The 461,373-nt window shown below is 48.2% G+C and carries 364 protein-coding genes, 5 tRNA genes, 4 pseudogenes and 2 riboswitches (1 of these 375 cut by a window edge); of the genes and pseudogenes, 237 read left to right on the top strand and 136 right to left on the bottom strand.

Going from position 1 to position 461,373, the window contains the following annotated elements; translation table 11 throughout:
- Nucleotides 1-257 carry the 5' portion of a DUF6057 family protein gene (locus tag BLR73_RS08880; protein WP_143010920.1) on the bottom strand. It extends 1,210 nt beyond the left edge of the window, so 257 of the gene's 1,467 nt are visible here — the first part of the coding sequence; the start codon lies at nucleotides 255-257; its stop codon lies off the left edge, out of view.
- Between the two features lie 131 nt (nucleotides 258-388).
- Here BLR73_RS08880 and BLR73_RS08875 point away from each other — a divergent pair, with 131 nt between their 5' ends.
- Nucleotides 389-2,746 (top strand): glycoside hydrolase family 9 protein, encoded by a 2,358-nt coding sequence (locus BLR73_RS08875; RefSeq protein WP_091861182.1) that lies wholly within the window; start codon nucleotides 389-391, stop codon nucleotides 2,744-2,746.
- Between the two features lie 97 nt (nucleotides 2,747-2,843).
- On the opposite strand, the gene BLR73_RS08870 is transcribed toward BLR73_RS08875, so the two are convergent.
- Genes BLR73_RS08870 through BLR73_RS08860 form a run of 3 tightly spaced genes read right to left on the bottom strand, consistent with a single transcriptional unit; the run spans nucleotide 2,844 to nucleotide 9,332 of the window.
- Entirely contained in the window at nucleotides 2,844-4,328 is a 1,485-nt protein-coding gene (locus tag BLR73_RS08870; RefSeq protein ID WP_073044897.1) for a hypothetical protein, read from the bottom strand.
- Nucleotides 4,329-4,355: 27 nt separating this feature from the next.
- Nucleotides 4,356-6,095 carry a RagB/SusD family nutrient uptake outer membrane protein gene (locus BLR73_RS08865; RefSeq protein ID WP_091861176.1) on the bottom strand — a complete coding sequence of 580 codons (1,740 nt, stop codon included), beginning with the start codon at nucleotides 6,093-6,095 and terminating at the stop codon, nucleotides 4,356-4,358.
- Between the two features lie 30 nt (nucleotides 6,096-6,125).
- Entirely contained in the window at nucleotides 6,126-9,332 is a 3,207-nt protein-coding gene (locus BLR73_RS08860; protein ID WP_073044893.1) for a SusC/RagA family TonB-linked outer membrane protein, read from the bottom strand.
- Between the two features lie 333 nt (nucleotides 9,333-9,665).
- On the opposite strand from BLR73_RS08860, the gene BLR73_RS08855 reads away from it, so the two are divergent.
- On the top strand, nucleotides 9,666-11,417 hold the full coding sequence (locus BLR73_RS08855; RefSeq protein WP_091861172.1) for a glycoside hydrolase family 5 protein: 1,752 nt from the start codon (nucleotides 9,666-9,668) through the stop codon (nucleotides 11,415-11,417).
- A gap of 9 nt (nucleotides 11,418-11,426) precedes the next feature.
- Nucleotides 11,427-13,685 (top strand): glycoside hydrolase family 31 protein, encoded by a 2,259-nt coding sequence (locus BLR73_RS08850; RefSeq protein WP_091861169.1) that lies wholly within the window; start codon nucleotides 11,427-11,429, stop codon nucleotides 13,683-13,685.
- 3 nt (nucleotides 13,686-13,688) lie between these two features.
- On the opposite strand, the gene BLR73_RS08845 is transcribed toward BLR73_RS08850, so the two are convergent.
- The 6 genes from BLR73_RS08845 to rpmH form a co-directional block, all read right to left on the bottom strand.
- Nucleotides 13,689-14,345 carry a NigD1/NigD2 family lipoprotein gene (locus BLR73_RS08845; RefSeq protein WP_091861166.1) on the bottom strand — a complete coding sequence of 219 codons (657 nt, stop codon included), beginning with the start codon at nucleotides 14,343-14,345 and terminating at the stop codon, nucleotides 13,689-13,691.
- Nucleotides 14,342-15,484 (bottom strand): acyltransferase, encoded by a 1,143-nt coding sequence (locus tag BLR73_RS08840; protein WP_091861163.1) that lies wholly within the window; start codon nucleotides 15,482-15,484, stop codon nucleotides 14,342-14,344. The genes BLR73_RS08845 and BLR73_RS08840 overlap by 4 nt, the downstream gene beginning before the upstream one ends.
- Before the next feature lie 3 nt (nucleotides 15,485-15,487).
- Nucleotides 15,488-16,480 (bottom strand): D-alanine--D-alanine ligase, encoded by a 993-nt coding sequence (locus tag BLR73_RS08835; RefSeq protein WP_091861160.1) that lies wholly within the window; start codon nucleotides 16,478-16,480, stop codon nucleotides 15,488-15,490.
- Nucleotides 16,481-16,501: 21 nt separating this feature from the next.
- Entirely contained in the window at nucleotides 16,502-17,545 is a 1,044-nt protein-coding gene (locus tag BLR73_RS08830; RefSeq protein ID WP_013063418.1) for an RluA family pseudouridine synthase, read from the bottom strand.
- A complete protein-coding gene (locus BLR73_RS08825) occupies nucleotides 17,542-18,192 on the bottom strand; it encodes a PASTA domain-containing protein (protein WP_091861157.1) in 651 nt (216 codons plus the stop codon). The genes BLR73_RS08830 and BLR73_RS08825 overlap by 4 nt, the downstream gene beginning before the upstream one ends.
- 106 nt (nucleotides 18,193-18,298) lie before the next feature.
- Nucleotides 18,299-18,454 (bottom strand): 50S ribosomal protein L34, encoded by a 156-nt coding sequence (gene rpmH, locus BLR73_RS08820; protein ID WP_013063965.1) that lies wholly within the window; start codon nucleotides 18,452-18,454, stop codon nucleotides 18,299-18,301.
- Nucleotides 18,455-18,629: 175 nt separating this feature from the next.
- Here rpmH and efp point away from each other — a divergent pair, with 175 nt between their 5' ends.
- The 5 genes from efp to BLR73_RS08795 are packed head-to-tail and all read left to right on the top strand — an operon-like array spanning nucleotide 18,630 to nucleotide 21,977.
- Entirely contained in the window at nucleotides 18,630-19,196 is a 567-nt protein-coding gene (gene efp, locus BLR73_RS08815) for an elongation factor P (RefSeq protein WP_091861154.1), read from the top strand.
- Nucleotides 19,196-20,185 (top strand): glycosyltransferase family 2 protein, encoded by a 990-nt coding sequence (locus tag BLR73_RS08810; protein WP_091861152.1) that lies wholly within the window; start codon nucleotides 19,196-19,198, stop codon nucleotides 20,183-20,185. Before efp ends, BLR73_RS08810 begins: the two co-directional genes overlap by 1 nt.
- Nucleotides 20,182-20,871: a RadC family protein gene (radC, locus tag BLR73_RS08805; RefSeq protein WP_091861149.1), complete on the top strand. Its 690-nt coding sequence runs from the start codon at nucleotides 20,182-20,184 to the stop codon at nucleotides 20,869-20,871. The genes BLR73_RS08810 and radC overlap by 4 nt, the downstream gene beginning before the upstream one ends.
- A gap of 19 nt (nucleotides 20,872-20,890) precedes the next feature.
- Entirely contained in the window at nucleotides 20,891-21,211 is a 321-nt protein-coding gene (locus tag BLR73_RS08800) for a metal-sulfur cluster assembly factor (protein WP_028906660.1), read from the top strand.
- Between the two features lies 1 nt (nucleotide 21,212).
- Nucleotides 21,213-21,977, top strand: coding sequence for a UDP-2,3-diacylglucosamine diphosphatase (locus BLR73_RS08795; protein WP_091861147.1), 765 nt, complete (start codon nucleotides 21,213-21,215; stop codon nucleotides 21,975-21,977).
- A 640-nt stretch (nucleotides 21,978-22,617) separates the two neighbouring features.
- Here BLR73_RS08795 and BLR73_RS08790 read toward each other — a convergent pair.
- From BLR73_RS08790 to BLR73_RS08730, 12 genes and pseudogenes are all read right to left on the bottom strand, one after another.
- Entirely contained in the window at nucleotides 22,618-22,743 is a 126-nt protein-coding gene (locus BLR73_RS08790; protein ID WP_255397365.1) for a hypothetical protein, read from the bottom strand.
- A 66-nt stretch (nucleotides 22,744-22,809) separates the two neighbouring features.
- Nucleotides 22,810-23,778 carry a hypothetical protein gene (locus BLR73_RS08785; protein WP_091861142.1) on the bottom strand — a complete coding sequence of 323 codons (969 nt, stop codon included), beginning with the start codon at nucleotides 23,776-23,778 and terminating at the stop codon, nucleotides 22,810-22,812.
- A 42-nt stretch (nucleotides 23,779-23,820) separates the two neighbouring features.
- A complete protein-coding gene (locus BLR73_RS08780; protein WP_143010919.1) occupies nucleotides 23,821-24,786 on the bottom strand; it encodes a hypothetical protein in 966 nt (321 codons plus the stop codon).
- 30 nt (nucleotides 24,787-24,816) lie between these two features.
- Nucleotides 24,817-27,171 (bottom strand): hypothetical protein, encoded by a 2,355-nt coding sequence (locus BLR73_RS08775; protein ID WP_143010918.1) that lies wholly within the window; start codon nucleotides 27,169-27,171, stop codon nucleotides 24,817-24,819.
- A 30-nt stretch (nucleotides 27,172-27,201) separates the two neighbouring features.
- On the bottom strand, nucleotides 27,202-29,616 hold the full coding sequence (locus tag BLR73_RS08770) for a C13 family peptidase (RefSeq protein ID WP_233456385.1): 2,415 nt from the start codon (nucleotides 29,614-29,616) through the stop codon (nucleotides 27,202-27,204).
- A complete protein-coding gene (locus BLR73_RS14165) occupies nucleotides 29,606-30,232 on the bottom strand; it encodes a hypothetical protein (protein ID WP_143010917.1) in 627 nt (208 codons plus the stop codon). Before BLR73_RS14165 ends, BLR73_RS08770 begins: the two co-directional genes overlap by 11 nt.
- A gap of 1,002 nt (nucleotides 30,233-31,234) precedes the next feature.
- Nucleotides 31,235-31,459, bottom strand: coding sequence for a hypothetical protein (locus BLR73_RS08750; RefSeq protein WP_091861121.1), 225 nt, complete (start codon nucleotides 31,457-31,459; stop codon nucleotides 31,235-31,237).
- Between the two features lie 28 nt (nucleotides 31,460-31,487).
- Nucleotides 31,488-32,678, bottom strand: coding sequence for a helix-turn-helix domain-containing protein (locus BLR73_RS08745; RefSeq protein ID WP_143010916.1), 1,191 nt, complete (start codon nucleotides 32,676-32,678; stop codon nucleotides 31,488-31,490).
- Between the two features lie 137 nt (nucleotides 32,679-32,815).
- A pseudogene (locus tag BLR73_RS08740) lies at nucleotides 32,816-33,412 on the bottom strand (hypothetical protein); the annotation flags it as partial.
- Nucleotides 33,325-33,627: a hypothetical protein gene (locus tag BLR73_RS14770; protein ID WP_369821146.1), complete on the bottom strand. Its 303-nt coding sequence runs from the start codon at nucleotides 33,625-33,627 to the stop codon at nucleotides 33,325-33,327. The pseudogene BLR73_RS08740 and the gene BLR73_RS14770, both read right to left, overlap by 88 nt.
- Nucleotides 33,628-33,746: 119 nt before the next feature.
- On the bottom strand, nucleotides 33,747-34,478 hold the full coding sequence (locus tag BLR73_RS08735; RefSeq protein WP_091861116.1) for a porin family protein: 732 nt from the start codon (nucleotides 34,476-34,478) through the stop codon (nucleotides 33,747-33,749).
- 85 nt (nucleotides 34,479-34,563) lie between these two features.
- Complete coding sequence (locus BLR73_RS08730; protein ID WP_091861114.1) at nucleotides 34,564-35,109, bottom strand: hypothetical protein; 546 nt, start codon at nucleotides 35,107-35,109, stop codon at nucleotides 34,564-34,566.
- A 161-nt stretch (nucleotides 35,110-35,270) separates the two neighbouring features.
- Here BLR73_RS08730 and BLR73_RS08725 point away from each other — a divergent pair, with 161 nt between their 5' ends.
- The 5 genes from BLR73_RS08725 to BLR73_RS08705 all read left to right on the top strand — a co-directional run bounded on the left by BLR73_RS08725 (nucleotide 35,271) and on the right by BLR73_RS08705 (nucleotide 39,256).
- Complete coding sequence (locus tag BLR73_RS08725) at nucleotides 35,271-36,293, top strand: sugar kinase (protein ID WP_091861316.1); 1,023 nt, start codon at nucleotides 35,271-35,273, stop codon at nucleotides 36,291-36,293.
- 70 nt (nucleotides 36,294-36,363) lie between these two features.
- Complete coding sequence (locus tag BLR73_RS08720; protein WP_143010915.1) at nucleotides 36,364-37,050, top strand: hypothetical protein; 687 nt, start codon at nucleotides 36,364-36,366, stop codon at nucleotides 37,048-37,050.
- A 6-nt stretch (nucleotides 37,051-37,056) separates the two neighbouring features.
- A complete protein-coding gene (locus BLR73_RS08715) occupies nucleotides 37,057-37,596 on the top strand; it encodes an RNA polymerase sigma factor (RefSeq protein WP_091861109.1) in 540 nt (179 codons plus the stop codon).
- Nucleotides 37,593-38,765, top strand: a complete 1,173-nt coding sequence (locus BLR73_RS08710; protein ID WP_091861106.1) for a porin family protein — start codon at nucleotides 37,593-37,595, stop codon at nucleotides 38,763-38,765. Before BLR73_RS08715 ends, BLR73_RS08710 begins: the two co-directional genes overlap by 4 nt.
- 35 nt (nucleotides 38,766-38,800) lie before the next feature.
- Nucleotides 38,801-39,256, top strand: coding sequence for a hypothetical protein (locus tag BLR73_RS08705; RefSeq protein WP_143010914.1), 456 nt, complete (start codon nucleotides 38,801-38,803; stop codon nucleotides 39,254-39,256).
- Between the two features lie 51 nt (nucleotides 39,257-39,307).
- Here the strand turns inward: BLR73_RS08705 and BLR73_RS08700 are convergent, their stop codons facing one another.
- From BLR73_RS08700 to folP, 4 genes are all read right to left on the bottom strand, one after another.
- On the bottom strand, nucleotides 39,308-40,501 hold the full coding sequence (locus BLR73_RS08700) for an acetate kinase (protein ID WP_091861101.1): 1,194 nt from the start codon (nucleotides 40,499-40,501) through the stop codon (nucleotides 39,308-39,310).
- A gap of 64 nt (nucleotides 40,502-40,565) precedes the next feature.
- A complete protein-coding gene (gene pta / locus BLR73_RS08695) occupies nucleotides 40,566-41,576 on the bottom strand; it encodes a phosphate acetyltransferase (protein WP_073044860.1) in 1,011 nt (336 codons plus the stop codon).
- A gap of 39 nt (nucleotides 41,577-41,615) precedes the next feature.
- A complete protein-coding gene (gene cdaA / locus BLR73_RS08690; protein WP_013064034.1) occupies nucleotides 41,616-42,398 on the bottom strand; it encodes a diadenylate cyclase CdaA in 783 nt (260 codons plus the stop codon).
- A gap of 2 nt (nucleotides 42,399-42,400) precedes the next feature.
- The gene (gene folP, locus BLR73_RS08685; RefSeq protein ID WP_091861098.1) at nucleotides 42,401-43,201 is read right to left on the bottom strand and encodes a dihydropteroate synthase; all 801 of its coding nucleotides are present in this window, start codon (nucleotides 43,199-43,201) and stop codon (nucleotides 42,401-42,403) included.
- 87 nt (nucleotides 43,202-43,288) lie between these two features.
- Between folP and murF the strand changes: the two genes are divergently transcribed.
- The 7 genes from murF to BLR73_RS08650 all read left to right on the top strand — a co-directional run bounded on the left by murF (nucleotide 43,289) and on the right by BLR73_RS08650 (nucleotide 52,451).
- Nucleotides 43,289-44,620: a UDP-N-acetylmuramoyl-tripeptide--D-alanyl-D-alanine ligase gene (gene murF / locus BLR73_RS08680; RefSeq protein ID WP_091861095.1), complete on the top strand. Its 1,332-nt coding sequence runs from the start codon at nucleotides 43,289-43,291 to the stop codon at nucleotides 44,618-44,620.
- 80 nt (nucleotides 44,621-44,700) lie between these two features.
- Nucleotides 44,701-45,540 carry a hypothetical protein gene (locus BLR73_RS08675; RefSeq protein ID WP_091861091.1) on the top strand — a complete coding sequence of 280 codons (840 nt, stop codon included), beginning with the start codon at nucleotides 44,701-44,703 and terminating at the stop codon, nucleotides 45,538-45,540.
- Nucleotides 45,518-47,572 carry a hypothetical protein gene (locus BLR73_RS08670; protein WP_143010913.1) on the top strand — a complete coding sequence of 685 codons (2,055 nt, stop codon included), beginning with the start codon at nucleotides 45,518-45,520 and terminating at the stop codon, nucleotides 47,570-47,572. Before BLR73_RS08675 ends, BLR73_RS08670 begins: the two co-directional genes overlap by 23 nt.
- A 90-nt stretch (nucleotides 47,573-47,662) precedes the next feature.
- Nucleotides 47,663-47,735, top strand: a tRNA-Pro gene (locus tag BLR73_RS08665).
- 167 nt (nucleotides 47,736-47,902) lie between these two features.
- The gene (locus BLR73_RS08660; RefSeq protein WP_091861313.1) at nucleotides 47,903-49,747 is read left to right on the top strand and encodes a 2-oxoacid:acceptor oxidoreductase subunit alpha; all 1,845 of its coding nucleotides are present in this window, start codon (nucleotides 47,903-47,905) and stop codon (nucleotides 49,745-49,747) included.
- 3 nt (nucleotides 49,748-49,750) lie between these two features.
- The gene (locus tag BLR73_RS08655) at nucleotides 49,751-50,758 is read left to right on the top strand and encodes a 2-oxoacid:ferredoxin oxidoreductase subunit beta (RefSeq protein WP_091861084.1); all 1,008 of its coding nucleotides are present in this window, start codon (nucleotides 49,751-49,753) and stop codon (nucleotides 50,756-50,758) included.
- Between the two features lie 187 nt (nucleotides 50,759-50,945).
- Complete coding sequence (locus BLR73_RS08650) at nucleotides 50,946-52,451, top strand: SLC13 family permease (RefSeq protein ID WP_033150751.1); 1,506 nt, start codon at nucleotides 50,946-50,948, stop codon at nucleotides 52,449-52,451.
- A gap of 121 nt (nucleotides 52,452-52,572) precedes the next feature.
- Here BLR73_RS08650 and upp read toward each other — a convergent pair whose 3' ends face one another.
- Nucleotides 52,573-53,229, bottom strand: coding sequence for a uracil phosphoribosyltransferase (upp, locus tag BLR73_RS08645; protein ID WP_033150812.1), 657 nt, complete (start codon nucleotides 53,227-53,229; stop codon nucleotides 52,573-52,575).
- A 77-nt stretch (nucleotides 53,230-53,306) separates the two neighbouring features.
- A complete protein-coding gene (locus tag BLR73_RS08640; RefSeq protein ID WP_176763654.1) occupies nucleotides 53,307-54,815 on the bottom strand; it encodes an AraC family transcriptional regulator in 1,509 nt (502 codons plus the stop codon).
- Nucleotides 54,816-55,086: 271 nt separating this feature from the next.
- On the opposite strand from BLR73_RS08640, the gene BLR73_RS08635 reads away from it, so the two are divergent.
- From BLR73_RS08635 to murI, 22 genes are all read left to right on the top strand, one after another.
- Nucleotides 55,087-58,197, top strand: a complete 3,111-nt coding sequence (locus tag BLR73_RS08635) for a SusC/RagA family TonB-linked outer membrane protein (RefSeq protein WP_073044849.1) — start codon at nucleotides 55,087-55,089, stop codon at nucleotides 58,195-58,197.
- Nucleotides 58,198-58,233: 36 nt separating this feature from the next.
- The gene (locus BLR73_RS08630) at nucleotides 58,234-59,985 is read left to right on the top strand and encodes a RagB/SusD family nutrient uptake outer membrane protein (RefSeq protein ID WP_081372905.1); all 1,752 of its coding nucleotides are present in this window, start codon (nucleotides 58,234-58,236) and stop codon (nucleotides 59,983-59,985) included.
- Nucleotides 59,986-60,023: 38 nt separating this feature from the next.
- Nucleotides 60,024-61,412, top strand: coding sequence for a DUF4960 domain-containing protein (locus tag BLR73_RS08625; RefSeq protein WP_013063522.1), 1,389 nt, complete (start codon nucleotides 60,024-60,026; stop codon nucleotides 61,410-61,412).
- Between the two features lie 12 nt (nucleotides 61,413-61,424).
- Nucleotides 61,425-63,032 carry a glycoside hydrolase family 32 protein gene (locus BLR73_RS08620; protein ID WP_073044847.1) on the top strand — a complete coding sequence of 536 codons (1,608 nt, stop codon included), beginning with the start codon at nucleotides 61,425-61,427 and terminating at the stop codon, nucleotides 63,030-63,032.
- Nucleotides 63,033-63,115: 83 nt separating this feature from the next.
- Nucleotides 63,116-65,281 carry a substrate-binding domain-containing protein gene (locus BLR73_RS08615; RefSeq protein ID WP_073044845.1) on the top strand — a complete coding sequence of 722 codons (2,166 nt, stop codon included), beginning with the start codon at nucleotides 63,116-63,118 and terminating at the stop codon, nucleotides 65,279-65,281.
- 181 nt (nucleotides 65,282-65,462) lie between these two features.
- Nucleotides 65,463-68,576 carry a SusC/RagA family TonB-linked outer membrane protein gene (locus BLR73_RS08610; protein ID WP_073044842.1) on the top strand — a complete coding sequence of 1,038 codons (3,114 nt, stop codon included), beginning with the start codon at nucleotides 65,463-65,465 and terminating at the stop codon, nucleotides 68,574-68,576.
- Between the two features lie 61 nt (nucleotides 68,577-68,637).
- Entirely contained in the window at nucleotides 68,638-70,374 is a 1,737-nt protein-coding gene (locus BLR73_RS08605) for a RagB/SusD family nutrient uptake outer membrane protein (protein ID WP_036910486.1), read from the top strand.
- Nucleotides 70,375-70,415: 41 nt separating this feature from the next.
- The gene (locus BLR73_RS08600) at nucleotides 70,416-71,912 is read left to right on the top strand and encodes a DUF4960 domain-containing protein (protein ID WP_091861079.1); all 1,497 of its coding nucleotides are present in this window, start codon (nucleotides 70,416-70,418) and stop codon (nucleotides 71,910-71,912) included.
- Between the two features lie 25 nt (nucleotides 71,913-71,937).
- Nucleotides 71,938-73,467, top strand: coding sequence for a glycoside hydrolase family 32 protein (locus tag BLR73_RS08595; protein WP_091861076.1), 1,530 nt, complete (start codon nucleotides 71,938-71,940; stop codon nucleotides 73,465-73,467).
- 819 nt (nucleotides 73,468-74,286) lie between these two features.
- Nucleotides 74,287-76,344, top strand: a complete 2,058-nt coding sequence (locus BLR73_RS08590) for a VapE domain-containing protein (RefSeq protein ID WP_091861073.1) — start codon at nucleotides 74,287-74,289, stop codon at nucleotides 76,342-76,344.
- 148 nt (nucleotides 76,345-76,492) lie between these two features.
- Entirely contained in the window at nucleotides 76,493-78,151 is a 1,659-nt protein-coding gene (locus tag BLR73_RS08585) for a glycoside hydrolase family 32 protein (RefSeq protein WP_091861310.1), read from the top strand.
- 30 nt (nucleotides 78,152-78,181) lie between these two features.
- On the top strand, nucleotides 78,182-79,333 hold the full coding sequence (locus BLR73_RS08580; RefSeq protein ID WP_091861070.1) for an MFS transporter: 1,152 nt from the start codon (nucleotides 78,182-78,184) through the stop codon (nucleotides 79,331-79,333).
- 5 nt (nucleotides 79,334-79,338) lie between these two features.
- Nucleotides 79,339-80,214: a carbohydrate kinase family protein gene (locus BLR73_RS08575; RefSeq protein ID WP_073044836.1), complete on the top strand. Its 876-nt coding sequence runs from the start codon at nucleotides 79,339-79,341 to the stop codon at nucleotides 80,212-80,214.
- A gap of 214 nt (nucleotides 80,215-80,428) precedes the next feature.
- Nucleotides 80,429-82,042, top strand: coding sequence for a phosphoenolpyruvate carboxykinase (ATP) (gene pckA, locus BLR73_RS08570; protein WP_013065231.1), 1,614 nt, complete (start codon nucleotides 80,429-80,431; stop codon nucleotides 82,040-82,042).
- A gap of 487 nt (nucleotides 82,043-82,529) precedes the next feature.
- Nucleotides 82,530-83,666 carry a DUF6242 domain-containing protein gene (locus BLR73_RS08565; RefSeq protein WP_143010912.1) on the top strand — a complete coding sequence of 379 codons (1,137 nt, stop codon included), beginning with the start codon at nucleotides 82,530-82,532 and terminating at the stop codon, nucleotides 83,664-83,666.
- Nucleotides 83,667-83,668: 2 nt separating this feature from the next.
- Nucleotides 83,669-84,325, top strand: a complete 657-nt coding sequence (locus BLR73_RS08560; RefSeq protein ID WP_033150745.1) for a type IX secretion system protein PorG — start codon at nucleotides 83,669-83,671, stop codon at nucleotides 84,323-84,325.
- 5 nt (nucleotides 84,326-84,330) lie between these two features.
- Nucleotides 84,331-85,074 (top strand): isoprenyl transferase, encoded by a 744-nt coding sequence (locus tag BLR73_RS08555; RefSeq protein WP_033150744.1) that lies wholly within the window; start codon nucleotides 84,331-84,333, stop codon nucleotides 85,072-85,074.
- Nucleotides 85,075-85,133: 59 nt separating this feature from the next.
- Nucleotides 85,134-87,809 (top strand): BamA/OMP85 family outer membrane protein, encoded by a 2,676-nt coding sequence (locus tag BLR73_RS08550; protein WP_091861064.1) that lies wholly within the window; start codon nucleotides 85,134-85,136, stop codon nucleotides 87,807-87,809.
- 11 nt (nucleotides 87,810-87,820) lie between these two features.
- The gene (locus BLR73_RS08545) at nucleotides 87,821-88,336 is read left to right on the top strand and encodes an OmpH/Skp family outer membrane protein (protein ID WP_013063167.1); all 516 of its coding nucleotides are present in this window, start codon (nucleotides 87,821-87,823) and stop codon (nucleotides 88,334-88,336) included.
- A 47-nt stretch (nucleotides 88,337-88,383) separates the two neighbouring features.
- Nucleotides 88,384-88,887 carry an OmpH/Skp family outer membrane protein gene (locus BLR73_RS08540; protein ID WP_028906630.1) on the top strand — a complete coding sequence of 168 codons (504 nt, stop codon included), beginning with the start codon at nucleotides 88,384-88,386 and terminating at the stop codon, nucleotides 88,885-88,887.
- Between the two features lie 31 nt (nucleotides 88,888-88,918).
- Complete coding sequence (locus BLR73_RS08535) at nucleotides 88,919-89,434, top strand: OmpH/Skp family outer membrane protein (protein WP_091861061.1); 516 nt, start codon at nucleotides 88,919-88,921, stop codon at nucleotides 89,432-89,434.
- Nucleotides 89,421-90,254, top strand: coding sequence for a glutamate racemase (gene murI / locus BLR73_RS08530; protein ID WP_013064700.1), 834 nt, complete (start codon nucleotides 89,421-89,423; stop codon nucleotides 90,252-90,254). The genes BLR73_RS08535 and murI overlap by 14 nt, the downstream gene beginning before the upstream one ends.
- Here murI and xerD read toward each other — a convergent pair.
- Nucleotides 90,241-91,152 (bottom strand): site-specific tyrosine recombinase XerD, encoded by a 912-nt coding sequence (gene xerD, locus BLR73_RS08525; RefSeq protein WP_091861059.1) that lies wholly within the window; start codon nucleotides 91,150-91,152, stop codon nucleotides 90,241-90,243. The genes murI and xerD overlap by 14 nt on opposite strands.
- Before the next feature lie 91 nt (nucleotides 91,153-91,243).
- Between xerD and aroQ the strand changes: the two genes are divergently transcribed.
- The 13 genes from aroQ to BLR73_RS08460 all read left to right on the top strand — a co-directional run bounded on the left by aroQ (nucleotide 91,244) and on the right by BLR73_RS08460 (nucleotide 102,792).
- Complete coding sequence (gene aroQ, locus BLR73_RS08520; protein ID WP_013065627.1) at nucleotides 91,244-91,660, top strand: type II 3-dehydroquinate dehydratase; 417 nt, start codon at nucleotides 91,244-91,246, stop codon at nucleotides 91,658-91,660.
- Nucleotides 91,657-92,289 (top strand): O-methyltransferase, encoded by a 633-nt coding sequence (locus BLR73_RS08515; RefSeq protein WP_091861057.1) that lies wholly within the window; start codon nucleotides 91,657-91,659, stop codon nucleotides 92,287-92,289. Before aroQ ends, BLR73_RS08515 begins: the two co-directional genes overlap by 4 nt.
- Before the next feature lie 16 nt (nucleotides 92,290-92,305).
- Nucleotides 92,306-92,641: a 30S ribosome-binding factor RbfA gene (gene rbfA, locus BLR73_RS08510; protein WP_013064301.1), complete on the top strand. Its 336-nt coding sequence runs from the start codon at nucleotides 92,306-92,308 to the stop codon at nucleotides 92,639-92,641.
- Between the two features lie 4 nt (nucleotides 92,642-92,645).
- A complete protein-coding gene (locus tag BLR73_RS08505; protein ID WP_091861054.1) occupies nucleotides 92,646-93,875 on the top strand; it encodes an FtsX-like permease family protein in 1,230 nt (409 codons plus the stop codon).
- A 106-nt stretch (nucleotides 93,876-93,981) separates the two neighbouring features.
- Entirely contained in the window at nucleotides 93,982-96,795 is a 2,814-nt protein-coding gene (locus BLR73_RS08500) for a M16 family metallopeptidase (protein ID WP_091861307.1), read from the top strand.
- A gap of 33 nt (nucleotides 96,796-96,828) precedes the next feature.
- On the top strand, nucleotides 96,829-98,085 hold the full coding sequence (metK, locus tag BLR73_RS08495; protein ID WP_013064279.1) for a methionine adenosyltransferase: 1,257 nt from the start codon (nucleotides 96,829-96,831) through the stop codon (nucleotides 98,083-98,085).
- Between the two features lie 6 nt (nucleotides 98,086-98,091).
- Nucleotides 98,092-99,108, top strand: coding sequence for a DUF4271 domain-containing protein (locus BLR73_RS08490; RefSeq protein ID WP_073044816.1), 1,017 nt, complete (start codon nucleotides 98,092-98,094; stop codon nucleotides 99,106-99,108).
- Nucleotides 99,109-99,115: 7 nt separating this feature from the next.
- On the top strand, nucleotides 99,116-99,865 hold the full coding sequence (locus tag BLR73_RS08485; RefSeq protein WP_013063921.1) for a uroporphyrinogen-III synthase: 750 nt from the start codon (nucleotides 99,116-99,118) through the stop codon (nucleotides 99,863-99,865).
- A 6-nt stretch (nucleotides 99,866-99,871) separates the two neighbouring features.
- Nucleotides 99,872-100,264 carry a ribonuclease P protein component gene (rnpA, locus tag BLR73_RS08480; protein ID WP_013063323.1) on the top strand — a complete coding sequence of 131 codons (393 nt, stop codon included), beginning with the start codon at nucleotides 99,872-99,874 and terminating at the stop codon, nucleotides 100,262-100,264.
- Nucleotides 100,261-100,491: a membrane protein insertion efficiency factor YidD gene (yidD, locus tag BLR73_RS08475; RefSeq protein WP_013065440.1), complete on the top strand. Its 231-nt coding sequence runs from the start codon at nucleotides 100,261-100,263 to the stop codon at nucleotides 100,489-100,491. The genes rnpA and yidD overlap by 4 nt, the downstream gene beginning before the upstream one ends.
- A 36-nt stretch (nucleotides 100,492-100,527) precedes the next feature.
- A complete protein-coding gene (gene tyrS / locus BLR73_RS08470; protein ID WP_033150736.1) occupies nucleotides 100,528-101,823 on the top strand; it encodes a tyrosine--tRNA ligase in 1,296 nt (431 codons plus the stop codon).
- Nucleotides 101,824-101,884: 61 nt separating this feature from the next.
- Nucleotides 101,885-101,955: transfer RNA gene (locus tag BLR73_RS08465), tRNA-Gln, on the top strand.
- 33 nt (nucleotides 101,956-101,988) lie between these two features.
- On the top strand, nucleotides 101,989-102,792 hold the full coding sequence (locus tag BLR73_RS08460; RefSeq protein WP_013065004.1) for a gluconate 5-dehydrogenase: 804 nt from the start codon (nucleotides 101,989-101,991) through the stop codon (nucleotides 102,790-102,792).
- Nucleotides 102,793-102,864: 72 nt separating this feature from the next.
- Here the strand turns inward: BLR73_RS08460 and BLR73_RS08455 are convergent, their stop codons facing one another.
- Entirely contained in the window at nucleotides 102,865-103,137 is a 273-nt protein-coding gene (locus BLR73_RS08455; RefSeq protein ID WP_013064050.1) for an HU family DNA-binding protein, read from the bottom strand.
- Between the two features lie 248 nt (nucleotides 103,138-103,385).
- On the opposite strand from BLR73_RS08455, the gene BLR73_RS08450 reads away from it, so the two are divergent.
- From BLR73_RS08450 to secDF, 3 genes are all read left to right on the top strand, one after another.
- Nucleotides 103,386-104,330 carry a rhomboid family intramembrane serine protease gene (locus BLR73_RS08450; RefSeq protein WP_028906616.1) on the top strand — a complete coding sequence of 315 codons (945 nt, stop codon included), beginning with the start codon at nucleotides 103,386-103,388 and terminating at the stop codon, nucleotides 104,328-104,330.
- Entirely contained in the window at nucleotides 104,327-105,421 is a 1,095-nt protein-coding gene (locus BLR73_RS08445) for an endonuclease/exonuclease/phosphatase family protein (protein WP_073044811.1), read from the top strand. The genes BLR73_RS08450 and BLR73_RS08445 overlap by 4 nt, the downstream gene beginning before the upstream one ends.
- A gap of 114 nt (nucleotides 105,422-105,535) precedes the next feature.
- The gene (gene secDF, locus BLR73_RS08440; protein WP_091861052.1) at nucleotides 105,536-108,568 is read left to right on the top strand and encodes a protein translocase subunit SecDF; all 3,033 of its coding nucleotides are present in this window, start codon (nucleotides 105,536-105,538) and stop codon (nucleotides 108,566-108,568) included.
- A gap of 179 nt (nucleotides 108,569-108,747) precedes the next feature.
- Here the strand turns inward: secDF and BLR73_RS08435 are convergent, their stop codons facing one another.
- Nucleotides 108,748-111,558, bottom strand: a complete 2,811-nt coding sequence (locus BLR73_RS08435) for a family 43 glycosylhydrolase (protein WP_176763653.1) — start codon at nucleotides 111,556-111,558, stop codon at nucleotides 108,748-108,750.
- Nucleotides 111,559-111,659: 101 nt separating this feature from the next.
- Between BLR73_RS08435 and BLR73_RS08430 the strand changes: the two genes are divergently transcribed.
- Nucleotides 111,660-113,693 carry a hypothetical protein gene (locus BLR73_RS08430; protein ID WP_091861046.1) on the top strand — a complete coding sequence of 678 codons (2,034 nt, stop codon included), beginning with the start codon at nucleotides 111,660-111,662 and terminating at the stop codon, nucleotides 113,691-113,693.
- A gap of 18 nt (nucleotides 113,694-113,711) precedes the next feature.
- On the opposite strand, the gene BLR73_RS08425 is transcribed toward BLR73_RS08430, so the two are convergent.
- From BLR73_RS08425 to BLR73_RS08390, 8 genes are all read right to left on the bottom strand, one after another.
- Complete coding sequence (locus tag BLR73_RS08425) at nucleotides 113,712-114,917, bottom strand: MalY/PatB family protein (protein ID WP_091861044.1); 1,206 nt, start codon at nucleotides 114,915-114,917, stop codon at nucleotides 113,712-113,714.
- Nucleotides 114,914-115,759: a DUF3737 family protein gene (locus BLR73_RS08420; RefSeq protein WP_091861042.1), complete on the bottom strand. Its 846-nt coding sequence runs from the start codon at nucleotides 115,757-115,759 to the stop codon at nucleotides 114,914-114,916. Before BLR73_RS08420 ends, BLR73_RS08425 begins: the two co-directional genes overlap by 4 nt.
- A gap of 117 nt (nucleotides 115,760-115,876) precedes the next feature.
- Nucleotides 115,877-116,296: a DUF3836 domain-containing protein gene (locus tag BLR73_RS08415; protein WP_091861039.1), complete on the bottom strand. Its 420-nt coding sequence runs from the start codon at nucleotides 116,294-116,296 to the stop codon at nucleotides 115,877-115,879.
- A 96-nt stretch (nucleotides 116,297-116,392) separates the two neighbouring features.
- A complete protein-coding gene (locus BLR73_RS08410; protein WP_091861036.1) occupies nucleotides 116,393-118,741 on the bottom strand; it encodes a glycoside hydrolase family 3 C-terminal domain-containing protein in 2,349 nt (782 codons plus the stop codon).
- 21 nt (nucleotides 118,742-118,762) lie between these two features.
- Nucleotides 118,763-120,577 (bottom strand): glycoside hydrolase family 2 protein, encoded by a 1,815-nt coding sequence (locus tag BLR73_RS08405; protein WP_091861033.1) that lies wholly within the window; start codon nucleotides 120,575-120,577, stop codon nucleotides 118,763-118,765.
- Nucleotides 120,578-120,585: 8 nt separating this feature from the next.
- On the bottom strand, nucleotides 120,586-122,523 hold the full coding sequence (locus BLR73_RS08400; protein ID WP_091861030.1) for a glycoside hydrolase family 97 protein: 1,938 nt from the start codon (nucleotides 122,521-122,523) through the stop codon (nucleotides 120,586-120,588).
- A 711-nt stretch (nucleotides 122,524-123,234) separates the two neighbouring features.
- Complete coding sequence (locus BLR73_RS14160) at nucleotides 123,235-123,711, bottom strand: hypothetical protein (RefSeq protein ID WP_143010911.1); 477 nt, start codon at nucleotides 123,709-123,711, stop codon at nucleotides 123,235-123,237.
- Between the two features lie 17 nt (nucleotides 123,712-123,728).
- A complete protein-coding gene (locus BLR73_RS08390) occupies nucleotides 123,729-124,328 on the bottom strand; it encodes a hypothetical protein (protein ID WP_143010910.1) in 600 nt (199 codons plus the stop codon).
- A gap of 234 nt (nucleotides 124,329-124,562) precedes the next feature.
- Here BLR73_RS08390 and BLR73_RS08385 point away from each other — a divergent pair, with 234 nt between their 5' ends.
- From BLR73_RS08385 to BLR73_RS08365, 5 genes are read left to right on the top strand one after another with little or no spacing between them, the layout of a single operon-like run.
- Nucleotides 124,563-127,517, top strand: coding sequence for a TonB-dependent receptor plug domain-containing protein (locus BLR73_RS08385; RefSeq protein ID WP_233456384.1), 2,955 nt, complete (start codon nucleotides 124,563-124,565; stop codon nucleotides 127,515-127,517).
- Between the two features lies 1 nt (nucleotide 127,518).
- A complete protein-coding gene (locus BLR73_RS08380; RefSeq protein ID WP_176763652.1) occupies nucleotides 127,519-128,733 on the top strand; it encodes a DUF4249 domain-containing protein in 1,215 nt (404 codons plus the stop codon).
- Between the two features lie 17 nt (nucleotides 128,734-128,750).
- Nucleotides 128,751-130,001 (top strand): hypothetical protein, encoded by a 1,251-nt coding sequence (locus BLR73_RS08375; protein WP_091861018.1) that lies wholly within the window; start codon nucleotides 128,751-128,753, stop codon nucleotides 129,999-130,001.
- A 42-nt stretch (nucleotides 130,002-130,043) separates the two neighbouring features.
- Complete coding sequence (locus tag BLR73_RS08370; protein ID WP_091861014.1) at nucleotides 130,044-131,339, top strand: sensor histidine kinase; 1,296 nt, start codon at nucleotides 130,044-130,046, stop codon at nucleotides 131,337-131,339.
- On the top strand, nucleotides 131,336-132,037 hold the full coding sequence (locus tag BLR73_RS08365; protein WP_033150722.1) for a response regulator transcription factor: 702 nt from the start codon (nucleotides 131,336-131,338) through the stop codon (nucleotides 132,035-132,037). Before BLR73_RS08370 ends, BLR73_RS08365 begins: the two co-directional genes overlap by 4 nt.
- 14 nt (nucleotides 132,038-132,051) lie before the next feature.
- On the opposite strand, the gene BLR73_RS08360 is transcribed toward BLR73_RS08365, so the two are convergent.
- The 3 genes from BLR73_RS08360 to BLR73_RS08350 all read right to left on the bottom strand — a co-directional run bounded on the left by BLR73_RS08360 (nucleotide 132,052) and on the right by BLR73_RS08350 (nucleotide 134,770).
- A complete protein-coding gene (locus BLR73_RS08360) occupies nucleotides 132,052-132,828 on the bottom strand; it encodes a hypothetical protein (protein WP_143010909.1) in 777 nt (258 codons plus the stop codon).
- Between the two features lie 108 nt (nucleotides 132,829-132,936).
- Entirely contained in the window at nucleotides 132,937-133,926 is a 990-nt protein-coding gene (locus tag BLR73_RS08355; RefSeq protein WP_013064261.1) for a GNAT family N-acetyltransferase, read from the bottom strand.
- Between the two features lie 19 nt (nucleotides 133,927-133,945).
- A complete protein-coding gene (locus BLR73_RS08350; RefSeq protein ID WP_013064868.1) occupies nucleotides 133,946-134,770 on the bottom strand; it encodes a glycerol acyltransferase in 825 nt (274 codons plus the stop codon).
- Between the two features lie 213 nt (nucleotides 134,771-134,983).
- Here BLR73_RS08350 and mraZ point away from each other — a divergent pair, with 213 nt between their 5' ends.
- The 13 genes from mraZ to ftsZ are packed head-to-tail and all read left to right on the top strand — an operon-like array spanning nucleotide 134,984 to nucleotide 150,409.
- Nucleotides 134,984-135,439 (top strand): division/cell wall cluster transcriptional repressor MraZ, encoded by a 456-nt coding sequence (gene mraZ, locus BLR73_RS08345; RefSeq protein WP_013063363.1) that lies wholly within the window; start codon nucleotides 134,984-134,986, stop codon nucleotides 135,437-135,439.
- On the top strand, nucleotides 135,436-136,350 hold the full coding sequence (gene rsmH / locus BLR73_RS08340) for a 16S rRNA (cytosine(1402)-N(4))-methyltransferase RsmH (RefSeq protein WP_013065354.1): 915 nt from the start codon (nucleotides 135,436-135,438) through the stop codon (nucleotides 136,348-136,350). Before mraZ ends, rsmH begins: the two co-directional genes overlap by 4 nt.
- Nucleotides 136,351-136,358: 8 nt before the next feature.
- Nucleotides 136,359-136,796 (top strand): FtsL-like putative cell division protein, encoded by a 438-nt coding sequence (locus BLR73_RS08335; protein WP_013064597.1) that lies wholly within the window; start codon nucleotides 136,359-136,361, stop codon nucleotides 136,794-136,796.
- A 9-nt stretch (nucleotides 136,797-136,805) separates the two neighbouring features.
- Nucleotides 136,806-138,929, top strand: coding sequence for a penicillin-binding protein (locus BLR73_RS08330; protein WP_041386193.1), 2,124 nt, complete (start codon nucleotides 136,806-136,808; stop codon nucleotides 138,927-138,929).
- A gap of 23 nt (nucleotides 138,930-138,952) precedes the next feature.
- Entirely contained in the window at nucleotides 138,953-140,404 is a 1,452-nt protein-coding gene (locus tag BLR73_RS08325) for a UDP-N-acetylmuramoyl-L-alanyl-D-glutamate--2,6-diaminopimelate ligase (RefSeq protein WP_091861008.1), read from the top strand.
- An 11-nt stretch (nucleotides 140,405-140,415) separates the two neighbouring features.
- Nucleotides 140,416-141,687, top strand: a complete 1,272-nt coding sequence (locus BLR73_RS08320) for a phospho-N-acetylmuramoyl-pentapeptide-transferase (RefSeq protein WP_073044768.1) — start codon at nucleotides 140,416-140,418, stop codon at nucleotides 141,685-141,687.
- A gap of 8 nt (nucleotides 141,688-141,695) precedes the next feature.
- Nucleotides 141,696-143,027 carry a UDP-N-acetylmuramoyl-L-alanine--D-glutamate ligase gene (murD, locus tag BLR73_RS08315; protein WP_013064845.1) on the top strand — a complete coding sequence of 444 codons (1,332 nt, stop codon included), beginning with the start codon at nucleotides 141,696-141,698 and terminating at the stop codon, nucleotides 143,025-143,027.
- A 3-nt stretch (nucleotides 143,028-143,030) separates the two neighbouring features.
- Nucleotides 143,031-144,269, top strand: a complete 1,239-nt coding sequence (locus BLR73_RS08310; RefSeq protein WP_091861005.1) for an FtsW/RodA/SpoVE family cell cycle protein — start codon at nucleotides 143,031-143,033, stop codon at nucleotides 144,267-144,269.
- A gap of 42 nt (nucleotides 144,270-144,311) precedes the next feature.
- Entirely contained in the window at nucleotides 144,312-145,415 is a 1,104-nt protein-coding gene (gene murG, locus BLR73_RS08305) for an undecaprenyldiphospho-muramoylpentapeptide beta-N-acetylglucosaminyltransferase (RefSeq protein WP_091861002.1), read from the top strand.
- A gap of 31 nt (nucleotides 145,416-145,446) precedes the next feature.
- Nucleotides 145,447-146,820 (top strand): UDP-N-acetylmuramate--L-alanine ligase, encoded by a 1,374-nt coding sequence (gene murC / locus BLR73_RS08300; protein WP_091860999.1) that lies wholly within the window; start codon nucleotides 145,447-145,449, stop codon nucleotides 146,818-146,820.
- An 18-nt stretch (nucleotides 146,821-146,838) separates the two neighbouring features.
- Nucleotides 146,839-147,594, top strand: a complete 756-nt coding sequence (locus tag BLR73_RS08295; RefSeq protein WP_091860995.1) for a cell division protein FtsQ/DivIB — start codon at nucleotides 146,839-146,841, stop codon at nucleotides 147,592-147,594.
- A gap of 4 nt (nucleotides 147,595-147,598) precedes the next feature.
- Complete coding sequence (gene ftsA, locus BLR73_RS08290; protein WP_013065058.1) at nucleotides 147,599-149,053, top strand: cell division protein FtsA; 1,455 nt, start codon at nucleotides 147,599-147,601, stop codon at nucleotides 149,051-149,053.
- 27 nt (nucleotides 149,054-149,080) lie between these two features.
- Nucleotides 149,081-150,409 carry a cell division protein FtsZ gene (gene ftsZ, locus BLR73_RS08285; RefSeq protein ID WP_369821141.1) on the top strand — a complete coding sequence of 443 codons (1,329 nt, stop codon included), beginning with the start codon at nucleotides 149,081-149,083 and terminating at the stop codon, nucleotides 150,407-150,409.
- Between the two features lie 10 nt (nucleotides 150,410-150,419).
- Here the strand turns inward: ftsZ and recO are convergent, their stop codons facing one another.
- Nucleotides 150,420-151,145, bottom strand: coding sequence for a DNA repair protein RecO (gene recO / locus BLR73_RS08280; protein WP_033150711.1), 726 nt, complete (start codon nucleotides 151,143-151,145; stop codon nucleotides 150,420-150,422).
- A gap of 104 nt (nucleotides 151,146-151,249) precedes the next feature.
- On the opposite strand from recO, the gene BLR73_RS14355 reads away from it, so the two are divergent.
- From BLR73_RS14355 to gyrB, 3 genes are all read left to right on the top strand, one after another.
- A tRNA-Glu gene (locus BLR73_RS14355) sits at nucleotides 151,250-151,321 on the top strand.
- A gap of 154 nt (nucleotides 151,322-151,475) precedes the next feature.
- Nucleotides 151,476-151,730, top strand: a complete 255-nt coding sequence (gene rpsT / locus BLR73_RS08275; RefSeq protein ID WP_013065333.1) for a 30S ribosomal protein S20 — start codon at nucleotides 151,476-151,478, stop codon at nucleotides 151,728-151,730.
- Between the two features lie 159 nt (nucleotides 151,731-151,889).
- Nucleotides 151,890-153,866 carry a DNA topoisomerase (ATP-hydrolyzing) subunit B gene (gyrB, locus tag BLR73_RS08270; protein WP_013063082.1) on the top strand — a complete coding sequence of 659 codons (1,977 nt, stop codon included), beginning with the start codon at nucleotides 151,890-151,892 and terminating at the stop codon, nucleotides 153,864-153,866.
- A 210-nt stretch (nucleotides 153,867-154,076) separates the two neighbouring features.
- Here the strand turns inward: gyrB and BLR73_RS08265 are convergent, their stop codons facing one another.
- The 6 genes from BLR73_RS08265 to BLR73_RS08240 are packed head-to-tail and all read right to left on the bottom strand — an operon-like array spanning nucleotide 154,077 to nucleotide 161,554.
- Nucleotides 154,077-155,063 carry a tetratricopeptide repeat protein gene (locus BLR73_RS08265; RefSeq protein WP_091860992.1) on the bottom strand — a complete coding sequence of 329 codons (987 nt, stop codon included), beginning with the start codon at nucleotides 155,061-155,063 and terminating at the stop codon, nucleotides 154,077-154,079.
- Complete coding sequence (locus BLR73_RS08260; RefSeq protein ID WP_143010908.1) at nucleotides 155,060-156,373, bottom strand: TlpA family protein disulfide reductase; 1,314 nt, start codon at nucleotides 156,371-156,373, stop codon at nucleotides 155,060-155,062. The genes BLR73_RS08265 and BLR73_RS08260 overlap by 4 nt, the downstream gene beginning before the upstream one ends.
- A 6-nt stretch (nucleotides 156,374-156,379) precedes the next feature.
- A complete protein-coding gene (locus BLR73_RS08255) occupies nucleotides 156,380-158,284 on the bottom strand; it encodes a HAMP domain-containing sensor histidine kinase (protein ID WP_091860986.1) in 1,905 nt (634 codons plus the stop codon).
- Nucleotides 158,277-159,629 (bottom strand): PDC sensor domain-containing protein, encoded by a 1,353-nt coding sequence (locus BLR73_RS08250; RefSeq protein ID WP_091860983.1) that lies wholly within the window; start codon nucleotides 159,627-159,629, stop codon nucleotides 158,277-158,279. The genes BLR73_RS08255 and BLR73_RS08250 overlap by 8 nt, the downstream gene beginning before the upstream one ends.
- An 18-nt stretch (nucleotides 159,630-159,647) precedes the next feature.
- Entirely contained in the window at nucleotides 159,648-160,718 is a 1,071-nt protein-coding gene (gene buk, locus BLR73_RS08245; RefSeq protein WP_013064720.1) for a butyrate kinase, read from the bottom strand.
- On the bottom strand, nucleotides 160,718-161,554 hold the full coding sequence (locus BLR73_RS08240) for a phosphate acyltransferase (RefSeq protein ID WP_013063718.1): 837 nt from the start codon (nucleotides 161,552-161,554) through the stop codon (nucleotides 160,718-160,720). The genes buk and BLR73_RS08240 overlap by 1 nt, the downstream gene beginning before the upstream one ends.
- Before the next feature lie 88 nt (nucleotides 161,555-161,642).
- On the opposite strand from BLR73_RS08240, the gene BLR73_RS08235 reads away from it, so the two are divergent.
- Both BLR73_RS08235 and BLR73_RS08230 read left to right on the top strand, forming a co-directional pair.
- The gene (locus BLR73_RS08235) at nucleotides 161,643-164,018 is read left to right on the top strand and encodes a glycoside hydrolase family 95 protein (RefSeq protein WP_091860981.1); all 2,376 of its coding nucleotides are present in this window, start codon (nucleotides 161,643-161,645) and stop codon (nucleotides 164,016-164,018) included.
- Nucleotides 164,012-164,899 carry an AraC family transcriptional regulator gene (locus BLR73_RS08230; RefSeq protein WP_091860978.1) on the top strand — a complete coding sequence of 296 codons (888 nt, stop codon included), beginning with the start codon at nucleotides 164,012-164,014 and terminating at the stop codon, nucleotides 164,897-164,899. The genes BLR73_RS08235 and BLR73_RS08230 overlap by 7 nt, the downstream gene beginning before the upstream one ends.
- Here the strand turns inward: BLR73_RS08230 and BLR73_RS08225 are convergent.
- The 3 genes from BLR73_RS08225 to gpmI all read right to left on the bottom strand — a co-directional run bounded on the left by BLR73_RS08225 (nucleotide 164,894) and on the right by gpmI (nucleotide 167,825).
- On the bottom strand, nucleotides 164,894-165,526 hold the full coding sequence (locus BLR73_RS08225) for a DUF3109 family protein (RefSeq protein WP_091860975.1): 633 nt from the start codon (nucleotides 165,524-165,526) through the stop codon (nucleotides 164,894-164,896). The two genes, BLR73_RS08230 and BLR73_RS08225, sit on opposite strands and share 6 nt — an antisense overlap.
- Nucleotides 165,527-165,542: 16 nt before the next feature.
- On the bottom strand, nucleotides 165,543-166,208 hold the full coding sequence (locus tag BLR73_RS08220; RefSeq protein WP_091860973.1) for a uracil-DNA glycosylase: 666 nt from the start codon (nucleotides 166,206-166,208) through the stop codon (nucleotides 165,543-165,545).
- Nucleotides 166,209-166,304: 96 nt separating this feature from the next.
- Nucleotides 166,305-167,825 carry a 2,3-bisphosphoglycerate-independent phosphoglycerate mutase gene (gene gpmI / locus BLR73_RS08215; protein ID WP_091860970.1) on the bottom strand — a complete coding sequence of 507 codons (1,521 nt, stop codon included), beginning with the start codon at nucleotides 167,823-167,825 and terminating at the stop codon, nucleotides 166,305-166,307.
- 219 nt (nucleotides 167,826-168,044) lie between these two features.
- Here gpmI and BLR73_RS08210 point away from each other — a divergent pair, with 219 nt between their 5' ends.
- Nucleotides 168,045-168,365, top strand: a complete 321-nt coding sequence (locus BLR73_RS08210; RefSeq protein WP_091860967.1) for a TfoX/Sxy family protein — start codon at nucleotides 168,045-168,047, stop codon at nucleotides 168,363-168,365.
- A 47-nt stretch (nucleotides 168,366-168,412) separates the two neighbouring features.
- Here the strand turns inward: BLR73_RS08210 and BLR73_RS08205 are convergent, their stop codons facing one another.
- Nucleotides 168,413-168,760: a D-Ala-D-Ala carboxypeptidase family metallohydrolase gene (locus BLR73_RS08205; RefSeq protein WP_143010907.1), complete on the bottom strand. Its 348-nt coding sequence runs from the start codon at nucleotides 168,758-168,760 to the stop codon at nucleotides 168,413-168,415.
- 988 nt (nucleotides 168,761-169,748) lie between these two features.
- Here BLR73_RS08205 and BLR73_RS08200 point away from each other — a divergent pair.
- The 4 genes from BLR73_RS08200 to BLR73_RS08185 are packed head-to-tail and all read left to right on the top strand — an operon-like array spanning nucleotide 169,749 to nucleotide 176,216.
- Complete coding sequence (locus tag BLR73_RS08200) at nucleotides 169,749-171,470, top strand: class I mannose-6-phosphate isomerase (protein ID WP_013063792.1); 1,722 nt, start codon at nucleotides 169,749-169,751, stop codon at nucleotides 171,468-171,470.
- A 22-nt stretch (nucleotides 171,471-171,492) separates the two neighbouring features.
- Nucleotides 171,493-172,596 carry an ROK family protein gene (locus BLR73_RS08195; RefSeq protein ID WP_091860964.1) on the top strand — a complete coding sequence of 368 codons (1,104 nt, stop codon included), beginning with the start codon at nucleotides 171,493-171,495 and terminating at the stop codon, nucleotides 172,594-172,596.
- A gap of 20 nt (nucleotides 172,597-172,616) precedes the next feature.
- Nucleotides 172,617-175,004, top strand: coding sequence for a GH92 family glycosyl hydrolase (locus BLR73_RS08190; protein ID WP_091860961.1), 2,388 nt, complete (start codon nucleotides 172,617-172,619; stop codon nucleotides 175,002-175,004).
- A gap of 33 nt (nucleotides 175,005-175,037) precedes the next feature.
- Entirely contained in the window at nucleotides 175,038-176,216 is a 1,179-nt protein-coding gene (locus tag BLR73_RS08185) for an MFS transporter (protein WP_013064642.1), read from the top strand.
- A gap of 62 nt (nucleotides 176,217-176,278) precedes the next feature.
- Here the strand turns inward: BLR73_RS08185 and BLR73_RS08180 are convergent, their stop codons facing one another.
- Nucleotides 176,279-176,569, bottom strand: a complete 291-nt coding sequence (locus BLR73_RS08180; protein WP_143010906.1) for a hypothetical protein — start codon at nucleotides 176,567-176,569, stop codon at nucleotides 176,279-176,281.
- 130 nt (nucleotides 176,570-176,699) lie between these two features.
- Nucleotides 176,700-176,773, bottom strand: a tRNA-Asn gene (locus BLR73_RS08175).
- 171 nt (nucleotides 176,774-176,944) lie between these two features.
- Here BLR73_RS08175 and BLR73_RS08170 point away from each other — a divergent pair.
- The 11 genes from BLR73_RS08170 (at nucleotide 176,945) to BLR73_RS08120 (ending at nucleotide 190,943) form a co-directional block, all read left to right on the top strand.
- Nucleotides 176,945-178,705, top strand: a complete 1,761-nt coding sequence (locus BLR73_RS08170; RefSeq protein ID WP_233456383.1) for a S41 family peptidase — start codon at nucleotides 176,945-176,947, stop codon at nucleotides 178,703-178,705.
- Between the two features lie 110 nt (nucleotides 178,706-178,815).
- Nucleotides 178,816-179,283 carry a ribosome assembly cofactor RimP gene (rimP, locus tag BLR73_RS08165; RefSeq protein ID WP_013065455.1) on the top strand — a complete coding sequence of 156 codons (468 nt, stop codon included), beginning with the start codon at nucleotides 178,816-178,818 and terminating at the stop codon, nucleotides 179,281-179,283.
- Between the two features lie 77 nt (nucleotides 179,284-179,360).
- Nucleotides 179,361-180,620: a transcription termination factor NusA gene (nusA, locus tag BLR73_RS08160; RefSeq protein WP_028906567.1), complete on the top strand. Its 1,260-nt coding sequence runs from the start codon at nucleotides 179,361-179,363 to the stop codon at nucleotides 180,618-180,620.
- A gap of 121 nt (nucleotides 180,621-180,741) precedes the next feature.
- Entirely contained in the window at nucleotides 180,742-183,591 is a 2,850-nt protein-coding gene (gene infB, locus BLR73_RS08155) for a translation initiation factor IF-2 (protein ID WP_091860953.1), read from the top strand.
- A gap of 2 nt (nucleotides 183,592-183,593) precedes the next feature.
- Nucleotides 183,594-185,042, top strand: coding sequence for a Fe-S cluster assembly protein SufB (gene sufB, locus BLR73_RS08150; protein WP_013063074.1), 1,449 nt, complete (start codon nucleotides 183,594-183,596; stop codon nucleotides 185,040-185,042).
- Between the two features lie 11 nt (nucleotides 185,043-185,053).
- Nucleotides 185,054-186,361: an NCS2 family permease gene (locus BLR73_RS08145; RefSeq protein WP_013064072.1), complete on the top strand. Its 1,308-nt coding sequence runs from the start codon at nucleotides 185,054-185,056 to the stop codon at nucleotides 186,359-186,361.
- Nucleotides 186,362-186,399: 38 nt separating this feature from the next.
- The gene (sufC, locus tag BLR73_RS08140) at nucleotides 186,400-187,155 is read left to right on the top strand and encodes a Fe-S cluster assembly ATPase SufC (protein WP_013064590.1); all 756 of its coding nucleotides are present in this window, start codon (nucleotides 186,400-186,402) and stop codon (nucleotides 187,153-187,155) included.
- Nucleotides 187,155-188,510, top strand: a complete 1,356-nt coding sequence (gene sufD, locus BLR73_RS08135; RefSeq protein WP_013063420.1) for a Fe-S cluster assembly protein SufD — start codon at nucleotides 187,155-187,157, stop codon at nucleotides 188,508-188,510. Before sufC ends, sufD begins: the two co-directional genes overlap by 1 nt.
- Before the next feature lie 30 nt (nucleotides 188,511-188,540).
- Entirely contained in the window at nucleotides 188,541-189,761 is a 1,221-nt protein-coding gene (locus BLR73_RS08130; protein ID WP_091861301.1) for an aminotransferase class V-fold PLP-dependent enzyme, read from the top strand.
- A gap of 3 nt (nucleotides 189,762-189,764) precedes the next feature.
- Complete coding sequence (locus tag BLR73_RS08125) at nucleotides 189,765-190,394, top strand: ribonuclease HII (protein WP_033150688.1); 630 nt, start codon at nucleotides 189,765-189,767, stop codon at nucleotides 190,392-190,394.
- A 45-nt stretch (nucleotides 190,395-190,439) separates the two neighbouring features.
- Nucleotides 190,440-190,943 carry a DUF3237 domain-containing protein gene (locus BLR73_RS08120; RefSeq protein WP_041386216.1) on the top strand — a complete coding sequence of 168 codons (504 nt, stop codon included), beginning with the start codon at nucleotides 190,440-190,442 and terminating at the stop codon, nucleotides 190,941-190,943.
- Nucleotides 190,944-190,945: 2 nt separating this feature from the next.
- Here BLR73_RS08120 and BLR73_RS08115 read toward each other — a convergent pair whose 3' ends face one another.
- Nucleotides 190,946-191,869, bottom strand: coding sequence for a DMT family transporter (locus tag BLR73_RS08115; protein ID WP_041386217.1), 924 nt, complete (start codon nucleotides 191,867-191,869; stop codon nucleotides 190,946-190,948).
- A 148-nt stretch (nucleotides 191,870-192,017) separates the two neighbouring features.
- Between BLR73_RS08115 and BLR73_RS08110 the strand changes: the two genes are divergently transcribed.
- Both BLR73_RS08110 and BLR73_RS08105 read left to right on the top strand, forming a co-directional pair.
- Nucleotides 192,018-192,500 carry a radical SAM-associated putative lipoprotein gene (locus tag BLR73_RS08110; protein ID WP_091860950.1) on the top strand — a complete coding sequence of 161 codons (483 nt, stop codon included), beginning with the start codon at nucleotides 192,018-192,020 and terminating at the stop codon, nucleotides 192,498-192,500.
- On the top strand, nucleotides 192,500-193,585 hold the full coding sequence (locus BLR73_RS08105) for a TIGR04133 family radical SAM/SPASM protein (RefSeq protein ID WP_091860947.1): 1,086 nt from the start codon (nucleotides 192,500-192,502) through the stop codon (nucleotides 193,583-193,585). Before BLR73_RS08110 ends, BLR73_RS08105 begins: the two co-directional genes overlap by 1 nt.
- On the opposite strand, the gene BLR73_RS14155 is transcribed toward BLR73_RS08105, so the two are convergent.
- The 17 genes from BLR73_RS14155 to prmC form a co-directional block, all read right to left on the bottom strand.
- Nucleotides 193,530-193,763: a hypothetical protein gene (locus BLR73_RS14155; protein ID WP_139208728.1), complete on the bottom strand. Its 234-nt coding sequence runs from the start codon at nucleotides 193,761-193,763 to the stop codon at nucleotides 193,530-193,532. The two genes, BLR73_RS08105 and BLR73_RS14155, sit on opposite strands and share 56 nt — an antisense overlap.
- Nucleotides 193,760-194,572, bottom strand: coding sequence for an N-acetylmuramic acid 6-phosphate etherase (murQ, locus tag BLR73_RS08100; protein WP_091860944.1), 813 nt, complete (start codon nucleotides 194,570-194,572; stop codon nucleotides 193,760-193,762). The genes BLR73_RS14155 and murQ overlap by 4 nt, the downstream gene beginning before the upstream one ends.
- Nucleotides 194,573-194,579: 7 nt before the next feature.
- Complete coding sequence (locus BLR73_RS08095; protein ID WP_091860941.1) at nucleotides 194,580-195,374, bottom strand: glycoside hydrolase family 16 protein; 795 nt, start codon at nucleotides 195,372-195,374, stop codon at nucleotides 194,580-194,582.
- 4 nt (nucleotides 195,375-195,378) lie between these two features.
- Nucleotides 195,379-195,780: an acyl-CoA thioesterase gene (locus tag BLR73_RS08090; RefSeq protein ID WP_091860938.1), complete on the bottom strand. Its 402-nt coding sequence runs from the start codon at nucleotides 195,778-195,780 to the stop codon at nucleotides 195,379-195,381.
- The gene (locus BLR73_RS08085; protein WP_028906553.1) at nucleotides 195,774-196,466 is read right to left on the bottom strand and encodes an HAD family hydrolase; all 693 of its coding nucleotides are present in this window, start codon (nucleotides 196,464-196,466) and stop codon (nucleotides 195,774-195,776) included. Before BLR73_RS08085 ends, BLR73_RS08090 begins: the two co-directional genes overlap by 7 nt.
- Complete coding sequence (locus BLR73_RS08080; RefSeq protein WP_013064318.1) at nucleotides 196,463-196,879, bottom strand: Fur family transcriptional regulator; 417 nt, start codon at nucleotides 196,877-196,879, stop codon at nucleotides 196,463-196,465. Before BLR73_RS08080 ends, BLR73_RS08085 begins: the two co-directional genes overlap by 4 nt.
- Before the next feature lie 30 nt (nucleotides 196,880-196,909).
- Nucleotides 196,910-198,451, bottom strand: a complete 1,542-nt coding sequence (locus BLR73_RS08075; RefSeq protein WP_073044686.1) for a YifB family Mg chelatase-like AAA ATPase — start codon at nucleotides 198,449-198,451, stop codon at nucleotides 196,910-196,912.
- 2 nt (nucleotides 198,452-198,453) lie between these two features.
- On the bottom strand, nucleotides 198,454-199,455 hold the full coding sequence (locus BLR73_RS08070; RefSeq protein ID WP_091860935.1) for a TlpA disulfide reductase family protein: 1,002 nt from the start codon (nucleotides 199,453-199,455) through the stop codon (nucleotides 198,454-198,456).
- Between the two features lie 3 nt (nucleotides 199,456-199,458).
- Entirely contained in the window at nucleotides 199,459-201,120 is a 1,662-nt protein-coding gene (locus BLR73_RS08065; protein ID WP_013065241.1) for a tetratricopeptide repeat protein, read from the bottom strand.
- A gap of 25 nt (nucleotides 201,121-201,145) precedes the next feature.
- A tRNA-Leu gene (locus tag BLR73_RS08060) sits at nucleotides 201,146-201,231 on the bottom strand.
- A gap of 61 nt (nucleotides 201,232-201,292) precedes the next feature.
- On the bottom strand, nucleotides 201,293-201,841 hold the full coding sequence (locus BLR73_RS08055) for a hypothetical protein (protein ID WP_091860933.1): 549 nt from the start codon (nucleotides 201,839-201,841) through the stop codon (nucleotides 201,293-201,295).
- Complete coding sequence (argH, locus tag BLR73_RS08050) at nucleotides 201,838-203,169, bottom strand: argininosuccinate lyase (RefSeq protein WP_013065001.1); 1,332 nt, start codon at nucleotides 203,167-203,169, stop codon at nucleotides 201,838-201,840. The genes BLR73_RS08055 and argH overlap by 4 nt, the downstream gene beginning before the upstream one ends.
- A 22-nt stretch (nucleotides 203,170-203,191) precedes the next feature.
- Entirely contained in the window at nucleotides 203,192-203,623 is a 432-nt protein-coding gene (locus BLR73_RS08045; RefSeq protein WP_176763651.1) for an SRPBCC family protein, read from the bottom strand.
- A gap of 36 nt (nucleotides 203,624-203,659) precedes the next feature.
- Nucleotides 203,660-204,292, bottom strand: coding sequence for an orotate phosphoribosyltransferase (gene pyrE, locus BLR73_RS08040; RefSeq protein ID WP_013064235.1), 633 nt, complete (start codon nucleotides 204,290-204,292; stop codon nucleotides 203,660-203,662).
- A 62-nt stretch (nucleotides 204,293-204,354) separates the two neighbouring features.
- The gene (locus BLR73_RS08035; RefSeq protein WP_091860930.1) at nucleotides 204,355-205,053 is read right to left on the bottom strand and encodes a ComF family protein; all 699 of its coding nucleotides are present in this window, start codon (nucleotides 205,051-205,053) and stop codon (nucleotides 204,355-204,357) included.
- Complete coding sequence (locus BLR73_RS08030) at nucleotides 205,040-205,531, bottom strand: regulatory protein RecX (protein WP_091860927.1); 492 nt, start codon at nucleotides 205,529-205,531, stop codon at nucleotides 205,040-205,042. The genes BLR73_RS08035 and BLR73_RS08030 overlap by 14 nt, the downstream gene beginning before the upstream one ends.
- Nucleotides 205,528-206,388 (bottom strand): peptide chain release factor N(5)-glutamine methyltransferase, encoded by an 861-nt coding sequence (gene prmC / locus BLR73_RS08025; protein ID WP_091860924.1) that lies wholly within the window; start codon nucleotides 206,386-206,388, stop codon nucleotides 205,528-205,530. Before prmC ends, BLR73_RS08030 begins: the two co-directional genes overlap by 4 nt.
- A gap of 54 nt (nucleotides 206,389-206,442) precedes the next feature.
- Between prmC and ribD the strand changes: the two genes are divergently transcribed.
- The gene (gene ribD, locus BLR73_RS08020) at nucleotides 206,443-207,366 is read left to right on the top strand and encodes a bifunctional diaminohydroxyphosphoribosylaminopyrimidine deaminase/5-amino-6-(5-phosphoribosylamino)uracil reductase RibD (RefSeq protein WP_013064304.1); all 924 of its coding nucleotides are present in this window, start codon (nucleotides 206,443-206,445) and stop codon (nucleotides 207,364-207,366) included.
- Here ribD and BLR73_RS08015 read toward each other — a convergent pair whose 3' ends face one another.
- Together BLR73_RS08015 and argS are read right to left on the bottom strand one after the other, a co-directional pair.
- A complete protein-coding gene (locus tag BLR73_RS08015; protein WP_230580808.1) occupies nucleotides 207,367-207,777 on the bottom strand; it encodes a reverse transcriptase-like protein in 411 nt (136 codons plus the stop codon).
- A 49-nt stretch (nucleotides 207,778-207,826) separates the two neighbouring features.
- Nucleotides 207,827-209,611: an arginine--tRNA ligase gene (gene argS, locus BLR73_RS08010; RefSeq protein WP_013065554.1), complete on the bottom strand. Its 1,785-nt coding sequence runs from the start codon at nucleotides 209,609-209,611 to the stop codon at nucleotides 207,827-207,829.
- A gap of 142 nt (nucleotides 209,612-209,753) precedes the next feature.
- Here argS and BLR73_RS08005 point away from each other — a divergent pair, with 142 nt between their 5' ends.
- Nucleotides 209,754-210,704, top strand: a complete 951-nt coding sequence (locus BLR73_RS08005; protein WP_091860921.1) for an ABC transporter substrate-binding protein — start codon at nucleotides 209,754-209,756, stop codon at nucleotides 210,702-210,704.
- The gene (locus BLR73_RS08000) at nucleotides 210,701-213,724 is read left to right on the top strand and encodes an ATP-binding protein (protein WP_091860918.1); all 3,024 of its coding nucleotides are present in this window, start codon (nucleotides 210,701-210,703) and stop codon (nucleotides 213,722-213,724) included. Before BLR73_RS08005 ends, BLR73_RS08000 begins: the two co-directional genes overlap by 4 nt.
- On the opposite strand, the gene BLR73_RS07995 is transcribed toward BLR73_RS08000, so the two are convergent.
- From BLR73_RS07995 to BLR73_RS07980, 4 genes are read right to left on the bottom strand one after another with little or no spacing between them, the layout of a single operon-like run.
- Nucleotides 213,725-214,513, bottom strand: a complete 789-nt coding sequence (locus BLR73_RS07995) for a Cof-type HAD-IIB family hydrolase (RefSeq protein ID WP_013063540.1) — start codon at nucleotides 214,511-214,513, stop codon at nucleotides 213,725-213,727.
- 6 nt (nucleotides 214,514-214,519) lie between these two features.
- Nucleotides 214,520-215,395: a DMT family transporter gene (locus BLR73_RS07990; RefSeq protein WP_073044659.1), complete on the bottom strand. Its 876-nt coding sequence runs from the start codon at nucleotides 215,393-215,395 to the stop codon at nucleotides 214,520-214,522.
- Nucleotides 215,395-216,822 (bottom strand): alanine/glycine:cation symporter family protein, encoded by a 1,428-nt coding sequence (locus tag BLR73_RS07985; RefSeq protein ID WP_091860915.1) that lies wholly within the window; start codon nucleotides 216,820-216,822, stop codon nucleotides 215,395-215,397. The genes BLR73_RS07990 and BLR73_RS07985 overlap by 1 nt, the downstream gene beginning before the upstream one ends.
- 20 nt (nucleotides 216,823-216,842) lie before the next feature.
- On the bottom strand, nucleotides 216,843-218,357 hold the full coding sequence (locus BLR73_RS07980) for an SLC13 family permease (protein WP_091860912.1): 1,515 nt from the start codon (nucleotides 218,355-218,357) through the stop codon (nucleotides 216,843-216,845).
- A 130-nt stretch (nucleotides 218,358-218,487) separates the two neighbouring features.
- Here BLR73_RS07980 and BLR73_RS07975 point away from each other — a divergent pair, with 130 nt between their 5' ends.
- Entirely contained in the window at nucleotides 218,488-219,384 is an 897-nt protein-coding gene (locus BLR73_RS07975; RefSeq protein ID WP_091860909.1) for a DMT family transporter, read from the top strand.
- Here BLR73_RS07975 and bcp read toward each other — a convergent pair.
- Both bcp and BLR73_RS07965 read right to left on the bottom strand, forming a co-directional pair.
- Entirely contained in the window at nucleotides 219,373-219,825 is a 453-nt protein-coding gene (gene bcp / locus BLR73_RS07970; RefSeq protein ID WP_091861295.1) for a thioredoxin-dependent thiol peroxidase, read from the bottom strand. The genes BLR73_RS07975 and bcp overlap by 12 nt on opposite strands.
- A 25-nt stretch (nucleotides 219,826-219,850) precedes the next feature.
- A complete protein-coding gene (locus tag BLR73_RS07965) occupies nucleotides 219,851-221,299 on the bottom strand; it encodes an ATP-binding protein (RefSeq protein WP_033150663.1) in 1,449 nt (482 codons plus the stop codon).
- A 316-nt stretch (nucleotides 221,300-221,615) separates the two neighbouring features.
- On the opposite strand from BLR73_RS07965, the gene BLR73_RS07960 reads away from it, so the two are divergent.
- Both BLR73_RS07960 and BLR73_RS07955 read left to right on the top strand, forming a co-directional pair.
- Nucleotides 221,616-223,634, top strand: a complete 2,019-nt coding sequence (locus tag BLR73_RS07960) for a TonB-dependent receptor (protein ID WP_091860906.1) — start codon at nucleotides 221,616-221,618, stop codon at nucleotides 223,632-223,634.
- 112 nt (nucleotides 223,635-223,746) lie between these two features.
- Nucleotides 223,747-224,538, top strand: a complete 792-nt coding sequence (locus BLR73_RS07955) for an AAA family ATPase (protein ID WP_176763650.1) — start codon at nucleotides 223,747-223,749, stop codon at nucleotides 224,536-224,538.
- A gap of 408 nt (nucleotides 224,539-224,946) precedes the next feature.
- Here the strand turns inward: BLR73_RS07955 and BLR73_RS07950 are convergent, their stop codons facing one another.
- Nucleotides 224,947-225,849: an Abi family protein gene (locus BLR73_RS07950; protein WP_091860903.1), complete on the bottom strand. Its 903-nt coding sequence runs from the start codon at nucleotides 225,847-225,849 to the stop codon at nucleotides 224,947-224,949.
- Between the two features lie 290 nt (nucleotides 225,850-226,139).
- Here BLR73_RS07950 and BLR73_RS07945 point away from each other — a divergent pair, with 290 nt between their 5' ends.
- The 10 genes from BLR73_RS07945 (at nucleotide 226,140) to BLR73_RS07905 (ending at nucleotide 234,439) form a co-directional block, all read left to right on the top strand.
- Nucleotides 226,140-226,637 (top strand): RNA polymerase sigma factor, encoded by a 498-nt coding sequence (locus tag BLR73_RS07945; protein WP_091860900.1) that lies wholly within the window; start codon nucleotides 226,140-226,142, stop codon nucleotides 226,635-226,637.
- Between the two features lie 4 nt (nucleotides 226,638-226,641).
- Nucleotides 226,642-227,259: a DUF4974 domain-containing protein gene (locus BLR73_RS07940; RefSeq protein WP_091860896.1), complete on the top strand. Its 618-nt coding sequence runs from the start codon at nucleotides 226,642-226,644 to the stop codon at nucleotides 227,257-227,259.
- Nucleotides 227,260-227,306: 47 nt separating this feature from the next.
- Nucleotides 227,307-229,802: a TonB-dependent receptor domain-containing protein gene (locus BLR73_RS07935; protein WP_233456382.1), complete on the top strand. Its 2,496-nt coding sequence runs from the start codon at nucleotides 227,307-227,309 to the stop codon at nucleotides 229,800-229,802.
- A 398-nt stretch (nucleotides 229,803-230,200) separates the two neighbouring features.
- Nucleotides 230,201-230,680 (top strand): hypothetical protein, encoded by a 480-nt coding sequence (locus BLR73_RS07930; RefSeq protein WP_091860893.1) that lies wholly within the window; start codon nucleotides 230,201-230,203, stop codon nucleotides 230,678-230,680.
- Between the two features lie 144 nt (nucleotides 230,681-230,824).
- Nucleotides 230,825-232,216 (top strand): VapE domain-containing protein, encoded by a 1,392-nt coding sequence (locus BLR73_RS07925; RefSeq protein ID WP_091860890.1) that lies wholly within the window; start codon nucleotides 230,825-230,827, stop codon nucleotides 232,214-232,216.
- A 192-nt stretch (nucleotides 232,217-232,408) separates the two neighbouring features.
- Nucleotides 232,409-232,588, top strand: a complete 180-nt coding sequence (locus BLR73_RS07920; RefSeq protein ID WP_073044608.1) for a helix-turn-helix domain-containing protein — start codon at nucleotides 232,409-232,411, stop codon at nucleotides 232,586-232,588.
- A gap of 117 nt (nucleotides 232,589-232,705) precedes the next feature.
- Nucleotides 232,706-233,269 carry an HU family DNA-binding protein gene (locus tag BLR73_RS07915; RefSeq protein ID WP_091860885.1) on the top strand — a complete coding sequence of 188 codons (564 nt, stop codon included), beginning with the start codon at nucleotides 232,706-232,708 and terminating at the stop codon, nucleotides 233,267-233,269.
- A 20-nt stretch (nucleotides 233,270-233,289) separates the two neighbouring features.
- Nucleotides 233,290-233,394: a smalltalk protein gene (locus BLR73_RS14765; protein ID WP_369821140.1), complete on the top strand. Its 105-nt coding sequence runs from the start codon at nucleotides 233,290-233,292 to the stop codon at nucleotides 233,392-233,394.
- Nucleotides 233,382-233,807 (top strand): N-acetylmuramoyl-L-alanine amidase, encoded by a 426-nt coding sequence (locus tag BLR73_RS07910; RefSeq protein WP_091860881.1) that lies wholly within the window; start codon nucleotides 233,382-233,384, stop codon nucleotides 233,805-233,807. The genes BLR73_RS14765 and BLR73_RS07910 overlap by 13 nt, the downstream gene beginning before the upstream one ends.
- A 161-nt stretch (nucleotides 233,808-233,968) precedes the next feature.
- A complete protein-coding gene (locus BLR73_RS07905) occupies nucleotides 233,969-234,439 on the top strand; it encodes a cupin domain-containing protein (RefSeq protein ID WP_013065190.1) in 471 nt (156 codons plus the stop codon).
- 78 nt (nucleotides 234,440-234,517) lie between these two features.
- Here BLR73_RS07905 and BLR73_RS07900 read toward each other — a convergent pair whose 3' ends face one another.
- The 4 genes from BLR73_RS07900 to BLR73_RS07885 all read right to left on the bottom strand — a co-directional run bounded on the left by BLR73_RS07900 (nucleotide 234,518) and on the right by BLR73_RS07885 (nucleotide 238,721).
- Complete coding sequence (locus BLR73_RS07900) at nucleotides 234,518-235,153, bottom strand: cytidylate kinase-like family protein (RefSeq protein ID WP_033150654.1); 636 nt, start codon at nucleotides 235,151-235,153, stop codon at nucleotides 234,518-234,520.
- 84 nt (nucleotides 235,154-235,237) lie between these two features.
- Entirely contained in the window at nucleotides 235,238-235,996 is a 759-nt protein-coding gene (locus BLR73_RS07895) for a succinate dehydrogenase/fumarate reductase iron-sulfur subunit (protein WP_028906516.1), read from the bottom strand.
- Between the two features lie 12 nt (nucleotides 235,997-236,008).
- On the bottom strand, nucleotides 236,009-237,988 hold the full coding sequence (locus BLR73_RS07890; RefSeq protein WP_091860878.1) for a fumarate reductase/succinate dehydrogenase flavoprotein subunit: 1,980 nt from the start codon (nucleotides 237,986-237,988) through the stop codon (nucleotides 236,009-236,011).
- Between the two features lie 43 nt (nucleotides 237,989-238,031).
- Entirely contained in the window at nucleotides 238,032-238,721 is a 690-nt protein-coding gene (locus BLR73_RS07885; protein WP_091860875.1) for a succinate dehydrogenase/fumarate reductase cytochrome b subunit, read from the bottom strand.
- Nucleotides 238,722-238,934: 213 nt separating this feature from the next.
- Here BLR73_RS07885 and BLR73_RS07880 point away from each other — a divergent pair, with 213 nt between their 5' ends.
- Nucleotides 238,935-239,411, top strand: a complete 477-nt coding sequence (locus BLR73_RS07880; RefSeq protein WP_013065549.1) for an RNA polymerase sigma factor — start codon at nucleotides 238,935-238,937, stop codon at nucleotides 239,409-239,411.
- A 42-nt stretch (nucleotides 239,412-239,453) separates the two neighbouring features.
- Nucleotides 239,454-240,044, top strand: a complete 591-nt coding sequence (locus BLR73_RS07875) for a hypothetical protein (protein WP_091860872.1) — start codon at nucleotides 239,454-239,456, stop codon at nucleotides 240,042-240,044.
- Here BLR73_RS07875 and BLR73_RS07870 read toward each other — a convergent pair.
- Nucleotides 240,041-242,959 (bottom strand): two-component regulator propeller domain-containing protein, encoded by a 2,919-nt coding sequence (locus BLR73_RS07870; protein ID WP_091860869.1) that lies wholly within the window; start codon nucleotides 242,957-242,959, stop codon nucleotides 240,041-240,043. The genes BLR73_RS07875 and BLR73_RS07870 overlap by 4 nt on opposite strands.
- Nucleotides 242,960-244,078: 1,119 nt before the next feature.
- Between BLR73_RS07870 and BLR73_RS14605 the strand changes: the two genes are divergently transcribed.
- The 7 genes from BLR73_RS14605 to BLR73_RS07835 all read left to right on the top strand — a co-directional run bounded on the left by BLR73_RS14605 (nucleotide 244,079) and on the right by BLR73_RS07835 (nucleotide 256,114).
- Complete coding sequence (locus tag BLR73_RS14605; protein WP_338063378.1) at nucleotides 244,079-245,245, top strand: glycoside hydrolase family 43 protein; 1,167 nt, start codon at nucleotides 244,079-244,081, stop codon at nucleotides 245,243-245,245.
- Between the two features lie 210 nt (nucleotides 245,246-245,455).
- The gene (locus BLR73_RS07860) at nucleotides 245,456-248,671 is read left to right on the top strand and encodes a SusC/RagA family TonB-linked outer membrane protein (RefSeq protein WP_013063472.1); all 3,216 of its coding nucleotides are present in this window, start codon (nucleotides 245,456-245,458) and stop codon (nucleotides 248,669-248,671) included.
- A 13-nt stretch (nucleotides 248,672-248,684) separates the two neighbouring features.
- On the top strand, nucleotides 248,685-250,715 hold the full coding sequence (locus BLR73_RS07855) for a RagB/SusD family nutrient uptake outer membrane protein (RefSeq protein ID WP_013063700.1): 2,031 nt from the start codon (nucleotides 248,685-248,687) through the stop codon (nucleotides 250,713-250,715).
- 107 nt (nucleotides 250,716-250,822) lie between these two features.
- Nucleotides 250,823-251,938 (top strand): glycoside hydrolase family 88/105 protein, encoded by a 1,116-nt coding sequence (locus tag BLR73_RS07850; protein WP_091860863.1) that lies wholly within the window; start codon nucleotides 250,823-250,825, stop codon nucleotides 251,936-251,938.
- Nucleotides 251,935-253,680 (top strand): heparinase II/III domain-containing protein, encoded by a 1,746-nt coding sequence (locus tag BLR73_RS07845; RefSeq protein ID WP_091860860.1) that lies wholly within the window; start codon nucleotides 251,935-251,937, stop codon nucleotides 253,678-253,680. Before BLR73_RS07850 ends, BLR73_RS07845 begins: the two co-directional genes overlap by 4 nt.
- A complete protein-coding gene (locus BLR73_RS07840; RefSeq protein WP_091860858.1) occupies nucleotides 253,677-254,855 on the top strand; it encodes a DUF4861 family protein in 1,179 nt (392 codons plus the stop codon). Before BLR73_RS07845 ends, BLR73_RS07840 begins: the two co-directional genes overlap by 4 nt.
- Complete coding sequence (locus tag BLR73_RS07835; protein WP_033150644.1) at nucleotides 254,852-256,114, top strand: DUF2264 domain-containing protein; 1,263 nt, start codon at nucleotides 254,852-254,854, stop codon at nucleotides 256,112-256,114. Before BLR73_RS07840 ends, BLR73_RS07835 begins: the two co-directional genes overlap by 4 nt.
- A gap of 90 nt (nucleotides 256,115-256,204) precedes the next feature.
- Here the strand turns inward: BLR73_RS07835 and BLR73_RS07830 are convergent, their stop codons facing one another.
- The 6 genes from BLR73_RS07830 to dapB form a co-directional block, all read right to left on the bottom strand.
- Entirely contained in the window at nucleotides 256,205-258,154 is a 1,950-nt protein-coding gene (locus BLR73_RS07830) for a RagB/SusD family nutrient uptake outer membrane protein (RefSeq protein ID WP_091860855.1), read from the bottom strand.
- Between the two features lie 24 nt (nucleotides 258,155-258,178).
- On the bottom strand, nucleotides 258,179-261,220 hold the full coding sequence (locus BLR73_RS07825) for a SusC/RagA family TonB-linked outer membrane protein (protein ID WP_369821145.1): 3,042 nt from the start codon (nucleotides 261,218-261,220) through the stop codon (nucleotides 258,179-258,181).
- 173 nt (nucleotides 261,221-261,393) lie between these two features.
- On the bottom strand, nucleotides 261,394-265,248 hold the full coding sequence (locus tag BLR73_RS07820; RefSeq protein ID WP_091860849.1) for a hybrid sensor histidine kinase/response regulator transcription factor: 3,855 nt from the start codon (nucleotides 265,246-265,248) through the stop codon (nucleotides 261,394-261,396).
- A gap of 24 nt (nucleotides 265,249-265,272) precedes the next feature.
- Nucleotides 265,273-265,875 carry a WbqC family protein gene (locus tag BLR73_RS07815; protein WP_033150640.1) on the bottom strand — a complete coding sequence of 201 codons (603 nt, stop codon included), beginning with the start codon at nucleotides 265,873-265,875 and terminating at the stop codon, nucleotides 265,273-265,275.
- Nucleotides 265,876-265,884: 9 nt separating this feature from the next.
- Nucleotides 265,885-267,312, bottom strand: coding sequence for a signal peptidase I (lepB, locus tag BLR73_RS07810; protein ID WP_091860846.1), 1,428 nt, complete (start codon nucleotides 267,310-267,312; stop codon nucleotides 265,885-265,887).
- A 12-nt stretch (nucleotides 267,313-267,324) separates the two neighbouring features.
- A complete protein-coding gene (gene dapB / locus BLR73_RS07805; protein WP_033150638.1) occupies nucleotides 267,325-268,041 on the bottom strand; it encodes a 4-hydroxy-tetrahydrodipicolinate reductase in 717 nt (238 codons plus the stop codon).
- 149 nt (nucleotides 268,042-268,190) lie between these two features.
- Here dapB and panB point away from each other — a divergent pair, with 149 nt between their 5' ends.
- The 9 genes from panB (at nucleotide 268,191) to BLR73_RS07760 (ending at nucleotide 275,419) form a co-directional block, all read left to right on the top strand.
- The gene (panB, locus tag BLR73_RS07800; RefSeq protein WP_091860842.1) at nucleotides 268,191-269,042 is read left to right on the top strand and encodes a 3-methyl-2-oxobutanoate hydroxymethyltransferase; all 852 of its coding nucleotides are present in this window, start codon (nucleotides 268,191-268,193) and stop codon (nucleotides 269,040-269,042) included.
- A 6-nt stretch (nucleotides 269,043-269,048) separates the two neighbouring features.
- The gene (panC, locus tag BLR73_RS07795) at nucleotides 269,049-269,894 is read left to right on the top strand and encodes a pantoate--beta-alanine ligase (RefSeq protein ID WP_091860839.1); all 846 of its coding nucleotides are present in this window, start codon (nucleotides 269,049-269,051) and stop codon (nucleotides 269,892-269,894) included.
- A 7-nt stretch (nucleotides 269,895-269,901) separates the two neighbouring features.
- A complete protein-coding gene (gene panD / locus BLR73_RS07790) occupies nucleotides 269,902-270,291 on the top strand; it encodes an aspartate 1-decarboxylase (RefSeq protein ID WP_091860837.1) in 390 nt (129 codons plus the stop codon).
- Between the two features lie 13 nt (nucleotides 270,292-270,304).
- Nucleotides 270,305-271,495 carry a bifunctional phosphopantothenoylcysteine decarboxylase/phosphopantothenate--cysteine ligase CoaBC gene (gene coaBC / locus BLR73_RS07785; RefSeq protein WP_091861289.1) on the top strand — a complete coding sequence of 397 codons (1,191 nt, stop codon included), beginning with the start codon at nucleotides 270,305-270,307 and terminating at the stop codon, nucleotides 271,493-271,495.
- Nucleotides 271,496-271,498: 3 nt separating this feature from the next.
- Entirely contained in the window at nucleotides 271,499-272,257 is a 759-nt protein-coding gene (locus tag BLR73_RS07780; RefSeq protein WP_091860834.1) for a type III pantothenate kinase, read from the top strand.
- A gap of 99 nt (nucleotides 272,258-272,356) precedes the next feature.
- Nucleotides 272,357-272,731, top strand: coding sequence for a BlaI/MecI/CopY family transcriptional regulator (locus BLR73_RS07775; protein WP_013063443.1), 375 nt, complete (start codon nucleotides 272,357-272,359; stop codon nucleotides 272,729-272,731).
- Nucleotides 272,731-274,089, top strand: a complete 1,359-nt coding sequence (locus tag BLR73_RS07770; RefSeq protein ID WP_091860831.1) for a M56 family metallopeptidase — start codon at nucleotides 272,731-272,733, stop codon at nucleotides 274,087-274,089. The genes BLR73_RS07775 and BLR73_RS07770 overlap by 1 nt, the downstream gene beginning before the upstream one ends.
- Nucleotides 274,090-274,703: 614 nt before the next feature.
- On the top strand, nucleotides 274,704-275,018 hold the full coding sequence (locus tag BLR73_RS07765) for a nucleotidyltransferase domain-containing protein (protein WP_091860828.1): 315 nt from the start codon (nucleotides 274,704-274,706) through the stop codon (nucleotides 275,016-275,018).
- On the top strand, nucleotides 275,015-275,419 hold the full coding sequence (locus BLR73_RS07760; RefSeq protein ID WP_073044545.1) for a HEPN domain-containing protein: 405 nt from the start codon (nucleotides 275,015-275,017) through the stop codon (nucleotides 275,417-275,419). The genes BLR73_RS07765 and BLR73_RS07760 overlap by 4 nt, the downstream gene beginning before the upstream one ends.
- A gap of 156 nt (nucleotides 275,420-275,575) precedes the next feature.
- Here the strand turns inward: BLR73_RS07760 and BLR73_RS07755 are convergent, their stop codons facing one another.
- The 3 genes from BLR73_RS07755 to BLR73_RS07745 all read right to left on the bottom strand — a co-directional run bounded on the left by BLR73_RS07755 (nucleotide 275,576) and on the right by BLR73_RS07745 (nucleotide 281,673).
- Nucleotides 275,576-277,993 (bottom strand): TonB-dependent receptor, encoded by a 2,418-nt coding sequence (locus tag BLR73_RS07755; RefSeq protein ID WP_091860825.1) that lies wholly within the window; start codon nucleotides 277,991-277,993, stop codon nucleotides 275,576-275,578.
- Between the two features lie 188 nt (nucleotides 277,994-278,181).
- Entirely contained in the window at nucleotides 278,182-278,799 is a 618-nt protein-coding gene (locus BLR73_RS07750; protein ID WP_091860822.1) for a CatA-like O-acetyltransferase, family 2, read from the bottom strand.
- Nucleotides 278,800-278,805: 6 nt separating this feature from the next.
- A complete protein-coding gene (locus tag BLR73_RS07745) occupies nucleotides 278,806-281,673 on the bottom strand; it encodes a M16 family metallopeptidase (protein ID WP_091860819.1) in 2,868 nt (955 codons plus the stop codon).
- Between the two features lie 103 nt (nucleotides 281,674-281,776).
- Between BLR73_RS07745 and BLR73_RS07740 the strand changes: the two genes are divergently transcribed.
- Nucleotides 281,777-282,547, top strand: coding sequence for a Rossmann-like and DUF2520 domain-containing protein (locus BLR73_RS07740; RefSeq protein WP_091860817.1), 771 nt, complete (start codon nucleotides 281,777-281,779; stop codon nucleotides 282,545-282,547).
- Here the strand turns inward: BLR73_RS07740 and dprA are convergent.
- Both dprA and BLR73_RS07730 read right to left on the bottom strand, forming a co-directional pair.
- On the bottom strand, nucleotides 282,537-283,661 hold the full coding sequence (dprA, locus tag BLR73_RS07735) for a DNA-processing protein DprA (protein WP_091860815.1): 1,125 nt from the start codon (nucleotides 283,659-283,661) through the stop codon (nucleotides 282,537-282,539). The genes BLR73_RS07740 and dprA overlap by 11 nt on opposite strands.
- Nucleotides 283,662-283,667: 6 nt before the next feature.
- Entirely contained in the window at nucleotides 283,668-284,963 is a 1,296-nt protein-coding gene (locus BLR73_RS07730; RefSeq protein WP_091860812.1) for a DUF2851 family protein, read from the bottom strand.
- Nucleotides 284,964-285,064: 101 nt separating this feature from the next.
- Here BLR73_RS07730 and dusB point away from each other — a divergent pair, with 101 nt between their 5' ends.
- The gene (gene dusB, locus BLR73_RS07725) at nucleotides 285,065-286,012 is read left to right on the top strand and encodes a tRNA dihydrouridine synthase DusB (RefSeq protein WP_033150793.1); all 948 of its coding nucleotides are present in this window, start codon (nucleotides 285,065-285,067) and stop codon (nucleotides 286,010-286,012) included.
- A 14-nt stretch (nucleotides 286,013-286,026) separates the two neighbouring features.
- Here the strand turns inward: dusB and BLR73_RS07720 are convergent, their stop codons facing one another.
- Entirely contained in the window at nucleotides 286,027-287,157 is a 1,131-nt protein-coding gene (locus BLR73_RS07720) for an SGNH/GDSL hydrolase family protein (protein ID WP_091860809.1), read from the bottom strand.
- Nucleotides 287,158-287,235: 78 nt separating this feature from the next.
- Between BLR73_RS07720 and BLR73_RS07715 the strand changes: the two genes are divergently transcribed.
- The 17 genes from BLR73_RS07715 (at nucleotide 287,236) to deoC (ending at nucleotide 304,366) form a co-directional block, all read left to right on the top strand.
- Nucleotides 287,236-287,814 carry a LemA family protein gene (locus BLR73_RS07715; protein ID WP_091860806.1) on the top strand — a complete coding sequence of 193 codons (579 nt, stop codon included), beginning with the start codon at nucleotides 287,236-287,238 and terminating at the stop codon, nucleotides 287,812-287,814.
- An 83-nt stretch (nucleotides 287,815-287,897) separates the two neighbouring features.
- Nucleotides 287,898-288,932: a Holliday junction branch migration DNA helicase RuvB gene (gene ruvB, locus BLR73_RS07710; RefSeq protein ID WP_028906481.1), complete on the top strand. Its 1,035-nt coding sequence runs from the start codon at nucleotides 287,898-287,900 to the stop codon at nucleotides 288,930-288,932.
- 1 nt (nucleotide 288,933) lies between these two features.
- Nucleotides 288,934-289,383: a pantetheine-phosphate adenylyltransferase gene (gene coaD / locus BLR73_RS07705; protein ID WP_013063844.1), complete on the top strand. Its 450-nt coding sequence runs from the start codon at nucleotides 288,934-288,936 to the stop codon at nucleotides 289,381-289,383.
- A 2-nt stretch (nucleotides 289,384-289,385) separates the two neighbouring features.
- Nucleotides 289,386-289,808, top strand: a complete 423-nt coding sequence (gene ybeY, locus BLR73_RS07700) for an rRNA maturation RNase YbeY (RefSeq protein ID WP_013063024.1) — start codon at nucleotides 289,386-289,388, stop codon at nucleotides 289,806-289,808.
- A gap of 15 nt (nucleotides 289,809-289,823) precedes the next feature.
- Entirely contained in the window at nucleotides 289,824-290,219 is a 396-nt protein-coding gene (locus tag BLR73_RS07695; RefSeq protein WP_233456381.1) for an FMN-binding protein, read from the top strand.
- Between the two features lie 17 nt (nucleotides 290,220-290,236).
- Nucleotides 290,237-291,388, top strand: a complete 1,152-nt coding sequence (locus BLR73_RS07690) for a hypothetical protein (RefSeq protein WP_091860803.1) — start codon at nucleotides 290,237-290,239, stop codon at nucleotides 291,386-291,388.
- A 3-nt stretch (nucleotides 291,389-291,391) separates the two neighbouring features.
- Nucleotides 291,392-292,552, top strand: coding sequence for a class I SAM-dependent methyltransferase (locus tag BLR73_RS07685; protein WP_091860800.1), 1,161 nt, complete (start codon nucleotides 291,392-291,394; stop codon nucleotides 292,550-292,552).
- A 70-nt stretch (nucleotides 292,553-292,622) separates the two neighbouring features.
- Nucleotides 292,623-293,777 (top strand): N-acetyltransferase, encoded by a 1,155-nt coding sequence (locus BLR73_RS07680; protein ID WP_091860798.1) that lies wholly within the window; start codon nucleotides 292,623-292,625, stop codon nucleotides 293,775-293,777.
- A complete protein-coding gene (locus BLR73_RS07675; RefSeq protein WP_091860795.1) occupies nucleotides 293,774-295,723 on the top strand; it encodes a DNA topoisomerase IV subunit B in 1,950 nt (649 codons plus the stop codon). The genes BLR73_RS07680 and BLR73_RS07675 overlap by 4 nt, the downstream gene beginning before the upstream one ends.
- Nucleotides 295,716-297,617, top strand: a complete 1,902-nt coding sequence (locus BLR73_RS07670) for a S41 family peptidase (RefSeq protein ID WP_091861283.1) — start codon at nucleotides 295,716-295,718, stop codon at nucleotides 297,615-297,617. The genes BLR73_RS07675 and BLR73_RS07670 overlap by 8 nt, the downstream gene beginning before the upstream one ends.
- A 4-nt stretch (nucleotides 297,618-297,621) precedes the next feature.
- Nucleotides 297,622-299,535 (top strand): tRNA uridine-5-carboxymethylaminomethyl(34) synthesis enzyme MnmG, encoded by a 1,914-nt coding sequence (gene mnmG / locus BLR73_RS07665; RefSeq protein WP_091860792.1) that lies wholly within the window; start codon nucleotides 297,622-297,624, stop codon nucleotides 299,533-299,535.
- Between the two features lie 50 nt (nucleotides 299,536-299,585).
- The gene (locus BLR73_RS07660; protein WP_013063527.1) at nucleotides 299,586-300,113 is read left to right on the top strand and encodes an adenine phosphoribosyltransferase; all 528 of its coding nucleotides are present in this window, start codon (nucleotides 299,586-299,588) and stop codon (nucleotides 300,111-300,113) included.
- A 105-nt stretch (nucleotides 300,114-300,218) separates the two neighbouring features.
- Entirely contained in the window at nucleotides 300,219-302,051 is a 1,833-nt protein-coding gene (uvrC, locus tag BLR73_RS07655; RefSeq protein ID WP_091860790.1) for an excinuclease ABC subunit UvrC, read from the top strand.
- A 322-nt stretch (nucleotides 302,052-302,373) separates the two neighbouring features.
- Complete coding sequence (gene dtd / locus BLR73_RS07650) at nucleotides 302,374-302,826, top strand: D-aminoacyl-tRNA deacylase (RefSeq protein ID WP_091860787.1); 453 nt, start codon at nucleotides 302,374-302,376, stop codon at nucleotides 302,824-302,826.
- Between the two features lie 3 nt (nucleotides 302,827-302,829).
- A complete protein-coding gene (locus BLR73_RS07645) occupies nucleotides 302,830-303,078 on the top strand; it encodes a DUF4181 domain-containing protein (RefSeq protein ID WP_013065259.1) in 249 nt (82 codons plus the stop codon).
- Nucleotides 303,075-303,401: a nucleotide pyrophosphohydrolase gene (locus tag BLR73_RS07640; protein ID WP_013063304.1), complete on the top strand. Its 327-nt coding sequence runs from the start codon at nucleotides 303,075-303,077 to the stop codon at nucleotides 303,399-303,401. The genes BLR73_RS07645 and BLR73_RS07640 overlap by 4 nt, the downstream gene beginning before the upstream one ends.
- Before the next feature lie 29 nt (nucleotides 303,402-303,430).
- Complete coding sequence (deoC, locus tag BLR73_RS07635; protein WP_091860784.1) at nucleotides 303,431-304,366, top strand: deoxyribose-phosphate aldolase; 936 nt, start codon at nucleotides 303,431-303,433, stop codon at nucleotides 304,364-304,366.
- Between the two features lie 114 nt (nucleotides 304,367-304,480).
- Here the strand turns inward: deoC and BLR73_RS07630 are convergent, their stop codons facing one another.
- The gene (locus tag BLR73_RS07630; RefSeq protein ID WP_091860781.1) at nucleotides 304,481-305,455 is read right to left on the bottom strand and encodes a polyprenyl synthetase family protein; all 975 of its coding nucleotides are present in this window, start codon (nucleotides 305,453-305,455) and stop codon (nucleotides 304,481-304,483) included.
- An 87-nt stretch (nucleotides 305,456-305,542) separates the two neighbouring features.
- Between BLR73_RS07630 and polA the strand changes: the two genes are divergently transcribed.
- A complete protein-coding gene (gene polA / locus BLR73_RS07625) occupies nucleotides 305,543-308,308 on the top strand; it encodes a DNA polymerase I (RefSeq protein ID WP_091860779.1) in 2,766 nt (921 codons plus the stop codon).
- On the opposite strand, the gene BLR73_RS07620 is transcribed toward polA, so the two are convergent.
- Nucleotides 308,309-309,970, bottom strand: a complete 1,662-nt coding sequence (locus BLR73_RS07620) for a nucleoside kinase (protein ID WP_091860776.1) — start codon at nucleotides 309,968-309,970, stop codon at nucleotides 308,309-308,311. It lies immediately after the preceding gene.
- Between the two features lie 124 nt (nucleotides 309,971-310,094).
- Here BLR73_RS07620 and BLR73_RS07615 point away from each other — a divergent pair, with 124 nt between their 5' ends.
- The 7 genes from BLR73_RS07615 (at nucleotide 310,095) to BLR73_RS07590 (ending at nucleotide 318,754) form a co-directional block, all read left to right on the top strand.
- A complete protein-coding gene (locus tag BLR73_RS07615; RefSeq protein WP_013065023.1) occupies nucleotides 310,095-311,831 on the top strand; it encodes a Na/Pi cotransporter family protein in 1,737 nt (578 codons plus the stop codon).
- A 160-nt stretch (nucleotides 311,832-311,991) separates the two neighbouring features.
- Nucleotides 311,992-312,087, top strand: a riboswitch (TPP riboswitch).
- Nucleotides 312,088-312,126: 39 nt separating this feature from the next.
- Nucleotides 312,127-314,478, top strand: coding sequence for a TonB-dependent receptor (locus BLR73_RS07610; RefSeq protein ID WP_091860773.1), 2,352 nt, complete (start codon nucleotides 312,127-312,129; stop codon nucleotides 314,476-314,478).
- A complete protein-coding gene (gene pnuC / locus BLR73_RS07605; RefSeq protein WP_074760149.1) occupies nucleotides 314,478-315,062 on the top strand; it encodes a nicotinamide riboside transporter PnuC in 585 nt (194 codons plus the stop codon). Before BLR73_RS07610 ends, pnuC begins: the two co-directional genes overlap by 1 nt.
- Before the next feature lie 77 nt (nucleotides 315,063-315,139).
- Nucleotides 315,140-316,948, top strand: coding sequence for an AMP-dependent synthetase/ligase (locus BLR73_RS07600; protein ID WP_091860770.1), 1,809 nt, complete (start codon nucleotides 315,140-315,142; stop codon nucleotides 316,946-316,948).
- A 5-nt stretch (nucleotides 316,949-316,953) separates the two neighbouring features.
- On the top strand, nucleotides 316,954-318,078 hold the full coding sequence (gene prfB, locus BLR73_RS07595) for a peptide chain release factor 2 (RefSeq protein WP_013063646.1): 1,125 nt from the start codon (nucleotides 316,954-316,956) through the stop codon (nucleotides 318,076-318,078).
- 28 nt (nucleotides 318,079-318,106) lie between these two features.
- Nucleotides 318,107-318,265: a hypothetical protein gene (locus BLR73_RS14350; protein ID WP_013064297.1), complete on the top strand. Its 159-nt coding sequence runs from the start codon at nucleotides 318,107-318,109 to the stop codon at nucleotides 318,263-318,265.
- Entirely contained in the window at nucleotides 318,266-318,754 is a 489-nt protein-coding gene (locus tag BLR73_RS07590) for a CYTH domain-containing protein (protein ID WP_091860767.1), read from the top strand. It begins immediately after the preceding gene.
- On the opposite strand, the gene BLR73_RS07585 is transcribed toward BLR73_RS07590, so the two are convergent.
- On the bottom strand, nucleotides 318,726-319,064 hold the full coding sequence (locus BLR73_RS07585) for a VanZ family protein (RefSeq protein WP_224082988.1): 339 nt from the start codon (nucleotides 319,062-319,064) through the stop codon (nucleotides 318,726-318,728). The two genes, BLR73_RS07590 and BLR73_RS07585, sit on opposite strands and share 29 nt — an antisense overlap.
- 129 nt (nucleotides 319,065-319,193) lie before the next feature.
- Here BLR73_RS07585 and BLR73_RS07580 point away from each other — a divergent pair, with 129 nt between their 5' ends.
- The 9 genes from BLR73_RS07580 to lgt all read left to right on the top strand — a co-directional run bounded on the left by BLR73_RS07580 (nucleotide 319,194) and on the right by lgt (nucleotide 328,751).
- Nucleotides 319,194-320,558 (top strand): sodium-dependent transporter, encoded by a 1,365-nt coding sequence (locus BLR73_RS07580; RefSeq protein ID WP_091860764.1) that lies wholly within the window; start codon nucleotides 319,194-319,196, stop codon nucleotides 320,556-320,558.
- Complete coding sequence (locus tag BLR73_RS07575; protein WP_091860761.1) at nucleotides 320,559-321,911, top strand: sodium-dependent transporter; 1,353 nt, start codon at nucleotides 320,559-320,561, stop codon at nucleotides 321,909-321,911.
- On the top strand, nucleotides 321,908-322,792 hold the full coding sequence (locus tag BLR73_RS07570) for a ComEA family DNA-binding protein (RefSeq protein WP_091860759.1): 885 nt from the start codon (nucleotides 321,908-321,910) through the stop codon (nucleotides 322,790-322,792). The genes BLR73_RS07575 and BLR73_RS07570 overlap by 4 nt, the downstream gene beginning before the upstream one ends.
- An 82-nt stretch (nucleotides 322,793-322,874) precedes the next feature.
- Entirely contained in the window at nucleotides 322,875-323,060 is a 186-nt protein-coding gene (locus BLR73_RS07565) for a Sec-independent protein translocase subunit TatA/TatB (protein ID WP_013063539.1), read from the top strand.
- Nucleotides 323,053-323,799: a twin-arginine translocase subunit TatC gene (gene tatC, locus BLR73_RS07560; RefSeq protein WP_233456380.1), complete on the top strand. Its 747-nt coding sequence runs from the start codon at nucleotides 323,053-323,055 to the stop codon at nucleotides 323,797-323,799. Before BLR73_RS07565 ends, tatC begins: the two co-directional genes overlap by 8 nt.
- Nucleotides 323,800-323,822: 23 nt before the next feature.
- Nucleotides 323,823-325,307, top strand: a complete 1,485-nt coding sequence (locus BLR73_RS07555; protein ID WP_091860756.1) for a 4Fe-4S binding protein — start codon at nucleotides 323,823-323,825, stop codon at nucleotides 325,305-325,307.
- A gap of 12 nt (nucleotides 325,308-325,319) precedes the next feature.
- Nucleotides 325,320-326,726, top strand: coding sequence for an aldo/keto reductase (locus BLR73_RS07550; RefSeq protein ID WP_013063422.1), 1,407 nt, complete (start codon nucleotides 325,320-325,322; stop codon nucleotides 326,724-326,726).
- Between the two features lie 73 nt (nucleotides 326,727-326,799).
- On the top strand, nucleotides 326,800-327,900 hold the full coding sequence (gene ychF / locus BLR73_RS07545) for a redox-regulated ATPase YchF (RefSeq protein ID WP_013064510.1): 1,101 nt from the start codon (nucleotides 326,800-326,802) through the stop codon (nucleotides 327,898-327,900).
- Nucleotides 327,897-328,751, top strand: a complete 855-nt coding sequence (gene lgt, locus BLR73_RS07540; RefSeq protein ID WP_013063963.1) for a prolipoprotein diacylglyceryl transferase — start codon at nucleotides 327,897-327,899, stop codon at nucleotides 328,749-328,751. The genes ychF and lgt overlap by 4 nt, the downstream gene beginning before the upstream one ends.
- 97 nt (nucleotides 328,752-328,848) lie before the next feature.
- Here lgt and mutS read toward each other — a convergent pair whose 3' ends face one another.
- A complete protein-coding gene (gene mutS / locus BLR73_RS07535; RefSeq protein WP_091860754.1) occupies nucleotides 328,849-331,473 on the bottom strand; it encodes a DNA mismatch repair protein MutS in 2,625 nt (874 codons plus the stop codon).
- Between the two features lie 112 nt (nucleotides 331,474-331,585).
- Between mutS and BLR73_RS07530 the strand changes: the two genes are divergently transcribed.
- The 6 genes from BLR73_RS07530 to BLR73_RS07505 all read left to right on the top strand — a co-directional run bounded on the left by BLR73_RS07530 (nucleotide 331,586) and on the right by BLR73_RS07505 (nucleotide 339,150).
- Nucleotides 331,586-332,545 carry a S66 peptidase family protein gene (locus tag BLR73_RS07530; protein WP_176763649.1) on the top strand — a complete coding sequence of 320 codons (960 nt, stop codon included), beginning with the start codon at nucleotides 331,586-331,588 and terminating at the stop codon, nucleotides 332,543-332,545.
- 153 nt (nucleotides 332,546-332,698) lie between these two features.
- Nucleotides 332,699-332,917: riboswitch (cobalamin riboswitch) on the top strand.
- A gap of 43 nt (nucleotides 332,918-332,960) precedes the next feature.
- Nucleotides 332,961-334,973 (top strand): TonB-dependent receptor, encoded by a 2,013-nt coding sequence (locus tag BLR73_RS07525; protein ID WP_369821144.1) that lies wholly within the window; start codon nucleotides 332,961-332,963, stop codon nucleotides 334,971-334,973.
- A complete protein-coding gene (locus BLR73_RS07520) occupies nucleotides 334,970-336,136 on the top strand; it encodes a YncE family protein (protein WP_176763648.1) in 1,167 nt (388 codons plus the stop codon). Before BLR73_RS07525 ends, BLR73_RS07520 begins: the two co-directional genes overlap by 4 nt.
- The gene (locus BLR73_RS07515) at nucleotides 336,133-337,251 is read left to right on the top strand and encodes a hypothetical protein (protein WP_091860746.1); all 1,119 of its coding nucleotides are present in this window, start codon (nucleotides 336,133-336,135) and stop codon (nucleotides 337,249-337,251) included. The genes BLR73_RS07520 and BLR73_RS07515 overlap by 4 nt, the downstream gene beginning before the upstream one ends.
- Before the next feature lie 31 nt (nucleotides 337,252-337,282).
- A complete protein-coding gene (locus tag BLR73_RS07510) occupies nucleotides 337,283-338,026 on the top strand; it encodes a DUF4465 domain-containing protein (RefSeq protein ID WP_091860743.1) in 744 nt (247 codons plus the stop codon).
- Nucleotides 338,026-339,150, top strand: coding sequence for an ABC transporter substrate-binding protein (locus BLR73_RS07505; RefSeq protein ID WP_013065243.1), 1,125 nt, complete (start codon nucleotides 338,026-338,028; stop codon nucleotides 339,148-339,150). The genes BLR73_RS07510 and BLR73_RS07505 overlap by 1 nt, the downstream gene beginning before the upstream one ends.
- Here the strand turns inward: BLR73_RS07505 and BLR73_RS07500 are convergent.
- From BLR73_RS07500 to BLR73_RS07490, 3 genes and pseudogenes are all read right to left on the bottom strand, one after another.
- Entirely contained in the window at nucleotides 339,140-340,174 is a 1,035-nt protein-coding gene (locus BLR73_RS07500; RefSeq protein WP_091860740.1) for a pyridoxal phosphate-dependent aminotransferase, read from the bottom strand. The two genes, BLR73_RS07505 and BLR73_RS07500, sit on opposite strands and share 11 nt — an antisense overlap.
- Before the next feature lie 21 nt (nucleotides 340,175-340,195).
- Nucleotides 340,196-340,987 (bottom strand): annotated as a pseudogene (locus BLR73_RS07495) (ABC transporter ATP-binding protein); the annotation flags it as partial.
- A gap of 72 nt (nucleotides 340,988-341,059) precedes the next feature.
- A complete protein-coding gene (locus tag BLR73_RS07490) occupies nucleotides 341,060-341,635 on the bottom strand; it encodes a manganese efflux pump MntP (RefSeq protein ID WP_091860735.1) in 576 nt (191 codons plus the stop codon).
- A gap of 118 nt (nucleotides 341,636-341,753) precedes the next feature.
- On the opposite strand from BLR73_RS07490, the gene BLR73_RS07485 reads away from it, so the two are divergent.
- From BLR73_RS07485 to BLR73_RS07460, 6 genes are all read left to right on the top strand, one after another.
- A complete protein-coding gene (locus tag BLR73_RS07485) occupies nucleotides 341,754-343,937 on the top strand; it encodes an alpha-galactosidase (protein ID WP_033150590.1) in 2,184 nt (727 codons plus the stop codon).
- Between the two features lie 85 nt (nucleotides 343,938-344,022).
- The gene (locus tag BLR73_RS07480; protein ID WP_091860732.1) at nucleotides 344,023-346,800 is read left to right on the top strand and encodes a helix-turn-helix domain-containing protein; all 2,778 of its coding nucleotides are present in this window, start codon (nucleotides 344,023-344,025) and stop codon (nucleotides 346,798-346,800) included.
- A 181-nt stretch (nucleotides 346,801-346,981) separates the two neighbouring features.
- Complete coding sequence (locus BLR73_RS07475) at nucleotides 346,982-348,115, top strand: glycoside hydrolase family 5 protein (protein WP_176763658.1); 1,134 nt, start codon at nucleotides 346,982-346,984, stop codon at nucleotides 348,113-348,115.
- A 36-nt stretch (nucleotides 348,116-348,151) separates the two neighbouring features.
- Nucleotides 348,152-351,331, top strand: a complete 3,180-nt coding sequence (locus tag BLR73_RS07470; protein WP_176763647.1) for a SusC/RagA family TonB-linked outer membrane protein — start codon at nucleotides 348,152-348,154, stop codon at nucleotides 351,329-351,331.
- A gap of 15 nt (nucleotides 351,332-351,346) precedes the next feature.
- A complete protein-coding gene (locus tag BLR73_RS07465; protein ID WP_091860730.1) occupies nucleotides 351,347-353,089 on the top strand; it encodes a SusD/RagB family nutrient-binding outer membrane lipoprotein in 1,743 nt (580 codons plus the stop codon).
- 24 nt (nucleotides 353,090-353,113) lie between these two features.
- A complete protein-coding gene (locus tag BLR73_RS07460; protein ID WP_091860728.1) occupies nucleotides 353,114-354,478 on the top strand; it encodes an IPT/TIG domain-containing protein in 1,365 nt (454 codons plus the stop codon).
- 487 nt (nucleotides 354,479-354,965) lie between these two features.
- Here the strand turns inward: BLR73_RS07460 and BLR73_RS07455 are convergent, their stop codons facing one another.
- Together BLR73_RS07455 and BLR73_RS07450 are read right to left on the bottom strand one after the other, a co-directional pair.
- A complete protein-coding gene (locus BLR73_RS07455; protein WP_013065733.1) occupies nucleotides 354,966-356,015 on the bottom strand; it encodes a lipoprotein in 1,050 nt (349 codons plus the stop codon).
- 100 nt (nucleotides 356,016-356,115) lie between these two features.
- Nucleotides 356,116-357,006, bottom strand: a complete 891-nt coding sequence (locus BLR73_RS07450; protein WP_091860725.1) for a Fic family protein — start codon at nucleotides 357,004-357,006, stop codon at nucleotides 356,116-356,118.
- Between the two features lie 982 nt (nucleotides 357,007-357,988).
- Between BLR73_RS07450 and BLR73_RS07445 the strand changes: the two genes are divergently transcribed.
- Genes BLR73_RS07445 through BLR73_RS07435 form a run of 3 tightly spaced genes read left to right on the top strand, consistent with a single transcriptional unit; the run spans nucleotide 357,989 to nucleotide 361,728 of the window.
- Nucleotides 357,989-358,543, top strand: coding sequence for a hypothetical protein (locus BLR73_RS07445; protein ID WP_013064448.1), 555 nt, complete (start codon nucleotides 357,989-357,991; stop codon nucleotides 358,541-358,543).
- Nucleotides 358,509-360,758 (top strand): protein kinase domain-containing protein, encoded by a 2,250-nt coding sequence (locus BLR73_RS07440; RefSeq protein ID WP_176763646.1) that lies wholly within the window; start codon nucleotides 358,509-358,511, stop codon nucleotides 360,756-360,758. Before BLR73_RS07445 ends, BLR73_RS07440 begins: the two co-directional genes overlap by 35 nt.
- A gap of 58 nt (nucleotides 360,759-360,816) precedes the next feature.
- Entirely contained in the window at nucleotides 360,817-361,728 is a 912-nt protein-coding gene (locus BLR73_RS07435; protein ID WP_091860719.1) for a hypothetical protein, read from the top strand.
- A 74-nt stretch (nucleotides 361,729-361,802) separates the two neighbouring features.
- Here BLR73_RS07435 and BLR73_RS07430 read toward each other — a convergent pair whose 3' ends face one another.
- Nucleotides 361,803-363,299 (bottom strand): L-fucose/L-arabinose isomerase family protein, encoded by a 1,497-nt coding sequence (locus BLR73_RS07430; protein ID WP_091860716.1) that lies wholly within the window; start codon nucleotides 363,297-363,299, stop codon nucleotides 361,803-361,805.
- Between the two features lie 165 nt (nucleotides 363,300-363,464).
- On the opposite strand from BLR73_RS07430, the gene BLR73_RS07425 reads away from it, so the two are divergent.
- The 4 genes from BLR73_RS07425 (at nucleotide 363,465) to BLR73_RS07410 (ending at nucleotide 370,807) form a co-directional block, all read left to right on the top strand.
- On the top strand, nucleotides 363,465-364,448 hold the full coding sequence (locus tag BLR73_RS07425; protein WP_176763645.1) for a DUF3667 domain-containing protein: 984 nt from the start codon (nucleotides 363,465-363,467) through the stop codon (nucleotides 364,446-364,448).
- A gap of 111 nt (nucleotides 364,449-364,559) precedes the next feature.
- Nucleotides 364,560-367,382, top strand: a complete 2,823-nt coding sequence (gene leuS, locus BLR73_RS07420; protein WP_013065560.1) for a leucine--tRNA ligase — start codon at nucleotides 364,560-364,562, stop codon at nucleotides 367,380-367,382.
- Nucleotides 367,382-368,899, top strand: coding sequence for a non-canonical purine NTP diphosphatase (locus BLR73_RS07415; protein ID WP_073044448.1), 1,518 nt, complete (start codon nucleotides 367,382-367,384; stop codon nucleotides 368,897-368,899). The genes leuS and BLR73_RS07415 overlap by 1 nt, the downstream gene beginning before the upstream one ends.
- Before the next feature lie 3 nt (nucleotides 368,900-368,902).
- Complete coding sequence (locus BLR73_RS07410) at nucleotides 368,903-370,807, top strand: type IX secretion system anionic LPS delivery protein PorZ (RefSeq protein ID WP_091860709.1); 1,905 nt, start codon at nucleotides 368,903-368,905, stop codon at nucleotides 370,805-370,807.
- Nucleotides 370,808-370,825: 18 nt separating this feature from the next.
- Here the strand turns inward: BLR73_RS07410 and nadA are convergent, their stop codons facing one another.
- Nucleotides 370,826-371,773: a quinolinate synthase NadA gene (gene nadA / locus BLR73_RS07405; protein ID WP_041386261.1), complete on the bottom strand. Its 948-nt coding sequence runs from the start codon at nucleotides 371,771-371,773 to the stop codon at nucleotides 370,826-370,828.
- Between the two features lie 411 nt (nucleotides 371,774-372,184).
- On the opposite strand from nadA, the gene BLR73_RS07400 reads away from it, so the two are divergent.
- From BLR73_RS07400 to BLR73_RS07365, 8 genes are all read left to right on the top strand, one after another.
- A complete protein-coding gene (locus BLR73_RS07400) occupies nucleotides 372,185-372,715 on the top strand; it encodes an RNA methyltransferase (RefSeq protein WP_013063185.1) in 531 nt (176 codons plus the stop codon).
- A gap of 74 nt (nucleotides 372,716-372,789) precedes the next feature.
- The gene (locus tag BLR73_RS07395; protein WP_091860706.1) at nucleotides 372,790-373,467 is read left to right on the top strand and encodes an RNA polymerase sigma factor; all 678 of its coding nucleotides are present in this window, start codon (nucleotides 372,790-372,792) and stop codon (nucleotides 373,465-373,467) included.
- A 7-nt stretch (nucleotides 373,468-373,474) separates the two neighbouring features.
- Complete coding sequence (locus BLR73_RS07390) at nucleotides 373,475-373,921, top strand: DUF6108 family protein (RefSeq protein WP_049769171.1); 447 nt, start codon at nucleotides 373,475-373,477, stop codon at nucleotides 373,919-373,921.
- A gap of 12 nt (nucleotides 373,922-373,933) precedes the next feature.
- Nucleotides 373,934-374,818, top strand: a complete 885-nt coding sequence (locus BLR73_RS07385) for a hypothetical protein (protein ID WP_091860703.1) — start codon at nucleotides 373,934-373,936, stop codon at nucleotides 374,816-374,818.
- 102 nt (nucleotides 374,819-374,920) lie between these two features.
- A complete protein-coding gene (gene metG, locus BLR73_RS07380; RefSeq protein ID WP_091860700.1) occupies nucleotides 374,921-376,987 on the top strand; it encodes a methionine--tRNA ligase in 2,067 nt (688 codons plus the stop codon).
- 14 nt (nucleotides 376,988-377,001) lie between these two features.
- Entirely contained in the window at nucleotides 377,002-378,444 is a 1,443-nt protein-coding gene (locus tag BLR73_RS07375; protein WP_091860697.1) for a lipopolysaccharide biosynthesis protein, read from the top strand.
- Between the two features lie 3 nt (nucleotides 378,445-378,447).
- Nucleotides 378,448-379,164: an IspD/TarI family cytidylyltransferase gene (locus tag BLR73_RS07370; RefSeq protein WP_091860694.1), complete on the top strand. Its 717-nt coding sequence runs from the start codon at nucleotides 378,448-378,450 to the stop codon at nucleotides 379,162-379,164.
- Nucleotides 379,152-380,174, top strand: a complete 1,023-nt coding sequence (locus tag BLR73_RS07365) for an NAD-dependent epimerase/dehydratase family protein (RefSeq protein ID WP_091860691.1) — start codon at nucleotides 379,152-379,154, stop codon at nucleotides 380,172-380,174. Before BLR73_RS07370 ends, BLR73_RS07365 begins: the two co-directional genes overlap by 13 nt.
- Here the strand turns inward: BLR73_RS07365 and BLR73_RS07360 are convergent.
- Entirely contained in the window at nucleotides 380,163-380,972 is an 810-nt protein-coding gene (locus BLR73_RS07360; protein ID WP_091860688.1) for a LicD family protein, read from the bottom strand. The two genes, BLR73_RS07365 and BLR73_RS07360, sit on opposite strands and share 12 nt — an antisense overlap.
- A gap of 87 nt (nucleotides 380,973-381,059) precedes the next feature.
- Between BLR73_RS07360 and BLR73_RS07355 the strand changes: the two genes are divergently transcribed.
- Nucleotides 381,060-382,085 (top strand): hemolysin activation protein, encoded by a 1,026-nt coding sequence (locus BLR73_RS07355; protein WP_091860686.1) that lies wholly within the window; start codon nucleotides 381,060-381,062, stop codon nucleotides 382,083-382,085.
- Between the two features lie 21 nt (nucleotides 382,086-382,106).
- Here BLR73_RS07355 and BLR73_RS07350 read toward each other — a convergent pair whose 3' ends face one another.
- Genes BLR73_RS07350 through BLR73_RS07315 form a run of 8 tightly spaced genes read right to left on the bottom strand, consistent with a single transcriptional unit; the run spans nucleotide 382,107 to nucleotide 389,986 of the window.
- A complete protein-coding gene (locus tag BLR73_RS07350; protein WP_091860683.1) occupies nucleotides 382,107-383,510 on the bottom strand; it encodes a DUF6080 domain-containing protein in 1,404 nt (467 codons plus the stop codon).
- Nucleotides 383,507-384,091, bottom strand: coding sequence for an HAD family hydrolase (locus tag BLR73_RS07345; RefSeq protein ID WP_091860680.1), 585 nt, complete (start codon nucleotides 384,089-384,091; stop codon nucleotides 383,507-383,509). Before BLR73_RS07345 ends, BLR73_RS07350 begins: the two co-directional genes overlap by 4 nt.
- Nucleotides 384,088-385,071 carry an acyltransferase family protein gene (locus BLR73_RS07340; protein WP_091860677.1) on the bottom strand — a complete coding sequence of 328 codons (984 nt, stop codon included), beginning with the start codon at nucleotides 385,069-385,071 and terminating at the stop codon, nucleotides 384,088-384,090. The genes BLR73_RS07345 and BLR73_RS07340 overlap by 4 nt, the downstream gene beginning before the upstream one ends.
- Nucleotides 385,068-386,156 (bottom strand): acyltransferase family protein, encoded by a 1,089-nt coding sequence (locus BLR73_RS07335; protein WP_091860674.1) that lies wholly within the window; start codon nucleotides 386,154-386,156, stop codon nucleotides 385,068-385,070. The genes BLR73_RS07340 and BLR73_RS07335 overlap by 4 nt, the downstream gene beginning before the upstream one ends.
- Complete coding sequence (locus tag BLR73_RS07330; protein ID WP_091860671.1) at nucleotides 386,153-387,991, bottom strand: phosphoethanolamine transferase; 1,839 nt, start codon at nucleotides 387,989-387,991, stop codon at nucleotides 386,153-386,155. Before BLR73_RS07330 ends, BLR73_RS07335 begins: the two co-directional genes overlap by 4 nt.
- Nucleotides 387,984-388,532, bottom strand: a complete 549-nt coding sequence (gene nadD / locus BLR73_RS07325) for a nicotinate (nicotinamide) nucleotide adenylyltransferase (RefSeq protein WP_091860668.1) — start codon at nucleotides 388,530-388,532, stop codon at nucleotides 387,984-387,986. Before nadD ends, BLR73_RS07330 begins: the two co-directional genes overlap by 8 nt.
- A complete protein-coding gene (gene gmk, locus BLR73_RS07320) occupies nucleotides 388,529-389,107 on the bottom strand; it encodes a guanylate kinase (RefSeq protein ID WP_074760099.1) in 579 nt (192 codons plus the stop codon). The genes nadD and gmk overlap by 4 nt, the downstream gene beginning before the upstream one ends.
- Before the next feature lie 3 nt (nucleotides 389,108-389,110).
- Nucleotides 389,111-389,986, bottom strand: a complete 876-nt coding sequence (locus BLR73_RS07315; RefSeq protein WP_013064277.1) for a YicC/YloC family endoribonuclease — start codon at nucleotides 389,984-389,986, stop codon at nucleotides 389,111-389,113.
- 123 nt (nucleotides 389,987-390,109) lie between these two features.
- On the opposite strand from BLR73_RS07315, the gene BLR73_RS07310 reads away from it, so the two are divergent.
- The 5 genes from BLR73_RS07310 to BLR73_RS07290 all read left to right on the top strand — a co-directional run bounded on the left by BLR73_RS07310 (nucleotide 390,110) and on the right by BLR73_RS07290 (nucleotide 396,724).
- The gene (locus tag BLR73_RS07310; RefSeq protein WP_233456379.1) at nucleotides 390,110-391,447 is read left to right on the top strand and encodes a histidine-type phosphatase; all 1,338 of its coding nucleotides are present in this window, start codon (nucleotides 390,110-390,112) and stop codon (nucleotides 391,445-391,447) included.
- A gap of 110 nt (nucleotides 391,448-391,557) precedes the next feature.
- A complete protein-coding gene (gene hemE / locus BLR73_RS07305) occupies nucleotides 391,558-392,583 on the top strand; it encodes a uroporphyrinogen decarboxylase (protein ID WP_091860665.1) in 1,026 nt (341 codons plus the stop codon).
- Between the two features lie 23 nt (nucleotides 392,584-392,606).
- Nucleotides 392,607-394,706 carry a TonB-dependent receptor gene (locus BLR73_RS07300; RefSeq protein ID WP_091860662.1) on the top strand — a complete coding sequence of 700 codons (2,100 nt, stop codon included), beginning with the start codon at nucleotides 392,607-392,609 and terminating at the stop codon, nucleotides 394,704-394,706.
- Nucleotides 394,707-394,721: 15 nt separating this feature from the next.
- Nucleotides 394,722-395,948, top strand: coding sequence for an MFS transporter (locus BLR73_RS07295; protein WP_176763644.1), 1,227 nt, complete (start codon nucleotides 394,722-394,724; stop codon nucleotides 395,946-395,948).
- A complete protein-coding gene (locus BLR73_RS07290; RefSeq protein ID WP_091860659.1) occupies nucleotides 395,942-396,724 on the top strand; it encodes a uroporphyrinogen-III synthase in 783 nt (260 codons plus the stop codon). The genes BLR73_RS07295 and BLR73_RS07290 overlap by 7 nt, the downstream gene beginning before the upstream one ends.
- Before the next feature lie 2 nt (nucleotides 396,725-396,726).
- On the opposite strand, the gene BLR73_RS07285 is transcribed toward BLR73_RS07290, so the two are convergent.
- From BLR73_RS07285 to BLR73_RS07265, 5 genes are all read right to left on the bottom strand, one after another.
- Entirely contained in the window at nucleotides 396,727-397,536 is an 810-nt protein-coding gene (locus BLR73_RS07285; RefSeq protein ID WP_091860656.1) for a DUF3108 domain-containing protein, read from the bottom strand.
- On the bottom strand, nucleotides 397,533-399,485 hold the full coding sequence (locus BLR73_RS07280) for an Ig-like domain-containing domain (protein WP_091860653.1): 1,953 nt from the start codon (nucleotides 399,483-399,485) through the stop codon (nucleotides 397,533-397,535). Before BLR73_RS07280 ends, BLR73_RS07285 begins: the two co-directional genes overlap by 4 nt.
- Nucleotides 399,482-400,990, bottom strand: a complete 1,509-nt coding sequence (locus tag BLR73_RS07275; RefSeq protein WP_091860650.1) for a GH3 auxin-responsive promoter family protein — start codon at nucleotides 400,988-400,990, stop codon at nucleotides 399,482-399,484. Before BLR73_RS07275 ends, BLR73_RS07280 begins: the two co-directional genes overlap by 4 nt.
- A 73-nt stretch (nucleotides 400,991-401,063) precedes the next feature.
- Nucleotides 401,064-402,332 (bottom strand): porin family protein, encoded by a 1,269-nt coding sequence (locus tag BLR73_RS07270; RefSeq protein WP_091860647.1) that lies wholly within the window; start codon nucleotides 402,330-402,332, stop codon nucleotides 401,064-401,066.
- A 20-nt stretch (nucleotides 402,333-402,352) separates the two neighbouring features.
- Nucleotides 402,353-402,901, bottom strand: a complete 549-nt coding sequence (locus tag BLR73_RS07265) for an RNA polymerase sigma factor (protein ID WP_091860644.1) — start codon at nucleotides 402,899-402,901, stop codon at nucleotides 402,353-402,355.
- A gap of 149 nt (nucleotides 402,902-403,050) precedes the next feature.
- Here BLR73_RS07265 and BLR73_RS07260 point away from each other — a divergent pair, with 149 nt between their 5' ends.
- A complete protein-coding gene (locus BLR73_RS07260; protein ID WP_176763643.1) occupies nucleotides 403,051-404,382 on the top strand; it encodes a serpin family protein in 1,332 nt (443 codons plus the stop codon).
- A 4-nt stretch (nucleotides 404,383-404,386) separates the two neighbouring features.
- On the opposite strand, the gene rnc is transcribed toward BLR73_RS07260, so the two are convergent.
- From rnc to BLR73_RS07245, 3 genes are all read right to left on the bottom strand, one after another.
- Nucleotides 404,387-405,415 (bottom strand): ribonuclease III, encoded by a 1,029-nt coding sequence (rnc, locus tag BLR73_RS07255; RefSeq protein ID WP_091860636.1) that lies wholly within the window; start codon nucleotides 405,413-405,415, stop codon nucleotides 404,387-404,389.
- Nucleotides 405,405-406,667: a beta-ketoacyl-ACP synthase II gene (fabF, locus tag BLR73_RS07250; protein WP_033150279.1), complete on the bottom strand. Its 1,263-nt coding sequence runs from the start codon at nucleotides 406,665-406,667 to the stop codon at nucleotides 405,405-405,407. The genes rnc and fabF overlap by 11 nt, the downstream gene beginning before the upstream one ends.
- Before the next feature lie 67 nt (nucleotides 406,668-406,734).
- Nucleotides 406,735-406,971 carry an acyl carrier protein gene (locus tag BLR73_RS07245; protein WP_013065488.1) on the bottom strand — a complete coding sequence of 79 codons (237 nt, stop codon included), beginning with the start codon at nucleotides 406,969-406,971 and terminating at the stop codon, nucleotides 406,735-406,737.
- A gap of 281 nt (nucleotides 406,972-407,252) precedes the next feature.
- Between BLR73_RS07245 and BLR73_RS07240 the strand changes: the two genes are divergently transcribed.
- Genes BLR73_RS07240 through BLR73_RS07220 form a run of 5 tightly spaced genes read left to right on the top strand, consistent with a single transcriptional unit; the run spans nucleotide 407,253 to nucleotide 412,229 of the window.
- Nucleotides 407,253-407,858 carry a DUF4254 domain-containing protein gene (locus BLR73_RS07240; RefSeq protein WP_013063500.1) on the top strand — a complete coding sequence of 202 codons (606 nt, stop codon included), beginning with the start codon at nucleotides 407,253-407,255 and terminating at the stop codon, nucleotides 407,856-407,858.
- A gap of 12 nt (nucleotides 407,859-407,870) precedes the next feature.
- Nucleotides 407,871-408,923 (top strand): glycosyltransferase family 9 protein, encoded by a 1,053-nt coding sequence (locus tag BLR73_RS07235; protein ID WP_013063497.1) that lies wholly within the window; start codon nucleotides 407,871-407,873, stop codon nucleotides 408,921-408,923.
- Nucleotides 408,924-408,937: 14 nt separating this feature from the next.
- Nucleotides 408,938-409,093: a rubredoxin gene (rd, locus tag BLR73_RS07230; RefSeq protein ID WP_013063931.1), complete on the top strand. Its 156-nt coding sequence runs from the start codon at nucleotides 408,938-408,940 to the stop codon at nucleotides 409,091-409,093.
- Between the two features lie 5 nt (nucleotides 409,094-409,098).
- Nucleotides 409,099-410,781: an ATP-binding protein gene (locus BLR73_RS07225; RefSeq protein ID WP_091860633.1), complete on the top strand. Its 1,683-nt coding sequence runs from the start codon at nucleotides 409,099-409,101 to the stop codon at nucleotides 410,779-410,781.
- The gene (locus BLR73_RS07220; RefSeq protein WP_143010904.1) at nucleotides 410,778-412,229 is read left to right on the top strand and encodes a PD-(D/E)XK nuclease family protein; all 1,452 of its coding nucleotides are present in this window, start codon (nucleotides 410,778-410,780) and stop codon (nucleotides 412,227-412,229) included. The genes BLR73_RS07225 and BLR73_RS07220 overlap by 4 nt, the downstream gene beginning before the upstream one ends.
- A gap of 15 nt (nucleotides 412,230-412,244) precedes the next feature.
- Here the strand turns inward: BLR73_RS07220 and BLR73_RS07215 are convergent, their stop codons facing one another.
- A complete protein-coding gene (locus tag BLR73_RS07215; protein WP_091860627.1) occupies nucleotides 412,245-413,255 on the bottom strand; it encodes an iron ABC transporter permease in 1,011 nt (336 codons plus the stop codon).
- Between the two features lie 207 nt (nucleotides 413,256-413,462).
- Here BLR73_RS07215 and BLR73_RS07210 point away from each other — a divergent pair, with 207 nt between their 5' ends.
- The 5 genes from BLR73_RS07210 to BLR73_RS07190 all read left to right on the top strand — a co-directional run bounded on the left by BLR73_RS07210 (nucleotide 413,463) and on the right by BLR73_RS07190 (nucleotide 423,209).
- Nucleotides 413,463-415,838 carry an outer membrane beta-barrel family protein gene (locus BLR73_RS07210; protein WP_176763642.1) on the top strand — a complete coding sequence of 792 codons (2,376 nt, stop codon included), beginning with the start codon at nucleotides 413,463-413,465 and terminating at the stop codon, nucleotides 415,836-415,838.
- 49 nt (nucleotides 415,839-415,887) lie between these two features.
- On the top strand, nucleotides 415,888-418,239 hold the full coding sequence (locus tag BLR73_RS07205) for a TonB-dependent receptor (RefSeq protein WP_091860621.1): 2,352 nt from the start codon (nucleotides 415,888-415,890) through the stop codon (nucleotides 418,237-418,239).
- Nucleotides 418,240-418,368: 129 nt separating this feature from the next.
- Nucleotides 418,369-418,929, top strand: a complete 561-nt coding sequence (locus tag BLR73_RS07200; RefSeq protein ID WP_091860618.1) for a LiaF domain-containing protein — start codon at nucleotides 418,369-418,371, stop codon at nucleotides 418,927-418,929.
- Between the two features lie 126 nt (nucleotides 418,930-419,055).
- Nucleotides 419,056-421,068: a M13 family metallopeptidase gene (locus BLR73_RS07195; protein ID WP_028906685.1), complete on the top strand. Its 2,013-nt coding sequence runs from the start codon at nucleotides 419,056-419,058 to the stop codon at nucleotides 421,066-421,068.
- The gene (locus BLR73_RS07190) at nucleotides 421,062-423,209 is read left to right on the top strand and encodes an outer membrane beta-barrel family protein (protein WP_091860615.1); all 2,148 of its coding nucleotides are present in this window, start codon (nucleotides 421,062-421,064) and stop codon (nucleotides 423,207-423,209) included. Before BLR73_RS07195 ends, BLR73_RS07190 begins: the two co-directional genes overlap by 7 nt.
- Here BLR73_RS07190 and BLR73_RS07185 read toward each other — a convergent pair.
- Nucleotides 423,204-424,808: a LytTR family DNA-binding domain-containing protein gene (locus BLR73_RS07185; RefSeq protein ID WP_091860612.1), complete on the bottom strand. Its 1,605-nt coding sequence runs from the start codon at nucleotides 424,806-424,808 to the stop codon at nucleotides 423,204-423,206. The two genes, BLR73_RS07190 and BLR73_RS07185, sit on opposite strands and share 6 nt — an antisense overlap.
- 132 nt (nucleotides 424,809-424,940) lie before the next feature.
- Here BLR73_RS07185 and BLR73_RS07180 point away from each other — a divergent pair, with 132 nt between their 5' ends.
- The 14 genes and pseudogenes from BLR73_RS07180 (at nucleotide 424,941) to BLR73_RS07125 (ending at nucleotide 434,229) form a co-directional block, all read left to right on the top strand.
- Nucleotides 424,941-426,155 (top strand): transglutaminase-like domain-containing protein, encoded by a 1,215-nt coding sequence (locus BLR73_RS07180; RefSeq protein ID WP_091860610.1) that lies wholly within the window; start codon nucleotides 424,941-424,943, stop codon nucleotides 426,153-426,155.
- A gap of 9 nt (nucleotides 426,156-426,164) precedes the next feature.
- A complete protein-coding gene (locus BLR73_RS07175) occupies nucleotides 426,165-426,686 on the top strand; it encodes a hypothetical protein (RefSeq protein ID WP_091860606.1) in 522 nt (173 codons plus the stop codon).
- Between the two features lie 27 nt (nucleotides 426,687-426,713).
- Nucleotides 426,714-427,283, top strand: a complete 570-nt coding sequence (locus BLR73_RS07170) for a flavodoxin family protein (protein ID WP_013063986.1) — start codon at nucleotides 426,714-426,716, stop codon at nucleotides 427,281-427,283.
- 22 nt (nucleotides 427,284-427,305) lie between these two features.
- A pseudogene (locus BLR73_RS14600) lies at nucleotides 427,306-427,692 on the top strand (GNAT family N-acetyltransferase); the annotation flags it as partial.
- Nucleotides 427,693-427,926: 234 nt separating this feature from the next.
- Complete coding sequence (locus tag BLR73_RS14595; protein WP_255397367.1) at nucleotides 427,927-428,196, top strand: zinc ribbon domain-containing protein; 270 nt, start codon at nucleotides 427,927-427,929, stop codon at nucleotides 428,194-428,196.
- 121 nt (nucleotides 428,197-428,317) lie between these two features.
- Nucleotides 428,318-428,575, top strand: a pseudogene (locus BLR73_RS14450) (zinc ribbon domain-containing protein); the annotation flags it as partial.
- Nucleotides 428,576-428,617: 42 nt separating this feature from the next.
- On the top strand, nucleotides 428,618-429,055 hold the full coding sequence (locus BLR73_RS14445; RefSeq protein ID WP_369821143.1) for a pyridoxamine 5'-phosphate oxidase family protein: 438 nt from the start codon (nucleotides 428,618-428,620) through the stop codon (nucleotides 429,053-429,055).
- A gap of 17 nt (nucleotides 429,056-429,072) precedes the next feature.
- Entirely contained in the window at nucleotides 429,073-429,687 is a 615-nt protein-coding gene (locus tag BLR73_RS07155; protein WP_091860597.1) for a hypothetical protein, read from the top strand.
- Complete coding sequence (locus BLR73_RS07150) at nucleotides 429,680-430,234, top strand: GNAT family N-acetyltransferase (RefSeq protein WP_233456378.1); 555 nt, start codon at nucleotides 429,680-429,682, stop codon at nucleotides 430,232-430,234. The genes BLR73_RS07155 and BLR73_RS07150 overlap by 8 nt, the downstream gene beginning before the upstream one ends.
- A gap of 132 nt (nucleotides 430,235-430,366) precedes the next feature.
- Nucleotides 430,367-431,068, top strand: coding sequence for a flavodoxin family protein (locus BLR73_RS07145; protein ID WP_091860592.1), 702 nt, complete (start codon nucleotides 430,367-430,369; stop codon nucleotides 431,066-431,068).
- A gap of 22 nt (nucleotides 431,069-431,090) precedes the next feature.
- Entirely contained in the window at nucleotides 431,091-431,810 is a 720-nt protein-coding gene (locus BLR73_RS07140) for an alpha/beta hydrolase (RefSeq protein WP_091860590.1), read from the top strand.
- A gap of 27 nt (nucleotides 431,811-431,837) precedes the next feature.
- Nucleotides 431,838-432,299 (top strand): GNAT family N-acetyltransferase, encoded by a 462-nt coding sequence (locus BLR73_RS07135; RefSeq protein WP_028906694.1) that lies wholly within the window; start codon nucleotides 431,838-431,840, stop codon nucleotides 432,297-432,299.
- Between the two features lie 323 nt (nucleotides 432,300-432,622).
- Entirely contained in the window at nucleotides 432,623-433,096 is a 474-nt protein-coding gene (locus BLR73_RS07130; protein WP_176763641.1) for a GNAT family N-acetyltransferase, read from the top strand.
- Nucleotides 433,097-433,107: 11 nt separating this feature from the next.
- Nucleotides 433,108-434,229 (top strand): DUF418 domain-containing protein, encoded by a 1,122-nt coding sequence (locus BLR73_RS07125; RefSeq protein WP_091860584.1) that lies wholly within the window; start codon nucleotides 433,108-433,110, stop codon nucleotides 434,227-434,229.
- Nucleotides 434,230-434,387: 158 nt separating this feature from the next.
- On the opposite strand, the gene BLR73_RS07120 is transcribed toward BLR73_RS07125, so the two are convergent.
- The gene (locus BLR73_RS07120) at nucleotides 434,388-435,287 is read right to left on the bottom strand and encodes a LytR/AlgR family response regulator transcription factor (RefSeq protein WP_091860581.1); all 900 of its coding nucleotides are present in this window, start codon (nucleotides 435,285-435,287) and stop codon (nucleotides 434,388-434,390) included.
- 206 nt (nucleotides 435,288-435,493) lie between these two features.
- Here BLR73_RS07120 and BLR73_RS07115 point away from each other — a divergent pair, with 206 nt between their 5' ends.
- Together BLR73_RS07115 and BLR73_RS07110 are read left to right on the top strand one after the other, a co-directional pair.
- Complete coding sequence (locus tag BLR73_RS07115) at nucleotides 435,494-437,863, top strand: outer membrane beta-barrel family protein (protein WP_176763640.1); 2,370 nt, start codon at nucleotides 435,494-435,496, stop codon at nucleotides 437,861-437,863.
- Nucleotides 437,864-437,981: 118 nt separating this feature from the next.
- Nucleotides 437,982-440,453, top strand: a complete 2,472-nt coding sequence (locus BLR73_RS07110) for a glycoside hydrolase family 3 N-terminal domain-containing protein (RefSeq protein WP_091860575.1) — start codon at nucleotides 437,982-437,984, stop codon at nucleotides 440,451-440,453.
- Here the strand turns inward: BLR73_RS07110 and BLR73_RS07105 are convergent.
- The 3 genes from BLR73_RS07105 to BLR73_RS07095 are packed head-to-tail and all read right to left on the bottom strand — an operon-like array spanning nucleotide 440,443 to nucleotide 448,130.
- On the bottom strand, nucleotides 440,443-443,667 hold the full coding sequence (locus BLR73_RS07105; protein ID WP_091860573.1) for a GH92 family glycosyl hydrolase: 3,225 nt from the start codon (nucleotides 443,665-443,667) through the stop codon (nucleotides 440,443-440,445). The genes BLR73_RS07110 and BLR73_RS07105 overlap by 11 nt on opposite strands.
- A gap of 12 nt (nucleotides 443,668-443,679) precedes the next feature.
- A complete protein-coding gene (locus BLR73_RS07100) occupies nucleotides 443,680-445,521 on the bottom strand; it encodes a sensor histidine kinase (protein ID WP_091860570.1) in 1,842 nt (613 codons plus the stop codon).
- A complete protein-coding gene (locus BLR73_RS07095; RefSeq protein ID WP_091860567.1) occupies nucleotides 445,518-448,130 on the bottom strand; it encodes a GH92 family glycosyl hydrolase in 2,613 nt (870 codons plus the stop codon). The genes BLR73_RS07100 and BLR73_RS07095 overlap by 4 nt, the downstream gene beginning before the upstream one ends.
- Before the next feature lie 84 nt (nucleotides 448,131-448,214).
- On the opposite strand from BLR73_RS07095, the gene queC reads away from it, so the two are divergent.
- Both queC and BLR73_RS07085 read left to right on the top strand, forming a co-directional pair.
- Nucleotides 448,215-448,868 (top strand): 7-cyano-7-deazaguanine synthase QueC, encoded by a 654-nt coding sequence (gene queC / locus BLR73_RS07090; RefSeq protein WP_091860564.1) that lies wholly within the window; start codon nucleotides 448,215-448,217, stop codon nucleotides 448,866-448,868.
- 1 nt (nucleotide 448,869) lies between these two features.
- A complete protein-coding gene (locus tag BLR73_RS07085) occupies nucleotides 448,870-450,099 on the top strand; it encodes a M16 family metallopeptidase (RefSeq protein WP_091861268.1) in 1,230 nt (409 codons plus the stop codon).
- Here BLR73_RS07085 and BLR73_RS07080 read toward each other — a convergent pair.
- Genes BLR73_RS07080 through BLR73_RS07070 form a run of 3 tightly spaced genes read right to left on the bottom strand, consistent with a single transcriptional unit; the run spans nucleotide 450,092 to nucleotide 453,046 of the window.
- Entirely contained in the window at nucleotides 450,092-450,586 is a 495-nt protein-coding gene (locus BLR73_RS07080; protein WP_091860561.1) for an RNA polymerase sigma factor, read from the bottom strand. The genes BLR73_RS07085 and BLR73_RS07080 overlap by 8 nt on opposite strands.
- Nucleotides 450,579-451,580, bottom strand: a complete 1,002-nt coding sequence (locus BLR73_RS07075) for a glycoside hydrolase family 43 protein (RefSeq protein ID WP_073044960.1) — start codon at nucleotides 451,578-451,580, stop codon at nucleotides 450,579-450,581. Before BLR73_RS07075 ends, BLR73_RS07080 begins: the two co-directional genes overlap by 8 nt.
- Nucleotides 451,581-451,597: 17 nt before the next feature.
- Nucleotides 451,598-453,046: an MFS transporter gene (locus BLR73_RS07070; RefSeq protein ID WP_091860558.1), complete on the bottom strand. Its 1,449-nt coding sequence runs from the start codon at nucleotides 453,044-453,046 to the stop codon at nucleotides 451,598-451,600.
- Nucleotides 453,047-453,210: 164 nt separating this feature from the next.
- On the opposite strand from BLR73_RS07070, the gene BLR73_RS07065 reads away from it, so the two are divergent.
- From BLR73_RS07065 to BLR73_RS07045, 5 genes are all read left to right on the top strand, one after another.
- Entirely contained in the window at nucleotides 453,211-455,163 is a 1,953-nt protein-coding gene (locus BLR73_RS07065; protein ID WP_091860555.1) for a sialate O-acetylesterase, read from the top strand.
- A gap of 8 nt (nucleotides 455,164-455,171) precedes the next feature.
- Nucleotides 455,172-456,563, top strand: a complete 1,392-nt coding sequence (locus tag BLR73_RS07060; RefSeq protein ID WP_073044340.1) for an MFS transporter — start codon at nucleotides 455,172-455,174, stop codon at nucleotides 456,561-456,563.
- 94 nt (nucleotides 456,564-456,657) lie between these two features.
- A complete protein-coding gene (locus BLR73_RS07055; RefSeq protein ID WP_091860552.1) occupies nucleotides 456,658-458,721 on the top strand; it encodes a PP2C family protein-serine/threonine phosphatase in 2,064 nt (687 codons plus the stop codon).
- A 25-nt stretch (nucleotides 458,722-458,746) separates the two neighbouring features.
- Nucleotides 458,747-459,292, top strand: coding sequence for a hypothetical protein (locus tag BLR73_RS07050; RefSeq protein ID WP_143010903.1), 546 nt, complete (start codon nucleotides 458,747-458,749; stop codon nucleotides 459,290-459,292).
- A gap of 3 nt (nucleotides 459,293-459,295) precedes the next feature.
- A complete protein-coding gene (locus BLR73_RS07045; RefSeq protein WP_013065035.1) occupies nucleotides 459,296-460,981 on the top strand; it encodes a nucleoside kinase in 1,686 nt (561 codons plus the stop codon).
- Nucleotides 460,982-461,373: the final 392 nt, after the last annotated feature.

The raw sequence follows: 461,373 nt of genomic DNA, 5'->3' as shown, positions 1-461,373 counted from the left end.
ACATAAAGTAACGCCAACAGCAGTGCCCCTAACCATTCTACATAATAAAACTGCACAATAAACTCACCTAGCCAATCGGCCAAACCTCCAGGAAGACTGACACGCTCCACGAAGTAATCACTCGTCCACAGAAACAGTTGGTACTGCTCCTGATACGACATGGCGTGCGGGTATGCTATATACCAAAACAAGAATGCGCCGATGCTTATTAGCACTGACAAGGCTATAGTTCCGTATTTAGTTATCGTTTTATTCATAAACGCTGCAAAAGTAGCACAAAAATCTGACTTAACAAAGTTTTTATCTAAATTATACCTACAAAAAGAGTTTTTTACTATCTTTGTACCCGAATTAAGCAATAAAGTATTACCAACCAGAAAACAAAGAAATGAAGAAAACATTGTATGCATCACTGGCAGCAATCATGCTTGCCATGCCAGCTAATTGTTTGGCAACCAAATTCCTTGGAGTTAAAGTTATCGACAAAGATTATCTGATGTTGCACTTCCGCGATGGCGAGGTGCATTATCGCGACAACGGCACGGGTCCCAGCGCCTATTTAGGTCACTCGTTTGCCGAGGGCGACGACACCCTATTGGTATTCGGCGAGCGTTTGAAAGCGGCCCAAGCACAGAACGCCGGTTTGTGGAAGATCAGCTCGCCCGACGACAAGACCTTTGCCACAGCACAACCCTTAGCCGTCTGGCGTAAATCCAAGCCAATGAACACCGACAACACACTGACAAGCGAGTTAGACCATTGGCTGTTTTTGCAGATGCCTAGGGCCATGAAACAGGGCTGCACATACAAAGTTGCCATCCCCGCAGGCATAGGCAGCGATAAAACCGAGGCCACTATCCGCTTCGATGTATGGAACAACCAATCCGAAGCCGTACACATTAATATAATAGGTTATTCGCCTTTTGAGTCCGTTCATGCTGCCGACCTTTACCAATGGTTGGGCGATGGCGGTCAGCGCGATTACAAGCAACTGGAGGGTAAAGGCGTATGGCTTTACAATGTGAACACCAAGAAAAAACAGAAGGTGGGCACCATAAAGTTCTGGCAACCAGCCTCAGCTGCCAAGAAAGAAGCCGGCGGTAAGAGTTTGATAGGTACCGATGTATGGAATATCGACTTTAGCGCCAACAAACCTGGTTGTTACCGATTGGTAGTAGAGGATGTGGGCTGTAGTATGGACTTCGAGGTAAAGAACGACATCTATTATGAGCCTTTCCGCTATTCCGTTCGCGGTTATTACTACATGCGTTTGGGCGAGCCAATCGATACCGCCAAGGTATTCCCTGCCCCACGCCAGCCACAGTTTATTCCTGAGACCGATCCCAAAGGTCTTACCATTTACAAAACCGACTTCCACCCATGGAGCCCAGGCTGGGCAGAACTGCATACCGACGTATGGGATGAGCCCCACTTTAAGCAGCTCAAACAGTCCGTCTTCTGGCAGCATCGTCTGCCTGGCAATCCTGTGAATACCGAGGTGAAAGGCGGGCACTCTGATGCCTTCGACTGGGATCGCCACCTGGCACACGTCAGCAACATCTACGACATGCTGTTGCCTTATATCCTCTCGGGTGGACGTTTGAACGAAGATCAGTTAGGTATCCGCGAGAGCGGTAATGGTATCCCCGACCTGATCGACGAGGCCTGCAACGAGGTAGATTTCTTCCTCTCTATACGCGATGGCGAGGCTTACTCACAGGGTGTCACCAACCCTTGTGCCGACTGGAGCGTGATGTTCCAGGCAGGCTGCACCACTATGGCAGCCTGGGCCAATGCTGCCAACTGCGCCATTCTGGCCGAGGCCTTCAGATTGAACGGCAACGACAGCCTGCGTCAATACTATACTGCCGAGGCCATCAAAGCATTTAGCTTTGCATCAAAGCAGGACAATCAGCAACTCGACGACCTGCAGGATGTAGGTTCTATGCAGATGCGTGGACGCGACTTCCGCCAGATGGCAGCAGCCTTTCTGTATAACCTGACTGACGATGAGAAGTGGGAAAAGATATTTGCTGATGAAAGTATGATTAAGAGTCCTAACTCACAGGTATTCAGCAAGGGTAAGCACGGTTTCTTTGGCGTAGGTGTAATGCACGAGAAGAGTAAGCAGTTAGTCCCCTTCTGCCAGTACTGGGCAGCAGCAGCCTATCTTACCTGTCCACATACACGCCACTATGGCGAGCTTTACCAAAACCTGAAAGCCAGCATCAAGGGCCAGGCCGAGGCTTACAACTATGGTCACATGCCCCAACGCCCCAGTCGCCGTTCGGCCAACGACGACCGTTGGCAAACCTCGCAGAACCTGCAACTGGTGATGTTAGCTCACTATATTGCCAACAAGGCAGAGCGCAAGCAGTTAGAGCACGCTATGTTTACCGAGGCCGGTTGGGCTTTAGGTCGCAATCCTGGTAATATTGTTGAGATGACAGGCCTTGGTCAGCGTCACATCACCGATGTATATTCTACAGGTCGCAACGATGGTGCCTCAGGCACCCACCCCGGTCAGACACCTTTCAACGGTACCGAGACTTGGTCGCCTGGTCATAATGGCGGCGATGCCCGTGTGATCTTAGCCTATTGCTATCCCGATTGGAACAATGGTGGTTGGCCCTGTCAGGAGTCGTACTTCAATCAGCGTTACTTCTGGGTAAACGGCGAGTTCACGCCTCGCGAAACCATGCGTGGCAAGATGGCCCTCCTGGCCTACCTCTATGCCATTCGTTAGAATCCATAAACATAAAAAAGAAACCGCCCCGCGAACTGATTACAAGTTGCGGGGCGGTTGATTGATTTATTGAGTTTTTTATTGCTCAAATTAAGATTTACTTAGCCTTGAAGTGCCAGAATGTAGCTTCACCCCAGTTGCCAAGACCACCAAAGTCACCACCGTCAGGATAAACAAGAGTCATCTTGTCGCCGGTCAGGTAAACAACTTCGAACTTAGTTGGCATGTTACCGCCAGAGTTAATCTCGAATGGCCACAGGATAGTACCAGCAGTAGTATTCAGATCGGCAACCTTCCAAGTATTACCATCAACTAGGTCGAATGAATAAATACCACTATTAATTACATTACCCTTTCCATCATGACGAGTAATCATACCATCGGGTGTAAGAGTAAAGTAAGCATCCATGCTCTCATCACCATGAAGTGTGCCATCGTTGCTATGCTGAAGCTGATCAGCGAAATCTGCTTCGCTTGTACAACCCCACCACTGGCCATTACCAGTAGTACCTACGTCAGAACCTGCACCGCCGCAGTAACCCATGTTACCCCAGACAGCACCAGTAACGCCCTGGTCCCAAGTCCAGTCCTTACCCTGGCTCTTTTCATAGCCAGCAGCCATACCAAGGATATCGCTATTACTTGCAAACTGCCAGAATGTAGCTTCACCCCAGTTACCAAGACCACCAAAGTCACCTCCATCAGGATAAACCAGTACCATACGGTCCGATGTCAGATAACAGATATCGAACTGAGTTGGTTTGTTACCACCAGAGTTAATTTCATAAGGCCACAGAATAGCACCAGCAGATGTTTCGAGAGTACCAACCTTCCATGCTGTTGGATCATTTGGATTCCAATCCTTAATGGTATAAGTACCCTTACGAATCTGAGTTCCACTAGCATCAAAGCACTTAATAGTACCATCGTCGGCAATAACCATCGTAGCATCCATGCTGTGGTCACCAATCAAACCATCCGAAGCGTGTTGTGTCTGATCTTCGAATTCAGCTTCACTGGTAACACCCCACCATTTGCCGTTTCCAGAAAGAGCAACGTCGGCACCAGCGCCACCGCAGTAACCCATGTTACCCCAAACTACACCGTCAGGAGCATTTGTGTTCCATTTCCATACCTTTGAACCGTATGCATCTGAAGCAATGAGACGAATCTCTGGATCCAACTCCTGCTGAACAAATACATTCAGTGTTGTTGAAGTTTCGGTCAAAGTTCCATCATAGTTCAAAGAGCGGATATAAACAGTCTGATTAGGATCAGAGCCACGACCTGGTTTCAAGGTAAACTTACCAGAAGCACCAGATGCCATCAGATTCATACTACCATCAGAGCGGAATGTATAAACCTGAACAGAACGACCAGGATTAGTTTGATAGAAAATATAGTTTCCATCAGCAGCGGGCTGTGTATAAGCCTCATCAGCATACTGTGTAAATGAGATACCATTGAGAATATCTTCAGCACTAGAGTACACCTTAGCATTGTCAACTTTCTCCTCAGCAGGGTTACAAGCTGTTAGTGCAAAGGAGCCTGCAAGGAGTGACATGAATAATATCTTTTTCATATTCTTTTTTCGTTTTAGATTTTGTTATTACTGCCACTGTGAGTAGTAGCCTGTTGTACCATCCCAACCTGCATTCTGCTTGATTGAGCCGTTAGACAGATCGACCTGAGCTTGTGGAATACGATAGTAACCATTAGTAGCCTTGTAACGAGCCACATAGCCATCGCCCTGCTCTTTCATAACAGTCGCCTTGCCATTATTATAAATCTTTCCGCCGACCTGCTTAGCCAAGCAATTCTCTACAATACCCCAGCGACGCATATCGTCCCAGCGGTAGCCTTCGAAAGCCAACTCCCAACGGCGTTCGTTCTGCAGATTCTCCAAAGTATATGGCTTGGGTGACAAACCTGCACGTGCACGGACCTGATCCATACCCTTAGAAGCATCCTGATACAACTCTGAACGCATCAGCAACACATCGGCAAAGCGGATAAGTGGTAGGCTCTGGCAGTGTGATGCCTGGAAATGTCCACTCTCATCACCACCAAATAATTCTGCACAGAACGACATTTTGTCACCACCACTTGAACGTACGGCACACATCTTCTTTTGATGGATGCCTGTAGCCTCCATCCACTCAGCAGTATTTGTCCAGTCAAAATCGTCGGGGAATACAAACAGAGAAGCATCACGACGCTTATCGTTTGGCTCGGCCACCTTCCAATCGTCATAGAAGTTAGGTGTTACAGGACCACACCCCCAACCTGTACCAAATGGATAAACGCTACCTGGCTTATCTTTTAAGAAGCATTCGCCATCACCCCAGCCGCCATTGCGGATGCCGAAGAAAAGGGCATACTGGTTAGACTGGTGGAGCTGAGTGCCACTCCAGTCGGACAGATATAGATAGTTGATAGCAAACAACACCTCCTTGTTACCTTCACTCCAAGTCTCACCAAGATCGGCTACGTAATTATAGTCGGCTTTTGTAGCAGAGTTAGCGTATGGCCACAATGAGCGATAGTCAGCCAACAATTCATGTCCAGAATTTGCTACGATATCATCGAGCACCTTCTTAACGTATGCCTCATCAATAGAACTCTCACCAGCAGGCAGAGTCGTCTGTTTGAAGAAACCTGTATAGAACAAGTAAACACGAGCTAGCAGTGCTCCAGCAGCCCACTTACTAACCTTGCCATACTGCAAAGTCTGCCATCCATCGTACTTATACGAAGGCATGATTTCCCAAGCCTCTTTCAGGTCTTCTCCAATCTTTGAATAAACAACCTCTGGCTGCACCTGCTCTGGAGAGGTTTGAGCCTCCTGCACATTCTCTGGTGACTTCTCAACCATAGGAATATAGCCAAAGCACTTTACCAGATCGAAGTAATTGAAAGCGCGCATGAACAACAACTCACCCTTTGACTGATTGCGAAGTGCTTCGTCAGCAACGTTATCAACAGCAGCTAAAGCAGAGTTAGCACGAGCGATAGCAGAATAAGCAGCTTTCCACAGCGACTCCATCTGAGTGTTATTGTTGAACATGAAGTGATCGAGCGCCTGCGTTGGTTTATCGTCGGAGCCACCACCACCATACATATCATCCGAGGCGAGGTTTGCCCATGTCAGGTACTGACCAACGTCATTATTTTTGAAGGGCTGATAGAATGATGCCTCATATACAGAAGCAATCATCTGATTTACATCTGTTTCGGTCTTAGGAAAGTTTCCGCTATCCTTGCCAGTATAATTCTGAGAGTCAAGGAAGTCCTCGCAACTTGTCAGCGCAAGCATGGCTGTAAGACCATATAATAATATCTTTTTCATATTTTCTTAATTCTAAAATCTAAATTTTAATTAGAACTTCACGTTTACACCAACCATATAAGTACGTGGGGTTGGATAGAAACCATTATCGATACCAGCTGCCCAGGTATTACCGCTACCACCTTCAGAACCCAGTTCAGGATCCATACCAGAGTAACCTGTGAAAGTAAAGAGGTTATTAGCAGAAACATACAGGCGGAGCTGCTGTAATGGGCAAGACTTCCAAAGCTTCTTGAAATCGTAACCAAGAGTTACGTTCTGAATCTTTACATAGTCAGCATCCTCAAGCCAAATCTCCGACATTGTCATGAAGTTAATATTCTTCAGGTTGTTCAGTTTAGGCAGGAAGTTTGAAGTACCTTCACCACGCCATGAACCGAATACCAACTTCTGACTCAGGTTGTCAGCCATGTTAGAGTCGTTGTTGGTAGAACGTAAAATCTGCTGTCCAAATGCACCGGCTGCGGTTACAGAGAAATCAAATCCCTTATAGCCAAGATTGATATTCATACCAGCAGTAAAATCAGGATGAGGATCACCAATATTGGTACGATCGCTCAGGTCGATAATGTTATCGCCATTAGTATCAACAAAGATTATATCACCAGGCTGTGGGTTTCCACCATGGATATTATCTGTGTACTTAGCCTTCCAAGCGTCGATCTGAGCCTGATTCTGGAATACGCCGTCAGTCTTCATACCATAGAAGTAACCGATAGGCTCACCAACCTTAACCTGGTAAACCTCGTCAGAACCCTGAATCAACACATTACCTGGACCATGGATGATACCTTCACCATTATTAATCTTAGTAACAGTATTCTTGTTATAAGAGAAGTTGAAGTTTACGCCATAAGTAAAGTCCTTACCAATGCGGTCGTTCCAGTTTAATCCAAGCTCAAATCCCTTATTCTCAACATCACCACCATTTACAAATGGAGCGTTCAAACCATATACACTCAAGATAGGAGCCTGCAGCAACCAGTCCTTAGTAGTCTTTTTATACCAGTCGAATGCCAAACCAAGGCGACCACCCAAGAAACGAGCATCAACACCAAGGTCAAGCTGTTCTGAAGTTTCCCATGTTACATCAGGATTCTGAAGTACATCAGCATAACCACCTGTAGTTGGAGAGGTGTGGTTGCCAACACCATAAAAATAACCACTGGCAGCGCTGAAGCCGAAGGTCATCAAATACTGGAAGTTAGAAATACTCTGGTTACCATTCTGTCCCCAAGAAGCACGAAGTTTTAAGAAGTCGAGCCAAGAAGCAGCTTTCTCCATAAACTTCTCATTGGTGAGAACCCAACCTACTGAAGCTGATGGGAAGTAGCCCCAACGATGACCAGGAGCAAAGTTTGAAGAACCATCGGCACGCAAAGTAAACTGAGCCATATACTTCTCGTTATAGTTATAGCTAGCACGTCCAAAGAATGAAGCCAACGACCAATCGCCCTGAGGACTACCAGAAACTGAAATATCTGCCAGCTGTGTATTCTGAGTATTACTTACCCATGCGCGAGTCCAATCATCCTCAAACAGGTTATTCTTACCTGAAGCGCTAAGATTCTCACCGTAAGTATTCTTCTGAATAGTATTACCAACCACTACATTAATGTTATGCAAACCAAGCTGTAATGTGTATGATAAAGTATTCTCCCATGAGATACTTGAACCTACGCTCAGGCTCTGGCTGGCACCATCCTGAGTTGCAACATCAGTACCAATGGCATGCTTACGTGTCATACCACGATATGAAGAGCTCCAATAACGATAACCGAACTGAGACTTGAAGATCAGGTTCTTGATTGGCTGAATCTGCAGATAAGCAGAGAGGAACAGGTTCCAACTCTTGCTGGCGTGCAGACCCATGCTCTTTGTATCAGCATTTGCCAATGGGTTAGGAAGATTAGTTCCCAGATTATAACCGCGAGCAGCCTGCTCAGCATTGGTCATATAGTTACCTTCCGAATCATAAGGCAACAGCAGTGGGTTACCTACCAATAGGTCGTGCATATTGTTCCAGTACATATTGCCGGTATCAATACCCTCATTACCTGTATGGCTGAACGACATATTCTCACCAATCTTGATCACATCAAAATCCTTAGCCTTCAAGAGTACATGGTCAGAATTAAGACGTGCATTATAACGATCATAGTTTGACTGGTTCTTACCACCGAAGATACCCTTCTGGTTAGTATAAGCAAAACCAAGAGCGAATGTAGAAGTATCATTACCACCATTCAAACCAATAGAGTGATTCTGAATCATTGCACCCTTGTGATACGACTCATCAATCCAGTTGGTTCCTTCCCAGCCCTGCTGAACCATGCTATAGACATCGGCTGGCAGCATGCTCTGCCAATCATTCAGATCAGCACCATCATTGAAATCAATCAAATCCTGTGCATACATCCAATCCTTTGCATTCAGCACATCGGGCTTCTTGGCCAGATACTGCCAACCTACGTAACCATCGTAGTTGATCTGCATCTTACCAGCCTTACCCTGTTTGGTTGTTACCAAAATAACACCATTAGCAGCACGTGCACCATAGATGGCAGCCGAAGCAGCATCCTTCAGTACATCAACACTTTCGATGTCACTTGGGTTCAGCGAGTTGATATCACCGCCAGCTACACCGTCGATAACGTACAGAGGTGCAGAATCACCAATGGTACCGATACCACGGATGTTTACCTTATAACCAGAACCGGCCTGACCTGATGACTGTACAATTGATACACCAGGAGTCTGGCTCTGCATAGCAGCGAGTGCATTGGTTGTGTTCAGTTTGGCGATGTCATCACCCTTAACCTGAACGGTAGCACCGGTAACCAGCTTCTTCTTCTGGACACCGTAACCAATAACTACCACCTCATCAAGCTGAGCATTGTCTTCCTTCAGGGTGATGCTGAGGGTTGACTGGTTACCCACCTTGATTTCTTGTGTCTCATAACCGATGTAAGAGATAACAAGTGTTGCGCCAGGCGACACTGTGAGAGAGAAGTTTCCGTCGAAATCGGTAATAACGCCATTACCTGACTTACCTTTTTCAACTACGCTAGCTCCGATAACGGGGCCTGATGCATCGACTACAGTACCTGTAATCTTCTTCGTTGCCTGCTGGATTTCCTGAGGAGCTCCGGCGGCATAGGCATTTGAAGAGTAACCAAGACCTAAGCAGGCCATAGTACCCATCAGCAGCGCTGTCTTTCTAAAATTTCGATTCATACTTAAGTTTTAAACTATAGAAAATTGGTTTGTAATAATGTCTTAGTTGGAGCGAGTATTTAGTAATACTCCTATTGAACGCAGGCCTAATTATATAAATAGGTACGCGATGACTCAATAGTTAAGACGAATTGTTTCGGGTCATAATTTTCTTTATTTTAAGTTTTCGGGGGCAAAGATAGGCAAAATTTAAGAAACTAAAACAATTTTGTTTGCCCAAAACTGATACTTTTTTACCTAATGCCGTTTTTTAACATTTAAAATACGTAAAAACCACCCAAAATATGATAGAAAGTATTTACCTTTGCCCCATAATTATCAATCTAAAACAATATGAACAAGAGAGTTAATACTATTTTAGCTTTACTGCTGATGTGCGGTATGCATCTGCTGGCTCAGGAGTTTGAAACAGCCACCCAAGCCGTAAAGAATATGGGCGTGGGCTGGAACTTAGGCAACACCCTTGAGGCCAACAGTCAGACCTACCACGATTTTACCAAGGATAACTACTGGGGACAGCAGGGACTGGAATCAGAAACCTGTTGGGGCCAGAGCAAAGCCAAGCCCGAGCTCATCAAGATGATGAAGGATGCCGGTTTTGGTGCCATCCGTGTACCTGTGACCTGGTATAACCACATGGATAAAGACGGTAAGGTGAATGCAGAATGGATGAAACGCGTTCACGAGGTGGTGGATTATGTCATCAACCAAGGCCTGTACTGTATCGTCAACGTGCACCACGACACCGGAGCCGACGACGACAGTTTTAAGTCGTGGATCAAAGCCGACGAAGCGAACTACACCCAGAACAAAGCCAGATACGAGAACCTGTGGCTCCAGATAGCCGAGGAGTTTAAGGACTACGACGAGCATCTGCTGTTTGAGAGCTACAACGAGATGCTCGACAAGTTGAGCTCATGGTGCTTTGCCTCGTTTGCATCGACCAACAAATACGACGCAGCAGTAGCCAAGTCGGCCTACAATGCCATCAACAGCTATGCCCAGAGCTTTGTGACCACTGTTCGCAACACAGGCGGCAACAACGCCACCCGCAATCTGGTGGTCAACACTTACGCCGCCTGCTGTGGCAACGGCACTTGGAGCGATCACCTGAAAGAGCCCCTATCCCAGTTGACCATCCCCACCGACCCGACAGCCAACCATCTGATGGTCCAGGTTCACGACTATCCCAACATCGCCAATGGCATTGCCAATGTCAAGAAAGAGATTGATGACATGATGACTGCTTGGAACACGCATATCCTCTCGAAAGGCATACCCATGATTCTGGGCGAATGGGGCACAGCCAATGTGGATGAAGGCGACGGCAAGACCGACTATGATGTACGCAGAGATGTAATGTTTGAGTTTGTTGACTATATGATTGCCAAATGCAAGGAGAACAATGTGGCCACCTTCTATTGGATGGGCTTATCCGACGGTGCCTACCGTTCGCTACCCGCTTTTAACCAGCCTGACCTGGCCGAGCGCATTGCCAAAGCCTATCATGGTAGCGACTTTGCTGGCACCTACCCTACCGAGAACGATTTCAATATCAGCTATCTCGTAGAGTACGAGAAAGATTGGGCTGAGCTGTTTCTCTATGGCAATTACAACAGTGTATCGGCACTGAAACTCACTGAGTACAAGGGGCTTCGCATAGAAATGGACGATAACTATGGCAGCAAACTACAGGTAAAAGTTTATGGCGATGCTACAGGTTCAAGTTTTAAGGAAGCCTACTATACCCTGTCGGCCAACTCGAAAACAACCACTGTTAACTTCGAAAACGCCAAGACAGGTTCCACCGTATCACGCATCACCCTGCAAACCAACGTCGGTGCCACTAAAGCCAAAATCAACCAAGTGGCACTTATCAAAAGCGACAACTCAGAGGTTAAACTGAGTCCTACCACCGCCTGGGGCTGCACGCTTAGCACAGAATCATCGCCTGTTAGTGGCATACAAAATATACATTACACCCCAATAGCCGACGACCGTATCTATAACCTGCAGGGGCAGCAGATAGCTAAGCCACAAAGGGGCATCTACATCCAGAACGGAAAGAAATTTATAGCCAAATAACCTTTAACAATGAAACGCTTATTATTAATAATGTGTGCTGCATGGGGATTACACGCCGCAGCACAGATTCAGACAAACGCAGGTGTACAGTACCTGCAGTGCATGCAAAAAGACATGTCGGCTGATTTCTACGACCTGTCGAACACCTATTTCTTTGCCGACTCATTAGTGAGTTTCGACGCTGCCAAAGGCGAAGGACTGGTACAGTGGAAACGATACCGTATGAGTCCACGACAGGCTTTTAACCTGAATGGCTACTGGCCTGTACGTATGCAGATGCTGGACTTCCCCGATGCTGCATACGAAAACGACCCGAACCTGAAGATTAAGATTGAGTTTATTTCGCCCAGAACAGCACGCATCCGCATGTTTACGTCGCCTGTGGAGCCAAAGAGCACAGACCAAGAGGATATCATGTTCTGCGATGGGTTTAAAGCCAAAGGCGCTGGAGCGATGTGGGAAACATCGCAGACTGGCGATGCTATTAGCTACAAATCGCAGTATGGCAGCATAGAGATAAAAAAATATCCTTGGCGACTGGTTATTAAGGATGCTAACGGTAAAGTGCTGACACAGACACGCCACCTCATCGATAACGACTCGAGTCAGGTAAAACTACAACCCTTCTCGTTTATCAAACGAGGCAGCGACAACAGCCGAAGCATCAACCCCGTACTGACACTCGCCCCTGGCGAACGTATCTATGGTTGCGGTGAGTCGTTCACATCGTTAAACAAAGTGGGACAAAAGGTACACCTGAGCGTGACCGACCCACAGGGACCTGAGACCGACGGACAGTATAAGCCCGTGCCCTTCTTCTTTTCAAATCGAGGCTACGGTATCTTTATGCACACCTCTGCACCAGTCACCTGCGACTTCGGGGCATCATATATCGGCGCCGACCGCCTGTTTATGGCCGACGAGCAGATGGACTTCTTCGTATTCTTCGGCGAGCCTAAGGATATCCTTTACGAATATACCGAGATTACAGGCAAATCGCCACTGCCTCCGCTGTGGAGTTTTGGCACTTGGATGAGTCGTATCACTTACTTCTCGCAAGAAGAGGGGTTAGAGATTGCCCGCCAACTGCGCGCCAACCGCATCCCTGCCGATGTGATACATTTTGATACGGGCTGGTTTGGCACCGACTGGCAGTGCGACTACCAATTTGCCAAGGACCGTTTCAAGGACCCCGTAAAGATGCTGAAGCAGTTGGCAAAGGACGGCTTCCACACCTGCTTGTGGCAGCTCCCCTACTTCACACCCAAGAACCGATTCTTTAACGAGATTATCGACAAGGGCCTCCATGTCAAAAATGCCACTGGCGGCATGCCTGTCGAGGATGCCATCCTCGACTTCTCTAACCCAGAGACCGTCAACTGGTATCAGCAGAAGATAGAAGGACTGATGAAACAGGGTGTCTCCACCATCAAGTGCGACTTTGGCGAAGCAGCCCCCTACAATGGTTTCTATCATAGCGGCAAGGGCGGACTGTATGAGCACAACCTCTATCCGCTGCGCTATAACAAAGCCCTTTGGGAGGTGGTTGAGCGCAATCATCCTGGCGAAGGCATTATCTGGGCCCGCTCAGCTTGGGCTGGCAGTCAGCGTTATGCCCTGCACTGGGGTGGCGATGCCGCTACCACCAACACTGGCATGCTTGGCGACTTGCGAGGTGGACTGAGTTTCGGACTGAGTGGTTTCTCGTTCTGGAGTCATGATATGGGCGGTTTCGTCACAGCATCGCCCGAGGATATCTATCGTCGTTGGCTGCCATTCGGATTCCTGAGCAGTCACACCCGTGCCCATGGTGCCCCTCCCACAGAGCCTTGGCTCATCTCCGAATCGTTTACCAATGCTTTCCGTGCTTGTGCCGAAATGAAGTATAAGCTGATGCCGTATGTTTGGGAACAGGCCAAGGAGTGCTCTAAGTTAGGACTGCCCATGGTACGAGCCCTATTGGTAGAGTTCCCACACGATCAGGGTGCCTGGTATGTAGAAGATGAGTATATGTTCGGCTCAAAGATGCTGGTGGCTCCATTATTGGAGAGTGGCAACAGTCGTAATGTGTACCTGCCAAAGGGTAAGTGGATCGACTACCAGACAGGTAAGGTTTACGAGGGCGGCTATCAGACCATCGAGGCTGGCGAGATACCTTGTATCATCCTGGTAAAAGACGGCAGCGTGATACCCCACGCCCCACTGGCCCAGCGCACCGACCAGATTAACTGGAATGCGATAGAGAACAAGGAGTATAAAGCCAATTAATCATTAACGGATACGGTGCTTGGCAATAACCTCACCGTCGTACGAGTTGATGCTGATTCTGACCGAGTCGGCATCAATTCTATTTGTAGGGATACTGAGATATACCTTGGTAGAGTAATACTCAGGCACGTTACCTTGGTCGTGATACAGAATAAGATGACGTATCTGCTTGCCATCAGCATGTTTAACCAGTGTATCGCTGATAATCGCTAAGCTCTGAGCGGCGGTAGAATCATCGGTAACACCCGTCTTCAGTTGCAGACTCAGGTTCAGATACTTTCCCGTTTTACTCATCCAGGTGCTCTCAAACTTCACAGGATCGGTCAACAGCGGCTTATCAAAATCCGAAAGCAAGGCGATGTTAGCACATGGTACCTGCCCCATCGAAACCACCTCGGCCTGATTTTCTACCTTATTATAATATAGCATACAGCGATAGGTGGTATCGGCCTTGCTGACCCACTTGGCAGTATAAGGTGCTGTGAGCGACAATTCGTCGCCATCATCGGTAACAATCTTTGTTACCTGCTGGTTGCTGTTCACCACAGCCTCAGCAAAGTCGCCTCGCAACAAAGAGTACTTCCCCTCGCCCTTATCGTAAACATCCTGAGAGCATGAGATGATGAGGAAGGTGGATACTATGCAAAGCAGCTTTTTCATTGGGCAGCCATTAAGTTTCGCACTGGGTTGGCATACATCGTCAGCATGCGTTCACGGAGGAATGCCTCGTCCTTATTGGGCAGATTGATCTTGGCCATCTGACCAGCTAAGTACTGATTGAAACGTTTCACATCAGCCTCGGTATAATGGGCGGCATTGGCCTGATTGCCATTCAACTCGTCAAGGGCGATGTAGTTGCATGGATAAAGCTCGTAGCCACGATGTATCTCGCGGTCCATACGTTCAGCAACTGCCTTGAACCACTCTGTCTTAGGCAACTCCGAGAGGTCGTCGATCCAGGTATTGATAGGGGCTGCAGGACGATAAACCACACGTCCCTTATAGCCGAAGATACCCGTCTTCATATTGTCGAGATCGTCCTGACGTGATTTCTTGAAGCCCGGATTATCGCGTTTCTGCTGAAACTCCTGTGCCTTCAGATAGTCGCAAGGGTCAAACTCATAGCTGATGGTGAGCGGTACGATGTTCAGTTCCTTCAGATCACCCCCCATGGCCAGCATCTTCAGCACTGCATCCTGGGTATGGTCGCTCGAATCCTTAGCTCTACCCTCGCGCTGGGCAATCCAGATATTCTCCTTTTTCTGAGTTACGGCATAGTGGATATAACGACTCATGAGCTGCGAGGCCGCCAACGTTTCGCGCAGCGATAAGCCACGACGCACGGTAAAGGCCTTATTCATACGCACCAGTCGTTTTATCCAAGGATAGATAAGCAGATTATCGCCAATACCTATCTCAACGGTAGTGGGATAACCTGCTTCAACCAGCTTTACATCCAAGAATGCCGAATCGAGCACGATATCGCGGTGGTTCGACACAAATGTGTATCGCTGACTCTTATCGTAAGCTGCAATCGAAGAATCCAGGAACGAGCATCCGTCGGTATGTTTGCGGATGATGTAGTTAACCACCGGTTTCATGAAACGCTTCTGGAAATCGAGTGGTGTTTTGATACCAGTAAATGCCAGGCGCAACAAGGCGTTACGCATCGATTTAGGCAACCAAGGGGTAAAACCCTTCAGTATCATCTGGAACTGTCTGTCGTTGAGCAAGTCGTCGAACGCCTGCTTCATCTCTCCCGCCTCGTAAGGTCGGATCTCGTCGAACTCTTCTCTCATATATTAATCAAACTGATTCTCAACAATCTCTGTCAGCACATCGGTCATCGAGAGACCAGCTGCACGTACCTGCTGAGGGATAAAGCTGGTAGCTGTCATACCTGGTGTGGTATTAACCTCGAGCATCGAGATGCTACCCTCCTTCGAAATGATAAAGTCGATACGGATGATACCATTACAATGCAGGATATCATAGATATGCGAGGTAATCTGACGTACGCGCTCTGTTACATCCTCGGGCAAACGGGCTGGAGTAATCTCCTGTACCTGTCCGTTGTACTTGGCATCGTAATCAAAGAACTCGTTGCTTGTAACCACCTCGGTGGCAGGCAGAACAACAGTCTTCTCCTTGGTCTTATAAACACCGATAGAGATCTCGGTACCTTCGAGGAAGCTCTCAACCATAATCTCAGGACTCTCCAACATCGCCTTGCGGATGGCAGGAGCCAGCATATCCTTCTCCTTCACCTTCGATACACCGAACGATGAACCATCGGCAGCAGGCTTTACAAAGCATGGCATACCGATACGCTCCTCAATCTCGTCGTCGCTTACCAATTCCTCGTAGCCCTTGCGAATCAGCAGCGAGTCGGCCACTTTAACACCGTAGCCACGCAGATACTGGTTCAGCACGAACTTATCAAAAGTCATAGCCTCAACCAGTACGCCGCTGGTGCTGTAAGGCAAACCAATCAGATCGAAATAGCCCTGCAGCAGACCGTTTTCGCCTGGAGTACCATGAATGGTAATATAAGCGTAATCAAAGATCTTGGCCTCGCCGTTTTCCATGAACGAGAAATCGTTACGGTCGATCTTAGCTGTAGTGCCATCGGGCAACTCTACATGCCAGTCCTGACCCTTGATGTCAACAATATACACATTGTAGCGCTCCTTATCAAAGAAGGAGTAAAGTCCCTGTGCCGAGCGCAGAGAAACGTCGTGTTCTGATGAGTCGCCACCACATACGATGGCAATCGTTCTCTTTAAGTTCTTCATTGTATCTTATGTTTTTACTTCTTATTCTTTTGCCTTTATATACTTTCTCCACTTATCAATCAGAGCCGCCATATCAGCGGGCCACTCCGATGTAAAGTCCATCTGCTTACCCGTGGTGGGGTGTACAAAACCTAAGGTCTTAGCATGCAGCACCTGACGCGGACAGAGCTTAAAGCAGTTCTGGATATAAGCCTTGTAGCTGGCAGTGCGCTCGCCACGCAGCAGTTCGGTACCGCCATAGCGCTCATCGGCAAACAACGGGTGTCCGATATGTTTCATGTGAGCACGTATCTGATGGGTACGACCTGTTTCGAGGATACACTCCACCAGTGTTACATAGCCATAACGTTCCATCACCTTGTAATGGGTTACGGCTGGTTTTCCTATCTCTGAATCGGGTGGGAACACCTCCATACGCAGACGGTCCTTGGGATCGCGACCGATATTTCCTTCGATACGTCCTTCGTCCTCCACAAAGTTTCCCCACACCAAGGCATTATAACTGCGGTGAGTGGTTTTGTTAAAGAACTGTTTTCCTAATGATGTCTTGGCATCGGGTGTTTTGGCTACTACCAACAGGCCACTGGTATCCTTATCGATACGATGCACCAAACCCACCTCTGGGTCGTTAGGATCGTAGCTGGCCAAATCCTTCAGATGCCAGGCTATTGCATTTACCAAGGTGCCGTTAAAGTTTCCACATCCAGGGTGAACCACCATGCCGGCAGGCTTGTTAATCACCATCAGGTCGGCATCCTCGTAAACCACTTCTAATGGGATATCTTCGGGTTCAATTGTGGTATCGTAATGCGGACGATCGAGCATCAATGTGATGATATCGCCCGGGCGTACCTTATAGTTACTTTTTACAGGCTTTTCGTTTACATGTATAAAACCTGCATCGGCAGCCTGCTGGATACGGTTACGACTGGAGTGTGGCTGATGTTCAACCAGGTACTTATCAATACGTATAGGCACCTGTCCTTTATCAACCTCCATACGAAAGTGTTCGTACAGCAAGTCTTCTTGCTCCTGCTCTTCGATATCGATGGTTTCGTTTGTCATTCTGTTACCTCCTCAAAATCATCCACTTCGCCGTTACCGCTCTGCATCATAGCATCGTCGCCGCCAATCACGTTCAGCTCCTCATCGGCACCATACTGTCCGCTACCTACCAGCAGCGTCAGGGGCTGTTCGATAGAAACGCGTTCGCCAGTAGAAACCTTACGCCCATTGCACGACACACCGTAAACCCAATCCTTCTCGCCTGTTACATACTGTGGCGGAAGAACTTTAAATCCCAATGATATCAGCTTAGCCTCGGCCTCACGGTAGCTGCTGTTGTCCACCACATCGGGAATAGCCACCGATGGCGAGTTAGACGAGTTGATGGTGACATAGATGGTATGTCCCGACTTCACGGTCAGTCCAGCACCAGGGCTCTGCGTCAATACGCAATCGGCAGGCAGTCGTCTGTTGTAGCCCGAATCGGTCACCACGATCTCCAGTCCGCACTCTTCCATCGTTTCGCGTGCCTTGTCTATTCGCATCCCCTCGATATTCGGCACCCTGATACTCTCGCCATGATGGGTGTACCAGTCGAGCCCGTAGTTCACACCTACCACCAGCAGGATGACCACGAGTGCCATCGCTATCAGGTTCCAAAACAGGAACTTACTACAGAACTTGCCGAAGAATTCTTTCGTTTTCATCTTTTACTTCTCTATTTCGGCACAAAAGTACATAAAAAAACAGAAAGAAGCAAAGAATTCACTCTACTTCTTTCTATTTTAACTCATTTTCTAAGTTCCTCTCGGATTACTTTCCGTGATTCTCGTCAGAAACTGTCAACTTCTTGCGGCCCTTAGCGCGACGAGCAGCCAGTACTCGACGACCGTTCTTGGTGGCCATTCTCTCACGGAAGCCGTGCTTGTTTACGCGACGGCGATTGTGTGGCTGAAATGTTCTCTTCATTGTGATATACTTATTTAATTTTGTTATTTATTTACCGATTTGGGGTGCAAAAGTACTCATTTCTTTTGAATTACGCAAATTTTATACGATTTTTAGCTAAACTTTTTATGTTTTTTTCCAAAAAAGCAGTACCTTTGCACCCGAAAACGATATAAAAGTAACATTTTAAAGGTTTATGATTAATTCACAGGACATTAAAAAGGGCACCGCCATTCGCATGGACGGTAGCATCTGGGTGTGCATCGATTTCCAGCACCGCAAGCCAGGTAAGGGTAACACCATCATGATTATCAAAGTTAAGAACGTTTCAGACGGTCGCGTACTGGAGCGTCGCTTCAACATCGGTGAGAAGCTCGAGGATGTAATCATCGAGCGTCGTCCTTACCAGTATCTCTATGAGGACCAGTCTGGTCGTATCTTCATGAATCAGGAGACATTCGAGCAGATCCCCATCGACAACGAGCTCGTAATCGGTCATGAGTACATGAAGGAGAGCGACATCGTGGAGGTTGTTTCTGACACTACCGATGGTACTATCCTTTACGCTGAGATGCCTGTTAAGACCGTTCTCCGCGTTACTCACTCTGAGCCTGGTGTTAAGGGCGACACTGCTACCAACACTCTGAAGCCTGCTACTCTGGAGACTGGTGTTGAGATTCGTGTTCCTCTGTTCATCAACGAGGGCGACCTGATTCAGGTTGACACTCGCGACGGTTCTTACCTGCAGCGTGTAAAGGAATAATGAGATACTCGATCATCGTTCCCGTCTACAATCGTCCCGACGAGGTAGACGAACTGTTACAGAGCCTCTGTGAACAAACCGTTAAGGATTTTGAGGTTCTGATAATAGAGGACGGATCAGTAAAACCATGCAAGGATGTTTGCGATAAATACGCAAGCATCCTTGATTTGCATTATTACGCCAAGGAGAACAGCGGCCCCGGTCAGAGTCGCAACTACGGTGCCGAACGTGCTAACGGTGTGTATGTTATCATCTTAGACAGCGATGTGGTACTGCCCGCAGGCTATCTACAGGCAGTAGAAGACGAGCTCAAGCAGAACCCATGCGAGGCTTTCGGAGGTCCCGACGCCACGCACCCATCGTTCACCCCGATACAAAAGGCCATCAGCTACTCGATGACATCCTTTTTTACCACTGGTGGTATCCGCGGTGGAAAGGCTAAGCTTGATAAGTTCTATCCCCGTTCGTTCAACATGGGCATCCGTCGCGATGTGTATCTTCAGTTGGGCGGCTTTACCAAGATGCGTTTTGGCGAGGATATCGACTTCTCGTATCGTATCGTCGAGGCAGGTTATATGCCACGTCTCTTCCCTGAGGCCTGGGTGTGGCACAAGCGCCGCACCGATTTCCGCAAGTTCTTCCGTCAGGTGTACAACAGCGGTATCGCCCGCATCAATCTCGAAAAGCGTCACCCCGGCACTATGAAGTTAGTGCATCTGCTACCAACCGTGTTCACCTTGGGTGTCATCGGTTTGCTGCTCATTACGCTTTTCTGGCCATTCGCGTGCGTTCCTATTATATTATATAGTCTATTGCTCTGTATCGACTCAAGCCTTAGAAACAAGAGTTTGTGGGTAGGATTGCTCAGCATCCCCGCCGCCTTTGTACAGCTGATGGGCTATGGTTTCGGCTTCATCGAGTCGTGGTGGAAACGCTGCGTACTGAAGCAGGATGAGTTTACCGCTTTCGAAAAGAACTTCTACAAATGAGCGAGAAACTGAACATTAATCAGTGGGCCGAAGAGGATCGTCCTCGCGAAAAGATGGCTACGCTGGGTGCCGAGGCACTGAGCAGCGCAGAGCTATTGGCCATACTGATTGGTTCGGGTTCAACCAAAGAGAGCGCCGTAGATTTAATGAAGCGCATCTTAGCCGACTGCAACAACAGTCTGAACACCTTAGGCAAGAAATCCATTCACGACCTGTGCCAGTATAATGGCGTGGGCGAGGCCAAGGCCATCACCATCCTGGCAGCCTGCGAACTGGGCAAGCGCCGACAGATGGAAACACCCGAGGAGCGTCCCGACTTAGGCACAGCCACTCGTATCTACAACCACATGCACCCAGTGATGCAGGATCTGGATGTAGAGGAGTTCTGGGTACTGCTGCTCAACCAGCAATACCGATTGATAAAAAAACTGCGTATTGCCCGTGGCGGCATTACTGCAACAACAGTAGATATACGCCTCATCATTCGCGAGGCAGTACTCTGCAACGCCACACAGCTGGTGGCATGCCACAACCACCCATCGGGCGGTATCATGCCCAGCAAACAAGACGACCAGCTAACCATCAGCATCATGAATGCCTGTAAGCTGATGGACATCCACTTTGCCGATCACGTCATCGTTACCGATGGCCACTACTACAGCTACCACGAACAAGGAAAATGCTAACAAACATACATATACAGTTATGACACAGGAAGAGAAGACACAGATAGAAGAGCGGATTGTAGATGTTCTGAAGACCGTTTACGATCCCGAGATTCCCGTCAATATCTACGACCTGGGAATGATTTACAAGATAGATGTACAGGACGACAGTTCTGTTGAGTTGGACATGACCTTTACAGCCCCCAACTGTCCCGCTGCCGATTTTATTCTGGAGGATGTGCGCACCAAGGTAGAAAGTGTGGATGGCGTAAAAGGTGCCAATGTCAATCTCGTGTTCGAACCCGCTTGGGATCAGAGTATGATGAGCGAAGAAGCGAGAGTTGAACTAGGATTCGATTAATATGAAGAACGTATATTTCCTTTCCGATGCCCACTTGGGCTCGTTAGCCATTCCGCACCAGCGCATGCAGGAACGCCGACTGGTTCGCTTTCTCGATAGCATCAAGGAGAAGGCGGCTGCCATCTACCTGCTGGGCGACATGTTCGACTTCTGGTACGAATATAAATATGTGGTTCCCAAGGGCTATACCCGTTTCCTTGGAAAAATCTCGGAGCTCACCGACATGGGTGTCGAGGTGCATTACTTTACCGGCAACCACGACATCTGGGCCTACGAGTATCTGGAAAAGGAGTGCGGTGTGATTCTGCATAAAAAGCCCGAGACGACTGAGATATACGGAAAGATGTTCTTCCTGGCACATGGCGATGGACTGGGTGATCCTGATAAGAAGTTCAAGCTTATCAAGAGTATCTTCCACAACAAGGTCTGCCAGTGGGCCTTCTCGTCATTACATCCCCGTTGGGGCATGTGGTTTGGATTGAACTGGGCCAAGCACAGCCGCATGAAGCGTCCTAACGGCGAAGAGCCTGCCTATATGGGCGAGAACCGCGAGCATCTGGTACTGTTTACCAAAAAGTACATCCAGTACCACTCTAACGTAGATTATTTCATCTACGGTCATCGTCACATCGAAGTCGATCTGCAGCTCACCAAGAAAGCCCGCATGATTATCTTAGGCGACTGGATCAGTCAGTTCTCTTATGTGATGTTTGATGGCGAGCACCTGCTCCTTTCGCAATACATCGAAGGCGAAAGCCGCCCTTAAAATAAAAGTTTCTAAAATTATCTACCACTCTACCACCAAGGGGCTAAAACGCCCTGTTTATACGGGTTTGCGGGGTGGTGGTAGATAGGTGGTAGAGTGGTAGCAAATAGACGAGGTATTTTTAATATGCGAAAATGCTGTTTTCTACGGCAGAAAATGGTGTTTTCGCACCGAGAAAACAGTGTTTTCTCTGGGCAAAAGCACTGCGACCTTCCAACAAAAAAGACGGTATCTCAAAGCGAAAATAGTGGTATCTCTACCACCATCTACCACCTATCCACCACCTATCTACCACCTCGGAAACCCGCATAAAATAAGACTTTTCAGCTGATTGATGGTAGAGTGGTAGATATTTTTATAAAAAAGAAATTTGGAACTTGATTTAAGAATTCCGAAGAAGAGATTTGAGAATTTTGCATTTCACTTCCGAAACGCTTTTTTAACATAGTGGCATAGTCGATTCCGACAAAAGGCGGCAAAAAAAGAAAAAGTTTACCCCTCTGGCTCCAGTCAATAAAGACTCCAAAACCATCGACGATATGCTGAAATATGCACTATACGACTACATTCCGCAGCGATACCTCAGACCGTGGCCGAAGTACGTGGTCTTCACGTCGGCACAGGCTGCGCAGTCCTCGCCCTAGCGGTTCACCATCACGCGCACCTCCGGCTTGTCGATGTCTGCCAATGACTGGTAGCGGTCGGCCTCGGCGGCACGGCAGAGGATGGTCTTGCCGTTGGCCAGATAGCCGTCGCTCATCAGCATCGTCTCGCGGCGGGCGTCGGTGATGGTGATGCCTTCTTGAATCTAGTCTGCATCCTTAGCGTACGATTAGTAGTTCATGTAATCGATGGCGAGGATGTAGTGTTTCTTCGGGTTATGCCACTGGAAGTCCCATCTATCTATATCGCCGTTTGTGAGGTTGATAGCATACTGATAGGTAACGAAGGTATAGGTAATCTTCTTGTCAATCCAGTAATACTCACCCCTGTTCAACTTGCCACCGCCACTGATGTTGTTCAAGATATTGGCATAGAAGTCCCATTTTTGCTGCAACAGTGTTGCCACCGTCTTGGCCTTTGCTTCGCCAGGCACGGCTGCCACGTCGTAGAGCATATCGTTGGGCGTCCAGGTCTTTGGAACATACAAGTCGGGCGAAATGGCGATGTACATGGCTTTCACGCCGTTACTTTTCTCGCGTATGCAGACGAAGGTATAGACGTCTTGCTTGTGGCCAGAGACACGGTGGTCTACGGTGAGACGGCGCGTATCGCCGAGTCTGTACACCTCGTCGCTGCTGTCGCCGTTGTATGGCCACGCGCTGTTGGTGAGGAATGTCACTTTGCTGAAGTGTTTCAGCAGCGTAGGCGACGAGGGCGTTACTTCAGCCACTGCGCCTCCAGAGGTAGTTGCCGTGAAGAGTATGGAGCCCTGCATCTTGCCGTCGTAATCGGTAAGCAGATAGGTGAGGTCGTTGCCCGCCTTCGTCACATTGCCGTTGGGAGCCACCCATTCACGGAAGATGTCCTCGGCCTGGGCCAGCGTTTCCACACCAATGTAGAGGTGTGTGGTGTCGTTGTCGTAGAGGGCCTCGCCGTAGTTGCGACTGAGGAAGTTACCCTCAGAGTCAATGCTAACGATAGCGTTCTGGAAATAGTTCAGATCGTCGTAGTCGGTTACGACCTGCGACTCGGGCACATTCTGGCCGTTATTATCGTCATCGTCGCTGCTGCATGCAGTGAACCCTGTGGCAGCAATGGCCAGTGCTGCGAGGGCATTCATGAATTTTATTGTTTTCATATTGATTTGCTTTTTTATAGTGGTTATTATGTACATATATGATTAGTCGTCAAGCCAGTCGACGCACACGAGGAAGTGCTTCTCGGGGTTGTGCCACTGGAAGTCCACTTGGTCAACGTCGCCCTTTGAGAGGTCTATGCACCACTGGTTGGTTTTGAAGAGGTATGTTTTCTTCTTATTCAACCAGTATTTTTCGTCCCTGTTCAGTTTGCCCATGCCAGCCGCATCGAAACAACTTACGAAGAAGTTCCAGTCCTTACGCAGTATTTTCGATATTTCAAGTCCCTTCTCCTCACCGGGCACGGCTGCCACGTCGTAGAGCAGGTCTTTGGGTGTCCAGGTCTTTGGAACATACAAGTCGGGCGAGATGGCCACGAACATGGCGTTGACACCGTTCCCCTTCTCGCGTATGCACACGGAGTTGTATGAAACGTTCTTGTATCCGCTCACATTGTGGTCGACGGTCAGTTCGCGAATGTCACCCAGACGGTATTTACCTTCCGTGGAGTTATAAGGCCACGAACTGTTGGAGAGGAATATCACCTTGCTAAAATGCTTAAGCAGTGAGGGTGACGAGGGTGTTACTTCAGCCAGTTTGCCTCCCGAGGTGGTTGCCGTGAAGAGTATGGAGCCCTGCATCTTACCATCGTAATCGGTAAGCAGGTAGGTGAGGTCGTTGCCCGTCTTCGTCACATTGCCAGTGGGAGCCACCCAGTCGCGGAAGATTTCCTCGGCCTGTGCCAGTGTTTCAACACCTATGTAGAGTTGTGTGGTGTCGTTGTCGTAGAGAGGCTGTCCGTAGTGTCGGCATAGGAAGTTGCCCAAGGAATCAATGCTTACGATGGCGTTCTGGAAGAAACTCAGATCGTCGTAGGAGGTTACTGCCTCCGACTCGGGTACGTTCTGGCCGTTATTGTTATTGTCGTCATCGTCGCTGCTGCATGCAATGAACGCTGTGGCAGCGATGGTCAGTGCTGCGAGGGCATGAATGAATTTTTTAGTTTTCATAATCATGTATATTTTAAGTTATTAATAGTTTTATTTTATCTTTCCAAGCATCTGCAGAGTCTTGTCGAGCAAGGGCACTGGGTCGTACACCTCGATTGCGGGGTCGTTGGCCAGTGTGCTCACGGGATCGCCGGCGTCGCACTTGTTCTGGTAATCCTGCAGTGTATTGCGGTAAGCCAGCAGTTCGCTATGGCTCAAGAGTTTAATCTTTGGAACATACTGCATTGTAAACACATATTTACCAGGTGCTTCGTCAGTGAAGAAGACCACGGTGATGCCCACCACGAAGTCGGGAATCGTGCCGTCACAGGCATAGGTGATGGTGCCTCGGTCGTTGCCGGCTTCCTCATACTTCTCGGTCTTCCAGGGCATGTACACTTGCGGATGTGCTATGACGTCCTTGCCGCCTATGTCCTGCAGGCGTCCGAAGTAACTGAAGTCGGCACCCTTCTGCTTGTGGACCTTGCAATTCGCAGTGGTTTCGGGGTCATCGGCCTGTGTGAGCATGATTTCCTTAGGCTCGATCTTGTGTACGCGTATCGGCGTGGTGTTGGGTCCGAATTTGATGCGTCCCGACTTGACGCCCTGCGACATGTCGATGGTGGAGCGTTTGAGATTCAGGGCGCGACAGTAGGGCAAAGTGTAGCCGAAGTTACCGTAGGGGAACACCGAGTAGGTAGCGCTCACACATACACCGTGTACATTTTTGTAGAGGTCGGTGTTGAGGTTGAGTTTGATGCTCGTGGGGTCGAGAAACGCGATGAGGCGTGCGCCGTAGGATTCGAAATCGCTGCTCTGGTATTTACCGGCCGACGTGTAGGAAAGGTTGAAGTTATCGACCGAAGCCATGATGTCTTCTTTGGCTACGCAGATGACGGGGTCTTCGGCCAGACTAATGATACCTTTTCCGAAGTGGCCGTTTTCGCCGTTGACGGCATCAATGTTCTTCTTGGTTACCTGTATAAAGCCAGCATTGTTGGAGTTGTAGCCCTTGATGGTGCCGGTGAGGTCGATGGTACCGTTCATGGTGAGGTTTATCTTTCCAGGTACGGTGTCATACCATGCGGCAGTCTTTGTATCGAGTGCTGAGAGTACTCCTGAAAGAATGGAGGTAGCCGTTGATACGCCTCCGGCCACGCCCTTGAGTCCCATCATGAATTTATCCCAGCCTCCAGGTCCGCCTTGGGCACCACCCTCGAAGGCGCGTTTGTCCATCATTTCCCTGGCATAGCCACCTGCTCCGCCGCTTGCAATGCCGCCTGCAATGCCGTTGATGGTATTCAGTATGCCGATGGCACCTGCGCAGCCCGACACGCCGCCGTGCTGGATAACCTCCTGTGCACGGAATGTACCGTTGATGCCGGCGTTGATCTTACCGGAGAGCGATATGTCCATGTTTGTCTGTGTGACACAGTTGATGAACATCCTGCTCTTGGTATTGTCCGTACGCCAACTGTTCATGGGCACGTATCCGGAACAGTTGATGTCGAAGACGTTCCATCCACTCTTCAGTGACTTAGTCATTGACTCGCTGAAGGGCGACATCACATCGTGGAAAGTGTTGCTGCATGCCTGCGCATCTATAAGATTCACGCTCAGATTCAGGTTCCCTTTGTCCACGCTGTGGCTGGTGGGTATGCTGAATCCCAGTGCATTGTAGAAGGGGTAACGGTTGTCACCGTCGGTTCCCATACGCACCTCGAAAGCAGCCTCGTTCTGTGTGGTGCCAGTGTCATCTACGTAGCAGAACGTTCTGAGTATGCCCAGGTATTTGTTGTATAGTCCAAAATAGCGTGTGTGTGTGGCGGCAGGGTCGTTCAGCGTGCTGAAGGCCATCTCCCAGCCGTTTGCTTTAGTGAGTCCGGCAACGTAGCCAGGGGCGCATGTCAGTTCAGCATCCCCAGACCACGGCGTGTACTGTGGCTCGGTAATGCCGATGAGTTTTACACGATCTATTTTCTCCCAGTTGTTGAACCACTCTTCATCATTGCCGCCATTATAGGCATCGCCGTCGCTGGCCGCATACTGCGTGAAGTTGACTGTGGCAGTGTTACCGTTTTCGGCTGTTACGGTAAGTTTAGCCTCGCGTTTCTGCAAGCCGTCGCTAATAGCCTTGGTAACAATCTGCACTGCGGGCAAACCTTCGTAGGTCGTAGTGGCCGTGGCAGTAATCCAATCGGTGGGGTTGTTAATGCTTTGCACCGGCGACTCTAAACTGTCAAGGGGAAGAATAATATCCTCCACAGCGTCGGCGAGTGACTGTTGGTAGTTGAATGTCTTTACGACATTCGAGCTGTTTTCAACGTTGCTGTCGCTGCACGATGTCAATAACAGAGTGCCTAATGCTAGGGCAGCAACTGCCATTCCTAAATTTTTCTTTCTCATTTTGGTTTAATATTAGTTATACATTCTACATTATTTATAATATCTGATGAACTCGGCGGGGCCTGTGGTATAGAGGTTGCCGAAGTGGGCGGCGTTGACAATGCGGGCGTGAGAGCCGAGTGTGTGCTGCGCGCAGTAGAGGAAGAGGTCGCGGAAACTGGTGTCGGGATTGGCAGAGAGACAATTGACGAGGTTCTGCGAGAAGCGGTCGCACATCCAGACCTTGGCGTCGTTGCTCCAGCAGTCAGCCCACGACTGCTCCTGAGCGTTGGCGCCCGACATGGCCAGCACGCCGGGAATGCCATCGATGGCGCGGATGACGCACTCGCCATAGCACGGTTCGGCCACGACGAGCAGTTTGCGGAACCGCATCTGCCGGGCTGTCTGACCGAGGAGGTCAGCGCTGAAGCCATTGCCATAGCTGGCATCGCGCCAACAGAACTCGTCGGCTCCGCCGCGAGAAGTGCTGCGTCCGTGACCGCTCCAATAGAAGAGCACGTTGTTGCCATCGCCCTGTGGCACGACGATGGGCAGACGGTCGGACTGACGGCCGGCCAGGATGTCGGCAACGTCAGCGGCGGTGAGGTCAGCACTGTCGTAGTCGATCTCTGCCGCGCTGATGCCGCTGCCAGCCGAGGTGCCGCTGAGCAAGTCGGGACCGTTGGGACTGGTGCGTATGACACCCGGTTCAGGATTCTGTGGGTCGCTAGCCAACTTCTTGTCGAGGATGAGGATGATGTGGTCGTCGGGGTATCCGCCACGGCGCAGCGACTGGTAGATACTGAGCACGTCGGCCTGATGGCGGTAGTTAATATAGCCGTTGCTGCCCTGCACCAAAACGGCATACTGATCAGTGAGCGTAGGATAGCTGAAGTGATGGTCGGTGCCTCCGCTGGCCTGCTGCATGAAGTCGTCGCTGGCGCGCTGCTCGTTGTAGAGGTAGAGCCAGGCGGCACTGGCATCGGTGGTTCGTCCGCCAGTGCTGCCGAAGTAGCTGCGGTGGAGTATCTGTCCGTCCATAATCTGCCAGTGGACGTAAGTTGTAGTAGTGGCGGCAGTGTAGGTTTCGCGGTCGAAACTGATTTCACCGGAAGCACCGATGAAATGGTACAGTTGGCCACTCTCCATAGCGGAAAGATAGACCTGCATCGGTGTGGCACTCCATGCCGAACCACCCATGGAGGCGTTGGCAGTATTGGTAATGGTAACGACAGCGTCGTTGAATTGCGTATTGAAGACATCCTCCTTGGGGTGATGTTCGACGTAGCAGGCCGCGAAGGCAGCCAGCATCAGGGCATCGTAGAACTTACACTCGGAAAAGGTGGGCAGCACGCCGAAGCGTGTCTGGTAGGTCAACTCGAAGCCTGTGGAGGGGTCAGCGTATGGCGAGAAGCCCTGGTAGCCTTGCAGCATCTCCTTGCCGTCGGGGCCGAGGGTCTCCAAGCTCTCCTCGCTCAGTCCCGAGAAAGCGAAGTAGCTGCGGTACATACTTTCGAACTGTTGCCAGTAGGCATCGTTCTCCTTAGAGAAAGCATCAGTCGAAGCGAATACCTTTGTGCCATAGTAATCTACCAAGAGTTGGCGGCGTATTCTGGCAATGTCGTACAGCATCGTCGTAGTCTCCACAGCCATGAACATGGCAGAGGTGAAATCGAAAGCGGCGCCCACTTCTGACTCATCGGACATCTCCATCATGTGGTTATAGAAGTCCTCAGCCTTCTGGATGGTCTGGTTCTCTAAGAGCTCTATGCCATAGTTCTGGGCAAAGAAAGGCGCCCAGTCGGAAAAGGTCTTGCCGTAGATGTTGTCAATGGCAAAGACGATGGCGTTAGGCTTTTCGGTGGTGTACGACTGACAGATGGCGGCATAGTCGCTCATCAGCAGACTGGTCAACTCGACGTCGCTGGCGGTAAGCGACCAGAGGAAAGGCTTGCTGTTGGTATTAAGTCCGTTGGTGGTGACGGCATAGCGGCGGATGATGTCTTCACTGGTGGCCGTCGGGGCAATGAGTGGCTTCTGCGCCATCATGCAGGCAGGGGCAAAAGCGGCTACGCTCTCGTTGGCAAAGGGACCGATGATGGCCACAATGTCATCACGACTGGCGAGTGTTTCACTCAGTTTGGCAAGATCTTCGCTGAGCTCATCGTGCCATTCTATCTTCAGATCGATGGCGAGGGTGTCGTGCATCTGCGCTTCGCGGAAGTTCTCAAGGAACCAGTCTGCCGTACGCTCCAGACGGGTTTTCGTGGCGGCGTCGCCCAAGGGGGCTACCACAGCCACTTTTTTCTCTACCCAGTGGCGGGCAGGCACGATTTCAACGGTATCGTCTTCCTGTTTACAAGAAGTGAATAGTGAACAGTGAACAGTGAAGAGTGCTGCGCAGAGCCACATCAGCCATCTGCCATCAGCCATCTTACATCTTACGTCATATATCTTATTTCTCATATTCGGCCTCCTTTCTGATAGCTTCCTGGTGAATACGCTGCTGCAAATCGTCACTCAGGAAACTGGCAAAGCGACGCTTGCTGTCGTCGGTATAAGGGTGAACCTCAACGCCGGTATAGCCGTCGGCGAGACCGAACGTCTGGTGTTTGGGCATGCCCTCGGGCGAAAGCCACTGCTCAATGCACCGGAGGACAGCGCGGTCAATATGCTTGACAACGGAGAAATTGCAATGGGCAGACACCACAGCACAGTCGATACCCACAAAGTCATAGAGACTGAACATCTCGATGAGACGGCGGAAATTGGAAGCCGAACCGCCACAGATGGGCACCAGGAGATGGCAGTCGCCCTGCCATTGCTGGTTGGCCAGCAGTTGGATGGCGGTGGTATCGGCAATGGTAAAGCCACCCGACACCTTGTCGGACAGCCAGGCAGTAACCAGATTCTTTTCCGGTTGGCCTTCGGTCACAATCGGACTGGCCAGGAAACCGTCGGTATAACCCTGCATGGCATCGGTGACTGTCTTCACCAAGGGGTTCGCACCTACTAGCAGTACATCGGTCGCCTCTACCGGCGTGATGGCGCCAGCCTCATACATAGCGCCGTAGTACGGCATGTAGACGGTAGAGCCTTTGCCCTCAAGCGGGGTCTCCGTCTCAAGATAGAGCAGGTTAGTGTAGGGGCTGGATTCCAGGCGGCGGTTGTTCTTACGCAGAAAGTCGTCGTAGCTGGCTGCCGCCACGATGAACAGCCTGCGGATGGTGTCTTGGGTAGCAGCCATGGTCTGGAATATCATCTGGAGATATGCCAGGCCCTCGTCCACCGTTGCCGGCGAAAGTTGCATGGTGCGCAACCCGTATTTGTGTGCAGCTTTCTCCACACCTTGACATATCAGGTCATTATAGCCTCTGTCTCCAAGCGCATTGGGGTCGTAGATGACCGTCACCAACGGCGCGGTACCGGCCTGATCTTTGGGGTCGGGCTGGTAGATGGTATCACCATCCTTTGTACACGACATCATTAATACTAAGCAACAAATGAGTGCAGCGGTTAGTAGCCATTTGATAGTTTTCATATCATTTTAATTCATTTTAATATTACGCTACAAAGATACTCGAAATTTTCCGTTACTGCAAGCCTGAAACGCCCGCCCGCGAAAGTTTTGTAAATATTACCACTTTTTTTTGTAAATTCTACCACCGGATTGAAAATTTTACCAGTCGATTGTATATTTTTCACTCCGCTTTTTACTTTTTGCCTCCATTCCATCGGCAAAATCATGCCGCCATCACGCCACTGTGCAGAATTCTCCGCCAATCTGGTTAAACCGTTGATTTACAGAGAGATAATGGCGGAGGATTTTGGATATGGTAATTTTATGAGAGGGCTCTTTGGTAATACTGGGCTTCGCAGGATTAAAACAGGGAAGTTAATGGTGCTGAGGCGGGAGCTAAGCTGTAGCGAGGCACGATACAGATGGCTACCTCGTGATGGCGGCATAAGCAGGTGATCAGACCAACCCTGGCCCCTCCTACTCAGGAGGGGAAATGCTCCGCCATCATTATGCTGTCTTTCAGACAGTTAGGGCCAGTAGCGGAGGAATTCTACCTTTTTACTTTTATTTCTCCCAGCCGTAACGATAGTAGACGTAGGTGTTGCCCCGCTTTCTGCTGTAGTATTTTGAGAATTCCTCAGCTGTCAGTTCGTCGAGCCATTTCTGGGCGCGGTATTCGGTGATGGTCAGCCCGTATTCCAGTTGATTGAGGGTGATGGAATGGTGTTCCTTCAGGTAATCGTTGAGGAGTGGGTTTGGGAAAACGCCGTATTTGATATTGTCTGCCATTATCTAAATGTAATGTTCGTGTACAAAGTTACCTTTCCTCTACGCTTATCCAGTCCTTTACCGACTGGCCCATGCGCTGCTTGAAGGCGAGGCTGAAGGTCTTGTAGGCGCGGTAGCCGCTCTTTTCGGCCAGCTGCTGGGCGGTAACGTCGCGCTGGGCGGCGACGGCCTCGCGGTAGAGGCTGACGAAATGCAGGATGCGCAGGTCGTTGATGTAGTTGTTGTAAGTAGTGTTCTGGCGCGAGAAATACAGGCCGAGGTAGGTGCGGTTGGTGCCAATAGCCTGCGCCAGTTGGGCAAGCGTCAGGCCGTGGCGCAGGTAGAGTCGCGTCTCTTCGCAGTGCCGCTTCAGCAGGGTGCCGATCTGCTCGTAGGTGGCATCGGAAAGGGCATCGGACTGGTATACATCGTCGGATGGCTGACTGTTATCGTTCGGCTGGCTGTCGCCATCGGGCAATGGGGATTCGCCGTCGGACGACTGGTGCTCACCGTCGTCTTCCGGAATCTTGATGGTCAGCGGCTGCGTGATGCTCAGGTCGCTCAGCGTCTCCACACGCCACAACATATGGCCTATCAGTACGATGCCGCACACCTGGACGATGTATGCGTAGGCGATACTGCCGTCGCCACCCTCGTAATAGCCGAACATCAGCACGATGACGGCCAACACCACGAACGTCTGCCACACCTCCTTATGCTCCAGGTCGGCATAGTTGTTGCGCAGCCACCGCCCGTACTGCCTCACGGCACGCACCATATAGGCTATGAGACCGATGCCCAGCAACAACAGATAGCCAGATACCATCGGCATATACGCCTCGCTGCGGTTGACGATGCCCGCTACCATCAACACCACGAGCGGTGCAGTCATCACACCGACCGGCCACAGCGGCCGCTGCCGGTCCTGCAGCATGCAGAGCAACAGCACGGTGACCAGAGGAATAACCGTCACGCAGTCGAGCAGTCCACCCACGAGCATGCACACTGTGAAGTCTTCATCCGTGAGTACGGCAGCCGGCAGGTACCACAGATGCCCAATGGCCAGGACGGCGAAGAACGCTGCCGTCCACCGTCTGAGCCGCACGGGCGATGTCACCTCAGGCGCAAAGGCGTTGGCCCGTCGCAGCAGCAGGTAGAGGCAAGCCCCCGCCGCCGTCGCCGTTCCCACGCCGTAAAGCATGAACAATAATATCACATCTAGAGAAATCTGTCCGAACATTCGCGTATCTGAATCAATATTGTTATAAAAACGCTGTAAAGGTACGGAAAATTTTCCAGTTATATTACATTCTTTATATACTTTTCCGATTTTTTAAGAGAGCCGGGGCGCTATGCCTCGGCTCTCGTTGTAATACGTCAGATGTGCAGTCCCGTTTGCGGGCGCTTATCCATCATGGGAACATTGACCGTCGGCACGGTATCGCCCTTGGGTCGCGGTTCTTGCCTGATGTCGGGGGCGTGTTCATCCTGCTTCTCCACCGCTTTCGGCTCGTTCTTGCTCAGTTCCGCCTGAAACTCCTGTATGAAACGGATTTCATGGGCGGGAATGTGATAATCCTCTATCAACTTACGCTTGATTTCAGAATACACGTTCCACTCGCTGCCCTGCTGGTAGGTACCTAGGTCGGAAAAGACGAACTGCGTCCCCTTCTGGGCATCGTACTTGTGGTAGTAGTCGGCTATCATCTTGGCACAATGCGAAGCCTTGTTGTCGGGATGATCCTCGTAGCTCGGGTCAATCATACGCATGTCGAGCGCCATCTTCCGGGCATAGTCGGTGGCAATGAGCATCTTTGCCTTTTCCTCCGTCTCAGAGAGGGGCAGGCGTCCCAACAGTGTAGCGTCACCTGTCTTGGCAAACTGCATCAGTTTCTTGATGAAAACCTCCTGGTCAGGTGTCGGTGGAATGTTATGCAGTATCTCGTTCTTCTCCGGTCTGTCCACGCCCACGTCAGCATACGGCGCGACACCTCCTTGCCCTGCATCTTCAGCGCGTTCAGGTTCTCGTCCACCGCATCCAGTTCCTGTGAAAGAATCTCCTGCTGCATCTCCGGCGACTGTGGCAGTTTGCCGAACTGGTCGTGCGACATGATGACGCAATCATAGTTGTTTCTGGTAACGCGATAGTAACGAAACTCTGTCCTAACCTGTCTTTTTTGTGGCTTCACCTGTCCATCTCCGCATCAGGCCCAAATCATAAAAATCCCTTTATTTTTAGTGATTTAACCCCATTTTTCACCATATCTCAATTTTTTCTTCGTATCTTTGCCACAGAAGATTAAAGTGATTAGAACTGATACGCCAAAGAAATACCTGCACTAATGTTTTTGGGACCGCCACCGGTTAGGAGTAATGTAGTGATATTGGCAAGCGAACTTCCGATAAATCCGGGTTCGCTGATGCGCTTTAATCCATACGACACTTCAGCACCGATGATGAAATGATGGAAAGTTAAGTCGACACCACCGATACACCCAACGTCCCAATGGTTGAATTTAGGATATCCCGTACGGCGATTATCTTTATCATAAGCTGCACCATGGAAATCGCAGGGGGCACTAAAGTGGTTTTCGCTGAAGGTTTCCTCATAATCCGTATTCAGGATGTGCATACGGGTTTTAGCTTGTAGACCGTAAGCCACATAAGCACCAGTTTTGAAAGTAATGAAACATTGATTGGCTAATCGCAAACGGGCAGCAACCGTCACTGGAAGTTTCAGATAGTCGAGTCGCGTACTAAAATGTGCCTTCATAATCTGCTCGCTACCATAATATCCATCAAACTGCCAGCCATTACGCTCAAATCGTAGCTCTGGTTGCAATCTAAATACGCCGTTTTTCGACAAAACAATATCAGCGCCACCACCAACATGGAAACCTGTACGTTCGTTGATATTAGACACACCACCCATCAGGCATGTAACACCACCACCTACCCGGGCCTGCCAGTTAACATCTTGAGCTTTTGTTGTGATAGCCGATACGAATACCATCGCTATCAAGATTGTCTTTAGTTTCATTTCAATGCTTTTAAAAAACTTCTTTACTCATTAAACGACTAAGAAGTAAAAATACTGCATCAAAATATGTTAAAGAGTATCGTGGTCACTTCTGGGGTGCCTTTAGGGCATCCCATTTGGCTTCGTATTCCTGCTCTTTCTGGCGTACTACTTTCAGGGCCCTCTTTCTACGCTGTTTAGCCTCAATCTTTGGGGCCACGGTCTTTTCGAATAGCCAGGCTAACATGGCTAACACATTGGGACCAGCTGGTACCACTTGTGGCAGTGGCACTTCCTTAGGGATTGCAGGACGCATGATGTTGGCCATCATCTGTTTGCTACGGTCGGTTCCATACACTACTACCTCGTCGATGGCATGCAAGGTTGGTATCAAGTAAATGGTATCGTTCTTCAGTTCATCGTGCAGCACATAACGGTGCTGGAACTTGGGATGACTCAGGGTGATGCGCTTAAAGCTATCGGGCACCTCAATCTCGCCATTCCATGGGGTAACAATCTCATCGCCATTATCAACACGAACCTTGATATCACGCTGCGGCGCTTTCGACTCTAAACTGGCCACCACCAGTTTGCGCTGAGCAAACACCTCAGAGCCCCACAACAATAACCATATGATCAGATACAGTTTCATTATTTAGTCTTTTCAATACGGGTGCAAATGTAATACTTTTCTGCATATCTTTTCAAAATGAAATATTATATTATCTTACAGATATAAAAATTAATGTAACATTAAGTCTTTTTGAATTAAAATATGTATCTTTGCAGCGAAGTTATCAGATAATGACCAACATGAACAGAAAGAAGATAGTAACGTTTGGCGAGCTGTTGCTCAGGTTTTCGAAGCCCGGACAACTGCGACTGACTCAGGGCGACCTGTTTACCAGTAAGTATGGTGGTAGCGAGGCTAATGTGGCCGTATCGTTGGCTACCCAGGGCGAAGATGTAACCTATATTACCCGACTGCCTGATACACCAGTAGGCCATGCAGGAGCCATGAGCTTAGCAGAGCTTGGTGTGGATACCAGCCGTGTGCTTTATGGCGGACAGCGTATTGGTACCTATTACTTTGAGCCTGCTGCCGGCATGCGTGCTGCCAAGGTGATTTACGACCGTAATGGCTCGGCTTATTCCGATCTGAAACCAGGCATGATTCCCTGGCGCGAGATACTGAAGGATTGCAACTACTTCCATGTGTCGGGTATCACGGCAGCCATCTCGCAACAGGCTGCTGATGCCACCTTCGAGGCACTCGACGTGGCCGATGAGTTGGGGATTACTGTATGCTTCGATATCAACTACCGCAAGAACCTTTGGAAGTATGAGGGCGCTGAGCCTAGAAAGACATTGAGCCGCATGCTGTCGCGTTGCGATATGATGTTTGGCGATGCCATCGAGTTCGACTGGCTGTCGCAGCATCCACAGCCACCATTCACGGCTACCGACTCTAACTTCGAGATGCAGATGAAAGAGTATGGAGAGTGGTTCGACGAGTTGCATGCTGCCTACCCCCGAGTAAAACACTGGATGATGGGTATGCGTAATATCGTAAATTCGAACCATCACACCCTGACAGCCCTGCTTTATACCGACAATAAACTGTTGCAGGCACCTATCATGGATATCCCTGATGTGGTGGAGCCTGTAGGTGTGGGCGATGCTTTTATGGGTGGTTGGCTGCATGCCATCAGTCTGTTCCCCAACGACATGCAGAAGCAGTTGAATTACTCGTTAGCTGCCGCAGCCCTCAAGAACACCATCCCGGGCGATTTCAACCTCTCAACCGAGGAAGAGATTCTTGATGTGAAAATTTAACATTTCTTGATGCAGTATTTGACCTTCTTCATCGTTTAATGGATAAAGAAGCAATAAAACGTATATAAATATGAAGCAAATATTTCCATTATTTATAGTATTAGTAACGCTGCTATCATGCAGCCCTGGCAGCGATATGCTTGAAACAGGTGACCCACATCTCGACCCTTCTGACCAATCATCCCTCGATTACACTTTCAAAGGTGTATGGATGGTTGACAACGTGAAAGGCAACGAGACTTATATACGTACTGTATTAGGCTTTAAAGGCGAAAACTACGTAGCTTGTGCGGATTATCCTTACGCAGCTATCATGGAGAAATTCCTGCCTGAGGTAAAGGTGGCCAAGCTTTCGGCTGAAGCACCCTATGGCAACACACCAACACCCGAAGAAGAGCTTTGGATGCAGACCCTGATTGACTATCGAAACGGAAGTTGCCTGGAGTCGACCCTCGCCGTTCCTTATCGCATTATCGGCATATCAGATCTATCGTTCTATCTGGAGATGATGCCCAGCGAAACATATAGCACCATATACCTGCCATTTGTTGTAACCAAGGATGACGGCACGCTGATGGCAGTAGTGTTGACGATAGCACCTACCGAATCTACCGCTTTGCTTGATCGTAGTGGCGCATCGTTCACAAACATACTAACAGTAACGCAGATAGAAACCATCATCGACGGGCAGAAGGAAATTCAAAAGCTCAATCCCACGATGCAGCTCAAGTTCACCAGTATCGAAAGAGTTAAGTAAAAAGAAGTGGAGAACGAACAGCAACTGCTATCAGCCATCAACCAAGGCGATCGTGCTGCCATGAGGCAACTCTACGAGCGCTACAAGGGCTATGCCATGTCAATCGGACTAAGGTATATAGCCGAAGTGAGCAACGTGGAAGACGTGGTGCAGGACAGCTTTGTGACCATCCTTACCTCTATCGGCAAGTTCGATTACCGAGGTGAGGGTTCGCTGAAAGGCTGGATAGGCAGGATTGTTGCTAATAAGGCCTTTGATTTTGTGAAACATCATGAGCGCATGACGTTTACCGATGTCATCCCTGATACACAGGACGAAGAGCCAGAGATAGAACGGATACCGCCCAATGTGCTGACGGCAATGATTGCCAAGCTACCTACAGGCTACAGAATGGTACTAAACCTGTATGTGTTCGAGCATTGCTCGCATCGCGAAATAGCCAATAAGTTAGGTATCAAAGAGAGTTCATCCTCCTCACAGCTGTCGAGAGCGCGACAGATACTCACCCAAATGATAACAGATTACATCAAACGACACGAGATATGAAGCAAGAAGAATGGGCCGAAAGGCTTAACAACCACCTGAAAGACTGCCACCAGGAGCCATCGCGCGACTTGTGGGAGGGCATTGAGGCTTCGCTCGATAAGCAGGCTAAAGGTCAGACGCGCCACATAGCTCTGCGTCGTTGGATGATGGCAGCTGCTATCATTGGTGTGCTGTTTGGTGGTGCCTATCTGATGTGGCATAACAAGCCCGTACAGTCACAAGTGGCACAGGTTAAGGCTACCAATCATGCCGATAAGGAAGAAGCACCCGTAGCCACCCAAGCAGATATCACCCCAGATGCAGCAGTAAAGGCTCCAGAGAAACTAGTTGCTCAGGTAGTAACAGCAGCAAAAGCAGTTACACAGATAGCAGAAAATGCTATGCAAACAGAAAGCGAAGTTCCTGGAACTACAGAGAAGGCCACACAGCCCGATGAAACGGCTAACAAGCCCAAGGAAGATACACCAAGTCCACAGGTACATCACCCTCTGTCAGCAAAGCCTAAAGCATATTCTCATGCGAAACATCAGCAGCAAAAGCCGATGCGCCTTACCATGGGCCTGTTTGCTCAGGGTAACACCAACGATATGAACAACAAGAATGCGGTGATGATGAACCCGCAGTTGATGCATCGCGTGGCTGCAACGCGTGCTTTTCTAGCAGATTACGAAGAGCAAGAGAGTCACAACCAGCCCATATCGTTCGGTCTTTCTGTTGGATATCCACTCAATAGCTGGTTGTCGCTCAGTTCGGGTTTGGTTTATACCAAGCTGAATTCAACCTTTACCACCCTGATGCCCAACCATCAGATACAGCGCCATCAGAAGCTCCACTACATAGGCGTGCCCCTTAACCTGCAGGCCCACCTGTTGCAATGGCATGGCATCAGTCTTTATCTTACTGCAGGCGCCCAAGCCGACTGGAATATCAAAGCCGAATCGAATACCGATGGAGTGAATCAGGTAATGGACAAGGATCGCATGCAGTGGTCGATAGGTGGCAGTTTGGGATTGGCCTACCATATCATCCCTCAGCTGAGTCTGTATGCCGAGCCTGGCATTCGGCACTATATAGATAATGGTAGTACTATCAATAATTATTTTAAAGATAAGCCTACGAGTTTCAATCTACAGTTGGGACTCAGATTCGACTTTAACTCACCAAAATGAAGAAACTATTATTACTCTCACTACTTACCCTCTCTTTGACGGTAAGCGCACAAACCAGCGAAAAGCCCGCCAGAAGTATCTCAGCAGAGTTTCTTGGTGCACACTTAGGATATGGCATCAACTACGACTCGCGATTTAAAGGTAACGAAGGTACTGGCTATCGAGTTGGATTAAGCTATTCCCATCTTTTTCCAGGACAAGACCAAGAAACGCATGGTGTGGCCGTCCCTTTAGAACTAAACTACCTCTTCGGTAGCAAAGTGTTGAAATTTGAGCTGGGAGGCGGTAGCACGGTTGGCTACTATCATACAAGAAATTTTGCGACAGCCCCTGATCACCCAGAGGAAATAAAAAATCGTATCGGTTTTATTCCATTCCTGAATGCTGGTATCAGATTACAACCTAAGCGTGGCCTAACACTACGACTGGGAGTTACCCCCATCTGGGCCATATTTCCATACCCTTACGTCAGCGTAGGCTATGCCTTTTAAACAACAATCCCCGCCTGTTGGGCGGGGATCGTCATATTATTATAAGCTAAATTACTTCAGCAGATTCATTGTATCGGTAGCAATCATCAGCTCCTCGTCGGTTGGGATGACAACAACCTTCACCTTTGAGTCATCGGCAGAGATGATGGCCTCTTCGCCACGAACGTTGTTCTTCTCGTCGTCGAACTTAACACCCAGGAACTCCAGGCCCTTGCAAACCTCAGAACGCATAGAAATCTGGTTCTCGCCAACACCGGCGGTGAACACAATCACATCAACACCACCCATGGCAGCAGCATAAGCACCGATATACTTCTTAATACGATAGAAATACATCTGCTGAGCCAGTACAGCCTTTGGCTCACCAGCCTTAGCAGCGTTCTCTACGTCGCGCATATCGCTCGAGCCACCAGTGATACCAGCTACACCACTCTTCTTGTTGAGCAGGTCGCTCATACCATCAGCGTCGAGACCCAGCTTCTTCTCCAAGAAGGTGACAGCACCACCGTCGATATCACCAGCACGAGTACCCATGACCAGACCCTCGAGTGGGGTAAGACCCATTGAGGTATCAATACACTTGCCATCCAGAACAGCAGCGATAGAACCACCATTACCGATATGGCAGGTAATCATCTTAGTACCCTCGGCCTTGATACCCAGGAACTCGCAAGCACGAGCTGATACGTAACGGTGAGAGGTGCCGTGGAAACCATAGCGACGCACACCGTACTTCTCGTACAGATCGTAAGGGATAGCGTACATATAAGCCTTAGCAGGCATGGTCTGATGGAAGGCGGTGTCGAACACACCTACCTGAGGCAGACCTGGCATCAGCTCCTTAACAGCATTAACACCCTTCAGGTTAGCAGGGTTGTGCAGGGGAGCCAGATCAGAGCACTCCTCGAAAGCCTTCAGAACCTCGTCGGTAAGAATCACGCTCTTATTAAACTTCTCGCCGCCATGCACCATACGGTGACCTACAGCGTCGATCTCCTTCAGATCTTTGATCACACCGATTTCGGGATCGGTAAGCAGAGAGAAGATAAACTTAACACCCTCGGTATGCTCGGGGATATCGTGCATAATCTGCTTCTTCTCGCCATTGGCCAGCTTTACCTTTACAAAGGCATTGTCCAAGCCTACACGCTCAGCACCACCACTGGTCATCACGCTCTTATCGTCCATGTTGTACAGGGCGTACTTGATAGATGAAGAGCCACAATTCAATACAAGAATCTTCATATTTAATGTTTAATCTTTTAATCGTTTCTTTAGTACGCTTGCCTAAGCAAGAATGTTTAATGTATTACTTCTTTGCATCCATTGCCTGACAAGCAGTGATAGCAATCATGTAATAGATGTCGTCGATAGAGCAACCACGCGACAGGTCGTTTACAGGACGTGCAATACCCTGCAGGATAGGACCGATAGCGATAGCATCGCCCAGGCGCTGAACCATCTTATAACCAATGTTACCTACCTCGAGGTTAGGGAATACCAGTACGTTAGCCTTACCAGCGATATCAGAACCAGGAGCCTTCTTAGCACCTACTGATGGAACCAGAGCGGCATCGGCCTGCAACTCACCATCAATCTTGAGTGCTGGATCGAGTTCCTTAGCCAAGCGAGTAGCCTCAACTACCTTATCTACTACCTCGTGCTTAGCAGAGCCCTTTGTTGAGAAGCTGAGCATAGCCACACGTGGCTCAGCAAAACCAGCCACGCTCTTAGCAGTCTGAGCGGTGCATACAGCAATCTGTGAGAGCTGAGCAGCATCTGGCATTGGGGTAACAGCTACGTCGCCAACTACCAATACGCCATCCTCGCCATACTGCTTCTGCTTAGAGATGAGCAGCAAACCACCACTTACACAGGTGATACCAGGCTGGCACTTGATAATCTGCAGGGCAGGACGCAGTGTATCGCCAGTAGTAGAGAGTGCACCAGAAATCTGACCATCGGCACCTTCGGTCTTGATAATCATACAACCCAGGTACAGAGGATTCTTAATGAGCTTACGAGCCTCCTCGATAGTCATACCCTTGCTCTTGCGAATCTCAGCCAGCTTCTCAGCAAGCTCTTCGCTCTTGTCGTAGTTTTCAGGGTCGATCAAGGTTGCCTTACCAATGTTGGTGAGTCCCTTCTCCTTGGCCAGAGCCTCAACCTTAGCAGGGTTACCAATCAGGATGATGTCGGCGAGGTCGTCGGCCAGAGCCTTATCGGCTGCACAGAGTGTACGCTCCTCTTCTGCCTCAGGGAGCACAATGCGCTGCTTATCACTTTTAGCACGCGCTACAATTGAACTTAATAGATCCATAACTTTGATTTGTTTTAAAATGTTATTTATATGAATTCTTTATTGTTCTAATTCTTTGGTGAGGATACTCTCCAGTTCCTCGGCCGAGAGACGCAGATGGAACTCGCCTTTAACAGCGACAGAGATACCACCCGTTTCCTCGGATACAACGATGGCCACAGCATCGCTCTCTTGCGATACGCCCATGGCAGCACGGTGTCGCAAACCCAACTCCTTTGGGATATCCATATCGTGACTTACCGGCAGGATACAACCTGCGGCCTTGATACGTTTCTTGGATACGATCATGGCACCATCGTGCAAGGGTGAGTTCTTAAAGAAGATGTTCTCGATGAGTCGCTGATTGATATTGGAGTCGATCTGATCGCCGGTCACAGCTATCTCGTCGAGTGGCATCGCACGCTCTATCACGATGAGCGCACCTACCTTGCCACGACTCATATTCATCGATGCCATCACAATAGGCATGATAATCTCCTTAAGTGCCTTCTTATCATCTTCGCCCACATCCCTTGATGTAAATAGTTTGGCAAATGCCCGCATACGACGGTGGGCACCTACGTTATAAAGGAACTTACGGATTTCGTCCTGGAAAAGTACGATGAGCGCGATAACACCCACACTCACCAGCTTATCAAGTATCGAGCCAAGCAACTTCATCTCGACCACCTGCGACACGAACAGCCACGTAATCACAAACATCAGAATGCCTATGAACACGTTAAGCGAACGTGATTCGCGCATCAGCCTGTAGATGTAGTAAAGTATCATAGCTACAAGCAGGATGTCGATGAAGTCCTTTATGCCAAACTCGAAGAACATGTTTATTTTGCGATTTGACTATTTAACGATTGCACCATTTTTACGCATTCTACGGCCTGACGTACATCATGCACTCGGAGGATGTGAGCCCCCTTCATGAGCGAGATGGTGTTAAGCACCGTAGTACCATTGAGCGACTCCATAGGCGTAGTACCCAAGAGTTTAAAAATCATCGACTTACGCGAGATGCCTACCAACAGGGGCAGTTCCATCACGTGCAGACGCTCCATCTGGTTCATAATCTCGTAATTCTGCTCCAGCGTCTTACCGAAACCAAAACCAGGATCAAGAATGATATCGCAAGCACCACAATCACGCAACTGCTGTACCTGTCGGGCAAACGACATCAGCATGCTTTTCAGCGTGGGCTGCTGCGACATTAATATATAAGGTACGCGTAAGCGCGACACTAACCGGTACATGGTCTCGTTGCCTTCGCTCACATCGTTAATGATATCGGCACCAAACTCCTCAACCGTCATATGGGCCACATCGGGACGGAACGTATCTACCGAAATAATGGCATCGGGCAACTCACGACGGATAATCTTCAAACCAAAACGCAGGCGCTCCATCTCCTCGGCCTCCGACACCTCGGTGCCACCAGGACGGGTAGAATAGCCACCCACATCAATCATGCTGGCACCTTCTTCGATAATCTGATGACAACGCTGCACAATTTCAGCCTCAGTCTGCACTCGGCTCCCTGCATAAAAAGAGTCGGGCGTAACGTTCAGGATTCCCATCACCTGCGGGGTGCTGAGATCCACTAATTTGCCTCGAATTTGAATCGTTTCGTTCATATCGCCCACAAAGATACACATTTTTTTTGGATTAAGAATCCTGAATTAAGAATTTTCACTATCTTTGCACCAAAAATAACGAAGTTTATGGATATTAAGGAACTATACAAGCTGTATGAGCAGCATCCGTGCATCACAACCGATAGTCGTGACTGCCCCGAAGGAAGCATCTTTCTGGCACTGAAAGGTGAGTCGTTTAATGGTAATAAGTTCGCCTTGCAGGCACTCGAAAAAGGCTGTGCTTATGCCATCGTAGATGAAGACGTGGCCAACGATCCCCGCATCATCAAGGTTGACAACTGTCTGCAGACTTTCAAGGACCTGGCCCGCGAGCATCGCCGCCAGTTCGATATCCCCGTAATCGGTATCACAGGCACCAACGGCAAGACCACCACCAAGGAGCTTATTGCCGCTGTGCTCTCACAGAAATACAATGTGCTCTACACCCAGGGTAACTTTAACAATGATGTAGGTGTACCCAAGACGCTGTTCCGTTTGAACAAGGAGCACGAAATAGCCGTGATTGAGATGGGTGCCAGTCACCCTGGCGACATCAAGACGCTGGCTGAGACCGCTGAACCTACTTGCGGACTGATTACCAACGTTGGTCGTGCCCACTTGCAGGGCTTCGGCTCGTTCGAAAGTGTGATTAAAACCAAATGCGAACTTTACGATTTCCTGCGCAGTCGCGAGGACAGCCTTATCTTTATCAATGCCGACAACGAGCACCTGATAGATCAGATTAGCGACGACGAGGAGATGTGGTTATCACCCTACTCTACCGATCCCGACAACCAGTACTCGTGCATCAGCGGCGAGGTATTGGAGTGCAACCCATTCCTGAAGTTCCGTTGGCGCGAGCCTTTGATGGTACTCGAAGAAGAAGGTCGCAGCACCAAGTGGCACAAGGTACAGACCAAGCTGATTGGATCGTATAACATCGACAACCTGCTGGCAGCCATCGCCGTAGGTATCAACTTTGGTGTAGATCGCAAAAAGATTGTAGCCGCCCTCGAAGCCTACGAGCCATCCAACAACCGCAGTCAGATGACCGTTACCGAGAAGAACCATCTGATAGTAGATGCCTATAATGCCAACCCCTCATCAATGCAGGCTGCCCTCGAGAACTTCAAGATTATGCAGGCCGACAACAAGATGGCCATCCTTGGTGCCATGCGTGAACTCGGCGAGGTATCGGCCGAGGAGCACCAGCATGTGGTTGACTACCTGAAAACATCGGATATCAAGACTGTATGGTTGGTAGGCGAAGAGTTCGAGGACACCCAGTGCGACTTCCGTAAGTTTAAGGATGTAGAGGAGGTAAAAGCCGCCATCGCTGCCGAACAGCCAACAGGCCATTACATTCTTATCAAGGGTTCAAACAGCACAAAGCTCTATCAACTGCCCGAACTACTGTAAAGCATTGAACATTGACCATGGAACATTGAACATTGAGTTTCAAAGGTTACATTGTGTGGACTTGCCTGCTAGGGTTGCTAATGATTAGTTGCGGAAAGCAGAGATATCAAGACGAGAGCCTTGAGCAGAGTAATGGTGTGTACTACTGGTGCACCGACTTGCATCTCGATTCTACCGAGCGTGCCTTCTTAAAGCAACACCATATTAATAAGGTATATTGCAGATATTTTGATGTAGTGATGAGCGATGATGGTACTGAGCCCAAGCCCAATGCCACCATCGCTTTTACTGATACATTTCCAGCCGGCATCGAGCTCATACCCACCGTTTATATTACCGAGGACTGTATGCACAAGCCCCACAAGGACCTGGCCGAAAAACTGGTGAAACGCATTATGCAGATGAACGAGACCAACCACATCGGCAACGTTCACGAGATACAGATTGACTGCGATTACACCTCAAAAAGTCGCGCCACCTATTATCTGTTCCTCGAAACCATCAAATCACAACTGTCAACTATCCACTATCAATTGTCAACTACCATCCGACTGCACCAGCTATCAATGCCCGTGCCGCCTGTGGATTATGGTGTGCTGATGGTTTACAACACGGGCGATCCACGTAAGTGGCAGGAACGAAATCCCATTCTCGACTATCGCGATGTGTATCCATACCTTAACAAGCTGGCCCAGTATCAGTTACCCCTTGCTGCTGCCTACCCAGTTTACCAATGGATACGCAACATACAGAACGTAAGGATAGAGCATACCGTTGAGGCGGCCGAGATATTGAAAGTAAAGAAAACCTTAGAAAAAGAGCGCCCCAGCCTAAGCAAGGCTGTCATTACCTATCATTTGGAAACAGATAACATTAACAGATATAAGACCGAGACCTATGAAGAGATTTATCATCATTAGCCTTTTATGTGTACTCGCCATGCCCATGATGGCATGCTTGTGGTGGGACACCACCAATTCCTATCTGTTCAGCATGTACGAACAGAAGAACTTTAAGAACCGTGTGGAGCGTATCTGCAACGACAACTGGAAAGCCTATCTCGGATCTACCGAGGAGTACTTCTGGTTTAATGCCGACGATGCCATCAAGGCCGCCCGAAAGAAAGGCGATGTCCTGATGGTGAGCTACCTACAGAACCTGAAGAAATACCTGAACTGCGTAGATATTGAACAGCGCAAGCAATACGAGTGGAACTACCCCACTCCTCAGGACATAAACGCCCAGAAACGCGACCTGCAAACGGTACGCACCTATGCCATTGGCAAAACCAAGACCAAACTGCGCTCGCAGCATGCCTTACTCTATATGCGCTGCAACATGTTATTGGGTCGCCATCAGGACAACATTAACTTCTGGGAGCAAACAGCCAGCAAGTTCATCGAGACCGTATATAAGGATATGATGAAGAACATCTATGCCGGTGCCCTGTATAAGAGCGGTCGCACAGCCGAAGCTGGCGAGATGTTTGCCGAGATGGACGACTACGAGAGTTTGATGACCATCTATTATAAGAAACGCTCGTTCCAGGCCATCAGTCAGCAATACCAGCAGAACCCCAATGCCAAGGTGCTGCCATTCCTGTTGCAGGACTTTGTAAACAATGCTCAGGAAGCTGAAGATGCCAAGACCGAAGGAGCTTTGGGCGGTAAGCTCTTTATCCGCGACATTAACCAGCAGGAGTCGGCTCAGATGCAGCAGTTCTGTCAGAAAGTGGTACGCGAAGGTAAAACCGAAACACCCATTATGTGGCAGAGTGCGAAGGCCTGGCTCGAATACCTGGCAGGCAAGAAACAGGAAGCCCTGAAAGATATCAACACCGCCATGCAAATGGAAGGTACCCAGCGTATGAAGGATAATGCCCGCGTGTTGAAGTTCTTCATGACTACCGCCACAGCTAAACCCAGCGACAGTTTTGACACGTATTTTACCGAAGAGCTGACATGGCTGCAGTCTAAACAGCAAACAGCCGACGGATTCTTTGACAGTGCATTGCGACGAATCTCGTATCAGGCTATCGTGCCCCACTATCAGAACAAACCCGAGCAGCAGTTGGCGCTGATGATTATCACCAACAACACCGATTACATAGAGCGTATGGAAACCATGCCTGTGGCCGACCTGGAGAAGTTTTTCTATTACACCAAGGCACCAGGCGACAAGCCCTTCGACCAGTTCCTGCAGCGCCAGTTCCAGATCAACGATTCATCGTACATCGAGCTCATCGGCACCAAGTACATGCGCTTAGCCAAATGGGACAAAGCCATCGAGTGGCTCAGCAAACTGCCCCTGAAATACTATAACTATCACCACAGTCAAGAGTACCTTTATTATTCTACAGCACGCAAGTACGATGTTGAACCTTGGCTAACACGCCAGTGGCTTGATAGCAGCAATGCCTACAAGCGCGAGCAGAAGTGGAACAAAAACATCAAACTCGAATTCTGTAAGGAGATGCAGACCATGGAAAGTTCGCTGAACCTATTGCAAGACAAAGCTCTCGACCAGCGTTATTACGACCTGGCCGTACGCTATGCCCAAGCCAGTTTGAAGGGCGACTGCTGGTGGCTGCTCCGCAGCTCGAAGAACATCTACGACTCGGTACGTGTAAACGAGATTGACTTTGGCGCTAAAGCTGCGGAGCTGTTGCAGAAGACAACCATGACAAAGGATAAGAACCTGAAGATGAAAGCTATGTTTGCCCTGGGATGGCAGGAACTCTATAACGCCACACCAGGTGCCAAGCTGTGGACCAGCAATGAATGGAACGAGCAGGCAGCCGACTATATCAGGCAGTATAACCGCGAATCGTGGCAGTTCCGCGCCTTCCAGAATCTGTACAATATGGTTGAGAATATGACCAACAAACCAGCGTACATTACCAAGTGCGATGAGTACGACCAGTTCCGTCAATACTACAGTAAGCATAAATAAGGGATTTAGTAAAAATTATCCCTTTTCGTGCACGTATTTCAAAAAATAGATGTACCTTTGCAGGCGATTCTTCGGAATCACCCGCAAAATCGGGATGTAGCGCAGTTGGTAGCGCACTACGTTCGGGACGTAGGGGTCGGGCGTTCGAGTCGCCTCATCCCGACCTAGAGCAAGAGAGGTGACTGTGTAAAACGGCCACCTTTTTTATGGCTTTATGTATAAATTTTCGTCCATAAATGCATTTTTTTGCGTTTTTCCTTGGATATTCCGCTAAAATTGAATAAATTTGCACCCCGTAAGTTAGAAACGTTAGAAACAAAACTGAATATTATGGCAGAAACATTGGAAGTGAAGGAGCTTGACCAAGTGGTTGTACGCTTCTCTGGTGACTCCGGCGACGGCATGCAGCTTGCTGGAAACATCTTCTCTACGGTCAGTGCCACCGTTGGTAACGGCATTTCAACATTCCCCGACTATCCAGCCGACATCCGCGCCCCGCAAGGTTCGCTCACTGGTGTATCAGGTTTCCAGGTACACATCGGTGCTGGTAAAGTTTACACCCCTGGTGACAAGTGCGACGTGCTCGTAGCCATGAATGCAGCCGCGCTAAAGACACAGTATCGTTACGCCAAGCCCGGTGCAACGATTATCATCGACACAGACTCATTCGGTCCTAAGGATCTGGAGAAGGCCCAGTTTGCTACCGAGGATTACCTCGGCGAGATGGGTATCGACCCCGACCGTGTGATCCAGTGCCCTCTCACTACCATGGTTAAGGATTGTCTGGCCGACAGCGGTATGGACAACAAGGCTATGCTGAAATGTAGAAACATGTTCGCGCTCGGATTGGTTTGCTGGCTCTTCGATCGCGACCTGAACCTCGTAGCTAACTTCCTGCGTGAAAAGTTTGCCAAGAAACCTGCTATCGCCGAGGCTAACATCAAGGTGATTCAGGCCGGTTGGGACTACGGTCACAACACACACTCAAGCGCTATCAATGTTTATCGCGTGGAAACCAAGGAGAAGACTCCTGGACGCTATATGGATATCACCGGTAACAAGGCTACCGCTTACGGCTTCATCGCTGCTGCCGAGAAGGCTGGTCTGCGCCTTTACTTAGGTTCTTATCCTATCACCCCTGCCACCGACGTACTGCACGAGCTCAGTAAGCACAAGTCGTGCGGTGTCATCACCGTACAGTGCGAGGATGAGATTTCGGGCTGTGCCTCGGCTCTCGGTGCTTCGTTCGCCGGTGCACTGGGTGTTACCTCAACCTCTGGTCCTGGTGTTTGCTTGAAGAGCGAGGCCATGAACCTGGCTGTGATTATGGAGTTGCCACTCGTAGTACTCGACGTACAGCGTGGTGGTCCTGCTACTGGTCTGCCAACCAAGAGTGAGCAGACCGACCTGCTGCAGGCTCTGTTCGGACGTAACGGTGAGAGCCCCATGCCCGTGATGGCAGCCACCAGTCCTGCCGACTGTTTCGACGCCGCTTACCAGGCTGCCAAGATAGCTTTGGAGCATATGACACCTGTAGTACTGCTTACCGATGCTTATATCGCTAATGGTTCTGGTGCCTTTAAGCTGCCCGAGATGGCTAAGCTCGATGCCATCAATCCTCCTTATGTTCCTGAGGAGCTGAAGGGTAAGTGGACACCATACATGCGTGCCGAGAACGGAACCCGCTACTGGGCTGTTCCTGGTCGCGAGGGCTTTGCTCATATCCTGGGTGGACTGGAGAAGGACTCTAACACAGGCGCTATCTCTACCAACCCTGAGAACCACGATCTGATGACTCGTCTGCGCCAGCAGAAGATTGACAATATCCAGGTGCCCGACCTTGAAGTTGACGGCGACGCCGATGCCGACCTGCTGATTGTTGGCTTCGGTTCCACCTACGGTCACCTGCACTCAGCTATGGATGAGCTGAAGGCTAAGGGCTACAAGGTAGCTCAGGCTCAGTTCAAGTATCTGAACCCACTGCCAAAGAACACTGCTGCCGTTCTTACTAAATATAAGAAGGTGGTAGTAGCCGAGCAGAACATGGGTCAGCTGGCTGCTTACCTCCGCATGAAGGTTGACGGCTTCGTACCTTACCAGTTCAATCAGGTTAAGGGTCAGCCTTTCGTAGTAGAAGAGTTAGTGAACGCATTCGAGGACATTTTAAAGAAGTAAACTATTATGAGTTATACAGCACAAGATTTTAAGAAAGGCCAGCCTCGTTGGTGCCCTGGTTGCGGCGACCACTTCTTCCTGGCTTCACTCCATAAGGCTATGGCCGAGATTGGCGTAGCTCCCGAGAACGTAGCAGTCATCTCTGGTATCGGCTGTTCAAGCCGTCTGCCACACTATATGGCTACCTACGGCATGAACACCATCCACGGTCGTGCCGCTGCCATCGCTACCGGTGCCAAGGTAGCTAACCCCAACCTGACTGTATGGCAGGTATCAGGTGATGGTGACGGACTGGCTATCGGTGGTAACCACTTTATTCACGCCAACCGTCGTAACATCGACCTGAACATGATTCTGCTCAACAACCGTATCTACGGTCTTACCAAGGGTCAGTACTCTCCTACCTCACCCCGTGGCTTCGTATCTAAGTCGAGCCCTTACGGTACCGTAGAGGATCCTTTCCGTCCTGCCGAGCTTTGCTTCGGTGCCCGCGGTCACTTCTTTGCCCGTTGCGTGGCTACCGATGCCAAGGGTACTGTTGAGGTTCTGAAGGCTGCTTACGAGCACAAGGGTGCCAGCGTAACAGAGGTTCTGCAGAACTGCGTAATCTTCAACGACCATTGCCACGATGTGGTTTACAACAACGAGGGTCGTAAGAAGAACGCCATCTATGTAAAGCACGGTGAGAAGTTGGTATTCGGCGAGAACAACGAGTTCGGACTGGTACAGCAGGGCTTCGGACTGAAGGTAGTTGAGATAGGCAAGGATGGCTACACCATCGACGACGTACTGGTACACGACGCTCACTGCGAGGACAACACTCTGCAGCTGAAACTCGCCATGATGACACCCGAGGATGGATTTCCCATCGCCCTTGGTGTGATTCGTGATGTTGAGGCTCCTACCTATAATGATGCTGTGCATGCACAGCTGGCCGAGGTGGCTGCTCAGAAGAAGTATCACAACTTTGAAGAGCTGCTCGAGACCAACGACATCTGGACTGTAGAATAACCCGCGAGTTTTGCAAACTCCACATATCAATCATCCCCATGGCAAATCGTCGTGGGGATGATTTTTGTGTAAAAATACACTCATTTATCGTTTTTTCTCTCAACTATAAAACTAATTTCTCAATAAATGATTATCTTTGCGCTCGATTTTTACTTAAAACCAAATATTAAATAATAACTTATAACATATGTTTCACATTTACGAAGGATTTCATCTTGTTGAGGCGTATCACAAAATGCGTCACAATCGTAAGTACTATCCTGCCGATGGTACCAAACGAGCTATTAAGATTGCACTTGTAGCTCTCATTACTCTGTTACTTTGGAATATGCCTGCCGAATGGTATGGCATCCAGAACCTTACCGTCATTCAGCAGCGCATCATCGCTATCTTCGCGTTTGCTACACTCATGTGGGTTTTCGAGGTTGTCAGCTCGTGGGCCACTTCGGTAGCCATCATTGTGTTGATGCTTCTATTCTGCACAGACAGTGGTATCCTACCCATGGTGAACGAAGAAGAAGTAGGTAAGTTGCTTAGTTACAAAGGTGTGATGGCCACCTTCGCCGACCCAGTGATTATGCTGTTTATCGGTGGATTTGTGCTGGCTATTGCTGCCACCAAGACCGGTCTCGATGCCCAGTTGGCCAAGGTGCTGCTGAAGCCTTTCGGCACACGCAGCGAGATGGTGCTCTTAGGATTCCTGCTCATCACCGGTTTGTTCTCGATGTTCGTATCTAACACAGCTACAGCTGCCATGATGCTGACATTCCTCACACCTGTGTTCCACCAGCTGCCTCCCGAGGGTAAGGGTCGTGTAGCCCTGGCCATGAGTATCCCTGTAGCTGCCAACCTGGGTGGTATGGGTACCCCTATCGGTACACCTCCAAACACCATCGCCCTGAAATACCTGAACGATCCTGAAGGTTTGAATATGGGTCTGGGCTTTGGTCAGTGGATGATGTTCATGTTCCCACTTGTTATCCTGCTGCTGTTCATCAGCTGGCGCATCCTGCTCAAGGCATTCCCATTCACACAGAAGACGATTGAGCTGAACATCGAGGGTGGTATGAAGAAGGGTTTCCACTCTAAAGTGGTTATCATCACCTTCTTTGTTACCGTAGCTCTCTGGTTGCTCGACCGTGTTACTGGTATCAACTCATATACTGTGGCTATGATTCCCTTTATGGTGTTCGCCCTGACAGGTGTGATTACCAAGCGTGACCTGGAGCAGATTAACTGGAGTGTGATCTGGATGGTGGCCGGTGGTTTCGCACTGGGTTACGGTCTGAACGCTTCGGGACTGGCAGCTAACGCTGTTGAGAGCATCCCCTTCGGCGAGTTCTCACCACTGCTCATCCTGTTGATGGGAGGTGCTATCTGCTACCTGCTCAGTAACTTCATCTCTAACTCGGCCACAGCAGCACTGTTGATGCCTATCCTGGCTATCGTTTGTGGTGCCATGGGCGACAAGCTGGCTCCTATCGGCGGTACACCAACCGTACTGATCGGTGTAGCCATCGCAGCCTCATCGGCCATGATTCTGCCTATCTCTACCCCACCAAATGCTCTGGCATTTGCTACAGGCTATGTGAAGCAGAATGATATGGCAAAGATGGGTATTGTAATGGGTATCATCTCTATGGTATTAGGCTTCGGTCTGGTTTACCTGATGGGAACACTCCACTTGATTTAATTCTAGATTTTTAGGCACGGATTACACGGCTTAAATAAAATTTAAGACACGGCTTTAGTTGCGATGCTAAAGCCGTGTCTTTTTATAAAAAAAAGCTGTGTAATCCGTGCCTATAAAAAAACTACAGTTTCTCGCCGTAGCACAGGTCGCCACAGTCACCGAAGCCAGGAACGATATACTTATGCTCGTTCATGCCTGGGTCGATGGCGGCACACCAGATGGTAGAGCCATCGGGAAGCGCACTTTTCACAACCTCAAGTCCCTCGGGTACAGCAATCACACAAGCCACGTGAATCTTCTTGGGTTTGCCTGTCTTTACCAAAGCCTCGATACTGGCAGCCATCGAGCCGCCTGTTGCCAGCATAGGATCTACAATTACCAGAGTTTTACCCTTTGCACTTGGTGCAGCCAGATACTCGGTATGCACGCCCACCTCGGTATGCTCACGGTTGGTGTACATACGATAAGCCGATACGAAAGCATTGTCGGCATGATCGAACACATTGATAAAACCCTCGTGGAAAGGCAGTCCTGCACGCAGCACAGTGGCAATCAGCAGGTCTTCCTTTGGCAGCTGGATATCGATAGTGCCCAATGGTGTTGTAATAGTCTTGGGACGATACTCCAGAGTTTTCGACAACTCGTAGGCCATCATCTCGCCCACACGCTTGATATTATGACGGAACAACAGACGGTTCTTCTGGTAGTTCTTGTCTCTCAGCTCCGACATGTACAAATTGATAACCGAATTGGTTTTGCTAAAATCTACTACTTCAATCATATACTTACATTTTTGCGGCAAAAGTACAAATTTAAAATGACAGTGACAAGTTTTAATGGGAAAAACATGCTGAGTTAGGACAGATCGGAAGGACTGATTCCAAATTCATCCTTGAAACACTTGGTAAAATAGCTGGGGGCGGTGAAACCAACATCGTAGGCAACCTCGGCGATGGTCTTATCGCCTTTTACCAGTAACTGATAGCCGCGATTCAATCGGGCAGAACGCAACAGCTCGACAGGCGACGAACCAGAGATGGCCTTAACTTTACGGTACAGCTGTACACGACTCAGGTTCATGGCAGCTGCCAAATCATCAATAGTCAGATCACTATCGGAGAGACGGGCCTCGACCACATCCTTGAAGCGCACAATGAATAGCGGCTCCTTGGCCGATTCAGCAGCCTCATCTTCGGGTTGAACGACGGGCTGTGCAGCCGCAGACTGTTGATCGGCAGGCCTTACCGACTCAGCTGGTGCCTTCATGTTCCACAGGTTATTGACAATACGCTCGCGCTGGGCCGACTCTCTGGAACGATGATAGAGAATAAAGAGTACTAATATAAGTACCAGCAATGCCAACAAGACGAGTGCCAGCAACGAGATGGTGCGCTGTGTTGACAGTTGTTCAAGATAGCTGGCGGCTTTTTTCTGAAGTTTAATCAGATTATGCGCCTGGCGCACCACTTCGTCGCTTTCGAGTAACAGCACCGTAGCATTATCGCGGGTTACCAAAGCCGAGGTAAACAAGGTTTCTCTTGGATATTCTTTGCCATCGAGGATGTCGAGGGCCAGTTGTAGCAGTTGGTCGCCATGTGTAGGATAGATATACGAGGCATCGAGGAGCGAATCGCGCACCTGTTGGATACCACCATCAGGTCCTGGCAAGGCATCGATACCACAGAACATGGGCAGTTTGGCGCCTCGTTCTTCGAAGGCCTTACGGGCCCCAATAGCAGAACGATCGTTATGTCCGAAAACCAGATCGATACTGTTCATATCGCCCTTCCAGTTCTTAACGGCCTGATAAGCCGTTGGCTCAGTCCAGTCGCCTTGTAACTCAGCCACCACCTTAATATCAGGATAGGCTGCCAAAGCCACATGGAAGCCATTATAACGCTCCTCGGCAGGCGATGAACCTTTCAGTCCTTTCACTTCCATTATCTGCCCCTTACCACCAAGTTGGGTAGCGATGTATTCACCCATCAGGTGTCCCATCTCGTAGTTATCAGCACTCACAAAGGCAGAATATTTTCGCGAGTCGGTTTTACGTTCGAACACGATAACGGGGATGCCCTTATCGTAGGCACGGTCGATAGCAGGCGACACCGTCGAGAGCTGGTTGGGAGCCACAATCAGCAGATTGATACCACTTTCCACCAGACTGTCTATCTGTTTACTCTGAAGTTCAGAATCGTCGTGAGCAGCGGTAAAGCGCAGTTCTACACCCTCATGAAAGTTGGCCTCCATTCTCATCTCGGCGTTCTGCCAATCGCGCCAGATATCCTCAGAGCATTGCGATACACCTATTATATATTTAGGCTCGGCTTGTTTGCATCCCATGAACAGAATGGCCGTAAACATTAAAATAGAAATGAAAGAGTTTCTCATCATTGATCTCTGTTTTATGCAGGCAAATATACGAAATAATCGCGAAACACGAAAACAAATTGATATTTTTTTGTATATTTGCAAGAGATAATAAGAATAATCGTTCATAAATTAGCAAAAATGTTACATTGAAACAAAAATAGGACGCAATGAACGAAATTTTGACGCTGCACGCACAATACATTAGTAATTTTGTGCAGGATTTAAAATCAGATTTGAGTACTAACAATTAAAACAAGCAACAATGGAAAGACTAAAGAAACGTTTTCTGTGTTTTGCTCTCTTGCTCGTAAGTACAATGATGTATGCACAGACAGAGATCAGTGGTACGGTGATAGATGCTACAGGCGAAGCTGTCATCGGTGCTACAGTAAAGGAGAAGGGGACCACGAACGGTACAGTAACCGATTTCGATGGAGCCTTCACCATCAAAGTGAACGAGAATGCCACTCTGGTTATCTCGTACATCGGCTACCAGACACAAGAGGTACCTGCGAAACAAGGTATGAAGGTAACTATGAAAGACGACAGCGAACTTCTGAAGGAGGTTGTGGTAACAGGTTATACCACCCAGCGCAAGGCCGATCTGACGGGTGCCATCTCGACCGTAAGCGTAGACGAGATTGCCAAGCAGAACGAGAACAACCCAATGAAGGCACTGCAGGGTCGTGTACCAGGCATGAATATCACAGCCGATGGTAATCCTTCGGGTGCTGCAACGGTCCGTATCCGTGGTGTAGGAACCCTGAACGACAACGATCCACTTTACATCATCGACGGTGTGCCCACAAAGGCTGGTATGCATGAGTTGAACGGTAACGATATCGAGAGCATCCAGGTGCTTAAGGATGCAGCTTCTGCCAGTATCTATGGTAGCCGCGCCGCCAACGGTGTGATCATCATCACCACCAAGAAGGGTAAGGACGGCAAGGTAAAGGTGAACTTCGACGGCAGTGTGGCCACCTCGTTCTATACTAATAAGATTGAGACCATGAACGCCAGCGAGTGGGGACGCGCATACTGGCAGGCTTGCGTGAACGATGGTGTGAACCCAAGCAACAATAATCTGGGTTATAACTACGACTGGAGCTACGACGCCAAAGGTAATCCTGTGCTGAATAATATGACTATGAACATGTATCTGGACGAGAACGCCAGTGTACGTGCAGGTGATACAGACTGGTTCGATGAGATTACGCGCACAGGCGTGGTACAGCAGTACAACCTCTCGGTAAGCAACGGCTCGGAGAAGGGCAGTTCATTCTTCAGCATTGGCTACTACGACAACCAGGGTACCATTAAGAAGAGTAACTTCAACCGTCTGTCGGCTCGTGCTAATGCAGACTATAAGCTGTTCGATGGCAAGGTAGTGATTGGTGAGAACTTCACCATGAACCGTACCAAGGGCAATGACGCTCCTGGCGGAGTGCTGGAGCACGCACTTGAGTTTAACCCTAACTTCCCTATATGGGCAGAGAACGGTAAATATGCTCAGGCACTGGGTGCCTACTCTGAGCGCGAGAACCCTCTGAGCATGATTGATAATAACAAGGACAACGAATACACACAGTGGCGCTCATTCGGCGATGTGCACCTGAGCATCACCCCATTCAAGAACTTTATGGTTCGCACCACACTGGGTATGGACTATACACAGAAGGAGCAGCGCTTCTTTACCTACCCTATCGAAAATGGTAAGGTTAAGCGTACCGATAGCGCTGTTGAAAGCAAGCAGGAACACTGGATGCGCTGGATGTGGAACGCCATTGCTACCTATAATCTTGAAATCGGCAAGCATCGCGGCGATGCCATGATTGGTACAGAGGTGAACCGTCAGGACTATAAGTGGAATAGTGCCAAGCGCTATGAACTGGCTATTCTGAACACCGACTATATGTGGCCAAGTGCTGGTGCAGGCAAGCAGTTAGCCGAAGGTTCAGGCGAAGGATTCAGTCTTCTGTCATTCTTCGGTAAAGTGAACTACACCTACGACGACAAGTATCTGGCATCTGTCACCATTCGTCGCGACGGTTCGAGCCGATTCGGTAGCAACAACCAGTATGGTACTTTCCCATCAGTATCAGCCGGTTGGCGCATCTCAGAAGAGAAGTTTATGGCTAAGACAAAGAGCTGGCTCGACAATCTGAAGTTGCGCTACTCTTGGGGACAGACTGGTAACCAAGAAATCTCAAACACTTCACGATACACCCTCTACAAGTCGGTAGTATCTACTGGACTCTGGGGCAGCGGTCAGGCTGGTTCTTCATACGACATCAGCGGTAAGAACGGTGGTTACGACCTGGCTAACGGTTATGTACGCAATCAGCGCGGTAACGACGACATCAAGTGGGAAACCACCACACAGCATAATATAGGTATTGATTTCGCTATCCTGCGAAACGAAATCTACGGTAGTTTCGACTGGTTCAACAAGAAGACCACCGACATTCTGCTCTTCATGGAAGGTATCGCTGCTATGGGTGAAGGATCTGGTCAGTGGATCAATGCCGGCGAGGTTAAGAACAACGGTTGGGAACTGAGCATTGGCTATCGCCACCAGTTGGAGAACGGTTTTTCGTGGGATATCAACGGAAACATCAGTAAGTATGTGAATGAGATTACAAAACTGCCTGAGACAGTAGCTGCCAACGGTAAGTATGGTGGTAACGGCGTGAAGAGTGTTGTAGGTCATCCTATGTTTTCACAGGTTGGCTACATCTACGACGGCATCTTCAAGAGTCAGGAGGAGATTGACAATCATGCCACACAGGAAGGTGCAGGACTGGGCCGAATCCGTTATAAGGATCTTAACGGCGATGGCATCATCACAGAGGCCGATCAGGACTGGATATATGACCCAACACCCGACTTCACTTGGGGTCTGAACATCTACCTGCAGTACAAGGACTGGGATATGACCATGTTCTGGCAGGGCGTACAGGGTGTTGATGTAGACTGTCGCGGCTACAAGTCGCAGACCGACTTCTGGGCAAACTCTGCCATCAACGTTCCTTATCTGAACAAGGGTAAGCGTGCACTCGACGCTTGGAGTCCAGCTAATCCTGGCAGCAATATCCCTGCCCTCACCACATCGGATACCAACAACGAGGGTCGTGTATCATCTTACTACATTGAGAACGGTTCGTATGCCAAGCTGCGCACCATACAGCTGGGCTACAACCTGCCAAAGAAGGTTACAGAGAAACTACACATGGACCGCATCCGTGTATATGCCTCGGCTCAGAATCTCATTACCATCAAGAGCGGCAAGTTTACTGGTGCCGATCCTGAGAACCCTGGATTCAACTATCCTATACCTCTCAACCTTACATTTGGTGTGAACGTAGGATTCTAATTGAATTGATAAATGAAAATTGATAATTGAAAATTGATGATTATGAAAACAATATATAGATCAATCTGCGCAATCTGCGTCATCTGTGGTTTCATGAGCTGCTCCAACTTCCTGGAAGAGCAGGTACCACAGGCCACACTGACACAGGACGAGGTGAAGAACCCAGAATATATAGACAATGTGCTGATATCAGCATACGCCGGACTGGTTTCGATTGAGGATATGAACGCATCTTTCTCACTCTGGAACTACGACACACGAAGCGACGACGCATACGTTGGCGGTTCAGACTTCTCTGATGGTGAACCATTCCACCGCTTGGAAAAGAGCACTGGCGTGATGACTACCGACTGGCCTTTCAGCTCGATTTGGACACGTTTCTACAATTATCTGAGCCGCGTAAGTCTGTCGCTCGACATTCTGGCCAGCGCCGATCAGGAGAACGCCACCATCAAGCAGCGTACTGCCGAGATGAAGTTCCTGCGTGCTTACGGACACTTCCAGCTGAAGCGCCTGTTCAAGAAGATTCCATTCGTGAACAAGCCCAACATGACGGAAGAGGACTACAACAACCTTTCGAACACGGAATACACCAACGACGAGGGCTGGCAGCAGATTATCAACGATCTGGAGGATGCTTACGCCGTACTGCCTGTTACCCAGGCCGACAAGGGACGCCCCACAAAGGCTGCATGTGCCGCATTCCTGGCTAAGGTTTATCTCTATAAGGCTTATCATCAGGATGATGCCAACAGCAATCAGGTGACATCTATCAGCGATGCCGACCTACAGAAGGTGGTAGAATACACCAATCCATCCATCTACACTGCTGCCGGCTATGGTCTGGAGCCCGACCTGCACAATAATTTCCGCCCTGAGGAGCAGTATGAGAACGGCAAGGAGAGTATCTGGGCCATCCAGTACTCAAGAAACGATGGTACCGTATATGGTAACCTGAACTTCTCATACCGTCTGATTGTACCATGTATCCCTAAGGTTCACGACTCTGGTTGCGATTTCTACAAGCCATCACATAATCTGGTAAGTGCTTATCGTACCAACAGCGACGGTCTGCCCATGCTCGATACTTTTGCTGATACTGAATACACCGTAGGTTCAGCACAGACTGTAGATCCAAGATTGTTTGTAACAGTAGGCGTACCAGGTACCCCTTATATGTTCAATACAAGCTTTATGATTGCAGAGAGCAATGCTTGGAGCCGCTCAGGTGGCACATTCGGATACTTTGTATCGCTGAAGCAGAATGTTGATCCTGCGCTGACAGACAGCTATCTATATCTGTGCGACTCGCAGTGGGCAAGTTCGATGAACCGCATCGTTCTTCGCTATGCCGACGTACTATTGATGCGCGCTGAGGCTCAGGCACAGTTAGGGCAGACATCTGAGGCTATTGCACTGGTTAATCAGGTTCGTGAGCGTGCTGCAGGCATGATTACAAGCAGTGTTGTATCTAACTATCCTAATAAGTATGGTGTACACTATGCAGTAGGTAAGTACAGCGGCAGTTACAGCAAGGACGAGGCCATGAAGATCATTAAGATGGAACGCCGACTGGAGTTGGCTATGGAGAGTGAGCGTTTCTTCGACCTGGTACGCTGGGGCGATGCGGCTACAGTACTTAACAAGTACTACTCTACAGAGAGTGAGAAGATGAACTTCCTGAGCGGATCGCAGTTTACTGCCAACAAGAATGAGTACCTACCCGTACCATTCGAACAGATGGCTGCATCTAACGGACACTACACCCAGAACTGTGGACAGTGGTAAGAATCAAGTTAAGATTAAAAAAATTAGATTTAAGAGTTATGAAAACAATATATAGCATTATCTGCGCAATATGCATCGTATGCGGGCTCACCGCTTGTAACGATGATCATACAGGCAGCATCGACGTGAGCGGTTCATGCTTGGTTGAGAAGTTTGTCCTGAACGGACAATACGAAGGTACCATCAACACAGAGAAGCGACTGGTAAAAGTAAAAGTGCCCGTAGATTTCGCCCAGAAGGGTGATATGGAGATAACCAGTCTGACCGTATCAGCTGGTGCACAGACCAATATGAAGGTAGGTGACCACATCAACTTTGATGCCGATCGCAATCTTCACATCAGCAATGGCGACTTGGTGATGGACTATCAGGTAAGCGTAAGAAATGACGAGGCTCTGATGTCGCTCTTTATCCTTGAGGGTGTGAAAGGTGCCATCAACCAGCAAGACAAGACTATCACAGTAAGCGTGATGGCTAACAGCGGTATCGACCTGAGCAATGCAACATTCGAGGTTGAATGCAGCGAGGATGCCACATGTAGTCCAGCAAGCGGCACTAAGGGCAACTTCACTGAGCCATTCCAGATTACACTCAACGATAATACTGCTACCACAGTTTATACGGTTTACGTAACACTGATTGAGGATCCTATCGCACTGTTTGTTGGCGATGCTGAGAACATCGAACTGCTGAACGATGAGGAGAAGGCCGCTGCCAAGTGGCTCACTGGTAACATCGCAAGCGCTGCCTACGCATCGTGGAGCGACGTAGCTGGCGGTAACATCTCGCTCGAGAAGTGTAAGCTGATATTCTTCCACCGTCATTGCTCATCGTATGGCAATTACAACGGATTTGCTGAGGCTGAGCAGGGCGCTATGACAGCACTGGCTAAGATGAAGGAATACTGGCAGAAGGGTGGCGCATTCGTACTGGGACGTAGCGCTGTGAACTATGCTATTGCACTGGGTGCTATGCCTGAGGACGCTTATCCAAACAATGTTTGGGGCGGCGGAGGCGGCGAAGGCTCCGACCTGATGGGCGACGATCCTTGGCATACATGGGCCTACGACGCTGCTCACCCACTATGGAAAGGACTCACCACCTATCCAGGAGCACCTGAAAACGCCATCTACACACTCGACAATGGCTACACCATCTGTAACACCACATCACAGTACGGATTCTGGGATACCTATCAGGATGGTAAGGATGCATTCGAGGCCAAGACTGGTGGACGCGCACTGACTGGCGACAACAGCGTGAACGCCTGGGAGTTGAAGAGTGCTAACGGCGAATTTGGCAAGGGTGGTATCATCTGTCTGGGCTCAGGCCTCTACGACTGGAACTCTCCTACTCCATACGAGTCGATCTATCACGAAAACATGGGCAAGATTATGCTCAACGCATTTGATTATCTAACAAAATAAAAACAGAAAGTTATGAAGACAATGATATATTCAGTATTCGCACTCATGCTGTCAGCCTCTGCGCTGACGGCGTGCAGCGATGACGAGTTCAGCGGCGACCCCGCTAAGGACTGGAACGGCACAACCACATTCTTCGCTTCGACTGATGCTGCCGGCTTTGGCACCTATTACACACCTTCAGTGGGACGCGTAGGCGACCCTATGCCATTCTACGATCAGAAGGCTGGCGACTTCAAGGTACTCTACCTGCAGGAGTTTACTAACAACATGCCCTATCGCTTCCACCCCATTTGGGCTGTTTCTACCAAGGATGGTGCCAACTACGAGTCGATGGGCGAGCTGATTCCATTCGGAGCCAACGACTACCAGCAAGATGCTGCCTTAGGAACAGGTTGCGCCTATGAGAAGGACGGCACATATTACATCTATTATACTGGTCATAACGGCAACTGCAAAAACCGCGAAGTTGTTATGCGAGCTACATCTACCGACTTCAAGACATGGACTAAGGATGAGCTTTGGGCACTGAATGGTCCTGACTTCGGTTACTCAAGCAATGACTTCCGCGACCCACAGATTTTCGTAGCCGACGACAACCTCTACCACATGGTTATCTCTACCTATCCCAATGGTGGTGGCGACCCCTGTTTTGCAGAGTTCAAGTCGAGCGACCTGAAGAACTGGGAGCATGTAGGACGCTTCAAGATGATCTGGGACCGTATGCTTGAGTGTCCCGACATTTTTAAGATGGGTGATTACTGGTATCTGGTTTACAGTGAGAGTTTCCGTGCTTCATGGAGCCGTGTGGTGAAATATATGATGGCCAAGACCTACGATGAGTTGAAGAACTGTTTCAACGATGGCCCAAAGTGGCCTGCCGACGGTCCACTGTGGCGCGAGGGCAAACTCAGCACACGTGCTTTCTATGCTGCCAAGACAGCCTCAAACGGAACCGACCGCTACATCTGGGGGTGGTGTCCCTTCCGTTCTGGTGCCGACATCCATGAAAAGAACGTCAACGTAGGTGCCGGTGATGGCAACGAGCCAAACTGGAGCGGTGCACTGGTATGCCACAAGATTATCCAGCACAACGACGGTACACTGTCGCTGGGTGCCGTGCCAGCTATGGCAGCAAAATACAATCAAACAGTTAACACAACTGTGATGGAATCAAATGGTTACAACAATGGGACACTGAGTGGCGATGGAGCATACGTACTCTACAACCGCCTAGGTGAGTGCAACCACATCTCATTTACTGTGCAGACTTCGAACAATTGGGACAAGTTTGGCATCTCGTTTGTACGCGGCATCGACTCAAAGAAGTACTACACCATGGTTATTAATCCTGAAGGAGAGAATGACCGCAAAGTGAACTTTGAGCAGGAAGGCGAAGAAGGTAAAGGATTCATCGAGGCTGCCGACGGCTATGGATTCTATCGTCCTGCCGACAACACTTACAATATTGATATCTACACCGACAATAGCGTGATTGTCATGTATATCAACGACACAGTATGCTATACCCAGCGCATCTATGGTATCCAAAAGAACTGCTGGAGTATCAACAACTACGGCGGGTCAATCACCGTCAGTGATGTAAAGGTTACACAGCAATAATCAATAGTATCCTAAAAAAAGCTGTTATCTTTTTCATCTTTCACAAAAAAAGTGCTATATTTGCAGCATTAAATGTGTAAAAGATGAAAAAGATAACGGCTTTTTTGATGCTCATGGTCTTGCTGACAGCATGCTCTAAGCCAGACCATGTCTACAAAATAGGTGTATCGCAATGTTCAATAGGCTTGTGGCGCTCAAAGGTGAACAATGAGATGCTGGCTGCACAGCACCTCTTCGACCAGGACGTGAAAGTGGAAATCGTAGACTGCTACGACCAGTCGGACGACCAGATACGACAGATAGATAGTCTGGTGGCCAGCGGTATCGACCTGCTGGTAGTAGCCCCCAACGACTATAAGATAGCCCCAGCCCTGAAGCGTGCTAAGGACAAGGGCATCCCCATAGTGCTCTTCGATCGCATGGTGGAGAGCAACGACTACACAGCCTTTATTGGCGGCAGCAATGTGGCCATAGGCGAGATGGCAGCAAACTATGCTGTACAGCTGGCGGCTGAATCGGAGGGACACAACGTACTGGAGATTGCCGCCCTGCAAAACACATCGCCAGCACGCGAGCGCCACCAAGGTTTTGAGCGTGTAATGAAGCAGCACCAAGACGCGAACTATCACTACATCATAGGCAACTGGGACGACAACAACACTCATGACATTCTGAAGAAAGAAATAGAAGCAGGACGTATACCCGATGTAGTATTCTGCCACAGCGATTTCATGGCTCTGGGTGCCCACCGCGCTACCGTTGAGGCACGACTTGAAAACAAGATTAAGGTGATAGGCGTTGACGGACTGCCCATCGAAGGCATAAAATATGTGCAGAAAGGCTGGCTGGCCGGCACCTGCGTCTACCCCACCCACGGTGAAGAAATCGTGCGGCTAGCTCTCGACATCCTGAACAGGAAACCTTACGAACGCATCAACTACCTGAACAGTCTGATAATCACGCCCCAAAATGTGGACATGATATCCCGCTATGCCACAGAGTTGATGCACCAGAACGAAGACCTGGTGGTGATACAAGAGAAACTAGACAACTACTTCGGGCTCTACCATGTGCAGAGCAAGATTATCTGGGCCAGCGTGTTTGCCATCGTGCTGCTGGTGGTGGCCATCGCGATTACATGGCTTGCAGTAAAGCAGATACGTAAGGCACATCGCAAACAGAAAGCGCTCAACAAGGAACAGACACAATTCTATACCAATGCCAGCCACCAGCTGAAGACACCATTGACGCTCATCACAGGGCCACTGAAGCAGTTGTTGAAGCGAAACACGCTCAAAGACAGAGATAAAGAACTGCTGGAGATAGTTGACCGCAATGTTTCGCAACTGGAGTCGCTGGTGTCGGATGTACTAAACTTCCGACGTGAAGTTCAAAACACCGTCAGCGATAATAGTGTGCCCGACGAAAAGAGCCTGGCGGGATCGAAAGACATTGTCCACGAATCGCATCTCAACATGCTGAATCAGACAGATGCTGAAGAACTGCCCAATATACTGATTGTGGAGGACAACGATGACATGCGCCGCTATCTGCGCACGCTGCTAGCCGACAGATTCTACGTGTTGGAGGCCAGCGACGGACAGAGCGGACTCAAACTGGCCCGTGAGAGCGTGCCCGACCTAATAGTAAGCGACGTGATGATGCCAGTGATGGACGGTCTGCAACTCTGTAAACAGCTGAAAGAAGATTTAATCACCAGCCACATACCAGTAATCCTGCTGACGGCCCGCAGCGAAGAGCACCAACAGATGGAAGGCTATGAGAGTGGTGCTGATGCCTACCTCACCAAGCCCTTCAGCGCCGAGTTGCTGGTGAGCCGCATCTACAATCTGCTGTCATCGAGAAGAAAACTGCGCAACCTGTTTGACGACAAACTAGAGAAAGCACCAGCAGATGTAAAGCTGACAACACAGGACAAACTGTTTATGAACCAACTGAAGGAAGCCATCAACCAGAGCATGGCCAATCCCAACCTAAAGATGGACGAGCTGGGCGAGCAGTTGGGCATCAGTCGTGTGCAGCTGTACCGCAAGGTGAAGACACTGACAGGCCTCTCACCAGTAGAACTGCTACGACAGATGCGACTACAGAAAGGCAAGATACTACTGAACACCACAACCAAGACAATAGCTGAAATAGCATACGAGGTAGGTTTCAGTTCGTCGAGCTACTTCTCGAATTGTTTCAAGAAGCAGTTCGGCAAATTGCCGATGGAATTAAGAGAATAGCCTAAAATACACTTGAAAACGCAACGATAACAAATATTATAAAAAGCATCGCAATATTGATACATGCAACATTTTTTATGGCGGTTTGAACGTTTTTTTAAAGGTTCAAGCCGCTTTTGTTAGTACTTTTGCGACAAATATTTTAATTCACAGAGTACTAACCAAATTTAAACGATCAACAATGGAACAACTAAAGAAAATGTTTCTGAGTTTAGTTTTCATCTTTACAAGTACACTTATGTACGCGCAAAGTGAGATTCGTGGTACGGTGGTTGACGCTACAGGCGAACCAATCATTGGTGCCACAGTGATGGAGAAAGGGACTTCGAATGGTACGATTACCGATTTTGATGGTAACTTTAGAATTAAGGTAAAAGATGGCACCATTCTCGTGTTCTCATACATCGGTTTTGAGACACAGGAGCATCCTGCAAAGAATGGTTTGAACATCACCTTAAAAGACAACGCCAAGGAACTGGCCGAGGTGGTAGTAACTGGTTACCAGACCCAGCGTAAGGCCGATCTGACTGGTTCGGTATCAGTAGTAGAGACCAAGGACCTCAAGACCTCGTCGGACACCGACCCCATGCGAGCACTGCAGGGTAAGGTGCCAGGTATGACCATCACGAGCAATGGTTCACCTGTAGGAGCAGGTACTGTTCGTATCCGTGGTATCGGATCGTTCAATTCATCACAGGACCCACTGTTCGTTATCGACGGCGTGCCCACAACGACCAATCTGAACACGCTGAACATGAACGATATCGAGTCGATGCAGGTTTTGAAGGATGCTGCTTCGGCCTCTATCTATGGTAGCCGTGCTGCCAATGGTGTGATTATCATCACTACCCGCAGCGGCAAGAAGGGCGACAAAGTGAAAGTTGACTTCTCGGCCAACCTGACAGCTCAGTTCTACAATAAGCAGAGCATGATGAAGCTGTCGAACACTGCCGAATATGCGACTGCTATGGCTCAGGCTGCCATGAACGACGGACTGAATCCTGAGGCATACGCCAACAACTATGGTTTGACACTGCATGCAGCCAATGGCACACCCATCTCGGCTTACAACCCCGCCACAGGACAGATGGAGAACTTCACCGTGAACGGTTTGTACGACGGATTTATGAACGCTAAGAGAACCATGCGTTTCAGCAATACCGACTGGTTGAAGGAGATTTCGCGCACCGGTTTCTCACAGAACTACGACCTTTCTATCTCGAACGCTACCGAGAAGTCGTCGGCACTGTTCTCATTCGGATACAAGAAAAACATGGGTATTTTGAAATACACTGATTTTGAGAGTTTCTCAGCCCGTATCAACACCAGCTTCAAGCTCAACAAATTGGTGACCATCGGTGAGAATGCCACTATCACATATTCTAACCAGGTTGACTGTCAGCCTCTGGAGAATGCCTTGAAGATGTCGCCAACACTGCCTGTTTATGAGGAGGACGGTGTAACATTCTCGGGTCCGGTAGGTGGTATGAGCGACCGTCAGAACCCACTTCGTGAGTTGTATCACAACCGCGACAACCGCCTGAAGATGTGGCGTATCTTTGGCAACGCCTACGTCAACGTGGAGCCTATCAAGGGACTGCTGTTACGTTCTAACTTCGGTCTCGACCTCTGGTCGGAGAATATCCACAGCGTAACATACACCTGGCACTCTGACGTGGTAAACAACTCTACCCCATCAGCCAACATGGGTGCTAAGACATCGGTTAAGTGGACCTGGTCGAACACTGCCAACTATAACTTCACACTTGGTACCGACCATTCGTTCATCGTACTGGGTGGTATGGAGCTCCACAGAGATATCAATGACTGGTCGAATGCCTACGCACAGATGTTTGCCATTGAGAACTACGACTATATGTATCCCGACGCAGCCACCGGTACACAGCGTGCAACAGGTATGCAGGAGGGCTACAATCTGGTATCATTCTTCGGCAAGCTCGATTATAACTTCAAGGATCTGGTACTGGCTTCGTTCACTATCCGTCACGACGGTTCTAGCCGCTTTGGTGAGAACAACCGCTACGGTACCTTCCCCGCAGCCACACTCGGTTATCGTATCTCACAGCACTTGAAACAGAGTTGGATTGACGATCTGAAGATTCGTGCATCATGGGGACAGACTGGTAACCAGGCTATCTCGAACTATGCGCGCTACGGTCTTTATGCTGCTACCTATGGTGGTGGACGTAACGAATCGACTGCCTACGACCTGAATCTGGCCGGCAGCGGCATCTTCCCTTCAGGATTCCGTGCCACACAGGCCCAGAACAACAACCTGAAATGGGAGACTACCGAGCAGTGGAACGCTGGTCTCGACTTCCGTTTCTTCGGCAGCTCACTCTATGGTACATTCGATACCTATATTAAAAAGGTGAAAGATATGCTGATCAACCCTGCCTATCTGGGTTCGATGGGTGAAGGTGGTGCCAGCTGGCTGAACGGTCCAAGTCTGCAGAACTGGGGTATGGAGTTGGCACTCGGCTACCGCCATACAACACAATACGGTTTGCAGTACAATATCAATGGAAACATCGACTTCTACCGCTCAAAGGTGACCTATCTGCCTGAGACCACAACGGGTTCTTACGTTCACACAGCCAAGCAGAATCTGGTAGAATCGAAGAAGCCCTATGGCTCTATCGTTGGTTATGTGGTTGACGGATTATTCCAAACCCGTGAGGAGGTTATCGCAAGCGGTCAGGACAATGCCCGTGTAGGCGGTTTGAAGTATGCCGACCTGGATGGTAATGGTGTCATCAACGAGCAGGACCAGACTTGGATTTTCAATCCAGTACCCAATTACTCATGGGGCTTGAATGTGGACCTGAGTTATAAGAACTTCGATTTCAACATGTTCTGGCAAGGCGTAGCTGGTCAGGATGTATATAACGACCAGAAGTTCCAGACCGACTTCTACAGTCTGACCGATGCCGGTTCGAACAAGGGTAACCGTATGCTGGGTGCATGGACCACTGCCAACACCAGCAGTACCATCCCAGCCTTGACAACCAACAACACTGGTAATGAGAACCGCACCTCGACCTACTTTGTAGAGAATGGTTCTTACGCCAAATTACGTCAGGTACAGTTGGGTTACAATCTGCCAAAGAGTTTTATCAACAAGCTGAACATGTCGAGCGCTCGTGTATATGTTTCAGGTCATAACCTGCTCACCATCAAGAGTAGCTCACTCACCTGTTCGGATCCTGAGAACCCACGCTGGATGTATCCTAACAGTACCAGCATCTCACTTGGACTCCAGGCAAGCTTCTAAGGATTGAAGAACTGAAGGATTAAAGAATTGAAGGATTAAAGTTTTTAATAGCAATACAATTATGAAGACAATATATCAAGCAATCTGCGCAGGTCTGATCGTTTGCGGTACGCTCACATCGTGCAACGATTTCATCGACGTAACTCCAAAGGGTGTTATCAATGAAGACATTGCCATGAGTCAGCCCGAAGAGATGGTGACTGCTGCTTACGCCAAATTGGGCGACGACTGGTACACCTATCCGTTTAACCTCTGGCCTTACGGCGACGTATCATCAGACGATGCCATGAAAGGTGGTTCGGGTACTACAGACACAAACTACCACCCAGTAGAGGTATGGTCAACTCTGACAGCTTCTACCCCCGATCATATGGACGAATTGTGGTATCACTTCTATTGTTCGATCAGCCGTTGTAACCGTGCATTAGTATCATTGGCCAACAGTACGACTATGGACGAACAAACAAAGGCCATCCGCGAAGGCGAGGTTCGTTTCCTCCGTGCCCACTTCTATTTCAAACTGGTGCAGCTTTGGAATCAGGTGCCCTGGATCGACGAAGAGGTTTACAAGGTTCACTCTGAGGAGCAGACCCGTAACGATGAGTTTTCACACGAAGAGCTGATGCAGAAGATTGTAGCAGACTTCAAGGCCGCCTACGATGTACTGCCTGTACAACAGCAGCAGGGTGGACGTGCCAACAAGATAGCAGCTGCAGCTTATCTGGCCAAGTGCTACCTGACCATGGCTTGGGGCGACGGCTACGAGGCCAATACCGGCGTAAGCCATATCAACAGTCAGTATATGCAGGAAGTGCTGAAATACACACAGGAGGTTGCTAACTCACAGTATGGCTATCTGGAGGACTTCGGCGATATCTTCCTGCCTGAGTACAAGAATTCAAAAGAGAGCATCTTCGCTGTCCAGCATTCTGACTATCAGGACGACAACACCCTGTATGGACGCGCCAACTGGAGTAACATGCTGAATGGCTGCTGGGGTATCTGGTCGTGCGGTTGGGACTTCCACAAGCCCACACAGAACCTGGTGAACGCATTCAAGACAAAGGACGGTCTGCCCATGTTTGATAATTATAACGATCAGATCGACTATCCTATCAACGGTGTGCCAACAGCCCAGAAGTGGGATCCACGTTTGTTCCACACAGTAGGTATGCCTACATTCCCATACAAATACGAGGCTCAGTACACCATGACTACCGACAACTCTCGTACACCAAACACCTATGGCTACTATGCCTCTCTGAAGGAAGTGCCACAGCGTTCTAAGGGCGAGACATTCGACAACCCATGGCAGGCATTCGCCATGAACGACTATGTACTGCGCTATACCGACGTGATGCTGATGCGTGCAGAGGCACTGATTGAAACCGGCTCACTGGAAGAGGCCCGTACCATCATTAACAATATCCGTCAGCGTGCTAAGAATTCTGTAGCCAAGCACATTGCATACGCTGCCGACCAGTGCGAGATTGCCCTCTATCCTACCTCGTATTTCCAAGATAAGGAGACTGCCCGTAAGTGTCTGCAATGGGAGCGCCGCTTGGAGATGGCCATGGAGAGCAACCGCTTCTTCGACCTGCGCCGCTGGGGTATTGCTTCGAAGACCCTGAATGCATTCTTTGAGACCGAGAAAGATGTTGTTTACAACGAACAGACCTACGCCCAATATTATAAGGATGCCCACTTTACGCCAGGCAAGAATGAGTACTTCCCACTGCCTTACATCCAGCTCTACTACGTTCCTGGTCTTTACACCCAGAACAAGGGATACAATTAATAAATGGATAATTGATAATTGACAATTGATAATTAAGGATTATGAAAAAGATATCATTCATTATAATGGCGATGTTTGCCTTAGTCCTGACCGCCTGTCAGGACAAGGACATCGACCGTGAGGCCATGAAGCTCAGTGCTCCCGATGCATCACAGATCACAGGTCAACTGTCAGGCGACGACTACATCTGGTCGTGGCCAGCCCAGAACGCTCAGATGCGAGTTGCTATCTACCGCAATGGAACCATCTCGAACACAGAGACCGTCAGCGGCAATACCTTTACACATAAGAATGTGCCCACCAACGTGGCATTTGAATATGTGTTCAAACTGACCGACGGCAGCAACGTATCTACCGGCGTTGTCAAGAACTACACCCGCGAAGGTGCAAGCAGCATCAGTGGCTTACAGATGAGTCAGCTTGACAAAGACGGCGGTTACGATGCCCTGGTTACTTGGAACAAGGCAACCGATGCCACAAGTATCATACTGACTGCCACTAACGGTGTAAGAACCATTACAGAAACGCTGGCTGGTACCGACACCCAATATCTCATTAAGGATGTTGAGACAGGCGACACATGGGAGGTGAAACTGGTAGCCCAGAACGAAAAGGGCACATCGCTGTCAACCACATCATCGCTCCGTATCGGTAAGACCGCCATCGGCTTCCTGAGCATCTACGCCACTCCAGATGAGCTAGTAGAGAAGGGCGACGACGACGAGGCTTCGGCTTGGCTCTGGCTGCACGAGACCTATCCTACAGCACAGTTCGTACCATTCGCAAGCATCACATCTGCCGACGTCATTGAGCCATTCCGTGTGCTGTTCTGGCTGCGCGACCTTGAGGGTGTCAGCGAAAGTGACGTATGGAATATTCCTACCGACGTACAAGCTGCCACACCAATCATCAAGGAGTGGTATAAGAACGGCGGAAGCATGCTGCTGTGGAGTCATGCCACCGTATATGCAGGACACCTGGGACGTATCAATCTCGATGAGATGAAGGGCAACGACCATGCCTTCGGATTCGGTGAGGGTGGCATCAACAACGACGTGTGGAAGATGGCTGTTGAGTTGAATCCCGACCACAAGTTCAAGAAAGATCACTCTTCTCACCCCATCTATAAGGGTCTGGAAGTAGAAACCACTCCCGACACCAAACTCATTGCCTTCAAGGGACCAGGTTGGACTGAGGACCACAACTGTCTGTACTTCAATCTGCCTAGTCTGTGGACCGGCATCGGTAACCAGGAGGAGGCTTGCTACACTCAGTGCACACAGACCTACGGTGTATATCCACTCGGCACCTGGGACAGCCAGATATGGTGGGTTAGCCAGATGAACGTTTGGGAGGCTCAGCAGGGTAATACCGAGTTTAAGGGCACACTGCTTTGCATCGGTAACGGTGGTTGCGAATTCTCTATGAAGAATGCCGACGGTACTCCTGACAAGAGCGCTCATCCAAAGAACAATATCTATCAGGACAATGTCCTTACTCTCGCCAAGAATTCTCTTGAATATCTGAAGACAAGATAATAGATAGCGTTAGTGATAGAAAAATATGAAGAAATTCTGTAATTTCTTTTCTGCAATGATGGTAACCGCTACAATGGCGGTTACCATTCTTGGTTGTACAAGTGATGATCCCAAGAAGGAACAACCAGCTCCCGAGCCACCCACGCCAGTGGAGCCTGTCGATCCTCCTGCACCTACGCCAACACCTGGCAGTTACACCGAATTGTATCGCCCGCAGATACACTTCACGCCGGCTAAGAACTGGATGAATGATCCCAACGGTATGGTGTACGTTGATGGCGTTTATCATCTGTTCTACCAATATAATCCCCAAGGCAACAGCTGGGGTAATATGTCGTGGGGTCATGCCACCAGTACCGATCTGATTCACTGGACAGAGCAGGCCGTAGCCCTGACACGCGATGAATTGGGCGATATCTTCTCTGGTTCGGCTGTCATCGATCATAACAATACTGCAGGTTTCGGTGCAGGCGCCATGGTGGCATTCTATACTTCGGCTGGCGATGCCGGACAGCAGCAAAGCATGGCTTATTCTACAGATGGCGGTAAGAACTTTACACGCTACACCGCCAACCCCATTATTAAGAATAATGACGACCGCCAGCGCGACCCCAAGGTGTTCTGGCATGCCGACTCCCAGCAATGGATTATGTCGCTGGCCAAAGGTTGGAGCAAGGGCATAGAGTTCTTCGGCTCTACCGATATGAAGACCTGGACCAAGCTAAGCACGTTTGTGGTCGACCTACCTGGTCGTCCCGACTTGCAGTGGGAGTGCCCCGATTTGCTGCAGTTTGGCGATAAGTGGGTGCTGATAGTAAGTGTAAACCCAGGCGGCCCCGTATTGGGCTCTGGCACCATGTACTTTGTTGGTCAGTTCGATGGCAAGGAATTCAAGGCCGATGCACTCGACTATCCGCTCTGGCTCGACTATGGTATGGACAACTATGCTGGCGTTACCTGGAGCAATACCGGCGATAGAAAACTGCTGATTGGTTGGATGAACAACTGGAGCTATGCTGGCGATGTGCCTTGTTCGCCTTGGCGTTCGGCAATGACTTTGCCTCGCGAGTTGAAACTTATCAACTACAACGGCACTCCTTTGTTGGCCAACACTGTGGTTAGCGAAATCGATAAGATAGCCGGTAGTTGGCTGTCGGCAGGCGCAAGTCTTGATGTAAAAGATGCCTATCAGCTTAGAATCAAGCTCAATCTTGATAAGAACTCTACCATCACGCTGGGTAATTCGTTCGATGAGAAATACGTCATCGATATTAATGCTTCGTCCAGCATGCTTACTGTTCATCGCACCTCTGCTACAGGTAAGACTAATTTCAACGGAACATTCTCAGTTCCTTCAATGCGAGCCCCTCTGAATGTTTCAGGTACTACTGTAACGCTCGACATCTACGTTGATCAGTCGTCAGTAGAGCTCTTTACAGAAAATGGCACCATGTCGATGACCAACCTCATCTTCCCCCAGAGCATTTATAACACTCTGACAGTGTCTGGTGCTGATTACGAGGCTCAAGTCCGTCAGCTCAGCAGAATCTGGTAATATTATCAGTCACAATAAAAAATCGTTCATTGCATGTATTATTGTAACAATGAACGATTTTTGTTAGTGATTGAAACAATATTTATCGATGGATATTGAAAAACGCCGTAACTTTGCCGCAGAAGATTTAGGATACGGTCATATTGTTATTAGTTAGTTAAATTGTTTTAGGTTCATCGAGTGATTAATTGGTTAAAAGTTAATTAGTAAGTTAGTAGTAAGGTAATGCATTGGTTTTTCAAAAAAACGTGCGGTTCGTGAGAGTCGCACTTTTTTTTTGAAGTGTTGTATTTGCAAAGTACCTAGAGAACAATTGCACGTTAGGTACTTTGCAATTGAAAAGTAGTTAGAGAAAAAATAGCAGTCGCTTACAAATAAAAAAAAGATAGATTCATCTTCCACTTCCACTAAACACCGCTCAAAGTCGTATAAGCACAGGGTATACAGCAAGTGGAAGAGACTTATTTCTATTCCACTTGCCTTCCACCAAATATAAAATTCTCTAGAGAATTATACAACGAGCTAGGCAATCTATAACCACAACATAACGTATCACTCGAAAATTCTCTAGAGAATTTCATTACTACCTAGTGTTTCAGATCTTTCTAGATGGTTATCCAATTTCTTTCTCCAGGGCTATCGATGCTAAAATGTGGAAGTGAAGTGGAATAGAAATATTGCTCTTCCACTTGCTGAAAGCCTCATATATAAAAGACATAAGGCTAGTTTGGTGGAAGTGGAATAGAAATTTATAAAAAAGTTTGGTGATGTAAAAATCTATGTGTATCTTTGCAGGGTTATTTAAAAAACAACAAGACAATGAGTACAACTAAAGTAACCCTAATCAACAAGCGCGACGGCAAGGAGCGCTATACACGACACCTGATGAGCGACGCTGTAGAGATGATTCGCACAGGAAAACTGAAGAGTGGCAAACTGATAGACGAACTGACAGAGCGACCCGCCATCTGTTTCTCGTCGATGCTGATGACAAAGGCTGGACGACAGTGGACAGATGTGTATAATGGTTGTGTGCTGTTGGAAATCAACAACCTGCCCGATCGAAAAACGGCTGAAGACATCCGCAATGAGGCCAGCTATATACCATATACCATGATGGCCTTCATAGGCGCCGACGGACGATCAGTAAAGATAGTATGTCAGGCCGAAGAGCGTGACATGTGGCAGAATCCAGATGGCTACGACCTGAAGGAGGTGGAGCAGTTTCATCGCAATGCCTACGCCAAGTTCCACTACATCTACTCCACCCAGTTGGCCGTACGTGTAGACAACATCCCACCATCGCTACATTCTAGTTGTGTGCTGAGTCACGACCCAGGCATATTCTACGACCCAGATGCAGTCGCCATCCTGGTTTCGCCTTTTGAGAACACGACTGAGCGACTATCGAAGACGGCAAAACTAGACGAACAAGCATCTAATAATAAGGTGATACCAGGCTTGTCTACTGAGGCATCGATGCGCCATGAGTATCAGGCATGCAAGGCCGATGCACTTGAGACATGCCGACTAGATAGCAAGGAGGAGTTTGTGGCTCATTGCCTGGAAGTGCTCGCCTTCAACTGTCACGAAAGCGGCATCGATGAGGCCTTTGCCGTAAGGATGACGCTCTACGACAATCGACTGAACGAGGACGCAACGTATGTTCAGACGGTGTTCGACTCGCAATACAGCAAGACGCTGAAAGCCACTTGGCCACTGAAACACGTAAAGCCATCGCAGCTTCTGACTTACAAGACGGAGTCGTTCCTAAATTCGCGCTACGAACTGCGAAAGAACGTGATGACTGGTGTGGCACAGTATCTTTCGAAGGACTCGTACGACTATAAATTCCGTGATCTGACTAAGGAGGTGATGAACACCATGTCGATACGTGCCCTGAAAGCTGGTCTCGACTCGTGGGACAAGGACATCAAACGCTATGTGGAGTCGACGTTGATACCACAATACGACCCAGTGAACGAATGGTTGGAGCAGTTGCCGCAGTGGGATGGCATCGACCGTGTGACGCCTTTGGCACAACGCATAAAAACGTCTAACCCGCACTGGGTGAGCGACTTCCACACCTGGATGCTGTCGATGGTGGCCCACTGGAAGGGTATCGATCGCAATCATGGTAATGCCATCGTGCCGATGCTGATTGGCGAACAGGGTTGTGGTAAATCTGCCTTCTGCGGCCTCATCCTGCCAGAAGAACTGCGCGAGTACTATAACGATAAGATCGACTTTAAGAACGAGACGGCCATCAATCTGGGCCTGACCTCGTTTGCACTTATCAACATCGACGAGTTTGATATGCTCTCAAGGAGTCAGCAACCATTGCTAAAACATCTTATCTCTAAGTCGGACGTAAAAATGCGCCCACCCTACGGCAAGGCCTACGAACAGCGAAAACGTTATGCATCGTTCATCGCCACAACCAACAACTCACGCCCGCTGCCTGACGACAAAACTGGTTCGCGACGTTTTGTCTGCATCGTAGTCGAGCAACAGATTGACTACCTTACTCCAATAGATTATCCACAGCTCTATGCCCAGTTGGTAGCTGAGATCAGTCAAGGTCGCCAGTACTGGTTTGATGAGGCCGACAACCAGCGCATCATCAGCGAGAATCATCGTTTCGAACGCGTAGGTAGCATCGAGAAGATGATTTCAGAAACGTTCCGCCCCACCCTCGACGACGACAAGTCACACCGCATGAGTGTAGATGACATCGTACAGACGCTCAACAAGACGTTCCCCAACTTCCATCTAACCAAGAGCATCAACATAGAAGTAGGCCGCGCCCTGAGTCAACTAGGCTACAAGCCCCACAAGACGAATACATGTCAAATGTATAGTATTGAGGAGAAATAAAACTTTTAATTATCGTTCATTGCATAAAAATTTGTTGCAATGAACGATTTTTCTTATTGTTTGAAACATTATTAATAGGATATACACGCGAAATACACTACCTTTGCAGCAGAAATCTAAAATCGTACAACAAAAAATGAATAGCAAAATGAGAAAAACGGTAATGATGATGGTGACAGCCGTGCTTACCTCTGCATCGGCAATGGCGCAGGTAACGCCTATGGTGCTGGGCGAGAAGCATGCCATGCTACGAGTGGAACAACCAAGCAAATACTTGCTGCTGCCCGTACAGGAAACTGAGGACATTGCAGCAATAGCTGTGGTAAACGGGAAGAACGAGATGGTGCAGCGCATCAATGTGAAGTTGGCAGTAGACCGCGTAGACTATTATGTGCCCTATGAACTGAAAGATGCCCAGCTGCTCGACATCGAGTTTCATGGCGACCGCCGTCTGAAAGGTGCCGTAGGCGAGTTCGCCTGTTGGAAGGAAATCAAATACTCCGATACATATGACACCACAAACCGTGAGCATTTCCGCCCCGTATATCATCACACCCCAGCTTATGGTTGGATGAATGACCCGAATGGTATGTTCTACAAAGATGGTGTTTGGCATCTCTTCTATCAGTACAACCCTTATGGTTCACAATGGGAGAACATGCACTGGGGCCACTCTACGTCGAAAGACCTGGTGCATTGGGAAGCACAGCCACAGACATTCGAGCCCGACTGGTTGGGTAGCATCTTCAGTGGCTCATGTATCACCAACGGAGATGATGTAATAGCCTTCTACACCTCAGCCGGTCACCACCAGACACAGTCGATGGCCATATCAAAAGACGGTGGAATGACATTCAAGAAATATGAAGGAAACCCTATACTGACCAGCGACAAGCCCGACTTCCGCGACCCCAATGTGTTCTGGTTTGAGGGCACCAAGCGCTGGGTGATGATCCTGGCAGTGGGTCAGGAGATGCAGCTCTACTCGTCAGAGAACCTGAAAGACTGGAAATACGAGTCAGCTTTCGGTCAGGAGTATGGCAATCACGGTGGTGTGTGGGAGTGCCCAGACCTGATGAAGATCGACAACAAGTGGGTGCTTATCTGCAACATCAACCCTGGCGGCCCCTTCGGCGGTAGTGCTACACAGTACTTTGTGGGCCAGTTTGACGGACATAAGTTTACCTGCGAGTCGATGCCAAAGGTAACTAAATGGATGGACTATGGCAAGGATCACTATGCTACCGTATCATTCTATAACGCACCCGAGAACCGCCATGTAGTACTGGCATGGATGAGCAACTGGCAGTATGCCAACCAGGTGCCAACCAAGCAGTATCGCTCGGGCAACAGCATTCCTCGCGACCTGGGACTGTTTAACTTTGGCGAGGAGACATACGTAAGCGTAGTACCATCGAAGGAGATGCTGGCTATGCGTGGCGCCAAAGTGAGGAAGCCTACTGAGGCTTGCGAGATAGTAGTGGACGTGAAGAATCAGGCGGAGATTGTGCTCTCGAACTCAAAGGGCGAAGAGGTTGTGATGGTTTACGACGGACAGCGCCAGAGCTTCAGCATGGACCGCACAAAGAGTGGCGACGTGAGTTTCAGCGAAGCATTCGCATGCACAACTATCGCGCCCACCTATGGACATATCAAACAGCTGCGATTGTTTATCGACCGCTGTTCTATCGAGGCCTTCGATGCAGAAGGAAAGATGGCAATGACAAACCTGGTATTCCCATCAGAACCTTATAATAACATAAAGGTGAAGGGCGGAAAGGCGACCATATATGAGATTAAGAAGTAAGAATTTAGAATTTAGAGAATATTTAGTAATATGAAGAAATTTGCTCTGATCCCCGTGATGTTCTGCTTTTTCGCCATGGGATTTGTCGACCTGGTGGGCATTGCATCGAACTATGTGAAGGAAGACCTGCAGCTGACAGACAGCGTGGCCAACATCTTCCCGTCGCTCGTATTCTTCTGGTTCCTGATTTTCAGCGTACCTACGGGGATGCTGATGAACAAGATCGGACGAAAGAACACTGTACTGCTGTCGCTCGGCGTGACCATCGCATCGCTGCTATTGCCTCTGTTTGGCGAGAACTTCCCGATTATGCTATGCGCATTCTCGCTGCTTGGCATAGGTAACGCCCTGATGCAGACATCGCTTAACCCACTGGTATCAACAGTGATGGGCGGCGGCAATCTGGCATCGACACTCACCTTCGGACAGTTTATCAAGGCCATCGCCTCGTTTCTGGCACCATATCTGGCCATGTGGGGCGCCACACAGGTTCTGCCTTCGTTCGGTTACGACTGGCGAGTGCTGTTTATGATCTACTTCGTGGTGGGCATTCTGGCTGCAGCGCTACTCGCAATTACTCCTATCGAAGAAGAACAGACGTCAGGCAATGCATCGACATTTACTGAATGCCTGAAGCTGCTAGGCACACCTATCGTACTGCTATCATTCTTTGGTATCATGTGTCATGTGGGCATCGATGTGGGCACCAACACCACAGCACCAAAGATTCTGATGGAACGACTGGGACTGACACTTAACGACGCAGCATTTGCTACCAGTCTGTACTTCATATTCCGTACTATCGGCTGCCTTACCGGATCGTTCTTCCTGCGAGTATTGCCTAATCGCACATTCTTCGTAATCAGCGTAGTGATGATGGCGCTATCGATGTGCGGACTCTTTATCGGCACAGAAAAATGGATTCTCTACGCAGCAATCGCACTGGTGGGCTACGGCAACTCAAATATCTTCTCTATCTGTTTTGCACAGGCACTCACAGCCATGCCACAGAAGCAGAACGAGGTGTCGGGTTTGATGATTATGGGCTTGTTTGGAGGCACGATTTTTCCACTGCTGATGGGAATTGCCAGCGACGCCATGGGCCAGGCCGGCGCAGTAGCAGTAATGGCTGTTGGAGTGATTTATCTGTTTACCTATATTAAGAACGTAAAAAACAACTAAGTATTATGAAGAGATATATAGTAGGCCTCGGAGAGGCATTGTGGGACGTACTTCCCGAAGGAAAGAAACTTGGTGGCGCACCAGCCAACTTCGCTTATCATACAGCACAGTTTGGTTTGGATACCATCGCCATCAGCGCACTTGGCGACGACGCGTTGGCCGAGGAGACCATTGAGGCGCTGAAAGAGCACAACCTCAACTACCTGATGCCCCAGGTACCCTATCCTACCGGTACGGTACAAGTGACGCTAACGGGCGACGGCATACCCACCTATGACATTAAGGAAAACGTAGCATGGGACAATATCCCCTTTACCGACGAGATGGAGGAGATAGCCAAGAATGCACGTGCAGTTTGTTTCGGATCGCTGGCACAGCGCAACGTAGTAAGTCGTGAGAATATACGTAAGTTCCTGGATGCCACCCCTGAAGACTGTATAAAAATCTGCGACATCAACCTGCGCCAACAGTTCTACACGAAGGAGATTCTTGAGGACTCGTTCTGCATCTGCAACATCCTAAAAATCAACGACGAAGAGTTGGTAGTGGTTAACCGCATGTTCGGCTACGACGGACTGGATATGCGCGGTACCTGCGAGAAGATAGTTCAGGACTATCAACTGAAGATGCTGGTACTAACCTGCGGCACTAACGGATCGTATGTATTTACCGACGACGGTCTGACATCGTTCCAGGATACGCCAAAGGTAGAAGTGGCCGATACAGTAGGCGCTGGCGACTCGTTTACTGGTTCGTTCTGTGCATCAATCATCAACGGGAAACCCGTACAGGAAGCCCATAAAATCGCCGTCAGAGTAAGTGCCTTTGTATGCACCCAGAACGGTGCCATGCCCGTGATTCCAGAAGAGCTGAAAAAGTAAATATCCAAAATCATAAAATGATATGTCGGAGTGGCAAAAGCGCTACTCCGGCATTATTTTTTAATTTCTTTAACCTAAAAAGAATTGTGTGCGCACAAAATATTGCTAAATGCCACTTGTCAATTCGAGAATAATTTGTAACTTTGCAGCGCTTTTTAGAAAGTTATATATAACAAAAGGATAATATTCACAACTTAAAATAAAGATTAGTAATATGGCAAAGTTAGATTTGACTCAGTATGGCATTACAGGTTCTACCGTAATTGCACACAATCCATCGTATGAGACTCTGTTCGCAGAGGAGACAAAGGCTGGCCTCGAGGGTTTCGACAAGGGCGTAAACACCGAGCTCAACGCTGTAAACGTAATGACTGGTATCTACACCGGCCGTTCACCTAAGGATAAGTACATCGTAAAGGATGCACAGAGCGAGGACAAGGTATGGTGGACTTCTGAGGAATATAAGAACGACAACCACCCCATGAGCGAGGAGGTTTGGAAGCAGGTTAAGGACATCGCTATCAAGGAGCTCTCTAACAAGAACCTCTATGTAGTAGATGCTTTCTGCGGTGCTAACGAGGCTACACGTCTGGCTGTTCGCTTCATCGTTGAGGTAGCATGGCAGGCACACTTCGTAACAAACATGTTCATTCAGCCTACTGCTGAGGAGCTGGAGAAGTTCGAGCCTAACTTCGTAATCTACAACGCCTCTAAGGCTAAGGTTGAGAACTACAAGGAGCTGGGTCTGAACTCAGAGACTTGTGTTGCCTTCAACACAACAAGCCGCGAGCAGTGCATCATCAACACATGGTACGGTGGTGAGATGAAGAAGGGTATGTTCTCTATGCAGAACTACTATCTGCCTCTGCAGGGTATCGCTTCAATGCACTGCTCTGCTAACACCGACATGGAGGGTAAGAACACAGCTATCTTCTTCGGTCTGTCTGGTACAGGTAAGACCACTCTGTCAACCGATCCAAAGCGTCTGCTGATTGGTGACGACGAGCACGGATGGGACGACGAGGGCGTATTCAACCTCGAGGGTGGTTGCTACGCTAAGGTTATCAACCTTGACAAGGAGAGCGAGCCCGATATCTACAATGCTATCCGTCGTAACGCTCTGCTCGAGAACGTAACTGTTGCTGAGGATGGTAAGATCGACTTCGCTGATAAGAGCGTAACTGAGAATACTCGTGTATCATATCCTATCGACCACATCGAGAAGATTGCCCAGAAGGTAAATGGTAAGAGTGCTGGTCCTGACGCTAAGAACGTTATCTTCCTGAGCGCTGACGCATTCGGTGTACTGCCCCCAGTATCTATCCTGACTCCTGAGCAGACTAAGTACTACTTCCTCTCAGGTTTCACAGCTAAGCTGGCTGGTACAGAGCGCGGTATCACTGAGCCTACTCCAACATTCTCTGCTTGCTTCGGTCAGGCATTCCTCGAGCTGCACCCAACAAAGTATGCTGAGGAGCTGGTTAAGAAGATGGAGAAGAGCGGTGCTAAGGCATACCTCGTAAACACTGGTTGGAACGGTACTGGTAAGCGTATCTCTATCCGCGATACTCGTGGTATCATCGACGCTATCCTGGGTGGTGCTATCCTGAACGCTCCTACCAAGAAGATCCCTTACTTCGACTTCGAGGTTCCAACACAGCTTGAGGGCGTTGACACCAACATCCTTGATCCTCGCGACACTTACGCTAACGCTGCTGAGTGGGAGGAGAAGGCTAAGGATCTGGCTGGCCGTTTCATCAAGAACTTCAAGAAGTACGAGGGCAACGAGGCTGGTAAGGCTCTGGTAGCTGCTGGTCCAAAGCTCTAATAAGAGATTTATCACTTTAAATATCAGAATTGGCTGCGCCGAAAGGCGTGGCCAATTTTTATTGATATATATCAAAATCAACTCTTGAGACCCTCAACTATTCACTATTCACTTTTAGTTTCTCACTTTTTCTTTGTACCTTTGCACTTGTAATCGGGAGATTACATGTATTTCATTAGGTTTTTTATTAGTTAGATTTTAAGGTAAAAGATTATGTTATTAGATTTTCAAACAACTGTTATGTTAGTAACGGTTGGATTATCTGCCGGCCTGAGCATTTATACGCTCATGCATACTAACATACGTTGAATTGAGTGCGGGGTGAGTGATTCATACCGCGCTCTTTTTGGTATTAAAACCCTAAACTAACTTAAAATCGGTCAAATTATGGCATATTTTCATTAATTATAAGTAGAAATGTGCTCATTTTTGCAGAAATGTGCGTAAATTTGCAGCCAAATTGAACAAAATAGAGATTATTGACTCAATGAAAAGATATATTTCTACGCTTTGCATGATGCTGGCGGGTGCCCTGCTGATGACTTCGTGCCTGAAGGACGAGAACGACGACACCACCCAGTATTACAACAACACGGCTATTACACAGTTCAAGCTGTCGTGTGTAAATCGTTATGTACATACCACAACTTCGGCAGGTGCGGATTCTGTTTACAAGAAAACGTTGAGCGACCCTGTTGTATTCACCATCGATCAGGCACAGCGCAAGATATATAATACCGACTCGCTGCCATCGGATGTTGACTTGAACCACGTTCTGGCCACAATCAGCAGCCTTAACTCTGGTACGGTGGTAGTAAACTACCCAGATAAGAACGGCGAAGACTCACTGCTCTACTACAGCAGTACCGACTCGATCGACTTTACCAAGCTGAAAGACCTGCGTGTATACGCACAGAGCGGTAACAGCTATCGCACTTATGCAGTATCAATCAACGTACACCAGGCCGAGACAAATAAGATGATTTGGGAGCAGAAGACTGCTGCCGACCTGCCTACCGATGCTAAGAAAGCCCTTTGGGAACAGAAAGCTGCTGCAGCAGGTATGAAACAGTTGTTAGGCTATGGCACAGCCGAGGGATATGCATTTGGCACCGACGGTATGCTGATGGTAAGTAAGGACAACGGCGACACATGGGCTGCAGATATGCTCGACGATGATGCAGCCTGGCTGCCAACAGATAATATCGCCTTTGCATCGTGGGCCTTTGCTGCCAACGATTCTACCGATTACCAGATGCTGATAGGCACCAACGACAAGAGCGATAAAGCTTGTATGGTATGGCGCAAGATAGCAGAATATGCCCATAACAGTCTGCCTTCAAGATGGGTGCTCATTCCTATCGAGGAATACAGCGGTTACTATCTGCCTAAGATGGAGAACCTGAACCTGGTACGCTTTAACAACGTGGTTCTGGCTATCGGCAACGACAAGAACATTTACGTAAGTCGCGATCAGGGCATCACCTGGAAAACGACAACGAAATATACATTACCCGATGCTTTGGGCACCAATAATCTCACCGCCATCACCGACGACAACGGCTATCTCTGGCTGGTAGGCAAGGATACCGGTGAAGTATGGCGAGGCCTTATTATTGAATAACAGTGAAAAAGCTGCTGGCAGTAATCTTCGCACTGGCCATAACGATGGCCGCCTCTGCTCAGGACGAGCCTGAGTACAAGATGGAGATAGGTGCCGGTGTAGGCTTGGTAAGCTATGTAGGCGACTACAACAGCAATCCACTGAAAGGAATGCAGCCTTGGCTGGCATTAGTAGCCAAATACCGACTGGATCCACGTGTGGCCATAGCCTTTGATTTAGGCACAGGCAAACTGAAAGGCAAAGCCGAAACAATAACCAATGGCTACGAGTTCAGTCACAATGTAACCGAGGCTGACGTACGATTGGAATACAACTTCTGGCCGTATGGAACAGGTTATGAATACCGAGGCGCAAGGCGCTTTACACCATTTATCACCATAGGTGCAGGCGCAAGCTTTTATGGCGGACCAGAGAAAGGAGCAACGATGAACCTGCCAATAGGCGCAGGCATAAAATATAAAATAGGCAACAGACTGAACCTGACAGCTGAGTGGGCCATGCGTTTTACGCTGAGCGACAAGCTGGACGGCAGTAAGGATCCCTTAGGCATTAAGAGCAGCGGCCTGTTTAAGAACACCGATGGCTACAGCGTGCTACAAATAGCACTAACCTACGACCTTTGGGAGAAATGCAAAACGTGTAACAACGATAGATATTAAGATATATGAAGGAACTTTTAGACATGAACAGGATTCCCCAGCACATTGCCATCATTATGGACGGTAATGGACGTTGGGCCATGGAGCGTGGTAAAGACCGTAGTTTTGGCCACCAGGCAGGTGTAGACGCAGTGCGCCGCATCACTTCTGAGTGTACCCGACTGGGAGTCAAGTTCTTAACGCTATACACCTTCTCTACGGAGAACTGGAATCGTCCAGCCGACGAGGTTGCAGCCCTGATGGGACTGGTACTCACATCGCTTGAGGACGAGATCTTCATGAAGAATAACGTACGCTTCCGCGTGGTGGGCGACCGTTCACGTATCCCCGATGCCGTAAACAAGAAGTTGGCCGAGACCGAGGAGCATACTGCCAAGAACGACGCCATGACCATGGTAGTAGCACTGAGCTACTCATCGAAGCTGGAGCTGACCACAGCTACCAAGCAGATTGCTCAGGAGGTAAAGGAAGGAAAACTGGATGTAAACAGCATTACCGAGGAGACCATCAACGAACGTTTGTGGACTAATTTCATGCCCGATCCAGAGTTGCTGATCCGTACTGGTGGTGAGATTCGTATATCAAACTATCTGTTGTGGCAGATTGCCTACTCAGAGCTTTACTTCTGCGATACATACTGGCCCGATTTTATGGAAGAGGACCTGCATAAGGCCATCTATAGTTACCAGAGCCGCCAGCGCAGATTCGGCAAGACAGAGGCACAGGTAGAGGCCGAAGAGAAAAAGTAAAAAGGTAAGAAAGTAATAAAGTAAAAAAGAAAGTGACTTATATATATATTATAAATAAGGTGAAAGGACTGGTGAAAGGTATCTTACCTGTTTGCCTTTTAACCTTTTTACCTTTCACTGCTTCTGCACAGGATAAGATTGTAAACCCTGATATCTCGTACGCCGGTACACCTCGTACCTGCGAAATCGGTGGTATCGCAGTTGAGGGTGTTGAGGGATACGAGGATTATGTATTAGCTGGTCTCTCGGGACTGACAGTAGGTCAGGAGATTGAGGTACCAGGTTCGCAGATTACCGAAGCCGTAAAGCGCTACTGGCGTAACGGACTGTTCTCGAAGGTTCAGATTACTGCCGACTCGATTGTTGGCAACAAGATTTACCTGTGCATTCACTTAGGTATGCGTCCACGTATCAAGACCATCAACTACAACGGTATCAAAAAGGCCGAGCGCGAGGATATGGAGGCTAAGCTGGGTATGGTTAAGGGTATGAGTTTGACTCGTAACATCATCGACCGTGCCAAGATCTTGGCTAAGAAATACTTCGACGACAAGGGTTACAAGAATGCCGAGATCGACATCATACAGCATGAGGACGCCTCTGGACAGGTAACACTTGACGTAAACATCGACAAGAAAGACAAGATGAAGGTACGCCAGCTGGTGTTCCAGGGTAACGACAAGCTGAAGACTGGCAAGATTAAAGGCTCGCTGTTTGGCAAGGGTGCTTTCGGAAAGATTCACGAAGCAGGTAAGTTTACCAACTTCTTCAAGGCCAAGAAGTTTACCGACGAGCGCTATAAGGAGGCAAAGCAGGCTCTGATTGACAAATATAACGAGTTAGGTTTCCGCGATGCAACCATCGTCGAGGATTCGGTTTATCCTTGCGACGACAAGCACGTAAACATCTTAGTAAAGATCGACGAAGGTGAGAAATACTTTGTACGCGATATCACATGGGTAGGTAACACTGTGGTTACAACCGACTACCTGAATGCCGTATTAGGCATGAAGAAGGGTGATGTATATAACCAGAAGCACATCGACAAGCGCCTGCGTGAAGACGAGGATGCCGCTGGTAACTATTACTATAACAACGGTTATGTTTTCTCGAATATCGACCCTGTTGAGGTAAACATCGACGGAGACTCTATCGATATCGAGATGCGTGTAACCGAAGGTCCTCAGGCTCACCTGAACCATGTCCGTATCTATGGTAACGACCGTTTGTACGAAGAGGTGGTACGTCGTGAGTTGCGCACCAAGCCAGGCGACCTGTTCAACAAGGAGGCACTGACACGTTCGGTACGTGATATCGCATCAATGGGATTCTTTGATCCTGAAAAGGTTGTTCCAGATATCAAGCCAAACGTTGAGGATGGTTCGGTTGACGTGAACTGGCGCCTGGAGCAGAAGAGTAACGACCAGCTGGAGTTCTCATTAGGTTGGGGACAGACCGGTATCATCGGTAAGATTGGTATCAAGTTCAACAACTTCTCTATCCGTAACCTGTTTGGTAAGAATAAACTGCACCGCGGTATTCTGCCTTATGGCGATGGTGAGCAGCTGGGTTTCAGCTTCCAGACCAACGGTAGCTACTATAGTTCACTGAGTGCCAACTACGGTACCAACTGGTTTGGCGGCAAGCGTCCTAACAGTTTGAATGTGGGTGTGTTCTACTCTAAGCAGAGCGACATCTCAAGTTACTACCGTAACAATTCATTCTACAACAACTACTACATGTACAGCGGTGGCTACGGCTCATACAATAATTACTATTACAACTATGAGTCGATGCTCGACGATGATAAGACCATGACCGTATTCGGTGCATCGTTAGGATGGGGTAAGCGTCTGCGCTGGCCCGACGACTACTTCCAACTGTCGGCACAGCTCGGTTTCTCACGCTACATGCTGCGCGACTGGAGCTACTTCTACATCCACAACGGTAACTGTAACAATATCAACCTTGGTTTGACATTGAGTCGTACATCTACCGACAACCAGCTGTTCCCACGTCGTGGTTCAGAGTTCATGGCATCTGTAACCGTTACACCACCTTGGTCGCTCTTCGACAATAAGGACTATGCTAATCTGGCCAAGAACTCTAACTCGGCTACCTATGAGGACGAGTTGCAGGACGTTTATCGCTGGATTGAGTACCACAAGTGGAAGTTTAAGAGTCGCACCTTTACAGCCCTCACAGGCGGTCAGAAGTGCTTTGTGCTGATGACCCGTGTAGAGATGGGACTATTAGGCAGCTACAACAGCAATAAGCGCTCACCATTCGAGACCTTCTACGTGGGTGGTGACGGTATGAGCGGATACTCATACGGCTACTCGGAAGAGACCATTGGACTGCGCGGATACGAGAATGGATCACTCTCTTACTCTTCGGCCTACGAGACCATGATGAAGGGTGGTACCATCTCATCTTACAACTCTTACGCTTACGACCGATTCACACTCGAGTTGCGCTACCCATTCATGCTGGGTAACACCACTATCTACGGACTGGGCTTCCTGGAGGGTGGTAACGCTTGGGCCAACGCCAAGGACTTCAACCCATTCAAGATGAAGCGTTCGGCAGGTCTCGGTGTTCGTATCTTCCTGCCTATGGTTGGTTTGATGGGTATCGACTGGGCATACGGTTTCGACAATGTTTACACCAGCCAGTATGGTGCACAGAAGAAGGGCGGAAGCAACTTCCACTTCATTCTCGGTCAGGAATTCTAAATTATACAGTTATGAAGAAATTGATTATCTGCGCAATCTGCGCAATCTGTGGTTTCACAAGTATCAACGCCCAGAAGGTGGCAGTGATCGACATGGAGTACATCCTGAAGAACATCCCAGCCTACGAGCGTGCCAACGAGCAGTTAGGTCAGGTATCAAAGCAGTGGCAGGCTGAGGTTGACGCTCTGAATGCCGAAGCCCAGACACTTTATAAGAACTACCAGAACGAGGTGGTGTTCCTCTCGAAGGAGCAGAAGAAAGCCAAGCAGGACGCTATCGTTGACAAGGAGAAGCAGGCTGCCGAGCTGAAGAAGCACTACTTCGGTCCAGAGGGCGAGCTGTTTAAGAAGCGTACCGCCTTGATGAACCCCATACAGGAAGAGGTTTACAACGTGATTAAAGATATAGCAGAACTGCGAGGCTATCAGTTGGTACTCGATCGTGCCAGCGATGCCGGTATCATCTTCAGTTCGCCCAAGATTGACATCTCGTCAGAGGTGCTTCGTAAGTTGGGATACGCTAACTAATTGATAATTGATATTTGAAAAAATAATAATTAAAAACAATAAGTAATATGAAAAAATTGATTATCTGCGCACTTTGCGCTATCTGCGGTTTCACTACCGCCAATGCACAGGGTAAGTTCGGCCATGTGAACACCCAGGAGATTATGCAGGCCATGCCTGAGTTTACTAAGGCTCAGAACGAGATTAAGGCACTGCAGGACCAGTATGAGGCTGACCTGAAGAGCATGCAGGACGAACTGCAGAAGAAGGGTGAGGCTTTCGAGAAGGAGCAGGCTTCACTGCCCGAGAACATCAAGCAGCGCCGTCAGCAGGAACTGCAGGATATGTACACCAAGATTCAGCAGAGCTACCAGGACAACCAGCAGGCTTTGCAGAAGGCTTCGGCTGAGAAGATGCAGGCTATCCAGACCAAGATTCTTGATGCTATCAAGGCCGTAGGTCAGGCTGGTCAGTATGTTTACATCATGGAGAACAACTCGCTGCCTTACATCAGCACTACCCTCTCTACCGATGTAACTGCTCAGGTTAAGACAAAGTTAGGTTTGAAGTAATTCGAAAGTATAACTACCAAATTATAACATCATGAAACGATTCCTCGTACTTCTTGTGGCATTCGTATCGCTCAACGCATTTGCACAGGGCGACGCCACATCATCCATCAAGTTTGGCTACCTGAGCTATCAGGCTGCCATCCAGTCGATGACCGACTACGCGCTGGTTCAGCAGCAGATGGCCGACCTCAAAGCCAAGTATCAGGCAGAGGCCAAGCGTGTAGAAGACGAATTCAACAGGAAGTACGAGGAATTTCTTGATGGTCAGCGCGACTTCCCTAAAAGCATTCTGCAGAAGCGCCAATCAGAACTTCAGGAGCTGATGCAGCAGAACATCTTGTTTAAGAACAAGAGCACAAAGGAGCTTGAAGACGCTGAAAAAGAGGCAATGAATGCCCTCAAGACTCGTCTTAACGAGACGCTTAGCGCCATTGCCCAGCAACGTGGTCTGGCACTCATTGTCAATACCGACAGCGATGCCTGCCCATTCATCAATCCCGCTCTGGGCGAAGATATCAACGAAATAGTTAAGGATGCTCTCAAGTAATCCAGGACCAATTGGTATTTTTGATAGTGGTTACGGCGGACTCACCATCCTGCATGGCATCCGTCAACTGCTTCCCGAATACGATTATCTTTATTTGGGCGACAATGCCCGTGCGCCTTATGGACCACGTTCATTCGACGTGGTTTATGAGTTTACGCGCCAAGCCGTAGTAAAACTGTTTGAGATGGGTTGCCACCTGGTTATCTTAGGTTGTAACACAGCCTCGGCCAAGGCACTACGCACCATCCAGCAGAACGATCTTCCAAAGATTGATCCCGAACGTCGCGTGTTGGGTATCATCCGTCCTACAGCCGAGGTAATTGGCGATCTTACCACTTCCAAGCATGTTGGCGTATTAGCCACCGAAGGAACCATCAAGAGTGAGAGCTACGACCTTGAGATCCACAAGCTTTTTCCTGATATCAAGGTATCAGGCGTGGCCTGTCCCTTCTGGGTGCCACTGGTAGAATACAACGAGGCCGACTCGCCAGGTGCCGATTACTTCGTAAAGAAACGCATCGACGAAATCATGCGTAAGGATCCCGACATCGATACCATCATCTTAGGCTGCACCCATTATCCCTTATTGATGCCTAAGATTCTGAAGTATCTCCCCGCAGGAGTACGCGTTGTACCCCAAGGCGAATACGTAGCCGAGAGTTTGAAACAATATTTGGAGCGCCATCCAAATATCGAAGCCAAATGCTCTAAAGGTGCAGGTGTACACTACCTCACCACCGAGAACCCCAACAAGTTCAAGGAACAAGCCCAAATCTTCCTCCACGAACCCGTAGAGGTAGATAACATCACTTTAGGTTAGTTTTCTTATTTCGTGGATGATGCTCTAAGATTTCTTGTCTTAGGGTTGAAGTATCTATGTGGGTGTAGATTTCGGTGGTACCGATATCTTCGTGTCCTAAAAGGGCTTGGATAAAGCGAAGGTCGGCGCCGCCTTCGAGCAATGCGGTGGCAAAAGAGTGGCGCAGGGTGTGGGGAGAAATGGTCTTTTGGATGCCGGCTTCCTTGGCCTGGGCTTTGATCATGATGAGAATCATGGTACGAGTGAGGTGGGAGCCTCGACGATTCAAGAACACATAGTCTTCCTCGCCAGGCTTTATCTTCATCAGGTTGCGATCATCAAACCAGTACCCCAACTCCTGAATGGCTTTGGGCGAGATAGGCACCAAACGTTCCTTGGAGCCTTTACCCAGCACACGCACATACTCTTCGTCGAGATAAAGATCGGAAAGTTTGAGGTTAACCAACTCGCTGACACGTAAGCCACACGAAAAGAGCACCTCAATGATTGCACGATTGCGATGGCCCTCCCATTTGGAAAGGTCGATGCTTTCTTCGAGACGATCTACCTCCTGCGTAGTGAGTACCTCGGGCAGATGGTCGCCAATCTGTGGCGACTCCAACAGTTCGGTAGGATCATCATCACGATAGCCATCCAACTGTACAAACTTAAAGAAGCTACGGATACCACTCAGAATGCGACATTGCGAACGAGGATGAATGCCGATATCATGCAAACTGGCCGAGAAATGTTCCAAATCAGCTAACGTCACATCGCTTATAGCAAGCTGCTCATGTTCGAGATAGTCAAGCAATTTACGCAAGTCGCGCTGATAGGCATCGAGCGTATTACCCGACATATTACGTTGCAGCTTCAAATAGCGTACATAAGCCTTTACAATGCCCTTTTGGTCAATCATTTGCACAAATTTGGTGCAAAGTTAGTATTTTTTTCTAATATATAGAAAAATATTTGTAACTTTGCAGCCGTATTAATACAAAGTTACAAAAATGAAGATTCTGATTATCAATGGTCCGAACCTGAACTTGTTGGGCCAGAGAGAGCCAGGCATCTATGGTTCGTCGTCGTTCGACGCATACCTGCCTGAGTTGCGTAAGCGCTTTGCCGACATCGACATCGAGTACTATCAGAGCAACGTAGAGGGCGAGCTGATTAACAAGATGCAAGAGGTTGGCTTTAGCTACGACGGCATTGTTCTGAATGCTGGCGCCTACACCCACACCTCTATAGCTCTGCAGGACTGTATCCGTTCGCTCAAGGCACCTGTGATCGAGGTTCACATCTCGAATGTGCACCAGCGCGAGGAGTTCCGTCATAAGTCGATGATTTCATGCGCCTGCAAAGGTGTAATTCTCGGCTTCGGTCTCGACTCGTACCGTTTGGCCATAGAAGCTCTGAAGGGATGACGCTCGACGAGTATATCCTGCAGCATACGGAGCCAGAGCCCGACTACCTGTACCGACTATGGCGCGCCACCCACATACATACCATTCATGGACGTATGGCGAGCGGCCACTTGCAAGGCCGACTGCTCAAGATGCTGGTGAAGATGATTCGCCCCCAGAACATCTTAGAGATAGGCACCTTTAGCGGCTACAGCGCTATATCGATGGCAGAGGGGTTGGACGAAGACGGACGCCTATATACCTTCGAGATTAACGACGAGATGGAGGACTTTACCCGTCCGTGGATAGAAGGTTCTAGTGTGGGTGATAAGATAGAGTTCATCATTGGCGATGCGTTACAAGAGGCCCCAAAGTTAGGCATAGCCTTTGATATGGCTTTTATGGATGGTGATAAGCGCACCTATCGAGACTGTTACGAGATGGTGATGAGCGTACTGAAGCCCGGCGGTTTTATACTGGCCGACAACACACTTTGGGACGGACATGTGATAGACCATGCCTACGATAAGGACCGACAAACCCAAGGCATTGAGACATTTAACGACTATATAGCCCGCGACGCTCGCGTAGAGCAGGTGATACTGCCACTGAGAGACGGGTTGACACTGATAAGAAAAAAAGATATTTAGAATTAAGATTTTAGAGATGCAAGAGACAAGACAAAACAAGATTGCGAGATTGCTGCAGAAGGAGCTCTCGCTGATATTCCAGCAGCAGACGCGTGCTACTCACGGCGTGATGATATCGGTTACACGTACCAAGATTTCACCCGATCTGAGTATCTGCACCGCTTATCTGAGCGTATTCCCCAGCGAGAAGGGCGAAGAGATATTGACCAACATCAATGCCAATACCAAACAGATACGCTACGAGTTAGGCACTCGTGTAAGAAACCAGATGCGTATCATTCCAGAGCTGCGATTCTTTATCGACGACTCGCTCGACTATATTGAGCACATCGACGAACTTTTGAAAAAGTAAAAAGGTGAACTTTCCTTTCTTTATTGCCCGCAGGTACCTGTTCTCAAAGAAATCCACTCATGCCATCAACGTCATAAGTGGTATTTCTGTGATTGGTGTGGCCGTAGCTACAATGGCGCTGGTGGTCACACTATCAGTGTTTAATGGGTTCCACGATCTGGTAGCAACATTCTTTACCAGTTTCGACCCGCAGCTGAAAGTGGTGCCTGCCGAAGGAAAGACCGTAGCTGCCGACGACCCGATTCTGACAGAAATCAGACAATTGCCCGAGATTGAGGTAGCTACCGAGAGCGTAGAGGACATGGCACTGGCCATCTATCGTGGCAGACAGGCGATGGTGGTAATCAAAGGTGTTGACGACAACTTTGCCCAGCTTACCCACATCAACGAGATTCTGGTGGGCGATGGCGATTTCAGTCTGCATGCTGCCGATATGGACTACGGCACCTTAGGTATCCGACTGGCCGAGACGTTAGGCACAGGCTACACCTATGAAGAGCCTATCCATATTTATGCCCCACGACGCGAAGGCCAGTTAGACATGACCAACCCCGACGAGGCATTCGAGGAAGATGAGCTCTACTCACCCGGTGTTCTGTTCAACGTAAAGCAGTCGCGCTATGACAAGAACTACATCCTGACCAGCATCGCATTCGCCCGTCGCATCTTCGGACAGCAGGGCATGCTCTCGTCGCTCGAACTACGCCTGAAGCCAGGCAGCAACTTCGACAAGACGAAAGATCAGATTAAGCAGCTGTGTGGCACCAAGTTCATTGTAAAAGACCGTTTTGAGCAACAGGACGACACTTTCAAGATTATGAAGATTGAAAAGTTGATAGCCTATATCTTCCTGACGTTCATTCTGATGGTGGCCTGCTTTAACATCATCGGCTCGCTGTCGATGCTGATTATCGATAAGAAAGACGATGTAGTTACACTGCGTAACCTTGGTGCGAGCGACAAGCAGATTGTTCGCATCTTCCTGTTCGAGGGTCGTATGATCTCAGCCATCGGTGCCATCTTAGGTATCGTCATTGGTCTGACCCTGTGCTGGCTTCAGCAGCAATACGGCATTGTGGCCTTAGGCTCATCGAGCGGCACATTTGTAATTAACGCCTACCCCGTAAGCGTGCATCCCGAGGATATTATCCTGGTATTCTGCACGGTATTGATTGTAGGTTTCCTCTCTGTATGGTATCCCGTTCGCTACTTTGCTAAGCGACTATTAGTGTAGGTAATTTAGTTTTAACGTAGGTTTAACGTAGAATTTGCAACAAATAAGTAAAAAAGGTGTAACTTTGCACCCGATAACAATTATGCAACAACCAAACTTAAATGACATGAAGAAAATTCTATCGACCATTTTGCTGACACTGATCGGCACAGTAGCGATGATGGCACAGATGCAGATGCCATCAATTCCCGTAGATCCCGATGTACGCATCGGCAAACTTGACAATGGATTAACCTATTACATCCGTCACAACAACTGGCCAGAGAACCGTGCTGAGTTCTACATTGCTCAGAAGGTAGGTTCTATTCAGGAGAACGACGATCAGCGTGGTCTGGCTCACTTCCTTGAGCACATGGCCTTCAACGGATCAAAACACTTTAAAGGCAACGAGCTGATTCGCTGGTGCGAGAGCGTAGGTATCAACTTTGGTGGTGACCTGAACGCCTACACATCAATCGATGAAACCGTATATAACATCAGTAATGTCCCCACCACACGTGAGGGTATCGTAGACTCTTGTCTGCTGATTCTTTACGACTGGGCCGACGGCTTGCTGCTGGAGCAGGAAGAGATTGAAAAGGAGCGTGGTGTGATTCATGAGGAGTGGCGCCTGCGCACCAGTGCTTTCATGCGCATGCTGGAGCGCGATCTGCCCAAGCTTTATCCAGGTTCAAAGTACGGTCATCGTATGCCTATCGGCCTGATGGAGATCATCGACAACTTTGAGCGTCCATTCCTGCAGTCATACTACGAGAAGTGGTACCGTCCCGACAATCAGGGTATCATTGTAGTAGGTGATGTAGATGTAGATCAGATTGAGAAGAAGATCAAGGATCTGTTCTCATCTATCGTACTGCCAGAGAACCGCACACTCGTTACCAAAGAGTCGGTGCCCGACAATGCCGAGGCTATTTACGTTATCGACAAGGATAAAGAGCAGCGCACCAACGAGGTGATGATTATGATGAAGCATGAGGTTTTCCCCGACACACTGAAGGGAACTCTTACCTACATGCTGACCGACTATCTGAAAGATGCATGTATTTTGATGCTTAACGACCGTTTGAAGGAGTATGCCGAGAAGCCCGAGAGCCCATTCCTGAGCGCAAGAGCTGCTGACGGCAGATACATACTCTCAAGCACAAAGGATGCCTTTGAAATAGACTTAAGTCCTAAGGACGGCCAGATTGAAGCAGCTGTTACTGCTGCCCTCACCGAAGCACGCCGTGCTGCAGAGTTCGGCTTTACAGCTACAGAGTACAACCGCTTCAAGCAGAACTACACCAGTCAGCTTGAGAAACAGTACTCAAACAAAGACAAGCGTTACAATTCGCAGTTTGTAAATCAGTGTGTTCAGAACTTCCTGAACAATACTCCAATGCCAAGCATTGACTACACCTATACCACCATGAAGCAGATTATTCCAGTGCTGCCTCTGGAGGCCATCAACGCCCTGATGAAGGAGTTGATCCTGACCAACGACAGTAACCTGGTGGTATTCAGTATGAACACAGAGAAGGAGGGTTCAGCATATCCTACAGAGGAGAGCATGAAGAAGGCTATTGCCGATGCACGTTCGGCCCAGATCGAGGCCTACGTTGACAATGTAAAGGACGAGCCACTGATGACCACCATGCCTAAGAAGGGTAGCATCAAGAAAGAGACCAAGAACGACCAGTTCGGCTACACCGAGCTGACTCTCTCTAACGGTGCAAAGGTTATCCTGAAGCAGACCGACTTCAAGAAGGATCAGGTACTGCTGCGTGGTGAAGGATTTGGAGGTTCAGCCCTCTATGGCGAGAAAGACTTTGCCAACATCAAGATGTTCGACGATGTGATCGAAGCCAGCGGTCTGGGCAACTTCTCACACACTGAGCTCGAGAAAGCTCTTGCCGGTAAGATTGCCAGTGCATCTATCTCACTCGGAACTAACCGCCAGAATGTAAGCGGTAGCTCTACACCAAAGGATATTGAGACCATGTTGCAGTTGGTTTACCTTTATTTCACCAACATTGCAAAGGACCAGAAGTCGTACGACAACCTGATGCAGACCACAGAGGTTAGTATGAAGAACCGTCTGCTGCAGCCCGAGGCTGTACTTCAGGATTCACTGACTGCCACCCTGACCTGCAACAACCCACGTAACAAGGTGCTGACAACAGCCGATTTGACTAAGGTTAACTACGATCGTATCCTCGAGATGGCCAAGGAACAGACAGCCAACGCTGCTGCCTTTACCTTCACCATCATTGGTAACTACGACGAGAGCACTATCCGTCCACTTATCGAAACCTATCTGGCATCACTTCCTGCTAAGAAAAAAGTGGTAAAGAGTCCAAAGGTATCTACCCTCTTCAAGGGTGTTGCCATCAACAACTTCAAGCAGAAGGCTGAAACACCAAAGGCCTTTGCCGTTATGCAGTGGTACTCAGAAGATATTCCTATGACAGCAGAGAACGATATCAAAATTGACATGGCTGGACAGATTCTCAGCATGGAATATCTGAAGAAGATTCGTGAAGATGCCAGTGCCGCCTATACCGTACAGGCAATGGCCGGCGTTGAGCGCAACGACTTTGAGACTATCGCTCAGATCCTTGCCGTTTGCCCCATGAAGCCAGAGAAGGCAGATACTGCCATCATGATTCTGCGCGATGAGGTGACAGCTATGGCCAAGACCTGTGATGCAGAAAAACTGCAGAAGGTAAAGGAGTACATGCTGAAGAGTCATGGCGACCAGGTAAAGCAGAACAGCTACTGGCTGAGCATCATTAATGGCTGGCGCAAGTATGGCATCGACTTCCACAGCAACTTTGAGAAGCTGGTGAACGCACAGACACCTGAAAGCATCAGTGCCCTTGTAAAAGAGGTTCTGAAGTCGGGCAACCGTGCCGAGGTGATCATGCTGCCCGCAGAGTAGAATTTAGAATTAAGTATTTAGAATTAAGAGAGAATGAGTTATCTATTTTCGTCAGAATCAGTATCTGAAGGCCATCCCGATAAGGTGGCCGATCAGATTTCTGATGCAATACTTGACCAATTTCTGGCTTACGACCCGAAGGCACGCTGTGCCATCGAGTCGTTTGTCACTACAGGTCAGGTTGTAATCATGGGTGAGGTTCGCAGTGATGTGTACATCGACCTGCAGACTATGGCCCGCAAAACAATTAAGCGCATTGGCTATACCAAAGCAGAGTATCAATTCGACGGCGATTCATGCGGAATCCTGAGTGCCATCCACGAGCAGAGTGCCGACATCAACCGCGGTGTTGACAACGGCAACGAAGACGAACAGGGCGCTGGCGACCAGGGCATGATGTTCGGTTACGCCACCAATGAGACTGAGAGCTACATGCCCGTAAGCCTCGATCTGGCACACCTCATTATGCGTACCCTGGCAGATATCCGCAAGGAGGGTAAGGAAATGACCTACCTGCGCCCCGACTCTAAGAGTCAGGTAACTGTACAATATTCAGACGAGGGTATCCCCGAGCGTATCGACACCATCGTAGTATCAACCCAGCACGACGAGTTCGACGAGGACGAGAAGATGCTGGCCAAGATCAAGGACGATGTCATCAACATCCTGATTCCACGTGTAAAGAAGCAGATTCACTCACAGAAGGTACTCGACCTGTTCGGACTCGACATCAAGTACTACGTTAACCCAACAGGTAAGTTCGTGATTGGTGGTCCTCACGGTGATACAGGTCTGACTGGTCGTAAGATCATTGTCGACACCTATGGTGGTAAGGGTGCACACGGAGGTGGTGCCTTCTCGGGTAAAGACTCATCGAAGGTTGACCGCAGTGCCGCATATGCAGCCCGTCACATTGCCAAGAACATGGTTGCAGCAGGTGTTGCCGATGAGATGCTGGTACAGATAAGCTACGCCATCGGTGTGGCTAAACCTATGAACATCTATGTAAACACCTACGGTCGCAGCAACGTGCAGATGAGCGATGGCGAGATTGCCAAGAAGATCGAGAAGCTCTTCGACCTGCGTCCAAAGGCCATTGAGCGTACCCTGAAGCTCCGTCAGCCTATGTACAGCGAGACAGCAGCCTACGGACATATGGGACGTAAGTGCGAGGTAGTACAGAAGACTTTCACCAGTCATTATCACGAAACAAAAACGATGAATGTAGAACTGTTTACATGGGAGAAGCTGGACCGTGTAGACGATATCCGCAAAGAGTTCGGACTGTAATCAGATATGCTGCAAAACGATAGCATCCTAACTACTATAACATCTGCCCCCGGAGATACGGTGGCAGTTCATACGGCGAAACCGCAGACACCCTACGAGGTGCTGCGGTTGTTGCCTAAAGATGCTACGCCTGCCCAACAGGACTCGGCTATACAAGAGTGGTTTGAACCCAAAGAGATTCATTACAGCAGCAGACCTGACACACTGCACCTACCAGGACAAGAGATACCTCGCGACCTGAAGGAAGTGAGTTTGCCGAACTATTACCGCGAGAACTTTTTCTCGAACAACACGATGTATCATCCGGAACTGAATGTAGAGCGTATTGGCGTTTCGGGCGCCCCTATCCCCTACACCATTCAGAACGACAGCTTTGTTACTGGCATTCTGATTTTCTGTTTCCTGCTGATAACATTCACCTTATCGCGCATATCAGGATTTATCATCAAGCAGACCAAGCATTTCTTCTCGCCATCCAAGTCGGTCCAAATGCTCGACGAGACAGGCAGCGAAATCAAATTCCAGTTTCTGTTCCTGTTTATCACCTGTCTGCTTTATGCACTGCTATACTATTTCTACACCAACCATTTTGTGGCTAACACCTTTGTATTCTCATCCGAATACACGCTGCTATTCATATACGGATTGAGCATACTGATTTATATGTTAGGCAGAATGATATTGTATTCGATAGTGAACAGTGTATTCTTTTCAAAGAGAAAAAATTTACAATTCCAAGGGTCATTACTACTCATAACATCACTCGAAGGGGTAGCATTATTCCCATTGGTATTACTTTTGGCATATTTCCAGTTTTCACTCCAAAATGCCATCTATTATACCGCAACTATCGTTATTTTTGCTAAAATTCTCACATTTTATAAGTCTTATGTTATCTTTTTTAATCAAAAAGGAGGTTTTCTGCAAAATATTTTGTACTTTTGTGCCCTCGAAATGATACCTTTAATTTCGCTCTGGAGCGGATTGCTGGTAATAACTGAGAATTTGAAAATAAATATTTAGGACACATATGCTCAAAAAGATTTTGGTTTCACAACCTAAGCCAACAAGTGAGAAGTCGCCATATTTCGATATTGCGAACAAGTTTGGTGTTGAACTGGTTTTCCGTCCTTTCATCAAGGTCGAGGCAATCAGCTCTAAAGATTTCCGTGCACAGAAGGTGAACATCCTGGATCACACTGCCATCGTATTTACCTCGCGTCATGCCATTGACCATTTCTTCAACATGGCCAAGGAGCTCAGAATCAACATTCCTGAGGACATGAAGTATTTCTGTGTTACCGAGACTATTGCTTTGTACATCCAGAAATATGTGCAGTACAGAAAGCGCAAGATCTTCTTTGGTGAGACTGGTCGTATCGACGATCTGATTCCTACCATGGTTAAGCATAAGACCGAGAAGTATCTTGTTCCACTGAGCGATGTACATACCGACAGTCTGGCCAACCTGCTCGACTCTAAGAAGCTGCAGCACACCGAGTGTGTGATGTACAAGACTGTGAGCAACGATTTCACTGAGGAAGAGGTTAAGAACTTCGACTACGACATGCTGATTTTCTTCAGCCCTGCCGGAATCGAGTCGCTGACCAAGAACTTCCCCAACTTCAAGCAGGACAAGATTGCTATCGCCACTTTCGGTCCAGCAACAGCAAAGGCTGCCAAGGAAGCCGGTCTGCGCTTGGATATCGAGGCTCCTAACGAGAAGTATCCATCAATGACAGGTGCTCTGCAGCACTACCTGTTTGAAATACAAGACTAAGAATTGATGACGACAGCGCCTACCTTCAGTAAAGAGGAGCGCATCGTCAGCAACCTGCTGATAGAAACGCTCTTTGAGAAAGGCAATAGTCATTCGCTGACTGCTTATCCTCTAAGGGCTGTTTTTCTTAAAACAGAACACCATGAGGGGTGTGCCCCTGTGCAACTGCTCATCAGCGTGCCTAAGAAACGCTTTAAGCACGCAGTTGACAGAAACAGGGTGAAACGCCAGGTTCGTGAGGCCTACCGCAAGAACAAATCACTGCTCGAAGGTAAGGTAAACGAAGACGAGATGCTCTTGATAGCCATCATCTGGCTGACCGACAAACACTTCCCAACACTTGATGTTGAGAAGAAGATGATAAGCCTCATGAAGCAGATTGCTAAAGACAAAGCATGAAGAGACTGATACATCTCATTTCGTGGCTGTTGGTATTACCTATCCGCTTTTACCAAATGGCCATCTCTCCGCTTTTAGGACCTTCGTGCCGATTCACTCCCACATGTAGCGAGTATGCCAAGCAGGCCATCATGAAGCACGGCCCCATCAAGGGCTTAGGATTGGCCATCTGGCGCATATTAAGATGCAACCCATGGGGCGGTTCAGGTTACGACCCCGTTCCTTAGTAAAGAAAGAATAAAGAAATAATATTTTAGATAAAGATGAAGAACTTTGTAGAAGAACTGAAATGGCGTGGTATGCTGGCACAGATGATGCCAGGTACAGAAGAACTGCTCCAGAAAGAGATGGTTACAGCCTATCTGGGTACCGATCCTACAGCCGATTCGCTGCATATCGGACACCTTTGCGGTATCATGATGCTCCGCCACCTTCAGCGTTGCGGTCACCGTCCTGTTATTCTGGTAGGTGGTGCCACAGGTATGATTGGCGACCCATCGGGTAAGAGCCAGGAGCGTAATCTGCTTAACAACGAAACACTATATCACAATCAGGAGTGCATCAAGAAGCAGGTTGCCAAGTTCCTCGACTTCGAGTCGAAAGAGCCTAACGCTGCACTGATGGTTAACAACTACGATTGGATGAAGGACTTTACCTTCCTTGATTTTGCACGCGAGGTTGGTAAGCACATCACCGTTAACTATATGATGGCTAAGGAGAGCGTACAGCAGCGTTTGAACGGTACTGCCCGCGACGGTCTGTCGTTCACAGAGTTCACCTATCAGCTGCTGCAGGGTTACGATTTCCTGTATCTCTACCAGCACTACGGCGTAAAATTGCAGTTGGGTGGTAACGACCAGTGGGGTAACATGACTACCGGCACTGAGCTTATCCGTCGTACTCTAGGCAATGAGGTTGAGACCTTCGCACTCACCTGTCCACTGATTACCAAGAGCGATGGTAAGAAGTTTGGTAAGACCGAGAGTGGAAACATCTGGCTCGATCCTGTTCGTACCACACCATATAAGTTCTACCAGTTCTGGCTGAATGTAAGCGACGACGATGCCGAGCGTTACATCAAGATTTTCACATCACTTGAGAAGGACGTTATCGACGCCCTGATTGAGGAGCACAAGCAGGATCCTGGTCGTCGTGTTCTGCAGAAGCGTCTGGCTGAGGAGGTTACCGTACTGGTACACTCAAAGGAGGCTCTCGACACTGCAATCGAGGCATCAAACATCCTGTTTGGCAAATCAACCAAGGAAGGCCTTGAGAAGCTGGACGAGCAGACACTGCTCGATGTATTCGACGGCGTTCCCCAGTTCGAGATTTCTAAGGATCAGCTTGGTCAGCCCGCTATCGAGCTGCTGACAACCGTTGCACCTGTATTCCCATCTAAGGGCGAAATGCGTAAGATGGTTCAGGGCGGTGGTGTATCGCTGAACAAAGAAAAGATTACAGATCAGAACCGCGCTATCACAGCCGAGGATCTGATTGATGGCAAGTATCTTTTGGCCCAGAAAGGCAAAAAGAACTACTACTTGCTGATCGTTAAATAATATTTGGCTGCAAAATTTGGTACTTAGAAAAAAACTTCGTACCTTTGCAGCCAAATATTCTTGGACGATGGTGTAATGGTAACACTACAGGTTTTGGTTCTGTCATTCCCGGTTCGAATCCGAGTCGTCCAACTACTAAGAACATTTTTCTAAAACAAACAAATTATGGCAAATCTATTTTCATTAGAGGGTAAGAACGCCTGGATTACTGGTGCATCTTACGGTATTGGTTTCAACATTGCTAAGGCATTTGTTGCTGCTGGCATCAAAACCATCATCTTCAACGACATTAACGAAGCTGCTCTGCAGCGTGGTCTCGACAACTACAAGGAGGCTGGTATCGACAACGTTAAGGGTTATGTGTGCGACGTGACCGACGAGAACGCTGTAAAGGCACTCGTTGAGAAGATTCACGCTGAGGTTGGACAGATAGACATCCTGGTGAACAACGCCGGTATCATTAAGCGTATCCCTATGCACGAGATGAAGCGCGCCGAGTTCCAGCAGGTTATCGATATCGACCTCGTTGGTCCATTCATCTGCTCTTCAGCTGTTATCCCTGAGATGATGGAGCGTCGCGAGGGTAAGATCATCAACATCTGCTCTATGATGAGTGAGCTGGGCCGTGAGACTGTATCTGCCTACGCTGCTGCTAAGGGTGGTTTGAAGATGCTTACTCGTAACATCTGCTCGGAGTATGGTGAGTATAACATCCAGTGTAATGGTATTGGCCCTGGCTATATCGCTACCCCACAGACAGCCCCATTGCGTGAGCGTCAGCCAGACGGAAGCCGTCATCCATTCGATTCATTCATCTGCGCTAAGACACCTGCCGGTCGCTGGCTCGATCCTTCAGAGTTAGGTGGTCCTGCTGTATTCCTGGCTTCACACGCCTCGGATGCCGTAAATGGTCACGTGCTTTATGTAGATGGTGGTATCTTGGCTTATATCGGCAAGCAGCCTAAATAAGCACATTATACATATATAACAATAATGGGGACCCTGAAAAGGATCCCCATTAAATTTTTATTTACAATCGACTTACTTGATAGCGTCAGCAAGCTCAGCACCAGCCTTGAACTTAGCAACCTTCTTAGCAGCAATTGTAATCTTCTGCTTTGTCAGAGGATTGATACCCTCACGAGCAGGACGCTCGTTTACGCTGAATGTACCGAAACCTACGAGAGCAACCTTGTCGCCCTTAACGAGAGCGTCCTTAATAGCTACTACTGTTGCGTCGAGAGCTTTCTTAGCGTCAACCTTTGAGATGCCAGCACTTGCTGCGATCTTCTCTACCAATTCTGTTTTGTTCATAATCTTAAAAAATTTAATGAAATATTTAATAGTAATAACTGTTGTATAGTCGAAAACTTTGGCAAATATAAGGGAAAGTATTTAAAGAAACAACAAAAAAACAGAAAAATTTCACTTTTTAATAAAAAATAGTTGTTATCGAGGGCATTTTGGCCTAAAAAAGAGATTATTTTAGTAATTTTGCACCCGAAAGATGCCAAAAGGCACTCATTATAAAAAGTAATAATAGATAAATAGTAAACGATATGATGTTCCGCATACCAACCATCACAAAGAATCTGCTTATCATTAACCTGATAGCATTCTTAGCCACGGTAGTACTACAACTGCGTGGTATCGATCTGGCCGACATCGGTGGCCTGCATTTCTTCATGGCCAACGATTTCCACCTGTATCAGTTTGTCACCTACCTGTTCCTGCATGCCAACTTCATGCATATTCTCAGTAATATGTTCGGCTTATGGATGTTTGGTTGTGTGATAGAAAATGTATGGGGTCCCAAGAAATTCCTTTTTTATTACATTACTTGTGGTATAGGTGCCGGATTCCTGCAGGAAATCGCGCAGCTGGGCCAGTTCTATATGACCATTAACGCACAAGATCCGACAGTAACTTTTGGCGAGATATTTGCCATCGGTCAGCAACTGAGCGGTCAGCTCAATGCCTGGACCACCATTGGCGCCTCTGGTGCCGTTTATGCCGTGATCTTAGCGTTCGGTATGACATTCCCCAACGAGCGTCTCTTTATCATCCCATTCCCATTCCCCATCAAAGCCAAATGGTTTGTATTGGGTTATGTAGCTATCGAGTTCTTCTCGGCATTAGGAACCAGTGGCGATGGCGTAGCACACACAGCCCACTTAGGTGGTATGCTGTTCGGATTCCTGATGATTCGTTATTGGAACCGTCATCCCAACTCCGGCTTCGACCGTGGTCGCGGTATGCAGTTCTTCGACAACCTGAAGCGCAACTTTGAACAGCGCCAACACCATCAGGGCAGCGGGTACAGCAATCCCAACATGCACGTAAACAGAGGTGGCGGTTCGAAAGAAGATGATATGGAGTATAATGCCCGTAAGCGCCAGAACCAGGAAGAGATAGATGCCATTCTTGATAAAATCCGCAAGAGTGGCTACGACAGTCTGACTAAAGAAGAGAAGAAAAAGCTCTTCGATGCAAGCAACCAATCATGATCAAGCAACTTAAGACCATAACGGTAAACCTTATCGCAGGCGCCAATGTGGCTACTGTACTGCTGATGATACTGGCGGGCTATGCCGACCGTATCAATCCTGTAGAGCACCCCATGCTTTCGTGTATGGGTATGGCTTTCCCTGGCTTCCTGATTGCCAACCTGCTATTTCTGTTCTTTTGGTTGACATTTAAATGGAAGAAGGCCTGGATCCCTGTCGTAGGCTATGTGATAGTATATGGCCCTATCACGCTCTATATGCCGCTACACATCTCGCAAACGCCCCCAGAAGGCACCATCAAGCTGATATCCTACAACGTATGTCAGTATGGCGGCAACTACAAATATGAGCAAGGCTTTGAGAAGGTACACGAATACCTGACAGAGCAGGATGCCGATATTGTTTGCTTACAGGAAGATGTCGATACCTGGCGCAGATATGTGAAACAATGGTACGAGAAAATCTACCCTTATAACGATACCACCATCTTTAACCCTCAGGATGCCTGCATCAATGGTGTTGGTATCCATACTAAGTACCCGATTATCAGGAAGGAACGTATCCCCTACGAGTCGTCAGGCAATGGTTCTGTAGCCTACTTCCTCCAAGTGGGTAACGACACCGTACTGGTGATTAACAACCACTTAGAAGGTACACATCTTTCGAACGAAGACCGTGATAAATACAAACAGATGATTAGCGGTAAAATGAAGAAAGACACCGCTAAGGCCGAAACGCTGTTCCTTATCGAGAAATTAGGCAAATACGCCGCCAAACGAGCACCTGAAGCCGAAGCTGTCCACGACTATATCGAGGCACACCGACATTACCCGATTATCGTGTGTGGCGACTTTAACGACAACCCCATTTCGTACTCGCGCCGTACCATCGCACAGGGGTTGACAGACTGCTACCAGGAGACCGGAAAAGGCATCGGTTTGTCATATAATCAGAAAGGTTTCTTTGTACGTATCGACCATATTTTAGTATCCGACCACTTTGAACCCTATAACTGTCATATTGATAGTAAAATGGACGCAAGTGACCATAATCCTATCATCTGCACCCTAAAAATGAAAAGTAATCAATAAAAATGAGTGAATTTTTGCCAATAAATTTTTCCTTGTGTAAAAAAATGCCTATATTTGCACGCTATTTTATACGCGAACAGAAAATAATATAAATAAATAATAATTAAAAACAAAATGCAAAACAAAGGAATTGTAAAATTTATCGCAGTGCTTCTGATTCTCGTGTGCTGCTTCTACCTTTCCTTCTCGTTCGTAACACGCCACTACGAAAGTAAGGCTGCTGCTATGGGCGAAGAGGCAGGTGCGGAGTACCTCGATTCAATCAACAACGAGAAGGTGTACATGGGTATCTATTCTCTGAAGCAGTGCCGTGAGATGGAGATTGGCCTGGGTCTTGACCTGAAAGGCGGTATGAACGTTATTCTTGAGGTATCAGTACCTGATGTGGTTGACGTATTGGCCGACCACAAGACTGACGCTGCCTACAAGAAGGCCATGGAGCTGGCTAAGAAGGAAGAGGAGACCAGTCAGAACGACTTCATCTCTCTGTTCGTGAAGTATTGGAAACAGGAGGGCAACGGTCGTCCACTTGCTGCTATCTTTGCTACCCAGCAGATGAAGGGCAAGGTTAGCACATCATCTACCGACTCACAGGTAGAGGCTGCGCTGCGTACCGAGGTACAGAGTGCCGTTGATAACTCATTCAATGTAGTTCGTAACCGTATCGATAAGTTCGGCGTTGTTCAGCCAAACATCCAGAAGCTCGAAGGCCAGAGCGGTCGTATCATGGTAGAAATGCCTGGTATCAAGGAGCCAGAGCGTGTACGTAAGTTGCTCCAGGGTTCAGCTAACCTTGAGTTCTGGGAGACCTACAACTCACAGGAGGTTACTCCTCTGCTGGCTCAGCTTAACCAGCGTTGGGCTGCTCAGGGTGGTGTTGACGTAGCCGACACAACTGCTGTTGACAGCGCCGCTACTGCTGCTGTTGCCGATAGCGCTAAGACTGCTACAGGCGACCTGGCTGCTAAACTGGCTAAGAAGGACAGCAAGGACAACAAGGCTGTTGAGATGGCTAAGAAACAGAATCCTCTGTTCTCTATCTTCCAGCCTACACAGGGTAACACCCTCGCTGTAGTTGGTTATGCTAACGCTCGCGATACTGCCGAGATTAACAAGATGATCTACTCTGACCTCGCTGGTCGTATCTTCCCTGCTGAGCTGAAGCTCCGTTGGGGTGCTACACCTGAGGACTTCGGAGGCCAGAATACTAAGGGCGACATCTTCGAGCTCTATGCTCTGAAGGTTACTGAGCCTTCAGGTCGTGCTCCACTGGAGGGTGATGTTATCACCGGTGCCAAGGACGACTTCGACCAGATGGGTCACCCCTCTGTATCAATGCAGATGAACTCTGACGGTGCTCGTCGTTGGAGCCAGATTACCAAGCAGAACATCGGTAAGGCTGTAGCTATCGTGCTCGACGATGCCGTTTACTCTGCTCCACGTATCCTTACTCAGATTGACGGTGGTAACTCTCAGATTACTGGTAACTTCACCATCGAGGCTACTAAGGACTTGGCTAACACACTGAACTCAGGTAAGATGCCTGCTCCTACCCGTATCGTACAGGAGGAGGTTGTAGGTCCTTCACTGGGTGCTCAGTCAATCCAGCAGGGTATTATCTCATTCGTAGTAGCTTTCGTACTGCTGATGATCTACATGATCATGCTTTACGGCTTTGTACCAGGTCTCCTCTCGGATATCGCTCTGCTGTTCAACCTGTTCTTCACACTGGGTATCCTTACCTCGTTCCAGGCCGCTCTTACAATGCCTGGTATCGCCGGTATCGTACTGACTCTGGGTACCGCTGTAGATGCTAACGTGCTTATCTACGAGCGTATCAAGGAGGAGCTGAAGAAGGGTCTTGGTGTAAAGGAGGCTCTGAACAAGGGTTACTCTAACGCTTTCAGCGCTATCTTCGACTCTAACTTCACTTCATTGATTACCGGTATCATCCTGCTCTACTTCGGTACAGGTCCTGTTAAGGGCTTCGCTACCACATGGATCATTGGTATCGTTATCTCATTCTTCACAGCCGTTTACCTCACTCGTGTAGTTTACGATGCTATGCTGTCAAAGGATAAGTGGACTAACCTCACCTTCGTAACAGGTTACTCTAAGAACCTGATGCAGAACGCTAAGTACAACTTCATGGGCGCTTACAAGAAGACCTATGCTCTCTGGGCTGCTGTAGCAGTAGTTTGCATTGGTTCGTTCTTTGTTCGTGGTTTAAGCCAGAGCATCGACTTCACTGGTGGTCGTAACTACGTTGTAACACTCGACAAGCAGACTCCAGTTGAGGAGGTTCGTAAAGCTATGGCAGGTGCATTCATCAACACTATCGGCGAGAAGGCTAACCAGGAGGCTAACACCTCTGTTATCGCTCTGGGTACTGATGGTAAGACTGTTCGTATCTCTACCAACTGGGATATCGAGTCAAATAATCCTGAGGTTGACGACAAGGCTGAGAACATCCTGTTCGGTGCCCTGAAGAAGGCTGGTCTCGTAAGTCAGGAGAACGTTGAGGCATTCAAGAATCCTGATGTTCGCGAGGGTGGTTCAATCATCAGCTCTGCTAAGGTAGGTCCTTCAGTTGCTAAGGATATCACACATGGTGCTATCATCAGCGTATGTATCGCTCTGATTGCTATCTTCCTCTACATCCTGCTGCGTTTCCGCAACCTCGCCTTCTCTGTAGGTGCTGTTGTGGCTCTGGCTCTCGACGCTCTGCTCGTAATTGGTGTTTACTCACTGTGCTGGGGTTGGGTTCCAATGTCGCTCGAGATCGACCAGGTATTCATCGGTGCTATCCTGACCGTTATCGGTTACTCTATCAACGATAAGGTGGTAGTATTCGACCGTATCCGTGAGAACCTCGGTCTGTATGGCAAGCGCGACCGTCAGCAGTTGTTCAACGACTCACTGAACCAGACACTGGCTCGTACCATCAACACCTCTGTAACCACACTGATCGTGCTGTTGGCTATCTTCATCCTTGGTGGTGATAGCATCCGCTCGTTCTCTCTGGCTATGATCCTGGGTGTTGTATTCGGTACTCTGAGTTCGCTCTTCATCGCCGCTCCTACAGCCTTCCTTTGGATGGGCCGTACTATCAAGGAGGACGACGTTGAGGTTGCTGAGAACAAGTAATCATACAATCGCATATAAAAAAGAGCTGCGTTCCTGATGGAATGCAGCTCTTTTTTCGTACCCCGACCGCGAATCGAACGCGGAACTAAGTCTTAGGAGGACCTTGTTATATCCATTTAACTATCAGGGCGCGTGTTCTTTCGTGTGCAAAGGTACGAGATTTTTAGCAATCAGCCAAACTATTGGGCGAATTTTTGATTGAAATAGTCGAATTGAGCATACGAAGATGTCTGGCTCTTAGCAGACGTTTCGCCTGTAGGAATGTAGTTAAACAGTCCCACCCGGATACCTTTCCAATAACCACCACTCATGGCGAATGCCGAGCCCGCAGGCTGATAATGCTCTCCATCTATACTATAATAAAATAGGTGGCGATTCTGCTCGCAATCATTAGTTACCTTGAACCATACTTCCTGATAGCTACCCTTGGCGATAAGCTTACGCCGTCCACCAAACTCGATAAACACACCATCTTTACACAATCCTACCCCACAGAACAACTTACCTGAGCAGAAAAGTCCTGCATAACTGTCGCCTTTAATGCTTACTTTGGTTGTGCTCTCACTCTGATAGCCAACCACCTTCTGAGTAAGCATATTACGGACCATTTTAAAGCTATCGGCAGGCATGGCTTTGAGTGTGAGCCAGCCTTTACGATCAGTGAGATTCCAATGTGTATCAACCGGATTATGATTCCATTGCCAATGCAGTCCTAATGCATCATTAAAGTCGTCACAGGTCTGGAAACCAGAAATTCCTACCGAAGAAACAGGCTTTTTCCAAGCAGCCACAGGTTCGCCTATACCGTTCTTATCATAATCGACACCTATCACAGGCCAATCAGATTCCCAACGGGCAGGCTGCAGATGAACCACGCGCCCTAGTACTGGTGTCTCCTGGAAATGATAGAACCACCAGGAGCCATCTGGTGCATCTACCAACGCACCTTGGTGAGGGCCGTTAACGCCAGTTGAACCCTGTTCTAACACGATACGGCGCTCGTAAGGGCCATAGATATTGCGAGCACGCAAAACAGTCTGCCAACCTGTGCCGACACCACCCTCGGGAATAATAAGGTAATACCAGCCATTACGTTTCATAAACTTAGTTCCCTCGGCAATAGGTCCTTCATACACCGTTTTACCCTCATCGAGCAGTGTTTTGCCATCGGCCGACATACGATGCACAATGATTGGACCTGCACCATGCTGACTACGCCCTATATAAGCCTGTCCGTCTTCATCCCAGAACGGACAAGGGTCTTCCCACTTAGCCACACGCTTTACAAGATGCAGCGGCGCCCATGGGCCCGCAGGATTGCTGGCGGTTGACATATATAGACCTTCATCGGGTGTACAGAAATATACATAGAACAAGCCGCTGTGATAACGGATACTAGGTGCCCACGAGCCACCAGCATAATGCAGGTTGGCATCCCAGCCAGGCTCGTTAAAACGGCGATAAATCTGGGAGATATAACGCCAGTTCACCATATCGTCGCTCTCCAGCACCTGCATACCCATAAAGTGGAAATCAGAAGCCACCATATAGAACTTGTTGCCCACACGAATCACATCAGGATCGGAAAAATCAGCATTCAGCACAGGATTACGATACGTTCCGTCACCCTGATCGCCCCATCCCTCGGTATCTACTTCCACAAAATCAGGGCGCACATCCTCATCAACAGTAGAAACATGGATATTAGAGAACTGTACGTTACGGGCATGGCGCACAAAGAAACCCTTTGCCGGTAGATTACCCCACATGGTGGCCTCAGGATAATCAGCAGCCTTCTCATTAGCGATGGAATCGGCAATTTCTGTCAACTGATCCTTCTTCACCCCTCCCTTATGATGTATAGACACATTAGATATCCATACATTACGAACAGGATAGCCTGGCAGACCTGTAATCGAACAGCCCATAGAACCGGCATTTCGGATTTGGATATTATTGATGCGTACACCATCAATCGAACCTACATGATCGATATGCTGTCCAGTTTTGTAGCCACGTCCACGATTGCCCAAACGCACAAAGATAGGCGACTCGGTACCTTCGACGGTGAAATCGGCTATATTCACATTCTCGAGCACACCGCCATCCACTATCTCAAGCGAGATGGCCGACGAGCCAATCCACTGTCCGAAGAACTTTTTCTGCTGATTGTAACTGGGCTTTACCACGATACCACTGATATTGATATTACGGAAACCGCCATTGGTCTCAGTACCGAGTTTAACGGCATTACAATGACTCGATACCACACAATCGCTGATACGCACGTTTTCGCAAAGACGGGGCGAGGTGCTCTTCAGTGTAATACCATCGTCGTCGCTATCAGCTATCATACCACGCACAATCACCTCATGGCAGCCGTCGATATCCAGCGCATCGTTATTATAGTTATTACGATTAAAAACCTTGATTCCATCGATATTCAAGCGGTCGCAAGCCAAGTAGTGTTGCATCCAGCAGCCCGAATTACGCAAGGTGATACCACGCACCAGGATGTCCTGACTCTGGATAAAGCGAATCAAATGCGGACGGGTGATACCCTCATCGTTCCACGAAAGTTTCTTAAAGGCCCGTCCACGACCATCTATGGTACCCAAGCCATCGATCGACACATCCTGCACACCATCGGCATAAATCAATTGGATGGTGGTAGTTTGTGTTCTAAGCGACAAATAGTCCGATTTCATCGGTATATAATCCGCCAATCGGGTACTACCATAGAGCGTGGTTCCTTGTTCCAAATACAAGTGTACATGACTCTTTAGTTGTATGGTACCAATCTTATAAATACCAGCAGGCACCACCACACGACCACCACCTGCAGCAGAGCAAGCGTCGATGGCCTGTTGTAAAGCATGCGTAGAGAGTACCGTGGTGTCGTTTTTGGCACCATAACTTTTAATGTTAAAGTCGGCTGCGTGCATCGATGCAATACACAAAGACGCCAGAATAGTTACAATTACTTTCATATATGTTGCAAAGTTAAACATTTCCTTTAAAAATAACAGCATAAATGTAGATAATTTACTAAATTTGCAAGCAATTTTCACAAAACCCAACCCATATTTATATGAAAAGACTTTTTATGTTACCCCTTCTGTTGCTGGCTGTTTTATCGGCTCAGGCACAGAATCCGTACCTCCCGCTTTGGGAGCATCTGCCTGACGGTGAACCTCGTGTATTTGAGGATCCCGATCAGCCAGGAAAGTTCCGTGCATACATTATCGGTTCGCACGACACCAACTACACAGCCTACTGCGGTAGCGATATCCGCATGTGGTCGGCAGCTGTAGAGGACTTAAGCCAATGGCGCGACGAAGGTCCTATCTTTACCCATTATGTTGACGGTCAGTGGGACACCATGTTTGCCCCAGATCTGGTTGAGGTAAAGGATAAGGCCACAGGTAAGAAGACCTACTATCTGTATCCCCACTCTCGTGGCTGGCAGCGCGTGCCCATGGTTTGTAAGGGCGACCGCCCCAACGGTCCCTTCACCCCTATCAATCTCACCGAGGATGGTCGCAAGTGCCTGCCTGGCTCACTGATTGATTTCGACCCATCAGTATTCATCGAGCCAGTTACCAACAAAAAGGATCCGGATTACGCTAAAGGCTTCCGTGCCTACGTATTCTATGGTTTCCAACATTCAACCGCTTGTGAGCTGGATCAGAACACCATGTACTCTATGCGCCCAGGCACTGAGCTGCACGATTTCTTTATCCCCGCTTCGGCCAGTTACGGTAAGGTTCGCGACCCAGAGGGCACGCAGTATCCAGCCCTCTATAAAGGACAGAATCCTGGCGAGTTTAACTTCTTCGAGGCTTCGAGCATCCGTCAGGTAGGCAACAAATACGTGATGGTATTCTCTGGTTATAGCGGTCCTGACTACGGACAGGGCTCTACCAACTCAGCCTTGCGTTATGCCTTTGGTGATTCACCATTAGGTCCTTGGCGCTCTGGTGGTGTATTGGTTGACTCGCGTGGTGTAGTAACTGGCGAAGACGGTTCGAAGCTGATTACCACCAATGCCGCCCACAACACCCATGGCTCGCTGCAGGAGATTAACGGTCAGTGGTACGTATTCTATCATCGTCCACCACGTGGTTTCGGCTATGCCCGTCAGGCAATGGTAGCCCCTGTTAAGATTACTTGGGACAAGAAACCTGTGGCTAAAGGCGGTACCGTAAAGATTACCGGTTACGATCCATATGCTGCTGATAACAGTTGGACAGCCAAGGCTACCGATGGCACAGAATATACTGGTGCCGAAGTAACTTCAGAGGGATTCCAGATTTTCGGTCTGCCCCCATATCAGTACTATTCGGCTGGTATCGCCTGCTTTATGACTGGCGGCACCAACAGCAACGACTGGATGCAGGATAACCACGACATCTGGAACAACTCGATGGACCTGGCTGGCATTACCAATACTGGTATTGTAGGCTTTAAGTACTTTGGCTTTGGCGGACTGAAAGCCGACACCAAGGGCATCAAGGCCTTTAAAGGCATCAGTAAAGGCGATGGCGCCACATTGAATCTGAACCTAACTCCAGGCGGACATGGTGCCTTTAAGATTCACGTACGTCTGGATAACCCATGGAAGGGCGAAGAGATTGCCGTACTGGATATTCCAGCCGATGCACCACGCACCGCTAAGATTTACCAGGTAAACACACCTGCAGTCGAAGGACTGACAGGTAAGCACGCTATCTATCTGGTGGCTGATGGTGCAGAAATCGAAGCGCCTATACGCCCACAGTGGGACCCACGCAGACCTCAGCGCCCTCAGGGACTGTTCGACCTGCACGGTATCGGTTTCTCAAAGGCTGGCGATAAGTTCGAAGCTCCTGTTGTACCTCAGGTAAACATTAAGGTTGACGGACAAAAGTTAGTCATGCCCACAACACCTATCCGCTTTACTAATCTGAACGGCTATACCGACCAGACTCGCTATCAGGTATATGGTAAAATGAGCGACAACTCAAACATTGTTGCCACATCAGATGTACCTGAAGTAAAGTTCGAGATTAGTAAAATCGTAGAAGGCCGCGCCACTATTAAGGCAACCTACAATGGTTTGACTAAGATATTCCTGATTAACTAACATAAATAAAGGATGCACTCAACCAAGTGCATCCTTTATTCTTTCCAAGGCTTCTTTCAGGCGTGAACGCTGGGTGGCGATGTTAAAGCGCACATAGCCCTCGCCCGTCTGAGGTCCGTACATCGTGCCAGGATTAAGCCATACCTTAGCCTCATCAAGCAGTTTATCGCATAGGGCCTGCGATGTGATATTCATGGCCGAGATATCAACCCAAGGCAGATAGGTGCCCTCCAATTTGCAAACCTTCCACTGGGGGATGTTTTCTGCCACGAACTCGCAAAGCAGCTGATAGTTACCCCAGAGATACTGGTTCAGCTCATCAATCCACTCCTCGCTCTCGTTATAGGCCGCTTTCAGGGCTACAGGACCGAAGGGATTCAAGTCGCACACCTCGTTAATATTGATAGCACGATCCAATCGGCGGCGCCATGCAGGCTGCGAACAAATGATGTTTGCTGCCTGCAAACCGGCAATATTAAACGACTTTGAAGGCGAATTAAGGATAACACTATTCTGACGACAAGCCTCGTTCACAGCTGCAAACGGCTGGAATTGATAGCCTGGCATCATCAGTTCGCAGTGAATCTCATCACTAACCACTTTTACACCATACTTCAAGCAGATATCGTTCATCTGCATCAGCTCCGCCTTAGTCCACACACGTCCTGTGGGGTTATGAGGGTTGCACAGCAGGAAGACAGTCGTTTTCTCATCAGCACACTTGGTTTCAAAATCCTGCCAGTCAACCTCGAAGGTATCACCAACACGCTTCAAGGCTGTTTCAAGCACCTCGCAGCCGTTGTTACGGACTGACGAGAAGAAACAATTGTAATCGGGCGAAAGAATCAGCACCTTCTCGCCTGGCATGGTGAGTGCCTTTATGGCCACACTCATGGCAGGAACAACACCTGTGGTATAGAGAATTTCTTCGCGATGGATTGTCCAATCGTGACGGCGCTGGAACCATGAGATAACAGCCTCGTAGTAATCATCCTCAACTACAGCATAACCAAACACACCGTGCTCGGCACGCTTACGAACGGCCTCCAGAATAGCTGGGGCAGCCTTAAAGTCCATATCGGCCACCCAAAGTGGGATTATTTCCTTAAACTCGGAATTGCCCCCTGGCGGAAGCCAGCCCCCCGTTGAACGTGGGGCTTCCGCATCCCACTTTACGCATCCCGTTCCACGACGTTCTACCAACTCGTCAAAATCGTATTTCATTTTCTTGTTTCTATAATACAATTATTTGGTTCACGCACGTTCTCATCGATAGTAATCGAACCTATACTGTCGGCAACGATGTGGCCGCTGGTGGGGTTCTTAATGTTCTCGATGTGGCCTTTGATGTCGGCCTCAACGGTTGAATATTCAAACACACGGTCGCAAGCAGCATCAAAGGTACAGTTCTCGAGTACCAGGTTCTGTGCATAGCACAACAGCTGCTCGCCTGCCAAATGACAGTTAACCAAGCGCACATTCTTAGAGTGCCAAGCCAGGTACTCACCATCCAGCGTAGAATCGTAGATAGTCACATTCTCACACTCCCAGAACGAATCCTTCGTGATAATTTTAGCATTGTGAATCTCTACATTCTCACAATACTGGAATACATATTTGGCATCACTCTCCAATCCATCTACATAGATATTCTTAGAGAACATGAAGGGATAGGTTCCCTCATGCAGCTTCACATTCTTCAGTTTCAAGCCATCTACCTTCCAGAAAGTTTCGTCGGCATCGTTAATCACCACGTTCTCCAGCTCTACGTTCTTCATCTCACGGAAGAACTTAGGGCCATCAATCGTACAATCCTTCATCACCAGATCGTTGGTGTACCAGATGGCCGAACGCGAACCAGGTGCAAAATAGCAGCGTTCGATTTTAGCACCATCCACGTGCCACCAAGGGTATTTTCCATAGAACTTGCTATCGTAACATTCCATGTTCTGGCACTGCTTGATACCAGACTCTCCATCTACAATTGTAATCTCTTCTAATCTCAAATCATGAGTGGCAAACAGAGGCCTCTCGCCTCCAAACTCCTTACCTCTAATTAGTTCCATTGTTTTTGTATTATTAAAATTCGGGTGCAAAGTTACTAAGAAAAATCCGTAATCAGCGTAAACCGACCACGGATTCTTTTACCCTTTAAGGGTTTTTATAATTTAAAGAGAGAGAATTTACTTACTAGCCAACAGATAAGTGTTCAGTGGTTCCATGACTACCGTACGACTGGTAAGGTACATGTTGTCGTGGGTCTCGTTCATCTTATAGGTCTTAACCGTTGTAAGATTAGGAGCCTGCGAACGGTAAAGTGTTACCTGTGAAGGAATATCATAGGTCTGCTTATCGGCATTCCACTGACTAACCTCTTCGTTGTAGCCATTCTTAAAGTACTTATAAGTCAGGCGGCTGCTCTTCTGCCACTGCTGTGTGGCTTCATCCCAGCTCAGCATCTCCTTGAAGGCAAGGCGACCCTGCTCATCGTATTCATAACGATACTCAACCTTCTGAGCCTCACTCTGATTGTTAGCTGCATACGAACTAACAGTGCTAAGACACATGGCGATAACCATTGCTGCTGTGATGATTGCTTTCATACCTTTATCGTTTTAAATTGTTATTTTTATCTGTTTGACGTTGCAAAGGTACGGAAAGTTGCATTAACAATGAGTTATCGTAATGTTATCTTTAGGTTAAATCTGTTTTGCCTCTGAGAAATAGTACTTTCTCAAAGGCATTTTAACAGCTTCGCCACTCAGATTTATCTCCTGCTGCAGCTTGATATCCTGCGATGATGCGCCTACCTTAATGATATACTTGCCTGGCTGGATGTTCCACTGGCGCTGACCATCATGAGTATAATAACCTAACTGCTCGGTGTACATCTTCACGCTAATCTTCTTGCTCTCACCTGGCTTCAGCGATACACGGGCAAAGCCTTGCAGCTGGATAGGACGAATCTGCTGACTCTTATCGACAGGCGAGAGATAGATCTGTGCCACCTCATCGGCTGCCACCTTACCAGTATTCTTCACATCAAAGGTGAGGTTAAAGCTCTCGTCCTTGGTAGTAACCTCGGTTGTCGCCTCTAAGTTAGCATACTCGAAGGTGGTATAGCTCAAGCCATAACCGAAAGGCCATGCAACACGTGCATCCTTCTCGGCAGCATAGTTGTAGCAGATAGGCTCGTTGATCTCCACATTAGGATAGCTGACAGAGAGCTTAGCTGATGGCGACACCTTACCATACAGGATGTCGGCCACAGCATTACCACCCTCCTCGCCTGGATACCAGGCCTGAATGATGGCAGCGCACTTCTCGGCTAAGCCAGAGATAACCTGAGCTCTACCGCCAAACATCACCAGCACTACAGGTTTGCCTGTCTGGATGAGTTCCTCAACATACTGCTCCTGCTTACCTGGCAAGCGCAGTCCCTGACGATCGCGGTTCTCACCACAAAGCATCACGTTCTCGCCCACGGCAGCAATAATCACATCGGCATCCTTAGCCATCTGCAGGGCTTCGGCTTTGTCGGCCTTTTCGCCTGCATCCACCTTGCGGTGCAGCAACTCGTACTCCCAAGCACGTGCATCGCCCAGCTCACCGTATTTAGTCTCAATCTCCTCGGTCCAATCGCAACCACGCGAATACATCACGTTCACGCCCTCGGGCTTGTGGTTCTGCATACCTTCGAGCAGTTTCACGATGTGAGGATTCTCCGACTTATAGTCGACCTTCTTCCAGAAGTACGACATGGCAGGATAGGTATAGTCGCCACACATAGCCCAGATAGAGTTGGCATTAGGACCAGTAAGGAGCACGTTCTTCACCTCCTTGAGTGGCAGCACCCCATTGTTCTCCAACAGCACCACACTCTGGGTAGCGATATCGTAAGCCGTCTTTCGCTCCTCGGGAGTATCGAGTTTGATATCCTCCTTCGAGTAGAGATAAGCATCCTTATCGAACAATCCCATACGGAACTTGATACGCAGCACATTCTTCACGGCACGCTCCAGCACCTCGGGCTTAACCAGACCTTTATCGATAGCCTCCTGCAAAAGCTGGTAGTTGGCACCAAAGGGGAAGTCGACATCGTTACCACCATTGATGGCAGCAGCAGCCTTTTCTACTGCGCTGTCGATATTTGGAATCTGGTCGATAGCGGTATAATCGCTCACCACCATACCATCGAAACCTACGTAACCACGCAGAATATCCTGCAGAATCTCGCTGTTAGCCACACATCTGATGCCATGCACATCATGATAACCAGGCATTACAGCTACGCTACCAGCCAAACGAATCATAGTCTCGTGAGGCAACAGAATCTCTTCCATCATCTCCTTCTCGTCGGCATCGCCGCCACCACCATAACCTAAGTAGTGCTTAGAGCAGGCGCCAACACCTTTCTTCAAGTCGCCCTGCTGCAAGCCGTTTACAAAAGCGGTACCCATCACAGCCGACAGGTAGCCATCCTCGCCATACGACTCCTCCAAGCGATTAAAGCTGGGGGTGCGACATACATCCACCATTGGCGACAGGGCAAAGATACCACCCATCTTACGCAGCTGTGTACTGGTCTGACGTGTTTTCAGTTCAGCCAACTCAGGGTTGAACGAACCAGCCTGACCAATCTGCTGGGGATAGATGGTGGAACCTAAGGTATTGATACCCGAGAGCACCTCTTCGTGCAAAAGTGCTGGGATACCATTGGGTGTATGGTGCTTCAGCCAGTCCTGAATAGCCACAGCACGATCGCGCAGTTCGTTCGGATCGCGAGGCTGCTGCATGCAGAACTGTGAGAAATGACCAATACCATAAGGTATCAGTTCCTTACACTTGGCTGTATCTAACTTGCCGTCAGCATCAAAGAGTTCGTCCATATACATACTCTTCAGCTGTGCGATGCGCTCCTCCTGAGGCATCTTCTGGTAGAGTTCATCAATTTGCTGTTCCATGTCTGTTGCTGTGTTACAACTTGTAATTAATGCAGCAAGCGCCATCATAGCCCAACTGCCAATAGTCTTAAGTTCCTTTTTCATTGGATAATACCTTATTTATTATTATTTAGTCTCGTACCATTTCTTCAGCACGTAGAAGGCCAGCTTCTTCTCGCCCTTATCGCTTACCAAACCCTTACGGTTGTAGTAGTCCTGCACACCAGGCAGTACACGACGAGGCGAACGGAAGTCCTTCAGAATCCAAGGTGTGGTACCTGCCAAGCCCTCAATCTTATCGAGCATAGCAGTGTTCTCCTTATAGAGATTCTCCTGGAACTCCTCAGTCCAACGCTGGTTCTTGGCACCATGATAGCCGTAACGGGCACCGCCACCAAACTCGCTGATAATCACGGGTTTGTCGTAAGGAATCACCCACTTCATCTTTGGTGCATCGTTTACATCGCGATACCAACCAATATACTGGTTGAAGCTTACTACATCCACATACTCGTTCATGTTGTCGTTCAAACGGTTCACGTAGTTCGAGGCACCTGTAACCTCCATAGCCATCGAAATCAGGCGGGTGTTATCGAGTGTGCGGGCATACTTGGCCAGACCACCTAAGAACTTATCACGCTCAGCAGAGTGTGGGGTTTCGTTGGCGATACTCCAGATAATCACATTAGCACGGTTATGGTCGCGGGCAATCATATCGGTAAGCTGCTGCTTGGCATTAGCGAAGGTGTTTGGATTAGTCCAGGCGATGGTCCAGTAAACAGGAATCTCGCTCCATACCAGGATACCCATACGCTCAGCCTCGCGCACCATCTCCTCGTGGTGAGGATAGTGGGCCAGACGCACAAAGTTACAACCCAATTCCTTGGCCCATGAAAGCAGGGTGTGGGCATCCTCAACGCTGTTAGCACGTCCGCCACCATTGGGTTTCTCGTTGTGGATAGAGATACCCTTCAGGAAGATAGGCTTACCGTTAAGCAGAATCTGCTTGCCACGTGTCTCGATGGTACGGAAACCGATCTCATCTGAGGTGGTTGAATTATCCATCGTAAGATCAACACGATAGAGTTTTGGATTCTCAGGGCTCCACAGCTGCAGTTTCTTGGCAGCCACCTTCAAAGTGCCACTTACCTGTCCCTCGGCATCAGTTGTAAACTGCTTTTCCAACTTCAGCTCAGGGATATTAACTACCACCTTATGACCTGCCTCCTTGGCACTCACCTGGGCAGAGAAAGTGATCTCTCTTACCTTGGCCTTATCAGCTGCCTTTGAGAGCTGCAGGTTGTAATCCTGCATATAAACCAAAGGTACCTTTACCAGCTTCACGTCGCGGGTAATACCACCATAGTTCCACCAGTCGAAAATCTGTGTAGGCACATCCTCGGCATGACGTTTGTTATCCACCTTAACAATCACAGTGTTCTCGCCTTTTTTCAGCAAATCGCTGATATCATAGTTGAATGGGGTAAAACCACCTACGTGGTGACCAGCCTTCTTACCATTCACCCATACATGGCAATCGTAGTTTACAGCACCGAAATACAGCAAGGTGCGGCATTCGGTCATAGGCACAGCCTGGAAGCTTTTCTTAAACCATACGGTTCCCTCGTAGAAGAACAGGCGCTCGTCCTGCGTGTTCCAGTCAGAAGGGATCTTCATGGTTGGCGACTTATCGAAGTCGTACTCAATCAAATCCTCAGGCTTCTGGGGCTTGGCATTGATAAAGAAACCATTACGCATAGGGTTCATACGATAGTCGTAATAGCCCTCTTCCTGTACATCAACAATGTAGTTCCAATCGCCATTCAGCGAACAGGTCTCGTAGGCATTCACATTCTGGATTAATGGCAATGCCAACTCTGCAGCGACAGCTGTGAACACACCGCTCGCAGCCAGCAACAGAGTAGTTAGTAATTTCTTCATATCATTTGTTATTTGATGATTAATCCACCATTGGGCTGGATAGTAACCTTTGCCTTACCTTTCTTATCCACCTTCAAGGTACCCATGGTAGGCTCGCCCTTCTGGTTATCTACATAGATAGTTGGTGTTTTGCCAGCCAACATCGAAAGATCGAGTGTAAGCTTGAGTGGCTCCTTCTGGGCATTCAAGCCTGCAATGTACCAATCAGCACCATGGCGACGGGCCAGAACCACGTACTTGCCAGGATAGCCATCAATATAGCGTGTCTCATCCCATGTAGCAGGCAGAGTCTTCAGGAAGTCGAGCTCGAACTGAGGCAGTTCCTGCAGGTTGTTAGGACACATGGCCACACACTGGATTGATGTCTGGTTAGTGATGCCTGAAGCAATCTCGAAGATATCGGTAGTTTTGCGAGAGTGACGACTCTTGTTGTCGCGACTCAGATACTTGTTCATAATCACACCACCCCAGTCCATCGATGCCACAGCATTGCGGCAGAATGGATGCAAGGTAAGGTCGAATGGCTCGTGGATGGCAGCGCCCTCTCCAAAGAACACGTTCTCGCTGGCCAGCACAGCCTCAGAGGCTACGTAATTGGGGAACATACGCTCCCAACCGCGAGGCAGGGTGCATCCATGGAAGATAACCTGAATGCCGTAACGGTTGGCATCAACCATGATATCCTCGTAAAGCTGCAGGGTTTCCTGCTTGTCGCCACCAAAGAAATCAACCTTGATGCCCTTCACGCCAATCTGCTGCAACCACTTGAATTCGCGGTTACGAGCCAGCGAGGTATTCAAACAGTTACGTGGGCCCTGAGGCGCATCGTTCCAATAGCCGTTAGAGTTGTACCAAAGCATCAGGCTTACACCCTTGCTCTGTGCATAACGTGAGAGTTCAACCATCTTGTCACGACCTATCTGCGTATCCCAAAGGGCATCAACCAAGCAGTACTCGTAGCCCATAGCTGCAGCCAGGTCGATAAACTGTACCTGATCCTTATAAACGGTAGCACCATCCTGCCAGATAAGCCAGCTCCAGGTATATCGACCCTCCTTGTACTGTTCAGAAGCCTCGTAGAGTGGATCAACCACATCGTAGCTCACGGTAGTCTCAACGATAGGCTTCAGGGTTGAGCCTACGGTGATGGTACGCCAAGGTGTTTCGGCAGGTAACGACAGCGCTACGAACTCCGAACCAAAGCCACCATTCTCGCCCTTGTCGGGGAAAGCGATGGTATAGCCTGTACCAGGCTGATAATCAGAAACATGTGTGCCACAATATGCGCCAGTGGTACCTGTCTCGCTAACCAGTGCCCAACCATCCTGCAGGTGGAACAGACAAGGGAAGGTATAGCCACGACCGTAGTGTGACTTCTCGTTCAGCTGGCCATCAACGCTATAACCCTCTTCGTAACTGGGTTTAGTATTTGCCCAACCTGTCTTAGGACCAATCTGCGGTGTGATAAATGTAGTGGTGCCATCAGGGAAGTTAAAGCTGGTAGCCTCGCCAAACACCAGCGTGCGCTGCATGCCACGTGGAGCTTTGGCAATACCATACTTAAAAGCCACATCGTTATCAGCTACCATAAAGGTAACGGTCATCTGCAACTTCTGTTCGTTCTCGAGTGTTAATGTAAGTTTGTTGGCCTTGTAATCAATGTGCGAAGCCTTAACGGTGCGGATATCATACTGCTTTGCCACAGCCTCGGTCTTGCTATCCACAATCTTCAAGCCCTGGGTTAAATCGCCAATGCTGGTGTTCAAGCCTAAGTTCGACTTGGTAACCATCTGCTTACCATCGAGCGATACCTGATAGGTAGCCTTGCCACCCTCATCGTTCACTGTAACTTCCAGATTTCCACTTGGTGATTTCACCTTTACCTCCTCTGCCCCGCAGAGACTTGTAGCCAACAAAGCGGCTACCAAAAAAACATTTCTGATCATAGTTCGTTAGAAAATATTGATATTTTGGTTGCAAAGATACGAATTATCTACCAACGCAGGAAGTCCCCCAGCGTTAACAAATTGTAAAAAATACACTTCACCATACAAGGATTCCTACTTTCTCTCATTATCTTGTCAGTAACAAACATAAAAAAGCTATAATTAGCCTACATGCCTACATAAAATTGCTCAAAACAACTGTGTTTATGGGCGTTTTCGTGTTGTTCAAGCCTACATAAAGCCCCACAAAAGCCTACATTAAGCCTACATGATTCCTACATAAAATCCACAAAAAATAGCTTTTTGATAGGCCAGAAGTAGCTTCTTGAGGCACAAGAAGTGGCTTCCTGCCGAGCAAAAAGTTACTTTTCAACGTACTTGCAATAATTTGTAGTAAGGGTAATTGCGAAATTCTCTAGAGAATTTTTGGCTAAGTGCCGTACTAAAGATTGCTAACTGCCTAGGAAACCGCAAAATTCTCTAGAGAATTTTACAACAAGTATTAAGGATAAAAGTTGTTATTCAGGCAAAACTCATCTTCCACCCCGTGTATAAATGTTAAAACATGTAGGTATCACGTAGAAATGATGTAGGCTTTATGTAGGCTTTTGTGGGGCTTTATGTAGGCTTCAAATCGTCCAAAACCCTTTACACATACGGATTTTGAGCGATTTTATGTAGGTATGTAGGCTATTATGCAACTTTTACTGTTTAATCATCATAAGTAACCTCATATTTTGCATTCAGCCTTTTATTATAGGTGATAGAGAATTGACGAGTAGGTATCTCGAACGAACCATGGTAGATAACCACTTCGTAATCGCCGTTACTGAGAGGACCAACCTCGCAGTAAAGATCATAAGGGCAAATACAATTTGCCAGAGCAGTCTCTTCTGTTTCCAGAATCTTGATCACATTACCATCGATAGTAGCCTCTATTTTTAATTCCCCTGGAGCACAATTGAACATTGCGTTCACATGATTGACAGATAGATAACCGCCATCGCAGGCCTTAAACTCAAAGTACTCTGGATATTCGCTCCTAGTGTGGCTTGTACTTTTACAGCCGCTATTGGCTACATCTCTTACGCTAAATGGACCATTCGATGCACCTTTGGTTGATTCATCATTGCTACATCCGCATAAAGCCAATAACAAGATGGCTAATGAAAAAACTGCCTGTTTCATATTTCTGTTTTTGGGGGTTAGTCCATAACATTCTCTACAGTACGTTTCATCACAATATTCTTCTTTTCAAGCTTGGGATAAAGACGCCAAAAGTAGATGTCGATGATAGCTTGAGTTGCAAAACCACCAACGTGGTGAAGCAACTTGGTTTGCAGCTCATAATAAGATTTTTTGTCTTTGAGAGTGATCTCGCCAAGCGAGAACGATCCGTCATTGCCCCAGGTTCGACCGATAAGTAGCGTATATTTACTAAAATCTACATCGGGGAGCGGCTTACTACCCATATAGGCTTGCTGAAACTCCTGACGGCTATTGATCATCAAACATATTTCTTTGTCATAATCGCCATGGTCAAAAAAGGTTTTATATTCGTTACCTTGGCCGTCCCAATAAGGAGCGTGCAGTTCTTCCTGGAAGAACGAGGCCAAAGGGTCATTAGGGTCTGTTTCTGGTTTACCCCATTGATTGTAAACCTCGCCGCCACGCACACCATCATCGTTACTGATAGCTATTATGCTATCATCGTCACCTCCACAGCCCATTAATGTTGAGCCAACAAACGCTGCAACAACTATGATTATCAGCGTCATTGTAATCATTTCTATCGTTCGTTTCATACCGTTTGGTTGTTATATGATTGAATGTTATTTTATTCTTAGAATGCAACAGTAGCCAGAATCTTGCATAGCGAGGTATTTATTTAACAAACTTTCATTATTCACTCGGCCTAGTTACAAAATTATGTTAAAGTTTAAGGTCTCAATACAACGTTTTGCTTGTTTTTGCATTTAATATTTAGAACTTAGTTCTAAAATGCATCAACCTAAAGATTATTGTGTATCTATAAAGACGTGAAAAAAGAATTATTACTATTGGCCTGTATGACGCTTGTTGTACAGCACACTGAAGCTCAGGACTACTTCTCTGCGGCTTCCGACTATGCTCGCCTGTATATTGGGCCTGTCGAACCTCAGTATCAGCTATCAAGATGGTACGACATTCCTTATTATAAAGGTAATACAAATATGTATAAAGGGCGAATAAGCTATTATGGGGTAGTTTACAACGATGTTGAGTTGCGCTTCGACCTGATGAAACAGCATGTAGCCGTTCTGTCGCCCAAAGCAGGAATCTGCTGTCTGCCTGATCAAAAGCACATCGACTGGTTTGAGATGGACGGCTACAGATTTGTGCACGACCCAGAAGACAGCACCCGCTATGCAGCCCTACTCTGTGATGGTAGCGCCAATGGCGTACAGCTTTATCATAGTATGTGGAAAGTCTATAATGGCGAGAAAACCTTTGGCGAAAGAAAATTACTGAAGAACCTGAGCGATTACGAGCATTATACACTCATTACATCTAATGGGGAAACATATCACGTAAAACGTGCCAAGGATGTGGCAGCGCTGTTTCCTGAACAGAAAAAGCAAATTAAGCAGTTTGCCAAACAGCAACATCTTACCTTTAACAAGCAGAGGCGTGAGCAAAGCCTTGCAAAAGTGGTAGCAAGTGTTATCGGCGAAAAGAAGGAAATCGCCACGAGTCATTTGCGACCAGAAACGGCACCAGAAGGAGAGAAAAACAATGCACTTCCTGTTTCGATAGAAAACATCCCTGTTGATTCGCTCATCGCCGGTATTCCCGTACTTGATAGCGATACTTTGTCGATATCAGCAGGTTCGGCAAATACACGAACTTATATTGTTCCTGGCGCCAAGAAAGCAAGGGCAAGCCTTGCCGACGATCAGGAACTGGCCGAGATTGTAGTTGTAGCAGGTCGCCAGTCGGTAGTACAAAGTACCACGATGGGCGCCGAGAAGTTCAAGCCCCAACTACTGAAGAATATCCCATCGGCCTTTGGTGAATCAGACATTATGAAGATAGTGCTTACGCTGCCTGGTGTAACAACCGTTGGCGAGGCCTCAAGCGGATATAACGTACGAGGTGGTGCCACCGATCAGAACCTGATACTGTTTAATGGCGGCACGGTATATAACCCAACACATCTGTTCGGCTTGTTCACATCGTTCAATTCAGATGCGGTCGAGGATGTGGAGCTGTTTAAATCAAGCATCCCCGCAGAATATGGCGGCAGAATAAGTAGTGTGCTGAAAGTGAACTCGAAAGAGGCAAACATGCGTAAGTTTACTGGTTCGGCCAGTATCGGCGCACTTACCAGCAAGGCCAATCTTGAGATACCTATCGTAAAAGATCATGTGTCGCTCTTGCTGAATGCCCGTACCACCTATAGCGACTGGATTCTGAAGCAGTTGCCAGAGGAAAGCGGCTACAAAAACGGTAAGGCCAACTTCTATGACTTTGGCGGCGTGTTTACCTGGAAACTTAACAACATGCATCGACTCAAGATATTCGGATATCTGAGTAATGACAAGTTCTCGTTCAGTTCCGACGACAGCTACGGCTATCAGAACCGCAACATCTCAGCCGAATGGCGATCGATCCTAAACGAAAAGATAACTGCCACGCTCTCAGCAGGATTGGATCATTACGACTATTATAACGACGAAAAGGCCAAACCCACGATGGCTGCCCGACTGAGTTTCGGCATCGATCAGCTGTGGGCCAAGCTACATATCCGCCAGCGTCTGAATGAGAAGCAAAGTCTGTCTTATGGTCTGTCTGTTCAGCATTACGATGTACAGGGCGGTAAGTACGAACCTTTAAGCGAGGAATCGTATGTCAATCCAGACCAGCTACAGAAAGAGAAAGCCTTGGAGAGCGGCGCCTATATCGACTACGAACATTCGCTGACAGAAAAACTATCGGTTTCGGCAGGTTTGCGCTATTCAATGTTCAATGCCATTGGTCCGCGCGACGTGAATATCTATGCCGACCAGGAACTGCCATCGCAGGAAACCTTGTTAGAGACACGTCATGAGACAGGTATCATCAAAAGCTATCAGGCTCCCGAGTTCCGTTTCTCGGCACGTTATGCCATACAGGATAATTTCTCGATTAAGGCTGGTTTCAACACCATGCACCAGTATATCCACAAGGTTTCTAACACCTCTATCATGTCGCCCACCGATATGTGGAAGCTGTCGGATATGAACATCAAGCCCCAGAACGGTTGGCAGATAGCCGCAGGTATCTATTACGAGACACCCAACAAGAACTACGAGTTCTCGGCAGAGACGTACTACAAGCACATCAGCGACTATCTGAACTATCGCAGTTCGGCTGTATTGCTGATGAATCCCCATCTCGAAACAGATGTGATTCCTACCAAAGGAAAGGCCTACGGCGTGGAACTGCAAGCCAAAAAGCCTTATGGCAAGTTGAATGGTTGGGTAAGCTATACCTACTCGCGCTCACTGTTACGCCAGGACGACAAACGCGTGGCAACGCCCCTGAACAACGGCGAGTGGTACCCATCGGAATACGACAGACCACATGAGGTAAAAGCTGTGCTGAACTATAAGATTACAGAGCGATACAGTTTCTCGAGCAACTTTAACTATGCCACTGGTCGCCCAACCACAGTACCTGCAGGCCAGTTCTACAACAACAAGTTAGGTTACTACCTGCCCTACTATACCGAGCGTAACAACTATCGCATTCCCGACTATACTCGTCTGGATCTTGCGTTCAACATCGAGCCAACCCATAGGCTGACAGCATTTTTCCACACCTCGTTCTCAATCGGTGTGTATAATGCCCTTGCCCGCAAAAATGCCTATAACATCTATTATGTTACCGAAGGCTCAAGCATCAAGGGCTACAAGCTATCGGTATTTGGTACAGCCATCCCCTATATCTCACTTAACGTACGATTCAACTAATATGAAAAGGATATCATCACTTTTAAAAATCGCCCATTTCATCGTGATTTGTGCCTGCATGCTGACAGGATGCGTGGAGGAATACGAAGCCGATCTGCCTGAGAGCGAAACGAACCTGCTAGTGGTTAACGGTACCATCCGTTCGAACGAAAAAAGCGAGTTCTATATCACAAGGTCTATTCCACTCAACGATCATAGTTCCGACTATTATTATGTAAACAACAGTTACACTTGGGATGCGCAGACTGTTTACTATGCAAGAGTTACCATCTGTGGTACCGATGGTTCTGAATACGAATGCCCAATACAGGATAACGGTTATTACACCTGTAACACCCCTGCGCTGGATCCAAACGTATCGTACTATGTAAGGATAGAATGCGATGGCGACATCTATCAGTCGGATCCCGAAAAGCCACTCCACACACCCGACATCGAGAAGCTGGAGTACTATCAGAAAGGCGATTTGGAGGACATCCAGATTCTGCTGACCACAGGTGAGCCTGATGATCCAACACAGACAGCCTACTACACATGGGAATATACCGAAACCTGGGAAGTTAGGCCAAAGCGCCATACAGCTATATATTACGACGTGGAAGCCCAAAAAGCGATGGACATACCCCAAGACGAACTTTATCCAGAAAAGGGGTGGAAGACTGCGGATAGTAAAGCCATTCTAACGGAATCAACAGCTCATTATGTTGGCGGAAAATTCACAAAATACCAGTTACTGGATATTTCATACAAAAATGAACGCATAGCTTGGAACTATTGTAATGAAGTAACCCAACGTGCCATCAGCAAGGCTGAATACGAATACAATAAGGCATGTGTTGAAGCCGGATGGGAGATGGGCGGATTGTTTACCCCCCAGCCATCAGCCCTACCCAGCAACATTCGCTGCACCACCTCGTCGAAAAGAGCGTTAGGCTTTGTGGGCTGCTCGCTGAATACGGTCAGCAAACGTGTGTACATTGATGGGCATGATATCTACAGAGAGGTTCCCAAGCCTGGTCCATACATAAAATTAGAAGACTGCACAGAAATTGATTGCGAGAAAATGGTATATCAGGGCTTGATTCTCTATATATGGGATGATAAGCGAATGATTCAGCAGCCGCTAACCACATGGTGGGCTTATCCTGCCGACTTTGACGTACGCTTGAGTGGTGCAACAACTACCAAGCCCGACTACATGCCACCTTTTGAATAATCACAAAGATAACAAAGATGAACAGAATCATATCACTCATAGCAACTATTCTGCTGACACACAACACTTTTGCCGCAGAATTCAGAACTGATCGCACCTGGTATCTGGCAGGCGAGCAGATGACAGTAAGTGTAACAGACCAAGATGCCCTGATAGCCTATGCCGAACTGTGCGATACGCAGGGTTTGGCCGCAGGCACCACTATCAGCATCCATAACCATAAAGGTACAGGCACCATTGAACTGCCAGCCAACTTGCATAGCGGTTACTATGCACTATCGGTATATACCCGCCACAGCGCTCAGGTATCAAACCAACTTGTTGCCATCATCAACCCGCTCCACAAGAGCAAAGATGACGATATCGAGTGGCTATCAAGCGACAGCAGCTGGGTAGATGCCAATGGTACAGCAAAGATGATAAACAAAAAAGGTACAGATACCCGCGAAACCGAAGGACATATCATCAGGGCACGCATCAACAATACCTATAACGGGCGTACCTTTAATGGTGAACAGATTCGTCCGTCGTTAAGCATCGTAGGCAAACAGATTCATTATTTTGAAGGAAAGATGGAGAACGACTCTACAGCCGTGTTCTACACATACGGCATTCACGGCAAGCAACCATTGGTTCTCTCTGCCGCATCACTCACAGGTATGAGTCTGCCCATTGAGATGATCAGTCCGTTTGCCACTTTACTGCCCAAGGAACTTCCACATCTTGTATTCCATTACAAACGCAGCGAAGTAGAGGAACGTTCACTGGCCATGCAGCGCCATCAGATAGCTATTGCCCCCGCCAAACGCGAACTGCAACTGGGCGACTATTCAGATGAAACTGCCGAAGATGGTGTGCCAATGGATTACGACCCAACGGTATTTGGCAATCTGCCCGACATGACATACGATCTCGACGAATACCGTCAGTTTCTCACTATTAAAGAGGTGCTGATTGAGTACGTTCAATGCGTACGAAGCAAGAAGAGTAATGGCGTAACACAGCTGTTTGTACGTAAAGAAGACGACCAATACAACAATTATTGGCCAGCTACGGTACTGATAGACGGCATGCCTGTTATCGACATTGATCGCCTACTGAAGTATGATGCCCGCCGCATCCATTATATCAACATCTATGGCGACATGTACACCTTTGGCAACGGGGTAAACAACGGTATACTGTCGTTCATCACACGTTCTGGTCGACTCACCAACTACCCCACAGAGCCTAACACGCAGTATTTAGTGTACGAATTTCCACAATAAATTTGGAAGTTCACGTATTTTGCACTATCTTTGCAGGCGGTTATGCATAAAAACAGGTATAAATACGTGTCGATTGTGAGTGCAGTGGCAGTTCTGCTACTGCTGGCTCTTTATATGTGGATGACCTATCGTTCTGTCACCAAGGATATGACGGAACGCGCTGGTAACCAGCTCACGTGGGCCATGTTCTATGAGAGCTACACACGTGCCGACCTGGTAACAGCCGACGATACACTCAGTCTGTCAGAAGCGCGAGGTAATATATCGTTAGCCTCGTCGGTTGAGGGTATGAACGATGCTCTGAGCAAAGATTATCAATCAGAGATCTCACTCGATACTGTTGCGCTCTATGTCGACTCGCTGCTGAGTGTAGCTGATATTAACCGCAACGTAACCATATTGGAGGTAGATTCGAACAAGAATGTGCTCAGGCGTAACAACGAGCTTAACACCTCGTGGTCGCTACTCACACGCCCCGTCAGCATTCGTAGAGACCAATCGCGAGCCATCCAGCTAGCACTTAACAACCCCTATCCCGAATTGGCTCAAAAACTGAGTCCACTCTTTCTGTTGAGTGCATTTATTCTTGGTTTCTTTGCAATCATTATTGTGCAGCTGTTGAAGTTTATTACCGAGCAGGAGCAGATGGCCGAGTTGCGTAACGACTTCTCGTATGCGATGGTTCACGATATGAAATCGCCGCTTTCATCGATAATTATGGGTGCACACTTCCTGCATAGCGGTAAGGTTGACGACAAGCCACAGATTAAAGAAAAGTACTATACCATCATTGAAGAAGAAGCCGAACACCTGTTGGCACTCGTCAACAAACTGCTCACCATCTCAAAACTCGAGAACAAAAAGCTGATTCTGAACAAGTGGGATATAGACATAGAACCAATAATTGCCGATTTAATCGAGAAAGTAAAGGCCAAAGCCGACAAGCCTCTCGAGATTATTACCGACCTGAAAATAAGGAATGTGCTGGCCGATGAGCAATACCTTACAGAGGCTATTGCCAACCTGCTGGATAACGCCATTAAATACTCGAAGGACGAGATAAAAATCAAGATTTCATCGATAGATACCGACAAGAATGTACTCTTAAAGGTACGCGATAACGGTATAGGTATCACCAAGGAAGAGCAGCAGATTATCTTCGACAAGTTCGGTCGTGCTGCCATCCACGAAAAGAACCGCAAAGGCGGCGTATCCGGATTCGGCTTAGGTCTGAACTATGTCGATCAGGTTATGCAGGCCCATGGCGGCAAGGTGACGGTATCGAGTGAGAAAGACAAATTTTCAGAGTTTACACTTTATATCCCAAAGAACGTATGATCAAGTTATTGTTAGTTGAAGACGACGAATCACTCGCTTACATCGAGAAGACAGGTCTGGAAGACATTATTGGTGGCTACGAAGTAATTACCGCCAAGAATGGCAAGGAAGGTGTGAAAGTTTGGGAGGAAACGCATCCCGACGTGATTATATCGGATATCGACATGCCTGTAATGAATGGTTTCGAAATGGTGGAACGTATCCGCGAAACAGACGGCGACGTGATAATTATCTTCACTTCGGCCCTCACTTCGCCCAACGATGTAAAGGCCGGTTATCGCTTAGGCATTAATAACTATGTAAAGAAGCCCTTCGTACCAGAGGAGTTAGACGCTCATATCCAAGCGCTTATGAAGATGCGTGCTGGCGCCAAGACTCAGAACGAAACAAGCCACTACAAACTGGGCAAATTCACGTTGGATGCCAATCACGCCACTCTTCGCAACGACGAAACAGGCGAGGCACAGACCATCACCCAGCGAGAGGCTCAGATACTGCAGCTGTTGGCCGAGAACAAGAATAATGTGGTTCGTAGAGAAGCAATCCTGAGTAGATTCTGGAACACAGAGGACGATTACTTCGCCAGTCGTTCGCTCGATGTCTTCGTCAATAAACTCAGAAAAGTATTGGCCGACGAGCCAAAGATTACATTGAAAACAGTCAGAGGCATCGGACTCCAACTATTAGTTAACGCATAAGCGCAAGCAAAGGCTTAATCAATAGGTTTGTAAGGTTCCATCGGATTAACAGCCAGATACAAACCTGGTAGAACCAAGATTATACCAATCAAGAGCCACCATCCGCTTGAAGGAATACCTATCAGGCATAATGTAACCACCCAAAAAGCCACATCGCCTATAATAATAGGTATCACACTACGGGTATATTCATAAACCAACGCCTGGAGTTGGGCCATCATCATGGAGACAATCATCAACATGAAGTTGCCTTCAAGCATACTTACAAGAGCCATAATCACGCCATAAACCAAAATTACGATTTGAGGGCGGTGTTTCCACTCTAAGATTTCGCGAATCACGGCACCATAGATAATCAGATCGGCAGTAGCCTCGACAATAGCAATTACGAATATCGAGAATACAGGATGATGCTGCATCCAAGCATACGACTCAATCAAGAAATCATCGCGCCAGCCCCTTTCGATTGCCACATCATTCATCGCAGCAAAAAGTACTGCCATACCAGCCATCGCAATAATCATACCTAAAAAAACCTTCCAACGGATGGGCTTAGGAATGCGACCGATAGTATAGCTGGCAAAATTATTCTTAAGGAACACGAAATTAAGAATTAAGCAAAGAATCAGCGCCAAGCCTGAACCTAATCCTGCCAGATAAGATATAGAAGAAGAAACTCCAACCTTACCTCCATTAAATCCATCAATGAACCAAAGCAAAAAACCACCGACAGCACCACCAATGAACATCACAAATAATGTGATGCCCAATGCCAACAGTAGATACATCATTGCCTTTTTCATCGTCTTTGCTTATTTTCTTTCCGAGTGCAAAGGTACGATGAATTTCTTAAAGTAAGATAAAACAGTACGTTATCTTTAGGTTAAATCTTTTTTAACTTACTTTTCCTTATAAATTACCTGATTGGCACCGCTGGTAATCTTCAGAGCCTCAGGATGTTCCTTGATAAACGAGTCGATATGACGCACACGCTTCTCTTCAAGAATTTCATCAACAGCAATCAGGATACCAGTTTCCTCCACATCACCAAAGCCATAGTTGATAGCAGTACCAAACAACTTCATGGTTGGCGACAGACTCATATACGCATTAACCAATGGTGGGATGTTATAGCCCAACTTACGGATTTCGCCATTCAGCACGCGATAGTCGTCCTTGAACGATGTACCACCAAACAACGACTCCAATTCCTTGGGATCGGTTTCCAATTCCAGCGGTTTCATCGGAATAATCAGCTTATCCTTATCGTCGAAATGCTTCTTCAGGAAGTAGAGAATCATATCGCGGCCTTTGCGGATATATGATGGATACATGGTCATTTTTCCAAAGAAATATTTCACGTTAGGCTTAATCACCGTCAGGGCACCAAGTCCATCCCACAGGTTATCGAGTGCAAACAAGCTCTTGGCACCCATGCGTGAACTCTGGTAAGGAAGAGAGACGAATGAACGACCGAGTTCGATGGTCCAAGGGGCGTAATCCTTAATAAAGCGATCGGAGAAGTGGAACATATGACTGGTAGCCAGAATGGGCTGCCCCTTTTCATCGTATTCCCAATCGGTACCAAGCAGATAACGGTAGCCACCGATAATCTCCTCTGCCTCAGGGTTCCAAACAATCAGCTGCTTGTAACAGTTGTCACAAGTATCGAATTCATCGATATCCATCGACTTGCCTGTACCGCCACCAGCTTCGCGGAAAGCAATCTCACGTAAACGTCCGATTTCTTTCATCACGTTGGGGGCATTGTGAGCCGTAATGATATAAATCTCATTGTGGCTCTTGTTCGTCATACGCAGCTGACGGTCGGGAGTGAGTTCACTCTTGAGAACCTCTTTAGCAATTGGTTGGATAATTTCCTGTTCCATTCTCTCTACTTAAAAAAGTTTATAGTTTATAGACTTGATCTTTTACAAATTCTGCCCATTCCATCGGTGATTTTGACTTATCGAAAGTCTGCCAGGGAATTGGCTTACCAATCTTTACTTCGAAAGATTTGTGCACGTTTTTGTACATTTCATCGACCAAAAACAGCATAGCCAAGTTAAAGGGCAGGTGCTTGTCGCTGAAGTTTGCTAAGCGATAGAAGAACTTACTGTTCTCGCCGCTGAAATGGATGGGCACCACATCACGCTGATATTCCACACTCTTCGAGATAAAGGTCTTTTTCCAGGGAAGATCCTGAATCACACCGTTCTTTTTTCGCGAACAGATGCCAGCAGGGAACATCAGCATATGGTGATCACTCTGGAAACCAGCCTCGACCATCGCTGGGAAGTTACGACTCTGGTTACCTGTTTTATTGATGGGGATGCACAACGGCGCCAAACCAGGCAGGTTCATCAGCAGGTCGTTAACCAAATAACGGAATCGTCCCTCATAGAAACGGCCGATGATAGCACCCAGTGCCACACCATCCTCACCACCCAACGGGTGATTACTTACAAAAGTGTATAATTTGCCATCGTTAGGATCAGGCAGATTCTCCTTACCAACGATGTTCAGCGTCATGTCGAGGTATTTCACACATTCCTCCAACCATTCAACGCCAACTTTATCTCGACTCTCCCAAAGAAAAGCGTTTACCTGGTCCTGGTGGGCTATCTTCTTTAGCCAACTAACCAAGAAACCGGGCACAAACTTAGCCTTTGCGCCCATCTTCCCTTTCAGGATTTTTTCAATGTCTATCGTACGCTCTGTTACGGTTGTCATTTCTCTCATGCACTAACAAGTTGCAAAAATAGCACATTTCTTTGAATAATGAGCAAAAAATGCAGAAAAAACTTAGTTTTTAAATGTATTTAGGACACGAGAGGGGGCAAAATCATCAAAAAAAGGTTAAATTTGAAAAAAAGTGGGGAATTGTGGTGTAGAGTGGGGAAAAATGAGTAACTTTGCGGCAAATTTATTATTAAATATGTACGCATGCGTTTTATAGGTAATATAGAGGCTAAGATCGACGCTAAGGGAAGAGCTTTCCTGCCAGCTGTTTTCCGCAAGGTGCTACAGGCATCTGGCGAGGAAAACCTGGTACTCAGAAAGGACGTCTTCCAGAATTGCTTGGTGCTCTATCCAGAAAGCGTATGGAACGAGCGCCTCGACCTTTTGAAGTCGCAACTTCACCCATGGAAGCACACCCACCAGCAGATGTTCCGACAGTTTGTATCGGAGGCAGAAGTTGTAACGCTTGATGGCAATGGCCGATTCCTCATCTCAAAGCGCCTGCTGAAGGTTGCCGAGATTGATCAGGACATCCAGTTCATCGGCATGGACAACACCATCGAGATGTGGGCACCAGAGCGACTGAAGCAGACGCTGAAGACCGAAGAAGAATTTGGAATTGAATTTGAGAACATTATGAATAACTGTGAGGCTTTATGATAACCACAGCTGAGACATACCATGTACCCGTGCTTCTCCATGAGAGCATCGACGGACTTGCTATCAAGTCTGGCGGCATTTACGTAGACGTTACCTTTGGCGGTGGCGGCCACAGTAAAGAGATACTGCGCCGACTCGATGAAAAGGCGCATTTATATAGTTTTGATCAGGATCCAGATGCCGAGAAGAACATTGTAAACGACGATCGCTTTACATTTGTACGCAGTAACTTCAGATATCTGAAGAACTGGATGCGCTATTACGGTGTGGACCATATCGACGGTTTGCTGGCCGACTTAGGTGTATCGAGCCATCACTTTGATGATGAAACACGTGGTTTCTCTTTCCGATTCGATGCCCCATTGGATATGCGTATGAACAAACGAGCCGGAACTACCGCTGCCGAGATTCTCAACACCTACGATGAGGAGCAGTTGGCCGACATCTTCTATATCTACGGCGAACTGAAGAATGCCCGCAAGATAGCATCTATCATTGCCAAGACACGCAATGAGAAGAAGATTGAGACTACTGGCGACCTGATGAGCGCCACCGAGAAACTCTTCCAGCGCGAACGCGAGAAGAAAGAGATGGCCAAGATGTTCCAGGCCCTACGTATAGAGGTGAATCACGAGATGGATGCCCTGAAGGAGATGCTGAACGGCGCCAAGGATCTGCTTGGCGAAGGTGGACGCCTGTCGGTCATCACCTACCACTCGCTCGAGGACCGCATCGTGAAGAATATGATGAAAGCCGGCAACGTAGAAGGTAAGATTAAGCAAGACTTCTTCGGTCGTATCGAGGCGCCTTTCCGCCTGATAAACAACAAGGTGATTGTGCCCAGCGACGAGGAGCAGCAACAGAACCCTCGTAGCCGTAGCGCCAAATTGAGAATAGCAGAGAAAATATAAGAGAGAAGATGGAGAACAAAGAAGAAATTGAACTGCTGGTTGAAGCTGCCGATGTAAAAGAGCATGCCAAGAAAACCATCCAGAAGATTAAGGAAAAGGTGAAGGAGGAAGACCCCAAACTCACCCCATCCCTGAATCTGAGGACTATTCTTGGTGGCGACTTTCTGACAGCCGACATGGTGCGCCGCCAGATTTGGCTGATTGTGCTCATGGTATTGTTCACCATCATCTATGTGGCTTCCAGATACCAGTGCCAGCAGGATCTGATTGCCATTGATAAACTGGAGAAAGAACTGCTGCATGCCAAATACAAGGCCTTGTCGAGTTCAAGTACCCTGACAGAGAAATGCCGTGAGAGTCATGTGCTGGAGGCATTGAAGCAGAACAGAGATACGCTGCTGCACATTTCCGACCAGCCACCTTATATTATTAATGTACCAGAATAAAGAAACGAGATGAGTAAGTTCAATAGCGATAAAGTCATGCCGCGCTACTTCGTCATAGCAGTAGTACTCACGCTGATTGGTTTTGCCGTAGTGGGCAAAGCCATGTATATCATGACTGCCAAAAAGGATTATTGGACTCAGGTGGCCTCGCGACTGAAGCGTGATAGCGTCACCGTAAAGCCTAATCGTGGAAATATTCTGAGTTGCGACGGTCAGCTGATGGCCAGCAGTATCCCAGAGTATAAGGTATATATGGATTTCCAGGCTGGTGCCGAGGATTCTACTGGTGTACACAAGCGCGACTCGATCTGGGCAGCCGAGATTGACACCATCTGCTATGGACTGAACCAGATTTTCCCACAGAAGTCGGCTGCCGAATTCAAGGCACATCTGTTGGAAGGTAAGCGTAAAGTGATGAAGAACGGTACCGTAGGTGCCCGTCACTGGGCTATCTGGCCTCGCCGTATTGATTACAATACTTTCTGCGAGGTACACGAACTGCCCATCTTCAGAGAGAAACTGTATAAAGGCGGTTTCCACTGGGAAACCTTCAACTCACGCCGTAAGCCATTCGGCACCTTGGCCCAGCGTACCATCGGTGAGATGTATGGTGCTAAGGATAGCGCCAAGAATGGTCTGGAGCTCTCGTTAGACACCTTACTCCGTGGTAAGAATGGTTTGATGCATCGTCGTAAGATTCTGAGCAAGTACCTCGACATCCCTGTACTGTCGCCCGAGGATGGTGTAGATGTAGTAACCACCATCGATGTAGGTATGCAGGATTTGGCCGAGCGTGCCTTGGTAGATGAACTGAAAGAGATTAACGGCGAAATGGGCGTAGCCATCCTGATGGAGGTAAAGACCGGCGACGTAAAAGCCATTGTAAATATGACCCGTGGATTGGACGGCAACTATTACGAGATGGTGAACAATGCCATCAGCTACCGTTGTGAACCAGGTTCAGTATTCAAGGTAGCCTCGTTCCTTGTTGCCCTCGACGATGGTGTGATCGACACCACAATGACTATCCCAACAGGCTGTGGTGTGATGGAGATGCACGGTCGTCCCATGAAGGATCACAACTGGCGTCGTGGCGGCTATGGCACCATCAATGTAGCACGCGCCCTCGAGGTAAGCTCGAACATCGGCGTAAGCTACCTGATCGACAAGTACTACGGTCATAACCCCAAGAAATACGTAGAGGGTCTATATAGAATAGGTATACACGAGGACCTGAAGTTGCCATTGGTGGGTTATCATACCCCTATGATCCGTATGCCGGATACCAAGACTACCGACAGATCCAAGTACTGGAGTAAGACCACCCTACCCTGGATGAGTATTGGTTACGAAACTCAGATAGCACCAATCAACACCGTGGCTTTCTATAATGCGATAGCCAACAACGGCAAGATGATGCAGCCACGCTTTGTTAAGCAGCTGATGAAGAACGGCGAGGTGATTCGCGAGTTCGAACCAGTCGTGCTGAAAGAGCGCATTGCCAAACCACAGACCATCAAAACCATGCAGACCATTCTGGAACACGTGGTTAGTCAGGGTCTGGGTAAGAAGGCCGGCTCTAAATCATTCAAGGTGGCAGGTAAGACAGGTACAGCCCAGGTGGCCGACCAGTTTGGTAGTTACCACTCAGGCGTTACCCGTTACTGGTTGAGTTTCGCAGGTTTCTTCCCTGCCGACAACCCACGTTACACCTGTATCGTCTGCCTCAAGAAGTCGGGCCTGCCCGCATCTGGTGGTGGTATGAGTGGTGTGGTATTCCACCATATTGCCGAAGGTGTAATGGCACAGAGTCTGAAGCGTAGCGTAGATGATGCCCGCGATTCTCGCTCATCGTTTACACCTGCAGTTAAGAAGGGCGATAGCCAGGCTGCCAACTACGTATTGGCCAGTCTTAAGACCAAGGCTTCGGCTCCCAGCAGCGCCAACTATCGCGAAGGCAGCAAGCATACCGTACCCGATGTAACAGGCATGGGTGCCAAAGATGCCGTTTATCTGTTAGAGAGCCGTCGCGTTAAGGCACGCATCAAAGGAAGAGGAAAAGTTAAATCACAAAGTATCCACGCCGGAACCGCAGTTAAGCAAGGAATGGTGTGCGAACTCATTTTAGATTAATATATATAATAAGGTATAAGCATATGAAGTTAAATGAACTGCTCAAGAATGTAGAAGTACTCAACACGCAGGGCGATGTTGATGTAGAGATTACGGGTGTGAACATCGATTCACGTCGCATTGAAGCTGGTCATCTGTTCGTCGCCATCCCAGGCACCGTAACCGATGGACACAAGTTCATTCCAAAAGCCATTGAGTTAGGAGCAACTGCTGTATTGTGTGAGAAATTGCCAGAGGAGCAGGATCCTAAAGTAACATTTGTTCAGGTAGCATCTACCGAGAGCTGTGTAGGCGAGGTTGCCACCCAGTTCTATGGCGACCCATCGCGTAAACTCAAACTGGTAGGTGTAACAGGTACCAACGGTAAGACCACCATCGCCACCTTATTATATAATATGTTCCGCAAGTTCGGACATAAGTGCGGTCTGCTGTCAACTGTATGCAACTACATCGAGGACGAGGCTATCCCAGCCGATCATACTACTCCCGACCCCATCGAGCTGAACCGCTTGCTGGCTCAGATGGTTGATGCCGGTTGTGAGTATGCCTTCATGGAGTGCTCGAGTCACGCCATCGCTCAGAAGCGTATCGGCGGACTGAAGTTTGCAGGTGGTTTGTTCACCAACCTGACACGCGACCACCTGGACTATCACAAGACCTTTGAGAACTACCGTGATGCCAAGAAGGCTTTCTTCGACGGTTTGGAGAAAGATGCCTTTGCCATTACCAATGCCGACGACAAGAATGGCATGGTGATGGTGCAGAACTGCAAGGCCAACGTAAAGACCTACTCTACCCGCACCATGGCCGATTTCAAGGCAAAGATCATCGAGTGCCACTTCGAGGGTATGTATCTCGACATCAACGGCAAGGAGGTAGGCGTGCAGTTTATCGGTAAGTTTAACGTCAGCAACCTGCTGGCCGTTTATGGCGCAGCTGTTATGTTAGGCAAGAAGCCCGAGGATATCCTGCTCATTATGAGTACGTTGAAGAGTGTGAACGGAAGATTGGAGCCTATCCACTCACCCGAAGGCTATACAGCCATTGTTGACTATGCCCACACCCCTGATGCCCTGGAGAATGTGCTCAATGCCATCCACGAGGTACTGAACGGCAAGGGTAAGGTCATCACCGTATGCGGTGCTGGCGGTAATCGCGATAAAGGTAAGCGCCCCATCATGGCACAGGAGGCCGTTAAACAGAGCGATAAGGTGATTATCACCTCTGATAACCCACGCTTTGAGGAGCCACAGGATATCATCAACGATATGCTGGCAGGTCTCGACCAGAAGCAGATGAAGAAGGTTGTGAGCATTGTTGATCGCCGCGAGGCTATCCGCACCGCCTGCATGCTGGCCGCAAAGGGCGACGTTATTCTGATTGCCGGTAAGGGCCATGAAGACTATCAGGAAATTAAAGGTGTAAAGCACCACTTCGACGATAAGGAAGTAGTAAAGGAAATATTTAACTCTTAATATTATCAACAATGTTATACTATCTGTTCAGATTCCTCGACCAGTACGATATACCTGGATCACACATGTGGGCGTACATTTCGTTCCGCTCACTGCTCACGCTCATCCTCTCGCTGATAATCTCAGCATGGTTTGGTGAGAAGTTTATTAAATGGATGAAGCGCCGTAGCATTTTTGAGACCGAGCGCGATCCAAGTATCGACCCATTCGGAGTCGAGAAGAAGGGTGTGCCTACCATGGGTGGCATCATCATCATCGTGAGCATCCTCATCCCTGTGTTGCTCTTCGGCCGTATCCGCAACACCTATCTTATCCTGATGGTTATTACCACCGTATGGTTAGGTTTCCTGGGATTCCTCGACGACTATATCAAGATTTTCAAGCGCAACAAGGATGGCTTGAAGGGTAAGTATAAGATTGTTGGTCAGGTAAGTATCGGCTTCATCGTTGGTCTTACACTCTGGCTCAGTCCCGATGTAGTGGTTCGTGAGAATGTGAATGTCCGTCAACAGAACCAGGAGATTGTGGTAAAGCATAAGAAGGAGGCTGTAAAATCGTTACAGACCACCATCCCATTCATAAAGAATCACAACCTGAACTACTCTAACATCATGTCGTTCTGCGGCAAGTACAAGGTAGCTGCCGGTTGGATTATCTTCGTATTCATCACCATCTTTGCCGTAACAGCCGTATCAAACGGTGCCAACCTCAACGATGGTATGGATGGTATGTGTGCAGGCAACTCAGCTATCGTCGGAGTGGCGTTAGGCATACTGGCCTATGTGTCATCGCACATCGGCTATGCCTCATACTTCGACATCATGTATATCCCTCACTCTGAGGAGTTGGTTGTATTCCTCTGCGCATTCATCGGAGCCATGATTGGTTTCCTGTGGTACAATGCCTATCCCGCTCAGGTATTCATGGGCGATACCGGTTCGCTTACCATCGGTGGTATCATCGGTGTAGCCGCCATCATTATCCACAAGGAGTTGCTGCTGCCTATCCTGTGCGGCATCTTCTTCGTCGAGAGTCTGAGTGTGATTATCCAGACCCAGTGGTTCAAGTTCATGAAGCGTAAGGGGCAGCGTGTGCGCGTGTTCCGTGCCACACCTATCCACGACAATTTCCGTAAGCTCGACACACAGCTCGATGCTACAAGTAAATATATTCTGAAGAGTTGGCCTCATCGTCCGTTCCACGAGTCGAAGATCACTATCCGATTCTGGATTACATCAGTTATTCTGGCCGCACTCACCATCATCACATTAAAGATGCGTTAAACAAGTATATGAAAAGGATTGTTATATTAGGAGCAGGAGAAAGTGGCGCAGGAGCTGCTGTTCTCGCAAAGAAAGAAGGTTTCGATGTGTTTGTATCAGACATGTCGAAGATTGCCGACAAGTACAAGAAACAGTTGGACGACCACCAGATTGAGTGGGAAGAGGGTCAGCACACAGAAGAGAAGATTCTGAATGCCGACGAAATCATCAAGAGTCCAGGCATCCCCGATACCGCTCCCATGATTCAGAAGATCATTGCCAAAGGTATCCATATCATCAGCGAGATTGAGTTTGCTGGTCGCTATACCGATTCAAAGATGATCTGTATCACAGGTTCTAACGGTAAAACCACCACTACCTCGCTCATCTATCATATCTTTAAGGAGGCTGGTTACGATGCCGGTTTGGCTGGTAATATAGGTAACTCGCTGGCTCTGCAGGTGGCCGAGGATCCACACGAATACTACATCATCGAGCTCAGCTCATTCCAGCTCGACAATATGTACGATTTCCGTGCCGACATCGCTATTCTGCTGAATATCACACCCGACCATCTGGATCGTTACAACTTCGAGATGCAGAACTATGTAGATGCCAAGATGCGTATCATCCAGAACCAGACAGATAAGGATGCCTTCATCTACTGGGCCGACGATCCCATCATCAAGCGCGAATTAGAGAAGTACGATATCCACTCTATCCAGTACCCATTCTCTGAGCTGAAGGAGAAGGGCGTGATTGGTTACATCGAGGAGGGCAAGTATAAGATTGAGAAGCCCGAGCCATTCAATATGGAGCAGGAGAGTCTGAGTCTAACGGGTAAGCACAACATCTACAACTCGCTGGCTGCAGGTATTGCTGCCGACATTGCTGGTATCAAGAAGGAAGAGATTCGCAAGAGTCTGAGCGACTTCCCTGGTGTTGAGCACCGTTTGGAAAAGGTTTGCACCGTTCGTGGCGTGCAGTATATCAACGACTCAAAGGCCACCAACGTAGATGCCTGCTGGTATGCCCTCGAGGCTATGAAGACCAAGGTTATCCTCATTATCGGTGGTAAGGATAAGGGCAACGATTACGAGCCCATCAAGCCACTCGTTAAGGAGAAGTGCTCTGGTATTGTGTACCTGGGTGCCGACAACCAGAAGCTGCACGACAACTTCGACAACTTAGGCATTCCCGTACGCGACACCCACTCTATGAAGGAGTGTATGGAGGCCTGCTACGAGATGGCCAAGCCAGGCGAAACCGTACTGTTAAGCCCCTGCTGTGCTTCGTTCGACCTCTTCAAGAACATGGAGGATCGCGGCGAGCAGTTTAAGACAATAGCAAGAAGTCTGTAAAGAATGAACAAGAAAATAGGCAACATCTTTAAAGGAGACAAGGTCATCTGGATGGTATTTTTCTTCCTCTGTATGATCAGTATTGTCGAGGTATTCTCTGCCTCGAGTAACCTGACGTATAAGAGCCAGAACTATATGGGTCCTATCGTGTTCCACACCGTCACCATCATATTGGGTGCAGTGGTAGCGGTAGTTACCCTTAACATTCCGTGCCGTTACTTCAAGCTGATGACGCCTTTCTTACTCATCATCACCGTAGTACTGCTACTATGGGTACTGGCTGCAGGAGAACGAACCGGCGATGCCAGCCGATGGATTAATATCTTCGGCTTAACATTCCAGCCGTCCGAGATTGCCAAAGGCACCATTGTGCTGGCCACAGCCCAGATTCTGAGTGCCATGCAACGCGAGAACGGAGCCGATAAAAAGGCCTTCAAGTACATCCTGTGCATCGTGGTTCCCATCGCCTTCCTGATTATGGTCGAGAACCTATCGACGGCAGCCCTGCTGTGCTCGGTAGTATATCTCATGATGATCATCGGCCGTGTACCCGCCCTGCAACTGATAAAACTGGCAGGTGTAGTGATTGGTTTGGCTTTGGTAGGCTTACTGCTCATTATGGCCGTAGGTAACGATACCAATGTGGCCGTAGATAAAGCCCAGACCGAACAAGTGGTTACTGCCCCCAAGGAGAAGAGCAAAATCGAGAAGCTGCTGCACCGTGCCGATACCTGGAAATCACGTATCAAGAAATTCTCGAACAAAGAGGAGATTACTCCCGACCAGTACGACCTCGACAAGGATGCACAGGTGGCACACGCTAACATTGCCATCGTATCGAGCAACATCATCGGTAAAGGTCCTGGTCAGTCGGTAGAGCGCGACTTCCTGTCGCAGGCCTTCTCCGACTTTATCTTCGCTATTGTCATCGAGGAGTTAGGTATTGTAGGCGCCACAGCAGTAGTATTCCTTTACATTGTGCTGCTATACCGCACCGCCCGTATTGCCAGTCGCTGCGAGAACAATTTCCCCGCCTTCCTGGCCATGGGTCTGGCCTTGCTGTTAGTCATCCAGGCCTCGTTCAATATGCTGGTAGCCGTAGGTATCGCCCCTGTTACCGGACAGCCGCTCCCACTCATCAGTAAAGGTGGTACATCTACCATCATTAACTGTGCCTACATCGGTGTTATATTAAGTGTTAGCCGTTCTGCGAAAAAAAGGGAGTTAAAAATAGCAGAATAAGAAATTAAATTTGTAATTTTGCACGCAATAATCAAATATGATATGGAAGAACTGAGAGTCATCATTAGCGGAGGAGGCACTGGAGGACATATTTTCCCAGCCGTCTCAATAGCAAATGCCGTGAAGGCACTGCGCCCCGACGCCAAAATTCTGTTTGTTGGCGCCCTTGGACGAATGGAGATGCAACGCGTGCCAGCTGCAGGTTACGAAATCAAAGGTTTGCCTATCTGCGGTTTCGACAGAAAGAATTTACTCAAGAACTTTAAGGTTCTGTACAAGATATGGAAGAGCCAGCGTATGGCCAAGCAGATTATCAAGGATTTTAAGCCTCAGGTAGCTGTAGGTGTTGGCGGTTATGCCAGCGGTCCTACCCTTAACAAGGCAGCCTCCATGGGTATCCCCTGCTTGATTCAGGAGCAGAACTCATACGCAGGTGTTACCAACAAACTGTTGGCAAAGAAAGCCGCCAAGATTTGTGTGGCTTACGAGGGAATGGAGCGTTTCTTCCCTGCCGACAAGATTATCCTTACAGGAAATCCCGTACGTCAGGCTCTGCTCGACACAAAGATTTCGCGTGAGGATGCCATCAAGACCTTTGGTCTCGATCCTGCCAAGAAAACCATTCTGCTGGTAGGTGGTAGCCTTGGTGCCCGCACCGTCAACGAGAGCGTGCTGCAGCACCTCGACCTGGTAAAGGCTGCCGATGCCCAGTTTATATGGCAAACCGGTAAGTACTACAGCGCCGAGATTGCTGAGCGTTTGAAGGGACAGGATATCCCCAACCTGGTGGTAACCGACTTTATCACTGATATGGGCGCTGCCTACAAGGCCGCCGACCTGGTTATCAGTCGTGCCGGCGCCAGCAGTATCTCTGAGTTCTGTCTTATTGGCAAGCCCGTTATCCTGGTACCAAGTCCTAATGTGGCCGAGGATCACCAGACCAAGAACGCTCTGGCTCTAGCCAACCGCGATGCAGCCATCTACGTGAAGGATGCCGACGCACCAGCCACCCTGTTGGAGCTGGCCATCAAGACGGTTGCCGATGCCCAGAAGCTGCAGTCGCTGAGCGAGAATGTTCTGAAGCTCGCCCTGCCCGACTCTGCCGACATCATTGCCAAGGAGGTTATCAAGTTGGCAGGAAAGTAAGAAGTGAAAAGCGAAGAGTGAAAAAGAGATTATGGAATTAAACGATATAAAAGCAGTATATTTTGTAGGCGCCGGTGGCATTGGAATGAGTGCCATCGCCCGTTACTTTATTAAGAAAGGCCTGGTGGTAGCTGGTTACGACAAGACCCCATCCGACCTGACCAAGCACCTCGAGAACGAGGGTATGCTTATCCATTACCATGAAAGTGTCGACGAGATTCCTCACGTGTGCAAGAAGAAAGAGTCGTGCCTGGTTATCTATACCCCAGCCATCCCTGCCGATCATCAGGAGCTCAAGTACTTTCGCGAGAACGGTTTCGAGATTCAGAAGCGTGCTCAGGTACTGGGCACCCTTACCAAGAGTCACAAAGGTCTCTGCGTAGCAGGTACCCATGGCAAGACCACCACATCTACCATGTGTGCACACATCATGCACCAGAGTCAGCTCGACTGTAATGCCTTCTTGGGTGGTATCTCCAAGAACTACGGCACCAACTATATCCTGTCGGATTCAGACTACGTAGTTATCGAGGCCGATGAGTTCGACCGCTCTTTCCACTGGCTGCGCCCTTGGATGAGCGTTATCACCTCTACCGATCCCGACCATCTGGACATCTATGGTACCAAAGAGGCCTACCTTGAGAGTTTCCGTCATTACACCGAGCTCATCCAGCCAGGCGGTGCCCTGATTATCCATCGCGATCTGGAGATGAAGCAGAACGTACAGGAAGGTGTTCGTATCTACGACTATAGTCTGAACGAGGGCGACTTCCACGCTGAGAATATCCGCATTGATAACGGCGAGATTACATTCGATTTCATTTCGCCCATCGAGAGCGTTAAGAACGTACAGTTAGGTCAGCCCGTGCCCATCAACATCGAGAACGGCATTGCCGCTATGGCTATGGCACAGCTGAATGGTTGTACAGCCGACGAACTGAAGTACGGCATGCAGACCTATGGTGGTGTGGATCGTCGTTTCGACTTCAAGATCAAGACCGATAAGTTTGTGTTCCTAAGCGATTACGCCCATCATCCAAAAGAGATCTATCAGAGTGCCAAGAGCATCCGCGAGCTGTATAAGAACAAGCATATCACAGCTATTTTCCAGCCCCACCTATACACCCGCACCCGCGATTTCTACAAGGATTTCGCCGATGCTCTGAGTCAGCTCGACGAGGTGATACTCACTGAGATATACCCCGCCCGCGAATTACCTATCGAAGGCGTTACCTCGCAGCTCATCTACGACAACCTGAAGCCAGGTGTGCAGAAGAAGATGATACAGAAGGCCGATGTACTCGACTACATCAAGGACCACGATTTCGAGGTACTCATCGTGCTGGGCGCTGGCGACCTGGATAACCAGGTTCCCCAGATGGTCAAGGTTTTAAATAGTAAATAGTATAATTGTAAAATACAAATGACTTTCAACTGGAAACATATCCTCTTGGTAGCCTGCAACGCAGCCGTTGGCATCTACTTGATACTGGCCGTCACCGCTTTCAACAGCCCCGACGAAGCCATGGCCAAGGCCTGCACCGAGGTTAACATCGACATCGAACAGGAGTCGATGGAGGGTTTCCTGAATCCAGCCGAAGTCAAGAAGCTGCTCACACAGCATCAGTTATACCCGCTCTCGCAGCCCATGAACACCATCTCGCCACGCAAGATGGAGGAGACCCTGCTTAAGAGTCCGTTTGTTGAGAAGGCAGAGTGCTATAAAACACTGAACGGACATGTGTGCATCAGCATCAAACAGCGCATACCTGTTATCCGCATCATGGCCGAGAATGGCGAGAACTACTATCTCGACCATCATGGCAACATCATGCCCGAGGCAGGTTATGCCACCGATATTCTGGTAGCCACAGGCCGCATCAGCAAGAAGTACGCCCAGAAAGCCCTGTCGAAGGTGGCCAACCAGATTGTAGGCGATAGTTTCTGGCGCAACCAGGCTGTACAGCTCAACATCCTGCCCAACGGCACCATCGAGATGGTACCCCGTGTAGGCGAGCACGTAGTGTACCTGGGATCGCCCACAAACATCGACAGCAAGCTCGAACGTCTGCGTAAGTTCTACATCTACGGTCTTAACAAGGCCGGTTGGAACAAGTACAACTATATCAATGTAGAGTTCAGCAACCAAATTATATGTAAAAAAGTGAATAGTGATTAATAATATGGCAGCAAAGGATTTTATTGTAGCAATTGAACTCGGTTCATCCAAAGTAACCGGAATCGCGGGACAGAAGAATCTCGACGGCAGCATCAACGTACTGGCTGTTGTCAAGGAGAACTCTTCGTCGTTTATCCGCAAAGGTGTGGTTTATAACATCGACAAGACCGCACAATGCCTTACCAGTATTATCAAGAAACTGGAGAATCAGCTCAAGACTCAGATCACACAGGTGTATGTCGGCGTTGGCGGTCAGTCAATCCGCAGCGTCAAGAACGTAGTAACCAAGGATCTTCCAGGCGAAACCATCATCACACAGGATATGGTAATCGAACTGATGGATGCTAACCGTAACATGACCTACCAAGACCAGGAAATTCTCGATGCTGCCGTACAGGAATACAAGGTGGGCACCCAGTTCCAGCTGGACCCCGTAGGCATCCAGGCCACCCATCTCGAAGGTCACTTCCTGAACATTCTGGAGCGCAAGGCCTTCTACCGCAATCTGAACAAGTGCTTCGAGACAGCCGGCATCAACGTAGCTGAGATGTACCTCGCACCTTTGGCACTGGCCGATAGCGTGCTTACCGAGGTTGAGAAACGCTCTGGCTGCGCCCTTGTCGACCTCGGATCGGATACCACTACCGTATCTGTTTATTCAAAGAATATCCTGCGCCATCTGGCTGTCATCCCTCTGGGCAGCAATAATATCACCAAGGATATCGCCACACTCCAGATGGAAGAGAGCGATGCCGAGAAGATGAAACTGAAGTACGGTTCGGCCTATACCGACAATAACGAGATCGACAACGAGCTCAAGTACTCTATCGATCCCGACCGTCAGGTTGAGAGCCGTAAGTTCATCGAGATTGTAGAGGGTCGCTTAGAGGAGATTATCGAAAACGTATGGTACCAGATACCATCTGAATATTACGACAAACTGTTAGGCGGTATCATCCTGACAGGTGGTGGTTCGAACATGAAGAACATCGAGAAAGCCTTCTTCAACCACACTCACGTAGACAAAATCCGCATCGCCAAGTTTGTATCGCAAACTGTGCAGACCAACAACGAGGACATCAAGGCCCACAACGGCACGATGAACACCGTATTAGGTCTGCTGGCCAAGGGCGACATCAACTGCGCTGGCGATGCTTTCGATCCTAACGGCGACCTGTTTGCCAGTCTGAGACCTCAGACACCACATCTCACTAACGACCAGCGCCCAGCCCGTCAGACTACCGATCTGCCAGCAGGTGTTATCCGTACCGAGGCCGAGAAGCAGAAGGCCGAAGAGGAGCGCCGCCGCCAGCAGGAGGAGGAAGAGCGCGCACGCCTTGAAGAGGAGCGCCGCCAGCAAGAGGAAGAGGCCCGCATCCGCAAGGAGAACAGCACCTGGAACAAGTTCAAGAAAGGACTCCTGAACTTTGGAAAGAAGATTGTTGAAGAAGAAGATTAAAAAAGAAGAAGAATTATGGAGAATAATATGAATATAGACATCCTGGACTTCGGAGCACCGGAGAAGGAGCACAGCATTATCAAAGTGATTGGTGTTGGCGGTGGTGGTGGCAATGCTGTTAACCACATGTATCGCGAAGGCATTCACGATGTTACATTCGTGCTTTGCAACACCGATAACCAGGCACTTAACGATTCGCCCGTACCCGTACATCTCCAGTTGGGTAAGGAGGGTCTTGGTGCAGGAAACAAGCCTGAGAAGGCTCGTCAGGCTGCCGAAGAGAGTATCGACGACATCCGCACCATGCTGAACGACGGCACCCGCATGGCATTCATCACCGCAGGTATGGGTGGTGGTACCGGTACTGGTGCAGCCCCTGTTATCGCCCGCGTTTCTAAGGAGTTAGGTATCCTTACCGTAGGTATCGTTACTATCCCCTTCCGCTTTGAGGGCGACCGCAAGATCGACCAGGCTCTCGACGGTGTCGAGGAGATGTCGAAGCATGTCGACGCCCTGCTGGTTATCAACAACGAGCGCCTGCGTGAGATTTATCCAGAGCTGTCGGTTCTCGATGCCTTTGGTAAGGCCGACGACACACTGAGCGTTGCCGCCAAGTCAATCGCCGAGATTATCACTGTTCACGGACTCATCAACCTCGACTTCAACGATGTAAAGACCGTACTGAAGGATGGTGGTGTAGCTATCATGAGTACTGGTTATGGCGAGGGCGAAGGTCGTGTAAAGAAGGCTATCGAGGATGCCCTCAACTCACCGCTGCTTAACGATAACGACATCTTCAACTCTAAGAAGATTCTGCTCTCTATCTCGTTTGCAGGTTCAAAGGATGGTCAGTCATCACTCATGATGGAGGAGATGAACGATGTTAACGACTTCATGGCTAAGTTCGGCAACGACTTTGAGATTAAGTGGGGATTGGCAACCGACCTTGAGCTGGGTAAGAAGGTTAAGGTAACTATCCTGGCCACCGGTTTCGGCATCGAGAATGTAGATGGTATGAACGGCCACCTGAAGAAGCACTCTCAGGAGGATATCAACCGTATTGCTGCCGAGCAGGAGAAAGCTGCCGAGCGTCAGGACCGTCGTAACCGCTACTATGGCGGTGAGGGTGCCACCAAGCGCTACAAGCGCCGTCCTAACATCTACCTGTTCCGTCCTGAGGATCTGGATAACGACGATGTGATCTCTGCTGTTGAGCAGACACCTACATACAAGCGTACCCGCGAGATTCTGGATAGCATCAACTCGCAGGCCAGCAACGTAGATGAGATTGTGAACATCGACGAGCCCAACCAGGAGCCACAGGAACCTATTCAGGGCACTATTAAGTTTATGTAAATCATCTGCCTTACTGATATAAGGCTTGCAATACCTCTATCGACTTCATCTCTGGGAAATCCGGCAGATGGAGTCGATAATATTTTAGTGATACCTCCAGCAAGCGGTTGCGCTCCTGGTGTGACATGCGGAACAGATGCATGGTGGGAAAGTCCATACGCATCATCAGCTGTACTTTCTGTGCCTCTTCGGGATGCAGAAAGTCGCGATGCACAGGCGGCATAGGCATAAACACACTCTCGCGCAAGTCAAAATAATCGCCATCCTTGTAATCGTCAAGATTCGGATAGAAGCCTAAAAAGCGTGTCAGCCTCAACAAAAACACCAAGTGGAAGTTAGCAAAACTCGACTGCTGACCGTCCAGCCATACAATACTATTCTCCAGATACTCGTACAGCAACTCGTTACGCTGTTCCGATCGCAACGCATAATACAGGAATTCGGCTACGAATAGCGAGATGGCCAACTTGTCGGGCTCGAACGGTATCGATGCAAAGGGGGCAGCCAACCGTACATCATGCAGTTTCTGCAGCTGCTGTCTTGGACGTATATCGGTTTCTATTTCCAAAATAGTCAATGGCTGGAAAAACTGCTTCTTTACCTTACCCTTGGGTGTTTTGGGTATGCTCACAATAAACGCCTGCCTACCAAACACTTTGGTAAACATATCTACTATCAGTCGAGTTTCGCCGTATTTGATAGCATGCAGCACAATAGCCTGAGTTTTCGTCAACATACGGTGCAAAGGTACGAAAATTATTCGTAAAATGTTATTTTTTACTAAAAAAATTTGGTAGAACCGAAAAATAGTAGTACCTTTGCACCCGCATTTTGCGCGATGGTCCCTTCGTCTATCGGTTAGGACGAGAGATTTTCATTCTCTAAAGAGGAGTTCGACTCTCCTAGGGACTACAAAATTTAAATCTGTCATCTGCACAGCCATGTGCTACCAGCCTTCAAGGATGGGATAAGGTGGCGGAGGGTTCGTAAGAACCCGCCCAGGGCAGCCTTAACGACGTAAGACCCATAAGCTTTATATTAACAATTTAAATTTCATTCAAAAAACATGGCAAATCACAAGTCATCAGTGAAGAGAATCCGTCAGGAGAAGAAAAGAGCACTTCACAATCACTACTACGCAAAGACAATGCGTAACGCAGTTCGCAAGCTCCGTGCTACAACAAACAAGGAAGAGGCTGTAGCTTTGTTCCCAAAGGTACAGAAGATGCTGGACAAGCTGGCTAAGACCAACGTAATCCACAAGAACAAGGCCGCAAACCTGAAGTCAAGCCTTGCACTGCACGTTAACAAGCTGGGATAATATTTACCCAACAATAAGTACAAGCCGTAGCCCCAAGAGGGTTGCGGCTTTCTTTTTTCAGTTTTTTAGCAGATAAACTACGTTTATCTGAACTTTTTTTTGTACCTTTGCAACCAAAATGGTAAATTTCGAGAATCGAAAAATTGAAGAATTAAAATAATGACAGAAGAACAACTGAACCAAGAACAAAACTACTCCGCGAGTAACATTCAGGTACTCGAGGGTTTGGAAGCTGTACGTAAGCGTCCTGCTATGTACATTGGCGACATCAGTGAGAAGGGTCTCCACCATCTGGTAAACGAAACCGTTGATAACTCTATCGACGAGGCCATGGCTGGCTACTGTACCCACATCGAGGTAACCATCAACGAGGATAACTCAATCACCGTTCAGGACAACGGTCGTGGTATCCCAGTAGATGAGCACGAGAAGATGCACAAGAGCGCCCTCGAGGTGGTTATGACAGTACTCCACGCTGGTGGTAAGTTCGATAAGGGCTCATACAAGGTATCAGGTGGTCTGCATGGTGTAGGTGTAAGCTGTGTAAACGCGCTCTCTACCCACATGATGTCGCAGGTATTCCGTAACGGTCACATCTACCAGCAGGAGTACGAGAAGGGTAAGCCCCTCTACGACGTTAAGATTGTTGGCGACACCGACAAGACCGGTACCCGCCAGCAGTTCTGGCCCGACGGCAGCATTTTCACTACTACCGAATACAAGTACGATATCATCGCTAAGCGTATGCGCGAGCTGGCTTATCTTAATGCCGGTATCACCATCACTCTTACCGACTTGCGTCCTGATGAGGAGGGCAACCTCCGTCAGCCCGAGGTATTCCATGCCAAGGAGGGACTCAAGGAGTTCGTTCGCTACGTCGATCGTCACCGCACCTCAATCATCGGCGATCCTATCTGCCTGAAGACAGAGAAAGATGGTGTACCCATCGAGGTAGCCCTGCTGTACAACAGCGATTATTCAGAGAATATCCACTCTTACGTTAACAATATCAACACCATCGAGGGTGGTACCCACCTTACTGGTTTCCGCATCGCCCTGGCCCGTACACTTAAGAAGTATGCCGACGAGGACGATCAGCTGCGCAAGCAGATTGAGAAGGCCAAGATCGAGGTAGCCCAGGACGACTTCCGCGAAGGTCTTACCGCTATCATCTCTGTTAAGGTTGCCGAGCCTCAGTTCGAGGGTCAGACCAAGACCAAGCTTGGTAACAGCGAGGTGAACGGTGCCGTACAGAAGGCTGTAGGCGAGGCTATGACCAACTACCTGGAAGAGAACCCTAAAGAGGCTCACACCATCTGCGAGAAGGTTATTCTGGCCGCTACAGCACGTATTGCAGCCCGCAAGGCCCGCGAGAGTGTACAGCGTAAGAATCCTATGACTGGTGGCGGTCTGCCTGGTAAGCTGGCCGACTGCTCAAACAAGGATCCTAAGGAGTGTGAGATATTCCTCGTCGAGGGTGACTCGGCCGGTGGATCTGCTAAGCAGGGTCGCGACCGTCACTTCCAGGCCATCCTGCCTCTGCGTGGTAAGATTCTGAATGTAGAAAAAGTACAGTGGCACCGTGTGTTCGAGGCCGAATCGGTTATGAACATCATCCAGAGTATCGGTGTACGCTTCGGCGTTGACGGCGAGGACTCTAAGGATGCAAATATCGATAAGCTGCGTTACGATAAGATTATCATCATGACCGACGCCGACGTCGATGGTTCTCACATCGACACACTGATCATGACACTCTTCTATCGCTTCATGCCACAGGTTATCCAGGGCGGTCACCTTTACATCGCTACCCCACCACTCTACAAGTGTACTTATAAGAAGACCTCTGAGTACTGCTACACCGAGCAGCAGCGCCAGGCATTCATCGATAAGTATGTAGCTGGTAACGGCGACGACAAGGGCTTGCACACCCAACGTTACAAAGGTCTTGGTGAGATGAACCCAGAGCAGCTTTGGGAGACTACCATGAACCCAGAGAACCGCTTGCTCAAGCAGGTTACCATCGAGAACGCTGCCGAGGCCGACGAGATCTTCTCAATGCTGATGGGCGACGACGTAGAACCACGCCGCGAGTTCATCGAGAAGAACGCCACATACGCCAATATCGACGCATAAAAATACGTCAGACACAATAGCAAAACAACTTGTTTTGTAGCGTAAAAGATAGTCTTTTACTATTCAAGAAGCTATCTCTTACAAAGCAAAACAAGTTGTTTTGTTTTTATACATGTATCATATTAGAAGTGATACTTCCACTAAAAACATCACTACATCTATCATTCTGTATTTCAATACATTATACCCAAAAGTGATACTTTACGTATTCTACCACATCATCATGCGGAGGGTGCGCTGGGCAGCGGAGCGCATATCCTTTATCTTGTCGTTGTACTCTTTGTTTTCGGTAGCTTCCAGGAATCGGTTGAAATAATCTTTAGCCTTGTCGCGTTGCTTTAGTTGGAAGTAACACTGTCCCATCAGGTAGGTGAGCTCGTTTACATCTTTCTCCTCGGCATAACGCATACACTCCTGCAACTCCTCCAAACGGAAATCGGGTTCTGACTTTAGTTTAAAAGCCTCGGCCAATTCCTTGTGCAAACGGAATAAGGTCTGACGATCGGGCATCAGAAGCTTTTTAGCCTCATCAAGGTACGACAAAGCCTCGGCTCCAAGGCCAACCCTGTTGCTGACAATACCCAACATAAACAGGCAATAGGGATGATGGTCGTTCTTATCATAAGCGCGATACAGATAATCATAAGCTGTAGAGTTATCGCCCATGCGCTGATAAGTTAAGCCTAAGGTATAGAGCGTACCAAAACAGGTATCGCCAACAGCTTCGAGTTTCTTCAGCTCCTGTATGGCAAGGTCGTAATTACCTATGTTATAATAGGCCTCGGCCAATTGACGGTTAACCAGAATATGAGTAGAATCGTGCTCAACGTACTTCTTGCAGATGTCGATAACCTTCAAAGGGAAAGTCTTGCGCCCCATATCGCCCTGCCAACCATTGTTCAGTCTTGGCGTATAATCTACAATCAACTGTGCATCGTAAGGATTGCTCTTCAGCATCTCATCAGCCCAATAGGCCAAGGAATCGTTCTGGCCAAGCTGAGCAAAATTGCTGTAGTAAAGGTGCATGTCCTCTGCGTTAAGACTATCAACTGCTATCTGTCGCAGACAGTCCAGACTCTTGTTGAAATAGCCTCGTGACGCCAAACGGACGGCATCAGCTCGAAGAGTTGCAGGTGTTTGTGCAAAAGCAGACAGGCCAATGAAGACGGCAAGAATGACTAGTGATATCTTTTTCATTGTTGTTTCTCTTTTTCTAATAATATTTTAAGTTTATCGATAGCCAGTGTGATGCTGATATTCTTAGCTATGATACGACCAGAACGGTCAACCAGATAGTTATGGGGAATGGTTTGGATATCAAGAGCCTGATACTCGGGATACATTGCTCTCTTCTTATCATCGTAGGCATAATAATTGTAAATCTTGTAGGGGCGATCGGTTTGGGTGGCATCTTTGTTGCGCAGATCTTTCTCCTTTACGGTGCTCCACCACTGTTTGCGATTCTCGTCTATACCTATCAGACACACAGCCAAGTCATCGCTAAACTCCTGTGCAGCATAGCGGATATTGGGCATCTGAGCCATACAAGGTTGGCACCACGATGCCCAGAAATCTACCAAAACGTATTTCCCACGAAATTCATTAACGTTAGGCTTCGGCCCGTTATAAAGGCGCAAGTTCATGTAGTCGCCAATCTTCAAAGGCCTTACTTTTACTTTATCTTCTTCTTTCTGGAATCGCTCACTATACGTTCGTAGTTGCATACCAGCCCATATCTCAAAACTCTGTGCCGACATATATGTCCCCATCGTGCTATCGTTTACAAAGGCTTTCATAGGTGGATAATCAGGGAATCGCACTAACAGCGAGTTCATCATATCGTCAACCTCCTTCTCGGTATAAGGATAAAGCGTTGGATTCCTGCGGAAAGAGTAGAATACATCACCTGCAGCCTCAATCACACTATACGGACTTTTACCTGTACAGGCATAATCAAGGATATAGCATTCAAGTTTATCTTTCTCCTGCTTCGCTATAGCGCGGATAGAATCACACTGGGCGTCGGAAAGGTTATAGAGCTGCGACATGTTATTCTGATTGAGATATACCTGACGAAGACTATCGTACCTGCATTGATAATGTACCATTTCGAGTGTTGATGGTGAGCCCTGCACCTTATCGATATAGCGCAAACGGAAGCCATCGTCTTCATCGCCGATATGAATCGTTAAGCTGTCGCCACCCTTTACTACGATGGGCACACACTGCGGCCCGCGCCGTTGAAGCATCAGGTTTACGTTATACTCATAAGGCACATAGCCGTGCATGGTGCCCTCGCGATGCAACGAGTCGAAACTGATAGAGTCGTGCAGTTGCATCTCGCGTTCAATCATCGAGTACATATACATTTTTTGTGGTTCGCTGGCAATGGCCGAATCAATCTTCACCGTTATCGCAAACCTATTCTCAGGCACTCCCACCCACTTCTGGGCCGAAGCACAGATGGCAAACATTACCATCAATCCTTGAAAACATATCTTTTTCACTGTTCTTTAATTTGTATTTGGGATGGTGAGGATGAAGCGACAGCCAGAGTGGTAGGTGGTGTCGAGAACTACATCGCCGCCTAGGTTCTGGGCATGGCGCTTGGCTAGCGGCAGGCCCAAGCCGAGACCTTCGGAGAGGTCATCGACCTTGGTAAAGAACTTAAAGAGGTGTTCTACTTCGGCCTCAGGGATGCCGTTACCCTGATCCTGAACCGCAAAGCTAACCATAGCCTCATCGGCCGATACCTGCAACTCAACATGCTTTCCGTCGGAATACTTGGCGGCATTGTACATCAGCTCCAACAACGCATGCATAAAATAGGTGCGGTTGGTAAGCACACTGAAATCGTCGGCCAGTTGCGACTGGATGCTGATACTAACACCAGGATAGCGCTGGCGCACCACATCTGCAGCCTGATGGGCCTCTTGTACACACAGCAGCGTGTCGGTTTTATCGCAATTCATCTCCTCGTTCAATCCAGAATCAGAGCTGTCGAACAGCATCTGCACCATGCGGTTAAGCTGGGTGGCATTATGGTTCATGGTATCGGTAACATTCTTCAGATCGTCGTCCGACAGGTTACCGCTACCAGCATCGCTCAGCACCTGAGCAAAGCCCATAATGATATTCAGCGGCGTGCGTATCTGGTGGGTAACGTTCTGTATAAAAGTGGTCTTCTGGCGGTCGGCCTCCTGAGCCATACGGGTGGCCTGTAGCAGTTCCTCGTTGCGCTGGCGGGTCTGGTCGCTCACAAAGCGCACACTCTTCATGTGGTAGTTAAGCGATTCCAGCATCTGTGCAAAGCTGTTCTGCAAACGGCCTATCACATCGATACGTGTGGTGCGAGGGATAGTAACATCCATATTACCAGCTGTAATGCTCTGGGTTTTATCCAGCAGCTCGTGCAGCGGACGGATGGTATGAGCCATAGCGCGATGACTCAACAGAATAATCACCAGCAAGCCGAGTACCAGCAGCGATACCACGATATAAATCAGTCGATGGTAACCTTCCATCACATCGCTATCAGGACACACAATAGCCAGGCTCCACTTGGTGCCAGGCACAGGCTGGTAGCACACGATGCAATCGGCACCATCCATGTTTACCATCATATTACCCCTTTTGCCGCTGGTCATCTCGTGGCCCAGCACTATCTGGTCGGCCTGTTTGCGGGTATCGGCGCCCGTAAAGATGGTTTGCTTAAACAGCAGCGTAGAATCGGGATGCACATAGTAGCGGCCATTCTCGCCTATCAGCATGAAATAAGAATGGGGATAGGGTTTCATAGCCGACATTTCGTGCGAGAGTCGCAACAGCGAGAGGTCGGTAGAAATCACACCCACAAACGCGCTATCGGCATTATAAAGCGGTTTGCAATACGATGCCAACATGCCATCGAGGGTGAGCTCCAACGAGTCAACCTCATCGTAATATGCCACCCAGCAGGCATCGCGCAGCTGGTGGGGCGTTTTATACCATACCTTATTAAAATAGTCGTAGGGCTCTTCGATAACCGTGGTTACCGAGTCGGCCTTACGCACCGAGTAAGCCGAGAAATAACGTCCGTACTTGGGGAACATATCAGGCTGGGCACTGATAGAGCAGCCGTCGATATGGGGATTGAGACTCACGATACGGTTGGCGAAATACAACAGCGAGTCGGGTGTAAACACCTGCTCTACCTGCCACAGGTTGGCATTGGTAGCCGTCTCGATAGTCAGGAAATGCCGGTTAAGCTGCTGCATGGTGGCATTCAGTACGCTGCTGGCATGCCCGATGGCCTCGTTACGAATCATTTTTCGCGACTGGGTGAACAGCACGCCCAGCGAGATGACAAAGATGGGGGCAGCCAGAATCAGGAGTGCCACGCTGAGTTTGGTTGAGAACGACTTACGGATATTAATCATGATCGGCCTCCTTTCTCATTTCATCGTCCGACATCGATATCAGATTCTTCAGCAGCTCGGTGATGGCCTTACCCTTCTTCTGTACATCGCTCACCAACTGGGCTGTATCACGATCCGACTGACTGCAAAGCTGCTGCACATCCTGTTCGATGGCAACGGCAGGTTCCATCATCTGGTTGGTCATGTTATGTAGGAACGAGGTCTTCATACGGTCGGCCTTCTTAGCCTGATCGTAAGCCTTTCGCAATCCCTCGCAGCGCTGATACAGGGTATTCTTCAGACTCTCCAGCTCATCTATCTGGGTGGCCAGCGAGCGTTGCATCAGCTGGAAGTTGTCCTGCAAACGTCCCACCTCATCAATATGCTTGCTATCAGGGATGGGTTCGCTAAAGTTACCTGCGGCAATATGCTGCGCCTGGGATGTAAGCATGAGCAGAGGCTTCAAGCGGCTCTTGATAACCGCATGACTCAACAGGAACGTCAACAGCAGGCCTATAATACTGATAACCAGCACATAGTACTGCAAGTTGTTGTAATCGCCAAAGATATCGCGCTCAGGATAGATAATACCTGCGCTCCAACCCAGATGGCCGATGGCGCGGCCACGCACACTGCTACGACTGAAGGGCTTGAAGTACACATAGAAATCGGTGCCCCACAAACGGAATGTGCGATAATCGGTCTGGCCGGCAATCATGGCCTGCACAGCCTCGCCAAGTTCAGCGTTGGCATTAGCCTTAGATATCTCGATGGCCGACTGCTGCATGAGCTGCTCAGCATCGGGATGCACAATAAAGTTGCCCACGCTGTCGAGCAGCACACAGAACGAGTTCTCGGATGGTTTGGTCTGAGCCACAATGCGCGAGAGCAAACCTATCGAAACATCGGTACTGACGTAACCCGCAAGCTGCCCTGCAGTATTATACAACGGCACACTGAAACTGATAAGCGGCTCCTTACCCTCCTGGACAGGTTTTACGGTCCACTTCGACTCTTTTATTGTAGTGTCGCCAAGGGCGATGGTGCAATCGGCCACGTAAGGGTTACTGTCTATGAGTTTGCGGCGATAGAGTTCCAATGCCTCAGGATCATTGATACGAGATGGCAGACTGTAATACACATTACCCGTAGCCTGCTCAACACTCAGCAGGATATTATCGATATTCTGCACAGTGGCATCGAGGGTCAGGGTTATGCGTGCCAAAGTTTCCTCCCTTACTTTCTTACGCGAGTAAAGCAGCATGACTACCAACGAGGCTATGAGCAGAACGGCCATAGCCGAGACAGCCATCAGACTGATTTTGACTGATAGGCGGCCTTTGATAAAGTTAGTTAGTTTAGTCATACTTACCTACGTTTTTGTTTACTTGTACTCCTTAGCCTTCCGTTTGCCTTGCAGCACCGCCAGGGCGTTCAGGGCCAGGGCTTCCATCTCGTCTTCGCCAGGGAAACAGCGGATGGGTGCCAGAAAGCCTACACGCTCGCGGATACGACTCACGATATATTCACTCCTGGCAAGGCCACCCGTTAGCAGGATGGCATCTATCTGACCACAGAGCACAGCACTCTCGGAGGCAATGTTCTTGGCCACATGATATATCATCGCATCCAGGATTAGCTTGGCGTGCTGGTCGCCATAATCCTCGATGCGGCGCAACACCTCGCGCACATCGTTGGTGCCCAGATGGGCATTCAGTCCGGCCTTGCCGGCAATGCGCTTCAACAGTTGCTTCTCGTTATATTTTCCACTAAAACAGAGTCGGATGAGATCCGATGCTGGCAGCGAACCGGCACGTTCGGGCGAGAATGGGCCCTCGCCATCCAGGGCGTTGTTGGCATCAACGGCACGCCCCTTTTCGTGGGCTGCTATTGAGATGCCGCCACCCATGTGGCAGATAATCAGATTCAAGTCCTCGTACTCCTTACCAATCTCCGATGCATACCTGCGAGCTATGGCACGCTGGTTAAGGGCATGCCAGATGCAGATGCGGTTCATCAACGGCGAACCTGAGATGCGGGCATAGTCGTTCAACTCGTCCACCACGCCAGGATCGGCTATAAACGAGCGGCAATGAGGGATGGTAGCAGCTATCTCGTGGGCTATCAGGCAACCTAAGTTACAGGCGTGGTTATGCAGGGCAATACCGCTGTGGGTATCCTGTATCATCAAGTCGTTAATCTCGTAAACACCACCTTCGAGGGGTTTTACCAGTCCGCCTCGGCCTATCACAGCATCAAACTCCACGGGTATATCGGCCTGGCGCAACTCGTCGAGCACCAGCTGCTTACGAAAGTCCTGCTGTTCAATCACATCGTCGAAATGGGCCAGCTCGTCAGCACTATGGGCAATGGTGCGGACCAGCAGAGGCGATTCGTCGTCGAAAACGGCAATCTTCGTAGATGTTGAACCTGGGTTTATAACTAATATCTTCATTAAATTGCAGCTAAAGCCAAAGAGTAGTACTTTGAATCGGGGCTGTCGGCACGCGATGGCAGCACGCAGCAACACTGGGTGCCCTGCAGCACACCAGCCGTCTTGGCATAACCAAACAGGGTGATGGTTTTGTAGAACACATTACCTGCTACGATATCGGGAAATATCAAGGCATCGGCCTGTCCGTCGATCACGCTGTGGATACCCTTTTCGCGCAGACTAACGGAGTCGAGCGATGTCTTGAGGTCGAGCGGACCATCGATGATGCATCTACCGAACTTACCCGTCTGAGCCTCGGCTATAATCTCTAAGTAATCCACGGTATATGGGAATGTTTTGGCACTCACTTTCTCGGCACAGTGAATGAGCGAGATACGCGGCTCCTCGATACCCAAGGCGTGGCACACATAGTTTACATAGTGTATCTGCTGGCGGCGCTGGGCCTCGGTGGGTACAGGTATCACGGCTGCATCGGTAAAAAACAACAGCTTCTCGTACTTAGGTATCTCGGCCATCGCCACATGGGTTAACACATGGCCTGGGCGCAGTATGCCATTCTCCTTATCCAGGATAGCCTTCAGCAGCACATCGGTATTCACAAGGCCCTTCATCAGGATATCGGCCTCGCCATTCTTACACAGGGCCACAGCACGGCGCGCGCACTCCTCCTTGTCGTCGCCATCCACGTAGATAGGCTCGATAAATCCCATCTCCTTACCCTTCTCAACAGCGTATCGGGTGCTGGCATCGTTGGCACAAACCACAGCCACGCGCTTCTTGTCGCCACGCTGCTGCAGAAAGACTATCATATCATTTAAAGTTCGTATCGACTGCATAGGTTTATTATTTTTATCGGTTTAATGGCGCAAATATACAAATATTTTTGTATCTTTGCAAGCAGAAACCGATAAAAACAAAAAAAAGATGAAGAATTACCTGCTTTTACTAACTATGACGTGCCTAACTGCTACGGCACAGCAGCAGGCTCCAATGGTATTGGAGTATAACAAACCAGCTACATTTTTCGAAGAATCGCTACCTATTGGTAACGGTAAGATGGGGGCCCTGATTTATGGTGGCACCGACGACAACGTGATTTATCTGAACGACATTACGCTGTGGACAGGTAAACCTGTGGATCGCAACCTGGATGCCGATGCCCACAAGTGGATACCTGAGATTCGCAAGGCGCTGTTTAACGAGAACTATGCGCTGGCCGACTCGCTGCAGCTGCACGTGCAGGGTCCTAACTCGCAGCACTACCAGCCACTGGGCACACTGCATATCAAGGACTTAGGTCTGGGCGAGATTAAGCACTACCGCCGCACGCTGGATATCGACTCGGCGATTGTTCGCGACAGTTACGAACGCGACGGCCGCCGCATCACCCGCGAGTATTTTGCCTCAAATCCTGATAAGCTGATAGCTATCCGTCTGCGTGGCGACATCAACTGCCAGATAGCTCTTACAGCCCAGGTGCCCCACCAGGTAAAGAGCGGCTTAGGACAGCTTACTATGACGGGCCACGCCACAGGCGATGCACAGGAGAGTACACACTTCTGCACCATCCTGAGCGTAAAGACCGATGGCGAGATGGCTGCCAGCGACTCGTCGCTCACCATCACCAAAGCCAAGGAGGCTATCATCTACATTGTAAACGAAACCAGCTTTAACGGGTTCGATAAGCACCCTGTACGCGAGGGCGCCAACTACCTGGAGGCTGTAACCAACGACCTGTGGCACACACAGAACATGACGTTCGACGAGTTCTATGCCCGCCACCTGGCCGATTATAAGACTATCTACGACCGCGTAAAAATCTGTCTGAATAAGGGCGGTCGCAATCCTAAGGACCTGCCAGGTGCCAAGGATCGCCGTATGACCGACGAGATGCTGCTGGATTATACCAATGGCAACGACCAGACACCTTATCTGGAGGAGCTTTACTTCCAGTTCGGCCGCTATCTGCTTATCTCAGCCTCGCGCACCAAGAACGTACCTGCCAACCTGCAGGGCTTGTGGGCACCCCAGCTGTGGTCGCCCTGGCGTGGCAACTATACGGTAAACATCAATTTGGAGGAGAACTACTGGCCTGCCTTTGTGGCTAACATGGCCGAGATGGCTGAGCCACTTGACGGTTTTATTGCCGGCTTGGCAGCCAACGGTAAGTTCACCGCCAAGAACTACTATAACATCCACGAGGGCTGGTGCTCGAGTCACAACAGCGACATCTGGGCGATGACCAACCCTGTAGGCGAGAAGAACGAGAGTCCTGAGTGGAGTAACTGGAACCTAGGTGGTGCCTGGCTGGTAAACACCCTGTGGGAGCGCTACCAGTTTACACAGGACAAGGCTTACCTGAAGAACATTGCCTATCCGCTGATGAAGGGTGCTGCCCAGTTCTGCTTGCGTTGGCTCATCGACAACCCCAAGCAGTCAGGCGAGCTGATTACTGCCCCCAGCACATCGCCCGAAAACGAGTATAAGACAGATAAGGGCTATCACGGCACTACCTGCTACGGTGGTACAGCCGATCTGGCCATTATCCGCGAACTGTTTATCAACACCATTGCTGCAGGCAAGGTGCTTGGACTGAAGAATAAGGAGATGGAGCAGGCCCTGGCTAAGCTGCACCCCTACACTATCGGCCACATGGGCGACCTGAACGAGTGGTACTACGACTGGGACGACTGGGATTTCCAGCATCGCCATCAGAGCCACCTCATCGGTCTCTACCCAGGCAATCATCTCACTGATGCCACCCTGCAGAAGGCAGCCGAGCGTTCGCTGGAGATTAAGGGCGACAAGACCACCGGTTGGAGCACAGGCTGGCGTATTAACCTGTGGGCCCGTCTGCACAACGCCAAGCAGGCTTATCACATCTATCAGAAGCTGCTTACACCTATTGCCCCACGCGGTGTGCGTAAGGAGGATTGGAAGGCCTGGCACAAGGGCGGCGGTACCTACCCCAACCTGTTTGATGCGCATCCACCTTTCCAGATTGATGGTAACTTTGGCGGCACAGCCGGTGTGTGCGAGATGCTGATGCAAAGTTCAATAGTTAATGGTCAATGTTCAATCGAGTTACTGCCAGCATGCCCAGAGCAGTGGCAGGATGGCGCCATTAGCGGATTGTGCGCTCGTGGTGGCTACGAGGTAAGCTTCGAGTGGAAGGATGGCAAGGTGCGCGCTTGCAGCATCAAAGCCAAGAAAGCAGGAACACTTACGCTTAAATATAACGGTCAGCAGAAGAAGGTAAAACTGAAGGCTGGCGAGACACAAAACATTAAAACATGGTAAAAGCTAAAAAGCAAATACTGATACAGGACACTGAGTTTAAAAAGGCAAAAAACTGGGAAGGATCGGTTTGTCTCGACGACGACCTGTTGTTGTCCGACCAGATTAACAAGGCCCCTATGCCCAGCGAGCCCAGAAAGATGAACTTCATTCTGATTGGTCTTTGCACCAAAGGAAAGATTAGCTACCGCATGGACACCGAAGAACTGGTGGTGCATGCTGGCGAGCTGCTGGTGGTAAGCGAACGCCACGTTATCGATGGTTACAAGTGCTCTGATGATATGGAGGGCTTGTGCATCATGATGAGTGTGGATTTCTTCCACGAGATCATCAAGAGCGTACACGATGTAAGCTCGCTGTTTGTGTTTGCCCGCATGCAGCCTGTGATGAAGCTCGAGGCCGACGAGATCGCAACGTTCACAGAATACTTCCAGTTTATCAAACAAAAAATCAGCGACAACCACAACCATTTCCGTAAGGACCTGATTCGCACGCTCATGCTGGCCATGTTCTACGATGTGGGTAATGTGATTTACAGGGTGAAGAATTTCGACGAGTCGCTGCTACGTTCCGAGAAGGTGTTTACACGATTCCTGAAGATGGTTGAGGAGAACTGCAAGCGCGAACGCCGCGTCAGTTGGTATGCCCAGCAGCTCAACATCACGCCCAAATACCTTTCTACAGCCGTTAAGCGCATCAGCGGTCGCACGGCAGTAGAGTGGATTGAGAACTACGTGACCATGGAATTGCGCGTGCTACTGAAAAACAGCACCAAATCCATCAAGGAGATAACCGAAGAGTTGAACTTCCCCAATCAGAGTTTCCTGGGTAAGTACTTTAAGGAACACGTAGGCATGACGCCCTCGGCCTATCGCAAATCATAGGTAGCCCTGCTCCTTCAGCTCGCCGACGGTATCAAGCAACTCCTGATACCAAGCCTCGCCAAAGCGACGGATCAACGGATCGCGCAGGAACTGATACAGATACAGATTCTCCTGAATGCCCTTGGCAATGGCCATCTTACAAACGCTCCAGCGGTTGTAGTTCAAGCCAGTCAAGCCGCCGCCAAGCTGTTTTTCGCGGATGGGATAAAGGGCACAGCTAATAGGCTTGCAGAAGTGGGTACGCCCGGCTCTGTAAGCCTTTTCTAATGCACACAGGCAACAGTTCTTAATGGGCAGGTGGGTATTCCAATCCTCAATGTCGCCGTAATAGGTAAACACACAATCCTTTCCCCCTACAATACTGGTTACCAGGTCGCCCTCCTGATCGGTATAGGCCACGCCCTGCTTGTCGATAACAGCCTGTGCCGATGCCGAGAGGTCGTCCCACACGTCATCCACGCATGCTTCGATGGCAGCTATTTCGTCCATCGTTACAGGGGCGCCTGCATCGCCTTCAACACAGCACTCACCCTTGCAAACGCTCAGGTCGCAACAAAACTTCTCCGTCAGTATCTCCGACGAGAGCAACACATCACCAACTTGTATAATTGGGGGTAATTGATTCATCTGTTTGCCTTTAATTTTACCATTGTATGGGAGCCTGGCCGTTTTGTTCGAGATAGGCATTACAGCGCGAGAATTGGTGCTGACCGAACCAGCCGCCACGATTGGCACTCAGTGGCGATGGGTGTACGCTCTCAAGCACCAGGTTGTTCTGTTTGTCAATCATATACGCCTTCGAGCGGGCATAGCCGCCCCACAGCATATACACCAGGTGCTGGCGATGCTGCGCCAACGCCTGAATAGCGGCATCGGTAAACTTCTGCCACCCCAGCTGCGAATGACTGTTGGCCTGATGAGCGCGAACGGTAAGCGATGCATTAAGCAGCAGCACGCCCTGCTCGGCCCAACGGGTAAGATTGCCCGATGTGGGGATAGGCGTACCAAGGTCGGCCTGAATCTCCTTGAAGATATTCTGCAGCGAGGGCGGAAACTGGATACCGTCCTGAACCGAGAAACTCAGTCCGTGTGCCTGTCCTGGCTCGTGATAGGGGTCCTGACCGATAATCACTACCTTTACCTGGTCGAACGGACACAGGTTAAAGGCATTAAATATCAGTTTGCCTGGGGGATAGCAGGTAGTAGTTTGATACTCCTTTCGCACAGCCTCAGCAAGCTGCGTAAAGTAAGGCTTTTCAAACTCGCCACTAAGGTGTCCCTTCCAAGATTCCTCTATCTGTACTGCCATATTCTTTTAAAATTTGGCACGGATTACGCAGATTAACACAGATTATTTTTTCGTTATCAAAAATCCGTGAAATCCGTGTAATCCGTGCCTAAAACATTAATCGCAAATCAGGTTCTCACCAGTCATGTCGGCAGGCTGCTCCAGACCCATGATGTGCAGGATTGAAGGAGCCACGTCGGCCAGACGTCCGTCCTTAACTGTAGCCGAGTTGTTGTTGGTTACATAGATGAAAGGCACGGGGTTCAGCGAGTGAGCGGTATTTGGTGTACCATCGGGATTGATAGCGTTGTCGGCATTACCGTGGTCGGCAATGATGATAGCCTCGTAGTCGTTGGCCTTAGCAGCCTCAATTACATCCTTCACGCAGTTGTCAACAGCCCAAACAGCCTTGGCAATAGCATTGTAGATACCTGTGTGACCTACCATGTCGCCGTTAGCAAAGTTAACTACGATAAAGTCGTACTTAGCCTCGTTGATAGCAGCCACCAGCTTATCCTTCACCTCAAAGGCACTCATCTCAGGCTTCAGGTCGTAGGTAGCAACCTTTGGACTTGGAACCAGGATACGATCCTCGCCCTCGTATGGCTGCTCGCGACCACCGTTGAAGAAGAATGTTACGTGAGCATACTTCTCGGTCTCGGCAGTGTGCAGCTGCTTCTTGCCCTGCTTGCTCAGATACTCGCCCAGTGTATTCTCAACGTTCTCCTTGGGGAAGAGGATGTTCACACCCTTGAAGTTAGCGTCGTATGGAGTCATGCAGTAGTACTGCAGACCAGGGATGGTCTTCATGCCCTGCTCTGGCATATCCTCCTGAGTCAGCGCGATAGTCATCTCCTTAGCACGATCGTTACGGAAATTGATGAAGATAACTACATCACCCTCTTCGATGCAACCGTTAACAGCGGCATTGTGGATTGGCTTGATGAACTCGTCGGTAACACCCTCGTCGTAGCTCTCCTGCATAGCAGCAACCATATCGGTGCTCTGCTTACCAGTACCCTTCACAATCAGGTCGTAACCCTCTTTTACACGCTCCCAGCGCTTATCGCGGTCCATAGCGTAGAAACGACCTACGATTGATGCGATGGCAGCGTCGTTATCGGCACAAACCTTGCTAATCTGCTCGATAAAGCCCTTACCGCTCTTGGGGTCGGTATCACGACCATCCATGAAGCAGTGTACGAAAGTCTGGTTCTTCAGACCGTAAGCCTTACCAATCTCGATGAGCTTGAACAGGTGGTCGAGCGAAGAGTGTACACCTCCGTTAGATGTCAGTCCCATCAGGTGCAGCTTCTTGTTGTTCTCCTTGGCATAGGTGTAAGCAGCCTTAACCTGTGGATTCTCCATGATAGAGCCGTCCTTGCAGGCGCGGTTAATCTTTACCAGGTCCTGATAAACGATGCGTCCAGCACCGATATTCAGGTGACCCACCTCTGAGTTACCCATCTGTCCGTCGGGCAAACCTACATCCTCACCAGATGCCTGGAGCTGAGAGTGAGCCGAAGTAGCTGTTAACAGATCGAGGTAAGGAGTTGGAGTGTTGAAAATCACATCACCCTTACCATGCTTACCGATTCCCCATCCATCGAGAATCATCAAAAGTGCTTTCTTTGCCATAATCTTATTACTAATTTAAACGTACGTTCTTAAAATCGCGTGCAAAGTTACGAAAAAAAACTATCATAGCCGCATTACGCATCCATGTTTATTGATAAAAAAACAAAAAACTCTGTATATCAATACGTTCGGTTCGCAAAAAACAATTATCTTTGCAACATCAAGTTAACAATTTTTCTTTTTGTATATATGGTATCTGTTTAAGTAATCCCTATCATCATGGCAAGCAATGCAGACCTTGTACAGTACATCGCCGACCAGTGTAGCGGTGCGGGCGAGATTGTAGCCAAGAAGATGTTTGGCGACTACGGCATCTATTGCGATGGCAAGATATTCGGTTTGATTTGCGACGACCACTTTTATCTCAAGCCCACCGATGCCGTACGTGAGATGCTGCGCACCATCGATATGCGCCCACCCTACCCCGGTGCCAAGCCCTACTTCTACATCGCCGATGTAGACGATCACGGCTACCTATCCGCCCTGGTCAAAGAAACCTGCAAACATCTCCCTGAGCCAAAGCCCAAGAAGAAGAAATAAAAAAGCCGCCGACGCATCTTTTTCGAGATACATCGGCGGTTACTATTTTACGCCTGTATAAGCCTTACTTTTCGTCGATTCCCTTTTGCTTTTACGGCAAAGTGGAGCCAATAGCCGCCCCTGGGCGAATACTCTAACAGCAGCTCGTCAAAGTCTTCTCTCGACTGATCGCTGACATCGAGCAGGATGGTGGCATATCGGATAAGTTGCTCCATGCCAGCCACGCGGATATCGGCTGCACAGCCAGTAAGATGGTTACTGGTAGCCACACCTCCAATCACATTATTAACCGCCTCCGAACGGAATCCACTGTTGATGATAATGGGGTCGTTACCCTCTCCATATCGTCGGTTCCACTCACTTCGCAGCATCTCCAGCCTACGCCAGAGCTGCACAAAGCAATCTTGATTATTTTCCCAACTTCCGATGGCGTCACGAATCGTTACCCCATCCTCTCGGTCCTCTTTATCTACATGGCAAGCACTGCCTTGCGGGTGTTGCCATCCCCCCTACGCAGGGGGTACGCGTAGGGGGTACGGATTAACAATAAAAAAAAGTCTCGGGTTTCGTAGGCACCGTCGCGAATCGCGAGGGTGCCCTGAATCGGGGCGGTGGTCATAGTGGTCAAGGTCAAAGTGGTCATTTTCGATTTCGGAAACGCGGTCATTGCTCACTATATATAAATAGAATATTTATATTATAGTGGCGGAATTTGACAGTTGGTTTTCGATTTTGACCAAAATGACTTTGACCATCGCGACCGCGGCAGGAAAAATCCGAGAAAACGAAAAATAATGGGCCGAATCGTTCATGAACCGCAATCAAAATACCATACATTTGCATCGTCAAAACAAAAAATAAGAATAATGCCCCCGCGCAAGGAAAAATATTCTCCCACGTGCACTAGGAAAATCTCCCTCACGAGGGCGCAAATCTACATCGGAGTTGAGACATTAAACATTAAAGATTAAACATTAAAAATTATTTTTACAAACTAAAAATTAAAGATTATGGCATTGAAAGTAAAAGCAAAGGAACAGTTGCAGAACATCGGCAAGTATTGCGACAGCGGTGGCATCGACGACGGCCCCAACGGAGACTAAGTTTTAGGCACGGATTACACGGCCTTTTTTAAAAAAGGACACGGTTATAGCCAATACACAAAAGCTGTGTTTCTCTAAAAGAGAGCCGCGTCATCCGTGCCAAAATTAACCCGAAGTATGAACTAAATATGCCCTGCAGATGGGGCTATTCATCTGAAAAAAATGCAAATTGAGGAAGTATCTTTTAAAAAATGCAAATTAATTTTGTTTATTCTTTATAGGGATATACTTTTGCAAACCGAAACAACATGTGCTGAACATACTGGACTTAAAATAAATAATGAGAAAATCAAATTATGACAAGTTTCCTTCGACCAAGTTTGAGGGGAATATCTTACAGGGATGGGATGCCATCATGGCCCAGCTGAAAGGGGCTATAAAGGGCAACGCAATGTGTATCGACCTATATACGGGCGTGTATGAAAACGAGATCATCGAGGCTTTTTCGGGATGGGGAAAGATTATCAATACCCGCGACCTGATGAAGCCCGAAGAGGAAATCAGGAAGATGACCGAACCGTTTATGACCGACGATGTGCTGTTTGGCTACATCACCAACCTGAAAATGGTCGATTTCTTCAGCGAAGAGAAACTGCGCGCCGCCAGCAACGAACTGGCAACAGCCACAGTGCCTACAGTAGTGATTGGTATTGGCGCCTGCCTGGTGGCCCCTGCCAACGCATTGAAGGTGTATGTGGACATGGCCCGCTGGGAGATACAGCAGCGATTCCGTAGGCACGAGGTGATGGCGCTGGGCGTTGACAACCGCGAGGATGCCGTGTCGATCCAATACAAACGCGGATTGTTTATCGACTGGCGCGTACTCGACAAGTACAAAGACAAGCTCTTTACAAGCATCGACTGGTGGTTGGACACCCATATCGCAGGCGAACCCAAGATGATTGACAGCAGTACCTTTTTTCAGGGCATCGAGAAAACCTCGAAAACGCCCTTCCGCGTGGTACCTTTCTTCGACCCAGCTCCATGGGGCGGCCAGTGGATGAAAGAGGTGTGCGACCTGGACCGCTCGAAAACCAACTTCGGCTGGTGTTTCGACTGTGTGCCCGAGGAGAACAGTCTGCTGTTCGAGGTGAACGGCGTGCGTTTCGAGCTGCCCTCGGTCGATCTGGTGCTGCTGAAGAGCCGACCATTGCTCGGTGAGCCTGTAGAGGCCCGTTTTGGCAAGGATTTTCCGATTCGTTTCGACTTTCTCGACACCATGGGCGGTGGCAATCTGAGTTTGCAGGTGCATCCCACCACCCAGTTTATCCGCGAGAATTTCGGCATGTACTATACACAGGACGAGAGCTACTATCTGCTGGATGCCGGAGAGGATGCTGTGGTGTATCTGGGACTGAAAGAAGGTATCGACAAGGATGCGATGATCGACGACCTGCGTAAGGCTCAGAAAGGCGGTTTTGTGTTCGACACCGAGAAATATGTGAATAAGATTAAGGCCAAGAAGCACGACCACTTTCTGATTCCTGGCGGAACGGTGCATTGCTCGGGTGCTGAGAGCATGGTGCTGGAAATCAGTTCGACGCCAAACATTTTCACCTTTAAGCTGTGGGACTGGCAACGACTGGGGCTGGACGGCAAACCGCGCCCCATCAACGTGGAACGTGGAAAGGATGTGATCGACTGGGGCCGCGACACGCAGTATGTATATCAACATCTGCGCAATCAGTTTGAAACCCTTGCCGAGGGCGACGGATGGCAGGAGGAGCGCACGGGACTGCATCGCAATGAGTTTATCGAAACCCGTCGCCACACCTTCAGCAAGTCCGTGCATCATACCACCAACGGCAGTGTGAATGTATTCAACCTGCTGGAAGGCGATGAGGCCATCATCGAGAGTCCCACCCAAGCCTTCGAGCCATTCGTGGTGCACTATGCCGAAACATTTATCATCCCTGCCTGCGTAGGCGAATATACCATCCGTCCTTATGGCGCCTCGGAGGGTAAGACATGCGTCACCATCAAAGCATACGTACGTTGCTAATTTTTAAAACCACTATTATATTATGTACCAACACGACAAACGAATTGTATTAACACTGGATGCAGGAGGTACCAACTTCGTATTCTCGGCCATCCAGGGGTGTAAGGAACTGGTAGTGCCCATCCGACTGGCTGCTGTGACGGATGATACCGAGGCTTGTCTGCACGTTCTGGTTGAAGGATTTTCGCAGGTGATGCAGCAGCTGCCATCAAAGCCTGTGGCCATTAGTTTTGCTTTCCCAGGGCCTGCCGACTACGAACATGGCATCATTGGCGACCTGCCCAACTTCCCCTCGTTCAGGGGCGGTGTGGCCTTAGGTCCTTTCTTGGAAGAGAAGTTTGGCATCCCCGTTTTCATCAACAACGACGGCAACCTGTTTGCCTATGGCGAAGCACTGGCTGGTTCGCTGCCTGCCATCAACAATCTGCTGGCATCGCATGGTTGCAACAAGCGCTATCGCAACCTGATTGGCATCACCTTGGGAACAGGATTCGGCGCAGGTGTCGTCATCGATGGCCGACTGCTGACAGGCGATAACGGCTGTGGCGGTGATGTGTGGATTATGCGCAACAAGAAATATCCTGAGCTGATAGCCGAAGAGAGTGTGAGCATCAGGGCCGTGCGCAGGGTTTATGCCGAATTGTCGAAGACCGACGACGCCAACCTGACACCGAAGGATATCTTTGATATCGCCGAAGGCACCACACCAGGCAACCCTTCAGCTGCCATCGCCGCTTTCAGAGAGTTAGGTGTGATGGCGGGTGCCGCTATTGCCAACGCCCTCAACATCGTTGATGGCATGGTGGTGATAGGCGGCGGTTTGGCAGGTGCAGCCAAGTATATCCTGCCGGGCGTGATGAGCGAACTGAGATCGCAGGTTGGAACCTTTGCCGGCAACACATTCCATTGTCTGCAGATGGATGTTTACAACCTGAGCGATGCCCACGAGATGGCCCGATTCCTGGAAGAGAAGGACACGCTGGTAATGGTGCCCCTGTCGGACAAGCGTGCCAGATATTCACGCGACACGAAGATTGGTGTGATGGTATCTGAACTGGGCGCCAGCCGCGCCATCGCACTGGGTGCCTACACATTTGCTTTAGCACAACTCGACAACAACAGATAACTTTAAACATAACACAGAAAATGAAAAAATCTAGATTTATCTTAGGAATACTGTCCTTGCTTGGATTGGCAGCCTGTTCCACAACAACAAGTACCCCACTCGACGAAACGCTGATTGACTATGTGAAGCCCAATCTGGGCACCGTTCACAGTCGTTGGTTCTTCTACACGCCCGCTGCCGAACCTTTCGGCATGGCCAAACTGGGCGCCTCGACCAATGGCACCTATGGCAACAATCAGGGATGGGAAGCCATTGGCTACGAGGATGGTCACACCTCTATCGACGGATTCCCCTGTCTGCACGAGTTTCAGGTTGGCGGCATCTCGCTCATGCCTGTTACAGACGAGGTGAAAACGGTGCCTGGCAAGCTGGAGAAACCCGACGAAGGTTTCCGCTCGCGCTTCGACAAGGATAGCGAAACAGCTCATCCCGGCTACTATTCGGTACTGCTGAAAGACTATCAGGTAAAAACCGAACTCACAGCCACAACACGCGTGGGTTTCCAACGCTACACGTTCCCAGCATCCAGGTCGTCGCACATTCTGCTCAACATCGGTAACCGCCAGGGTGAGAGTGGCGCTGTGAAGGATGCCTATATCCATCAGATCGACGGCAACACCATCGAGGGCTATGTGGTTACAGAGCCTGAATATGTGAAGAAATATCAGGCAGGCGCCACCGTATCGATGTATTTCTATGCTGTGCTCGACAAGGCACCTGCATCGGTAGATGTGTTTTATCAGGGCGACAGCCTGAAAGCCGGTACAGAGATTAAAGGTCCTGGTGCCATCATGAGTCTGAACTATACCACCCGTCAGAACGATCAGGTAAACGTAAAAATCGGTTTGTCGTACACCTCGATTGCCAATGCCAAGCTGAATCTGGAGACAGAGGCCAAGAACCTGACATTCGACGAGGCACTGGCTGCTACAACCCAGAAGTGGCACAAGGCCCTGAACCGCATCAAGGTATCAGGCGGCACGAACGACAACAAGATCAAGTTCTACACAGGTCTTTATCACGTGCTGCTGGGCAGAGGAATTGCCAGCGATGTGAATGGCGCCTATCCCAAGAACGACGGCACCGTGGGAGTAATCCCTGCGGGTAAAGACGGGAAACCTCTCCACAATCATTACAATACCGACGCCATCTGGGGCGCCTACTGGAACCTGACACCGCTATGGGCCATGGCTTATCCTGAGTATTATAACGAGTGGGTGAACAGTCAGCTGCTGGTTTACAAGGATGCCGGCTGGCTGGGTGATGGCATTGCCAACAGCAAGTACGTGTCGGGTGTAGGCACCAATATGGTGAGCATCGCTATTGCAGGCGCCTATAACAGCGGCATTCGCGATTTTGATATAGCCACTGCCTACGAGGCTGCGCTGAAGAACGAGCTCTGCTCTGACAACCGTATCGAGGGTGCAGGAAAGATGGATGTGGGCCAGTTTGTAGAGAAGGGTTATGTACCCTTCGACGACAGCATCTTCTATGGCACACATCGTGGCGGATCTCAATTCTCGGTTTCTCATACCGTAGAGTATAGTTTCAGCGCCTATGCGGTAGCACAGCTGGCCAAAGCCTTGGGCAAGGAGGCCGACTACAAGCAGCTGATGGCCCTCTCGAACGGTTGGGCCAAGCTGTTCGACGACGATCTGAAGATGATTCGTCCGCGCGTGGCCAACGGCGATTTTATCGATCATTTCAACCCACTGGAGTCGTGGCGCGGTTTCCAGGAGGGTAACGCCTTCCAATACACTTTCTTTGTGCCACAGAATCCTGAGGCATTGGTGGCCCGCATGGGTCAGGAAGAGTTTAATCACCGCCTCGACTCGGTCTTCACCGAAGCCCGAAAAACCATCTTTGGTGGCGGCAAGGTGGTGAATGCCTTCTCGGGTGTGGCCAGTCCGTATAATCATGGCAACCAGCCAAGTCTGCACATCCCCTGGCTGTTCAACTTCTCAGGCAAGCCTTATCTCACCCAGAAGTGGACCCGCCTGATTTGCGAGGAGTTCTATGGCACAACTGGCGAGCATGGTTATGGCTACGGTCAGGACGAAGACCAGGGCCAGCTGGGTGCCTGGTTTGTGATGGCAGCGATGGGCTTGTTTGATGTGCAGGGCGGTGCCTGCGAGCATCCTACCTATCAGCTGGGCAGTCCGCTGTTCGACAGAATCGAGATTCAGTTGAGCGACAAATACGCATCGGGCAAGACGTTCGTTATCGAAACAGAAGGTAATGGCGCTGGTGCCAGCTATATCCAGTCGGCCGAACTGAACGGCAAAACCTGGAACAAGTGCTGGCTGTTCCGCGATGAGCTCTTCAAGGGTGGTGTACTCAAGCTCAAAATGGGCACTCAGCCCAATAACAACTGGGGACTGGAAGCACCCGTTCATTGTCCGCAGTAATCAACAGTACACCAACTTCCAACAACTATCATCATGAAACAAAAACCGATTTTTTCTGCCCTCCCGATACTGTTCGGGTTCTTTATCATGGGCTTCTGCGATATCGTAGGCATCTCGTCCGACTATGTACAGCGCAGTTTCGGATGGTCGCCAGTGATGACAGGCTTCGTGCCTTCGCTGGTATTTATCTGGTTCCTGTTCCTCAGCATCCCTGTGGGCAATCAGATGAACAGATGGGGCCGCAAAAACACCGTTCTGCTGAGTATGGGTATCACCGTGGTGGGCATGCTCCTGCCGCTGGTGACCTATAACAGCACAACCTGCATGCTTGCCTATGCCCTGCTGGGCATTGGCAACGCCATTCTGCAAGTATCGCTGAATCCGCTGTTGAATAATGTGATAACCGATGATAAACTCCTGACCAGCAGTCTTACTGCCGGTCAGGTTATCAAGGCAATATCCTCACTGGTAGGTCCGGAAATCGTACTGCTGGCAGTAAACTATGGCGGCGAGGATAAGTGGTACTACTGTTTCCCGCTATTGGGTTTCACCACCCTACTGTCGGCGGTTTGGCTGATGCTCACCCCTATCAAGCGCGAACCAGCTGTTGCCGAGAGCCAGGTATCCCTTTCTTCTTCGTTCGCATTACTGAAGAATCAAACGATACTTCAGCTGTTTCTGGGCATTTTCTTTATCGTGGGTGTTGATGTGGGCACCAATTACATCAGTTCCAAACTGATGGCCATGCGGTTCGGATGGGATGAGGACGCAGTAAAGTTTGCACCTCAGGTTTATTTCTTCTGTCGAACCATAGGCGCCTTGATAGGTGTGTTTGCGCTGTCGCGCGTGGCAAGCATCAAGTATTTCAGAGTCAATATCCTGTGTTGCATCGCTGCGCTGCTGGTGATGCTGACAGTAGAGCACGATATGGTTAACCTGGCATGCATCGGGGCCGTGGGCTTTTTTGCCTCGTCGGTATTCTCTATCATCTATTCGAAGGCCATCCAGGCTCAACCCGACAAAGCCAATCAGATTTCAGGACTGATGATAACTGCCGTTGCAGGCGGCGGTGTGGTCACCCCTGTGATTGGTTTCGCCATTGGCGCCATAGGCATCATCGGCGGCATCCTTGTAACGCTGTGCTGCGTGCTTTATCTCACCTATTGTGCTTTTGGTCACGCAGGCAGCTGCATGGGCCACGGACCATTCTAAGGATGGTTTAGCCCCAACCACAAGAGGACCGACATTCACAACGAATGCCGGACCTCTCGCTTCTAACTCATAATAACATATTTGATAAACACCAGTATCAGCATCATGAAGGAAAAGGCGAAAGCCCAATATTTACTGGCGCACTTTAGCAATGCGGTCGAAAAATGCATCTGCTCGTTGGATGTGGCATACTTAATTAAGACAACTGCCATAGTGAACAACAATGCTACATAGAATGCGCTGCCTACCATATAGCCCCACCCCATAAACTGGAGGTTACCAAGCATATTGAGGAATGGCACACTAAGGAATACGCATGCAATAATAATCGATTGTTTATCCGTTGCTTTCATCATTTTATATCTCTTATTTATTGATTGACGGTGCAAAGATAACTACTTTCGATGGCAAAAAGGGTTAACCGAACGTTATTTTTTTGTTAAATCACAAAAAAAAGTCCCAACCTTGCGATTGGGACTTAAGCGCTTCAGGATGGGCTTGAACCAACGACCCCCTGATTAACAGTCAGGTGCTCTAACCAACTGAGCTACTGAAGCAGGTATTGCTGTTAAGCGGGTGCAAAAGTACGAGGATTTTTTGAAACTACCAAACTTTTTTGGAAAAAAATGACTATAAACCTTAATTTTTTTCATTTTTCAGACAAAAATGCACGTTTTTCGCCGTAAATCTTGTAATTTTGCAGCCATAAACATTAATTATATAGGATGATGAAGAAACGATTAATGATAGCTCTTTGCGCGATGGCCCTATCCACCACCGCCACAATGGCCCAGAAAACCAGCGACCATAACTTTGAGGTGGCTAAGCAGCTGGATATACTGAACCACGTATATAAGAATCTGGACCTGCTGTATGTGGATACGCTGAACCCCAAGGAAACGGTGGGCACAGCCATTAACGCCATGTTGCGCAGTCTTGACCCCTATACCGAATACTACGCACAGGACGAGACCAAGAACCTGCGACAGATGCTTACAGGAAAGTATGCAGGCATAGGCGCCGTGGTGCGCAAACACCAGAAACTGGACCGTGTGGTGATTGACGAGCCATACGAGAACATGCCTGCCGCCGAGGCCGGACTGAAGAAGGGCGACATCATACTGAGTATCGACGACTCGATGATGATATCGAAAGAGGTGGGCTACGTGAGCAGTCATCTGCGTGGCGAGCCTGGCACTACCTTTGTACTGAAGGCCATGCGCCCCAGCACGGGTAAGCTGATGAACTTTAAGATTACACGTCGCAACATCAAACTTCCCGAACTGCCCTACTACGGTGTAAAGGATGGCGTGGGCTACATCGTGCTGAACCAGTTTACCGAAGGATGCGCCAAGGAGGTGCGTCGTGCATTTGTGGATTTGAAGAAACAGGGCGCCACATCGCTGATATTCGACCTGCGCGGCAATGGCGGCGGATCGGAGCAGGAGGCTGTGGATATCTTGAACATCTGGTTGGCAAAAGGCGTAAAGGTAGTTGAGAACCGAGGCAAACTGCGCCAGGCCAGCAAGGGATACGAAACCCGCGTAGAGCCCGTTGACACCGTGATGCCCATGGTGGTGCTGGTGAACAGCGAGACGGCATCGGCCAGCGAGATTACCAGCGGCGCGCTGCAGGATTTGGATCGCGCCATTATATTAGGTACGCGTACGTATGGCAAGGGATTGGTACAGATACCTATCGACCTGCCTTACAATACCAACATGAAGGTAACCACCTCGAAATACTACATCCCCAGCGGGCGCTGCATCCAGGCTTATAACTACAAGCGCGGCATGGGCTATCAGGAGCATATACCCGACTCGCTCACCAAGGTGTTCTACACCCGCAACGGTCGCGAGGTGCGCGATGGCGGTGGTATTATGCCCGATGTAGAGCTGAAGGGCGACACCATACCTAACATTGCCTTCTACCTGAGCGCCAGCGGACAGGACTCAACCGAGGTGATGTTCGACTACGTGGTGGATTACATTGCCAAGCACCCGCAGATAGCACCAGCTACCGAGTTCCACATCAGCGATGCCGACTGGCAGGAGTTTAAGGCCCGCGTCATCAAGAGCGGTTTTACTTACGACCCAGTGAGCAAGAAGCAGTTGGCCGAACTGGTAAAGACAGCTAAGTTTGAGGGCTACTACGATGATGCCAAGCAGACTTTTGACGAGCTGGAGAAGCAGCTGAACCACAACGTGGCTACCGACCTGGACAAGCACGAGAAGGTGCTGCGACAGGTGCTTGAGACTGATATCATTGCCGCCTACTACTACCAGCGCGGCACCATCGAGGCTGCCCTGGCCTACGACAAACAGGTGAAAGAGGCTATACGCCTGCTGAAGAATCAGGAGGAGTACAAGAAAATACTGCAGCCCAAGAAGCCCAAGCAGACTGCCCAGCTGATACAGCTGCAGAAGAAATCGCCCGTAAATATCACCAAAAACGCCCCTAAACGAATGATTTTTAGTGATTTAGCATAAAAAAGTGTGGAAAAATTTGGAGGATTGCAGAATTATTCGTAATTTTGCACCCGTTCAGCGGAATGAGAGGCTCGAAAGAGTCTCTCATTTCACATTTTAATAACTGATAGATGATAAATAAAGAGATTATTCAGACATTGACGGAAGAGTGGTTGCAGGGCAACGAGTACTTCCTAGTAGACGTGAACTTTGCGGCTGATGACCGCATCGTGATTGAGATTGACCATGCCGATGGTGTATGGATCGAGGATTGTGCAGCATTGAGCCGATTCCTGCAGGAGCGCCTGGGCGAGGAACTCGGAGAATACGAACTGGAAGTGGGCAGCGCCGGCTTAGGTCAGCCATTTAAGGTAGCCCAGCAATACATGAACCACATTGGCGACACCCTTGAGGTGCTGCAGGCCGATGGTAAGAAGGTGCAGGGCACGCTGAAGGCAGTAGATGCCCCAAGCTTTACCATTACCGTACAGGAAAAGCAGAAGATTGAAGGCAAGAAGCGCCCCGTGCTGGTAGATGTAGATAAGACCTACCAGATGGACGAGGTGAAGTACGCCAAGTACGTGCTGGCCTTTAAATAAAATGTAAAAATTAAAAAATTCAAGAATGTAATAATTCAAGGATTGTAGTTTGGTAAAAATTAAAAAACAATATAAGAATGGCAGTAAAAAAAGAAGAGAAGGGCCCCTCAATGATTGAGACCTTCCAGGAATTCAAGGAAACCAAGAACATCGATCGTACCACACTGGTGAGCGTACTGGAGGAAAGCTTCCGTAACGTTATCGCTAAGATTTTTGGTTCGGACGAGAATTTTGACGTGATCGTAAACCCCGACAAGGGCGACTTTGAGATTCACCGCAACCGCGTGGTAGTACCCGACGGCGAGGTGATGGATGAGAACAAGGAGATTGAGCTGAGCGAGGCTCAGAAGATAGAGCCCGACTACGAGGTTGGCGAGGAAGTATCAGAGGAGGTACAGTTCGCTAAGTTTGGTCGCCGTGCCATTCTGAACCTGCGTCAGACTCTGGCTTCGAAGATTCTGGAGCTGGAACACGACTCACTCTACCAGAAGTACAAGGATAAGGTTCACCAGGTAGTTAGCGGTGAAGTTTACCAGATTTGGAAGCGCGAGGTACTGCTGATTGACGATGAGGGTAACGAGCTGCACTTGCCAAAGCAGGAGCAGATTCCTGGCGACAACTACCACAAGGGCGAGACCGTACGTGCCGTAGTAAAGGAGGTACAGAACGAGAACAACAACCCTCGTATCATCCTCTCTCGTACAAGCCCAGTATTCCTGGAGCGTTTGCTCGAGGCTGAGGTACCTGAGATTCAGGACGGACTGATTACCATCAAGCGTGTGGCCCGTATCCCTGGCGACCGTGCCAAGGTGGCTGTTGAGAGCTACGACGACCGTATCGATCCAGTAGGAGCCTGCGTAGGTGTTAAGGGTAGCCGTGTGCACGGTATCGTTCGCGAGCTGTGCAACGAGAATATCGACGTGATCAACTACTCGGCTAACACCCAGCTGTTTATCCAGCGCGCACTTAGCCCAGCTAAGATTTCGAGCATCAACCTGGATCAGGAGAACCACAAGGCCGAGGTTTATCTGCAGCCCGAGGAGGTATCGCTGGCCATCGGTCGTGGCGGTATGAACATCAAGCTGGCCTCTATGCTTACCGAATATACCATCGACGTATTCCGTGTGCTTAACGAAGGCGAGGCCGATGAGGATATCTACCTGGATGAGTTCTCAGACGAGATCGACCAGTGGGTTATCGATGCCATCAAGGCTATCGGACTGGATACAGCTAAGGCTGTGCTCAATGCTCCACGTGAAATGTTGATTGAGAAGGCCGACCTGGAGGAAGAGACCGTCGACCAGCTGCTGGATGTACTCCGCGCGGAGTTTGAATAACAATTTAAAAATGATAAAATGTAAAAATGTAAAAATTGGCAACGCTGATATTGCATTAATTACATTGAGCATTTTAATTGTTACATTTTTAAATTATTAAATTTTATAATTTTCGAATTAGATGGGTGTAAGATTAAATAAAGTATTAACAGAATTGAATATCGGACTTCAGACGGCCGTTGACTATCTGAAGAAGAAGAACCTGGGCGAGATCAACGACGCCACTATGAACACCAAGATTAGCGACGAGCAGTACAACGCGCTGGTTAAGGAGTTTAAGGGCGACAAGGATGTGAAAAACCAGGCCGCTATGATATTCCCCAAAAAGGAGAAGAAAGCTAAACCCGACTTTAAATCTGAAACCGTTGAGGTAAAGGATGAAATCAAGCAGACTTTCACTCCATTAGGAAAGATTGACCTGAGCAGCGTGGGCAAGCCCGCCAAGCATCAGGAGGAGAAGCCACAGGCAGCAGCACCCGCTGAGCCTAAGGCTGAGCCCAAACCCGAGCCAAAGCCAGAGCCAAAACCTGAGGTTAAGCCTGAGCCAAAGCCCGAGGTGAAAGCCGAAGTAAAACCCGAACCCAAGCCCGAGCCAAAGCCTGAGGTGAAGCCTGAGCCAAAACCAGAGCCCAAAGCCGAGGTTAAGCCAGAGCCCGAGGTAAAAGCTGAGCCCAAGCAGGAGGAGAAGCCTGCCGCTACCGAGCAGAAGAGCATCTTTACGCTGAAGAGCGAGAAGAAGATGGCTCCTAACTTTAACGTGGTAGGTAAGATCGACCTCGACTCGCTGAACCAGAGCACTCGTCCGAAGAAGAAGTCGAAGGAGGAGCGCCGCAAGGAGCGCGAGGAGAAGCAGGCCCAGATGCACGGCGAGAAGAAGAAGCGCGAGCGCATTCACGGCGGCAAGGAGCGTGTTGACATCGAGGCTGCAGCCAGTCAGGACAACCGTAATGGCGGCAACCAGAACAACAATAAGAAGAACAAGGGTGGCAACCAGAACTTCCAGGATGGAAACAACGGTGGCGGCAAGAAGAACAAGAAGAACCGCCCCATCCAGAAGCCACTGGAGGTTGACGACGAGGCAGTAGCACGCCAGGTTAAGGAAACACTGGCCCGCCTTACCTCGAAGAACCAGAATAAGAAGGGTGCCAAGTACCGTCGTGAGAAGCGTGATGCCGTAGCAGAGCGCATGAACGAGGAGATGGCAGCCGAGGCAGCACAGAGCAAGATTCTGAAGCTTACCGAGTTTGTTACCGTATCAGAGCTGGCCACCATGATGAACGTAGGTGTGAACCAGGTTATCGGTACCTGTATGAGCATCGGTATCATGGTATCTATCAACCAGCGTCTGGATGCTGAGACCATCAACATCGTAGCCGAGGAGTTCGGATTCACCACCGAGTATGTATCAGCCGAAGTACAGAACGCCATTACTGAGGAGGAGGACGACGAGAACGATCTGATCAGCCGCGCTCCTATCGTAACTGTGATGGGACACGTTGACCACGGTAAGACATCGCTGCTCGACCACATCCGCAACACCAACGTGATTGCCGGTGAGGCCGGTGGTATTACACAGCACATCGGTGCTTACAACGTGAAGCTGAAGGATGGCCGACAGATTACCTTCCTGGATACCCCAGGACACGAGGCATTTACCGCTATGCGTGCACGTGGTGCCCAGGTAACCGATATCGCCATCATCATCGTAGCAGCCGACGACTCGGTGATGCCTACCACCAAGGAGGCCATCGCCCACGCACAGGCTGCCAACGTACCAATGGTATTCGCTATCAACAAGATTGATAAACCAGGTGCTAACCCCGATAAGATTCGTGAGGACCTGGCCAACATGAACCTGCTGGTTGAGGAATGGGGCGGTAAGTATCAGTGCCAGGAGATCAGCGCCAAGAAGGGTATCGGCGTTGACGAGCTGCTGGAGAAGGTACTGCTCGAGGCCGAGATGCTCGACCTGAAGGCTAATCCTAACCGTAAGGCTACCGGTAGCATTATCGAGAGTTCGCTCGACAAGGGTCGTGGTTACGTTTCAACCGTACTGGTATCAAACGGTACACTGAAGGTAGGCGACGTAGTGATTGCAGGTACTGCCTGGGGTAAGGTAAAGGCTATGTTCAATGAGCGTAACCAGCGCATTGAAAAGGCCGGTCCTGCCGAGCCAGCTATCATTCTTGGTTTGAACGGTGCTCCTACTGCTGGTGACTCGTTCCACGTGATGGAGAGTGAGCAGGAGGCCCGCGAGATTGCCAACAAGCGTATCCAGCTGCAGCGCGAGCAGAGCCTGCGTACCACCACCAAGCTTGGACTGGACGAGCTGTCGCACCGTATCGCTCTGGGTGAGTTCCACGAGTTGAACATCATCGTTAAGGGTGACACCGACGGTAGTATCGAGGCCCTCTCTGATTCGTTCATCAAGCTCTCTACCGAGAAGGTTCAGGTGAACGTGATCAACAAGGCTGTGGGTCAGATTTCGGAGAACGATGTCATGCTGGCATCTGCTTCAGAGGCTATCATCATCGGATTCCAGGTACGTCCTTCGGCCGATGCCCGTAAGGCTGCCGACCGCGAGGGTGTAGAAATCAATACCTACTCTATCATCTACGACGCTATCGACGATGTGAAGCAGACCATGCAGGGTATGCTTGATAAGGTTAAGAAGGAGATTCTGGCTGGTGAGATTGAGGTTAAGCAGGTATTCAAGATCTCGAAGGTTGGTACTGTTGCCGGTGGTTTGGTTACCAGCGGTAAGGTACACAACAAGGACAAGGCCCGCGTTATCCGCGATGGTATCGTGATCCACACCGCTCCTATCGACGCCCTGAAGCGTTACAAGGACGATGCCAAGGAGGTTGCAAGCGGACTGGAGTGTGGTATCTCACTGGTTAACTTCAACGATATCCAGGTAGGTGATATCATCGAGACCTTCACAGAGATTGAGGTAGAACAGAAACTGTAATAATGTCAGATAATAAGAATGAATTTGTACGTCAGGTAGCTGAACAAAAATACGAGTTTGGTTTCACTACCGACGTACATACTGAAATAATCGAGAAAGGGCTGAACGAGGATATCGTTCGGCTCATCTCTGCTAAGAAAGGGGAGCCCGAGTGGATGCTTGAGTTCCGCCTGAAGGCGTTCCGCTACTGGAAGGAGCAGCAGGAACCTAAGTGGGGCCATGTGCATGTGCCGGAGATTGACTATCAGGCCATTAGCTACTATGCCGACCCACTGGCTAAGAAGCCCGAAGGCGATGGTAAGATCGACCCAGAGCTGGAGAAAACCTTTGATAAGTTAGGTATCCCCCTTGAAGAGCGCCTGGCCCTGAGTGGTAACACAGCCGTTGATGCTATCATGGATAGCGTATCGGTAAAGACCACCTTTAAGGAGAAGCTGCGCGAAAAGGGTGTTATCTTCTGCTCGATTGGCGAGGCCATCAAGGAGCACGGCGACCTGGTGCGTCAGTACCTGGGAACAGTAGTGCCTTACAAAGATAACTTCTTTGCAGCACTCAACTCGGCTGTGTTCAGCGATGGTTCGTTTGTTTATATCCCCAAGGGTGTAAGATGCCCCATGGAGCTCAGCTCTTACTTCCGCATCAATGCCCGTAACACAGGTCAGTTTGAGCGTACACTGATTATTGCCGACGACGATGCCTACGTATCGTATCTGGAGGGATGTACAGCCCCTATGCGCGACGAGAACCAGTTGCATGCCGCCATCGTTGAGATTATCGTGATGAACCGTGCCGAGGTGAAATACTCTACCGTTCAGAACTGGTATCCTGGCGACGAGAACGGTAAGGGCGGTGTGCTGAACCTTGTGACCAAGCGTGGCGATCTGCGTGGTGTTGACTCGAAGTTGTCGTGGACGCAGGTTGAAACGGGTAGTGCCATCACCTGGAAGTACCCATCGTGCATTCTGCGCGGCGATAACTCGCAGGCCGAGTTCTACTCGGTAGCTGTTACCAACAACTATCAGGAGGCCGATACAGGTACCAAGATGATACACATTGGTAAGAACACCAAGAGTACCATCATCTCGAAGGGTATCTCGGCTGGTCACTCACAGAACTCGTATCGCGGACTGGTGCGTGCAGCATCAACTGCCGACAATGCCCGTAACTACTCAAGCTGCGACTCGCTGCTGTTAGGTTCGGATTGTGGCGCACATACCTTCCCCTATATGGATGTACACAACGACACAGCTGTGTTTGAGCACGAGGCTACCACCTCGAAGATTTCGGAAGACCAGCTCTTCTATTGCAACCAGCGCGGTATCCCCACCGAGCAGGCCGTTGGACTGATTGTGAATGGTTATGCCAAGGAGGTGCTGCAGAAGTTGCCTATGGAGTTTGCCGTTGAGGCACAGAAACTATTATCAGTATCATTAGAAGGAACTGTTGGATAAATAAAAACGATATGCTTCAGAAATTATTTGGATTTGATGCCTCCACAATGACTTTGCGCAAGGAGGTTATTGGTGGTATTACCACCTTCTTAACAATGGCTTACATCTTAGCCGTAAACCCAAGCATCCTCTCGGCAACTGGTATGGATGCTGGGGCAGTGTTTACCACCACATGTATCGCAGCTGTTGTAGGTACGTTGGTTATGGCCATCTATGCCAAATTGCCATTTGCCTTGGCACCTGGTATGGGTCTGAATGCATTCTTTGCGTTCACCGTAGTGCTTACTATGGGCTACACCTGGCAGTTTGCACTTACGGCTGTGTTGATCGAGGGATTGATTTTCATCCTGCTCACGGTTACAGGCCTGCGCAAACATATTGTTAACGCTATACCACTGGTATTGCGCCGAGCCATCAGTCCAGGTATCGGATTGTTTATCGCTTTTGTAGGTCTGAAGGGCGCTGGTATCGTAGCCTCATCAGAATCTACATTCATCACCTTAGGAAACCTGCACGATCCTGCTGTGCTGCTGGCTATCTTCGGCATTCTGCTTACTGCCGCCCTGCTGGTACGCAAGGTAACAGGCTCGCTGCTGATTGGTATTCTGATAACCACCATCGTAGGTATCCCTCTGGGTGTTACCAACTACACAGGTGTGATGTCGGTTCCACCATCAATCAGCCCCATCTTCTGGCAGTTTGAGTGGCACAACATCCTGACCGTAGATATGGTGGTAGTGGTACTCACCTTCCTGTTTATCGATATGTTCGACACCATCGGTACCCTGATTGGTGTATCAAACCGTGCCGGCATGGTTGATGATAACGGTAACGTGAAGAACCTGAACCAGGCCTTTATGGCTGATGCCATCGGTACCACCGTTGGTGCTATGCTGGGTACTTCAACAGTAACTACTTATGTAGAGAGTGCTTCGGGTGTAAACGTAGGCGGCCGCTCTGGTCTTACCAGCTTTACTACCGCCATCTGCTTTGCAGTAGCATTGCTCTTTGCGCCCCTGTTCCTGGCCATCCCAGCACAGGCCACAGCCGCCGCACTGATTCTGGTTGGTGTGATGATGATGCACGACATCCGCAAGGTTGACTTCAGCGATTATGTTACAGCCATCCCTTGCTTTGTATGTATCGTGATGATGCCACTTACTTACAGTATCTCTGATGGTATCCTGATGGGTGTTATCTCGTATGTACTCATCCATCTGCTGTCGGGCACACTCAAAGATAAGGACGAGCGTAACAACATTAACTGGGCCACTATCCTGCTGGCCGCACTGTTTATCTGTCGCTACGCCTTCCTTTAATTGTAAAATAGAAAATTGTCAAATAGTCAAATACATTAATGTTAGAGGTTAAGAACTTACACGCCAAGATTGGCGATAAAGAGATATTAAAAGGCATCGACCTCGTGATTAACGATGGCGAGACACATGCCATCATGGGCCCTAACGGTTCAGGAAAATCTACCCTGAGCGCCGTACTGGTGGGTAACCCACTTTACGAGGTGACCGAGGGCGAGGCTTTCTTCAACGGTAAGAACCTGCTGGAGATGAAGCCTGAGGACCGTGCCCACGAGGGTTTGTTCCTCTCGTTCCAGTATCCCGTTGAGATTCCAGGTGTATCGATGACCAACTTTATGAAGGCTGCCATCAACGAGAAGCGCAAGTATCAGGGACTGGAGCCCATGAACGCCGCCGAATTCCTGAAGCTGCAGCGCGAGAAGCGTAAGATCGTTGAGCTCGACTCGAAGCTGGCTAACCGCTCGGTTAACGAGGGTTTCAGCGGTGGTGAGAAGAAGCGCAACGAGATTTTCCAGATGGCTATGCTGGAGCCCAAACTGAGTATCCTCGACGAGACCGACTCTGGTCTTGACGTAGATGCTATGCGTATTGTAGCCGAGGGTGTTAACAAACTGCAGACACCTGAGACATCGTGCATCGTCATCACCCACTACGACCGTCTGCTCGAAATGATTAAGCCCCAGTTTGTACACGTGCTGTACAAGGGTAGAATCGTGAAGACTGGCGGCCCAGAGCTGGCTGTACAGATTCAGGAGCACGGCTACGATTGGATTAAGGAAGAAATAGGCGAGGAATAATGAATAGCGAACAACAATATATTGACCTCTATCAGCAGGCACGCGAGATGATTATCAAGCATGCCCCAGAGTCGATGAACGTGGTGCGCGATCAGGCCTTTGAGGACTTCCGCAAACAGGGCTTCCCAACAAAGAAGGTAGAGCGATACAAGTACACCGATATGCAGAAGCTGTTTGAGCCCGACTACGGTGTGAACCTGAACCGCCTGCAGATACCTGTGGATCCCTACGAGGCTTTCCATTGCGACGTGCCCAACCTGAGCACAAGCCTGTACTTTGTGGTTAACGATATGTTCTACCACGACGACAAGCAGAAGGGTCACTTACCTGAAGGCGTTGTGATCGGCTCTATGCGCGATTACCCTGAGCTGGTGAGCAAGTACTACACCAAGCTAGCTAAGACTGGTGAGGATGCCGTTACAGCACTCAACACCATGCTGGCACAGGACGGACTGCTGGTTTACGTGCCCAAGAACGTGAAGGTGGATCGCGCCATTCAGGTGATTAACATCCTGAAGGCCACCCCACAGAACGCGCAGCATGTAGTGACCGACCTGATGGTGAACCGTCGCGTGCTGATTGTACTCGAAGAGAGTGCCGAAATTAAAATGCTGTTCTGCGATCATGCTGCCGACGACCGTAACTTCCTGGCCACACAGGTTATCGAGGCTTACGTAGGCGAGAATGCATCGCTAGACCTCTATTGCATGGAGGAGACGCATCATAAGAATGTACGCGTAAGCAACGTGTATATCGACCAGCAGGCCAACAGTCGTGTAAACCACAACGTCATCACCCTGCACAACGGTATTACCCGTAACAAGCTCGACCTGACCTTCAGTGGCGAGGGTGCCGAGTGCCAATGCTACGGATGTGTGATTGCCGACAAGCAGCAGCACGTAGATAACAACACGCTGATAGTTCACAAGGTGCCTCACTGCAACTCGCAGGAGCTGTACAAATATGTACTCGACGAGAAGGCTACAGGTGCTTTTGCCGGTCGTGTGCTGGTTGAGCATGGTGCTCAGAAAACCACCTCGCAGATGACCAATCAGAACCTCACTGCCACCAAAGAGGCACGCATGTACACCCAGCCCATGCTGGAAATCTATGCCGACGACGTGAAGTGTGCCCACGGTTCGACCGTTGGACAGCTGAACGATGCCGCCCTGTTCTACATGCGCCAGCGAGGCATTTCATTGCAGGAGGCTAAGGTACTGCTGCAGAACGCCTTTATCAACGAGGTTATCGACCACATGCAGTTAGAGCCACTGCGCGATCGCCTGCACTACCTGGTAGAGAAGCGATTCCGTGGCGAGCTGAACAAATGCTCAGGCTGCAAACTCTGCAAGTAAAGGGTATTAATGTTTAATCTTTCATGTTTCATGTTTAATCTAAATAAGGTACGCGAAGATTTCCCTATCCTGGGTCGCGAGGTATATAAAAAGCCGCTGGTTTATCTGGACAACGCGGCTACCACACAGAAGCCACTGATGGTGCTCGACGCTATGCGCGACGAGTATCTCAACGTGAATGCCAACGTGCATCGTGGTGTACACTACCTGTCGCAGCAGGCTACCGACCTGCACGAGGCGGCTCGCGAGGCAGTTCGTGGATTCATCAACGCCCGCAAGATAGAGGAGATTATTTTTACGCGTGGTACTACCGAGGCCATTAACCTGGTGGCCAGCTCGTTCTGCGAAAGTCAGATGCAGGCCGGCGACGAGGTGATTGTAACCGAGATGGAGCACCACTCAAACATCGTATCGTGGCAGTTACAGGCCATGAAGCGTGGCATTGTGGTAAAGCACATCCCCATTACCGACGATGGTATCTTGTGTATCGACCAGCTGGAACAGCTCATCACCCCCAAAACCAAGATAGTTAGCGTGGCCCACGTAAGCAACGTGCTGGGCACCATTAACCCTGTTGAACAGATAATCAAGATAGCCCACGCCCACAACATCCCCGTGCTGGTAGATGGTGCCCAGAGTGCGCCCCACTTCAAGGTAGATGTACAGGCAATGGATTGCGACTTCTTTGCTTTCAGCGGACATAAGATGTACGGACCAACCGGCATCGGTGTGCTGTATGGAAAGGAAGAGTGGCTGGAGAAGTTGCCTCCCTATCAGGGTGGCGGCGAGATGATTGACAAGGTGACTTGGGAGAAGACCACTTTTGAGCGCCTGCCATTCAAGTTCGAGGCTGGCACACCCGACTATGTGGCTACCCACGGACTGGCAAAAGCCATCGAATATATCGAAGCCATCGGTTTTGATGCCATCCAGCAGCATGAGCAAGCTCTTACCCACTACTGCATGGAGCAGCTGATGACCATCGACGGCATGAAGATCTACGGTCCGATGGATGCATCGAAGAAGGATGCTGTGGTATCGTTCAACGTTGGCGATATCCACCACCTGGATATGGGTACCCTACTCGACCGTCTGGGTATTGCTGTGCGTACTGGTCACCATTGTGCACAGCCACTGATGGACCGTTTGGGCATCTCAGGCACCGTTCGCGCCTCGTTCGCACTCTACAACACCAAGGAAGAGATCGACGCTCTCGTGACCGGTATCCGTCGTGTATCGCAAATGTTTTAAGCTATGCTACTCAACAAATATTACGAAGGTAAGATAGAGGCAGGTTGCGACGAGGCTGGCCGTGGTTGTTTGGCCGGCAGCGTGTATGCAGCCGCCGTTATCCTGCCCGAAGGCTACCAGAACGAGTTGCTGAACGACTCGAAACAGCTGTCGGAAAAGAAACGCTATCAGTTGCGCGAGATGATTGAGCGCGACGCCGTGGCTTGGGCTGTAGGCATTGTTACACCTGAAGAGATAGATAAAATCAATATTCTGAATGCCTCGATCTTAGCTATGCATCGTGCCTTAGACCAACTGAAAGTGCGCCCTGAGGCAGTGATTGTGGATGGTAATAAGTTCAAGCCATATAAGGATCCTGCCGATGGCAAGCAGCTGCCTCATACCACCATCGTAAAGGGCGATGGTAAGTACTTAGCTATTGCCGCTGCATCTATCCTGGCCAAGACCTATCGTGACGACTATATGAACCAGTTGGCCGAGGAATACCCTCAGTACGACTGGCGCTCGAACAAGGGCTACCCCACCAAGAAGCATCGCGAGGCCATCAAGCAGCACGGCATTACGCCCTATCATCGCAAAAGCTACAACCTGCTGGGCGATGGACAGCTGAGCATCGACTTTGGTGAGTTCTAACGCTCACCACCAAATACAGAACAAATCAACTATAAAAATACTACAATGAGAAAACTGTTTATGGCTTTGCTGGCCGCCATTTCTATCAGTGCCAGCGCACAGATTCAGGAGCCCGAGGCTCCACAGTTAGAGTTTGCTTTGCAGCTGAAGGTAACCCTTGGCGAAGCTTATGGTATCGACAACACACAGCACGGACGCCGCACCGTTATCCCCATCACAGGTGGTACCTTTGAGGGTAAGGGTCTGAAGGGAACCATTGTGAACGGTGGTGCCGACTACCAGCTGAATACCGAAGGACGTACAGAGCTGGAGGCTATCTACTGTATCAAGACCGATGATGGTATCTACATCCACGTTCGTAACCGTGGTATCATTGCCAACGGCAAGGATGCCGATGGCAAGCCCAGCTTCTATTTCCGCGCAGCACCCCAATTCGAGGCGCCTGCCGACAGCAAATACGGCTGGCTGAACAATTCGCTGTTTGTTTGCGCACCTTCGTTCTCAAGCGATTTCAAGGGCATTGTGCTCAACGTGTGGCGCATTAAATAGGGTTAGCCTAAGAAGAACAGGCTAACACCTACCACCGAGATAACCGCACCCACTACGGCGCGCCAGGTTATCTTCTGCTTAAACAACCAATACGACGGCAGCAATATAATAATAGGTGTCATCGCCATCAGTGTGCTGGCGATGCCTGCTGCTGTGTATTGTACAGCCATCAGCGAAAAGCCTACACCTACAAACGGACCGAACACGGTGGTAGCTGTAGCAACAGCCAATCCCTTACGATCGTGCATAGCTTCGCGTAGAGGCTCTAAACCCTTGCGGAAGTACAATAACAGCGAGAAGCCTATGATACCCGCTACACAGCGATAGAAATTAGCGCTGAAGGGCACCAGCCATTCGGGTGTGCCTGTGAGCGAAGCCTCGTAGTGGTCCATACCAATCTTGCTCAGCACCAAACCAATACCCTGGCACATAGCTGCACCAATGGCAAACAGCACACCGTTAAGAGGAAGTTTCAGTCCTACCTTGTGGTGCTCGCCACGACCTAATACCGAGATGCTGATACCACCCAGTGTAATCAGCATGGCCAGAATGCTCATAGCATTCATCTGCTGCCCCAGGGTTATCCATGCCATCAGGGCGGCTGAGAGCGGTGCTAAGGTCATAAACAACTGTCCGTAGCGCGAACCAATGATGATATAGCACTGAAACAGGCAGAAATCGCCTATCACGTAACCAACCACACCCGATAGCAGCATCCAACCAGCAGCCTCGACCGATGCGCCTGGAGGCATCATGCTACCTGTTACAACAAGAAACAGCACCAACGAAAACACCAAAGCCAAACCCATACGCAGCACATTCAGCGTAAGGTTACCCAATCGTTTACTACCAAATTCACTCAGAAGCGCCGTAGCTGTCCATGAAAAGGCTACGCCAATCGATATCAATTCACCTATATAAGTCATTGCTTAGTATAAATACGTTAAAACTTCAGGTTGCAAAATTATACAAAAAATCGTTAATTCTACGCTTCTGGATGCAAGATTTGCCGTTTGTTCAAGTTATTTAAGAAAAAACTCATACTTTTGTATCCACTTTAAACAAAATCGAACAATGAAAGTAAGATTCAATCGCTGGTACAACACCATCCTCACAGCCCTGCTGTCGCTGTTGGGCTATGGTTGCTCATCAGAGAATTCGATGGAGATGTACGGTTCGCCTATACTCATGTATGGCGTTCCCTCGGCCGAGTATAAGATATCGGGCACTGTTACCGACGAGGGCGGCAAGGCCGTAGAAGGCATCAAGACATCTGTGAAACAAGTAACAAACTATGAGGGCAAGCCCATAACGTTTGCCATCGACTCTGTACTGACTGATGCCAACGGCCACTACGATATGACATCAACCCACTTCCCCCAAAGTCCGGAAATCAAGTTGATTGTTGAGGATGTGGATGGCGATACCAATGGTGCCTACCAGAACGATACCATCGACATTAACTACAACAATGCCCAGAAGGTAAATGATGGCGAAGGCACTTGGAACAACGGCACTTTTACGATTAAACAGGATATTAAACTGAAGAAGAAATAATGAAGCCAACTCCCCTTACCCTTCGCAAAAAGTTAGCTTTAGAACTCTGGCGACAGAAGGAAGAAATGGTACGCAAGGAACATCCCCTGAAACAACTGTTCTGGGAGTGTACGCTGCGTTGCGACTTGAAGTGCCGCCACTGTGGCAGCGACTGCAAGATGAAGTCGGAAAGCAAGGATATGCCCAAGGACGACTTTTTGCGTGTACTCGATAGCATCGCACAGAAAACCGATCCACATCAGGTGTTTGTCATCATATCGGGTGGCGAACCGCTGATGCGTCAGGATATTGAGGAGTGCGGCCGTGCGATATACGACAAGGGATTCCCCTGGGGAATGGTTACCAATGCGCTGCATCTTACACCCCAGCGCTGGCAGAATCTGCAACGTGCCGGTATCCATTCGATGGCCATCAGTCTGGATGGCTTAGAGGATAACCACAACTGGATGCGCGGCAACACACACAGCTTTCAGATGGTGAGCAATGCCATCGATATGCTGGTAGCCACCAAAGGGTTTGTGTTCGATATCGTGACCTGCGTAAACCGTCGTAACTATACGCAGCTGAACGCCATTAAGGAATTCCTGATTTCAAAAGGTGTACAGCGCTGGCGATTGTTTACTGTTTTTCCAGTAGGTCGTGCGGCTCTCGATCCTGATATGCGCCTAACCAACGAGCAGTTTCGCGGGGTGTTTGATTTTATTCGTGAAACAAGAAAAGAAGGACGCATCCGTGCCGATTATGGTTGCGAAGGATTTCTGGGCAACTACGAAGGCGAGGCCCGCAGCAGGTTCTTTAGCTGTCAGGCCGGCATTACCGTAGGCTCAGTGATGGCCGACGGCTCGATAGCTGCTTGTGCCAGCATACGTGCCGACTACCATCAGGGCAACATCTACGAGGATGACTTTATGGAGGTTTGGGAGAACCGCTATGCCCCCTATCGCAATCGCGAATGGATGCGCAATGGCGAGTGCAAGGACTGCAAATACTTCCGCTATTGCCAGGGCAACGGCATGCACCTACGCGATGCTAACGGCGAACTTCTGCTGTGCCATCTGAAGCGCTTACAGCAGGCTGCTGATTAACTCCTATAGAATCGCTCGCAGCATTTCTGAAAGCTACACTTAGACTATCTGCCATCTCCTCACGATAGTCGCAAGGTTTTGTACCATAACAAGCAGTAAACACAAATGCCACAGAACTGAAGCCCAGCAGCGTCAGCATCTTGTTAATGGCCTTAAGTTTAAACATCTTTATATTCATAGTTTCTGTTTTAGTACAACATCAACGCTCCCTGCAGCTAATAATCTCTGACGGGCTTCGTCGTAACTGATACCGAGTTCGTCGGCAATCATGCGGGTACCTCGGTCTATCAATTTCTCGTTAGTAAGCTGCATCTTTACCATACGATTACCCTCTACACGCCCCATGCGAATCATCAAGGCAGTAGAAATCATATTCAGAACCATCTTCTGGGCAGTACCGCTCTTCATACGACTGGAACCAGTTACAAACTCTGGGCCGACAATCGTCTCTATGGCATACTCAGCGGCAGCAGCCAATGGCGTATGAGGATTGCTGGTAATACAACCTGTAAGCAACCCCTGCTTGCGAGCTCCCTCGATGGCACCAATCACGTAAGGTGTGGTACCAGAGGCTGCAATACCTATCACCGTATCATCGGCGGTAGGCTGATAGCGCATCAGGTCGTTCCAACCCTGCTCCTTATCGTCCTCGGCACGCTCTACAGCGCATCGTAAGGCCTCGTCGCCACCAGCAATCAAGCCTATCACCCAATCGGGCTGTACACCAAAAGTTGGTGGCAGCTCGCTGGCATCAAGCACGCCTAAACGACCGCTGGTGCCCGCACCCACATAAAACAGTCGGCCACCGCGTTTCATTCTTGGTTCGATGGCCAGTACCAGTGCCTCTATCTGTGGCAGCACGCGCCCCACAGCCTCGGCCACCAACCTATCCTCCTGGTTGATGCTCCTCAGCACCTCGCCTACCTCCATCTGCTCCAGATGGTCGTAATGCGAAGCCTGCTCTGTGATCTTATCTTCAATCCTCATGTGCGTATTATTTTTTCTGGTACACACGTACATAATCAATCTCGTAACGCATAGGGAAGGCAGCGTTATCGATGGTACCACCATTATCGCCACCTAAGGCCAGGTTCAGAAGGATATACTGCGGACGGTTAAAGGGATTGGTATATTGGCCAATCTTACCGTTCTGCGTGCTACTGAGAGGGATTTCGTTCAGCAACTCATCATCCAGATACAATCGGATAGCCGTTTCGTCCCAGTCCATACGCCATATATGAAAATGCTGGGCCCATGCAGGGTCTTTCTCAGTAAAATGGGCAAACGGTGTTTTCTTGCTATTCCACACAGCCTTGTAGGGCTGGTCGTTACCCCAACAGGCATTGGCTAAGATATGAGGCACTCCATTGATACGGTAATACTCCATCAAATCAATCTCGCCACACGAGGGCCAAGGCATGTCGTTGCCTAACGTCCAGATAGCGGGCCAGGCACCACCAGCGGTTGGGATGCGGGCGCAAACCTCCAGTCGTCCATACAGGAAGCTGTACTTGCCTTTGGTATTCATACTGGCCGAGGTATAGGGAATACCCTCACGACCAGTTTCCTGGCGAGCTTCAATCACCAGCATACCATTGTGCAGGTAGGCATTATCTGCCTGATACCACTGAGCTTCGTGGTTACGCACAAATCCCTGCTCATAGCCCCAGATGGTGCTATCAGGGCGCCCGTTACCATCAAACTCATCGGCAAAAACCAGCTGATACTCCTGTGCCACAAGGGGCACAGCAAGCATACCAAGCAGCAACGACAGTAAAACCTTTCTCATACCATTAAATAAAGTCTTTGAAAGCCTCGTCGTACTCAGGACTATTGGCCAGGCGACCGTTTACCAGGCATACAAGCTCGATATCGCCTTTCCACGACAGCTTCTCATCGCTGGCACGATAGATGGCCTGATGGAACACGTATTTGATGCCCTCCTTGGTGAGCGAGAGACGTGAGATAAACTCATCGTCGCAACGAAGTGGCGTTTTATACTGCAGGTTCATACGAGCAACAACGGCATCGATACCCTGCTCGTGCAACGCAGCAAAGCTAACGCCCAGACTGCGAAGAAACAGGTGACGGGTGTGCTCAGCGTAGTGCAGATAGTTGGCATTGTTAACGATGCCCTCAATATCGCACTCGTAGTCGCGCACCTCCATGCGGGTTTCGAAAATATAGTTCATAATAGCTTCAATATTTCGTTGAAATGGGTAATCTTTGTCAGTCGTGGATGCTCGATATCCTCAGAGTGCTCCAACTGCCAGGTAACGTGGAAGGGGATATGAATGGCCCAGGCACCGATATTAAGTGCAGGAGCGATGTCGCTCTTCAGCGAGTTACCCACCATGAGGAACTGTGAGGGCTGAACCTCCAGACGCTCACAGAGCTGCGAGAACTCTGTTTCGGTTTTATTACTAGTGATTTCTACATGTGAGAAATACTTATCCAGATGGCTGCGATACAGTTTATTCTCCTGATCCTGCAACTCGCCTTTGGTAAACACCACAAGACGATAGGGATAGGCCTGCAAACGCTGCAATGTTTCCTCTACCTCAGGCAATGGTGTGGCAGGCAGATGCAACAGCTGCTTGCTGTGCGCCAGCAACTCAGCCAGTTGGGTATGTGATAAATGTGCGCCACCAACACGGAGCGCTGTTTCTATAATCGAAATAGTGAAAGCCTTGCAGCCATAGCCCAAATCGGCCATATTGCCCGATTCGGTAACAAACAACTCGTGGGCAGGGTCGTCGCAATAAGGCGCAATCAGGTCGTAGAGATGTTTCTCTACTTCCTCGAAATGACTCTGACAATCCCACAAGGTATCATCGGCGTCGAAAGCTATCACACGGAGATTTCTAACGTCTATCTTCATTTCTTACAATGTGGACAAGTTCCTTTAATAATATAATTAGATGTATGGGCCTCAAAGCCCTCGGGCAGTTCTACCTTAGGCATCATAACGCCATCCAAACAGTAGGTCTGCTGGCACTGCTCACAGTAGAAGTGGGGGTGCACATCATCATCATGATCGTCGTGATGACTATGGCAAAGCTCAAAACGCTGACCATCCACAGCGCCATCAATCACATGCACCAGATGGTGCTCACGGAAAAGCTGCAGCGTACGGAAAATGCCCGATTTATCGATTGTATCGATTCGGTTCTGCAGCTCGGCCATGGATTGTGGCAGCATAGAAGCTTCGAGCGCCTTTACCACCGTAATACGGTTGGCGGTGGGCTTGATGCCATGCTCTAAAAGCAGTTGTTCGTAATTCTTAGTATCCATAAGCTATACTTGTATGATAAAATATCGATTTCATCGTTCACTCCAATCGCCACGATCCAGATTGCGATAGCCGATAGCCTCAGCAATATGATGACTCTGCACGCGCTCTGTACCTTCGATATCGGCAATGGTACGTGCCACCTTCAGAATGCGGTTGTAGGCACGCGCACTCAGATGCAGGCGCTCCATAGCCATGCGGAGCATATTCAGACTGGCCTCATCAGGCTCACAGAACTGGTGAATCATGCGCTCCGACATCTGCGCATTGCAATATACACCCTTGAACGCCTTAAATCGCTCTTCCTGACGCTTACGGGCGGCAATCACACGGGCACGGATCACCTCGCTGGGCTCGCCCTGCTGCATCTGCGACAGCTGGTTGAAGGGAACTACCGGCACTTCGATATGCAAGTCCATTCTGTCGAGAAGCGGACCGGAAATGCGGTTCATGTAGCGTTGTATCTGTCCTGGCGTACATACACAATGGTGCGTTGGGTCGCCATAATAGCCACAAGGACAGGGATTCATCGAGGCCACAAACATAAACGAGCAGGGGTACTCGATGGTATATTTAGCACGACTAATGGTAATCTTTCTATCCTCCAATGGCTGGCGCAGCACCTCGAGCGTAGCACGCGAGAATTCAGGAAGCTCATCACAAAAGAGCACCCCGTTATGGGCCAGACTCACCTCACCAGGCTGCGCTTTCTGCGTACCACCCGTCATGGCCACCTGCGAAATAGTGTGGTGCGGACTGCGGAAAGGGCGCTGCGAAATCAACGAGGTTCCACTGGGCAGGATGCCTGCTACAGAGTGTATCTGAGTAGTTTCCAAACTCTCGGCCAGCGACAATGGGGGCAGGATACTTGGCAAGCGTTTGGCCATCATCGACTTACCGCTTCCTGGGGGCCCAATCAGTATCACATTATGTCCACCAGCAGCAGCCACCTCCAAAGCACGCTTTACGCTTTCCTGACCACGCACATCGGCAAAGTCGAGATCAAAGGCGTACTGGTGGTCGTAAAACTCCTTACGTGTATCAATAATGGTAGGTTCGCAATTCTCGGCACCATTCAAAAAGGCAATCACATCAGCGATATTCTCCATGCCGTACACCTCAAGCTGGTTTACCACAGCCGCTTCGCGCACATTCTCCTTGGGAACTATCAAGCCCTTAAACTTCTCTTTGCGTGCACGGATGGCTACCGACAGCACACCGCTTACGGGTTTCAGTTTGCCATCCAGGCCCAACTCGCCAACCATCATATAATCCTTCAGTGCATCTTCTGCTACCTTGCTGTAGGCAGCCAATATACCAATAGCCAATGGCAAATCGTAGCCACTACCCTCTTTACGGATATCGGCAGGACTCATATTAATTGTCAAATCGGCTGTTGGGGCTTTATAACCAATATTCTCGATAGCTGCGCGAATACGGTCGTAACTCTCTTTTACTGCGGTGTCGGCCAAGCCAGACAAGTGGAACGAAGTGCCTCTTGCCAGATTAACCTCGATGGTTATGGTGGTTGCTTCGAGTGCGGTAACGGCTGCACTATAGGTTTTAACAAGCATTGCTATTCGATTAATTCCTTGATTTTATCGTTAAGTTTTTGATAATCCAACGTACGGCCTACTATCTTTCCTTGACCGTCTATCACAATGTTGTCAGGCAGATAAGTCATACCCAACTGTTGCAGGATTGGCGATTCCCACATGCGCCCATCGCAAACGGTGCTCCATCTAACGGAGTCGCGATTCACAATTTGCTGACAGTCCTTTACACTGCCATCCACGCTGATGCTCACTACCTTCAGCTTGCCTGGGTTTTCGCGCTGTAGGCGTGCCAACAGTCCCTGAATGCTCATACTCTCGTAGTTCCACGAGGCCCAGAGACTGATTACATTTACCTTGGCATTCAAGTCGGCCGACGATACTGTCTCGCCTTTCAATCCTTTGGCCGAGAACGAAGGCAGATGTGCGCCCTGTTTCACGGCGCGTAAGGCACCTAACTTCTTCAAGAGGGCAGCCACCTCCTTATTATCAGGCTGGGCCTTCATAATCATATTACCCAACTTCTGAATATTATCATAGTCGGGGTTAGGTACCATTACAAAATATTTGGTAAGCAGATAGGTGCAGATAGGCGACTCAGGACGCTCGTAAATGTACTGCGTGGCCGTGCCTTTTACACCTGGTGGCATCATCGCGCTGGTTTTCAGGCGGAATGCCGTCATTTCTTTGTTGATATTGGTGCCCTTAACTTCGGTTTCCTTCAGGTGCACAGCGTCGCCTTCCATAGTGATGGTAACGCCAGGCTCAGCAAACACAGGAATCTCAGAGAAGTTAGGGAACACCACGATGAGTGTAGTAGGTTCGGTGATGTCGGCCTTGTAGGTAAACTCACCCCTACTCACTCCGATGGTATCCAGTTTTTGGGCGCCATTAAGCCCATAGACGTAGAGTTCTCCTTGATTGAAGCCCTTAAAACTGCCCTCTATCTTAAACTTCTTCTGGCCATCGCCACAAGAACACAGTAAGAATGCTGCAAGAAGAGCAAGGAGACACGTCTGTTTCATTATTTATTTCTCAATATTCTTCAGTTCGATATCGTTAGCTGCATACTTGGCAAAAGCAGGATCCTTCTTGATGGCTTCCTTCAGTGCCTCGGCAGCATCGGCATTGTTACCCATACGGGCACTCATCAGTGCCTTCAGATACTCTGACACAGCATCAGGGTTCTTGATGTACTTCAGAGTAACAGCAGCAGATACGTAATCGTGGTTCAGGATCTGAGCCAGCACAGCGCTGTTTGAGTAAACCTCTGCAAAGTTCTCCTCAGCCTGAGCATAGTTGCCTTTAGCCAGGTTCAGGTTACCCATAATCTCTGCCAGTCCGTTAGCATCGGTAGCAGCAGCGATATAACGCTCAGCGGTAGCTACGTCGCCATCCTTCAGGGCCAGAAGTCCAAGGTTTGCATTAGCCTCAGGAACGTTTGTTGCCTTCTGCAGATACTGCTTGGCAGCCTCGTAGTTACCCTGCTGGTACTCGATGGTAGCCAGGTTGTTGTAAGCACGATAGTCGTTAGGATAAACCTTTGCGGCAGTCATGTAAACCTGCTTCTTCTCATCGGCATTAGTCTTCAGAGTAGCACCATACAGAATCTCCTCGATGCTCAGCTTGGTAGCATCGTCCTGGAGCTGCTCAAGAATCTGCTCGTCGCTACGTCCGATAGTCTCGTAGTTGATAGTGAGACGGGCACGACGCAGTTCAGGCAGAACACCATCAGCCAACTCACGGAAAGCAGTTGAGATATTCTTGATCTGCTGCTCACGCTCCTGTGGATCCTTATACATAGAGAGCACGCGCAGGATAACCTCCTTATCCTGAATGTTGCTAGCCTTTACCAACTCCTGGAATCCCTCCCAGTCCTGAGCGGTGTACTTAGCATCAACAGGAGCATCGAGCTTAATCTTCTTGAGCTCCTGGTTTACGTACTTCTCAGAAACCTTCTGACGCTCGCCAGCCAGCTTATCGTTAATGCTGAAACCACCATCAGGTGAAGCATAGGCCGATACCTCGATGTTGTCGAGATTCAGTTTCTCGCGATCGTTGTTAATCTGCTTGAGCATACGAACAAACTCCTTAACCGAGTTATTCTTGAGCTCGCTCTTGCGCAGCTTAGCCTGCTGGATGAGGAACTTAATGTTAGCATCCAACTTCTTCTTGGTGATACGCTGATAAGCATCGGGAGCTACAGCAGCCTGAGTGGTCAGGATAGTCTGCTTGTAGAGCTCAGAGGTAGCGATAACGCCATCGGCCACCTTAACGGCAGGCACCTCCATCTTCTTGTTACCAATGCGGGCATCGAATGTAAGGAACATCTCAGCCTTGTTGTCGCCAGCGTAAGCAAAGCTGGTCTTCATGGTGTAGTTACCACCCATCTTGTAGTTGATGGTCTGGTCGTTACCACGCACGCTCTCGCCCTGGAAAGTGGCGGTGGTACCCTTCTCAACCACACCATTTGAATAGCGCAGTTCGGGCACGACTGTAACTACAGCCTTCTTTTTCATATACTTCTCGGGGAAATGGCCGTTGATAGTTGCAGGAACGGCACCTTTTTGAGTCTCGAGTGGATTTGGTGTTACGGTGAAGTTATCTGCTGATAATTCGCCAAGTTTTGAACACGATGTAAACATCATCAGCGTAGCTGCTGACAGTAATAGAATTTCTTTTTTTTGCATAAAATAAAGTCTCAGTATTGTTGTGTGCCGCGAGCGGGACTCGAACCCGCACAGCCGTTTAATGGCCAAGGGATTTTAAGTCCCTCGTGTCTACCATTTCACCATCGCGGCGCCTTTTTTGCGGTGCAAAGGTAAGTTTAATTATTGGAATCACCAAACTTTTTATCTTTTTTTAATTCCAAACCCTCAGAATACCGCCATCTAAGCTCACTTTATACCTGTAAAGTGCTATTCCAGCGTTACCTTCGGCCAATACACCGTTGTTCACATTGTATGTTCGGTTGCATTTGCTACAATGCAGATACAGACCGCTATTCTGCCATGTCAGCGGATAATTTCGTCCGCCCAGCTCCTTCAAACAGTTGGAACACTGACCCTCGTAAGCCACCAGTATATTATCATAGCTGCTCACACCCACAATAATGCAGTTGTTGGCGCCTAACGCATAAGTCTGTCGCGATTCGCGCTCAGTATTCAGACGGATATCTTCGGTGGCGCCATCAAAATTACGTGTCGTCTTCAGGTGGCGCACGCCTTGCTGCACACTCGTCTCAATCTTCATAAACTGCCCAGGGGTTGAGAGCATAGCCGTTAGCTGGCAAGGCAGGGGATGCAACGTAGGATCGAACACAAACCTACACTCGTACTCGCGATAGATATTCTCATCGCCCACACAAGCCATCAGCAAGGTGCAGAGTAAGAGTGTCAGACAGCGTTTCATGCCAACAGTTTCTTTTCGGCCTCGGTCATACGCTCAAAGTTAAAGCCCTTCAGCGTCTGCTCCATCAAAGCCTGAATCTGGTCGTTGCACAGATTGCCGATGCTACCCTCGTGGGTGTGGTGGATATCATGACTGGCCTTAAACTGGCCTGCCTCGATATCAAGACCGACCTTTTTATAGGCATCGCGGAATGGCATGCCATTAGCAGCCAAGCGGTTCACCTCCTCAACCGAGAACATCGGATCGTACATAGGGTTATCAAGAATATGCTCGTTAACCTCAATCTTATTAATAATGTATGCGCACATCTGCAGACAGTCCTTCAGTTCGCCAAAGGCAGGCAGGAACACCTCCTTGATAATCTGCAGATCGCGGAAGTAACCTACAGGCAGGTTGTTCATCATCAGCATAATCTGCTGGGGCAGCGACTGCAGCTTGTTCGACTTGGCACGAATCAGCTCAAACACATCAGGATTCTTCTTGTGCGGCATGATGCTCGAACCTGTGGTACACTCCTTGGGCAACTTAACGAACGAGAAGTTCTGCGAGTTGAACAAGCAGGCATCGAACGCCATCTTAGCGATAGTTCCTGCAATAGTAGCGATGGCAAAACCTACGTTACGCTCCATCTTTCCGCGTCCCATCTGGGCATATACCACATTATAATCCATCGAGTCGAAGCCCAACAGATTGGTGGTCATCGTACGGTTCAAGGGGAACGAACTGCCATAGCCAGCAGCACTACCCAAGGGGTTGCGGTTGGTCATCTTATAGGCAGCCTGCAGGAACAGCATATCATCGGCCAAACTCTCGGCATAAGCACCAAACCACAAGCCAAAGCTTGATGGCATGGCAATCTGCAGATGGGTATAGCCGGGCATCAGCACATCCTTGTACTGATTACTCTTCTGGATGAGCTCATCGAAAAGACTTTTCACCTCGTCGGCAATCTCCATCAACTCATGACGTGTAAACAACTTCAGATCTACCAGCACCTGATCGTTACGCGAGCGACCTGAGTGAATCTTCTTACCCATATCGCCCAACTTACGTGTCAGCAGCATCTCAACCTGCGAGTGTACATCCTCCACATCGTCTTCAATCACAAACTCACCACGCTCAGCCAGGTGGTAGATGTTCTTCAGCTCGGCCAGCAGCTGGGTCAGTTCGTCCTTCTCCAGCAGTCCGATGCTTTCCAACATGGTGATGTGGGCCATAGAGCCCAGCACGTCGTACTTAGCCAGATAGAGGTCCATCTCGCGGTCGCGACCAACGGTAAAGCGCTCTATCTCCTTGTTGACTTCAAAATTCTTTTCCCAGAGTTTCATCTCTTAATTCTCAATTTTCAATTTATTCGTAGTGTACCATTGCAAGGGCCTCGGCAATCTTCTCAACGCCTTCCTGCAAAGGTTTCTCTACCATGCTTTTGATAAATGGGTTCAATTCGGCCTTTACCGTTACCTTCATTTTCGATGAGTTCTCATCTACAGGCAGCACCTGTACCCATACGTTGAAGGGAACGGGACTCTGAACCGTTTCGAACTTTACGCACTTAGGCTCTTCGCGATCGCAGATACGCAGTTTCAGTTCGCCTACAGGAGCCACATTAAGGCTCACGGTGTCGGCATCAAAACTAAATCCCTGTACCTTATCCTCGGACACACGGTCGCGTACCTTCTCCAGATTGGTCAGATCACTGATATTGTTGTAAACAGCCTGCTGCGAATAAGGAACCAGCTTCACGCTGCTCTCAAACTTACTTTCTCCTCCGAATAATCCCATGGTTTACATTAAACATTAAAAGATTAAACATTAAGATTAATCCTGTTTCCAGGTATCAGGACTCTTACGCCACTCAGCCAGAACGGCCTTGTCCTCTTCCTTAATATAACCAGTCTTGGCAGCCTCTTCAATCACTGCCTCATAGTTGCTCAGTGTAATCAGTTTCACGCCAGCCTCGGCAAAAGCCTTCTCAGCTACAGGGAATCCATAGGTAAACGATGCTACCATACCAATCACCTCAACACCATAGTCGCGCAGTGCCTGAACAGCCTTCAAACTGCTACCGCCAGTAGAAATCAAATCCTCTACTACTACCACCTTGGCACCTTTCTTAATCTCGCCTTCTACCTGGTTGCCCATACCATGATCTTTTGGCTTTGGACGAACATAGCTGTATGGCAAGCCCAGCTCCTCGGCTACGAGTGCACCCTGTGCAATAGCACCAGTGGCCACACCTGCAACAGCCTCAGCCTCAGGGAAGTTCTCCTGAATAGCATGACAGAGCTCCAGCTTTACAAACGAACGCAGACGTGGGAACGAGAGCGTCTTACGATTATCAGTATAAATAGGTGACTTCCAACCCGAAGCCCATGTAAACGGGTCGTTTGGCTGCAACTTGATGGCCTGAATCTCCATCAGTTTCTGGGCAAATTGATTCTTGATTTCCATAACGTTATTCTGTATTTTGGGTGCAAAGATAGTGTAAATCAGGCGAATAACCAAATTATTACCTATCTTTTTGTATAGCCAAGTGCCAGAACACTTATCTTTATGCCACCATTCAGGGCTATTTGCTTAGCACAAGCGGTTACAGTAGCGCCTGTAGTCACCACATCGTCAATCACCAGCAGGTGTTTTGCCCCTGCAGGAATCTGGTTCAGCGCAAACATCTGTTCCACATTCTCAGCACGGCTCCATCTGCTTTTCTTGGTCTGACTCTCCACAAAATCTACACGCCGCACCACATCGGTCAAAACAGGCAAACCTGTAATCTCGCTGATACCTTGAGCAATAGCATCGCTCTGGTTATAACCACGCTGGCGCAAACGTTTCTTAGCCAATGGCACAGGTACTATACCATCGATTCCATCGAAGAATCCCGCACCTTGCATCTCTTTAGCCAACATACGTCCAAGAATCACACCTACCTCGGGGTGATCCTTGTATTTAAGCTGGTAGATCATATTGGCGGTATCAGAATGGGCTTCGTAGTAAAAATAGGCGGCAGCACGCTCGATAGGAATCAGATGCCAGAAGCTTTTCGCCATCTCATTATCATAGGGATTAAGCCAAAAACCGGTACGTGGCAGATGAAAGTGGCATTTCATGCAAAGTACCTCTTCGGTAGCCGACAGTCGGCGACCGCATATCGCACAAGTGCGTGGCGAAATAAAATCCAGTAATCGTCGCCAGATACTAATCCATTTCATCGTCAATATCCATCTCTTCGTCAACATCCAGACATTGACGAATGATACCATAGTCGAAGCCACGACTCAAGGCGAAGCGAACCAGTTTCTGATTCAACTCATAATCGTTGGCGGCTTTAATGCTTTTGCGTTTCTGTTTCAACAGCGGCACCAGCACCTTCAGGTACTCCTCATCGTCGATTTCATCGAGCACCCGCTGCTGTATATCATCATCTATACGCTTCATCCAGAGTGCCTGCTGCACCTTGCGGCGGCCCCATTTGTTATAGCGCACCTTATCCTTTACAAAAGCACGGGCATAACGTTCATTATCAATATAGCGCTCTTTGGTAAGACGCTCTACCACACGGTTCTGCGCCTCAGGGGCCATTCCCCAACACTTCATCTTATCACGCATCTCCTGCTCGCAGTGTTCGGCCTGTGCACAGGCAGCCGCTAACTGCAGGTAAGCCTCTTGTTCTGTTTTCTCCTTCGTCATGCTTTAGTTGCTTTTATAAATCTTGTTTTGCCGTATTGGTCGTCAATCTTCGCAATATCTACAAAGCCCAAAGCCTGCAGATTTTCTACGATGGAATCGGCATAAATGGGATTAATTTCGTAATATAATCGTCCTCCCTGCTTTAAGGCCAACTTGGCATAATGCATGATATGACGATAAAACAGTAACGGATCATCGTCGGGCACAAACAGGGCTGTATCTGGTTCGTATTTCAGCACATTTTCCTCCATTTCATCGGCTTCCTTCCGACAGATATAAGGTGGATTACTAACGATTACATCCCACCTGTCGGCCTCTGTCTCTAAAGCCAAGGCATCATGTTTCTCAAACTTCACATCAGCCCCAAGCGCCTGGGCATTATGCCGAGCAATGGCCAGTGCCTCGTCAGAGATATCCCAAGCAGTAACTTTAGAGTCGGGAATATCCAATGCCAATGTAATAGCAATACAGCCACTACCGGTACCTATATCCAGCACAGAACATCCCTTTAACTTCCCTTTATCTTCTGCTAACTTCCCTTTAAATTCCTCTCCGATTAAATGGCATAATTCGGCTGTTTCTGGACGAGGAATCAGCACACCAGGAGCCACATAGAACTGGCGACCACAGAAGTCGGCCACACCCAAAACATACTGCACAGGCTCGGCTTTTTCGAGTCTTTGCATGATTTTTTCGAGTTCTGCTTGGTCGTTTGCCGATAATTGTGTAACTTTGCCACAATAAATATCGGCCGTTGACAGACCGAAACGTACATCAAGCACCCAACGGACAAGGGCTTTCGCCTCGCCGGCATCGTAAATCTTGCAGAGTCTTTGGCAAAGTTCTTCGTAATTCATGGTGCAAAAGTACAAAAAAGTAGTGAATAGTGAATAGTGAATAGTAAAAATAATATGATAGACGACAAAAAATTCATGCAACGCTGCATTCAGCTGGCAAAAAACGGACAGCTGAACGCTAAGCCCAACCCCATGGTGGGCGCAGTTATTGTACATAACGGCCGTATTATTGGCGAGGGTTACCACGTGCGCTGTGGTCTGGCTCATGCCGAGGTAAACGCTTTTGCCTCTGTACGAGCAGAAGACGAGGCCTTATTGCCCGAATCAACCATCTACGTATCGCTTGAGCCCTGCTCACATTATGGTAAGACGCCCCCTTGCGCCGACTTGATTATCGAGAAAGGTGTGCGCCGTGTGGTTGTAGGATGTATCGATGAATTCGCCGAAGTTCAAGGTCGAGGCATCCAGAAACTACGCGATGCAGGCATCGAAGTAGAGGTAGGTGTACTCGAGGATGAATGCAAGGCATTGAACCGTCGTTTTTTCACATTCCATCGCGAAAAACGTCCTTATATCATCTTGAAATGGGCACAGACCGCCAATGGTTTCATCGACGATCATCACCAGCCCGTACAAATCTCAAGCGACTTTACCAAGATGCTTTCGCACAAACTGCGTGCTGAGGAGGATGCTATTCTAGTGGGGCGCGTTACCGATGAGCGCGAACATCCGCAGCTGAATGTACGCGAATGGTACGGACCTGATCCCAAACGTATGGTGATAGACCGTGCTCACCCGCTGAACCTCGAGAGCTTGCATGCTCAGAATATCCAGTCGATTATTGTCGAAGGCGGTACCGAAACGTTACAATCCTTTATCGTGCAAGGTCTTTGGGACGAGCTACGTGTTGAAACCAACACATCGCTGACCGTTAGCGATGGTACGCGTGCACCACAGCTGCCTGCTAGCGCCCAAGTGGCAAGCAGTCATATCTACGGTAAAAATGTGATTGTGGTTTATCAGCGAAAATACAGATAGTTATTTTCTACCAAAATCGGCAGGTACCTCACCCCACTTCTGTGTTTCCCATTTAATTATGGGATTACGGTACTGGTGGGTACGCAACCAGTTCTCGGCTCTTGCAATAATCTGGAAGAGCTGTTCGGTTTGTGGGGTGCGTTCAAGTGTAGTTTTACATTTGCCTTTCGACACCCATAGAATGGCATTATAACTATCCGAATATATGGTTTTATCGTGCCATCCCTTTTGCCAACAAAGTGCCAAGGCATGCACAATAGCCAAGAATTCACCGATATTATTTGTGCCTTTTACAGGACCAAAATGAAAAACCCTTGCGCCTGTAGTCAGATCAATACCCTGATACTCCATCGGTCCAGGGTTTCCGCTGCAAGCAGCATCTACTGCAAAAGCGTCTGCCCTTACCTCCATTGGCAAGGGCAGAACTGTATCGTGTCTATAATCTGGGGGATTCTGCATATTACATACGCTCAGGAACTTCGATGCCCAACAGGCTCATACCGTTCTTGATAATCTTGGCCACATTCTTAGCCAGCATCAAGCGTACGGCCTTCTTCTGCTCATCGGGTTCGTTCAGAATGCTGTAATCGTGATAGAACTGATTGAACACCTTGGTGAGCTCGTAGCAGTAGTTAGCGATACCACTTGGTGAGTAATCCTTACCAGCCTGCTCTACAGCAGCACCAAACTCGTTCATCTTCTGAACCAACTCTACCTCCTTCTCAGCCAGATCAACCTGAGCATTAGCAGGCTTCAAGCCCTCAGCCTCGGCCTTACGCAGGATCGAACGGATACGAGCGTAGGTGTACTGGATGAAAGGACCGGTATTTCCGTTGAAATCGATACTTTCCTCGGGGTTGAACAGCATGTTCTTACGAGCATCAACCTTCAGGATAAAGTACTTCAGGGCACCCATACCTACCACACGAGCAATCTCACGGCGCTCCTCTTCGGTCATATCGTCGAACTTACCCAGCTCCATCGAGGTCTTGTAGGCATCCTCTACCATCAGTGCCATCAGGTCGTCGGCATCAACAACCGTTCCCTCACGACTCTTCATCTTACCGTTTGGCAGTTCTACCATACCATATGAGAAGTGTGTAAGCTCCTTACCCCACTTGAATCCTAAGCGATCCAACAGGATAGAGAGTACCTGGAAGTGGTAGTTCTGCTCGTTACCTACCACATATATCATCTTATCGATAGGATAATCCTTGAAACGCATCTCGGCTGTACCGATATCCTGAGTCATATAAACCGAAGTACCATCGCTACGCAGCAGCAGCTTCTGGTCGAGACCCTCGTTAGTCAGGTCGGCCCAAACCGAGTTGTCCTCGTGGCGCTCAAACAGGCCCTTAGCCAAGCCCTCTTCAACCTTAGCCTTACCCTTCAGGTAGGTCTGACTCTCGTAATAGATCTTATCGAACGATACGCCCATCTTCTTGTAGGTCTCGTCGAAACCGGCATATACCCAGTTGTTCATCTTCTCCCACAGAGCGCGTACCTCGGGATCGTTGTTCTCCCACTTAACCAGCATCTCGTGAGCCTCCTTAATCAGTGGAGCCTCCTGCTTAGCCTTCTCCTCGTCCATACCCTGGGCAACGAGTTCCTTCACCTCCTCGCGGTAGTGCTTATCGAAAGCTACGTAGTAGTCACCAATCAGGTGGTCGCCCTTCTTGCCCGATGTCTCAGGAGTCTCGCCGTTGCCGTACTTCAGCCAAGCCAGCATCGACTTACAGATATGAATACCGCGGTCGTTCACGATATTGGTCTTCACCACCTTATTACCATTGGCCTCCATAATCTGTGCCAAACTCCAACCCAGCAGGTTGTTACGTACATGGCCCAGGTGCAAAGGCTTGTTGGTGTTAGGCGAAGAGTATTCGATCATAACCAGAGGCGACTCGTCGGTAACCTGCTTCATGCCGAAACGCTCATCCTTATCGATAGCATCGAGCAACTGCAACCAGGCACCATCGCCAACGCTCAGGTTCAAGAAACCTTTTACCACATTAAACTTCTCAACAGCTGCACAGTTAGCAGTCAGGTATTCACCAATCTCCTGTGCTGTCTGCTCCGGACTCTTCTTGGCAGCCTTCACAAAGGGGAATACCACCAGAGTCAAGTTACCCTCAAACTCACTTCTTGTCTTCTGCAACTGCAGCATCTTCTCTGTGGCATCCATGCCATAGAGGGCCTTTACTGCCTCGCCTGCAGCCTTGCTGATTAATGCTTCAATATTCATATCTTTCGAATTTTGGGTGCAAAATTAATAAAAATATATGGAAATTAGATACTTAGTGTACAAAAAGTTACATCTTTGTACAAAAAAACGCACATAGTTTAAAACTTTTTTGTATCTTTGCGCCCGACGAGAGAGAAATAGAATGAGACATAGCCTTAAACATATCACCTTGGTCTTTGCTGTGATGCTGGCCTTACCAGTAGCGGCAAAGGGTGAAAGATTTGTGTTTACTACCATCTGGACGGCGCAGGCACAGTTTGCCGGCTATTATGCCGCCAAAGAGAAAGGATTTTACGACGAAATGGGCCTGGATGTGGTTATCCAGCACCCTTCGCTCACCAGTTCGGCATCCAACCGCTTGAAGACCGACCAGTGCGACGCCGCCATGTTTTCGATGATGTCGGCCATGGACTTCATTGCCCAAGGCACACCACTGGTAAACATCTTTCAGGACTCCATGAACAGCAGTAACATTTTAGTTTCGCGCTGGGGTGCTGATCCGTCAAAGATGAAAGGTCAGCGTGTGGGCATCTTCAATTCCGACCCCAACTACCTAACCTTTATAATGAGTAAGAAGGAAGGCATGAATTACGAGTGGGTGCGTTTTACCAGCGACATCAACGTGTTCCTGTCGGGTGCCGTAGATGCCACTATGGTAGTGAGTTACAACGAGTTCTGCCAGCTGAAGCAGGCCGGATTTAATCTCCCCGAGAGAAGTTTGTATCGTTTTAGCGATCACGATTATAACATACAGGAAAACGGCGTTTACGTAAAACGCCAGTATTACAACACCCACCGCAGCACCGTGGGTAAGTTTGCAGCCGCCAGTCGCCGTGGCTGGGAGTGGGTAGCCGCCCACCCCGACGAGGCCTTGGAGATTGTTATGAAGTATGTACGCAAGAACGGTATCCACACCAACCGCGTGATGCAGAAGATGATGCTCGAAGAGGTGTTACGCCTGCAGATTGATCGCGAGTCGAAACGCCGCGAGTTCCGTGTACGTGCCGATATGGTACGAAAGGCCAGTAAGATGATGTTCGAAGCCGGCATGCTGAAACGCGAAGTAACCTATAAAGAACTGATTGGCCTATGAAAAAGCACCCTTGGATAACAGCTGCCTTTGGTGCAGCACTCGCACTGTTGCTGGCAGCAGTACTCATCTATAGTCGCCAGATTATACAGCAGCAGGCGATGGACGATGCCGTAAAATCGCTACAGCAGGTCATGGAGCGTACCGACCGTCATCTGCACCAGATAGAGGCCGCAGCCGACAGTCTGATTCCAAAGATTGAACAGCATATCGACCAGCCCGACATGATGTTTGCGTATAGCAGAGAGTTGCTGAAGCAGCACCCCGCCCTGAAAGGCTGCAGCATCTCGTTCGATCCCTATTTCTATAAAGAGAAAGGTCAATATTTCTCGGCTTACTCGTATAAAAAAGGTAACCGCATCGTAACCGAACAGGAGGGTAACGACAACTATCAGTATTTTTATATGGACTGGTACGTTATCCCACGTATGCTGTACCACTCGTACTGGATAGAGCCGTTTGCCGAGAAGAGCACCAGCGGTATTGTGGTTAATGATATTATGACCTCGTACTGCCAGCCCATACAAGGTGGCCCCGATAAAACAGTGGGTATCCTCTCGGCCGATGTGCCACTGAGCTGGCTGGCCGATCAGATAGAAAACTATCAGCCCATGCCCAAATCGTATTGCATGCTGTTAGGTCGTGGCGGCTCCTACATTGTTCATCCCGACAGCACCCGTCTGCTGTACGAAACCATTTTCACCTCTACCATCGAGCATCCCGACACAGCCCTTACCTCATTGGGCCGTGCTATGACCGATGGCGAAACAGGTTACAAGTCACTACGACTGGATGGCGTAGATAGTCATGTATTCTACATGCCGTTCCGCCAAACAGGTTGGAGCATAGCCCTTGTATGCCCCAACGAGGTTATTCTCAGCAACTATCGCCTGTTGCTTTATTTCCTATTGCCACTAATTCTATTATCCATTATGCTCATGTTCATGCCTCTATGGCGCTTGCTGTTCCGCCGACGCCACTTTGCAGCCGTGCTGCTACCCTTGCTTGTACTAACGGCCACCTCGTGCCACAACAACCAGCCGAACAAACAAGAAGCCTCGGACCAACCCAGCCCCGAAGAAAAAGCCAGCGACAAAATTAGAGAACAGCTGGACGCGTACGAGGGCAACCGCTGGTTCCAAGTACTCGACAGTTTGGAACAGGCAGGCAAGATAGCCACCTGCCAAGCCGATTATTTGAGGGCATCGAAATACGACGAAATGGAGCAGTTCCGTTCTGCTTTGATTTTCTACAACAAGGCCATCGAAGGCGACAAATTATTACACATCGACAATGCACAATACTACGATGCCGTCATGGGATTGAGTACTATCTACCTGAATAACGATAACAATGTAGAGCTTGCCTTGGGAACTGCCACAAAAGGACACGAGACTGCCAGTAAGGATAGTACCCTGATTGGACAAGACCATACAAACCAGTTCATCATGGAAATTGGCATGTGTCAAATGCGATTGGGACGCAACGACGAAGCAGTACAAACCTTTGAGAATGCCCGTCAGGGGGCCGAACAGCTAGCACAACGCTATCCACAAAGTCCCCGTTGCCAAGAAAGTTGCATACTGCTTGCCGCAAATATCATCAATTATTACATGAACATAGGCTGGTTCGATCGCGTAGAACCTTGGCTCAATATGATGGAGTTGGCACTTGAACGCTACGCCGCCACCAATGCACCTACACAAAAATACAGCAATTATCTGGCCACTCTTACTGGCGACAAAGCCATTATGTGGGCCATGACGGGGCATCCTGAAGAAGCCGAAGCCGCCTATCAGAAATTTCTATCCACCGATTATGCCAAATCTTTCCGTGGCGTATACGATCAGGCCTTTTATCTGGAAATGACCGAACAGTGGGAAAAACTGCTTTCTATTGCACTTCGTATAGATTCCGCCGAAATAAAAGAAGGCGTAACGCCTACCATCGACTATTTGATAACAAGCCCATCAACCTTATTTAAAGCGATGCTGAAAACTGGTCGAAAGGAAGAGGCTTTACAAAAAGCTGATCAAATTATCAATTTACTCGATACGGTTAAAGCCATCCAACATCGTAGCGATGCCGAGGAATTAGCTGTGATTTACGAAACCGAGCAGAAAGAGCAGGAGATTGCCGCCCAGCGAGCCTCACTCAACAGTCAGCGCATGCAGGCCATCGTAGTAGTGGTACTGTTGCTGTTGATATTCTTGGGTGTGCTGTTCGAGTTCTATCGCAAACTGCGCCGTGCCCACACGCTGCTTGAGATTAGCTATAACAACCTGGTGATAGCCAACGAACGCGCCGAGGAATCGTCAAAGATGAAGACCAACTTTATCCGTCAGATTTCGCACGAGATACGTACGCCACTGAATATCCTGAGTGGTTTTACACAGATTATCACCATGCCCGATATGAAGCTCGACGAGGCTACCCGCACCGATATCAATCATAAGATTGTGGAGAATACCGACCGTATTACCGGTCTGGTTAACAAGATGCTGGAACTGAGCGATGCCAGCAGTCAGGCCGTTATCGACCGCACCGACAATGTGCTGGCCGTACAGATTGCAGCACAGGCCACCGATGCCAGCGAGGTTGCCAATGCCAAGCACCTGAAGTTCGACTTACAGGTTGGCGACGCCGAAGGCGCGGTAACCATCACCACCAACGAGCAGGCTGCTACCCGTGCACTTACCATGCTGCTTGATAATGCCCGTAAGTTTACCCGTCCGGCCGAGGCTAAGAATGAAAAACAAACTGAACAGCAACAGGTTACGCTTACACTCAAAAAGACTGATAGCACCATCGAATTCATCGTTGAGGACACAGGTATTGGCGTCCCCATCAATGAAGCTGAACATATTTTTGATGAGTTTGTGCAGTTGGATGAATATTACGAGGGTACAGGTATCGGACTTACCGTAGCACGTTCGTTGGCACGCCGACTGGGTGGCGATGTGGTGCTCGATACCACTTACACCTCAGGTGCCCGCTTTGTCATGACGTTGCCTTTGGCCTAACTAAATCAAGCCAAAGTGCTGCAGGGCCTTGCGCACACCCTCATCGTCAACCGATGCAGTAATGTAGTCAGCCTCAGCCTTCAGTTCGTCGATGGCATTACCCATGGCTATGCCCACACCAGCCTTGCGCACCATGGTACTGTCATTACCGCCATCACCAAAGGCCATAGTATGGTCGGGATTCAGACCTAAGTGCTTGGCCATTGCCAACAGTCCCTCACCCTTATCAGCACCTAACGCAGTTACATCGGTAAATGCCGGATGCCAGCGCCCTGAGGTACAGCCTGGCACGCGTGCCATCAACTCTGCCTCATAATCCTTACTAAAGAAAGGTGTTATCTGCATAATACGCTGCTGCAACACCTCCTCTACAGGCTTGGCTTTATCCAGATTCTCCACCGCTAAATGCTGACGGAAAATCTCATCCACCTGTCCCTGCGGGTCGAGCACAGCCACATCCTTTTCGCCAACCACTATCACACCATAGTTCTTTTCTATGGCATCATCCACTATCAATCGGGCCTCGTGTGGCGGAATACTCTTACAGGCCACTACCTCATCGCCTACAAAACAGTAAGCGCCATTAGTAGTTACATACCCGTCGATCAGGTGCTCGATAGCACCCAGGTTGGTTATGATAATAGGTGGGCGCCCGGTAGCTATAAACACCTTGTGCCCATTGGCCTTGGCCTGTGTAAGTGCCAGGATGGTAGAAGCGGGAATCTGGTGTGTTTCGAAACTCACCAGCGTACCATCGATATCAAAGAATAATGCGTAACTTGTCTGCATATATGTTTATTTTTTAGGTCCCAGTGCCCGTCGGGTTTGCAACAGCACACTGAGCAGTATCAGGGCGATGCCGATATAGAACGAGAAGTTTATCTCGCGGCCCTCGCCAAAAATCAGGAATGCTAATATAATGGTATAGCAAGGCTCCAGGTTGTACGTCAGGTTTACCGTAAAGGCCGAGAGTCGCTTCAGCGCCTGTATCTGTAGCAGATACATACCCACCGTACAGAACAGCGCATGACAGAGCATCAGCCACAGGTTAGTACCCTCGGGAATAACCACCACAGGCTGGTTGCTGGGGAAGAAAGTCAGATAGATGGGGATGATCATCGATACCAGCACGATACCACCCGACATCTGGTACATCAGCACCGTACGACTACGCACACCCACGCTTGCCTTTTTATTGCAGATGGCATAGAGCGCACACACGGCACTCGACACCACACCAATGCCGATACCATAGCGGTAACGGGCATCTAACGAGAAAATACACAGCACACCCAGCACGGTAATGAGCGAGAACACCAACTCGGTAACCGACAGCTTGCGATGGTATATCAGCGGCTCGAAAAGGGCTGTAAAAAAGCCTACCAACGAGAAACAGATAACACCAATCGACACGTTCGAGGCCTTGATGCTACTGTAAAACAGTATCCAGTGCAAACCTAGCAGCGCACCGCAACCGCACAGTTGCAGAAACTTACGCCATCCCACGCGTGGCAGTCCAGTAAACACCAGCAGGATAGCACTCGTAAACAGCATACGGTACCACACGATATCAACCTCGTTCAGGGTAATCAGTCGTCCAAACAGGCCCGTAAAGCCTGCCAACAGCACACTCAGGTGCAGTTGTATAAATCCACGTTGTGTTTCGTTCATCACTCCCAGCACTCTAATTCGTTTTCTAACTCAGGTAACTGACTGCGGTGGAACATGGGTTCCTTAATGCCTGCACGCTTCTGCTGGCGGTAATCATCAAGCAGCCGGAAAGCGTAACGTCCCAACAGCACAATCGCTATCAGGTTACAAGCTGTAAGGAAAGCCATAAAAAAGTCAACGATGTTCCACACCAGTTCAAAGCTGGCCAGCGCGCCAAAAATCACCATCACACCAGCCGAACAGATGCGGTAGGTTGTCATCACCTGTGCATTCGACGTAATAAAACGGATATTTGCCTCGCCGTAATAGTAATTGCCGATGATACTCGAGAAGGCAAACAGGAAGATGGCGATGGCCACAAACACCGGACCAGCCGATCCCACCTCGCTCTGAAGTGCCGACTGCGTGAGTGCGATACCATTCAGCTCTGGCACCTCGTACAGACCGCTAATCAAAATGATGAACGCCGTACACGAGCAAACCAGCAAGGTATCGGTAAACACGCCCAAGGCCTGAATCAAGCCCTGCTTTACGGGGTGCGATACGGCTGCTGTAGCAGCCACGTTAGGTGCACTACCCTCGCCCGCCTCGTTCGAGAACAAGCCACGCTTCACACCATTCATAATCGTAGCACCAATACCACCACCTGCTATCTGGTGTATGCCAAAGGCATCTTCTACAATCACCTTAAACACATGTGGTATATGCTCTATGTTCATGACAATAACCACAATGGCCAGAACCACATAGCCGATAGCCATCACAGGCACCAGCACCGCACTTACATGGGCAATACGCTGAATACCGCCAAACACGATAAACAAGCCCAGAACTGCCAATGCAATACCCACCCATACAGGATTCCAGCCAAAGGCCTCCTGCATGGCACCACAAATGGTGTTAGCCTGGATTGAGTTGTTCGACAGTCCGAACTGCAGCGTAATCAGCACCGCAAACGTAATGGCCATCCACCGCTGGTGCAAGCCATGCTGGATATAGTACGCAGGACCGCCGATAAACGAGTCCTTATGTTTCTGCTTAAACAGCTGGGCCAAGGTAGATTCTACAAAAGCCGTAGCCGATCCGATAAGGGCGATAATCCACATCCAGAACACTGCACCAGGTCCACCGATGGCAATGGCCGAAGCCACACCAGCCAGGTTGCCCGTACCCACACGCGTGGCCACACTCACGGCAAAAGCCTGAAACGAGGAGATATGCTTACGCTTGCCCTCTGTACCTTGATTCTTAACTTGGTCACCTACTGTATCAACAGCCGAATCGGTCAGCAACCTGAGCATCTCGCCCACCATCCGGAACTGCACAAAGCGTGTTTTAATAGTAAACCACACGCCACAGCCTACCAGCGCGGCAATCAGCACATAGCCCCAAACGGCATCATTAATCTGAGTAATCAGTTCGTTCATTTATGTTTAGTTCGTATTGTTTATTGCAAGGGTGTTAGTGGATAAATAATGTTCACTATAAATATGTTAGCTGCCAGTATGATAAGGTTCATCAGCAGTCCTATACGCATAAAATCGCTGAATCGGTAACCACCAGGACCGTACACCAGCATGTGTGTAGGCGATCCGATAGGTGTGGCAAAGCTACTGCTCACGCTTATCATCAGGGCTATCAGGAATGGGTATGGCTCGTAACCCAACTTCTCGGCAGCCTCGTACATGATGGGGAAGAACATGGCACCGGCAGCGGTGTTTGATATAAACTCGGTGATAAACGTACCCACAAAGCAGATGGCAGTCATCACCACTATCGGGTTGGTACCACACACATCCAGAATACCCATGGCCAGGCGTTCGGCAATACCCGTTTTCTGGATAGCCAGTCCCAGCACCACGCTACCGGCAAACACCATCAATATGTCCCAGTTAATAGCGCGCATAGCCTGGTCGGGCGTACAGCAGTGCAGTATCATCATGGCAGCAGCGGCAATAAAGGCACAGTGCAGCAGTGGCATAATACCCAAGGCCGATACTGTTACCATCGCTATCATTATCAGCGCCGATATCAGTGTTTTACTACCCACGTTAATCACCTCGTCGCCAACCTGCAAGCCACGCTCCTGGGCCAGCTGCAGTATGTCTTTAATATGTCCGGCGTATGTCAGATGGTCACCTCCCATCACAAACTCGTTCTTGCTCAGCGCTACGGGTACATTATCAAAGTGGCGGATCCTGATCAGTCGGCCGCCCTTCACATCGTACAGGCCAGCATAGTCGAGTGTCTCGCCAATAAACTTGTTGCTCGATGGCACCAGCAGCTCTACGGTATATTCGGCTGTATCCTCAAAATCCGATTCGGGCGCTTTTCTATCGGGCAACAGCTTACGCATGGCAATAATGCTCAGCACACCTACCAGCAAGCAGAACAAGCCTGGTATCGTAGTTGCCAACACGTTCATCACATGGCCCGTCTTATCGGCATACAGTCCACTGATAATCAGGTTTGGCGGTGTACCAATCAGCGTACACACACCACCCATACCCGAGGCATAACTCAGAGGGATAAGCAGCTTTGAGGGCGAGATACCCAACTTTTTCGACCACATTTTCACGATGCCCACAAACATGGCCACCACCGTGGTATTACTCAAGAACGAACTCAGTCCGGCCACTGGCAGCATCAGTCGTATCACAGCCTTACCATAGCTATTGGGTTGTCCTAACAGGTTTTTCACAATCCATTGCAGCACACCGGTATAGGTAAGACCAGCCACTACCACAAACAATACTCCGATAACCACTACCGACGAAGAACTGAAACCCGAAAACGCCTCTTTAGCATCGAGCACACCTGTAACAAGCAGTATGCCTATAGCAGCCAAGAATACCACATCAGCACGCAATTTGGTTAGTAGCAGAGTAGTAAACATACCCAGCACTGTAATAATCGTAATCCAAGCTTGGAGATTGAAACCCCACAACAGTTCTGTTTCCATGATTAATCAGATATGTTTAATATTATGCGGACAAAGGTACGGCTTTTCACCGAAAAGTGCAAGCAAATCTATCTTTTTTTGCTAAATATGGGAAAATAGTTGTATCTTTGCACCCATAAACTTACTTAATATGAAGCGATTTCTTCCTCATCTTATAGCATTTATAGTGGTGGCCATTTGGGGCGTCACGTTTGTGTGCACTAAACTGTTGTTGCTGGGCGGAATAACTGCTGCCCAGATATTTATTATGCGATTTATCATCGCCTACTTGCTGTTGTTAAGCTATAGTCTGTCAAAGGGCATCCACTGGCTCAGCAACAGTTGGCGCGACGAGCTCAACATGATGGCTTTGGGTGTATTTGGCGGATCACTCTACTTCCTCACCGAGAATAGTGCCATGAACTACACCACAACCACCAACACCAGCATCATCGTGAGTCTGTGCCCCCTGTTTGCATCAGCCATCATCGGTGCTTTCTATAAAACCGAGCGCCTTAATCGCTGGCAAACCTTTGGCACTGTTATGGCGGCATTGGGTGTTATCATGGTGGTGATGAACGGTCATTTTGTGCTCCACCTCTCGCCTTTGGGCGATGCGTTGGCCTTTGGTGCCTGCATGTGCTGGGCGTTCTACAGTCTGCTGATTATCCCCGTTAGCAAGCGTTACCCCACGGTGTTCATCACCCGCAAGGTATTCTTTTACGGTCTGCTGTCCATGATACCCTATATCATCCTGCATCCCGACCTCAACATCCAGCTGGTCATCAACAAGCCCACGCTGTTAGCCAACCTATTGTTCCTGGGTTGTGTAGCCTCCATGCTCTGCTACGTGGCATGGAACTGGGTACTTAAGCGTTTGGGGGCCGTGGTTGCCACCAACTACGTGTATCTCAATCCCGTTACCACCATCGTGTTTGCCTGGATGGTTCTTAACGAGCAGATTACCGTATGGTTTATCATCGGTACTGTACTCATTCTGTACGGCATGTACCTGGTAAACACCAAGCGTCCCAAGTTATCGACTTAGTATCTGCTCGGCGTGCTCCTTGGTTTTCACCTGCTTGCCGGCAAATATCTGCTCAATCACACCCTCCTCGTTGATAATAAAGGTGGTACGTATGGTGCCCTCGGTTTTCTTACCGTACATCACCTTCTCGCCCCAGGCACCCATTGCCTGCAGCAGCTCCTTATCCACATCCGCTATCAACGGGAAAGGCAGTTCGTGCTTCTCCTTAAACTTCACGTGCGATGCTGCCGAGTCCTTACTCACGCCCACTACCTCGTAGCCAGCCCCTTGCAGTTCGCTATAATGGTCGCGCAAACTACAAGCCTCAGCCGTACACCCGCTGGTGTTATCTTTTGGATAAAAGTACAACACCAACTTACGTCCACGATAATCACTCAGTCGGATATCCCGTCCCTGTTCATCCTTGCCCAGAATCTCTGGCGCCTTATCACCAATATTCATACGCATTATAGTTTTATGTTCTCAATCAATATTTCTTTTGCTCTATTGTATTATAACCCAATAAATAGGCATATAGGGCCGACGGCATGAACGTCAAGTTACAATTCTCCATATTTTTAATTCCATACTTTGTACGAGAAGAGACTATTGCCGACACCAGATGATTCTTATCCATAAATGAAAGTAAGGATTTTAGTTCACTTGGCACATCGAAATAACGGTCAGACCATTTCATCTCAACAGCCCATATTGGCTTTTGGCGTAGTCGGTCAAGTCCCACCATATCCACCTCACCATTTTCTCGTCCCATCTTCCAATTTGCATAAAAAACTTCCTCATCATCCCGTTGAATACGCTGGGCAAAAAGAGCAGTCTCTACCATACTTCCCAAAGTCTTATCTGTCTCCGTCAATGGCGAGAAAAGGGCACATCGTAAAGACGGATTTGTAAGATATATCTTAAACTGGGTTATTCGCTGCATCCGCTTTGCATTAGCATCAACACGATGAATTACCTTAATAAGGAATGCACTTTCCAAATAACTGATATACTTGCGGATAATATCTTTACGGATGCCAGACTCCTGAGACATCTCTTCATAAGAAAATTCACAACCAGAGCGATAGGCGATATGGATAAACAAGCGATATAATTCTTGTGTATCATTGATACCATAAAGGCTAGGAAGGTCTTTAAGCATCACCTTATCAACAATATCACGTCGCATATAACGTCCTGGGTCTTGCTGAATTTCTTTCGAGAAAACAACCTCAGGATAACCACCATAATTAATATAGCGTATGAAATGCTCATTCAATTGTGATATATCTATGGTGTCAAAAGCATTAAACACTTGCTGGTTCCACTCTATCTTTTTAGGAACTATCAGTCGATCAAGCTCCTGGAGATGGATATACTCGTTAAAAGTAAGTGGAGGTAATGCAAAGTCATGGAAACGCCCGGCGCCACTCTCGGTACTCTTCATCTTCAGTGCAGCAGCAGCCGAACCAGATACAATAAACCGAGTTGAACGATAGGTATCAACTAATGATTTTAAATGTAGTTCCCAATCCTTCAAATACTGAACCTCATCGTAGAACACATACAAACCTTGATCTGTTGGTTGTTTCGCAAGAGATTTCTTTGCGATATTCAACAGCATTTCAAGCGACATTCCATTATATATAGGTGTATCTATAGAAAGGTAGATAATGCTTTGTGGATTAACACCATCATTTATCAAGCGTTCTACTGTATGATAAATCATAATGGTCTTACCTACTCGTCTTGGTCCCATCAGAACTATGCCACGTCTGACATCAACATCCTTAACAACTTTGTAGAAGGAATCGAGGTATAGACGGCTTTTCATTTGGTGAATATCATCGGGAATTTTCCCAGATGTCCACCAAGGATTATCCATTCTCATCCTTTCAATAACTTGCCTTTCTAACTCTTCAATTTCTATTTTCATAATTATAACACCTTTTTCAATGGCAAATATACATAGAATAAGTGATATTTGCAAGCAAAAGCATAGAAAACATATCTTAATTTAACATTTTTGTTGAAATAAGACGTTTTTACCGTGCTTATTTTGACAATTTGGTAAAAATAAGCACTAAATATCAAAAATCAAGTCTTATTTTAGCGAGATACAGCAAAGTGCCCGTGCAACTCGGTATAATGGTCGCGCGGCAAAGATGTCAGACAAATGTCAGACAAATGTCAGGAAGAAAATTCTTCTAATAACTTATCTCTTCATACCTTTGCAGGAAAAAAGTAAATGTATGAAGAGATTATTGTTTTTATGGATGCTAACTGCATCAATAATGGCTTTTGCACAGAAGGAAGTGGAATTACAGGAAGTTACCGTACAGGGCTCTAAGGTAGTGCAACGGGTTGACGGTCAAACCATCCATCCCACACGTCAGCAGTTGGAGAGTAGTACCAACGGCTATTCACTGTTGTCGAAACTGACGTTACCCCATCTGCGTGTTGACCCCGTGATGCACAGCGTTACCGCACTCTCAAACCTTGGTAGTGTGCAGGTGCGCATCAACGACATCGCGGCATCGAAAGAGGATCTTCTTGCACTCGACATAAAAGCCGTACAACATATTGATTACATCGACAATCCTGGAGTCAGGTATGGTGAAGGTGTAGCCTATGTCATCAACATCATCGTGAAGAAACCCGTCAGCGGATACAACATCGGGGCAGACCTTACAAACACACTAACATCCGTGAATGGTGATGAGACTGTCTATGGAAAATTCAACTATGGAAAGAGCGAATTCGGAGTAAACTACTCGCTGGGCTATCAAAACTTTGAGGGAACGGAATATGAAGAAAAGACGACATACGAACTGGAACCGGGGACGGAGTACAATGTATTACGCCAACAGTTAGAGGGACAGAATAAGAGCCTCGACCACAAAATTCAACTGACGTATAGCCTTAGCGACTCGAACTACGTGTTCCAGTCTAAACTCTCTGCCCATCGAGACATTCAGCCCGAAAGGTCGTTAGCTAAGTTCGAGACTTACGAAGACCATTCCTCGTCCCGTACCTCATCTCCCGTACTCGACCTCTATTTCCATCGAGATTTCAAACGTCACCAGTCACTTACTGCCAATGCTGTGGGAACGTATATCCATACCGATAGCTATTCAGAGCATAACGAAGGCGGCAACTATGCCTATAACGTGATAGGAAAGACGTATTCGCTCTGGACTGAGGCCATCTATGAAAACCGTCTGAAACCCTTTACAATCTCTTTGGGTACACAGTATGGACAGAAATATATAGATAATGTATATTTTGGCGATGCAAACGCTTCCAACTCAATGCGGTCATCAATGATGTATTTCTTCGGTCAGTTGAAAGGACGATTGGGTAAACTCGGATATATGGGAGGCTTGGGCATGAGTACTCGTTACTATCGACAGGCAAATTGGAATGATCGCTTCCTGCTGTTCCGCCCAAAGATAACGCTTGCCTATCCGTTGGCTAAGCATCTGAAAGTAAAATACGACTTCGAGGTGTCGCAGCACGTATCGCAGATTGCTCTCGTCAGTGATGTCTGTATCAAGCAGAATGCGATGGAAACACTGGTGGGCAATCCTGAGATTATGCCGAATCGTGTAACCTCTCACGATCTTCGACTAACCTACTCCACGCCTAAAATTATGAGCGAACTACAAGGCTACTGGCGACTTAATGCCAACTGTAATATGGAGAAATATACCCGTCAGGATGGACATTTCTATCAGACTCAGACAAACGCTGGTAATGAATGTAGTTTCTTCTTCATCCAGAGTTACAACCGATGGGAAGTCATTCCTGAGCATCTCTCCGCAACCGTATATGGCGGCATCTACCGTTTCTTCAACTTCACAGACGACTATCGTCATACCTATACAGCTTTCAACGGAGGTGCCAACATAGAAGCCTACCTTGGCAAGTGGACACTGACGGCTTACGCTGATAATGGATGGAACTTTATGGAGGGTGAGCATCGTGGCCATCAACCAGCCGCTTGGTATCTCACGGCTTCTTACCAGATGAAGAAGAACATCACTCTTTCCCTATATGTCCAGCATCCATTCTGTTCAAATCCACTCAGACATAAGACGGAAGTTCTTAGCCGATATATCCACAAAGAGGCATCACAGCACAGCCGCGATTTGGGCAATATGCTAACACTCAATTTCACATGGCGTTTCTCGTCAGGTCGTAAATATCGGGAGATTCAGCGCACTATGAACCATCGGGATACAGAGACAGGAATCTTACAAAGCAAATAAGAAAGGCTATCACCTAATGTTAAAAAATGCAGAAAGTTTCTACATACTATACCTTCGTGTGTCACATTTATGATTATCATTTTTTTGATTATCATTTTTTTGATAAAAAGCTTTGTTTGTATTTGATAATATGAATGGCAATCCTGTATGGGGAGTTGGCTTGGGTGCATATACTAATCCTGCAATTACTCTCGACGAGATATTCGTCTATCTTAAAACGGCCGACAAGCCTTGTTTGGTTGCTATCGATGAATTTCAGAAGATAACAGAGTATCCAGACGGTCAAAATGTAGAAGCTGCACTGAGAACACATATCCAAAGATGCCCAAATGCTACATTTTTGTTTGCAGGTTCCAAGCGACATCTTATGGGTGAGATTTTCCTGTCGCCGTCACGTCCGTTCTATCAGTCGGTCATTACAATGGGACTTTCTCCTATTCCCATCGAAAAGTATAAAGAGTTTGCCTGCGCTCAATTCGAGAAATGTGGAAAGTCAATCCAGCCTGATGTAGTAGACATCGTTTATCAGCGATTTGATGGAATAACATCTTATCTGCAGCGTCTGATGAACGTGCTATTTCTAAATACCGCACAAGGCGAAACGTGTAGTAAAGATATGATCGACGTTGCTATCAACTACATCTTGGATCTGTATACAGAGTATTACGACACGCTGTTGGCCCAGATGTCAGAGAAGCAGCGCAACGTGTTTTTAGCCATAGCCTGCGAGCGAAGAGTGAAGAGCGTATCGGGTGGTGCTTTTGTGCGGAAATACCATTTGCAATCGCCAAGTTCTGTTATGTCTGCATTAAGAGGCCTTCTCGACAAAGATCTCATTACCCAGGAAAATGGTGAGTATTTTGTTTACGACCTGTTCTTCCAATTGTGGATAGAGAGAAAATAATCTTTGCAGCTGGAAGTAACAACGACTGACTTATGGAACAGAAATTCAGCAATAATAGTATTGACCTTCAGATGCTGCGTGAGTTCTTTGCAAGCAAAGCGGCATAGCCGAGCGTTGCGAGGGCGAAGGTGAACTTGTGGAATATCGCAAGGATATCACGTTCGAAACGAATAAATAGCGCCACTTTCTTTAGTTCCTTTGATACCTCGCAGGTAGGATAAAGCTCTAAAAATCACCACCAAAACAAAGATTTTTGTACAAAAATGCCACAATTATAAAAATTTGTGGTGACTTTGTACCGATTTCAAGAATAGAGTATGGCAATCTTGCCTGCACAGCATTAGTATTACTACTGTCAGGCTACTTCGGCAAACAACCCATCATCAAGTAACGTTATACAATTAAGTATCATTGCCATAAAGGCTCCAGTTCCCAATCTCTTGGGAACCCCATGGCAGCAATATCAATGCTTGGATAGTCTGCAAGCAATTTCTGCAATTTATCACGCATATCATTTTGTGGAGAAATTACATTCAGGAAATATTTGATGATGCATAGATCAAAGTAGATACGCAATGGATCCGTAGTCAAAGTCAGCCATGCACCGCTCACATGGTTAGGAATCATGGGACGTATAGTGTTCTGTTTGTTCCACACACGAGCGTGATGGCAACACGAATTACGTGTTAGTGTAATAATGGTAAGCCACGATTCGAAAGGAGCAATTTGTAATCCGAATTTCTGGGCTATCCGTTTTTTGATACGAGCTGTCCTTATGTTGTTATATATATTGGTAATAACTCCAAAAGGTAATACTTCTGCAAGAATCCATGCTGGAGGATAAGGGTTGGTATATGTTTGTCGGAAGTGAGCAATAAAGTCCTCACGAGAATGACGTATCTCCGCATCAATCAGTGTTGTCGTATGTGTATACTTTTTCTGGTCAATAAAATGCGTACAATCGGTCATCCAAAAGGGACTTCCGGTCAATTCACAACCGACGTTTACAATGGCACTGCGAATGGCAACTTCTATTTTCTCTATTTCGTTGAAAATAAGAAGTCTTAATTTCTTGTCAAAGCGATAGAGGGTCAAGACTTGATCAAAAGATGCTCCGTTTTTGTAGCGATGAAGCTCTTTTGGCATCTGCAAAAGAGGATACATATAAGCCGACAAACGATAATAGCCAATAAAGTCTATATAACGCTCTGCACGAGACACATCATTTATGGTGAGTCCTCTTGATTGCAGCAAATTTACAAGATCTTGCGAATTGTTGTAGGTTTTAGGAAATGGAATTTTATTAGTCATAAGTTTATAAACATAAAACGACCCGCACATTTGAGCATCGTTGAGAGGCTTGGCGGGTTCTGGTGGTGCAAAGGTACGTCAATATTTTGGAACCACCAAACTTTTTTCGTTTTTTTTATAATTTATTAGTTCCTGGTAGTTCTCTGAAAATGATAAGAAAGCATAAATTATATAATATAATTTTATATGGTAATCAAAAAGTTCTTAACTTTACATATTATTTTTCTTGAATATTAAAAAAGTTGCCATTTGGGGTTTAGTAAATCGTTTCTCGTGTGTATTATAGGTGTATGACAACAAGAGAAAAGAATCTTGAAACGCTGTTCAAACAGCATTACCGGCAGATGTATCGGCTGGCCACCATACTTTTGCACGATGATGCTGAGAGCAAGGACATAGTGCACGATGTCTTTGCCCAGCTACTTGCATCGCCAACTATTGAGTTGCACGAACAAACGGCAGCAGCGTTCCTACTCATCAGTGTACGTAACCGATGTTTGAATGTGATACGAAACAGGAAGATTCAGGAGCGAGTTCAACGACTCTATCTCCTTGATCAGGACACCACTATCATTCCACCAGATGGGGGCAACGAGGAACTGAAAGCCCTGTCAGTAGGCATCAGTCAGTTAATGCCGCCTATCTGTCGTGAAATAATAGAGTTACACTTCCGCGATGGACTCACTTTCCGTGAGATAGCCCATCGTCTCGGTGTTAGCGAAACCACCATCTACAAGCATCTGCGCAGTGCACTTCTACAATTACGTGAACACCTAAAAAGAAATTAGTAAGATGAACAAGAACGAACTTTTGTTCCAGATGATGGAGCAACCCCAGCTCTACACGGCCGAAGAATGGCAGGAAATACTGTCCGACGAAGAATGCCGTGAAATCTATACCCTGATGGCTAAGACCAAAAGTGCATTCGATTCCCAAAAGGAAATCGACGACAAAACCATCGATGTCGAATGGAAGAAACTTACATTATCTTCTAGGCGAAACTGGCTCCGTGTGGCAGCAATATTTATTGGCGTACTGATGCTTTCTGGCATCACCTTTGCTGCTATTCATGTGTTGCGTTTTATGATTGTTCCTAAATTCCAACCCGTGCCAACAGAGCAGCCTTTACAAGCCAAGCCTACTGCTGCTCATCCTGCAGATGATAATAAAAACGACTCAACTATTACAATGCAAGCCGTTGTTTTTGAGAATGTACCATTGGATAGCATCATCAAAGAGATCGCATACTATCATCATCTGGATGTAGAGCTTCAGAATGAAGAAGCAAAACAGCTCCGTTTCTATTTTGTATGGAAACAGGACGATAATTTGCAAGAAGTTATCGAGAAGTTAAACATGTTCGAGCATGTCAATACAACTGTCGAAAACAACAAACTGATTGTAAAATGATGAAACAATTCTTTTTTATTATCATAGCAATATGTTGTTATACTAATATGTATGGACAGCATATCAATCGTAACTACGATAATGTATCCATGTCGGAGGTCTTATGCGACTTGAACCAACTGTCGCGTGACTATAATATTAACTTTCTGTATAATGAACTTGAAGACTTTCGCGTTAGTACACATATTAAGCATAAGTCTTTTATAGACGCCGTTATGCAGATTGTTGGTTTCTATCCAATACGAGTTGTAAAACGTGGAGAGTACGAAATCTATGTTGAATGTGTACACAAGACAGAACGTCATCTTTCAGGAACAATCATCGACGAAAACCGCCAGCCCGTTCCTTATGCCAATGTTTCCCTGCTTCATCCATCCGATTCCTCAGTTATCGGTGGAGGTGTAAGTAACGAGGCGGGCGTTTTTGTCATCCCCTACGAGCAGCCTACCGTTCTTGTCCGTATCTCATACGTGGGCTACAAGACTATATACAAACTATGTAGTAACTCAGACCTCGGAACAATACGGATGCAGCCTGACAGTTACAAGTTGAACGGTGTGGAAGTAAAAGGTTCCCGTCCGTTGGTAAGAATCAAGGATGATGCCTTGCTGACAACTATAGAGGGGACCTACCTCTCGAAGATGGGTACAAGTAATGACGTCCTTGCCCATATCCCTGGTGTAATTCGCAATGGCAACAGCATTGAGGTCATAGGCCGTGGCACTCCGCTCATCTACATCAACGGCAGGCAGATGCACAACCAGAGCGAACTTGACCAATTGAGCAGCGATCAAATCAAGGACGTGGAGGTAGTGATGACTCCAGGAGCCAAATACGATGCCACCGTCAAGGCCGTCATCCACATCAAGACCATTCGTCCCGTCGGCGAGGGTTTCAGTTTCAACAGTCGCACGGTAGCGGGCGTGAACCACTACGTCTATGGATTGGAGGAAGTGAACCTGAACTACCGCACGGGCGGACTTGACATCTTCGGTATGGCCGAATACGAGAGCCACCGTAGCCGTCAGACCAACGACAGCCGACAGGACACCTACCTGCAGAGCCACTATCAGCAGAACAGCCTGATGCACTACTACAACAAGAATCAGATGCTGGCCGGGAAACTCGGATTCAACTACATGCTGAACGACAAACATTCCATCGGCATGACCTATACCGTGACCTCGCGCCCCAACAGTCAGACGAGTGACTACTTCACGACCATGCTCATAGACAAGCAGAACGACGACCAGATTACAGGACGTGGTAAGTTGGACGGCGACGACATCCAGCACATCATCAGTGGCTACTATGCTGGGCAGACAGGTAAATGGTCGCTCGATGCCAATGCCGACGTGCTGTTGCAGAAACAGAACTCCGACAGCCAAACATTTGAGGATGCCACGCAGGGCGACGACCGCACCGTGACCACCCACAACGACGTGAAGAACTGCCTCTATGCCGCCAAATTCGTGGCTGGTCATCCGCTCTGGAAGGGCAATCTGGAGATAGGTGTCGAGGGCAGTTACGTCCATCGTACCGACGTGTTCGGCAACGTGGAAAACATCATCGATGCAAGCGACACGAAGATTAAGGAAAACAGTACGGCGGCCTTCGTCCAACTGATGCAGCGCCTGAACAAACTGACGCTCATTGCCGGACTGCGCTACGAATACCTCGACAGCCGTTACTACGAGGGCGGCGTGAAGATGGGCGACGAGAGCCGTACCTACAGCGACCTCTTCCCCTCGTTGATGCTGATGTATCCCCTGAAGAACGTGCGTGCCCGACTCTCGTATTCGCGTAACATCAATCGCCCGGCATTTAGCCAACTCAGCGGCAATGTCAAGTACATCAACCGCTACACCTACGAGAGCGGTAACCCCTACTTGAAACCGTCGTACCGCGACAACCTCTCGCTGGCACTCAACTACAAGTGGCTGACGGGAATGATTGACTATGCCCGCGTCCACGACTACATCATCACCTCCTATTCATCCTACAAGGACGACCCGACCATCGCCCTGCTACGTAAGGACAATGCCCGTGACTATGACAATCTTTCCCTGATGGTATCGGTTGCACCCACTTTCGGCAAGTATCATCCGCAGTTGATGATGGCCACACAGATGCAGAACCTTGAAGTGCAATACCGTGGCGAGACCAAGAAGATGAATAGCCCAATGACTATCATTCGCTTCAATAATGCCATCAACCTGCCCTTCGACTCATGGCTCAATGCCGATTTCTCGTGGCGTTCGGCTGGCGATGCCGAGAACATCCACCTCGCCCAGTCGTGGCAGTTCGACATCAGCCTCTACAAAGCCTTCTGGAACGACCGTCTTACCGTCAAACTGGCCTGTACCGACCTCTTCGGCAGCATCCGCCAGAAAGCAACCATCTACAGTGACATTCGCGAAATCTATCTTGACAAGCGCCTCGACACCCGCAACCTCGAACTCACTGTGCGCTACAACTTCAATCCCGCCAAGAGCAAGTATCGCGGACAAGGTGCCGGTAACGATGTAAAGAACAGACTATAAGTTCTCTCTCGTTGGGGCAGTCGTTAGCCTTCGTGCTGACACTGCCCTCATCGAAGAATTTGCACGATTTAAGATGATAAAATAACATGTCTAACCCTTTAAAACAGAAATAAGATATGAGTACATAAAAAATTAAATAAACATTTGGGGGTTTAAAAGATTTAGAGTACCTTTGCACCCGATGAGTTATGACAGCTTTCTTGCCATTCCTTTAAAATCGTTATAAAAATCGCGGGAAAGAATGTCTGCTGGCTCACGCATCCTATACGGAGGCGTGGGCTTTAGTGTATGGCATTCGCGAACAGGTGTAACGAGCCTTAAGGAATAATGTTGTACATATAAAAGTCCACGTTATCCGTTTCTTTCTTTTAGCATTGTAGAACAAGAAAATTAATGGCATGGATTTAAGTGAAGTAAAAATACTTAGATTAATAAACCGTCTGCTTGAGAGACTGCATCAGGCAGACGGAGAAAAGAATAGCAGTCACATTACTTTAAACTATATCGCCCCTGGGGCGCAGTACGTCAATCATATCGATACGCAGGTATTCGATTCGGCAAAACTACAGAAACCACCACAGGATAACCACATCAATCAGAATACAACTAAATTACCTGATTGCCTTGCTACCAAGGAGGCGATGCTGCTGTGGAAAAGTGCGATGGACAAAGGATGGGTAGATGAAAACTATCAACCCAAACTGTCGCGTACCTTGTCGGCTTTGCTGGCTTACGAAATGGCCGAGCGACTTGGTATCAAGGATAAATGGAAAACTTTTGAGAAGCTTTGGCATCGTAATAATATGCATAGCGATTATAATACCGCACTATCCCAACACCAATCACTCGAATTCAACGAAAAACTAAAAAAGTTATAAACGATAGCAATAAGTCCTGGTGCAAACAAGCATCAGGACATTTTTTTACTACCTCCGGAGGTACCCCAGTAGGTAGTTGGTATTAGCTTTTTAATTATCTTTGCCACCGATTAAATATTACGTTTTACCTATAACATAACTATTATGGAGGAAGAAACCAAAGACCATAACCCCCACTCAGCGCAAGGGGAAACTCAGCACAAGAAGAATTGGCGCGAAGTACGTGCCACCGAGGAGGATATCCAAAAATTCCTGATGAGCACGCTCTACCTGCGGCATAATGTGATAACGGGTAAGGACGAGTTCCGCGTACCAGAAATAAGCGAGTGCGCAGCCATGGGGATTAAATACCCCACGGGCAAAACACCGCTGGACGAATGGCGATCGCCCGATAGGTGGTACGAGGTAGAGGACAGGTTGGTGAACTCGCTGTGCAGTATGCTGTCGAAACAAAAGGATGTGAATGCCAAGAAAATATGGCAGGTTATCGACTCTGATTTTGTACCGCTGTATAATCCGCTCAGAGAGTACTTGAACCGCTTGCCACCATGGGACAAGACCACCAACCCCATCCTCTCGTTGGCGATGGACGTAAACGTAAAGGGTGGCCCCGACGAGCAACTGCTGTTTTATGCCTGTTTGCGCAAATGGCTGGTAGGCATGGTGGCGGGGTGGCTGGAGGATAAAGTGGTGAACGAGGAGATACTGGTGCTGATAGGCGAACAGGGTATTTTTAAAACCCGCTGGTTCGAACATCTGCTGCCACCCCAGCTGAATGCCTATTTCCAATCCACTAGCACTTTCGGAAAGATGGATAAGGACGAGATTTTGAGTCTGTCGCAGTTCGGACTGATTTGTCTGGATGAGATAGATGATTTGAAACCTGCAGCGATGAGTAGGTTGAAATGGGCCGTGACCACCAAGGCCACCGACGCCCGCAAGCCGTATGCGCATAATTCGCAGCGACGTATCCACATAGCCAGTTACTGTGGTACCAGTAACAACCTGCAGTTTATCGACGACGACACCGGCACACGCCGCTGGTTACCGTTCGAGGTGGAGAGCATCCGGTCGCCTTACGAGTATTGTACCCATCACGAAGAGATCTTTGCCCAGGCCTATGCTCTGTATCTGCAGGGGTTCCACTACTGGTTCGAAGGCAAGGAAACGGATATCGTGCAGCTTCATAACCAGCGGTTCGAGGTACCCAAGCCCGAACAAGACCTGGTAGCCAAGTTCTACCGTGTACCTGCAAAGGGTGAGGCATGCGAATTTGTGAGTTCCACGGAGATTATGCAGACCATTGGCGGTTTGTTGATAAACCGCTTGACGCCCAACAAACTGGGGCGTGCCATGAAGGCCATGGGCTTTGTAAGTGTGCGCTCGCGTGGTCAGCGTGGCTATAACGTGGTGGCTTATAAGGGGGCTGACATGGATCTGAACAAGAGTCTGATGGCCAGTGAAGCCAAGCCCGAGGATGAGGTATCAGTGATAGACAACAAAGCCATATTTGACGCATTTGACACATTGTTTTAGGAAATCCTCGTGCGTACCGCGCACATGCCTACACGGTACGCACGTAACTTTTACAAATTAATCTGTCAAATGTGTCATACATTAAAAATTAAACATTAAACATTATTTTTTCTCTAGTTACTTTTCAAATGCAAAGTAGTTAGCGTGCAAAAAAACATTAGGTACTTTTCAAAAAAACAAAATAGAAAGCTTATGAAAACAATGACAAGAAAACAGCTGGCTGAGCATGCCGGTGTAACGACTCAGACACTCAAGAACTGGATGGGACCACACCTGGACTACCTACATTCCATCGGTATGCCAACCGGAAAGGGCGCCCTGCCGCCAAATGTAGTGAAATATATCGTAGATACTTTTGATATCGACAAATAAGCAAAAGAATCGCTACGAATCACCAAGAATCCCAAAACGTCCCTCAGAAATGTGGTATCTTTGCCATCGTCAATCAGACAATTTTTAATGTTTAATTTTTAATGTTTTATGTAGCTTATGGCAATTAAAGTAAAAGCAGTAGAGCGCGAGCTCAAGGTAGGCAAGGATGCAGGCAAGTATCGCTTTATGATGCAGGCCGAGATCTACAACACGTTGTCGGCACAGAAGGTGATTAGCGAGGCCTCTGTTCGTAGTGGAATCGCCGAGGGTGCCCTGAGTGCGGCATGGGATGCCATCGGACAGGTGGTAAAGGTTTGGGCCACCGAGGGACATTCCATCGCCATCCCTGGTCTGGGACGTATGCGATTCGGTGTGAGAGCCACCACGGTGGATGACGTGAACAAGGTAAGTACGGGACTGATTACCACCCGACGTGTGATTTTCTCACCATCGGTTGAGATCAAGGATGAGCTGAAGGATACGGCCATCAACATTACCTGTTACGACCGTGAGGGTAAGATCGTAAAGCGTGTTACCAGTACCGATCCTGGCAATATCGAGGATCCTGATTCGCCAACCGATCAGCCTTCGACTGGTGGTAATGATAACCCAGGTACTGGCGGTAACACCGGCGGTGGTAACAGTGGCGGCCACTCGAGCAACGAACCAATTGGTGACTAATCCTTTAAAAATAAAAGCCTATGGTAAGAGTAAATTGGAATAGAGTAGCTAAGGTATTGCGCTTTGTAGCAACAGTGATTACAACAGTTCTGGGAACTATTGCAGTACAGTCATGCGGACGATAACCCTGATAGTGATTCATTGTTCGGCAGTGGAACCAGACCAGACATCATCGGTGGCCCAGATAGATACCTGGCATCGTGATAGAGGCTTTAAGTTTGGTGTAGGCTATCACTACGTGATCCGTCGTAACGGAGAGATTGAGGCTGGACGACCGGAATGGATGATAGGTGCTCACTGCGTGAACCATAACAAGTACTCCATTGGCGTTTGCTACGAAGGAGGACTGAATGCCCGCGGACAACCCGCTGATACCCGCACAGCTGCTCAGAAGGCGTCGTTACGCAAACTGCTGGAAATACTTCACCGCCGCTATCCGCGTGCATCGATCGTAGGTCATCACAATCTGAACCCACAGAAGGCTTGCCCATGCATTGATAACGTAGCCAAAGAGTATGCCGACTTGCAGCCCAAATGAGTTTTTAGGCACGGATTCTATTCTAGAGTCCGTGCTTTATGATCTCTATTAACAATATTTAGGTAACAGTTTGGCTGCGTGATGAAGAATTATTTGTACATTTGCGACATCATATCTATAAGTAGAACAATAAGTATAATCTATTAACAACATTATTTATCATGAACACAAAGGTATTTATGCATGCTATCGTGGCAACAGCCATGTTGGCTACAGCTACTACTTTTACCGCTTGCCTTAATTCGCACGCCGATAACGGAGCAGCGGCCAAGGTAGAGAGCGTAGAGCTGATTCGTACAAGTCAGAGTTGGGATGGTGTAGAGCTGCCCGACTATTTCCAGGGGCGCCCCGAACTGGTGGCCGTAAAGTACGTGTTCCCCCCAGGACAGAAGTTGGGATGGCACCACCACGTAGCTATGAACTACGGTGTACTGACGCAGGGCGAATTGACTATTATCGGACAGGATGGCAAGACCAAGGTGGTACACGAGGGCGAGGCCGTGGTTGAGATGGTAGGCACCATACACCATGGCGAAAACCGCGGCACCAAGCCGGTGATTCTGTATATGTTCTATCTGTCGCAGAAAGACCTGCCGCTGGCCGTACAGCACCCCGATATCCCATTGGAGTAGCCCTACCCCACAGCACAAAAAAAAGAGCGCCACATAACAAAAACTGCGGCGCTCTTTTTTTCCTTAAATAAGGATATATCAGCCAATATATGCTAATATCACATTGGCTGCCTCTTCCTCGGTTTTACCATCCATTCTGATAACCAGATCGTAGTTACGGGTGTCGTAACGCGAAGTATGGGCATTGTTCTTCATATACTCCTCGCGAGTTTCATCCACCATCTTAATAACTTTCTTGGCCTCTTTCTCGGTAAGTCCCTGCTTAGCCATCACGCGCTTAAGACGATGATCCATAGAAGCCTGAATGAGAACGCTCAGATGGTTGGGATTCTCGTTCATAGCAAAGAAGGCCGAACGACCGGCGATGACACACGACTCCTCGCTGGCAATGTTTTGCAAGATTTCTCTTTCTGCCTTCAGGACAGCCTCGGAGGTCACATACCTGTTATTATCCTCGTCGTAATACTCAGAAGAATTGGCTGCTCCTTCTCCCAGAACCAACACACGCTTAATCTCTTCCCACCAGCTACGGTTCTTGCCTTTCAGTTCCTCAATCTGACGATGTGAAAGGTCGAACTTCTCTTCCAAAGCCTTAGAAAGCATCTTGTCGTAATAGGGCACGCCCAGTTTCTCGGCTAAAACACGACCGACGGTACGACCACCACTACCCAACTCACGATTAATGGTGATGACAAATCTTTCGTTTTTTTTCATTATACCTAGGTTTTTAGTTATTCCATAATAATAAAAAGAGGTAATGGGGACATCATTGTAGTCCCCACTACCTATAAAGAGTTATTAATCGGCCATCTTAGCCTTGATCATCTCGCGGTTGAGGCGAGCGATGTTAGCGATGGTCTCGTTCTTAGGACAAACAGCCTCGCAAGCGCGGGTGTTAGTACAGTTACCGAAACCAAGCTCGTCCATCTTGGCAATCATGTTCTTAACACGACGAGCAGCCTCTACACGACCCTGTGGGAGCAGAGCAAGCTGAGATACCTTAGATGATACGAACAGCATGGCAGAACCATTCTTACAAGCTGCTACGCAAGCGCCACAGCCAATGCAAGATGCGCAGTCCATAGCCTCATCAGCATCCTCCTTAGGAATCAGGATAGCGTTGGCATCCTGAGCCTGACCGGTACGGATAGTGGTGTAACCGCCAGCCTGGATAATCTTATCGAAGGCGTTACGATCAACCATACAGTCCTTAATTACGGGGAAGGCAGCTGAGCGCCAAGGCTCTACGGTAATGACGTCGCCATCGTTGAAACGGCGCATGTAGAGCTGACAGGTAGTAGCACCACGCTCGGTAAGACCGTGAGGTGTACCGTTGATGTAGAGCGAGCACATACCGCAGATACCCTCGCGGCAGTCGTGATCGAATACGAAGGGCTCCTTGCCTTCGTTGATGAGCTCCTCGTTCAGGATGTCGAGCATCTCGAGGAACGAGGTATCATCGGGAATATCGTGCATCTCGTGGGTGTCGAAATGTCCCTGGTCCTTGGGGCCGTTCTGGCGCCAGAACTTGATTGTGAATGAAATATTTCTTGCCATAATTAATCCTTCTTAGTTCTTATAGTTACGTGTCTGTACCTTGATTGCCTCGTACTCCAGTGGCTCCTTAATGAGCTCAGGCTCGTTGCCCTTGCCTTTGTACTCCCAGCAGCCTACATAGAAGTAGTTCTCATCGTCGCGCTTAGCCTCGCCTTCCTCGGTCTGATACTCCTCGCGGAAGTGACCACCGCAAGACTCGTTACGAGAGAGAGCGTCGAAAGCTACAAGCTGACCCATGGTGAAGAAGTCGCGCAGGTGGATAGCCTTGTCGAGCTCGATGTTCAAGCCCTCCTTGGTTCCAGGAACGAACAGGTTAGAGTCGAACTCCTTCTCGAGCTCGTGCATCTTCTTCAGACCTTCCTTCAGGCCCTCAGCGGTGCGACCCATACCTACATACTCCCACATGATGTGACCCAGCTCCTTGTGGATAGAATCAACACTGCGCTTACCCTTGATGTTCATCAGGCGGTCGATCTCGGCATTAACAGCCTTCTCAGCCTCTTCGAACTCAGGACGATCGGTAGAGATCTTACCCCAGATAGACTGATCGGCCAGATAGTTCTGGATAGTGTAAGGCAGAACGAAGTAACCATCGGCCAGACCCTGCATCAGAGCTGAAGCACCCAGACGGTTAGCACCGTGGTCAGAGAAGTTACACTCACCAATAGCGAACAAACCAGGAATAGAGGTCTGCAGCTCGTAGTCAACCCAGATACCACCCATGGTGTAGTGGATAGCAGGATAAATCATCATTGGCTTGTAGTACTTAACGCCGTTGATCTCGTTAGCTACATCGCCAGGGAATACGTCGGTAATCTCCTCGTACATCTCGAACAGGTTACCATAACGCTGCATGATAACATCAAGACCCAGACGGTTGATAGACTCAGAGAAATCGAGGAACACAGCCAGACCGGTGTTGTTCACGCCGAAGCCCTTATCGCAACGCTCCTTAGCTGCACGGCTGGCAACGTCGCGTGGTACGAGGTTACCGAATGCAGGATAACGGCGCTCCAGATAGTAGTCGCGATCCTCCTCAGGAATCTCCCAACCCTGCTTGGTTCCTGCCTGAAGTGCCTTAGCATCCTCGAGCTTCTTTGGAACCCAGATACGACCATCGTTACGCAGCGACTCTGACATCAGAGTAAGCTTTGACTGTTTGTCGCCGTGAACGGGGATACATGTTGGGTGAATCTGAACGTATGATGGGTTTGCAAAGTAAGCACCCTTGCGGTAGCACTGAACAGCAGCGGTACAGTTACATCCCATAGCATTGGTTGAGAGGAAGTAAGTGTTACCGTAACCACCAGTAGCGATAACTACAGCATTAGCTGAGAAACGCTCCAGCTTACCAGTAACCAGGTTCTTGGCGATGATACCGCGAGCGCGGCCATCAACAATAACTACATCCTCCATCTCGTAACGGGTGTAGAGCTTAACCTTACCAGCGTTAACCTGGCAGCTCAGTGAGCTGTAAGCACCAAGCAGCAGCTGCTGACCGGTCTGACCCTTAGCGTAGAATGTACGGCTTACCTGAGCACCACCGAACGAACGGTTAGCCAGCATACCACCGTACTCACGAGCGAAAGGTACACCCTGAGCTACACACTGGTCGATAATATTGTTAGAAACCTCGGCCAGACGATATACGTTAGCCTCGCGGGCACGATAGTCGCCACCCTTTACTGTATCATAGAACAAACGGTAGATAGAGTCACCATCGTTCTGGTAGCACTTAGCGGCGTTGATACCACCCTGAGCAGCGATAGAGTGAGCACGACGTGGAGAATCCTGGATACACAGGTTGATAACGTTGAAGCCCATCTCGCCAAGTGAAGCAGCTGCAGAAGCACCAGCCAAACCGGTACCTACTACGATAACATCGAGCTTCAGCTTATTCTTTGGGTTAACCAAACGCTGGTGAGCCTTATATTCCTTCCATTTCTCAGGCACTGGTCCTGCGGGAATCTTTGAATCAATTACTTTTGCCATAATCTTTCGTAAAGTTTAAAAATTAAAAGATTAAAAAATTAAATTAGCAGCAGCCAAGGCTGGGAGCGCAACCAAATGCGAAAGCCAGAACTACTACCAGGAACATAAGCATGAGCACGGTAACGTAAATGTTGCCAATGCACATCCAGCGCTTGAGCCAGATCTTACCGCTAACACCCAGAGTCTGCATAGCACTCCAGAAACCGTGTGAGAGGTGGAACCAGATAGCTGCAAGCCATACGATGTAGATAACTACGAATACAGGATTTGAGAATGTCTCCTTAATCCAACCGAAACCATCTGTTGGGCTGATGGCAGGCATAGCGCCAACGAGCTCGGCAAACATCATGTTGTACCAGAAGTTCCAGAGGTGGATGAGCAAGCCAATGCAGATGATGAGACCCAGAACGAGCATGTTCTTTGAAGCCCACTCTACTTTGCCGGCCTTAACCTCGGTAGCTACCTCGTAGCGGCTCTCGCCGCGAGCGGTACGGTTCTGCGCAGTCAGGATGAATGCGTACACAATGTGAAGCACTGCCAAGGCAGCCAGACCCATGGTTGCTACAACAGCATACCAGTTGGCACCCAGGAATTCGCAAATCATGTTGTAACCCTCTTCCGAGAATAGCGCTACCATGTTCATGCAACCGTGGAAGGTGAGGAACAGAATAAGCGCAATACCCGTAACGGACATTACAACTTTTCTACCAATTGATGAATTGAATAACCACATAAGTTGTTGAGTTTTAATGAATTATTGAATGTTATATACTTACTTGTTAGTACGTGCTCTCGTGATTAGGGGACAAAGATAGTCAAAAATAGCGATATATACAAGTGTTTTCGCGAAAAAATACGTATTTTTTGTAATTTGTGCGTTTTTCGTGTAGTTTTTAGTATCTTTGCCACGTCTAAAGGGTAAAAGTTATAAAAAACAGATGAGACAATGAACGCATTAGAAAAGCAGTTTGCGCAAACCGCAGCAGAACACAAAAGCACCATCTACACCGTGTGCTACATGTTCTCGCAAGATGCCGACGAGGTGAACGACCTGTTCCAGGAGGTACTAGTGAATCTATGGAAAGGTTTCGAGAGCTTTGAGCATCGCAGTGACATCAAGACGTGGATTTACCGCGTGGCGCTGAACACCTGTATCTCGCTTGACAGAAAGAAGCGCCGCCAGGCCACCGAACGCCTAACCATGGACATCAACCTGTTTGAAGACCGCGACGAGGACACTAAGCAAGTGGACATGCTCCACAAGCGTATCTCCAAGCTCCAGCCATTCGATCGCGCGATCGTCCTGCTCTGGCTCGAAAACCTCAGCTACGAGGAGATCGGACAGATTGTAGGCATCACTACTAAAAACGTCAGCGTACGTCTGTTTAGAATCCGCGAACAGCTGAAAAGCATCAAGGATTAAACATTAAACATGAAACATTAAAGATTAAACATTTACCAAATTATGACAAACGAGAATTTTGATTTAGAGAATATGCGTGAGCAGATGAACACGCTGAAGAATAAGCTGGATAAGCAGACTATTTTGAGCGACCGCTTTATCCGCCAGTCGATGAACAAAACCGCCAGCAACATCAGTCGCAGATATTATTTCATCATGGCCGTCTGCTTGCTGATGATTCCCTATAGCTACTGGGCATTTGTAATGCTAAACAGTTTCTCCATTCCTTTCTGGATTTTCACCTGCATCACCATGCTGGTTTGCTTCGGAGGCACCTTCTATAACAGCAGGAAACTGAGCGATTCGAACCTGATGACCAACAATCTCGTGGATGTCCAGCGCCGTATGGCCAGCGCCAAGAAGTTCGATGCCAACTGGCTCCTCATCGGCATTCCTCTTGCTGTTGTTTTCCTTGGTTGGTTTATGTACGAGTCATATCTGCTTCATCCGAATGCCTTTTTCAACGGGCTCTTCTGGGCAGGATGCATCGGTGGCGTTATTGGAGCTATCTGGGGATTCTCACTCCACATCAAGACCCAACGCCAGTATCAGGAAATCCTCGATCAAATAGAGGATATCACTGCCGAAAACTAAGATAATTGATCTGAGTCCTGCGACAAATATTCGCTAGGCAGCACACCGAACTCTTTCTTGAAGCACTTGGTAAAATACTTAGGGGTATTGAAACCAACGGCCATGGAGAGTTCGGTCATTTTAATGTTCGGCTTCTGACGGAGAATGCGACAGGCCTCTTTCAGTCGGATGCTGTTGATAAAGGCGGTAACATTCTCGCCTGTCAGGGCACGCAGCTTGTTATAGAGGGTAGATGACGACACACACATATCGCTGGCAAACTGCTCACGATCGTAGTCGGCATCATCAATATGCTGTTTCACACACTCGATAGCTTTCTGCAGGAACAGCTCGTCGGGCGATGAGTGTTGCTGCTCCTCAACTTCGAGCACCTTACGGGCACCCTCGCGCTCGGCCTTGCCGCCAGGCTTATTGATAAACTGCTTCATCACCATCATCTCGCGGTAGTGCAACAGTTCGCTCACACGCTGCTGCAGACGGGCACGACGGTTTACACGGGCTTTATACCACTCTTTTACGCCATAGGCAGCGGCCAGTAGCAACACCACGTAAATGAGATAAGCCCACCAAGTGCGATACCATGGCGGCAGCACACGCACCACAATAGCGTAAGGCATTTCAACCAGTCGACCGTAACTATCTACGGCACGCAACTTCAGATGGTAGGTTCCCGAGGGCAGGTTCTGGTAGGTAGCCACACGGTTCTGGGCATCGGTATCGTGCCAATCGTTGTCGTAACCCTCTAAGTAATAGGCATATCGGCACTGTTCCTGATTCTGATAAGTGAGCAAGGAAAACTCTACCGAGAACTTACGAGCATCCGATGGAATGGTGATTTTTTGCGTAAAGAAGGGCTGATCGGCCGATATCCTTTGACGGTGCAGAGAGTCCTGCCAAAGGTAAGGTCTATCGTCAATCATCAGTTCGGTAACCACCAACGATGGCGAGGCCCCCTGCTGCCAGCGTTCTATCTCGGCAGCATCGAACGAGAAGAAGCCCTTGGCACTGCCGTAAAAGAGTTCCTTACCATAGCTGAAAGCACCGTTCGACGAGAAGCTGATGGTCTCGATACCATCCTCCATGTTATAGTACGTGGTTGTCCCCTGCTTATCCGATGGCGCAAAGCGCACCAAACCTTTATCGGTTGAAAGCCAAATACGACCGTTGCTGTCACCCTGGATAGAGTAGATGCTACCCATGCCAATGTAATAACGGTGGTTTACAGGCTCAAATTTATCGGTTTCATCGTTATATTTAAAGAAATCTCCACTATTAGAAATGGCCCACAACTGATAGTTGGCATCCTCGTACACAGCCGTAGCCTCATCAATAGGATAATTGTTGGCAACAGGAGCGTATTGATGATAGGTAAAAGACTTAGGATCGTCGAGCCTTCCGGTGATGCGGATAATACCCTGTCCCTCGGTAGCTATCCACAAGCGATGATGATGATCTTCGGATATGGATAAAACATGACAATTACTAAAGTCTCGCTTACGCTCGGTCATCTTCAGCAAACGTCCCTTATTCTCACCAAACGCAATACCAAGACCATTATTCTGACCCACCAGCACAGCGCCATCGGTTAATGCATGAAAAGCATTTACTTCGCTATCACCAATAAACGGTGAGTTACTACGCACTAACAGGCGTGCCGGTTCGCCCTCTTTCCAAATCACAACCCCTCGCGAACTGGCCAGCCAGATACTGCCATCGGGACGCTCGATCATATCAGAGATAGTTTGTACGTAGATGCCCTGCTGACCTGTTTCGTTCTCCAATCCGGGAATGTGGTTATTGTACAGCACCTGACCGGCCTGGCGATCGTAAAGGGCCAGTCCGTAAGGCTGCAAACCTAACCAGAAACGGTTACCATCGGTAGTAAACACCTTTTGAATGCGATTTACAGGCAGCTCCAATCCTGCAGGATCCAGATGATAGAAGTGGAAAGGCGATGGTTTGGTGCTCAGGTGCACGATACCGTTGTTACGGGTAAGTGCCCACAGATTGCCCATGCCATCTGTCACCATATCGTAGCAGAAAGTGAGTATCGGATAGTTCTCAACCTCGGCCTCGTTATCCATATCAACTCGGGTCAGTCCCTCAATACAGCAACCCCACACAGCATGGCTGACAGAATCTTCAACCAGTCGGTGAAACGTACGGAAATCGGCCCTACCCTCGTTCATCTTATGCATGCCTGGCGCCGTCTCGTTTTCGGGATGGTCCAGGCGCACAATACCATGCTCCCAGGTACCAATCCACAAGCGACCGCGACTGTCCATCAACATGGTCTGAGCGGTATTACGCGTACTTAACGGTGGATAGCTCACCATTTTACCGTTTTTCTTGTTCAGGCGCAGCAAACCGCCCTCCCACGTACCTATATACAGATTACCACGGGCATCTTCGGCAAACGAAATCACGCCAGCCGAGAGGTTTATATCGATGAAATCGTCGGTTTTTGCATTGTATCGCGACACGCCAGCATTGGTTCCAGCCCACACCGTACCGCTTTTATCAGTATAAAGGGTATTAATCAATCGGGCCTGATCGCCACGCAGATGGTACGTTTTAAAAGAACCACGACGACGGTCGAAACGAGCCAGACCATCGCGGGTACCTATCCAAAGACCATCGTGCTGGTCTTCGGTCATCGAACGTACATAGTTATTAGGCAGGATGCCAGGGGTATAAGCGTTGTTGCGGTAGGTTTTGAAGCTGTAGCCATCGAACGAGCGCAAGCCCTGATCGGTACCTACCCACATCATGCCATAGTGGTCGAACATGAGTTTTCGTGCCTCCTCGATGCCCTGAACAGGTGTCTGCGACATAATTCTGAGCGACACAGGGCATGCCATGGACATCTGTCCAAGCACAAAAACAGTTATCAGTAGGGATAATACACGCCTCATTAGTTAGTTGCAATTACGGTTGCAAAGATACGAAACTTTTGTGAATCATCAAAGAAAATCGCAAAAATAACAATTTGTTCCCCCTAAATAACGATGTTGGGACGTTGATATAAATCAATTGTCGTACCTTTGCACCTGCAAAACCAAACACTAACTTGTAAGAAAATGAAGAAAGTACTGTTCATTGCATCACTATTGCTGGCCTTTGTGGCTCAGACCGATGCCAAAGCCAAGAAAGCGCTCACCGAAAAGGATATGGGTGCCTATCTGTTTACGTATTTCAACGATCCAACCCACTCGCTGTTTATGGCCATCAGCTACGATGGCTACACGTTTACGGCTGTTAACAATGGCGAGCCCATTATTGCCGGCGACTCTATCGCCGACCAGCGAGGCATACGCGACCCTCATATCTACCGTGCTCCTAACGGCAAATTCTACATTGCCATGACCGACCTGCATGTGTTTGGCAAGGAGATGGGATTGCGCGCCACCCAGTGGGAACGCCCCGACGAGTTTGGCTGGGGTAACAACCGCGGACTGGTGCTGATGGCCAGCGACGACCTGATACACTGGACCCACCACGAGGCACGTATAGATAAACTGTTCCCCGAGAAGTTCGGTAAGATTGGTTGTGCCTGGGCACCCCAGACCATCTGGGATCCAGCCGTAGGCAAGCCCATGGTTTATTTTACCATCAGACAACACGCGGGCGGGCGCACGAAACTATACTATAGTTACGCCAACGAGGAGTTTACAACACTTGAGACCGAGCCCCAGCTGCTGTTTGAGTATCCCGACGATAAGATTCAAGTTCTGGATGCCGATATCTGTCCCATGCCCGACGGTCGCTACTTTATGAGCTATGTGGCCCAGGAGAATCCTGGCGGCATCAAGTACATGATTAGCGACAAAATTAACCATTTCAACGATTATCACGCCGAGCAGATCGACGGCGAGAACCGTGGTTGCGAGGCGCCAAACGTATGGAAGCGCATCGGACAGAAGAAATGGGTAGTGATGTACGATATCTACAGCGTGAACCCTCATAACTTCGGATTTGTAGAGACCAGCGACTTCAAGACCTTCAAGCCTCTGGGCCGTTTTAACGAGGGTGTAATGAAGGCAGCCAACTTCTCATCGCCCAAGCACGGTAGCGTGATTCATATCACCAAGGCCGAGGCCAAGCGTATCGAAAACTACTGGAACAACCAGCAGAAGAAAGCCAAGATGATTCGCTCGGGTGAGATCTGGCCCGATGCCAGCGGCCGCCATATCAACGCCCATGGCGGTGGTATCATGAAGTATGGCGACACCTACTACTGGTTTGGCGAGAACAAGTGCGACACCACCTCATCGGCTATGATTGGTGTGCAGTGCTACTCATCGAAAGACCTGATGAACTGGCAGAACCGTGGCGTTGCCCTCTACGTGAGCGACGACCGCCGCAGCGATATTACCCGCGGTTGTGTGCTGGAGCGCCCCAAGGTTATATATAATAAGGTAACCAAGAAATTCTGCATGTGGTTCCACCTGGAGCTGAAAGGCAAGGGCTACAGCGCTGCCCGCTACGGTGTGGCTGTAAGCGACAAACCAGAAGGACCTTATAAGTTTCTGTACTCGCAGCGCGCCAACGCAGACACCTACCCTGTAGAGTTCGGACAGCAGGAGTTGGCTACACTCGACACCCTGAATGCCGACAATTTCAAGAAATGGTGGACACCCACCTGGATGGAGGCTATCAAGCAGGGCCTGTTCCTGAAACGCGACTTCGGTACGGGTCAGATGGCTCGCGATATGACACTTTATGTAGATGATGATGGCAAAGCCTATCACATCTTCTCATCGGAGGATAACCTGACGCTGCACATTGCCGAACTGACAGGCGACTACCTGCACCACTCTGGCAAATATACCCGCGTAGCTCCTGGCGGCCAGAACGAGGCACCTGCCATCTTCAAGAAGGATGGTACATACTGGATGATTACCTCGGGTTGCACCGGTTGGGCTCCTAACGAGGCACGAATGTTCTCGGCACCCAGCATCTGGGGACCTTGGACTCAGCATCCCACACCTTGTGTAGGCCCGAAGGCCGAAATCACCTTCGAAGGACAGTCGACCTATATCCTGCCCTACGGCAAAGGTTTTATCTTTATGGCCGACATCTGGCGACCCAAGCATCCAAGTGATGCCCGTTACATCTGGTTGCCTATCGAATTTGAGAACGGAAAACCCGTTATCAGGTGGCGTGATGCGTGGAATCTTAGTGAATTAGGGGAAAATTAACGATTTGTTCCCCTAAATTCACGCATTTTAACCCTTGATTTATATCAACCTTCGTATCTTTGCACCCGAAAATTCGAACCTATCCCAGAGAAGGAAGAACTATTCAATTATTAACAATTATAATAAAACTTAAAACAGTAACAAATGAAGTATGCTAAATTAACTCTTCCATCCAAGAAGCTATGCTTCGTGATGGCGTTGGCAGCCGGAATGATCTCGTTCCCATTGCCGACAATGGCAGAACTGGCAGTACAGTCTACTCAGCAAAGCGGAGTGGTAAAGGGCCAGGTTACAGACAAAAACGGTGAACCTGTTATCGGTGCTACCGTAAAAGTAAAAAATGCAGCCAATGTGGGCACTGTTACCGATTTTGAAGGTAACTTTGACTTGAAAGCTGCTCCAACCAATGGTACACTCGTGGTATCATACATTGGTTTTAAAACTAAGGAGATTGCCTATAAAAACGGGCAGACTCTTAACATTACAATCGAAGAAGACGCAGAAACACTTCAGGAAGTAGTTGTTGTAGGTTATGGTACTATGCGTAAGAAGGACCTGACTGGTTCGGTAGTACAGATCGACCCCAGTAAGATTGCAGACCAGAACCCTGGTAGCGTACAGGATCTGCTTCGTGGCACACCTGGCTTACAGATTGGTTTCGATTCATCAGCCAAGGGTTCAGGCGCCAGCATCCAGCTCCGTGGACAGAACTCTCTTTACACATCAGGTTCGCACAACTCTCCACTGATTATTCTCGATGGTATGCAGTTCGCAGGTGAGCTCTCTGAGATTAACCCCGACGACATTGAGCAAATCGACGTTCTGAAGGATGCCTCATCGGCAGCCATCTATGGTGCAAAAGCCGCAAGTGGTGTTATCATCATCTCTACCAAGAAGGGTAAGCAGGGTAAACCTATTATTAATGTAAGCATGAACCTGGCAGCCAACTCAAAGGCAGCTTATCGCGATGTATTCAGCGCCAGTGAATATATGACCTACCGCGAGGACTGGTATAAGGCACAGACCTACGGCTATCGTGAGGATGGCACATGGGGCTACTATGGCAAAGACAGCGGTATTCCTACTGGTTACTATGATAACTTCAACAATATCAGTCAATATGGTATTTCGCAGGACCAGTGGGCCAGCAATGGTCCTAAGACATTGCAGGCAGGCGAGTCGATGCTGAGCCTCTATGCACGTCGTATGGGCTTTGACGCTGACGCAGCCCTCGTAATGGAGAACTTCCTGGCAGGTAAGACATACAACTGGGAGGATGCTACCTTCCGTACCGGTTTCAACCAGGATTACAACGCCAGCATTTCAGGTGCTACCGATCGTGTAAACTACTATTTAGGATTTGGTTATCTGAAGAATCAGGGCGCCATTCAGGGCGATGACTACCATGCTTATCGCGCTAACATGAAACTGAACGCCAAAATTACAGATTGGCTCGAAGTTGGTGCTAACGTAAACTTCCAGGATCGTAGCGATGAGTCTCAGGCGGTTCCCCTGGGCAGCAACTACTGGGACGACAACCAGTTGCGTGAGTCGCCCTACGCTTCACGTTATGACGAGAATGGTAACGAAATCCAGTATCCTCGTACAGGTAACCCTACAAACGGTGGTTACAACTACCACTTCCAGCAGCAGTATATCGGCCTGGAGAAGGGTTATACCGTACTGAATACCATCTTTAACGCTAAGGTAACCCTGCCATTCGGCATTACCTACCAGTTCAACATTGCTCCACGCTACCAGTGGTTCTACGATCGTTATCACATGTCGGCAGAACTGCCAAACAGCGACCCTGCTACACGTGGCGTAAACCGCAACTCATCGAAGACCTTCAACTGGAACCTCAACAACACGCTGACATGGGATCGCACCTTTGCTAATCTGCATCATGTCACAGTAACTCTGGCTCAGGAGGCTGAGGAGAACCGTTATTGGAGCGACAATATCTCTGCACGCAACATCACTCCTACCGATGTGCTTGGTTTCCACTATATCTCGGGTGCCAACAAGGAGCAGAGCTCATTCTCAACCAACGACACTCACTACACAGCAGCCGCTTATCTGGGTCGTGTATTCTATGGTTTCATGGATCGCTACATGCTGACTGCTACTGTACGTCGTGACGGTTATTCAGCATTCGGACAGAACAATCCTTGGGCCAACTTCTGGTCATTAGGTGCCAGCTGGGTTCTTTCTGAGGAAAAATTCGCTCAGGATTGGAAGTGGCTCGATATGGCTAAGCTGCGTTTGAGTTATGGTACCAATGGTAACCGCTCACTCGCCGATACATATCTGGCTCTCTCTAACTTGGCTAACGGTGGTCTCTATGCTTACTATAAGTACGGTTCAACCTCACAGGAGGTGCTCAATGCTTTGAGCGTAGACCGTCTGGGTAACCCCAACCTGGAATGGGAGAAGACCTCTTCATGGAACTTCGGTATCGACTTTGCCGTTCTCAACAAGCGTCTCTCTGGTAGCATTGATATCTACCACAAGAAGACCCACGATATGATTATGTCACAGCGCCTGCCAAACTTCACAGGTTTCAGCAGCATCACTACCAACCTTGGTGAGGTTACCAACACCGGTTTTGAAATTACGCTGAACACCAAGAATATCGAAACAAAGGACTTCAAGTGGGGCACCTCTCTCGGATTCTCATACAATAAGAATAAGATTAAGCACCTGTACTACGAGTACGACGAGGATGGCAAGGAGATGGACGATACTAGCAACGGTTGGTTCATTGGCAAGCCTATCGGCGAAATCTGGTACTGGAAGACCGACGGCATCTGGCAGGCCAACGAGGCTGAGGAGGCTGCATTGGTGAACCAGAAACCTGGTGATCCAAAGGTTGTAAATGTTTATACCGAAGACGATAAGATTCTGGCCGACGGTACACGCGTACCTGTTTACAACGACAAGGACCGTGTTTACCAGGGTACGACCCAGCCACCAATCTACTGGAACATGCGTAACGATTTCCAGTACAAGGACTTCACCTTCTCGTTCTCAATGTACAGCTACATGGGCCACAAGAGCCTGAGCGGTAACTGGCTGAATGGCGATAACTCAGGTTCTATGTTCACTCAGACCTGTAATACCTACAAAAAGGAATACTGGACACCTGAGAACCCAACCAACGAGTATGCTCGTCTGAACGCTGTTGGTCCTTCTGGTGTAACAGGTATTAATAAGCTCTACAACCGCAGCTTCGTACGTGTGGACAACATTACACTGGGTTACACTATCCCACGCGACATCACTAACAAGTGGGGTATCCAGCGTGTACATGTAACTGCCGGTATCCACAATGCATTCACTATCGACAGCTGGGAATACGGCGATCCTGAAACAGGAGGCTTTGCCAACCGTCAGTTCCAATTCGGTCTTAATGTAACACTTTAAAATGTAGAATCGTATGAAAATCAAAAAGAACAATATACTCCGCGGAGGACTCATGTTAGCCCTTGCGGGAACCATGGTAGGATGTTCGGACGGCTTCCTTGAGCAGGATCCACTGTCATTCTATGAGCCAGCAACTACCTATAGCACGGAAGCCGGTCTGCAGGCTGCTTTGGCACAGTGCGACAAACAGTTAAAGACATACCGTATCGACGGTAACTGGAACAACGTTGGTATCTTTACCAACTACCTGATGTCGGATGTAGGCATGTACGCCAAGACCGATATGGGTGGTGGCTTCCAGGACAACTTCGACGCCAAGCTCACACCAACCTCTGGTATGGCAAGTGGTGGCGATGCCAACTACATGCAGCGCTTCTGGGATCAGGGATTCAGCATGGTAAAATATGCCAATACCATTCTGACTTATATCGATCAGGTGAAAGGTCTTGATGATGCTACTCGCGATGCCTATAAAGGTCGTGCATATTTCCATCGTGCCTACGCTTACTACAACCTGGCACTCCAGTTTGGCGATATTCCTTTGATAACGAAACTGATTAGTGTGCCCAAGCGCAACTATACATCAAGCAGCAAGGAAGCTATCTTCAAGATGCTGGTTCACGATTTGGAGTTCGCTGTTCAGCACGTTCCCGCTCAGGCCAAAATGACCTATGTAGGACAGGTAAATCAGGAAGCATGTATGCACCTGCTTGTAAAGTGCTATCTCGCTGTTGGTGAGTATGCCAAGGCCGAGTCGGTAGCTACCGACCTGATTAACAACCACGGTTTAAAGCTGATGACCGAGAACTTTGGTACATGGCAGCCCTCTGGCGCCGAGAACACTTGGAAGGTAACACGTAACGTGGTTTGGGATTTGCACCGCACACCCAACATCGCTGATCCTGCCAACAAGGAGACCATCATGATGATCTCTAACTCGAACGACCAAGACTTCACTACCTATAATGTGATGCGTGCCTGCTTTGCTCACTGGAGTAATGGTATCATCCGCGATCCTCACGGACTGGGTGGTCCTGGTAAGAACATTGCCCGTAACAACTGGGAGTACAACGACACTCTCGACTGGGTACGTGCTGCCGGACGTGGTATTGCTGTGAACCGTACATCGTACTATTACAACAAGACCATCTGGAACTACGACGGTGAGACCGACTGGCAGGACCTGCGCCACAACCGTAAGGTAGGTAACTGGATGGAAATGGAAGACTTTAAGTACAACAACAAGAGTTCAGACTGTTACGGCCAGAACTATCAGCTTTATGCTACCGAAGACTATGCAGATCCTTCAGATCCCTCAAAGATTCTCGTACACAAGGGCGATATCCTCTGCTCTGACACCATCCGTAGCTGGTATCCTACTCCATTGTATCAGCTCTACATCCTTGATACTCCAAACGAAAACAATACTGGTGCCAACCAGTTCCAGGGTGCATCAGGTAAGGGTGCCAATGGCGATATGTACCTGTTCCGTCTGGCCGAGACTTATCTGCTGCGTGCAGAGGCTCGTTTCTATCAGGGCAACGCCTCAGGCGCTGCTGAAGACGTGAATGCCATTCGTAAGCGTGCCAACGCCAAGAAGATGTACACCACAGTTACTATCGGCGACATTATGTCGGAGCGCGCACGCGAGCTCTATCTCGAAGAGTTCCGCCAGGCAGAGATGGTACGTGTAAGCTGGTGTCTGGCTCGTAGTGGCAAGCCCGATGAGTGGGGCAACACCTACGATCTGAATACTTGGGATAAGCAGGAAGGTACCGACCTGAACGGTGGTAGCTACTGGTATCGTCGCTGTGTTAACTACAACGTATTCAACCATGACTATGGTAAGGGTCAGCAGGGTAACCAGACCTTCGAGTACAAGATTAACAAGCACAACTTGTTCTGGCCAGTTCCTAACTCGGCTATTACCGCCAACAACAAGGGAACACTTCGTCAGAACTATGGCTACGACGGCTATAATGAGAACATCCCCATGTTTACCAACTGGGAGGACGCTGTTGCCGATGAAGAATCTGCAGATTAAAAGATTGTTCACACATTAAGGTAATTTGTTAGTATTTCTAAGGTGGAGGGGCGGCCTATAACACATTGGGCTGCCCCTTTTAAAACAAAAACAAACAAACGAACTCTATGAGAAAACTATTATTATTGGCATGTTTGCTGAGCACCATGATGGTTCAGGCCAAGCGATGGACTACCGACGAGGTAAAGGACATGATACGCTTGGTTAACACCTACTGGCAGACCAATAATCCAGCCGAAGTACGCTCTTTCTGGGACAACGCCGCCTACCATACAGGTAATATGGAGGTGTACAAGTTGTTGCAGGATGAGCAGATGCTGGACTACAGTATTCGCTGGGCGGAACACAACCAGTGGAAAGGTGCCACCGAACCCAACCCCGCCAACTGGAAATACAAGAACTACGGTGAGGGACAGGACTATGTACTGTTTGGCGACTGGCAGATCTGCTTCCAGACGTACATAGACTTGTACAACCTGCAACCCGACGAGAAGAAGATAGCACGCGCCAAGGAGGTGATGGGCTATGAGGCCGACTCGAAAGCCAACGACTACTGGTGGTGGGCCGACGCACTCTACATGGTGATGCCCGCACTCACTAAGATGTACAAACTGACTGGTGACACCAAGTATCTGCGCAAACTCTACGAAAACATCTGCTACAGCGATAGTATCATGCTCGACAAGGAGACTGGACTGTACTTCCGCGATGGCAAATACATCTACCCAAAGCACAAAACCGCCAAGGGCAAGAAGGATTTCTGGGCACGTGGCGATGGTTGGGTGCTGGCCGGACTGGCCAAGGTGTTACAGGATATGCCCGAGACTTACGTCCGTCAGCCATTCTTTGTTGAGAAGTACGTGAACCTGGCACGCGGCGTGAAGAAGTTGCAGCAGCCACAGGGCCACTGGACCCGCTCGATGATGGACCCAGAGCAGGCGCCTGGCTATGAAACCAGCGGTACAGCCTTCTTCTGCTACGGCCTGTTGTGGGGCGTTAATCACGGTTATCTGTCGAAGAAGGAGTTTGCCCCCACCATCGATAAGGCGTGGAACTATCTCACCACCATCGCCCTGCAGAAGGACGGTAAGGTGGGTTATGTACAGCCCATCGGCGAGCGCGCTATTCCCGGACAGACAGTAGATGCCAACTCGCAGGCCAACTTTGGTGTTGGTGCCTTCCTGCTGGCCGCATGTGAATACGTGAAATACATTAGCCGATGAATCTGTTATTAACAATAGCACTCGGTATAGCCAACCTGTTACCGCAGGCTGAGGATGCGTTCTGGCGCGACTCCATCCCTCAGGAGATGAAGCAAAGCTATACCGTATATGGCGAACAGTATCTGGGCAAAGCGTGGACGGCTTTGCCCTGGACTGTTTTTGCTGAGAACAAGATAACCGGTAACCGCGTAAACTACGAGGGTATCTGTTTTGAGAAGCGTCGGCATCTAGCTGCACTTGTGATGGCAGAGATTGTAGAAGGCAAGGGAAGGTTTATGAACGACATCATCGATGGAATCGGTAGTTTTTGCGAAGAAACCTGGTGGGGCATCCCCGCCCACTATGGCAAACGCATCCCCCTGCAGGAGATACAGGAGGTTGACTTGTTTAATGCCGAGACAGCCAGTTTGATTGTATGGACACGCTATATGCTGGAGAAGCAGTTGGATGCCTTCTCGCCCGATATCTGTCAACGTATCGACCGAGAGGTAGAACAGCGTATCCTGAAACCTGCCGTAGCCAACAACTACTGGTGGAAGACAGCAGGCATGAACTGGAACCCATGGATCTGCAGCAACTGGCTGGCCTGTGTGCTGATCTGTGAGAAGGACGAGGCCCGCAAAGCCGAAGCCATCGCCCAAATAGAAAAGGCCACCCATGCGTTTATCGACGCCTACCCCGAGGATGGCGGTTGCGATGAGGGTCCTGGCTATTGGGACCGCGCCGCAGCCTCGATGTTCGAGGTACTGAGATTACTGCCCGATGCCTCACATTTCGATGCGCAGGCCGAAAAAATCAGAAAAATGGCTGCTTACAGCTATAAGACCTATATCGGGAATGATTACTGTGTGAACTTTGCCGATGCACACGAGAACAAGGCTGTGCAACAGGTAAACATCGTGTATCCATTCGGTCACTGGCTGAACGATAAAACCATGCGCGAGTTTGGCGCTTACTTAGGACGAACCAAGCAAGTGCTGACCCAGCCTGCCAAGCTTTACGATAAGAGCGGCAACTTCCCAACACTGGGGCGCGAGCTGTTCTTCTTACGAAATATTCGCGATTTCATCGCAGAAAAGCCTCAGGAGCCACTCATTAAGGATGCGTGGTTACCTAACCTACAGATTATGACTGCGCGCCGTGGCGGCCATTTTACAGCCTTTAAGGGCGGACACAACGGCGAGAGCCACAATCACAACGACGTGGGCTCGTTCTTAGTATATGTTGATGGCGAACCGCTGCTGATTGATCCAGGCGTGGGCGAATATACCGCCAAGACCTTCAGCAACAGTCGCTACGAGATATGGACCATGCAGTCGGGCTATCATAATCTGCCACAGATTAACGGCACCGACCAGCAGGATGGAAAGGCGTTCGGCGCCAAGGTGGTAAGTCACCAGAACGGAAAACTGACACTCGACATTGCTGGAGCCTATCCCCAAGAGGCTGCAGTAAAATCGTGGAAACGCACCGTTACAGCCACTAAATCGGGTGTATCGGTAACCGAGGACTTTGAGCTGGATGCCTACAAAGCTCCTACCCGATTGATGCTGATGACCACCAACCGCGATGCGCTGAAGCACATCAGCTACAACGCCAACCAACTGGAAGCAGTTATCGAGGATATCAGCAACCAACTCGACCCGCTGCTGCAAGGCATGTGGGGAAAAGAGATGTACCGCATTGTACTAACGGTGAAATCGGCAAAAACTAAGCAACAAATCAAATATAGTATCAAATGATTAGACTACTACTTACTATAGTTTTGCTGGGTGCACTGACCAAAGGGGTCAGTGCCCAGCAAACAACCCTTACGGTAACCAACCCAAGCGACTACCAACGTCAGGAGGTAGTAGAAGCCGACTTACAGACGGTATCTAACCGATTAGGCTTAAACGCAGGCGAGACATTCGTGATTAAGAACGGCTTCGGCCAGGAGCAGGCTTACCAGCTATCGTACGATGGCAAGCTACTGATGTATGTGTCGGTTCAGCCCCACAGCAAAGCTGTATTCACCATCGAGAAAGGACAGCCAGCTGCGATGAAATCGTATGTTTATGGAAGATTGTTCCCCGAACGTGCCGACGATATGACCTGGGAGAACGATCTGGGCATCTATCGCATGTACGGTCCAGCCCTGCAGCGTAGCGGTGAGAAATCGTTCGGTACCGACGTATGGACCAAAAGCACCCCAGAACTGGTTTTAGAGAAACGTTATAAGATGCACCTGTGGGGTGTGGGACAACGCGACTCGCTGAAAAGAGCTGGCAAGTCCAAGGAGGCCAACGAGATATACCTGGCCACATCGTTCCACCACGACCATGGTGAGGGAATGGATGTTTACTCTGTTGGTCCGAGTTTAGGTTGCGGCGCACCTGCGCTGATGAAGAATGGCGAACTGGTTTATCCTTATTGCTTTAAGGACTACAAGATATTGGACAACGGTCCGCTACGTTTCACCGTAGAGCTGACCTATCATTCCAATAACGATGGCGCAACAGAGCACCGACTGGTGAGTCTGGATCGCGGTTCGCATTACAACAAGATAACCGTATGGTACGACGGTATGAAACAGAAAACCGGCTGGGCTACAGGTGTGGTGCTGAATGGCGAGGGTGAGTTAGCGCTTGGCAAAGACTATGTGCTGTATGCCGACCCCACCGACAACCCCAAAGTAAACCAGTCGCAGATTTACGTGGGTACCTTGTTCCCTAACGGTGTGGATGAAACCACCCGACTTAACGGCAACAAGAACCACGCCTTGGGCATTGTGCGCCATTATAATGGCAAGCCCTATACCTATTATTTCGGCTCAGCCTGGAGCAGCAACGACGTGAAGACGATGGCCGAGTGGCAGCTTTTGGCCGACAACTATCTGAACAATATCAAGAATCCACTAATAACAGACATCAAATGAAACGAACAACAACCTTGTTGGTATTAGCCCTGATGCTAGTAATACCAACGCAAGCCAAAAAGACAAAAACGCCAGAACAAACCGACCGTCAGTACTGGTGCTCGTTAGCCTACAAGATGGCCCAACCCGTATTGGAGAATATGGCCAAGGGCGAGCTGCAGAAGAACATGAAGACAGAGTTCTCGCCCTCGTTTGATAACCGCGACCGCTCGGTGGTATATATGGAAACCTTCGGACGCCTGATGGCTGGTGTAGCCCCTTGGCTTGCACTACCCGACGACAATACCGCTGAGAGCCAGCAGCGCCACCAACTGCGCGAGTGGGCATTAGCCTCGTATAAGAACGCTGTTGATCCTGCTTCGCCCGACTATCTGTGCTGGGGTAAGGCCGGACAGAACCTGGTAGATGCCGCTTATATCGCCGAATCGTTCCTGCGTGCCTGGGACACCCTGTGGCAGCCGCTCGACGAAGTAACCAAGCAGCGTTACATCAAGGAGTTTCAGGCCTTAAGAAAGATCGACCCTCCCTACACCAACTGGTTCCTGTTCTCATCAACCATCGAGAGCTTGCTGGCTAAGGCTGGTGCTCAGTACGATGAGTTCCGCGTAAACACCACCTGCCGTAAGGTTGAAGAGTGGTATGTGGGCGATGGCTGGTATGCCGATGGCCCCGTGTTTGCTTTCGACTACTACAGCAGCTACGTGTTCCATGCGATGTATCTGGAAACCCTACAGGCAATGGTAGATGCAAAAGCCAATACCCGTATCGACTATCAGAAGTACTACGATCGCGCCCTGAAGCGTGCACAGAAGTACGCTATCATCCTGGAGCGATTCATATCGCCAGAGGGTACTTTCCCCGTAATTGGCCGCTCTATCCCCTATCGTACAGCCGCTATGCAGACGTTGGCTTTGATAGCCTGGTATCAGAAGCTGCCTAAGGAACTGAGCAACGGACAGGTTCGCGCTGCCCTTACCAAGGTGCATCACCGTATGTTCGACTATCAGCAGAATTTTAACGATGCCGGTTATCTTACTATCGGTTTCTGCGGTTCACAGCCTGAGGTTGCCGATTGGTACACCAACAACGGTTCGCTTTATCTCACCAGCTTGAGCTTGATGCCACTTGGTTTGCCAGCCGATCATCCTTTCTGGACCGATGCTGCTGAGCCTTGGACACAGGTAAAAGCCTGGAACGGACAGAAGTTCCCTAAGGATCACCGCTGGGGTGATGATATCCGCACGCACGATAAGTGGTAATAATTCCCACACGCGGGAATAAAAAATGATACACGGGCCGTCCAGATTTGGGCGGCCCGTGCTAATAGAGAAAAACGGTTATCTAACTAATTAATTTCTGTAAGCAGGGTTCTGATAAGCAGTCTTCTCCTCCTCGGTCATCTCCATACCATCGAGCTGTCCCTGTGGGATAGGACGGATATAGTAACCAGCAGGAATATCACGCTTAACTGTCTGCAGATCCTTATCGGTGTAACCAGCACCTGCGATGCGGTATGTACCGGCACGCTCACCCCACTTCTGTGTACGAACGAGGTCGAACCAACGGTATCCCTCACCCCAGAACTCACGGCTACGCTCGTCGAGGATAAAGTCGATAGTGATAGTAGCAGGAGTAGCAGCTACCATTTCAGCGCTCTTATCTACAGATACAGCCTTGTCGTCGTTCTGGCTATAGGTCTGCTTACCGGCACGGGCACGGAGCACGTTAACCAATGTCTTAGCCTCGGTCTGCTTGCCAAGCTTCACAGCTGCCTCGGCACCGATGAGATAGAACTCAGAGAACTTAGCTACATTCCAAGGACGTGGGCTACCACCATTAACCTTTGAACCCAGACCACCATCGTTATCAGTACGATAGATACCAATCTTCCAGTTGATGGGGTACTTCTTACGGCTGATGTGGTTAACAGCAACTACGAAGTCAGGACGACCTGCCATCTCACCAAATCCGAGCTTACCATCGGCACCAGTGTAGTTAATCTTGCTGTCCTCGCTCTCAGGAACCCAGCTGAAGTAAACCTCGTTTGGATATACCTTCTCGCCATTAGCACCGATTACGTAAGGCTCAGTGTTACCACTCTTCTGCCAGTTGGTGTGATAGCGCAGGGTGAAGGTTGCATCGTAACGTGAGTCGATAGCCTTAACAGCATCTTCCCAAACACCACCTTCCATGAAGTTGTCGGCGATAGGAGCCATACGGGTCCAAGGACGACCGAGGGCCTGAACAGCCTCACGCTGGATGGGGTTGATAGTGTTACCCGAAGCAGCCTTGGCAATCATCTCAGTGTAGTTCCAGGTCTCCATCCAGTAAGCGAAGTTCTCAGGAGAACCACCGCTACCCCATCCGTAGCCAGCACCACCGTTACCATACTTCTCGTCCTCATCATGATCAGCGTAGAGCATGATCTCAGAGTTGCGGTCGTTGGTAGCAACGTTTACATCATAGAATGTAGGCTGCAGAGCGTATGGGCCAGGATTGTTGATGGCAGCCATAGCGGTATCGTAAGCCTTCTGGAAGTAGCTGTTAGCCTGGCTGGCATCGCGGCTGCACTCTGGGAAGGTAGGAATGTTGTTAGGATTCTCCAACCACCAAGCGTAGGTAAGATAAGCCTTTGAGAGATACAGACGAGCCAGGTTCTTGGTAGCAGTACCTGTGAGACGTGGGTTCTCAGGAAGCTCGTTAACAGCCTTCTCGAGGTCAGCGAAGATAGCAGCATAAACCTCAGGAACAGTGTTACGTACAGAGGTACGAACGGTAGAAGTGTTGAACTTCAGTTCGCCAGCACCCAGATCGAGGGGCACACCACCGTAGGTCTGCACCAGGATGAAGTAGTCGAATGCACGGAAGAAGTGAGCCTCGGCGAGCAGAGCTGGATCGATACCAGCCTCAGCACCATTCTCGATAATACCGCTGGCGGTATTGATGTTTGCAAACAGGGTACCCCATGCGCCACCAGCAACGGTGCTTGAAGGAGTAACAGAACCTACACCTGAGAGGTCGGCATCCTTAAAGTTACCATCGGCACTCTGTGCGTATGTGTACTCATCGGTACCTGTCTCGAGGGTGTTCAGGTAGTAACCGTTGCCATAGAAATAGCGCAGGTGAGCGTAGAGCGATGTCAGACCGCCCTCAATACCCGCCTTCGTATTGAAGAAGGTTGGGTCGAACTGGCTACGGGGCTGCTCATCGAGCACGTTATTGCAGGATGTCATGGTTGTAGAAAGACCACAGCATACGAGACCCGCAGCAAGAATATATTTGATACTTTTAGTTTTCATAACTCTTAATTCTTTAATGATTCATTAGAATGTTACATTAACACCGAAGATGAAGTTGCGGGTAGCAGGTGTGTTATAACCTACGATAGGCATTCTGTGACTACCGAATGAGTAACCTACAGCCGTATTCTCGTTTGACCAAGAGTTGGTCTCTGGATCAAGTCCGCTCTCGTTGTTGTATGGCGAGAAGAGAACGAATGGGTTCTGAACGGTAGCGTACAGGCGCAGACGGCTGATACCAAGATCCTTAACAGCCTGCAGCTTGTCGAAGTTGTAACCCAGTGTGATGGTGCGGAACTTCAGATAACCAGCATTGAAGTAACCCAGTGTTGAACCGTACTTGGGGTTATCACTGCTCTGGATACCACCTGGTTTTGGATACTTAGCACCAGTGTTGTTCTCAGTCCAGTAGTCAACGTCGATGTTGTTACGACGACCAGTAAGCATGTTCAGGTAACCGTTTGAAGAGTGGATAGCAGAGATGAGCTTACCACCAATCTGGAAGGCACCGATAACAGTCAGGTCGAAGTTCTTATAAGCAACAGTAGTATTGAAACCACCAATCAGGTCGGGCTCCATGCTCATGATCTGACGATCGTCAGGACCAATCTGGCGACTTGGTGTAACACCATCTTCCTTAAAGTCACCCTTAGAGGCATCGCCACGATACTTCACCTTAATCATACCTACGTTACCACCTGGCTCAAGAATATCCAGATATGGATCGTCCTTCTGCCACAGACCTACATATTCATAGTCGTAGATAACATCGATAGGATGACCAACGAACCAGAGGTTACCCTCATCGCGATCAGCACCTGATGCCAGCTCAACCAGCTTGTTGCGGTTCTGGTAAACGTTGATACCAGCCTCCCAGTTCCAACCATTCTTGTTGTCGATGATGATACCGTTCAGAGAGAACTCCCAACCCTTGTTCTGAGTCTTACCGATGTTACCGGTATAGCTGCTTACACCTGATGTATCAGGCAGTTTAACGCTCAGCAGGATATCGTTAGTCTTCTGAGTATAGTACTCGAACGATCCAGACAGACGACCATTGAAGAATGAGAAGTCGAGACCGAAGTTCCAAGTCTTAGAGTACTCCCAACCAAGCTCTGGGTTAGGCAGAGAGTTTACATAGTAACCTGACTTATAAGTAGAACCGAAGTTGTAGTTACGTGTAGCCAGACCACCGAGAGTAGAATATGGGTTGATAGACTGGTTAGAAGTCTCACCATAACCTACGCGAAGCTTCAGGTTGTCGATCCACTTCAGGTTCTCCATGAAGTTCTCACGGGCAATGTTCCAACCGGCACTTACTGCAGGATATGTGTGCCACTGATGACCCTTAGCCAGACGTGAAGAAGCATCTGAACGGAGGGCGGCTGAAATCATATACTTATTATCATAAGAATACATCACACGTCCCATCCAAGAAACGAGACCGCTCTGCCAGTAGTTATAACCAGTGAGGTTAGACTGACCTGTAGCCTTGTCGAGTGCATAGTACTGGAAGTAGTCGGCAGGAATCTCCTGTGCTGTAGCACCAGTCTGCTCGTAAGTAGTCTGCTCGGCAGAGTACATAGCAACAACATTCAGATTGTGCTTCTCAGCGAAGGTGCGGTCGTAGGTGAGCAGGTTCTCAACAGCCCAGTTACGTGTCTGGTTCTCGTAGATAGAACCACTGTTAACAGCATTGGCATCCTTATTATTAATACCTGTACCTGTGAAGCTACCGCTCTTAGAGCTGCGGAAGTTCAAACCAACGTTTACACGATAGGTCAGACCCTCAATCCATGGGCACTTCAACTCGGCGAACAGTGTGTTGTATGAACCGATACCCTTGTTCTCGCTCAACCATACATCCTTATCGCGCTCAACAGTCTCCTTAGTAACCACAATCTGGTCGTCGGCAGGCAGAGCGTTGTAACGCTTCAGGTTACCATCAGCATCGTATGGGCTTGACAGAGGAGATGAACCCAGTACAGCGTACATATTGTTCACACCCTGAGTTTTGCGATAGCTGTTGTTGGTGCTCAAACCAAAGCGGAAGTACTTACCAATCTTCTGGTCGAAGTTACCACGAACAGAGATACGGTCGTAACCCTCGGTAGGAACAACCGACTCGTCCTTATAGTAACCAGCACCGAAGCTGAAACTACCACCATTGGTACCACCAGCAACACTCAGGTCGTGGTTGTGGCTGATACCAGTCTGATAGTACAGATCCTGCCAGTCGGTGTTAGTGTTTTCGCTCTCGTCGAGTGAGTTCTGGTACAAACCAGCATACTGACGCATCTTTGAGAACGTAGGACCGTCCATCATAGGATACTTGTGGAAAACCTTCTTGAATGATACATATCCATTATATGTAACCTTAGCAGGTGCCCCCTGGTTACCCTTAACGGTTGTGATGATGATAACACCGTTAGCACCACGCGAACCGTAGATAGCGGTAGCAGAAGCATCCTTCAGGATATCCATCGACTTGATGTCGGCTGGGTTGATATCTGAAAGCTGACCCATGAATGGAATACCATCGAGCACAATCAGAGGGTCGTTACTTGCAGTCAGTGAGCGCTGACCACGAATACGAATCTGCATCTCAGCACCTGGCTTAGAAGATGTCTGTGTCATCAAAACACCAGCTACACGACCCTGCAGAGCCTGAGCGGCGTTAGTAGCTGCAACCTGGTTAAGTTTCTCACCACCAATGTTTGCAACAGAACCGGTAACGGCCTCACGACGCTGGGTACCGTAACCGATAACAACAACCTCGTTTACAACGTGGCCGTCTTCCTTAAGATTGATTTTTAAGTTATCGCCGGCCTTAACCTCCTGCGATACGTAGCCTACATATGATACAACAATTGTTGCACCTGGCTTTACATTAAGAGTGAAGAAGCCGTTGAAATCGGTAACGGTACCATTATTAGTACCCTTCTCCATAACCGTGGCACCAATCAGCGGACCCTGAGAGTCAGCTACATAACCGGTTGCCTGCTTCGTTTGCTGTACGGAAGCTACTGCTGCGGTAGCTGCCGAAGCCTGCTGTACAGGAGCCATGCCTAAAAAGCACAATCCTGCAACTAAGGCTGTTTTCTTTGCTTTGAAACTCATACGTTTGGTTTGTTAGTTAAAATTTAATTAATTGAATAAAAGAAAAAAATCTGCCGCAAAGATAGGCAGATTCTTTTTTAGAGGCTTTAACGTATGTTGCGTTTCGTTTCACTTTTGTCTCAACCGGGGTTTTTTAGTCCTTTTTGCTCAATATATTCGGTTGGAGACACTCCAAATTGCTTGCGGAACACCGTTGAAAAGTGTGCTAAGTTACTAAATCCAACTGAATATGCAACCTGTGTAACATTGATTTTTTGCTCCTCGAGCAGACGTACGGCTTGCTCCAAACGAATGTTTCTGATAAACTCGCTGACGGGGATTCCGGTGAGTTCCTTCATTTTTCGATGCAGCTGGGCGCGACTGATGCCAACACCCTTGGCCAGCATCTCAACACTAAAGTCGTTATCATCCAAATGTTCGTTCACCTCTTTCAGCACACGTTCCATCAGCAGCTCGTCGTTACCCTTAATAGGTTTCTCCTCAATCTTATCCTTGGGCTGTTGCAAACCCGAGTATTTGCCCTTCAGTCGCAGGTTGGTGCTAATCAGGTTGTTGATCACCATGTGCAACTCGTCCATATCAAACGGTTTGGCCAGGAAGGCGTCGGCACCTTTCTCCAAGCCCTCCAGACGGTTGGCCACAGCAGCCTTCGAGGTAAGCATCACTACTGGGATATGATTCAGGTTCATATTGGTCTTAATCATTCGCAGCAGCGTAAAGCCGTCCATCTCGGGCATCATCACATCGCTCACCACCAGGTCGAACTGCTTCTCGGATTCAGAAAGCAGCAGGCGCAGGGCCTCACGACCGCTGGTTACGGGGGTGATATGATAGTAGCAGCCCAGCTCCTGAGCGATATAGCGACCTATCTCCTCATCGTCGTCAACAATCAGTACCTGATAGCTATACTGCGAGCGCTGGCGTGTTGTCTTCTCTTTCTCCTCAACCTTCAGCAGCTCTTCTTCCTTCAGATGTTCGCAGCCCAAAGGCAGGTGAACGGTGAACACACTTCCCTGCTCGTCGCTGCGATTGGCGGCCTCGATAGTGCCATGATGCATCTCAACCACCATCTTGCACAGGTTCAGGCCGATACCTGTACCCTCGATATGCATGCTACGCGAGCTGGCACCCTGATAGAAACGGTCGAAGAGCTTGCGTGGGTCGCCCTTGATGCCCATACCATTATCAACCACCTGCAGGATAGCTGTCTGCGTATCGGTATCCTGGGATACACACACCTCAATCTCACCACCATCGTAGGTGTACTTAAAGGCGTTCGAGAGCAGATTGTCGACCACCTTATCGATGGCCTTACGATCGAACCACACACTGAGTTTATCGAGCGTAGGCGCATAGCGGAAGTTGATATGACGCTCGTTGGCTGTATATTCGTACGACTTGAGCAGGTTGCCCACATATTGTACCATATCGGTTTCCTGGCATTGCAGCTTCATCTGCTGGCGGTCCATCTTACGGATATCAAGTATCTGGTTCACCAGATTCTGCACGCGCTGGGCGTTATGCTCGATGGTCTTCAGCTCGTTGGTTACCTCTGGGTCGAAGTCGCGCTTCAGCAATTTGTGCAGCGGACTCATGATGAGCGTCAGCGGCGAGCGGATATCGTGGGTGGCGTTGATGAGGAACTTCATCTTATCCTCGTCCAACTCCCGGCGACGACGACGAACATAGCCCCAAACCAAGGTGCCAAGCGTCAGCAGTCCTATACATATATATATAATGTACGCCCACGAGGATCTGTACCAAGGTGCATGCACAATAATGTGGTAGATCTCGGTATCAGAATAAATACCGTTGTCGTAGGCTCTCACCTCGAGGATATACGAACCGGGCTGCAGGTGGGTAAACGATACCACGTTACGACCTACTTCGGTTTGTCCCCACTCGCGGTTGCCGTTCAATCGGTACTCGTAAATCACGTTCTCGGCATTGGCAAAGTTGAGCGACGAGAACTCCAACGCAAAGGTGTTGTCGATGAAATCGAGCTCGATGCGCTTGGTGCTGGGACGTGCCACACCGCCTACATAGACGCCTGTAAGCAGCACTTTGCCTATTTCGGAATTCTTTATCTGCAGATCGGCAGGATTAAACGAGGTGATACCATCGCTAAAGCCGAACCAGATGCGACCATCGTGGGTGCGCATAGCTGTACCGCTGACATACTCGCGACTGGCCAGACCATTACCGTAAAGATAGCTCACAAACTGCTGGTCGGCATGTTTGTACTGCCAAAGACCCATAGTAGTACTAATCCATAAGTCGCCAGCCTGATCCTGGATGATACCGTTCACCACCTTGTTGCTCAGCACTTCGGCATCGGGGAACGGTTTGGCTTTTTTCTCCTTTTCATCGTAATAATACAAGCCTGAATAGGTGCCGAACAACATCTTATGATCGTGCGTTTCGCAGACTGATTCGATGGTGTTATAATCAAGCAGCACCTCCCAGCCATACGAACGGAAACTATCTTCGGCAGGGTCGTAACAGTTAATACCCGAAGCCGAACAAATCCAGAGCTTACCACGACTGTCAAACAGCAGTTCTCTGATCCAGTCGTTATGCAGTCGGCCTTTCGGTCCGTCGCCATCGTACATGCTGAAATGGCGCAATTCATCGGTATTGGTATCGTACGAGAAGAAGCCCAACGAATAAACCGAGAAGAAGAGTTTGCCCTTTCCATCGTCGGTAATCGAGTTAACAAAGCCGCTCTTGAACGATGTCTTAAGCTGATACTGTCCGGTAAGAGGGTTGTAGGCATAAAGTCCAGCGTTGGTACCAAGCCAATAACGGCCCATTCCATCGCGGTATATCACATACGTACCATCGGGCGAGGCTGGATGAGCCACCAAGCGACCCGCAGCATCAAATCCGAATACACCGTTATTCTGTACAGCACACCAGGTCATACCGTTGTCGCCAGCACAGATAGAACTGAGCGAACCGCCTGTACTCAGGTGCTGATCGATGAACTTCCACGAGCGGAAGGGCGACTGGTGCTGGGGAATAAGCAGCAGACCGCGACTCTGACAACCAATCCACAGGTTCTCCTGATTATCCTCGAACAGCGCCCAGATGGTAGCTGTGTTCAAATCCAACGAGGCATTCTGGAACTCATAGCGGCGCATACGGCGCTCGCCACGAGGCACCCACCACAGACCATCGCCCATGGTGCCGATATACAGGTTGCCAGCCTTGTCGCACTTGGCGGTACGCAACACCAAGTCCTTACCACGCATCTCGCCTGGGTCGATATAATCGGATGTCAGCTGTCCGTTGCGATAGTAAAGCAGTCCGTGATTGCACACTATCAGCACACCGCCCTCGTAACCTACAAAACCGGTTACCATACCGTAAGGCGACAGCAGCTCCTCGATCTTACCTTTGGGCGAACGGCGGATAATGGAATTACCATGACCCGATTTCCAGAAATAGCCCTTTTGATCGATAAAAATATAACTAAAATAGTTTTTATCTGCCTTGGCGTAGCCCTCAACACGCTGCGAATTGTTGGTACGGGTATCTACGCGATACAATCCGTAACCGGCTGTACCAATCAGCAGGTGGTTGGCATCTTCCTGAATGATGGCATTGATACGAGGTATGCTGGTGGCACCTTTCATCTCAACCGAAATAAACTGGTTGGTAACAGGATCGAAGCGGTCGAGACCCAGCTGGGTACCCACCCAGAGGGTGCCGTTCACATCCTCGAACAGATACGATATCACATTGCTGCTCACAGTATTGGGGTTACCTTTCTCGTGCAGATAGTTGGTAAAACGGTAACCGTCGTATTTGTTCAAACCATACTCGGTACCAATCCAGATGTAGCCGTCCTTATCCTGGCATATCTGGGTTATCTGGTTACTCGACAGTTTCTCTGACGTGTAGAAGTGCGATTGACCAGAACTAAGTAGTGTAAATGTTGATAGTAATGTAAGTAGTAGATAACGGAACATTGTTTTTAAATTGAGGTTTACAAGTTATAAATAGAAGATGCTTTCGGGCCCCATGTTAAATAGCAGGTCTAACACCGACAGATTGGGCAGGAACCCATGTTTCTGGGCGTACACCTGATAATAGGGCTTAGGCGAGAAATCGGCATCGGGTGCCGGATGTTTAGGGTTGATGGCTGAACGGTAGTCAGTCAGATCTATTGGTTCGGGGATGAACTCAGTTGTTCGGGCCACTTGGGGCTGAATATCGATGAGTTCGCACATTTTCTGGCTGATGGCCTCGTTAAAATCTACCAGATAGTCCCATCGCTGCTCAAAAAACGGGCGGATGTCGTCCTGGTAATACTCAAAGAAAGGCGATTCGCCATAAGCGCTCTGCAGGGCCATCCAGTGCAGATGGCGCCAGTTGCCATGATCGCTGATGCGGATATCCTTGATAAGAGGCGATGTGCCACGCTCAACGGGCACGGTAAGGGCTTGCACACCATTGGTGGTGGCTATCAGGCAGCGGTTGCGATAGGTCTGCTTCAGGAAACTCTCCCACTGTTCAATCAGCACAGTGTCAGCCCGATGCAGCTTCTGATACCACTGCACCGGGCCGAAATAGGTTGTACTGAGCAAAACCTGCATGGTTCTACCTTATTTAATATTATCTACGATGTTACCGATACGGCTCCAGCGAATGCCGCCAAATCCGTTGCGGTCGGGATCGCTACTCCACCAGATGAAGATAGGCTTACCCACAATATGATCCTCGGGCACAAATCCCCAGTAACGAGAGTCGGCCGAATTATGACGGTTATCACCCATCATCCAGTAGTAATCCAGCTTAAAGGTGTACTCGTTGGCCTGCTTGCCGTTGATATAGATCTTGCCATCGCGAACCTGCAGGTCGTTACCTTCGTAGGCACGGATACAGCGCTCATACATGGGCAGGTTCTCAAGGGTGAGATTGATGGTGGCACCCTTCTTCGGAATCCAGATAGGACCGTAGTTATCGCGGGTCCAGTGGTAGTTACCGTTCTGTGGATACAGGCTCCATGTTTCGCGGTCGTAGTGGAAAGCGATGCTCTCCAGCAGGTCGCCGCATTGTTTCATCTCGCTCACTACGCGATTGGTAAGTGGCATGTAACCATTATTATTCAGCGATACCAGCTCCTCCTGGGTAATGCCCCACTTCTCCATCTCCTCGTCGGTAAAATGGCGCTTCAGGCGCAGTTCGTAGGTGTACTGCACGTTGTCGGGCTCCTTGTTGGCCTTGCCATCCAGATATACCACGTGGTCCTTAATCTGCAAAGTTTGTCCAGGCAATCCCACACAACGCTTTACATAGTTCTCACGACGGTCGGTTGGACGGGTAGCAATCTCGCCAAACTCCTGTGGGTGGTCGGCGATAATCTTCTTACCTGTCTCATAGATATCGGCGTACAGCTTCAGTCGCTGCTCGGCTGAAAGGTTATCGGGGTTGGGCATGTTGGGATAGTTGCCAACACCGTAGCCGTAGCACAGGTTGTAATATTCGGTCTGATACTGCAGGGCGGTACAGATGGTATCGCCGGCAGGATAGTTGAACACTACGATATCGTTCAGCTGCACGTTACCCAAGCCTTTTACACGACGATACTCCCAGTGTGGCCACTCAATGTAACTCTTGCACTCTACCACAGGCAGGGTGTGCTGGGTAAGAGGCATCGTCAAGGGTGTCTGAGGAATACGTGGACCGTAGCTTACCTTCGACACAAACAGGTAATCGCCAGTCAACAGCGACTTTTCCAAAGAACTTGATGGAATCACGTAGTTCTGGAAGAAGAACTGGTTGATGAAGTAAACGGCCACCAGCGCAAACACCAGGGCATCGATCCACGACATTACAAACTTAACGGGCTTTTCGGCCTCTTTCCACCATTGCCACTTTATCTTCTTGGTAATATACACGTCAAAGATAAAAGGAATTACCAGCAGTCCCCACCAGCTGCCAACCCAATACAGGAAGAGCAGATACAGCACCAGCACGCCAATAAACTTGACCCACTGCACCTTGGGGTCGAATTCTTTCTTTTTTACCATTATTGCTAAGGCTTAGAATTTAAACATATCGCTGATGGTGAGCAGTCCCTGATGCTGACTTGTGTACTCGGCTGCCAGCACGGCTCCCAGGGCAAAACCCTTACGACTGTGGGCATCGTGAGTAATGGTAATCAGGTCGGCATCGCTATCATAACGGATAGTGTGGATACCAGGCACCTCGCCACGACGGATATGATCTACACGCAGGTACTTCTTGTCGGTAGTATCCTCTTTCCAAGCTTCCTTGCGGTCGATATTGTCAACAATCTCCTCGGCCAGTGTGATGGCAGTTCCGCTGGGATGGTCGAGCTTGTGCACATGATGTGTCTCCTCCATCTCCACATCGTACTGTGGAAACTGGTTCATAATCTTGGCCAGATAGCGGTTTACGGCAGAGAAAATGGCCACACCGATTGAGAAGTTCGACGCCCAGAAGAGTGTTTTACCCTCCTGGCTGCAAGCCTTGCGCACCTCGTCGCCATGCTCGGTCATCCATCCGGTTGAACCACTAACAACTTTTACGCCCTTAGCCCACGCCTTAAGATAGTTGCCATAGGCAGCCTGTGGGGCAGTAAACTCGATGGCCACATCGGCCGATGCGAACTCAGGCGAATCGAAATCCTGCTGATTATCGATGTCGATAATACTTACAATCTCATGACCACGGTCGAGGGCTATCTGTTCAATCATCTTACCCATCTTGCCGTAGCCGATTAAAGCTATTTTCATAATTAATTCGAATTAAAACGCCGCAAAGATACTACTTTTTAGTCAACAAACACCCATTTTCAACAGAAAATAACTAAAAAATTTGCTGATATTAAAATAATGTCATACTTTTGCACCCTCAAAGGGAGTATAGAATTCTATTTCAGGAGATGAGAAAATCTATTTTTGACTTACTAGAACGTAAGGGAAAGCAGCCTGTCAGCATGCTGACGGCTTATGATTATCATACAGCCTGCACCATTGATGAGGCTGGAATCGACATGATTTTGGTTGGCGATTCGCTCGGCAACGTAATGCTGGGTTATGAAAATACACTTGCAGTAACAGTTGATGACATGATTCATCACGGTGCAGCCGTGTGCCGTGGTGCCAAGCAGGCTTTTGTAGTTATCGATATGCCGTTTATGTCGTATCAAGTATCGGTAGAGGATGCTGTACGCAATGCCGGACGCATCATGAAAGAAACTAACTGTCAGGCAGTTAAGCTTGAGGGCGGTGTGGAATATGCCGACCGTATCAAGGCTATCGTACAGGCAGGCATCCCTGTCGTGGCACATATCGGACTCACACCACAATCTGTTAATGCCATGGGTGGCTACAAGGTTCAGGGCAAATCGCTCGAACAGGCCAAGAAGCTTCTGGCTGATGCTAAAGCTGTAGAAGAGGCTGGTGCATTTGCCATCACATTGGAGTGTGTGCCTGCCGAATTGGCTAAGCTCGTCACCTCACAGACCAAGGCATTGACCATTGGTATCGGAGCTGGTAATGGCTGCGACGGCCAGGTGTTGGTTTATCAAGATATGCTGGGCTATAACAATGGCTTCATACCTAAATTCGTGAAGAAATATGCCGACTTGCACAGTGTGATGCTTGAGGCTTTTAAACAATATAAACAAGAGTGTGAAGAGCGTACCTTCCCAGCAGCAGGACATACCTATGCCATCAGCGAAGAGGTGATGCAGGCGCTTTTTGAAACGGAGTTAGAAGAAGTAAGAAGATAAGAAAATATGAAAGTTGTTAAGACAGTAAAGGAGGTAAGAGAGATTGTAGCCGGTTGGCGTAAAGAGGGCCTGAGCGTAGGACTTGTTCCTACGATGGGATTCCTACACGAGGGTCATCAGAGCCTCATCCGCAAGTCGGCCAGTCAGAACGACCGCACGGTGGTTTCGGTTTTCGTTAACCCCATCCAGTTCGGTCCTAACGAGGATCTGGAGGCTTATCCACGCGACTTGAACCGCGATATGGAGAAGGTTGAAGAGGCTGGTGGCAACCTGATTTTCAACCCCGAGCCCGCCGAGATGTATCCTGGCCACTTTACATCGTTTATCGATACCACCGAGACTACCGAGCTGCTTTGTGGTGCCGTTCGCCCCGTTCACTTCCGTGGTGTGTGCACCGTAGTAGGTAAGCTCTTTAATATTGTTTGTCCCGATCGTGCTTACTTCGGACAGAAGGATGCCCAGCAGCTGGCTACCGTTAAGCGTTTTGTGCGCGATCTTAACTTCCCCGTTGAGATTGTGCCCTGCCCCATCGTTCGCGAGGACGACGGACTGGCCAAATCGAGCCGCAACACTTACCTGAATGCCGACGAGCGCCAGGCTGCGCTGATTCTTTCAAAGAGCTTGAAGCTGGGTAAGGAGGCTATCGAGGCTGGCGAGCGCGATGCACAGAAGGTAATCGACATCATCCGAAAGAATCTGGAGACTGAGCCTATGGCTCGCATCGACTACGTTGAGGTGGTGGACTTCGAGAATATCCAGCGCACAGCCCGTATCCAGGGCGAGGTTCTGGTTGCTATCGCCGTTTATATCGGCAAGACCCGACTGATTGATAATTTCATCGTAAATATTTAAGATAGGTATGGATATAACGCTGCTGAAGGCAAAAATACATCGTGCTGTGGTTACCCAGGCCGATCTGGATTACGTGGGCAGTATCACTATCGACTCTGACTTGCTGCGCGAGAGTGGCATTCTGGAGTACGAGAAAGTGGAGATTGCCGATATCGACAACGGCAGTCGCTTTGCCACCTATGCCATTGCTGGCGAGGCTGGATCGGGCATTATCTGCCTGAACGGTGCCGCTGCCAAGTGCGTGAACGTAGGCGACAAGGTGATTATCATGGCCTATGCCACGATGACGCCCGACGAGGCTCGCGAACACAAGCCTACTGTGCTATTTGTAGATGAGCACAACAAGGTGGTTCGCAAGGCCAACTACGAGAAGCACGGCCTGCTGGTTGAACAGTAAAAACGTAAAATATATGCTGACGGGAAAGACCATCGTACTGGGCGTTACGGGCGGTATTGCTGCCTATAAGAGCGCCAATCTGGCTTCGATGCTCATTAAGCTGCATGCCGATGTGCATGTGATTATGACGCAGAACGCCACCAAGTTTATTACGCCCATGACGTTCGAAACGCTTACCAACAATAAGTGCATTGTTGATACCTTCGACCGCAACTTCTCGTTCGATGTCAAGCATGTATCGCTGGCCAAGCGCGGCGATCTTTTTGTGGTGGCTCCCTGTACAGCAAATGTCATCGGCAAACTGGCTCACGGCATCTGCGACGATATGCTTACCACCACCATGCTGGCCACTCGCGCTCCCAAACTGATTGCGCCCGCCATGAATACCGGCATGTGGGAGAACCCCATCTTACAGGACAATCTTACCAAGCTGAAGGGCTATGGTTATCATATCATCGATCCTATCATAGGCCGACTGGCTTGTGGCGATACGGGCACAGGCAAGATGCAGGCAGAAGAGGTGATCGTAGAGCATATACTATCGTTTATGGTCAAGGAAAAGGACCTTGCAGGCAAGCGCTATCTCATTACCGCAGGCCCTACACAAGAGGCTATCGACCCCGTGCGCTATATCACCAACCACTCATCGGGCAAAATGGGCTACGCCATCGCTAAAATGGCCCGTTTACGTGGTGCTCAGGTCACATTGGTGTCGGGTCCCGTTAACATCAAGCCTTTCTGTGGCGTAGATGTGGTACCTGTTAAGAGTGCAGCCGATATGTTCGAGGCTGTTACCAGCCGTAGCGCTGAGGCCGATGTGGTGATTATGTGCAGCGCTGTGGCCGACTACACTCCCGCCGTTTATGCCGACCAGAAGGTGAAAAAGCACGACGGCGACCTACAGATTGAACTCAAACGAACACAAGATATTCTTGGTTGGCTGGGCGAACATAAGCCCGCCAACCAGACTTTGGTGGGATTCTCGATGGAAACAGAGAATCTGATTGAGAACTCGCGTGCCAAGCTCCTGAAGAAGCATGCCCAGCTGATTTGCGCCAACTCGATTGCTGGCGGCAACACAGGCTTTGCAGTTGATACCAACAAGGTTACGCTCATCAGCAACCAGGAGGTAAAAGAGCTGCCACTCTGCTCGAAGGAGGAAACAGCCGACCTGATTATCGACCATATCCAAACCCTTGCGTAACGTATGCATATACTCATAGATATCGGCAATTCTACCGTGGTAGTTGCTTTGGCTGATGGCCAAGGTAACATCGCCGACACGTGGCGTTTCAAGACCAAGAAAGAAGAAACGGCCAGTTTTTATCGCTACGAACTGCGCCAAGGTCTGCGCAAATATGGTGTTGAGGCGGCTGATATCCAGAATATCACCATCTCGTCGGTAGTTCCCGAGGTGAACGACGATATGGCCCAGGCCATTACCGACCTGACGGGCTTGCAGCCCCATTTCTTCTCGATTGCCGATGCCCAGGGCATTATCTCGATAGATGTGGAATCGCCCGCCCAACTGGGTAAAGACCGATTGGCCGATGCCATCGGCGCTGCCTGCTGCTATGGTGTGCCCGCCATCGTCATCGACTTTGGCACAGCCACCACCATCGGCGTTATCGACGAAAACCGAGTGTTCCGCGGTGGAATCATCATCCCCGGCGTTAAAACCTCGATGAACGCTCTGAGCGCCCGTGCCTCGCAGCTACCCGCCATCACCATCGAGAAGCCTCAGCATCTGATAGGTCGCAACACCCTCGAGTGCATGCAGAGCGGCATTGTGAACGGCACTGCAGCCATGATTGATGGGCTTATCCACCAACTGCTGCCCACCCTAAACGGCGAACCCCACATCATTGCCACTGGCGGCATGTCGCGCACCATCGCTCAGCATTGCCACCACCAAATCACCATCGACCCCTACCTCCTCTTCAAAGGCCTCTTCCAGGCCAAATAACTTAAATCTTGTTAATATTCTAAAGTTTTAGAGTAAAATATTTGTTTGTTCTAAAAACTTAGAGTACATTTGCCAACGGTAATTCTAAAAACTTAGAATATGAAAGAAAAGAAACAATTGACTAAGGCTGAAACGCAAGTGATGAACATACTCTGGTCGTTGCCAGAGAGTAAGGGTTATTCGGCTGAGATTATGGAGAAATTCCCTGAGCCCAAGCCTGCTCTTACCACGCTGCTCACATTCTTGAAGATACTCAAGGAGAAAGGCTTTGTGAGCTCGGAAAAGATAGGAAAAGCACAGCTTTTCAGCACCACCATCAGCAAAGAGGATTACACACGCGCCTATATGAAAGAGGTGAAGAATACATTCTTTGGTGGCTCGTTCGCCTCGCTCGTTTCGTTCTTTGCCAAGGATGAGCAGCTGAGCGACGATGAAGTGAGTGAGATTATGGAAATCATAAAGAATCGCAAGTAATGACTGAATTTCTGACCTACGACCTGAAGGTAGCCGTGTTGATAGCGGTATTCTATTTCTGCTATCGTCTGCTGATGGAACACGAAACGTTTCACAGGCTTAATCGTATCGTGCTGTTATCGTCCATCGCACTCTCGCTCGTTCTGCCCCTTTGTGTCATCACTTTCCACGAAACGGTAGAGGTAGAACAAACCACAGCAACGGCTAATCCTAACCCACAATCGCCCATTACGGATATGCCAGCCGTAACAGCCGCAGATAGCGTGCAGATGGCTCCTGTTGATCAGTCAGCCGTTATCTTTGCCATCTTTATGATTGGTGTACTTTGTAGATTGTTCTTTATAGCCAACAGTTATCGGCTTTTGCGCCGAATTATTAGTGATAGTGAGCAACATACGTTGGAGGATGATGTAACGCTGGCAGTTGTCGACCTGCCTGTTGCACCGTTCTCGTGGATGCGTACCATCGTGTTAAGCCGGATTGACTACGATGAGCGCAACCCTTCGATACTTGCCCACGAGCGTGGACATATCCGCCTGCATCACAGCTGGGATATCGTCTTCGTCGAAATGCTTACGGCCCTGCAATGGTTCAATCCTGTGGTATGGCTCCTGCGTCGCGACCTGCGAACCGTCCATGAGTACGAAGCCGATGCATCCGTCCTCTCGTCAGACTCAGACGTGAGTCAATACATTCAACTACTGATGCGGAAGGCGATGGGTACAAAGGCCAGTATCCTAGCCAATGGCATCAACAACAGCACCATTAAAAAACGAATTTTCATGATGTTAAAACATAAGTCAAACAGGCGAGCATGGCTCAAAGCCCTTTATATCGCCCCCATAGTAGCAGTAACGTTGGTAGCAACGGCAAAGACGGTGACTGATTTTAAGCCCAAACCAGCCAATCCTGTTACGCCCGCCGCTGTCTCGAACGACACTTTAACCAAAAGTAACACACTCGTATGGATACTTACCGATGAGGAGAAAAAGCAAGCCAAGACAATAACTCCTGGAGCACCTGGCTCTATCAATATCAGCGCGGCTATACACGACAATGGTGTCAAGCAGAATTTCAATGGTTCCTGCTATATTGTCCGTGTACCAAAGGGTTGCTGGGTAGAAGACGACGAAGATTCTTGGATAGAAGTAAGCTGGGACAGATTCGTATTCGCAGGCAAGACCACCAAGATACAGCTCGATGGTGTACCTTTCGATGAGAATAGCGCGCCCAAATTGCATTATTCTGTCCTCAAGAAAATCGAAAACCACCGCAAAGGCAATGTCAACGTGGTAAATCTGATTACCAAGCCCGTATTCATTCCATCGGGTATAAAGAATAACGCGTCAAAAAAATAACCCCAATCATTACCATGCTTACCCCCTCGCCCGCTGAAGGTTTTCTTCTCTCTCTCCCCCAGCAGCGAGGGGCTTAAAATTACAAAAATGCCCCGCGTCGTCGCGACGAAGGGCACTTGAACTTAAAAATACGATAACGTTCTTATTATGTAATAAGTATCCGCATGAATATAAAAAACAGGAACTACCAGTTTCTGATACTGAACTGATAGTTTCCTGCTTTGGAACCAAAGGTTTAAATTCAACGGTTGCGGCTAGGCTGAGAGGTATTTCAGCTTCTTGAATACTCCTTTTTTATCTGTCACATCTGTCACAGATGTGGGTGCACCTACTTTAGCCACCGCTGATGTAAGTATTTTTCCATCCATGCTCCCGTGGCCGTTTTGTTCCCTTACTGGGAATAAATATTTCCCTAGTTAGGGCGCAAAAATTCCCTAACCTGGGAAAAATTGCGGATATTAAGTAGTGATTTTTGCGTGGTATTGTATTGTAAACTGTTTTTACCAAACTAAAGATTATGCTGACTGCGCAGGGATGAAAAAAAATGCCGTTTTTCTTGGATAGTATCTGATTATTTTCTATTTTTGCAACCGAGAACTATATATCCTACGTAGATGAAAAGAACTGAAATTGTTGACAGAATTAAGCAAGAGGCTCGCAAGATGGCCCCTCGCGTGCAGGTAATCCTATATGGATCGGAAGCACGAGGAGAGGCGCGTCCTGATTCTGATATCGACCTGCTTGTACTGGTTGATGCCGACAAACTGAGTTACGATGATAAAGACCGTATCATCGCACCATTCTACGACATAGAACTTACCACTGGCATCATCATCAGCACACTGATAATGCCCCGTAAGGAGTGGGAAAACCGACCATTCCTCACCCCATTCCAATATAACGTAAACAAAGAAGGTATCACACTATGAATACGAATCTAACTGATGAAAATTACGAGGCTTTGTCGCGTTATCGCCAGGAGCGAGCACACGAAACGCTTAGCGAGATACCTTATCTAAAGGAGCAAGGCTATTATAATACAGCCATCAACAGATTGTATTATGCCTGCTACTATGCTGCTGTAGCATTGCTTACCAAGCATCATATCTCAACAAACACCCATGCTGGGGTAAAAACCATGTTAGGCATGCATTTCGTATCAAAAGGGCTTATAACCAAAGAAAGTGGACGTGCATTTACTAACCTTTTTGATAGCCGTCAGCGTGGCGACTACGATGAGTTTGTGTACTCAACACTTGAGGAAGTAGATGAACTCTACCCCAAAGCCCAGCGTTTTATCGAAGAGATAGATGAACTATTAAAAGCTTAATGCCCTTTTCAAAAAATGGGGGTTTCCCTATCGCTTGGTAGGGGAACGGCTGCACGTTTTTATTTTCATAACCAAAAAGCAAGGGGGGCTCAGCGATTGAGTCCCCCATTCTACTGTGTGTTTTCCCCACACGATCAGCAGGCATCTGCCCTCTGATCAGAAATCAAGTCGGTAGAAGATGTTTGGGAATGCGATACCGCCATCGTCTATGCGGACATCGCGAGTTCCCAGGTCGAAGCGCTGGTACTGTGGCACCTTGGCGCCCAGAACGTTCAGACCCTCGAAAGCGATGGTGTGGCTCACCTTACGCTTGTTGATCTTATAGCTGATGGTGAGATCCACTACGCCTGTTGGATCGAAGCGCTTGGTGAATTCCTCGCCTTCCTTATAGATAGGATCATCATCAATGATACCCATGTTCACACGGGCACGCATCTGATCTACGTCGACAGGTGTGTAGCGCAGACCGCCCTGGATGCTGTACTTGGCACTGACGTTAAATACATTCTTGCCAATCATCCACTCCTTACCGGCCAGGATCTTGAACATGAAACCACGGTCGTACAGCTGGTTGCGCCATACCTTATCCTGTCCGCGATACTCTGCCTTATAGAGCGAGAAGTTGGTCTGTCCGAAGAATCCATGCGACATGTAGTGCTCCAAGGTGATGTCACCGCCATAGTTGCGGGTATTGCCCTTGTTCACCAGTGGCTCGTCGGTAAAGTTGTAGTAGCGGTTTGTCACACAATAGGTGCTGCCGTTTATGCCCACTGGCGTGTCGAATCCATACTCGTAGAAGGCATTCACGCGCAGTGTCAGGTTGCTGTTGAACTTATGCATGTAGGTGGCATGCAGGTGGTGTGCCTTGGTCAGTCCCAGGTCCTTGTTGACCAGACGGTCGTTGCCGTCGCGATAGAAGTAAGCGTCGAGCTTCTCAATCATTGAGTGCAGACCGTAACCCATCGAGAAACTGTTCTTCTCGTTTGGTTCCCACTTGAAGCTCACGCGTGGCTCAATCGAGAGGTCTTTCGAGAGCAGGAAGTAGTTGCCAGAGATACCTGCTGACAGGCTGAACTTGTCGCTCAGGTTAAAGATGTTATGCCAGAACAGGTTGGCCAGTCCGGTGTTGTCCTTCATCTTGGTATATTCAGTCATGGGGTTCACCGTGTCGTAGAGCTTGTCGTGCGAGCGGTAGTAGAGATTGAAGAAACGATGCGAGTATTCACCACCGAACTGTGTGAGCCACTTGCTGGTGACCTGCTTCGAGAGCTCTGTGTTGAATACCAGTCGGTCTTCGTTCATCTGCTGCTGGCTGAAGGGGTACATCTTACTCTTTGGGTTGTTGGGATCCTCGTATGCCAATGGCTGCTTGATGGTACCATTTTCAGTGCGTGCAAACCCATAGTAATGCATGTTGCTCTTCAGGTGCTGCATATTGTAGGCCACAGTGGTGCGCCAGGTCCACTTGTTGTTGAAGTGGATTTTGTGAGATGCACCTGCCAGAATCTGCGTCAGTTTGCTGTCATTATTCGAAGCGTCGTAAACCGAATGCGCATCTTCAATCTTCAATGGGTCGTCGTGGTTAGTATCAAACAGACCTAAACCGAAAATAGAGAAGGTACCAGCACGCTTGGTGGGGAAGTTCAGCTTGACTGAGAAATCTTGGAAGCCCATGTGCGAACCCTCAGTGTCAACCAGTCCCAGTTTATCTACCAGTGATGTGAAACCATATCGGTAGTTGATGATGTAGCTGCTGTTGTTCTTGCGAGAGATAGGACCCTCGAGTGTCAACTCCTCTGATACGGTACCAATCTGCAGGATGTTCTCGTGCTTGGAGTTGTTTCCCGAGCGCATCTTCACGTCGAACACACCACTCAGGGCATTGTTGTAGTTGGCGTTGAAGGTCGAAGTAAAGAAGTCGCTGTTGGCAATCACGTTCGAGTTCATACCGCTCACCAGTCCGTAGCCAGCATTCCACATATCGTTAAAGTGGTTGGGTGTAAACACCTCAACGCCCTCAATGCGGTACTGCATGCGCTCGGGTGCATTACCATGAATCGAGAGTCCGCTACCGCCAGCATCGCCCGATACGCCTGCAAACGACATCACCAGTCGGGCCGGGTCGTTATAACCGCCTGCAAATCGGCTGGCCTCTTCCATCGAGAGCATCACACCACCGGTGAGTACCGACGGGTTAACGGTGGCCTCCTTGTTTACACGGGGCTTAACCACCACCTCCTTCAGCTCGGTGCTGTTCTCGCGCAGGGCAATCTCCAGCACTACCTCCTTGGGTCCCGAAATCAGGATTTCCTTCATCACACTGGGCTCGTAACCAATATAGTTGGTCTCGATGGTGTAACGTCCGCCCTTGCTTATCTTGATGGTAAAGTTACCATCCATGTCGGCAACAGCAGCCGCATTCTCTAATTCTGCAATTTTTACCGTAGCACCAATCAGCGCTTCGCCCGTAACGGCATCTTTTACAGTTCCACGCAGGGTTTCGGCCTGCACGCTCATAGTTCCGCAAAGTAAAATAGCGGTCGACAAGAGGTTAATAATCGTTGTTTTGCTCATAAAAATAATTGTTTTAGATATTATAAATTCTGAAATTCATCTCACGATGTACGCTGCAAATATACAACTATTTTTTATATAATGCAAAAAATAATGAAAAAAATTTTTGGAGTTGCCTGATAGCAAAAATAAGGGAAACTAATGGTTGCGGCTGGGGAAACTGGCAGTTCCTTGCGGGGAAACTACCGTTACAGATGGTTGATGATTTGCTGCAGATCCTCGAGATATTGGCCGGCATGACCGCCATCCATCTGGGCATGATGGAACTGCATGGAGATGGGAAGCCACACCTTGAACCAACTTTTGCGATAGCGACCCCAAGCCAGGAAGGGGTTATTGAAAACACCCGTGTACTGGTTGACGATGCTGTCGAGCTGGGTGGCCGTCATAGCCGAGGTGCCGATAATCATCGCCTCCTCATCAAAGGTGCTCTCGCAGGTGTCGATGGCCGTCTGCGTCATCCGATCGTAATCGGCTGCAAACTGATTAAAATCATCGCTATAGGGCACATCGCACGAACAGATATCGCCATTTTTGTGGTTCACAATCACGTTGATGGCCAGGCGGTCGTACTTATACAGCTTGCCATTCTCGGGCAACAGATAGAACTCTGGTCTATCTGCGGCAGCACGCCCCATGCACCAGCACAGCAGCGTGTTAAACTTTACGCCCCTGCGCTTGCACACCTTATACAAACGCGTTACATCGAACGTTTTGGTAAACGTAACCATAGGCACGGGCGACTTGATCCAAAGCCCAAAAGCCTTAGCCCTGCTGGTATCCTGCGGATTAACTTCTTGTTTCATCTATTTTTATCTATATACATCTTCTTTCTTAAGCTCAACCACCTTGCCGTAGCGCTCAAGGGCTTTCATATCGGTAAGTTTCTTGTCGCCGATAATCATCCACACGCGGTTGTTGTTGCCTGCAATGTGCTGCTGGTGGAACTGGATGATGTCCTGAGCTGTGATACCAGGCAGCAGTCGGGCTTTGGCGGCATTGGGGTCGACAGTATTGCCCAGCATGTGCTGATTGGCCACGAAAGCAGGCATGTTGCGGAAGGTGGGATAGCTATTCTGTATGTCGTTGAGCACACTTTGGCGGGCGGCATCCAGATTATTCTCCTTCATCGGCATATGGCGCAGCAGCGAATCCACGGTAGCAAGGGCTTCCATCGTCTTGTCGGCCTGGGTTCCAGTGGCTGTGATATAGCCCAGAACGGCATCAGGATGCTGAGCAAGACTGGTGGTATAGGCACGGCCGCCAGTGCTGTAGGCCAGCGAACGGAACTCGCGTACATTCTGGAAGAGAACCGACGACATGCTGCCACCGAAATACTCGCCAAAGAGCGATAGTTTAGCACGATCGTCGGCTGTTGATAGCGGACTGATGGCATCGAAACTTATCACATAGTTCTGGCGCGATTTGGGTACGTTGTAGAAGTAAACCATTGGCTCGGTGTACTGCTGCAATGGGCGGAAGGTATCGGCCTCCTTGCGTGTACAGTTGCTCAATGGCAACGCCTGCTGCGCTGCTGCAGCCACCTCGGAGATAGTCTTGGTGCCGCAATACAGCAGCTCGCAATCATACTGCTGCACCTCGCGGAACAGGCTGAGCAGGTCTTCGTTCTTAAGTGCCATTATCTCACTCTTACTCAGCTGGTTAAGATAGGTCGACTTGCTGCCATACATCACATATTCGCGCATAGGGGTGAGCACATCGTCCTTCTGTTTACCAAAGCTCTTGCGGTCTACCTTATCTTCGTCCTTAGCGTCGCTCAGCGCCTCGTCGTCGCCCTTGGCCGATTGCAGGAAGTGGGCCAGCAAGCGGAGTGCTGGTTCGAACTGCTTATCTGGACCTGTAAGGCTGAACACAAATGTATGGCTACCGGCATTTATTTCCATCGTGGTGTTTATCTTCTGCCAAGCCAGCTCCAACTGTTGTTTCTTGAGCGAATCGGTGCCTAGCGACGAGAGATAAGAGCCGAGTACGCTGAGTGCTGGTGTGTGCAGCTTACCATCCTTGAAACGCAGGTTAAACGTAAAGATGTCGTTGATAGGATTCTGCTTATAATATAAGGTGGCGTGATCGCTTAGCTGTTTGGTATCTACAGCCGTCTGCAGGTCAACGGTACGTATTTCGGTCTGTATTACAGGTATCTGTTCCAGCTGGCGGGCAAAGTCCGACTTGGCATCAGTATTCTTTGGCTGAATGGGCTTATAGCCAGGCTGTTTTAGCGTTTCCTTCTTAGGTGTACCATACTTCTTTACCAGCGTTATGTAGTTGGCGCCGTAGTACTTCTTGGCGGCGGCTACCACATCGGCCTTGGTAAGGCGCTTAATTCTTTCGATTTTATCGAGCGCATCCTGCCAGGTCTTGCCTTTCGAGAACAGATCGACCAGCAACTCAGAACGGCTGCTGATGGTTTCCAGACTCTTCTCAGCACTCATCACCTCCTCTTGTTTCAGGGCCTCAAGCTGACTGTCGCTAAAGTTGCCATTAATCACCTGCTGAATCTGCTCCATCACGCGTCCTTCGGCAGTTTTCATCTTTCCAAACAGCTTGGGGATGATGAGCACGGCTGTACCTGCGGCATCGTCGAACCCCACATTCAGGGCGAATGATGCCATCACCTTATGCTCGTTCATCAGCGAGTCGAGCAAACCAGCTTTGCCATTAGAAAGCAGTCCGTTGGCCAGTTCCAGAGCATTAGCATCGGGCTCGTAATCGGTAGCGCCCTTGAATACCAATGCCTCAGCACCAATAAGCGGTATGGGGAGTGTAACCTCCTGTCGTTCGCCAGCCTGAATCTCTGGCATCGGACTATAACCGCGCTGTGGCACAGGGCCCGTCTGCACACGACCAAACGTCTTTTCAAGCAGAGCGGTCAAGTCGTCGCTGGGCGTAATGTCGCCACAGAGAATCAGACCCATATTCGAGGCCACATAGTATTTCTTGTAGAATTCGGCCATATCCGACAGGCGTGGGTTTTTCAGATTCTCAGTAGAACCAATGATGGGATAGCCATAAGGCTGAGTCTTGAACACAGCACCCATCACTTTATCCATTGCATCGCCCATTCCATCGGCCGAACGGTTCTTTTCTTCGTACACATTCTCCAATTCGCCCTGGAATCCGCGATATACGGGGGTAATCAGTCGCTCAGAGTTTAACCAGCACCACTGCTCGATGAAATGGGGCAGAAACTCGTTGTGATAGAAAGTCATATCGTAGCCAGTGCCCGCATTCAGACTGCTACCGCCATACTTTGATATCAGACGGTTGAACTCGTTAGGAATCACATAATCGGCAGCTTTCAGGCTCAGCTGGTTAATGTGCTGCTGAATCTGCTTTCGCACGTCCTCATCCTTGGTCTGCGATAACAGGTCGTACTGGGCAGAAATGCTATCCAGCAGAGGTTTTTCGGCTGTGTAATCGATGGTACCCAAGCGGTCGGTACCCTTAAACATAATGTGCTCAAAGTAGTGGGCAATACCGGTATTAGGACAATCCTTGGCGCCAGCCCTAACCACAACGGCACCAAACACCTTGGGCTGCGAGTGGTCTTCGTTAACCCAAACGGTCATGCCATTACTAAGTTTAAACTCCTTTACATCGAGTTGTGCCGTTGCTGTAAGTGCAACCACGCAAGCGAAAATGGATAATGCAGTTCTTTTCATACGTCCTAATAGTTAAAATTTGGGTGCAAAAATAGTCTTTTTTGTTGAGTAAAAAGAATTTTTACTACAAAAGTTAATATTTTTTTGTACCTTTGCAGCCATTATGAAGATAGTTTTTATAGGATCGGGAAATTTGGCCACGCAGCTGGGACAGGCCTTGAGCGAGGCTGGGCAGCAGATAGTACAGGTGTTTAGCAAGACAGCAGAGCATGCCGGCGAGCTGGCTACTAAGTTGAACTGCGATTATACCACCAACATCGATGAAATAACCGAAAATGCCGATATCTACATCATCTCGGTAAAGGACGATGCCATCGCCACACTGGCCGAAAAGGTGGGTAGCAAGGCGCAGCAGGCCATCATCGTTCACACAGCGGGCAGCATAGCGATGGAGGTGCTGCAGCCATACGCACAGCACTACGGGGTGCTGTACCCGATGCAGACATTCTCGAAGAACAAACCCGTGGATTTTAAGCCGATACCTTGTTTTATCGAGGCTTCGGACGATGCCACGCTATCCGCCATCCGCACGCTGGCCGAGAGCGTATCGCAGAATGTGGTGCCTGCCACATCGGCACAGCGCAAAAAACTGCACCTGGCAGCCGTGCTGGCCTGCAACTTTACCAACCATTGCTACCGACTGGCCGAAAAGGTGCTTGAAGAGGAGCAGATGGACTTTAAGCTATTTCTGCCGCTTATCGATGAAACGGCACGAAAAGTAGCCACGCTGAGCCCGAAACAGGCACAGACGGGACCCATGATGCGTTGGGATACGGGCGTGATGCAGATGCAGATGGAGCTGCTGAACGACGAACGCACCCGACAGATTTACAAGCTGATGGCCGAGAGCATTCACGAGGATGCTACAAAATAAGATGGTAGGTGCCACCAGCCATCGCTTTCACCACACCTTTCATTTCGAGTTGGAAAAGCAGCGCCGTAACCTGACTGATAGACAGGTTGGCATGCACACTCAATACATTTATCTGGAGATCGTTGGTTTGCTGCAGCAGACTGACGATTTTCTGTTCTTCGGCCGATAGTTCGGGGAACAACTGGCGCTCGATACCTCCTGCCAAAGCCTGCTGGCGGATAATATCATCCTGCCAACCCATAGCCTCAACAAAGTCGGATGCGCTGGTAATCAACTCGGCAGCCTTATCGCGGATAATATGGTTGCACCCCTCGGAGTAAGGTCGGCCCACATTACCTGGGAACGCAAATACGGGGCGATTGTAGCTCTGTGCTATCTCGGCTGTAATCAGACTGCCACCTTTTGCGGCACTCTCAATCACAATGGTAGCATCGGCACAACCAGCCACAATGCGGTTGCGGCGCACAAAGTTTACCTTATCGGCATTGGTTTGGGTCATAAACTCCGTCAGCAGTCCGCCATGGGTAGTCATCTCGGCAGCTGTGTCGCGATGGTGATAGGGGTATATCTGGTCTAAACCGTGAGCCAGCACACCCAAGGTCTGATAGCCGTTCTCGAGGGCGTTGCGATGGGCGCAGATATCCACTCCATAAGCCAAACCACTCACAATCAGCACATTGTGGCACATCTCGTGCAGCTCGCTGATAAACCTGCGCGTGATATCCTGCCCGTAAGTGGTGATGTGGCGCGTGCCTACGATACTGATGATTTTCTGCTGGTTCAGGTCGGCATTACCCTTATAGTACAGCACCAGCGGCGCATCGGGGCACTCCAGCATGCGCTGGGGGTAGTCGTCGTCGAGTGGCGTAATGGCGCGTATCTGGTGCTCCTCCATATACTTCAACTCGTAATCGGCCCGTTTCATCGCGTCGCCCCAGTCCTTCAGGGCGGCAACCAGGCGTGGCGAGCAATCAGGTATCAGGTCGGCCACCTTGTGGCGGTGTTCGTATAGTTTCTGGGCGCTACCAACGGTTTTGTACATCTCTAACGCCAGCTGGAAGTTAAAGTTAGTAAGGCGTGTAAGCGCCATTGCATAGAATATTTCCTGGTTCATAAGTGTTTATTTGCGTTTTAAGTATTCGTAACCAAAGCGACAACGCAGACAGTCCTTCTTGTCGCAATACTCCTTTTTTAGCTGTATGAGCGCCTGCGAGTCGCCAGCCGACTTAACGGGCAGTCCCACCTGCTGCCACATACGGATAATGTGGTTGTTCTCGGCCTTGAGCTGCTCGAGGAATTCGAAGGCCCTATCGCAAAGCACCTCTTTCGACTGATGGCGGCCATAGGCAAACAGCATGGGGATGGCGGTATTAATCATCAACAGATTGATGGAGCCAACCGACAGATGTTTGGCGTTCTTAGCGCTCTCGGAGCCAAAGGTGTAATGGGTTTCCCAATAAGGCGTAACCTGCGAGCTGAGCACGTTCTTCAATTCATCCAGGGTTTTGCACTCTATCAGCTGACTTAAGCCTGCCTTCTGCTGATAATACAGGTTGGCCAACTGCGCCAAGCGGATGTGAGGGAAGTTCTGCGGGCGCAGACGGAGGAACCGCCACAGACGGAAATCAATCGGCTTCATCGAGAATTTATGCGCCAGATACTGGTACTCGTTGCGCAATCGGGCAAAGTAGCCATCGTTGAGCGCCTCTTTCTGGTAGCACTCGGGCACAGCATCCAGCTCCAGCAATCCTGCCTGACCGAAGAAGACGGCCTCGATCTGAAACAAATCGTCGCGATGGTGCGCCACAGCACTCAGGGGCACATTCTGCGCCCACTGTTCGAACACATCGCCATTAATGCCAAAGCCGTAGTTGCGGGCCAACGTGGTAAAATAGCCATCCTCCCACGAGCCGTTGCAACGCTCTACACGGCGACGGATATCGGACGTTTTGCGCTCCAGGCGCTCAACCTGCAGGGCTGCCATCCACGAGTGAATAGTGAGCGAGGGCAGATCGGGTATCACCTTATAACAGGCCGGATACTCCTCGGTTTGGCGCAATTCATCGTAATGTGCCTGCACATGCGGCGGTACATCCAGCTGCAACTGAGGTACGTACTGGCCGTTGCTCTTCATCACTTCGGTATCCAGTTCCCTGGCTACATGCAGTATCACATTGTCGTAATCGCGGTTCTTGTCGTGCCCATGCACGTACCAGTCGCTCGACTTGTCGTGAATCTCAACATTGCCCGCCCACATAGTGCCATTTATGCGAATCTTAGCATTCACAAAATCGGGCCCGGCATCGCTGTTGTGCTTGCCCGGATCGATCACCTCAACCAGCATACCATCGCTTGTGAGCAGCTCTTTCAGCGGAAAAAGCTTCAGTTTCCAAGTATAATGGAGTAATTGTTCCATATGGTTTATTTAGCTATAAGTAAAAATTTGTGCACAAAAATACATGATTATTTGCAATCTGCCAAATAATATCAGAAAAAATGCGTAACTTTGCACCCGAAATGAAGATAGGCGATATAGAATTTGGACAAAATCCGGTGTTTTTGGCACCGATGGAGGATGTGACTGATATTGGTTTCAGACTGCTTTGCAAGCGGTTTGGAGCTGCGATGGTGTATACTGAGTTTGTAAGCGCCGAAGCGCTGATACGCGATGTAAAATCTACTATCTCGAAGCTCACCATCAGCGATACCGAGCGCCCCGTAGGCATACAGATCTACGGTCGCGACGTAGAGGCGATGGTTGAAGCAGCCAAAATCGTGGAACAAGCCGGTCCGGATCTGATCGACATTAACTTCGGCTGCCCTGTAAAAAAGGTGGCAGGCAAAGGCGCAGGTGCAGGTATGCTGCAGAACATACCAAAGATGCTGGAGATTACCAGCAAGGTGGTAGATGCCGTAAAGCTCCCCGTAACGGTGAAAACACGCCTTGGCTGGAACCACGAGCAACTGATTATCACCGAGTTGGCCGAACAGCTGCAGGATTGCGGCATTAAAGCGCTGACTATTCACGGCCGCACACGCAGTCAGATGTACACAGGCGAGGCCGACTGGACGCTGATTGGCGAGGTAAAGCGCAACCCACGCATACATATTCCTATTATAGGTAACGGCGATATTCACAATCTTGACGAGGCCGACGAGGCATTCAAGACCTACGGCGTAGATGCCATCATGATTGGTCGCGCCACGTTCGGCTGTCCTTGGATTTTCAGTCGCGAGGAACTCGACTTCAACCAGAAGCTGGACATCCTTGAGGAGCTGCTGCGTATCAACGTGGAGCGTATAGACGAGAAACGAGGCATCCTCCATACCAGAAGACACCTCGCTGCTACACCTATATTTAAAGGAATTCCCGATTTCCGACAGACCCGTATCGCCATGCTGAGAGCCGAGAAGATGGACGAGCTCTTGCAGATACTGGAGGATACACGAAAGCTGTTGGGATAATCCTTTCTTTTTCTTTAGAACCAACCCATGAGCGAACGCAGATAGGCTGTGAGTTCGCCAGCCATCTTTTCGTCCTGATACACATTGGGATGCCAATCGTTGCCATACCACTCGTCGCCGGCGATGGGCGCCATATCAAAGCGGTAAACCTCGTTATCGCCAGCCTTCTTGGCTTCGGCAGTCACCTCGTCGAGCAACTGCTTCACCTGCTGCAACTCCTTGTTATACAGCATCGAACCCGACAGGAACACAATCTTAGCCTTGGGGTTATGCAGGCGCACCATCTGTAGCAGCTTCTTGTAGTTCTGCTTCAACAGCTTCAGGTCGTAGTTGTTGGTCGAAGTATCGTTGGTACCCAGATTGATGCAGATCACATCAGGCTGATAACGGCCGAAATCCCATTTTTCGCGCAAGAAAGTAGCCTCGTGGCGCAGTTCCGGCTTCCAGGCATAGCCGACATACTCGTACTGCACAAGCATGTTCGACTCGGGGTTGCCCGTCTTGGGACCGTCGTAGTTGCGATAAGCACCAATACCACTGCGAGCCACCACCCAGTGCTGGGCATTCAGATTGCGCGCTGTGATCGAGGCATACGAGTAATAATGGTTCTCGGTAGCATAGTCGAAATGCTCCTCCTTCTTCAATCCCTCGTTACCATAGCCGCAGGTAATCGAATTGCCGATGAATTCTATCTTTCTTGAAGGCAAAGCAGGCGCATCAACCAGCTTTTTGCCTTTATCGAGCACAAAACCCCAGAACTCGGGGAAAAACTCGTAACCCTCGATGGCATACATCAGTTTAACCGTGTGCACACCATCTGCCAGCGCTGTAGCCAGCGTTACCAGCGAGTCGCGATCGCCTCGAAAAGCCACCTTGAAAGGCTCGGCCTTATCAATCTGAGCCACAAAATAACCACTCTGCGGCTTGGCCAGCATGCGCAAAGAAGTGCCCTCGAAGGCAGCCACTATCTGCACGCCAGGAAAGTTGAACGCAGGACGCTCGGGGTTAGTAAAGCTGATACGTCCGGCATACTGAATGTGGGCATCAGTAGGTTTGATTACTTCGCCTTGGATAGGCATGGTTTTAATGGCCATCAGCTGTTGGCACAACATAGCTGCGAAAGCTATCAAAAACAATTTTTTCATATAATTTTTAAGTTTTGGTGGCAAAGTTACGAAATCTTTTTGTATCTTTGCCCCAATTAAACCATAAAATTTTAAATTATGCAAGCAGTAGGAGTATTTTTCGGCGTTATCGTCGCCCTCGCAGTTATCATCATCGGTTACTTTATTTCAACCCAGCGCAGCCTGGTAAGTCTCGATGAAATGTGCAAAAATGCCCTGAGCCAGATTGAGGTTCAGCTTAATTCGCGTTTCGATGCAGTAATAGCTTTGGCTAAAACGGCAGCACAGTATGCCAAGCACGAGAGCGAAACCATTATCCAGACCATCGAAGCCCGCGGAGGTCACACATCGGCCGCCACACCAGCAGGCATCAACGCCCAGTCGGATCTGTTAGGACAGATGATGAGCCGCCTGAACTTAGTGGTTGAGCAGTATCCAGAACTGAAAGCCAGCGAGCTTTACCAGAATGCACAGGCAGGACAGACCGAGTACGAGGAGAACGTACGCATGTCGCGTATGGTTTACAACGATACCGCTACCAAGATGAACCGCATGGTGCGCCAGTGGCCATCAAGCATCGTTGCACAGATGCTGCATTTCGATGTAAAAGACTATCTGAAGGTAGACAACGAGAAGAAAAAGGACTACCCCGATCTCGATGAAGCCTTTAAAAAATAAAGCGTGAAAAGTGAAAAATTATAAATAGCCACAGATTATTTTGTAGTCTGTGGCTTTTTTCGTAATTTTGCACACGAAATATGATGGACGAAGATTTCGATATTCGCGAAGAACGTTACTCTCAAGGCGAGAAGGACTTTGAGAACGCTTTACGACCGCTGAGCTTTAGTGACTTTAGCGGTCAGAAAAAGGTTGTAGAGAATTTAGAGGTGTTTGTAGAAGCTGCCAAGTATCGTGGCGAGCCACTGGATCACACACTCCTGCACGGTCCTCCAGGACTGGGAAAAACAACCCTCTCGAATATCATTGCCAACGAACTGGGTGTTGGTTTCAAGATTACCAGCGGACCTGTGCTCGATAAACCAGGCGACCTGGCTGGCATTCTGACTTCGCTCGAAAAGAACGACGTGCTTTTTATCGACGAAATCCACCGTCTCTCGCCTGTAGTCGAGGAATATCTCTACAGCGCTATGGAGGATTATCGCATCGACATCATGATTGACAAAGGTCCGTCGGCACGTAGCATCCAGATTGACTTGAACCCGTTTACGCTGGTGGGCGCCACCACCCGTAGCGGACTGCTTACAGCACCTTTGCGTGCCCGTTTCGGTATTAACATGCATCTGGAGTACTACGAGCCCGAAACGCTGCAGGCCATCATAGAGCGCTCAGCAAACATCCTGGGTGTACCCATTACCGAAGATGCTGCCCTGGAGATTGCAGGCCGTTCGCGTGGAACGCCACGTATCGCCAACGCCTTGTTGCGCCGTGTGCGCGACTTTGCCCAGGTGAAAGGCAACGGTACCATTGACACCAAGATTACCCGCGTGGCACTCACAGCCCTGAACATCGACAAGTACGGTCTCGATGAAATCGACAATAAGATTCTGCTTACCATCATCGATAAGTTCCGTGGCGGTCCTGTGGGCATCACCACCATCGCTACAGCTATCGGCGAGGATGCAGGCACCGTAGAGGAGGTATACGAGCCGTTCCTGATTATGGAGGGCTTTATCAAGCGAACCCCTCGCGGACGTATGGTTACCGAGCTGGCTTACAAGCACTTCGGTCGCAACCCTTATGGCGGAAACATTATGCAACCCAATCTGTTTGACTGATATGAGAACAGGAATATTTGTGGGGAGTTTCAACCCCTTTACAATTGGTCACGATTCTATCGTGCGACGTGCATTGCCACTCTTCGACCGATTGGTAATCGGCGTAGTTGGCGATAATGTTCACAAGCCCGATATGCCCAAAGCCGAGGAGCGTATGCAGGCCATCAAAGAGCTCTATGCCGATGATCCACGCATAGAAGTGAAACCCTATCACGGCTTAGCGATGGACTTTGCCAAAGCCGAAAACGCCCAATTCATCGTAAAAGGTGTGCGCACGGCGAGCGACTTTGAGTACGAGCAATGGCAGGCCGATTTTAATCGCCGCCTGGGTGGTATCGAGACGATTCTGCTTTATACTGAGCCTGAACTGGCCAGTGTATCATCGAGTGCTGTACGCGAGCTGCAGCATTTTGGCGTAGATGTAAGTGCTTATATACCGAAAAAACATTAACTATGATTATATACGAAGCAGAGGGAGTGAAATTCCCTAACATCAAGAAGCGAGAGACTACTAGCTGGATTCGCCAGGTGGCAGCCAGTTATGGTAAGAAAGTCGGTGAAATCGGCTATTTGTTCGTGAACGATGAGAAGATTCTCGAAGTGAACAATCAGTTCTTGGGTCACGACTACTACACGGATATCATCACCTTCGACTACTGCGAGGGTAAAACCATCAGCGGTGATATCTACATCTCTGTCGACACGGTGTTTACCAATGCCGACAAGTTCGGTCGCCCCTATGACGAGGAGCTGCACCGTGTAATCATTCACGGCATTCTGCACCTGTGCGGCATTAACGACAAGGGTCCCGGCGAGCGCGAAATCATGGAAGCCGCCGAGGATAAGGCACTTGCCTTGCTGAAAGAAGAAGAATAAGTTTTAAGGAAAGATATGAAGAGATTGATGATGACTGTGAGCTGCTGCTCACTGATGGTTGTCGCCCTCACGCTGATGAGCTGGAAGGCCGACGACACGATGACTAAGGAAAACGGGATGACAGTAATCAACACCACTACACTGGGCAAGGACGTACAGGGATTTCTGGGCGCTACACCGCTAAAGATATACATCCAGAAAAACAAGGTGGTAAAGATTGAGGCAATGAAAAACCAGGAAACACCCAAGTATTTCCTGAAGGTGAAGAAGCACCTGCTGGACAAGTGGAACGGCGTAAAGATTAAGGATGCCAAGAAGATGAAGGTTGATGCCATAACAGGCGCCACCTACTCATCGAAAGCAGTTATCGAAAACGTACAGTTAGGATTGGATTACTATTCTAAGCACTAATCACGGTGCTAAAGCCTATGGATATAGCCATTTATACACTCACTTCGGAGCTGCACGACGAGGCGGCTGTAGGAGCAGTTACTCAGGAGTTTCTGGGTAGCTTAGGGATTGAATACACGCTGAAAGGCAACGATTATAGCGATTACGGCACTCACACGCTGTCGGTCATTTATGTGCGCACAGGCGGTACCGAGGGTATTTTCAAACGCTTGCTGCCCCAGTTGCGTCAGCAGTCACAGGCACCTTTCTATCTGCTCACATCGGGTAAAAGCAACTCGCTGGCGGCATCGATGGAGATTCTCTCATATCTGCAGCAGAACTACCTGCAGGGCGAGATTATTCACGGAAGTGCCGATTACATCGCACGCCGACTGCAGACCTTACAGAAGGTGCAGGAAGCAAAACGCCAGCTGAACGGTGCCCGCTTGGGCATTATCGGCGAACCTTCCGACTGGCTGATTTCGAGCGTAGCCGATCCAAAAGCCGTAAAAACCAAGTTAGGTATCGAGTTGGTAGAAGTGCCCATTTCGGAACTGTTAGATGGTATCGACAAGGTAACCGAAGGCGAGATGCAAGATCGTATCTACCAGGCTCTGAAAACTATTGTAAACAAGCACAATCTACAAGGCTTTACGCTGCGTTGTTTCGACTTGCTCACAGCCGTACATAATACAGGTTGCTGGGCACTGGCCAAGCTGAATGCCGAGGGTATTGTGGCCGGTTGCGAAGGCGATGTGCCAGCCATGTTATCGATGGCTATCACCAATGCCTTGCTGGGCGTATCAGGTTTCCAGGCTAATCCATCGCAGATTAACCCCGAAACAGGCGAAATGCTGTTTGCACATTGCACCATACCATTGAATATGGTTGAGCGCTACGAACTGGATACGCATTTTGAGTCGGGAATAGGCGTTGGAATCAGAGGTTTCATGAAGGAAGGACCTGTTACAGTATTCAAGGTATCGGGCGATCTGAAGCGCAGTTTCATGGCCGAGGGCGAACTGGTAAGAAATCAGGCAAAACCCGGCCTCTGTCGCACACAGCAGATAATACAACTGGCTGATAATGAGCAGACTGCCTACTTCCTGACCCACCCCATTGGCAATCACCACATTATCACACCAGGAAAGAACCGCAAGCTGTTCGAAGACTTTATCGCATCATTATAAACAATGAACGAGGCCACGCTCGCATTTATCCGTAGTCATGCTAACGACGACGTACGGCAACTGGCACTTCAAGGCAAGAAGAACCCTGAAGTGGACATGACGTACGCACTCGACCAGATAGCAGGCCGGCAGAAAGCGCGCGTAAAAATACCATCATGGGCGGCTAACGACGGCATTGTGTATCCGCCTCACCTGTCGATGGAGCAATGCTCGAGCGAAGCCACAGCCCGCTATAAAGCCCAGATAGCCGGCAAAGGCAAAAGAATAGTAGATTTAACCGCTGGTTTTGGCGTTGATATGGCATTTATGTCGGTCAACTTTACCGAAGCGGTACACGTAGAGCAGCAGGCGGCATTATGCGCCATTTCATCGGCTAACTACGCGTGTTTAGGCTTACAGCATATCAACGTGGTTTGCAACGACGGTGTGGCGTATCTGCACCAGATGGAGCATGCCGATCTGATATTTATCGACCCAGCCCGACGCAACGAGCATGGCGGGCGCACCTACGGCATTGCCGACTGCACCCCAAACGTGCTGGAACTTATCGATGAAATGCTTGAAAAAGCCGATCGCGTGATGATAAAACTATCACCTATGCTCGATTGGCAGAAAGCCGTTTTGGACATCGGAAATGTAAGCGAAGTTCATATCGTTTCGGTGACCAACGAGTGCAAAGAGCTGCTCTTGGTAGTAGATCGGGAAGTCCAGAATCTAAAGGTGTTCTGCGTAAACGACGGACAGGTATTCAGTTACACATCGAGCGATGAAATCCGCAATTTTTATCAGCAGCCATCCAATCCCCGATATCTGTACGAGCCCAACGCATCGGTGATGAAAGCCGGATGCTTCCAACTCATAGCACAACGTTTCGGCATCAGTCAGCCCGATAAAAACAGTCATTTGTTCCTATCGGAGCAGATAATCCCTGATTTCCCAGGGCGCGGATTTGTGATTGAACGCACCTGTACGATGAACAAACGGGAACTGAAAACAGGCTTGGCAGGCATCGCTCAAGCCAATATCGCCGTGAGGAACTTCCCGTTATCAGTAGCCGACCTGAGAAAACGATTAAAACTGAAAGACGGCGGCGACGTGTATATTTTCGCCACAACAAGTGCCGAGAAAGGCCATCTGCTGCTGGTTTGCCGAAAAATATCATAATATTTTTTGTTATTTGCCACTTTTTTCTTATCTTTGCATCGTTTTTAAGCTTAACGAACAAAGAGAGAATATGTCTGCAGTAGAAATTAGAAAAGTCACGGATAAGAAAAGTCTTAAAGCCTTTATCGACTTCCACTACGACTTGTATAAGGGCAATCAATACGATGCGCCCAACTTGTTCAGCGACGATTTGCACACCCTGAGTAAAGACAAGAATGCCGCCTTCGAGTTTTGCGAAGCCGAATATTTCCTGGCTTACAAGGATGGCAAGGTGGCTGGACGCATAGCCGCTATCATCAATCATCGCGCCAACGATGCCTGGAACCGTCAGAGCGTGCGCTTTGGATGGGTAGATTTCATCGACGATTTGGAGGTGAGCAAGGCCTTGTTTGATGCCGCTGAGCAATGGGGCCGAGAGAAAGGCATGACAGAGATTGTTGGTCCGTTAGGCTTTACGGATATGGACCCCGAAGGCATGCTCATCGAAGGCTTCGACCAGATGGGCACCATGGCCACTATCTACAACTACCCTTACTACCCCAAGCACCTGGAACAGTTAGGCGGCTGGGAGAAAGACAACGACTACGTTGAGTTCAAGCTCATCGTGCCAAAGGAGGGCATCCCCGAGAAGTTCAAGAAGATTGCCGAGCTGGTAATGAAGCGCTATAACCTGCACCCAGCCCACCCCAAGCGCAGTCAGGTGTTTGGTAAGGAGCAGATTGGTCGCAAGGTGCTCGACGTGGTAAACAAGACCTTCGGACATCTGTACGGCTACTCACAAATGACCGAGGCTCAGATAGATGAATACCTGAAGATGTATTTCCCCATGCTCGATATGAACCTGGTTTGCTTGATTGAAGACTGGAACACACCCAACCACGACATCGTTGGTGTGGGCATCTCAATCACTTCGATGACCCGCGCGCTGCAGAAGTGTCGCCGCGGTCGTTTGTGGCCATTCGGATGGTGGCATTGCTTGAGAGCACTCAAATTCCACAAGGCCGAGTGTGTAGATCTGATGCTGGTAGGCATTCTGCCCGAATATCAGCAGAAGGGTGCCAACGCCCTGCTGTTCTACGACCTCATCCCACGCTACCAGAAATACGGCTTCAAGTGGGGTGAAACCAACGTTGAAATGGAGACAAACGAGAAAGTGCAGAGCCAGTGGCAGTATCTGGAGCACACTCAACATAAACGCAGAAGATGTTTCAAAAAGAATCTATGAACGAAGATAACAACCTGATTAATCCCAAAACCGTCAATTACGACGAAGGTAATATCCAGACCCTTACCGGTTTGGAGCACATCCGCTTGCGCCCTGGTATGTATATCGGCCGATTGGGCGACGGCTCATCAGCCGAAGACGGTATTTACGTGCTGTTAAAAGAAGTGTTTGATAACTCTATCGACGAATTCAAGATGAAAGCCGGCGATAGAATCGAAGTAAACGTAGAAGACAACCTGCGCATCTCAGTACGCGACTACGGACGAGGCATTCCACAAGGAAAACTGATTGAATCGGTAAGCATTCTGAACACCAGTGGTAAGTTCGATTCTAAGGCCTTTAAGAAGTCAATCGGACTGAATGGTGTGGGTGTGAAGGCCGTTAACGCGCTGAGCAGCCATTTTGAGGTTCACAGCTATCGCGAAGGCAAAGTGCGCAAAGCCGTTTTTGAATGCGGCAAACTGATAAGCGACGTTACAGAACCCTCTCAGGACGAGAACGGTACATACATCTACTTTGAACCCGATGCCACGAAGTTTGTGAACTACAAGTTCCACGATGAAATCGTAGAAAACATGCTTCGCAACTATACGTATCTGAACATCGGACTAACCATCATGTACAATGGTCGTCGCATTCTGTCGCGTCACGGACTTGAGGACCTGCTGAAAGACCGCATGACCAGCGATGCACTTTATCCTATCGTACACCTGCAAGGCGAAGATATCGAGATAGCCTTTACCCATGCAAACCAGTATGGCGAGGAGTATTACTCGTTTGTAAACGGACAGCATACCACCCAGGGCGGAACACATCAGAGCGCCTTTAAGGAGCATATTGCCCGTACCATCAAGGAGTTCTACGGCAAATACGAATATGGCGATATCCGCACAGGTATCGTTGCTGCCATCGCCATCAATGTAGAGGAACCGCTGTTCGAGAGTCAGACCAAGATTAAGTTGGGTTCGCTCACCATGTCGCCCGACGGCGGTGTGAGTGTGAACAAATACGTAGGCGACTTTATCAAGACCGAAGTTGACAACTATCTGCATATCCATCAGGATGTGGCTGAAGTGCTTGAGAATAAAATTAAAGAGAGCGAGCGCGACCGCAAGGCAATGGCTGGTGTAACAAAACTGGCCCGCGAACGTGCCAAGAAAGCCAATCTGCACAACCGCAAACTACGCGATTGCCGTATCCACTTCAGCGACGTGAAGAACGACCGCAAGGAAGAGTCGTGTATCTTTATCACCGAGGGTGATTCGGCCAGCGGAAGCATCACCAAGAGCCGCGATGTAAACACCCAGGCCGTATTCTCATTGCGTGGTAAACCCCTGAACTGCTTTGGATTAACCAAGAAGGTAGTTTACGAGAACGAAGAATTCAATCTGTTACAGGCTGCTCTCGACATCGAAGAGAGTCTGGACACACTGAGATATAATAAGGTTATTGTGGCCACCGATGCCGATGTGGACGGTATGCATATCCGCCTGCTCATCATCACCTTCTTCCTGCAGTTCTTCCCCGAACTCATCAAGAAAGGCCACGTTTACGTGTTGCAAACCCCATTGTTCCGCGTTCGTAACCGTAGAACAAAGATCAAAAACAAGAAGACCATCGCCGAAGCGGATGCTAAATCTGACAAAAAAAGCGATTTCATCACACGTTACTGCTATAGCGACGAAGAGCGACAGAAGGCCATCGAGGAGTTAGGACCCGATCCAGAAATCACCCGATTCAAAGGTCTAGGTGAGATTTCGCCCGATGAATTCGCAGGTTTTATCGGTCCCGACATGCGTCTGGAGCAGGTAACGCTGCACAAAACCGACCAAGTAGCTAAGTTGCTGGAGTACTACATGGGTAAGAACACTATGGAGCGCCAGAACTTTATTATCGATAATCTGGTGGTTGAGGAAGACCGCCCTGAAGAAGACATTTATGAATAAGACATTTGCCTCTTTGCTGCTGTGTATGGCATCGATGAATGCCCACGCGCAGTTCCGTATCAACAACAGCGATGACTCGCCTCTACGCAAGCTGCAGTTTGCCGAGATAGCCATCAGCAACCTCTATGTAGATAGTGTAGACGAGAAAAAACTGGTTGAAGACGGTATCAGAGGCATGCTAGATAAGCTGGACCCCCACTCTTCGTATCTAACGCCCAAGGAGGTGAAAGATGCCAACGAGCCACTTGCAGGCAATTTTGAGGGTATCGGCGTACAGTTTAACCTTATCGAGGACACACTGCTGGTTATTCAGCCCGTCACAAACGGTCCTTCAGAAAAGGTTGGTATCATCGCTGGCGACAGAATCATATCGGTAAACGATTCGGCTATCGCTGGCGTAAAAATGTCGAAAGAGGAGATTATGAAACGCCTGCGTGGTCCTAAGGGCACAAAAGTAAAACTGGGCGTTATCCGCCAAGGCATCAAAGACCGTCTTACATTTACCGTTACACGCGATAAAATCCCCGTAAAATCGGTAGATGCCGTATATATGATCCGTCCGCAGATAGGCTATATCCGCATTGGTAATTTCGGCGCTACAACCCATCAGGAGTTCTTAGCGGGACTGAAAACGCTGCGCGACCAAGGTATGCAGCATCTCATTCTGGATTTACAGGAGAATGGCGGCGGCTATCTGAAGGCTGCGGTGGATATTGCTAACGAATTTCTGCAGAAAAACGATCTAATAGTGTACACCGAGGGCAGAAAGGTGCCCAGAACCGAATATAAGGCCGATGGAAGCGGCGTTTTTCGTCAGGGTAAGGTAATTGTACTCGTTGACAGTTATACGGCGTCAGCGGCCGAAATTGTAACCGGAGCGATACAGGATCAGGACCGCGGTATTGTGGTTGGTCGCCGTACGTTCGGTAAAGGCCTTGTTCAGCGCCCACTCGATTTGCCCGACGGCTCTATGATTCGTCTCACCATCGCCCACTACTACACCCCATCAGGTCGCTGTATTCAGAAGCCTTACACCAAAGGCGAGAACCGCGACTATGCGATGGATGTGATTAACCGACTGAAAAGCGGCGAGCTGACGAATGCCGACAGTATCCACTTTGCCGACTCGCTGAAGTATCAGACATTACGCGAGCATCGTACCGTTTACGGCGGTGGAGGTATCATGCCCGACGAATACTGCCCGCTGGATACCACCATCTATACCAAGTTCCATCGCGAGTTGGCAGCTAAAAGCATCATCCTGCAGCAGAACCTGCGCTATGTGGATAATCACCGCAAGCAGCTAAAAAAGGCTTGGCCATCGTTCGCTGAGTTCAAAGAAAAGTATGAAGTACCACAGGATTTGGTAGACACCATTCTAAAGAATGGTGAGAAACAGAATATCAAACCCAAAGATCAGGCAGAACTCGAAAAGACACTGCCCTATTTGCGCCTACAACTCAAGGCCCTGATAGCACGCGATATTTGGGATATGAGTGAGTATTTCTCTGTATTCAACGAAGAAAACGCGATGGTAAAGCGCGCACTTGAGGTAATTGCTAAGCAGGCGTTTACAACCATCGATATAGATAAATTCCAAAAGACACTCGAGAACTGCGCCAACGGCTGCGTGCTGGTAGACGTACGCACACCTGAGGAATATAACGCAGAACACCTGAAAGGCGCAATCAATATCGACGTGAAAGATAGTCTGAATTTCATGAAAAAAGCAACAGACATGCTGCCAAAGGAAAAGACCATCATGGTATATTGCCGCACAGGCCATCGTAGCAGCATGGCTGCAGGAAAACTAGCAGCCGAGGGTTACAAGGTACTGAACCTTAAAGGCGGTATAACGGCTTGGAAAGAAGCCGAGAAAGAGACAGTAAAATAAGAATATGATATTAAAGTACGATGTAATTGTTATCGGAGGCGGTCACGCGGGATGCGAGGCCGCTTGTGCTTCGGCCAACATGGGCGCGAAGACCTGTCTGGTAACGATGGATATGAACAAGATTGCACAAATGTCGTGCAATCCAGCTATAGGCGGCATTGCTAAAGGTCAGATAGTCAGAGAGATAGACGCTTTAGGAGGTCAGATGGGATTGGTTACTGACGCCACTTCTATCCAGTTCCGCATGCTGAACGTTGGTAAGGGTCCAGCCGTTTGGAGTCCGCGTGCCCAATGCGATCGCGGCAAGTTTATCTGGGAATGGCGCCGTACAATCGATGAAACCGATAATCTGGATGTGTGGCAGGACCAGGCCGACGAATTGCTTACAGAGCCCATTTCAGGCTCTGAGAGCGGCGATATCCGTGCCGTTGGAGTACGTACCATCTGGGGCACAGAAATCTACGCCAAGAGCATTGTAATCACCGCAGGAACGTTTCTGAATGGTTTGATGCATATCGGCAGAAAGATGGTACCAGGCGGACGTATAGCCGAACCTGCTGTACCCCATTTCACCGAGAGTATCACACGTCACGGCATTACAGCAGCCCGCATGAAAACCGGTACGCCTGTACGTATAGATAAACGTTCGGTTCATTTCGAGGACCTGGAAGTACAGCCTGGCGAAACACGCCCCTATCAATTCAGCTATATGAATAAAGGTGGCGCATTAAAGCAGTTACCATGCTGGACAGTAAATACCAACGCCGAAGTACACGAAATTCTGAAGAGCGGATTGGCGGATTCACCGCTATATAACGGTCAGATTCAATCGATAGGACCGCGTTATTGTCCCTCGATCGAAACGAAGCTGGTTACTTTCCCCGACCGCGATAAGCATCCATTATTCCTGGAGCCAGAGGGCGAGGATACCAACGAGATGTATCTAAATGGTTTTTCGTCGTCACTTCCGATGGATGTTCAGATAGAGGCGCTGAAAAAGATGCCAGCCTTCAGAGACGTAAAGGTATATCGCCCAGGTTACGCCATCGAATACGATTTCTTCGATCCTACCCAACTGAATCATTCGTTGGAATCGAAGATAATAGATGGATTATTCATGGCCGGACAGGTTAACGGAACAACCGGTTACGAAGAAGCTGGCGGACAAGGAACCTTGGCGGGTATAAACGCAGCACTTAAAGCTGGCTGCGCTGCTAGCGATACAGCCAACAAGCAGTTTGTACTGCATCGCGACGAAGCATATATTGGCGTATTAATCGATGATTTGGTAACCAAAGGCGTTGATGAGCCTTACCGTATGTTTACCTCAAGAGCTGAATATCGCATTCTGCTACGACAGGACGATGCCGATGCGCGACTCACAGAAAAGGCGTATGAATTAGGTATTGTAAAAAAAGACCGCTACGATTGGTGGCTACAGAAAAAGCAAGCTATCGAAGAAATCGAAGCTTTCTGTCAGAACTTCGCCATCAAACCTCGTCTGATCAACTCAGCCCTCGAGGCTCTTGGCACTACCCCACTACAGTTTGGTTGCAAACTGTCAGATTTGGTTAACCGTCCACAGCTGAACCTGAAGAACCTCTCAGAAGTGATTCCATCGCTCAAAGAAGCACTTGATCGCCCATCCAATCGAAAAGAAGAGATAGCCGAAGCTGCAGAGATTCGTATGAAATATAAAGGTTATATCGAGCGCGAACGATTGGTAGCCGACAAGATGCACCGTTTGGAGAATATCCGAATAAAAGGTCGCTTTAACTACGAAGAACTGCAAGGTCTTTCTACCGAATGCCGACAGAAGCTGCAGAAAATTCAGCCCGAGACGTTAGCACAGGCTAGTCGCATCCCAGGTGTATCGCCCAGCGACATTAATGTGCTGTTGGTACTGATGGGTAGATAATGTTCCACGTGAAACAAAAGAATAGAACAAACAAGCATAACTCACTGATTATGAACAACAAAACATTGATTGACAATCTGCGTTGCATACCAGATTTCCCAAAGAAAGGCATCAACTTCAGAGATGTTACTACACTCTACAAGAATGCCGAGTGCATGAAGATTATGATGGATGAATTGGTGGAGCTTTACAAAGATAAAGGCATCACCAAGATTGTTGGTATCGAAAGTCGCGGTTTCATCCTAGGCGCTGCCCTCGCAGCCAGATTAGGTTGCGGTTTCGTGATGGCAAGAAAACCAGGAAAGCTGCCCGCTACAGTTATCAAAGAATCATTCTCTAAGGAATATGGTGTAGATACCATCGAGATGCACATCGATTCTATCGAGCCCGACGATGTGGTTCTGATTCACGACGATCTGTTAGCAACAGGCGGAACCGCCAAGGCTGCTTACAAACTTGTACAGCACTTCCACCCCAAGAAGGTATTCATCAATTTTATAATTGAAATTACAGACGAGGGATTACATGGTAGAGACGAGTTTAAAGGCATTGACCTGACAACGTTACTCACCATCTAATAATTGTTCCACGTGAAACACAGTCCCGCGAAACACCTTTAAACACTAAGGGTTCGCGGGACTGATAAATTAAAAAGGTACACAAAACAAAACGCGCAAACAAAGATGACGAAGGAAGAAAACGAAAAGCGATTAGAATATCTGAAGGGTATCGTACGTAGGTTGCCAGACAAACCTGGCAGCTATCAGTTTTACGACGAGGAGCGCACCATCATCTACGTAGGAAAGGCGAAAAGTTTAAAAAACAGAGTATCGAGTTACTTTCATACCGAAGTAGACAGATTCAAAACAAAAGTACTCGTCAGCAAGATATTCGATATCAGCTACACCGTAGTAAATACCGAAGAGGATGCCCTACTCTTAGAAAATTCGCTCATAAAGAAATACAATCCTCGCTATAACGTATTACTGAAGGACGGTAAAACCTACCCTTCTATCGTCATCACCAACGAATTCTTCCCACGCATCTTTAAAACACGTACCATCAACAAACATTGGGGATCGTATTACGGACCTTACGCAAAAGTAAGCGCTATGTACGATGTGCTGAATCTGATAAAAGAGCTGTATCAGCCACGTACATGCCGCCAGCCCATCACGAAAGAGGGAGTTGAAAGCGGAAGATATCGCGTTTGTTTAGACTATCACATCAAGAAATGTAAGGGCCCCTGCGTAGGCAAACAGACCTACGAGGAATATCAAAAGAACATCGCTCAAGCACGTGAGATCCTGAAAGGAAATACTCGAGAGGTATTGAGGGATTTAAAAGACGAGATGCTCCGACTCTCTGAAGAACTGAGATTCGAGGAGGCCGAAGAAGTAAAACGCAAGTATCTGGCGCTCGACGGCTTTGATAGCAAGAGTCAGGTAGTAAGTCAAACCATCGATAAAGTGGACGTATTTACGATTACATCCGATGAAAAGATGGCATTCATCAACTATATTCACGTATCAAACGGCAGCATCAACCAGAGTTTTACTATCGAATACAAAAAGAAACTGAACGAGACCGACGAAGAACTACTGCAGTTAGGTATCGTAGAAATCAGAGAACGTTTTAAGAGCGATTCGAAAGAAATCATCGTGCAAAAAGAAGTAGATGTAGAGCTAGAAGGCGTGAAGTTTACCATACCCAAATTGGGCGATAAAAAGATGCTGTTAGACCTCTCTATGATGAACTGTAAGGAGTATAAATTCGACCATCTAAAGCAGGCCGAAAAACTGAATCCTGAACAGAAACAAACACGACTGATGAAGGAACTGCAGGACAAGTTGCATCTGCCCTCACTACCCTACCAGATTGAATGCTTCGACAACTCAAACATTTCGGGTACCGATGCCGTTGCTGCTTGTATTGTTTTCAAGAAAATGAAGCCTTCGAAAAGCGATTATAAGCGCTATAACATCAAGACTGTAGTTGGTCCGGATGATTATGCCTCGATGAAAGAGGTTGTGCACCGCCGTTATTCGCGATTGATTGAAGAAGAGCAGCCCCTACCCGACCTGATTATTGCCGATGGTGGTAAAGGACAAATGGAGGTAATCCGCGAGGTAATTCAGGACGAACTGAACCTGGATATACCTATCGCCGGACTAGCTAAAGACGATCGTCACCGCACCAACGAACTGCTGTACGGATTCCCTCCAATGAAGATAGCCCTAAAGGTAGAATCTGAACTCTTTCATGTACTCACGCAGATACAGGATGAGGTTCACCGCTTTGCTATCACGTTCCATCGAGACAAGCGTTCTAAGCGCGCTTTACACTCAGAGTTGGATGATATCAAGGGAATCGGACCAAAAACGCGTGACGAGCTTCTAAATGCCCTTAAATCGGTTAAAAAGATACGCGAGGCCGAACTACCTACCCTATCCGAGATAATCGGCCCAGCCAAGGCACAAATTATCTACCAGCATTTCCACAAAGAGGAAATATAGCGTTCGGCAAGGGCAAACAATACATTAGCAATACCCAAACAGCACGTTTATAAAACTGAACTTTGTGACTGTGATTTTGTGACATTAAGCATCATACAAAATGCAGAAATTAGAGAATGGGGAAATAAAAGTATTATGATAAATAGTAATATATAATATATTATAATTATATATAATTATAAAACTATAGTTTTACCCATTCTTTGCTAATGACACCCCCTTAATGTCACAAAGTCAAAAGTCACAAAGTAGAAATTGAACAAAATAAAATTTGGATAATTCAGCTATTTATCGTATCTTTGCGGCAAAATAAAGAAAAGTAATGAGAGCAGTAATACAACGCGTTACCCACGCCAGCGTTACCATCGAGGGCAAAGTAAATGGACAGATAGACAAGGGCTACCTGATTCTGTTGGGCATTTGCGATGAAGACTCAATGGAAGATGTGGATTGGCTGGTAAAAAAGATAGCCAATCTGCGCGTGTTTGGCGATGAGAACGATGTAATGAACCGTTCGATACTCGATATTGACGGCAACTGTCTGGTAGTCAGCCAGTTCACACTGTACGCAAGCTACAAAAAGGGCAATCGCCCTTCATGGTTCCGTGCAGGCTCTCACGAACACTCCATCCCACTCTACCAGGCCTTCTGCGCACAGCTGTCAGAGGCCATCGGCAAGCAGGTAGCCACAGGCGAATTCGGCGCCGATATGAAAGTAGAACTGCTTAACGACGGTCCTGTAACCATCTGCATGGACACAAAAAACAAGGAATAATAGATGAAGAGATATCTGAAAGAACTAGAACTGGCGAGCGCCCTTTTATTGGTCATCGGCGTGATACTATCGATGGTAAAAAGCTATGCTATCGGAGCCTGGCCATGCGGCGTGGGATTGCTGATGTTCCTAGCAGTATTTCTCTATAAAGCCTTCCACTGGAAGGAATACGAGCGCGAAAACAAGCAGTATATCGTAATTCTGCTCATCTGCATCTTCTTACTAATCATTCAAATGGTAATGGCAAAATGACGATAAAAGAAGCACAAGAGGCGGTTGACCGCTGGATAAAGGAATATGGCGTACGCTACTTTTCGGAGCTGACAAATATGGCTGTTTTGACCGAAGAAGTAGGCGAACTGGCTCGCGTAATGGCCCGCAAATATGGCGACCAGAGCTTTAAAGAGGGCGAGAAAGATAATCTGGGCGAAGAGATGGCCGATATCCTATGGGTATTACTCTGTCTGGCCAATCAGACAGGCGTAGATCTGACTGAAGAGTTGCAGAAATCCATCGAGAAAAAGACCCAGCGCGATTCGCTTCGCCACATACACAACGAGAAATTAAAAGCATAACAGTTTTAACAATATAACAACAAGCAATTATGGCAGAACACAAGCACGAGCATGAGCATCATCACCACTTTGAGATGCCTCAGAAGAGCCGCATGGAAGAGGCTCTGAGTAAGTACAACCTCGACATTACCGACGAGGAAGTGAAGGAAGCAGTGAAGACAATCATTGCCGAGAAAGTAGCAGAGAACGACACCCTTGAGGTAAAGAAATTCCTGATGGGTAGCGTGGAACTCACCACCCTGAAAACTACCGATAGCGACGAGAGCGTACTGGCCTTTACCGAGCACGTAAACCAGTTCGAAGAGCAGTACCCTAACCTACCCCACGTAGCCACCATCTGCGTGTATCCACGCTTTGCAAAAGTGGTTTCTGAGACACTTGAGATCGAAGGTGTTGAGGTAGCTTGCGTATCTGGCTCATTCCCCTCATCACAGGCTCTTATCGAAGTTAAAACCATCGAGACCGGTCTGGCTGTTAAGGACGGCGCTACCGAAATTGATATGGTACTGAGCGTAGGTGCATTCCTTTCAGGCGATTACGAGACCTGTATCGACGAGATACAGCAGATAAAAGAGGCGTGTGGCGATGCCAAACTGAAGGTTATCCTGGAGACTGGTTGCCTGAAGACTGCACAGAACATCAAGACCGCATCAATACTGGCTATGTACGCCGGCGCCGACTATATCAAAACATCAACAGGTAAGCTGGAACCCGCAGCAACACCCGAGGCTGCCTACGTGATGTGCCAGGCCATCAAGGAGTACTACGACCAGACAGGCATTATGATTGGTTTTAAGCCCGCTGGAGGCCTTAACAGCGTGATGGACGCATTGATATACTACACCATCGTAAAAGAGGTTCTGGGCGAAAAATGGCTTACCAACCAAATGTTCCGCATGGGTACATCACGCCTGGCCAACCTGCTGTTGAGCGAGGTGATTGGCGAAGAGGTAAAATTCTTCTAATTAGTGATAGACTCAGTCCTTCTTACGGAGGACTGCAGTCCTTTAACCAAAGTACTCCAGTCCTTTAATACTAGGACTGGAGTACTTTCGTATAAGAACTGAGAGCGTACTACCCTATTTATTTCGCTGAATAACGTAGTCGAGATAAGCCTTAAACGAATCCTGAAGCTCAGGTTTCACGCATTCATCGATGAAACTACGAGCCTCGCGGGCAAACTCTTCCATCTTTCTTTCGGCATATTTTATACCGCCATACTGCTTGGCAAACTCGATAAGAACAGCAATCTCGTCCTTATTAATAGTACCTGCCTTTACCTTCTTAGCCAGCGTTAACATAGCAGAAGAAGAAGTGTGTGTAAGCGAATAGATAATAGGCAAAGTAAGCTTACCCTCCAACATATCATTACCAGTTGGCTTACCAATTTCGGCAGAATCGTAATAATCAAAAATATCGTCGCGAATCTGGAATATCATACCCACATTATGTCCGAATTTTGCAGCTTTTTCGATCATCTCTTCGGATGCACCAACAGAGATGGCACCAAGGATACAGCACGACTCGAACAATACAGCCGTTTTCTGGTCAATTACCTGATAATAAACATCTTCCGAGATTTCCTGATTCGAGATATTCGACAACTGAAGCACCTCGCCTGCGGCTAACTTACGGCCGAGCTCGGCCAGATGTTGTACGATTCTATGATTATCAGAAAGCGCCACACGCAACAGGGCAGTAGACAGGATATAATCGCCCACTAGCACAGCCACCTTATTATTATAAGCTGCGTTTACTGAAGGCTGACCGCGACGTTCCGAACTCTCATCCACCACATCGTCGTGAACCAAACTGGCAGTATGCAACAACTCTAATCCAAGAGCAGCATTCTGTGTAACATCAGATACCTCGCCAAGGTTTCTTGCCATCAAGAAAACCAACATGGGGCGCATACGCTTCCCTCCCCTTTCGCGGATATGCTTCAAGATATGCTCAAGCATACCATCTCCATGAGTCAAACTTTGCTTGAACAACTCAACAAAGTTGTCCATATCGCCATCGATTGGCTTTCTAATAGTCGATAAATAATCCATCATTATCAGAATTTTGGCACAAAAATAACAAATAATTCCGTTATTAAAAAATAATTTGGTAATTTTGAGGCGAAAATTAAGAAAGTTATGCAGAAATTGTTCCTTTTAGACGCTTACGCACTCATTTATCGTAGCTATTATGCGTTTATCAAAAACCCGCGAATCAACTCGAAGGGCCTGAATACGAGTGCTATCATGGGATTCCTGAACACACTGAACGAGGTGCTCACCAAAGAGAAACCTACCCATATCGGCGTGGCATTCGATCCACATGGTCCTACCTTCCGCAGCAAGGCTTTCCCTGCCTACAAAGCCCAGCGCGAAGAAACACCCGAAGATATCCGAAAGGCAGTTCCCATCATTAAAGATCTGCTTAAAGCATACCGCATACCCATCCTGCAAGTAGATGGTTTCGAGGCCGATGATGTAATTGGTACTTTGGCCGAAAAAGCCGGTTCCATCGGTGTTGAAACCTATATGCTAACACCTGATAAGGACTACGGACAGCTGGTACGCGACAATGTATTCATTTACCGTCCGCGTCATGGAGGCGGTTATGAAACAATGGGACCAAAGGAGGTTTGCGAGAAATATAACATCCCCTCGCCTATGGCGGTGATTGATTTGCTGGCGCTGATGGGCGACTCGGCCGATAACTTCCCGGGCTGTCCTGGTGTTGGCGAGAAAACTGCCGCTAAACTCATCGACGAGTTCGGAAGCATCGAACAGTTGTTGGCACGTTCGTCAGAAATAAAAGGTAAGCTCCGCGAAAAAGTTGAGCAGCATGTTGAGGACATCAAGATGAGTTACTTCCTGGCAACCATCAAAACCGATGTACCCATAGAGCTCGATATGGAAAATTTGAAACTCGTGGAACCAAACGAGGACGAATTGAGCAAATTGCTCACAGAACTGGAGATGAAGAGCTTCGCAGACAGAGTTCTTAAAAAAAGCCAAAAACCGCAAAAAGTCGCAAATCAGCAACTCGATCTCTTTGCAGAATTTGCGACCGACGGGCAAGCTGTGAACGAAAACACGAGTTTTGAGACGCTAAAAACTACGCCTCACAACTACAAACTCGTTGAAAATCAGGAGGATTTGAAGAAACTTTGTGATTTTTTCTTGACAAACAAAATTCTCAGTCTAGACACGGAGACCACTTCAACCAGCGCTATCGACGCAGAATTGGTAGGTTTAAGCTTCGCCGTAAAGGAATTCGAGGCGTTTTACGTACCCGTTCCAGCCAATCGTGAAGAAGCGTTGCAAATTGTTAATATCTTTAAGCCCGCATACGAGAACCCCGAAATTCTAAAAGTTGGTCAGAATTTGAAGTACGACCTCGAGGTGCTCAGAAATTACGGCATCGAGCTGAAAGGAAAAATGTGGGACACGATGATAGCTCACTATCTCATTCAACCCGAACTGCATCACAACATGGACTACATGGCTGAGATCTACCTGAACTATCAAACCATCCACATCGATGAACTTATCGGACCAAAAGGTAAGAACCAGAAATCGATGCGTTCTCTCCCACCCTCACAGGTTTACGAGTATGCCGCCGAGGATGCCGACATCACACTCCGACTGAAGAACAAACTGGAACCAGAGTTGAAGAAGGCCGAGTGCGAAGACCTATTCTATAATATAGAGATGCCACTGATGCCTGTATTGGCTGAAATGGAGATGAATGGTGTTTGTTTGGATACTGATTCGCTGGCCGAAACGTCAAAACAATTCACCAACCGCATGAACGAAATCGAAGCTCGTATCTACGAGCTGGCAGGCGAACAGTTTAACATCGCATCGCCAAAGCAAGTTGGTGAGATACTCTTCGACAAGCTCAAGATAGTAGAGAAAGCCAAGAAAACTAAGACAGGACAGTATGTTACTTCGGAAGAAGTTTTGCAGCAGCTGAGAAATAAGCATGAGATAGTTGCTGACATATTGGAACACAGAGGGTTAAAGAAGCTGATAGGCACCTACATCGATGCCCTACCTAAGCTTATTAACCCCAAAACCGGTCATATCCACACCTCGTTTAATCAAACGATTACCGCTACCGGTCGCTTGTCATCGTCCGATCCCAACCTGCAGAATATCCCCATTCGTGGTGAGGATGGCAAGGAAATCCGAAAGGCATTCATTCCAGAACCAGGTTGTCTGTTCTTTTCAGCCGACTATAGTCAGATTGAGCTGCGCGTTATGGCTCATCTCTCGCAGGACGCAGAGATGATAAAAGTGTTTAGCGAGGGTAAGGATTTGCATGCCGCCACAGCTGCCAACATCTACAAAAAGCCTATCGAAGAGGTTACACGCGACGAGCGAACCAAATCGAAACGCGCCAACTTCGGTATCATCTACGGTATCACCGTATTTGGACTTGCTGAGCGTCTGGACATCCCTCGCGACGAAGCTAAGATGCTGATAGACGGTTACTTCGACACCTTCCCACAGGTACACGATTATATGGAAAAATCTAAAGAAGTGGCTCGCGAGAAGGGTTACGTCACTACCCTATTCGGTCGTCGCCGCTATCTGCCAGATATTAACAGCCACAATGCTACCGTTCGCGGCTTTGCTGAGCGAAATGCCATCAACGCCCCTATTCAGGGCACAGCCGCCGATATCATCAAGGTGGCCATGATTCGCATCTACAACCGCTTTAAAGCCGAAGGAATACGCTCTAAAATGATTCTGCAGGTACACGACGAATTAAACTTCTCGGTGTACCCAGATGAGAAAGAAAAAGTAGAGGGCATCGTGCTCCAAGAGATGCAGAATGCCCTGAACTTAAGCGTACCCCTGGTGGCCGATTCCGGCTTTGGCAAGAACTGGCTCGAGGCGCACTAATTAGTAATTAAACGATGATCCGCCAAGGAACTCGCGAAGCAGCGATGTTGGTGGAATCTGAGTCTCAGGAATGGGACGGATATAACGAAGGAACTTCAGCAGGCGATAAGCCTCTGCATGTTCCTTCGAATTTTCTGGAACCTGCTCTAACAGCGGCTCAGCCTGACTCTTAATAACAGCCAACTCGAACAGCATAGCGGTGTTAAACATCGCATCGGCATTCTCCTGGAACGGGAAAATCCACTTGTTCTCTCCTGCCCTAACACTTGGCCATCTGCGAATGCTCTCCTGAGCACTCACACCACGATACTTGTAGTCGCGGATAATACGGCGCAGCAGGCGGTTATCGGTAGTTGGGATATAGTTGTGATTATCGAGCAGAATGGTAGTAAGGGCCGAAGCATAGACACGGAAAATCTGATCGTTGGGAATCTCCGAAGTCAACTCTGGATTCAAGGCATGGATACCTTCTACCACCAGCACTTCGTTACCTTTTAACTGCAGTTTCTTACCACTCCACTCGCTCTTGCCTTTCTGGAAGTTATAGCGAGGCAACTCTACCTCCTCGCCTCTGAACAATGCCGAAAGCTGCTCGTTAAGCAACGGCAGATTCAAGGCATGCAGGTGCTCAAAATCGTAATCGCCCTTATCATCTTTTGGCGTTTGCTCGCGGTCGAGGAAATAATCATCCAGCGATATACCAACGGGATGGATACCATTTACAGCCAACTGCACGCTAAGACGCTTACAGGTAGTAGTTTTACCCGACGACGAAGGACCAGCTATCAGCACCAGTTTTACGCCCTTACGCTGGGCAATCTCGTCGGCAATATTAGCAATCTTCTTTTCCTGCAGCGCCTCGCTAATCTGTATGAGCTCCGACGAATGGCCATTCATGATAGTCTCGTTCAGGTCGCCGATGGTTCGCAAACCTAAGATATCCTGCCACTGATGGTGCTCCTTAAAGATGCCGAACATCTTGTCCTGATGCAACATCTCGCCCAACTCGTTAGGATGCTCGCGCGATGGTAAACGCAACAGCAAACCATCAAAATATTTCTCAAGTCCAAACAAGTAAAGCTGCTTGGTGTTCGTGAGCAAAGCACCATAGTAATAATCTATGTAACCATCTATCTCATAATAAGTTGTGTACAGTCGACCTGTAGACTTCAACAGTTTTACCTTCGAACGGTTATGCAGAATGTCGAACATCCTGATAGCCTCTTCGGTAGTGGTTTCGTAACGATGTATGGGTAAGGCGGCATCGATGATTTCCTGCATACGACGACGGATGGCACCCACATCATCCAATGTGATGGGACGACCGATTGACAGGTTTACAAAATAGCCATTCGATACAGGGATATCGATAGACACCTTACAAGGTGTAAACAAATCGTGCACAGCCTTGCAAAGCACAAAGAACAAACTGCGAGTATAAGCACGCGAACCACTCGACGAGCAGATGTCGAGAAACTCTACCTGTTTCTGCTTATACAAGCGGTAGTGCATACCCTCTACCTTATTATTTACATGTGCCGAGATGGGACCGTGCTCGATCTCAACACCCGACAAAGCATATACATCTTCGATAGTAGAACCTACTGGCACCTCTACCTCTTTATCGTTATTTACAATATGTATTTTTACTAACTTCTCCATAAGCCTTAAATTGAGTTTTTAATTATTTTGTCTGCAAAGATAACATTTTTCTTAAATCTTAACTTACATTTCAGAGTTTTTTTTTATCTTTGTAGCCGATTTACTAAATATAATTACGTTTTTTATGTCAATCTGGATTATTTTCAAACTTCTGGGATCGCTTGCGCTATTGATGTTCGGTATGAAGTCGATGAGTGAAGCATTGCAGAAGATGGCGGGTCCACAATTACGCCATGTGTTAGGTGCGATGACAACCAATCGCTTTACCGGCATGCTTACAGGTATGCTTGTTACAGCTTCAGTACAGTCATCAACAGCCACCACTGTGATGACTGTTTCGTTTGTTAATGCGGGCTTGTTAACCTTGGCACAAGCAATTTCGGTTATCATGGGTGCCAACATCGGAACCACCCTTACCGCCTGGATTATGTCGGCCGGTATGTCGTTCGATATTACCAGCGCTGTTTATCCAGCATTCTTCCTGGGCATCATACTGATTTATCAGAAGAGATACCGCTATATCGGCGATTTCCTGTTCGGACTATCGTTCCTGCTGATGGGACTGGGTACGCTGAGAATGACGGGCACAGAGATGCATTTGGGCGAAAACCAGGCCCTACTCGACTTCTTTGCATCGTTCGATCCCGATTCGTTCTTCACCACGCTGATATTCCTGTTCTTAGGCGGCGTGCTTACCTTCTGCGTGCAGTCGTCGGCAGCCGTTATGGCCATCACCATGATTCTCTGTTCTAGCGGCGCTCTACCTATCTATCAGGGTATTGCATTGGTTATGGGTGAAAATATCGGAACCACCATTACCTCAAACCTCGCTGCCCTATCGGCCAATACTCAGGCCCGTAGAGCTGCCCTCGCCCACATGTTCTTCAACGTGTTCGGTGTGGTTTGGATTCTGTTTGTGTTCCGTCCGTTCATCGACGCCGTTTGCGGCATGGTGGGCTACGATGTAAACATGACTAAAGATGCCGTTACAACAAGCGTATTCCTGGCCAACGCCGCCAAACTAAGCTTTGTGCTGGCAGCCTTCCATACCTGCTTTAACGTGGCTAACACCTTTATTCTTATTTGGTTTATCCCACAGATTGAGCGCTTTGTATGCTGGGTTATCAAGCCTAAGAAGGTTGACGAGGAAGAGGACTTCCGCTTGCACTTTATTACTGCTGGCTTCATGAAAACACCAGAGCTTTCGGTGCTCGAGGCACAGAAGGAAATCCAGTCGTTCTCGGATCGTATGCAGCGTATGTTCAATATGGTTCGCGAACTGCTCACCCTCTCGTCAAGCTCAAGCAGTAAGAAGGATAATCGCGACTCTGAGTTTAACAAGCTCTACACCCGCATTGAGAAATACGAAGGCATCAGCGATAACATGGAGATTGAGATTGCCAACTATCTTAACTCCGTGAGCGACGCTCACTTGTCAGACGACTCAAAGGCTAAGATTCGTGCTATGTTACGCGAAATCAGCGAGTTAGAGAGTATTGGAGATGCTTGTTTCAACATGGCTCGTACCATTTCGAGAAAGTACAACGGCAAACAGGATCACTTTAACGAGAAGCAGTACGACCACATCCATCAGATGATGGAGCTCACCGATCAGTCGCTCTCACAGATGAACCGACTGATGATGGGCCGCAAGGAGTCGTTCGATGTTAACCGCACTTTCAATATCGAGCACGAAATCAATAACTTCCGCGACCAGCTCAAGTCGCAGAACATCAACGATGTTAACAACCGCGAGTACACTTACGCTGTTGGTACCATTTATATGGACCTGATTAACGAGTGTGAGAAGCTGGGCGACTATGTAGTTAACGTAGTTGAGGCAAGAATGGGTCTTAGATAAACAACAATCCGATAACGATTGGTTTCAAAGGCAGAAACTGTCAGTTCCTCAGGCGGGAACTGGCAGTTTCTTTATGAGAAAACCATCCTTTCCAACTGGTAAAACATAAAAATATACCATAAAAGTATGGCTTTTATAGAAAATATCATTACCTTTGCAACCAATTATCAAGGGGTGCCTACGAGTGTAGGCTGAGATGATACCCTCTAACCTGATCTGGATTATGCCAGCGTAGGGATGGATAGCAGACAATAAACACCCCCTTAACATTATTAATTATTGGTACTATTGTAGTATGAAAAGATTTGTTTTAGGAATGGCTGCATTAGTGTGTGCAGCAGGTGCTAATGCACAGAACAAAGCAGCACTCTACGATTCTACACAAGTAGAAGCGCTGAACGAAATTGTAGTAAAAGGTGTCAGGACACAGAAAAATGCACCATTTGCAGTAGCAAACATCAAGAAAAAGGAACTAAACGCTTTCTCGAACACAGGTAAAGAATTACCTTTCCTCTTTTCGCAGACTCCGGGTGTACTGGCTTGGAGCGAGAACGGACTGGGCACAGGTACTACTTATATGCGCATTCGCGGTGCAGGCGATTCGCGTATCAACGTAACACTGGATGGTGTTCCCTTGAATTCGCCTGAAGATCAGTGTGTTTTCTGGGCCAACATGAACTCTTACGGTTCGCTGTTAGGTAGTGTACAGATTCAGCGCGGCGTAGGCACATCAACCAACGGCGATGGCGCCTTTGGCGGAACTGTAGCACTCGCTTCAGCCATTCCAAATCAGAAGGCTGGGGGAGAAGTGTCAGTATCATACGGCTCATTCAACACATTCAATGTAGGTGGAAAGTTCTCAACAGGTTTGCTGTGGAACCACCTGATTTTTGATGGTGCCTATCACGAGACCAATACTGATGGATTTATCCATGGAACCAGCGGACGCAGCGGTTCTTACTACGGCGGACTCACCTGGATTGGCAACAAGTTCCAGATTCGTTATAAGAACATCGGAAACTTTGAAAAAACCGGTCAGGCATGGAACGGCGTAACAGCAGGCGACAACGATATGAGTCTGATGGACGGAACCTATGGTATCAACACTGGCATCAAGACCTACAAGGATATGTGGAACGCCGGTCTAGGCAAGTACAACTCGCTGTACGAATACCTGACTGGTTACGAAAAAGATGCCAACGGCAACTATCCCACAGCGCGCTATCAGCTGAACGACGGCAGCTATTGGAACAAAACCACCGATAACTTCTGGCAGAACCACAACATCCTCTCAGCCGCATACGATATCAACGACAACTGGAGCATTTCAGGTTCGCTGCACTATACTTACGGCTACGGCTATTATAACGAGTTCCGTCCTCAGAACAAGCTGAAGAAGTTTGGCATGACCTACAGCGGCGTTAAAAAGACCGACTTCGTGCGCCAGAAAGGACTGAGCCAGAACACTTACGGTTTTATCTGGAATGCAAACTACAAGAACGATGCATGGGATGTTATCGGCGGCATGTCGCTCCAGGAGTTCGATGGCAATCACTTTGGATATGTTACCTATATTGCCAACGATGATGTACGAAAGAAATACATGTCTAATGGCGACTACAAATACTACGATTCTGATGCCACCAAGTTTGATGGTAGCGCCTTTGTAAAGGCTGCTTACCACATCAACGAGCAGTGGGATATCTTCGGCGACCTGCAGTATCGCTACGTACAGTACGAAAGCAACGGTATTAACGATAAGTTCTACGAAGAGGGCAGCAGCTATTACAACCAGCGCCTCGATATCGATCAGAAGTATCGTTTCCTGAATCCCAAGGCCGGTTTCTCTTGGAATCTGAACAATCACCGCGTTTACGGATCGGTAGCACTTAGCCACCGCGAACCAGAACGTAATAACTTTACAGATAATGGTGCAAAGCCATTCCCTAAGGCCGAAAGCCTGTTAGATTACGAGTTGGGTTATACCTTTAACAACGACATCTTCCACTTTGGTGTAAACCTTTATTACATGGACTACACCAACCAGTTTGTACAGACTGGCGAGAAGAGTGATATTGGCGAGGATCTTACCACAAACATCAAAGACTCATACCGTATGGGCGTAGAAATCCAGGGTGGGGTAGATGTTACCTCTTGGCTCAGCATTGAGGGTAATGCTTCACTCAGCCAGAATAAAATCAAAGACTTCGACGAGGTAGCCAGCGTAAACTGGGAAGAGTCGTTCCGCACTATCCACTACGACAACTCTACACTTGCTTTCTCACCCTCAACCATCCTGAACGGTTTTGTAAACCTGCATTGGAATGGTTTGCAGGCTGTATGGCACACCAATTTTGTAAGCCGTCAGTACCTGGATAATACAGAGAACGCTGATCGTTCGCTGCCTTGCTACTCAGCTTCTGATGCCAACATCAGCTACACCTGGAAGCCCAACAAGGGCATCAAGGAGTGCATCTTCGGTCTGAATTTCAACAACATCTTCAATCGTCGCTATGCCGCCAATGGTTGGGTATATTCAAGCATCGTTGAAGAATACGGTCATCCCAACGAGAACCGCTACTATCAGATTGGATTCATTCCTATGGCAGGCTTTACAATGATGGGTAACGTAACACTCCGATTCTAATGACAGAATTTATTTCAGCACACTGGCTCGACATCACTACCACGTTACTCGGACTACTCTATATCCTGTTCGAGTATCGCGCCAGCGTATGGCTTTGGTTTGTAGGATTTCTGATGCAGGCCTTAGGCATTGTGCTATACTATCAAAAAGGACTCTATGCCGATTGCGGCATGGAGTTCTATTATCTTTCGATGACCGTTTACGGCTATTGGAAATGGGTACACGGTTCGGCCGAGAAGAAAGAGCTGCCTATCACGCGATTCCCACGCCGACTGATAATCCCTTGGTTGGCTGTTATTCTGGCCATCTGGGGCATTATTTATTGGCTGCTGATTACCTTTACCAACAGTAACGTTCCAGCAGCCGACAGTTTTACTACAGCCCTCAGCATTGTTGGTATCTGGGCCTTGGCTCATAAGTACCTGGAACAGTGGTTCATCTGGATTGCTGTCGACGTTGTAACCTGTGTTCTTTACTTCTATAAAGACATACCTTTCAAAGCCGGTCTTTATGCACTTTATGTAGTTATTGCCATTTTTGGCTACAAAAAATGGAAACGAATGACAGATAATCGCCCTATTTGAGCGGTTTTTTGCCATATAATTTGGCTATCTGCAGTATTTTACGTAATTTTGCAGCGAATTACAAATGCAAAATACTTATGCAGACGAAAAGTCATTTATCGCGATTAATTCATGACCAGGCCAAGAAGTATGGCGACCGTGAGGTTTTGATCTACAAGGACTTTGGCGGGTCAGTGTGGAAATCATATTCGTGGAATCAGTTCTCGGATATGGTCAAGAAAGTATCTAATGCCTTACTCAATCTGGGTGTAAAGGTACAGGAAAATCTGGGAATCTTCTCTCAGAACTCTGTACAGTATCTGTTCTGCGACTTTGGAGCATGGGGAGTACGCGCCGTAACCATCCCATTCTATGCTACCAGCTCAGAGCAGCAGATCCAGTTTATGATTAGCGATGCTAAAATCAGATTCCTCTTTGTAGGCGAACAGGAGCAGTACGACAAGGCTCGTCGGATTTTCGCTACCTGTCCTACACTCGAGCGTATCATTGTATTCGATAAGAACGTACATATCTCGTCACTCGACCTCAGCTCGATGTATTTCGATGATTTCCTGAAGTTAGGCGAGAACTATCCCCGTCAGACCGAAGTTGAGTCGCTTCAGGCTCAGGCTTCGATGGACGATATTGCCAACATCCTTTATACCAGTGGAACAACTGGCGATTCTAAGGGTGTTATCCTTACCTGCGGTCAGTATAATGCCGCAATGATAGCCAACGATAAGTGTGTACCCGTAGGCGAGAACGACAGAGTTCTTAACTTCCTGCCATTCACCCACATCTTTGAGAAGGGTTGGAAGATTCTGTGCCTTACCGAGGGCGCAACACTCATTGTAAACACCTATCCACAAGAGGTTCAGCAGTCGATGAAGGAGACACATCCCACCTGTATGAGTTCCGTTCCCCGTTTCTGGGAGAAGGTATATATGGGTGTTCAGGAGCAGATTGAGAAATCAGGTATGGCCAAGCGCAAACTGTTCCGCCACGCCGAAGCTGTAGGTAAGAAACACAACATCGATTACATTTCAAAAGGCAAGCGCCCACCATTGCTCCTGCACATGGAGTACGAGTTCCTGAATAAAACCGTATTCTCGCTGGTACGTAAGGAGCTGGGCTTAGAGAATGCCCATTTCTTCCCAACAGCAGGTGCTACCGTCAATCCTAAGGTAGAGGAGTTTGTTCACTCTATCGGCATTAACATGATTGTTGGTTACGGTTTGACTGAGAGTCTGGCCACCGTTAGCTGCAATCACCTTGGCAAGCCTTACACCGTTGGTGGTGTTGGTATCCCCATCGAGGGTATCGATATCAAGATCAGCGAAGAGGGCGAGGTACTGCTGAAAGGCCCAACTATCACTCGAGGCTACTATAACCGCGAGGATCTTACCAAGACCGCCTTTACCGAGGATGGTTACTTTAAGACAGGCGACTCAGGTTATCTGAAGGATGGCGAGCTGTTCCTGAAAGAGCGTATTAAGGACCTCTTCAAGACTTCGAACGGAAAGTATATTGCTCCACAGATGATTGAATCTAAGCTGCTGGTTGATAAGTATATCGATCAGATTGCCATCATTGCCGACCAGCGCAAGTTTGTTTCGGCTCTGATTATCCCTGTATATTCCCTGTTGGAGGAATATGCCCGCGAGCATAAGATTCCATTCGAGAACAGAGAGCAGCTTTGCAAGGACCCACAGATTAACCAGATGATGAAGGAGCGTATTGATACGCTGCAGCAGTCGCTGGCTCACTACGAGCAGATTAAACGATTCACCATGCTGCCTAACCACTTCACCATGGAGAAGGGCGAACTTACAAATACATTAAAAATCAAGCGTCGCGTACTGAACGAGAACTACAAGAAGGAGATTGACGCGATGTACGCAGAATAAGATATATGATTACTCAGGATCAGCTGAAAGACGTTTTAGAGAGAGCCGATGCGCTGCATCGCTATCTGGAGATAGACAAGAAGAAGATAGAATACGAGGAGGAAGATCTTCGTACGCAGGCTCCTGACTTCTGGGAGGACCGCAAGCGTGCCGAAGAGCAGATGAAGAAGGTTAAAGGCATTAAGAAGTGGCTGGATGGTTATAAAGAGGTTCGCACCTTGGCCGATGAGCTGCAGCTGGCCTTCGACTTCTTCAAGGACGAGATGGTGACCGAAGAGGAGGTGGAAGACACCTATGCTAAAGCCATCAAGGCCATCGAGGATCTGGAGCTGAAGAACATGCTCCGCCAGAAAGAAGACCCCATGGAAGCTGTGCTTAAGATTAACAGCGGCGCTGGTGGTACCGAGGCTCAGGACTGGGCCTCAATGTTGATGCGAATGTATATGCGTTGGGCCGAGGCTCACGGCTATAAGGTAACCATCTCGAACCTGCTTGACGGTGATGAGGCTGGTATTAAGAGTGTAACCATGCAGCTCGAAGGCGGCGATTATGCTTACGGCTATCTGAAGAGCGAGAACGGTGTTCACCGCTTGGTACGTGTATCGCCATTCAACGCTCAGGGTAAGCGTATGACCTCGTTTGCGTCTGTCTTTGTATCACCTCTGGTTGATGATACCATCGAGGTATATGTAGATCCAGCCAAGCTCTCTTGGGATACTTTCCGCAGTAGTGGTGCTGGTGGTCAGAACGTAAACAAGGTTGAATCAGGTGTACGCTTGCGCTATTGGTATACCGATCCTGATACAGGCGAGGAAGAAGAAATCCTCATTGAGAACACAGAAACCCGCGACCAGCCAAAGAACAAGGAGCGCGCAATGACGCTGCTTAAGTCGCAACTCTACGATCGCGCCATGAAGAAGCGTTTGGAGGCTCAGGCAAAAATCGAGGCTGGCAAGAAGAAGATAGAGTGGGGTAGTCAGATACGTAGCTACGTGTTCGATGACCGCCGCGTAAAAGATCATCGTACCAACTATCAGACCACCGATGTGGATGGTGTGATGGACGGAAAGATCGATGATTTCATCAAGGCCTACCTGATGGAATTCCCTGTTAACGACGACGAACAATAACGAATAACAAATAAAAATCATTAAAACTATGGCTCAAATTGCAAAATCATCAAAGTCTACCCAGAAGAAGGAGGCTTATCAGAAGAAACAAGAAGAAGGTGGCAAGAAAGTGCTGGAGTACATCTTCGGCGCATTACTTATTCTTGCAGTACTGTTTGTAGTATACTCTATTTTCATTGTATCGTAAATGAGCGGACTGGAAATAGAACGCAAATTTCTTGTAAAAAACAACGACTACAAGCGACAGGCTACCAGTAGCAATCGCATTTGTCAAGGTTATATCTGCAGCAATCGCGGACGTACCGTCAGGGTACGTATCCGTGATAGCCGCGGATATTTAACTATTAAAGGTCCTTCGAACAACGATGGCCTTGCTCGCTATGAATTCGAAAAGGAGATTTCGCTCGACGAAGCCCAGCATCTGATGGACATCTGCGAGCCAGGCAAGATAGACAAGACACGCTATCTGGTGCCTTGCGGTAAGCATACCTTCGAGGTAGACGAGTTCTATGGTGAGAACGAAGGTTTAGTGATGGCCGAGGTAGAACTTGGTGCTGAGGACGAAACCTTTGAGAAGCCAGATTTCATCGGCAAGGAAGTAACAGGCGATCGCAGATACTACAATTCTTGTCTGCTTAAAAAGCCCTTTACTTCTTGGGACGAAAATACCAAATAAGCGCCCCGATAACAACTGCCGAAGTAACACCAGTAGCATTAGCCGCCAAATCAAGCCAATCGCCACTGCGATGCCCAAACGTACAGTATTCCTGTAACAGCTCCAACACACCACTCATAACGATTGGTGCCAGCCAAGCCCAAAAGAACAGCTTCTCGTAATCTGCCTGCTTATGCTTGCAGGTATACTCTATCCATACTACGATGAACGTACAACCATACATCAGGATATGCACCCATTTATCGGCAAACTCCACATTGTCGAGTGGTGTCTCTGGAAAAAAGGGCACCAATGAAAGAATCCATATCATTGCGATACAGACCATTGAAAAAGGGTACTTTCTTAAGAAATGAAACAAAAAACTCATATTTACTTGCAATTTAGGTGCAAAATTAAGAAATTATTTATACTTTTGCAATCAAAATTTAAAAAAGTTGATATGACAAAACTTGAAAGGGCAAGTTTCGGTAGTAAATTAGGTGTAATTCTGGCCACAGCAGGTTCGGCTGTTGGCTTAGGCAATATATGGCGCTTTCCGTATATGACAGGACAGAATGGTGGCGCCATTTTCATTATTATCTATGTGTTCTGTATCCTGTTGTTGGGCATTCCATGTATGATAAGCGAGTTTATTATTGGTCGTCATGGTCAGGCAAACACAGCTCGCGCATTCCGCATCATGTCGGGCGATACCATCTGGTCGCTCATTGGTTATATGGGGGTGCTTACAGGTTTTCTTATCTCAGGCTATTATGCTGTGGTATCCGGCTGGTGCCTCGAGTACGTATGGGCCTCGCTTTCAGGCAAACTCTTAGGCAATCCCGACTATATCCAATCGTACTTCGTCACGTTCTCGCAGGATCCTATCAAGCCTGTATTCTGGACGTTTATCATTCTGCTGGCCACCTATATTATTATAGAGAATGGTGTACGCAACGGTATTGAGAAGGCATCAAAGCTTATGATGCCCATATTGTTTATACTGTTGCTCATCATTGTTGTAGCATCGTGCATGCTGCCAAATGCCGAAAAGGGTATCGAGTTCTTATTTAAGCCCGATATTTCGAAACTAAACAGCGATGTATTCCTGGCAGCCTTAGGCCAGTCGTTCTACTCGCTGAGTATTGCAATGGGATGTATCTGCACCTATGCCAGCTACTATTCTAAGCAAACCAATCTCACGGCTTCGGCAGTTAACATCAGCGTCATCGATTTCATGGTAGCCTTGTTGGCCGGACTGATTATCTTCCCTGCAGCCTTCTCTGTAGGAGTTAATCCCGATAGTGGTCCTTCGCTCATATTTATCACGTTGCCTAACGTATTCCACCAAGCATTTGGAAATATTGCAAGTTTAGGATACATTATTTCAGTACTGTTTTATACCTTACTCTCGATGGCAGCACTTACATCACTCATGTCGTTGCACGAAGTAAGCACAGCATTCCTTGAGGAGGAGCTTGGCACCACCCGCAAACGTGCGGCTATGTTTGTAACTATCGGCAGCATTCTGGTTGGTACCGTCTGCTCATTGTCGCTCGGTCCTTGGCAGGACTTTAAATTGTTCGACATGACCATCTTCGACCTCTTCGACTTTGTAACTGGTCAGTTGTTCCTGCCTATCGTGGGCTTCCTTACCTGTATCTTTATCGGCTGGTATGTGCCACATAAGATTGTACGCGATGAGTTTACCAATATGGGCACCCTGCGCAATGAACATCTGTTTCATAGCTACATCTTCCTGGTAAAGTATGTGTGTCCTATCTGCATACTGTTTATATTCCTTCACCAATTCGGACTATTGTAAATGGAGAACAGAGGTACATTTGGCAGCAAACTGGCCATTATCCTGACTACAGCAGGATCGGCCGTAGGATTAGGAAACATCTGGCGCTTCCCATTCATGACGGGTCAGAATGGCGGTGCCGCTTTCATACTTATCTACCTGGGATGTGTGCTGATATTAGGCATTCCAGGTATGATCAGCGAATTTGTAGTTGGCCGTTACTCACAATCCAACGCTGCCAGAGCTTATGGCAACGTAGGATTCAAGCACGCCAAATATATAGGCTACTTAGGCATTCTTACATCCACCATCATCCTTGGCTTCTATGCCGTTGTGGCTGGCTGGTGCTTGCAATACCTGTATGCCTCGATAACTGGTAAGCTGATTGGTGATACCAGCTACATCATCGAATACTTTAAAAACTTCTCGAGCGACCCCATCCGTCCCTGCTTGTGGGGTGTTGGCTTTGTACTGATTACACACTATGTAGTGGCCAAAGGCGTAAACGATGGTATAGAACGAGCATCCAAGTTGCTCATGCCGCTTTTGCTCATACTGCTGGTTATCATTGTTATCGCATCGTGCCTGCTTCCAGGTGCTTCAAAAGGTATAGAATTCCTGCTGAAACCTGATTTCTCGAAGGTAAGCAGCAATGTATTCCTCGAGGCTTTAGGCCAGGCTTTCTTCTCATTAAGCTTGGGTACCGCTTGTTTGTGTACTTACGCTTCGTATTTTAAAAAAGATACCAACCTTGTTAAATCAGCTACTCAGATAGCCTTACTCGACTCGATGATAGCCATCTTAGCAGGTTTGATGATATTCCCAGCCGCCTTCTCGGTTGGCGTACAGCCCGATAGCGGTCCATCGCTCATATTCATTACACTGCCTAATGTGTTCCGTCAGGCGTTTGTAGGCATGCCTATCATTGGATTCGTTATCGCCATCCTGTTTTATGCCCTGCTGGTGTTTGCAGCCTTAACATCTACCATCTCTATGCACGAGATTGGTACAGCATTCTTCCACGAAGAGTTGCATCTGCCAAGAAACAAGGCCGCGTGGATACTGACTACCGTTTGTGGACTGATAGCCATATTCTGCTCGCTATCCGTAGGAGCCTACAGTCAGATACAGGTATTCGGTATGTCGCTGATGGACTTCTGCGACTCGCTTACAGCGCAAATCATGCTACCCACTGGCGCCTTCTTTACCAGCATACTTATCGGATGGTTTGTTGAGCGCAAACTGGTACTCAATGAGTTTACAAACAACGGTTCGCTAAAGGCCACCTTTTTTAGCGCCTATCTGTTCTCTGTTAAGTTCATTGTTCCTCTCTGTATTCTATTAATATTCCTGCATCAGTTCCATATTATATGATACGCGAATTCTTTTATCTGCAAAAGTCCGACCGTAAAGTTATACTCTCGCTGTTAGTAGTCATCGTATCGGTATTCACCATGATATGTCTGACTGGTGGAAATGATACATCGACAACCACCACACAAAAGAATTCGCCCCGTTCAGCTGCCCGCAAAAACCATTACTATGCCAGCAGCCCTAAGAAGGTAGAACGATTCGCCTTCGACCCTAATACAGCTGATAGCACCCAACTGCTGCGTTTAGGATTGCAACCTTGGCAGGTACGCAACATCTATAAATATCGCGCTGCGGGTGGCATTTATCGCCAGCCTATCGATTTTGCCAAGCTTTATGGACTAACCGTTAAGCAATATCGCGAACTGGAGCCTTACATCCGCATCTCCAGCGATTACCTGCCAGCATCTACGCTGGTAAAAGAACGGGCAAGCTATAGTCCGAAAGCAACCAAGGATACAGTAGTTGTCTATCAGCGCCCCACGAAGATAAAGGCTACAGAACATATAGTGCTGAATACTGCCGATAGCACAGCGCTGACAACCATTCCTGGTATCGGTCCTTACTACGCTCGCCGAATTATACAATACGGCAATAGGTTAGGAGGTTACGTGAGTGTAGAACAACTCGATGAAATCGACGATTTCCCGACAGAAGCCAAGCAATTTCTGGTGATAAACAACCCTGCACCTAAGAAACTGAACATCAACCAATTATCGCTTAACGAACTAAGACGCCATCCATACATCAACTTTTATATGGCTAAAGCCATCACCGATTATCGCCGTCTGCATGGCACCATCACATCACTAAACGAACTACGACTTATTAAAGACTTTACACCCGAAGTTATTAAGCGCCTTACGCCCTATGTTGCGTACTGATATGTTAATAAATCATAGCGAATGATAGCTGATTCGTGGAAAAGTTGTATATTTGCAAAATAAACTAAAAAACTTTTGAAAGATGTTTGGATTAGGATTCCAGGAAATACTGGTTATTGCACTGATAGTATTGCTGTTCTTTGGCGGCAAGAAGATTCCTGAACTGATGCGTGGCCTGGGTAAAGGCGTAAAAAGCTTCAAGGAGGGAATGAACGAGGTTACAGACTTGAAAGAAGAGGTAGAAAAGGACGAGAAGAAGGATGCGTGATACACCCACAATGACGTTCTGGGATCATCTCGACGAACTGCGTGGGGTGATAGTCAGAGTGTTGGTGGTAACAGTCATTGGAGCATCAGTTGCCTTCTGCTTAAAGGACGAAGTCTTTGCCATCGTACTGGCACCACGCTCCAGCGATTTCATCACCTACCAACTATTGGGCGTAGAACCATTCTGTGTTCATCTGATGAACATCGGACTTACAGAACAGTTCATGGTTCACCTTAAAACAGCCTTCTATGCAGGCGTTCTGGTGGCTTCGCCTTATATCATCTACCAACTCTTCCGCTTTGTATCGCCAGCGCTCTATGACAACGAAAGGAAATACGCCACACTGCTCTGCTTTAGCGGCTACCTGATGTTTATGCTGGGCACAGCACTCAACTATCTGCTGATATTCCCGCTTACCGTCAAGTTCCTTGGCACTTATCAGGTTAGTCCCGATGTAGCAAATATGCTCACATTGCAATCGTACATGGATACGTTGCTGATGATGAACCTGGTGATGGGTATTTTGTTCGAACTGCCTGTAGTAAGCTGGCTGTTAGGCAAGATGGGACTGATTAATGCTGCGATGATGCAGAGCATACGCCGGCATGCTGTAGTAGCGATACTGGTTGTAGCAGCGATTATCACCCCCACTACCGATGCCTTTACGCTCATTGTGGTAGCATTGCCCATCTGGCTGCTCTACGAACTGAGCATCGTAATAGTAAGAATAACCGAATAGATAAATACTTATATAATAGACTTATGCTTCGTAAAATCAGAACCATCCTTGCAGCGGTGATGTTTGTACTGATCACCCTGCTGTTCCTCGACTTTACAGGAACGTTGCACCATTGGCTTTCATGGTGTGCCAAGATTCAGTTCTTGCCCGCAGTGATGGCACTCAATGTGGTAGTGGTAGCGGCATTTTTGATTATTACACTTATTTGTGGCCGCACTTACTGCTCCATCATCTGTCCTATGGGCGTATTTCAGGACATACTAGCCCGACTGAACAGAAAAAAGAACAAATACAGCTATTCGAAAGAGGTTCGCTGGTTGCGTTACCCAGTACTTGTGGTATTTATCATTGCAGGTGTAGCTGGCATCGGCTCTATATTCCAGTTGTTAGCTCCTTATAGCAGCTACGGACGTATCGCCACCATGATATTCCAGCCCGTTTGGAAGATGGGCAACAACATCTTAGCCGAACTGGCTGAGCGCGCCGATAGCTATGCTTTCTACAGCGTTGATACATGGATGCGCTCAATGCCTGTATTCGTGATTGCTGCTGTTACCCTGGTAGTAATATTTATCTTGGCTTGGCGAGGCGGACGTACCTATTGCAACACCATCTGCCCAGTAGGTACCATCCTGTCTTTCTTTGCCCGTTTCTCATGGCTTAAAATCCGATTCGACGAAGATAAGTGCAAGAACTGCTCACTCTGTTCAAAGAACTGCAAAGCATCTTGTATCGATTTTAAGACACACAGTATCGACTATACCCGTTGCGTGGTTTGTGGTAACTGTATTGATAGTTGTAAGTTTGGTGCGCTGAAGTACACAGCTGCCGGCCCGTCAAAAAAGACAAATAAAGCTACCGATGCCAACCCCATCAATACCTCAAAGCGCTCGTTCCTGTTGGCAACAGCCTTGGTAACTACAGCCGCTCTGGCTCAGAAAAAGAAAGAGAAGCTGATGGATGGCGGACTGGCAGAACTGGAAGATAAGGTAGCTCCTGAGCGCCAAACACCGCTCACACCTCCAGGTTCGCTCTCGTTCCAGAATCTGGCCACACGATGCACAGGCTGCCAGCTTTGTGTATCAGAGTGCCCCAACCAGGTGTTGCGTCCTAGTAGCGATTTAATGCACCTGATGCAGCCCACCATGTCGTACGAGCACGGCTATTGTCGCCCAGAGTGTACGCGTTGCTCTGAAGTTTGTCCTGCAGGTGCCATCCAGAAGGTTGATAAGGAGGAGAAAACTGCCATCCAAATTGGTCATGCCGTTTGGATTAAGAAGAACTGCGTACCCATTACCGATGGGGTAGAGTGTGGTAACTGTGCCCGCCATTGTCCTTCGGGTGCTATCGAAATGGTTCCACTCGATGAGAACGATGAGGAATCACCAATGGTTCCTGCAATCAACGAGGCTGCATGTATTGGCTGCGGTGCCTGCGAGTATGTTTGTCCGGCTCGTCCATTCTCAGCTATCTATGTTGAGGGACACGAAGTTCACAAGAAGATTTAAGGAGGATAATTTATGGAAAAGAAGAATATAACACGCCGTGCGTTCCTTAAGCTCTTTGGAGCAGGATCAGTAGCTACAGCCGCTACACTTGCAGGATGCAAAAGTGGCAATAAGGCAGGTAGTCAGGCAAAACAAGAATATAGGAACCAGGTTGAACCACCTGTTGGTCAGATGACCTATCGCGTTAACCCAAAGAATAAGGACAAGGTTTCTATTCTGGGCTATGGTATGATGCGCCTGCCATCTAAGGTGGATAACAGCGATGAGTTTGATCAGGACATGATTAACAAGCAAATCGATTATGCCTTGGCTCATGGTCTGAACTACATCGATACATCGCCTGTTTATTGTCAGGGAAAGTCAGAGCGCTGCACAGGTATCGCCCTGAGCCGCCACAAGCGTAGCGAGTACTTTGTGGCCACCAAACTCTCTAACTTCAACCACGACTACTGGTCATTCGAGAAGTCGAAGGAGATGTACCACAACTCTATGAAGGAGCTGCAAGTTGATTACATCGACTACTATCTGCTGCATGCCGTAGGTGGCAGCATGGAGGAGTTTAACGGGCGCTATGTGGATAATGGCATAATGGACTATCTGCTGAAGGAGCGCGAGGCAGGCCGCATTCGTAACCTGGGATTCTCGTTCCACGGTAAGCAGGAAGTGTTCGACGAGGTGCTGGCCCTCGACGAGAAGTACCATTGGGACTTTGTACAGATTGAGCTGAACTATCTGGATTGGGATTATGCCAACGAGATTAGTCAGAGCAACGTAGATGCCAGTTATCTTTATGCCGAGCTGCAAAAGAAAGGCATACCTGCAGTTATTATGGAACCGCTGTTAGGAGGCCGATTGGCTAACCTCCCACAGTATCTGATGACAGAACTGAAGAGTCGCGACCCAGAGCGTAGCGTGGCATCATGGGCTTTCCGCTATGCAGGCACCAACGAGGGTGTACTTACCGTATTGAGCGGTATGACCTATATGGAGCACCTGAAGGATAACCTGCTCTCGTACTGTCCGCTGAAACCACTTACCGAAGAGGAGATGCGATTCCTTGACAAGGATATCGCTCAGAAGATTGTAGGTCTCGAAAACATTCCTTGCAACGATTGTAAGTACTGCATGCCTTGTCCTTACGGTGTGGATATACCAGCCATCTTTGTACACTACAACAAATGTAAGAACGAAGGTTCGCTGCCAATGGGTGTGGGCGATGCTGAGTATCGCAAGCATCGTCGCCAGTATCTCATTTCGCTGGACCGTGTAGTTCCTCGCGATCGCCAGCCTGATCATTGCATCCAGTGCGGCCAGTGTGAGCCTCATTGTCCACAAAGCATTCGCATTCCACGCGAACTGGCAAAGATTGATGAGATGATTGAGAGCTTGAAGCGCAACCCAGAGGGCCCAGAAGTATAAAAAGTGTAGAAAATTTGGTTAATTGCCTAATTTGCAGTACCTTTGCACCCGAAATAAACGTTTATAGAAGAAAATGGCATTAAAATGTGGTATTGTAGGACTGCCAAATGTGGGCAAGTCTACCTTGTTTAATTGTCTGTCGAGTGCCAAAGCTCAGGCAGCAAACTTCCCTTTTTGTACAATCGAACCCAATGTGGGTGTAATCACTGTACCTGATGAAAGACTGACCAAACTCGCTGAGTTGGTTCACCCAGGACGTATCGTTCCTGCTACCTGCGAGATTGTAGATATTGCTGGTCTCGTAAAAGGCGCCTCTAAGGGCGAAGGATTAGGCAATAAATTCCTTGGAAATATCCGCGAAACCGATGCTATCATCCACGTGCTGCGTTGTTTCGAGGATGAGAATATCACTCACGTTGATGGCACTATCGACCCTATCCGCGATAAGGAGATTATCGATACAGAGCTTCAGCTGAAGGACCTTGAGACTATCGAGAGCCGCTTGGCTAAGACCGAGAAGGCCGCAGCTGCTGGTAATAAGGACGCTAAGATCGAGGCTACCGTACTGCACGCTTATAAAGAGGTGCTGGAGCAGGGTAAGAATGCCCGTATCGTAGAGTTCGAAAGCAAGGACGAGCAGGATTGCGCTCGCAATCTGTTCCTGCTCACTTCAAAGCCTGTGCTTTACGTTTGTAACGTAGGCGAGACTGATGCTAAATCAGGTAATGCCTTTACCAAGAAGGTAGAGGAGCTGGCAAAGGAAGAGGGCGCAGAAACCATGGTGATTGCCGCTAAGACCGAAGAGGATATCGCTGAACTGGAGAGCTACGAGGACAAGCAGATGTTCTTGGAAGAGCTGGGCTTGGAAGAGAGTGGTGTAAACCGCCTGATTAAGAAGGCTTATGCGCTGCTGAACCTCGAAACCTTTATCACCGCTGGTGAGATGGAGGTGAAGGCCTGGACCTACAAGAAGGGCTGGAAGGCTCCACAGTGTGCTGGTGTGATTCACACCGACTTTGAGAAGGGCTTTATCCGTGCCGAAGTAATCAAGTACGACGACTATATCCAGTATGGCTCTGAGGCAGCTGTACGCGAGGCTGGTAAGCTGGCCGTTGAGGGTAAGGAGTACGTAGTACAGGATGGCGACATTATGCATTTCCGCTTTAACGTATGATGAATCTACTCAACTATATCCTTTGGGATCCAAATCTGGTTGCATTTAAACTGGGCCCTTTTTCAATTCGCTGGTACGGACTGATGTGGGTCATCGGATTGGTTGTGGCCTACCTCTTGGTTCAGCGCCTCTACAAGGAGCAGAAGATTAAGGACGAATATTTTGATCCGCTCGCATTCTACTGTTTCTTCGGCATCCTGATTGGTGCTCGTCTGGGCCATTGCTTATTCTACGAGCCCGATTATTTCCTGACTTCAAGCAAGGGAATAATTGAGATGATACTGCCTATCCGTTTTGGCGATGATGGCAGTTGGCTAGGACAAACATTTGGTTTCCACGTCATCGGCTATGCTGGTTTGGCCTCGCATGGCGGAACTTTAGGCTTAATGATTGCCCTCTGGATGTATGTACGCAGAACCAAACTGAGCATCTGGACGGTGCTCGATAATATAGCAATTGCCACAGGTTCTACGGCCTGCTGTATCCGCTTGGGCAACCTGATGAACTCAGAGATTATCGGCAAGATTACCGATGTACCCTGGGCATTCATCTTCGAGAAAGTTGATGCCGTTCCACGCCATCCAGGACAGCTGTACGAGGCCATCGCCTACGCCATCCTGTTTGTCATCATGTGGACTCTGCATAAAAAGAAGCCTGAGAAGATTGGTACTGGCTGGTATTTCGGGTTCTGCCTTACGTATATCTTCACCTTCCGATTCTTCATCGAATACACCAAGGAGGTACAGGAGGCCTTCGAGGCATCGCTTCCCATCGATATGGGACAGATACTCTCTATTCCCTTTATCATATTGGGAACCTACTGCATGATAAAAGCCAAGAAAAAGGCTTAATAAGACATTTCACTGGTTTCAAACATAGAAACTGCCAGTTCCTTGCGAGGAAACTGGCAGTTTCTTTATTGGGAAATAACTGTTTACAGCAAGGAAACTACTTGCCGGAAACAATCTTTTTGATGTCATTCAACTTGTTGAGAGCCTCGATAGGGGTGAGGTTATTCACATCAAGGCCTAGGATCTCGTCGCGAACCTGACAGAGCACTGGGTCATCAAGCTGGAAGAAACTCAACTGCATACCCTCACGCGAACCAGCAATCTCCTTAGTAGGCTTACCGGCAGTGCCTACCTGGGCATTATCGCTCTCCAACTGTTTCAGAATCACGTTGGCGCGCTTCACGATACTGCGAGGCATACCTGCTATCTCAGCTACATGGATACCAAACGAGTGCTCAGAACCACCACGTTCCAATTTACGCAGGAAGATAACCTTGCCATCAACCTCTTTAACTGATACATTGTAGTTCTTGATTCGAGAGAAATTCTTCTCCATCTCGTTCAACTCATGGTAGTGAGTAGCAAACAAGGTGCGAGGATGACCTTTGGCATTCTCGTGCAGATATTCTACAATCGCCCATGCTATCGAGATACCATCGTAAGTACTGGTGCCTCGACCTAACTCGTCGAAGAGTACCAGCGAGCGCGATGACACGTTATTCAGGATGTTCGAAGCCTCAGTCATCTCTACCATAAAGGTTGATTCGCCCAGCGAGATATTATCGCTGGCACCTACACGGGTAAAGATTTTATCTACCAGACCGATTCTAGCGGCCTCTGCGGGCACAAAGCAACCTATCTGGGCCAGCAACACAATCAATGCAGTTTGGCGCAGCAGGGCCGATTTACCAGCCATATTCGGACCAGTGATAATGATAATCTGCTGACGTTCGTTGTCTAACAATATATCGTTGGGCACATAATACTCGCCAAGGGGCAGTTCCTGTTCGATTACAGGATGGCGACCTTGTTTGATATCAATCACCTCCGACGAATCGATTACGGGGCGGATATACTTGTTCTCCTCAGCCGCCTTGGCAAAGCTGAGCAAGCAGTCCAAACGGGCAATGATATTAGCGTTTATCTGAATCTGTGGGATAAACTCCTGCATGCTCATAATCAGATCGTTGAAGAGTTTGCCCTCTAACGACAGAATCTTATCCTCAGCACCCAGAATCTTCTCTTCGTACTCCTTCAGTTCCTGAGTGATATAGCGCTCGGCCTGGGCCAGTGTCTGCTTACGAACCCACTCAGGTGGAACCTGCTCCTTATAGGTATTACGCACCTCAAGATAGTAGCCAAACACGTTGTTATAGCCTATCTTCAAGCTCTGGATACCAGTTTCCTGAGCCTCGCGCTCCTGTATCTTCAGCAGATAATCCTTACCGCTATAGGCTATGCTACGCAACTCGTCGAGTTCGGCATTCACACCGTCGCGAATCACGCCACCCTTTGCAACCAACTGTGGGGGATCGTTCTGAATCTCCTTCTCGATACGGTCGCGCAGCGATTCGCAAAGGTTCAGCTGCTCGCCAATACGGTTCAGCGTTGGGTTCTTGGCATACAAACAAGCCGTTTTAATGGGCTGAATGGCCTGCAGGGCAGTCTTGAGCTGCACCACCTCGCGAGGCGATACTCTTCCAACGGCAGCCTTCGAGATAATACGTTCCAAGTCGCCAATACGATGTATCTGATCGTCGATACACTCACGGAACTCGGGCTCGCGATAGTAATACTCTACCACATCCAGTCGCTCGTTAATGGGCTTTTCATCCTTCAGAGGGAAAACCAGCCAGCGGCGCAGTAATCGGCCTCCCATTGGGCTCACCGTCTTATCAATCACATCAAGCAGTGACTTTCCATCCTCTTGCATGGGGTAAACCAACTCCAAGCTGCGGATGGTGAACTTATCCAGTCGCACGTACTTATCCTCTTCGATACGGGAGATAGAAGTGATATGTCCTATCTGAGTGTGCTGTGTCTGCTCGAGATACTGCAGAATGGCACCTGCGGCAATAACACCCGACTGCAGATGATCTACACCAAAGCCTTTCAGGTTCTTAACGTTAAAATGCTGTAATAGTTTCTGCTTACCTGTCTGATCGGTAAACACCCAATCGTCCAACTGGAACGTAAAGTATTTAGTACCAAAGTTGCGCTCAAAATCCTGTTTGCGATTACGATCGTAAAGCACCTCTTTGGGCGAAAAGTTGCCCAGCAGTTTCTCTACATAATCGGCAGTTCCCTCACCTGTCAGAAACTCACCTGTCGAGATATCAAGAAAAGCCACACCAAAGCTCGACTTACCAAAATGGATAGCCGCCAGGAAGTTGTTCTCCTTGTAATTCAGCACGTTATCGCTCATGGCCACACCAGGTGTAACCAACTCGGTAATGCCACGCTTAACAAGTTTTTTTGTGAGTTTGGGGTCTTCCAGCTGGTCGCAGATGGCCACACGTTTGCCAGCGCGAATCAGCTTAGGCAGATAGGTATCCAAGGCGTGATGAGGAAAACCAGCCATTTCATCGCCTTTGCCACCAGCACCATTACTACGATGTGTTAAGGTGATACCTAATATCTTTGAGGCAGTTATAGCGTCTTCGCAATAGGTTTCATAAAAGTCGCCACACCTGAAAAGCATGACTGCATCTGGGTGTTTCGCCTTCAAATCAAAGAACTGTTTCATCATAGGGGTTAGTTCTTTCCCCGCTGTTTTTGCCATAACTACCTAAATTTTATTCTGAGCGGCAAAGTTACTCCTTTTTTCGCAAACAGCAAAATTTTAGCCTTAAATAATTGTTATGTTCCCGTTTATTTGTATCTTTGCCAGCAAGATGAAGAAACTCGTTATCATATCGCTGATGCTTTGCTGGATGCTGTCGCTTTCAGCCCAATTCCTAAATTCGGGCGACACCATCGCTATAATCTCGCCTTCAAGTGCAACCGATACTGCTACCATTAATGGCGGCATCCGAACCTTAGAGAAGTGGGGCTATCCATGCATCGTGGCGCCCCATGCACTGGCCGATTATCATGGTTTTGCAGGCACTATCGATGAGCGACTTAGCGATTTGCTGTGGGCTTTACGCACACCATCCATCAAGGCCATCATGTGTTCGCGAGGCGGCGATGGAGCTGCCCATCTGCTTTCCCGTATCTCATTAGATACACTCCAGCGGTATCCAAAGATGATTATCGGATTCAGCGATGTGACGGCGTTGCTGTGTGCCCAGGCTAGGGCAGGCGTAATGGGTATTCATGGTTCGATGTGTCATGCATTGAAAACCTACGAGGGCAACGATACCGTGAGTCAGGCTTTACGAGGCATGCTTGCTGGTCATCTGCCCACCTATCGCATTGCTCCCCATCCCTTAAACATAACAGGTAAGGCCGAGGGCATTATCGTTGGTGGTAACATGAGCGTTTTCAACGATCTGGCAGGCTCTGATTTCGATCCGCTGTTTATCGATGGAATCGTACTATTTATTGAAGATACAGGCGAGGGCATGAGTAAGGTCGACCGCATGCTGCATAACATCGAGATACGTGGCTTACAGAAACACATCCGAGGCGTTATTGTTGGGCAGTTCAACAAATACAAACACCCCGAAAACGGTTTCGACGACATGTACGCCCTGCTCAACGAGTACCTACAGCATTGGCACATCCCCGTATGCTACAACTTTCCTGTAGGTCATGCCCACCTAAAAAACTTCCCCCTCCTAACAGGCGCCAAAGCCACATTAGAAATAACCTCTGATAAGGTAGTGCTAGATTACAATAATTCCCATTAGAGGAACATTTTGTTCCCACGTTGGGAATGAAACGTTCCCAAACTGGGAATCAAACATTCCCAAGTTGGGAAAAAATATCGTGCTTTAGATGGCAAGGGGGAGCATAAAATCAAAAAACTGAGTAAAACTATTTATTTTGAGAATAATTATTGTATCTTTGCAGCTGTAATCGGTTCTCCTGATGTGGAGATTAATAGGGAATCGGGTGAGAATCCTGAACAGAATCCCGCCGAAAGGCACCTACCCGTGGCCTTTCCTGCTGCTGTAAGTCGTCCTTTATGAGGCGCAAACATGTATGTCACTGAGATTTTTGGGAAGACGTTTGCTGCCAGACGATAAGTCAGAAGACCTGCCGATGAAACTTTAGCCGCTTGCCTATCTCTGGGGTTAGATGGCGATGGCAGAATAAAAGATGATGAATCGAGCATTCACATTGGCAATGGCTTGCGTGTTGGCGATGACAACGGCAGCACAAAGCAAGTTAGATTCCGTGCAGCATGTACGGGAGATAATTGTTGTGTCGAAGCCAGCTATGCGCGAGGTGGTGCCCAGTCAGAAACTGAAGGGCGAACTGCTGGAACAACTGAACACGCACTCTGTGGCCGATGCGTTGCGCTATTTCTCAGGTGTCCAACTAAAGGATTATGGCGGCGTGGGCGGCATTAAAACAGTAAACATCCGCTCGATGGGTACGCATCACTTAGGCATCAGCTACGATGGTGTGCAGTTAGGTAATGCGCAGAACGGACAGATTGACTTGGGCCAGTTCTCACTTGATAACGTAGAGGATATCACACTTTATAACGGCCAGAAGAGTGCCATCTTCCAGCCCGCCAGCGATTTTGGAAACGCCGGTTCTATCTATATCCGTACCAAAGCGCCTGATTTCAAGAAAGGCGAGAATACCCATCTGCGATTTAAAACCCAGTATGGTTCAAGCGATATGTTCCGCTTTTCTACCCTTTGGGAGCAGAAACTGTCATCAACCATCAGCTCATCGGTAAGTGCCGGCTTCTTAACAGCCAGCGGTAAGTATAAGTTCCATTACGAGCGAAAATATCCTAACGGACAAACGGCTTGGGACACAACGGCTGTGCGACAGAACGGCGATATACATGCTGAACGTATCGAAGCAAACCTGTTTGGCCGATTGGAGCAGGGTAGTTGGCAGCTTAAGGGTTATCTATATAACTCAGCCCGAGGCATTCCTGGTGCCATCGTAAACAACGTGTGGCGACGTGGTGAGCGCCAACAGGATTTGAACACCTTTGTACAAGCCGATTATAATAAGAATATAGGCGATGGTTTCAGCACCCGATGGCTGGCCAAGTATGCCTATTACAACACCCACTACGTAAACAAGGATACTACCCAGTTGCCTGTTGACAATCGTTACAAGCAGCAGGAGTTCTATCTTTCTACAGCCAATGTGCTGGAGCTGCTACCCAACTGGAGTGCATCGCTGGCCTACGATTTTAAGTGGAACAAACTGAATGCCGATATCTACAACTTTGCTTACCCCACACGCATCTCTAATCTGGTAAGTTTAGCCACAGCTATCGACTACAAACACCTGAAGGCGCAAGGCTCTATCCTGGCTACCTTTATCCACGACAAAACCCACCGCAGGGGTGAGTTTGCAAGCTTAAACAGCAGTCATTCGCTATCTAAACTCACGCCGGCGCTATTTGTTAACGTGTATCCCTTCCGAGGCACCTTCTTCTCTATGCGAGCCTACGTAAAAAAGAGTTTCCGCATGCCGACCTTCAACGACCTGTATTATACCGATATGGGTAATGCCAACCTGGTGCCCGAGAGCGCCCTGCAGTACGATGCCGGCTTTGCGCTTAACAAGCACTTTGAGCATGGTATCATTCGCCATGCCGAGATGCACTTCGATGCCTATTATAATACAGTACACGATAAAATTGTGGCTTACCCCAAGGGGCAGCAGTTCCGTTGGACGATGCTGAACTTAGGTAAGGTTCACATCAAGGGAATAGATGTTGAGGCCGAGGCCGATTTCAAGATTGGTAAGGATCTGATAGCTACCACTCGTGCCCAGTACACTTATCAGGATGCACGCGATGTTACTGATGCCGAAACCTCGTATTATAAGCATCAGATACCCTACATCCCCTGGCACTCAGGTTCTGCTATTCTGGGTCTTACCTATAAGAACTGGAACCTGAACTACTCGTTTATCTATGCGGGCGAACGCTACGACGAGCAGGAGAACATTATCTATAACCACATGGAACCTTGGTACACCAGCGACCTGAGTCTGGGAGTTTGGTGGAAAGTAAATAGTGTGCTGATGAAAGCGCACTTGGATGTGAACAATCTCTTAGGTCAGGATTACGAGGTAATCGTAAATTACCCCATGCCTGGTCGCAACTATGCACTAACATTAAGCGTTGAGATATGAAGCAGCTAGCGTACTACATATTAACCCTGTTGCTCCTTTCGGCCTGTCGCCAGGATGTGATGATAGTGCCGATGGAGAAAAGCGATCCAGGCGGCAAAACGCAGCAGGGCGATATCATAGGTATGTATCTGCTGAATGAGGGCAACATGGGATCGAACAAGTCGTCGCTCGACTATCTCGATCTGTCAGATTCTACAGCGCACTATTATCGCAATATCTACTCGCAGCGCAACCCTAGTACTGTAATGTCGCTGGGCGATGTGGGTAACGACTGTCAGATATATGGCTCGCGTCTGTGGCTGGTTATCAACTGCTCAAACAAGGTTGAGGTGGCCCGTGCCGATTCGGCTATCAGAATAGGAAAGGTAAACATTCCTAACTGCCGATACGTGACGTTTAACGATCGCTATGCCTACGTGTCATCGTATGTGGGAACGGTTTATGCTTCGAGCAACAGTCCGTTGGGTAGCGTGTATAAGGTAGATACACTCACCTTACAAAAGGTTGACTCTTGTAGTGTAGGCTATCAGCCTGAGGAGATGGCCATTATCGGCAACCAGCTATATGTAGCCAACAGTGGTGGCTATCAAGGTATGACGGGACAGGGTTATGAGAGTACGGTAAGTGTGATAGATATGGCTACCATGCAAGAAACCAGCAAGGTAGAGGTAGCCCCCAACCTGCACCACCTGAAGGCCGATAAGTACAATCAGCTATGGGTAACGGCTCGTGGCGACTATATGACTGAGGCATCAAGCATCTGGTGGCTGGCACCCGACGAAAACGGCCAGATGAAAGTAGGTGGACACATCGATCAGGCTGTAAGCGATCTTTGTATTGTGGGCGATTCGCTCTATTTCTACGGTTCTCAATGGAGCGAGGTGTCGATGAGTAATACCATCACCTATGGTATCATCAACGTAAAAACGCATCAGGTGGTAAGCACCAGTCTGTCGAGTGCACCCGAGATTAGCAAGATACGCATGCCGTATGGCATCATTGTAAACCCCGTCCATCGCGATTTTTATCTGATGGATGCCAAGAACTATGTATCGAGTGGCGAGTTGCTGCACTTCCTGCCCGATGGCACCTTCGACTGGAAGGTAAGCACAGGCGATATACCCGCCCACGCAGCATTTTTATTTAAAACAACAAAAAAATGAAGAAGATATTGTTACTATTAATAGCCGCAATTACCATCGGTAATATCCATGCTCAGCGCATGGACGATGTTACTGTGCACTCCAAATACATCCAGGCGGTAGATGAATATCGCCCTGCCCCAGGACAGTATGTAAACGATGTGCCAGAATACGAAGCTGGCGATACCGAGGCCGATATGATTCGTAAGTGTAACAACAATCTGGCAGGTCTTGGTCCTATCGATTCCCATTTGGTGGCACTTGGTGGCTGGGGCGGTTATATCACGTTCCACTTCGATCATTCTATCGCCAACGTGCCTGGCGAGCGCGACTTTGCCGTATGGGGAAACGCCTATCAAGAAATGAAGAACCTGGTGTTTGGTGGTATGAATGAGGCTGGCGTAGTAATGGTGTCGAAGGATGTAAACGGCAACGGAAAGCCCGACGACCCTTGGTACGAAATCAGCGGCAGTTGCGATGTGGATAGCGCAGGCAAGGTAATTTATGGTTACGAGATAACCTACCGTCAGAACCCCATGGGTGATATTCCCTGGACAGATAACCAAGGTAATAGCGGCACCATCGATCGTAATCACTACCACACCCAGGAGTATTACCCCCAGTGGTTGCCTGATAATCTCACCTTCAAAGGCACCCGACTGCCCGATAATATGCAGAATCTGTCCGATCAGGTAGAGGAATCGTTCAGTCCCTACTATTATGTGCTGGTAGGTTTCCGCTATGGCTATGCCGATAATCTGCCCAACTTTAGCGATAATGCCAATGCCACCTCTTATAATTATGAGGGCTGCGGTATTGATATCTCGTGGGCTGTTGATGAGAACCGTCAGCCTGTAAATCTTGATTTCATCGACTTTGTACGTGTATATACAGGTTTGAATCAGAAATGTCCGCAACCCGAGTGGTGGGGCGAAACCTCTACAGAGTTTGCTGGTGCCGAGGATATCCATCTCGAAGCCTCGCTCCAAGCTATCGAGAATGCTTTAAGCGGCATTCGTGCCATCCAGCAGGAAGCATCTCTATCAAGTCCTTTCTACGACCTGCAGGGTCGAAAGGTTACTCCAACCAAGAAGGGCGTTTATATTCAGAACAAGAAAAAAGTTGTTATTAAATAACCTCTTATTATTCACTTAAAACAAAAAAATTATGAAGACAAACAAAATTTTCGGACTTGCAGTCCTTGCGTGCGGTTTCGCACTGTCGTTCACATCATGTACTAATGATGACAATCCTGTTGGTGGTAAGAGACAGGCTACAGTTTCTTTCGAGAATAAGAAGCTTGGCGCTGATGGCTATTGGAGTGGTGACGAATCTGGTACTAAGTTTGATAATTACGGAGCGGAAGCTTTCGCCTGCCAATATAAGGAAAAGGGGGTAACCTTCCCAGTAAACTACACACCATCATTTGCCAGCTGGACGGGTTTTGCTATCTCTAACCGTACCGCTACTACTTACAAGGATTTGAATCCCGATCAGTTCAATAGCGCAGTCGGCGCCGCAAAGAGTGGCAACAACTACTGTGTAGTTTATACCTTTGGCGAGACTATCGACTTTGGTCGTGCCGTTACCCTGAAGGGCTTCTGGTTTACCAACGAGGCTTGGGCTGTTGATGCTTACCTGAATGGCGATGGTATGACTCCTGGTAAGTTTGAGAAGGACGACTGGTTTAAGTGTATTGTAACTGCAACACTGTCTGATGGATCAACCAAGGATGTTGAGGTATTCCTGGCTAAGGACGGTGAGTATGTAAAGGATTGGCAGTTCTGCGATTTCCAGAGTTTGGAGAAAGTTACCAGCCTGAGCTTTGCATTCGATGGCACAAAGAAAAACGATTGGGGTCCAACAACTCCTACTTACATGTGTATCGACGATATCGAGTTTGAGTATTAATGAGATACATTCAACTATTAATCATAGCAGTATTGCTCACAGCCTGCGGAGGTGCGAAGAAAAACGCACCTCAGCAAGCTGGGGGCGATGCTGTTACCTTTAAATATGCCACACAGATTAGCGTCGAGAAGTTTGATGGCTATACGGTGGCAACTATCAAGAACCCTTGGAAGGAAGGTATGACGCTACACCGTTATGTGCTGATACCTGCCGACCAGGAAATACCCAACCATATTCCCAGCGGTACTATTGTACGCACACCATTAAAACGCGCCGTAATGTTTACCACCGTGCATTGCGCTATGTTGATGGAGTTTGGCAAACAGGATTGCATATCGGGTGTGGCCGACTTGAAGTACATTAAGATACCTTGGATTCAGGAGCAGGTGGCCAAAGGCAAGATAAGCGATGTGGGCGATGGTATGAGTCCTGTTATCGAGAAAATTATCGACGAACATCCTGATGCCCTATTCCTGTCGCCTTTCGAAAACAGCGGTGGTTATGGTAAACTCGAAGAGATTAACATCCCCATCATAGAATGTGCCGACTATATGGAGGCCTCGCCTTTGGCACGTGCCGAGTGGCTGCGTTTCTATGGCATGCTGTTTGGTTGCGAAGAGCGCGCCGATATGCTATTTCAGAGTGTAGATAACAACTACCACCAGCTTAAGGCATTGGCAGCAAAGGCTAAAACAAAGCCATCGGTAGTGGTTGATAAGGTAACAGGTAGCGTATGGTATGTGCCTGGTGGCAAAAGCACCATTGGCCAGATGATTAGGGATGCCAACGCCCAATATGCATGGGCCGATGATGAACACAGCGGTTCTATCTCACTGCCTTTCGAAACGGTTCTGGAGCGTGCTGGCGATGCTGATGTGTGGCTTTTCAGATATAGTGGCGATCACGATATTACCTATGATGAGCTGCTGAGCGAACATCATGGTTACAATCAGTTTAAAGCGTTTAAGAACCAAACGGCTTATGGTTGTGATGTAGAGCGTTCGTTGTTCTACGAGGAGTCGCCTTTCCACCCTGAAAGACTATTGAGCGATTTTATCCATATTCTGCATCCCGAACTGGATACGATGACCTCGATGCGCTATTTTAAAGAGGTTAATCGCTAACCTCGTTCAAGTGGTCAACATACGCCGTGATAGCTTCTACCAACAGGTCGTTTTCCTCGGGCTGTTGGGTAGTTACGCGGAAGTAATTGTTGTCTAATCCGCGAATGTTCGAAGCGTCACGAATCAAAATGCCGTAGTTGTCCATCAGCCATCGTTTCAACTCTATCGCCGTACTGTTATGAATAGATACCAGCATAAAGTTGGTATCTGTCTTCATGACCTTCAATCCGTCGATAGTCGATAAGTTAGCGTGCAGTCGCATCGTTTCCTGAAGATATACTTTCAGGTCGGGAATCATCTGCATGTTGTTCTCAAGCATATATTTGCCTGCCTCGATAGCCAAGGCGTTAATCGTCCAGGGCTGACGTATCTGTTTCAATCTACCTATAATAATAGGCGAGGCCACGATATAACCCAAACGCAGACCTGGTATACAAAACGTCTTAGAGAGCGAGTGAACCAGCATCAGGTTAAACACATCCGTCATTTCCTTGGGCTCCAGCATAGGTGCTAAGGTGTAATCAGCATACGACTGATCGATGACATACAGATAACGTGGATGATTTCGTACGATATGGTTCAGCATACCCTTTACCAGCACGTTGCCAGTAGGGTTGTTAGGGTTACAAATCCAATAGATACGGTCCTTGGGCAGTACATCAAACTCGTCCTTAACGTCGTATGATATAATATGGTTAAACATGCGACAGGCATCCTCGTATTCGCTAAATGTGGGTTGAGGAATGATTGACGACCAACCCTTGTACAGCTGCGCTATCAGATAGATAGCCTCGTTGGCGCCGCTGGTAACCATCACGGTGTTCTCCTTTACACCCAGTTTCTCGGCCAGCAGGCATTCCAAAGTGTGGGCATCGGGCTCAGGATAGTGACCCACCACATCAAAATGCTGCATCAGGTGCTCTTTCAACTCTGTGTAGTCAGCCTGACTATACACATTCGAGCTGAAATTAATCTTCACCTTGTCGCCATAGCGAAACACATCGTCACCGTGCCCGTATATCATAAGCTTAATAGATATTTATACCTGTTTTGTTACTTTTATTGTCATGGTCTTGGGATCGAAAGCTATACCCTCCCGTTCTATAAACCTGCCTAATGCCCCTTGTTCTGCCAGCGCTTTTGGTGAACCAATAGCCACTGCTTCGCCTTGAGTCATCAGCCAGATGGTATCGGCCATCTGCAAGGCCAGTTCCACATCGTGCGTGGATAAGAATATTACTTTGTCGGCCTCGCGACTAATGCGACACAACAGCTGCAACACCTCAACCTTGCTAGGATAATCGAGAAAAGCCGTTGGCTCGTCAAGATAAATCACAGGTGTTTGTTGGGCCAGCGCTTTGGCTATCATTACCTTCTGGCGTTCGCCATCGCTCAGCGTGTGCACCATGCGCTTCTTCAGCGGCTCTACACCCACCATCGCAATAGCCTCGTCAACCACCTGCAGGTCGTCTTTCGAATAGGTGCCCCAGAATCCTGTGTAGGGCGATCTGCCCAGCGATACCAGCTCGCGAACAGTCATATTCCTCACATCAGGCTTTTCGGTCAGCACCACACCTATCAGGCGACTCAGCTGTTTATCGCTGTACTCCGAGAGTTCACGACCTTCCAACAGTATCTCGCCACCTGTTTTGGGTTGGAATGAAGATAGGGTTTTTAGTAGCGTTGATTTGCCTACACCATTAGCGCCCAGCAGACAAGTAAGTTCACCGCTTTTGATGGCACCATCGATGCCCGTAGCCACCGTTTTAATACCGTGTTTTGTCTGGTAGCCAATGCTTAGATTGCGCAGCTCTATAGTTTCGCCCGTCGTCTTCATGGTGCAAAGATAGTAAAAAGTTTGGAAACAGTATCACAATTTGCAAACTTTTTTCTGTTCGCGAGTTTTATCTTATGCAAGCAGGTGTGTAAGTAGTATTTTTATACCAATTACTATCAGTATAATACCGCCTAAAAGTTCTGGCTTTAGCTTGCGAGCTATCGATTTGCCGAACCTTACGCCCAACCTGTAGCCTACAAAACTGAACATGAAAGATACCAGACCGATGATTAAAAGCGGGTAAGCTATCTGTGCAAAGGCACGATAGCCTGTACAAGCAAACGATATTCCGATGGCCAGCGCGTCAATACTTGTAGCAACAGCCAATACTAGCTGGGTACGCAGGTTTTTAGGGTTAAACTGCTGTTCTTCCTCGTCAGAGAACGATTCACGAATCATTTTTCCACCTAAAAATGCCAGCAAGCCGAAGGCTATCCAGTGGTCGATGGCTTCCAATTGCTCACTAAAGTGGTTGGTAGTCAGCCAGCCTATCAGTGGCATCACGGCCTGGAAAAGTCCGAAAAGAAAAGCCATACGCAGAATCATCGCCCACAACCAACGGCGAACGATAACACCGCTCACAATCGAAACCGTGAAGCAATCCATAGCCAATGCAACGGCTAACATCCATATATCCAGCGAGTTCATGATAATATTTTGCTCTTTCTTATACTTTAGCTTGCAAAATAACAACTTTTTTTTGAGATAAACAAATTTTTTATTACCTTTGCGCTCAGATTTTTTAACTAATAACCGATTCAAAAAAATGAAGAAGATTCTTTTTCTAGCGTTCCTTATGGTCTCGGCCTCTACGGCTTGGGCAAAACAGGTTGTTATCCAAACCAAGAACACCACGATGGTGCTTGATGTAGAAACGGGTAAACAACCACAGTATGTGTATTATGGTGCAAAACTAAGCGACTACGATTTGCAGAATCTGCAATCCCCTCGTGACGGACGTATGGATGCTTATCCTGCTTATGGCATGAACTGTCCTGCCGAGGCTGCTGTAGCCATGACCCATGCCGATGGCAATATGTCGACAGAGCTTTTTGCAACAGATGTAACCACACAAGGCTCTGTTACTCAGATTACGTTGAAAGATCCCAAATACCCTGTTCAGGTAGTGCTGTGCTATCAGGCACGTTTCGACGAAGATATGATTGAAACCTGGACAGAAATCAAAAACGGCGAGGCCAAACCCATCACTCTTACGCAATTTGCCTCTTGTTCACTGCCCATCCGTCGCGGAAACGTATGGCTTTCGCACTTTGGCGGTTCGTGGGGCAACGAGGCTCGCTTGATTGAGGAGCCTATCCAGCTTGGACAGAAGGTGATTAAGAATAAGGATGGTGTACGCAATGCACATACCGATCATGCCGAAGTGATGTTCTCGCTCGATGGTAAAGGCCGGGAGAACAGCGGCGATGTGATTGGTGCCGCCCTCTGCTACTCAGGCAACTATCAGCTGAAAGTTGAGACCGATGACACAGAGTACCACTACTTCTTTGCTGGCATCAACCCCGATAACTCGGCCTATCATCTTAAGAAAGGTGAGACATTCACCACGCCAAAGGTGGCATTCAGCTTTTCAAAGTGCGGTCTTTCAGGTGTATCGCGTAATTTCCACAAGTGGGGCCGCAAATATATGCTGGCTCATGGCAATAAAGAGCGCAAGATACTGCTGAACTCTTGGGAGGGTGTTTATTTCGACATCAACCAGCAGGGTATGGACCAGATGATGGGCGATATAGCCTCGATGGGAGGCGAGCTCTTTGTAATGGACGATGGCTGGTTTGGCGTGAAATATCCTCGCAAGACCGACAACTGTGCCCTTGGCGACTGGGAGGTGGATACCAACAAGCTACCCGAGGGTATCGAAGGTCTGCTTCGCGATGCTAAGAAGCACGGCATTAAGTTCGGCATATGGATTGAGCCAGAGATGACCAACTCGGTATCCGAACTCTACGATGCACATCCCGACTGGGTTGTAAAAGCACCAAAACGAGACGTAGTGAAAGGTCGTGGCGGCACGCAGCTGGTACTCGATCTGGCTAACCCTAAGGTGCAGGACTTTGTGTTCTCGATTGTAGATAACCTGATGACTAAATATCCAGAAATCGATTATATCAAGTGGGATGCCAACATGGCCATCATGAATCATGGTTCGCAGTACCTCACCATGAACGATCAGAGTCATCTTTATATCGAATATCATCGTGGTTTCGAGAAGGTTTGCCAGCGTGTTCGTGCTAAGTATCCCAACCTTACCATTCAGGCCTGTGCCTCTGGTGGCGGTCGTGCCAACTGGGGTGTTCTGCCATACTTCGATGAGTTCTGGGTAAGCGATAATACCGATGCCCTGCAGCGTATCTACATGCAGTGGGGTACCAGCTATTTCTTCCCCGCCATCGCAATGGCTTCACACATTTCGGCCACACCTAACCACACCGTTTTCCGCACCACAGCGCTCAAATATCGTGTTGATGTAGCTATGAGTGGTCGCTTGGGTATGGAGATCCAGCCAAAGAATATGACTGACGACGAGAAGGAACTCTGCCGTAAGGCTATCGCCGAGTACAAGCAGATTCGTCCTATCGTACAGTTTGGCGACATCTATCGCTTGGTTTCGCCTTACGATAAGCAGGGATTGGCATCGCTCATGTATGTGGATGAGCAGAAGTCGAAGTCGGTATTCTTCTGGTGGAAAACCGAATCGTTCCAGAACGAGCATCTGCCACGTGTAAAAATGGCTGGTCTCGATGCCTCGAAGAATTATAAGATTCACGAGTTGAACCGTATCGATCTGCGTCCGATGGATGTCGAGGGTAAGGTGTTCAGTGGTGCCTATCTGATGAATCACGGCCTTGAAATGCCTTATCGTAACGAGCCCGAGTGGAGCAAGAAAAACGATTGGAGCAGTCGTGTGTTGTTGCTTGAGGCACAGTAACTTAGGCTAAGAAAAAGGCGCAATATACATTCTTTTCATTAAAATAGGATGTGTATTGCGTTTTTTTTAGTAATTTTGCAGCCGAATGGAACTACAACGACGATTAGAACATTGGCTGATAGCACTTTTCATGCTTTTTGCTATGCAACTTTATGCCTTAGATGTGAAGCATTTTACTTTCTCACATCTGAGTATAGCTGATGGTGTGGATAATCAGCGTATATTTTCTGTTTGCCAAACCACATCTGGTGCCATTTGGTGGTCGTCTATGAAAGGCGTAGGTCGCTATAATGGCTCGAAAGTAAGAATATACCGACTCGACGATGGTACGCCTTTCGCTCATCTTGGCGGGCGTGTTATAAAGATGGCCACTAACGATAAAGCCATTTATGCTTTTGATAATCGTGGCTCCATCTATCTTTTCCTGTCAGTTCTTGATGGTTTTAAACCAGTAGCCAGCATCTCCAAGAAGCTGGGGCACGAGGTGGCATTAAACGATATCCACGTAAAGGATGGCAACCTGTTCCTGGCCTTGCACGATGGTGTTTATCTGCTGAAGGACACCACACTTACCCAAGTGATGAAGGGAACTTATGTAAACCAGATTGTGCCCATGATGGGTCATCTGCTGTTCTGTGCCCGAGATGGTGTGTATAACGAACGGGGCCAGCGCCTGTTACCCTATAACACGGAGTACGGCTACTACGATGAAATGTCGGGCCGCTTATGGATTGGAGGTTACGAGAATGGTCTTCATATGGTAACCATTAGTCAGAATGGCAAGATTACTTCCGATGAGTTTGTGCGTATATCTGATCAGAATCTGTATCGTAATCCTATCCGTAGCATTTGTCCTTACGACGATGATACCATGCTGATCGGCATTGATGGACAAGGTGTTTATCAGATTAGTCGTGATGGTAGGGGCGGTTGCTCTTTACTCTTCGATGCCAACGAGTCGGAGCATAGCATGTTGCATGGCAACGGCGTTTATGCCATGCTGGTAGATAGTTGGAAAAACATCGTGATAGGTACCTACTCTGGTGGTATCGACATCGCCCGTCCTATCAGCACTACCACAGCCATCTATCAGCATCTGGCAAACAACCAGCAGAGTCTGCTCAACGATAATGTGAACATGGTGATGCCGCTTTCGGCTGACGTGTTGCTGATGGGTACCGATAATGGTATTAGCATTAAGAACCTTACTACTGGGCAATGGCAGCATTGTTGTCAGGGTACAGTTGTGCTTAACGCCAGCAAAAAAGCCGATGGTAGTGTGCTGGTTTCAACCTATGGTAAAGGCGTTATCGAGATTGATAGTCGAGGCAATGTACGTCAGATATACACAAAAGACAATAGTTTTTTGAAAGACGACCATGTTTATGCCACCTTATATGATAAGGATGGTGGTCTGTGGATAGGCTCTTTGAATGGCGATCTGGTATATAGTCCTGTATCGCAAATCAGTCAGAAACAAGCCGAATGTCGCAACTATCCAGTACACGATGTTCAAGCCATTACACAGCTCACTTCTGGACAGATTGTGGTTGGTACAGCCTTTGGACTTAAGCTGATTACACCTGGTAGCGCCGAGGTTAAGGAGTTAGACTATACACCTGCTGGTGTAACCGATGTAAACCCATTTGTAACACATCTGCTGGCTTCGGGCATGGAGTTGTGGATAGCTACCGATGGTGGTGGCGTTTATGTTTACCATCTTGGCAAGCACGTCAGTCGACAGATAACTACAACCAACGGCCTTCCATCTAACTATGTACGCAGCTTGGTTAAAAGCCGCGACGGACGTATATGGATTGCTACGGACGAAGGTTTGGCTTTTGTAAAGTCGGGCGAAGGCGACAAGGTTATTAATGCCAATTACTGTTATGGTTTTAATCGGGAGTACTCGCGTGGAGCAGCTCAGGTACTGCCCGATGGCGATATCGTATTTGGCTCAACTACAGGTGCCATCATCATTCATCCTGAGAATGTACAGCCCCTTAATTATACTGCCAGCATCACTTTCGTTGGTGTTAACTGCGATGTAGATTCGGATAAACTGCAGAATACAAAGGTGTTTAACCTGCTTAACCAAGGCAGGTTGAGTCTTTCTTACCGTCAGCGCACGTTCGATCTGCAGTTCGAGAGTGTAAACATGCGTAACCACTTCGATATCGTTTACCGCTACAAGATGGGACGTGGCGAGTGGAGTAAACCCACCGACCAGCAGTATATACGCTTTGTTAATCTCGAGCCAGGCGAGCATCAGCTAACACTACAATGCCTCAGTCGTACAACAGGTACTGTGCTCGACTCCAAAACGCTGATTATTACAATTGCCCAACCTTGGTGGAGCTCGTGGTGGATGTGGTGCATCTATATTGCTTTGGTATTGTTGGCGTTCTATACCGCTTGGCAGGTATATAAACTGCACGAAAAGTACATGCGCCTGACCATCGATCATCTGAAGGCTACCAATGCTTCTACACCTGCATCAGTACCCGCTGCCGACGAGCCCGAAGAGGTGCAGGTTGCTGATAGCGATGAGGCAGAATCCGACTTTGTAGATAAGGCTACCCAACTGATATCCGAACATCTTAGCGACACCGATTATTCTATTGACAGTCTTTGTCGCGAAATGGCTATGAGTCGTACACTGTTCTATGTAAAACTGAAGTCGTTTACAGGTAAATCGCCTCAGGACTTTATCCGTATCATCCGTTTGGAGCGTGCAGCCCAGATGCTGAGAAACGGACGTAGCGTATCAGATGCAGCTACACTTGCAGGCTTCGAAAATGCCAAGTATTTCAGTACAGTATTTAAGAAATACTTCGGCGTATCGCCCTCAAAATACCAGTAAATAAGGTTTGAATTCTGTTACAAAAGGTTTCAAAGCTATCAGAAAATAGCAATGAAACCTTTTTTGCGTAGCATCAAACCCCCATCAGGAAAGGTTTGCATAATTTTGCAAACCAAATAAAACAATCAGATAATTAAAAATGATTTTTGAGTTATTAGTTAGTAGTATTCTTTGCTGTGTAATGGCTGCGCCTGCTAAGGCTCAGCCTACGGCAAAGGAGTGGAACAAAGATGTTGTTGGTTGGAATCTGGGTAACCAGTTTGAGTGTTCGGCTCCAGGACAAGATGGCGAATCGATGGCCATCGGTATGGCCGATAACAGTATCAAGGCCGAAACCGCCTGGGGAAATCCTGTGGTAACCAAGAAAAACATCAAGGCAGTAAAGGAAGCAGGTTTTAATGCCGTTCGTATTCCTATCCGTTGGCAGTGTCACATCACCAATCCTACAGCCATGAGTATCGATAAGGCTTGGCTGGCTCGTGTAAAGGAGGTGGTTAACTGGTGCCTGAGCAACGATCTGAAAGTGATTATCAATACACACCACGATAAGTGGCTTGAGGGGCGCCCCACCAACCAATACAAAGACGAGAACAACCAGAAGTTAGCTCTGCTTTGGCTGAATATAGCCAGCGAGTTTGCCAATTACGACTACCGTGTAGCCTTTGCCGGAACTAATGAAGTACACATTAAGGACAACTGGGGTAAGCCCGAAGCCGAGAATCTGGCTGTGCAGAACTCCTACAATCAAACTTTTGTTGATGTTGTACGTGCTACGGGTGGCAATAATGCCAAACGCCATCTGCTGGTGCAGACGTATGTTTGCAACCCCGACTTCGGAATTAATAACGGCGATTTCATTGTGCCTACTGATATCGAGGGCAATGGCAACGATTATATGAGTGTAGAATTCCATTACTATACCCCCTGGGATTATGCTGGCGAGTGCAAGTATAATTTCTGGGGTGAGCCTTATAAGGCCAAAGGCGAAGCTTCGCCTAACGACGAAAAGACCATGAGCGAGTTTTTCGATAAGGTGGTAAGCACATGGAGTAATCAGGGTTTAGGCGTAGTAATAGGCGAGTGGGGTGTTACCGATCGCCAGAAGAGCGGTCAGACCGATTTGATTCATGAAAACATGACCTACTACTGCCACTTCCTGGTTAGCGAGGCTAAGAAGCGCGGTTTCTCCACCTTTATCTGGGACAATAATAGCTTTGGCAGTGGTTCGGAGCATTTCGGCATCTTCGATCGCAATGCTGGCATGAAGGTTAAGGCACCCTGGGTGCTTCAAGGTATTTTGGATGGCAAGAAATAATATATAAATTCCAATTATAATTTAACTAATTAAACAATGCACATGAAGAAATCAAAAACGCTTCTCAGTCTGCTTTTTGCAGGCATGATGTGGATGCCGTTGACAGCAGGTGCCGTTACAACTAACGGTCATGCAACTTCAGTAGCCCCCGACGACCAGACCATTTCTGGTACCGTAGAGGATGCCAATGGCCCAATGATTGGAGCCACTGTTAAGGTGGTTGGTAGTTCTGCAGGAACTGTTACCGATATCGATGGTAACTTTAAGGTAAAGTGCAAACCCGGCGATATGCTCGAAATCAGCTACATCGGATTTGCTACTAAGCAGGTAAAGGCCAAGCAGGGCATGAAAGTCCTGATGGAGGAAGACAAGACCTTGCTCGACGAGGTTGTTGTTACCGCCCTGGGTATCAAGCGCGATCGTAAGGCTCTGGGTTACGCCCTCTCTGAGGTAAAGGGCGAGGAGCTTACAAAGGCTAAGGAAACCAACGTTATCAACTCGCTTTCGGGTAAAGTAGCAGGTCTGGTAGTTCAGAATACCGCAGGTGGTGCTTCTGGTTCTACCCGTGTACTGCTGCGTGGTAACACCGAAATCAGTGGTAACAACCAGCCTCTCTACGTTATCGATGGTGTGCCCCTTGACAATACCAACTTTGGTAGCGCAGGCACTGAGGGTGGATACGACCTGGGTGATGGTATCTCAGCTATCAACCCCGATGATATCGAGAACATGACCGTACTGAAAGGTCCTGCCGCTTCGGCCCTTTATGGTAGCCGTGCATCACATGGTGTGATTCTGATTACTACCAAGAAGGCCGACAAGGATAAGATCAGCGTTGAGTATAACGGTTCGCTCACATTCGACCAGCAGCTGGCTAAGTGGGACGATATCCAGCAGGTTTATGGTATGGGTTACAGTGGTGCTTACAGCCCAACTGCTACTTCGGGTACCAACTCAAGCTGGGGTGCTAAGGCCGACGATCTGGAGATTGAATATTTCGATCACGTAAAGCGCCCATTCCTGATGTATCCTAACAATACCAGCGAGTTCTTCCGTACTGGTATGACTACCCAGAACACAGCTATTCTGTCTGTTAACTCTGGTAAGACTGGTGTTCGTTTCAGCGTTACCGATATGCGTAACAAGGATATTCTGCCTAATACACACATGAGTCGTGATAACTTCAACCTGCGTGTAAACACATCAGCTGGTCCTGTTGATCTCGACTTCACAGCCAACTACACTCGCGAGGATGTTAAGAACCGTCCTGCACTGGGCGACTCTCAGAGCAATATCGGTAAGAACCTGATGACTTTGGCTGGTACCTACAATCAGGCTTGGCTGAAGCACTATCAGACTGAGGATGGCGACTATGCCAACTGGAATGGTAACGACCAGTATAACAAGAACCCTTATTGGGATCTGTATAAGAACGAGAACACCACTGGTAAGGATGTGTTCCGTCTTACAGGTAAGGCCATCTGGAATATTACCGATCACTTGAAGTTGCAGGGTACTATCGGTACCGATATGAACTTCATGTCGTTCCAGGATTTCATCTGCCGCACTACTCCTGGTAAGCAGGCTGGACAGCTGCAGAACCAGAAGTTCACAAACCGCACTCTGAATGCCGAGCTGTTGGCACTCTATAACAACCAGTTTGGCGATTTCGATGTAAACGCTACCCTTGGTGGTAACATCTTCAAGGTAAACAATAAGACTGATATCTTTACTGGTACCGACCAGCAGATGAAGGATATCATTGCTATCATGAACTATGCCGAGCAGAGCATTCAGCAGAATACTTACAAGAAGCAGATTAACTCTATCTTCGGTTCGGCTAGCGTAGGTTATCAGCACACCTACTATCTCGAGGCTACCGTACGTGGCGATAAGTCATCTACTCTGCCTATTAATAATAATGTATATATCTATCCTTCGTTCTCAGGTAGCGTTGTGTTCTCTGAGTTCATCAAGAACAAGAGCCTGATTAACTATGGTAAGATTCGTGCTTCGTGGGCACAGGTAGGTAGCGATACCGATCCTTATCAGCTGGCGCTGAACTACACCACAGGTAAGTACTCTTACGGTGGTTATGTAATTGGTATGATTAACAACAACACCCAGCCTAACAAGGACCTGAAGCCAACCCGTACCAACAGCTTTGAGCTGGGATTGGAGATGAAATTCTTCAAGGGCCGTCTGGGTCTGGATGTAACTTACTACAACCAGTTGTCAAAGGATCAGATTATCGGTCTGGCTTCTTCATCAACTTCTGGTTATAACTATCGCCTCATCAACGCTGGTGAGATTCAGAACAAGGGTATCGAGATTGCACTCAACGGTCGCGTGCTGCAGATCAAGGATTTCGCATGGGATGCTGGTGCAAACTTCTCAAAGAACACCAATAAGGTTAAGTCGCTCATCGACGGTATGGACTACTTCGAGCTTGAGAAGGCAACCTGGTGTGGTGTTAGCGTAGGTGCCGAGGTTGGTAAGAACTACGGTTCAATCATCGGTAAGGACTTTAAGCGCACAGCCGACGGACAGGTAATTATCAATGCCGAGAGCGGTCTGCCAGTTGTTGACGATCAGACTCACACACTGGGTAACGCCTCATGGGATTGGACTGGTGGTTTCTATTCTACCTTTACTTATAAGAACTTCCGCCTCTCTGCAGGCTTCGACGTTAAGGTTGGTGCCGATCTCTTCTCAATGTCAATGCGTTCGGCCTATGCTACAGGTAAAGCCAGTGGCACACTCGAGGGCCGCGAGGAGTGGTACCGTTCTGAGGAGCTGCGTAAGCAGGCTAATATGACACTTGATGAGTGGCGTGCTGCCGGAAAGTGCGAGGGACTGATTGTTCCTGGTGTTATCGACAATGGTGATGGTACATACCGTCAGAACGATATTGCCGTTAATCCCGAGTCGTACTGGAAGACTGCTACCGAGAATGCACCTTCGATGTTTATCTACGACAACTCGTATGTAAAGTGCCGCGAAATCACCTTCGGTTACACATTCCCTGAGAAGTGGCTGGGTAAGACCGTGAAAGGCCTGAATGTTTCGTTCGTAGCTCGTAACCCATTCATCGTATGGAAGAACATTCCTAACATCGATCCTGACTCAGGTTACAACACCTCAGGACTTGGTTTGGAGTATGGTTCGCTGCCCTCACGCCGCAGCTATGGTATCAATGTAAACGTAAAATTTTAATTAGCATCAGTTATTATGATTACCAAATATATTAAGAAAACCCTTTTCGCTGGTATGGTTGGCTGTACCTTCCTGGCTACTGCATCTTGCAGCGATAGTTACATGGAGGAGCTCAATACCGACGAGACCAAGGCGTCATCGATTGCTCCAAGCGCCCAGCTCACTACAGCATTGCTGCAGACCTATGGCGACTTCGGACTGATGGACACCTATCGTAGCTACATTACTGGTTTTACACAGCACTTCGCAGGTGGATGGAACGTTAGCAACTATGCTGGTAGCGTACATGCACAGGACGATCAGATGCGCCTGATTTGGGACCAGTACTATGCTGTGGCTATCAAGAATATTGTAGATGCCATCGCAAATTCTGAGGATATGCCAAACACCAATGCCGCTCTGCGCATTCACCGTGTTTACCTCATGTCGGTTCTTACCGATACCTATGGCGATATTCCTTGTACCGAGGCTGGTTTAGGCTTTGTTAAAGGTATTTCTAATCCTAAGTACGATACTCAGGAGGAGATTTATAACTTCTTCTTCGATGAGTTGGCTGCTTGTGTAGATCAGCTTGGTACTGGCACCGATAATATTGGTGGCGACGTTACCAGTCTGTATGGCGATCCTGCAGCTTGGCGTAAGTATGCCAATGCCCTGCGCCTGCGCTTTGCTATGCGCATCAGCGATGTGAACCCTACTAAGGCTCAGCAGGAGTTCGAGAAGGCCCTCTCGGCTAATGGCGGTTATATCGCTTCTGAGGCCGACGATGCCTACATTATCTATACCGACAGCCCCTTTACTCTCTACGACGGCTCACGCGACCTTGATTTCCGTGTAAACGCACTTGGCGAGATTCTGTATGGCCAGGATCCTACTTCGCCTACATTTATCTGCTCCACATTCTTCAATATCTTAAAGGATAACAACGACCCACGCCTTTATCGCATCTGCCGTCACTACATCAACACTAATCGTTCGGAGATTAAGCCCGACCGCGAGTGGAATATCGATGTTACCGACGAGGTTAGAGCTTATCTCGACAAGGTTGATACCTATACCGCTTGTGTACCAGGTGCTGCCTGGTGGAGCGATTGGGTAAATGCACCTGCTAACTCTGAGATTCCTACACTCGAGAAGTATGTAAAGATGTATCCCGAGGCTGGTTTCGATCAGAACAACTTCAATGCACGTATGATTCGTCCATTCCTCTCTATCGACTTTGAGATGCCCGAATGTCCTGGTACACTCATCAACTCAGCCGAGGTAGAGTTCCTGCTGGCCGAGGCTAAGCTCAAGGGATGGAATGTTAACGGTACCGTTGAGGAGCACTTCAAGGCTGGTATCAAGGCTTCGATGGCCTGGATGAACAACCACTATCTGCAGAACAAGGATAAGATTGCCGATGCCGATATCGATGCCTACATCAATGGTTTGATGAACGCTGGCGTGCTTACTACCAATGCTAAGGAGGCCATCAACACTCAGGCTTACATCCTGCACATGATGAACCCTGCTGAGGCTTGGGCTAACCTGCGTCGTTCCGACTATCCTGTACTGGCCGATCGTACAAAGCTGGCTATCCGTCCCGACTTTACTTACGACGATGCTAATCTGTCAACACCTAATCGCCTGCGTTACCCTATCCTGGAGAACCAGTACAACAGCGAGAACTACAAGGCTGCCATCGAGCGCATGGGTGGCAAGGACGATTGGCACAAGCGTCTCTGGTGGGACACAAGCGATATCAATGTCGAGTAATAATTTTAAAGAAATAATTGCATTATGATTACTAAGAATATATCAAAATATCTCGCCATGTTCTTCATGGTTTGCGGCATGGCTGCTAATACAGCTTGCACATCTGATGAGGATCCGTTCTTCACGGCTGGCGAGGACGATTATCCCCGTATCCTGAATACGGATATCCCCGAAGGTAAGGGTGGCGAGCCTGGCGTGCTCATGACCATCGAGCGCACCCAGAACTTCCAGTTCGACGTAATGGTTACCCCCGTTAAGTACACCACCGTTACCTGGCTTATCGACGATGAGCAGGTAGCCGAAGGTCTTTCTATCGACACACCTGTACTGGCTGGCGAGCACATCGTAAAGATCGTAGCAGCTACCACTAAGGGTCTTGAAACCTCACGTACCTGCAAGCTCGTTGTTCTGCCTGCCGAGGGCGATCCCTCACTGGCCAGCGACGGCAAATCACGTTGGCTCACTATCGGTAGCACCAAAACTATCGATTGCACCAATGCTACTAACGTAACCAAGGTGTTCGTGGGCAAGCAGGAAGCTAGCAACGTATCGTTTGCAAACGGAAAACTTACCTTTACTGTTCCCAGCATGGCCGAGGGCGAGTACACTGTTGTTATCGAGGCCGATGGCGCACGTTATGGTTGCGGCGTATTCACAGTCAGCAACACCGAGTATGTTGATCCAGGCGTAAAGGAGACTGTACTCTGGGAGGGTAGCACCGAGATTAACTGGGGCGATGCAAACGTTACTGTCTCAGCTGCCGATATGGCTAATGTGCCTGTTGGCGCTACCATCCGTTTGGTTTACGAAATGGCCGATATGCCTGATGGCTATCATGCCCTGCGTATCACCACACCTTGGTGGGGCGATAATGCCGAGGATCAGATTGTAGCTCAGTTCGACCTCACAGCCGACACACCAAACCCATTCGAGTTCACCTACACCGAAGCCAACAAGGCTATTGTAGATGAGCGTGGCGGTATGCTCATCGTAGGTTATGGTTACAAGCTTACCAAGGTTGTAGCTGTAGAGAATGTAGCTCCTGCCGAGACCACCCTTTGGGAAGGCGGCACCGAGATTAACTGGGGCGATGCAAACGTTACTGTCTCAGCTGCCGATATGGCTAATGTGCCTGTTGGCGCTACTGTGCATGTTTACTACCAGATGGCCGATATGCCTGATGGCTATCATGCCCTGCGTATCACCACACCTTGGTGGGGCGATAATGCCGAGGATCAGATTGTGGCTCAATTCGACCTCACAGCCGACACCGCTAACCCATACGACTTTACCTACACCGAAGCCAACAAGGCAATTGTAGATGAGCGTGGCGGTATGCTGCTCGTAGGTTATGGTTACAAGCTTACCAAGGTAACATTCTCGAAGTAAATAAAACATCTATACTACCATGAAACATCAAGGGCTGGTATTCCTCCACACGGATACCAGCCCTCATTTTTGTATAACCATTTTATCACTACGCATTTTAAGGTGATAATTGCGAAATCTCTCAACCTCTCACTCAAATCTTCTGAAACATGCATAAATACTGGGGATAGAGGAGGATGAGAGGTTTGCTAAACCTCTCACTGTACCTCTCACTTTTATATCAAAGATGACGAATGCTGAAACTTCTCATAGGGGGAGGTTGAGGGAGAGGTTAGGTGAGAGGTTGGAGCAACCTCTCATGTGGCTGAAATGCTTTGTATATAAAGGTTTCAAAGGTATTGAGTGAGAGGTTGAGATGTTTTTGCAAAAAAATCATGCCACCATTAATGCTGGCATGAGTACTTATTAGATATGACTCCAGTACGCCTTAGGAAGTACTGCAGTCCTCTTACTAAAGGACTCGATTCCTCCTACGGAAGGATTTTCATTACAACTGATGGCTATGTATATATGCTTTGACAGCTCGCTGTACCTCAGTACTTTTTGTTTTGTTGGTTATCAGTTGGTAGATCGGTATTACATCGTCGCCAGTCAGCAATACGAGCGATAGATTATCGTTATTTGCTTGGTTCCACCATTCAGCAATAGCTTTTGATGATTTCTCTTTGCTGAGAGGTAATTGAGCGAATTCAGTTGAAAGCCTTTGCGTGTTGCCACCATGACATTGTACTGATAGTGCGCCACCTTTTGTAGCTTTCGAATCGATAATTTTCCAATAAACGGGGTTATATACCTCGTTCATACGACGGAACATACTACATAAGAAGCAATCGTCATCGTTTGTATTTTCTTTCAGGCCAGAACGATAGAGTGATAGGATATTTATTCCCATAAGTGCACATTTGAGTACATGGGTGCCAAATCGTTCTACAATACGTTCAGCGCTTTCGTTTTCAAGTGCTTGTTTGAAATCATCAGTCAGGATACGGTCAATATATCGTTCAGTCGGTATCAGCAGTTTCTTTTCATATACGGCGTATCTGTCCATATACATCATAAACGAGTAGTTATCGCTTCGCTCCTTGCTTTCCTTAAACAAAGGATTGCTTGTAAAAGTACCAGCGAAATATACGTCGCCTGGTTCGCCCTCGAGTGTAAATCCTTCTGCTCTACGCAAACCATCCAAGAAAGTCCATGAATACCCAATGCCACTTACCAGACTTCCTGTTCCGCTACTGGCCACAATAGATGTCATCTCGTCTGGTTCTATTTTGTTCAGGTCGATCACATTCTCGCGCAGGCATTCGTTGCTAAGATATGGTCCCGTTATATCGTAACCTGAGCCCAGATATTCTTTTGCAGCAAGAGGCATATCGGCCGATAGGTTGGTGATGGTTTCCTCTTCGGGTACAGCAACTTCGCCCTTGTTAGTAGGGTCGTTATTATCTACGATATCTTCATTATTACTGCTGCAAGAGACGAGAGAGAAGGCAGTAAGCGCAATACATATTGTTCTCCTGAAATTAATTGTAATCATACCTTATATAATTGGTTATGGTGCAAAAGTACTAATTTCTGTCAATACACAAAAAATAATATCCCTATAATTAATGAGGGAAATCCCTATTATTCTATTATCAAGCGTGCTTTATTCTAAAATACTTTAGCAGTTCTTTGTACATATCCTGAGCTGTCAGACAAGTGTCTGTCAGATAGCCGTTAATATGCCCCCATTCTCGCAGACCTCTATAATAGAACATCTTCAAATCATCTGTAATAATGAATGGAACGATATTATTGGCTAGGCACTCCTTAAACATCAGCAATCGACCAACGCGACCATTACTATCTTGGAAAGGATGAATCTGTTCAAACCGCACATGGAAGTCAAGAATATCTTCGAATGATTTCTTGCCTTTATGATTATATTCATCCAATAGGGTTTTCAACTGCTTGTGTACATCCTCTGGTGCACAAGTATCCTGTCCACCAACCTCGTTTGGTAATCGTTTATAATCGCCAACGGCAAACCAATCCTTACGACTATCAGAAGTTCCTGATTTCAGCAACAGATGCAGATGCTTTACCAGATTTTCTGTCAGTTTATCCTCTGTATGATCGATGATATAATCGATACAACGGAAGTGATTAACTGTCTCTACAACGTCATCCACATTTATAGCGCTGTCAGTAACACCAATCGTATTAGTTTCAAAAATATATCGAGTCTGATCGTGGGTAAGCTTGCTACCTTCTATATGATTAGAGTTATAAGTAAGGTCTATCTGGGTGCGATGATAAATACCACCTTTTAGTTTCGATGCCTTCTGCTCTCTCAACGCCTTAAGAAGTGGCGATACCTTTTTATTTTTCTCACCACGCTTGGGCAAAGCAGCATCTGCAGGAATATTCCAAGTCTTTCCTGTTAAGAAAGCCCCCTCTATCTTCCCTTGGGCACAATAATTTCGGGCCGTACGCTCAGAAATACCATACTTTTCTGCAAACTTACTAACTGATATATACTCCATGTTTCAACGCTATCGGCAAGTTTTTACGCCAATTCACGCCACAAATATATAACTTTTTGCCGATACCGGCAAGTTTTTGAAACAAAAACCACTAAATACTTCACTTTTTAACTCAATGAATCATGGAGTCGGTTCCATGATTTCCAGTAAATTCGACAGAACGGCGTTTTTTGTTCCCAAGGTGGGAATGGATTGTTCCCTAACTGGGAATAAAATGTTCCCTAGTTGGGAATAAAGTGTTCCAAAGAAGGGAATATCCCCTAAGGAATAGGTCGAACACCTTGTAGGCATAATCTGAATCACTTGTAGACATAATCCGAATGACTCATAGAAATAACTCGAATACAATAACCTATTTTATATATAGTTTATCGAATTTTTCTCTCATCTCTCAACAAATCGCTCAAAACCCGCATAAACACTAGGGATTCGAGCGATGAGAGATTCTAAAAATCCCTCCCTAATCTCTCCCTAATCTCTCACCCGATCCCTCCAGACACACACACCTCAGCCAGATTTTAATATTTAAAGAAAAAACCGAAAATAATAGCCAAAAAACTTGCAAAACTTCCTGTGAGGGTTTCCTGAGAGATTGTTGAGAGATTAGGGAGAGATTCCAAAAATCTCTCACCCATCTCAAATCCTTTGTACACGGGCGTTTCGAGAGATTTCTTGAGAGATGAGAGATTTTTTTAATATGATATAACAAAATAGAGCCGCAACCCTGAAAAGGTTGCGGCTCTATTTATATAAGAGGTGTATCGCTTATGCGAATGGATTCTCTGTTGGGTAGAAATCGCCCTTTGGGAAGTTGTAGTCGATCTCCTCAACGGGGATACCCATGTACTTGAGAACCTCCCAGAGATACTTACCCTGATGGCCGAGACAATTTTTCCGCCAATTATTTCTTTGTTTCAGAAAAAATCGTTAACTTTGCCAACCTAAAGTCAAACCATATAAAGTCACAGGTGGTGATTAGATAATGAAACAAACAGAATTACTTTGCAAAACTATTGAGCAAGCGCTTCATCAGGAGATACGCACGCCAAAAGATTTCGACCAGCTGAGAGAACGCATCTTTCTGCGATTACATCAGATGCTTAGTGCCACAACCCTTAAACGTGTGTGGGGCTACTTAGACAATGAGGGCGAACCAAGCGTGAGAACACTCGATACCTTAGCCCAGTTCATTGGTTACAAGAACTATCAGGCGTTTTGCATGCACTCTCCTGCTGATGGCATGGAGCCAAGTAATCTAGCCATGAATCGCCATCTGGATGTAAATGCCGACCTTGCTGTGGGAGAATGCTTAACACTCTATTGGCTACCTGACAGAGTGTGTCATATCCGCTATGAGGGCGATATGCGTTTTGTGGTTACAGCATCAGAGAACACTCGTCTGAAAGCAAACGATACCTTTTGCTGTAGTCTGATTATCGAAGGTGAGCCACTATATCTTAGTCAGTTGCAACAGGGCGATCAGGAACAAACCAATTATGTTTGTGGCAAACGGGGAGGCATTAGATATGAGCGATGATGCTTCAAGCTACATAGTAAGTGATTTCGAGGGACTCAGCTCCACCTTCTCCGAGATGGTTGAATTGCCATCTACGGGCTATTGTCGTTTGTACAAAGCCAAACGCTATGGGCGATGGTTTCTGCTCAAATGTCTGAAGCAGGAACTATCATCCGATACCGCCTATCAACAGTTGCTTCGCAAGGAATTCGAGATTATGATGCGCTTGCAGCATCCATCTATCATGCAAGCCATTGGTATGGAGGATGTTTTGATAGCTGACGGGCATTACGAACGATGCCTCATAGCCGAATGGATTGATGGCGAGACGCTGGCTCAATATCTTGAGGCCAATCCCAGTCGTAGCGATCGCCAACGCATAGCTATCGATTTGGCAGAGGCTTTGGCCTACATTCATCACCAACAAGTGGTACATCGCGATCTGAAGCCCTCAAACATCATGATTACCTACAACGGCAGTTATGTGAAGATTATCGACTTCGGACTAGCTGATACCGATAGTCATGCCATACTGAAACAACCTGCTGGCACATTGAAGTATATGGCTCCAGAGCAAGCCACAAAAGCTCTACCAGATGTTCGTAACGATATCTATTCGCTGGGAGTCATACTTCTGGAGATGGATATATATAAAAAGGTGGCTGAGCGATGTCTACGCCCCATCCATCAACGCTATCAGAATATGGACGATCTGCTTGCCGCCCTTCATCAGCAGCGCAAGTGGCATTTCAAGCTTATGGCACCAGCCATGATAGCCCTGGTTGTCATCTTTGCTTTGATAGCAAAAGTGAATGCGATAAGTCATAAAGCCTCTGATTTAGAGAAACATACGGCTGAGCTTAATTTTCAGGTGAAAGTGCTGAACCACGAGATTATTGGCTTCGAGGACCCTGAGGCAAAGCAAAAATGCATCAGCCATTGGGATTATGATCACGATGGTGAACTGAGCTATCAAGAAGCAGCCTCAGTAAAGTCGCTTGGCGATGTGTTTACAAAGGACACGCTGTTGCGATCGTTCCCAGAACTGGAACACTTTACTGGTCTTAACGAAATTGATGCTTGTGCCTTTTGGGATTGCACCCACCTGGAGTCAATCCGCATAACTCGAACGGTACGTTTTATCCGCCAGAGTGCCTTTCGCCATACAGGTCTGCAGATGATAACCATCCCCAGTAGTGTCGTAGCTATAGGCGACCATATACTGGAAGAGTGTCCTGAGCTTGAAACAGTCATCTTCGAATCAGTATTACCCAACACCAACGATGGTGCTCATCATCTGGTTGACTGCCCCAAACTCTCTGCTATCTTTGTGCCAGAGTTCTATATGACAGAAACGAATGAGAAGAAATCTTGGCAGAGTCTCAAACCATATATCCATAAGTATATAGAGTTTCGCGATCCGGCAGTTAAGTCCGTCTGTGTTAGTCATTGGGATAGTAATGGCGATGGCGAATTGTCTATAGACGAGGCTATGGCTGTTACCTCGCTTGGTGGTGCTTTTTCTGGAAATACGGCTATACGCAGCTTTGATGAGTTGCGCTATTTCACAGGCTTGAAAGAGATAGAGGCAAATACTTTTAACGGTTGTTTAAATCTAAAGTCTGTACAACTGCCTCGCTCTGTAGAAACGCTTGGCGAGAATGCCTTTCTGAAATGCGACTTTAACGCGTTTTACATCCCATCTGGCGTCACTCATATTGCCTCTACAGCCTTGGGTGAAAACCATCATCTGTGTAAGGTAGAAATAAGTGCCGATAATCCCGTTTATGATAGTCGCGAAGATTGCAATGCCATTATAGAAACGGCTACCAATCAGATGGTTACAGGTAGTGCTACAGCCTTTATACCCAATAGCGTAACGAGTCTCAGCGACGAATGCTTCAACTGGTTTGATCGCGATGAATTGGTCATCCCTTCTCAGCTAACCCATATAGGTACTTGGGCCTTGACCTGTATCTTCCAACGGATATATTGTATGTCGGACGTACCCCCATTTTATCGACCAGATACTCGCGAGTCCTTTTGGGAGCATCTGCCAGAAATCTATATTCCTTATGGCTCTACAGAAGCCTATTGCCATGCAGAAGGTTGGAAGCTATTAACACATCGTCTTCATGAATTCCCAGCTAAACCAGCACCCGTAACAACAGATTTTTCATACTATTTTAAAACTTGGACCAATTTGGACCAATTAAGTTTCCTGAATTTCGATTAATTTTGCACCGAAATTAAATTTTTCGAGCATATATTAATAACTTAATTCAATTCAAAGTATGAAAACAAAATTCATGTCAGTTTCGATGAGTTTACTCATCGCAGGTTTCACATTGTGCGCTTGTACAGAAGGTCTTGGTGGTGTAGGTGACAACCCAATTACTCCAGAGACTCCAACTACTCCTGATGAGCCAGAGACACCAACAGAGATTAAGGGTATTCTTTCTGAGATTTCGGTTGAATCTGAGGGCAATAACGGCGTTCTTGCTTTCACTTATGGTGATGATGGTAAGGTTACAAAAGCTGCTTATAAAAGAGTAGATCCATTTACAGGTGATTCTTACGAAGGATTATCATGCACCTTTACCTATGAAACTGATAAAATAACCGTAAAGGCCAAAAGAGACGATAATGTAGAGACTAAGGTCTATACCCTTACCGATGGTGTTGTTACAAAATATGCAGATGATTATGGCTACGATGAGTTTACCTATAAGGATGGTAAACTGATTGGTTTCAAGGCCTGGGAGAAAAATGAAGAGTCAGGTGAAATGGAAACTGATGAATTATTTGATTTTTCTTGGAATGAAAATGTTATTGCTAGTTACGAAAGATATGAACTGAATGACCAAGAAGAAAAAGAAGATGTAAATAATTACACCGTAACCTATGGTACAGTTAAGGCTGGCGTTCTTGCTAATATCTTCTTCTATGGTGGTGGAGTTTTTGAGCTTCCTTTCTATGTAGAGGATTTGGCTGAATCAGCTCCTATCTTCGACAAACTTGGCGCAATGCCTGAGTATCTGCCTGAGAAGTTGGTTAGAACTTGGAAAGAAGAAGGAAATGATGTCACAAGAACCATTACTGCAAAATACACCTTGGATAGCAACAACCTTGTTACTAAGGTCGTTGTCAAGGTTGTTGAAGGCGAAAATACCGAAGAGACAACTTACAACCTTAAGTGGAAGTAATCCTATCACAATTTATATAAATCAAAAAAGCCGCAACCTTGAAAGTTGCGGCTTTATTATTTAGAATGTATCGCTTATGCGAATGGATTCTCTGTTGGGTAGTAATCGCCCTTGGGGAAGTTGTAGTCGATCTCCTCAACGGGGATGCCCATGTACTTGAGAACCTCCCACAGGTACTTACCAGCGTGATCGAACATCACAGCGCAGTGGTGTGGGTAGTGCTTCTCGATGAGCACGTGACGATAGAAGCGGCTCATGTTCTTAACACCGAAGATACCGATAGAACCGAATGAGCGTGTAGCTACAGGAATAACCTCACCCTGAGCGATGTAAGCGCGGAGCTTGGTGTCGGCTGTGCTCTGCAGACGATAGATAGTAGCTTTGCCTGGCTTGATGTCGCCCTCGAGAGTACCGTTTGTTACCTCTACAGGCAGAGCGCGTGCCATGATGCGCTGGAAGCACATGCTGCAGTTGCAAACCTTAGAAGAAGCGGTGTTACCACAGTGGAAGCCCATGAAGATCTCCTTGTCTGTGTACTCGTCGCACAGGAACTTCTTGCCCTTGATGCTCTCTTCGTACATATCGTTAGGAACGGTGTTGTTGATATCGAGCAGCGTAACGGCATCCTCTGTGATGCAAGTACCGATGAACTCTGACAGTGTTCCGTAGATATCAACCTCGCAGCTAACGGGGATACCGCGGCTGGTGAGACGGCTGTTTACGTAGCAAGGAACGAAACCAAACATGGTCTGGAAAGCAGGCCAGCACTTGGTGGTGAGTGATACGAACTGGCGGCAGCCCTTGTGAGCCTCGATCCAGTCGGTCAGTGTGAGCTCATACTGAGCGAGCTTAGGCAGAACAGAAGGAATCTTGTTGCCAGCACCCAGCTCATTAGCCATATCCTTCACTACATCGTCGATGCGTGGATCGCCCTGGTGCTTCTGGAACGACTCCAGCAGGTCGAGCTCTGAGTTCTCCTCGATTTCAACGTCGAGATCATACAGGGCACGGATAGGAGCGTTACAAGCCAGGAAGTTGTTTGGACGAGGACCGAAGCTGATAATCTTCAGGTTCTGCAGACCAACGATAGCGCGAGCGATGGGGAGGAACTCGTGGATGAGCTCAGCGCAGTGGTCAGCATCACCAACTGGCTCCTCTGGGATATAAGCACGAGTCTTGCGCAGAGAGAGAGCGTGGCTGGCATTCAGCATACCACAGTAAGCATCGCCACGACCATCAATCAGGTCGTTCTGAGTTTCCTCGGCAGCAGCACAGAACATAGCTGGGCCATTGAAATACTTAGCCAGCATGGTCTCAGAAATCTCAGGACCGAAGTTACCAAGATATACACAGAGTGCATTACATCCTGCCTTATTGATATCCTCGAGGGCCTGCTGCATGTGGATTTCGCTCTCAACAATGCAGATAGGGCACTCGTAGATGCCATCCTTACCGAATTTCTTCTCATACGCAGCGATAACAGCCTTACGGCGGTTAACAGCTAATGACTCAGGAAAACAATCGCGTGATACAGCGACGATTCCAACTTTAATTTTAGGTACGTTGTTCATATTAAAATGAGTTTGTTAATAAAGTAATGATTTTCGTTTCAAGCCACAAAGTTATAACTTAATCCCGAAATCACAAAGAATTTTAGAAAAAATAACAGCCGATGATACATTTATAATATAAGGATGATACATTTAAAATATATTTTTGTTATCTTTGCAAACGCAATGGAACAGTTAAGAGACAAATACGAAAGTTTTAAGGCTTGGCAGATAAAACCTCATGAGGTGGTGAAGCTATCGGCCGAGAAGCATGTTTGTGCCACTTGCGGCACAGAGTTTCATGGCAACTACTGCCCCAGATGCGGACAGAAAGCTGCCATCGGTCGCTACTCGTTCAAGTCGGCTTTTCTGCTGTTTCTTGATGTGTGGGGATTAGGCAACCGAGGTATGTTCCGCACCATTCGCGACCTGCTGTTGCGTCCCGGTTATATGATTCGCGACTATCTTAACGGTATGCAGATGGCCTATTTTCCACCATTCAAAATGTTCTTCCTGCTGATAGCTTTCTCGGTTCTGATCGATTCGGGGTTAAACGTAAAGTTTCAGAATACCATCAATAAAACCAAGAAAGAGTCTGTACAGGGATTGAATGATATAAATACCAATACCCAAATAAATGAAACCGATGCTAACAAAATCGTTACTGATACGTTCGACATTATCGGAAAACCCATCATCGTTCAAACAGCCCAAAACAAGCATAATGAAGTCATCAATATTAACGGCGAATCGATTGAAACAAAAATTTTAAAGAAATTAGAAAACATCGTAAATTGGATTATCGACAACCAAACTCTAGTATCTTTCCTTTGGCTCATCACGCTTTCATTACCATTATACCTGTTTTTCCACAAGAATCCTAATATACCAGATTTACGCTATTCGGAATGCTTTGTGGCAATGGTATATATTACAAATATGATGACAATTATTAACTCAGTAGGCAGTTTTTTCTTACCAGGCAATACTACAATGATAGAATTACTGACCTATGCTCTTTCTATCATACCATTGAAGCAGCTGTTTGGCTTTAGTTACAAGCGTACCATCGCCAAACTGATAGGCGCCTTTGTACTGCTTACAATTGCAGGCATAACACTCATTGTTATGATAGTTTGTTTGGGCATATATTTGCTACATCTGTTATAATCGTGATAACTGAAACAATATTTTGCTCATTAAATTTGGTTTTTTCTGCGATTTGCACTAACTTTGCACCCGCATTAATAATGTACGGAAACAAAATAATATAAAGATACAATGGATTACAATTTCAGAGACATCGAACAGAAATGGCAGAAGCGATGGGTTGAGAATGGAACCTATCGTGTGGTGGAAGACAAGAACAAGAAGAAATTCTATGTACTGAACATGTTCCCCTATCCATCAGGAGCAGGTTTGCACGTAGGTCACCCACTTGGCTATATCGCCAGTGATATCTATGCCCGCTACAAGCGTCAGCAGGGATATAACGTACTGAACCCCATGGGTTACGATGCTTACGGACTGCCCGCCGAGCAGTACGCTATCCAGACCGGTCAGCACCCTGAGAAGACCACTTTCGAGAATATTAACCGTTACCGCTCGCAGCTGGATAAAATAGGTTTCAGTTTCGACTGGGAGCGCGAGGTTCGTACTTGTGATCCTATCTACTATAAATGGACCCAGTGGGCTTTCCAGCGCATGTTCAAGAGCTACTTCAGCACTTCATCGCACAAGGCCCAGCCAACCATCAAGCTGATTGAACACTTTGAGCTGATGGGTACCGAGAACTGTAATGCCCTTGGTACAGAGGAGCTGCACTTTACTGCTGCCGAGTGGAACGCCTTCTCAGAGAAGAAAAAGCAGGAAGTACTGATGAACTACCGTATAGCCTATCTGGCCGAGACAATGGTTAACTGGTGCCCTGCACTTGGTACCGTACTTGCCAACGACGAGGTTATTAACGGTGTATCAGAGCGTGGTGGTTATCCTGTAGAGCAGAAGAAGATGCGTCAGTGGTGTCTGCGTGTATCAGCTTACGCACAGCGACTGCTTGACGGACTTGATACTATCGACTGGACCGACTCGCTGAAGGAAACCCAGCGTAACTGGATTGGACGTTCTGAGGGTACTGAGGTTGAGTTTAACGTTGCCGACAGCGATAAGCACTTTACCATCTTTACCACTCGTGCCGATACTATGTTTGGTGTAACCTTCATGGTGCTGGCTCCTGAATCAGATCTCGTAGCCGAGCTGACAACTGCCGACCAGAAGGCTGCAGTAGATGAGTATCTGGCTTATGTAAAGAAGCGCACAGAGCGTGAGCGCCAGATGGACCACAAGGTAACAGGTGTGTTCTCGGGTAGCTACGCCATCAATCCATTTACCGACGAAAAGATCCCCATCTGGATTTCAGAATATGTACTGGCTGGTTATGGTACAGGTGCCATTATGGCTGTACCTGCGCACGACAGTCGCGACTACGCCTTTGCCAAGCACTTTAACCTGCCCATCATCCCACTGATTGAAGGTGCTGACGTAAGCGAGGAGAGTTACGATGCCAAGGAGGGTATTGTTTGCAACTCGTCATCAGCTAAGTTCAGCTTGAATGGCTTGACTGTTAAGGAGGCCATCGCTGCCACCAAGAAATATGTTACCGAGCAGGGCTTGGGTCGTGTAAAGGTTAACTACCGTTTGCGCGACGCCATCTTCTCACGTCAGCGCTACTGGGGTGAGCCATTCCCTGTTTACTATAAGGACGACATGCCTTACATGATTCCAAAGGAGTGTCTGCCTCTCGAGTTGCCTGAAATTGATGAGTACAAGCCAACCGAGACTGGTGAGCCACCATTGGGACGTGCTAAGATGTGGGCTTGGGATACTAAGACCGACAAGGTGGTATCAAAGGACGAGATCGACAACAAGACCGTATTCCCACTCGAGCTGAACACCATGCCTGGTTTCGCAGGTTCATCAGCCTACTATCTGCGCTATATGGACCCCAAGAACGAGCAGGCGCTTGTTAGCAAGGATGCCGATGAGTACTGGCGTAACGTAGATTTGTACGTAGGTGGTACTGAGCACGCTACAGGTCACCTGATTTACTCACGTTTCTGGAACAAGTTCCTCTTCGATTCAGGTTACAGCTGCGAAGACGAGCCATTCAAGAAGCTGGTTAACCAGGGTATGATTCAGGGTCGTTCTAACTTCGTATATCGTATTGAGGACGAGGGTGCCGATAAGGGTAAGTTCGTAAGCTTGAACCTGAGAGGCAACTATAAGGAAACCACTCCTATCCACGTAGATGTAAACATCGTATCGGCTGATATTCTGGATATTGAGGCCTTTAAGGCTTGGCGCCCAGATTATAACAATGCTGAGTTCATCCTCGAAGATGGCAAATACATCTGTGGTTGGGCTATCGAAAAGATGTCGAAGTCGATGTTCAATGTGGTTAATCCCGATATGATTGTAGAGAAGTATGGTGCCGACACCCTGCGTCTTTACGAAATGTTCCTGGGTCCTGTTGAGCAGAGTAAGCCTTGGGATACCAACGGTATCGATGGTTGTCACCGCTTCCTGAAGAAGTTCTGGAACCTCTTCCAGAATGGATTCGACGAGGGCGCTGCTACACCCGAGAACCTGAAGAGCGTACACAAGCTTATCAAGAAGGTATCTACCGATATCGAGACATTCAGCTATAACACATCTATCTCGGCCTTCATGATTTGCGTGAACGAGCTGGGCCAGCAGAAGTGTAAGAACAAGGAGATGCTGAAGACTCTTGTTATACTGATTGCTCCATTTGCACCCCATATGGCCGAAGAGCTTTGGGAGATGCTGGGTGAGCAGGGTAGTGTATGCGACTCACAGTGGCCAAAGTGGGAAGAGAAATATCTGGTTGAGAGCGAGGCCAAGCTTGGTGTTGCCTTTAACGGTAAGACTCGCTTTGATATGACATTCCCTGCTGATGCCGACAATAAGACCATCGAGGAGGCTGTACTGGCCGATGAGCGCGCTCAGAAGTACCTCGAAGGTTTCCAGGTAGCAAAGGTTATCATCGTCCCTAAGCGTATGGTGAACATTGTATTAAAGAAATAATGACTATCGATCATAAGATTATTTGGAATGAGGTCAAGGACTATATGTTTATAGCCCTTGGCCTTTTTCTCTATACCATCGCCTTCACAGTATTCCTGATGCCCTATCAGATTGTGGCAGGAGGTGTCACTGGTTTATCAGCTATCATTTACTATGCTACAGGCTTTCATCTGGAAAACACCTATATCATCATCAACGGTCTGCTACTGATAGTGGCCCTGAAGATACTGGGGTATAAGTTCCTGATGAAGACTATCTTTGCCATTTTTACGCTTTACTTCATGCTGCGATTTGCGCAAGACATCATCCCAAAGCAGGATAATGGCTTGCCATTCAAGCTCATGGGTGAAGGACAGGATTTCATGTCGATGATCATCGGCTGTGTGATTACTGGTATCGCCCTGGCTACCGTATTCCTGCATAATGGCTCTACTGGTGGCACGGATATCATCGCAGCATCAGTCAACAAGTATCACAATGTGTCTTTGGGCTCTGTACTGATAGCAGCCGACTTCTGTATTATCGGTTCTTGTATGTTCTTCCCACAGTTCGGCACCTATCTGGAGCGTGCTCATAAGGTGATGTTCGGTTTCTGTGTGATGGCCATGGAGAACTACGTACTCGACTATGTCATGAATGCCCGCAGGCAGTCGGTACAGTTCTTTATATTCTCTCGCAAATGGCAAGAGATAGCCAACGCTATCGGCACCCAGATGAATCATGGTGTGACTATTCTTGATGGTCATGGATGGTACACTGGTAAACAGATGAAAGTGCTCTGCATCCTGGCCAAGAAGAACGAGAGTGTAAACATGTTCCGACTCATCAAGATGATAGACCCCAACGCCTTTGTATCGCAGTCGAGTGTAATCGGTGTATATGGCGAGGGATTCGATGAGATGAAAGTAAAAATCAAGAATATCGAAGAAAAGAAAAAGATGAAAATAGTATTTGCCACCAATAATCTGAATAAACTCAGCGAGGTTAGAAAGATTCTTGGCAACAAGTTCGAAGTACTGTCGCTTGGCGAGATAGGCTGTCACGACGACATCCCTGAAAAAGGTCAGACACTGAAGGATAATGCCCTGATAAAAGCCCAATGGGTTTACGATAAGTATCATGTTAACTGCTTTGCCGACGATACAGGCTTAGAGGTAGATGCACTTGGAGGTGCACCTGGTGTTTACAGCGCCAGATATGCCGGTGGTGTAGGACACGACTCTGAGGCTAACATGAAAAAGCTGCTCTCCGAACTCGAGAACAACGATAATCGCAAAGCCCGATTCCGCACCGTTATCGCCCTCATCATCGATGGAAAGGTAACCACCTTTGATGGTATTGTAAACGGTGTTATCACCGAAGGCAAACGAGGTGGCGAAGGTTTTGGATACGATCCTATCTTTATGCCCGAAGGTTATAACAAAACATTTGCCGAGCTGGGTACGGGTATTAAGAATAACATCAGTCATCGCGCCAAAGCCGTGCAGAAACTGGCCGATTATCTATTAAAAAGGTAGTGTATGAAGAGGTTGCTTGCCATCGTATTTACAGTATGCTATTGCTACTTGGCAACAGCGCAAATAGGTACATGGCGCAACTATCTGGCCTACCATGATGTTCAGCAGATATGCAAGGCTAACAACGAGCTGTTTGTGCTGGCATCGAACAATCTTTACCAGTATAATATTGATGATGCGAGTATCACTACCTACGATAAAGTAAACGGGTTAAGTGATACCCGCATCACTCATATAGCCTGGAATCAAAAAGCCAAGCGATTGATAGCCGTTTACGAAAACTCGAATATCGACTTGATAGAACCCGATGGCGACATTATTAATATATCGGCCCTCTATACCAAATCGATAACCGAGGATAAAACAGTTACAGCCATCTCTATCGATGATGTGTATGCTTATCTCACCACCAGCTTTGCTATCATTAAAGTAAATATGCTGAAGGCTGAGATATCGGATACTTATACCAAAAATCATCCCGATTATCCGCACAATCTGCAACCTTATCAGGATGATTACGATAAGTATATCGCTACCGTATCAACCCTGATCCCAGGAGGACCAGCTTATAACCGCTTCTACCAGTCGAAATTCATTAATGGCCGACTCTATACAACAGGTGGTTATTTCCTGCCTGCAATGCCCGATAATGAACTTCCTGGCACCATTCAGGTGTATGATGGTAACAACTGGACGCTGTATCAGGAGCAGATTAACGAGATTACAGGTTATGCTTATGTGGATATCTGCTGTATTGATGCCGACCCAAACGACCCAGAACATGTGTTTGCAGGAGGTAGATGCGGACTCTACGAGTTTAAGAACGGTAAACTTGTTACCTATTATAATAAGGAGAACAGTCCATTAATGGCTGCAATCGACAGAGGTAATCAGCTCGGAAATGATTATCTTTTAATATTAGGTATCAAATTCGATGCTAAAGGTCATCTATGGGTGCTTAACAGCTTGGCTAAAGGGGTAAGCTTACTGGAGCTAACATCCGATTATCAATGGATAAGTCATCACCACCAAGAGCTTACCGACGAGAAAGGAATTACAGTACCAGGATTATCGAATATGATGTTTGATAGTCGTGGTTTACTTTGGTTTACTAATAACAACTGGGAGAATCCATCGGTATTCTGTTACGATACCGATCAGGACGTGATACTTAAATACGATCAGATATTAAACCAGGACGATACAAAATATAACATCTACCATATCAACTGTATTACAGAAGATAAAGAAGGTAATATGTGGATAGGTACCGATGTGGGCCCATTTATGATTCAGAAATCAGAGATAGGACAATCTCAAGTTACCTTCTATCAGGTTAAAGTGCCACGTAACGACGGTACGAATTTTGCTGACTATTTGTTGAACGGCATAGCCATTAGCAGTATAGCTGTAGATGGTGGAAATCGTAAATGGTTTGGTACCGAAAGCGCTGGCGTTTTTCTTATTTCGTCAGATAATTTGATACAGGAGCATAACTTTAATATAGATAATTCAAAGCTGCTGTATAACAATATCTCATCTATCGCTATAAATCATCAATCAGGCGAAGTATTCTTCCTGTCGGATAATGGCTTATGTTCTTATCAGAGTAATGCTGTAGAACCTAACGAGCAGATGACTAAAGATAACGTGATAGCTTATCCTAATCCAGTTACACCCGATTTTACTGGCATGGTTACCATTACTGGATTAAGTTACGACGCTGATGTGAAGATTACAACAGCTACAGGTGCCATTGTAGCCGAAGGACGTAGTAATGGCGGTATGTTTAACTGGGATTGCTGTAATAAGCAAGGAAAACGCGTAGCAAGCGGTGTTTATATGGTGATAACAGCTACATCGGATGGTAAGAAAGGTACCGTTTGTAAAATTGCCGTTATCAATTAAATAAAAAGCTGGAGTTAATTAACTCAACTCCAGCATTCTATTAATTGGCTTAACAGCTTCTTTAGCTATCTCAGGATCAACCTCAATCTGAGGGCTCATAGTCTTTAAACAGTTATAAACCTTCTCGAGTGTATTCAATTTCATGTAATTACACTCATTACAACTGCATTCTAAGCCACTCTCGCTTATTTCTGGAGGTACAGGGATAAATTCCTTATCAGGACAAGTACGTTGCATCTCGTGCAGAATACCAGCCTCTGTAGCCACAATAAACTGCTTTTTATCGCTCTGCTGGGCATAGTTAAGCATCGTAGCAGTACTTCCCTTTACTTCGGCTACAGCCAATACAGGTGCCTTGCACTCCAAGTGTGCCATCACTACTGCATCGGGATACTGCTTCTTAAGCTCCAGAATCTTAGATACCGAGAAACGCTCGTGCACATGACAACCACCATTCCAAAGCAACATCTTTCTACCTGTCACCTCATTGATATAGTTACCAAGATTATAATCTGGTCCAAATATCAGTTTGGCATCTTTTGGCAACTGATCAACCACCTTCTTTGCATTTCCACTGGTCACCACCACATCAGTTAATGCCTTAACAGCTGCTGTGGTATTTACATAACTGATAACCTGATAACCAGGATGCTCATCCTTAAACTTCTTCAGGTCTTCGGCCTTACAACTGTCGGCCAGCGAACAGCCAGCTGCCAGATCAGGACAAAGCACAATCTTATCAGGCGATAGCAGCTTACAGGTTTCGGCCATAAAGTGCACACCACACATTACCATTACTTTGGCATCAGTCTCGGCAGCCTTACGCGCCAAAGCCAACGAGTCACCTACAAAATCGGCGATATCTTGAATATCACCAATCGTATAATAGTGAGCCAGGATGATGGCATCTTTTTCCTCACACATCTTACGAATCTCAGCTTTCAGCTCCTTTGTTGTCAACACCATATTATTTTTATATTTCTTTTTTTATTTATTTCTTAAAAATAGAATAAGTAGTATGATATGCCGTGAATATCTTGATAACTTTTTAGCGTTTTTATTGTATAATTGACTATTAACTACAAAAAATCACTTATTAACCATTACTGTTAATTCTTTCTGTCTGATAATGAACCACTAAGCATACTTATCCACAATTTCCAATTTCGGTGCAAAATTAATAAGTTTATTATTTATTTCGGCATAAAAGTGTGGAAAACTTGCGAAAATATACGTAATAAACCTGTGGATATCCCCAAATGTAAGAGTGTAGGGTATAATTAACAAGTTATTAACATAGTTATCCACACACTTATCAACAGGTTTTTCCACAATTATTTGGTAGTTTGTTTTCTATGTAGTAACTTTGCAGGCAGAATGAAGAAATTACGTACAATAGAAATGGATCGTCTGACTGTCGACGAGTTTAAGCAGGCAGACAAGTTGCCACTCATTGTGGTGTTAGATGATGTGCGATCAATGCATAATGTGGGTAGTGTTTTCCGTACGGGTGACGCTTTCCGTATCGAGGCAGTTTATCTTTGTGGTATTACCAGTACACCACCTATGGCCGAGATTCATAAAACAGCTCTTGGTGCCGAGGATAGTGTAACATGGAAATACTTCGATACGGCACTTGAGGCAGTTGAGACATTAAAGGCTGAAGGCTATGAAGTTTATTCTGTTGAACAAGCTCATGGTTCAACCATGCTTCAGAACTTTACACCTATTAATAATAAGAAGTATGCTGTGGTGTTAGGCAACGAGGTAAAAGGTGTTCATCAGGAAGTCATCGATGCTTCGGATGGTTGTTTGGAGATACCTCAGTTTGGCACCAAACACTCCATGAATGTATCAGTAACAGGTGGCATTATCATCTGGCATTTTGCAAAAAATATCATTCTTTAGTAAAAAAGTTGTTGCTTAGATGTCACATTTCTAAACTTTCTGCGTATTAAGGATAAAAGCAACAAAGAAAAAGAATGACAACTGACGAGTTTAAACAACAAGCAGAAGGGCTTAGGCTTCAACTAATCAGTGTGGCTCAGAAATATCTGGGCACTACTGATGAGGCTGAGGACATCGTACAGGATACGATGGTGAAGCTCTGGCTGATGCGCGAACAACTGAAATCGCCTATTTCAGCTTTTGCCTGTATGGTTACTCGCAACCTATGTATCGATTGTCTGCGCAGAAAGCATCCCACAGTAGATATCACTCAATTATCTTACGAAGATGATCTGAGCGATGATGGCGAGCAGATAGAACAGATGCTACGCGTTATCGACACACTTCCTTCTACACAGCGAACCATTCTGCGTATGCATCATCTACAAGGTATGAAAACCAAGGAGATTGCTATCGTGCTTGGCTCAACCGAGGTGGCTGTGCGTAAAACGCTGAGTAGAGCCAGATCGATGGTACGTAAACGCTTGATAGCTATATTCGCAGCCGCATCGTTACTGATAGGCATATCGATGGTAACAGTTCATGTGCTAAAAGTAGGAAGCAGCGATGAATGTGTGGCTTATGTATATGGTAAGAAATATACCGACCAGCAGACTGTTATGGCTGAGATGAAGCGAACGATGGGTGAGATGACTGAGGATAATACTCAGAATGAAATAGAACAACAGTTGAACGATTTATTTAGCAATTAGTAGAAATATGAAACGAGTACTGATGATTTTCATGGCGTGTTTTTGGATGCTGCTTACAACCAATGCACAGAGTGGACTGAACATAGAACCACTCTTTGCAGGAAAGATTATCCCACAGCAGCGAATGGTTGAAACACGAGTAAAAGGTAAGATGCTCTCTAAGTATCAGCTTACCTTATTTCGCAGTGTGCGCTTTCAGGCCAACAATAAGCAGGAGATAACTCGAGTACACGATCTGATTGAACTCGATAAGAAAAAGCATCCTAACAATATCTATTCTGAAAACTACTCAAGCACCAAGAGTCGTTCGAAGGAAACATTGATGCTACAACTATCCAAAGAGGGCAACCATAACCGTTTTCTGTGCTATAAACGAAATAACGAGGAGGTTACGGTTATCTATATGGAAGGTACGCTCAATTCGCTGGATACATTACGAGAATTAATTAAATAAAGATATAACGATATGAAAAAGCTATTTATTCTTTTCCTCTTGGCTGTTTCGGCCACAGTAAATGCAACTACAGTTGCCGATAACGACACCCTGACCATCCTGAAACCTCAGAAGGTACGTATCATCACAGGTGATTCAATCCAAAAAGTAAAAGTTTACGGACGTGAGAATGATGATAAGTACACCTACGAAAGTAAAATTCTGTTGGTTGACTCTAACTATGTGAGCGAGACCAATATTAATAAAGATACCTGGAACTTTGATTTTGTAAAGAAACATAGCAGAGGTACAGGTTATCCATTAAAAACTAATAATGCCAGTATGCGTCTGGCTGTTGGTCTTACATATGGTGCTAATGCAAAATACAATAGTTCACAGTCGGTAGGCAGTTCATGGGAAATCATGTGGACCATTATGGAGTGGGAGAAATTTAAGTACGGACAGCACAATGGATTCTCAATAGGCTTTGGTGTTGATTGGCGTAATTTCCGTATCGATGGTCGTCAGTATTTTTATAAAGCCAATGATGGTATGCTGTCAGAGCAGAGTTATCCTGCAGGCTATGAGGCCGATTTCTCGCGTATAAAGGTGTTCAGTCTGCAGATTCCTATGATGTGGAAATATCGTACCAAGAAAACAACTTTTGGCTTAGGTCCTGTCATCAACTTCAATACCTATGCCAGCATTAAGAATAAATATCGCGATGCTGATGGTAATAAACACAAGGATGTGTATAAGCAAATTCACCAGCGTCCTATCACAGTAGATATCATGGGTGAGGTAAGTATCCATAACTGGGTTAGCCTCTATGTCAAATACTCGCCAATGAGTATTCTGAATTCCACCTATGGTGATGGTATTAATTTCCACCCCGTATCGTTTGGCGTATATTTCTGATACTCTTTAGGTAATAATAACAAAGAAATCCCACAGAAGTTTTGTTTTCTGTGGGATTTTTCGTAATTTTGCAGCCAAAATAATAAATACGTATTTAAGGAAATGGAAAACAAGACTTACAAGCGTACGACTGTTACGTCGGCGCTACCATACGCTAATGGCGGCGTACATATCGGACACCTGGCTGGTGTATATGTACCTGCTGATATCTATGTGCGTTATCTTCGTCTGAAGAAGCGCGAGGTATTGTTCATCGGCGGAAGTGATGAGCATGGTGTGCCCATTACCGTTCGTGCCCGCAAAGAGGGTATCACTCCTCAGGATGTGGTTGACCGCTATCATAAGATGATTAAGGATTCGTTCGAGGAATTTGGTATCTCGTTCGATATCTATAGCCGTACTACCAGTGAGACTCATCATAAGTTTGCTGCCGAGTGGTTTAAGAAACTCTACGACGAGGGCAAGCTGACTGAGGAGACTACTGAGCAACTGTACGATGAGGAGGCTAAGCAGTTCCTGGCCGACCGCTATGTAACTGGTGAGTGCCCACACTGCCACAACGAGGGTGCCTATGGCGACCAGTGTGAGAAGTGTGGACGCGACCTTTCGCCAACAGAGCTGATTAACCCAAAGTCAACTATCTCTGGTTCTACTCCTGTACTGAAGAAGACCAAGAACTGGTATCTTCCTTTGAACGAGTATCAGGACTGGTTGAAGCAGTGGATTCTGGAGGAGCACAAGGAGTGGCGTCCAAACGTATATGGACAGTGTAAGAGCTGGTTGGATATGGATCTGCAGCCACGTGCTATGACTCGCGACTTGGATTGGGGTATCCCCGTACCTGTAAAGGATGCTGAGGGTAAGGTACTTTATGTTTGGTTTGATGCACCTATCGGCTATGTATCAAACACCAAGGAGCTTTGTGAGAAGGAGCCCGAGAAGTGGGGCAACTGGGAGAAGTGGTGGCAGGATGAGGATACTCGTCTGGTTCACTTCATCGGTAAGGACAACATCGTGTTCCACTGTATCATCTTCCCTGTAATGATGAAGGCTCACGGCAAGTATATCATGCCTGATAACGTACCTGCCAACGAGTTCCTGAATCTTGAGAACGATAAGATTTCAACCTCTCGTAACTGGGCTGTATGGCTCCACGAGTATCTGGTTGATATGCCTGGTAAGCAGGATGTATTGCGCTATGTACTGACAGCCAATGCACCTGAGACAAAGGATAATAACTTTACTTGGAAGGATTTCCAGGATCGCAATAACAACGAGCTTGTAGCTGTTTACGGTAACTTCGTAAACCGTGCCCTCCAGCTCACCAAGAAGTACTGGAACGGTGTAGTTCCTGCTTGTGGCGAGTTGCAGGATGTAGATAAGCAGGCCCTTGAGGAGTTCAAGGATGTTAAGGCTAAGGTTGAGGCTCTGCTGGAACAGTTCAAGTTCCGCGATGCTCAGTTCGAGGCTATGAACCTGGCTCGTATTGGTAACCGCTATATCACAGAGTGCGAGCCTTGGAAGGTTTGGAAGACTGATCCAAAGCGTTGCGAGACTATCCTGAACATCTGCTTGCAGTTGACTGCTAACCTGGCTATTGCCTTTGAGCCATTCCTGCCATTCAGCAGTAAGAAGCTTCGCGAGATGCTGAACATCAGCAACTTCGAGTGGGAGCAGCTGGGTTCTACCGATCTCCTGGAGGCTGGTCATCAGCTGGGTGAGCCTGCTCTGCTGTTCGAGAAGATTGAGGATGAGGTAATCCAGAAGCAGCTGGATAAGCTGGAGGCTACCAAGAAAGCCAACGAGGCAGCTAACTATAAGGCTGCTCCTATCAAGGATACTGTTAGCTTCGAGGAGTTCGAGAAGCTCGACATCCGTGTTGGTCTGGTTAAGGATTGTCAGAAGGTTAAGAAGAGTAAGAAACTGCTGCAGTTCACCATCGACGATGGTTCTGGCGTGGATCGTACCATCTGCTCGGGTATTGCTGCCTTCTACGAGAAGCCAGAGGAGTTGATTGGTAAGCGTATCCTGTTTGTGGCTAACTTTGCTCCTCGTAACATGATGGGTATCGAGAGTCAGGGTATGATTCTGAGCGCTGTAGATTCTGACGAGAGCCTCAGCGTAGTTACAACCACTAAGGATGTAAAACCTGGCAGTCAGGTAGGATAATATCTGTTCAATGGATGGAATCATTGAAGGAAAAAACAGCTAAGGGCCTGTTTTGGGGTGGAATGAACAATGGCGTTCAGCAATTGCTCGGCCTCATCTTTGGTATCATTCTGGGTCGTTTGCTTAATCCTTCCGACTATGGTCTTATAGCCATGATTACCATCTTTTCGCTGATAGCAACCGCTTTGCAGAATAGTGGTTTCTCTACAGCGCTGGTTAATGAAAAAGAGCCAAAAGACAGTGACTATAATGCTGTCTTTTGGTTCAATATTTTTATGGGTGGCGTTATCTACTTAACGCTTTTCTTCTCAGCACCATTAATAGCTGATTACTATGATGAGCCCCGATTGGTTGCATTATGTCGTTATGCCTTTATCGGGCTGTTATTCAGTTGTAGTGGTGTAGCGCAGGCGGCTTATCTTTATAAGAATCTCAGAGCCCAGCAACTGGCTAAGGCTAGCATTACGGCTACTATCCTATCCAGTAGTGTGGCTGCTGTGATGGCTTGGCAAGGTTTTTCTTATTGGAGCTTGGCCACTCAAACTAACCTCTTTATTTTGATATCTACCCTGCTGCGCTGGCATTATAGCGATTGGCGCCCTACGCTTAAGGTTGATTTTACGTTTATCCGTAAGGCATTTCCGTTCAGCGTAAAGATCCTGATTAGCGATGTGCTGACACAGGTCAATAACAACGTGATGAATATGTTGCTGGGTCGTTACTTTAGCGCACATGATACTGGTAACTATAACCAGGCCTATCAGTGGAACAACAAGTGTACATCGCTTATCCAAGGGATGGTGAAGCAGGTAGATCAGACTGTGCTGGTAAGCGTTAGAGATGATCGCAAGCGCCAATTGGCTGTATTGCGCAAGATGGTGCGCTTTGCTGCATTTATCTCGTTTCCTTTGTTGTTGGGATTCGGCTTAGTAGCAAAAGAGTTTATTGTGCTGGCCATAGGCGAGAAGTGGCTTATATCAGCACAATATCTGCAGTGGATATGTGTGTGTGGTGCTGTGCTACCCATCAGCACATTAATGGCTGATTTCCTGATAAGTAGAGGTAAATCAGGTACGTTTATGGGCTGTACGTTATCGTTGGGTTTGCTTCAGATTGTAGTCATGCTAACGCTTTACCCCTATGGTATTGCCACGATGGTTAAGACTTACGTAGTACTTAATTTGTTTTGGCTGTTTGTGTGGTTTTTCTTTGCCTGTAAGGATACCAGCTATACCTTATTGCTGATGCTGAAGGATATCATGCCTTTTGCTTTGGCTGCTGCAGGTGTGATGTTTGCTACAGGTTATATCACCTCGTATATTGGAAACCTGGTGCTGCTGCTCATCAGCAGATGTATATTGGCAGCTGTACTCTATTATGCTGTGATGCGCCTGGCTGGTGCGCAGATACTGAAGGAGACTACAGATTTTATGATGAACAAAATTAAAAAACAATAAGATATGAACTATGCTTTGATTATTGCCGGCGGCTCTGGAAACAGAATGGGACAGGATATTCCCAAGCAGTTTATGCATGTAGAAAACTGTCCTATAGTAATTCATACCTTAAGGGCTTTTCAACAGCATCCTGATATTCATGGTATTGCTGTGGTATGTCTTGCAGGATGGGAAACAGTATTACAATCGTATGCAAATCAGTTCTCTGTCGACAAATTGAAATGGATATTTCCAGGTGGTACTAATGGTCAGGAATCCATTCATAATGGTATCTATGGTCTTCGTGATGCAGGTTGTAAAGAGGATGATTTAGTACTGATTCATGATGCTGTACGTCCTTTGCTCTCACAAGAGATCATATCTTCAAATATAGCTGTTTGTCAAAAATATGGTTATGCAATTACTGGTATAAAATGTCGCGAAGCCATTTTAGAGAGTGAAGATGGTTTTACTACTTCAACGAGTATACCTCGCGACAAATTAATCCGCACTCAAACTCCACAAACATTCCGTCTTGGTAATATTATTGCAGCTCACGAAGAGGCTGCAGAAAAAGGTATCACAAATTCTGTTGCATCATGTACTTTGATGGCAGAATTGGGTAATCGCGAAATGCATATTGTACCAGGATCGGAGAAGAATATTAAAGTAACCACTATAGAAGATCTTGAGATACTTAAGGCGCTTATGAATATAAAAGCAGAGTCATGGTTAAAATAAATCCCTATATAGAGGATATAGTACGAGCACTTTCTAATTTGGAACTTGGCTATTTACATGGAAAAAGTATCCTCGTCACAGGTGCTACAGGATTGATTGGCGGATGCCTTGTAGATACGCTGATGCATAGTAGCGTAGAATGTCATGTATATGCTTTTGGTAGGAATAAGGTACGTGCACAAGAGCGTTTTGGAAAGTATAAAGAAAATCCTTACTTTCATTTTATTAAAGGTGATGTTATAAATCCTTTGCTTTCTGATGTATGTTTTGATTATATCATCCATGCAGCCAGCAATGCGAGTCCGAATTTTTTTAAGGAGAAACCGGTTGAGGTTATTAAATCAAATATTATAGGTGTAACAAATTTGTTGGAATATGGTCTTTCACATGGCATGAAACGTTTGCTCTATGTTTCTTCGGGTGAGATTTACGGTGAAGGTAATTTAGATACATTCAAGGAAACTGATAGTGGTTATATAGATTGTGCTGTTCCTAGATCTTGTTATCCTTCATCAAAACGTACAGCAGAAACGCTTTGTGTTTCGTATGGAGCTGAATATGGAGCCGATGTGGTAATTGCTCGCCCATGTCATACTTATGGTCCATATTTTACAGAAAGTGATAATCGTGTTTATGCTCAGTTTATTAGGAATGTGCTACGTGATGAAGATATTGTGATGAAAAGTAAAGGTGAACAATATCGATCATGGATTTATGTAGTGGATTGTGTGACAGCTTTGCTAACTATTTTGCAATATGGCGTTTCTGGTCAGGCATATAATGTGGCTGATGAGCAGTCTTGTATTACAATCCGTCAGTTAGCAGAAATGCTGGCTCATGCGAAAGACAAGAAAGTAGTTTTCGACATTGACGAAATATCAGGAAATACTACGCCTATTTCTAGAGCCACTTTTTCTACAACCAAATTAGCACAATTAGGTTGGCAGCCTCTTACTACTATTTCAGAGGGACTGTTGCATACGTTAATAGCTCAAGAACTATTTTGTTAATTCTGGTACGATTACTACCGAATGAAAATGGCGCTTTTCAATAGGTGGTATTTCCATATAATTGCCATAGATATTGCGCAGATACAGGTCTGGATTGTGAGGAGCAGGAAAATCACTATCCTCAAACTTTACAGTAGATAAAGGCAATACTGTATCTTGTTTGTGAGTGATACCATACCCATTCATGGTTGGTATATTGGCATAATGCGTAGATTTGCATACCGCTTTCAAAAATCTGTAAACGGACATGAAGAGCAGAAACTTTCCTCCAAACCAGAAGAATTCGACGAAAGAGCGTAGCGAATAGGTGTGTGGGTGATGCAGAATGGATATACTTTTTGTTATTCCTTTAGTCAAGGGTTTTAATAACGACTTGGGGATGTCTGGATGCGATTCAAAGGGAAAAACATCAACAAAGATTCCTTTTACGTAATCAGATACAAAGTTATCACCTTTTTCAATATAAAGAGAGTTTAGATCGCGGATTTTTACCATCTGCTCTTTTACGTTAGGATCTGTTTGTGGGGTCTGTACAAAAAGACCTTCTGGCATTTCTTTAGGTGCTATTTCTGTGAAGCGTTTAAGGTCCTTCACGTCCATAGCAATGTCAATATCGTCATCCCAAGGAATAAATCCCCCATGACGCATCGCACCCAATAAGGTTCCACCATCAAGCCAGTATTTGATGTTGTGTTTTTGGCAGATACCATCAATCACTTTAAGAATAGACAACTGCTTGAGTTGGCAACTACGCAAATTTGGCTGTGAAAAAGCCCTCAACTGTTCTTTATAATCCATAACAGATGCAAAGGTAATAAATAATTCACAAATTACAATTCATAATTGGAAAAATTATGTATCTTTGCATCGAAATTGTATGTGAATATGAAACAACCCGCTAAGACTGATATTGCTGTTCTGCTGCTGTTCTTTAATCGTGCAGATACTTTCCGCCAGGTTTTCGAGGCGGTTAAGGAGGCTCGCCCCTCAAAGCTGTTTCTCTACCAGGATGGTCCTCGTGGCGAACGTGATATGGCTGGCATAGAGGCTTGTCGTGCGATTGTGAGCGATGAGAACATCGACTGGGAGTGCGAGGTGCATCGTATGTATCAGGAAAAAAACTATGGCTGCGATCCTTCTGAGTATATCTCGCAGAAATGGGCTTTCTCTATCGTTGATAAGTGCATGGTGCTTGAGGACGATGATGTGCCCTCACAGTCGTTCTTTCCTTTCTGTAAGGAGATGCTTGATAAGTACGAGAACGACGAGCGTATCAGTATGATTTCGGGCTTTAATATCGATGAGGTTACAGAGGATTGTCCTTACGATTACTTCTTTACCTCAACATTTGGCATCTGGGGCTGGGCATCGTGGCGACGCGTTATCGATCAGTGGGACGGTCAGTATTCATTCCTCGACGATGCGTATAATATGGCACAGCTAAAGGCTTTGGCCGAGCAGCGCAAATACAGAAAGGACATGATAAAGATGTTCCGTAACCATCGTGCAACAGGCAAGGAGTACTACGAAAGTATTTTCTGGGCATCTATGTTGTTTAATTCTGGTCTGGCCATTCTTCCTTCAAAGAACCAGATAAATAATCTGGGTTTAATGGCCGATTCTACGCATTTTACCGCTTCGGCCAAGACCACACCCAAGCGCTTCCTTAAAATCTTTACCATGAAGCGTTATGAGTTGGAATTTCCACTTAAACACCCTAGATATGTGATTGAGAATGTAGGTTATAAAGATAGGTTATACAAGATTCTTGCATGGCGTCATCCTTTAACCAAGATCAGCTATTCGTTAGAGGAGTTGTGGCTTAATATCCGATACGGCCAGTTTGGCAATATCTCGAAAGCTTTTACACGACGCATCCGAAAGTGGTTAGGAACAGAAAAGCATGCCTGATATTGAGGCATGCTTTTTTCGTTATATGATAGCTTTGATAGGCGATAGCAGGAAATCGGTCAGCAGATAGCCGTTATATATTAATAGGTATATAGTCATAGCTGCCACTACCCATCTTAGCCAGCTTGTTTGTACGGCTTTAAACAGATAGGCTGTAGCAATGGGCAGTACAAATGCCCAGTGTGGCGTCATGATATATATCTCATTAAGGCCGAAACCTAAGCCGATGTGTATCAGCATGTCGAAGGCAAATCCAGACAGGCAGAGCCAAAGGAAACGGCTTTTACGTCCCATCCACACGCCTATCACAAAGAACAGCAGTATAAGTGCTTCGATGATATAACTGAATGCCCAGTTGTAACGTACAAATACTGGACGATGAACCAGCACATCCTCTAGGAAGTAGTCCTGATGGAACTGCAGCGACTCGCCAAACAGGTTCTCATAGGTAGATTGCCAGCGCGATGTAGAAATATCTGTCCACTTCAGGAAGCCGTAATTCTCCATAGGCTTACCAGTCTTGGCTGCCTGGCGCTGTAATACCTTATCGCGACGGGCTTTCTTGGCCTCGTACTGCTCTTTCTGTTCAGCAGTCATCTGGGCCACACGTGCCTTTTGCTGTTCTGCTTTCTTTGCTTTCTGTTCTGCGCGTGCCTTTTCTTTGGGCAGCACATACGTGCGATACTCCCATTGTGACGTTCCCCACAGCAAGGCAGCTGGCAGGATAACAGCCAACAACAGGTATTTTGGACGGAAGAAATCGCGCAGATTTACAAAGAATCCTGATAAGAAAACCTTCACACCATTGCTCAGCGTAACACCTGCTGTAATGTAGAACAGAATGGCCGATTGCCACCACTTAAACTCGCGGCGTTTCTTGATGCATATACCTGATATATAAAGGGTGATAAGCAACAGAAACATTGATATGGTAAAGTGATCGGGCACGATGGCAGCCATCAGGATATAGGCCATCGAGAAGAAGTAGGCCGTGAGCAATGTAGCATCCTTGCGCTCTAATTCTATCACTTCGCGATGAATGCGATACAGGAAGATATACGAGTAATAGGTACATAGAATCAGGAATGCTGCTACCAGATACTGCACGCAGTTAACGCCTAACAGCCAAGTAAGCCCCTCGTTAATAACCCACAGCGGCCATATCATAAACGACAGCAACGGGTGGCGATACACCTGATACACCACATCCCAGTTGGTTACGCCCAGATAGGTAAGCGGGTCGTAGCCCGACAGATGCAGCTCGTGTTCGAAAGCCTTCCAATAGGGGCCGAAACCTGGTTGCATAAACAACTCGTGCATACGGAAGATAAACATAGCGTTGAGGGCTATGATAACCATAAGAGCAATCGTCGACTGCCAGCGTTCTTCGGGTTTAATCTTGAATATCTTAAGTGGATTTCTCATTGTCTGAATGGTTTAAAATATGATTTGTCGGCAAATGCCAGCATTTCTTTATCGCCACGACTATCGCCAAAGGCAGTCAGGTGATAATCCTTTCTGTCGGGAAAGAGGGTCAGGATACGGCTCACCTTCTCCTGGCCATAGCAGTTCTTGGTAAGAAAGCGTCCTGTCAGCTTGCCATCGATTACTTCAATCTGTGTGCCCAGCACTTTTACATCAGTAAAGAAAGGCTGCACCCAGTTATCGATAGATGCGCTTACTATCAGCACCTCCGCCCCCTCGTTCTGGGCTTGCTGTATGGCCTTGATGCCTGCAGGGCGTAGCAGATACTGCGATGAGGCTGCAAAGGCTTGGCAGAGGGCGTTAAAATCCTCGATAGTCATACCCTTAAAGAAGTATGCAAACACCTTTTGTTTGGCTTTCCAGTTAGGATAGAGCCCCAGTTTCATCAGCACCAGCAGATGGGCATAGCGTGCAAAGCCCCATCCAAAGGCCAATGTGCCCTTGGCAAAACGGATAAACTCTATCAACGTATCCTTAGTTGTCAGCGTTCCGTCGAAATCGAAGGCGTATATCTTCTTCATACTCTAACGATGAGTTTCAGTATCTTTTGTAGTGCCCATGCCAAAGGGATGGTAATCACGATGGTGAGTAAGGCCGTAAGCCAGTATCCCAGATGGTAGGGGATGAGGTAGGTCATCACAAAGTGATCGTGTATCAGATAGGCCTCCAGACTGAGGGCACCAAAGAAAGCGCAGAAGCTGTTGAACCATCGCGGCGTGCGACGGAGCACACGGTTCAGCATCATAATCAGCGTGATGGTAAACGGTATGTATATCATACGCTCTACAAACAAGGGGAATCGTCCGTGTGAAATCTGCTCCAGATACACACACGAACTGAAGGTGGCCAGGAAGATAGTAAGTATCATCCATATACCGGCACCATCTATCTTGGTTTGTTTACGTACCAGTTCGCCGCAGTTTATGCCGATAAAGAAGATGGGCACGCGGCTCCAGAATATCTCGATATGCCCTACGGCCTGATGCAATGGGGCTATCCATTGCACCCAGATGCACCATAGAATCATAACTACAGGCATCCATCGGTAAACGGGATGGCGCTGAATCAATCGCATGTAAGGCGGGGCCCAGAGGTAGAGCATCATAATGGCTGGGATATACCAGAAGGTGAGCTCGTCGTGCAACCAGAAGTCCCAGTTAATGGCGATGTCGCCAATCAGGTCGATATAATCGCCGTTTGTCCAGTCGAATCGTGGCAGATAGAAGAGCGATGCCATTACCAGCCAGGCAGGATAAATACGCAGCAGGCGGCGCTTGTAGAACTGCCACAAAGCAGGATTCTTTACCCACGAGAACCAAAGGCCGATACCACTCAGGAACAGGAACATATCTACACCCACATTACCACATCGCCTTAATCCGAAGAACTCGTTACTACGAGCCAGCGGCACGTGGAACAGGATGATGAACAGCATAGCTGCTCCCATCAATTCAGCGCGATAACGGCTAATGTTGGCCAGTTCTATATCCTTTATCTTCACAGTTTGGGACTTGGCAGTTGGTCTATCAGCTTCTTGAATAACCACGAGAGGAACAGCGTTGCTACCACGTAGAGCAGCAACCCTGCATACATATCATCATAAATGTAAGGTCGCACAATGATTTTTCGAACCAGCGGATGGGCCACAAAGATAGCTGACGAGATACCACCCACCCAGACGCTGTACGACAGCATCCATTCGGGCATTACTTTTACAAGTGCAATGGTGCCAACAACGATAAATGCAGGAACCCATAGCCAGCCTTGGAAATTTGAACTCAAAGCTACGATGAGGGCAACAGCGAGTAATAAGGCTATAAAATATTCCCAGTTAGGGAATATTTTGTTCCCAACGTGGGAATGTTTTGTTCCCAACGTGGGAATAATTGTTGGTATTCTAGCTGCCAACAAGCCTAAGCCGAAAGGCAGCACGCCGCCAATCAAGTTATAACGTAATCGCTCCAGCAAAACAGCATCGTCCTGGCAGGAAAGTTGCCACAACCAGCACAAAACTATCATACCTACAACTAGCCCCCAGTGGCGCCAGCGATAAAGTACCAGGCGATAGAAAATGTAAAGCTGCAAGGTAATGCTGAAGTACCAGTAAGGACCAGGCCAAACCACATGCGAGGGATCCTCGAACAGGTTGGCAAACATGCCCAGCATACCAACCACCGCTGTCCAGGTATAGCGATGCATGCCTGGGGTGATGGCATCGAGCAGGATAAAGGCCACAAAGCCTACGATAAAAATGCGGAACAACTTAAGATAGTTGTAGCGTACAAATCGCCACAAACCTACCTCGGGTAACTTGCCCTGTTCGTATTTCTTAACCAGTCCGTAACCACTCAGAAAGAGGAATACGGGCACGCCATAGTGGCCGAAGAACGACACCAGATGCATGGGTAACTGTTCATCAGGATTAAGAGTGAGGCGCCACAGCTCATCGAACTTGAATTGTTGCCAGGTATATTCGTTCTCTCTCACAATGCCCCTGAGCCAGTGGCAATAGTTGTGCAGCATGATGGCCAGGATGGCAACACCACGCATGGCAGAACACTCTTTTCTTGATAACAGTTCTTTCATTGCTTCTTTAACTGGTTATAATCTGTTACGCCTTTCAGAATACGTGGACGTTTGGTGTCGTAAGCCGGACTCACGATGTTATACTGCTCGTGATAGAGAGGCGAGGCAATACCGCCAAAGTACATCAGCAGGTGTGGCAGCACATCTGTCATCATCGGACGGTTTCTGGCCTCCTGGATAGCTGTCCAGCCGTATGGGTGGTTTTCGCGATACTTAGGCGATCCCCATATCCAGAACGGAATCTCCATCTCGTTGCGTGCCAGGCGGTAATCGATGTTGGCGCCATGCATACGTCCGTACATATATGGCTCGCCATCAAATATCTCTTCGGCATGATCGGGCATGTAGATTACTACAGCATCCTTATCGGCAAAGCGCTGGGTAACTGCCCATACAATCGAGTCGTTATAACGTACAGAGTTGTCGTAATCGGCCAGAATCATACGCTGTTTTTTGGTAAGTTCAGGACGATTGTACATATCCTCCTTCAGATACTTATGGGTAGCATTCTGCGGATATCGCGACTTGTACATCAGGTGCGAACCCATCAGATGCAGGATAATCAGATTATGCTCCTTATCCTCCTTCTTCAGGCGGTCGTACTCCTGCAGCACGCCCTCGTCATAAGGATAAAGACGGGTGTTACGTGTATCAAACAACTTTTTGCTCAGATCAGGATTATTCAGGAAGAAACCTCCGCTGAAGTCGTAAACAGCCTCGTTAGCCTTCGACTGGAACTGATTGGTGATAAACGTAACGTGATAGCCTGCCTTGCGGAATACTTCTGGGAAGAGTGGTTTATCGCACCATTCCTCTTTTTCGCCGATGGCCTGCAGCGACAGGATGTTCTTGAACACAAAACTGGTAAGATTCCAAGGTGCAACCACATCGGTAAATGGTACCAGCGTGCCTTCCTGAGCCAAAGCCTTCTGCTTAGGTGTAGTTGGCATGTTGTAGCCATACAGCTGCGAGTGATGCTTGTTGTAGCTCTCGCCGATAATCAATACGATGTTTGGCACACGATAACTACAGCTATCTATCTGCACCTTCTCGCTGGCAGCTTCGAGCTGTACTAACTGGTTGTCGGCCAGGTGGTTGGCGTACATGCTGAATACCAATCGGTAGATAGGTACATAGAATTCGGCCTTGTCCTTACGCGTAAGCTCGTGCTCCATCTGACCCACGGTGGTGTGGGTAAACATGCGGTGCATAGCCTCTTTGTTGGGCCAAACAAGTGTTACGCAAGAGCAGAGTGCCCATGCTACGATTACACCAACAATGGCGTTGTAACCCTCGATAACAATGGGGGTCATCTTGGGCAGAATCAGCCTGTTGCTGAGATGTCTGGTCATTCGGCGAATCACCGTCCAAGCGATGTGCACCAGCGCCAAGAGCAGTACCCAGCCCACTTTTGATGTAACTACATCCCATGTAATATAGCCACGCAGAAACTCGCTGGCCTCCTGACCTGTGGTTTCGTTAGCCAGCATCAGCATGGTGGGGGTAAGAGTCGACTCAAAACGTACGTAGCAGTACATATCCACAATGGCTGTGGTGTAAAGCAGGATGTAGAGTAGCGCTCGCACCCAATAGCGAACCTTTCGGGGTATCAGCGTAAGCACTACGCATACGGCGTAGATATCCAGAAACAGTTCGGGTTCGGAAAACTGGTATGGTTCGGCACCTTTGCCTACCAGATAGACGGGCATCAGTTCCAGTTGTGTACAAATCATTCCCAGCGCAAACATAAACACAAAGAATGCGCTGTTTTTCTGGATGGGCATAAACAGGGCGCCAATCCACTTTAATGGGTTTATTTTCAGTCCTTTAAGCATAGAGTTCGTGTTCCTTTATATATTCAGCCACAGCCTTTGGCACCAGATGATTGATAGGCTTGCCTGCCTGGATGCACTCGCGTATTTCGGTGCTCGAAATGTCGATGAGGTCGAGTCCGTCGATACCACCTTCGCAACCACGACGGGGATAAACGATTATCTGGTACTGATTGCGGATATCATCGGCACGATACCACTTGTCAAACAGCTGCCAGTTGTCGCCACCTATCATCAGTACAAACTCGCGGTCGGGATAATCTCGCTTCAGGGCCTCGAGTGTGTTCCAGGTGTACGATGGTTTGGGCAGATGCATCTCGTAGTCGCTGGCTATGATGCTAGTTTCGCCTTCAACAGCCAGGCGGGCCATCTCCATGCGTATCTGGTCGTCCAGCAAATCGGCTTGGGCTTTCAGGGGGTTCTGTGGCGAAACCATCAGCCACACTTCGTCGAGCCCAGCTTTTTCACAAAGCTGACGAGCCAACGAAATGTGACCGTTATGAATGGGATTGAACGATCCGCCAAAAATCCCCGTTCTTATCATTCGATATCTAAAAAATCCTTGATTATTTCCAAAGCATCAGCCTCGGCATATTCCAACATGTCGTTGATAACCACCTTATCGAACTTATCGGCAAACGAGAGTTCGAACTCGGCACGGGCAATACGCTGGTCGATAACCTCGGGGGCATCTGTTGCACGACCTTCCAATCGTTTGCGAAGTTCGTTGATTGATGGGGGCTGGATAAACAGGCTCAGCGCCTTGTCGCCATAGAATTTCTTGATGTTTACGCCACCTTTCACGTCAACGTCGAACACCACGTTCTGTCCAGCTTCCAACTGGTTCTCAACCTGCGACTTCAGCGTGCCGTAAAAGCGGTCGGTATATACCTCCTCGTACTCCAGGAATTCGTCGTTCTCAATACGCTGGCGGAATTCCTCTGGTGTCAGGAAGAAATAGTCTACCCCGTTCTGCTCTGTGCCGCGAGGAGCTCGCGATGTGCACGAGATAGAGTAGGCCAGATTCAGTTCCTTGTGCTCTCTCATCAGCCATGAGATAATGGTACTCTTGCCTGTGCCCGATGGAGCCGATATAATAATTAATTTACCTTTTGCCATCGTTTAAAGTGCGTTAAGAACCTGTTCCTTAATCTGCTCCAGCTCGTCCTTCATCTTAACCACGATGTTCTGCATCTCGGCCTGATTACTCTTCGAACCGGTTGTGTTAATCTCACGACCCATCTCCTGAGCGATAAAGCCCAGCTTCTTACCCTGTCCGGCAGGCTCGTTCATGGTGTCGCGGAAATACTTCAGGTGGTTGGTCAGTCGCTGCTTCTCCTCGCTGATGTCCAGCTTCTCAATATAGTAAATCAGCTCCTGCTCCAAGCGGTTCTTATCATAGTCGGCTGTTGGAATCTGCTGCAAGCCATCTATGATACGTGCCTTAATCTTCTGAACACGACTCTTCTCGTATGGCTCAATCTCGCCCATCAGCTTGGCAATATTGTCAATCTTCTCAGTAAACTTCTTCTGCAAGGCAGCACCCTCCTGAGTACGGAAGTCAACCAGGTTCTTCAGGGCCTCGGCTACACCGCCTTTCACTACCTTCCACTCCTCGTCGTCCAGCTCTTCAACATCAGTCTTAGTCATTACGTCTGGCATGCGGAGCAGGGTATAGAACCAATCCTCAGGAGTTGGAATACCAGTCTTGTCGGCGATGGCCTTAATCTGCTGGTAGTAGTTCTCAACCAGCTGTGCGTTGATAGGGGTTGGATCTACCGATGTATCCTTCTCAACCCAAACGCTCATGTCCACTTTTCCGCGAATCAGAGCCTCTGCCACCATCTGGCGCATCTCCATCTCTTTCTCACGATAGAGAGGTGCGATACGTGTGTTCAAGTCGAGCTGCTTTGAGTTCAGCGACTTGATTTCTACGTGAATTTTCTTCTCCTTAAATGCCACGACCGCCTTGCCGTAGCCTGTCATCGATTGTATCATGCTATACCTATTTAATAATATTTGGCTGCAAAATTACAAATAACTGCGTAAAAAACCAAATAAAAACGCTTTTTTCCGAATATTTGATTATCTTTGCATATCAATATCAAACAATAAAGGATTATGAAACGAAAACTATTAATTCTGGCCATCGGTTTTTCGATGACTTTGCAGGCGCAAGGGCTACGGGTAGGCGAGCAAGGCTCAGGGATGAATGCACCTGTTTTTGAGACTTCGGCTAAAGATGAGATTGCAACAAATCGTTTTTTGGCAGGTAGTAACTATTTGGATTACGATCGTCAGCTTACTGACAAGGCACTGACGCCTGCTCCTAAGAATTATGAACCTTACTATATGAGTCATTATGGTCGTCATGGATCGCGTTGGCTCATCAGCGATGGCAATTACTCAAAACCCCTTGCAACGCTGAAGGCAGCTAAGGAGCAAGGGAAACTTACGCCATTAGGTGAGAAAACACTCGCAACTATTGAAGCTATCTACGCTACAGCCCATAAACGTTTAGGCGATTTGACTACTGTCGGTGAACGTCAGCATCATGGTATCGGAAAGCGTATGGTGCAGCATTTTCCTGAGATTTTCAAAACCAAGAATCTAAAGATAGATGCCCGTAGCACCACGGTGAACCGTTGTATTTTGTCGATGATTGCTGAGTGCGAAGAGCTGGCTGCTGCTAATCCTACAGCCCAGATTCATAACGATGTAAGCGAGAGTCTGCAGTACTATCTCAATCAGCCTTGGGACGGACTGGTAGAGAAACTTGGACGCACCACTGGCGATAAGGAAGAGCGCGAATATGCCTATAAGTACATCCACCCAGAGCGCTTGATGAAAGCGTTGTTTAACGACGAGGCTTACGTATATAATAATGTGAATGCAGGTTCGCTGATGCGCCAGCTGTTCCATGTGGCTTGCAATATGCAGAGTCACGACACCGATCTGGAGCTCTTCTCGCTGTTTACCGATGAGGAGGTTTACGACCAGTGGCGCCAGAAGAATGTAGGTTGGTATCTCGATTATGGTGCATCGCCTGTTTCGGGTGGTAAGATGCCTTTCAGTCAGCTTAATCTGCTGAAGAACATCATAGCTACTGCCGACACCGTTACTGAGACACAGGCCACTTTGCGATTTGGCCACGAGGTTTGTGTGATGCCTCTGGCTTGCCTGTTGGAGTTGGATAACTGCGGCATGGTTGTGAACAATCTCGATGAACTCGATAAGTATTGGCGTAACTATCGCATCTTCCCCATGGGCTGCAATATCCAGCTGATATTCTATCGCCCCAAAAAGGGAAAGACTGGCGATATTCTTGTAAAGGCCCTGCTGAACGAGCGCGAGGCCTATCTGCCTATCAAGACCAACCAGTGGCCTTACTATAACTGGCAGGAGCTACGTACATATTATAAAAATAAGATTGCCGCCTTTGAAGCAGAAAACAAGTAACATCTGTTAAAAATCCATATTTATAGGGATTGCACAGCTTTTTGATTTGTTGTACCTTTGCACCCGAAATAAGTTAAAGGTGTTTAGGAACACAAGAATTAATAATAAATATGTATAGCAATCCCTTCTTTGCGGTTATCAATCACCAACCAGCCTGTCGCCCTCCAGTATGGATGATGCGACAGGCTGGTCGCGTATTGCCACGATACCGCCAACTTACTAAGATGTTGCCTTTCCGTTCTATCATGTCGTATGCCAATCTGGCTGCCGAGGTTACCTTGATGCCAATTGACGATATGGGTATGGATGCTGCCATCTTGTTTAGCGATATCTTGGTAATCCCTGAGGCGTTGGGCGTCAAGGTGGAATGGACCAACGAAGGGCCTGCTTTCCCCCATCCGCTGATGGATGTAGAGCATCCTGCGGCAGAATTAAGCTTTAGCCCCTCGCATCTTAATCATGTGGCCGATACGCTGGATGAGATTATGGGCCAGAAAAGGGCCGATACACCTGTGATTGGTTTTTGTGGTGGCCCGCTTACCTGCTTGTGTTACATGTTGGGTGGTCGCGACAAGACGATGCAGTTTACCGATGTGGTACGCTATCTCTACACCCATCGCCAGGAGTCGCTCCAGTTGCTAGATGCCATCACCAGCGCCAGCGAGGCATATGTACATCTGCAAGCAACTCATGGTATCGACACCTTCCAGATATTCGAGTCGTTTGCTGGTGTGATATCTGCCGAGCTTTATCAGGATATGATTATGCCCTTTGTGCGCCGTATCACGGCTGCTGTAAGGCAGCATGGCTTGCCTGTTATTTTCTTCCCCAAGGGATTTGGGGCTGGTCTGCAGATGCTTACCCCTGAGGATTGCGATTATGTAAGTATCGATTGGCAGACACCTCTGTTAGTGGCTCGTCATCTGGTTAATCCGGCCATAGGTCTTCAGGGTAATATGGATCCACGTATACTGTTTGCCCCTCAGGCTGTTATCGAGCAGCATCTGCAGCAGTATCTGGCTTTCTTCCGAGAGCATCCCAATTATATCTTTAATCTGGGGCATGGCGTTCATAAGGATACGCCATTAGAGAATGTACAGTTCGTAACCGAATGGTTCAGACAAACACAAAAATAATCATTATATATTAATAAAAAGGTATGTTTTTAGGATTACTATTATCAGCAATGTTGGTGGTTGAAGGACCAGAGGTTACACCCGCCGACACAACCACAGCCCGCTCGTACAAGCTCGACGAAGTGGTGGTTAGTGCGTTTAAAACAAACAAATACGAGTTGGTGCCTGCATCGCGTTCGGCTTTGTCGGCTCGTCAGCTCAGTAATCAGCAGATAACAGGACTTAAGGAGTTAACTGCCGTTATTCCCAATTTCTATATGCCCGACTATGGTTCGAGAGCCAGTTGCCCCGTGTTTGTACGCGGTGTGGGTAATAAGTCGGATGGAACAGGTATCGGCTTTTATGTAGATGGTATGCCTTTCTACGAGCCCCTCTCGTTTGATTGCGATCTGGGCGATGTGGCCTCGGTTGAGGTGCTACGTGGTCCGCAGGGTACATTGTATGGTAGAAATGCCATCGGTGGTATTGTAAACATCAGTACCCGTAACCCATTGGAGTATCAGAACACCCGTGTTCGTCTGGGCTATGGTAAATATAACGATTTGCGCACGCAGATATCTAATTACACCAAGGTATCGGATAAGTTCGGTTTTACCTTTGGTGCACTCTATCATCATAACGATGGCGCCTTCCGTAATAGCTATCTGAACGAAAAGGTAGATAAGATGAACGAGACCGAGGAGCGTATAGGATTGTATTATAAGCCATCTGATAATTGGTTGATACGCCTTACCAGCCATTTTTCCTACAGCGATCAGGGAGGTTATCCCTATGCTCCAGTGAATGTTGAAACCAATACGTTGCAGGATATCAATTATAACCGATATAGCTCATTCCGTCGCCTTATCAGCACCAATGGTCTGGGTATTACCTATAATGGTCCTGTGGTTAGCTTTAATAGCCAGACATCGTTCCAGTATATCAACTCAAAGCAGGCTATCGATCAGGACTTTACTGTTAACGACAAGTCGTTTGTAGAGAATGCCCGCCACCAGAATATGGTGTCGCAGGAGTTTACTCTCAAGTCGAATAACGATAGCCGTTACCAGTGGGTGGTTGGTGCCTTTGGCATGATGGAGCATGTGGATCGTACAGTTGATAATTTCTCACCATCAGCAGGCTCGCTCAGTCATACCAACTATTGTGTTCCAACCAGTTCGTTGGCCCTGTATCACCAGAGTACCTACAACATCTGGCAGGGACTTTCGGCTACAGCTGGTATCCGTTTTGATTATGAGCATGCAAAGACCAACTATGATAATCTAAAAGTAAAAGCCTCGCCACTATCCGATGGAGGTTTTACGTTGGTTGATCCCAGTCAGATGTCTTCGGCTACAGGCGAATCTTTCGAGAGCAGCAAGGATTTTACACAGGTAACACCTAAGTTTACGCTTCAGTATCTTACTACCGAGGATAACCTCTACTATGTGTCGGTTACTCGTGGCTATAAACCAGGTGGTTTCAATAAGTCGTTCTCTACATTCGATGAGCGTTCGTACGAGCCGGAATACAGTTGGAACTACGAGGTTGGCGCCAGCATTAACCTGCTGAACAATCTGCTTACCCTGAGTGCCGACCTGTTCTATATCGATTGGCGTCACATGCAGATTACTTCTACCATTACAGGCGTGGGTAATATCACCACCAATGCTGGTCATACAGATAGCAAGGGTGCTGAGTTGAATGTAATCGTGCGTCCTGTTGAGGGCCTGCAGTTCACGGCTAACTATGGATATACTTATGCCCGTTTCCTCTCTTATGTAAAGAGTGCCACAGTAGATTATACTAATAATCGCCTGCCCATGGTGCCCAACCACACGCTAAGCCTCGATGCCAACTACACCATCAACCCTACAGGTTGGTTAGATCGTGTGATGTTCAATGTAGGTTTGCGTGGCTTGGGTCGTATCTACTGGGCCGAGGATAATCTGGTAAGTCAGGATTTCTATACCACACTCAACGCCAAGGTAGCCCTAACCAAGGGTATTGTTACCTGGGAGGTATGGGGTAAGAACCTGACTGATACCAACTATATGGCTTACGGCTTTAAGTCGTCTACTGGCAACTATGCCCAGGCAGGCAAGCCATTGATGTTTGGAACCACTATCGAGTTAAATTTCTAAACCAATAATAGTTTCATGGCAACAACCACCAGCGTAGATAATGTAAGGAGATTGAATCTCGCCACGTTTTTCTGTCTCTATATAGCGCAGTTCATCCCCTCAACGTTTATCACTACTGCCATGCAGGTAAGTATGCGCCAGGCCAATTATGGTCTGGCCACTATCGGCCTGCTACACTTAGTGCATATCCCCTGGCTCGTTAAGTTTCTTTGGGCCCCTATGGTAGATCGCCAGTGTTCTCGTCTGGCCAGCTATCGCCGTTTCATCCTGCTAATGGAGTCGGTCTATGCCCTTTCAATCATGTGTATCGGATTCTTGGATATCTCCTCCGATATCTACTTTATCTTTGTGTTAGTTTTTATATCGATGTTTGCATCGGCTACACAGGATATTGCTACCGATGGTTTGGCGGTGAGGGCTTTTGGTAAGGGTGATCATAGTGCTGTGAATAGTATGCAGTCGATGGGACGTTACGCTGGTGCTTTCTTAGGTAGTGGTATCTTTATCGTGATGCTCGACCATTTTGGTTGGAGTGTTGTTTTCCCGCTGTTGGGATTGGTGGCCTGGTTCATGGTGGTGCCTTTGCAGTTTAATAAGAAGATACATATCGAGCCACGTTCGCCCAAACAGCGTGCCAAGCTGATGGATTTTATGTGGTTCTTCTCGCGCAAGGAAATTATCCCACACGTGATTTTCCTGTTGCTCTACTTTATGGGTATCATCGGCATTATTGCCAATGTGCGCCCTTATATGGTTGACTTGGGCTATAACATGAAGGAGATTGGTGTGTGGTTTGGTATGGTGGGTACAGCCACATCGTTTGTGATGGCTTGGGTGGCCCATGTGCTAATCCGTCGTATCGGTATGTATCGAGCTCGCTTGATGGTGGCCTTCATGATTGTTACAGCTCCGCTATATTTCCTGCTGCTAACGTTTATTTCGCCTACACTCCCTCTATTGGTAGGTGGTTTGCTGCTGGTAAAAACATGTCATGCCTTTGCGTCGATTGTGGTTTATACCACAGCGATGGATTGTGTACGCGATGGACGTGAGGGAACCGATTTCACCATCCAGGTGGTTGTAGTTCATCTCAGTTCGTCGCTCATATCGATTATTTCGGGTGGCGTTGGCGAGTGGCTCGACTATCGTGGCCTCTATCTCATCGAGCTAGGCATTGCGCTCGTAAGTCTGATTTATGTAATTCGTGTGTTTAAACCTAATCAGATGCTGGCCAAATGGTAAAACGTATTTTATTTACAGCTCCCGACACCTATCATGTAAGTTTGCACGAGGCTTTTGGCAAACGCCCCACATGCAGCTTCCATCCCATGTTTGTGCCTTTTATCAGCAGTACCTTACTGCCCCCTGGTGGCACTTTCCTGCCGTTCTGTAATCAGTTGGCATCGTACGATTATATTATCTGCACAAGCATCATGGCCGTCAGGGCGCTTTCCTCTGCTGGTGTCGACAGATCGCTTATTGATGGTAAGGTAGTAGCCATAGGTAAAGATCAGAAAGTCGTGCAGGAGTTTCTGGGTGTTACAGTGGCATTACCACATGCCAAACCCAGTTTGATGGGGATTATCGAGGCTTTGGAAAGCGAACAGGCACTACAGTCGAAGCGTATTGCTGTGCTGTGGCCTAAATATAGCGGACTGCCTGTTCCGCCAACGATCACCAATTTCCAGAATGCCCTAAGCGCAACAGGTGCCGACGTATCATATGTATATTGCTATCGTACCACAGCTATGAGCGATGAGTACTATGCCGAAACAGCCGATGCCCTACGTAGCGGTAATATAAGCGCTGTAGCCCTCACCAGTGGTGGCGAGGCCTACGTATTATCAAGAATTATGAAATTTGCCGAAACACAGGGCCAGCCTGTTAACGTGCCTATCTACTCGTTTGGTCCTTACACCACACGATGCGCTGAGGAGGCTGGCTTAAACGTAACAGGCACCTCCCCCAATCAATATAGCTTTTCTGACTTTATTGATTATCTCGAAACAAAGCTATAACCCTATTTGATTCTTGAGGTCATCGCGCTGCGAACACCTTTATAATTATTCAGGTAGGCCTTGGCACTTCCGAACGAAAGGAACATGTCGAGGCGTACTGGTATATGGTTCTGATCGTCGGTGATATAGAAGCGGATAAGCTCATGGCTTTTTCCATCCTCGCGCTCATAGAACGACATTACCAGGCAACGGAATTTCTCCTTTGAACCATTCATTTTGAAGGTTTCGCGACCACGGAACTCCAACCACGAGTTAGACAGATTACGTGCATCGCTGATAGGGGTGGGGATAACCTGACCCTTCTTCAGTTTGGTGGCATCGAAGTTGCGGGCACGCAGGAAGATCGACATCATATCGTAAATACAGTTACGATAGGTGCTGGTTTTCCAATGCTGTTCGCCATCGGCATCAATACGGTGCTTCTTCAGCTGACAGTTGCCGTTAGGATAGGTGTACCATATCTCATCTACATAGTATCTGCTACCTTCACGGGCGCCTTTGCGGAAATACATTGGCGAAAGATCGGGATTGCAGTACGACAGCAAGGTATCGCGCATAGTGAAGTACTTGTCGAGCTTAGAGTTTCCACGTGTAATCAGGTACGATTTCCACGCATCCTTGCCCTCAAACTTAGTCATCTTAGTATCCATTTGGGCCGATCCAACCTTTACCCAAATAAACTGCCAGTTAAAGTAAAGGTCGTACTCCAGGCTCTCGCCGCTCTTAAAGGCGGTATTGGCAATTCCACACTGGGCATGGGCCGAGAGGCCTGTGCCAAGCATAATCATCAGCGAAAGAATTATCTTCTTCATTTCTTGCTATCTACATTTATGCCCTTATCCTTCAGGTATTCTATACCCATTTGGCGGGCGCGTTCTACATTTCTGTTCTTTAGTTTCTTAGCTGCCTCTGGTTTCTGTTTGGTAATCTTCTCTGGCTTTTGTTTGTACACGGGTACAGCCGTTACATTCCAGTTAAGATTCAAATCCCATTTGGCTTTGCCTTCTATCTCTTTGGGATAGTAATAAACAGCCTCTGCCTGTCGGCCTTCGGCATAGTCTCCTGTATCCCAGATGCCGTTACCATTACTATCGATAAAGGCACTTACGTAATACTTCTCGGGTTTAAGGAATTTAAATTCGGCCACATGGTTATTTACGCGGGCCAGTTTTACTACTTTATCCGAACCGTTAAGCAACTGAACTACCATGGCAGAATCTTCTATACCCGAGATGTTAAGTTTCAGCGTGCCGTATTCGTCTTCGCCCTTAACCTTGATGCCTTGTTTATAGGCATTAGATACTTTGCCATAGATATCTACGAAAGCTGCAGAATCTATCTCAAGGCTATACTCTATGCCTGGTCGCCAATCGGCCAGAATCTGGTAACTTCTGATCTGATGGGGTATGGGCTCCATGCGGCAATCTGATTCGTACCATACAGAGTCGATCATCGAATAGAGATGAACCGCAGCTGTGTCGCAATGCTGCAAAGGTGTAGGCATTTCAACCTTAATGACCTTATCGGGATCCATCTGTGATGGCACATCGAACTTGGGTTCCAGGGGTTTCTCGTGCCATACAGAGTCGTAAGGCATATCACGTTTCTTTTTCTTTTCCTGCTCCTTCATCCACTGGTCAATCTCCTTGGCTTTTTCCTTCTGTCGCTTGGCGTATGGAGTTTTAGCCAGCGATTCGATGGTATCCGTTTGGTTAATGAGCATACCTGTAGAGTCAGAAATCTGATAGTTAATCTCCATACGTAGGGTATCCTGATTAATTAGAGTTGTATCGCGCAACCAGTAATGGATAGTATCTTGTTTCTCGTTCGTCTCGATTACAAAAGCATCGTTACTGTCGAAGTTCAGACCGTTTATAACAGGCAGTTCAGGATGACCATAGCTGAAGTACATCGAGAACTTATTGGCTTCTACGCGTTCGGTCTTGATAAGGAAACGATCGGTAAGCACGTGGGTGAATGCCAACAGTGTGATATCATCGGGCAGGAAGTGGGTGTAAGGCACTTTTATCAGCGCATCGATATGCAACGAGTCGCGCCAAACGGTGTCGGTTCGCACGTCGGGCTTAGAGCCAGGCTCGAAGGTCTGCTGGTTAAAGGCAATCATCTCACTCTTCTGTGTAAAGCGGAAGTCGCCATCGGCATCCTGCAGGGCATAAGCGCGATAAGTGCCAGGAGCCACACCTTTTACTACAAAGTGTCCACGACTGTCGGTACGCGATACACGCAGCATAGGTTTGGTTTGGAAGGCAGAATCAGCCAGATCATTATACAAGCCTACCATGATGCCCTTGATGGGTTCGAGATTGCTGGCATCGAGCACATAGCCCGATACTTCGAAAGTATCAATCTTTTCGCCTGTGGAGAAGCTATAGGTATAGCTACCCATAGGGTTATTCTCGTTGTTATCGCTGATGGCATCGCTGAAGTCGATGGTATAAGTGGTATTCGCCATCAGTGAGTCCTGCAGTTCCACTACAATTTTTTTACCTGCAGCCTTGATGTCGGGTACTTCCAACTGTGGGGGCGACACAATCACCTTGTTGGTTGCGTCGGTAAGTTTGATATACTCATCAAACAGGATGGTAATCTTCTTGGTGTTCACGTTGGTGGCCTGATCGGCAGGTGTAGCGCTTAGAACCTTTGGTGGATCGTCGTCGTACCAACCGCCATCGGGCTGTCCCATGCGGGCACAACCAATCATAGCCAAAGCTATACTGCAGATATAGAGGAGTTTCTTCATGCGTTCAACTTCAATAATTGTTCGATATGTTCGCGAGAGTTGCTAAGGCGAGGCACCTTGTGCTGTCCGCCTAACTTGCCTTTCAGTTTCAGCCAGTCGTTAAACAGATTCTCGCGTGCCTCGATAATCTCAAGGTGCTGCAGCGTAATATCTTTATAACGTTTAGCTTCGTAATCGCTGTTGATTTCCTGCAAATGCTTATCAAGCAGATCGCTGAACTGCTGCAGATTGGCAGGGCGCTTCTTGAATTCGATGAGCCACTGATGGCGGCACTTGGCGTTCTGGTCCATAAACACAGGGGCAGCGGTATATTCCGAAACCTCGGCACCTGTCTGTTCACAAGCATAGGCCAGTCCCTTTTCGGCATTATCTACTATCAGCTCCTCGCCAAAGGCATTAATAAAATGCTTGGTGCGACCAGAGATGATAAACTTGTACGGATTGGTAGATGTAAACTGGATGGTGTCGCCGATTTCATAACGCCACAAACCACAGCTGGTTGAGATAACCATAGCGTAGTTTTTACCTGTTTCTACACCCCACAATGGTACGATGGTTGGATTCTCCTTGCCAATTTCGTCCATTGGTATGAACTCGTAGAACACATCGTAGTCGAGCATCAGCAGCATCGACTTGTCCGATGGATCGTTCTGCAGGCCGAAGAATCCCTCGCTGGCATTATACGTTTCCATATAGTGCATGTTGGGCGAGGTAATGAGCTGTTTGTACTGTATGCGATAAGGCGTAAAGGCCACGCCACCATGGAAGAACACCTCGATGTTAGGCCATACCTCTTCAAGATGTGTTTTGCCTGTTATCTCCATCATGCGGGTTAGCACAGAGAGCATCCACGAGGGTACACCCGAAAGGTTGGTTACGTTTTTGTTCATGGCCTCGCGGGCAATACGGTCGCGCTTAATCTCAAAGTCAGAAAGCAGAGCTGTCTGTTTCTTCGGCACACGAACCAGATTGGCCAACGGGTTGATATTCTCAATCAGGATGGCGCTCAAATCGCCAACCAGAGAGTCTTTCAGATTATAATTAGGTGCATGACTGCCACCAAGAATCAGTCCCTTACCATCGAACATGCGCGACTTAGGATTGTTTTGCAGATACATGGCCACAGCATCAAATCCGCCACGATAGTGTATGCGTTTCAGTCCCTCTTTGCTTACAGGGATGAATTTTGATTTATCGTTGGTAGTGCCAGATGATTTGGCATACCATTTTACACGACCTGGCCACAGCACATCTGTTTCGCCATGACGCATGCGATCTATCGATTCTTTGAGTTCTTCGTAGGTATTTACGGGGATGTGTTTGGCAAAATCATCGTAACCTTTTATTGATGCAAAGGCATGATTTCGTCCGTATTCCGTATCTTGGGCTTCAGCCACCAGTCGGCCCAGCACAGCTTCTTGGAGTGCTTTGCCTTGGTTGAAGTGTTTCTCGAGTTCCTTTTGTCTAGGCTCGAATACTTTTCTTACAATCTTTGTTATACTCATGTTAATAATTGCGCAATCTGCCTGCAAAATTACGCAATTCCGTTGTAAAGGGGGAATATTTTTCGTTTTTTTATCATTTAAGATGTAATCTTAATCCAAACTGGATAGATGGTGCCAGCGGATGCTCTTTGTAATAATGCTGCAAAGAGGTTCCGTCGTTAAAGTAATAACCCAGCGCAGGCTCAAGGTAAAGTCCGAACTGGCGTGTGATATTATATTCGGCACCAGCAGCGGCATTAAGTGAGAACTGCCAGGGGCGCTGGTCGATATCGCCATCGGATACTTGAGCGTCGATACATTTCTCGAGCAAGGCGGTACCCGCTAGATAAACATTAAGATTACCGGTGCTCCATATGTTCCATGATGCGCCTACGGGAATACCTAAGTATCTGAGTTTCTGGATGTAATTATTACTGTTGGTAATAGGTGTGATAAACTCCGACTCGAGATAGGTATAGCTGATACCACTATGCAAAGCGATGCGATTGCTAAGTTGATACTGTAACGAGAGTCCGAATCTAACAGGCAACTTGTGTTTCGAAACTACATCGGGCAGGGTGTATATATTGGTAAACGAAGAAGTTTCGCCGAACTTGATGTAGTCGGTAACAATAGTACCGCCGTTTTTGCCTAAATCAACATCGCTGTTAACTGCGTAATTCGCATCGCTATTCAGGAATTGTCCACCCATAGTGTTTCCTAAATTATTACTAGCCATCAACAAACCGTTCGAACCGTTCAGTCCGATGGTCCATTTATCTGTATCGATTGATTTTGAGCGGGTTTCGCTTGGATTGATAACATCAGGCAGATAGGTTTGTTTCTTTTCCTGCGACGCAATAATTTTGGTATCTTCTGATACCTGCTGATGATTGTCAGTAGCATCTGGAGCGTTTTCGTTTGTAGCCTCTTGTAAGCTATTGTCTGTCACCTCCTGCAGATTTTCGCCTGTAGGTAGTTGCTGTTCGTAAAACTGGGGGTGGGGCTGACACTTCGTTCCCATAGTTTTTTCTACCTTATGATCATTTGTCGCTTGAGCCAGAAGTATTGGTTCTTCTGCCGGCATTGCTGGCTTGTCTGCTTCGGCTTTAGGTGCCATCACTTTCTGGCTGTTAGCCGTTAACTGGGGCTCTTTGGTATCAAACTGATAAACGGTAAAGCATCCAACAATCGCCAGGATGGCAGCTGCAGCCACCCAATACCAGCGGCGCATAGAAACAGTCTTTGCTGGGGTTGAAACAGGGGCAGACTCAGACTCAGTCTGGAGTTGCATCTCGTTACTGATGCTCTCCCAGAGTCCGGCAGGTGGAGTCATCTGGTGCCCCTCCAGTTTTTGTTTCATTTGTTTCGTCCAATCCTCTTTCATCCCTTTTCGATTATTATTTCCTTTATTCTGCGTGCCAGCCATTGTTTGGCGTAATAGAGCTGAGAAGCTGATGTGCCCTCCTTAATGCCAAGTAGCTCGGCTATTTGCCGATGCGAGTAGTCTTCAAATACATACAGATTCAGTACCGTTCTGTATCCATCAGGCAGTTCGCTTATCAGCTGGTGCAGCTGGTCGGCCGAAATCTGCTCTGTTGCAGGGGTGTCGTCTGCTATATCTGCTTGCTTCTGTTTTATCTCGTCCTGTTCTACAAACAGCAGTTTCTTCTTGGTCCTTAGGAACATCAGCGCCTCGTTTGCTACAACCCTCATCAGCCAACCTTTAAACGCTTCATCGCTACGATACTCCATCGTTGGGATAGCCGTGAAAATCTTCACAAAACTGTTCTGCAGCACGTCCTTTGCATCGTCGGCATTGGGAATATATCGGTAGCAGACCGATGAAAGCTCACCAATATACATTTGGTAGAGCTCACTCATCGCCCGCTGGTCTTTATTCCGTATGCGTTCAACGATTTGTTTGACCATTTTTTTGCTCGCGTTCTATTATTAGAATTCAAAAGTACTTAAATCTTGTATGAGAACGGTAAGTTTTTTAATTCTTTAACATTTTTCTATACAAGAATCGCTTAAATACTGCATTATTATAGCGAAATGAACCTAAAAAACGTATGAATATGAAGAAAAAGTTTTTTTTATTATCAGCCATTATGCTGAGTGGAGTCATCCTTTCGAGCCTCCTTTCATGCAGCTCGTCAGAAGAGATTGAGCAGCTCGAACCCAAGCAAGTTGTAAACATGCTTTCGGAGTCACAACCCATCGAGCTGACACCTGAACAAAGAGTGTTTGCCAACGATAACAATGGCTTTACGCTCAATTTTCTGAAGACAGTAAACAACGCAGATAAGAGCGGTAAGAGCTTTATCTATTCACCATTGAGCATTACCTATGTATTAGGTATGGTGAACGATGCTGCCACAGGACAGACGGAACAGGAGCTGGAACAAGTCATGGGCTTCCATCAGGGTGGTATCAAGGCTGTCAACGACTACTGCAAAAAACTGATTGACGGTCTGCCCAAGGTAGATGACAAGGTAACGCTGAACATCGCCAATGCCCTGTTTGTCAATAAGAACAGGGGCACGCTGCAGCAGCAGTATCAGCAGGACATGAAGCAGTATTATGATGCCCAGGCAGAGAACCTGGACTTCAAGTTGCCATCAACGCTCAAGACCATCAACGACTGGGCCAGCGATCATACCAATGGCATGATTCCAACCATTCTCGATAAGATAGATGAGAAAGTGGTGACCTATCTGCTGAATGCCATCTATTTTAAAGCCGACTGGGCATCTAAGTTCGAGGCAAAGAATACCGAGAAAGAGAAGTTTTCTGCGACAAATGGTACCATCAAGCTGCCATTGATGCACCAGAATGTGCTTATCCAATATCTGAAGAATGAGGATTATAGTGCCATCGAGATACCTTATGGTAATGGTTTATGGAAGATGACGGTAATGCTGCCTGAGGAAGGAAAGACCACCGATGACGTCATCAATCGCTTGTCGGCACTCGGTCTTGAGGGACATGGATTCTGCGGCACCATGGGCGACACCTACAGGCCATACGAGGTTGACCTGAAACTGCCACGCTTTGAAACCAGCTCGGATACAGATAAGCTTGGTTTGAAAGATGGCCTGATCACACTACTGCAAGAGATGGGTATTCATTGGGTATTTGATTCAGAAGTCTCTGAGGTTCCCAACATGTGCGAAAAGGGGAATATGTATATTTCGATGATGCGCCAGAAGGCAAAGATAAAGGTCAACGAGGAAGGTGCAGAAGCGGCTGCCGTAACCGTAGCAGGCGCAATCGACACCTCGTCCATCACCCCTGAGCCAGTGGAGTACCCCAAGGCCACCTTCCATGCTAATCGCCCCTTTGTGTATACCATCAGCGAGGCCTCATCGGGTGTTATCGTGTTTGTAGGAAAATTTTCTGGGGAGTAGAACTTTACTCCCCAGAAAATGCTGCAGCTTCAGCTTCGGCTATGATTTCCTCGCGCGATTTCTCTTTATGAGAGATGTCCGAGAGGTCGAATTCCTTATCTGAAAAATCTATTGCTGGCTTCTTCGAAGGTTGTGGGGCTGGTTGTTTTACCAACTGCTCTTCAACCTGTTCTGTTTCTGCTGGCTGCTCGATGATAAAGCTCTGTTGCTCCTTTTCAGGATCGGGCACAGCCATTGCCGGCTCTTCTTCCATCTGGGTGCGGGCTGTCTTGGCAGCAAACACAGCATCAACAAACTGTGGTTCGCGCTTCAGGCGCTGCAGCGTGTCTTTCGATGCCTTCTGCTGGGCCTCTTTCTTTGAGTAGCCCGAACCGCTTTCGCCATTCACGCCCTCGATGATGACCATATAGGTGAATACCGGGCTGCCGTTTTCGTCTTTCTTCTGCTTTGTGAGCTTGTACTCCAAACGCACACGATTTTTCTGGCTCCATTCAAGCAGTTTCGACTTGAAGTTTACCTCCTTGAATGCAACCTTATCGATGTCAATGAACTTGCCCAGTACCTGATGCTCGAAGAACCACAGGCAAGCCTCGTAGCCACGATCCAGATAAATGGCACCTACCAGCGCCTCGAAAGCATTACCCTCAACATAGCTGTTGTGCGAGGTTGAATGACCTGCTGATATCAGCAGATTGCTCAATCGCATCTCGGTAGCTAACTTTCCAAGCGTTTCGCGGCTTACGAGTTTTGATCGTGTATTGGTGAGGAATCCTTCGCGCTTACCTTCGTAATGACGGTAAACGATGTAACCCACAGCAGCGTCGAGTATAGCATCACCCAGGAACTCCAGTCGCTCGTTGTTCAGCGGCTTGCCCTTGTCGTTGCGCTTGCGGATGCTCTTGTGCATCAGCGCCATCTTGTAATACTCGATATTGTGGGGGTAGAATCCCAATATCTCATAAAGAGAAGAAAAAAGCTCCTTCTCCTGACGGAAAGGGAGCTTTATTCTATCTATGATGTTATTAAGCCTCATACTTCTTGAATACTACACATGCGTTATGACCACCAAAGCCGAAGGTGTTGCTGAGTCCAGCACGTACCTCGCGCTTCTGAGCCTTGTTGAATGTGAAGTTCAGGTTGTAATCAATCTCAGGATCCTCGTCGCCCTCCTCGTGGTTAATTGTTGGAGGAACGATATCGTTCTTAACAGCCAGCACTGTTACCATTGCCTCTACAGCACCAGCGGCACCCAGCAGGTGACCGGTCATCGACTTGGTAGAAGAAATGTTGAGCTTGAAGGCTGCATCACCGAATACCTCCTTGATGGCCTTGGCCTCAGAGATATCACCAACGTGAGTTGATGTGCCGTGAACGTTGATATAATCGATGTCCTCAGGATTCAAACCTGCGTCCTCAAGAGCGTTCTGCATAACGAGCTTAGCGCCCAGACCCTCGGGGTGAGAAGCGGTGATGTGGTGAGCATCTGCGCTCATACCAGCACCTACCATCTCAGCGTAGATCTTAGCACCACGAGCCTTAGCGTGCTCCAGTTCCTCGAGAATCAAGCAACCAGAACCCTCTGCCATGATAAATCCATCGCGGCTTGCGCTGAAAGGACGGCTGGCCTTCTCGGGCTCGTCGTTACGGGTTGAAAGTGCGTGCATGGCATTGAAACCACCTACACCTGTAGCGCAGATAGCAGCCTCGGCACCACCAGCAACGATAGCGTTAGCCTTACCCAAGCGAATCAGGTTGAAGGCATCGGCCAGTGCGTTTGATGAAGATGCACAAGCTGAAGCTGTGATATAGTTGGGGCCGTGGAAGCCATACATAATAGAAATCTGACCAGCTGCGATATCAGCAATCATCTTGGGGATGAAGAAGGGGTTGAACTTAGGACCATCGGCCTCGTGAACACCATAGTACTTTACCTCGTCCTCGAAGGTCTTAATTCCACCGATACCTACGCCGTAAACCACGCCGATACGGTTCTTGTCTTCTGTCTCCAGATCCATGCCGCTGTCTTCAACGGCCTGCTTGGCAGCAATCAGGGCCAGCTGAGTGTAGCGGTCCATCTTACGTGCCTCTTTGCGGTCCAGGAAATCGTTCACGTTGAGGTTCTTCACCTCACAAGCGAACTTAGTCTTAAAATTTGTTGTATCGAAACTTGTAATAGGTGCTGCACCACTTACTCCGTCAAGCAGGTTCTTCCACATCTCATCGGGAGTGTTGCCCACTGGCGTAACGGCGCCCAGACCTGTTACAACTACTCTTTTTAATTCCATAAGCTTAAATTAAAGCATAATGGTTGCTTCTAAGTGTTAGAAAGCAACCATTATGTTGTGAACAAATTTATTTTGCGTTCTCCTCGATGTAAGCGATGGCGTCGCCAACGGTACCGATCTTCTCAGCCTTATCATCGGGAATTGAGATACCAAACTCCTTCTCGAACTCCATGATCAGCTCAACGGTATCCAGTGAGTCTGCACCCAGGTCGTTTGTGAAGCTAGCCTCTGCCTTTACTTCAGCCTCATCTACACCGAGTTTGTCTACGATAATTGCCTTTACTTTGCTTTCAATTTCTGACATAATTGTAATAATTTAATTGTTAATAATGATGTTGCTATCTTGAAATTTTTGACGGCATTACGCCGAAATCGGGTGCAAAGTAACACAATTTCTTTCACTTACGCAAATTTTTTTAAGAAAAACTTACTTTCGTTTGCACATTATAGGGGCATTTGTGCAAAAATATGCCCTTTTTAGGTGTGACTAATACTATAAAAATACAAAATATGGCGATTTTATTCAATTTTAGTTGGATATTTGAAAAACTTTCTGTAGTTTTGCAAAATAAAACGAATACGAATATGACATTTACAAAAGAAGCCAATCAAATTTTTGAGAGGGCAATAAATGATTATCATGTTTTCGACGATGTCGACACGCCCTTGAAAAATCCATATCAGAAAGACAGTATCCAGTATAGCTTATATAAGAAATGTTGGATTGATACTGTTCAGTGGCATTATGAAGATATTATACGCGATCCCCATATCGATCCAGTTGAGGCACTTGCCCTGAAGCGTCGCATTGACCGCAGTAATCAGGACCGTACCGATTTGGTAGAGGAAATCGACTCTTGGTTCCGCCAGCATTACAGTCAGGTGGTGCCACAGGCTGATGCGCGCCTTAATACCGAGAGCCCAGCTTGGGCTATCGACCGTTTAAGCATTCTTGCACTTAAGATTTATCACATGCAGGAGCAGGTTAACCGTACCGATGCCGAACCAGAGCACATTGCCAAGTGTAAGGCTAAGCTTGATGTGCTGTTGGAACAGCAGGTTGACCTTTCGCTGGCTATCGATCAGCTGCTCGAGGACATCGAGGCTGGCCGTAAGTACATGAAGGTGTATCGCCAGATGAAGATGTATAACGATCCCGCTACTAATCCTATCTTATATAATCAGAAGTAAATACAAAGGCTGATGAGAAAAGAGCATATACTGGTCATCAGATTCTCAGCTCTTGGCGATGTGGCCATGATGGTGCCTGTAGTCTGGTCGCTGGCTCAGCAGTATCCCGATATACGCATCACGGTGCTTAGCCGTAAGTTCGCTCGCCCCTTGTTCGACGATCTGGCGCCCAATGTTAATTTCATGGAGGCCGATCTCACCAAGGAGTATCATGGTGTGCGCGGACTTAACGCACTTTATCGCCGATTGGTTGCCAAGCAGTTTACCAAGGTGGCCGATCTGCATAATGTTCTGCGCTCAGAGTATCTGCGCCTACGATTCAATCTGGGCCGATATCGTGTAGAGCACCTGATCAAGAACCGCAGTCAGCGTCGTAAACTGGTTTCGGGCAAGCACGATAAGCGTGTGCCATTGCCATCATCGTTCGAGAATTATGCCGCTGTGTTCGAGCGTCTGGGCTATCCGGTTGATATCAAGAATTTCCGTTCCATCTTCCCTGCCGAGGGTGGAAATCTGAACCTGTTGCCCGCCATCTTCGGACCCAAGAAGAGTTTCGAACAGTGGATTGGTATCGCACCATTTGCCGCCCACGAGGGCAAGGTGTATCCACCACGCCTGATGGAGCAGATAATCTTCCGTCTTATTCAGCAGTATCCTAATGGTCGTATATTCCTGTTTGGTCGTGGCGAGGAAGAGGAGAAGTTCTTCCAGCTGTGGTGTGCTCAGTATCGCCAATGTACTTCGGTAGCCAAGCATTGCGAGGGTATGTATCAGGAGCTTATCCTGATGAGTCATCTCAACGTCATGCTTTCGATGGATTCGGCCAATATGCACCTGGCATCGCTCACAGGCGTGCCTGTGGTAAGCGTTTGGGGCGCAACACACCCCATGGCAGGTTTCCTGGGTTATAATCAGGACCCCGAAAATGCTATCCAGATCGATCTGGAGTGCCGCCCCTGCAGTATTTATGGCAATAAGCCCTGTCAGCGTGGCGATTATGCATGTCTGCAAAACATTCCGCCCGAGCGGATTGTTGACAGAATAGTAACCCTTATTAATAACTAAAAACTAGAACGCTTATGAAGTACATTTGTGAAGTGTGCGGTTACGTTTACGACCCCGCAGAAGGCGATCCCGATGGTGGCATCGCTCCAGGAACAGCTTTTGAGGATATCCCCGATGATTGGGTATGCCCCGTTTGTGGCGTAGGTAAGGATAACTTCAGACCAGAATAAGCTTCATGCAAACTAAAGGGTTCATTATCAAACGTGTGTGGGTTATAGCCATTTCGTTGGCTATAGTGCTGGTTTCGTGTAAAAACGGTGTTAGCGAATTCATTCCGGCGTTTGATGATGAACCTATCGTAAGCCCATTGGCTACGGAGCTTGGTTTCAGCAAGGACCGCCCGCTGGTAATGGGTATGAATACAAGTTATGCCCCTTTGCAATATGTAAACAGTCAGGGTTTGCCTACTGGTTACGATGTGGAGTTCACCAAGAAACTGCTGATGCGTATGGGCATTCCTTACACTTTCTCGCCAAACCATTGGGACAAGATGTCGCCAGGTATTATTGGTGGAAAGTACGACATGGGTATGTTGGTTTATTCGTCGTATCGTAAAGATACAACCAACTATTCCGATGCTGTATTCCGCATGTATTATCAGGTGGTTTACAGAAAAAAAGACTTTGCAGAGTTTGATTTCCGTCATCTTAAAGGCAAGCGCATTGCCTATATGAAATCGCGCCCTATTGGTTTGATGCTGAAGGACGAAGAGGCCGATGGCTATCCGATAACCGACCTGAATGAGGCTATTGTTGATCTTGCAAACGGAAAGTACGATGGTGTTATCTGCTATCGATTCCAGGCAAAATATCATGTAGGACTCCTGCATCTTTCAGATCAGTTAAAGGCCGATGATCTGTCGTTAGAGCCTCGCGAATACTGTTATGCCAGTCATGATAAACGTTTGATTGATGCCATCAATGCCGAACTAAAGAAGATGGAGGCCGAGGGCATCGTCGACGAGATATATGGTCAGGAAGTGGCCGAACGCTTTGGCGATATCAAGATTCCTATGTGGGTTTGGTGGCTGCTCACAGGTCTGGTATTTTTGTTTATGGTGGTTTATGTGGTTAACAAGAACCGTTACAATCGCCGTTTGCAGAGTGCCAACGCACAGTTGCAGAAAAACAACAAAGCCCTGCAGTTAGCTACAGCCAGAGCCGAGGAGAGTACACGAATGAAGAGCATCTTCATCGAGCAAATCTCGCACGAAATCCGTACACCATTAAATATTATATGTGGTTTTACACAGGTGTTGACAACTACTGATGCCGAACTGGATAAGGCGGAGAAACGCGATATGTCGGTGCAGATTATCGATAATGCCGAACGTATTACTGGCTTGGTCAACAAAATGCTGGCACTTGCCGAAATTAACAGTAGCGTGGTACTGGAGCGCGAAGACCATACGTCGGCTTCTGTCATTGCCCAGGAGGCCATTAAGGCGGCAGGCATCAACAAGGCATCGCATGTCCAATTCAAGCTTGTAAAGCTGTTTGGGGCCGAACAGATGTTCGATACCCATCTGCGATCGGCTGTTCTGGCTTTGCAGCAGTTGCTCGATAATGCCAAGAAATTTACCGAACAAGGACAAGTAACATTAAAAATAAGTAATCACGAGGGGCAGGCGTGCTTTGTGGTCGAAGATACAGGTACATCCATCCCCGTATATCAGGCCGAGCGCATATTCGACGAGTTTGTGCAGTTAGACGAGTACAGCGATGGCACAGGCATCGGACTTTCGATAGCGCGTAGCTTGGCGCGCCGATTGGGTGGCGACATCGTTCTCGACACCACCTATACAGGAGGCGCACGATTCGTGATGACCCTACAAAGCCAGCAAGAAGAAACAGCATGAAACAAACATATCCCATTATAAGGTTCCCTGAAAGGGGAACCATTTTGTATCCCTTTCGTCGTCATCCATTAGTAACCCCAGGCATGCTCGAGCAGAAGCTTGCTCGCGAGCTTTCGGCCAAGTTGCCCGCTGGTGTTGAGTGCCTGTTAAACGCCTGTATCATCACTACCGACAAGCAGCCGCCATATTATCCCGATTTGGCGCTGGTGGTAGCTGGTACCCCCGGCATCCGTATCGATGTAGAGATTGATGAGCCTTACCGCAAGGCAACTCGCGAGCCCATCCACTACCAGTCGTGTGGCGATGTGTTTCGTGATCATCTGCTCAATCGTCATGGATGGGTAGTAGTGCGTCTGGCCGCTCAGCAAATCGCCCAGGAGCCTGGTATCTGTGCCGACTTTTTGGTTGAGTTGGTTGCTTGTATGATGTCCGATGGTGCATCTATCCAGCAGCACGAGTTTGCATCGGTGCCCACACCTGTTGAGCCTTGGAGCCGTAACGATGCGTTAAAAATGGCCTATTGGCAGAATGTGGATGGCGAGGATAAACAATGGATTACCGATAGATATGCCCTTGATGCCGACGAGCTTGACTGCAAACAGCAGGTTAAGCCCTTCAACAAAACCGATGATATGCGCGAAAAAATGTCCACCTTCCGCGATGCAGGCCATTACGAGCAGGATGCCGACATTGATTTTGAGCCTTGCGAACACATATATATATATAAAGGTATAAAGCGTATGCTGCCTGTCAGCTCGCTCATTGCCTATTTCTTTGATGAATTCCAGGCCCTGCCACAAGCCGAAAACCAGTTGCGATTTAAAGGCATACCCGTAGAGGAGAGCTTGGATAAGTGGGAGCGTGCTAGTCGTACAGCCAGCGAGGTGGGCACCTTTGTACACCTGCAGACAGAGAACTATTTTCAGCGCGGTTTCTTCGAGACCGAGTGCCAGCTGCAGTTTGGTAACGACACTGAAGTGGTGAGTGTAGAGCAGGAAAAGCTGCACTTTCTGCGTTTTATCCGCGACTACGATATCGAGCCCTATCGCCAGGAGTGGCCCGTTTACGATAAGGATTTGAACATTGCAGGTACCATCGACTTGATTTGCCAGGACGACGATGGCGAGTTTACCATCTACGACTGGAAACGCTCGTCGAAGGTAGTAAACGCCCAAGGCCAACCCATCGTAGAGGGTTTTCGTGGCAAGATGAGCCATAACGGTATCAGTCTGCCCGATACCTCGTTCTATCATTATTGCATTCAGCAGAACCTGTATCGTTACATGTTAGAGCGCCATTACGGCATCCGTGTAAAGGCTATGAACTTGGTGGTGCTCTGTCCAGATTATCCCACCTACTATGTAGCCCAGGTGCCTAAGATGGACCAGCTCATTCAGCAAATCGTCACCATTTGTCAGCAGCACGATTTAGGCCACAGATTGCTGTAGAATAAACAGAGATTTTCATCGCTTGCGGGCGATGACGTAGATGATAACGGGGGCGCCGATGAGAGGGGTTACGGCGTTGAGGGGGATGACACCACTCTCGCCTGGCAGATAGCAGATAAGATTACATACCAAAGCAACTACCGAACCGCAGAGTAGGGTGGCGGGTAGCAGTTGTCGGTGGTTGTCGGTGGTGAGCAATAGGCGGGCTATGTGGGGAACGGCCAGTCCGATAAAGGCTACAGGACCGCAGAAGGCAGTGGTGATAGCGGTTAGCAGACCGGTTACTATCAGCAACCAGTTGCGAACTCGCAGAATGTTTACGCCTAGGTTCTCGGCATATCTGTCGCCCAGCATCAGGGCATTCAGCGGTTTTATCAGTAGTAAAGCCCCAATAAGGCCAGCTAACGTAACAATGGCAAACACAGGCATGTTGGTCATCGACACGCCACCAAACGAGCCCATACCCCATACCATATACGATTTTACACCCTCGTCGGTAGCAAAAAAGTTAAGCAGCGATATGGCCGAGTTGCTGATGTAGCCAATCATGATACCTATGATTAATAGCATCACGCTATTGCGAACCAAGGTTGAGAAGAAAAAGATGATGGCCATCACCGTCATAGCGCCCACAAAGGCGGCCAGCAGGATGGCGGCAAAACCTGTAATACTCACCGAACCTACGGATAATCCGCCACCTAAGAAAAGCATCACCAATGCCACACCCAGTCCGGCACCGCTGTTTACACCAAACACACTGGGACCAGCCAGCGGGTTGCGGAAGGCCGTTTGCAGCATCAGTCCGCTTACAGCCAAAGCAGCACCACACAGGGTGGCTGTGATGGCTTGGGGCAGTCGCGACTCCAGAATGATGAACTGCCACGAGGCTTTGGCGGTTTCATCGCCCAAAAGTATGCATATTACATCGCCTGCAGGAATCGATACAGACCCCAACAGCAGATTGAGCGCGAAGAGTACCATGACCACTAATCCCAATCCTAAGCAATAAACCGAACCTTTGTTCATACTGTGGGCAAAAGTACAAAATAATTATCAATTATCAATTATCAATTATCAATTTTCTGCGCCATTCGTCACAAATTTACCGTTTATCACACCATTCGTCACAAAATGTCACAGAATATCCCTAAAATTTGGAGTGTGTTGCAACTATATCTACTTTTGCAACGTCAAAACGACAGAGCTCGAGTTGAAAAATTAATTGATGAAAGTATGAAAAAGTTAAGTTTTAGACTGATGGCCCTGATGGCCGCAATGATGATGACGCTTACAAGTTCCGCTAAGACACAAGACTGGGGCGGACGCGTGATAGATGAGAATGGCGACCCCATGCCGTATGTAAATGTAGTGCTGCTGTCGCTGCCCGACTCGGCTTTTGTGCAGGGTGCAATGACCAACGAGCAGGGTGTGTTTAAGATTGTAACCGATGTGAACGAGGGCTTGTTTAAGGTTACCAGCGTGGGCTATCAGACCTTATATATGAAGGCTGGTCAGGATCTTACCATCCAGATGAAGGAGGATAACCAGCTGTTGAAAGAGGTGGTTGTAAAAGGTCAGTTGCCTAAAACTCATGTCAAGGGCGATGCTATGCGTACAACTGTGGCAGGAACCATCCTTGAGAAGGCTGGAACCGTGAGCGATGCTTTGGCAAAGATTCCTTCGCTCGAGGCCGAGCGTGATGGTGCCGTAAAGGTGCTGGGCCGTGGCGATGCCGAGGTGTATATCAATGGCCGTAAGGTACAGGATATCTCCGAACTGTCGCGTTTGCGTTCCGATCAGGTGCTGCATGTAGATGTGGTTCAGAATCCAGGAGCCCGTTATGCGGCATCAACCAAGGCTGTGGTTCGCATTACGCTGAAGAAGGCGCAGGGCGAGGGTATCAGTTTCCGGGATAATGCGGGTGGCATGTATCAGTATGGTCACACGCTTACCAATAATCTGGATGTGAACTATCGTACTGGCGGACTGGATGTAACAGCATCGTTCTGGGCAGGTCGCTATGGTCATAGCAAGAGTCTGCAGGAGGATGATATGTACTATTTAGTACCAAATGGCCAGGGTAAAGATGCGGTTACCGGCTATACCAAGCAGGAAACCAAACAGATATGGAAAGGTCTCTCGCCTCAGATTCTGCTTAACTATATGTTCAACGAGAACCATAGCTTGGGTGCTTTCTACAAGTACGACTATCACCCCAGTGGTAGCCTGACCAGCGATTTTAATACCGACGAGTATCAGAATGGCGCCTTTATGGAGCGTTCGGAGAGCAAAATATGTCAGGATGATAAGTTTAAGAAGCATATCTTTAATGCCTATTATAATGGAAAGTTAGGAAATTTGGGTATCGATCTGAATATCGACGGACTCTTTGACGATACCGAAACCCCGGGCAATACCATCGAGTTAGCCACATCGCCTGCTGGCGAGAAAACGCAGCGCACTATCAATAGCAATACCAAGAGTGGTAACAACTTCTGGGCTTCGAAGCTTATCTTCAGCTATCCTTTGTTTAAGGGTAGCCTCTCTATTGGTGGTGAGTATAGCTATAATCATCGCACCGATGCCTACTCGTTTGCTGCCTCTGAGGCTGTGCCTGTAACAGCTACCGATACAGAGATTAACGAGAAGTCGGAAGCCGCCTTTATCGAGTACGGACATCAGTTCGGAAAGCTGTTTGCTCAGGTTGGTTTGCGTTACGAGCACCTGAAGAACGACTATTATAACTATGGTAAGCGTATGGACGACGAGAGCCGCGACTATGGCGACTGGTTCCCCACCGCTACCCTCTCAGCGCCTATCGGTAAGGTACAGCTGGCACTCTCTTATCGTCGCGATATCAAGCGCCCGGCCTATAGCAGCTTAACAAGCTCTACCATCTATCTGAACCGATATGCCTATCAGAGTGGTAACCCATATCTCCGCCCTACTTACACCCACAGCGTAGAGCTGAACGTAAACTATAAGTGGATGGGAATGAGTATGAACTACTCGCGTATCAAGGACTTGGAGACAATGTCGTCAGAACCCTTCCCAGGTGCCGATGATCCCCTGGTATGCCTGGTTCGTCCCATCAATACTGAGGAGGACTTCAATCAGCTGAGCTTTAATCCCTATGCCAGTCCGGTTATTGGCTGTTGGCATCCTACCTGGTACGTCTATGTGCAGTTCCAGGATTACAAGGCGCCTCGTGCCGATGGTTCTACCATCACCCTCAATCACCCATATTGTCAGGTAGGTTGGAATAATACCATTACGTTGCCAAAGGGCTGGCGTATTAATGCCGGATTGAGTTATGTGCCTAAGGGCGATGCTAATAACTTCCGCATTCACAAGCAGCAGTTCCGTTCTAACCTCGGTGTTCAGCGCGATTTCAACCTGCGCCGTTTGGGTACACTTACTGCCGATGTACGTTGCAACGATATCTTTAATACCGATAAGACTAACGCCACCCTGTTTGGCCAGCGTGAGTTAACTGTTCGTAACCCAGCCCGTCGTACCTTCATGCTCGACCTGACTTGGAAGTTTAACGAGGCTAACAGTAAGTATCGTGGAAAAGGTGCTGGCGAAAAGCAGAAGGCACGTATGTAATTTGTAATTAATAATTTTGCGTTTGTAAGTTGAACATATTTAAGTTTGTATGAAAAGATTGTTTTTAGGTGCAGCTATTGCCATGCTGCTCATCCCTGCAGTGGCAGGGGCACAGACCAATCAGGCTGTCCAGACTGTTCGTGGTCAGGTTTGTGATGTTGCGTCGGGCGAGCCCATGATTGGTGTAACGGTCACAGTAGAGAACGGTAGTACTATGGCTACCGTCTCTGATGTGGACGGAAATTTCGAAATCAAGAATGTGCCCGTGGGGCGCCATTCCGTCAGAGCCAGCTATATTGGCTACGAGCCAGTACTGCTTAAGGAGCAGATGGTTACCTCGGGTAAGGAGTTGGTACTCAATCTGCGTATGCGTGAGAGTATCTCCGAACTGGGCGAGGTGGTTATCAAACCTCGTGTCAACAAGCAGCAGCCATTAAACGAGATGGCACAGGTAGGTGCCCGTATGTTCAGTGTCGAGGAGGCCAGTCGCTATGCTGGCGGTATGGCCGACCCTGCCCGCACGGCTTCGATGTTTGCGGGTGTGGCTACAGGTGGCGCTACCAACGGTATCTCTATTCATGGTAACTCGCCCCAGATGCTACAATGGCGTGTTGAGGGCGTTGAGGTGGCCAATCCCAACCACTTTGCCGAGATAACCGAGGCTGGTGGCGGTGTGTTTACCTCGCTCAACGGAACCGTGCTGGCCAATAGCGATTTCCTCACTGGCGCCATGCCAGCTGAGTATGGTAATGCCCTTTCTGGTGCCTTCGATATGAAGATGCGCGTGGGTAACAATACCAAGTACGAGCATGCCATCCAGGTGGGTACACTTGGTGTCGATTTCGCTTCCGAGGGTCCGTTGGCAAAGGGTTCTAAGGCCTCTTATCTGGTAAACTATCGCTATAGTTTCCTCGAGATAGCCAAGAAGCTGCATGCCATCAATATGGAGAACGAGACACTCGACTATCAGGACCTGAGCTTTAAACTCAACATGCCTACCAAGAAGGCAGGTACCTTTGCCGTGTGGTTCACCGGACTGATCGATCGCTACGAGAATAAGGTTCCCGATGTGTCGGAGTGGGAAACGCTTTGGGACATGAACGACTCGTGGTCGCGCCAGCGCAACTGCGCTTTGGGCGTAAACCATACCTACCGCTTTAAAACAGGTGGTACGCTGCACTCAAGTGTGGCATTTACAGGCGCCTATCGTAAATTGGGTGTTAACGATTATGATGCCGAAATGAACATGATGCCAGAAATGGCCGGTCGCAACTCACAATGGAATGTGATTATCAGCACCCAGCACCAACACAAGTTTTCATCAAGATATACCATGCAGAATGGCTTTGAACACCAGCACTTAGATTTCCACACTTGGATGGATTACATCCACTATACGGGTGGTCCGCTCTATCGTGTGTACGATTCTGAGGGCAATACAGGCCTTACCCGCCTTTATACCAACCATAAGGTGGCACTCAGTCGTAAGCTTTCGGCTGTGGCTGGTGTCAATGTCATGTGGTTTAACCTCAACAACCAGTGGCTGGTTGAGCCTCGTGTCAGCATGCAGTACAAAACTTCGGCATCAAGCACGCTCTCGCTGGCCTATGCCATGAACAGCCGCAAGGAAACTACCGATACCTATTTTGTACTGATGGACGGTAAGAATCCTAATAAGGATTTAGGATTGACACGTTCGCATCACATATCAGCCTCGTTCGCTCAGCGTTTAGGCGACAACGCCATGCTGAAGATTGAGCCCTATTGGCAGTGGTTGTTCGATGTGCCTGTAGAAATGGGTACTACCTATTCTATCCTGAATCATCGCAAGTTCTTCCAGGATCGTGCTTTGGTTAACGAGGGGGCTGGTCGCAATTATGGTATCGATTTTACCTTGGAGCGCTACCTCAAGGATGGGTTCTATGCCATGATAACTGCCACTCTGTTCAAGTCGGAGTACCGCGATGCACAGGGCCAGTGGCACCACTCGCGCCACGATCGCCACTACATCACCAATATCCTTGGTGGTAAAGAGTGGATGATAGGAAAGGCCCGCAAGAATGTGTTCGGCATTAACGGCCGATTAACCATGATGGGTGGCGATCGCTATACCCCAATCCCAGATGGTATCACTTTTGAGGAGGTGATGATGCGCCCAGATAAGTCGATACCTGAGGACGAGAGTATGGATCCCTTTACCAAGCAAAAGGGTATGAACGTGGGTTATGCTTTCTCGGTTAAGTACACCATCAACAAGCGTCACACCTCGCACCACTTCATCCTCGAATATCTGCAGATGAAGACGTTCCAGGGACAGACTTTCGACCTTCGTACTCACGAGATTGCGGATAAGTTCACCTCGCTCACTTTTCCCAATATTGCCTATCGAGTAGAGTTCTGATGATGGAAAAAGGGCCCATTCGTCACATTTTTGTACAGAATATCCCTAATATTTGGCGCGTGATGTAGTTATTTATATCTTTGCAGCGTCAAACAATCGAAATGTAGAATTTCAAATAATAAGAGAGTTATGAAACCAAGAACGATTATCGGATTAGTTTTAGTTGTGGGTGGCTTGGTTAAGCTGGCCACTATCTGGGGACTTATTCATTGGGAGTGGTTTGAAACCATGAGCGAAGGGCCATGGTGCATGTATTTCAGCATCTTTGTTATTATGTGGGTAGGTGCGCATCTGATTGTAGATAGTTATCGTCGCGACCCCGATCAGTGGTTGCAGCGTCCCCTGCCCATCGGCGAGGATGGTAAGCGTATCTGCTGTGGCGTGCAATACGGTGGCGACGAGTATATCTTCCGTGGCGAGCCGTTCCATGGTGCTCGTCTCGATGCCTTCTGTGGTGGTCTCCGTATGGACTTGCGCGAGGCTGTGATTACCGAGGACGAGGAGATTGATATCCACACCTTCTGTGGTGGTGTCGAGCTCTTTGTGCCTGCTCACGTCAATGTGTTGGTTAAGAGTCGTAGCTTTATCGGAGGCGTAGGCAACTCAACCGTGCATGTGCCCGACAAGGATGCCCCTTGCCTGCACATTGTGGCCAGCAATTTCTTTGGGGGCGTTGATGTTAAGAATTAAGTAAACCAAGTTTTGTTAATATTAAGTTAGAATTAATTTTCTAATAAAAGCAACGTCCGTCGCGATGACGCATGTTGCTTTCATGGTAAGAACAAATATCGTTTAACTAATTATAGATTACGAAGTATGAAAAAAATGTTTTTTGCTGTAGCTATGGCCCTTGTTAGTTTGGCCAGCTCGGCACAGGATCTGAAAGCAAACATGGACCCGAGTGTTAAACCTGGCGACGACTTCTGGCTGTATGCCGTTGGTGGTTGGCTCAAGGCCAATCCGCTGGATAAGCAGCATGCCGAGAACGGTGCGTTTACCGACTTGGAGGAGCTGAACAACGATCGTATTAAGGAACTGATTATGAAGTACGCCGAGAAGCAAATGCCTCAGGGAACCGACGGGCAGAAGATAGGCGCTCTCTATCGCTTATATATGGATAGCGTAAGCCGCAATAAGATGGGCTACGAGCCAATTAAGCCCTACCTCAAGCAGGTACGCGAAGTAAAGACTCGCGAGGAGTTGCTTAAGCTGATGTGCGATTTCGACGCTAAGGGATTCAATACCGCTCCATTCGGTATCGGTCTGTCACTCAATCCATTCAACTCTTCCGAGTATATGATTGGTGGCGGTCATGGCGGTGCCTCGCTGCCACAGGAGTACTATGCTAACCCTAATGAGCAACAGAAGAAGACAGTTGAAGCCAAGAAGGCCCTGTTTAAGGATTTCTTCAAGATGGTAGGCTATAGTGAAAAAGAGGCTCAGAAAAAGATGGAGGCCGAGTGGGCCATCGAGCATGCCATCGGCATAAAGACCCTGAATCAGGTTGAAAGTCGTAACCCCATGGCTACTATCCACATCATGCCTTGGCAGCAGTTGTTGAACGATTTCAAGGGTATCGACTGGGAAGGTTATCGCGATGCCTTGGGCATGCCAAAGGATATCGATCAGGTAAACATCAGCCAGTTGGAGCCTTTGCACGAGGTTGAGAAGATTCTGGCCAACACCAGTCTCGACGATCTCAAGTCGTATGTCGAGCTTCAGATTATTCGCTCTTACAGCGGTTTCCTGAGCGATGCTTTTGGTGATCGTGCTTTCGAGGCGCAGAAAGCCATCAGTGGTGTACAGGAGCAGCAGCCCCGTTGGAAGCGTGCTGTTTCAACCATCAGCGGTAGTCTGGGTGAAACCATTGGTAAGCTGTACGTTCAGGAGTACTTCCCCGAGAGCAGTAAGCAGCGTGTGGTACGATTGGTAAAGGATTTGCAGCAGGCCTTCGAGGATCGTTTAAACGAGAATACCTGGATGAGCGATAGCACCAAGGCCAAGGCACTTGAGAAGCTGCATGCCATGCATATTAATGTAGGCTATCCCGATAAGTGGGAGGATATGGAGAAGTTTGTGGATATCCGTGAGAACGAGAATCTGGTCGAGAACTTCATCCGTATCACTCAGGAGGCCCGTGCTGCCATGTTCCGTAAGTACTGGCACCAGCCGGTTGATAAAACCCGCATGGTTTGCACACCTCAGACGGTTAACGCTTTTTATCATCCCCTCTTCAACAGCATCAACTTCCCTGCAGCCATCCTGCAACCACCATTCTTTGATGTAAATGCCGATTACGCCAGCAACTACGGTGCCATTGGTGTAGTAATGGGACACGAGATGACCCACGGATTCGACGATCAGGGTTGTCAGTTTGATAAGGATGGTAACCTGAAGAACTGGTGGACAGCTGACGATAAGACCAATTACGACCAGCGTACCAAGGTGATTGCCGACTGGTTTAGCGAGCAGGAGGCTGTGCCTGGTTTGAAGGTTAACGGACAGAAGACGCTTGGCGAGAACGTGAGCGATAACGGTGGTTTGAAGATTGCTTATCGTGCTTACGAGAACCGCATGAAGCAGGAGCCGCTGAGCAATATCGAGGGCTTTACCCCTGCTCAGCGTTTCTATCTGGCCTATGCCCGTGTTTGGGCTTGCAACAGCACTCCTGAGTACACGGCCATGCTGGTTAATAGCGATGTGCACTCACCTGCTCGTATCCGTGTGATGGCTGCTCTGCCTATGATCGATACCTGGTACGATGCCTTCGGTATCAAGCAGGGCGACAAGATGTTTATCCCTAAGGAGAAACGTGCATTAGTATGGTAAAGAAATATGTTGTGGTAACTGCCCTGGCCCTTGTATGTACAACAAGCTGGGCGCAGGAGCCTCAGGACTCGATAGAATCTGTAGACAAGTATTTAAATCTGAAGGAGGTCGTCATTAAAGGCGGCCTCCCTCACACTCGCCTCAAGGGTAACGCTATGGTTACCCGTGTGGATGGTACGGCGCTGGCATCAGCAGGTACACTGGGCGACTTGCTGGTAAAGGTGCCAGGCATGACTGGTACCGATGAGGCTCCCGAGGTATTAGGCAAGGGTACGCCTCTTATCTATATTAACGGTCGCAAGATGCGCGACGACAGCGAACTGAAGCGCCTACGCAGCGAGGACATTCGCGATGTAGAGGTGATTAACAACCCAGGTGCCCAGTACGATGCGCAGATACGTGCCGTGGTGCGTATCAGAACCAAGAAACTGAAGGGCGAGGGTCTGGGACTGAATGCGACACTCTCGAACGAACGCGACCTGCGTTACGATTTCGACCGTCCACAGGTAAAGCTGGGGGCCAACTACCGCAAGGATGGGGTAGATGTGTTCGGACAGGTATATTTCTACCATCAGGACTATCGCCAATACAGTACGATAGAGGATAAGACCATGACTGACGTGAAGACATTTTATCAGCATGGCCCTTACACCATGACGTGGAAGTACAACCAGCTGAACTATAGTGCTGGTGTGAACTGGCAGCTGAACGAGAACCACTCATTAGGTGCGCGCATAGACCTGACACACCGCCCCAAAAGCGGTACCAACCAGGTGATATACGATGAGGATGTGATAGAGAATAACGTAAAGATCGACCATCTGTACTCGCACCAGACCAGCAAAGAAAGCAAACCTCTGGGCATACTCACCAATACCTATTACAATGGTAAGGTGGGTAAGTTAGGTATCGACTTTAACTTCGACTTTATGAAGGGTGGTACCGATACCGACCGCGAGAATGTGGAGCTGAGCCAGATACAGAACGACTATGTGCTCAGTAAGTCGGGTACCAACAGCCATCTGTATGCTGCCAAGCTGGTGCTGTCGTACCCTATCTGGAAGGGTTCGTTGGATGCAGGAACCGAGATGAGTTTTGTGAAACGTAATAACACCTACTGGATTGACAAGACTACCATTGCCAATACCGATGCCGACATTAAGGAGAATAACATTGCGGCCTTTGCCGAGTATGGTTGCGACTTTGGTAAATGGGGACAGGCTAGTGCGGGTTTACGTTACGAGCATACGCTGTTAGACTACGACGATGCCAGTAACAACGACTATCTGCACCGTTCGATGGACGAGTGGTTCCCCACAGCATCGTATGCAGTAACGTTAGGCAAGATTCAGGCGGGTCTCTCATACAGTTTGAAGACCGAGCGCCCCAGCTTTTTTGCCATGAACGATGCCGTAACCTACATTAGTCGCTACACCCTGCAGGCTGGAAACTCGCAGTTGAAGAACGAACGTATCCGCGACCTGACGCTGAATCTGGCCTGGAAGTGGATTAACCTCTCGGCCTCGTACGAGCACACCAATAACGCCATTATCCAGTGGACGGAAATCAATACCGCCCAGAAGGATGCCACACTCGTCAAGCATCGTAATCTGGATAAGCCCATCAAGACGCTGAGTGCCTATCTGTCGCTCACACCACATGTGGGCATCTGGTCGCTCAATGCTACGTTGGGTGTTGAGAAGCAGGATTTGTATCTGGATGTAGAGGGGCCGCACAACCACCAGTATCGTGTGTGTTGCAACAAGCCCACTTACACCGTAAACGCCTTTAATACGTTTGCACTCAAACATGGCTGGCAGTTTGATGCCAACGTGATGTTCCGTTCAAAAGGTAACTTGTATATTTTCTACAACGACACCTACAGTCTGCGTTTGGGATTGATTGTACAGAAGAGTTTCCTGAAGGACCGCTCGCTCATTGCCCGTGTGGGTGTGCTCGACTGCTTGCAGCGCCATCATGTGAACGAGGTGTGCGATCTGGGATATAATTGGTTCAAACAGACCAACCGTTACTCAACCCATAAGTTGGTAACAACGCTCATCTACCGCTTTAATGCCACCCGCAGCAAGTACAAGGGCACGGGAGCAGGTAAGGATGTGCAGGCCCGCATAGGATCATAACATATCCTTAATCGCTGTCTTAATTTGTGCCATGTTACTGCGCGAAACAGGTATAGTATCATGGCAATTCTTCATTACAAGCTGGGTGGTGCCAGTGTGCGAGATAATCTGCTCTACCTGTTCGAGGTTGACAATAAAGGCGCGATGGCAGCGTACCATCATAGGATAGGCGCTTAGTTGTTCCTCAATCTGTTTTAAGGTAGCGCGTAACATATCGTTTTTAATTTTCCCATCAAGCAGTTGGTAAACTTTTACATAGTTGCCAACTGCTTCTATATATACCAGGTTGGCAATGTCGAGCGATAACGTATCGCTGGTTGAGCCAGTAAACGTGATATGTGTAGGTGCTGCATGTTCGGCTGTGGCAACGGGTGTTTCCTTACGTACATTCTGCAGACTCTTTAACTGCTCGTTCAGCAGCTTCAGTTCCTCTTCCTGCTTGGCCAGCAGCTTTTTGCGCTTGCCTGCCAATACCGACAGTCCGAATATAATGCTTATCAATGTTAAGGTGAGTGCCAGGAAGAAGATGAGTTGGCGCTGGCGCGAAACGGTTAGCATCAGCTCATGGTCGTGAAGATCACGTATCGAACGCTCCTTGGCTTCGGCCACAGCTTCGCTCTTTTCGCGTTTATCGCGTTTATTGTTGGCATACTCGGCTATTTCGGTCATATCATATCGCCCTGTAGTGGCATAGTTCAGCACCATGCGATGCGCTATCATACAGAATCGGGTGGCATCGGTAGCTTTTTCTTCATCTACCATATCCATATACTGCCGGGCCTTCTGTTTGTCGCCCTTCAGCAGCCAGGCATGCGACAGCGAGAAGAGTGCGCCAATCTTGTTGTCTTCAAGAATCGTGGAATGCTGATAGTGATCTAATATATACTCTTGCAGCTGGATGCCTTTATCCAGCTGGCCCATGGCTACAAGCATATCAGCATAGTTACGCATCACATCATTCCAGATATAGATGGAGTCGGCGGCTGTATCCCTATAAGCTACGATACGTTCCATCGTGGCGATGGCTGCATCGTAGTTACCATGATAGAAATATTCGATAGCCAGACTGTTAAGCAACTTGGCCTGATTCTTATCGCCGCCATCCAGTTTCACCACCTCTTCGGTATAGCGTTTCAGTCCATCCAGATTACCTTCGAGCGATTCCATACGGGCCAGGCTTCGGAGTTTTGAGATGGTACCTTCGCGATCGTTAGCGCGTTTACTCTCTTCTACCGACAGGCGCATCATGTCCTTGGCCTTGGCAAAGCTGTCGCGCCACCAGTAGTACGACGATGCCAAAGCATGGGCCTTGCACAGCATGGCGCTATCCTTGTCCTGATAATATTCGGCAGCATAAAGCACCAACGAGTCTTCCGACAACGCTTGGTAGGTGCCAATGTGTGCCTGGGCCATAGCCATCCAGTAACGAGCCTTCCATTCGCCCTTCAGTCGGCTGGCATCTTCTACCTTATTTAGTACGCATAAGGCGCTGTCGGCGTGTTCTCCAACAAGTGTCTCTGCTTCGATAATAAACTGTTTGTCTGTTTTGCTGCATGCAGCCAGCAGTAATGTAATGAGTAGCCAATTAATTCGTTTCATGCCGCAAAAATAGTGTAATTCTGCGATTTGACCAAGCGATTCATCACAAAAGTACGCAGATTATCCCAAAATTTTGCTTATTCTTGCAACTATGCTTATCTTTGCAACGTCAAATGATAAAAACTGGAGAGTATGAAAAAACTTAAATTATTGATGGCATTGACCATTGTGATGATGAGTGCTATGAACACAAAGGCTCAGAATCAACGAATGATGGACTTTCAAAATGAGTTCTCTAAGTATCAGACACAGTATCGTGACCAGATGCATAGTGGAAAGCACAAGGATGCGCTGGCTCCTCTGGCAAGTTGTATCACGTTGCTCGACACCACCACGATTTTCAAAGTGGCCCCCATCCCCGAGGGAGCCATTCTGGAGCAGAAAGGACTGCTTTACTACGACCAGGCATGCTGCTATGCGATAGTGGGACAAAAGAAACAGGCGCTTGCGGCATTGGGGCAGTCTGTCGAGCTGGGCTATAAGGATTATAATAATATGGTGAACGACAACGACCTCGTCTCGCTGCGCAAGGACAAGAAATACCAGGCGCTACAGGCGCAGGTGAAAGACCGTCAGCCGCTGAATGTGCTGAAGCAGTCGGCCCCGTATGCAAAGGATGATGCGAAGGTAGAGTTCCGTTATCAACCCAATAGATCGAACAATCTCTGCAAGGTTCGCGATTACTTTAAACTCGATTCTGTAGCAGGTCAGGGCGATGAACTGTCGAAGATTATCAATCTGCTGCACTTTGCCCACGACAACATCCGCCACGACGGCAGCAACCAGGCGTTTGCCGAGTTGGATGCCATCGACCTTTACAACTATTACAAGGCTACTGGCAAGGGGGTGAACTGCCGCCAGCTGGCCATATCGCTCTGCGAGATGTACCTGTCGATGGGCATTCCTGCCCGCTACGTGACCTGCATGCCTGCCGATTCGCTCGATTATGAGTGCCATGTGATTAACACGGTGTGGTCGAGCCAGTTGCAGAAATGGCTTTATATCGACCCCACGATGGATGCCTGGGTGACTGATGAGAACGGCACGCTGCTTAGCATCGCCGAAGTGCGCGAACGACTCATTAACGACCAGCCCTTGGTGCTTTGTGAGACAGCCAACTGGAACCATGAGTCGCAGCAGACAAAGGAATACTATTTGGAAACCTATATGGCGAAGAACCTGTACTACTTTGTGTGCAAGAAGCTTAACCGCTTTAATCCTGAGAGCGTCTATCGCGACAACGATCCAGCGGCTGACGTCCGTCTTATCCCCGTTGGCTTCGTTAACAACAATTGGAAGTGTGATACCACAACCGACCCAGAGGTGTTCTGGGCAAAACCAGAATAAATAGTTACAATGGCGATAACAAGTGAGAGATTGAACCAGACTTTTAGTGAGGGCGGAGCTCAGGAGATATACCAAGAGATTAAGTCGAACGGTGATTTTCTGGGTTTTGCCCAACGCTATGCCTTCGACACCGACTATCGTGTGGCGAGAACTGCTTTGTGGGGACTGACCAAAGCTAAGGACGAAGAGTTGTCGGAATTGAAGGTGATATACAATGAGCTGATAGATCAGGCCATGCAGACGGAGAATTCGTCGGTGAGGCGGCTAACGCTGAACATTATCGAAAAGCTGAAAATGGACGAGGATGATTTGCGGACCGACTTCCTTGACTTCTGTTTCGAACACATGGTCAGCATCGAGGAGTTCTCCGGCATCCAAACGCTCTGCATGAAACTCGCCTTTCGCATGTGCACCTTCTATCCAGAACTGATGGACGAGTTGAAACGTACCCTCGAAGCGATGGAGATAGATTATTATAAACCCGCCATAAAGTGTCTGCGTAAAAGGATTTTCAGTGGGCGATACAAATAAAATAGATTTTTGAGTACAAAAGAGAATATGAACATTCTGATTATAAATGGCAGTCCTCGGAAGAAGGGGCTGATTTCCCAGATGCTAGGCATCATGCAGGAGGAGGCAGAAACGCGAGGCGATACGGTGGAGATGGTCTATACCAACGACCTGACCGTGAAGCCTTGCAAAGGCTGTATGGCGTGTCGCACGAAGCAGAAATGCGTTCTCGCAGAAGATGATTCGCAGCGGGTGTTGAAGATGATGCAGCAGGCTGATGCGATCATCATGGGTGCACCTTGCTATTGGGGCAACATCCCTGGACAGATGAAGCTGATGTTCGACCGTCAGGTGTATGGCATGATGCGTGATACTAATCGTTTTCCAGAACCGCTGATGAAAGGTAAGAAGGGTATCCTTATCAGCACCTGCACTACGCCATGGCCTTGGAACATTCTGTTCAAACAGTCGCGCGGAGCTATCCGTGCCATGCGTGAGATAGCCCGCTATGCAGGTTTCAAAATCGTAAGTACCATCGAGCGTGGCGGCACAGCCATGCATCCCGCGCTGACCGAGAAAGACAAACAAAAGTGCCGTAAGGCTATCAATAAGTTGTAAATAATTAAAATCAAATATAACAATGATTATTAGATTAGAAGATACAAAAGACTATCGTGAGGTAGAGAACCTGACGCGTGAGGCATTCTGGAACGTATATCGTCCTGGATGCACAGAGCATTACGTGCTCAATCAGTATAGAACCAATCCCGACTTTATACCAGAGCTGGATTTTGTGATGGAGGCAGATGGAAAGATCATCGGTCATGTGATGTTTTCGAAGGCCGAACTTGTGCTTGATGATGGCAGCAAGAAAGCTTCGTGGACATTCGGCCCCATCAGCATTCATCCTGCCTACAAGCGCAAGGGCTATGGTCAGAAGTTGCTGCAATATGCCTTGGATAAGGCTCGCGACATGGGTATCGGCTTTATCTGTATGGAGGGTAACATCGAGTTTTACAAACATGCAGGCTTCGACCTTGCCAGCAAACTGAACATTCACTATCATGCCGAGCCGAAAGATTCCGAAGTGCCTTATTTCCTGGCTCAGGAACTAATTCCTGGTTGGCTTAAGAACAATGGTATCGCCGAGGCAACCTATTGCCCTCCCAAAGGCTATTTTGTAGCCGATGAAAACCCAGAGGCTTTCGAGGCTTACGAAGCCAGCTTCTCTCAGAAGGAGAAAGCATTCCAAGAGGGCCAACTGCCACAGTTCTGCCAGAGTTGCGGCATGCCATTGACGCGTATCGAGGATTGCGGTACAAACGAAGACGGCAGTACCAATTTTGATTATTGCCAGTATTGCTACAAGGATGGCAAGTTTGTGCAGGACTGCAACATGGACGAGATGATTGAGCATTGCACCCAGTTTATTGATGAGGTAAACAAGAACATGCCCAAGCCCATGACCAAAGAAGAGTATAAGCAGATGATGCAAGGTTTCTTCCCGATGCTAAAACGATGGAGAAAATGATGAGTAATGGCTTAGGTTATGCTAACCCCCATTGGTCACAAATCGATGCTGTTTATCCCAGAAATTTGTTGCTATCTGCAACAATGTGTACTTTTGCAGCGTCAATAATCAACATAAGAATATGAATAAAGAACAAAGATTTTGTCAGAGTTGCGGAATGCCGCTCACAGAAGATGTCCTCGGCACGAATGCCGACGGAAGTAAGAACGAAGATTACTGTATGTACTGCTACAAGGATGGAAAATTCTTGCAGGACTGCACGATGGAAGAGATGATTGAACATTGTGCACAGTTTGTTGGCGCAGTAAACGAGGGATTGGAGAAACCCATTACAAAAGAGGAATATATCGGTATGATGAAATCGTACTTTCCCCAGTTGAAGCGCTGGCGCCAAACGTTGGATGTTAGTAACGATGAAGTGATGAATGTTAACCCCGCTTTGGCAGGCGTAAAAGAACTCATTGCACAGATGGCCGACAAACAGCCCATCGCTTACATCTCATCGGTTGATCAGGACGGATTCCCTTGGACCAAGGCCATGTTGAAGCCACGCAAGCGTGAGGGTATCAAAACCTTCTACTTTACAACCAACACATTCTCAATACGTGTGGCTCAATACAAGGCCAATCCCAAGGCAAGCATCTACTTCTGCGATGCCAAAGGATTTAAGGGCATGATGCTCAGAGGTTCAATGGAGGTGCTGACGGATGCCGCCTCGAAGGAGATGATCTGGCGCGATGGCGACACAGAGTACTATCCAGGCGGCGTCACCGATCCTAATTACTGCGTGTTGAAGTTCACTGCTACCGATGGCCGTTTCTACAGCGATTTCTATCCACGTAGTTTCGTAATTGAGTAAATGATGAACAACAAAGCATGAAGGTTGTTGAATTAAATATTGACTCTACGCCGGTGCTGATTATTGGCGAGAAGAGCGAGAAAGTGTTCCTGTTTGTGCATGGGTTGCATGGACGCAAGGAAGAGGCATTGGCCTTTGCAGAGGTGGCTGTGCCCAAAGGTTATCAAGTTCTGGGTATCGACCTGCCTGTAGAGCGCAAGCCTTGGGAGGTACTGCCTTTGCTGAATGAGATACGTGATTATCTATATGATAATTGGCAATCGGTATCTGTTCGTGCTAACAGTATAGGTTCGTGGTTTACGTTGTTGGCTTTCCAGAGCAAGAAAGTGGAGCAGGCATTGCTTGTTTCTCCAATTCTCGACATGAAGCGGTTTATTGAACTGATGCCACAGCGCGAGGACGACTATTACGAGTGGGTTGTTAATAATCCAATTACAAGTTGGGTTGTGCCCACATACATTCTTCGCCCAGAAGTGGATCTGATTGTCAACGAGGAAGTAGGTTACGACTTCATCAGTCAGCATCAGTGTCAGGTCACCATCATGCCTGATGGAGAACATTGGTTTCATACGCCAGAACAGCTTGCTTTCCTGAAAGCATGGGAAGAGAAAACGATAATATCAAATGAATAGAATTACAATGGAAACAAATCGTATCATATTGCGCCCTTGGCGCGAATCGGATGCGGAGACACTGTATAAATGGGCTTCTAATCCGGATGTGGGGCCTCGTGCAGGATGGCCACCTCATCAGAATGTGGAGGAGAGTCTGGAGATTATCCGCACCGTATTCAATGACGTGCTGCACACATGGGCTATCGTTCTAAAAGAGACTGACGAGCCTATTGGCGCTATGGGGTACGGCCCGTCGTGCGAGTGCGATCTGCCGGCCCGCGAGGGTGAACCGCTCATTGGTTATTGGGTGGCCAAGCCCTATTGGAATAAGGGCATCTGCACAGAGGCACTGCGCCTGATGTTAGACCACATCCGAGAATCGACGGACATCCAATCGCTCATTAGCGGCCACTTCGTAGATAATCCAGCTTCTGGTAGAGTAATGGAAAAGTGTGGTTTCGTTCCCACAGGCGAGATTTGCATAGACGAAAACCAGTATCAAGGTGAGAACAGGCCTATCAGAGTGTTGAGATTAGAATTGTCATCATTGCATGGTGCTACATAGATGCGCGCTCCTGTAACTCACGATTAGCGCTCCCATTCGTCACAAATAACTGCGGTTTATCCCAGATATTTGGCTGTCTCAGCAATTATGCGTTCCTTTGCAGCGTCAAATCATAATAAATAAAATATAATAATGAAAGTATTAGTCATTAACGCATCAGCAAATAAGGAGCGCAGCACAACGCTTAAACTTACCAAAACATTTCTGGAAGGTCTCGAAGTAGAGGCTTCGGAAGTGGAGTTTGTAACTACCATTGGTCTTAATATTAATCCCTGCAGAGCTTGCTATGCCTGTTGGTTTAAGACATCAGGCAAGTGTGTGCAGAAGGACGATGCAACAGAAGTGATGGAGAAAATTCGCCAAGCCGACCTGGTTATCTGGTCGATACCTCTCTATGCCTATGGCGTACCCTCGCATTGTAAGGCACTGATGGATAGAACAGTATCGTTTAACTCGCCTTTGATGTATATCGATTCTGATGGCATTGCCCATCACTATGGTTATGAGGAAGGCACCAAGAAAACGGTACTGATTTCGACAGCAGGACTGCCTAACATGAGGGGAAACTTCGATGGACTTCTGTTTGCCATGCGCCACATGTATGGCAAGAATATCAGTTACATCTGTTGTGCTGAGGGTTCGCTCTTCATGAATCCCGATACCGAGATTTTTACTGCTCCTTACTTAAAAAAAGTAAAGCAAGCCGGTGCAGAGTACAAGGAAACAGAAAGAATCTCTGACGAGACACAGGCGTATCTTGATACACCGATGCTCCCTGCAGATGCATTCGTCAAGACCGTGAATGGCATTTTTGAAGGAATGCTGGCACGCTAACTAGTTTTGTAATTGAATAATTATGAAGAGGATGATTAAATCAAGAATTGATACAATAGAAATACAAAGCCGAACTCTAGGTAAGACTATGGTTGTTACGATTTATATGCCAACCAATTTTTGCGAGGGATTACCTGTTCTCTATTTTATGCACGGGCGTAGTGGCGACGAGTCTATTATTCATGCTTTGGATATACAAACCGTTGCAGACAGAATGATTGCAGATGGCAGGATGAAACCAATGCTAATTGTCTGCCCAAGGATGGAAGATGCGCTAGGATTAGGTGCTTTCGAAGATTATTTCTTTAACGAGGTGATGCCAATTGTAGAGAAACAATACAAAACGAGTGTACGTTGCATTGGAGGGGTTTCGGCTGGAGGCTTCATTGCCTTGAACTACGCTTTTCGCCATCCTTATTTATTTGAGCGAGTAGGCGGTCACATGCCTGCCATCGAAGACGTATTGGATGATGACGACCTGCATTATTTCGGAACCAGTGAGCAATGGAAAGCAAATAATCCGCTTTTCCTGGTTCAGAAGTGTACTTTGCCTTCAACTATGGAGATTTATCTTGACGCAGGAAGTGAGGACGAAGGTGGATTTTATCGAGGATGTGCGCAACTGGCAGAAAGATTGGCAGTCCGTGGCGTTCTGGTTCAGAATCATTTAAACGAAGGACATCATACCATTGATTATATCAAAGCTCATTTGGAGGAATATCTTATGTTTTATGCAAAATAAATAGACTATGAGTGATCTAATAGAAATATGATGAAAGACAGTATCAGTAAGGCCAACATGGACGATTTGCAGGAGATTCTCAATCTGCAATACCTTGCTTATCAGAGTGAGGCTGCCTTATTTGGCAACAAAGATATACCACCCTTAAAGCAAACACTAGATGAGGTGATTGAGGAATACCACAAAGGTATTATCCTGAAGTTGGTGGATACAGATAATCTCATTATAGGTTCTATTCGTGCATGGGAGATGAAAGGAATCGTCTATGTAGGAAAACTGATGGTTCATCCCGATTACAGACATCGTGGCTATGGCACGAAACTTCTGAGGAGGATAGAGGAGTATTACCCTCAAAAGAGATATGAGCTGTTTACGAGCACCCGTAGCATTGACAACATCCGACTGTATCAGAAGATGGGCTATCAAGAGTTTGACCGTAGGCGCGTTGATGATCAATTAGAATTTGTATATATGGAGAAAATTGTATGATGAGAACATTAGACAATTAGATACGCCAGAGATGGGCACTTACGCTCGCTGGCAAAAAGGCATAACCAACCACATTCCCGTTTACCATTGCCACTATCCAGGGATATCATTGAGGATATCAGCAATCACGCCCTCACCGTAAATATAGGGTTCGTTTTTTAACGTAACTCATCACAAATATGTGTAATTTATCCCTAATGTTTGTTTGTCTCGGCAACAATTCGTAATTTTGTAGCGTCAAAACATTAAAAAGAAAGAAAATGCAAGATTTCATGACACCCCCGAAGCACGCAAACTGTCGTGCCAAAAAATCATCATTAGATATGACTCTTCGACCATTTCTGTCTGATGATGCAGCAACAATTCTGAATTGGTGTAAGGATAAGCATGCCTTCCGACTTTGGAGTGCCGACAGGTATAAGGATTATCCTGCCAAGCCTGAGGAGATGATGGCGCAATACAATGGCGACAACATGTATCCACTGACGGCAGTAGTGGGTGATACGATTATCGGCCATATTCTGTTACGACGTCCTTCTGAGGATAAAAGCATCATCCGTTTCGGCTTTGTGATTGTAGATAATACGAAGCGAGGCTATGGATATGGTAAGCAGTTGTTACGACAGGCTATCGAATATGCAAGGGAGAAACTCGGCGCTAAGCAGATTACGCTCGGTGTGTTTTGCGAGAATATTTCTGCCGTAGAATGCTACAAATCGGTAGGCTTCCGCATCATAGGCGACGGTTCCTATTTGATCGACGGTGATGAATGGAAAGAATTTGAAATGGAATTATAAAAGTAAAGACTATGTATCAATCTCGTCATCTGGCAAACACTCGAATCGATGTGGCTGATGCTCTGAGAGGCATCGCTGTAGCCGGCATTATCCTGTATCACTCGGTGGAACACTTTAATATCTTTACGCAGGAGCCGATAACCCATACGCTGGCGACTGACCAGATGGTGGCCGATGTACTGGCTTGGCTGCTGTCTGGTAAAATGTACGGTATCTTCGCCATGCTCTTCGGCTTGAGTTTCTTCATCATGAACGATAATCAGCAGAAGAAAGGCAATAATTTCTCTGGGCGCTTTGCTTGGCGCATGTGCCTGTTGTTCCTCTTCGGCATAGTCAATGTGGCTTTCTACGATGGCGACATCCTGATGCTTTATGCCTGTTATGGTCTGCTGCTCATCCCAATCAGTTATCTGCCGTCGAAGTGGGTGTGGTGTATAATTGCCTTATTAGCCATCCAGCCTGTAGAACTATTCTGCCTGCTGACTGGCACCACCATCGACCACAGCACCTTGTGGGAAGTGTACAGCAAGATCAACAGTGCCCATGAGCATGGTACATTCTGGGAGAATACCCTTACCAACCTGCGATATGGATTTGAGGTAAATTTCCGCTTCAATATCTTCAGCGGACGCCTGACGCAGTTGCTGTGCCTGTTTATTTTGGGTATGCAGCTGGGCCGCCAGCGCATGTTTTATAACGAAGGGCGCAATTTGCAGATATGGCATCAGCTGTTATGGCGATCGGCGTTGGTAGTGGTTGTGCTGAGTATTGTGGATTTTAGCGAGATAGCCTCGTGGCTTAACCCGATCTACAATCTGATGATATTGATGATGATTGTGTCGGCCATCGTTTCGGCATGGTATGCTTCTGAGGGCGTGCGCAAGGTGTTGCATCATTTGTGTATTTTCGGACGTATGAGTCTTACCAACTATCTGCTCCAGTCCATCATCGGCTGTGCTATCTTCTGCGGCTATGGTCTGGCTTGCTATCGCCATTTAGGTGTTACCTATGCTGTGATGGTAGGATGTGGCATGGTTGTTTGTCAGTATCTCTTTGCCAGATATTGGTTCTCCAACCATCCTCGCGGTCCGTTAGAGGGGCTTTGGAGAAAACTGACATGGATGAGGTTGTGACTGCTGACGGATGTTTTACCAACCGTTCCGACCTTTCACTGCAGTATATGATCGACCATGGGTTACGTGGCCGTTCCGACATTCCCAATCCCTTCCATCCGGGAAGCACTTACGATAATTCCCAGGCTTCTCGCATCGTGCCTGATGCTGTCAAGACATTAGAGAGGCTGGGCTATCTGTATCGCAGCTCTAACTTGTGCCATATTGCTGCGCGAAACGGGGAGTGATTCGTGACAGTGCTTGATGAGCAGCTGGGTAGTGCCAGAATGTGAGATAATCTGCTCTACCTGACCTAAGTTGACCATGAAAGCGCGGTGGCAACGGACTATCATTGGATAGGACTCAAGCGTTTCCTCCATGAGTTTCATCGTGGCGCGAAGCATGTCGGTATGTACCTGATTGTTGCGCAGATGACTGACCCTGACGTAATTGCCCACAGCCTCTATATATAATAGGTCGGAAATCTGTAACGTCACCGATTCGTTAGTGGTACCAGTGAGTGTGAGCTCTTGCGGTTGAGAATTCTCAACGGAGTGTTCTGCTTCGTTCGGCAATGATTGTTCGGGCTCCTGCATCTTCTTCAATTCCTCGTTCAGCAGCCGCGTATCTTCCAGTTCTATCGCTAAATATTTGCTACGGTACTTGAAGCGCCAATAGAGTCCGATGGCGAACGAGCAGAAGGCAATGATGGCAAGGGTTTCAAGGAAATTGACAACTGAAAGCTGGTTGCCTGCATCATGTTCGTTCAGCACGAAATGGCGATAGAGGCAGATGCTCAATGCCACGAGCGGTGTATTGATAAGTTGAAATCTGAGGTTGCGGCGGATGATGTATTCGGCGCCTTTCTTGAATGACCTCGGCATCTTGACAACATATTTCAGGATGATGTCCGTCATCATGCAGATGAAGAAGCCAATCACTCCCAACACTATCAGATGTGCATATCCCTGCCATTGCCAATCCGACATCCAGAAAGGCTTGAACACTGCCAGTGCCACTACTGTAAACGTAGTGCTGATAATTCTCGTTGTTATCGTTTCTTTGCGTCCTTGTTTCATACAAGCCGCAAAGATACAAAGAAGTGAGTAAAAAAACAAACAAATTCTCACATTTTTAAAAATTGTCGTACTCTCTGTTGCATTTCCATGCTGTTATCCCTGTTATTCGTCACAAAAAGTTGCAATTCGTCCCAAAATAGGGGAGGATTGCAACTTTTTAATGCGGGTGTGACGTCAAACAGGCAAAACATTAAATGAACAGAAAAATGAAAAAAATTAGTTTGAAAATGGTAGCTTTGATAGCTGCAATGATGATGTGTTTATCAGCCGAGGCTATGACCGAGGATGTAGGCGGACGAGTAATTGACGCGCATGGTGAACCTTTGCCATTTGTGAGTGTGGCACTGCTTACAGCCGACTCTACTTATATACAAGGTGCAACGAGCGATGTGGATGGTTTCTTCCAGATTAAAGTCTCTGAAGTCTGTTGCATTCTACGATTCTCGTATATCGGATATCGTACCAAGTATGTTGACGTAAAGGGAATGGAAATCGGTACCATCCAGATGGAGGAAGATCAGGCGATGCTCAGTGAGATAGTGGTGAAGGGCCAAATGCCTAAAACCAAACTGACAGGCAACTCGATGATTACCACCATTCAGGGTACTGTCTTGGGCAAGTCGGGTACTGCTCAGGAAATGCTGGCCAAGGTACCAGGTATGACGCTGAAAGGTGAAGACTTGGAGGTGCTGGGAAAGGGTACACCTATCTTTTATATTAACGGCAGAAAGATGCAGGATAAGGATGAACTGAAACGACTGCGTTCAGAAGAGATACAGAGCGTAGAGGTGATTACTAATCCTGGTGCGCAGTACGATGCCACCATTTCGGCTGTAGTACGTATCAAGACTATTCGCCGGGAGGGAGCTGGTTTTGGTTTCGACCTGATGGCTGCCAACAATCAGAACCTGACGTTCGGCTTCAGCGATCCCAGTGGCACGCTAAACCTGCGTTATCGTCACAACAATCTGGACCTGTTTGGTATGGTTAACTATTGGAAATGGGATAGTCCTAACGATCTGCGTATTACGCAATCTACCTTCCTTAAGACTGATGAAGGTATTAGGAATATTCTTCAAGATAGCTACATTCGCAATGACTGGCAGGGACAGGGCTTGAATTATAATTTCGGATTCAACTGGCAGATTAACGACAAGCACTCGTTGGGCGTCAGAGTGGAGCGCCACAACCAGTTTAAAACGCATAATGATATGTGGGTGAATACAGAGAACAATCTTACTGGTCGCGACCTTTCGCATCAGGATGATCATACCCATTATCCATATAACTGGCAGAGCAATGCCTATTATAACGGTCTGGTGGGCAAACTGAACATCGACTTGAATGTAGATTTTACAACAGCTAAGGAAACTACCGACAACCAGATAGATGTGTATTTGCCTGAAGCCCAAACCATGCAGCAGAACTCGCATACATGGTCACGCCTCTGGGCTGCTAAACTGGTGCTGAGCTATCCTGTGTGGAAGGGGCAGTTGCAGGCGGGAACGGAGATGAGTTTCGTGAAGCGACAGAGCAGTTCGGCTATCACAAATTACCCTCTCCCTTCTACTGATACGGATGTAAAAGAAAACAATGTGGCTGCTTTTGTGGCTTACAATGCCAACCTGGATAAATATGGTACCGTAAGCGCCGGACTGCGTTATGAGCATGTGGGTTTTGACTATATGGACAATCTGGATGCCAATAATAATATGACGCGCTATCAGGATGAGTTCTTCCCCAATATCACCTGGGCAAAGCAGTTTGGTGCTATCCAGACTTCGCTGAGCTATACTATGAAAACCGTTCGCCCGAACTATAGTGCACTGAGCGACCATATTTATTATCTGAATTCGTTTACCCTGCAACAGGGCGACTCGAAACTGAAGAATGCTACGATGCAGGAGGTGAGCATCAATGCCAGATGGAAGTGGATCAACCTGTTTGCTGCCTACGAGCGTCGCGACAACACCATCACTCAGGTGCCAATGGCTTATAACAACGAAGGTATCATGCTACTGAAGCAGGCCAATCTGCTTGACCCCGTTCGCAATTTGGCCATCTTCCTGTCGGCCAATCCCACATGGGGCGTATATAGCCCAAGCTGGACTATCGGCGGGCAGAAGTTCTGGAACACGATGACGTTCGACGATCCTCGTAGCGCCACAGGCAAGACGGATGTGACCTTTACTAAGCCCATCTTCTTCTTCGACATCTACAACACCTTCCGCTTTAAGCACAGCTGGCAGTTGGAGGCCAATACAAACATCCAGACCAAAGGTGACGTGCTGAACTTCCGTATGCTCTCACCTTCGTATAATGTCAGTTTTGTGGTACAGAAGTGCTGGCTGAAAAATGATGCTTTGTGCTTGCGTGCCAGCATCAGCGATGTGTTCCAACGTAGCGTACAGGATGTAGCACAGGACTGTGGTTTCTTCTACGGTGTGCAGAAAACACGAAGCCGTAGCCATCGTCTTGACATCTCTATCCGTTACACTTTCAATGCTCAGAAGAGTAAGTATAAGGGAACTGGTGCTGGTAAAGCCGAGCAGCAGCGCATGAGCAACAGCAACTGATATGGATTAATAAAATGAGCGAAACGCTATAAAGGTGTCTTAAAAATGGCAAAAAGGGATGGATATTAAAATGTTTTTACTATCTTTGCAGGCAGAATTCATTAACTCAACACAATTTATGAAGAAAACAATTTTATCGATTACAATGATTTGTGCTGCAACCATGATGCAAGCACAGAAGCCTGCCATCCCCCGTGATGCGGTGCTGGAGGCGAAGATTGAGAAGACTCTGGCTAAGATGACACTCGACGAGAAGATCGGTCAGATGCTGGAACTTAACCTCGACATTATTGGCAAGATGACTGTAGAGAATGCCAAGGTGGATCGTGAAAAGGTTCGTTCAGTGATGCAGCAGTATGGCAGATCGGAAGCAGAAATCAAGGATCTGCTGAAGATGACCGACCAGCAGATTATCGACAAGTTGGGTGGATTCCCAGTAGATATCTATCAGGGTGATACCAAGCGTGTTTGGAAACTGAACGAGCAGATGCTCGATACACTTATCTCTAAGTGGAAGGTGGGATCTATTCTGAATGCACCAGGCACGAAGGCTCCAACAGTAGCCCAGTGGCAGCAGTGGATTCAGCTGATTCAGAAAAAGTCGATGAAGTATCTGGGTATTCCTGATATCTATGGTCTGGATCACAACCACGGCGTAACCTATACTCAGGGTGGAACACTCTTCCCACAGCCCATCAACTTAGGTGCATCGTTCAATACCGAACTGGCTCGCAGAGGTGCTGAGATTACAGCTTACGAGAGTCGTGCAGCTAACTGTCCTTGGGTGTATAACCCAGTGGTTGACCTGAGTCGTGACCCACGTTGGCCTCGTGTATATGAGAGCTTTGGCGAAGATGCTATCGTAAACTCAAAGATGGTTACTGCTGAGATTAAGGGTTATCAGGGCGATGATAATAACCACATCGACCAGTATCACGTAGGTACCAGCACCAAACACTACTTTGCCTATGGTGCCCCCTGGACTGGAAAGGATCGTACTCCAGCCTACCTCTCGCCACAGATGATTCGCGAGAAGTATTTTGAGCCATTCAAGGCAGCTGCTTTGGCTGGTACACTCACCATGATGGTTAACTCGGCTTCAGTCAACGGCGTGCCTGTTCATGCCAGCTATGAGTATCTGACCAAGTGGCTGAAGGAAGACCTGCAGTGGGATGGATTCCTGGTTACCGACTGGGCTGATATCAACAATCTGTTCTCTCGTGAGCATGTAGCTAAGGATAAGAAAGATGCCATCCGCATTGCTATCAATGCTGGTATCGATATGTCGATGGATCCCTATAGCGTTGAGTTCTGTATCCTGCTGAAGGAGCTGGTACAGGAGGGTAAGGTGAAGATGAGTCGTATTGATGACGCTGTTCGCCGTATCCTGCGTGCCAAGTATCGTCTGGGCCTCTTCGAGAAGCCAAACACAGGTGGAAAGGGCTTTGAGAAGTTTGGTAGTGCTGAGTTTGCAGCCGCTTCGTTGAAGGCTGCTGAGGAGAGCGAGGTGCTGCTGAAGAACGAGGGCAATATTCTGCCTCTGGCAAAGGGTAAGAAGATTCTGTTGACTGGTCCTAACGCCAACCAGATGCGTTGTCTGCATGGTGGTTGGAGCTACACCTGGCAGGGTTCGAAGGCAGAGGAACTCTCAGAGAAGTACAACACCATCTACGAGGCTCTGTGTAATAAGTATGGTAAGGAGAACATCATCCTGGAGCAGGGTGTGACCTATAATGAGAATGGAGCTTACTATGATGAGAACGAGCCACAGATTGACAAGGCTGTAGCCGCTGCCGACAAGGCCGATGTGATTATCGCTTGTATCGGTGAGAACTCATATACCGAGACACCTGGTAACCTGAACGACCTGTGGCTGTCGGCAAATCAGCGCAACCTGGTAAAGGCACTCGCCAAGACTGGCAAGCCCATCGTCATGGTGCTGAACGAGGGTCGTCCTCGTCTGATTGCTGATATCGAGCCATTGGCTAAGGCTGTGGTAGATATCCTGATTCCTGGTAACTACGGTGGCGACGCGCTGGCTAACCTGTTGGCTGGCGATGCTAACTTCTCGGCAAAGATGCCTTACACCTATCCTCGCGAGATTAACTCGCTGAACACCTATGATTATAAGGTATCAGAAGAGGTGGGCACCATGGCTGGCGCTTACAACTACGATGCAAAGGTAAGTTTGCAGTGGCCCTTCGGCTATGGCATCAGCTACACCACCTACGAGTACAGCAACCTGAAGGTTGACAAGAAGCAGTTTACTGCCGCTGATGTGCTGACAGTAAGCGTAGATGTAAAGAACACTGGCGCCAAGGCTGGTAAGGAGGCTGTTCTGCTTTACAGCAGCGATCTGGTTGCATCTATCGTACCTGACAACAAGCGTCTGCGCGACTTTACTAAGATTGAGTTGCAGCCAGGCGAGGTAAAGACTGTTACCTTCCAGTTGCCTGCCAAGAACTTAGCCTTTGTAGGCACCGATGGTAAGTGGACCCTTGAGGAGGGCGACTTTATCCTGAAGGTTGGCAACCAGACCGTAGGTACTGCTTGCACACAGACAAAGATCTGGGACGAGCCTAATATTTAATCTCGTCCTGAGTAATATAGTTCCGATTAAGGGGCAGGGAGTTTGGCGTTATCGTAAACTTCCTGCCTTTTTCCATGTTCAGTGTTACCTTCTGGAATCTGGGGGCGGCTAACATATAACGATCGGTTGCCGGACAAACAGGATAGAATCCGATAGAACCAAACACATACCAAGCCGACATCTGACCAGCATCGTCGTTACCCGACAAGCCGCCTGGGGTATCGTTATACTCTGTATCAAGGATATGGGCTACACGCTCGATGGTCTTTTCGCGCTTGTCGATAAAGTCGTAAAGCCAGGCTATCTGATGACAAGGCTCGTTGCCGTGCCAGTAGCGACCTTCTGAGAAGAGTGAGTCGAGCTTGGCCTCGAACTTCTCCTTGCCACCAAGCACATCGATGAGGCCTTCTACATTCTGTGGTACATACCAGGTATAGTGACAGGTTGCCCCCTCGGTAATGTACGACTTGCGATGGATAAAGTCGGTGTTGTTCTCAAACTTTCCGTTCTGATGGCGACCGTCGCAATAGCCTGTCTTGGGATTGATCACGTTGCGCCAGTTTTCTGAGCGACGCATCAGTTCCTTGTAATCCTGCTCCTTACCCAAAGCCTTAGCCAACTGGGCTACAGCAAAATCGTCGAACGCATATTCAAGGGTTCGTGAGGTCTGCTCATCCTGGTGGAAAGCCTCTTTCACACCATCCTCCAAGGGGATATATCCGTATTTCAGGTACGAGGTGAGGGCTCTGCGACCCATGCCGTTCTTGTAGTCGTTGAAGTTGGCAGGTGTTTCAAACGCATTCTTACGCATGGCCTCGTAGGCTTTTTCGTAGTCGAAGTTCCTGATACCTTTGATATAGGCATCGGCCAGCACAGCGCTACAATGGTCGCCAATCATAGCGGCAGTATATGAGTTCCAGCAGGGGAAGATGGGTAGCCAACCGCCTTCGGTATACATGGTTACCAACGATTGCATCATGTCTGCAGCCTTATCGGGTGCTATCAGCGTATAGAGCGGGTGCAGGGCACGATAGGTGTCCCACATCGAGAAGTCGCCGTAATAGGTTGGGTGATGGGTGGCAGGTGATGGGTGTTGGATGCTACCATCAGCAAACTTGGGATAAGCGCCATCCACATCGCTCATCTCGCGGGGGAGGAACGAGCAGCGATAGAGGGCACCATAAAACTGATTGATGCGTGCTGTGTTGCTATCCTCTACATCGATGGTATGCAAGCGGTCGATCCATTGATGGGCTGTTTGAGCCATTATGGTTTCAAAGTCGAAAGCTTCTACTTCTGTAGCGAAGTTTTTCTCGGCGCCTTGTTGGTTGGTAAACGAGGTGGCGGCCTTCAGGATGATGGGCTGATAGGCTTTACCCTCGAAGGTAAACCAGGCGCAAAGGCTATCTACACCACAGTCCTTTATTTCATCGTAAGCCTTTAGCAGATAGTGCCCATCGAAGGCAGCCTGCTCGCCCCAACCTTGATAAATACGATGCACAGGGTTGCGGCCATAGATAGTCTTCGTCTGCGGGTCAATCTGCAGATAGCCCACCTTCTCGTCGCTATTATGATTCAGTACGATGTGTACTGGTCCGTCCTGCTCAGGTGTGATGCGGAAGATGGCTGCATGGCTGCTACCTGTCATCTCTATCTTCAGATGTTCCTTGGGCAGACGTACGGCATAGTAATGGGGATGCGATATCTCTTGCTGATGCGAGAATGGGGTGGCGCGTTGTTCGGGCTTTAAACGAAGTTGACCGCTGAGAACGGCCAAAGTAAACGATCCATAATCCTGTGTGCAACCACCTACTATCCAATGACTGTTGCGAATGCCCTGGAACAGCGAGTCGGTATAATAATAAGGTGCAATGCACTTCTGCTCAGTATCGCGGGTCTGGGGTGTCCAGAAGTTCTGTCCGTTGGGTACGAGTACTGCTGGCAGTGTTTGCCCGTGCTCTTCCGATCCTTTGCCAAACAATCCTGCAGTCTTAGTGTTGGCAGGCGCTGTGCCCACCATGGTGTTTAAGGCACATAGCTGGCGCAGATGCTCAAAGTGGTGCAGGCGGTCGGCTACCTGTTGCTTCAGCGCCTGCCAGCTCATAAAGCCTATCGAGTGCTCGTTATGCAGCAGTTGCACCTGCACGTCGCCCTGTGCATTCTTGTAGAATATCATCTGCAGGTTAGCCGCCATGGGCAGAATCTCGTCCATGTAGTTATAATGCTCGCCTCTGAGCTTAATGCCCATCAAAGAAAGCAGACGGTACAGGTTTGAGTCGTGTCCGAATCGCAAGTCGGCACCCACGCCGCCACGGGCGATGGCTGCATCAGCATCGGCCTCGATACGTTGCCAAAGCGAGATGGCGCTGCGGGCAGCTATGCCATTGTTCTCAATCACGTCGCCATGAACAATCGTCATGCTCTTATTGTTCTTCTCGTAAACAGCCTGAAATTCTTCGGCTGTAAAGATATCGTAGAGCGATACGTTCAGCTCAACATCCTGCATATCCGATGCGATGGTGTGTATCTCCATCAGCAACTTGGCTGGCTCTTTTATTTTCGAGGCATCTATGAACAGGGCTTTGATAAATCTGTCGGGCGAGATGGTGAGTGGCACGTTGGTGCTGTTCTCTAACGCTTTTTCCTCTGGCGAGGTATAGGCTATCCATGCCATATCTTCTTCGCGGGTGATAGGTGTAAGGTGTTGGGTGTTGGATAATAGTTTTAGTTCATCCACAAAATTCTCCATGCTCACCTTGCATCTGTTTACGGTACTGCTATGTGCCGTTAAGTGGGCATCGTTAGTAAACAGTTGGGGGAAGTTCTGGTACATTCTGCGGGCTATGCCACGATGCTGTCGGGCACCAAGTGCTGTAAGCTGTCCGCCGTTGCCTTTGGCGTTCTTCCATATTTTCTCCAGTCGCTTACGCACATCCTTACCTAACTTTGTCAGGTTCTTGGTGTCGGCAAAATGCTCGTTCACCCAGGAGTAACGTGCATCGTTGGTAAGCCAGCGTGAACCATGCCTGCCATAATGCGAAATGTAGAACGGCTCGTAACCAGCAGGGGCCGACTGTAACTGAGGCTTATCTGTACCCGTTTCGATGGGATAGGCATAATACACGCCGCCCCATTTCTCGTATTGTGCAAACACGGGGTTAGCTATCATGCATGCCAACCCTATCAACATCATTGTATATAGTACTTTCTTCATATCTTAATTATATCAGTATCTTAGTAGTTCAAAAATAAAACGTGCACCTTGCTTATAATCGGTGTCAACCCGCAGGTCGCCGCCCAATCGCAGGGCAACAGAGCGTGCTACAGTAAGTCCGATGCCAGTACCATCGGCAAACTCGTTCAGTTGTACAAACTCGTCAAAAATATGTTCGCTCTCATCAGCAGGAATGCCGATGCCTGTATCTTCTACGATAAAACGAACCAGACCATCGATAGCCTCGGCTTGGAGGCTGATGGTGCCCTCGTGTGTAAACTTTGCGGCATTCTCCAGCAGCTGTGCAAGAAGTCGTGAGGCATGCAACTTGTGGGTTAGCACACTAAGTGCATTGGTAGCTGCATCTATCTGTACTTTGAGCGTTACAGCAGCCTCTTTGTTTGTGGGGCGTGTGCGCTGTTCGATGCCAGAGTAACTAATAGCCTGAGCCACAATGGTTTGAATGTCGGTGTGGTCCTCGCGTTCAATCTTTGCATCGCTGTGAATGTTGCTTATCATCAGCATGCGGTCTATCAGCTTGGTAATGCGGTCGGTATTCTCGGTTACCCGCTCCTGAATATCTTTCTTTTCCGTCTTAGGCAGATCCATTTCGGGCGAGGTGAGTACCTGGGTAAAGCCCGATACGATGTTAAGCGGCGTACGTATTTCGTGAGAGATATTACGGATAAACTCGCTTTTCATCTTTGATGATACTTCGGCTTTCTCGTTGGCTATGCGCAGTTTGTCGTTTATGCGCTTTAGTTTGATAGCTGTTCGCCAGCCAAACAGCATCAGTATCAGGAGTGCAACCACCACAGTAGCCGAGGCCAGCACGGTATAGAAGAACTTGGCGTGCTGCTGCTCTTCCTTGAGCTCATCTACTTGGAAGATGGTGTTCAACTCGTCGAGGTGTTGACGTGCTTCGTGACTGAACACCGAGTCTTTCTCCTGATACAGGCGCTGATAAATCTGTGCCGCATCGTTGCCTCGTCCTAACTGCATCAAGGCCTGGGCTCTTATCTCGTCGTTATGATCGTCCTTTTCGTTGGTAATATATTTTACACTGTCGGTATAAAGGAGTGCGTTGGCTGCATCGCCTGCTGCCATATAGTAGCGGGCCTGCATTTTATAATAGTGGTGCAGACTGAGCGAGGTGTTAATCAGGTGGGCATGATGATGGGCGGTGTCAAGCGCCATTTGGGCATCATGAAGTCTGTTCAGTCCGATAAAGGCGGCAGCACGGGCAAGATAGCAGGCGTTATAGCATTCGCGAACATGTGGTTTCTTAACCTTGCCAACCTTGGTAAGCAGAAAATGCATCCATTCGTTGGTTTCCTGCAGTTCCTGCTTGTATTGCTTGTTATAATCGTAGGCCTTGGCAATGCGGTAGTAGATGTTGCTGATAGAGTTAAAGTCGTCCTCGTCCTTCATCAGTTCGGCATAGTGCTTCAGCGCCTCAACGGCAGGCTCTGTCTGCTTCATGTTCAGATAAATCACACCTATCTGTTTATAGGCCATCGCACGTCCTAACTTGTTGTCGCGCTCCTGGGCATCGCTCAGCATGCGCTGTGTTTCCTGCAATGCTGTCTGTAGTTTGCCTTGTGCACTCAGGGCGTTGGCTTTTAGTTGCCAGGTACGATAGTAGTTGTCCCACTCGTCATGCGAGCCGAACCACTCCATTTGAGCATTGGCCTCTTGGGCCAGCTGTTGGGTTTGCGATGAGTTCTTAAGTGCCACAATCTTCTGCCATCGCGCTTCACTCTCTTGTTTCACATCCGCAGCGCCGCCACGAACAGCATAGAGTGCAAAGCCCCATGTTAGCAGAGCGATAACTATTAATAGCCGTTTTGTCATTCCATACGCCAATTGATACCTAAAGGATTATTACGCATTTCGAGCACGAGAGGCAGATTGTGTTTCAATGAGATACACATTTCTGTAAGATCGATATCAGCACGTACTTTTATTGTATCGTTTGTTGAGGCTGTTTTTCGCCAGGTAATACCATCGTAGATAAAGTAGCCTTTTTCCTGTAATGTTTTTAAGGCCTTCTGCGAGATAAAGGCAAACGTACCTTTGGCCTCGTAGATGGCACCATCGGCAGATGGCATCTCCCAGCAGAACCCGTTACCATTCTCTACCACAGTACGAGGTATCTTGTAAGTAGCTTCTTTGCAGGTAAATATTAAGGTGTCGGCCTGCCAGGCGTAGGCCCAAGGCCAGGTACGGTGCTGCTGGTTGAGTGTAAAGCTGATGTTGCCGCAGGGGGCGAGGGTAGCTTTTAAGTTGTTTCCAACTTGGAAACTGGTTGTTTCTGCCTTGGAAACACTTTGTTTCTTACTTGGAAACACCTTGTTTTCCCCTTCTACACGCTTCTTCGACACATAGAATACCAACTCGCCACCTTGCATCAGGTCGGCGTGTTCCAATCGGGCATCGTTAAGCAGTTGGCCATTCAGGGTTACCTTCTCAAAGTGGGTACCCTTGCCTTTCAGTACGCCATGTAGTGTTTTCCCGTTGGATAACTGCAGGGTCCATTCTGGTATCAGTGGGGCATGCAGCAGATAGTAGCTCTGACCGGCATTGGGGTAGAGGCCCATCATGTGGAAGGCTAACCACGACGACATGGCACCGCTATCATCGTTGCCAGGCAGACCATCGGGCTTATCGTTATAGTTCTCGCTGATAATCTGGCGGACACGATCCGAAGTCAGGTCGGGTCTGCCAATCCAGTGATACAGACAAGGTGTAAGGAACGAGGGCTCGTTACCCACATTGTAACGCTTGCGATCAAAGAACATATCCAATCGCTTGCGGAAGGTGGCGGCGCCGCCACAAGCCTCTATCAGTCCTGGCACATCGTGAGGGATGCTGAGCGAATACTCGGCTGAAAGCGCCTCGTAGAAGAAAGTGCTCCACCAAGGCAGATACCAAGGTGCCACTTTGGTGATAGGGGTATAAGGTATGAGTGGATGATAAACCTTTGATTTGCCCCAGGGTACCGAATCGAGCCATTGGCCGTTGGCATCCTTGGGCATGATATAACCTTTCACATCGTCCCACTCATAGTCGGCGCGCCACAGGTTCTTCCAGTTCTGCGACTGTTTCAGGTAACGGTCGTAAACATCCATGCGGCCTAAGCCTTTGGCCACCAGCGCTATGCAATAATCGTTGTAGGCATACTCGATGGTACGCGTGCCAGCACGATCGATTCCATAAGGCAGATAACCGTATTTCAGGTATTCGTGCAGTCCACCACGACCATGTTTCTCGTGGTCGGCACCAGGATCCACTTCGGCATCCTTCAGCATGGCCTGTAGGGCATAGTTATAATCAATGCCCTCTACACCTTTGGCAAAGGCGTCGGCAATCACCTCCTCGGCATTCGAACCGCCTTGGGTGCGTCCGTTGCAATCGCCGCTGCGGGCATCGGGCATATAACCTTCGCGTTTATAGATGTTCAGCAGCGCGTTTACGATGTCCGCCTCGCGCTTAGGGTCAATCAGGGTGATGAGTGGCGAACTGGAACGATAAGTATCCCAGATGGCATAGTAATCGTCGTAGTAAGGTTTCTCAGTCCATTTGGGGTTTTCGCCCGATTTGTCCACAGGCATAATCATGGTGTGATAAAGGGCTGTGTAGAACATGCGCTTATCAGCCTCTGTGCCTTTTATCTGGATACGACTCAGCAGTTGCTCCCAGCTGTTGCGCAGGGTGCTTAACTGGGTGTCGAAATTGTTATCAGGAATATTACGTTTGGCTTGTTGCTCGCTCACGTACGATATGCCTATCTTGATGTTTAATAGGGTATCGGTAAAAGCGATGGTGTTATCGCTCGCCTGCTTAAATGCCTTATCTGTTACCAAGCAGAAGTACACCGTATAGGCGTCGCCATTGTTCCAACCGCCACGAACCCTTGTGTAGCCGCGTACCTCGTGATTGCTCACCACTTCTATCTCGCCACCAATAAACTGCTGTTGCTCGCGCTGGTCGGGTATGGGATTCTTACCCAGGTAATGTGTGGCATCAATCAGCAACGAACCATTTGTAGGGTAGTGTATGCGATAAAAGGCGCAACGCTCCGAGGTGGTAATCTCTGTGCGGATACCATTCTCAAAGGTGGTGGCATAATAGCCCAGCGCAAACTCCTCGTTCGTGCGCTTCTGGGGTGTAACGCCTGGCTGTATCAGTATGTTACCATATTTCTGACCGCCGCCTGTGCCGCTCACGTGGGTTTGCGAAAAGCCTGTTACCACTTCGGGCATCTTGGCCCAACCGGCATTGGGCTTAACGGTGCAGTCGGGACCTGGTTTGCACATACCAAAAGGCATCGACGGACCAGGGAATGTTCTTCCCACCCCCTCACTACCAATACGTGGATCGACATATTGCCAAACGCCAGCCATACTCACCATCGAACACAGCAGCAAGCATACGGTTATCGAAATTGTTTTTAGTTTCATGCCGCAAAGATAAACAATTTTTCGTGTAATTCGTGTAATTCGTGTCTTTTTTTTCGTACCTTTGCATCCAAAATATTAAAGAAGATGAAAGACAGTATCATCATTTTGAGCGGTGGTATGGATTCTACCACACTGCTCTACGACTATCAGGAGCGTATTGCGCTGGCCATATCATTCGATTATGGCAGTAATCATAATGCCAAGGAGATTCCCTTTGCCAAGTATCATTGCGAGCAGTTGGGCATCAAGCATTTGGTGATTCCCTTAGAGTTTATGGGCCAGTATTTCCGTAGTTCATTGCTTTCGGGCGATGAGGCTATCCCCGAGGGGCATTATGCCAGCGAGAATATGAAATCTACGGTGGTGCCTTTCCGTAATGGCATTATGCTGGCCGTTGCCACAGGTATGGCCGAGAGTAACGATCTGCAGTATGTGATGATGGCCAATCATGGTGGCGACCACACCATCTACCCCGATTGTCGCCCTGAGTTTGTTGATGCTTTCGATAAGACTGCCCAGGCTGGTACCTTCAATGGCGTGCGCTTGCTCTCGCCTTACTGCAATATGACCAAGGGCCAGATTGCTGCCCGTGGTAAGGAGTTGGGTATCGACTACAGCAAAACCTGGTCGTGCTATCGTGGTGGCGACAAGCATTGCGGCAAGTGCGGCACCTGTATTGAGCGCAAGGAAGCCTTGAGCGATGCAGGCATCGACGATCCTACTGAATACGAAGATTAATATGGCAGATTACAATACTTATACCCTTGCAAACGGTTTGCGCATTATCCACAAGCCCTCGGTGGCCGAGGTGGTTTACTGCGGTTACCAGATAGCTGCCGGCACACGCGATGAGTTGCCTGGCGAGGAGGGTATGGCTCACTTCTGTGAACATATGACGTTTAAGGGCACCGAGCATCGCAACGCCATCCAGATTATCAATGGTCTGGAGCAGTTGGGAGGCGACCTGAATGCCTTTACCAATAAGGAGGATACCACGTTTTATGCAGCCATCCAGAAGGAACATATTGCCAAAGCTATCTCGCTGCTTACCGATATGGTGTTTCACAGCACCTATCCCCAGCACGAGATTGATAAGGAGGTAGAGGTTATCTGCGATGAGATTGAGAGTTATAACGACTCGCCTGCTGAGCTGATTTACGATGAGTTCGAGAATATGCTGTTCGAGGGTCATCCCCTGGGGCATAACATCTTGGGCAATGCCGATCAGCTGCGTACCTATAAAACCGCTGATGCCTTACGATTTGTAAAGCGTAACTACCGTCCTGACAACGCCATTTTCTTTGTGTATGGCAATGTGGATTTCAAACGTCTGGTAAAAATGGTAGAGAAAGCGCAGACTTTTGGTCAGGCGCCAACCGAACAGCAACCCACGTTGGTTGACAACCCTACAGCGGTTCCTGCCAAATCGCTTACCAAGGATATTGGTTCGCACCAGGCACATGTGATGTTAGGCACACGTAGCTACGACATCCACCATCCTTTGCGTATCCCTTTGTATCTGTTGAATAACATTCTTGGCGGACCCAGCATGAATGCCCGCTTGAACCTGGCTTTACGCGAGCGAAATGGCTTGGTTTATACCGTTGAGAGTACCATGGTAAGCTACAGCGATACAGGTATGTGGAGCATTTATTTTGGTTGCGACCCACACGATGTACGTAAATGCCTCCGCCTGGTGCGCCGCGAATTGGATAAGGTGATGCAGAAACCATTGAGCGACAACGCCTTACAGAAAGCCAAGCAGCAGTTGAAAGGTCAGATAGCCATTGCCTGCGACAATCGCGAACAGTTTGCACTCGACTTTGGTAAGAGTTTCCTGCATTATGGTTGGGAGAAAAACGTTGAAAAGCTGTTTGACAGTATTGATAAGGTAACGGTTGACGACGTACAGAAGGTTGCAAACGAGTTGTTTGCTGCCGATAAGCTCTCAACCTTGATATTTAAATAGCTCGCAAATACTGGCGCATGGCCTTGCGGGCTGTACCTAAGCGATACTCTACGCTCTTGTAGTTCTCGCCTAAGAAATCGGATATCTCGCTCACCTTCATACCATCGTAGATATGGAGACGATACACCTCGCGACAGTTCTCTGGCAGTCGTGCCAGTCCGCGTTCCAGCTGTTCGGTTATCTCTCTGATAGAGTAAACCGAATCGGCCGAAAGTTCCTCGCTACACACCTCTCGGATATAATGCTCGTAGTCGTTGGTGTAGATACGTCGACGGTAAAAGTCGCATATCATGTGGCGTGCTGTGGTATATGCTAAGGCTGGTAAGGTGGTTTCGGTGATTAATTTGGTGGAAGTGAGCAGACGCAGAAACACGTTCTGAACCACGTCTTCTGCCTCTGCTCTGCCACCAAGACGTGTACTGACGTAAGTCAGCAACTCGTCGCGATGAGTAATGTAATAATTGGTTATAAGTTGGTCGTTATTCATTGATTACCTTTTGAATCGTTCCATCCTCGTTATAGAACAAACGCTGAACTTTGAGCGAACGCAGATGGGTAATATCGTTAGAAGGTACGCAGTCGTGATAGAACAGGAACCACTCGCCCTTGTACTCTACGATAGAGTGGTGGGTAGTCCAACCTACAACGGGATCAAGAATCACACCCTGATAGGTGAATGGTCCGTAAGGATTGTCGCCGATACCATAACACAGCATGTGGCTGTCGCCAGTTGAATAGCTGAAGTAGTACTTGCCGTTGTATTTGTGCATCCATGAAGCCTCGAAGAAGCGGTGAGGATCGCCAGCCTTCAGGGGCTGTCCGTCCTTATCTACCACTACTACGCTACGTGGAGCCTCAGAGAACTGCAGCACGTCGTCGCTCATCTTAACTACAAAACTCGACAGGGCAGGTACATCAGCAGGTGCAAACAGCTGAGTCTTCTTATCAGCGGCAGGGCCCAGGTCAACACCTTCCTTCACCAGTTTCTCAGGAGCCTGATACCACTGTAGCTGTCCACCCCACAATCCGCCAAAGTAGCAGTAAATCTGTCCGTCGTCATCTTTAAACACGCTGGGGTCGATAGAGAACGAACCGCGGATAGGCTGATCCTGTGGAATGAATGGACCTTCGGGCTTATCAGCAACAGCTACACCCAGGTGGAATACACCATTGTAGTCCTTAGCCGAGAAAATCAGGTAGTACTTACCATCCTTCTCTACGCAGTCGTTATCCCACATCTGCTTTTCGGCCCACTTTACGTCGGCAACATCCAGAATCTTGCCATAATCGGTTACCTCGCCATTCTCTACATCTTCCATAGAGATAACGTGATAGTCTTTCATCTGGAAGTGACCGCCGTCATCGTCGAAGGCAGCACCAGCCTCCCAGTCGTGTGAGGGATATACATAAAGCTTACCATTAAACACATTAGCAGATGGGTCTGCATAATAATCTTTTGGATAAAGATAGCGTGGTTTCATATTCACATTTTTTATAGTTAATAATCATTATTCTGGTTGGCAATCCTGCGGCGTGCCGACAGTTCTGCCTGCATATTCTCGTTATACTCTTTCGATATGGGGTAATAGTGCAGCGCCACCACACCTACCATGAACAGCATGGCTGGCACAATGCTCGATACCAATCGGATACCCATGGTGGCACTCTCGTTCTGTATGGTAGTTTCGCCACCAGCTACATAGCCGAACATCGAAATGATGATGCCTGCGATAGCGCCTCCAAAGCCTAATCCTAACTTCAGGGCCAGCACGATGCCTGAGAAGCAGAAGCCTGTGGCACGGCGATGACTCTCGTATTCGATATGGTCGGCCACATCGCCAATCATAGCCCACAGCAGTGGGATGGTAGGCGCATAAGCCAATGAGCGCAGGAAGTTAATCACAAACAGCAATCCTACATCGGTGGGCTCTGGGATATAGAACAGGGCAGTAAGGAAAGCTGTCAGACTCAGACATACCTTGAAGGTCTTCTTCTTTCCAAACTTGTTGGCCAGATAGCGCGACAAGCAGATAACACCTACAAACTGCACGATGGCCCCCATCATGTTAAAGGCCGAGAAGCCGATAGAGTAGGCATCACTGAAATCGAGACTGATGAAATGCGACATGAAATCGTACAGCGACTTCTGATCTACATTGTATTGGAAGTAGAAGTTCATGGCCGATCCCCACATGGCTAACGTTACGAACAGCGCAAATGTGAGTAATGCCATTGCATTCCACGATACATTCGAAACCGTATTTTTAATGTCCTCTTTCACACTGAGCTGTTGGCGTGGAGGCGGCTGTATGCGCTCCTTCGACACAGCAAACGTGATAATAAAGAAGATAAAGGCGATGCAGGCAAAGATGGCGATGGTGCAACTCCAGCCATGCTGCAAGGTGTGGCCCTCGGCAAAGTGATCTACCAAAGGTAATGTAAGACCTTGCACCACGAACTGCGCAATGGTTACTACCACAAAACGGATGGTGGTAATGCTGGTGCGCTCGCGAATATCGCTGGTCATCACACCGCCTAAAGAAGAATAAGGTATATTGTTAAAGGAGTAGGCCGTCATTAGCAACACATAACTGATGGTTGCGTAGATGGCTACCGAACTTTTCTGATGAATGCCTGGATTATAAAATGCCAACATGTAGAATACGCAGAAGGGGATAACGGTCCAAAGCATCCAAGGACGGAATTTACCCCAGCGGGTGTTGGTATGGTCGGTGAGCAGACCGATGGCAGGATCAACGATGATGGCCGAAATGCTGGCTATCATCAGCACCGAACCAGCAACAGCTCCGTCGAGTCCAAATACATCGGTATAGAACTTCAACTGGAAAATCATCATCATTTGGAATACCAAGTTAGCAGCGGCATCTCCTAACGAATAGCCGACCTTCTCACCTAATGATACCTGTTGCGATGATAATTTGTTCATATCTGTTGAAAATAAAACTGCTGCAAAGGTAGTGAAAAATCGGCGAGTTTATATTTTAAATTGTTACAGAAGTTTTTCAAAATGTGTCATTGCATAACAAAATGACTCATTTTGGCGGTTTCATCGCAGATTTTTCTTAATTTTGTGACCTCAAAGCAACAATTATGAAGAAAATTATATTTTTTTGCGCAACACTATTTTGTTTGTCAGTTGCCGATGCAAAAGTAACCATGCCTAAACTGTTCCAGTCGGGTATGGTGGTGCAACGTGGCAAACTCATACCTGTTTGGGGCCATGCCGATGCCGGCGAAGCCGTAACCGTACGTTTCAACAAGAAGGTGTATCAAACTACCGCCGATGCCGATGGCCGATGGCGTGTTGACCTGCCTAAGATGAAAGCAGGTGGCCCTTATCAGTTAACGGTCAACGATCAAACGATTGATAATATTCTGGTGGGTGATGTATGGCTGCTCTCTGGTCAGTCGAACATTGATGTCACCATCGAGCGTGTTTATCCGCAGTACACTCAGGAGATTGATAACTACGAGAATAATGAAATCCGCTTGTTCCGTGTGCAGAACGAAACCAGCACCCATGGTGTAAAGGAGGATATCCGCCATACTAACATCAACTGGAAACCTGTGAACAAGCAGAATGCCTGGTTGTTCTCGGCTGCCGGCTATTTCTTGGGTAAGCGCATGTTCCAGACCAACAAGGTGCCTCAGGGCATTATTGTTAACAGCTGGGGCGGCACACCCATCGAGGCTTGGATTAGCGAGGATTCGCTGAAGGCCGACTATCCCATGCTGATTAAAAAGCTGCAGATGTATCAGAACGATAATTATGTACGCGCACAAATGCAGGCCAATGGCGCTGCCAACCAGCAGTGGGAAAGCATTCTGAACCAGACCGACCCAGGTTATGCCGATGTGGCTGTAGATGAAACCTCATGGCAGCAGATTGATCAGAATAACTGGACCTGGCGCGGCACAGGTAGCGTTTGGCTGCGACAGCATATTACGATTGATAAGCAGCATGCAGGAAAACCTGCCCGCCTGTTGCTGGGCACGCTGTTCGATCGCGATGTAACCTATCTGAACGGCAAGCAGATTGGACAAACGGGTTATCAGTATCCCCCACGCCGCTATGATATCCCCGAGGGTATGCTGAAAGAGGGCGATAACGTAATTGCCATCCGTTTTATCAATAAGTTCGGCGCTGTACATTTCATTCCCGAAAAGCCTTACATGTTGTGTTTTGGCGACGACCGCCTGTCGCAGAACCCCATGCCAAAGGATGTGCAGCCACTCAGTCAGCTGTGGAAGATGAAGGTGGGTGCCGAAATGCCCCAGTGCCCCAGCAGCGACGTATCGTTACAGAACCTGCCCACCACACTGTATAATGCCGTGCTGTATCCATTGGCACCTTATGCCATCAATGGCGTGGTATGGTATCAGGGCGAGTCGAATACTGGCAATCCTGCCCCCTATGCCGACCATCTGAAAAAGCTGATGGGTAGCTGGCGCGATCGCTGGAACGACCAGCAGATGCCGTTCGTGATTGTGCAGTTGGCCAACTACGACGGTCGCCAGCAGACAGGCTTCCCACGCCCCATCACCCCACAGACAGAGCCTGTAAACAGCGGTTGGGCACAGTTGCGCGAGGCTCAGCGTGTAGTGGCTAAGGCCGATGCAAAAGCCGAACTGGCTGTGATTAACGACCTGGGTGAAACGGTTGACATCCATCCCCTGCGTAAAAAAGAGGTGGCTGAGCGTATCGGCTTGTGTTTTGATAAGCTCTTATATAATAATAAGGTGAAGCTGTCGCCCGAGGTGGTATCTACCCAGGTGAGTGATGCAGCTATCCAGCTCACACTCGACCAGCCTATACAGGAAGGCGGCCTCTATACATTCGAGGTTTGCAACAATGGTAACAATACATACCAGAATGTGCCTGCTGTCGGCAAGGGTAATGTGATTACCCTTCTCGTACCTCAAGCTTCGCAAGCATCAGCCTTGAAAATCCGCTATGCCTGGAAGGACGATCCCAAGCAGGCCAACGTTCGCTCGTTGAGCGGACTGCCCATGAGTTCATTCGAATTATCAATTAATAACTAATAAATAATATGAGTACATCTAACGAAACCAAAGGCTTCTATAAGCTTTCGTGGCTCCAGCGCATCGGCTATGGATCGGGCGACCTGGCGCAGAATCTTATTTTCCAGACAGTAGCATGTTACCTCATGCTTTATCTGACTACAGTACTGAAGATTAATCCGGCATTTGTAAGCGGACTGATTCTTTCTGTCCGACTCATCGACTGCTTCTGGAGTCCTGTAGTGGGTCGTTATATCGACAACCGTAACCCCAAGTTGGGTAAGTATCGTGCCTATCTGCTGTATGGTGGTATCCCCTTGACGGTTGCTGCCTGCCTGCTTATGCTGCCACAGGCCGCTACCTGGTCGCCCAGCGTGAAGCTGATTTATGCCACCGTTAGCTATACCGTGCTTAGCATGATCTACTCGGTAGTAAATATTCCTTATGGCTCTATCATGGCCAGTATGACTCGCGATAACGACGAGGTGCTGAAGCTTACATCTACCCGTATGGTATGTGCCAACATCGGTCAGATTGTGGTTCAGGCTGGTTTCCCCATCGGTTTGGCTATGGTAGCTCATACCATGATTGACTGGAACCAGGCTCTGTTCATGGCCATTGGTACCATTCCTGCCTTCGTTATCCTGCCCTCGCTGCCTATGCTGAAGAGCTGGTTGGGTAAGAAGGGTCTGTATTACCTGCTGCTCACCATTGGTTTTGTAGGTTTTGTCATCCTGTTCACCATTGGTAAGTTCTTCGATGTGGCCGAGCTCAATACATTGGTACAGACTGCTAAGGTGATGACAGGTGTTGGTTTGCTGGTTGGTTCGCTCATGTGGGCCCTTGTGCCTGAGGTAATTACCGAGGCCGAGTATCGTACAGGCAACCGTCCTGCTGCTACCGTTAACGCTCTGGCTGGTGTAGCCTTCAAGGCTGGTTTCTCAATTGCTGGTTGGATTACCCCACTGGTAATGGGTATGATTGGTTTCGACCTGGCCAGCGAGGAGTCGGCTCTGCCCGTTGATCCTACTGCTTGGTTTACTGTTACCTGCGTATTTGCTATTGTAGGTTTTGTACTGCTGCTTTACTGCTTCACAGGTTGTAAGGAGCGCATTGCCACTACACCCGAAAAGCCTGTTACCTATGGCGAGATGTTTGCCGAGTTCAAGGCCAACAAGTGCCTGCAGCTGGTACTCAGCATCTTTGTAACGGTGTTCCTGGCTTCGTTCATCAGCGCACCTGTAAACGCTTATTATACCCATCTGGCCGAGTATTCGGTAACAGCCCAGAATGCTATTCTGGTGTTCACCTGTATCATTCCTGCCGTTCTGTTGATTATCGTTGGAGGTCTTATCTACAAGTATCCTCTTACCGATGAGCGTCTGGACGAGATTAACAAGGAAATCGAGGCTCGTGGATAAAAGAGCGATATTTATAAATTTTTGATTGAATAACTTGCAAGTTTCAAACTTTTTCCGTATCTTTGCCCACAATAAATGATTATTGGGCAGAAGAATGAGCCACAGAACTATTAAACTACTGGCTTGTTTCTCACTGGTGGTGATGCTGGTGGTTGCATGCGGCGAACGGAAAGAAACAGGACTTGAAAAAAATACAGCCGACGGATTAGTCCTTGATGCGTATAAGCATAAGGACTATCCGTTGTTGTTGTCTTTAGCCGATAGCCTTGGTAAGATTGGTGCTATTTCCGAAGTTCAGTCGCACTATTGGAGTGGCTATGCCAGCGACCGCATGGGTAAGAAGCGCACAGCCGAGTATTACTGGAAGAAGGCCGAGAGCGAAGTAGAAAACTTTAATAATTCCGAGCAGGTAGATTATTACGCCAAGGCGGCCAGTCATCTGGCTAACCTGCTGAATCTGAAGGGCGACTACGACGGCTCGCTGAAAGAGGCCATCAATGCAGCCGAAAAACTCGAGGTGTTAGGTTGCGATACCACCACCGATTATGTAAACCTGCTGGTGTTTATCGGTTGCGGACAGGCCCGTTTGCCTGGCATGGAAGAAACTACTAAGAAATCGTTCGAACGCGCTTATAACAAGCATCTTGAGCGCATCAGCGCATCACCTACCGAATCTACTTACAAAGGTGCCATTGCAGGCATTGTAAATATGGCTTACTCGTGTAATGCCACCCATCAGTATCAGCAGGCCCTGTATTGGTGCGACCGCTATGAAGAGCTGGTACACAAATACGAGAGGCTATATTCTGCCGACGAGGACTATATCGACAAGCAGCTTGCCCGTTGTAGTATCTATCGTGCCACAGCGCTTGTATCGTTAGGGCAATCGCAGGAGTCGTATCTGGCTTATCTCGACTTCAGAAACACCAAGTTCAGTAAGAGTCCTGAGGGTATCTACGATGCTGGCGAGTACCTGATTGAGGCCAAACAATGGAAAGAAGCAGCCGTTTGTTTCCAGCGACTCGATGAGTTGGTAAACAAATATCGCATGGAGTTCTCGATCGAGAATCTCGAAACCTATTATCTGAAGAAGTACGAGGCCAACCTCAAGGCAGGTCGCAAGGACTCGGTTTATGCTATCAGTACCTTTATCTGCGACTCGCTGAGTGTAGCTATCGATCGTGCAAGAGCCGACAATGCAGCCGAACTGGCCACTATCTACAATACTGAGCAGAACGAAACCCGACTGGCCGAGAACAAGGCCAAGCTGATGCGCGAGCGTCAGATAGCCGCTGTTGTTACTATTATTCTGATTATCGGCTTCTTTATTGTTTATGCCCTTTACAAGCAAAAGGCTGCTGCCAAGTTGCACAAGGCGCATAACGAACTGAAGGCGGCTTACGACCAGCTCGAGGAAACCACATCGGCCAAGGAGCGTATCGAGAGTGAGTTGCGTATTGCCCGCCACATTCAGGAGTCGATGGTACCCAACGAGTTCCCACAGCGCTCCGATTTCAATCTCTATGCCTCGATGACAGCCGCCAAGGAGGTAGGAGGCGATTTGTACGACTATCTGATTATTGGCGATAACCTGTGCTTCTGCGTAGGCGACGTATCAGGTAAGGGAGTGCCCGCAGCGCTCTTCATGGCTCAGGTTATCAGGTTGTTCCGTGCTATGGTTAAGCGTAACTACACGCCGGCCAAGTTGGCTACCGAGCTGAATGCCGAACTGAGCGAGCATAACGACGACGGCATGTTTATTACCATGTTTATCGGTGTGGTGAACCTGCGTACCGGCAAGCTCGATTTCTGTAATGCAGGTCATAATCCCCCCATACTGGGCAATGGCAACGAGAGCAGATTCCTGAAGATGGAACCCAATGCGCCTATCGGTCTTTGGGAAGGACTGAAATACGAGGGCGAGGTGATAGATGATATCCGTGGCCACCTGTTCTTTGTATATACCGATGGTTTGAACGAGGCCGAGAACACGAAACTTGAGCAGTTTGGCGACGAACAGGTGCTTAACGTAGTTAAAAGTGCCAGCCAGCTGAATCCACGAGATATGGTAGATACCATGAAGAACGAGGTGAACCGTCATCGCAACGGCGCCGATCCTAACGACGATCTCACCATGCTCTGTCTGCATGTAGTATAGACTTTTTAAAAAGAGAATATTTGATATGATTAAGTGTAAACATCTTTGTATGATGCTGTTGCTGGCATTATGCACTCTCACAGCTCAGGCTCAGGAAGCCGAGCTTATTCGTAATGGCGATTTTGAATTAACCCCCAGGGTTGAAAAAGGCGCTAATGCCACCACCGCTTGGGATAGCCGCAAGCCCTTAGTAGTGGTTTATGTTGATCCTGTTAGTACCGATAATCCTTGCTATGCCGTCATCTGCTGCGACACCATCTATAACCAGGGTTTTGATGGTATCCCTGTAGTCGAGGGCACTAAGTACGATTTCTCAGTATGCCTGCGCAATCTGCCTGCCTTGAAGGAAGAAGACCGTGTGGAAGGCTGCAAACTGCTGATTATCCAGCTGGTTGATGAGCAGCGCCAGCCCCTGGCCGAGGCTACCATCCGTGCCATAGGCAACCAGTGGCAGCAGTACCACGCTGTGTTTACGGCTCATGGTAGCTGTGCCAAGGCCCAGTTGGCTATTGTGGGCGTTGGTTGCCAAAAGATAGCTATCGATAAGGTAAGTATGAAAAAACACCAGTAGAGTATGTTACATATCCGTTGCAAGAATAACAACATCACCAAGAGTTTCCCTGAAGGCACATCGTTGGCCGACGTTTATCAGGCGTTTGCCAGCGAACTTAATTTTAAGTATCCAGTAGTATCGGCCAAGGTCAACAACGCCTCGCAAGGCCTGAAGTTCCGTTTGTATCAGAATCGCGACGTAGAATTCCTTGATGCCCGTAGTGGTTCAGGTCGTCGTGTTTATACCCGTTCGCTGTGCTTTGTGCTCTACAAGGCCACCAGCGATGTGTTCCCTGGTAGCAAGCTTTACATGGAGCACCCCATCTCAAACGGCTACTACTGCAACTTTAAAAAGAAAAACAACGAGCCCCTGACGGATGAGGATGTGCAGAAAATCTGCCAGCGCATGAAAGAGATTGTTGATCTCGACCTGCCCTTCCGCCGTACCGAGGCCACTACCGACGAGGCTGTACGTGTGTTCAGCGAGCGTGGTTTTGCCGATAAGGTAAAGCTGATTGAAACCAGCGGTCAGATATATACCGATTATTATATGCTGGGCGATACCGTAGATTATTACTATGGTCCGCTGGTGCCATCGGCAGGCTTCCTCAAGGTGTGGGGCCTGGAGCGCTATCACGACGGCCTGTTGCTGCGTGTGCCCGATAAGAACGATCCTACCAAGCTGGCCGAGAAGGTTGACATGCCTCGCACGTTCGAGGTGTTTGCCGAAAAGGTGCGTTGGGATATCATCATGCGCCTGTCGAATGCCGGCGATGTCAACAAGGCCATCCTGCGTGGCTATGGCTCCGAGCTGATTCAGGTGAGCGAGGCTCTGCAAGAAAAAAAGATTGTAAAAATCGCCGAGGAGATCGATCAGCGTTTCCGCGACCCAGAGAATCCCATCCGTATAGTCCTCATTACAGGACCGTCGAGCTCGGGTAAATCCACCTTCTGTAAGCGTCTTTCTGTGCAGCTGCTGGCTTGTGGTTTGCGTCCCTATTCGTTCTCAACCGACGATTATTTTGTGAACCGTGTCGATACCCCCAAGCTGCCTAACGGTCAGTACGACTTTGATAATATCGAGACCGTAGATTACAAGCTGCTGGGCGAGCACTTGGAACGCCTGATGAAGGGCGAGGTAGTAGAGGTGCCCCAGTATAACTTTGTTACTGGCAAGCGCGAGTGGAATGGCAAGAAGTTTAAGTTGAGCAACGATAGCGTGCTGATTATCGAGGGTATCCACGCCCTGAATCCCCTGCTCACCAAGCAGATTCCCGATTCGGCCAAGTATAAGATCTATATCTCGGCCCTTACCAGCATCTCGCTCGACGATCATAACTGGATTCCCACCCAGGACAACCGTCTGCTGCGCCGCATCATTCGCGACTACAACAAAGGTGCCTTCTCGGCTCGTGAGACTATCAGTCAGTGGCACAGCGTGTGCGAGGCCGAGGATCAGTGGATTGTACCTTTCCAGGAAACAGCCGATGTGATGTTCAACTCGGCCCTCAACATCGAGTTTGCCGTGTTGCGCACCCATGCCGAGGTTATCCTCGCGTCAGTTCCCAAAAACTGCCCGGAGTATGCCGAAGCCCATCGCCTGTTAAAGTTCTTGCATTACTTTATCCCCATCAGCGATAAGGAGATTCCCCCCACCAGCATCATGCGTGAGTTCGTTGGTGGCAGCAGCTTCAAATACCGCGGATAAAAAACAAACAACAAAACAAAGGCTTGCTCAATAATCCAGAGCAAGCCTTTTTTGATATTCCCATTAGTGGAACGCGATGTTCCCAGCCTGGGAATGAAACGTTCCCAGGTTGGGGACAAAACATTCCCAAGTTGGGTAATCGGCTTGCCGCTTCGCTTGTCGAAGAAAATATTATGCGCTTTTGATGGCGATGTGTACAACCTTAGTTTGCACTTTTTGCTACGTTTTTGCTGAAAATCCCTCCATCTCTCAACAAATCTTTCAAAACCCGCATAAACACTAGTGTTTTGAGAGATGAGAGATTCTCATAATCCCTCCCTGATCTCTCCCTCATCCCTCCCTCCATCTCTCAACATCATCCAAATTTTAACATTTTAAGAAAAAATGAAAAT

The organism is Prevotella sp. khp1, from assembly GCF_900102205.1.
GTDB lineage: Bacteria > Bacteroidota > Bacteroidia > Bacteroidales > Bacteroidaceae > Prevotella > Prevotella ruminicola.
This window is presented reverse-complemented; position numbering and strand designations above follow the sequence as displayed.

Coding starts and splice junctions, on each gene's coding strand:
- BLR73_RS08875 (WP_091861182.1), top strand. CDS start 389: ATGAAGAAAACATTGTATGCATCACTGGCAGCAATCATGCTTGCCATG.
- BLR73_RS08870 (WP_073044897.1), bottom strand. CDS start 4,328: ATGAAAAAGATATTATTCATGTCACTCCTTGCAGGCTCCTTTGCACTA.
- BLR73_RS08865 (WP_091861176.1), bottom strand. CDS start 6,095: ATGAAAAAGATATTATTATATGGTCTTACAGCCATGCTTGCGCTGACA.
- BLR73_RS08860 (WP_073044893.1), bottom strand. CDS start 9,332: ATGAATCGAAATTTTAGAAAGACAGCGCTGCTGATGGGTACTATGGCC.
- BLR73_RS08855 (WP_091861172.1), top strand. CDS start 9,666: ATGAACAAGAGAGTTAATACTATTTTAGCTTTACTGCTGATGTGCGGT.
- BLR73_RS08850 (WP_091861169.1), top strand. CDS start 11,427: ATGAAACGCTTATTATTAATAATGTGTGCTGCATGGGGATTACACGCC.
- BLR73_RS08845 (WP_091861166.1), bottom strand. CDS start 14,345: ATGAAAAAGCTGCTTTGCATAGTATCCACCTTCCTCATCATCTCATGC.
- BLR73_RS08840 (WP_091861163.1), bottom strand. CDS start 15,484: ATGAGAGAAGAGTTCGACGAGATCCGACCTTACGAGGCGGGAGAGATG.
- BLR73_RS08835 (WP_091861160.1), bottom strand. CDS start 16,480: ATGAAGAACTTAAAGAGAACGATTGCCATCGTATGTGGTGGCGACTCA.
- BLR73_RS08830 (WP_013063418.1), bottom strand. CDS start 17,545: ATGACAAACGAAACCATCGATATCGAAGAGCAGGAGCAAGAAGACTTG.
- BLR73_RS08825 (WP_091861157.1), bottom strand. CDS start 18,192: ATGAAAACGAAAGAATTCTTCGGCAAGTTCTGTAGTAAGTTCCTGTTT.
- rpmH (WP_013063965.1), bottom strand. CDS start 18,454: ATGAAGAGAACATTTCAGCCACACAATCGCCGTCGCGTAAACAAGCAC.
- efp (WP_091861154.1), top strand. CDS start 18,630: ATGATTAATTCACAGGACATTAAAAAGGGCACCGCCATTCGCATGGAC.
- BLR73_RS08810 (WP_091861152.1), top strand. CDS start 19,196: ATGAGATACTCGATCATCGTTCCCGTCTACAATCGTCCCGACGAGGTA.
- radC (WP_091861149.1), top strand. CDS start 20,182: ATGAGCGAGAAACTGAACATTAATCAGTGGGCCGAAGAGGATCGTCCT.
- BLR73_RS08800 (WP_028906660.1), top strand. CDS start 20,891: ATGACACAGGAAGAGAAGACACAGATAGAAGAGCGGATTGTAGATGTT.
- BLR73_RS08795 (WP_091861147.1), top strand. CDS start 21,213: ATGAAGAACGTATATTTCCTTTCCGATGCCCACTTGGGCTCGTTAGCC.
- BLR73_RS08790 (WP_255397365.1), bottom strand. CDS start 22,743: ATGCTGATGAGCGACGGCTATCTGGCCAACGGCAAGACCATCCTCTGC.
- BLR73_RS08785 (WP_091861142.1), bottom strand. CDS start 23,778: ATGAAAACAATAAAATTCATGAATGCCCTCGCAGCACTGGCCATTGCT.
- BLR73_RS08780 (WP_143010919.1), bottom strand. CDS start 24,786: ATGAAAACTAAAAAATTCATTCATGCCCTCGCAGCACTGACCATCGCT.
- BLR73_RS08775 (WP_143010918.1), bottom strand. CDS start 27,171: ATGAGAAAGAAAAATTTAGGAATGGCAGTTGCTGCCCTAGCATTAGGC.
- BLR73_RS08770 (WP_233456385.1), bottom strand. CDS start 29,616: ATGAGAAATAAGATATATGACGTAAGATGTAAGATGGCTGATGGCAGA.
- BLR73_RS14165 (WP_143010917.1), bottom strand. CDS start 30,232: ATGCCGTACTACGGCGCTATGTATGAGGCTGGCGCCATCACGCCGGTA.
- BLR73_RS08750 (WP_091861121.1), bottom strand. CDS start 31,459: ATGGCAGACAATATCAAATACGGCGTTTTCCCAAACCCACTCCTCAAC.
- BLR73_RS08745 (WP_143010916.1), bottom strand. CDS start 32,678: ATGTTCGGACAGATTTCTCTAGATGTGATATTATTGTTCATGCTTTAC.
- BLR73_RS08735 (WP_091861116.1), bottom strand. CDS start 34,478: ATGAAACTAAAGACAATCTTGATAGCGATGGTATTCGTATCGGCTATC.
- BLR73_RS08730 (WP_091861114.1), bottom strand. CDS start 35,109: ATGAAACTGTATCTGATCATATGGTTATTGTTGTGGGGCTCTGAGGTG.
- BLR73_RS08725 (WP_091861316.1), top strand. CDS start 35,271: ATGAACAGAAAGAAGATAGTAACGTTTGGCGAGCTGTTGCTCAGGTTT.
- BLR73_RS08720 (WP_143010915.1), top strand. CDS start 36,364: ATGAAGCAAATATTTCCATTATTTATAGTATTAGTAACGCTGCTATCA.
- BLR73_RS08710 (WP_091861106.1), top strand. CDS start 37,593: ATGAAGCAAGAAGAATGGGCCGAAAGGCTTAACAACCACCTGAAAGAC.
- BLR73_RS08700 (WP_091861101.1), bottom strand. CDS start 40,501: ATGAAGATTCTTGTATTGAATTGTGGCTCTTCATCTATCAAGTACGCC.
- pta (WP_073044860.1), bottom strand. CDS start 41,576: ATGGATCTATTAAGTTCAATTGTAGCGCGTGCTAAAAGTGATAAGCAG.
- cdaA (WP_013064034.1), bottom strand. CDS start 42,398: ATGTTCTTCGAGTTTGGCATAAAGGACTTCATCGACATCCTGCTTGTA.
- folP (WP_091861098.1), bottom strand. CDS start 43,201: ATGAACGAAACGATTCAAATTCGAGGCAAATTAGTGGATCTCAGCACC.
- murF (WP_091861095.1), top strand. CDS start 43,289: ATGGATATTAAGGAACTATACAAGCTGTATGAGCAGCATCCGTGCATC.
- BLR73_RS08675 (WP_091861091.1), top strand. CDS start 44,701: ATGATTAGTTGCGGAAAGCAGAGATATCAAGACGAGAGCCTTGAGCAG.
- BLR73_RS08670 (WP_143010913.1), top strand. CDS start 45,518: ATGAAGAGATTTATCATCATTAGCCTTTTATGTGTACTCGCCATGCCC.
- BLR73_RS08660 (WP_091861313.1), top strand. CDS start 47,903: ATGGCAGAAACATTGGAAGTGAAGGAGCTTGACCAAGTGGTTGTACGC.
- BLR73_RS08650 (WP_033150751.1), top strand. CDS start 50,946: ATGTTTCACATTTACGAAGGATTTCATCTTGTTGAGGCGTATCACAAA.
- BLR73_RS08640 (WP_176763654.1), bottom strand. CDS start 54,815: ATGTTTACGGCCATTCTGTTCATGGGATGCAAACAAGCCGAGCCTAAA.
- BLR73_RS08635 (WP_073044849.1), top strand. CDS start 55,087: ATGGAAAGACTAAAGAAACGTTTTCTGTGTTTTGCTCTCTTGCTCGTA.
- BLR73_RS08630 (WP_081372905.1), top strand. CDS start 58,234: ATGATTATGAAAACAATATATAGATCAATCTGCGCAATCTGCGTCATC.
- BLR73_RS08625 (WP_013063522.1), top strand. CDS start 60,024: ATGAAAACAATATATAGCATTATCTGCGCAATATGCATCGTATGCGGG.
- BLR73_RS08620 (WP_073044847.1), top strand. CDS start 61,425: ATGAAGACAATGATATATTCAGTATTCGCACTCATGCTGTCAGCCTCT.
- BLR73_RS08615 (WP_073044845.1), top strand. CDS start 63,116: ATGAAAAAGATAACGGCTTTTTTGATGCTCATGGTCTTGCTGACAGCA.
- BLR73_RS08610 (WP_073044842.1), top strand. CDS start 65,463: ATGGAACAACTAAAGAAAATGTTTCTGAGTTTAGTTTTCATCTTTACA.
- BLR73_RS08605 (WP_036910486.1), top strand. CDS start 68,638: ATGAAGACAATATATCAAGCAATCTGCGCAGGTCTGATCGTTTGCGGT.
- BLR73_RS08600 (WP_091861079.1), top strand. CDS start 70,416: ATGAAAAAGATATCATTCATTATAATGGCGATGTTTGCCTTAGTCCTG.
- BLR73_RS08595 (WP_091861076.1), top strand. CDS start 71,938: ATGAAGAAATTCTGTAATTTCTTTTCTGCAATGATGGTAACCGCTACA.
- BLR73_RS08590 (WP_091861073.1), top strand. CDS start 74,287: ATGAGTACAACTAAAGTAACCCTAATCAACAAGCGCGACGGCAAGGAG.
- BLR73_RS08585 (WP_091861310.1), top strand. CDS start 76,493: ATGAGAAAAACGGTAATGATGATGGTGACAGCCGTGCTTACCTCTGCA.
- BLR73_RS08580 (WP_091861070.1), top strand. CDS start 78,182: ATGAAGAAATTTGCTCTGATCCCCGTGATGTTCTGCTTTTTCGCCATG.
- BLR73_RS08575 (WP_073044836.1), top strand. CDS start 79,339: ATGAAGAGATATATAGTAGGCCTCGGAGAGGCATTGTGGGACGTACTT.
- pckA (WP_013065231.1), top strand. CDS start 80,429: ATGGCAAAGTTAGATTTGACTCAGTATGGCATTACAGGTTCTACCGTA.
- BLR73_RS08565 (WP_143010912.1), top strand. CDS start 82,530: ATGAAAAGATATATTTCTACGCTTTGCATGATGCTGGCGGGTGCCCTG.
- BLR73_RS08555 (WP_033150744.1), top strand. CDS start 84,331: ATGAAGGAACTTTTAGACATGAACAGGATTCCCCAGCACATTGCCATC.
- BLR73_RS08545 (WP_013063167.1), top strand. CDS start 87,821: ATGAAGAAATTGATTATCTGCGCAATCTGCGCAATCTGTGGTTTCACA.
- BLR73_RS08540 (WP_028906630.1), top strand. CDS start 88,384: ATGAAAAAATTGATTATCTGCGCACTTTGCGCTATCTGCGGTTTCACT.
- BLR73_RS08535 (WP_091861061.1), top strand. CDS start 88,919: ATGAAACGATTCCTCGTACTTCTTGTGGCATTCGTATCGCTCAACGCA.
- murI (WP_013064700.1), top strand. CDS start 89,421: ATGCTCTCAAGTAATCCAGGACCAATTGGTATTTTTGATAGTGGTTAC.
- xerD (WP_091861059.1), bottom strand. CDS start 91,152: ATGATTGACCAAAAGGGCATTGTAAAGGCTTATGTACGCTATTTGAAG.
- aroQ (WP_013065627.1), top strand. CDS start 91,244: ATGAAGATTCTGATTATCAATGGTCCGAACCTGAACTTGTTGGGCCAG.
- BLR73_RS08515 (WP_091861057.1), top strand. CDS start 91,657: ATGACGCTCGACGAGTATATCCTGCAGCATACGGAGCCAGAGCCCGAC.
- rbfA (WP_013064301.1), top strand. CDS start 92,306: ATGCAAGAGACAAGACAAAACAAGATTGCGAGATTGCTGCAGAAGGAG.
- BLR73_RS08500 (WP_091861307.1), top strand. CDS start 93,982: ATGAAGAAAATTCTATCGACCATTTTGCTGACACTGATCGGCACAGTA.
- metK (WP_013064279.1), top strand. CDS start 96,829: ATGAGTTATCTATTTTCGTCAGAATCAGTATCTGAAGGCCATCCCGAT.
- BLR73_RS08490 (WP_073044816.1), top strand. CDS start 98,092: ATGCTGCAAAACGATAGCATCCTAACTACTATAACATCTGCCCCCGGA.
- BLR73_RS08485 (WP_013063921.1), top strand. CDS start 99,116: ATGCTCAAAAAGATTTTGGTTTCACAACCTAAGCCAACAAGTGAGAAG.
- rnpA (WP_013063323.1), top strand. CDS start 99,872: ATGACGACAGCGCCTACCTTCAGTAAAGAGGAGCGCATCGTCAGCAAC.
- yidD (WP_013065440.1), top strand. CDS start 100,261: ATGAAGAGACTGATACATCTCATTTCGTGGCTGTTGGTATTACCTATC.
- tyrS (WP_033150736.1), top strand. CDS start 100,528: ATGAAGAACTTTGTAGAAGAACTGAAATGGCGTGGTATGCTGGCACAG.
- BLR73_RS08460 (WP_013065004.1), top strand. CDS start 101,989: ATGGCAAATCTATTTTCATTAGAGGGTAAGAACGCCTGGATTACTGGT.
- BLR73_RS08455 (WP_013064050.1), bottom strand. CDS start 103,137: ATGAACAAAACAGAATTGGTAGAGAAGATCGCAGCAAGTGCTGGCATC.
- BLR73_RS08450 (WP_028906616.1), top strand. CDS start 103,386: ATGTTCCGCATACCAACCATCACAAAGAATCTGCTTATCATTAACCTG.
- BLR73_RS08445 (WP_073044811.1), top strand. CDS start 104,327: ATGATCAAGCAACTTAAGACCATAACGGTAAACCTTATCGCAGGCGCC.
- secDF (WP_091861052.1), top strand. CDS start 105,536: ATGCAAAACAAAGGAATTGTAAAATTTATCGCAGTGCTTCTGATTCTC.
- BLR73_RS08435 (WP_176763653.1), bottom strand. CDS start 111,558: ATGAAAGTAATTGTAACTATTCTGGCGTCTTTGTGTATTGCATCGATG.
- BLR73_RS08430 (WP_091861046.1), top strand. CDS start 111,660: ATGAAAAGACTTTTTATGTTACCCCTTCTGTTGCTGGCTGTTTTATCG.
- BLR73_RS08425 (WP_091861044.1), bottom strand. CDS start 114,917: ATGAAATACGATTTTGACGAGTTGGTAGAACGTCGTGGAACGGGATGC.
- BLR73_RS08420 (WP_091861042.1), bottom strand. CDS start 115,759: ATGGAACTAATTAGAGGTAAGGAGTTTGGAGGCGAGAGGCCTCTGTTT.
- BLR73_RS08415 (WP_091861039.1), bottom strand. CDS start 116,296: ATGAAAGCAATCATCACAGCAGCAATGGTTATCGCCATGTGTCTTAGC.
- BLR73_RS08410 (WP_091861036.1), bottom strand. CDS start 118,741: ATGAAAAAGGAACTTAAGACTATTGGCAGTTGGGCTATGATGGCGCTT.
- BLR73_RS08405 (WP_091861033.1), bottom strand. CDS start 120,577: ATGAAGAAATTACTAACTACTCTGTTGCTGGCTGCGAGCGGTGTGTTC.
- BLR73_RS08400 (WP_091861030.1), bottom strand. CDS start 122,523: ATGATCAGAAATGTTTTTTTGGTAGCCGCTTTGTTGGCTACAAGTCTC.
- BLR73_RS14160 (WP_143010911.1), bottom strand. CDS start 123,711: ATGAAACAGGCAGTTTTTTCATTAGCCATCTTGTTATTGGCTTTATGC.
- BLR73_RS08390 (WP_143010910.1), bottom strand. CDS start 124,328: ATGAAACGAACGATAGAAATGATTACAATGACGCTGATAATCATAGTT.
- BLR73_RS08380 (WP_176763652.1), top strand. CDS start 127,519: ATGAAAAGGATATCATCACTTTTAAAAATCGCCCATTTCATCGTGATT.
- BLR73_RS08375 (WP_091861018.1), top strand. CDS start 128,751: ATGAACAGAATCATATCACTCATAGCAACTATTCTGCTGACACACAAC.
- BLR73_RS08370 (WP_091861014.1), top strand. CDS start 130,044: ATGCATAAAAACAGGTATAAATACGTGTCGATTGTGAGTGCAGTGGCA.
- BLR73_RS08365 (WP_033150722.1), top strand. CDS start 131,336: ATGATCAAGTTATTGTTAGTTGAAGACGACGAATCACTCGCTTACATC.
- BLR73_RS08360 (WP_143010909.1), bottom strand. CDS start 132,828: ATGATGTATCTACTGTTGGCATTGGGCATCACATTATTTGTGATGTTC.
- BLR73_RS08355 (WP_013064261.1), bottom strand. CDS start 133,926: ATGGAACAGGAAATTATCCAACCAATTGCTAAAGAGGTTCTCAAGAGT.
- BLR73_RS08350 (WP_013064868.1), bottom strand. CDS start 134,770: ATGACAACCGTAACAGAGCGTACGATAGACATTGAAAAAATCCTGAAA.
- mraZ (WP_013063363.1), top strand. CDS start 134,984: ATGCGTTTTATAGGTAATATAGAGGCTAAGATCGACGCTAAGGGAAGA.
- rsmH (WP_013065354.1), top strand. CDS start 135,436: ATGATAACCACAGCTGAGACATACCATGTACCCGTGCTTCTCCATGAG.
- BLR73_RS08335 (WP_013064597.1), top strand. CDS start 136,359: ATGGAGAACAAAGAAGAAATTGAACTGCTGGTTGAAGCTGCCGATGTA.
- BLR73_RS08330 (WP_041386193.1), top strand. CDS start 136,806: ATGAGTAAGTTCAATAGCGATAAAGTCATGCCGCGCTACTTCGTCATA.
- BLR73_RS08325 (WP_091861008.1), top strand. CDS start 138,953: ATGAAGTTAAATGAACTGCTCAAGAATGTAGAAGTACTCAACACGCAG.
- BLR73_RS08320 (WP_073044768.1), top strand. CDS start 140,416: ATGTTATACTATCTGTTCAGATTCCTCGACCAGTACGATATACCTGGA.
- murD (WP_013064845.1), top strand. CDS start 141,696: ATGAAAAGGATTGTTATATTAGGAGCAGGAGAAAGTGGCGCAGGAGCT.
- BLR73_RS08310 (WP_091861005.1), top strand. CDS start 143,031: ATGAACAAGAAAATAGGCAACATCTTTAAAGGAGACAAGGTCATCTGG.
- murG (WP_091861002.1), top strand. CDS start 144,312: ATGGAAGAACTGAGAGTCATCATTAGCGGAGGAGGCACTGGAGGACAT.
- murC (WP_091860999.1), top strand. CDS start 145,447: ATGGAATTAAACGATATAAAAGCAGTATATTTTGTAGGCGCCGGTGGC.
- BLR73_RS08295 (WP_091860995.1), top strand. CDS start 146,839: ATGACTTTCAACTGGAAACATATCCTCTTGGTAGCCTGCAACGCAGCC.
- ftsA (WP_013065058.1), top strand. CDS start 147,599: ATGGCAGCAAAGGATTTTATTGTAGCAATTGAACTCGGTTCATCCAAA.
- ftsZ (WP_369821141.1), top strand. CDS start 149,081: ATGAATATAGACATCCTGGACTTCGGAGCACCGGAGAAGGAGCACAGC.
- recO (WP_033150711.1), bottom strand. CDS start 151,145: ATGTTGACGAAAACTCAGGCTATTGTGCTGCATGCTATCAAATACGGC.
- rpsT (WP_013065333.1), top strand. CDS start 151,476: ATGGCAAATCACAAGTCATCAGTGAAGAGAATCCGTCAGGAGAAGAAA.
- gyrB (WP_013063082.1), top strand. CDS start 151,890: ATGACAGAAGAACAACTGAACCAAGAACAAAACTACTCCGCGAGTAAC.
- BLR73_RS08265 (WP_091860992.1), bottom strand. CDS start 155,063: ATGAAAAAGATATCACTAGTCATTCTTGCCGTCTTCATTGGCCTGTCT.
- BLR73_RS08255 (WP_091860986.1), bottom strand. CDS start 158,284: ATGATTAATATCCGTAAGTCGTTCTCAACCAAACTCAGCGTGGCACTC.
- BLR73_RS08250 (WP_091860983.1), bottom strand. CDS start 159,629: ATGACTAAACTAACTAACTTTATCAAAGGCCGCCTATCAGTCAAAATC.
- buk (WP_013064720.1), bottom strand. CDS start 160,718: ATGAAGATATTAGTTATAAACCCAGGTTCAACATCTACGAAGATTGCC.
- BLR73_RS08240 (WP_013063718.1), bottom strand. CDS start 161,554: ATGCAGTCGATACGAACTTTAAATGATATGATAGTCTTTCTGCAGCAG.
- BLR73_RS08235 (WP_091860981.1), top strand. CDS start 161,643: ATGAAGAATTACCTGCTTTTACTAACTATGACGTGCCTAACTGCTACG.
- BLR73_RS08230 (WP_091860978.1), top strand. CDS start 164,012: ATGGTAAAAGCTAAAAAGCAAATACTGATACAGGACACTGAGTTTAAA.
- BLR73_RS08225 (WP_091860975.1), bottom strand. CDS start 165,526: ATGAATCAATTACCCCCAATTATACAAGTTGGTGATGTGTTGCTCTCG.
- BLR73_RS08220 (WP_091860973.1), bottom strand. CDS start 166,208: ATGGCAGTACAGATAGAGGAATCTTGGAAGGGACACCTTAGTGGCGAG.
- gpmI (WP_091860970.1), bottom strand. CDS start 167,825: ATGGCAAAGAAAGCACTTTTGATGATTCTCGATGGATGGGGAATCGGT.
- BLR73_RS08210 (WP_091860967.1), top strand. CDS start 168,045: ATGGCAAGCAATGCAGACCTTGTACAGTACATCGCCGACCAGTGTAGC.
- BLR73_RS08200 (WP_013063792.1), top strand. CDS start 169,749: ATGAGAAAATCAAATTATGACAAGTTTCCTTCGACCAAGTTTGAGGGG.
- BLR73_RS08195 (WP_091860964.1), top strand. CDS start 171,493: ATGTACCAACACGACAAACGAATTGTATTAACACTGGATGCAGGAGGT.
- BLR73_RS08190 (WP_091860961.1), top strand. CDS start 172,617: ATGAAAAAATCTAGATTTATCTTAGGAATACTGTCCTTGCTTGGATTG.
- BLR73_RS08185 (WP_013064642.1), top strand. CDS start 175,038: ATGAAACAAAAACCGATTTTTTCTGCCCTCCCGATACTGTTCGGGTTC.
- BLR73_RS08180 (WP_143010906.1), bottom strand. CDS start 176,569: ATGAAAGCAACGGATAAACAATCGATTATTATTGCATGCGTATTCCTT.
- BLR73_RS08170 (WP_233456383.1), top strand. CDS start 176,945: ATGAAGAAACGATTAATGATAGCTCTTTGCGCGATGGCCCTATCCACC.
- rimP (WP_013065455.1), top strand. CDS start 178,816: ATGATAAATAAAGAGATTATTCAGACATTGACGGAAGAGTGGTTGCAG.
- nusA (WP_028906567.1), top strand. CDS start 179,361: ATGGCAGTAAAAAAAGAAGAGAAGGGCCCCTCAATGATTGAGACCTTC.
- infB (WP_091860953.1), top strand. CDS start 180,742: ATGGGTGTAAGATTAAATAAAGTATTAACAGAATTGAATATCGGACTT.
- sufB (WP_013063074.1), top strand. CDS start 183,594: ATGTCAGATAATAAGAATGAATTTGTACGTCAGGTAGCTGAACAAAAA.
- BLR73_RS08145 (WP_013064072.1), top strand. CDS start 185,054: ATGCTTCAGAAATTATTTGGATTTGATGCCTCCACAATGACTTTGCGC.
- sufC (WP_013064590.1), top strand. CDS start 186,400: ATGTTAGAGGTTAAGAACTTACACGCCAAGATTGGCGATAAAGAGATA.
- sufD (WP_013063420.1), top strand. CDS start 187,155: ATGAATAGCGAACAACAATATATTGACCTCTATCAGCAGGCACGCGAG.
- BLR73_RS08130 (WP_091861301.1), top strand. CDS start 188,541: ATGTTTAATCTAAATAAGGTACGCGAAGATTTCCCTATCCTGGGTCGC.
- BLR73_RS08125 (WP_033150688.1), top strand. CDS start 189,765: ATGCTACTCAACAAATATTACGAAGGTAAGATAGAGGCAGGTTGCGAC.
- BLR73_RS08120 (WP_041386216.1), top strand. CDS start 190,440: ATGAGAAAACTGTTTATGGCTTTGCTGGCCGCCATTTCTATCAGTGCC.
- BLR73_RS08115 (WP_041386217.1), bottom strand. CDS start 191,869: ATGACTTATATAGGTGAATTGATATCGATTGGCGTAGCCTTTTCATGG.
- BLR73_RS08110 (WP_091860950.1), top strand. CDS start 192,018: ATGAAAGTAAGATTCAATCGCTGGTACAACACCATCCTCACAGCCCTG.
- BLR73_RS08105 (WP_091860947.1), top strand. CDS start 192,500: ATGAAGCCAACTCCCCTTACCCTTCGCAAAAAGTTAGCTTTAGAACTC.
- BLR73_RS14155 (WP_139208728.1), bottom strand. CDS start 193,763: ATGAATATAAAGATGTTTAAACTTAAGGCCATTAACAAGATGCTGACG.
- murQ (WP_091860944.1), bottom strand. CDS start 194,572: ATGAGGATTGAAGATAAGATCACAGAGCAGGCTTCGCATTACGACCAT.
- BLR73_RS08095 (WP_091860941.1), bottom strand. CDS start 195,374: ATGAGAAAGGTTTTACTGTCGTTGCTGCTTGGTATGCTTGCTGTGCCC.
- BLR73_RS08085 (WP_028906553.1), bottom strand. CDS start 196,466: ATGAAGATAGACGTTAGAAATCTCCGTGTGATAGCTTTCGACGCCGAT.
- BLR73_RS08080 (WP_013064318.1), bottom strand. CDS start 196,879: ATGGATACTAAGAATTACGAACAACTGCTTTTAGAGCATGGCATCAAG.
- BLR73_RS08075 (WP_073044686.1), bottom strand. CDS start 198,451: ATGCTTGTTAAAACCTATAGTGCAGCCGTTACCGCACTCGAAGCAACC.
- BLR73_RS08070 (WP_091860935.1), bottom strand. CDS start 199,455: ATGAAACAGACGTGTCTCCTTGCTCTTCTTGCAGCATTCTTACTGTGT.
- BLR73_RS08065 (WP_013065241.1), bottom strand. CDS start 201,120: ATGCAAAAAAAAGAAATTCTATTACTGTCAGCAGCTACGCTGATGATG.
- BLR73_RS08055 (WP_091860933.1), bottom strand. CDS start 201,841: ATGAAACGCTGTCTGACACTCTTACTCTGCACCTTGCTGATGGCTTGT.
- argH (WP_013065001.1), bottom strand. CDS start 203,169: ATGAAACTCTGGGAAAAGAATTTTGAAGTCAACAAGGAGATAGAGCGC.
- BLR73_RS08045 (WP_176763651.1), bottom strand. CDS start 203,623: ATGGGATTATTCGGAGGAGAAAGTAAGTTTGAGAGCAGCGTGAAGCTG.
- pyrE (WP_013064235.1), bottom strand. CDS start 204,292: ATGGAAATCAAGAATCAATTTGCCCAGAAACTGATGGAGATTCAGGCC.
- BLR73_RS08035 (WP_091860930.1), bottom strand. CDS start 205,053: ATGAAATGGATTAGTATCTGGCGACGATTACTGGATTTTATTTCGCCA.
- BLR73_RS08030 (WP_091860927.1), bottom strand. CDS start 205,531: ATGACGAAGGAGAAAACAGAACAAGAGGCTTACCTGCAGTTAGCGGCT.
- prmC (WP_091860924.1), bottom strand. CDS start 206,388: ATGAATTACGAAGAACTTTGCCAAAGACTCTGCAAGATTTACGATGCC.
- ribD (WP_013064304.1), top strand. CDS start 206,443: ATGATAGACGACAAAAAATTCATGCAACGCTGCATTCAGCTGGCAAAA.
- BLR73_RS08015 (WP_230580808.1), bottom strand. CDS start 207,777: ATGGAGGTAAGGGCAGACGCTTTTGCAGTAGATGCTGCTTGCAGCGGA.
- argS (WP_013065554.1), bottom strand. CDS start 209,611: ATGAATATTGAAGCATTAATCAGCAAGGCTGCAGGCGAGGCAGTAAAG.
- BLR73_RS08005 (WP_091860921.1), top strand. CDS start 209,754: ATGAGACATAGCCTTAAACATATCACCTTGGTCTTTGCTGTGATGCTG.
- BLR73_RS08000 (WP_091860918.1), top strand. CDS start 210,701: ATGAAAAAGCACCCTTGGATAACAGCTGCCTTTGGTGCAGCACTCGCA.
- BLR73_RS07995 (WP_013063540.1), bottom strand. CDS start 214,513: ATGCAGACAAGTTACGCATTATTCTTTGATATCGATGGTACGCTGGTG.
- BLR73_RS07990 (WP_073044659.1), bottom strand. CDS start 215,395: ATGAACGAAACACAACGTGGATTTATACAACTGCACCTGAGTGTGCTG.
- BLR73_RS07985 (WP_091860915.1), bottom strand. CDS start 216,822: ATGAACGAACTGATTACTCAGATTAATGATGCCGTTTGGGGCTATGTG.
- BLR73_RS07980 (WP_091860912.1), bottom strand. CDS start 218,357: ATGGAAACAGAACTGTTGTGGGGTTTCAATCTCCAAGCTTGGATTACG.
- BLR73_RS07975 (WP_091860909.1), top strand. CDS start 218,488: ATGAAGCGATTTCTTCCTCATCTTATAGCATTTATAGTGGTGGCCATT.
- bcp (WP_091861295.1), bottom strand. CDS start 219,825: ATGAATATTGGTGATAAGGCGCCAGAGATTCTGGGCAAGGATGAACAG.
- BLR73_RS07965 (WP_033150663.1), bottom strand. CDS start 221,299: ATGAAAATAGAAATTGAAGAGTTAGAAAGGCAAGTTATTGAAAGGATG.
- BLR73_RS07960 (WP_091860906.1), top strand. CDS start 221,616: ATGAAGAGATTATTGTTTTTATGGATGCTAACTGCATCAATAATGGCT.
- BLR73_RS07950 (WP_091860903.1), bottom strand. CDS start 225,849: ATGACTAATAAAATTCCATTTCCTAAAACCTACAACAATTCGCAAGAT.
- BLR73_RS07945 (WP_091860900.1), top strand. CDS start 226,140: ATGACAACAAGAGAAAAGAATCTTGAAACGCTGTTCAAACAGCATTAC.
- BLR73_RS07940 (WP_091860896.1), top strand. CDS start 226,642: ATGAACAAGAACGAACTTTTGTTCCAGATGATGGAGCAACCCCAGCTC.
- BLR73_RS07935 (WP_233456382.1), top strand. CDS start 227,307: ATGTATGGACAGCATATCAATCGTAACTACGATAATGTATCCATGTCG.
- BLR73_RS07930 (WP_091860893.1), top strand. CDS start 230,201: ATGGATTTAAGTGAAGTAAAAATACTTAGATTAATAAACCGTCTGCTT.
- BLR73_RS07925 (WP_091860890.1), top strand. CDS start 230,825: ATGGAGGAAGAAACCAAAGACCATAACCCCCACTCAGCGCAAGGGGAA.
- BLR73_RS07920 (WP_073044608.1), top strand. CDS start 232,409: ATGAAAACAATGACAAGAAAACAGCTGGCTGAGCATGCCGGTGTAACG.
- BLR73_RS07915 (WP_091860885.1), top strand. CDS start 232,706: ATGGCAATTAAAGTAAAAGCAGTAGAGCGCGAGCTCAAGGTAGGCAAG.
- BLR73_RS14765 (WP_369821140.1), top strand. CDS start 233,290: ATGGTAAGAGTAAATTGGAATAGAGTAGCTAAGGTATTGCGCTTTGTA.
- BLR73_RS07910 (WP_091860881.1), top strand. CDS start 233,382: ATGCGGACGATAACCCTGATAGTGATTCATTGTTCGGCAGTGGAACCA.
- BLR73_RS07905 (WP_013065190.1), top strand. CDS start 233,969: ATGAACACAAAGGTATTTATGCATGCTATCGTGGCAACAGCCATGTTG.
- BLR73_RS07900 (WP_033150654.1), bottom strand. CDS start 235,153: ATGAAAAAAAACGAAAGATTTGTCATCACCATTAATCGTGAGTTGGGT.
- BLR73_RS07895 (WP_028906516.1), bottom strand. CDS start 235,996: ATGGCAAGAAATATTTCATTCACAATCAAGTTCTGGCGCCAGAACGGC.
- BLR73_RS07890 (WP_091860878.1), bottom strand. CDS start 237,988: ATGGCAAAAGTAATTGATTCAAAGATTCCCGCAGGACCAGTGCCTGAG.
- BLR73_RS07885 (WP_091860875.1), bottom strand. CDS start 238,721: ATGTGGTTATTCAATTCATCAATTGGTAGAAAAGTTGTAATGTCCGTT.
- BLR73_RS07880 (WP_013065549.1), top strand. CDS start 238,935: ATGAACGCATTAGAAAAGCAGTTTGCGCAAACCGCAGCAGAACACAAA.
- BLR73_RS07875 (WP_091860872.1), top strand. CDS start 239,454: ATGACAAACGAGAATTTTGATTTAGAGAATATGCGTGAGCAGATGAAC.
- BLR73_RS07870 (WP_091860869.1), bottom strand. CDS start 242,959: ATGAGGCGTGTATTATCCCTACTGATAACTGTTTTTGTGCTTGGACAG.
- BLR73_RS14605 (WP_338063378.1), top strand. CDS start 244,079: ATGAAGGCAGCCAACTTCTCATCGCCCAAGCACGGTAGCGTGATTCAT.
- BLR73_RS07860 (WP_013063472.1), top strand. CDS start 245,456: ATGATCTCGTTCCCATTGCCGACAATGGCAGAACTGGCAGTACAGTCT.
- BLR73_RS07855 (WP_013063700.1), top strand. CDS start 248,685: ATGAAAATCAAAAAGAACAATATACTCCGCGGAGGACTCATGTTAGCC.
- BLR73_RS07850 (WP_091860863.1), top strand. CDS start 250,823: ATGAGAAAACTATTATTATTGGCATGTTTGCTGAGCACCATGATGGTT.
- BLR73_RS07845 (WP_091860860.1), top strand. CDS start 251,935: ATGAATCTGTTATTAACAATAGCACTCGGTATAGCCAACCTGTTACCG.
- BLR73_RS07840 (WP_091860858.1), top strand. CDS start 253,677: ATGATTAGACTACTACTTACTATAGTTTTGCTGGGTGCACTGACCAAA.
- BLR73_RS07835 (WP_033150644.1), top strand. CDS start 254,852: ATGAAACGAACAACAACCTTGTTGGTATTAGCCCTGATGCTAGTAATA.
- BLR73_RS07830 (WP_091860855.1), bottom strand. CDS start 258,154: ATGAAAACTAAAAGTATCAAATATATTCTTGCTGCGGGTCTCGTATGC.
- BLR73_RS07825 (WP_369821145.1), bottom strand. CDS start 261,220: ATGGCTCCTGTACAGCAGGCTTCGGCAGCTACCGCAGCAGTAGCTTCC.
- BLR73_RS07820 (WP_091860849.1), bottom strand. CDS start 265,248: ATGTTCCGTTATCTACTACTTACATTACTATCAACATTTACACTACTT.
- BLR73_RS07815 (WP_033150640.1), bottom strand. CDS start 265,875: ATGCAGGTTTTGCTCAGTACAACCTATTTCGGCCCGGTGCAGTGGTAT.
- lepB (WP_091860846.1), bottom strand. CDS start 267,312: ATGGTAAAAAAGAAAGAATTCGACCCCAAGGTGCAGTGGGTCAAGTTT.
- dapB (WP_033150638.1), bottom strand. CDS start 268,041: ATGAAAATAGCTTTAATCGGCTACGGCAAGATGGGTAAGATGATTGAA.
- panB (WP_091860842.1), top strand. CDS start 268,191: ATGAGAAAATCTATTTTTGACTTACTAGAACGTAAGGGAAAGCAGCCT.
- panC (WP_091860839.1), top strand. CDS start 269,049: ATGAAAGTTGTTAAGACAGTAAAGGAGGTAAGAGAGATTGTAGCCGGT.
- panD (WP_091860837.1), top strand. CDS start 269,902: ATGGATATAACGCTGCTGAAGGCAAAAATACATCGTGCTGTGGTTACC.
- coaBC (WP_091861289.1), top strand. CDS start 270,305: ATGCTGACGGGAAAGACCATCGTACTGGGCGTTACGGGCGGTATTGCT.
- BLR73_RS07780 (WP_091860834.1), top strand. CDS start 271,499: ATGCATATACTCATAGATATCGGCAATTCTACCGTGGTAGTTGCTTTG.
- BLR73_RS07775 (WP_013063443.1), top strand. CDS start 272,357: ATGAAAGAAAAGAAACAATTGACTAAGGCTGAAACGCAAGTGATGAAC.
- BLR73_RS07770 (WP_091860831.1), top strand. CDS start 272,731: ATGACTGAATTTCTGACCTACGACCTGAAGGTAGCCGTGTTGATAGCG.
- BLR73_RS07765 (WP_091860828.1), top strand. CDS start 274,704: ATGAAAAGAACTGAAATTGTTGACAGAATTAAGCAAGAGGCTCGCAAG.
- BLR73_RS07760 (WP_073044545.1), top strand. CDS start 275,015: ATGAATACGAATCTAACTGATGAAAATTACGAGGCTTTGTCGCGTTAT.
- BLR73_RS07755 (WP_091860825.1), bottom strand. CDS start 277,993: ATGAGCAAAACAACGATTATTAACCTCTTGTCGACCGCTATTTTACTT.
- BLR73_RS07750 (WP_091860822.1), bottom strand. CDS start 278,799: ATGAAACAAGAAGTTAATCCGCAGGATACCAGCAGGGCTAAGGCTTTT.
- BLR73_RS07745 (WP_091860819.1), bottom strand. CDS start 281,673: ATGAAAAGAACTGCATTATCCATTTTCGCTTGCGTGGTTGCACTTACA.
- BLR73_RS07740 (WP_091860817.1), top strand. CDS start 281,777: ATGAAGATAGTTTTTATAGGATCGGGAAATTTGGCCACGCAGCTGGGA.
- dprA (WP_091860815.1), bottom strand. CDS start 283,661: ATGAACCAGGAAATATTCTATGCAATGGCGCTTACACGCCTTACTAAC.
- BLR73_RS07730 (WP_091860812.1), bottom strand. CDS start 284,963: ATGGAACAATTACTCCATTATACTTGGAAACTGAAGCTTTTTCCGCTG.
- dusB (WP_033150793.1), top strand. CDS start 285,065: ATGAAGATAGGCGATATAGAATTTGGACAAAATCCGGTGTTTTTGGCA.
- BLR73_RS07720 (WP_091860809.1), bottom strand. CDS start 287,157: ATGAAAAAATTGTTTTTGATAGCTTTCGCAGCTATGTTGTGCCAACAG.
- BLR73_RS07715 (WP_091860806.1), top strand. CDS start 287,236: ATGCAAGCAGTAGGAGTATTTTTCGGCGTTATCGTCGCCCTCGCAGTT.
- ruvB (WP_028906481.1), top strand. CDS start 287,898: ATGGACGAAGATTTCGATATTCGCGAAGAACGTTACTCTCAAGGCGAG.
- coaD (WP_013063844.1), top strand. CDS start 288,934: ATGAGAACAGGAATATTTGTGGGGAGTTTCAACCCCTTTACAATTGGT.
- ybeY (WP_013063024.1), top strand. CDS start 289,386: ATGATTATATACGAAGCAGAGGGAGTGAAATTCCCTAACATCAAGAAG.
- BLR73_RS07695 (WP_233456381.1), top strand. CDS start 289,824: ATGAAGAGATTGATGATGACTGTGAGCTGCTGCTCACTGATGGTTGTC.
- BLR73_RS07690 (WP_091860803.1), top strand. CDS start 290,237: ATGGATATAGCCATTTATACACTCACTTCGGAGCTGCACGACGAGGCG.
- BLR73_RS07685 (WP_091860800.1), top strand. CDS start 291,392: ATGAACGAGGCCACGCTCGCATTTATCCGTAGTCATGCTAACGACGAC.
- BLR73_RS07680 (WP_091860798.1), top strand. CDS start 292,623: ATGTCTGCAGTAGAAATTAGAAAAGTCACGGATAAGAAAAGTCTTAAA.
- BLR73_RS07675 (WP_091860795.1), top strand. CDS start 293,774: ATGAACGAAGATAACAACCTGATTAATCCCAAAACCGTCAATTACGAC.
- BLR73_RS07670 (WP_091861283.1), top strand. CDS start 295,716: ATGAATAAGACATTTGCCTCTTTGCTGCTGTGTATGGCATCGATGAAT.
- mnmG (WP_091860792.1), top strand. CDS start 297,622: ATGATATTAAAGTACGATGTAATTGTTATCGGAGGCGGTCACGCGGGA.
- BLR73_RS07660 (WP_013063527.1), top strand. CDS start 299,586: ATGAACAACAAAACATTGATTGACAATCTGCGTTGCATACCAGATTTC.
- uvrC (WP_091860790.1), top strand. CDS start 300,219: ATGACGAAGGAAGAAAACGAAAAGCGATTAGAATATCTGAAGGGTATC.
- dtd (WP_091860787.1), top strand. CDS start 302,374: ATGAGAGCAGTAATACAACGCGTTACCCACGCCAGCGTTACCATCGAG.
- BLR73_RS07645 (WP_013065259.1), top strand. CDS start 302,830: ATGAAGAGATATCTGAAAGAACTAGAACTGGCGAGCGCCCTTTTATTG.
- BLR73_RS07640 (WP_013063304.1), top strand. CDS start 303,075: ATGACGATAAAAGAAGCACAAGAGGCGGTTGACCGCTGGATAAAGGAA.
- deoC (WP_091860784.1), top strand. CDS start 303,431: ATGGCAGAACACAAGCACGAGCATGAGCATCATCACCACTTTGAGATG.
- BLR73_RS07630 (WP_091860781.1), bottom strand. CDS start 305,455: ATGGATTATTTATCGACTATTAGAAAGCCAATCGATGGCGATATGGAC.
- polA (WP_091860779.1), top strand. CDS start 305,543: ATGCAGAAATTGTTCCTTTTAGACGCTTACGCACTCATTTATCGTAGC.
- BLR73_RS07620 (WP_091860776.1), bottom strand. CDS start 309,970: ATGGAGAAGTTAGTAAAAATACATATTGTAAATAACGATAAAGAGGTA.
- BLR73_RS07615 (WP_013065023.1), top strand. CDS start 310,095: ATGTCAATCTGGATTATTTTCAAACTTCTGGGATCGCTTGCGCTATTG.
- BLR73_RS07610 (WP_091860773.1), top strand. CDS start 312,127: ATGAAAAGATTTGTTTTAGGAATGGCTGCATTAGTGTGTGCAGCAGGT.
- pnuC (WP_074760149.1), top strand. CDS start 314,478: ATGACAGAATTTATTTCAGCACACTGGCTCGACATCACTACCACGTTA.
- BLR73_RS07600 (WP_091860770.1), top strand. CDS start 315,140: ATGCAGACGAAAAGTCATTTATCGCGATTAATTCATGACCAGGCCAAG.
- prfB (WP_013063646.1), top strand. CDS start 316,954: ATGATTACTCAGGATCAGCTGAAAGACGTTTTAGAGAGAGCCGATGCG.
- BLR73_RS14350 (WP_013064297.1), top strand. CDS start 318,107: ATGGCTCAAATTGCAAAATCATCAAAGTCTACCCAGAAGAAGGAGGCT.
- BLR73_RS07590 (WP_091860767.1), top strand. CDS start 318,266: ATGAGCGGACTGGAAATAGAACGCAAATTTCTTGTAAAAAACAACGAC.
- BLR73_RS07585 (WP_224082988.1), bottom strand. CDS start 319,064: ATGATATGGATTCTTTCATTGGTGCCCTTTTTTCCAGAGACACCACTC.
- BLR73_RS07580 (WP_091860764.1), top strand. CDS start 319,194: ATGACAAAACTTGAAAGGGCAAGTTTCGGTAGTAAATTAGGTGTAATT.
- BLR73_RS07575 (WP_091860761.1), top strand. CDS start 320,559: ATGGAGAACAGAGGTACATTTGGCAGCAAACTGGCCATTATCCTGACT.
- BLR73_RS07570 (WP_091860759.1), top strand. CDS start 321,908: ATGATACGCGAATTCTTTTATCTGCAAAAGTCCGACCGTAAAGTTATA.
- BLR73_RS07565 (WP_013063539.1), top strand. CDS start 322,875: ATGTTTGGATTAGGATTCCAGGAAATACTGGTTATTGCACTGATAGTA.
- tatC (WP_233456380.1), top strand. CDS start 323,053: ATGCGTGATACACCCACAATGACGTTCTGGGATCATCTCGACGAACTG.
- BLR73_RS07555 (WP_091860756.1), top strand. CDS start 323,823: ATGCTTCGTAAAATCAGAACCATCCTTGCAGCGGTGATGTTTGTACTG.
- BLR73_RS07550 (WP_013063422.1), top strand. CDS start 325,320: ATGGAAAAGAAGAATATAACACGCCGTGCGTTCCTTAAGCTCTTTGGA.
- ychF (WP_013064510.1), top strand. CDS start 326,800: ATGGCATTAAAATGTGGTATTGTAGGACTGCCAAATGTGGGCAAGTCT.
- lgt (WP_013063963.1), top strand. CDS start 327,897: ATGATGAATCTACTCAACTATATCCTTTGGGATCCAAATCTGGTTGCA.
- mutS (WP_091860754.1), bottom strand. CDS start 331,473: ATGGCAAAAACAGCGGGGAAAGAACTAACCCCTATGATGAAACAGTTC.
- BLR73_RS07530 (WP_176763649.1), top strand. CDS start 331,586: ATGAAGAAACTCGTTATCATATCGCTGATGCTTTGCTGGATGCTGTCG.
- BLR73_RS07525 (WP_369821144.1), top strand. CDS start 332,961: ATGAATCGAGCATTCACATTGGCAATGGCTTGCGTGTTGGCGATGACA.
- BLR73_RS07520 (WP_176763648.1), top strand. CDS start 334,970: ATGAAGCAGCTAGCGTACTACATATTAACCCTGTTGCTCCTTTCGGCC.
- BLR73_RS07515 (WP_091860746.1), top strand. CDS start 336,133: ATGAAGAAGATATTGTTACTATTAATAGCCGCAATTACCATCGGTAAT.
- BLR73_RS07510 (WP_091860743.1), top strand. CDS start 337,283: ATGAAGACAAACAAAATTTTCGGACTTGCAGTCCTTGCGTGCGGTTTC.
- BLR73_RS07505 (WP_013065243.1), top strand. CDS start 338,026: ATGAGATACATTCAACTATTAATCATAGCAGTATTGCTCACAGCCTGC.
- BLR73_RS07500 (WP_091860740.1), bottom strand. CDS start 340,174: ATGATATACGGGCACGGTGACGATGTGTTTCGCTATGGCGACAAGGTG.
- BLR73_RS07490 (WP_091860735.1), bottom strand. CDS start 341,635: ATGAACTCGCTGGATATATGGATGTTAGCCGTTGCATTGGCTATGGAT.
- BLR73_RS07485 (WP_033150590.1), top strand. CDS start 341,754: ATGAAGAAGATTCTTTTTCTAGCGTTCCTTATGGTCTCGGCCTCTACG.
- BLR73_RS07480 (WP_091860732.1), top strand. CDS start 344,023: ATGGAACTACAACGACGATTAGAACATTGGCTGATAGCACTTTTCATG.
- BLR73_RS07475 (WP_176763658.1), top strand. CDS start 346,982: ATGGCTGCGCCTGCTAAGGCTCAGCCTACGGCAAAGGAGTGGAACAAA.
- BLR73_RS07470 (WP_176763647.1), top strand. CDS start 348,152: ATGCACATGAAGAAATCAAAAACGCTTCTCAGTCTGCTTTTTGCAGGC.
- BLR73_RS07465 (WP_091860730.1), top strand. CDS start 351,347: ATGATTACCAAATATATTAAGAAAACCCTTTTCGCTGGTATGGTTGGC.
- BLR73_RS07460 (WP_091860728.1), top strand. CDS start 353,114: ATGATTACTAAGAATATATCAAAATATCTCGCCATGTTCTTCATGGTT.
- BLR73_RS07455 (WP_013065733.1), bottom strand. CDS start 356,015: ATGATTACAATTAATTTCAGGAGAACAATATGTATTGCGCTTACTGCC.
- BLR73_RS07450 (WP_091860725.1), bottom strand. CDS start 357,006: ATGGAGTATATATCAGTTAGTAAGTTTGCAGAAAAGTATGGTATTTCT.
- BLR73_RS07445 (WP_013064448.1), top strand. CDS start 357,989: ATGAAACAAACAGAATTACTTTGCAAAACTATTGAGCAAGCGCTTCAT.
- BLR73_RS07435 (WP_091860719.1), top strand. CDS start 360,817: ATGAAAACAAAATTCATGTCAGTTTCGATGAGTTTACTCATCGCAGGT.
- BLR73_RS07430 (WP_091860716.1), bottom strand. CDS start 363,299: ATGAACAACGTACCTAAAATTAAAGTTGGAATCGTCGCTGTATCACGC.
- BLR73_RS07425 (WP_176763645.1), top strand. CDS start 363,465: ATGGAACAGTTAAGAGACAAATACGAAAGTTTTAAGGCTTGGCAGATA.
- leuS (WP_013065560.1), top strand. CDS start 364,560: ATGGATTACAATTTCAGAGACATCGAACAGAAATGGCAGAAGCGATGG.
- BLR73_RS07415 (WP_073044448.1), top strand. CDS start 367,382: ATGACTATCGATCATAAGATTATTTGGAATGAGGTCAAGGACTATATG.
- BLR73_RS07410 (WP_091860709.1), top strand. CDS start 368,903: ATGAAGAGGTTGCTTGCCATCGTATTTACAGTATGCTATTGCTACTTG.
- nadA (WP_041386261.1), bottom strand. CDS start 371,773: ATGGTGTTGACAACAAAGGAGCTGAAAGCTGAGATTCGTAAGATGTGT.
- BLR73_RS07400 (WP_013063185.1), top strand. CDS start 372,185: ATGAAGAAATTACGTACAATAGAAATGGATCGTCTGACTGTCGACGAG.
- BLR73_RS07395 (WP_091860706.1), top strand. CDS start 372,790: ATGACAACTGACGAGTTTAAACAACAAGCAGAAGGGCTTAGGCTTCAA.
- BLR73_RS07390 (WP_049769171.1), top strand. CDS start 373,475: ATGAAACGAGTACTGATGATTTTCATGGCGTGTTTTTGGATGCTGCTT.
- BLR73_RS07385 (WP_091860703.1), top strand. CDS start 373,934: ATGAAAAAGCTATTTATTCTTTTCCTCTTGGCTGTTTCGGCCACAGTA.
- metG (WP_091860700.1), top strand. CDS start 374,921: ATGGAAAACAAGACTTACAAGCGTACGACTGTTACGTCGGCGCTACCA.
- BLR73_RS07375 (WP_091860697.1), top strand. CDS start 377,002: ATGGAATCATTGAAGGAAAAAACAGCTAAGGGCCTGTTTTGGGGTGGA.
- BLR73_RS07370 (WP_091860694.1), top strand. CDS start 378,448: ATGAACTATGCTTTGATTATTGCCGGCGGCTCTGGAAACAGAATGGGA.
- BLR73_RS07365 (WP_091860691.1), top strand. CDS start 379,152: ATGGTTAAAATAAATCCCTATATAGAGGATATAGTACGAGCACTTTCT.
- BLR73_RS07360 (WP_091860688.1), bottom strand. CDS start 380,972: ATGGATTATAAAGAACAGTTGAGGGCTTTTTCACAGCCAAATTTGCGT.
- BLR73_RS07355 (WP_091860686.1), top strand. CDS start 381,060: ATGAAACAACCCGCTAAGACTGATATTGCTGTTCTGCTGCTGTTCTTT.
- BLR73_RS07350 (WP_091860683.1), bottom strand. CDS start 383,510: ATGAGAAATCCACTTAAGATATTCAAGATTAAACCCGAAGAACGCTGG.
- BLR73_RS07345 (WP_091860680.1), bottom strand. CDS start 384,091: ATGAAGAAGATATACGCCTTCGATTTCGACGGAACGCTGACAACTAAG.
- BLR73_RS07335 (WP_091860674.1), bottom strand. CDS start 386,156: ATGAAAGAACTGTTATCAAGAAAAGAGTGTTCTGCCATGCGTGGTGTT.
- BLR73_RS07330 (WP_091860671.1), bottom strand. CDS start 387,991: ATGCTTAAAGGACTGAAAATAAACCCATTAAAGTGGATTGGCGCCCTG.
- nadD (WP_091860668.1), bottom strand. CDS start 388,532: ATGATAAGAACGGGGATTTTTGGCGGATCGTTCAATCCCATTCATAAC.
- gmk (WP_074760099.1), bottom strand. CDS start 389,107: ATGGCAAAAGGTAAATTAATTATTATATCGGCTCCATCGGGCACAGGC.
- BLR73_RS07315 (WP_013064277.1), bottom strand. CDS start 389,986: ATGATACAATCGATGACAGGCTACGGCAAGGCGGTCGTGGCATTTAAG.
- BLR73_RS07310 (WP_233456379.1), top strand. CDS start 390,110: ATGAAACGAAAACTATTAATTCTGGCCATCGGTTTTTCGATGACTTTG.
- hemE (WP_091860665.1), top strand. CDS start 391,558: ATGTATAGCAATCCCTTCTTTGCGGTTATCAATCACCAACCAGCCTGT.
- BLR73_RS07300 (WP_091860662.1), top strand. CDS start 392,607: ATGTTTTTAGGATTACTATTATCAGCAATGTTGGTGGTTGAAGGACCA.
- BLR73_RS07295 (WP_176763644.1), top strand. CDS start 394,722: ATGGCAACAACCACCAGCGTAGATAATGTAAGGAGATTGAATCTCGCC.
- BLR73_RS07290 (WP_091860659.1), top strand. CDS start 395,942: ATGGTAAAACGTATTTTATTTACAGCTCCCGACACCTATCATGTAAGT.
- BLR73_RS07285 (WP_091860656.1), bottom strand. CDS start 397,536: ATGAAGAAGATAATTCTTTCGCTGATGATTATGCTTGGCACAGGCCTC.
- BLR73_RS07280 (WP_091860653.1), bottom strand. CDS start 399,485: ATGAAGAAACTCCTCTATATCTGCAGTATAGCTTTGGCTATGATTGGT.
- BLR73_RS07275 (WP_091860650.1), bottom strand. CDS start 400,990: ATGAGTATAACAAAGATTGTAAGAAAAGTATTCGAGCCTAGACAAAAG.
- BLR73_RS07270 (WP_091860647.1), bottom strand. CDS start 402,332: ATGAAACAAAAACTGGAGGGGCACCAGATGACTCCACCTGCCGGACTC.
- BLR73_RS07265 (WP_091860644.1), bottom strand. CDS start 402,901: ATGGTCAAACAAATCGTTGAACGCATACGGAATAAAGACCAGCGGGCG.
- BLR73_RS07260 (WP_176763643.1), top strand. CDS start 403,051: ATGAAGAAAAAGTTTTTTTTATTATCAGCCATTATGCTGAGTGGAGTC.
- rnc (WP_091860636.1), bottom strand. CDS start 405,415: ATGAGGCTTAATAACATCATAGATAGAATAAAGCTCCCTTTCCGTCAG.
- fabF (WP_033150279.1), bottom strand. CDS start 406,667: ATGGAATTAAAAAGAGTAGTTGTAACAGGTCTGGGCGCCGTTACGCCA.
- BLR73_RS07245 (WP_013065488.1), bottom strand. CDS start 406,971: ATGTCAGAAATTGAAAGCAAAGTAAAGGCAATTATCGTAGACAAACTC.
- BLR73_RS07240 (WP_013063500.1), top strand. CDS start 407,253: ATGACATTTACAAAAGAAGCCAATCAAATTTTTGAGAGGGCAATAAAT.
- BLR73_RS07235 (WP_013063497.1), top strand. CDS start 407,871: ATGAGAAAAGAGCATATACTGGTCATCAGATTCTCAGCTCTTGGCGAT.
- rd (WP_013063931.1), top strand. CDS start 408,938: ATGAAGTACATTTGTGAAGTGTGCGGTTACGTTTACGACCCCGCAGAA.
- BLR73_RS07225 (WP_091860633.1), top strand. CDS start 409,099: ATGCAAACTAAAGGGTTCATTATCAAACGTGTGTGGGTTATAGCCATT.
- BLR73_RS07220 (WP_143010904.1), top strand. CDS start 410,778: ATGAAACAAACATATCCCATTATAAGGTTCCCTGAAAGGGGAACCATT.
- BLR73_RS07215 (WP_091860627.1), bottom strand. CDS start 413,255: ATGAACAAAGGTTCGGTTTATTGCTTAGGATTGGGATTAGTGGTCATG.
- BLR73_RS07210 (WP_176763642.1), top strand. CDS start 413,463: ATGAAAAAGTTAAGTTTTAGACTGATGGCCCTGATGGCCGCAATGATG.
- BLR73_RS07205 (WP_091860621.1), top strand. CDS start 415,888: ATGAAAAGATTGTTTTTAGGTGCAGCTATTGCCATGCTGCTCATCCCT.
- BLR73_RS07200 (WP_091860618.1), top strand. CDS start 418,369: ATGAAACCAAGAACGATTATCGGATTAGTTTTAGTTGTGGGTGGCTTG.
- BLR73_RS07195 (WP_028906685.1), top strand. CDS start 419,056: ATGAAAAAAATGTTTTTTGCTGTAGCTATGGCCCTTGTTAGTTTGGCC.
- BLR73_RS07190 (WP_091860615.1), top strand. CDS start 421,062: ATGGTAAAGAAATATGTTGTGGTAACTGCCCTGGCCCTTGTATGTACA.
- BLR73_RS07185 (WP_091860612.1), bottom strand. CDS start 424,808: ATGAAACGAATTAATTGGCTACTCATTACATTACTGCTGGCTGCATGC.
- BLR73_RS07180 (WP_091860610.1), top strand. CDS start 424,941: ATGAAAAAACTTAAATTATTGATGGCATTGACCATTGTGATGATGAGT.
- BLR73_RS07175 (WP_091860606.1), top strand. CDS start 426,165: ATGGCGATAACAAGTGAGAGATTGAACCAGACTTTTAGTGAGGGCGGA.
- BLR73_RS07170 (WP_013063986.1), top strand. CDS start 426,714: ATGAACATTCTGATTATAAATGGCAGTCCTCGGAAGAAGGGGCTGATT.
- BLR73_RS14445 (WP_369821143.1), top strand. CDS start 428,618: ATGAATGTTAACCCCGCTTTGGCAGGCGTAAAAGAACTCATTGCACAG.
- BLR73_RS07155 (WP_091860597.1), top strand. CDS start 429,073: ATGAAGGTTGTTGAATTAAATATTGACTCTACGCCGGTGCTGATTATT.
- BLR73_RS07150 (WP_233456378.1), top strand. CDS start 429,680: ATGAATAGAATTACAATGGAAACAAATCGTATCATATTGCGCCCTTGG.
- BLR73_RS07145 (WP_091860592.1), top strand. CDS start 430,367: ATGAAAGTATTAGTCATTAACGCATCAGCAAATAAGGAGCGCAGCACA.
- BLR73_RS07140 (WP_091860590.1), top strand. CDS start 431,091: ATGAAGAGGATGATTAAATCAAGAATTGATACAATAGAAATACAAAGC.
- BLR73_RS07135 (WP_028906694.1), top strand. CDS start 431,838: ATGATGAAAGACAGTATCAGTAAGGCCAACATGGACGATTTGCAGGAG.
- BLR73_RS07130 (WP_176763641.1), top strand. CDS start 432,623: ATGACTCTTCGACCATTTCTGTCTGATGATGCAGCAACAATTCTGAAT.
- BLR73_RS07125 (WP_091860584.1), top strand. CDS start 433,108: ATGTATCAATCTCGTCATCTGGCAAACACTCGAATCGATGTGGCTGAT.
- BLR73_RS07120 (WP_091860581.1), bottom strand. CDS start 435,287: ATGAAACAAGGACGCAAAGAAACGATAACAACGAGAATTATCAGCACT.
- BLR73_RS07115 (WP_176763640.1), top strand. CDS start 435,494: ATGAAAAAAATTAGTTTGAAAATGGTAGCTTTGATAGCTGCAATGATG.
- BLR73_RS07110 (WP_091860575.1), top strand. CDS start 437,982: ATGAAGAAAACAATTTTATCGATTACAATGATTTGTGCTGCAACCATG.
- BLR73_RS07105 (WP_091860573.1), bottom strand. CDS start 443,667: ATGAAGAAAGTACTATATACAATGATGTTGATAGGGTTGGCATGCATG.
- BLR73_RS07100 (WP_091860570.1), bottom strand. CDS start 445,521: ATGACAAAACGGCTATTAATAGTTATCGCTCTGCTAACATGGGGCTTT.
- BLR73_RS07095 (WP_091860567.1), bottom strand. CDS start 448,130: ATGAAACTAAAAACAATTTCGATAACCGTATGCTTGCTGCTGTGTTCG.
- queC (WP_091860564.1), top strand. CDS start 448,215: ATGAAAGACAGTATCATCATTTTGAGCGGTGGTATGGATTCTACCACA.
- BLR73_RS07085 (WP_091861268.1), top strand. CDS start 448,870: ATGGCAGATTACAATACTTATACCCTTGCAAACGGTTTGCGCATTATC.
- BLR73_RS07080 (WP_091860561.1), bottom strand. CDS start 450,586: ATGAATAACGACCAACTTATAACCAATTATTACATTACTCATCGCGAC.
- BLR73_RS07075 (WP_073044960.1), bottom strand. CDS start 451,580: ATGAAACCACGCTATCTTTATCCAAAAGATTATTATGCAGACCCATCT.
- BLR73_RS07070 (WP_091860558.1), bottom strand. CDS start 453,046: ATGAACAAATTATCATCGCAACAGGTATCATTAGGTGAGAAGGTCGGC.
- BLR73_RS07065 (WP_091860555.1), top strand. CDS start 453,211: ATGAAGAAAATTATATTTTTTTGCGCAACACTATTTTGTTTGTCAGTT.
- BLR73_RS07060 (WP_073044340.1), top strand. CDS start 455,172: ATGAGTACATCTAACGAAACCAAAGGCTTCTATAAGCTTTCGTGGCTC.
- BLR73_RS07055 (WP_091860552.1), top strand. CDS start 456,658: ATGAGCCACAGAACTATTAAACTACTGGCTTGTTTCTCACTGGTGGTG.
- BLR73_RS07050 (WP_143010903.1), top strand. CDS start 458,747: ATGATTAAGTGTAAACATCTTTGTATGATGCTGTTGCTGGCATTATGC.
- BLR73_RS07045 (WP_013065035.1), top strand. CDS start 459,296: ATGTTACATATCCGTTGCAAGAATAACAACATCACCAAGAGTTTCCCT.